Source organism: Pseudomonas sp. AE27 (assembly GCF_037113495.1).
In the GTDB taxonomy this organism is placed as follows: Bacteria; Pseudomonadota; Gammaproteobacteria; order Pseudomonadales; family Pseudomonadaceae; genus Aquipseudomonas; species Aquipseudomonas palmensis.
This window is the reverse complement of record NZ_CP146966.1, coordinates 5100905-5562277: the sequence shown is the minus strand read 5'-3', so window position 1 is coordinate 5562277 and position 461373 is coordinate 5100905. Positions and strand designations below refer to the sequence as shown.

Below are 461373 nucleotides of genomic sequence, written 5' to 3'. Positions count from 1 at the left end.
CTGACCCGCAGCCTGATCGGCGAAGAGCCCGAGCTGTGGCTGGAACTGCTGGTGGGCAGCTTCAACGGCTTCCTCACCCTGTTCAGCACCCTGGTGAGCTTTCGCATGTTCATGCTGGTCACCGAGCCGCCGCTGGCCCGCGACCCGAGCTGAACCAAGCAGGCGACGAACGGCTCGGGTATGCTGCGGGTTCACCTGCGACGCCAAGCCGAGCCGATGATCCGACTACTGCGCAATGCCCTGCTGACCCTGCTGCTGATACTTGCCCTGCTGTGGCTGCTGGCCAGTCACCTGAGCTGGCAACCCGAGCCGCGCGAGGCCCTGCCGGTGGCCTGCCGTGGCACGGCCACGCCGCTGGTGCCGGGCCAGATGCTCAAGGTCATGAGCTGGAACATCCAGTACCTGGCCGGCAAGGGCTACGTGTTCTGGTATGACGAAGGCCGGGGGAATGACACCCGCCCTACCGAACAGGACCTGGCGTTCAACCTCGACGAGGTGGCGCGGGTGATCCGCGCCGACAACCCCGACATCGTGCTGTTGCAGGAACTGGACACCAACGCCAAGGCCAGCGCCTACCAGGACCAGCTGGCCCTGCTGCGCGAGCGTCTGGCCGACCTCTACCCCTGTGCAGTGCAGGCCTACGACTGGAAGGCGGACTTCGTGCCCGACCGGCATGTGTTCGGCAGCGTCGGCCGCGGCCTGGCGACCCTGAGCCGCTACCCCATCCAGCAGGCCGAACGCCTGGCCCTGCCCTCGGCCCCCGACAACGCCCTGAGCCGCCTGCTGCAGCCGCAACAGGCGGTGCTGGCCAGCTACCTGCCGCTGCGTGATGGCGGCTCGCTGGCGGTGCTCAACACGCACCTGGCGCCCTTCGTTCCCGGCAGCGATATCCAGCGCCAGCAGGTGCGCCAGCTCGGCGCGCTGCTCGACAAGCTGGAAAGCCAGGGCACGCCGTGGCTTATCGGTGGCGACTTCAACCTGCTGCCGCTGGGCCAGTACCGCCGGCTCACCCCCGAGCAGCGCCAGCACTATGGCGCCGACAGCGACCTGCACTTGCTGTGGGACAAGTATCCGATGATCCCCAGCAACGCCGAAGCCGGTGGTGCCGAGCGCAGCGCCTGGCTGACCCACTACCCCAACGACCCGCGCCTGAACGGCCCGGACCGCACCCTGGACTACCTGTTCCACAGCCCCAAGCTGCAGCGCCTGAGCGCCCGGGTGCTGCAGCAGGACACCCTGCAGATTTCCGATCACCTGCCGCTGAGCGCGCGCCTGCTGTTGCCGACGCCGCCCTAGCGGCTACTTGCGCGGTTTGGCCCGCGCGGTGGCTTCGGCCACCAGCGGGTCGTCCGGCCAGTAGTGCTTGGGGTAGCGGCCCTTGAGGTCCTTCTTCACTTCGGCGTAGGTGCTGCGCCAGAAATTGGCCAGGTCCTGGGTCACCTGCACCGGGCGCCGTGCCGGTGACAGCAGGTGCAGCAACACCTGCTGGCGGCCCTGGGCGATGCGCGGGGTTTCGGCCAGGCCGAACAGTTCCTGCAAGCGCACCGCCAGAATCGGCGGCGTCTCGCTGTAGTCCAGGCGGATGTTGGAACCCGAGGGCACGCCGATGTGCACCGGCGCCCATTCGTCCAGGCGCTGCGGCAGCGGCCAGGGCAGCAGGTTGCGCAGGATGGACGACAGGTCGAGCTGGGCAAAATGACTGAGCCGGGTGACCTTGCCCAGGAAGGGTTGCAGCCAGTGCTCAAGGCTGGCCAGCAAGGCCGCGTCGCTCAGGTCCGGCCATTCGCTCTGGCCTGCCGCCGCAACATCCAGCCCGCGCAACAGTGCCACCCGCGCCTGCCACTGGCGCAGTTCCGGGGTCCAGGGCAGCAGCTCCAGGCCCTTGCGTCGCACCAGGTCAAGCAGCGCCCGCGCACGCGCATCCTCGCCCAGCCCGGTCAGCGGCTCGCGGCTGAGCACCAGTTCGCCGACCCTGCGCTGGCGCTCGGCACGCAGCACGTTCTCACGCTCGTCCCAGTCCAGTTGATCCACGTGGCGCACCTGCTCGGCGAGCACGTCGTCGAACAGCGCCGGGTCGAATTCGGCCGCCAGGTAGATGCGCTCTTCGCGCTGCCCCTGGCGGCTGCCGAGGTCGGCGATCACCAGCCAGGGTTGCTTCATCAGCGCGTCGGCCTCACCGAACAGCGCCGCACGCCCGTTGGCCAACCGGTACTCGGCGCCGCCGGCACGGCGCTGCTGAGCGACCCGGTCGGGATACGCCAGCGCCAGCAGGGCACCGAGCCAGCGGGAATGTTCGGGGTCGGCCACGGCCGCGCCGGCCTTGCCGCGCAGGTAGCTGCGGTACTGGCGGGACAGTTGTCGCGCCCGCTGCACCCCGCCCTGCCCTCCTCGGGCTGCACGGGTTTCGCCACTGAGCAGGGCCAGCCGGCTGTGCAGGTCGGCACCCGCCCCGCGCAGAATGTCGCGCTCGCCCAGCAGTGCCGCCACATCGCAGGCCATCTGGGCCAGGCCAAGGTCCTGGCCGCGCAAAAGCAGGTGTGCGATGCGCGGGTGTGCCGGCAACTCGGCCATGGCCTGACCATGCTCGGTCAGCGCCAGCAACTGCCCCGGCCTGAGCGCCCCCAGGCGCACCAGCAGGTCCTGGGCCTGGGCATAGGCCGCCGCCGGTGGCAGGTCGAGCCAGCACAGCTGCGCCGGGGCCACGCCCCAGCGGGTCAATTGCAGGGCCAGCCCGGCAAGGTCGGCCTGCAGGATCTCGGCGCTGCCGTAGGCAGCCAGTTGGTCATGCTGGGCCTCGGACCACAGCCGATAGCACACGCCCGGCTCCAGGCGTCCGGCGCGCCCGGCCCGCTGGGTGGCGCTGGCGCGCGAGATGCGCTGGGTATCGAGGCGGGTCATGCCGCTGCCGGGGTCAAAACGCGGCACCCGCGCCAGCCCGGCGTCGATCACCACCCGCACGCCGTCGATGGTCAGGCTGGTTTCGGCGATGTTGGTCGCCAGCACCACCTTGCGCAGGCCCGCGGCCGGCGCCTCGATGGCGGCGCGCTGGGCCGCGAGATCGAGTTCACCGTGCAGCGGGCACAGCAGGATCTCGCGCCGCTCACCCAGGGCCTCCTGCAAGGCCTGGTGCACACGGCGGATCTCGGCCTGGCCAGGCAGGAACACTAGCAGGCTGCCCGGCTCGTCGGCCAGCGCTTGCAACACCGTGTCGACCACCCGCGGCTCGACGAACTCGCCGGGCTGGAACGGCCGCCCCCAGCGCATCTGCACCGGGTACATGCGCCCCTCGCTGCTGATTACCGGGGCGTCGTCGAGCAACGCGGACAGGCGCTGCCCTTCCAGCGTGGCGGACATCAGCAGGATCTTCAGCGGCGGCTCGTCACGCAGCAGCTCGCGGCCGTTGAGGCTCAGGGCCAGGGCCAGGTCGGCATCCAGGCTGCGCTCGTGAAATTCGTCGAAGATCAACAGGCCCACCCCGTCCAGCGCCGGGTCGTCCTGCAGGCGCCGGGTGAGGATGCCTTCGGTGACCACTTCGATGCGGGTACGCGGGCCGACCTTGCTGTCCAGGCGAATGCGGTAACCGACGGTTTCGCCCACCGCCTCGCCCAGTTCGCTGGCCAGCCGTTCGGCTGCCGCGCGGGCAGCCAGCCGGCGCGGTTCTAGCATCAGGATGCGCTGGCCGGCCAGCCACGGCTCATCGAGCAGGGCCAGTGGCACGCGGGTGGTCTTGCCGGCGCCCGGCGGTGCCTCGAGCACGGCTTCGTGGCGCTGCTGCAAGGCGGTGCGCAAGGCCGGCAGCACGGCATCGATCGGTAATGAATTCATGGTAGCCCTCGAACAATCGGCCGAGTATAACGGCGAACCGAGCCTGCCTTATCATGGTCTTAGCTGCACCCTCCGGCATTTCGCCGGTAGCGGTGCGGCCTACTTTGCGGAGATTCACATGCGTATTCCTTCACGCCTTATCGGCGGTGCCGTGGTTGCTGCCCTGCTGACCCAGCTGACGGCTTGCGGCACCCTGTTCTTCCCCGACCGTCGCGGCCAGATCGAAGGCAAGGTCGATCCGGTGATCGTGGCACTGGATGCCATCGGTATCCTGTTCTACGTGATCCCCGGGCTGATCGCCTTCGGCGTCGACTTTGCCACCGGTGCCATCTACCTGCCCGGCGGCAAGACCGCCCAGGTCGACCCGCACACGCTGAACAAGGCCATCGCTGCCGATGGCAAGGTCGACAAGGTGCGCCTGCAGGCCATCCTGGAGAGCGAGCTGGGCCAGCGCCTGCCGCTGAACGACCCGCGCCTGATCCAGCACAAGGGCAGCGTTGAACAACTGGCGATGTACGGCCTCAAGCCCGCCGCCTGACCGCCCGCACAAGGACGACCGATGAACACCAGCGCCGAACACGCCCGCCTGCTGCGCCTGGCGACCAATGCCTCGCTCGGGGTCGCCAGCATCCTGATCGTGAGCAAGGCGGTGGCCTGGTGGCTCAGCGGCTCGGTCAGCCTGCTGGCCGGCCTGACCGACTCTATGCTCGACGGCGTGGCCTCGTTCCTCAACCTGCTGGCGGTGCGCTATGCCCTGCGCCCGGCCGATGACGATCATCGCTACGGGCACGGCAAGGCCGAGGCACTGGCCGGCATGGCGCAGGCGCTGTTCATCGGGGTGAGTGCGGTACTGATCGGCGTACAGGCGGTCGAACGCCTGAAAAACCCCACGCCGCTGGGTGATGCCACGGTGGGCATTGTCGTGATGCTGCTGTCGCTGGGGCTGACCGTCGCCTTGCTGATGGTGCAGGCCAGGGTGGTGCGCCTCACCGGCTCGACCGCCGTGCGCGCCGACTCGCTGCACTACCGCTCCGACCTGCTGCTCAATGCCAGCATCCTGGTCGCGCTGGTGCTGGCGCGGTTCGGCTGGCCACAGGTGGATGCGTACTTTGGCCTGGGCATCGCGCTGTACATTCTATGGAGTGCCTTGCAGATCGCCCGTGAAAGCTCGGCGATCCTGATGGACAAGGAGCTGCCCGGCGAGGTGAGCGAGCAGATGATGACACTGGTGTGCGCGGTGCCTGGGGTGCAGGGCGCGCATGACCTGCGCACCCGGGTGTCGGGCAACCGCTGGTTCGTGCAGGTGGACCTGGAGCTGCCGGGCACCTTGACGCTGACCGAGGCCCACGTGCTGTGCGATGCGGCAGCGGCGGCGATCCGCCGGGAGTACCCCAAGGCCGAAGTGCTGGTGCATGCCGACCCGGTGGAGTGACACAGCAGCCCCCTTCGCAGGCAAGGCCGGCGCCTACGGGATTCACGCTGTGCGTGTAGGGGCCGGCCTTGCCGGCGAAGCTGTTGCGCTTCAGTTGACGCTGTAACCGCGCCCGCTCAAACACGCCCCCAGCGCCCGCCGATAGGTGTCCGCCACCTGCGCCGCAGGCGCGTAGGTCGCCGATGCCGGGTCGAACCCGGTCTGCTGCACCGCCCAGCGGTAACACTGGTAGCGGTCCTGATCGACCTGCTGTGGCGACTGCCCGTTGGCCGGGTAGGCAATCACGTCATAGCCATTGCCCGGTTGCGCCGGCGCCGCAGCCACCGGCGGGCTTACCACCACATAGTCGCGGCTGTCGTCCAGGTACTGGTAATAGGTGCCTGCAGCCAGAAAGAACAGCGCACTGCCCACCCACACCTGCCGCGCATAGTCGGGCAGGTAGTTCACCCGTACCCCGTAAGGCGGCGCCACCACCACGTAATGCGGCCCCTGCGGGCGATACCAGTAGCCACCGGAATAGTAATAGTCACTGCCACGATACGGCACGCGCCGGTACGGTTCCGGGAAGCGGTCTATGGTGTGCCCCGGCCGATACTGAGGCCCGGGGCCCCAGCCATTGCCGTGCCCTTCGCCAGGGCGCTGCCCCGGCCCGCCGGCCTGCCAGTGCTGATTGGCGTCATTGCGCCGCGGCACGTCCTGATAGTACCCCTGGCGTGGCGGCTGGGTCTGGCGGACCTCGTCCGGGCGCGCGTTGAGCGGCGAGGACGCAGGCGGGCGCTCGCCGCCATTGGGGTCCTGCTGTGGTCCGCGACGCTCGTCCTGGGCCTGTACGCCCAGGCTCAGGCAAAGCAGACCAACACCTGCCAACTGCCAGATGCGCGACTTCATGCTGTTTCTCTCCCGCTGGCATTCATGGCCTACTCTATCAGGCCGCCTGCCACGCGCCAGCAGGCGCCAGATGAAATTGCGGACATTAAAAAAGGGTGACCCTGAGGCCACCCTTCGAGATTTTCGTCCGTGCTCGGCGCTTGTGACGCCGGCTCACCTCACGCTGTCTTGTGAACAGTGTGCAGCCCGGGGGCCGAGCACAACCCGGTGGGGTTGCTGGCCGCAGCGCCCCTGATTGGGGCCGCCGCTGTGGACATGTGTCCGGGCAGTGATTCTGTTGACCATCATAGGCAAGCGCTGCGACAGAGGATTGCGAAAATTGCTCAACAAAACATTACTTGCGCAATTTTTAACTAAGGATTGATAATCCGCAGCAATCGAAACAGAAAAGGCTTCATTCATGAGCAAGCTCGACCGATACGACCTGAGCATTCTTGCCGAACTGCAGCGCGATGCGCGCATCTCCAACCAGGAACTGGCCGAACGGATCGGCCTGTCGCCCTCGCCCTGCTCGCGGCGGGTCAAGCAACTGGAGGACGATGGCTACATCTCGCGCCAGGTCGCCCTGCTCGACCGCAAGAAGCTGGGCCTGAGCCTCACCGCCTACGTGCTGATCGGCATGGACCGACACACCCCCGAGCGCTTCGAAACCTTCGAGGCCGCCATCCGCAGCCTGCCCCAGGTGCTCGAGTGCAGCCTGGTCACCGGCATGGATGCCGACTACCAGCTCAAGGTAGTGGTGCCAGACATGGACCACTACCAGAAGCTGCTGCTCGGCCACCTGACCCGCATCGAAGGCGTCACCAGCGTGCGTTCGAGCTTCGTGCTCAACCAGGTGCTGGCCAGCACCGAGCTGCCCCTTACGCACCTGCGTTAGTCAGCGCTGCGGGCCGGGCGTATAATCGCGCGCTTCAACCTGGCGGAGAAGATCGATGGATCCTGCGTTGTTCGAAGAATGGATGATGACCATCCTGGTCACCATCCTGATTGGTTTCATGGGTTTCATCGTCTGGGACCTGGCGAAAAAATCCAAGGCTGGCAAGTTCGGCACCTTCATCCTGTTTTTCGTGCTGGGCCTGGGCATTCTCGCCTTCGTCATCAAGAGCGTGGTCATCGGCTTCATCGAAGGCGTCTAGCGCCGCGCCGGCACCTCGCGCCAGCAGCCCTGGTCCAGCCCATCCAGGCTCCAGTCGCCGATCCGCACGCGCACCAGGCGCAGGGTCGGCAAGCCTACCGCCGCGGTCATGCGTCGCACCTGGCGGTTGCGCCCTTCCTTGATCACCAACTCCAGCCAGGCGGTCGGCACGCTCTTGCGAAAGCGTACCGGCGGGTTGCGCGGCCACAGTTGCGGCTCTTCCAGATGACGCGCCTGGGCCGGCAAGGTCATGCCGTCATTCAGTTGCACACCCTCGCGCAAGCGCTGCAGCTGCTCCTCGGTCGGCTCGCCCTCCACCTGTACCCAGTACGTCTTGGGCAACTTGTGCCTGGGGTCGGCAATGCGCGCCTGCAACTGGCCGTCATTGGTCAGCAGCAACAACCCTTCGCTGTCGCGATCCAGGCGCCCGGCCGGGTATACGCCCGGTACATCGATGAAGTCCTTGAGGGTGGCGCGGCCCTCGCCGTCGCTGAACTGGGTCAGCACGTCGAAGGGCTTGTTGAACAGGAGCAGGCGCGGCGCGGCCGGCGGCGCCTTGGCCTGGCGACGCGGGCCGGCGGGTTTGGCCGCGGCAGGCCGCGGCTTGGAACGGGGGGGTAACGGCATGGGGCCTCAGCGGAACGGCGGCTCGTCGAAACTGCGCAGTTTACGCGAGTGCAGCGAGTTCAGTTCGGTGCGTAGCAGGTCGAGCGCCGCAATACCTATCTTCAGGTGCTGGCTGACCGCCCGGTTGTAGAAGGCGTTGGCCGCCCCCGGCAGCTTGATCTCGCTGTGCAGCGGCTTGTCGGACACGCACAGCAAGGTGCCGTAGGGCACGCGCAGGCGGTAGCCCTGGGCGGCGATGGTGCCGCTTTCCATGTCCACTGCCACGGCCCGCGACAGGTTGATCAATGGGCGCTCCTGGGCCCAGCGCAGCTCCCAGTTGCGGTCGTCGTAGGTCAGCACGGTGCCGGTGCGCAGGCGCTTTTTCAGCTCGTCGCCACGTTCGCCGGTCACCTGCGCCGCCGCTTCCTGCAACGCCAACTGCACCTCGGCCAGGGCCGGGATCGGAATATTGGGCGGCAGCACGCGGTCCAGGATGCCGTCGCGGCGCATGTAGGCGTGGGCCAGCACGTAGTCGCCGATGGTCTGGGATTGGCGCAGGCCGCCGCAGTGACCGATCATCAGCCAGCAGTGCGGGCGCAGCACCGCCAGATGGTCGGTGATGTTCTTGGCGTTGGACGGGCCCACGCCGATATTGACCAGGGTGATGCCATGGCCGTCGGCAGCAATCAGGTGATACGCCGGCATCTGGTAGCGGTGCCACACCACCCCGGCCACCAGCGCCTGGGCCTCGCCATTGTCCATGGCCTTTTCGATCACCACGTTGCCCGGCAGCACCATGCGCACGAAGCGCGGGTCTTGGCGCAGTTGCTCCAGGCCGTGGGTGATGAACTGGTCGACATAGCGGTGGTAGTTGGTGAGCAGGATCCATGGCTGCACATGCCGCCAGTCGCTGCCGGTGTAATGCACCAGCCGGCGCAGCGAGAAATCGACCCGCGCCGCGTCGAACAGCGCCAGCGGCAGCGGGTCGACGTTGGCCCAGTCGTACAGCCCGTCGGCGATGCCGTCGGTGGCCGCCGACAGGTCGGTGCTGGGGAACACCCGCGCCAGCGCCGCAGCGGTGATGCCGGTGCCGGCCAGTTCATCGCCCTGCTCGACCACATAGGGGTAGGGAATGTTCTGCTCGCTCAGGCCCACTTCGACCGTCACGGTAAAGTCGCGCATCAAGGGCCCGAGCTGCTCCAGCAGGTAGCCGCGAAACGCGGCCGGCTGGGTCACGGTGATGCTGTAGGTGCCCGGCAACTGAACCTTGGCGTAGGCCCGGGTGATCACCGGTACGTCACCCTGATACTGGTAGGTCAGGCGCAGTTCGGGGTAACGAAACTGCGCGCGCTCGGCCGCATTGGGCTCGGTGCGGTCCTTGAGGTAGCGCTTGAGCGCCTGGCTCAGTGCGGCGGTGGCGGATTCGTGCAAGGCGGCCAACTGGTCGACGGCTTGCTCGGCGGTTTCCACGACAACGAAGGTTTCATCGGTACGGCTCACAATGTACTTCCTGTCTGTCTGACATGCATGGGCCCATCTTGCCTATATCCGCCGGCAAAGGCACGCACGTTAGAGCGGCCAGTTCGGTGTGGCCCGCTGCACCAGCGCCGCCACGTCCGCCCCGCGCGGCAACGTGCCGTAGACCCGGCCGCTGCCGGACAGCCGGCTGCCGATGAAGGCGTCACTGACCGCCGCGTTGCCGGCCTCCAGCAACAGCTTGGCCTGCACCGCCAGGGCGATGTCCTCGGTGAGCTGGCGGGCGCGGTACTGGATGTCGCCGGTATCGGCGAAGGCCGCCTTGAGGTTGCCGATGTGTGCGGCCAGACGCGGGTCGCCATGGCCATCGCCCAGCTCCGCAAACAGCGTGTCCAGTACACCGGGCTCCTTGGACAAGGCACGCAACACGTCCAGGCACTGCACGTTGCCCGAGCCTTCCCAGGTCGAGTTGACCGGGGCCTCGCGGTACAGCCGGGGCAGGATGCTCTCTTCCACGTAACCGGCGCCGCCCATGCATTCGGCGGCCTCGTTGATCATGGCCGGCGCGCGCTTGCAGATCCAGTACTTGCCCACCGCCGTCATCAGCCGCGCAAAGCGCGCCTGGTGCGGGTCGTCGGGCTGGTCCAGCGCATGCCCCATGCGCAGGCTCAGGGCCAGCGCCGCCTCGCTTTCCAGGGCCAGGTCGGCGAGCACGTTCTGCATCAATGGCTGCTCGGCCAGCACCCGGCCCCCGACCGTGCGGTAGGCACAGTGGTGCGCGGCCTGGGTCAGGGCCTGGCGCATCAGCGCGCTGGAGCCGACCATGCAGTCGAAACGGGTCATGGCCACCATCTCGATGATGGTCGGCACGCCACGGCCTTCCTCGCCGATCATCCAGGCCAGGGCGCCGCGAAACTCCACCTCGCTGGACGCGTTCGAACAGTTGCCCAGCTTGTTCTTCAGGCGCTGGATATAGAACTGGTTGCGCGTGTCATCCGGGCGATGGCGCGGCAGCAAAAAGCAGCTCAGGCCCTTGTCGGTCTGCGCCAGGGTCAGGAACGCGTCGCACATCGGTGCCGAACAGAACCACTTGTGGCCCACCAGCTCGTAGGCCTGGCCCGGCCCCGGCGCGCCCACCGGGTAGGCCCGGGTGGTATTGGCACGCACGTCGGTACCGCCCTGCTTCTCGGTCATGGCCATGCCCAGCGTAACCCCCACCTTGTGCCGGTCGCCGACATTGCGCGGGTCGTAGGCGGTGGCCAGCACCTTGGGTACCCAGTACTCGGCCAGCTCCGGTTGCAGCCTGAGCGCCGGCACCGCGGCAAAGGTCATGGTCAGCGGGCAGCCGCTACCGGCTTCGGCCTGGCTGTGCAGGTAGGTCATCGAAGCACGGGCCACATGCGCGCCGGCACGCGGCTCGGCCCAGGGCAGCGAGGGCAGGCCATGCTCGATGGCAGTCCGCATCAGCTCATGGTAGGCCGGGTGAAACTCCACCAGATCGATCCGATGCCCATAACGGTCATGGCTGCTGAACTGCGGCTTGTTCTGATTGGCCAGAAAGCCTGCGGCCATCAGCGGCCCACCGGCCAGCGCGCCGTAGGCATCGATGCGCGACTCGGCCCAGCCCGCGCCGTAATGGCGCGACCATTGCTGCAGCGGCAGGTCGAGGCGATACAGATTGGCGCCGTCGAGGCTGGGCGGCTGGTTGGTGACTTCGTGGGTTTCGGCGTACTGGTGCAGGTTCATCGGGGGCTCCTGGCAGATCCGGACGTGACCCCAGTGAATCACGCCCCGCCCCCGGCTCAAAGTGACAAAAACGCCTAATCAGCCGCGATTTGCCCCGATCTGGGCGCCCCGGAAAACCCGCTGGGCACCCGGGCCGTCAGGGTCAGTTCGAAGCAACTGCCCTCGCCCGGGCTCGACTGATGGCTCAGCTGTGCGTCGATCAACAGCGCCAGCTTGCGACAGATCGACAGGCCAATGCCCAGGCCGCCGTACTCGCGGGTCATCGACCCATCGACCTGGAAGAAACGCTGGTAGGGCGCTGCCTCGTCCAGGCAGTGAAAGCCGATACCGCTGTCGCGCACACTGAAGGTCAGGCTCGCCTGATCGACGCCCATGGGCGTGGCCCGCACCTTGAGCAGCACGCCGCCGCGATGGGTGAACTTGAGCCCGTTGTCGAGCAGGTAGCTCAGGCACATGGCCAGCTTGCGCCGGTCGCCGTGGATCACGTCCGGCAGGTCCATGCCCGGGTCCAGGTTGAAGAACAGGCCCTTTTCCTGGGCCTTGGGCAGAAAGCGCACGCGCAGTTCGTGAAGCAACCCATGCACGCTGAACAGCTCGGTCTGCACCTGCAGGCGACCGGCCTTGAGCTCGGTGAGAATCAGGATGTCGTCGACCATGCGCATCATGTTCTGCGCGGCAGCGTTGGCGGTGTGCTGGTAGGGGGTACGCTCCTGCTCGCTGGTGGCCATCTGCATCAGTTCCAGCGAGCCGATCACACCGTTCATGGGGGTGCGCAGCTCATGGGTAACGGTGGCCAGGAACTCGTCCTTGAGGCGATTGCTGCGCGCCAGCTGCAGGTTGGCCTGCTCCAGGGTCAGCCCGGCCTCGCGCAGCGTGCGCGCCTGTTCTTCGCGCATGCTGTTGATGCGGTCGGCCAGGGCCAGCGACAGCAGCCCCACCTCCAGCGCCGAACCGATCTGGCTGGCATACATGGTCAGGAACACATTGGGCAGGTAGCCCAGCACCATCAGGGTGTTGACCAGCCCGCCCAGCAAAAAGGCCGACCAGGCGATGATGAAATAGCGTGCCACGCGCATGCCGCGCCACCAGGCAAACAGCCCGGCGGCGAAGATGCTCACCGTGAACAGCAGCGCCAGCGCGGTAGCCAGGCGCAGGGCGATCCCGTAGTCCTGCGCCAGCGACATCACCATCACCAGCACCGAACAGGCCATCAGCCCCTGCAGGAAGCGGTCGAAGGCGCGGCTGTGGCTGGCCATCTGCAGGAAACTGCGCGCGAACTGGCAACCGAACAGGCCCGCGGCACCGATGAACAACGGGGTGGCGGCGTTGGCCCACCACGGGTGGTCCGGCCAGAAGTACGCCACCCCGGCGCCATTGACCGAGACCTGGTACAGGCCGAACGAGGCGATGTAGAGGATGTAGTAGAGGTAGCTCCTGTCGCGCACACTGATGAAGATGAACAGGTTGTACACCAGCATCCCCAGCAGCACGCCGTAGATCAGCCCCAGCACATACAGCCGCGTGGGCTGCGCCTCCAGGTACGCATCGCTCGACCACAACGTCAGCGGCGCCTGTACCGAACCCTCGCTGTGCAGGCGCAGGTACAAAGTGGTCGCCTGGCCGGGGGCGAACGGCAGATTGAACAGGTAGTTGTTCTGGCGGATCTGGCGGCTGGCGTAGGGCAAGGCATCCCCGGTGCGCTGCGCCAGGTAGTAGTGCCCGGCGGCATCGGGCAGGTAGAGCTCCAGGTAATCGAGTGGCGGGTAGGCCAGTTCCAGCAGCCAGTGACGTGGCGCCGCCTGGGCCGTGGCGGTGTAGCGCAGGTCGAGCCTGATCCAGAAGACCGAGGTCGAATAGCCGGCGTTGAGCACGTCGGCCTGGTGCGGCTCGAACCGGCTGGCGAAGTCCGGCGAGCTCACCTGGGCGATGCTGGCGCTGCCATCGGGGTCTTCATACACCTGCATCAGGCGGCCCAGCGGCAACTGCCGGGTGGTGTCGTCGAAATCGGCAGCGCTGGCCAACAGTGGCAAACAGCACAGCAAGAAAGTCAGCAAATTACGCATACAGCCCCGGCGTGGCATGTGCAGTCGCGTCGCGTTGGCCTCCTGTCCGTTTGAGGCGACGAAATCCGACAGTACCTGTTATCGATTGGCGAGCACTCTAGCATAGGTTCCCGGCGCTTCCAGCGGTGTTGTTTCAATTCAATTCAGAGGCTCTATCTCGCGGCTTTCAGCCTATATCAGAGAGGCAATCTGACCTGTCGATCAAAAACACCGCCTGCCTGGAAGACCCGCCAAAAGCGTTTGGTGGTAAGCTCGCGCACCATGAATACCTACAGCTCCCGCCCCGTTGTCCTCTGTCTCTCCGGCCACGACCCCAGTGGCGGCGCCGGCTTGCAGGCAGATATCGAAGCCCTGATCGCTCAAGGTTGTCACGCCGCCCCGGCCGTCACCGCCCTGACCGTGCAGAATACCGTCAATGTCAGTGACTTCCGCGTGCTCGACCGCGAGTGGGTGCTGGCCCAGGCCAATGCCGTGCTGACCGACTCGACCGTCGCGGCGGTGAAGCTTGGCATGCTTGGCTCGCTGGCCATGGTCGACACCATCGTCGAACTGCTCAGCGCCCACCCGCACCTGCCGCTGGTGTGCGACCCGGTGCTGCGCGCCGGTGGCGGTGGTCGCCTGGGCAAGGACGAGGTCGGCTACGCCATGCGCGAACGCCTGCTGCCGCTGGCCACCATTGCCACGCCCAACCTGCCCGAGGCCCGCATCCTGGCCGAACTGCCCGAAGGCAGTGCCGATGAATGCGCCGAAAAACTGCTGCCATTCGTCAAGCACCTGCTGATCACCGGCGGCCACGGCGACGAACACGAAATTCACAACCGCCTGTACAGCCGCGACGGCGAGCACCACACCTGGACCTGCCAGCGCCTGCCGGGCGACTACCATGGCTCGGGCTGCACCCTGGCCAGCGCCCTGGCCGGACGCCTGGCCCTGGGCGAGCAGTTGCACAGCGCGGTACGCTCGGCGCTGGACTACACCTGGCGCACCCTGCGTGACGCCGAAAAACTCGGCCAGGGCCAGTACGTGCCACGCCGCCTGCCCCTGGATTTCTGTTCCTGACCGACCGCCCCGAGGCCTGCACGATGAAGTTACGTGGTTTGTATGCCATCACCGACAGCCAACTGTTGGCTGGCCGCTTTCTTGCCTACGTCGAAGCGGCCCTCGAAGGTGGCGTGACCCTGCTGCAATACCGCGACAAGAGCCAGGACCACGCACGTCGCCTGGGCGAGGCCGAAGCGCTCAAGGCCCTGTGCGAGCGCTACAACACCCGCCTGATCATCAATGACGATGCCGAGCTGGCCGCGCGCCTGGACGTCGGCGTGCACCTGGGCCAGACCGACGGCCCGCTGACCCCGGCGCGCACCCTGCTGGGGCGCAGCGCGATCATCGGCGCCACCTGTCACGCCCAGCTCGACCTGGCCGAGCAAGCGGCCCGCGAAGGCGCCGACTATGTCGCCTTCGGCCGCTTCTTCAACTCGGTCACCAAACCCGGCGCCCCGGCCTGCAACGTGCAACTGCTGGAGGACGCCCGTGGCCGCATCAAATTGCCGATTGCCGTGATCGGCGGCATCACCCTGGACAACGCCGCACCGCTGGTCGCCCATGGCGCCGACCTGCTGGCGGTGATTCACGGCCTGTTCGGCGCCGACAGCACGGCCGAGGTCACTCGCCGCGCCCGCGCCTTCAACGCCCTGTTCGCATCTGCCTGAGAGAGCCCGACATGTCTCGTTCCGAAACCCTGTTTGCCAATGCCCAGAAGCACATCCCCGGTGGCGTGAACTCGCCCGTGCGTGCGTTCAAGAGCGTGGGCGGCACGCCGCTGTTCTTCAAGCACGCCGAAGGCGCCTATGTCACTGACGAAGACGACAAGCGCTATGTCGACTACGTCGGCTCGTGGGGCCCGATGATCCTCGGCCACAGCCACCCGGACGTGCTGGAGTCGGTGCGCAAGCAACTGGCCCACGGCCTGTCCTATGGCGCCCCGACCGCGATGGAAACCGAGATGGCCGACCTGGTCTGCTCGATCGTGCCGTCGATGGAAATGGTGCGCATGGTCAGCTCCGGCACCGAAGCGACCATGAGCGCGATCCGCCTGGCCCGTGGCTTCACCGGTCGCGACAGCATCATCAAGTTCGAAGGCTGCTACCACGGCCACTCCGACAGCCTGCTGGTCAAGGCCGGCTCCGGCCTGCTGACCCAGGGCGTACCAAGCTCGGCCGGCGTGCCGGCGGCGTTCGCCAAGCACACCCTGACCCTGCCGTTCAACGATATCGACGCGGTAGCGAAGATGCTCGGTGAAGTCGGCCAGGACGTGGCGTGCATCATCGTCGAGCCGGTGGCCGGCAACATGAACTGCGTGCCACCGGCGCCGGGCTTCCTCGAAGGCCTGCGCAGCCTGTGCGACCAGCACGGCGTGGTGCTGATTTTCGACGAAGTGATGACCGGTTTCCGCGTGGCCCTGGGCGGCGCCCAGGCGCACTACGGGGTAACCCCGGACCTGTCGACCTTCGGCAAGATCGTCGGTGGCGGCATGCCGGTGGGCTGCTTCGGCGGCAAGCGCCACATCATGGAGCAGATCGCGCCGCTGGGCCCGGTGTACCAGGCCGGCACCCTGTCGGGCAACCCGCTGGCCATGGCCGCGGGCCTGACCACCCTCAAGCTGATCAGCCGTCCGGGCTTCCATGACGAGCTGAGCGCCTTCACCAGCCGCCTGCTCGATGGCCTGCAGCAGCGCGCCGATGCAGCCAGCGTGCCGTTCGTCACCACCCAGGCCGGTGGCATGTTCGGCCTGTACTTCAGCGGCGCCGACGACATCGTCACCTTCGACGACGTGATGGCCAGCGACGCCGAGCGCTTCAAGCGCTTCTTCCACCTGATGCTCGAAGGCGGCGTGTACCTGGCGCCGAGCGCATTCGAAGCCGGCTTCACCTCCATCGCCCACGGCGAGACCGAGCTGAAGATCACCCTGGATGCTGCCGAGCGGGCCTTCGCCAAGCTGTGAAACCGCTTCGCCGGCCAGGCCGGCCCCTGCAGGTTGCATGCAATCTCATGCAATCTGCAGGGGCCGGCCTGGCCGGCAAAGACGCCAGAACAGCCACCGCAAGCCTCCCCGCCTTCCTCCCTCGGCAGAAAATCGAGTAAAGACTTTGTAAGGTGGGCGCTGCTTATCCCATAATGTGCCACCAGACACATTGGCCGCAGCTTTGCAGAGGTAAGTCGATCACCATGAACCGCGCCGGCCGCGCCCTCGCACTGGGCTGCCTGTTGCTACTTCAGCCCCTGCTGGCCACCGCAGGCGGTAACTCGTTGCTGATCCCGGCAGCAGGCCGCTGCACCCTCAATACGCCTGCCGAAGAACTGCAACAGGCCCTGGCCAGCTGCCAGCAGGCCGCGCAGTCCGGCGACGCACAGGCGCAGTACGAGCTGGGCGAGTTCTATTACGACGGCAAGAACGCCCCGCAAGACCTGAACAAGGCACTCAACTATTTCGAGCAGGCCTCGCTGCAAGGCCACGCCGAAGCGCAATATCGCCTGGGCAGCATGTTCTTTCGCGGCGAAGGCGTCGCTGCCAACAACGTGCAGGCCTATATCGTGCTGAAGATGGCCGCGGTGAACGGCGCCGAAGACGCGCTGGACATGGCCGACGAAGTGTCGGCAAAAATGCAGCGCGACGAACTGGAAATGGCCACCCAGGTACTCGGCCAGATCTTTCGCAAGTACCTGCTGGAGCTGCAGACCGTCGACGGTCGCACCCCCTTCGCACCCCTTCCGTAACGCAGCCGTTACTTCTCGGGCATCGGCATCGGGAACGGCATCACGTTGCTGACGCCACGGGCTTCACTGACCTTCGGCGTGCCCAGGCGCTCGACCTCGTCGATGCGCACGATCGAATGCATGGGCACGAAGCTGCGCACCACACCCTCGAACTGAGCCTTGAGCTTCTCCTCGCTCGGGTCGACCACGACCTGAGTGCGCTCGCCGAACACGAATTCCTCGATCTCCAGAAAACCCCACAGGTCACTCTGGTAGATCTGTTTGGCGTACATCTCGAACACCTGGCCCTGGTTGAGAAAGATGACTTTGTAGATGGGAGCTTCGCGTTTGGTCATTGGGGGCTGGAACAGTCACAGGGGGAAATAAGCCGCAAACTATAACATAGCCGCCCGAACGACAGCGCTAGGAACCCTCGACCACGCGCCCTATAATGCGCGGTTCTTTGAATCACCTGATGATCACGCATGGCCAAGAAGCTCTATATCGAAACCCATGGCTGCCAGATGAACGAGTATGACAGCTCGCGCATGGTCGACCTGCTGGGTGAACATCAAGCGCTGGAGGTGACCGAGCGGGCCGAAGACGCCGACGTCATCCTGCTCAACACCTGCTCGATCCGCGAACGGGCCCAGGACCGCGTCTACTCCCAGCTCGGCCGCTGGCGCGAGCTCAAGGACGCCAAGCCCGACATGGTGATCGCCGTGGGCGGTTGCGTGGCCAGCCAGGAAGGTGATTCGATCCGCAAGCGCGCGCCCTATGTCGACGTGGTGTTCGGCCCGCAGACCCTGCACCGCCTGCCCGAGATGATCGACGCGGCGCGCACCACGCGCCTGCCGCAAGTCGACGTGTCGTTCCCCGAGATCGAGAAGTTCGACCACCTGCCCGAACCGCGTATCGACGGCCCCACTGCCTACGTGTCGGTGATGGAAGGCTGCAGCAAGTACTGCACCTTCTGCGTGGTGCCCTATACCCGCGGCGAAGAGGTCAGCCGCCCGTTCGACGACGTGCTGGCCGAGATCATCCACCTGGCCGAGAACGGCGTGCGTGAAGTCACCCTGCTGGGCCAGAACGTCAACGGCTACCGGGGCCAGACCCACGACGGTCGCGTGGCCGATCTCGCCGAGCTGATCCGGGTGGTGGCGGCCGTCGACGGCATCGACCGCATCCGCTACACCACCTCGCACCCGCTGGAGTTCTCCGACAGCCTGATCCAGGCGCACGCCGAGGTGCCGGAGCTGGTCAAGCACCTGCACCTGCCGGTGCAGTCGGGCTCGGACCGCGTGCTGGCGGCGATGAAGCGCGGGCACACGGTGCTGGAGTACAAGTCCAAGCTGCGCAAGCTCAAGGCGGCGGTACCGGGCATCTGCATCAGTTCCGACTTCATCATCGGCTTCCCCGGCGAAACCGAGAAAGACTTCGAGAACACCATGAAGCTGGTGGCCGAGGTCGGCTTCGACTTCTCCTACTCGTTCATCTACAGCCCGCGTCCGGGCACCCCGGCCTCCGACCTGCCGGACGACACCCCCGAGGCGCTGAAGAAGGAACGCCTGGCTGCACTGCAGCACCGCCTGGACCACCAGGGCTTCGAGATCAGCCGACAGATGGTCGGCACCCTGCAGCGCATCCTGGTAACCGACTATTCGCGACGCGACCCGGGGCAGTTGCAGGGGCGCACGGAGAATAACCGTATCGTCAACTTCCGCTGCGACAATCCCACGCTGATCGGCCAGTTCGTCGACATCCACATCGACGATGCACGGCCACATTCGCTGTTCGGTTCGCTGGTGCAATAAGGGCCTGCGCCGGGCCCGACGAGCGGCCCGGCGACCCTTGATCGTTTCAGCGCTTTCACCGTAGCGCGGGTGGGGTTATCCTTGAATTCATCCAAATTGCCGTAGGGCGGCTAAAAACGACCTTGAACGCACCCATAGAACCTCATCGCTTCATCCTCGAGCCCTTCGAGGCTCATCGCTTCGCCAACCTGTGCGGGCAGTTCGACGAGCACCTGCGCCTGATCGAACAGCGCCTGGCCATCGAGATCCGCAACCGCGGCAATCAGTTCGAACTGATCGGCGAACCCAAACTGACCTCCTCTGCCGAACAGCTGCTGCGCCGTCTCTATCGCGAGACCAAGGCCACCGAGCTGTCCCCGGAAATGGTCCACCTGTTCCTGCAGGAATCGGCCGTTGAAGCGCTGGAGAACCCGGCGGTCAACGAAGTCAGCGTTTCGCTGCGCACGCGCAAGGGCATGATTCGCCCGCGCGGGCTCAACCAGCAGCGCTACGTGAAGGAAATCCTCGGCAACGACATCAACTTCGGTATCGGCCCTGCCGGTACCGGCAAGACCTACCTGGCCGTGGCCTGCGCGGTCGACGCGCTGGAACGTGAACAGGTGCGTCGCATCCTGCTGGTACGCCCGGCAGTCGAGGCCGGCGAGAAGCTCGGCTTCCTGCCCGGCGACCTGGCCCAGAAGATCGACCCGTACCTGCGCCCGCTGTACGACGCCCTGTACGAGATGCTCGGCTTCGAACACGTGGCCAAGCTGATCGAACGCCAGGTGATCGAGATCGCCCCGCTGGCCTACATGCGCGGCCGCACCCTGAACAACAGCTTCATCATCCTCGACGAGAGCCAGAACACCACCGTCGAGCAGATGAAGATGTTCCTCACCCGTATCGGCTTCGGCTCCACTGCCGTGATCACCGGTGACATCACCCAGGTCGACCTGCCGCGCGGCACCAAGTCGGGCCTGGCCCACGTCATCAGCGTGCTCAAGGACGTGCCGGGCATCAGCTTCACCCATTTCCAGCCCAAGGACGTCGTGCGCCACCCGTTGGTCCAGCGCATCGTCGAAGCCTACGAGCGCTTCGAGAATGCACAGGCGGGCCCGACCGAAGGCAAACCGCACGATGCTTGAGCTCGATCTGCAACTGGCCACCCAGGCAAGCGCCCCGAGTGAAGAACAGTTCCGCCAATGGTGCGCCCTGGCCCTGCGCCAGCGCAGTGCCGATTCGGAACTGACCATCCGCCTGGTCGACGAAGCCGAAGGTCGCGAGCTGAACCACACCTGGCGGCACAAGGACTACGCCACCAACGTGCTGTCCTTCCCGGCCGATGTGCCCGACGACCTGCTCGACATCCCGCTGCTGGGCGACCTGGTGATCTGCGTGGCGGTGGTGGAGCGCGAGGCCGCCGAACAGGGCAAGGCCCTCGAAGCCCACTGGGCCCACCTGGTCATCCACGGTTGCCTGCACCTGCTGGGCTACGACCACATCGACGACGATGAGGCCGAGAAAATGGAAGCACTGGAACGAACGTTGCTTGCCGAACTGGGTCACCCCGACCCGTACGCCGACGACGAACACGACGCACCCCACACTGATATCTGCAAGGATCACGAGTAACCGCCATGAGCGAAGATCGATCGAGCAACGGGCAAAAGTCCTGGCTGGGCAAACTGACCCAGGCTTTTGCCCATGAGCCGAAAAACCGCCAGGAGCTCCTCGAGCTGCTGCGCGAAGCGCACCAGAACAAGCTGCTCGACAGCGAGGCCCTGACCATCGTCGAAGGTGCGATCCAGGTCGCCGACCTGCAGGTGCGCGACATCATGGTGCCGCGCTCGCAGATGATCAGCATCAAGGCGTCGCAGACCCCGCGCGAGTTCCTGCCGGCAGTGATCGACGCCGCGCATTCGCGCTACCCGGTGGTCGGCGAGAGCCACGACGACGTGCTTGGCGTATTGCTGGCCAAGGACCTGTTGCCATTGATCCTCAAGGAGAACGGCGACAGCTTCAACATCAAGGACCTGCTGCGCCCGGCCACCTTCGTGCCCGAGTCCAAGCGCCTGAACGTGCTGCTGCGCGAGTTTCGCGCCAACCACAACCACATGGCCATCGTCATCGACGAATACGGCGGCGTGGCGGGCCTGGTGACCATCGAGGACGTGCTGGAGCAGATCGTCGGCGACATCGAGGACGAGCATGACGTCGAGGAAGACAGCTACATCAAGCCGCTGCCCAGCGGCGACTTCCTGATCAAGGCCCTGACGCCGATCGAGAACTTCAATGCGTTCTTCGACAGCGAGTTCTCCGACGACGAGTTCGACACCGTCGGCGGCCTGGTCATGAGCGCCTTCGGCCACCTGCCCAAGCGCAACGAAACCACCGAGATCGGCCCGTACCGCTTTCGCATCCTCAATGCCGACAGCCGCCGGATTCACCTGCTGCGCCTGACCCCCATCACCCGTTAAGGACAACCATGCGCTGGATCACCCGCCCCGGCTGGCCCGGTAACCTGCTGGCCGTGGCGGCCGGCGCCCTCACCCCGCTGAGCCTGGCCCCGTTCGACATCTGGTCGCTGTCGCTGCTGTCGCTGGCGCTGTTCTATCTCGGCCTGCGCGAGCTGAGCCCGCGCCAGGCGCTGTGGCGCGGCTGGTGCTACGGCTTCGGCCTGTTCGGTGCCGGCACCTGGTGGATCTACGTCAGCATCCACGACTACGGCGGCGCCTCGGCGCTGCTGGCCGGCGGCCTGATGCTGCTGTTCTTCGCCGCCATCGCGTGGTTTTTCGCCCTGCCGGCCTGGCTGTGGGCGCGCTGGCTGCGCCGTCCTGAAGCACCGCTGGCCGACGCGCTGTGCTTTGCCGCCCTGTGGGTGGGCCAGGAGGCGTTCCGCGGCTGGTTTCTCACCGGTTTCCCGTGGCTCTATGCCGGCTACAGTCAGCTGGACGGTCCGCTGGCGGGCCTGGCTCCGCTGGGCGGCATGTGGCTGGTGTCCTTCACCCTGGCCCTGACCGCCGCCCTGCTGTGCAACCTGCATCGCCTGCGCGAGCGCAAGGGCTTCATGGCCATCGGCGCGCTGCTGCTGTTCGCCCCGTGGATCATCGGCCTGGCGCTCAAGGGCCATGCCTGGACCGTGCCTTCGGGCGAGCCGCTGAAGGTCGCGGCAATCCAGGGCAACATCGAGCAGGAACTGAAGTGGGACCCCGAGCAGCTCAACCGGCAACTGGCGCTGTACCGCGACATGAGCTTCAGTTCCCGGCCCGTGGACCTGATCGTGTGGCCCGAAACCGCAGTGCCGGTGCTCAAGGAGCAGGCCCAGGGCTACCTGGACATGATGGGCAGCTTCGCCACTGACCGGCATTCGGCGCTGATCACGGGTGTGCCGGTACGTGAGGTGGTGCACCAGCAGCGGCGCTACTACAACGGCATCACCGTGGTCGGCGAGGGTGACGGCACCTACCTCAAGCAGAAGCTGGTGCCCTTTGGCGAGTACGTGCCCCTGCAGGACATGCTGCGCGGCCTGATCGCCTTCTTCGACCTGCCGATGTCGGACTTCGCCCGTGGCCCCGAAGACCAGGCCATGCTGCAGGCCAAGGGTTACCACCTGGCGCCGATGATCTGCTACGAAGTGGTCTACCCGGAACTGGCCGCCAGCCTTGCCGCCAAGAGCGACATCCTGCTGACCATCAGCAACGACACCTGGTTCGGCAAGTCGATCGGCCCCATCCAGCACCTGCAGATGGCGCAGATGCGCGCCCTGGAAGCCGGGCGCTGGATGATCCGCGCCACCAACAACGGTGTCACCGGCCTGATCGACCCGTTCGGCAAGATCACCGCGCAGATTCCGCAATTCGAACGCGGCATCCTCTACGGTGAAGTGGTGCCGATGCAGAAACTCACGCCCTACCTGCACTGGCGCTCCTGGCCGCTGACCCTCCTGTGCCTGGGCCTGTTCGGCTGGGCCCTGCTGGCCAGCCGCATTGCCAAGACGGTCTAGTAGAACAGGCGATAACCCAGCAGGCCGACTGCTTCGTTGAGCAGTTGGCCGCTCTGCCACATGGCGCGGCTCTCGGGCATCCAGCCGCCGAACGGGCGTGCATAGGCATGCCCCAGATAGCCAACCGGCGCCGCCACCACGTCGAACCCCGCCTGTTCGAAACTCCACACTGCACGCGGCATGTGCCAGGCCTGGGTGACCACCACCACACGCTTCACGCCCTGCGGCAACAGCAGCGCGGCGCTCATCTGGGCGTTCTCCCAGGTGGTACGGCTCTGCTCTTCGAGCCAGCGTACCGGCACGTCGAAATCGCGCTGCAACGAATCGGCCATCAATCGCGCCTCGCTCGGCGGCGTACCGTAGTGCAGCCCACCGCTGGTCAACAGCGGCAGGCCGCTGGCCTTGGCCAGTTGCGCCGCGTAGCGCATGCGCTCCAGTGCCACGCCGGTGGGCTGGTCGGCGCCACCCCAGGCCGGATCACCGCGCTCGCGCCCGGCCCCCAGCACCACGATCGCGTCGGCCTGGCCGGCCAGCGCCTGCCACTGCTGCGGCGCAAGCGGCGGCACACGCTCCAGCTGGCGCGCCGCGAACTCCACCACCACCGGCAGGCTCATCAGCCACAGCCCGCCCAGGCCGGCGATGAAACACAACAGCGAGGTACGCGGCCAGGACCGACGCAGCCACCACGCCGCCAGCAGCAGCAACAGCAGCACGCCGGGCGGCAGAATCAGTTGTTTTATGAAATAGCGAAATGGCATCAGGCACCTCCATGGATGCCCAAGGCTACAGACAAACGGCGCCTGGCAACAATGCCGCCAGGCGCCGATCAATGGGAATCATTGTGCCAGTGGCGCACTCCGCCTGCGCCTGATTGTGCCCGGCAACTGCCTATCTATTTGCAGTGCAGCTTTCCGGGCTTTGCCGTGTGGGTGGAACGCGCCGCCTGCTTGAGCCAGACGACCTTGGCCCTGGACGGCGGCTGCGCTTGCTGCATCGCTTCGGCACGACCCGGCGCACCCTCCGGCAACGACGCCAGATAGGCCCTGATCACGTCGAATTCGGCGCGGCTCAGGCCACGCAGTTCCAGTTCGGCAGGCATTTCATCACGCAATCGAGCGGCCGTACGGGCGACATCCAGGGCAAGCCCCAGGCGATCGAGCAACCGCTCGTAAATCTCCGGCTTCAGTGGTTCCAGCTGCGACTCTCCCATCCGTTCACCTCATTGAAGATAAGATTCATCTCCCCCCACACGTCAGCTTAGCGGCACTCCCAAAACCAGCCCGTTGCCGCGACCAACGGAACGCCGGCCGATCCGGTGCAATCAGGGTTTCCCACGATGGACGGGGGTCATGTATGCTACGGCGTTCACTCTTGACACCGGATTGCCGGGCACAACGGTTTTGAACCAGCCTGGATAAGGTCTCCCATTTCTCAGCGCAAAGTAGCCATGCACGAACTCTATCAGCCCCGCGAAATCGAAGCCGCCGCCCAGTCTTACTGGAACGAGCACCACTCTTTTGACGTCAGTGAACAGCCAGGCAAGGACACCTACTACTGCCTGTCGATGTTCCCTTACCCAAGCGGCAAGCTACACATGGGGCACGTGCGCAACTACACCATCGGCGACGTGATCGCGCGCTACCAGCGCATGCTCGGCAAGAACGTCCTGCAGCCAATGGGCTGGGACGCCTTCGGCATGCCGGCGGAAAACGCCGCGATGAAGAACAACGTGGCACCGGCCAAGTGGACCTACGAAAACATCGATTACATGAAGACCCAGCTCAAGAGCCTGGGCCTGGCGATCGACTGGACCCGCGAGATCACCACCTGCAAGCCGGACTACTACCGCTGGGAGCAGTGGCTGTTCACCCGCCTGTTCGAAAAGGGCGTGATCTACCGCAAGAACGGCACCGTGAACTGGGACCCGGCCGACCAGACCGTACTGGCCAACGAGCAGGTCATCGACGGCCGTGGCTGGCGTTCGGGCGCGCTGATCGAAAAGCGCGAAATCCCGATGTACTACTTCAAGATCACCGCCTACGCCGACGAGCTGCTGGAAAGCCTCGACGAGCTGCCGGGCTGGCCTGAACAGGTCAAGACCATGCAGCGCAACTGGATCGGCAAGTCGCGCGGCATGGAAGTGCAGTTCCCCTACGACCAGGCCAGCATCGGCGAAGCGGGCACACTGAAAGTCTTCACCACCCGCCCCGACACCCTGATGGGCGCCACCTACGTGGCAGTGGCCGCAGAGCACCCGCTGGCGACCCTCGCAGCCAAGGGCAACCCTGAGCTGCAGGCGTTCATCGACGAGTGCAAGAGCGGCAGCGTTGCCGAAGCCGACGTCGCCACCCAGGAGAAGAAGGGCCTGGCCACTTCGCTGCTGGTCGAGCACCCGCTGACCGGCGAGAAGCTCCCGGTGTGGGTCGCCAACTACGTGCTGATGCACTACGGCGACGGCGCAGTCATGGCCGTACCGGCCCACGACGAACGCGACTTCGAGTTCGCCACCAAGTACAAGCTGCCGATCAAGACCGTGGTGCGCACCAGTGCCGGCGATCAAGTGGGCAGCGAATGGCAGGCCGCCTACAACGAGCACGGCCAGCTGATCAACTCCGGCGCGTTCGACGGCCTGGACTTCCCTGGCGCCTTCGATGCCATCGAAGCCGCCCTGATCACCAAGGGCCTGGGCCAATCGCGCACCCAGTTCCGCCTGCGCGACTGGGGCATCAGCCGCCAGCGCTACTGGGGCTGCCCGATCCCGATCATCCATTGCGACGCCTGTGGCGACGTACCGGTGCCGGAAGACCAACTGCCGGTCATCCTGCCGGAGAACGTGGTTCCGGACGGCGCCGGCTCGCCGCTGGCGCGCCTGCCTGAATTCTACGAATGCAGCTGCCCGAAATGCGGCCAGCCGGCCAAGCGCGAAACCGACACCATGGACACTTTCGTCGAGTCGTCCTGGTACTTCGCCCGTTATGCCTCGCCCAACTACGACCAGGGCCTGGTCGACCCTAAAGCGGCCAACCACTGGCTGCCGGTCGATCAATACATCGGCGGTATCGAGCACGCGATCCTGCACCTGCTGTATGCACGCTTCTTCCACAAGCTGATGCGCGACGAAGGGCTGGTCACCTCCAACGAGCCGTTCAAGAACCTGCTGACCCAGGGCATGGTCGTGGCCGACACCTACTACCGTGTCGCCAGCAACGGCGGCCAGGACTGGTTCAACCCGGCCGACGTCGAAGTCGAGCTGGATGCAAAGGGCAAGGCCATCAGTGCGCGCCTGAAGACCGACGGCCTGCCGGTGATCATCGGTGGCACCGAGAAGATGTCCAAGTCCAAGAACAACGGCGTCGACCCGCAATCGATGATCGAAGCCTACGGTGCCGACACCTGCCGCCTGTTCATGATGTTCGCTTCGCCGCCCGACATGAGCCTGGAATGGTCCGACTCCGGCGTCGAGGGTGCCAACCGCTTCCTGCGCCGCGTCTGGCGCCTGGCCCAGGCCCACGTTGGCCAGGGTCTGCCGGGCAAGCTGGAGCTGGGCAACCTGAACGACGCACAGAAGCTGGTACGCCGTGCCACCCATTCGGCGATCCGCCAGGCCAGCATCGACGTGGGCCAGCACAACAAGTTCAACACCGCCATCGCCCAGGTAATGACCCTGATGAACGTGCTGGAAAAGGCCTCGCAAGCCACCGACCTGGACCGCGCACTGATCCAGGAAGGCCTGGAGACCGTGGCCCTGATACTGGCGCCGATCACCCCGCACATCAGCCACGAGTTGTGGCAGCGCCTGGGCCACACCCAGGCCATCATCGATGCCGGCTGGCCGGCGGTCGACGAAAGCGCGCTGGTGCAGGACACCCTCGAACTGGTCATCCAGGTCAACGGCAAGCTGCGCGGGCACATCGAAATGCCGGCCGGTGCCAGCCGTGAAGAAATCGAGGCCGCCGCGCGCAGCAACGAGAACGTGCTGCGTTTCACCGAAGGCCTGAGCATCCGCAAGGTCATCGTGGTACCCGGCAAGCTGGTCAATATCGTCGCCAACTGAGAGCAACGGGCGACTTGATGGCGCCCGCACCGCCTACAAGGTTCAAGGGAGCAACAAGATGATCAAACGCAATCTGCTGGTGATGGGCCTGGCGGTCCTGCTCAGCGCCTGCGGTTTCCAGCTGCGTGGCACCGGTGTCACCGAGCTGAGCCTCAAGGAAATCGACCTGAGCGCGCGCAACGCCTATGGCGAAACCGTGACCCAGCTGCGCCAGGTACTGCAAACCAGCGGCGTCAACGTGCACACAGGTGCGCCGTACAAGCTGATCCTGACCAACGAACAGGAAAACCAGCGCGCGGCCAGCTATGCCGGCGCCGGCCGCTCGGTGGAGTACGAGCTGACCACCGAGCTTAGCTACGAAATCAAAGGCCTGGACAACCTGAGCCTGCTGAACGACAAGATCGAAGTGCAGAAGGTCTACGTGCACGACAGCAACAACCTGACCGGTTCCGATCAGGAAGCCGGCCAGATCCGTGGCGAGATTCGTCGCGAGCTGGTACAGCGCATGGTGCTGCGCCTGCAGCAACTGACCCCCGAGCAGCTCGACAGCCTGCAACAGAAGGCCGATGAGCGGGCCAAGGCCGAAGCCCAGGCGCTTGAAGCTGCGCGCCGTGCCCAGGATGCAACCCCCCAGCAATCGCCGCTGGAACTGCCGGCCAACTGAGCCTGAACGGGGCGCTTCGGTGCCCCGTCTATCTGTCCTATGAAGCTCACACCTGCCCAACTGCCCAAACACCTGCAAGGCAACCTCGCACCGGTCTACGTGATCAGTGGCGACGACCCGTTGCTGTGCCAGGAAGCCGCCGATGCGGTGCGCCTGGCGGCTCGCCAGCAAGGGTTCGACGAACGCCAGGTGTTCAGCGCCGACGCCAACTTCGACTGGGGCACCCTGCTGCAGGCCGGTGCCAGCCTGTCGCTGTTCGCGCAAAAGCGTGTGCTGGAGCTGCGCCTGCCGTCGGGCAAGCCCGGCGACAAGGGCGCGGCGGCACTGATCGAATACTGTGCGCGCCCGGCCGACGACACCCTGCTGCTGGTCAGCCTGCCCAAACTTGATGGCAGCGCGCAGAAGACCAAGTGGGGCAAGGCCCTGATCGAAGGCCAGCAGGTGCAGTTCGTGCAGATCTGGCCGGTCGACACCCAGCAGCTGCCGCAATGGATCAACCAGCGCCTGGCCCAGGCCGGGCTCTCGGCCCAGCGTGATGCGGTGGAGCTGATCGCCGCACGGGTCGAAGGCAACCTGCTGGCCGCAGCGCAGGAGATCGAAAAGCTCAAGCTGCTGGCCGACGGCAACACGATCACCGTGGAAACCGTGCAGGCAGCAGTGGCCGACAGTGCACGTTTCGACGTGTTTGGCCTGGTCGATGCGATCCTCAACGGCGAGGCCGCGCATGCGCTGCGCATGCTCGAGGGGCTGCGCGGCGAAGGGGTCGAGCCACCGGTGATCCTCTGGGCACTGGCGCGCGAGCTGCGTGTACTGGCCGGCCTGGCCCAGCAGTTCGCCCAGGGCGTGCCGCTGGACAAGGCGTTCAGCCAGGCTCGCCCGCCAGTGTGGGACAAGCGCAAGCCCTTGATGAGCAAGGCCCTGCAGCGTTACTCGGCGCAACGCTGGGCGCAGCTGCTGCAGGATGCCCAGCGCATCGATGCGCAAATAAAGGGCCAGGCCCAGGGCTCGCCCTGGGTGAGCCTGTCGCGGCTGTCGCTGTTGATGGCGGGTCAGCGGCTGGCATTGCCTGCCGAGTAACCCCCCTGACGGTCAGCACCGGCGAAGCTTCTGGGGGCCGCTGCGCAGCCCATCGCCGGCAATGCCGGCTCTGCCCTTGCCTGCGAGGGGTTCAGCGCCTATATTGCGCCCACACCCATCTGAGCAGGACCTCTGCCATGAGCAAAAAGCCCGCAAAGCACCGGCCCAACAAGGCCAAATCGATCATCGCCCAGCCCTTGTTCCGCAGCCGTCAGGAACCCGCCGGCAAAGGCAAAGGCAGCTACCGCCGCGAAGCCTTCCAATCGAGAGATTGGGAGGCTTCTCACTTTTTGGCCGCATGAAAGCAAGAAACCCACAGGCATGATATGGTCGTCACCTGACCTGAAATACCTGGACCCATGCATGCCCTTATGCCCCTCCCGTCGCCGGCAACTTCGCCAGCTGACCGCAGCTTCCAGCCTTATCCTGCTCGTCGCCTGTGCCGAGCAACCTACCGTCGCCGACACCCTGCCCCTGGCTCCCGCGCAACCTGCCCCGGTGGTCACCCTGCCCACCCCGAACACCGACGCCAGCCCGGAAATCCAGCCCCTGCAGACCTTTGCCCAATGGCAAGCCGGCTTTCGTCAGCAGGCCCTGCAGGCCGGCATCACCCCGGCCACCTTCGACCGCGCGTTCATCGGCATCACCCCCGACATGGACGTGATCAAGGCCGACCGCAGCCAACCCGAATTCACCCGGCCGGTGTGGGAATACCTCGAGGGCGCGCTGTCGCCCCTGCGCGTTCGCAACGGCAAGAAGCTGCTCGACCAGCATGCCGTCCTGCTCAGCCAGCTGGAGCAACGCTATGGCGTGGACCGCAGCGTACTGGTGTCGGTATGGGGCATGGAGAGCAACTTCGGCCAGTTCCAGGGCAGCAAGTCGGTGATCCGCTCCCTGGCCACCCTGGCCTATGAAGGACGCCGCCCGGCATTTGCCCAGGCGCAGCTGATCGCGGCCCTGCAGATCCTGCAGAACGGCGATATCCAGCCCGAGGCCATGCTGGGTTCGTGGGCCGGCGCAATGGGCCAGACCCAGTTCATCCCGACCACCTACAACACCCACGCCGTGGACTTCGACGGCGACGGTCGCCGCGACATCTGGAAGAGCTCGGCCGATGCGCTGGCCTCCACCGCGCACTACCTGCAAAGCTCCGGCTGGAAACGTGGCGAGCCTTGGGGCTTCGAAGTCCAGGTGCCAGGCAGCTTCGACTACTGGCTGGCCGATGGCAGCCTGCGCAAAAGCGTGGCCGAGTGGCAGCAACTGGGTGTGACCCTGCCAGCCGGTGCCCGTGCCCCGGCCGGTACCGAACAGCTCTCGGCCGCCCTGCTGCTGCCGGCGGGCGCCCGTGGCCCGGCATTCCTGGTGCTGGACAACTTCCGCGCGATCCTCAAGTACAACAACTCGTCGTCCTATGCGCTGGCCGTAAGCCTGCTGGCAGAACGCTTCGACAACTCGGGCTTCATTCGCGGGTCGTGGCCCAAGGATGACCTGCCGCTGAGCCGCAGCGAGCGGATCGAGCTGCAGCAACTGCTCAGCGCCAACAATTATGACGCGGGCACCGCAGACGGGATCATCGGCGCCAACACGCGCAAGGCCATCCGCAGTGCGCAGCAGGCGCAGGGCTGGCCGGCCGATGGCTACCCGACGCACAAGCTGCTGGAAAGCCTGCGCAAGCGCTGACAGCGCGACGGCAGGGCCGGCTCCCACAGCCTGTAGGAGCCGGCCTTGCCGGCGAAGAAGCCAGTGAAGCCATCAACAAAAAGGCCCCCGTACCATCGCTGGTACGGGGGCCTTTTTCAGCCAGTCACACGCCGGTCACAGCTTGATCTTGGCCTCGTGCGCCTGTTGGTCGGCATGGTACGACGAACGCACCAGCGGGCCCGAGGCGACGTTCTTGAAGCCCATCTTGTAGCCTTCCTCGGCGAACCAGGCGAAGGTGTCCGGGTGCACGAAGCGCTGCACCGGCAAGTGGCTGCGCGATGGCTGCAGGTACTGGCCCAGGGTCAGCATGTCGATGTTGTGCTCGCGCATGCGATGCATCACCTCGATCACTTCCTCGTCGGTCTCGCCCAGGCCCAGCATCAGGCCGGACTTGGTCGGTACGTGCGGCACCAGCTCCTTGAACTTCTGCAGCAGGGTCAGCGACCACTGGTAGTCCGAACCCGGACGCGCGGCCTTGTACAGGCGTGGCACGGTTTCCAGGTTGTGGTTGAACACATCCGGCGGCTCTTGCGCCGTGATCGCCAGTGCCACGTCCATGCGTCCGCGGTAGTCCGGCACCAGGGTTTCCAGCTGCACGCCCGGCGACAGCTTGCGGATCTCGCGCAGGCAGTCGGCAAAGTGCTGGGCACCGCCGTCACGCAGGTCGTCGCGGTCCACCGAGGTGATCACCACGTACTTCAGGCGCAGGTCGGCGATGGCCACGGCCAGGTTCATCGGCTCGTCGACATCCAGCGCTTTGGGCCGGCCGTGGCCGACGTCGCAGAACGGGCAGCGACGGGTGCAGATGTCACCCATGATCATGAAGGTGGCGGTGCCACCCGAGAAGCACTCGCCCAGGTTCGGGCAGGAAGCCTCTTCGCACACGCTATGCAGCTTGTGCTTGCGCAGCAGCTGCTTGATGCGGTCGACTTCCGGCGACACCGGGATGCGCACGCGGATCCAGTCAGGTTTTTTCGGCAGTTCCTCGGTCGGGATGATCTTGACCGGGATACGTGCAACCTTTTCGGCGCCACGCAGCTTGACGCCAGCTTCGACCTTGGGCCGTGGGGCCGGGCGCGCGCTGACGTCCTGAGTGGGAATAAGGGTTTGCTGCGGTTCTTGCACAACAGTATTCATATTCAGTCGATTCCGCCCGCAAGGGTCGTCTGCTCAGCATAGTCGAGGTGCTTGACCAGCTGCCCGCGCAGCCTTGCCCTTACCTCGGTGAGTTCGATCGGGCCTGCCTGATCGCGCAGCTGGGTCATGGCCAGCCCCGCATACCCGCAGGGGTTAATCCGGCGGAATGGCGCAAGGTCCATGTCCACGTTCAAGGCAAGGCCATGGAAAGAACAGCCATTGCGAATGCGCAAGCCGAGGGAGGCGATCTTCGCCCCGTCGACGTAGACGCCAGGCGCGTCGGGCTTGGCCGCCGCCTCGACGCCATAACTGCCCAGCAGCTCGATCAGGCAGCGCTCCATGCGGCTGACCAGGTCACGCACGCCAAAGCCCAGGCGGCGTACATCGAGCAACAGGTAGGCCACCAGCTGACCCGGTCCATGGTAGGTCACCTGGCCACCGCGGTCGGTCTGCACCACCGGGATATCTCCCGGCAGCAGCAGGTGCTCGGCCTTGCCGGCCTGGCCCTGGGTGAACACCGGCGGGTGTTCAACCAGCCACACTTCATCGGCCGTGCCCGGGCCACGCTGGTCGGTGAACCGACGCATGGCCTCGAGCACGGCCGTGTAAGGCAGCAGGCCGAGGTCGCGAAAGCCGAGGCTGGCCGACATCAGAGCACCATTTTCACGATTCCGGTCGCGCGCAGGGCACTGTTGATGTTCTGCAACTGGTCTTCACTGGTGGCAATGATGTGCAGCTGCACCGTGGTGTACTTGCCTTCCTTGCTCTGGCGCTCGGCCAGGGTCTTGAGGTCGACCTCGGCGTATTTCTTGAGAATCTCGATCACCGTGTCCCTGAAATGGACCACGGTGTCGCCGATTATCTTGATCGGGTAATCGGCGCAGGGGAATTCGATCTTGTGCGACTTGACGTCTGGTTCGGTCATGGCAGTAACGGCCTCGTAAGCCGTGGCAACAACAATGCCCCCGCGTGAGTGTGCGGGGGCATGGCAGGTCACGATATCAGTTGAACAGCCCGTAGAAGAATAGCCGAATGCTATCCCACGCACGACGCAGGAAACCACCTTCCTCCACGTCGTCCAGCGCGATCAGGTCGGCGCTGTGTACCACATTGTCATCCAGTTTGACTTCCACTTTACCGATCACGTCACCTTTGGCGATGGGCGCGGTCAGCTGCGGGTTCATGGTCATGCTTGCAGCCAGCTTCTTCAATTGGCCTTTAGGCAAAGTCATGCTCAGGTCTTCGGCAAGACCTGCCTTGACCTGGGCTGTCTTGCCCTTCCACACCGGCGCCTGGGCCAGTTCGGTGCCCTTCTGGTAGAAGGTCTGGGTCTCGAAGAAGCGGAAACCGTAGGTCAGCAGCTTCTGGGTTTCGGCAGCGCGCGATTGCTCGCTGTTGGTACCGAACACCACGGCGATCAGGCGCATGCCGTCACGTACTGCCGAGGACACCATGCAGTAGCCCGCCTCGTCGGTGTGGCCGGTCTTCAGGCCGTCGACGGTCTTGTCGCGCCACAGCAGCAGGTTGCGGTTGGGCTGCTTGATGTTGTTCCAGAAGAATTCCTTCTGCGAGTAGATCGCGTAGTGCGCCGGATCCTCGTGGATGATCGCCCGTGCCAGCACCGCCATGTCGTGCGCCGAGGAGTAGTGCTCGGGGTTCGGCAGGCCGGTGGGGTTCATGAAGTGGCTGTTGCTCATGCCCAGGTCGGTGGCAGTCTTGTTCATCATGTCGGCGAAGGCGTCTTCACTGCCGGCAATGTGCTCGGCCAGGGCGACGCTGGCGTCGTTGCCCGACTGGATGATGATGCCGTGCAGCAGGTCGCTGACGCTGACCTGGGTGCCGACCTTGATGAACATGCGCGAACCGCCGGTACGCCAGGCGTTTTCGCTGACGGTGACAGGATCGTTCTCGCCGATCTGCCCGCGACGGATGTCCAGGGTGGCGATGTAGGCGGTCATCAGCTTGGTCAGGCTCGCCGGAGGCAGGCGCTGGTCGCCATTGTTCTCGACCAGGATGTTGCCGCTGGAGGCTTCCATGAGCACGTAGGACTTGGCTGCCAGTTGCGGCGGCGACGGCATCATCTGCTCTGCCGCGAAAGCGGCAGGAGCGATCATCAGCGGTACAAGCAGGCAAAGGCGTTTGGCAAAGCTGGTTATGTTCATCCGTCTCTCGAAATGGCTATTGGGCTCATGCCCTCGCGGGCAAAACGTATTCCAGGCGCTGGGCCTGGCGAGCAAAACGGCCATTGTACATGGCTGCTCTGCCCGACTGCATGACAAACCGATCAGTCCCCCCGATCAGTCTGCCGTGACGACTTTGGGTTGCCCCAGGTTGGCCAGGCGCACGCTGTCCTGCATCTGCTGGGCCTCGCCCTGGCTGTTGATCGGCCCCAGGCGCACGCGGTGCAGGGTCTGCTGGTTGCGCACGATGGAACTGATGAACACCGGCGCGCTGACCATGCCGCTGAGCTTGGAGCGCAGCAGTTCGGCCGCATCCGGGTTGGCGAACGCGCCGACCTGCAAGTAAAGACCATTGCTGGCCGGCCCGCTGCCGTTGTTGGCAACCTGCACCGGCACCACGGCCGCCGCGTGCTGCTGCGGCGGCGGGGTCCATTGCTCGACGGTGCCGGTACTGGCCGGCAGCGGCTGGGTCTGGGCCACCTGGGGCTGGTTGAGCACCATCGGCGCCTGCTGACCACGCTGGGCCCACCATTGCTGCGGGTCGATGCCCTCGACGCGCACCCGGGCGGTACCGGTTTCGGCGTAGCCGAGCTTCTTGGCCGCGGCGTAGGACAGGTCGATGATGCGGTCCGAATAGAACGGACCACGGTCGTTGACCCGCAGGATCACGCTGCGCTGGTTGTCCAGGTTGGTCACCTTGACGTAGGCCGGCAGTGGCAGGGTCTTGTGCGCCGCACTCATGCCGTACAGGTCGTACACCTCGCCATTGGCGGTGTTCTGCCCGTGGAACTTGGTGCCGTACCACGACGCCGTACCCTCGGCGCGGTAATTGCGCGAGTCCTGGATCGGGAAGTAGGTCTTGCCCAGCACCGTGTAGGGGTTGGCCTTGTAGTTGCCGGTGTGCACCGTTGGGGTGGCGTCGGGGATCTTCGAGACATCCACGTCCCACCACGGCGCGCCGTCCTTGTGGGCCCGGTTGATGTCCAGGCCCGGCTTGGCGCGAACCACGTTGCTGCCACCTTGCGGCGTCGGGCGGCTGGAGGAGCAGCTGACCAGCAACAGGCCCAGGGCCGCGCAACCGATCAGTTTGAGAGATGTGTCAGTAAACAGTACGCGCATTACCTGGCGCCCCTTGCCTGGACCAGCTGATCCGAGAGTTGATGTACCGCCATGGCGTACATCACGCTGCGGTTGTAGCGAGTGATCGCGTAGAAATTCTTCAGGCCCAGCCAGTATTCCGGGCCGTTGTCGCCTTCGAGCCGGAAGGCGGTGACCGGCAGATCATCGCGCAGCGCATCATGACTCGACCAGCCCAGTGCCCGCAACTGCGCGACGGTCTTGACCGCCTCGATACCCGGGCTCAAGCCCTCGTCGACACGTTCGCCACGCACCTGGGCGCGGCTGACCACGCCCTCGCCGGCCACCCAGCCATGGCGCTTGAAGTAGCTGGCCACGCTGCCGATGGCATCGTCCGGGTTGGTCCAGATATTGATGTGGCCGTCGCCGTCGAAGTCCACGGCATAGGCGCGAAAGCTGCTGGGCATGAACTGCGGCAGGCCCATGGCGCCGGCGTACGAGCCCTTGAGGGTCAGCGGGTCGACCTGTTCTTCGCGGGCCAGCAGCAGGAACTCGCGCAGCTCCTTGCGGAAGAACTCGGCCCGCGGCGGGTAATCGAAGCCCAGGGTCGACAGCGCGTCGATCACCCGGTAATTGCCGGTGTTGCGGCCAAAGAAAGTCTCCACGCCGATGATCGCCACGATCACCTGGGCAGGCACGCCGTATTCCTTTTCGGCGCGCGCCAGGGTGGCCTCGTGCTGGCGCCAGAAGTCCACACCGCGGGCGATACGCGCGTCGGTGATGAACATCGGCCGGTATTCCTTCCACGGCTTGACCCGCTCGGCCGGGCGCGAGATCGCATCCAGGATCGACTGCTTGCGCTGCGCCTCGCGAAACACCGCCATCAGTTGCTCGCCGGCAAAGCCGTAGTCGCGGGTCATCTCGCCGACGAACTCGGCCACCTGGGGCGAGCCGTCATAATCGGCGGCACTCGCCTGCTGACCTGGGGCCAGCAGCCCCAACAGCCCGACCCAGGGGGCACAGCGAGCCACCCAGCCACGCATTGCTTGCATTGAATTGTTCACCTTATTCAAACCTGCGCGATCCATTTGCGGTGCGTGTGGATCGACATCAAAACCCCAAACGCTGACAGCAGCGTCACGAGCGAAGTTCCGCCATAGCTGATGAAGGGCAGCGGCACGCCCACCACGGGCAACAGGCCGCTCACCATACCGATATTGACGAACACGTATACGAAGAAGGTCATGGTCAGGCTGCCGGCCAGCAGCTTGCCGTACAGCGTCTGCGCCTGGGCCGTGATCACCAGGCCGCGACCGATCAGCAGCAGGTAGATCAGCAGCAGCGCGCAGATGCCCACCAGGCCGAATTCCTCGCCGAGCACGGCGATGATGAAGTCGGTGTGGCTCTCGGGCAGAAAGTCCAGGTGCGACTGGGTGCCGAGCAGCCAGCCCTTGCCGAATACCCCACCCGAGCCGATCGCCGCCTTGGACTGGATGATGTTCCAGCCGGTGCCCAACGGGTCGCTTTCCGGGTCGAGGAAGGTCAGCACGCGCTGCTTCTGGTAGTCGTGCATGACGAAGAACCACATCGCCACCGCCACCGGCACTGCCGCCGCCAGCACGCTGAGGATCCAGCGCCAGCGCAGCCCGCCCATGAACAGCACGAACGCGCCCGAGGCCAGGATCAGCAACGCGGTGCCCAGGTCGGGCTGGCGCACGATGAGAATGAACGGCACACCGATCAGGATCAGGCTGATCATCACGTGCTTGAGGTGCGGCGGCAGGGTGCGCTTGGCCAGGTACCAGGCGATGGTCGCCGGCATGATGATCTTCATGAACTCCGACGGCTGGAAGCGGATCACCCCGGGGATGTTGATCCAGCGCGTGGCGCCCATGGCGTTGTGGCCCATCACGTCCACCACCACCAGCAGGATCACCCCGCCGACGTACGCCAGTGGCACCCAGCGCGCCATGAAGCGTGGCTCCAGCTGGGCGATGACGAACATCGACACCAGGCCCAGGCCGAACGAGGACGCCTGCTTGAGCAGCATGTCCCAGTTCTTGCCGCTGGCCGAATACAGCACGAACAGGCTGCCGGCGGCCAGGGTCAGCAGCAGCACCAGCAGCGGGCCGTCGACGTGGATGCGCTGCAGGAAGCTGGCGCGGCGGCGCATCACGTCCTCGCTGGAGAGCATGCGATCGAAATTACTCTTCACGGGCCGTTTCCTGCGCGGTTGTAGGGTTGGCTGGCGGGGCGGCCGGGGTGGTCACCGACACATTGGTCGGGGCGCCCGCGGGGTTGGCGTATTCAGGCTTGAGGCGACCGTTCTGGTCGAGCAGCCAGGCGTCCATCACCTGGCGCACCACGGGGGCGGCCACGCCGGAGCCGGACTCGCCGTTCTCGACCATCACCGACACCACGATCTTCGGGTTTTCGGCCGGGGCGAAGGACACGAACAGGGCGTGGTCGCGGTGACGCTCCTGCACCTTGTTGCGGTCATACTTCTCGCCCTGCTTGATCGCGACCACCTGCGCGGTACCACTCTTGCCGGCGATGCGGTACTGCGCGCCGATGGCAGCCTTGCGCGCGGTGCCACGGGCACCGTGCATCACCATCTCCATGCCGTGGGTGACCCTGTTCCAGTCGGCCTTGTCACGCAGCACGATGTCTTCCATCGGGTTCTCGTCCACCGGGCGCACGCCCTCGACGGTCTTGGCCAGGTGCGGGCGGTTCCACTTGCCCTTGCTGGCGATCAGCGCGGTGGCCTGGGCCAGTTGCAGCGGCGTGGCCTGCATGTAGCCCTGGCCGATGCCGAGGATCAGTGTCTCGCCGGGGAACCAGGCCTGGCGCCGGGTCGCGCGCTTCCAGTCACGCGACGGCATCAGCCCGGAGGATTCCTCGAACATGTCCAGCGCGACCTTCTGGCCGATGCCGAAGCGGTTCATGTAGGCCGAAAGCCGGTCGATGCCGACCTTGTGCGCCAGGTCGTAGAAATAGGTGTCGTTGGAACGCATGATCGCCGTGTCGAGGTCGACCCAGCCATCGCCGGTGCGGTTCCAGTTGCGGTACTTGTGGTCATAGTTGGGCAGTTGGTAGTAGCCCGGGTCGAACACCCGCGAGGTGGCCGTGACCGCGCCGGTGTCCAGGCCGACGATGGCCACTGCCGGCTTGATCGTCGACCCCGGCGGATACAGGCCGCGCAGTACGCGGTTGAACAGCGGGCGGTCGATCGAGTCGCGCAGCTCGGCATAGGCCTTGAAGCTGATGCCGGTGACGAAGGGGTTGGGGTCGAAGCTCGGCTGACTGACCATCGCCAGCACTTCACCTGTGTTCGGGTCGAGCGCCACGATCGCGCCACGACGACCGCCCAGCGCCGCTTCGGCGGCTTCCTGCAGCTTGATGTCCAGGCTCAGGACGATGTCCTTGCCGGGGATCGGATCGGTACGCTTGAGCACCCGCAGCACCCGGCCACGGGCGTTGGTCTCGACCTCTTCGTAGCCGACCTGGCCATGCAGCTCGGCTTCGTAGAAGCGCTCGATACCGGTCTTGCCGATATGGTGGGTGCCACTGTAGTTGACCGGGTCGAGGGACTTGAGCTCTTTTTCGTTGATGCGCCCCACATAGCCGACCGAATGCGCAAAGTGCGCACCCTGCGGGTAATGGCGTACCAGCTGCGCCGCCACCTCCACACCCGGCAGACGGAACTGGTTCACCGCTATCCGGGCGATCTGCTCTTCGGTCAGCTCGAACAGGATCGGTACCGGCTCGAAGGGCCGACGCCCCTGGCGCATGCGTTTTTCGAACAGTGCCCGGTCGTCCTCGGTCAGCTCCAGCACCTCGACGATGGAATCGAGTACCTGCTGCCAGTCACCGGAACGCTCGCGGGTCATGGTCAGGCTGAAGCTTGGCCGGTTGTCGGCGACTATCACCCCGTTGCGGTCGAAGATCAGCCCGCGTGTCGGCGGGATCGGCTGCACATGCACCCGGTTGTTCTCCGACAGCGTGGAGTGGTAGTCGTACTGAATGACCTGCAGGTAGTACAGCCGGGCGATCAGCACGCAAATCAGCAGCACGATCGCGACTGCGCCGACCACGACGCGGCTACGCACCAGGCGGGCGTCTTTCTCGTGGTCCTTGAGGCGAATCGGCTGCGACATTGAAAAGGCTTACGACTATTTGTGGTAAGGGTGCCCGGACAACACGGTCCAGGCGCGGTACAGCTGTTCGCCGATCAGTATCCTTACCAACGGGTGCGGCAAGGTCAGCGGCGACAGCGACCAGCGCTGCTCGGCCCGCGCACAGACTTCCGGCGCCAGCCCTTCGGGGCCGCCGACCATGAAGTTGACGGTACGCGAGTCGAGGCGCCAGCGGTCCAGTTCGACCGCCAGCTGCTCGGTGCTCCACGGCTTGCCGTGCACCTCGAGGGTGACGATACGCTCGCCCGGCTGGACCTTGGCCAGCATGGCCTCGCCCTCCTGACGGATCAGGCGGGCAACGTCGGCATTCTTGCCGCGCGTGTTGAGCGGTATCTCCACCAGCTCCAGGGACAGCTCCGACGGCAGGCGCTTGGCATATTCATGCCAGCCGTCCTCGACCCATTTGGGCATGCGCGAGCCGACCGCGATCAGACGCAGACGCACGGGGCTACCTTATTCCTGGTCTTTGTTGAGCTTGGCGAAGTGCTCGTGGGTGTGCTCCGGGCTGTGGTGCTTGCCATCGGCGGCACGGCTCTGCTCGGCACCTTTCCACAGGCGCTCCAGGTCGTAGAACTGACGGGCCGAGGCGGTCATCATGTGCACGATGACGTCGTCCAGGTCCAGCAGCACCCAGTCGCTGTCGCCCTTGCCTTCTTCGCCCAGCGGACGAACGCCCTTCTCCTTGACCATCTGGCGGACCTTGTCCAGCATCGCGCTGATCTGACGGTTGGAGGTACCGGTGGCGATGATCATGTAGTCGGTGATGCTCTGCTTGTCGCGAACGTCGATGACCAGGACGTCCTGGGCCTTGACGTCTTCAAGGGCAGCTACCGCGACCTTGACCAGCTCTTCGCCTTTAATCATTTCTTGCTTGCTCATATAAAACTCATTCAACTCGTAGGTATGAGGCGCCGTTGGCGCACTCAGTTCGGCACACGGTACAGGCCGTGCGCATCGATATAGGCCAGTACTGCGTCCGGCACCAGAAACCGCACCGACTTGCCGCTGGCCAGCAGCTGTCGGATCTGCGTGGCCGACACCGACAAGGGTGTCTGCCAGACGAATGCTATGTGCCCGGCCGGCCCCTGCAGGGCTTGCGGGTCACTCACCGAACGTGCGGCCAGCAGGTTGCGCAGGGCATCCGGCGACTCGACGTCGGCATCCGGGCGCTGAAGCACCAGGATATGACAGTGTTGCAACAACTCTTCCCAGCGATGCCAGCTCGGCAGGCCGCAGAATGCGTCCCAGCCCAGCAGCAGGAACAACTGGTCGTCAGCGGCCATTTCGGCGCGCATCAGCTCCAGCGTATCGATGGTGTAGGACGGCTTGTCCCGGGCCAGCTCACGCGCATCGACGCTCAGCAGGGGCACGCCCTCGACCGCTCGTTCGACCATGGCCAGGCGATCCTGCGCCGACACCTGCGGCATGTCGCGGTGCGGCGGGCGCGCATTGGGCATCAGGCGCAGTTCGTCCAGCGTCAGCACTTCGGCCACCTCCAGCGCACTGCGCAGGTGACCGATGTGCACCGGATCGAACGTGCCGCCGAGCACGCCGATGCGCCGGGCGGGCGACGGCGTGGCAGCAACGGCGAGCGGGCTGTGCTCGGCCAAGGTCAGAACGACTCCTGACCGCGCAGCTGGCCGTCACCGATCACCACGTACTTCTCGCAGGTCAGCCCTTCCAGTCCGACCGGGCCGCGTGCATGCAGCTTGTCGGTGGAGATGCCGATCTCGGCCCCCAGGCCGTACTCGAAGCCGTCGGCAAAGCAGGTCGGGGTGTTGATCATCACCGACGAGGAGTCGACCTCGGCGGTAAAGCGCCGGGCCTGCCCCTGGTGTTCGGTGACGATCGAATCGGTATGGTGCGAACCATAGTGGTTGATGTGCTCGATGGCCGCATCCAGGCCATCGACCACGCGAATCGACAGAATCGCCGCCAGGTACTCGGTGCTCCAGTCGTCTTCGCTGGCCGGCAGTGCCTCGATGATCTGCCGGGTGCGCTCGCAGCCCCGCAGCTCCACGCCCTTGTCGCGAAACTGGCTGGCCATCGCCGGCAGGAACGCCGCGGCGACCGACTGGTCGACCAGCAGGGTTTCCATGGCGCCGCAGATGCCGTAGCGATAGGTCTTGGCGTTGAAGGCGATGCGTTGGGCCTTGTCCAGCTCGGCGTGCTCGGCCACGTACACGTGGCAGATGCCGTCCAGGTGCTTGATCACCGGCACCCGTGCGTCGCGGCTGACCCGTTCGATCAGGCCCTTGCCGCCACGGGGCACGATCACGTCGACGTACTCGGGCATGCTGATCAGTGCGCCCACCGCCTCGCGGTCGGTGACCTCGACCACCTGCACCACCGCCGCGGGCAGGTCGGCCTCGGCCAGGCCGCGCTGGATGCAGGCGGCAATGGCACGGTTGGAATGAATGGCTTCGGAGCCGCCACGCAGGATGGTGGCGTTGCCCGACTTCAGGCACAGGCTGGCAGCGTCGATGGTCACGTTGGGGCGCGACTCGTAGATGATGCCGATGACGCCCAGCGGTACGCGCATCTTGCCGACCTGGATGCCGGAGGGGCGATAGCTCATGTCGCGGATGGCACCGACCGGGTCCGGCAGGCTGGCCACCTGGCGCAGGCCGACGATCATGCCGTCGATGCGGGCCGGGGTCAGCGCCAGGCGCTCGAGCATGGCCGGCTCCAGACCATTGGCGCGACCGGCAGCCAGGTCCAGTTCGTTGGCGGCGCCCAGCTCGGCGCGGGCGGCGTCCAGGGCATTGGCGGCAGCGTGCAGGGCGCGGTTCTTCTGCGCGGTGCTGGCGCGGGCAATCACGCGCGCGGCCTCACGGGCGGCGCGACCCAGGCGGGTCATGTAGTCAAGAACGGACTCAGTCATGGGCTCAGTGTCTTGGCGGAGGGGAAAATCGGCTGATTATAACTGTCATGCAGGTATACGCCCAGCGGTGTCAGGCGGATGGTCGAAAACAGTGTATGAAGATGTACCGTAGCGCGTCCCTTCGCCGGCAAGGCCGGCTCCAGCAAAGCCCCGCCGCCGACCCGGACCATAAATTGCTATTATCGCGCCCATGACCGAATTCGCCCCCTGCCCGCCCCGGGCCCTCCCCGACAGTTTCTTCGACCGCGACGCCCAGACCCTGGCCAAGGCCCTGCTCGGCAAGGTAATCCGCCATCGTCAGGGCGAGCTGTGGCTGTCGGCGCGCATCATCGAAACCGAAGCCTATTACGTCACCGACAAGGGCAGCCACGCCTCGCTGGGCTACACCGAAAAACGCAAGGCCCTGTTCCTCGATGGCGGCCACATCTACATGTACTACGCCCGTGGCGGCGATTCGCTCAACTTCAGCGCCCACGGCCCCGGCAACGCGGTGCTGATCAAGTCGGCCTACCCCTGGGTGGATGCCGTCAGCGACCACAACAGCCTGGCGCAGATGCAGCTGAACAACCCCGATGCCAGCGGCCAGCCGCGCGCCGACCAGCGCCTGTGTGCCGGCCAGACCCTGCTGTGCAAGGCCCTGGGGCTGAAAGTCCCGCACTGGGACGCCCAGCGCTTCGACCCCGAGCGGCTGTTCGTCGAAGACTGCGGCATAACCGTGAAACACATTATTCAGACCACACGCCTGGGCATTCCCCAAGGGCGCGACGAACATCTGCCCTACCGTTTCGTCGACGCCGACTTCGCCGCGCACTGCACCCGGAACCCGCTGCGCCGTGGGCAAGTCGAAGGCCGCGACTATTTCTTACTGACACAAGGAAACTGACACCATGGGCCCATGGCTCGACAGCCTGACCGGCTGGCTGACCGCGAACCCGCAATGGCTCGGCCTGGCAATCTTCATCGTGGCCTGCGTCGAATGCCTGGCCATCGCCGGGCTCATCGTGCCCGGCACCATCCTGCTGTTCGCCGTGGCGGTTCTCGCCGGCAGCGGCGCACTGGGCCTGAGCGAAACCCTGCTGCTGGGCTTTCTGGGCGGGCTGCTGGGCGATGCGATTTCCTACACCCTGGGCCGGCGCTTCCACCAGAACATCCGGCGCCTGCCGCTGCTGCGCCACCACCCCGAATGGATCGGCAGCGCCGAGAGCTACTTCCAGCGCTATGGCATCGCCAGCCTGCTGGTGGGGCGCTTCATCGGCCCGCTGCGGCCGATGCTGCCGATGGTGGCGGGCATGTTCGACATGCCCTTGCCACGCTTCATCGCCGTCAGCCTGTTGGCAGGTGCCGGCTGGGCGGTGGCCTACCTGCTGCCCGGCTGGGCCACCGGCGCGGCCATGCGCCTGCCGCTGCCCGAAGGGTTCTGGACCGAAGCAGGCATCATCGCCGCCGGCCTCGCACTATTGATCGGCCTGAGCATCAGCACCAGCCTGCGCAGCAAGCGCTACGGCACACGGCTGATCGCCGGCCTGAGCCTGGTAATGCTGGCTGCAGTGTTCATCGGCTGGCCGTACCTGAACGATTTCGACCAGGGCCTGATGACCCTGGTGCAGGAACACCGCCGCGCCACGCTGGACGGCACCATCGTACTGATCACCCGCCTGGGCGACTTCCGCACTCAGTTCGTGGTGGGCGGCGTGCTCACCGGCCTGCTGCTGCTGAGCCGGCAGTGGCGCCCGGCGATCTTCGCCGCCTGCACGCTGATGGGCACGGCGCTGGCCAACGGCACACTCAAGTGGCTGTTCGCCCGCGCGCGCCCCGAAGTGCTCAGCGACCCGTTGACCTCCTACAGCATGCCCAGTGGCCACAGTTCGGCGTCATTCGCGTTCTTTCTGACGCTGGCGGTGCTGGCCGGTCGTGGCCAGCCGCCACGCATGCGCCTGACCTGGATTCTGCTGGGGTGCCTGCCGGCGATGTCGATTGCCCTGTCCAGGGTCTACCTGGGTGCACACTGGCCCACCGACATCCTCGCCGGCTCGCTGCTGGCCTGCTGCGTGTGCGCCGCCAGCCTGAGCCTGGTGCAGCACCGCGAGCCGCTCGGCGCCATGCCGCTCAAGGTGTGGTGGCTGATCCTGCCGGCCTGCGCCGGCACCCTGGCGTTCTTCGCCCTGCATGCCTTGCCCCATGCCCTGCTGCGCTACCAGTACTGAGACCTAGGCGAACAACTCGCCCTGCAGCCGCTCGAGCAGCGCCTGGATCGCGTCCAGGCGCTGGCGGGGCGAATCGATGGCCAGCAGGTCGAGCTTGTCTTCATCCTCGAAGGGCAGCAGGTAGGCCAGCTGGTTGGCCAGTGCCTGCTGGCCGATGACTTCGACCGGCATGTCCAGTGCCGCCACCATCGGGTGCTCGCCCAGCGCGCCGAGCAAGGCCAGCAGGTCGTGATCGTCCTCCTCCAGGGGGGCGTCGGGCTGTTCGCTGCGCCAGTTCACGTCGGCCAGCAGCAGTTGGTCCTTCTGCACCTCGTAGGGGCCGACATCGAAGCGCCGCACACCCTCGACGCGAATGCCCAGCAGGCCGTTGTCCTGCTGCTGGAAGTCGCGTATCAACGCCTCGCAGCCGATTGTCGCGAACCCCGACGGGGCATTGCCCACCTGCTCGCCTTCGAGAATGCACACCACGCCGAACCCGCCGCCCTGCTTCATGCAGCGGCCGATCATGTCCAGGTAGCGCGCCTCAAAGATCTGCAGGTCGAGCTTGCAGCCGGGGAACAGTACGGTATTGAGTGGAAACAGGGGCAATGTCATCGAATATCCTCAGGCAACCAGGCTGACCGCCAACGGCAGGAACACCGCCGTGACCACTCCCATCAGGCTCATGCCCAGGGCCGCGAAGGCCCCGGTTTCCTCGCTTTCTTCCAACGCCACCGCCGTGCCCACCGCGTGCGCACTGATGCCCAGTGCCATGCCGCGAGCTTCCGGGCTGCTCACCCCGCAGGCCGACAGCAGGGCCGGGCCGAAGATCGCCCCGATCACCCCGGTGATCAGCACGAACACTGCCGCCAGCGCCGCCACCCCGCCGATCTGCTCGGCCACCAGCATCGCAATCGGCGAAGTCACCGACTTGGGCGCCATGGTCATCAGGATCATGTGTTCGGCACCGAACCACCAGCCCAGCAACAGGCAGGCACAGGTCGCGACCAGGCCGCCGATTACCAGCGTAGTCAAGGTCGGCCACAACAGCTGGCGAATACGCCGCAGGTTCAGGTAGAGCGGGACCGCCAGGGCCACGGTGGCCGGGCCCAGCAGGATGTTCATGATTTCGGTGCTCTTGCGGTACTCGGCGTAGGACACGCCGCACGTCACCAGTACACCGATCACCACCAGCATCGATACCAGTACCGGCTGCAGGAAGATCCAGCGGGTCTTGTCATAGGCCGCCAACACCAGCTGATAGGCCCCCAGGGTGATACCGATGCCGAACAGCGGGTGGTGGATGACCGCATCGAGGGCGCCGTGCCAGTCCAGGCTCATGGCTTTTCCTCACGACGGGCCTGACGGGCAATCATCTTCTGCATGAGCACGCCACAGAACGCCAGGGCGATCAGCACCGACAGCACCAGCGAACCGGCGATGGCCCAGAAGTCGGCAGCAATGTCGGCGGCGTACACCATCACCCCCACCGCCGGCGGCACCAGCAGCAACGGCAGGTAGCGCAGCAGGCTGCTGGCCGCCTCGCTCAATGGCGCACTGACCTCGCCGCGCAGCATCAGGTACGCCAGCAACAGCACCAGCCCGATGATCGGCCCCGGCAGCATCGACAGAAACAGGTGATTGATCGCCGTCCCCAGCAACTGGAACAGCACGAGCCACGTCAAACCACGCAACAACATTGCACTTCTCCCTCAGGCCTGGCGGCCATTATAAGCACGCTAACGACTGGTCTATACCCCGATATTCGCTGAAACAACGGTGACTTGACCGCATCCGGTCGGCGTGCTGATCTTAAGCAGTCGAACCTGTAGCAGTCACAACAAAATCAAAGACAACCAGGAGAGTCGCAATGCCCTATGTACCCGTTGCAGAGCTGGCGCAGTACGTTGGAAAGGAACTGGGACGTTCCGAGTGGCTGACCATCGACCAGGAGCGCATCAACCTGTTCGCCGAGGCTACCGGCGACTTCCAGTTCATTCATGTGGACCCGGTGAGGGCGGCAAAAACGCCATTTGGCAGCACCATTGCCCACGGTTTTCTCACCCTTTCGCTGATTCCCAAGCTGATGGAAGACATCCTCGTGCTGCCCGAGGGGCTGAAGATGGTCGTCAACTATGGCCTGGACAGCGTGCGCTTCATCCAGCCGGTGAAGGTCGGTTCGCGGGTTCGTCTCAAGGTCGACCTGAGCGAGGCCATCGAGAAGAAACCGGGCCAGTGGCTGCTCAAGGCCACCACCACCCTGGAAATCGAAGGCCAGGACAAACCCGCCTATATCGCCGAGCCGCTGTCGCTCTGCTTCGTCTGACCCGCCCAAGGTGAAACAGCTGCCAGCGGCTGTTTCACCCGCGACAAACTGCGGCATACTCGGGGCCTGACTTGCCCGGACCCCGCCATGCGCCCATTCGTACCCCTTGCCCTGACCCTGCTGCTCGCCGCCTGTGGCGACGGTGAACCGCTGTCACCGCCCGACGCCCGCCTGCCCGATGGCGGCCGCTACCGTGGCGACGTGGTCAATGGCCTGCTGCAGGGCCCGGGGCGCATCGACTACCCCAACGGCAGCTGGTATGCCGGCAACTTCCAGCAGGGCCAGTGGCAGGGCCGCGGCGAATGGCACGGCAGCAATGGCGAGGTGTACCGCGGCGAGTTCCAGCAGGGTCTGTTTCACGGCCAGGGCGAGCTGACCACCCCGGGCAGCCACTACAGCGGCGGCTTCAAGCTTGGCCGGCGTGACGGCGAAGGCACCCTCAGGGAAGGCCAGGTACAGTATCGCGGGCAGTTCAAGGACGACCAGTACAACGGCGCCGGCGAACTGACCCTGGCCGACGGCAGCCAGTACCAGGGCCTGTTCGCCAAGGGCAAACCCCACGGCGAAGGCATCCGCAGCGATGCCAGTGGCAACCAGTTCAGCGGGCGCTTCGTCGACGGCCAGTTGCAGGGCAGCGGCACCTTCAACAGCGCCGAAGGCGACCAGTACATCGGCGAATTCAAGGACAACCACCTGCAAGGTCGCGGCCGTTACGAAAACGCCGATGGCGACGTTTGGATCGGCCAGTTCCGCGACGGCTCGCTGACCGGCAAGGGCGAGCTGTTCGGCAGCGACGGCAGCCACTACAAGGGCGAGTTTCGCGACTGGCGCTTCGCCGGCCAGGGCCGTCTGCAATTGCCCGACGGCAGCCTGTACGTCGGCGGTTTCGAAAACGACACCTACCAGGGCAAAGGCCGGCTGACGCAGGTCGACGGCAGCGTCGAAAGCGGCCACTGGGTCAACGGCCTGCGCGTGCGCGACGAACACGGGCGCCTGTTGCCCGACCCCCTGGAGCTGGCCCTGCTCAAGCAGGGCACCCTGCTCGACAAGGCGCTGGCCCAGGTACCGGCCTCCACCCCGGCCATCGAACTGTACAGCCTGGCCCTGGCCGGCGATGGCAACCAGAGCGTGTTCATGCGCGAGGCCGACTACGTCAGCGACATGCTCAAGACCCGTTTCGGTGCCACTGGCCAGGTCGCCCTGGTCAACCACCGCGACCACATGGCCGACCGCCCCCTGGCCACCCGCGAGAACCTGGCGCGGGCCGCACGCACCCTGGCCGAGCGCAGCGGCCCCGAAGACCTGGTGTTCATCTACCTGACCAGCCACGGCAGCCACGAACATGAACTGGTGCTGGATCTGCCGCGCCTGCAACTGGCCGACCTGCCCGCCGATGAACTCTCGGCCGCGCTTGCCCCACTAAAGGAACGTGACAAGATAATCGTGATCTCTGCGTGCTACTCGGGGGGTTACATCGATTCACTCAAGGACGACAAGACCTTGATCATGACCGCATCGCGTGCCGACCGGGTGTCGTTCGGCTGCTCCGAAGAGGCCGACTTCACCTATTTCGGCGAAGCACTGTTCGCCCGGGCACTGAACCAGACCGACGACCTGCAGCAGGCCTTCGAACTGGCCAAGACCACGGTGCAGCAGCGCGAGCAGGCCGATGGCTTCGAGGCTTCCGAACCTCAGCTGTGGGCGCCGCAACGGGTGCTGCAGCACTGGCAGAAACTGCGCCAGCAACAGGCACGAAAAGCACTGCAAAGTGCCGATGCGGTACAAGCAGAAAATACAAGCAGCCACTAAGCTGACTGTATCAAGGGAGAGACATCATGTACCTGACGCCTCAGCACATCCTGATTGCCGGAGCCACCGGGCTGACTGGTGAGCATTTGCTGGATCGGCTGCTCAACGAGCCGACCGTGAGCCGTGTGCTGGCCCCCACGCGCCGGCCGCTGGCCGAACACCCGCACCTGGAGAACCCGGTCGGCGACCCGGCGGTGTTCCTGCCGCAGTTGAGCGGCCGGGTGGACATCGCCTTCTGCTGCCTGGGCACCACCATCAAGCAGGCAGGTTCGGAAACGGCGTTTCGCGCCGTCGACCTGGACATGGTGGTGGCGTTCAGCAAGCGGGCGCGGGAAATGGGTGCACGGCACCTGCTGGTGGTCAGCGCGATTGGCGCCGACCCCAAGTCGTCGGTGTTCTACAACCGGGTCAAGGGCGAGATGGAACAGGCACTCATGGCGCAGGACTGGCCGCAATTGACCATCGCGCGGCCGTCGGTGCTGCTGGGCGAGCGTATCGAGCCTCGGCTCGGTGAACAGTTTGCCGGGCCGTTGTCGCGGCTGCTGCCGGGCAAGTACCGCGGCATCGAAGCCTGCCAGCTGGCGCGGGCGCTGTGGCGCCTGGCGCTGGAAGAGCAGGACGGGGTCCGCATTGTCGAGTCGGATGAGCTGCGCAAACTGGGTAAATGATCCGAAGGCAGGCTCCTGCAAGGGTCGGTGTAGGAGCCGGCCTTGCCGGCGAAGAGGCCGGGGGCTACAACCCACCCGTTGCCTGAAACCCCACCCCCAGCACCGTCAGCACCGACAACGGCAGCAACACCGTATCGAGCAGTGCACTGCCCGGCAGGTCCAGCCCCGGGTACGCCGGTGCCGGCGCGCCAAAACGGTCTTCAGGGCAGCAACCGCCCCGCAGCGCATACAGATCCAGCCGCGTACCCGAATACACCACCGGTGCCCCCGGCTTGGCCGCATCCAGCGTGCGCACCGTGGCGCAGCCGCTGCTCAGTGCCAGCACCGCCAGGCCTGCCACCAGCAGCGCCTTCACTCCTCGCCGCCAACATGGTGCTCGCCCCAGCGCGGCAGCATGTCCTGCGGAACATCCAACAGGTTGAGAATCCGCGCCACCACAAAGTCCACCAGGTCGTCGATGGTCTGCGGTTGGTGATAGAAGCCCGGCGAGGCCGGCAATATCACCGCGCCCATCTGCGACAGCTTGAGCATGTTCTCCAGGTGGATGGTCGAGAAAGGCGCCTCGCGCGGCACCAGAATCAACTGTCGACGCTCCTTCAGGGTCACGTCCGCGGCCCGCTCGATCAGGTTGTTGCAGGCCCCTGTGGCGATTGCCGACAGCGTGCCGGTGGAACAGGGCACCACCACCATCGCTGCCGGCGCCCCGGAGCCCGAGGCCACCGGCGACATCCAGTCCTCGCGCCCGTATACCCGGATCTGCCCGGCCGCAGCGCCGGTGTACTCGGTCAGAAACGCCTGGATCGACTGCGGCTTGGCCGGCAACACCACGTCGGTCTCGGTCGACATCACCAGTTGCGCAGCCTTGGAGATCAGAAAATGCACCTCGCGGTCTTCACGCACCAGGCAATCGAGCAGGCGCAACCCGTACTGCGCCCCGGAGGCACCGGTCATGGCCAGCGTGATGCGCTCCGGGCCGCTCATCGCAGTGCCTCGGCCAGCTTGCCGTGCAGCCCGCCAAAGCCGCCGTTGCTCATGATCACCACCTGGGTGCCCGGCGCGGCCTGGCTTTTGACCCGCTCGATGATCGCCTCGAGACTGTCGGCGACAATCGACGGCACCGTGCACTCGGCGGCGGTGGCGGCCAGGTCCCAGCCCAGATTGGGCGGTGCATACCAGATCACCTGGTCGGCATCGCACACGCTCTGGGGCAGGCCATCACGGTGGGCGCCCAGCTTCATGGAGTTGGAGCGCGGCTCGATCACCGCGATCAACGGAGCGTCGCCGATGCGCTTGCGCAGCCCGTCGAGGGTGGTGGCAATGGCGGTCGGATGGTGGGCAAAGTCATCATAGATGGTCACGCCCTGCACTTCAGCGACCTTTTCCATGCGCCGCTTGACGCTCTTGAACGCGCTCAAGGCGGCAATCCCGATGGCCGGCACCACGCCCACATGGCGGGCAGCGGCCAGGGTGGCCAGGGCGTTGGCCACGTTGTGCTGGCCGGTCAGCTCCCACTCCACCACGCCCTGGGCTTGGCCTTCAAAACTGACTTCGAAGCGCGATCCGTCGGCGCTGAGCAGTTTCACCTGCCACTGACCACCGGCGCCGGTGGTCTGCACCGGGGTCCAGCAGCCCATCTCGATCACCTTCTGCAGGGCCGGCTCGGTGGTGGGGTGAATGACCAGGCCTTCGCTCGGGATGGTGCGCACCAGATGGTGGAACTGGCGCTCGATGGCAGCCAGATCAGGGAAGATGTCTGCGTGATCGAACTCGAGGTTGTTCAAAATGGCGGTGCGCGGACGGTAGTGCACGAACTTGGAACGCTTGTCGAAGAACGCGCTGTCGTACTCGTCGGCCTCGACCACGAAGAACGGCGTGGCGCCCAGGCGCGCCGACACCGAGAAGTTCTGCGGCACACCGCCGATCAGAAAGCCCGGGCTCATCCCGGCATGCTCCAGCACCCAGGCCAGCATGCTGCTGGTGGTGGTCTTGCCGTGGGTACCGGCCACGGCCAGTACCCAGCGGCCCTGCAGCACGTGGTCAGCCAGCCACTGCGGGCCCGACACGTAGGGCAGGCCCTTGTTCAGCACGTACTCCACCGCCGGGTTGCCCCGCGACAGTGCGTTGCCGATCACCACCAGGTCGGGGGCCGGCTCCAGCTGGGCGGCGTCATAGCCTTGATGCAGCTCGATGCCCTGGGCCTGGAGCTGGGTGCTCATGGGGGGATAGACGTTGGCGTCGGAGCCGGTGACGCGGTGGCCAAGCTCCTTGGCCAGCACCGCCAGCGAGCCCATGAAAGTACCGCAGATACCGAGAATATGAATGTGCATGGTCGACCTCACGAAACGTGGAGGCAGGGTAGCTTAGGGTGGGAAAAATCGCATCCTGAGTTTGCCTAGGCGCCCCGTGCAATCCCGTGCTTGCGCAGCTTGCGGTACAGCGTATTGCGGCTGACCCCCAGTTGCGCCGCCACCTGGGTCATGTGCCAGCGCTTGTGCTCCAGCGCCTGCAGCAGCGCGGCCCGCTCGGCGTCGTCCAGCGGGTGTTCGGCCTGCGGCCTGGCACCCCTGGGCTCGAGCGCTGCCGGGGGCTGGCGCACTACCGGCGGCAGGTCGTCGAATGCGATGCGGCCATCCTCGCACAGGGCCACCAGGGTACGCAGCACATTGCGCAACTGGCGCACGTTGCCGGGCCAGGCAAATTCCAGCAGCGCCCGGCGTGCCGACGGCTCTAGCCGCACAGGTTGGCCCGCGGCTTCCTCGGCCAGGACAAAGTCGAGCAACTGCGCTTTGTCGCTGCGCTCACGCAATGCCGGCAGGGCGACCTCCAGACCATTGAGGCGGTAATACAGGTCTTCGCGAAAGCTGCCGGCCTCGACCCGGCCCAGCAGATCACGGTGGGTGGCACTGATGATGCGCACATCCACCGCCTGCGGCTCGCCGCCGATCGGTACCACCTGGCGCTCCTCGAGCACCCGCAGCAGGCGCGTCTGCAGGGCCAGCGGCATGTCGCCGATCTCGTCCAGCAGCAAGGTGCCGCCGTCGGCCTGTTGCAGCTTGCCGCGCATGCCCTCCTTGCGCGCCCCGGTAAAGCTGCCGCCGCGATAGCCGAACAGCTCGCTCTCGATCAGGCTCTCCGGGATCGACGCACAGTTGAGCGCGACGAACGGTTTGCCCGCGCGCTGGCTGGCCTGGTGCACGGCCTTGGCGAAGGCCTCCTTGCCACACCCGGTTTCGCCGTTGAGCAGCAGCGGCACGTCGCGCTCGAACACCCGCAGCGCACGCCGAAAATCCTGTTGCAGTGCCGGGTCGACCAGGCAGATGCGTTGTGCCGGCATTGGCGTGCTGGTGGCCGACGGCGCAAGCGGTGGCGCCACCGCACGGGCCTGGCCGCGCAGGCTGGCGAACAGCACACGGCCATCGCGGGTACGCAGCGGCCAGCTGGTGCTGGCGGCCGCCGTGGCACGCCCGAGCAGTTCATCCAGCGCGCAGTCGAAAAACGCCTCCACTGGCTGGCCGAGCAGCCCGCCGCGTGCCGTTGCCAGCAGGTTCAGCGCACTCTGGTTGACCGCACAGATACGCCCCTCGCCATCGAACGCCAGCAGCCCCTCGCTGAACAGCCCGACCGATTCGGCCTGCAGGTGAAAGCGCAACAGCCAGTGGTGTTCGAAATGGCGCAGGAAGTAGCAGCTCTCGATCATCTTGGCCGAGAGGTTGACCAGCGCCATGGTGTGGAACTGGCTCTGGCGCGACATGTCGGGGCGCGCCGACGACACGTCGAGCACTGCCAGCAGCTCGCCCTGCGGATCGAACACCGGGCTGGCCGAGCACGTCAGCCCGGTATGGCGCCCGCGAAAGTGTTCATCCTGGTGAATGGTCAGGGCCTGGCGCTCGACCAGACAGGTGCCGATACCGTTGGTGCCCTCGCAGGCCTCGCTCCAGTCGGCGCCCAGCCAGAGCCCGGCGCGCTCGAAGATGCGCCGCTCGGTGGGTGCGGTGACGCAGTTGAGGATCACCCCGCGCGCATCGGTCAGCAGAACCGCGTGCCCGGCGCCGCAGAGTTGCTGGTGCAGGCTGTTCATCTCGTTGCCGGCGATCTGCAGCACCTGCTGCAGGCGCTCACGGCTCTCCAGCAGCCGCCCGTGCTCGAGCACGGTGGGCGCAACGCTCTGGGCCGGGTCGAGGTGGTAGTCCTCCAGGCAGCGCAGCCAGGAACGGGCGATCGACGGGTCGCTGCCCGGCCCCTGCAACAACGCCTTGCCCTGGGTGACGGTGAGCACTTGCCGGGCGTGCCGGCTCAGATGATTGCTCTGCACTTTTTATTGTTCTCCGCACACGAGATGAACCCAGCATCCTCCTGCCGCCAGTGCATTGCAATGGTGGCGGGACCGTCGGGTCACGTTGTGTGCCACAACGGGTACAGAGTGTCACCCAAGCTGTGCCGGGGCTGGCACACAGCGCCTGCGGGGCGCCCTCCGCGCCGCGCCAAGCCCTTGATTTCACTAGGCCACCGGGCAGTGGCCCGTGCCTTGCACTACGCTTTACATCCTCCCTACAAGCACAATAGCCAGGAGACACACCATGCGTTACGCACATCCCGGTACCGACGGCGCGATCGTTTCCTTCAAGAGCCGCTACGGCAACTACATCAACGGCGAGTTCGTGCCACCGGTCAAAGGCGAGTACTTCACCAACACCTCGCCGGTCAACGGCCAGCCGATTGCCGAGTTCCCACGCTCCAGTGCCGAAGACATCGACAAGGCGCTGGACGCCGCCCATGCGGCCGCCGATGCCTGGGGCACCACCTCGGTGCAGGCACGCTCGCTGATCCTGCTGAAAATCGCCGACCGCATCGAGCAGAACCTCGAACTGCTGGCCATCACCGAAACCTGGGACAACGGCAAGGCGGTACGCGAAACCCTCAACGCCGACATCCCGCTGGCCGCCGATCACTTTCGCTACTTCGCCGGCTGCCTGCGCGCCCAGGAAGGCAGCGCCGCTGAAATCGACGGCAACACCGTGGCCTATCACATCCACGAACCGCTGGGCGTGGTCGGGCAGATCATCCCGTGGAACTTCCCGATCCTGATGGCCGCCTGGAAGCTCGCCCCGGCCCTGGCCGCCGGCAACTGCGTGGTGCTCAAGCCGGCCGAACAGACCCCGCTGGGCATCAGCGTGCTGCTCGAAGTGATCGGCGACCTGCTACCACCGGGCGTGCTCAACGTGGTGCAGGGCTATGGCCGTGAAGCCGGCGAAGCGCTGGCCACCAGCAAGCGCATCGCCAAGATCGCCTTCACCGGCTCCACCCCGGTGGGTTCGCACATCATGAAATGCGCCGCCGAGAACATCATCCCCAGCACCGTGGAGCTGGGCGGCAAGTCGCCGAACATCTTCTTCGAAGACATCATGCAAGCCGAGCAGAGCTTCATCGAGAAGGCCGCCGAAGGCCTGGTGCTGGCGTTCTTCAACCAGGGCGAGGTGTGCACCTGCCCGTCGCGCGCACTGGTGCAGGAATCGATCTACCCGGCGTTCATGCAGGAGGTGATGAAGAAGATCAAGCAGATCAAGCGTGGCGACCCGCTGGACACCGACACCATGGTCGGCGCCCAGGCCTCCGAGCAGCAGTTCGACAAGATTCTCTCGTACCTGGAAATCGCCGAGAAGGAAGGCGCCGAACTGCTCACGGGTGGCAAGGTGGAAAAACTCGAGGGCAACCTGTCGACCGGTTACTACATCCAGCCGACCCTGCTCAAGGGCACCAACAAGATGCGCGTGTTCCAGGAAGAGATCTTCGGCCCGGTGGTCAGCATCACCACCTTCAAGGACGAAGCCGAGGCCCTGGCCATTGCCAACGACACCGAATTCGGCCTGGGCGCCGGTGTATGGACCCGCGACATCAACCGCGCCTATCGCATGGGCCGCGGCATCAAGGCTGGCCGCGTATGGACCAACTGCTACCACCTGTACCCGGCGCACGCCGCGTTCGGCGGGTACAAGAAGTCCGGCGTGGGTCGTGAAACCCACAAGATGATGCTCGACCACTATCAGCAGACCAAGAACCTGCTGGTGAGCTACGACATCAATCCACTGGGCTTCTTCTAGGAAACCCGGCTGCAAGCGGCAAGCTTCAAGCAGCAAGAAAAAGCAGACCCCATGCGATTTGCCTTCTCTTGCGGCTTGCAGCTTGAAGCTTGCAGCTGTTCTGGCCCCTTTCGTGCAAGACCATCACCACAGGCCGGCACCCGCCGGTGACTAAAAAAAGAACAGGTGAATCCCCATGCCAAGCGATCATTCCGGCAACGCGCCGGCTTCCGTCGATTTCGAAAAGGTCGGTTCCGAGTATTTCCAGCAACGTGAACTGAAAAAAGGTGCCGCAGGCTGGGTCCTGCTGGTGGGTCTGGGCGTCGCCTACGTGATCTCCGGCGACTACGCCGGGTGGAACTTCGGCCTGGCCCAGGGTGGCTGGGGCGGCATGTTCCTGGCCACGCTGCTGATGGCCACGATGTACCTGTGCATGTGTTTTTCGCTGGCCGAACTGTCCTCGATGATCCCCACCGCCGGCGGTGGCTACGGCTTCGCCCGCAGCGCCTTCGGGCCCTGGGGCGGGTTTCTGACCGGCACCGCGATCCTCATCGAATACGCCATCGCCCCCGCCGCCATCGCGGTGTTCATCGGTGCGTACTGCGAATCGCTGTTCGGCATCGGCGGCTGGGTGATCTACCTGGCGTTCTACATCATCTTCATCGGCATCCACATTTTCGGCGTGGGCGAAGCGCTCAAGCTGATGTTCATCATCACCGCCGTGGCCGCGATTGCCCTGGCGGTGTTCCTGATCGCGATGGTGCCGCACTTCGATTCGAACAACCTGTTCGACATCGCCAAGACCGACGCAGCCGGCGCCAGCAGCTTCCTGCCGTTCGGCTACGTCGGCGTGTGGGCGGCAATCCCCTATGCCATCTGGTTCTTCCTGGCGGTCGAAGGCGTGCCGCTGGCCGCCGAAGAAACCAAGAACCCCAAGCGCGACCTGCCCCGCGGCCTGATCGGTGCGATGCTGGTGCTGCTCAGCTTCGCGCTGCTGATCCTGGTGATCGGCCCGGGCGGCGCCGGCGCCGAAGCGCTGAAAAGCTCGGGCAACCCACTGGTGGAGGCGCTGGCCAAGGCCTACGGCGGCTCGACCTGGATGGGCGGCTTCGTCAACCTGGTGGGCCTGGCTGGCCTGATCGCCAGCTTCTTCTCGATCATCTACGCCTATTCGCGGCAGATCTTCGCCCTGTCGCGCGCCGGCTACCTGCCGCGCAAGCTGTCGCAGACCAACCGCAGTAAGGCCCCGGTACTGGCGCTGATCATCCCCGGCATCATCGGCTTTGCGCTGTCGCTGACCGGCCAGGGCGACCTGCTGATTCTGGTGGCGGTATTCGGCGCTACGCTGTCCTATGTACTGATGATGGCCGCGCACATCACCCTGCGCATAAAACGCCCCAAAATGGAGCGTCCGTACCGTACCCCGGGCGGCATCTTCACCTCGGGCGTGGCGCTGGTGCTGGCCTGCCTGGCGGTGGTCGCAGGTTTCCTGGTCGACCCACGGGTGGTGATTGGCGCTGCGATCATCTATGGCGTGCTGATTGCGTACTTCGCCTTCTATAGCCGACACCACCTGGTGGCCGGCACGCCGGAGGAAGAGTTTGCCGCGATCCAGAAGGCCGAAGAGGCCTTGCACTGACCGCCCCGCGCCGCAGGCCTGGCCTGCGGCGCCATGGAGATTGCGTATGAGCAGTTTTGTACACACGGTGGGCACCCAGACCTACCGCTTCGACAGCCTCAAGGACGTCATGGCCAAGGCCAGCCCGGCCCGCTCCGGCGACTTTCTCGCCGGGGTGGCGGCCGGCAACGACGCCGAACGGGTGGCCGCGCAGATGGCGCTGGCCGATATCCCGCTCAGTCACTTCCTCAGCGAGGCGCTGATCCCTTACGAAGACGACGAAGTCACCCGCCTGATCATCGACACCCACGACAAACAGGCCTTTGCCGCCGTCAGCCACCTGACCGTGGGCGGGCTGCGCGACTGGCTGCTGAGCGAGCAGGCCGACGAAGACAGCCTGCGCGCCCTGGCCCCGGGGCTGACCCCGGAAATGGCCGCTGCGGTCTCGAAGATCATGCGCGTGCAGGACCTGGTGCTGGTGGCGCAGAAGATCCGCGTGGTCACGCGCTTTCGCGGCACCCTGGGCCTGCGCGGGCGCCTGTCCACCCGCCTGCAGCCCAACCACCCCACGGATGAGCCGGCCGGCATCGCCGCGAGCATTCTCGACGGCCTGCTGTACGGCAACGGCGACGCCATGATCGGCATCAACCCGGCCACCGACAGTATCGCCTCGATCTGTGCCCTGCTGGAGATGCTCGACGCGATCATCCAGCGCTACGACATCCCCACCCAGGCCTGTGTGCTGACCCACGTCACCACCTCGATCGAGGCCGTCAACCGCGGCGTACCGCTGGACCTGGTGTTCCAGTCCATTGCCGGCACCGAGGCGGCCAACGCCAGTTTCGGCATCAACCTCAACCTGTTGCAGGAAGGCTACGACGCCGGCCTGAGCCTGAACCGCGGTACCCTCGGGCAGAACCTGATGTACTTCGAGACCGGCCAGGGCAGCGCGCTGTCGGCCAACGCGCACCATGGCGTCGACCAGCAGACCTGCGAAACCCGGGCCTATGCCGTGGCACGGCATTTCAAGCCGTTTCTGGTCAACACCGTGGTCGGCTTCATCGGCCCGGAGTACCTGTACAACGGCAAGCAGATCATCCGTGCCGGCCTGGAAGACCACTTCTGCGGCAAGCTGCTGGGCGTGCCGATGGGCTGCGATATCTGCTACACCAACCATGCCGAGGCCGACCAGGACGACATGGACACGCTGCTGACGCTGCTGGGGGTGGCCGGGATCAACTTCATCATGGGCATCCCCGGCTCCGACGACATCATGCTCAACTACCAGACCACCTCGTTCCACGACGCGCTGTACGCACGCCAGACCCTGGGCCTGAAACCAGCCCCGGAGTTCGAGGCGTGGCTGGCGCGCATGGGCATCTTCACCCAGGCCGATGGCCGGGTGCGGTTTGGCGACAACCTGCCACCGGCCTTCCGCCAGGCGCTGGCGCAACTGGGATAAGCGAGCCATGGACAAGCAACCCACGCAGCACGACAACAGCGACAACCCCTGGCTCGACCTGCGCCGCCTGACCCCGGCGCGCATCGCCCTGGGGCGCACCGGTACCAGCCTGCCGACCCGCGCACAGCTGGACTTCCAGTGCGCCCACGCCCAGGCCCGCGATGCCGTGCACCTGGCATTCGACCATGCGGGCCTGCGCGAACAGCTGAGCGAACGCGGGCGCGACAGCATCCTCTTGCACAGCGCCGCCAGCGACCGCCACAGCTACCTGCAACGCCCGGACCTGGGGCGGCGCCTGCATGAGGAATCGGCCCGGCAACTGCGCGAGCATGCCCAGGCCAACCCGGGCGGGGTCGACCTGGCGATCATCGTGGCCGACGGCCTCTCGGCCCTGGCGGTGCACCGGCACACGCTGCCGTTTCTCAACCGTCTGCAGGAGCACATCGATGCCGAGGGATGGTCCACCGCCCCGGTGGTGCTGGTGGAGCAGGGCCGGGTGGCGGTGGCCGATGAAGTCGGCGAATTGCTGGGCGCGAAAATGACCGTGATCCTGATCGGCGAACGTCCGGGCCTGAGCTCCCCCGACAGCCTGGGCCTGTATTTCACCTACAGCCCCAGGGTCGGCCTCACCGACGCCTACCGCAACTGCATTTCCAACGTACGCCTGGAGGGGCTGAGCTACGGCATGGCCGCCCACCGCCTGCTGTACCTGATGCGCGAGGCCTGCCGTCGGCAGCTCTCGGGGGTCAACCTGAAGGATGAAGCCCAGGTCCAGACCCTGGAATCAGACGCCGACACCCCTAAAAATGGAAACTTCTTACTCGGCAATGATTGAGAACTGACCACTTTTTAGCGGATTGCGCTTTTTTCGCGCTTTAGGCAGCATCTGGGGTGACGGCTGCCCGAGGTTCGCCGCCACTCCCCATGGACCCGAGGCCTGCTTATGCGAATTATCAAAGCAACTCTTGAGCATCTGGATCTGCTCGCCCCTCTGTTCGTCAAATACCGCGAGTTCTATGGGCAATTGCCCTATCCGGACTCTTCGCGCTCGTTTCTGGAAAAACGCCTGGAGCGCGACGAGTCGATCATCTACCTGGCGCTGCCGGACGACGATGACAACAAGCTGATGGGTTTCTGCCAGCTGTACCCGAGCTTTTCGTCGCTGTCGCTCAAGCGCGTATGGATACTCAATGACATCTATGTGGCCGAAGACTCGCGGCGCATGCTGGTGGCCGACAACCTGATGCGCGAGGCGAAGAAACTGGCCAAGGACACCAACGCCGTGCGCCTGCGTGCCTCGACCAGCAGCGACAACGAGGTGGCAATGAAGACCTACGAGTCGATGGGGTTCAAGGCAGATACCGAGTTCAAGAGCTATATCCTCCCGATCCATTCCGACTGACGGGCATCCTTCGTCAGCAAAGCCGGCTTCCACAGGTCTGCGCACTGGCCATGTAGGCGCCAGCCTTGCTGGCGATGGGCTGCATAGCAGCCCCGCTGCGCTGGCGCCCAGAAATCCGCCGCTACAAACTGCTCCGCCATAATCACGCCATGCCCGTATAATGCGGCCTTTCAATTTGTGTGAAATTTTACCCTTACCCCGGGTAACGGCTACACACTTCGCACTGCCAGTCCTCGCATGCCCGTAGAGCCGGGTCTTGAACAAGGTGCCGTACATGGATTTCAACCCGCTGGACCTCATTCTGCATCTCGATACCTACCTCGATTTGCTGGTCAACAATTACGGTCCGTGGATCTACGCCATCCTGTTCCTGGTGATCTTCTGCGAGACCGGCCTGGTCGTCATGCCGTTCCTGCCGGGCGATTCGCTGCTGTTCATCGCCGGTGCCGTGGCCGCCGGCGGCGGCATGGACCCGGTACTGCTGTGCGGCCTGCTGATGGCGGCAGCCATCCTGGGCGACAGCACCAACTACGTGATCGGGCGAACGGCCGGGGAACGCCTGTTCCGCAACCCCGACTCGAAGATCTTCCGCCGCGACTACCTGCAGCAGACCCACGACTTCTACGAACGCCATGGCGGCAAGACCGTCACCCTGGCGCGCTTCCTGCCGATCCTGCGCACCTTCGCGCCTTTCGTCGCGGGCCTGGCAAAAATGGTCTATCCGCGTTTTCTGATGTTCAGCGTCGCCGGCACCATCCTGTGGGTGTGTGGCCTGGTGACGCTGGGCTACTTCTTCGGCAACGTGCCGTTCATCAAGTCCAACCTGTCGCTGATGATCGTGGCGATCATCCTGCTATCGCTGGTGCCGATGATCATCGGCCTGGTGCGCAGCCGCATGGGCCGTGGCCAGGCCAAGGCCCAGTAACCCGCGCACATGTGGAGCCTGAGCGCCTGGCGGCGCCGTCGTACCCTGGCCCGCTACCCGATCGAGCCGCAGCAGTGGCAGCGGGTACGCGAGGGCCTGCCGATGCTCGACGGCATCAGCGACGAAGAAGATCACTGGCTGCGTGAAGCCTGCATCCTGTTCCTGCAGCAAAAGCACCTCACCACCCTGCCCGGCGTCGACGCCGATGCCGAGCAGCGCCTGCACCTGGCGGCCCAGGCGCAACTGCCGCTGCTGCACCTGGGCGATCTGAACTGGTACCAGGGCTTCCATGAAATCGTGCTGTACCCCGATGACTTCGTCAGCCCCCAGCGCCACCGTGATGCCAGCGGTGTGGAGCATGAATGGGACGGCGAACACAGTGGCGAGGCCTGGCAGCAGGGCCCGGTGATCCTGGCCTGGCCCGGGGTGCTGGCCAGCGGTGGCTGGGAAGGCTACAACCTGGTGATTCACGAGCTGGCGCACAAGCTCGACATGCTCAACGGCGATGCCAATGGCCTGCCGCCGCTGCATGACAGCATGCGCGTGGCGGACTGGGCGCAGGCCATGCAGCAGGCCTACGACGATCTCAACCGCCAGCTTGACCGCAACCCCGATGCCGAAACGGCCATCGACCCCTACGCCGCGGAAAACCCGGCCGAATTCTTCGCCGTGACCAGCGAATACTTCTTCAGTGCCCCGGACCTGCTGATGCAGGCCTACCCCGCGGTTTACGCGCAACTGAGCGCGTTCTACCGCCAGGATCCGCTGGCCCGCCTGCAACAGCTGCAACGTAGCCATCCGCACTACCAGCACACGACTAATTGACCAGGCCGGGCATCTGGCCGGGCGTGGCAAGCGTTACGGAATGTGCCTATAATCGCGACCAATTTTTGGCCAAACATGGGGGCAATGCCCAATGAGCTACAGCAAGATTCCGGCTGGCAAAGACCTGCCGAACGACATCTACGTCGCCATCGAGATTCCAGCCAACCACGCACCGATCAAGTACGAGATCGACAAGGACAGCGATTGCCTGTTCGTGGACCGCTTCATGGCCACCCCGATGTTCTACCCGGCCAACTACGGCTTCATCCCCAACACCCTGGCTGACGACGGTGATCCGCTGGACGTGCTGGTGGTGACCCCGTACCCGGTAGCCCCAGGTTCGGTGATCCGTGCTCGCCCGGTCGGTATCCTGCACATGACCGACGACGGCGGCGGCGACGCCAAGGTCATCGCCGTACCGCACGACAAGCTGTCGCAGCTGTACGTCGACGTCAAAGAGTACACCGACCTGCCGGCACTGCTGCTGGAGCAGATCAAGCACTTCTTCGAGAACTACAAGGATCTGGAGAAAGGCAAGTGGGTCAAGATCGACGGCTGGGGTGACGCAGAAGCGGCCCGTGCCGAGATCACCAAGTCGGTGGCAGCCTACAAGGGCTAAGCACTGCGCTTGAGGAAAAGCCCCGCGATTGCGGGGCTTTTTTGCATCTGCGGCTCGCTGCTTGAACCAACAGCGTCCGATTATTCCTACAACACCAACAGAACCCCCTGTAATACCCCCGCTTTTGCCCGCGAAACACTTCAACCCAATGTTTATATAAACCCTTCTTTTCCCTCACTAAACTCAATCACCATGAATACATCTGGTGATCGTTTGAAAGCGCTCCTGCGCGAGTGCAACCTGACCGCTTCCGACTTTGCCGCCCAGCGCGGGGTGACGCCGCAGCATGTGAACAACTGGTTCCAGCGCGGCGTGCCCATGGCGCGTCTGGACGAGATTGCCGAGCTGCTGTGCGTACGCCCTCGCTGGTTGCGCACCGGCGAGGGCCCCAAGCACCACAACCCGCTGCCGCGGGTCAGCCGCAACCGTGGCGAGCAGGAGCAGCAGGCCCCGGACCACAGCCTGTTCGCCGCGCATGGCGAGCAGGACGTGCTGCTGCCCTTCTACCATGCGCAGCCCCGGCAGTTTGCCGAAATCCCTGGCCGCCACCTGCGTTTGCCGCGCTGTGCGCTGGACAACCTCGGGGTAGATGCTGCGCAGGCGCTTTGCGTGAGCATGCCCGACTACAACATGAACCCCTTGCTGCAGTACGGCGCGACCTTGGCGATAGACCGCAGCCTGACCCGCGTGATCGAGGGCGAGATATACGCGCTGCTGCACAACGGGCGCTTGCGCGTGCACACCTTGAGCGAACGGGCCAATGGCGCATTGCGTCTGCACAGCCATGACGGTGACGAATTTCCGAGCGAAACCTACAGCCTGTCGCAAATCCGCAACCAGGGTCTGGAGGTGCTGGGGTGGGTGTTCTGGTGGGCTCACCTGCGGGATGATCGCCCGCGCTAAAGCGGTTGCAGCGGTTTTTTTTGCTGGGCATTGCGATCCATTCCCAGTATGCTGTGCCGCACTCAAGCCCCGGTTGCAGCCTTGCATCCTGAGGGCGTGGCGCGGCACACACTGCCCCCGCCACCCCCGGCCCCAGCGCCGGATCACGATTTGAAGGCGGTTGCGGCTTACCAAAAGTCAGCCAAGACTGTCCCCGAGAAGCCGGCCACAAGCCGGCTTTTTAATTGTCCGAAATAATCCTATCCCATCCGATAATCTTCCTGATAGCGTAGCTATTCCGGGGGTTTTAAGCATTTCCCTGTCCGATGGCGTTCAAAGCCATTCGATCTCATCCGACGATGAAGTGGGGGGACAGGTGGGGGGACAAAACTGCGACAGGGGAAATCTAATGGGTAAGCTGAATCCGAAACAAGTCGAAAACCTGACCGAACCCGGCACCTATGAAGATGGTGATGGGCTTCGCTTGGTCGTCAAACCTACTGGGCGTAAATCCTGGCTGCTTCGCTTCCAACTGGCGGGCCGTCGTAGAGAGATGGGGCTGGGCTCATTCCCTGAGGTGAGTCTCAAGAAGGCGAGACAAGACGCCAGCGCTAAACGCAGCCAACTGAGTGATGGCATTGATCCCCTATCAGCCAGGGACATAGAGCGCGCCGCTCAACGGGAAGCCCAGCGTGCAAGTGAAGCCAAGCAGATGAAGTTCGAGACTCTGGCAGCAGAATACCGCGATGCTCACGGCTCGGCGTGGTCGGAGAAATGGCGTAAGGGATGGCTGCGAAAGCTAGAGCTGTATGCGTTTGATCACATAGGCAAGCTGTCAGCCGAAGACATCGGCACTCCCGAAGTGCTTAAGGTGTTGCAACCCATCTGGGCCACCAAGACTAGAACCGCTGACGAGGTGCGTGGGCAAATAGAACAGATCCTGGACGCGGCCAAGGCACGCAATCTGCGACAGGGTGAGAACCCTGCTCGCTGGCGCGGGCACTTAGACAATCTGTTGAGCCGCTCTGAAAAGAGGAAAGCTCGGAAGCGTGAGCACTTTGAAGCATTGCGCTGGCAGGAAGTGCCGGAACTGATGATAAAGCTCAGGGCAAATTCCACTCCCCCGTCCTGGGCCGCTCAACTGCTGATCATGACCAGCGCACGCGCCCACATGGTTAGGTTCGCTCGTTGGGATGAGTTTGATCTAGAGGCTGGAACTTGGTCCCTGCCAGACGAGCGAATGAAGATGCGAGTAGCTTTCGTAATTCCGCTTGCCAAGGAAGTCGTAGAGCTGGTGAAGAGGATCCCGCGAGATGAGGGAAGTCCCTTTCTCTTCCCAGGCCAAGGCAAGACAGGGGTAATGCACGCAAACGCTATACGAACCCTACTGCATGACATGGGTTATGAGCACATCACTCGTCATGGGTTTCGGTCTTCATTTCGTGATTGGGCCGGTGAATGCACCCATTACCCACGGGAGGTCTGTGAAATGGCGCTAGCACATGACGAGCGTGATCAGACTGAAGGTGCATACTCTCGCTCGGACTTTCTGGATAAGAGGCGCTTACTTATGAATGACTGGAGCATATTTACAACCCCTCCGCCAACAACCTGAATATAAAGTTTATCTAGAGGTCGCCGCCTCGAAATATATAATCAGCGCACAAAGCAAGGCGCCTCAAGGCGGCAAAACCCACCGAGTGACACATTGCAGATGCCGCTCTAAATCATGAGATGAGAAAACTTTAAATCTCTAGGGAGACAGACAAGATCGCGCAAAGCTATCAAAGCTTGGCGAACCCAATACTTCTATACGTTCATGCCGGCTCAGGGCCGGCATCAAGAATCCAACTTTACATTAGAGATAGTTAGGGCTCAACACGAAACACTTCAGCGCAACTAGGACAAGATACATCTCGCCCCTTTAACGCATGTCGAAAATAGTGATCTCGAACCTTACCTTTCTTCTCTATACTCGTAACAATAAATTCGTAAACATCAAAGTCTAATGAGATCCAATTCCTGTCCACATATTCTGAAAGCGCCTTGGAAAGCGTATTAGCGGCCTCAGCATAACTACGCCACGGATTGGCAGGGCTAGGCACTAACAATTCAGCTAACATCTCATAAATGTCTTCTCTTATCTTTTTTCCAACCTTAGCCCCCAAAACCCTTCCATTATAAGCCAAATTCACTACAGACATAAAATTCTGCATCCCATCGAATCTACCAATCTCTAATGCAGATCTCATAGCAAGTATTGCCGAAGCTTCAGGACGCCCCTCCGTAAGCCTCGACACCGCCGCCTCATAATAAAGAACCGCATAGAAAAATCTCTCTTTCAACTCTACCGTACCACGAGCATCACCCTCCCTCAGCCAACATTTCAAAATATCCCTCTCAGAAACAACCCCCTGCTTTTCCACAAATCGAGAAACATGCTTTCTAAAAAGATGGAACGATTCCTTTGGCCAAAATTTTCTAAGCGAAAACCGCAACATCGCTCGCAACTTTGACAGTGCAACATAAGCCCCTGCACCCTCAACTTCCGCAACTGAATTGTACGCACGCATAAAACCTCAGCCATTTCAATTAAGAATCACAACTCCTTTTTTACCTTCCTGCACAAGGCGAATCAGCCCATCACGGGCAAGCTTTTCGTATATATCCTCCAGCCTATCTGAATCTCTAAGTCTATTTGGACAATGACGTCTAATATAGGTTTTATCAACGCTCCGCTCACCTTTTTTATCATAATTCGACCTAATCCAAGCGTGGAGCTCACTGGCATCGTTCTCTAGCATGGTATCAGGGCTGAATACTTTATTAAACTGACGTGAAAACCAATAACCAAGCTCAATTGACGCCCGCATCGTCGTCTCAGAAACATCCCCCTCGCGACCCTCAAATATATGAAATATAGCAGCCAATCTGATCATATTTTCAGCAAGCTTTGATGCATGATCTGGCGCCCACCCATAAGTCCCATCTTCCGAAATTTCTTTTTCTATCTGATTGCGCGTATTGTTCCAGATCTCACTAGCACGTTCCGACAATCGAATCGCTTTTCGAGTACACTTGCCAAAACGACGACCATCAGCATACTCTTTCAGAAGAGCAACTGCCTTATCTCCAAACCTCTCGCAAGCGTCCCATCGCTCTTCAGATCCGTCAGTAATTCTAGAACCTTGAGTGGACTTAGGCCGGCAAAATAAGAAACGAGAAGTAAGACCCGTACCTCTTGCAGCATCTCCCTTGATCTCGTTGAATGACTCAAAAACACTAGGCTGAATCATTAAGCAAAGGGCAAGTCTTGCATCGAGCACCTGATAGGACTCACTTGAAACACGCCCCACCCGCACACCATCCCCACTCCAGACTGAATTGATTTTATCGAAATGTTGAAATGCTCCTCCTTTCAGAATCCCTGACGCTTCGCTGGAGTGAATCGCCCCTGGTTTCCTAGACACTCTCCAAGCTCAGGAAATAGCGTTTCTCATACTCTACTGGAGACAGCTGCATAGCACTGCTGTGTCGGCGTTTAGGGTTATAGAACATCTCGATGTAATCGAAAATATCACTTCGGGCTTCTTCACGGGTTGTGTAGATCTTTCGTCGGACTCGCTCCCGCTTCAAAAGCTGGAAAAAGCTCTCGGCTACGGCATTGTCGTGGCAGTTTCCCCGCCGGCTCATGCTGCTGATTACATTGTTGGCCTTCAAGAAACTTTGCCAATCCGAGCTACTGAACTGACTGCCTTGATCTGAGTGAATCATCACTTGCTGCTGAGGCTTGCGTCGCCAAACAGCCATCAACATCGCGTCGATAGCTAGGTCGCTGCTCATCCTTGGCTTCATTGACCAACCAATTACTTGGCGTGAGAACAGATCCAGCACTACCGCGAGGTAGAGCCACCCTTCATAGGTGCGGATGTAAGTGATATCTGTCACCCAGACCTTGTTCGGCTCACTGACCTTGAACTGCCGCGCGAGGTGGTTGGGCGAGGCCACTGTTGGTTTTCCACCATAGAACCCTGGACGCCGCCGATAGCCCGTTTGAGAACGCAGCCCCTCCGCCTGCATCAAGCGCCCGACTCGATTTCGACCGCATTCCTCTCCCAGCTCACGCAGGTCATCGTGAATTTTGCGGTAGCCGTATACACCTCCGCTTTCCAGCCAAGCGTGTTTGATCAAGCCAAGCAGACGTTGATCTTCTTTTGCTCGGGAAGATTGAGGCTCGGCCAGCCAGGCGTAATAACCGCTGGGGTGCACCTTGAGGGTATGGCAAAGGCGCCGCACCGGGTAATCAGTCGAGTGCTTCTTGATGAAGGCGTACTTCAGCCGCACTCCTTGGCAAAGTACGCGGCGGCCTTTTTTAAGATGTCTCGCTCTTCCGTCACGCGCTTGAGTTCAGCGCGTAGCTTGCGCAGTTCGGCCTGCTGATCGTCGTCTTGCTGACGCTGCTCTTGGGGCTTGCTGTAGACCTTGATCCAGGCGTAAAGGCTGTGCACGGACATACCCAGGCGCTGGGCGACATCGGCGACAGGTTTGCCTTTCTCGGTCACTTGCTTGACCGCTTCGATCTTGAATTCTTCGGGGTAACGCTGACGACTCATGGCTCCTCCTATTTGGGCCTCATTATGAGGCTTGGAGGTGTCTACGAAACTAGGGGCGATTCAAGGTGCCGCACAATACCCGCTTCGATTCGAAGGCAGTGAAGAAGCAACTCGGCATTGCCGTCTCGCAATGGGATGAGTTTATGTACCGCATGCGCCATCTCGCTGAGCGCAAGGTGAAGTGGCCTGAGGCTTTGGGGTACTTCATGAACGTGCTGTGCGAGGTCAATCCGAGCAATCAGCTACCGGAGCAATTACCCAATGAGCGGGCCTTGCGCAAGGTACAAGATCTGTATGAAGGCCGTGGTCGGGGCAGCCAGCTCGAATCGGCACATGGCACCGCCTGGGGCCTACTCAATGCGGTGACGGAGTACGTCGATCATGAGCGCCGCGCCCGTAGCAATGAGTACCGCATGGACTCGGCGTGGTTTGGTCAAGGTGCGCAGATCAAGCAACGCGCCCTGGATGCAGCCCTGCGTCTTGCCGCTTAACCCTTCTCGTCAATCGCCACGCCCGGTCAGCCTTGTGCTGGTCGGACGTATTTATGCCTGCAAGGTGAACACGATGAAAGCAACCTCATTGAATAGTAGTACCCCTAAGCCCCGCCCTGCCCTTCGCCTGGTCAGCACTAAAGAGCTGCCGCGTGAGGACTGGCTCGCCATACGTAAACGAGGCATCGGTAGCTCCGACGCAGGCGCGGCGGTTGGCCTCAACCCGTACAAATCGCAGTTGGAGTTATGGCTCGAAAAGACCGGTCGCGATGCCACGTTACCGAAAATAGATCCTCATGATGAAGAGAGCCCAGCCTATTGGGGCAATGTGCTGGAACCCATCGTCGCTTGGCACTACAGCAAGCGCACCAAAAACAAGGTGCGACGGATCAACGCCGTGCTGCAGCATCCGAATCCCAAATTACCCTGGATGCTCGCCAACATCGACCGCGAGGTGATCGGCGCAGACGACGTACAGATCCTCGAATGCAAAACTGCCGGCATAAATGGGGCACGCCTTTGGAAGGACGGCGTCCCCGAGTATGTGCAGCTTCAAGTGATGCACCAGCTCGCCGTTACTGGCAAGCAGGCCGCGGATGTGGCGGTACTGCTGGGCGGTCAGCACCTGGAGATCCATCGCATAGAGCGTGACGAGCAAATGATCGCTCGCCTGATCGAACTGGAGCGCAAGTTCTGGACCTACGTGGAAACCGATACCCCGCCACCGGCCGACGGTAGCGCATCGGCTGAAGCAGCTTTGCGCTGCTTGTACCCAGAAGACAACGGCCAGACCGTCGACTTCAGCAGTCGCGCCGGTTTAGCAGCGGCCTACCTGGAACTCAAGGCCGTTCGCCAGTCCATCGGCGAGAAGGAAACGCGCGAGGCCCAGCTCAAGCAGATACTGCTGCAGGCCATGGGCGAGGCCACCCGAGCGGATTTTTCCAGCGGTTACATCAGCTGGAAGAAATCCAAGGACAGTGCCGTACTCGATGTCCAACGCCTATTGCAAGAGAAACCCTACCTACAAGTTCGCTACACCAAAACCAAGGAAGGCAGTCGTCGCTTCCTGATCAACTGACTCCGCTATTCCCCAATTCTCTCCCCTTGGCCAGTCCATTCAGTTCGCGCTGCGTGGCTGGCCTTTTTTCATTTCCAGGAGAACCATCATGTTGAAAGGCTTAGCCCTGACACCCCCTGTGCTCGGACGCATCTCCATCGGCAAAATCGTCGAGAGAAACGGCAAGCGCCTACCGGAGAAAGATGATCAGTTCACCATTACATCCCAGGTACAAAGTAGGGATGGCTGGCTACTACACCCACTCAACGACGAACTGCGCCAGAGTAAGGAAGACAAGCTGCGCAGCATCCCGGTACGTCTTCTGTTCAACGAACCGGAGCTGAATTTCCGGGCCGACTACACCCTGTTCGACCGCCAGTCTGGACGACCGCTGTGTGTCGGCAATGGCGAGGCCTGTAAACGTGTCACGCAGGACGGTATGCAATCACTGCCCTGCCCCTCGCCGGATGTTTGTTCATTAGCCAAAGGCGGAGCCTGCAGGCCCTATGGCCGGTTGAACGTGCTAATCGGTGATGACGATCCACTCGGCAGTTTCGTGTTCCGCACTACCGGCTTCAACAGCATCCGTACCCTGGCCGCTCGCCTGCATTACTTCCAGGCTATCTCGGGCAACCGCTTGGCCTGCCTACCGCTGGAGTTGCGCCTGCGTGGCAAGTCGACACGACAGAGTCATGGCACACCGATTTTCTACGTCGACCTGACCGTGCGCGGCGGCATGGACATCGCAGAGATGCTGCAGTCTGCCAACGAACTTGAGACCCAACGGCAATCAGCGGGATTTGATCAGGTAGCGTTGGATGAGGCGGCACGTCGAGGCTTTAGCAACGGCGCTTTTGAGGACAATGAGGAAGACAGCGGCGCTGTGATTGAAGAGTTCTTTTCAAGCCCGGATGCAACCGCCGCCACCGAACTATGCAAAGCACCACAAACCTACTCCAACGCTTTGGCCGACAAGCTCGAAGCGCTCGCAACTCAAACTCATTGACCTAGCACCTGCCTGACTTCAGGAAGACTTTGGAGGCCCGAAATGACCCTACTGCGATTTCTGCTTTGCCTGTTTGCGTTCATTGGCGCGTTGGCGGCAGCCGGCACGTTGGTCGTAAGCATTGTGTTGATGTTGCGTTTCCCGCCACTGCTGGTCGGCGTACTGCTGGCGTGCTGGATTCTGAATCGCCTGCTTAAGGTGTTGAGCGCATCGATCCAGAGCAATCCCAGCAAAAACGCTGCCACGTAACGGTGGCCAGACAGCGCATAGCCACACTCACCCATTAGGAGAATGAACGATGATCAGACAGTGTTTGATCTGCGACTCCCAAGCCGTCCTCAACCTGGAGGCCGCAAGGGGCATTGCCTTGCTATTCGGCCTGGCCGATGGAGCACTACGGGGAGCTCAGAACACGCATGAGAGCCCGCAGGACCGTCCCAGATACAACTCACTCCTGAACGGGCTGGCCGCTATCGCTCCAGCCTACCCATCAGCGCTGCGAGTTGCTGAAGATGTCGGAAAGTATCAGTTCGCGGGGTTCGATTGTTTATGCCTGCGTTGCGGCGCGCTCTTCGACGAGGACGCCGCAGAGCAGGCGTCTCTGCCGCCGTGAAACCGCTGCTCAGCCACGACCGAGACGCTCAACAAGCCCTTCCACCATGCCCATGACGAGCGTACGGTCGCTCGTGTCCAGCGTCGACAACAGATCGTAAAGCCGGCGCGCCTGATCTTCCGGACGTGAACTTCCCTCGGTCAGCAAGTCGGCTGTCTGACAACCAAAAACGTTCGCTAACTCCACCAATCGCTCGACGTTGGGCATCACGATCCCGCGCTCGATGCGCGAAACCGCCTCACTGCCAATCCCAAGCCTCTCGGCGACCTGCTCCTGACTCAGCTTGCAACGAACACGCTGGCGAGCAATTGCTTGGCCCACCATCTCCGCCAGTTGCTTCGATTCGGTTTTTGACATGCCACCCTCCAGTTCAACCTGGATAGTTGGCGATCAACCTATTGACATGAAGGACCTCCCAAACCGAGACTCAACCCAAAAAGTTGATATGCGACTTTTTCTCTAAACCACTATCTCTTGCAGGGAGCTCAGAAAATCCATGATCGTCGTAACCGGTCTGAATGAAGCGCAAATTGAAGGTCTCGTGAAGAGCAAAGCGTGCTTCGAGATCCATGGCCTCAGGGGCAATTTCATGGCAGGTATTAAACTTGTCGAAACCAAGATTGAAAGTCTGGGACTGAAGTGTCGAGTCACAAGTGATGTGAAAAGTACTGTGGTACAGGGCGGCGCACTTGGTGCTGTATTCAGCGTCCTGACAACACCTGCAACATTGACCATAGCAACATTGACGGCCGTAGCAGGTGTGGGCCATGCGCTCGTTACTTACAACCCCGACTACGAAATCCTCAAAGACTACGTCAATAAAAAGCTCAGGGTCACGTACAAGAAATAGCAGCTTTGCTCAGCCCCCTCGTCAAACCCTTCACAGTAAGAAATAAACCATGAAACGTATTCTCAGCATGCTCCTTCTCGCGTTCTGTGCTCACGCCACCGCCTCCGTGGACTATTACGAAGGCAATGGCTTGTTCTTCCCGGATGAGACCTCACTGAAGGGCCTCCCCGAAGCCATCCCATGTAACATGAAGAAGATTTACACTGGCCAGACCATCTTGAACTGTACTTGGCTGGCCAACGCACGCGCTATCCCGATCTGGGACGCTAACCGTCGCGTTGACATCAACTACAACAACCAGATCAGTGGCATGTGTCAACGTGGCAAGTGCCGTGTGAGCAACGCAATGGTGGGTGAGTGGAGCCAGGACATCCCGTTCCTGATCTCGATCTGGTACCGGATCGGTAGCAGTACGGATGGCAAGCCAGTTGCCTACCGCAACGACGTCTCTCGCCAAGTGTCCTACGCAGAAGCCGGCAGCCAGCTCATGCAGCTCTACTTAGATGCAGGTGTCCCGGACAATGAACTGGTTTCGACCTTCGACAAGCGTTATGAGGGTGGCTACGCCGCCTGGCAAGCTCAAAAGGGAAACGCCCAGGCAAAGGTTCAGTCACCTTCCAGCTCGGCCCAGTCCAAATGGCCTGACGTCAAGACTGCCTGGTGCAACCCACGCATGGATGACGATTGCTACATCAACAGCAAAAAAGTCCCTATTGCCGAACTGGGTAAATGGCTACCGGACATAAGCGAATCGAATGCCGACCAGCTAGGCGGCCACTGTGAAACAATCCTCTGCTTCGACAAAGACGACCAGCCGATGGGTTACCTGTTGCAATAAATGACCTGAGCACTGCGACGCAGGTTTGAACAGTCGCCTTGCTAGTCCTACATAGGGGGCATGCGCCCCCTATTGACTTCATTTCAGTTTTTATTTTTTGGCCAAGTACATAGCCGTGTTCATGCCGCTTCGCCTGCCACCAATTTGGACTCATTCGGTATTGCCCGTTCGTTCTTTGCGTACCTGCATGGACTTGACCCTTAGGATTGCCACTGAGGAGTCAATTGCATCCATGCAGACCAACCGTTTGCATTCGACTTGACCGGCTACCGCTGTGGTGATGACCGGTAGAGAACGGCAACCAGCCCCTTGATGTGAATCGCCCCGGATTTTCTACCTTAGCCATCCTTTGCGTAGGCATCTGCCACGGAGCGGCTTCATCCGCAGATGCTGGGCGTCCTTGACTAGGTACCGCACCGCTTTATGAACATTCCGCCGGATCGTTCGATCGCTCCGCAGGATCATGCCGATACCACGCCCGTCTCCGTACTTTTCCTTGTCGTGGTTGCAGCTATCGAAGTAGCCCTGCCCCCTAGTGATTCGCTCCCATAACTCACCAATCTGCTGGGCCTTGTAGACGTCTCCACGCACTTCGTTGCCATTGAAGAAGTAGGCCGCATGGATGTGGTACCCCCTACCATCATTTCGATCCCCCTGTTCCATCGCACAGATGTAGCCAATGAGATGGCTGAAGATCGGGTTGCGCTCATGCTCCGCAATCAGTCGATCCAGGTCGTCGAACACGTGCTCGACGCGTAACCTAGCTTGAGCTTCCGCACGGTAGTAGAGATTGATCCTGACGATGATGGTGCGTGAGTAGCGATCAACCACAGCGTCGGAGTAGTCACAGACTCGGATCTCCTGCTTCTTAGCCTGGAGGCGGAGGTCATCCTTCCTGCGGAGATACCATCGCTCACGAGTCAACTGACGGATCCGGGCGACCAGGACGTTCATGCTGCGGTGATGGTCGAGATAGGCCGTACCCTCTTCATTCAAGCAGACAGGACCGGTAGGGCGACGTTCCAGCCCAATGTCCTGGCATGCTTCCCTAAACGCTTGCAGGTGCTCGCTGTAGCGGTATTCAACTCGGTCGTCGAACAAATCCAACATCTGGCGGATGTGAGTGAAATACCTGGAGAGCCTGGTCTCCTCAACTCGTTCATAACCTGCACGGGTTTGTCTGAACCTGAATGCTGCGCTGTCATGCTGCTCGATGGCCTGGACGAGTCGCTCGATCTGGATGGCTGTGTCGGACTGGGAAAGGTGGGTATAGGTATTGCGCTTGGTCATGATGATGTACCTGATTGGTTGTCTGCATATCAGGTAGGTGCTCTGTGTACTTTTTAACTGATGACCTATCGCTAGCTTGAGGTAGGTACCGCTTAACCTAGATAGATAAAACACACTTAATAATTACTTATTGATAGATAATAGCTATATAACTAGAAGCACCTCACCCCACGGCGTCCGATCTCGATCAGGCTTGCCAATGCTGCTCCCCAATGCCAAGTCTGCCGAGAGATTGACCCATTTGAATCCTGGGGGAGTTAGCTGAGAAAACAGTGTTATCGCCAGCGCAAAATTGTCCTAGTCACCGAAATTCTGATGCCCAAGCTCCTACCTTGTGAGCCATTACCAGTGCTGCATTTTTGCCGATTGGTTGGTGGGAAATTGCGCCCCACTTGACCACTCATTTGCATTGCTACTGACCACTCGTTTGCATGGGATATGACCAGCCGTTTGCATTCGACTTGACCAAAATTTGCGGTAGCGGGCACCGGCAGAGAACGGCCAAAAGCGGACGATTGCTGGCAGGTATTCAAGCTATGTCCCCAGGCCCTGGGGAAATAGCTTGGGGTTTGAGAAAGCCTGCTTAAGGTGGTCGTACACCAATCGCACCCGCTTCGATACAGGACCCTGCTGCGGGCGGTATATGAACAGATCCCATGGTGCTGGAGCGTGATCAGCCAAAACGGCAACCAGCTTTCCTGACCGCAGATGAGGCTCAGCCAGATAGGCAGGAATTTGGCCAAAACACATGCCTGCCAGGGTGGCTTCCAATTCCGTATCTGGATCATCACAGATAAGCGCTGGCTGCCTGGGCGCGAACGTTTGCCCGTCGGCAAATAGCCAAGGCCAAGGGCGGCCATTTTTCCGGTCGATCAGGACTGAAAGTGGCAGCTTAGCTAAGGCATCCAAAGATTTAGGTGGTGTCTTTTGGCCTATGAGAGACGGGCACGCGACAACGTAAAACGGCACGGGAGCTAAGGCACGTGCAACGTAGCGCCGGTCGCGAATAACCCCCACCCGGATACCAATATCGATATGCGCTTCAACGGCATCAGTCATCTGATCTTCCAAGCGGAGATCGAATTGCAGGTCAGGATGTGCAGCGGCCAGGGGCTGAAGAAACGGTATTAGGAAGCGCCTGCCAATAGCATGTGGAGCCGTAATCCCCACCCTACCTGACAGCTCAGGCTCCGTCCTGTGCGACCGGAATAGCGTATCGAAATGATCCAGAGCTGACCTGGCATCTTTGGCGTAATCCTGACCGAAAGCAGTGATGCTCACCTGGCGGGTATTGCGGTGGAACAGTGATTCGCCAAGCTCAGTTTCCAGGGCTTGAATGGCTCGAGTCACCCCTTGTGGGGAGATGCCTAATCGAGTTGCCGCTTCGCGGAAGCTACCTGCCTCTGCTGCTGTGCAAAAAATCCTAACCATCTCCATGCGGTTAAGCATGTTGCCCCTCCCATTTATTCCATTTTCAGGAATAGCATAATCCAATCATTTCCATTTATTGAGATCAATCATGGGTCTAAAGTTTGCGCACTGCCAGGTTAACCAGCCATGGCGAAGTACAAACCCGCCGATGAGGTTCTCAGCATGAGCAATAACATTTCTGGAAAAGTTGTCGTTATCACCGGTGCCAGTAGCGGCCTGGGTGAGGTTACTGCACGCCACCTTGCTGCGCTTGGCGCTCGCGTAGTGCTGGCTGCACGTCGCAAAGATAAACTCGACGCATTGGTGGCTGAGCTGACCAATGCAGGTGGTCAGGCAATCGCGTATCAGACCGATGTTACCTCTCAGGAAGAGGTCAAAACGCTCATTCAAGGTGCCGTGGACACCTACGGTCGCATTGATGTACTGATCAACAATGCCGGACTGATGGCGATTGCACCGCTCAGCGATACTCGCACTGACGAGTGGGATCGCATGATCGATATCAACATCAAGGGTCTGCTGTACGGAGTCGCGGCTGCATTGCCAGTCTTCCAGAAACAAAACAGTGGTCACTTCATCAACATCGCATCGGTTGCAGGCCTGAAGGTGTTCAGCCCAGGTGGCACCGTGTACAGCGGCACCAAGTTTGCTGTGCGGGCTATCTCCGAAGGACTGCGTCACGAAGTCGGTGGCAGCATCCGCACCACGACTATCGAACCGGGCGCCGTGGACTCCGAACTGAAATTCGGCAGCACCCACCAACAGAGCCGCGATTTCGTGGTGGACTTCTACAAGCATGCAATTCCCGCCGAATCGGTCGCTCGAGCTATCGCCTTCGCAATTGAGCAGCCTGCTGACGTGGATATTAACGAGATCGTTCTGCGCCCAACCGTGCAGGAATTCTAATGAGTTGAGGGCCTGTCTCTTCGGCGTCAGGCCCCGCTTATCTGGAGTGAAAAGCGGTGAGTGCCACATGGCCCGGAAGAAAAGAAGCAAGCGCTCGATGTAGGTGCTGAATGCCCTGCTATTGTTCAGCAGCTTGCAGCTGTTAGTGGGGCTGACAACGGATTGATGGCAACGGTTATGGAGAGCTATCTACGGGAAGAGTTTCCCAGTAGCGAAATCAGGAGCGATTCGCAGAACAAGTCCATTGACGAGACCATCTCCATCGTCCGCTCCTACCTGCGGTAGAGGCACCAGGGTGCCCTCGGTGAGGGAAAATTTAGTTAGCTAGTAAAGGAAGCGACATCATGAAATCACGTGCAGCAGTTGCCTTCGGGCCTGGAAAGCCACTGGAAATCGTCGAGATCGACGTCGAGCCGCCGCGCAAGGGCGAGGTGCTTGTCAGGATCACGAATACCGGCGTTTGCCATACCGACGCCTTCACCCTGTCGGGCGAGGACCCGGAAGGCGTGTTCCCGGCGGTGCTGGGCCATGAGGGCGCCGGCATCGTGGTCGAGGTCGGCGAGGGCGTGACCTCGGTCAAGCCGGGTGACCACGTGATCCCGCTGTACACCGCCGAGTGCGGTGAGTGCCTGTTCTGCAAGAGCGGCAAGACCAACCTGTGCGTGGCGGTGCGCGCCACCCAGGGCAAGGGCGTGATGCCCGATGGCACCACCCGCTTCAGCTACAACGGCCAGCCGATCTACCACTACATGGGCTGCTCGACCTTCAGCGAATACACTGTGGTGGCCGAAGTCTCGCTGGCCAAGATCAACCCGGACGCCAATCCCGAGCATGTCTGCCTGCTGGGTTGCGGTGTGACCACCGGCATCGGCGCTGTTCACAACACGGCCAAGGTTCAGCCGGGTGACTCTGTGGCCATCTTCGGCCTCGGCGGCATCGGGCTCGCTGCGATTCAGGGGGCACGCCAGGCCAAGGCAGGTCGCATCATCGCCATCGACACCAATCCAGCGAAGTTCGAGCTGGCTCGTACCTTCGGCGCGACCGAATGCCTCAACCCGAAGGACTTCGACAAGCCGATTCACGAGGTTCTCATCGAGATGACCGGTTGGGGTGTCGATCACACCTTCGAGTGCATCGGCAACGTCAACGTGATGCGCTCGGCACTGGAAGCAGCACATCGTGGCTGGGGCCAGTCGATCGTCATCGGCGTGGCTGGTGCAGGCAAGGAAATTTCGACGCGCCCGTTCCAGTTGATCACCGGTCGCACCTGGAAGGGCTCGGCTTTCGGCGGGGTCAAGGGCCGCACTCAACTTCCCGGCATGGTGGAGGACGCAATGAAAGGCGAGATCGATCTCGCCCCGTTCGTCACCCACACCATGGGCCTCGACGACATCAACAAGGCCTTCGACCTGATGCATGAAGGCAAGTCGATTCGCACGGTGATCCACTACTGACCGCCCACTACCCATTCAACGCCAACCACCAAGGAAATTAATCATGTCCACTCCTGTCATTTCTGGCGATGGCATCTTTTCGCACATCTTTATCGGCGCTGCCGACCTTCAGAAGTCGGTCGCGTTCTTCGACGCCGCTCTGGGTGCTCTTGGCATCAAGAACCTCGGTCCTTTCAACAACGGATGGGTACTTTTCGGTCGCGAAAAGCCGGCTTTCATCATCGCCCGCCCGGGCAATGGTGAAGCGCCTTCCAGCAACGGCGTGACGATCGGCTTTGCGGCCGCCACTCCCGCTGAAGTGGATGCCTTCCACGCCGCCGGCCTTGCCGCAGGCGGCACTGACGAGGGCCAACCTGGCGCACGTGGTCACCTGCCGGGTGCCTATGCGGCCTACCTGCGTGATCCGGCGGGCAACAAGGTCTGCTCGTACACCTTCGTCTGAAAGCAAGGAAGCTGAGAGCGTTCTGACAGGGTCAGCACAAGCCTCTATTATACGGCGAGCCTGTTAGATGGACTGTGTAACGCGGTGCCTGCTCATGAAGATCGGCCCGCAGCCATGTGTGAAACGCATGGCTGCGGGCATTTGTTTTGAAGCGTGCTTTTCAACCAATGAGAAATGAGGTCGTTAAGAAAGAGCCGGCCAATATCAATACGACGACCGTACAACCCACCCCGACCGCCACCGTGTACGGCATGCCGGCCTATGCCGATCGTGCTGCAGCCGTGGGTGAAGTGCATGCGCGCCCGCATCTGTTGCTTCAGGCCCCCCGCGGTATATTGCAGCTCTCTTTCATGACCGAAGGCGACCAGGCCAGGGATCAGATGGCGATGAGCGAGTTATCTCATCGCTTCGGCGTTGCCGAGCCCGACCACGCTACGCCGCTACACGGCGTGACATGGGATGAGGGAGACCTTCACTGTGAAAAGCACACCGAGTTCTCTACGTATCTCTGGTGCGCTTCGCTGGATTCCAAGACGGGAGAGCCTTGCGGAGAAAATCCCTTCAAACATGGATTTGTTCCTCCGGGCCCGGTCGTATCCGGCATCCGCTTGAGACTTCTTCCGTGGATGCCAGAAACGGAGAAGGAGGCTGATCGCTTCGATCCTGCCAGCCTGTGCTACTCGCTGGTAGAGAACGGCTCTGCCGCCATCTTGACCGACTTCCGACAGGATGAGGATGGCCTGACGCAGATCCTCATCCTTGCTCGTGATTTGACCCCGGCGCGGGCAGGTGCGCTGGCTCAACGTCTATTGGAGATCGAGACGTACCGTACCTTGGCGTTGCTGTCTCTGCCGTTGACGCGATCGATGACGTCGGAGCTGCGACGCATGGAGTCGCGCCTTGCAGCGATCACTGACGAGATGTGTACGAGTTTGGTAGAACGCCGCGATAGCGACGTGCTGCTTTCCGAATTGACCGGTCTGGCCGCCGAACTGGAAGCTGGCGTCGCGGCAAATCTCTATCGCTTCGGCGCCAGCCGTGCCTACTACGAGATCGTCGAGGAAAGGCTGGCTGCGCTTTCAGAAGTGGCCGTATCCGGATACAGCACCTGGGCGGACTTCCTGCAGCGTCGCATCGCTCCAGCCATGCGGACGTGCCAATCCGTAAAGGAGCGCCAGGCCAAGCTCTCCGACAAACTGACCCGAGCCATCGCGTTGCTGCGTTCGTGGATCGACGTCGAACTTGAACGCCAGAACCGCGATCTGCTGGCTTCGATGAACAACCGGGCCAAGTTGCAATTGCGCCTTCAGCAAACCGTCGAAGGCCTGTCGGTCGCGGCAATTTCTTATTACGTCGTGAGTCTTCTCGGCTACCTGCTCAAGGGCATTCCGATCGTTCACGACAGCGTGGCGCCGGTGATGGCGGTTCTGGTACCTGCGGTGATGCTGACGATCTGGTGGATCGTCCGCAGGATAAGACACGCCCACAGCGACACGGCGGCGGAAGAGAAATCTTCCTGACGAGCTGCCGTCCTGGCGCGCGATAGCTGCGCCGTCCGTTTGAACAGAGAAGAACAACATGCCAAGCAATTCTTTCGGTGAATCCTCTTGTACCGCTGCGGCCTGCATTGAAGCGTTTGTAGACCTTATTCCAGTAGCCAAACGCCTTGGGCAGGTCTCTCCAGGGACATCCCGTGCGCATGCGGTACAGCATGCCCTCCACGGTCATTCGTAGATCACGCTTGTTGTAGATGGCCTTGTGCAGCAGAATTTCCCGCAGCTTCGACCAATGCTCATCGCTGAGCAGTAATCGGGGCATTGCAAGCTCGTATCGATGTTGGGTCAGAGCTTCAACGATACGGGCTTGCTCTTATAGATCAATGGGTTAGCGCGAAATGGCAACAGACCCTAGCAAACCAGTTCAAATAACGTGGCGCAGTAGTTTTATCAGGTCCAAATGCGCCGTTTGGCCTGCGTCAGTTTCCCGGCGGTCTCCAGCTGTACATACACCAAACGCCTCTGGTCATCCACCGCGTCGCAACTCCCTGACACCCCGGCCCAGCTTGCGGCGCAACAGGGCTCGCAGGGTCGCCCCATCCGAATACCCGACCTGTGCGGCGACCTGATCGACGCTGGCGTTTCCGGTGCGCAAGAGATGGACGGCATGCTCCACGCGCAGGTCCTGGAAATACGACAGCGGTGTCTTGCCCAAAACGCTTTGCAGCCGCCGCGCCAAGGTGCGCTCGCTTGTGCCCGCGGCGCTGGCCGCCTCGGCGAGCGAGAATCCCTTCGCGAGCCGACTTCTGGCCCAGCACTCGAAGCGCTCCACCATCGGGTCGGCATGCGCAAGGTGGTCGGGAATCACGAACTCGGCTTGCGAACTGCGTGCCTCGACCAGCAGATAGCGTGCCACCAGGGCCGCCAGCGCCGGACTGCGCCCGCGGATGATGCGCAAGGCCAAGTCGACGTGGGCCAAAGCGGCACCCGCGGTTGTGAAGCGTGTCGAGTTCACGATCATGCGTGACTCGTCCAGCGTGACGTTCGGATAGCGCTGCCGAAACATCGGCCCCAGCCACCATGACGTCGTCGCACGATGCCCATCAAGCAGGCCGCTCTCTGCAAGCAAGAAACTACCGGAGCAGGCGGCACCAAGGTGCGCGCCAGCGGCGGACCACTGCTGTAGCACGGCGACCGCATCGGGCACGTCGGGGCGTGTGAGCCGAGCCGAGAGCGTGTCAGGCATCTTTTCACCAAACGCGGGCACGAGCACGACGTCTGGTTCCGGCACACCACGCGCAGTGACCACGGGGACCGTCAAGCCTTGCGCAGTTCGGATGCGACGCCGCACGCCCACCAGCGTGAGCTCTATGTGCGCGGGAGCCTGTGGCAGCGAGCCCGACATCGCATTGGCCAAGCCCACTGTGTCGGTGAGCGCCGCAAGCCCCAGATCAAACACGCCATCACAAACAAGGATGTGGATTTTCATGGCAACAATGATATCAATGTTGTCATTATTGTCTATAGAGATGGCTGTCATGAAGACTTAGACTGCAGGCTCGTCGATCCATTCATCTAACCCAGTTACCCAAAGGATTACAGTATGACCAAGCTCGCCCTGTTTGTTCGCCTCGAAGCCAAACCCGGCCAGGAGGCTGCGCTTGCCGACTTCCTGGCCAGCGCACTGCCGCTCGCCAACGCCGAGTCCGGCACCACTGCCTGGTTCGCATTGAAGTTTGGCCCTTCGACGTTCGGTGTGTTCGATGCCTTTGCCGATGAGGCAGGTCGCCAAGCACATCTGAACGGCCAGATCGCCGCGGCCTTGATGGCCAACGCCGCGACCTTGCTCAGTTCTCCGCCCAATATCGAGAAGGTCGAACTGCTTGCAGCCAAACTGCCTGCATGACAACCCGGCCTTGACCAAATCAGGTCACGCTGCAGGATGGGGGGCACAAGCTCTACGCAGCGATCCCCCCCTCGATTGCACTTGCCCAGGGAGCTACCTTCCACAGCGATTGGGGGGCAATATTGCAGCCAGAACTTCCAAGCTGCGTCAGCAAGCAGGGGCAACATCAGGGCTGGCTGTGATGTTCCGATTCGTCGGGTAGTTATCGAGAAGTACCGACTGTTTGCAACGTGTCGGTACCGAGAGCCGTCTGGGCGAGCCAGATTTCCGGCCCATTGGAAGTCCGCAGTCCGCAAGCGCGGATCGATCGAGCGATTTGTTGAAAATCAACGACCTAGCATCGGGCCGTTCGGGCCGTTCGGGCTAGTGAGGGTTTCTGGGGGGCGTAACGATTCGAACTCCTGCAGGGGCTCGGTGGGGTGGAACCCTGCGCCAAACCTATGTAACTCAGCGCCTTGCGACCGCTGCAAACTCCTGCGGAAAGGTGCGGAATCCGGACCTTGATGCCCGCAATCCTACCAGTTCTGCCCTGGTCGGGTCACCAACCGAGCGCATCAGACAGGGCGCCAGTTCTATTCCCGTTTGGGAATTGAACCCGCGTCAGCATCCACTCATCCGACGTTCGATCAGGCGGTGACGAACCGCTCCCGAAATGCTCGCCGGACCTGGTCGTAAGGCACAGGGCTGGTGGCGTGCGGGACCAGCGCGCTTCTGTCGCCGATGAGGTAGTTGATCCGGTAGGTGCAGTTTCCGGAGGGGTGCAGCATGCCGGCAATCACCCGGTCGGGATTCAGAACCCGCTCCTGGATCAGGCGGTCCAGCACGCTCTGGACCTACGGCCCCAAGCCAACGAACATGGCATCTTTCAGTTCTTCGACTTCCGCCGCGAAGTGCTACAGCAGGTACTTCCTCAGCAAGGGGTGCTTGGTCATATCCGGTGAGCCACGGTAATCGTCGTCCTTTACGAATACCGGATAGCGCAGACATTGATTTTCGTGCGTTAGAGAGGGCCTCGCTGCCCAAAAGCCTCACGCGCAAACTCCAAGAAGCTGCGCAGCTTTGGAGTCATTCTTCGGTCAGGGGCATAGAGGATGTGCATTGCGGTATTCGGCACCGGGTACTGCGGCAACAGACGCACCAGTGTCCCATCGCGCAGTGCATCGCTAACCAACTCTATCGGCTGTAGAACCACGCCTAGACCAGCTACAGCCGCTGCCAGCAGTGGATCACCTTGATTGATCGTTAATTTGCTTGTAATAGGAACATCTATACGCCCCTCCGGGCTGTCGAAGCTCCAGTGTGAGCGGCCATCAGAATAGGTAAACCCCAGACATTCCTGCTGCTGTAGATCCCACGGATTGATGATGGGAGGGCGACGTGCAAGATAGGACGGCGCAGCGCATAAAACCATCTGATAGGGCTCCAGTGGCAATGCCTTCAACCCACTGCTCGCCAGCTCGCCGATGCGAAATACCACGTCGTAACCATCATCAACGATATCGACCAGTTCGTTCGATAACGTTAGGTCAACAGACACCTGAGGATACCGAACCATGTATTCCAGCAGGCGTGGCGAAAGCGTGCGGATTCCGAACGTGACCGGCGCGTTGATGCGAAGGCGGCCGCTTGGTGTGCCCCGAGTGAGGGCAGCCAGGCTCTCGGCAGACTGCATGTCTGCAAGGATCAGTTTTGCTCGCGGGTAGAACGCCCTGCCGAAGTCGGTGAGGCTTTGCCTGCGCGTAGTCCGGTGCAGCAGGGAAACACCCAGATGTTGTTCGAGCATTTTCACCTGTTTCCCTACCAATTGAGGGGACAGATTCAGGTCGTCCGCAGCGGCGCTGAATGAACCCAGCTCAACTGTTTTGACGAACGTGGCCATCTGGGTCAGGCGATCCATTATAAACACTCTGTTTCTAGTAATACGCCATCGTAGGCATTTATCTAGCGCCAACCAATGACTAAATTTTTGACACCTTTCGAGTGCCCGGATACCTTCCGGATGTACGTCGAGGCCCATTGATAAACGAGGTATTTATGATGGCACGCATTGTCAGAATTCATGAATACGGTGACGCCAGCGTTCTGAAGCTGGAAGATCTGGAAGTATCGGCACCAGCAGCAAACGAGGTGCAAATTAGTGTTAAAGCTTTTGGCTTGAACCGAGCCGAAGTGATGTTCCGCAATCACGCATACCTACAAGAAGCGGAGTTCCCCAGCCGCTTAGGCTACGAGGCCGCAGGCATCGTAACGGCAGTTGGGAGCGACGTAACCGAGATCACGATTGGTGACTCGGTCGCTCTGATCCCACCTCTGGATATTGCTCGCTGGGGCACCTACGGCGAGTTGGCCAATGTACCGGCCCACCTGGTGGTAAAGAGCCCTGAGAACTTGTCCTTTGAAGAGGCTGCGGCGTCTTGGATGCAGTACGTCACCGCCTGGGGGGGATTGATTGAACAGGCGAAGCTACGTCAGGGCGATTTTGTCATCGTTACCGCCGCGTCAAGCAGTGTTGGCTTGGCCGCCTTCCAAATGGCTCGTATGGTCGGCGCCACATCGATTGCGATCACTCGAACTCACGCGAAGAAGCAAGCCCTACTTGATGCAGGCGCTGCGCATGTCATCGTCAGCGATGAAGAGGATATCGTCGAGCGTGTTATGACGATAACTGCCGGTCAAGGCGCTCGCGTTGTATTCGATCCTGTAGGCGGGCCGTCCTTGGAACCTCTCACGCAGAGCATGGCGCGGGGCGGAATTTTGCTGGAGTACGGCGCACTTAGCTCTGAACCGACACCATTCCCACTGTTTACCGTGCTGGGCAAAAGCCTGACTTTGAAGGGCTATCTCTACGCAGAGATTGTGGCCGACCCTGAAGCCCTAGAGAGAGCAAAGGCTTTTATTCTGCAAGGGTTGGAGTCCGGTGCGTTGCGCCCGATCATCGCAAAGACATTCACACTTAGCGACATCCAGGATGCCCATCGTTTCCTTGAAGCCAATCAGCAGATCGGCAAGATCGTGGTAACTGTCTGACCAGCAATTATGGGGCTGAGAGCGTAATCCTTCGGCCCCGATTCAAGCCAGCCCTGATGACCGCTTTTGGCCGATTCTGTGTATCCGTCCGGCCAACACACCTTCTTGGCCCCGACGCCAAAGGCGATGGTGTCCACCTGATTTAAGTGGACACCATTTCTAGCCTTTTATGCCGCTGGGCAAACCTATTTTCCCGAGGGCGTGGCGCGGCCGGGTTGGTATCAGCCAACGGACAGAGGTGTTGAGCGCAGGCTGGGAGAAAGACTCGCTTGGCTGCGCTCGCTCGATGATGAGACGCCGCCAGAGGCGGACGCCTGATCGGTCCATCCGAAACCTGCCCATCGTGATCTCACAAACTACAGGATAAGCACATGCCAGCCTCTTCTTTTGGTGAGTCCTCGGCGCATATCAGACGGAGACGCGTTGCCCACTATCTACGCACGGAGTCTGGCGCTGCGGTGCTGCTGGTGATCGTCACGGTTGTGGCGCTCGTGTGGGCGAACTCGCCGCTATCTAACGCCTATTTCGAGTTGTGGCACCTAGACGTCGGGTTCAACTTCGGGCCACTGCGCCTACACATGGATCTGCATCACTGGGTCAACGACGGCCTGATGGTCGTCTTCTTCTTCCTGATCGGACTGGAGGTGCGTCAGGAGTTCGCCCACGGATCGCTCCGTGACCGCAGCCGTGCCCGCCTCGCCCTGATCGCGGGGGTCACGGGAGTCGTGCTTCCCGCGCTGGTGTATGTCCTGATCGTGAAACTAGCCGGAAGTGAGGGCCTGCACGGGTGGGGTGCGGTGGTCGGCACCGATACGGCGTTCATGCTGGGCACCTTGGCGATCGTCGGCCCGCGGCTATCGGGTCAGTTGCGCGTGTTCCTGCTCACCCTGACCGTGGTCGATGACTTCCTCGCAGTGTCCATCATCGGCATCGTCTATAGCGAGGAGATCCGGATCGTCCCGTTGCTTATCGCCCTCGCCAGCCTCGTTGGATTGTGGTTGTTGGGGCGCACCCGCCAGTGGCGGGCGACGCCGTATGTGTTGATCGTGATCGTGCTGTGGTTCGCAACCGTGTATTCCGGCATCCATGCCTCCCTCGCCGGGATGGCCGCGGGGCTGCTGATCCCCGCCTATGCGACGCAACGTCACGGGGTCGTTGCGGCAAGACAGTTGTTCCGTGACTTCTGGCAGTCTCCGAGTGCCGCATCGGCCCGCGCGGTGGACTGCGGGCTGTCCCAGGGTATCTCGGTGAATGAGCGGCTGCACGAGTTCCTGCGGCTGCCGACGGCGCTGCTGATCGTGCCGGTGTTCGCCTTGGCGAACGCCGGGGTGGACCTGCGTGGCGGGCTGCTCGCCGAGGCCTTTGGCTCGCCAGTCACGTGGGGCGTCATCGCAGGGCTCGTGCTCGGCAAGCTCCTGGGCATCGGGCTCACCACGCTCGTCGCCATCCGTCTCGGCCTGGGCCGGCTGCCCGAGGGCGTCGGGGTGGGGAGCGTGTTCGGTGGGGCGGCGCTGTCCGGGATCGGGTTCACCGTGTCGCTGCTCATCATCGGGCTCGCGTTCGGCACGACCTCGGACCTGGGCCGCCAGGCGACGGTCGGCGTGCTCGTGTCGATGGTGTTCGCCACGTTGCTCGGGTGGCTGATATTCAAGGTCGCCGCTCTCAAGTGGGGGGAGGAGACTGCCGATTTGCCGATGGTACTTGAGCCACCAGTCGATCCGGAAGTCGATCACATCCGCGGTCCGGAGGACGCCCAGCTCACGCTCGTGGAGTACATTGACTTCGAGTGCGCGTACTGTGCACACGCCACCGGTTCGTGGGACGATCTGCGCGCCCACTTCGGGGACGACCTGCGGTATGTGGTGCGCCAGTTGCCGCACCACCCCCACGGGCCGATCGCCGCGCGGGCGTCCGAGGCGGCATCGAACCAGGGGATGTTCTGGCCGTGGCTGGACTTCGTGTTCACCCGTCAGCATGCGCTGGAGCGAGAGGACTTGATCGGCTACGCCGCCGAGCTGGGTCTTGACATCGATCGGTTCATCGCGGATCTCGACAGTCCCGCAGTGATAGAGCGTGTCGAGCGTGACCTCGTCAGCGCGGTCGCCAGCGGTGCGCACGTCACTCCTACGTTCTTCATCCAGGGTCGTCGTCTGCTCGGCAGTTACGACGCCCGCACTCTCACCGCAGTGCTCGAAGCCAGTCGCCGCGGCCCTCGCACTCAGGAAGTCCCGTCCTGAGCGGGGCGAACTACAGGATAAGAACATGCCAAGCAATTCTTTCGGTGAATCCTCTTGTACCGCTGCGGCCAGCGGCCTCGTGCAGGTGCGTGGCGCGCGCGAGAACAACCTCAAAGAGGTGGACGTCTCTATCCCGCGGAATGCGCTGGTGGTGTTCTCGGGTGTCTCCGGCTCCGGGAAGTCCTCGCTGGCCTTCGGCACCATCTATGCCGAGGCACAGCGACGCTATTTTGAGTCGGTGGCCCCCTATGCACGGCGCCTGATCGACCAGGCGGGCGTGCCGGACGTAGATGCGATCGACGGCCTGCCACCAGCGGTGGCGCTGCAGCAGCAGCGGGGGTCCAGCAATGCGCGTTCCTCCGTGGGCAGTGTGACCACCCTGTCCAGCCTGGTGCGGATGATGTATTCGCGCGCCGGCACCTATCCCGCCAACCAGCCAATGCTGTACGCCGAGGATTTTTCGCCGAACACGCCGCAGGGGGCGTGCCCGGCCTGCCACGGCTTGGGTCATGTGTACGAGGTGACCGAGGCGCTCATGGTGCCCGACCCCTCCCTGAGCATCCGTGAGCGGGCGATTGCTTCCTGGCCACCCGCCTGGCAGGGCCAGAACCTGCGCGACATCCTGGTCAGCATGGGCTACGACGTTGACCGGCCGTGGAAGGACCTGCCGAAAAAGGATCGCGACTGGATTCTGTTCACCGAGGAAACACCAACGGTGCCGGTGTACGCCGGTTTCACGCCTGCCGAAACCCGCTCCGCGCTCAAACGCAAGATGGAGCCGAGCTACATGGGCACCTTCACCGGCGCCCGGCGGTATGTGTTGCACACCTTCGCCAATACCCAGAGCGCGCTGATGAGAAAGCGCGTATCCCGGTTCATGGAGGGCAAACCGTGCCCTACCTGCCACGGCAAGAGGCTCAAGCCCGAAGCGCTGTCGGTCACCTTCGCTGGGGTGGACATCGGCGCGTTTATGCAGATGCCGCTGGACCACTTGGCGGCATTGCTCGAACCCATCGCACAGGGCGATTTCCGCGCCCATGCAGCGGGTGCGGCTACGGACAAGGAAGCGACCCGGCGCGAGCGTGCCGAACGCGCTGCCACCGGCCATGCGGTCCATGCGGTATCGCCCGACGTGCGCCATACCTCCGCGCTGTCGGAAGAAAAGCGCCTCGCCGCACAGCGCCTGGCTGGAGGTGTGATGGCGCGCCTGCGCCAACTGCGCGAGCTAGGCCTGGGCTACCTGACGCTGGACCGGGCCACGCCGACGCTTTCGGCCGGCGAGTTGCAACGCTTGCGGTTGGCCACGCAATTAAGTTCCCTGCTGTTCGGCGTCGTGTACGTACTCGACGAACCCTCGGCGGGCCTGCATCCCTCCGACAGCCAGGCCCTGTACGATGCACTCGACCGGCTGCGCGACGCGGGCAACTCGGTGTTTGTGGTGGAGCACGATCTGGACCTGATGCGCCGCGCGCAATGGCTCGTGGATGTCGGGCCGGATGCCGGGGAGCGTGGCGGCCGCGTGCTCTACAGCGGCGAGCCGGATGGCCTGCGCAAGATTGCCGAATCGCGTACTGCACGTTACCTGTTTGACGAAATTCCCGCACCCGGAAGCCGAGCACGCGAAGCGACCGGCTGGTTGGAGCTGCAGGGCATCCACCGCCATAACCTGCATGGCGTGGATGCGCGCATTCCGCTGGGCGTGCTGACAGCCGTTACCGGCATCTCTGGCTCCGGCAAATCCAGCCTCATCGCGCAGGCCCTGCCGGAATTGATGCTGCTGCACCTGGGCCACGAGCCTGAAGACGATGCCGCCGAAAGCGCCACCAGCGAAGGGCCGGCAGTGGTCGAAGCGACCGGCGGCCATCTGGCGGGCGACGTGGACGCCATACAGCGCCTGGTGCAGGTTGACCAGAAGCCGATCGGGCGCACGCCGCGGTCGAACCTGGCTACCTACACGGGTCTGTTCGACCATGTGCGCAAGCTGTTCGCCGCCACGCCCGATGCTCGACGCCGCCGCTATGATGCCGGACGGTTCTCGTTCAACGTCGCCAAGGGGCGCTGCGAGACTTGCGAGGGCGAGGGTTTCGTTAGCGTGGAACTGCTGTTCATGCCCAGCGTGTACGCGCCGTGCCCGACCTGCCATGGCGCGCGCTACAACGAGGCCACGCTGAAGGTGCAGTGGAACGGGCGCAACATCGCCGAGGTGCTGCAGATGACCGTGGACGAGGCCAGCGAATTCTTCGCGGGTGAAGACGCGGTGGCAAGGCCCCTGCAACTGCTGCGCGACATCGGACTGGGCTATCTGCGCCTGGGACAACCAGCCACTGAGCTTTCCGGTGGCGAGGCGCAGCGCATCAAGCTGGCGACCGAGCTTCAGCGCAGCCAGCGCGGCCGAAGCCTGTACGTGCTCGACGAGCCGACCACCGGGCTGCACGCGTCGGATGCCGACCGGCTGCTGGTGCAGTTGCAGCGCCTGGTCGATTCCGGCAATACCGTAGTGATGATCGAGCACGACATGCGTGCGGTGGCCCAAGCCGACTGGATGATTGACGTAGGGCCAGGCGCGGGCGCTGCCGGCGGCAGCATCGTGGTGGCGGGTTCCCCTCAGCAGGTGGCCCGAAAGTCTGGCAGCCGAACCGCTCCGTTCCTTGCACGGGAGTTGGCGCGGGCCGAGTAGCTTAGTTTGCCAAATGTTGCCAGCTTCGCGGGGCATTGATCGTCGCCATACGGTGGTGACGGTCGCTGCCCGAGTCGCGTCATCCTTCCTGAGTCAGAGCAAGATAGGGATTGTTGGGCGGTATTTCGGCGAATACCAAGGACCCATTTTCGAGGAGGTAGCCATGCAGTCGGCGGGACTTCCTCGGGCCCGTGACTTCACAGGTCCAAATGTTCAGGCCATTTGGGTGCTTGCGGTGTAGCTGCAGTTTCTAAAAGCGCTTTTGCACCCACTGCCAATCCGGTTGCTTGTCTTGCCTGACCAGCGCATCCACCTGGGGATGTTCCTGCGCATAGCGCTGGAACACGCCGGGACTGACCAGGTAGGCGGTGTCGCTCACCGTATGCACGAGCGCCTTGGCGTCGTTGATGATGAGTCGCCGCGCGGCGACTCCCTGTTGCAGCCACGTCATGAAATGCTCCCCGGATGGTATCGCGACTGTTGGAGTTGATGCAGGTCCAGGCGCAGGGGTAAGTGGCAAGGGAGACGCTGCGGCTGTGGTTGGGGCAGGGACTTTCTCCACTGGATCTTCACCCTTCCCCATGTCGGCCGTGCCATCCAATCCAACCATCGCCAGCATGTCCTCCATGACGTCAGGCACGGGCGGGGCCGCAGTCGGCAAGGCGGTATCGCTGCGAGGGCATTCCCAAGGGGGAGTCTCCTGACCTTCGGGTGCTGGCTGCCCCACGACCGCGGGCGGTGTGCCTGGTGCACCGCCGTTGATTTCCGCTGGCGTCGTGTCGATCGCCACCGTGCCTGCGAAAAGCGCTGGCCGCTCGCCGGATTCCCAGATCAGCGCGGGCGCGAGGCGCAACAGGGTGAACGAGTAGGACCAGCCGGTCGCACTGGTCACGGTCGCGCGCCAGACCGCCTTGCCGTCTGAGGTAGGCTGGAGCATGCCGTGGTCCTGCAGCACGTTGAAGACGGCGGTGTTGTTCGCAGGAATGCCGTCGATCCCCTGAGACAGCAGGTGCGCGCGCAGCTTGTCCGAGACAGTCTTGCTCACCAGCCACAGCCCATCCTCAGTGAGCCAGCCATCGGAGGCTTCCGGCTGATTCAGCTTCAACTGTTCCTTGAGCAGGAAGCGCAGCCCGTCCAGCAGCTTGCGTTGCAGCGCGTGCCTGGGCGCGGCCATGGCGCGCGCGGGATCGCCGCCCAGTTCCTGTGCCACAGAAGCGCGATCAGCCTGCACGACCAGTTCACCCAGCACGCCGGCGTGCTCGTACTGCCCGGCCAAGACGTAGAGCAATGGTGCCCACAGAGACGGATAGCCGCTGAGCCAGTCTAGGAGCGGACCATCGAGCAATTGGCGGTAGAGCAGCCCTGTTGCGGCGCTGTGCAACCGGTACTCGCGGTCTTCGCGGTAGCGGAAGCGGTACGACTGGTGCAGCGGGCCGTGCCAGGGATGCCACAGCGAACCGTCTGCCAGCTCGACCAGCAGATCGACGGCCACCTTGCCGATGTCGTGCAGCAGCGCGGCGTAAGCAACGGCGGCGGTCCAGGCTTCCGACTGCGCCGCCTGGTCTTCGGGGCTGGCGCCGATGGGCAACAGATGGGACTGCCGCAGCTTGAGCGCATAGGCGACGATCTCCAACCCGTGATCCAGCATGCCGCCGGGGTAAGCGTGATGATGGCTCTCGGAAGCGGGGAATTGCTGGACCAGCTCGGCGTAGCGCTCCAGCGGCGTGCGGTACAGCGTGGCGAACTGCCGGCGCGACAGCGACGTGCGCTGCCAGATGTGTTCCAGCAGCTTCTGTCGGCGCGGTGTCGCCAGCAGCGATGCGGCCGATTCGGGCCGTAGCAGCCCTTTGGGGAGGTCGGTGGCGGGCGCTGGTGATGGGGCAGTGACCGGAGGCCGTTTTCGCTGGAACAGGGAGAGCATGTGGGTGTCCTCTGGGGGGGCCGGCCGGGATGCCTTTTCGCCTTTTCGAGGTAGGGCCTTTCCCCTTGCACTCCCATTCCCTTGCCTTTTCGGCCCTTTGGCCTTTAACCGCTTCGGTATAGCGGGAAATGGGATGCGGCTCCAGCGTCAATGGGGAACCCGCTGGAGTGGAATGGTCAGCGTCCTTCAGGTCACGCTCGATGCCGTAGAGCTTGTTGATCAGGCTCAGCGCCACGTCGGCACGCCCAGTCTTGCCCTTGGGCTGCACCTTTTGGGCTTCGACGAACTTGCGTCGCGCATGCGCCCAGCAGCCCAGGCGTTCGATGCCGTCGCGTGCAGCCACGGCGTTGTAACCGGCGTAGTCGTCGGTCATCAGGTAGCCGCGGTAGCCATCGAGCAGGCGTAGCGGCACCTCCTGCGCGCGGCTGGCTGTGTAGTCGAAAAGGATCACCGGCTTGTCCGGCGGCCCACCGCTTTGCACCCACATCCAGGATTGTGCCGAGGGGTCGCGTCCCGGTTCATGCAGCACCTGCAAGCGCGTTTCGTCGCAGTGCAACACGGGGTAGTCCAGCAGCTTGTCGCGCATCAGGTTGAGCAACGGTTGCAGTTGCTCGCCACTTTGGATCACCCAACGCGCCAGGGGCTGGCGTGGGATGTCGACGCCGTGGCGGCTGCCCCCTAAAGAAGGTTGGCCGTAGAAGAGCACTTGAAGGGCTTCGCGTCCCTCTCTGGAGTGTGCTGTCTTTTGCGTGTACAGCCCCTGGTTTCAGCGTTGTCAAGTGGCAGTTTTGCTATAGGAGCGTTTTTTCCGCGCACCGCATCACTGGTAATGCTATTCGATCACTCGAAGCTTCGGATGATCTGATCGTTATTTGGTCAGATTGCTGTTTTTGACATCGGCAAAGACTGAAATCAGTCAGAAATACAAGGGTGTGCAGCCCTAGATTCTTTCTTGCAGCGCCTTGAAGAAGGCATCGATATTCTCATCGTGGCGTTTGTAGTAGGTCCAGGGGCCGATCCGCTGCGATGTCACCAATTGCGCGCGCTGTAGAGCTGCGAGATAAAGCGATGTCGTTGACTGCGAGAGGCCCGTGCGCTCTTGGATGATACTGACGCACACGCCTACCGTTTCTGGGTCGACTTCCTGCTCGGGAAAGACTGTCCTGGGATCCTTGAGCCAATTGAGGATGGCAAGGCGCGTCGGGTTCGCCAATGCTTTCAGGGCTTCGTTGACGTCAATAGTCATGAATTTTTTGAGACCTGTTTTTTTCGATATCTAGATATCTTCCTGATTCGCGCATCAAATTGGAAGGCTTCGCCATGATCTCTGCGCGCCTGCCCGTCGCAATGACGGGCTGGTTTGGACTGGAATCCTATTGCCCTGTCAGGTAGGACTATCGGGCACCTGTGCGCCGAATTGCGGGACGATATGTTTGCCAAGTTCCTCGATAACCTCTGCTGCGGGGCGTTTACCATACTTGAGGTTCAGGATGACGTGATCTACACCGATTTCCTGAAGTGTATCCAGCAAGGCCCGCAGGTGGTTACGTCCCAGTCGGAATCCTAGATGGATAGGCGAGGGTGGCGTGGATGGGTGTTCGTCCAGGTCGATATACAGCGATTGCAAGAACGGCTTGTAGATAGTGCCACATTGTTTAGCCGTTTCCTGTCGCCAATCTTCCACGATGAGTCGCTGCATTTTTGGCGGACGTGGATAGTTGATCCATCCATGGCTTTCACGCGCGATCCAATCGAGCGGCTGGCGGCTGTGTCCGGTTACGAATAGCGGTATTTCCCGAGTCGTAGGTTTGGGAACGAGATCGGCCCCCAGTAACTCGCCGTGACTCCAGCGAATGGGCTCGAAGTGTGTTCGATGGGCTTGGCGTATCACATTGAGGTTTTCTTGAAAGGTCTCGCCACGCTGTTCTGGATCAATGCTGAATGCGGGAAACTCCACGGGACGATCGCCAGAGGCTACTCCCAGGAGCAAGCGACCTCCGCTCAACTGATCAATGCTCGCTGCGGCCTTTGCCGTGTGCAAGGGATTACGCAAAGTAAGGGCGATGGAGGCGGTGCCTAGTGCGATTTTTGTTGTATGGGCTGCCATGTAGCCCAGATACACCCAAGGGTCGAAAACCTGGCCGACATCGCCGAAGCTTGGGTCCCTGAGTGGGACGTCGCGAAACCAGAGCGCCGAAAAACCAAGTGCCTCTGCACGTTTGGCCAGCGCGACCTGATCTAGCATGCTCGGTGTATCACCTTCGAAAGCCTCCAGGGGAAAGAACAGCCCAAGGCTTAGATGACCCTGCCTGAAGGTTCGTTTGAATCCCCTATGCTCTTGGTAGGGGATCGTGCTCGGTTGGTACATGCTTAACTTCCTCGGTCAACAATCGCTGAGCCACGCCCCTGAGTTATGGGGCGTGGCATTGAGCGTTTAGGATTTGTAAGTCGGGTAGTCGGTGTAGCCTTTATCGGTACCGCCGTACATGGTGCTTGGATCAACTGGGTTAAGCGGCCAGTTGTTGGCGATACGAGCGGGCAGGTCGGGGTTCGCAATGAAGGGGCGGCCAAAAGCGATCAGATCGCCCCAGCCAGCTTTTATCACGCGATTTCCTCGTTCAGCGGTGTACTTGCCGGCATAGATAATCTTGCCGCTGAAGGTCTTACGAACAGCTTCCCGGAACGTCTCAGGCAGCTCGGGTGCGTTTTCCCAATCGGCTTCGGCGAGCGACAGGTAGGCAATGCCCACTTCCTCGAGGATCTTCACTGCCTCGATGTAGGTTTGATGAGGATCTTCTTCGACTAGACCAAGGTAGACGCGGTCTTCGTCTGTGGTCGCGAACAGCGGGGCGAAGCGAACGCCAACGCGCTCCTTGCCGACCACACCAGCAACAGCGAGGGTGATTTCGCGCAGGAAGCGAAGACGGTTCTGCAGCGAACCGCCATATTCATCATCACGCTGGTTGGTATGGGCCGAAATGAACTGGTTTACCAGGTACCCGTTCGCGCAGTGAAGCTCCACCCCGTCAAAACCTGCGTCCAAAGCATTTCGGGCTGCTTGGGCGTAGAGCTCAACCAGTTCCTTTACCTCCTTGGTGGACAGGGCTCGTGGGGTCGAAGGGTCGGCCAGTGTACCCGTGCCGGGGCCAGTTTCGATGAACACCTTGACGTTGTCCGCGCGGATGGCTGATGGCGCGACGGGCGCTTCACCACCGGGTTGCAGCGATGTGTGCGACACGCGGCCCACATGCCAAAGTTGAGCAAAGATCACCCCCCCTTCGGCGTGAACAGCGTCGGTGACCTTACGCCAGCCTTGTATCTGTTCCGGGCTATGAATGCCAGGTGTCCAGGCATAACCCTGTCCTCGGGGTTCGATCTGTGTGCCCTCGGTCACCATGAAGCCAGCACCGCTGCGCTGACGGTAATAGGTGGCCATTAGGTCGTTCGCAATATTGCCGGGTTGGGAGCTGCGCGAGCGCGTCAGTGGCGGCAGAACGATACGGTTCTTAAGGGTGTATGGGCCCAGCTGAGTGGTTTTGAAAAGTTCTGATTGTGACATTTCGTTTACCTGCATATCTAAAATATTCGATGTTATAAGTCAAAAAAACATGGATCAACGAGGTCAGAAGAGCCCGAGCGGTCCAGGTCACGAAGGCGCGCTGTGCGCCCTGCACCGCGCGGGCGACGTCGGCAGCTGTGGCGTTGATAATGTCGAGGGCTTCACCGTATTTGTCCGAAACTCACTGGTTGTCAATAAACAGGCCGTAGCTGCTGTCGGGAAGGTGATTCGGATGGGTATCGCTGGAATCTTTCATGGGACTACCTCCTGGGGTTTCTAGCGCGGTTATGGGTAGACTATTCTCGATATTCATATATGTCAATATATTAATATTGCTTCCGGCACGTACGCATGGTTCCACGCCCTTGCAGCTCACTTCTGGATCAGCTGGGAGCGCGCCGTGCTTCGCGCCAGGGTTGCCTATGCAGCCAGCTCCCTTGATTTTTTCATCAAGGAGGCTGGTTGCATCAGGTATTGATGTTTGCGTTGATGTGCAGATGAAGTTAGAACGGCGCGTCAATATCGATGACGCTAATCAGCTTCTGATTGACGAATTCCTTGATGCCCAAAGCCTGCAAGCGATGCTGACTTTTCAAAGCTGAGAGATACAGTGCCTGCTCGAATGCGTGCGGACGCCGTGGCCCTTAATGATCAGCGAGACTTGGATCGTAGGTCTGAGGTCGCTGACGGCTGAGGTGATGTGGTCATTTCAGCGGACAATCAGAGGAATTCCTCAGGCCATAGAGCGTTTGTATCTAGCTTTGGTTTCGATAGCGGCTTCTAACTTTACGTCGTGGATGCCCGGGTGTCTGTTATGTAATATTGCGCACATGGGTTGCTCACTGGCAGCTTGCGGCCCAGAGTGTGTAAAAACGCCCGTACAAACCCTTGCTATGATTTCTGAGACTGTCATCGCAAGGGACGCCCATGAAACGGTTTATCCAGGGTGAACACCGAGGTCAAAGCACCTTACTCCCCGAAAGCCTCGACGATTACGTCAGCGATACCAACCCAGTGCGCGTGGTCGACGTTTTCGTCGACGAACTCGACCTAGCCACGCTAGGTTTTGATGGCGTCATTCCAGCCGAAACCGGAAGACCGGCTTACCACCCTGCGATCCTGCTGAAGATCTATATCTATGGCTATCTAAACCGCATTCAATCGAGCCGGCGTCTTGAGCGAGAAGCTCAGCGCAATGTCGAACTCATGTGGTTAACCGGGCGATTGATGCCCGACTTCAAGACCATCGCCAACTTCCGAAAAGACAACAGCAAAGCCATTCGCGGCGTTTGCCGCCAGTTCGTTTTGCTCTGCCAGCAGTTGGGCCTTTTTAGCGAAAACCTGGTTGCCATCGACGGCAGTAAATTCAAGGCGGTGAACAACCGAGACCGGAATTTCACCAGCGCCAAACTGAAGCGGCGCATGGAAGAAATCGAGACGAGCATAAGCCGTTATTTGGCTGCGCTCGATGTGGCTGATCGACAGATTCCTAGCGCCTCCGCGCCAGACACTGCCAGCCTGGAAGATAAAATCGCCAAGCTCAAAGCGCAGATGAAAGAGCTTCAGGGGGTCGAAGCTCAGCTCAACGAATCGCCAGACAAACAGGTTTCGCTGACCGACCCGGATGCCCGCTCAATGATGACGCGCGGCAGCGGTATCGTCGGCTACAACGTGCAGACGGCTGTCGATACGCAGCATCACCTGATAGTTGCTCACGAGGTCACCAATAGAGGCTCCGACCGTGACCAGCTCAGTTCAATGGCGAAGCACGCTCGTGAAGCCATCGGCGCAGAAACGTTGTCGGTAGTCGCCGACCGAGGCTACTTCAAAAGCGAAGAAATCTTGGCCTGCCATGACGCAAACATCACCGCCTATGTACCAAAGCCGATGACTTCAAGCGCCAAGGCAGAAGGACGGTTCAACAAAGATGCCTTCGTTTATGACGCGACGAAAAACGAATACACCTGCCCGGCTGGAGAGGCACTGATCTGGCGTTTCTCCAGCGTTGAAAAAGGCATGAATTCCTATTAGTTGGACGTTTCGGATGAAGTCGTTGACGGCTGGGTGATGGTCTTGCGAGACGATCTCAATAGGAGGCATTTCAAGGCGCTCACTGAATCGCTCATGGGCGCTACTCTTGAATCCAGCATTGGCTACCTACCGCATGAGCCGGTAGCCAGATACCGTCAGAAGCCCTCCAGAACGATCTTGCCCTTTGCCTTGCCGCTCTCCAGCAAGGCATGGGCGCGACGTAGGTTTTCGGCGCTGATACGCCCGTAGTTTTCGCCAACGGTGGTGCGCAACACACCCGCATCGATCTGGCGGGCCACTTCATTGAGGATGTTGTGCTGCTCCTGCATGTCCTCGGTCTCGTACAGCGAGCGCGTGTACATCAGCTCCCAGTGCAGCGACAGGCTCTTGCGTTTGAGCGGTACGACGTCCAGCGTGGCCGGGTCATCGATCAGGCCCAACCTGCCCTGTGGCTTCAGTGACTCGATGATCTGCTCGTAATGCCGATCGGTCTGCGTCAGGCTTGCGACGTAGCTGACCTGCGGAAGGCCGATGCGCTTGAGCTCTTCGCTCAGTGGCTTGGTGTGATCGATCACGTAATGGGCGCCGAGTTCGGTGACCCAGGCCTGGGTTTCAGGGCGCGAAGCCGTACCAATGACGGTCAGGCCGGTCAACTGACGCGCCAGCTGAGTCATGATTGAACCCACCCCGCCTGCAGCGCCAATGATCAGCAGCGTTTCGCCACGGTCGGTGGTGTCGCGCGCTACGCCGAGGCGATCAAATAGCAATTCCCAAGCGGTCAGAGACGTCAGGGGAAGCGCCGCGGCCTGGGCGAACTCCAGCGACTGTGGCATCGATCCGACAATGCGCTCGTCTACCAGCTGCAACTCACTGTTGCTGCCCGGGCGGATCAGCGACCCGGCGTACCACACCTTGTCACCGGGCTTGAACAGCGTTACGTCGGAACCGACCGACTTGACCACGCCGGCAGCGTCCCAACCGAGGATGCGCGGCTGTGTTTCGTCTGTATGCGGCACGTAGCCCTGGCGGACTTTGGTATCGACCGGGTTGACCGATACGGCCTTGACTTCTACCAGCAGGTCGCGCGGCCCCGGCACTGGCTCGGGTAGATCGATCTCCACGAGGGCGTCAGGGTTCTCAACAGGCAGACATTTGAAGTGTGCAATGGCTTTCATTCGGAGCTCCTCAGGAGACGCGGTACATTTTCATGACGGAGAATTTTTCGGCGGCGCGTTCGATGACGGGCAGCGCTGCCTGGAAATGCGGGGTGGCCTCGTGCGCAGTCAGCGCCGCTTCGTCTCGCCACTGCTCAACCATATGGAAGGTGCGAGGCTGTTCTGCATCTTTATGAAAGTCGTATTGGATGCAGTCTGCTTCGGCGCGACTTGCGCCTTGCAGATCCTGCAGCGTCTGCTGGAGCTCATCTTCGGAGCCGGCCTTGGCGACCAATGTGGCAACCAGTGTGAGTGGGGTGGTCATCGAACCTCCTGTCTGTGCATGTGTGAGAGACGCATCGAGCTGGCATGGGCTTATCGACAGTGACCCTACCGGCCATGCCGCGAAGACCTGCACGTGGTTTAAAGCGTTACAACAATCTTGCCCACCTGGGCATTCGATTCCATGTACCGGTGAGCCTCGGCCATCTCGTCGAAGCTGAATGTACGGTCGATTACCGGCTGCAGCTGCCCAGAGGCGAGCCCTTCGTTGATGAAGTGCTTGGCCCGTTCGAGTTTTTCTCGATCCTGGGTGATCTCGAACAGCTGATAACCACGCAGCGTCAGATGCTTGCCGAGCAGGTCCATGACCGACACAGGGATATCCCGAGTGTCCAAAGCGCCGTACTGGAAGAAGATGCCGTGGTTCGCCAGTGCCTTGAGCACCAAGGCCACTTCGGGCCCGCCAACGGGATCGAAGGCCATGCGAGCGCCTTTGCCATGAGTCATCGTCATGACCTCGGCCACCATGTCCTGCTCCTGCGTCGCAATGACTGCCGCCGCCCCGGCCTGAAGTAAGGCCTCGCGCTTGTCGCTGGTGCGGGTCAGCGCGACAGGAACGGCGCCCACCATGTTCGCAATCTGGATAGCGGCAAGCCCCACGCTGCTGGACGCCGCACGGATTAGCACCGTCTCGCCGGCCTGCAGCCCACCAAGCTCGATCAGTGCGCCATAGGCAGTGACAAACTTCATCCAGGTCGCCGCTGCTTCCGTGAAAGAAAGCGCTTCCGGGTGTTTGACCACCGCGTGAGCCGGCGCGTTGACCAATTCACCGTACAAGCCGTATTCGTCAAAGGAGAACGCGGGCACTACGCTGACCGCATCGCCAACAGCGAAGCCGACCACACCGGGACCCACTGCAGATACGGTCCCAGCCGCTTCATAGCCCAGCATGGCGGGAAACGTCGGTTCGATGACGTACTGGCCTGTGCGGTACATCACTTCAGCCCGGTTGATGCCGAGCGCCCTGACGTTGATTTGAACCTCGTTCGCGCCGGGAGCCGGCACGTCGATCTCGTCGATCTGGAGAACCTCCGGTCCACCGGTGCGATGAAAGCGTATGACGCGAGACATAGCGTAATCCTCAGCTATCTATCGGAAGGGCCGAGCCATGAGCGGCCCAGCCAGGTAGCCACCAGCGCACATCGGCGCTGAGGCAGCGGGCGATTAGGCCATGACGGCCGTCTTCGCCCCGACGGATCACTTGTAGCGTTCAAGCCAGTGGGCATAGGGAGCCGGCAAGGTCCAGGACGCACGCTCTACGCCCAGCTCTTGGGCGGCAAGATAGGACCAATTTGGATTGGCCAGATGTGCTCGCCCAATCATCGCCAAGTCCAGCTGACCGCTCTTGACCGCTTCTTCGGCAACGCTTGGCGTGCCGAAGCCCCATGCCGAAGCCACTGGTATCCCCGCCTCACGCTTCACGCGCTGGGCAACTTCGCCCATGAAGCCAGGCGCCCAGGGAATGTTGGTTTCAGCGATGGTGAAACCAATGCTGACGCTCAGCAGATCCAGGCCACCATCTTTGAAGCGACGTGTCAGTTCGATAGCCTCGGTCAGCGTCTGTTCGTCCCGGCCGTCGTATTCGATAACCCCTAGACGAGCGGTTAGCGGCAGGTGCTCCGGCCAAACCTCACGAACAGCCGCCAGCGTTTCAAGCAGGAAGCGGCTACGGTTGTCGAAACTGCCGCCGTAGGCGTCATCGCGATGGTTGGAGTGTTCGGAAAGGAACGACTGGGCCAGATAACCATGGGCGAAATGCAGCTCCAGCCACTCGAAGCCAGCGTCACGCGCACGGCGAGCGGCTGCGACGAAATCCTCACGCACACGGGCAATGTCTTCCAGCGTCATGGCTTGCGGCTGCTTGGCCAGGTGACCGCCAAAAGCTATGGCCGATGGAGCGATGGTCTGCCAGCCACGGGCGTCATCTTCAGCGATGTGGTCATCACCTTCCCATGGACGGTTTGCGCTTGCCTTGCGACCGGCGTGGGCGATCTGCAGGCCGGGGACCGAGCCGGCTGCCTTGATCGACTGCACCACCGGTACGAAGGCCTGGGCCAGCTCATCGTTCCAAATACCCGCACAGCCAGGAGTGATCCGCCCTTCTGGCGCTACAGCGGTTGCTTCGACAATCACCAACCCCGCCCCGCCACGCGCAAGGGAGGCGTAGTGAACACTGTGCCACTCGTTGATCAGGCCATCGTTTGACGAGTACATGCACATAGGGGGAATCGCAATACGGTTGCGAAGCGTGACGTCTTTAAGCGTGAAGGGTTGGAACAGCGCAGACATTGGTTTCTCCGAGGGTTGTCTATTACGTTAATTCGATAGTATTCGAACTATGGAGATAGAGCAAACCCGTGTATGCTTCGTTCATGCGCCCCTACAAACACCCTCCCGTCACTGAATTCGTCCTCGAGCGTCTGCTATACGCCTTGAGCGATCCTGTGCGCCTGGAGATCGTCCGACGCCTTGCCGAACTGGGCGAAGCCAGCTGTGGCGAATTGGACGGTGGCCGACCAAAGTCCACCATGTCCCATCACTTCAGGGTGCTGCGAGATGCCGGGTTGGTCCAAACCCAAACCATCGGCACGACCCATATGAACTCGTTGCGCAGGGATGATTTGAACAATCGATTTCCTGGTTTGCTCGAGACGATCTTATCTCAGCGCGGCTAAGGCTGGCTTGAGAGTCAATTCATCGAGGAAGACGCTGAAGACGGCCTGCTTCGAAACCCTGGGCTCCAGTGAGCTCAGGGACTACCTCGCCGCTGACTGCGGAAGCATGACTAGTCCCGACGTAAACGCCTTACCCAGATGGCCTCAATCGAGCAGCTGGAGCGTTTCGCTTGTGCGCAGTATCGGTGGCTCGTCTACAGATTATGCCGCTTACGACAGGCCGCTAGTGGCCGGTTAGCGACCACTTCTCTGGCTAGCCATGCTTGTCCTCCCACATGTGGAGGACTTGCCATGAACATCACTGCTACCTGCACCCGCCGGCCCTGGAACAAAGGAAAGTTGGTCGGACAGAAAACCCCGCTCCGGCTGAGAGATATCTGGGCCATCCGAGTAAGGCTTCAGCTTGCAGAACGAACCCGGGATCTGGCTTTGTTCGATCTGGCCATCGACAGCAAGCTTCGAGCCTGCGACTTAACCAAGCTCCGTGTATGCGACGTTGCTCATGGCGAGCATGTGTCATCACGAGCAATGGTTATGCAGCAGAAAACGAAGCGACCAGTGCAGTTCGAAATTACTGAGCAAACACGGTCTGCTCTCGCGGCCTGGATACACCAAGCCCAGCTCCGTAGCCAGGACTGCCTTTTCCCGAGCAGGCTGCACACCTCAGACCATCTATCCACTCGTCAATACGCTCGTATCGTCAAAGGCTGGGTGCAAGCCATTGGCCTTGATCCGGCCATGTATGGCACTCACACAATGAGACGTACAAAGGCATCACTGATCTATCGCAGGACAAAGAACTTGCGGGCCGTTCAACTTCTGCTTGGCCATACGAAGCTGGAGAGCACCGTTCGATATCTTGGGATTGAGGTCGACGACGCCTTGGAAATGGCAGAGCAGACCGAGGTTTGACCATGTATAGCGACGGTCGAAGTCAGGCCGTCGCTAACGGCCAGAAGCAGACCTTCGACGTGTTTGGGAAAACTAGGGCTATTCATTGGGGTGAGTTCGAATGCCGCATGTGGGCCAAGCTAAATTAGCAGCCTGGGTCAAAATCGCATCAGCGGCAACAACCTAGGCTCTCTAGCTTGCTGGGGCAGAAGGCCACTAGCAGCAGCTAGTGATCGCCGCTATCCTGAGTTCCATAATTTTCGCACCACGGGACGAATGAGTTCGCCCCGCTCTAGCAGGGACGCACAATGGAACTCTGTTATAAGTCCCTACCCCATTTGCTCAATGGCTCGCCCTTCTCGTCTAGAGTCGTCTCATGCTGGGTGCCAGCCTCGCCCCGTTTGCGGGAGCATGGCTGGCGATCAAACGTGACTGTGCACTGAATGTTTTTTGGAGGACTTTGGCTCGTCAACAACAGGGTGGGTGGCCTTGCTGCTCAGAGGTATCGCTTGTCGATTGCTGCACCGACTGAATATTTTGGGTCGACGAAATTGCCCAGTCTCACCTTGCCGCACTGGCTCAGCATCATGTAGGCGTCCCAGCGATCGAAGCCGTACTCCTTTTCCAGCCAAAGAATTAATTCGCAGTACGCAATGCGCGTCGCGTCTTCCAAGGGGCGTGCACTGCCGATGGCCATCAGCATGGATTCGGTTTCAAGGCGCGGCCAGTCGATGTTCCAGTTCTTGATCAGCTCGACATGGATGGTCGTCGTGCTCTCGAACTCCACGGCCGTGCCGCACACCTCACCATCGCCCTGACACGCATGCGCATCGCCGATGAACAAACGCCCACCTGGCGAGCGCACCGGCAAGTACGTGATGCTCCCTGGGCCCATGTCAGGCAAGTCCATATTGCCGCCGTGGTTGTCGGGCGTAAGGGAGTTGATCGAGTCGATTTCAGGCGAAAGGCTTAGCGTGCCGATGTGCGGCTGATAGGGCAGGGTCACGCGATCACTCCAATGGACATGCTGCTCGTCGACATGGATTTTGCGGGTGATCTCGGGCAATGGGTCGGTCAGCATCGCGGTCAGGTCGGTGCCGGTCAGGGCGCCGAAACGGGGGATCATGCAGCACGTACCCCGAGGGTTTTCACCCCGTGGCAGGATCGACTCGATGCGGACGGCCACCACGTCTCCCTTCTCGGCGCCTGCAATCATGATGGGGCCGCTCTGAGGGTTGAGAAACGGCATGCGCAGCAGTTCGCTGGGGCGATCGTGCTCATGTTTGACTTTGCCTTCGAAGGCATCGGCGGTTTCGACGATAACCCTGTCCCCTGGGCGAATGTGCAGAACCGGGTCCGAGTAGGGGCCCATGGTGTAGTGAAATTTTCCCTGACGATCTGTTGTCAGCTCGTGGGTTTCACCTTCTTTGCCCTGGGCCACGCCCCGGGTAAACATGATCGATTTTTCCAGCCAGTTCATACGTTGACTCCATTTTTTTGGCAAAAAGCTCCCTTTGGCGGACCACCAGCGGTGCGCCATTGAGGGGGGTGATATCGATAAACTGCGGCTTGGGCCGCGAGCGTTTGTGTCTGGCCGAGTCAGGGCCTTCGCTGGTGACGCAGCATGTTCAGCGCGCTTTTCTCACAGCCGCTTTGCAAAAACCGCAGACACATTTCCTCCATGCACATCTGATTGGTCATGCTCGATTCCCTCAGCTGTTCATAGGCTTGGTCATCGTCGATGTTGGCCAACTCCATCAGCTTGACTACGGCTTTGAGCACTACCCGCCGGGCCTTCACACGCTCTTGCAATTGGGTAATTTCAGCGTCGGCCCGGGACCGCGATCCGAATTCAAAAATCGCCTGTTGCAGGGCCAGGAATGTCCCGCTTGAGCGCACCGGTTTGACCAGAAACGCGCACACCCTTTGCGTCAATGACCAGTGAATCCTCTCAGGGGTTTCGGCACTGAACATGGCAATCAACGGCACTCGCGGTTCCCCATCCGGCCAAGGGAAGGTATTTTTGTGGGCCTGATTGGCATCGAAAAAACACACGTCCACCTCCGACCAAGGCAAGGCTTGGCCCTCGACCGGCTCGATGATTTTCAATCCCAGCCTCACCAGTTGCCCGCTCAAGACCTGATAGTCATGGTCCTTCTTGTGCAGGATCAGCACGCGATGGTCACGCAGGTTGGGAAGCTGAGGCCTTTTCATCTGACGATCCTCAACTCCGGTTTAAGGCGATCGCCATGGTCTTCCATCACGGCGCCATCGCCGACTTTGCCCATGTCCAACCATGTGAGGTACGGGTCTGGTTTGCGCGGCTCCTTCGCGCTCGCCAGGATCTCGAAATCCCCGTTGGCGTTGGAGATGCCCAAGCGCGGCGTCAGGTAGCAGTGGTGGTTTTCCGGGTCGATCCACACTGGCCCTTGAGGGGCGTTCAACCGGCTTTGAACGGAGGCGCTTCTGACCTGCTGCACGTCGTCGGTGTCTGCCAGGTGAATGGCTTCGGCCAACAACAGCACCGCGATGAACGAGGCTTCAGCATCGGCGGACGTCACCTGTTGCACGCCGTACCGCTGCTTAATGTCACGAACGAACTCCGCGTTGGCCTGGGTGCCGATGCTCTGGAAGTACACCGATGAACAGATATGCCCGGCGCGCACGCTGGCATCCACGGCTTTCAGTTCCTCCTCCGACAACGTGCAACTGGCCAGCGGAGTGGACGCAGAAATCCGCTGTGTATTTACGGCCTGCCCATAGGCGGCCACGAAGGCTTGGCCGGATTCCCCGATCAACGAGCTGAACACGAAATCCGGCTTGAGGCGTTGGACCTCATCGATGATCTGCTCGACATCGGTGGAGCCAATCGGGAGATAACGCTCGCAGACGACATCGCCGTCGTTGGCTTCCAGTATTTCGCGCATCACCCGATTGCTTTCCCAAGGCCACACGTAGTTGGAGCCCACGCAATAGGCGCGCTTGCCCACGGTGTTCATCAGGTAGCTGATTAGCGGCACGATGTGCTGGTTGGGCGAGGCACCTACGTATATCACGTTGTCGCTGCACTCGAACCCTTCATAGTGCGAGGGATACCAGAGCAAGCCGTCGCGCCGCTCGAACAGCGGTAAAACTTCCTTGCGACTCGACGAGGTGTAACACCCCACGACGTGCCGAATTCCGCTGTCCAGCAGTGCCTGGGTTTGCGCGTAGTACTGGGTCAAGTCCCCGCCCGGATTGACTACTTCAGGCTCAAAACAGAAGGTGAAGCGCGGGTCGCGCGCCACGCGCTCAATGGCCAGCAGCGCCCCACAGAGCATCGCCTGGCCGATGCTCTGGTACGAGCCAGTGGTGGAGCACATCAGGCCGATCCGCACGCACGTCTTGTGAGAAAGGTTTGCCATCATCAGTTCCTACGAAGCTAATGCAGCGCGACGTTGCAGGCGTGCAGCGAAGCGGGCCGACGCAAAGGCAAATACCGCGCCCACGACCATTGACGCGGGCACGATGATCAATGCGTTGGAGAAGCTCAGGCTGGTGAGGTTTTCAGTGCTGAACTTTCCGGGCGTTTGCAGCAGAAATGCAAACGTGCACGCATAGCCGTAGGTCACCGCCGGGATCGAGGAGAACAGGCCAACCCTGGCCGCCGAGATGTAGCAGGCGATGCTGATGCAGACCACGACGCTGGCCCAGATCGTCTCGCCCAACACCGTCGCCCCCGGCACCGAGACGATCACTACCGCCGTCAGCCATGCGGTGAACACGCCAAAACAATTGGAGACGATCGTGGTGCGCAGGGCGCGCACGTCTCCACCTGAGTGGAAAAAACAGGCCCAGGCGGCGAAGGCCGCCCAAATGAGCAGCACCCCCACTGAGAGCGTGAACCAGGTACACACGCCGCCCAGCAGGGCAACACTGATCGCAAGGCTGGTCAATTCAGACATTACGCGTACTCCTGCTGTGGGGATTTGAACAGCCCGGAAGTTGCGGCACGACGGGAAAATACGGTGCAGAGCAGCCCCAGCGTGACCCAGAACGAGGCGTCCGCCATAAACGTCGCGATCACGAACTCGTGATGCAGCGCGGCGGGCGCCAGCATCTCCGGCGACGCTAACTGCGGCGAGCCGATCAGGTGAGGCACCGCCAACAGCACGACGCCAGCCACCTTCAACCAGGCCTTTGGCGCGAAGGCGATGAGCACCAGTCCAATGGCCGTAGCAATCGCTGTACCCACCCACCAGAGTTGCCTGGCGTGCAGATCAGCCGCTTGCGTGCCGGGCAGTTCCGGTGGCAGACCCGCCGAGGGCGCCAGTACAAACACCGCGTACCCGGCCAGCCCCCACAGCACCCCCGTTGAGAGCTTGCGCGGCGGCCGTAGGCTGATCGCCCCCGCAAGCACCAGCCCGAACGCCACGCCGACCACCAAGTTGGCAGCGGCGGTGGACGTCACCCGCTGCCAGCCGTCCTCTGGGGCCCAACCGGCATCTTCGTGATGATGTTCGCCTGCCTCATGGGGATCGGAATGGCCGGCACTGGCCGCCTGCTCATAGGTTTCGGCCTGAAGGATTAGCGGGGACACCCAGATTGCTTGGATGAGCGTCAACACTAGAGCGGCCCCCATCCCGGCGAAACCCGCCGTTTGCAGCATGCGCTTGATCATGGCTCAGGCCCTCTCAGTGGCAAGGAAATGCAGCGGTATGACGGGTATCGTGCGCGGCGTTGTGCAAAGCCGGCAGGCTGGAAAAACCGGCGAAGTACAGCAGCACCGCGCCCAGGGACATCACGCAGCAGGCGTTGAGCACGCGCCGGGCGCTTCGAGCGGACGATACGGTGGTAGTGATGCTTGAAACGGATTGAAGAGTAGACATGATGTGTACCTCGTGTTCGCGCTGTGATGAGGGTGTTGAAGCCAACGGCTTCACATAACTTCAGACGGCTTCAGATGACTTCGTCCCGACGACGCTCAAGGAACTCTTGCGTACGAGCGTTGAGGGATTCGGGAGTGACGAGTGCTTTGTCCATCGCCAGTTTTTCCAGCGAGGCCAGCCAGTGCTGGTAGTAATGCCAGTCAGGGTCGTCGGGAGTGTGAGTCTTGTCCCAGGCCCCGATGTTCGAGATCAGCGAAGCGCGGAACTCATCCCACTGGTAAGCGCCTTGTTCGGCGAGCGCCAGGGCTAGGCCGAACGCTCGCCCTTGCCACGGCTCATCAAACACCAAACGTTCCTGGTTTTTCGGCAGGGCGCTGCGGTCGCCGCACAGTTGATCCACTCGGTTTTTCAGCGTGCTCATGATCAGGCTCCTTGCTGCGCCGTGCTAACCAGACCCAATCCCTGCATCGCTTCGGTGGACACTAATGCGGCCAACTGCTCCTCGGAGAAGTGGTCGGTGCCCTCAGGGCGCTGAGGAATCACGAAGAAGCGCACTTGGGCGCTGCTGTCCCAGATCGCGACTTTCTTGGAGCTGTCCAGTTCGACACCGAAATCCTTCAGCACCGCGCGGGGCTCTCGCACCACGCGTGCGCGGAACACCGGATCCTTGAACCAGTAGGGTGGCAGGCCCAACAGCGGCCACGGCCAGCATGAGCACAGCGTGCAACAGACGACGTTGTGGGTGCTTGGGGTGTTTTCGACGACCTTGAGGTTTTCGCCTTCGATGCCTTCACGCAAGCCCAGCTCTTTAATGGCTTGGTTTGCGTCGGCCAGCAGACGCGCTCTGAAAGCCTCATCTGTCCAGGCTTTGGCTACGACCCGGGCGCCGTTGAACGGCCCCATTTCGTGGTCGAAGAAGTGGATGACGCGATCAACGGTGTCGGTGCCGATCAGGCCTTTTTCACGAAACAGCGATTCCAGTGCTTTGGTGCGGGCCGCGTAATAGCTTTCCGGGCCGCGTTCTTCATCGTGGTGATGGTGCTCGCCGGACGCATGTTGATGGTCGTGGTCGTGATCGTGTGTGCTCATCGGTGCAATTCCTTGGTTCGTAAAAGGGGCGAGGCCGCGTGCGCTTGGCGCGTCATTGCTGCTGAACGCTGTCCAGGTAAACTTCAAAAAAGTCGTTGTACAAAACGTCGCCGTGGTCAGGGATCTCTGACCAGATGTCGGTGGTCTTGAAGCGCACGTTGTAAACCGGTTGGGGTGTGCCGAGCCCATCGGTCGGCCCTTTGTCCCAGTACAGGTAGGCGCCGTCGTACACCACTTCCACAACGCCCACTTTGTTGCGTAGGTAGCCGGGTAGCCGGGTATGGATGCCAAGTGGTACATCTTTGACGCAGACGGTGTCGCCGACTTTGAATTTGGGCTGGGTGGCGATGTTTCGATACGGGTTGTCGCCGGTCCAGAGGTAATCGATCACGCGTTCGGTGATCTGCGGATTGCCTTTTTCGGGCAGTGGCGTGTCCGGGTTGTCGAGAAAACGCTGGGTCAGTGCGTCGAGTTCAGCAGCCTCGATATACCCACGTTCCACGAGGAATTCGGCCATCGCGCCTTGCCACTTGATGTAATAGCGGTACTTGAAATAGTCGAGCGGGTTCATGCCCTCGGCTTTAACCCGCAGGTCTGGCCAGGCCCAAATGCTGGTGCCCATCATCGTCGCGTGCACCCCAAATAGACGGGCCTCCCACGGCTGTACGAATACCCGCTTCTCCACCGTGACCGGGCCCAATCCTTCGATTCCTCCCAAAAACTGCTGAAGCTTCATGCGCGTGCTCCTTAAAAAAACCAAAAAAAACCCTCCGAGCCGTGAAGGCTTGAAGGGCTTATTTGCCGATCTGTCAGCGAATAGCTGACAGGTATGTATTTTCGGCCGGCGTCGATGACGCACGTGATGACCGCAGTTGGGTAAAGCAGGACTCGTGCCAAATTTTACAGAAAGAGAAGGGGGAAGTTGAAAGCTATTAAAAACAGATAGTTAGCAGGATTTGGTAACGGATGGGGAGGGCTCGGCCACCTTTCAGAGCTGCACTACGTTGGAACCAGTGCACAAACGCTGGGCAGCTGTGAAATTTTTGATACTGAAAAATACCTCTAGTTTGGATGCTGCCATCCTAGACTTTTAGAGCAAAGTTAGAATTTTCCTGTTGGTGTGAGGCAACCAGCCGACGATGACAAACACAGCTTTCACCCGATGCCCCGAATATCAGTGCAGCATTATTTCCCTCAAAATGGGGGATGTTTTCGAGCGTATCAAAGCGGCTGCCCCCCGATGTATCGTTCGATCCATGGACCCACATGAAAGGAGTCAGGATATGGAAATCGAGCGAAGAATTGAGAAATGGAACGATCTATGGATGATCGTTGCCGGGCGAGTGGTATGCACTGGCTGCCTGGAGAGCCAAGCGCTGGAAGATTGTGAGAGACCGTTTCTGCATGCCGGTACATGCGAGGCTAGCCATGGAAAAAAAGAATACCCGTGGGCTGCGCTTCACGAGATCCTAGACTGCGCGCGAGGGTGAACTGCCCGTTAGTGCTGGAGAAGGTCAATCTTCCTATCGATCTACTCAACCAGAACCTGGCGCTGATGACCAAGGAGCACATCGACTCGCGAAGCTGGCGAAGATATTCTTCAGGGAGCATCTGGAAATCTGGCACGGATGGGTGAGCGATGCGGCCGCACAAAGAATCCAGGCTTCGTTGTAATCGAATCACATTGCAGATGCGACGCTGGGCGTCGCATTTCGCGTAAGGGGCCCGCAAACCCTGTCAGCTTTCGACTGGTGCCGGGACATGCGTTTTCAACTTCGCCCGATTTTTTCGGTCTTGGACGCGTTGCCGCGAAGCTTGCTGCTTCGCCTGAGTGGCGGTCACAGTGCCAACTGCTTGACCGCCCAAGTCCAAGCGTGGCGCATTCTCTACCATGCTTGCCCAGTACCGAGTTCCTCGGCACCAAGTAGAAATTCCTAACTGGAGCTGTTCGCGGGTTAGTCCGAGTAGTTCCAAGTGTTGCTCAGCATCTTTGAGAATGCCTTCCTTGAGCGGAACCTTGGGGGACGGATTGACTGGGAAAGCCAATGGAAAATGCTTCTGCAATGGCCAGATCGCTTCTAACGCAGGATCCTGGCTGAGAGGCTTGGCCTGGGGGGAGGATTTGCACTTGAGGTCTGTCTGGATGACGGCCTTTGCTGGCTCTTTTTCAGCCCGCAGACGGTCACGTAGCTCCGCTAGTTGTTCAAAACCCATCGTTCAATACACTGCTTCGAGGTGGTTGCGTGGAGCTAGGATATTCGATGCGGCGCGCTTTAGCAGCTGTGACTGGAATATCGTCACTGGCTTCGTCGATACCAGATGGCAGCTCATGGCCGATTACTGCCTGTCGTGACGGGTAGTAATCGACGCTAAGCGGCCGTCACTTCAGGCAAAGATTGATCGAACTTAGCCCATCAGGTAATACAGCATTTGAGTCACGATGGGGCGCAATCCGGCGGTGTTATGATCTGGGCGTCTATTTCTGCCAAGAGATTGCCCATGGATCGCTTGTCTACCTTGTTGTCACAGTTCGGCGTGCGCGCAAACCTGTTTTACAGTGGCAAACTGTGCGGCTTGTCGTCTTACGACGGCGCTGACGGTCGTGGGTATATCCATCTGCTACAAGCTGGCAGTGTTACGTTACTGGGAGCCGATCGTAAGGAATTGCTGCTGATCCGGCCCAGCCTGATTTTTATGCCGCGCCCCAGCCGGCATCAATTGTTTGCCGGTGAGTCCGAGGGAGCTCAGTTGTTGTGTGCGTCAATGGAGTTTGAGGGTGGGGTCGATAACCCGCTGTCGGCTTCGTTACCCGATTGTCTGGTGTTGTCCCTGGATGAACTGCCAATGCTGGCCGATACGTTGAAATGGATGTTCGGCGAGGCGGCGGGTGCACATTGTGGTCGGGAGGCAGCGCTGGGACGGTTATTCGAACTGCTGGTCATCCTGTTGTTTCGACATCTGCTTGATCACAACCAGTTGCGTACTGGAATGATGGCTGGACTGGCTGACCCGCGGTTGTCGCGCTCTTTGGTGCAGATTCACAACGCACCTCATCGTGCTTGGTCAATTGCGGAACTGGCGAGCGAATCGAACATGTCTCGCGCGGCCTACGCGGTGCATTTCCGTGCCGTTATCGGGCAGACGCCCGCCGATTATCTGCTGAGTTGGCGTATCAGCCTGGCGCAGAAGCGACTTCGTGAAGGACGGTCGATTACACTGATCGCCTCCGAAGTCGGTTATGAAAGTCCTTCGGCACTTGCGCGCGCGTTTCGACGCAAGACGGGCTACAGTCCTCGGGACTGGATTAAAGACCTGGCAGGTTCAGATGATGGAGCGATGGCCTGAAACATCTAACTGCTCCGGGCCATCCCGGGTGGTCGATCATCGGCTCAACGGCGTTCCAGCTCCGTCAGAGAATGGCCAGCCACGAAAATCGAAGCGGCAAGTAACCCGATGTCTTTAAGTAGAAACTGACCTGGAGCGACCGTAATAGCGGGAAAACCGAGGCCGGGTTCGATCACGCCGGGGGTCGAGAACATGAAGCTCAAGGTGGTGAAAAAGAGTCCGGCAGAGAGCACGCCACCTATCAAAGAAAGCTTCGGTGACAGCAAGCGACCTGCAATCAGTATTCCGATCGAGACCTCCAGAACGCCAAGCAGATTGGAGAAGGTGTCGACACTGAAAATCTCATAAACCCAACCCAGGAAAGGGCTGTTGCTCACCAGCGGAACCAGTCCGACCGCTTCGTAGTGTGTGAACTTCATTCCGCCGAACCAGAAGTAAATGACGGCGAGCGCAAAATAGGCCCCGTAGATGCCAAGCGCCATGGTTTTGAACCCGAGCGTTGAAGGGTTTTGTGCGCTGTTGGTTTCGTAGTTCTCGATTCTGAAGGTTTTCATGATCAATGCTTCCAAGAGTGTGGTGAGGAACGCTAATCAGCAACCCTGCGCGGTGTGCGTTGGGAGTCGATACAGTGTTGCCTTTGTCCGCACGCTCGTGGCGTCTGAACGTATTGCGTTCGGTGCAGATCGTCTCGACTCATTCAGGTCTAAAGCGATCGCCATGCTCCCTGGCGGCACCATTTAAACCGTTTCTGAATGGCATAAAACAAGAGTCCTCGACGTCGGCTTTGGGTCGTTCTCTGCCGGTCGTGTCCACGAATCATGCCGGTCAAATCCGATGCAAATGACTGGTCAGGTCGAATGCAAATGGGTGGGCAAGTCCGTGCAATTACCCAGTTGGATCAGCGTGGCATCGACCACTGGGTTAATTCGGCGTCAGCGCCAACACCCACCTCGGTCTAGGTCTTTCTTGCTACCATCTCGCATCCTAGATTTTAGATGGAGCATGGGTGGATGGCCGTTAGCGAGAAAACGATAATTATCGAACGGATATTCGATACGCTTTACGACGAGGGGACCAAGACGTTTTCACGCACACTCGTTAGCGCAGCTGACGTCCAAGACGCGAAACGCTACTGCGCAGAGCACCACGGCATCAAAATGAAGCTAGACGGCAACCCGTTTAATTTCATGAAGGACATTGTCAGGGGTAAAAGCGCCTCGAAGATTTGGCCGCAACGACTGAAGGATTTGGAGATCGGCGGGGTCCAAAGGACAGGTGATGGAGCAATTTTCGAGTTTGTTCACGGGATAGCTGGTGCCCTTGACAGCCTCGACGAAGATTTTCTTCCATCTGACTCTACGCCAAGCTTCCCGGTGCAAAGCCTCAGCCTACCTCTGGCGTCGAAAGCGCTAGGTCGTACAGATGAATCATGGCTGCTTCAAGTAGCCGTGAACCTACGAATCATTGAGAGCCACTTTGCTAACGCAGCGAGCAGCCAGATTGATGCGTTGGAGCTCACGCACCTTCAAATGGACATCAAACTGAGAAAGGTTCAGATAGATGCACTATTCCGAGCGCTGCGCGCCGCACCTGATGGAAAACAGTCTGAAGTACTCATTACCGTGGAAGCTAAACAAGGTAATCAACGCATTTTAACTGAACAAATTGGCCGTCAGGTGATAGCCGCTTTCGAGTCGACTGATACTGATCTCGTCATCCCTGTAGCCATTGCAGCGATCAGAAACAAAGGGATTTATGTGGTCGAATTCGCAGCAGTGACCAGGGATTCGTTAGGTCAGTTTAGCGTCCCAACATTCCATCGAGACGCTATGTTCGTGCTTCAGCCGAAGGTAAAGGGCATTTAACTACGCGGGCTGAGTGGCTGACTGCCTAGGTTTTGGCGTTCCCTTGCGATCTCGCTGCTTGATTGGAACATTGATTTCGAAATGGCGAGAGGCCTGCCCCATGTCCATGGAAAGCAGTCGCTCATCCCCCATCAAAATAGCCCCGGTAGGACTGGAGGGTACCCAGCCAATAGCGTCAATGATACTTGCTGCGACTGCTCGAGCCAGTGGAGGAGGAACAGCGTTCCCGACCTGTCTCGCACCATGCCATTTCGTTACATGCGTGCGAAACCAGTCAGGGAATCCATGTAGACGAAGCATTTCTCGCACGGTGATGCAGCGCGGGTACTTATAGTGGATGGGTCTAGGGCTTGTGAATGCGCCCCGGGCAGAATCAGTGCCCGCACGAAGCGTGTTAGACACCCCGTTAGCGTGCAGCTTAAAGAATCGAGAGGTAGGCTCTACTTGGCCCATCTCTGTTGACGCAAATCGAGCACGAGATATTTCAGAATGATTCGTGCGAAGGCTGCTTGTTAGTAGCTCTTTGTTCCAGTTTCTTTTGTAGCCGTAGTAGGTCGACTCGGCAACCATGTCGCGAAGAACTTTGGCATAGGCACTCGGACGTCCCCACTTGACGGCTGTTGAATCACTTTCGATTAACGCATCGTAGTCTTCTGCATCAGGAATATCTCCCAAAGCATCTTGGCAGGACGGTCCTTCTGGCAACTGTGCATCGAGTAGCAGAGAGGATCTAGGCGATCTAGTTGTCGGCTCCGGGTACTCAGGAAGTCTTAGTCCGCGCTTGGCCCCAATCAGAATCAAGCGCTCTCGTTCCTGCGGTACGCCATAGTTTGCTGCATTGAGTACTCTCCAGGGCAGAACGTCATAGCCGTTGCTCTGAAACTCCTCGATGAGCTCAGCAAGAAACTGTTTATGTCGGCCAACCGTAATGCCTTTAACGTTCTCAAAAACAAAATATGAGGATTCCAGGCCTACGACAATACGAACAAAGTCTTTGACCAACGAGTTACGCGGATCGTCAAGGGCGCGCTGCCCCATTAGGCTAAAGCCTTGGCACGGCGCGCCACCAAAGACGATATCTACGTTTCGGCGGCCGATGTTCGCCGCATCACGAATATCCTCAGCAGTTAACGAGGATACCGACTGAGGAATCACCACACAGTTGGGGAAATTGTAAGAGTGGACGGCAGCATGGATTGGGTCGATCTCAACGGCAGCTACCACGTCAAAGCCTGCCTGCTCGAAGCCCAGGGACATTCCACCAGCCCCGGCAAAGAGATCTATTCCAATTGGTCGTGTCATCTGCATTCCTCCCTCGGCGAGAAAAACCTTCGCCTTCATACGAGGCGTGGAATTTACGCGATTCTGGATCAGATGTCGATCGGTTTTTTGCAAGGACCAAGGAACGCCGACAAACGACACCGCAAGGAGTGAAGATCCTTGAGCTCGCACTGCCATACGGTCAAAACGTCCCACCCCCTGAGACGAAGGGCATCCTCGGTACAGCGATCCCGGTGGCGATTACGATCAATTTTAGGTTCCCAGTACTCCAAGCGGCTTTTGGGTAGGCGTCCCTTTGGGCAAGCATGCCCATGCCAAAAGCAGCCGTGAACAAAAATGATCTTACTTTTTTTCGCAAAAACGATATCTGGTTTTCCGGGCAAATCCTTCCGGTGCAACCTGTACCGATAGCCCATGGCGTGGAGGACTCTACGTACGACCATTTCCGGGCCGGTGTCAACGGTTCCGACGGATTGCATGATTTTGCGTCGCTGTTCTGTGGAGCGGAGGTCGACCATTGATCCTCCAGATATCCCGCCTATGCGTAGGTTAGAAATATTTCGACGCCCCTTGGCTCGTATTTACAAGCACCCCGTGCTGCAACGGAACGTTGTGCACGTAAGGGGCGCTAGCCACATCACATCAATTTGACGCCGCGCGAAGCTCCTCAAGCCCAAATATCGCATTCGGTGGAAATAGGCCCACCCGCTCAATTGCAGCACGAGCTTGAGCGACCTCTGGAGTGAAGATTACAACCGCCAAATCCTTCACTGCACGGGAACAGCAAACATAGAAGAGCCTTCGCGTACGGTCCAGGACTGAGTCAATTCCGGCTTCAATGTTCTCCTCGTCCCTCTCAGATAGGGGAACGAATCCAAAGTATTTTCCATACGAGAAATGGCTATGCGAGCCCTCCTCCTCATCCAAGATCACAAGGACACGCTCGAACTGCGCCCCCTTCACACCTTGCTGCGTCGCGAAGGGAGACTCCTCCTCGATATATTTTCGATACCCCCAAAGTTCGGTTGCTCTACATTCTAAGAAAGCGACCAAATTTTTGAATCCGCTGCTACCGTCATCGGCTGGCTCTGGCTCTGGCTCAAGAAATGGATTGAATCGCTCATCTAGCAAGAGCATTTCGCTCCCTCTAACGTGAATCAGGATTTCCTTGATTGTCGCGTTCGATTCTTCCCCAAGCATATCGACTAGGACATTCACACTGTGTTGAAGCGTTTGAAGAATGGTAGGGGCATCCTGGTTACGAATGCGTTCGGGTTGCAGCAATGGGCACTCTGCCTTCAGGTAATCCATAATCGTAAATTGATCACCTGCCCGTGCCGCTAGGACTATCGGGAGTATGATCTTTAGCAGCGTTCGGAGAGGCCACGCACTGCCGTCCTCAAGGCCACTTTTCAGACTATCGGGCGCCTGATCGTGCAGCGCAGCATAGAGGTTGTGGAACCCCAAGCGTGCAGCAGCCATTCGATGGACTAGAACAAGCAAACGGACATCCGCGTCAGTATTGTCACTCAACCATAATGGATCATCGGTAGCCTGTCGCAACCACCGTCGGATAGCGTCCAGGCGCTCAGTCCGGTGTTCATCTGCTGGAAGCACGAAAATCTGGGCCGACCCGACGACAGGCTGAAATACTCCATCCACTTCGATAGTCCGACCGCGAGTTTGCTCAAGGCCATCACCGGATGCGCGAATCGCATTCACAACATCAAGAACCGAGGTTGGGCATCGAAAGTTCTCAGGTTTGGTGATCTCGCGCCAGCTATGTTCAAGTACTATCGGTCCTGCGCCAGTCATGTAGATTTTCTGCATTGGATCGCCAAAAAAACCAACACAGATATTTGGTTGCTCGACAGCGATACACCTTAATGCCTCAACCACAATCGGGTTGGTATCTTGACTTTCATCCACGAAAATATAAGGAAAGCGGTTAGAGATAAGCTGGCGCAAGAGCGGATGAGTTTCGATGCAGGCAGGAGCCAACTTCAGAATATCGTCGTGGCCCAATACACCGGCAACGTAGTCACTTCCCATTCCGTAGGTAAACTGTGGCACCCGGTCTAAACAAGCCATCTCTACTTCTAACTCAGCAATCTCCAGAATAAGGCGGTCTTTGGTTCTTTGTTGTATTCTGGGCTTATCGTGGTGTTCTTGTTTTACCGAGATTTTTTCGCGAATTCGATCAGCAACCCAATGCCGAATATCGACCTGAAACTGACTAATTACTGACCACAAAAAGCTATGGATAGTCGAAACGTGGAAAAGTGGCGCGTTTCCCACATCTCCCCAGATCTCACACACTGCGACTTCGGTGTAGGTAACGCACGCAATTTTTTGACCCGCTCGACGTAAAGCTGATCCACGGGTGACAGCAAGATGTTGGAGCGCTTTTATTAGTGACGTGGTTTTACCAGCACCAGCGCCGGCGACCATGACGAAAGACCTCGCTGGCTGTTCATCTAGGCAATCACGGAGCTCAATGTCAGCCTGAGTGTCAGGCTTTCCTACACGACTAGTCATGCTGCACCCTCTTCCGCAGCATCTCGTTCAACCTCATTCTGAGCGTCCTCTACTTGGGGGGCTATTTCACTTTCAAGCCAAGCGAGCCCCTCAGCAATATAGGTCGGGACCTGCCAAGTGTGAGGGTCCTGAGCCAATAGTCCGAGTGCGAAGTCGGTCTTGTTGAAACTGTCACCCTTTACGCGCTTATGTATACGTTCGACCAAAGAGTTCAAGTCTTTATCGGCGGCACGCGGAATCCTCAGCTTCAAATCGTTTCGGGACTTATCCTGGCACCAAGCAAGGTTTTCCAGAGCAAACGCCTCTTCAAGCGTCCTTCCAGCTAACGCCTTAGTCTCATCTCTCCATGTGACATTGATACGGGATTGGTAGGCCACACGAACCAATGAAGTGCTCTCGTCTACTCGCTCCTGAGTCTTATCTTCTGGACTAGCGGCAAAAAGCTCAGCAATAGTTCCGCATTTTGGTAGCCACTGAATCAACGTCTGATTTGAAGTCACTGCATCGGGATGCCCCGCGATACAAGCTTTGCCGGGTTTAGGAGCCGCGCCCTCAATTTGATCCTCCTCCTCAAGGTCTTCTACCTGATTATCTTCCGCGTCCTGATCGCCTCCATCATTGGCAGCCTCAAGCACTGCAACCTGCTCGGGAACAACCTCCTCAGCCTCAACTGCCGCAGGACCAACAACACTATCAAGATCAGTAATGATCAGTGCAGTAAGCCCTAGAAAGTCGATCAACGATTTGAACCGGTAACCAAATGCGCCGCCAATTTCGAGAATGGTGAGGTAGGTTGACTGAAGCCGAGGTGCAGCGATCTCAATCATCTGCGGGAGAAGCAAGCGTTCGACATTGCCCTCGACCAGCACTGCGGCATCGGCAAAGAACAAATCGCAATGAGTCAACTTGAGGTAGCGCTCCAGAAAATTCCGAACCCCGTCATCGGTCTGCTCGTAAAAAACCGACAGGTTCAGTACTTCCGAGCGATCCCCAGCTTGGCCCCTACGCCGGAAATATCTTATCGGTCGAAAGCCGCGCTCGTACAAAATGTGAGCCGAATGGGTCGTCACCACGACTTGGCTGTTGCAGTGAGAAGCGTCCTCTGCACTGAGTTTTAGGATATCCAGGACCTTGCGGATAAACGCCTGTTGTAGCTGTGCATGAAGGTGAGCCTCCGGTTCCTCAATGAAAACCAAATGCAATGGCGGCCGATTTTCCTCAATTGCCAACCATTGCGCATGAAGATCCAACAACTCAACGACCATGAAAATAAGGTTCTTGAAACCTAGGCCGTTGTAGCGATCTGGAAGCGTTGGTGGCTCAATACCGTTCTCCAAAGCTCCTAGGGCGTAGTGAACCCGAGCACCATCGCGGCTATTCATGATTACGGAGGGATCGAGTGCGGATTTAATAATTAGCCGCGGGTTGCTCAGGCCTGGGTAGCCTAGTTTCGATAGGCTTTCTAACGTCGGCTCGAAAACCCGCTGAAGGTGCTCATTAAGCATACTCTCGGAGTTTGCGAGTGCTCTGAGCGCATCGACATCATCCACCTTCTGCTCAAGATTCCGACTATAGAAGCGGCTGAGAACCCGTGAGAGGTCCTCTGCCCGCGCACCTCCTGGACTGTCCGAAAGATGGCGTTGCGCATGGAGGAAGTCCACTTGGATAAGTGAGCTCAATATTTCACGACCACTCCGGCCCTTTCCAGGTATTAGCGCAACGGGTTCATAGCCTGGCTCAGCGGCCATATGTGCATCAAAACGTGCCGGATCAAGCACGAAGTAGCGCAACTCATACTCGTCATTAAGCTTATCGCGAAGATAGTCTTGCAAATCCTTGGGAAAAGGATCGAAGGGAGCCTCTACACGCTGCTCTTTGGCGACAGCTGCCAAAGCGCGTTCTCTGATCTCTCGGTACTTGGTTTGCGTTACCTCTGGATTGATCGGAACAAAGGCTACACGCAAGCCGACAAGAGAACCCTGCCATGCCAAGCTGGGAAGCAGGTCGATGACGCGGTGAACATCAGCCGCACCGATTTCAAGCCAGATATCAATCGACATTGTAGGCAGGGCCGCATTCGCACGCCCCTCGCCGAACGCAACAAAATGCGGCCAAAGATCGGAACTGAAATCGTGGAGCGAAAACTTGCCCTTACCCGTAAAAAGCTGGAGAGCGTGACCGGCCGAAGTCTTGCCGCTATTGTTCGCTCCAACAAAAATCGAAATATCGGATGCGAGATCGATAACAACGTCGTGTAACCGACGAAAATTTTTGATGCACAGCTTCTTCAAGTACATTGGTCGCCCCCTGCAACTGTTGACGGCTCGGTTTGGAGCCCTAATCCCTCAAATCGCCTTTGCTTGCGACTGTGTCAAACTAGCTGATTAGGCATGAGAACGGAATAACAGAGGTCTCAATGACTGTCGCCGAAGCACGCAGCCTGAAAGCTCAGAGTTGCAGCAAAAAAACACGCGCCCCCAGAATGGGGGGACAATTGGGGGGACAGAATAGTTAGCAGCAGGAAAACCCAGTAAAACCTAGGAAAATATCAAAAATAACGCCGCCCACAAGCCGGCTTTTTAATGCCCAGAAAAACCCGTCCCAACCCCTGAAGCATCAGTATTGGTAGCGCAGCGTCACCGCAAAATTGCGTGGATCACCGTAGTACAGGCCGCCGAAGTTGTTCGAAGTGGGCAAGGACTGGTAGTAGACCTTGTCCAGAACGTTGTTGAGGTTGTACTGCACGCTGAACTGTTGGTTGATCTGGTAGTGCGCATGCAGGTTGAGCAAGGTGTAGCCGCCCTGCTTGATGTCGTACCCGGTCACGTCGGCGGCAGTGCGGCTCTGTGCATAGACATCGCCGCCCACACGCCAGTGGTCGAGGACACCGGGCAAGCGGTAGTCGGTTGCCACCTTGAGCAGGCGGCGCGGGATCTTGCGGTAGTAATCCGAACCCTTGCTGGCGCCCGCCACATATTCGGGATCGCTATAGGTATAGCCAGCGCTGACATTCCAGTTCTCCAACGGCTCGCCGGAAACTTCCAGTTCGAAGCCACGGTTACGCACTTTTGCGCCTGTTTCATAGCACTTGCTCGTCCCCGTCACACCACAGGTGGGCGACACCGGCAACGCCTCGGGCATGTTCTCCAAGCTGGTCTGGAAGATTGCCAGCGAGGTGTTCAGCCGACCATCGAAGTATTCACCCTTGATGCCGGTTTCGTAATTCTCGCCTTCGATCGGGTCAAGCAAGGTATTGCCGACACCGTAGTAACTCTGTGTCTTGTAGATCTCGGTGTAGCTGGCATACCAGGTGTGGTGCTTGTCCAGGTCCAGCACCAGCCCGGCATATGGCACCAGCCGGCCATTCTCCCGGTATTGGTCATTGGTGTAGGGGCTGGCCACCTTGTAGTCCGACCAGCTCACCCGCGTACCGACGATCAGGCTCAGGTCATCGGTCAGGCTGAAGCGCGAGGCACCATACAGGCCACGCTCCTTGCGGGTGTAGTTGTAGTCTGCGCCGATAGCATTGAGGATCGGGCTGGGCAGGGCACTGTAGTCGAAGTCGGTGATGTCGATCGTCGGGTTGTTGGTGGCGCTCTTGATCACCGCGTCGAACTCGTCCTTGCGCGTGTTGGCCCCGAGCATCAACTGATGCTTGCGCCCGAACAGCTCGAAGGGCCCGGTAGCATAGAGGTCCAGGGCGAACTGGGTGTCTTCGTAATCGGCCTGGGAGACGGTCATGCGATAGTTGTCGCCCGCTACCCGGTTCGGGTACGCGGAGAGAAAGTCGGCGTTCGACCAGATCGCATTCATGGCCAGGGTCAACTTCCACTCGTTGTCGAAGGTGTGCGTGAGGTCGCTGAACAGCGTGTAGTTGTTGCGATCCAGATGGGCCCACTTGCCGTTGAGGTTGGTGGAACGCGAAAGCGGATAGAAGGAGCCGTCACGACGAGTGTTCAAGCCGCCCCAGTCATAGCCGTTCTGGTTGTCTTTCTGGAGAGTGGCGCCCACCGTCAGTACGGTGGAATCGTTCAGATCCGCCTCCCCCACCAGGTACAGCAACTGGTTGTCACGCTCGGAGCCGTCGCGATAGCTGTTGGCGTTGTTGTAGTAGGCCACTGCACGGCCGCGAACATTGCCCGTAGGGGTCAGTGGCCCGGAAACATCCACCTGGCCACGGTAGTTGTCCCAGGAGCCTGCCCCCAGCTCCGCGCCCAGACGAAAGTCCTGGGTCGGCCGTTTGCGTACCAGGTTGATCGCCGCCGACGGGTTGCCCGTGCCCTGCATCAGGCCGTTGGCGCCGCGTACGACCTCGACGCGGTCATAGATGGCCATGTTCGAGGTGGACATGACGTCCATGGAGTAGTTTTCCGAGATGTTGGTCGGAATGCCGTCATATTGCAGGTCGCTGATCTCGAAGCCGCGCGAGTAATAGGTGGAGCGATCAGTGCCGATCTTGGTGAGGGTGATACCGGTCGCCGTGCGCGCGATGTCGTCCAGGCTCTGGATGTTCTGGTCGTCCATCCTCTTGCGGGTGATCACCGTCACCGACTGCGGTGTTTCCCGCAGGCTCAGGGCGAGCTTGGTTGCCGTGTTGGTCGAACCCGTGGTGTACGAACCGGTGCCCTCGGTCGTGGCGCCCAGGCCCTGCCCGTTGACGGTGGTGGCACCGAGCACGACCGCGTCCGAGGAACCGTCCTGGACCAGCAGATACCCACCATTGGCCTGGCGCTGAGCGCGCAAGCCGCTGTTGGACAGCAGCAGCGCCAGCCCCTCATCGACCCCATAGGCACCATCAAGGCCCGGGGTGGTCAGCGCGTGGATCTGCCGCGGATCGAAGGAAATCGTCACACCCGCCTGCACGCCGAACTGGGTCAGCGCGCTACCCAGCGGGCCTGCGCCGATGTGGTAGGCGATACGGCTCTGGGCGTGAGCCGCAGCAGGCATCAGCACCACCCCCGGCACACTCGCCATCGTCAGGCTGAACATCGCCAGGCGCACTGCGCGGGGCAATGAGATCGAGGGGGAGAAGCAAAGCTGGGGCATGAAATGATCCTTCTGTTGTCTTGGCAGAAATCCGCTGTCATCGCGGCTCCTGTCATTGACGGATGAGAATCATAATCAGCAAGGTGCTCCGCGTATTTTCTGTCAGTGACGGTTCAGACAGCCTCGACACTTACCCAGTAGCGGGTCAGGTAACGCAGCTTCACCGGCAAGGTCCGGGTCAGGTTTTCCAGGACCGCATCTGTATCGTCGATACGGAACGCTCCGGAAATGCTCAGGTCGCGAACCGCCCCGGCGCAGCGCAGCACGCCCGGGCGATAGCGCCCCAGCTCGCCGATGAACTCCCCGAGGCGCCACTCGTTGACACTCAGCATGCCCTGCACCCACGCGGTCGAACCCTGTGCCAAGACACCGGCAGGATCGGCGCGATCAGGATCGAACGCCGCCTGCTGACCGGCCTCCAGACGCACTGCCCGCTCCGGGTGACGGCGAGGACGGAGCTCGACCGCCGACTGCAGCACACCCACGCGGGTCCGGTCCGTCATCTGGCGCACGCTGAAGCGCGTCCCGAGCGCGTGGATGCGCCCGTCCTGGGTCTCGACGATAAACGGCCGCTGCCCAGGATCCTTGGCGGTTTGCACGAGGATCTCCCCGCGGTAAAGACGGATAAGCCGAAGTTGCCCGTCGAAGCTCGCATCCAGCGCGGTGTTGGCATTGAGTTCCAGCTGCGATCCGTCGTCCAGCCGCAGCGAGCGACGCTCGCGCGCGCCCGTGCTCTGCTGAGCGAACAGGCCATGGTTCGCCAGCGGTTTGCCGATCATCCAGCTGCTGCCCCCGACGGCCAGCAACACGCCGAGGATCTTCAATACCTCGCGGCGTTGCGCCTGGGCCGCATCCAGCCCTGACCGGGCGGCATGTGCGGGTACCGTTGCCCATTGCCGCTGGAACGCCTCGACCCGCGCCCATGCCTCGGCGTGCAAAGGATCTGCCCCCAACCATTGCTGCCAGGCCCGGGTGCAGGCCTCGTCCACCCCTGCATCGTTGAGCTGCACGTACCAGGTCGCAGCAGCCTCGAGGGTCCGACGATCGAGCGCCGCGCTCATCAGTTGTCCGCCAGCAGCAGGCACTCGGTCATGGCTCGCACCAGATGGTTCTTCACCGTGGTGACCGAGACCCCGAGGCGTTCGGCCACCGCCACATAGGTCTGCCCCTCCAGTTGCACCGACAGAAAGATCTCCCGGGTACGCTTGCCCAGCCCGTCCAGCAGGCTGTCGACCGCCACCAGCATCTCGAGAATGGACAAGCGCACCTCAGGTGATACCTCGACCGGTTCAGGCTTCTGCGCCAGGGCCACCAGATACGCCTGCTCGATCGCCCGTCGCCTCGACTTGTCGATCAACAGCGAGCGCGCAATTGCAGTCAGGTAGCCCCGCGGCTCTCGGATCGGCGCGGCGTTGCGTGCCGTCATGACCCGCACGAAGGTGTCCTGGGCCAGATCCGCCGCATCGGCCGAATTGCCCAGGCGCATGCGCAACCAGCCTTTCAGCCAACCGTTGTGTTCGGAATAAAGCTGGTGAAGTGCCAAAGGCTCGAGTGCGGACATAAGGGGGCCATTAAATATGCAAATGGTAATTGATCGCATTATTTAGGGCGAGCGCAGTTCGTGCAAGGGGCAATCCGCCCGCCAGGTGTGCATCTGGCCTGATGATGCCCAGGGCAAACTACGCACCTGCCCCCTCCCCCTGCCCGCGAAAACCCAACCTCCAGCACTTTCCCTGATGACACCCCACCCATTAAGTTGCACTCTGCACCAAACTGATTCAGCCGGAACCGATTTTGATGGAAAGCACACCCCCGACCGTTGCCGCCGAGCGCCTGCTGGAAAGCGCGCGGCGGCTGTTCTGCCGTGAAGGCATTCATGCAACGGGCGTTTCGCGCCTGCTCAGCGATGCCAAGGTCGCGCGGCGCACGCTGTACGAGACCTATGGCTCCAAGGAGAACCTGCTGCGTGCCGTGTTCGATCGCGAGGCAGCGATGTGGTTTGGCTGGTTTGACCAGGCACTGCCTCAGCGTACCGACGACCCGGAGCAACGCCTGATCTTTCTGTTCGACCTGCTCGAGGAATGGTTCGCCAGCGGGCGCTTCTTCGGCTGCCTGTTCACCAACGCCGTCGCCGAACACGACAAGTCTTCCAGCTGGGTGCGTGACCTGGCCCAGGCGCACTTCGATCGGGTGCATGACCGCATCGAGCAACTGGCCGCGGCCTGCGGGCTGCCGGAACCGGCCTGGGTCGCGCAGCAGATCTCGCTGCTGATCGACGGTGCCATCGCCACCGCGATGGTCTCGCGCAACGCCAGAAGCGCACAGGTTGCGCGCTCGATCCTGCTGACCCTGCTGCGCGAAGCGAAAGCCGCCTAGCCCGCCCCCTGCACCGCTGCCGGTGCAGGCCTCGGCGCCTATATGCTAATGGGGCATAAGCTAAGCTTAAAATATTAGTTCTGCTTATATCGCAGATCTCACATACTTCACGCGCCTGCCGAGAACGATCGGTCTACCTGTTTTGGGATGCGTGTGATGAGAGATTTTTTCCAGCGATTGTTCTCCACCAGTGGCGCGCAAGCGACGCCCGCACTCCAGTCCAACCTGAGCCGCCGCTCGTTCATGTGCGCCTGTGGTTGCGGCATGCTGGCGCTGAGCGCCGCCGGCACCGCGCTGCTGGCAGCGGCCAGCAAGGTCGAAGCTGCCACCGGCGGGCCGCTGCTGCGTGTGGGGCACATGCCCGCCGGCTGCGTGTCGCACCTGCTGCTGGCAAAGCTGCGCGGTGATTTTGCGGCGGCCGGCCTGCAGGTGGAGCTGACGCAATTCAACAGCCCAAGCGATGCCCTGCAGGCCTTGTTGGCAGGTCGCCTGGAACTGATGCACGGGCCCTGGACCATGACCGCAGCCGCCTACGCCAAGGGCACCCAGGAGCTGCGCATCATCGGTGGCTCGGGGCAAGGCGGCATCGAACTGGTGGCGCGCAACGGCTCGGTGGCCAGCCTGGATGAATTCATCGCCGCCGCAGGCAGCGGGCTGCGCGTCGGCACCCTGCGCCTGGATACCCTGGAACTGGTGGGCTACGGCTCGATGGCGCGCCACGGCAAATCCTACAACGACTATCAGATGACCTTCTTCCCGAGCATGGCCGGAATGGGCGAAGCCATCGCCAACGGCCGCCTCGACGTGTGCACCCTGGCACAGCCCTATGCCCAGAACGTGGTCAGCACCACCGGCGCACGCTACCTGAGCGACTCCAACGCGGTGTGGGGCCCGGAGGCCGCCGACTGCGTGATCACCACGCAGGTGCGCACCAGCCAGGAACAGGGGCCGCTGCTCAAACGCTACCTGGAACTGCTGCAGGCATCGGCCACTGCGATGAAAGCCGACTTCGACAACGCCATCCAGCAATTGCAGCCGATCTACGGGGTATCCAACGAGGTGCTCAAGGTGGCCCTGGCACGCCAGGCGCCCAACCCGGTCATCAGCCCGGTAGGCGTGGCCGGCCTCAAGCGCGGCGCCGGCTACCTGGTCGAACTCGGCTACTTCACCGACAACCCGATCGACGCGGTTCTGGACCTGCGTCATCAACCTGCTGCCCAGGTGACGGGATGAACCAGGCCGTTCTGACCCTGAGCCGGCAGCCCGACGCACGCCGTGCCCCGCGTTATCTGGACGCGCTGCGCGACACGCTGTGGTTCCTGCTGGCGTGGGCATTGCTGATCGGCGCATGGGAGCTGGCGGTGCAGTCTGGCTGGCTGGATGGCCGCGTGCTCCCGCCGCCTAGCGTGACCCTGCCGTATGCGTTTTCCGGCGAAGCGGTGGTGGGTTTCGGGCAGCAGCGCAGCGGCTTGCTGGAGGCCTTGCTGGTGACCCTGCTGCGGGTCAGCGGCGGGTTGCTGGCTGGCAGCCTGGTGGCACTGCTGCTGGCGGTGATCACCACCGAGGTGAAGCTGCTGCGCCGCCTGATCCTGCCGCTGGTGCAGACCCTGGCGCCGATCTCACCGGTGGCCTGGGTCCCTTTCACCATCGCGGTGATCGGCATCGGCGGACAGGCCGCGGTGTTCGTGGTGTTCCTGGCCGTGCTGGGCACCATGACGCTGTCGCTGGTCGCCGCGCTGGATGCCATCGACCCGCAGTACCTGAACATCGCCCGCAACCTGAGGTGCACGCGCCAACAGATCTGGCTGCGCGTGCGACTGCCGGCAATCGCCCCCAGCGCGATGACCAGCCTGCGCATGGCGTTCTTCGGCGCGTGGATGGCGGTGCTGGCCGGGGAGATGGCGGGAATCAATTCCGGGTTGGGCTACATGATCATCATGGCCCAGCAGATGTACAACATGCCGTTGGTGATGGTGGGTGTGATGACCATTGGTGTCGTGGGTTTCGTGGTGGATCGCCTGATGCTGTTGCTCGGACGCCGCCTTACCGGGTGGGCGTCATGAGCCGGGGCGCCACGCTGAGTTTTCGTGGCCTGAGCAAGCAGTTCGAAGGCGGCACACGGGTAGAGGTGGGTGACCTGGATATCAAGGCCGCCAGTTTCACCGTGCTGCTGGGGCGCAGCGGGTGCGGCAAGAGCACCCTGCTCAACATCGCCGCGGGCCTGCAGCAACCCAGCACCGGGCAGCTGCTGTACGACGGCCAGGCAGTGAGCGGCAACCAGCCCGACAGTGCGCTGATCTTCCAGCAGAACAACCTGTTCCCGTGGATGAGTGCGGTGGAAAACATTGCCATCGCCCTGCTCAACCGCGGGCTGGACCGTGAAGCGGCCACCCGGCGCGCCGAGCAGTTGCTTGCCGACGTGGGCCTGGCCGAATTCGCCCGGCACCGGCCGGCGGCATTGTCCGGCGGCATGTGCCAGCGCATCGCCCTGGCCAGGGCACTGGCCCTGGAGCCACGCCTGCTGCTGCTCGACGAGCCGTTTTCGGCACTGGACGCACAGACCCGGCGCCTGATGCAGGACCAGTTGCTGCGCGCCTGGAACACCAGCGGCGCCACGGTGCTGATGGTGACCCACGACCTGCAGGAGGCGCTGCTGCTGGCCGACCGTATCGTGCTGATGGCCAGCACGCCCCACGGCCGCATCGCCCAGATCCTGGAAATCGACCTGCCGCGCCCGCGCCAGGTGCGCTCGGCGCAACTGCTTGACCTGCAAGAACGGCTGGACGCGTTTCTGACCCACGAAACCCGGCTGGCCGAGCATTTCTAGTCGACACGGGACCTCCCGATTAACTGATTGGCACACGGTCATTCGACCGCCATGCCGCCCCTTGAAGAGCACAGACCATGAGTGAAACCACCCACCGCGTCACCATCAACGGCCTCCAGGCCAACGCCGGCCGAGCAGTTCGCGAACGCATCCGGGCCGATGGCGAGGGTGACATCGCACGCCCGCTCTACCACACCAGTGTGCAGTGGACCGAGGGCTACCAGACCCTCACCAAGGTCAAGTCCGGTGCCGTGCTGCACGGCGACGAGCCCTGCGCCTATGGCGGTGCCGGCCTGGGCGCCACGCCCCAGGAACTGTTGCTGGCGGGTATCGGCAACTGCCTGGCGGCCACCTACATCGGCGGCCTGTCGGCATCCGGAGTCAAGGTCAACAGCCTGGTGCTGGACGTGAGCGGCCGCGTGGATTTTCGCGCCGCATTTGGCGTGACCAGCGGCAACCCGGGCTTTGAAAGCATCCAGGTGCAGGTGTCGATCGATACCGAGGAATCACCCGAGCGCGTGGACGCATTGCTGGCCAAGCTGCTGCCGACCGCGCCGATCCCCGACACCATCATGCGTCCCGTGCCCCTGACGGTGGAGGTGCAACACACCGGCGGCGCCACCCATGGCTGACAACGCGCACAGGGTGCTGGTGGTGGGGGGCGGGCCGGCGGGGCTGTCCTGCGCCTACGAGCTGGTACGCGCCGGCCTGCGCCCGCTGGTGCTGGAGCGCACGCAGGCCGTGGGCGACGTGTGGCGCAACCACTATGACGGCCTGCGCCTGAACACCGGGCGCTGGTTTTCCGGGTTGCCGGGCGGGCGCTTTCCATGGGCGGCAGGCCGCTGGCCGAGCCGCGATGACCTGGCCCTGGTGCTGGCGTCACTGCCGGCCCGGGGCGGCTTCGAGGTGCTGACCGGGTGCGACGTGGAATCGGTCGGCTACCTTCAGGCGCAATCGATGTGGCAGGTGCGCTGTCGTGATGGCCGCGAGTGGCGCGCACCGGCGCTGGTGGTCGCCACCGGTACCTCGTGCGTACCGTCGATCCCGCAGTGGCCGGGGGCACAGCGCTTTGCCGGGCAGATCGTGCATGCTGCGCACTTCGGCAATGCACGTGCCTACGCCGGCAAGCACGTGGTGGTGGTCGGCAGCGGCAATTCGTCCTGCGAGATAGCCAGCCGCCTGGTGCCCCATGCCGCGTCGGTCACGCTGTCGGTGCGGCGCGCGCCGCACTTTCTGCCCAAGAGCCTGTTCGGCGTGCCGCTGGCGGCACTGGGTACGTTGATCCGTCGGCTACCGCCCCGCGCGAGCGACGCGGTGCTGAGCTGGTTGTCGCGGCGCTGGGTCGGCGACCTGTCGGCCTACGGCCTGCCACCACCGGCACAGGGCGTGTCCGGGCTGGGCAGTGTCACGCCGACGCTGTTCATGCCGGTGATCGACGACCTGAAACAGCGCCGCATCAAGGTGGTCGGCCCGCTGCTGGAACTGAACGAGCAAGGCGCAGTGGCCCACACCGGCATCGACCGCACCGAGCGCTGCACGCTGCGCATGGACGTGATCGTTGCGGGCACCGGCTACACCACCGGCCTGGAGGCGCTGATCCAGTACCCCGAGGCGCTCACGGCAGACGGCAAGCCGACCGTGGATGACGACGGCCAGTCGAGCGTTGCGCGGGGCCTGTTCTTCATCGGTTACCGCAACCCCTTGAGCGGGCAACTGCGCGAAATCGGCCTGCAGGCGCCTGGCGTGGCAAGGGCGGTCAAGGGCTATCTCGACGCCACGCAACTGGCGCCTTGCACCGGCTCGGCGAAGGTTTCCCTGTAGGCGTAAAGCCCCGGGGTGCCACCGGTCATGATGAACAGCACGTTATCGCCGCGGCGATAGCGGCCCTGTCGCAGGTCGGCCAGCAGCCCGGCGAAGGCCTTGCCCGAGTACACCGGGTCCACCAGCACACCTTCGCAGCGCGCCATCAGGCGCACCGCTTCGAGCATGGCCTGGGTCGGCAGCCCGTAGCCTTCGCCCAACTGGCTGCCATCGATGTTGATCGCACTCGCATCGAGGCTTGCAGCATGGCCCAGCAAGGCCAGCGCCTGGCGAGTCAACTGCAGGGTCGTGGCCGCCGCGGCCTGCTGGTCGGCCAGCACCGACCAGGACCTGACGCTCGCCGCACCCCGCCCCAGTACCTCGAACCCCGCCGCAAGCCCGGCATGGGTGCCGGCGCTGCCATTGGGAACCACGACCTCGTCGAATCGCACGCCCATCGCGGTTTCCTGCTGCACGATCTCTTCGGCGCAACGGGCGTAGCCCAGGCTGCCAAGCGGCGTGGAACCGCCGGTGGGAATGACCAGCACCTTGCGACCTGCCGCACGCAACTGCTGCGCGCGCGCCTCGGCCGCTGCCAGTGCATCGGCGCCCCTGTCCAGCACCTGCACCCTGGCCCCGAACAGCTGGTCGAGCAGCACATTGCCATTGAGCTCGTAATCGCGATCGGCCCTGGGCACCGCACGGCTGAGGATCAGTTCGCATTCAAGCCCCAGCCGGGCGCACACGGCGCCCGTCAACCGCGCGTGGTTGGACTGAATGCCGCCCACGGTGATCAGGGTGTCGACGCCGTTCTTCAGCGCCTCGCCCAGGTGGAACTCCAGTTTGCGCAGCTTGTTGCCGCCACCGCCGACAAGCATGTGGTCATCGCGCTTGAGGTACAGGCCGACACCCATGGCCGGCAGGCCCAGATGGTGCTCGATACGCTCGGCGCGTTGTATGCCGGTGGCGCCCTGCAGCAGATCGGCGCGCGCGAATGCGCCCAGCGCCTGGCTCAGTACATGTCGCATGGGATGACACCTCGTGCTCTGGTTCAATGCCACGGACTATAGGGATAAACTAAAGCGCAATAAACGCACGCCAGGTTAGCAATTGGCTCACTCAACGTTAGTAATCATCACCTCTCGGATCACTCGATGAGCAAGCTCAGGCAGATGGAAGTATTTGTTGCCGTGGTCGAAGCCGGCAGCTTTGCCGGGGCGGCTGCCGCGCTGGGGATGTCGGCGGTGATGGTGGGGCGGCATGTCCAGAGCCTTGAGAAAACCCTGAACACCCGGCTGGTTCAACGCACCACACGCCGGCAGACCATAACCGGCGAAGGCCGCATCTTCTATGCCGAGGCCAGGACCGCCCTGGAGCAGGTCGCCTACGCCTACAACCGGGTAGAAGCCTCCAGCGACGCACCCAGTGGCCTGCTGCGGGTGACCGCGCCGATGACACTGGGGGTATCGCTGGTCGGCCCGCTGGTGACCGAGTTCATGCAGCGCTACCCGCAGGTTCAGGTCGAGCTGATCCTGAGCAACGAGGTGGTGGACCTCTACGAGAGTGCCTTCGACCTTGGCTTCAGGATCGCCGAGCTGGTTGACGCCAACCTGGTCTCGCAGCCCCTGCCGCCCTATCAGATGGTGATCTGCGCCGCCCCGAAATACCTCGAGAAGGCCGGCGAGCCGACAACACCGGAGGCGCTCCACGCCCACCGAATCCTCACCCACACCTCCTGGAACACCCGCTTTGCCTGGCCACTCAAGCAGGCTGGCAAAGAGGTGTTCTGGCCCGAGCAGGCGGTGCTTCGCAGCAACGATGGCCAGGTACTGCTGCAGGCCGCCATTGCCGGCAGCGGGATCCTGATGCAGCCGGACTTTCTGGTGGCCGCCGCGCTGGCGAACAAGGAGCTGGTGAGCATTCTGGGGGCGTATGTACCGGCCCACAAACCGGTGCAGATGGTGTATCCACGCTCGAAGAAGTCACTGCCCAAGCTCACTGCCTTCGTCGCGTTCATCCAGGCGCGGCTCGGCTTGCCGAGTCAGCCCTGATCGCAGGGCCGGCGGGCCGTCAGGCCTGCGCCGCGTCGCGCACCTGCATCAGCGCGAAGCCCAGCAGGTTCAGGCCGCGCCAGCGGTCCGGCCGGTGGGCGTTCTGGTCATCCTGCGCCAGGCCGATCCCCCACACCCGGTCCACCGGGCTGGCCTCCACGATCACCCGCGTGCCGGTGCCCTGCAGGAAGGCCCCCAGTTCCGCGTTCTGGGAAAACTTGGCCTGGTTGGCCCGCACCACGATCGCGAAACGCTCCTGTGCCCACCGCGCCTCGTCGAACCCGCGCACCTGGCGTCCGAGTGCCTTGGCCGCATTGGGATCGGTCGCCTCGATGATCCGTGCCCGCGTCTGTTCATCACCAAACAGCGCCGCCTTCTCGGCCATCATGTAGTGCTCGGCCGACTGGTACGACTGCCCGTCCACCTCGAACGGCGCCACGTACCACTGGCTGAAACACGAGGCGGTGACACCCTTGCGGCTCACCTGATGGCCCCAGAAGAATACGAACTCGGGCCTTTCGCCGGCCAGGTAGCGGGACACCAGGTCCTCGAGCATCTGTGAATCGTTCACGCTGATTGCCTCTCCAATAACACCATTGCAACGGTCATCCGGCCGCAGCACCGAACGGTGCCTGCCGGCCAGGACGGTGATACTACCGCGTAATGCAGCACCCGCTCACAGCGCCTCCAGAAATGCCTTCAACGCCTTCAACTCCACCCGGTCCAGCCCCAGCGCCTCGAACTGTGCGGAGGTGACAGGAAACAGCGGATCGCCCTGCTGCCCAGCCTTCGGCACCGGCCGCGGCATGCCCACGTTGTAGAACGCCAGCACCTGATCGAGGCTGCTGGCGAAACCGTTGTGGAACCACGGGCCGGTGCGGCTCACCAGGCGCAGCGAAGGGGTGCGAAAACGCCCCACGTCCGCGGCCAGGCCGGTGACTTCATGGCGACCAAGGTCCTCGCGGCTGCGCCCGTAGAACGTCAGGCCGGCATTGTGAAAACGCTGGTCGCTCATTCCCGGCCCGAAGTGGCAGTTCATGCAGCGCGCCTTGGTGCGAAACAGGTGCAGCCCATGTAGCTGCTGGTCACTCAGCGCAGCAGTGCGGCCGCGCAGGAAGCGCTCGAACGGCGTGCGCTGCGCGACCCGCAACAGATCGCGCTGATAGGTCGCCAGGGCTGCGGCAATCTGCTCGGCACCCAGCGCCTGCCCGGGAAACGCCACGGCAAACAGTGCCGGGTAATCGGCGCTGGCACGCAACCGGGCCACCAGTTCGTCGACGCTGAAGGCCATTTCCGCCGGATCGACGACCGGCATCAGCGCCTGGGTTTCCAGGCTGTCGGCGCGGCCATCCCAGAACAGCTGTGGGGCCAGGCCACTGGTGACCACGCTCGGCGCATTGCGCCGGCCTGGCGCACGCCCATGCCCGAACGACACCCGGCGCCCATCGGCGAACGCCAGGTCCGGTTCGTGGCACGAGGCACAGGCGATCTGCCCCGACCGCGACAGGCGCGGGTCGAAGAACAGCGTGCGCCCCAGCGCTGCCTTCTGTTCGGTGTAGGGGTTGTGCGCAGGCGAGGGTGCACGCTCGGGCAGTGGCCCCAGCTCCTGCCAGGCCACGCCGGCGTCCACCTGCGGCGCCGGCCAGTGTGCCGGCGGGCGGCTGTAGGCCTCGCGCAGGCAGGCCGCATCAGCCGATGCACACAGGGGTGCGTGGTGCTGCGCCCATAGGGCCGGGCTGGCCAGCATGAGTGCGATGCCAATCAGGAACAGGCGCATCTCAGAAGGTGTACCCCACTTCCAGCCAGTACTGGCGACCCACTTCATAGGTCGACACCGAATTGCTGTTGACCGTGGCGTTGGCATTGACCGACTTCTTGTCGAGCACGTTGAACACGTCGACGTTGACGAAGATGGCCTGGTCCCGTGCGGTGGGGATACGCCAGCCCAGACGCGTGTCCCAGGTCAGCGCCGCGTCGAATTTCTGCTCTTCCCACACATCCACCGAGGTGCCCCTGTAATCGACGTTGCGCCCGGTGTCGCCGATGCGCTTGTAGCCGGCCCGGTAGCGCCAGAAGTTGCTCCACTGCAGGTTGGCCTGGGGGATGTCGGTGATGGTGGTCAGGCGCGCCGTCCACGGTCGGTTGTAGTTGGTCGCCGGGCGGTCCTGGTAGTTGATGAAACTGCCCTGGTACTGGATCACGTCGTTCTGGTAGTAGGTGTCGTCGGCCTGCACGTAGCTGGGCGAGGAAGCCTTGCTGTCGGTCCAGTTCAGCGCCAGCTGGCCGCCGGTCTGCGTGCCCAGCAGCGTCCAGCGCTGCATCGGCGTCACGGTCAGGGTGTAGGTGTCGGTCTCGCTCTTGCCGTCGTTGGTGTAGGTGGTGTAGTTGCTGGCCAGGTCAGGGTCGGTGGACGGTTGCCCCAGGGTGCGCCCGGACACCTGTACCACCTGGTCGCGGCCCTTGCGGTTGACGTACTTGAGGCCGTACTCGATGCCGGCCCACTGCTGCACCACGCCCAGCATCAGCTCGTCGTCATAGGGGATGTCGAGCTGATTGAACAGCGTCTGGTTGCTGCCGTTGGACTTGGTCACCCAGGGTTTGTCGAGGCTCGCGCGGGTTTCGTTGAAGCGCAGGCGGTTGCGCCCGTCCTGCAACTGCCAGCTGGTGACGCTGCGGCCGTAGTAGCGGTTGGCACCGGCACTGAGCAAGGTGGTGCGGTCACCGAACACGTCGTACTCCAGGGAGAAGCGCGGTGCCCAGGTGGTCTTGTCCATGTAGTCGTCACTGTCCACGCGCACGCCGGGGCGCAGGGTCAGCTTGCCCAGGGTGATCTCGTCCTGCACCCAGCTGCCCCAGGTGGTGGTGGTGAAATCGAATTCGCCGGGGGCATAGCGGGTGCGGCTCTTCATGTACTGGCCGGCCCAGCCACTGACGGTCTCGCCCATGTTGCAGGCAACGGTATCGGTCACCCCCGCGCTGTTGGTACAGCTGTTGGTGGCGGCCGGGGCCACATAGGTACTGCTGTCGGTGAGGCGCTCGTAGCGTACGTACTGGCGGGAGAACTCCAGGCCGGTCTGCGGGCGGTGAATGGCGCCCAGCCAGTCGAAGCTGCGCCAGTCGGCATTGAGCTTGTACTGCCAGGTGCGCTGCTGCTGTTCGATATCGCCCCAGCCCCCCTCCAGGGTGTTGGCGGTGGTCTTGCTGCCGATGCCCCAGTCCTTGGTGGTCGACTTGCGCCAGGTCCAGTAGTCGGCCGAGTCCGAGGTGCGGCTCTGTTCCTGGCGGCTCCAGGCCAGGGTCTGTTCGACGCGGGCCAGGTCGCCGTCCCACACGGTGCGCAGGTTCAACTGGGTACCGCCAACCTTGTTGTCATAGCCGGAGTTGGCGACGTTGGCCCGGAAGTAATGGCTCTCCTCGGGCGCGTGGGTCACGCTGGTCTCGACGGTGAGCCGGTCGCTGGCCTGCCACACCGACTTGAGGAAGTAGTTGTCGATGCGCCGCTCCTGCTTCTCCTTGTGATAGCCCATCTCTTCGACGTTGTTGTAGGAGTAGAGGCTCAGCGGAATGGTCGAGCGCTTCTGGCTGAAGTTGCCGATCAGGCCGAAGGTGTCGGTCAGGTGGCCTTGCAAGGTACCGCGCACGATGACCTTGTCGAACTCGGGCTGCTCGTCGGGCGAGCCGGAGTTCTCCATGCGCTGCTCTTCCGTCTCGTCGATGTGGTATTTGGTCCAGGCCGAGCGCGTGGTCTGTACCGAGAACTTGCCGTGCAGGGCCTTGGTCGGGGCGCGGGTCTGGGCGTCGATCACCCCACCGTTGAAGCCGCCATAGGCGGCCGGCACGTTGCTGTCCAGAACCGTGATGTTCTCCAGCAGGTCGGTGTCCAGCGCCAGGCCCTGGCTGCGCCCCGGCACCCTGTCCAGCAACTGCACGCGGTCTTCGGCCGGGTCGATGTCGTTGTTCATGTTGATGCCGTCGACCAGGAAGGCGTTCTGGTAGAACGCCGCGCCGTTGATGCTGATGTTGGCCGGGGCGATTTCTCCGGGTGTCTTGCTGCTGAGCTGGTTGTCGTCGAACTGAACGTTGGGGTGGCTGCGCAGCAGGCTGGTGATGTCGCCGTTGCCGGCCGGCATTGCCTCGATAAGCTCGCGATCGATATGGGTTTCACCCTGTGGCAGCAGCGCCCGTTCGCGGACCTTGGTGTTTTCCAGCTGGATCTGGTCGGCACGCGGACGCACCACCCGTTGCAGCAGCAGCGCGTCGTCGCCGATATGCACCCATTCCAGGTCGCTGCCCTTGAGCAGGATCGCCAGCGCCTGATCGGCGCTCAGCTCGCCACGCACCGGCGGGGCACTGAGGTTGCCCAGCAACTGGCTTTCGACACTGATCTGCAGGCCGGTCTGCTGCCCCAGCGCCATCAGCGCAGAGCCCAGCGGCTGGTGCGCGATATCGATGCTGTGGCGCGCCGGCTCGTCATCGGCCAGCACCGGCAACGACACTGCCAACCCCACTGACAGCAACAGCAGGCGCGCACTGCGCCGACGACCCTGCAACGACTCTTGGGTGCGAATGGACATGCTCTGGTGAACTCCCCGTGCGGCGCGAACGATACGCGCCTGTAAATGAGAATCTGTACGATTAACTCAGCGGGGCAATAAACGAACGGCGATGGGGAATTTCCAGAACTTCGTGAATTTATTTTTTTCCAGGCGGCGCAGCGCGCTCACGGATGACCGTGATGTACGGCCCCCATTGCGTCAGCTGCCCGCCCAGCGGGGCGATGGCCAGTTGCAGCGCGCTACCTGGCGACCGCAGGTTCAGCGACGCGGTGATGCGCCGCTGGCCCAGGGCACGGTCCTGCAGCAGCAACACGCCGGGGTAATAGGCACGCAGTTGTTCGATGACTTCGGCCAATGGACGGTCGTTGACCAGCAACTGCCATTGGCGCCATGCCGCAACCTGCTCCAGCTGCACCCGGCTGCGCTGCGCCGGGCCCTGGTTCAGCCCCACGCGCAGACTGTCGCCCGCGCCCAGCGCCGGCACTGCCAGTTCGCCGCGCCTGTCGCGCACCTGCACCGAGCCGCTCTGCACTGCTACCGACACCGCGCTGCGGCTCAGGTCCACATCGAACGCCGTGCCGGTGACGGTCACCTTCACGTCTTCGGCCTGCACCGTGAAGGGCCGCGCGGCGTCATGGCTGACCTCGAAGAATGCCTGGCCCTTGAGCAGCGTGACCGCACGCGCACCCGGCTCGAACGCCACGCGGATGGCGCTGTCGCTGCCCAGTTCGATGTGGCTGCCGTCGCTCAGGCGCACCTGCCGGTGCTCGCCCGCCGTGCTGCTGTAGTCGGCCGGCGGCGCACGCCCCACCAGCAACAGCACGCAGGCCGCCAGCGCGCTCGCCGCCAGCGCCCGGCGTGGCCAACTGCGCCGGCGGGCTGCCATGCGCGGTGCGGCGGGCACCTGGTGCGCCGTTGGTGGCTCCAGCGGGTCGATGCCGGCGCTCAGCATCCAGACCTTTTGCACCTTGCGCCAGGCCGCCGCATGGCGTTCGTCAGCGGCCAGCCAGCGCGCATGGGCCTGGTGCAGCAGCACGTTGTCCGGTTCGGCATTGCATTGCAGCAGCCAGTCCATGGCGGCCTGCCACACCGGGTCGTCCTTCAGCGAGCCGGGCGTTCGGCAAGACGGGGTGGTATCAGTCATCGGCCAGATGCTCCGCACAGTGGGTCAGTGCGTCACGCACCAGTTGGTGCGCCAGACTAGTCGAAATATTCAAGCGGGCGGCAATTTCCTGAAAAGTCATGTGCTGCAAGCGGTGCATGTGAAAGGCCTGCCGCGCCCGCTCCGGCAGCAGCGCCAGGGCGTCCTGCAGCACACGCAACTGATCGCGGTGCAGGGCCTGGTGCTCCGGCGACGGTGCGCTCGACGGCAGCTCATCGAGCCGTTCGCCGCCATCGGGCTGGCGGTTTTCCAGGGTCGTGCGGCGCAGCAGGTCGAACGACAGGTTGCGCACGATGCGGTACAGGTACCCCACCGGATTGCCCAACTGCGCACCGGCGTCGGCCTGCCCGCAGAAACGCAGCCAGGCCTCCTGCACCACGTCCTCGGCCTGCGCACGGCAGCCGACGATGGGTGCCGAATAGTCGACCAGCGCAGCACGGTGGGAAAGGTACAACTGGAGTTTATCGCTGGGGCAGGACACGGCGACGACCATTGAAGGCAGGAGCGGGTTGGGAGGGCCGCTATTCTGCATTCAATTGCGAATGATTATCAACTGAAATATCAGGCCTGCTCCTGCGCCTTAAGGTGAGCTAGCCCGCCACCACCGCGGGTTCATGCACTGTCACCCGGTTGCGCCCGCCGTGCTTGGACAGGTACAGCGCATGGTCGGCCCAGGCAATCAGTTCGGCGTGGCTGCTGGAGGGCTGGCTCAGATCGGCCACGCCCAGGCTGATGGTGAAACGGATGTCCTGCCCCTCATGGCTGACGCTCAGGCGTTCGACCGCCTTGCGCAGGCGCTCGGCAAAGATCAGCGCGCCGGCCTTGTCGGTGTCCGTCAGCACCACGCCGAACTCTTCGCCACCGTAACGGCCGGCCACGTCGCTGTCACGGATCTGCTCGCGAACCACCCTGGCCACCTGGCGAATGACGGCATCGCCCGCCGGGTGGCCATAGGTGTCGTTGACCCGCTTGAAATGGTCGATGTCGAACATCACCAGGCTGGTGGCATTGCCATAGCGCTGATTGCGCGCATGCGCCAGTTGCAGGCACTCCTCCCAATGCCCGCGGTTGTACAGGCCGGTCAGGCAATCGGTGCTGGACAGCTTCTGCAACTGCGCGTTGGCGGCCTGCAACTGGTGGCGGTTGGTGGCCACATCGGTCACGTCGTAGATCACCAGGCAGATCTGGCGGATCTCGCTGTCGGTGGAGCGCAACGGCAGCAGCGTGGTGTTCTGGTACATGAAATCCACCTGGCCGGTGATCGGCTGGTAGTTCTTGAACCGCACCAGGTACGGGCGCTGCTCCCAGATGGTGAAAGCCGGGGTGCCCAGGGTCGCGACGCTGTCCACCTTGTGGCTGAACCATTGCCGGTCGACCTCGGGGAACAGGCTGAAGAAGCACTGGTTGTAGGCATCCCTGGGCTGCACCCCCGAGCGGTTTTCCATGAAGGTGTTCCACACCTGCACCCGATGTTCGCGGTCGAGCACCACCACGCCCACATCGATGCTCTGCACGATGCTCAGCAGCCAGTGAAATTCCTTCAGGTCGATAGGATCGCGCATGGGCTCAGTTCATCAGGTAGGCAAGTTTATGGGTCAAGCGCTCGATGGAGTCTTCGGTGAACAGCAACAGCAGGTCGAAACGGATATCGTGCCCTTCCAGGCTGTAGCTGATCTCGACCGCCAGGGTTTTCTGCCAGCGTTGGCCGTTGACCTGGATAAGCTCGTCGATGGTGCCGTGCTGGCCGAGGATCTGCGGGTGGCCCTGGGAGAACACCACGTCGATCTGCTCGGCAATGCTGCTCAGGCACGCACCGATCAATACGCTGGAGAAGTCCAGCAACAGCTCCATGTCGGAATACTCGATGCTCTGGTGGCGCATCAGCTTGGCCATGTCGGCGATTTCCGAATCGTGGAACATCAGCAGGGCCTCGCCGGCGATGCCGCTGCCGATGAAGCCCTGGCAGATTGCCGTGAGCCGCTGGCTGCTGCCCGCGTCGGCCAGCGCCATGTGCAACTCGCCCACCTCGAAGAGGTTGACGCTGGGCACCGGCAACTGCACGAACACGCCCAGCACCTTGGCGATCAGGGCTGCGGCGCGCCCGATGGCAACGTTGACCGTTTCGCTGAACACCTCGCGAAAGCCGATGACGGCAGTCGCCGCGCCAGCCAGCGGTGTCGCCGAGCGCTCACCCAACAGCCCCAGCTGGGCCAGCAGGCGGCGCAGCTCGTCCTGGTCGAAGGGTTTTTTCAGAAACGCCAGCGCGCCCAGGTCCAGCACCCGGCGCACGGCCTCTTCCTGCACATCGCCCGAGATCACGATGACCTTGGGGCTCAGGCCTTCGTCACGCAGCGCAGCCAGCACCTGGTAGCCATCCATGGTGGGCATGGTCAGGTCCAGCAGCACCACCTGGCCCAGGCCGCGGCGTATGGCGTCCATGGCCTGGCGCCCGTCGCTGGCCTCGGTAACCGTTACCGGCCAGTTGGCGGGCAGCGCGCGCAGCACCTGCTTGCGGGCCACCATGGAGTCATCGCACACCAGCAAGGACATCGTTGACACAGACGGGGCGCTCATCGAGTGAATATCAATATAAAAAGTAATGGCATCATGCCATGATCCGACGCCAGGTTCTACGTACCCGCGGCGTCAGCGGTGCTGAGCGAATCCCCTTGCACATTCCCTGCCAGGCCATCGCGCAGCATCTGCACGAATGCCTCCCGCGCCGGATGTCGCCCCGCCCCCTCGTGCCAGTAGAACAGGTTGTCGACCGCCTTCAGGTCGGCGAACTCGTGCCCGATCCACCCTGCGCCCTGGCGGTACTGCTCGTAGATGCCGCGCGGCACCAGTGACACCCCGGTGCCGGCGCTGACGCAGCTGACTATCGCACCGTAGCTGCCGATGCCCACGATGGGCAGCTTGTGCCCCTGGGCCTGCAGCCAGTGCTCCAGTGCCGCCCGATACGGACAGCCTTCAGGCCACATGAACACGGCCTTGTCCACCAGGTCCGCGGCGCTGCGCAGCGGCCCCAGTGACGGTGCGCCGATCAGCAGCAGGTCTTCCTGGTACATCAGGGTGCGGCGCAGGTGCGGGCGCTCGACATCCACCGCCACGATCGCACCATCGAGGCGGTGGTTGAGCACATCGTCGAGCATCTGCGACCAGGTGCCGGTGCTCAGCTCCAGCGTCACCTCGGGATAGCGCGCATGGTACTGCGCCAGAAACCGCGGCAGGCGCCCGCTGGCCGAGGACTCGATGGCTCCGATGCGCAAGCGTCCGGATGGTTTGGCGGACGGCGCCAGCGCCTGCCTGGAGGCCTCGGCCAGGGCCAGCATCTGCGTGGCATAGGGCAAGAAGGTTTCCCCCGCCGGACTGATCACCAGCCCGCGCCCGCGGCGATGGAACAACGGCACGCCCAGCTCGGCCTCCAGCGCCTTGATCCGCGCCGTGATGTTGGACGGTACGTAGTGCAGCACCTCGGCCGCACGGGCAATGCTGCCGGTGTCGTGGACGGTCTTGAACATGCGGATCTGCATCAGTTCCATACATCACCCAAAGTGAACGATTGACTCAGTATAAGTCGATTGTAGTGAGCAGTAGGCGTTCCGATACTGAGCGCACCCGCCCTTCGGAAGCCCACCCCATGACCCGCCCCAGCTCACTGAAAATCGCCTGCGCCGTACTCTTCGTGCTGCTGTGCTGGGCCTACTCGCCCACCGGCATCCGCCTGGGCTTGCAGGGCTATGCGCCCACGCACCTGGCGCTGGCGCGCTTTATCGTGGCGTCGCTGTTCATGGCGGTCATCGCGCTGCTGCGCGGCATCACCCTGCCCCGGCTCAGGGACGTGCCCACCCTGCTGTTGCTTGGCCTGTTCGCGGTCAGCCTGCACCATGTGGCCATCAACTACGGCCAGCGTGGGGTCAGCGCCGGGGCGGCCAGTGTGCTGGCGCAGTCCACGCCGCTGTTCAGCCTGCTGATCGCGCACTGGGTGTTCAAGCAGGTGGCCGGGGCCTGGCATTGGGGCTGCCTGCTGCTGGGCATGGCCGGCGCGGTGATCGTGGTGGCCGGCGATCGCGGGCTCGGTCAGTTCGACCCGCACGGGTTGCTGATTCTGGTGGCGGCATTGTCGTGGAGCATCTATTTCGCCCTGCAGAAACACCACGGCCACCGCTACGACGCGCTGACCATCACCTGCTACACCGTATGGTCGGGCACTGCATTGCTGATGGTGTACCTGCCGGGGCTGCTCGACGACCTGGGCCACGCACCGCCCCAGGCCAACACTGCGGTGCTGGTGCTGGGGGTATTCCCCAGCGCGCTGGCCTACCTGGCCTGGGCCTGGGTACTGCGCCACTGCGAGGTCACCCGGGTGACCCTGGCGCTGTACCTGATACCCGCCTTCGCCATGCTGATCGCCGCAGCGCTGCTGGGCGAGCGGCCCTCGGCATCGGTGATGCTGGGCGGGCCGTTGGTGCTGATCAGCGTGCTGGCGCTGAACCTGAGGCCGCCTCGGCTGCCGGTTCAGCCGGGTCGCCAAACTTCACATTGAAGTAGTCGAGCAGGGTCTGGCCACGACGCAAGGTACTGCGCACCTCTTCGCTCTGCGCCAGCAGTTCGGCGCTGGGCCTGGCATGCTGTTCAGCCGGCAGCGGCGTCGACCACGCCTTCACCTCAGGAGGTATGCCCGCCTTGGGCCGGTTGTTGACCCAGTGCGAGATATGGCACGGCAAGGTCCAGCCGCCGAAGGCCTGCACAAACAGAAAGCCAAACCAGTGCTGCCACCACGGGAAGTTGTCGCGATAGCCCTGGCGGGCCATGTGGAAGAACGCCACGGTGCCCTCCTCGAACTCTTCATCGGGCGCTGGCGGCAGGCTCGCCGGGCCCTCTTCCATGTACACCCGGATCGCTTCCCATTCGGCAATCGCCGCGCCCAGGTGGCCGCTGGGCACGTTGATCCACAGCACATTGCCCGTGTCGGCCTGACGCAGGCAGAACATCAGGTTGAAGGCGGGCAGCACGGCGTACTCGGTGACGGTGCGCCCCGCGCTGACGCAGGCGATCACCGACTCCCACGGCACGAAGATCGGCGCCGCGCCCCGGGTGGGCACGAACGCCACCTCCCGGCGCTGGCGGTTGAAGCGTATCGGCGGGTGAATCGTCACCTCGCGCATCACCCGCCAGAACATCCCCGCATACAGCAACGACAGGCAGGCGATGAAGCCCCAGATGAACCCGTTGGCCATGAAGTCGGAGAAGGTGCTCCAGAACGGCTCCACATGGCGGCGTGCCCAGGAGCCGAGCAAGGCAGTGAGCATGAAGCAGGTAACCACACCCATCACCGAGGCGATGCCGCAGCGCGCCATGAACTCGAAGTTGCCCTGGCCGATGGCAAAGTCCAGGTACACCTCGTTGGATTCGCGGTGCAGGTTGCGGCTGCTGTAGGCCGGCATGCCGGTGGGGATCGGCAGGGGCGAGAGGTAGACGATCTCGGTGCCGGCCACCCGCTCGAAGTCACCGGCGTGGGGCAGGCGTTCGTATTTGCTGTCGGTCATCGAGCTATTCCTCTTCCAGCGTCAATGGCCGCGCCATGTCTTTGATCCAGTGCCACAGGATGTAGAAGATGGGGCTTGCGCAGCAGACGCCGATCAACAGCAGCCCGACAGCATTGTTGAGCAGTTGGCGGGGGTTGCACTCCAGGGGGCCGCTGTTGCCCTTGCCCATGCGCACACAGCCATGCTCCGGATAGGCCATGGCATAGGCGCCCCAGGCAAACAGCGCGGCCAGCAGGGCGAACAGCAGCATCAGGCCCACCTCGGTATCGCGATTGCCCAGGCGCTCCCAGCGTTGCGCCAGCCGCAGGTTCAGCATGCGTCGACATCCTTGTTCATACAGGCTCCTATGAAAAACGGCGCACAGTATCACGCAAATAGTCGTCGAGCAGTTTTACATCGCCGTGGGGCCTGGGCAGTGCCGGGGCGGCTCCCCCTCGTGCCAGCTCGCTCTCGATGAACTGGTGCAGCAGTACGCGGCGAGGCCCGTAGTCGGCTTCGCTGGCGATGCGTTTGACGCGAAGCAGCTCGTCCAGGTCGGCCAGCAGCAGCGGGTCGTGCAGGGTCGCCTCCACCAGCTGGGCGAACGCGGTGGGCGGCATACCCAGGCCCTGTTCGATCCAGCGCACCGCCAGCAACGGGCGCAATACGTAGAGGTACTTCTTCAGGCGCACCTCTTCGCCCTGCAGGTAGATGCGAAAGTTCTTGGTGGCCATCGACAGGTAGTGGTGAAACGCCGCCTGCGGCGAATGGAATTGCCTGGCCAGGCCGCGCAAGGCTTGCAGCGCCCCCGGCTCGGCGCGGTACACCAGCGGCGAGTCGAGCCATTCGAGCAGGGTCGGGTTGGCATTGCGCAGCAGGCGCAGGGTCTTGCGCAGCTCCCAGCCACTGATGTCGAGTTCGTCGGTGAGCGGGCGCTCGATCACGTCGCGTGGCTCGTCGATGCGCAGGTACCAGTCCTGGCGGTGCACGTAGATGAAGCGCACGTCGAAGTCGCTGTCGGTGGAGGCAAAACCCCAGGCGCGGCTGCCGGATTCGCAGGCGTAGAGCACGCGCACGTCATGCTCGCGCTCGATGCGTTGCAGTTCTTCGAGTACCCAGCTGCGCATCGCACTGGGCAGGGGGTGACGGTCTTCCATGTTCATGTTCGAATCCTCGTTGTGCCCCTTCGCCGGCACGGCCGGCGAAGAGGCCATCAGCCTTTCACACACACCACCTGACGCAACGTGTGCACCACTTCCACCAGCTCGCGCTGCGCCGCCATCACCGCATCGATGTCCTTGTAGGCCATCGGGATCTCGTCGATCACGTCCTTGTCCTTGCGGCACTCCACATGCGCGGTGGCGCGCACCTGGTCCTCAAGGGTGAAGGCCTGTTTGGCCCGGGTACGGCTCATGACCCGCCCGGCACCGTGGCTGCAGGAGCAGAACGATTCCTCGTTGCCCAGGCCGCGCACGATGAAACTCTTCGCGCCCATCGAGCCTGGAATGATCCCCAGCTGGCCCTTCTGCGCCGACACCGCGCCCTTGCGCGTCACCAGGATTTCCTGGCCGAAGTGCTGCTCTTTCTGCACGTAGTTGTGGTGGCAGTTGACCCCCTGCAGATTGGCCTCGAACGGCTTGCGGATGACCTGGCGCGTGGCCTCGATCACCGCGTGCATCATCAGCGCACGGTTCTGCCGGGCAAAGTCCTGGGCCCACTCCACCGCCTGGACGTAATCGTCGAAATGGCGGCTGCCTTCCTCGAAGTACGCCAGTTCCTTGTCCGGCAGGTTGGCGATGTGCTGGCGCATGTCGGCCTTGGCCAGCTCGATGAACAGGTTGCCGATGGCATTCCCCACGCCCCGCGAGCCGCTGTGCAGCATGAACCACACGCGGTCGGCCTCATCCAGGCACACCTCGATGAAGTGGTTGCCGCCGCCCAGGGTGCCCAGGTGCTGGCGATTGTTGGTCTTCTGCAGTTGCGGGTACTTGTCGGTGATCGCCTTGAAACGCCCGGCCAGGGCCGACCACGCCTGATCGGCGACGGTCGGTACGTGGTTCCACGCGCCCTGGTCGCGCCGGCCGAAGGTCTTGCCGTGGGGCACTGCCTTCTCGATGGCGCTGCGCAGCCCTTGCAGGTTGTCGGGCAGGTCGGCCGCCACCAGCGAGGTGCGCGCCGCGATCATGCCGCAGCCGATATCCACGCCCACCGCCGCCGGGATGATCGCGCCCAGGGTCGGGATCACGCTGCCAATGGTCGAGCCCTTGCCCACGTGCACATCGGGCATCACGGCCAGGTGCTTGAAGATGAACGGCAGGCGCGCGGTGTTCATCAGTTGCTGGCGTGCGTCCTCGTCCACCGGCACGCCCTGGGTCCAGAGCTTGATCGGTTTGCCGTTGGCCACTTCGAGGATGTTCATGTGCTTCATCTCAATTGTCCTTGTAGCCCGCCAGGCCCGAAAGCCTGGCAGGTGTCATGCGGTTTTCAGGCTGACCAGCCCATTCAACACCTGATCCAGCCCGCCGAATACCGAAATGCGGTCGATGCGCTCGGCCACCCGCTCCAGGGTTTCCAGCTCCTTCAGGCGCAGGGCCGTCGGGTTGTCTTCCATGACCTTGGCGGTGTTGAGCAGCGAACGGGTCGCCGAGGTTTCCTCGCGGCGCCGGATCACGTTGGCCTGGGCCGCCTTCTCCGCCTCCACCACCTGCGCCAGCAGGGTCTTCATTTCACCCGGCAGAATGATGTCGCGCACGCCCAGGCCGCTGACCTCGATGCCGCTGCCCACCAGTTTCTCGGCCAGGTATTGGCTGACGGTGTCGTCGATCAGTTGCTTGTTCTCCAGCAGCTCGTCGAGGGTACGCGTGCCCACGGCCGCACGCAGGCCGAACTGCACCTCGCGGTACAGGTGCTCCAGCGGTTTGCTGAGGCTGGCGAAGGCCATCAGCACGTCGCTGTAGCGCCAGTTGGCCGCCAGGTTCAGGCGCAGGCTGACCTTGTCGCGGGTGAGGATCTCCTGGCCGCTGACCTCCAGCGACTGGATGCGCATGTCCACCATGTCGACGCTCACCTGGCGGTTGAAGCGCCAGAAGCCGTACTGACCGGCCGGCAGCAGCTCGACCACCGCGCCATCGACCTTGAGCACGCCCACATGGAAGGCCGGCACCGGCGCCAGCAGCACCGCATCCAGCCCGGCCAGGGTGCGACCGCGCAGCTTGGGCTGGCCGAGCTGGCCGAGCAGGGTCGGCTCCAGGCGATAGCTGTGGGTCAGGTCGATGCGCTGCAGGGTCTGCGCGCTCTGGCCCTTCCAGTACAACTGGCGGCTGCCCGGTGGCAGCAGTTCCGCCAGTGCGCCATCCTCGAAACGCAGGCCCACTTCGTGTTCGGCCAGGTCCATGCGCTCGAAGTACTGATCCACCACCGCCGGCTCGCTCTGGCGCAGATAGCCGGCCAGGCGGTGCTCGAAGCGCGGGGTGTTGAGGCTGAAGGTTTCCACCGTCAGCCGGTTATGCAGGTCAAGGCGCTGATGCACGCCCGGTTCCAGGATCGACACGAAGTCGCCCTCGCAGAACAGCAGGCCGCGTTCGTTCTTTTTCACGATGAAGCGCTTGAGCAGTTTCATTCTGTATTTCCCTTTCAATGAATTCCGTGGTGCCGGTGCTGCCGGTACGCCGAGCGCTGCAGGTGGGGCCCGGGGGGAGGTGCACGCGTCGGGACATCAGAGTCCTTTGCCGACCGAGTCCTTCGGTCCGACGTTGCGCCTTGCCCCGGGCCCGGCCAGCAGGCCGGGCGTACCAGCGGTGGCGGGGGCGTCCTTCGCGACAGTCAGCCATCCTGGCTGCAAGTGCGTTGCCCTCGCCTCACCGGCGGGTGTTACGGGTACAGCTACCGTGGAGGGTATGTAACGAGTTCTAGGCTCGTTGGCGGCCCCATCCGGGGTTGCGCCAGCGACCGGTCGTTGCGGCGGCGGCATGCACGACACCAACACCAGGGGTGGGCTCGTGCACCGGTGGGGTTGTGAACCCCGACCCGTTGGCCTGCTTGGCGATGCGGTCGAAAGCGTTATTGCGAGGGGCGTGCCAGATTTCGTCAAAGCGCTAGGATTTATTTTCAACTCATTGATTTATAAGTGTTTTATTTTCATCTTCGTTAAATCAACCTGCGCACTGGGCAAATGCTTGAGGGCTTTTATGTATACTTTTATATCTTCATTTATCCAAAAAGATAAACAGCATGCACAAGCGCAGCGTTGCCATCGGCTTCATCGGTACCACCCTCGACCGCAACGGAAAGGGTGCCGCGCGCTGGAACAAGTGGCGGCCCACCGTCGCGCTGTGCCAGCAGCCGGATCTTTCGATCGACCGCCTGGAGCTGATTCACGGCAAGAGCGAACGTGATCTGGGCCTGGCCGAGCGCCTGCGCGAGGATGTACTCAGCGTGTCGCCCCACACCGAGGTGCGCCTGCACCGCCTGGCACTGCACAACCCGTGGGATTTCGAAGAGATGTACGGCGCGCTGCATGACTTCGCCCGCAGCTACCACTTCGACACCGAGCACGAGGACTACCTGGTGCACATCACCACCGGCACCCACGTTGCGCAGATCTGCTGGTTTCTGCTGACCGAGGCGCGCTACCTGCCGGCGCGACTGGTGCAGACCTCGCCGGCGCGCGGCAAGGAAGAAGAGCGTGACCCGGCCGGCACCAGCACGCTGATCGACCTCGACCTGTCGCGCTATGACCATATCGCTTCGCGCTTTCAGCGCGAGCAGGCGCACAGCCTGGCGTTTCTCAAGGCCGGCATCGCCACGCGCAACGTGGCGTTCAACCACTCCATCGAGCAGATCGAGCGCGTCGCCCTGCGCTCAACCGCCCCGATGCTGCTGGTGGGGCCGACCGGTGCCGGCAAGTCGTTCCTGGCCCGGCGCATCCATGAACTCAAGCGCACGCGCCACCAGCTGGAGGGCCGCTTCGTCGAAGTGAACTGCGCCACGCTGCGCGGCGACGGCGCCATGTCGAGCCTGTTCGGGCATATCAAGGGCGCCTTCACGGGTGCACAGAACGCCCGCGACGGCCTGCTGCGCGCCGCCGACGGCGGCATGCTGTTTCTCGACGAAATCGGCGAGCTGGGCGCCGACGAACAGGCCATGCTGCTCAAGGCCATCGAAGAGAAGCGCTTCTTCCCGATGGGCGCAGACAACGAGGTGCAAAGCGACTTCCAGCTGATCGCCGGCACCCACCGTGACCTGCGCAAGCAGGTGGCCGAAGGGCTGTTTCGCGAAGACCTGTATGCGCGCATCAACCTGTGGACCTTCGAACTGCCGGGGCTGGCCGGGCGGCGCGAAGACATCGAGCCGAACATCGATTTCGAACTGCAGCGCCACGCCCGCGAACAGGGCCGCAACGTGCGCTTCAACCTTGAAGCCAAGCGCCAGTACCTGGCGTTCGCCCATTCACCGCAAGCACGCTGGGCCGGCAACTTTCGCGAACTGTCGGCCTCGATCACGCGCATGGCGACCCTGGCCGACAGCGGACGCATCGACGAGCCCCTGGTCAGCGAAGAGATCACCCGGCTGCAACGGGCCTGGGGGGTTGCGGCGCCCACCGAGCCGTTGCTTGAAGGGCGTGAGCTGGACCTGTTCGACCGCCTGCAACTGGAGGCCGTGCTGCGGGTGTGTCGCGATGCCCGCTCGCTGTCCGACGCAGGGCGCCAGCTGTTTGCGGTGTCGCGCCAGGACAAGGAAAAACCCAACGATGCCGACCGCCTGCGCAAATACCTGGCGCGCTTCGAACTGGACTGGAACCAGCTGCGCAGTTGAGCTGCCATGCTAGAATCCGCGCCCCGGCCGTATTGGCCGGCACACTTTCCCTTCCACCGAAAAAGGACTCTCGGTCTTGTCGTTCATGACATCTCCTCGTCTGCACTTTGCCACCCTCAGCCTGTTCACCGCCCTGAGCCTTACCGCCACCGCCAGCTTCGCCGACGAAGACGAGGCCGTTGCCAAGGGCCGCTGGCAGGGCCTGGCCGGCATGGCCAACCTCTACCTGAACGATGCCGACGCACAGGAATTCATCGATGCCGGCGACAAGGAGAAAAGCGAGCACGACAACATGGCTGGCGCCCTGGCCTATTACCTGACGGCCGCACGTCTGGACCCGAAGAACGCCTATGCGTCCTACCAGGCCGGCGCCGCCCTGGCCTCGATGGAGAAGTTCGATCTGGCTGGCGACCTGCTCGACCAGGCCCGCGAGCGCGGTTTCTGGCAGGCCGTGATCCTGCGTGACGACGACGAGCTGGAGGGCATGAAGGACGCACCGGCCTACAAGAAACTGCTGCAGAGCGCCGAGGCCAACTACGCCAAACAGGCCAAGGATGCCGGTGCGGCGGCGTTCAGCATCCCCGAAGGCAAGGCCCCGGCCGGCGGCTGGCCGGTAGTGGTGTGGTTGTCCGGCTACGGCACCGAAGGCAGCAAGGGCATTCGCATGCGTGAAGAACTGGTGGGCGAACGCGCCGTACTGGTGGGTGTGAACGGCACGCTCAAGCGCGACGAGGGCCAGTTCATGTGGCAGCAACACTCGGTCGAGCCGACCGAGAAAGCCGTGGCGGCCGCGCTCAAGGCCCTGGAAAAGCAGACCCGCATCGACCGCTCGAACGTGGCGCTGATCGGCTTTTCCCAGGGCGCCGAACATGCGGCGCACCTGATCGCCGAATACCCGCAGCATTACAGCGGCGCGGTACTGCTGTCGCCGGGCGGCTTTCGCATTCCATTCGCCGTGCAGAAGGCCAAGGACAAGCGCATCGTGATCGTGCACGGCGCCAAGGAGCATTCGAGCAACCTGGAACTGACCGCAACCACGCAGAAGGCGTTCGAAGGCAGCAACCCGGTGCAAAGCCACGAACACCCGGCCGGGCACACCTTCCAGGATGACTGGGAAACGGCGTATCGCGGGTACCTCGATTACGCGTTGGGGCTGACCCCGGCGGGCTGACTACAGCGCGGCTTTCGCCAGCAAGGCTGGCTCCTGCAGAGTGGGGTAAACGGCAGGAGTCAGCCTTGCTGACGAAGAACCCTTCGAGATCTGTCCAAAAGTCCTACAGCAGGCCCCAAAAAACCATTCTATGCTTGCACCTGAGTTCGACGCCCCTGTGGCTCGAAGCTGGGGGGCTGTTATCGATGCACCGGGGCGCCGCAAGCCAATCCCGACACCGATACAGCCCCTCTTTTTTTTGCCTCAACGCAGCCCCAACTGCCCCCGCAGGTAGTCATACAGCCCCGACGCACTCTTGCGATAGCCATCGGCCGTCAGGTGCACCAGGTCGCCTCGCGCCAGCCCCTCTGCCTGCCAGCGCGCAATCGAGCACTCCCCGCCCATGTAGGCCTGCCAGTCCCAGAACAGCACGTTGGCCTGGCGTGCCACCTGGCGCTGGATCTGCACCACCTGCGGCAACGACTGCGGGCGCCGCGTCGCGCAGGTACGCGCGCCACGCTGCTTGATCGAGTCCGAAGGCCCCACCAGCAGGATCACCGCCCGTGGCTGCACCCGCTTGAGCTGGGCCACGGTACGGCGCAACTGGTCACGGTACTTGGCCATGTCCAGGGTGTTGTCGAACGCCTCGTTGGTGCCATAGGCCAGAATGATCAGGTCCGGGCGCAGGGCCTTGAGGTTTTCCTGCCAGCCAGCCTGCCATTTGTCCTGCACCTCCAGCCGCGCACCGTTGATGCCCAGGGCCGAATAGGTCACCCCGGCGTTCTTCTGGCCCTGGATGTACCAGCCACCCAGCACCGTGCCCGGGTGGGCATTCAGGCTCATGTCCACCGGCAGGCTGATGCTGTTGAGCGGCGGGCTGAAGCGCCACTGCCCGTTGCTTGCGGCCAGCATCACGCGGCGCGCCGCGTTCTGCCCGCCACGGGCGGTAAGGCTGCTGTTCTCCCGCGCCTGGTACAGGGCCGAGATACGGTAGCGCTGGGCACTCGGTTCACGCGCCTCCAGGCGCACGCTCGGGTTCGCCGCCAGCGGTACCGACAGGTAGCCCCCCAGCGGGAACTGCGTGCTTTGCTGGTTGCGCGCCGACACCAGCTCCCACTGGCGCCTGGCCGTCTTGAGGATCAGGTTGTCGTAGCGCGTGCCAGGTACCGGTGTCGCCGCCACGAAGCCTATGCCGCCATCGCCGTACTGCGACTGCAGCAGGCGACGCATCTCGCCGCTGAACAGGTCGGCGGCAGTGTGCGAATCTCCAAATTGCACGATATTGACCGGTGTGCGACTGGAGGTGCGCAGCTTGCCGGCCAGCACCGCAAGATTGCCGTCACGGCTGCCGGTCGCCTTCTGCTGCACGGCGAGGGGGCGCGCGGCCGGCGCGTTGACCGCCGCCACCGGGCTGCAGCCCGGCAGCGCGCAGATCAGCGCCGCCAGCACCAGGATGTTGTGCGCTCGGCGCATGCTCAGTGTCCCGTTACGGTCAGGCCCGGGAAGGCGATCATCGACAGTACCTGCTCGGCGATCAGCTTCTGGCCCGTGGTGGTGAAGTGGATGCCGTCGTCGACACGGGTCTTGACCCGTTTGCCCTGGCTGTTCTGCAGGGTATAGGAGAACTCGTCGGCCTGGTAACCGAGCACGCCGTTGGCCGACACGTAATGCTGCTGGTACAACTGCGCCTGGCTTTCATACAGCCCGCTGAGATAGGCCATGGCCGTCGACAACTTGGGCTTTTGCATGTTGGGCGGGCCGACCCAGATCACCTGCACATTGTGCGCGCGGGCCTCGTCCAGGATCCGGTCGATGCGCTTGCGGTACAGCGCCTCCCACTCAGGCGATTTGAAGCGCAGGAACGGCTTGCCCTTGGACTCGGGCATGTCCCACGGGTCGTTCGGGCCCAGGAACACCACCATCAGGCGGATGTTGGGGTGATTCTGCAGCGTGTCGGACACCGTCTGCGGCCAGTTGAAAAAACCGGGGTACGCCAGGCCCGTGCTCTGGCGGCTGAGGTTGACGCTCTTGATCTGGTAGCGCTTGAGCAAGGTGTTGGCCAGGTGCGGCGCCACGCCCTGCATCAGCGAGTCGCCCACCAGGAACACTTCGTCGCCAGCCGCCAGGCTCACGGCCTTGGGCGGCTGCCCCGGCACCAGCGGTTGCGCCGCCACCTTGACCGGTTGCGCGGCGGGCGCCTGCGCCACAACCGGCTGCACTGTCGCTGGCTGCACTGCAGGGGGCCTGGCCGCAGGTGTCGGCGCCACCACCGGTACCTTGGCAGGCGCCGGCGCCTTGGCATGCGGCTGCGCCAGGTCGACCAGCACCACCGGCATACTGGGCGGCAGCTCGACCGTCGGCATGCCCTCGGCCTGGGCCAGCAGGGTCTGGCGCTCCAGGCTGTCGATGAAGCTGCTGCGCGCATCCCCCAGGGCCTGGGTCAGGTTGCCGCCCAGGCGCCACGCCTGGCTCTGCCCTACCCAGGGCAGCTCGCAGCTCTGGTGATACTTCTGCTGGCAGTACAGGCTGATGGAGTTCTGGTTCAGCCAGAACAGCAGCAAGGTGGTGACCAGGATCGCGTACAGCACCTTGGCCGCGCCCATTTGCGTCTTGAACAGCTGACCGGTACTAGAAGCTTGCATAGATGAACCCCGGCACGCCCGATTGCGAAGCGAAGATGACCAACGACACGAACAGCCCCAGCGGGATCGGGTAGAGCTGCCAGGGCAGCCGGCTGCTGGCGGCAAAACCCTGGCGCAGCAGCGCCAGCACCTGCGGGTACACCGCGATGTACAGCACGCAGCCCAGCAACAGCAGGCCGGTGGTGCTCAACAGCCCGCCCAGGCTCAGGCCGGCGATGCCGCCGAGCATGTCCAGCGCATCATCCAGGCTCGCGCAGCGAAAGAAGATCCAGGCGAAGGCGACGTAGTGGAAGGTCAGCAGGCGCGCCAGCACATCCGCGCCCGGCCAGCGCATCGGTTGTGGCAGCACGTAGGTGGAGGCCTTGTACAGCGCCAGCCCCACGCCGTGCAGCGCACCCCAGATGATGAAGTTGAGGCTCGCGCCGTGCCACAGGCCGGAAACCAGCATCGCCAGCAGCATGTTCAGGTTGCCGCGCCACACGCCCTGGCGGTTGCCGCCCAGCGGGATGTACACGTAGTCGCGAATGAAGGTCGACAGGCTGATGTGCCAGCGCCCCCAGAACTCCTTGAGGTTGCGGGCCGCGTAGGGCGCATTGAAGTTGGCCGGCAGGCGAAAGCCCAGCAGCAGCGCCACGCCGGTCACCAGGTTGGTGTAGCCGCTGAAGTTCAGGTAGATCAGCAGGCTGTAGCCGTACACGCTCAGCAGCAGTTGCTCGGCGCTGAAGCCGCTTGGGGTCTCGAACACCGGGTCGACCCACTCGCTGCCCAGCCAGGCACTGAAGAAGAACAGCTTGACCACCGCCAGCGCAATCAGCCCCAGCGCCCGTTGCGGCTCCAGCACCTGGCGGATCTGCGCCGGGCGAATCTGCGGCAGCATGTGCGCGGCGCGGTTGACCGGGCCGGCCACCAGGCTGGGGAAGAAGGCCAGGTACAGGGCCAGGTCCAGCGGCGCGGCCGGGGCCATTTCACCGCGGTTGATCGACACCAGGTAGCTGACCGAATGGAAGGTGTAGAACGACAGCCCGATCGGCAGCAGCACCTCCAGCACCGGCAGCGAGACGTCCAGGCCCAGGTCGGCCAGCGCGGCCTGCACGCCCCCCACGAAGAATTCCTGGTACTTGAAGACATAGAAGCAGCCCAGCACCAGCAGCAACACCATCAGGTAGGTGAAGCGCCGTCCGGGATGTCGCGCGCTGAACAGCCCCAGCAGGTAGACCAGCAGGGTGTAGCCGAGCAGGATGTACAGCGAATCGAGGCTGAAGCTTGCGACCAGCGCATAGCTGCCCGCCAGCAGCAGGACGTTCTGCAGGCGAACGCTCCAGCAAAGGCTCCAGTAGACCGCGAAAAACAGAGTGAAGCAGAGGCCGAACTCGATCGAAAGAAAGCTCACAACGTAGTCCATTACGCGACATGGAAGGGGGGACCCTGACCCGGATACAACCCGCGGCGCAGAGCGGGCGCGATTATGGCAGACAGCAGTGAGCCCCCACAATGCAAGCAGTGCAGGAAAATCAAGCCTGTTCCCACGGCATTTATGCAACAGAATGCGACGAAAGATCACAGGCGCTGATTTGCTCCCCCTGCCCTGCTCTGCTAGTGTCGCGCCGTTCAAACCGCCACCAGAGACAGCCGCCATGGCCCGAAAAAAAGCTGCCATTGACTTCGAGCAATCCCTTGCCGACCTGCAAGCGCTGGTCGAACGCCTGGAGAACGGCGAACTGTCGCTGGAAGACTCGCTGACCGCCTTCGAGCAAGGCATCGGCCTGACCCGCGATTGCCAGAGCGCCCTGACCCAGGCCGAGCAGAAGGTCCAGGTGCTGCTGGAGCGCGACGGCGAGTTGCGCGCCGAGCCGTTCGACGCGGAACAGCCAGAATGATTGCCGCCTACCAGGCCCGTTGCCAGGCCCAGGTGGATGCCGCGCTGGAAACCCTGTTCCACGCCCCCTCGAGCGAGCTCGAGCGCCTGTATGCCGCCATGCGCTACAGCGTGATGAACGGCGGCAAGCGGGTACGCCCGCTGCTGGCCTATGCCGCCTGCGAGGCGCTGGGTGGCGCCAGCAGCGATGCCGACGGCGCCGCCTGCGCGGTCGAGCTGATCCACGCCTATTCGCTGGTGCATGACGACCTGCCGGCAATGGACGACGACGACCTGCGTCGCGGCCAGCCCACCACCCACAAGAAATTCGACGAGGCCTGCGCGATCCTGGCCGGCGACGGCTTGCAGAGCCTGGCCTTCAGCGCCCTGCTCGACCCGCGCCTGAGCCCGCAGAGCGATGCCATTCGCCTGGCCATGGTGCAGGCCGTGGCCCAGGGCGCCGGCCCCGCCGGCATGGTCGGTGGCCAGGCCATCGACCTGGGCTCGGTGGGGCTCAAGCTCGATCAGACCGCGCTGGAGTACATGCACCGGCACAAGACCGGCGCGCTGATCGAAACCAGCGTCAAGGTCGGCGCCCTGGCCAGCGCGCGGGCCGATGCCCAGACGCTTGCGGCCTTGCAGCAGTATGCCCAGGCCATCGGCCTGGCGTTCCAGGTGCAAGACGACATCCTGGATGTCGAGAGCGATACCGCGACCCTGGGCAAGCGCCAGGGCGCTGATATCGCCCGCGACAAGCCGACCTACCCGGCATTGCTGGGGCTCGAAGCCGCCAAGGCCTACGCGCTGGAACTGCGCGACCAGGCGCTGGCAGCGCTGGCTGGGTTCGATGACAAGGCCGAGCCGCTGCGGGCGTTGGCGCGGTACATCGTCGAACGCCGCAGCTGACCGCAGCGGCCCTTCGCCGGCAATGCCGGCTCCTGCATCGAACCCTGTAGGAGCCGGCATTGCCGGCGAAACGCACACCACATACCTCAATGGGCAGCCTTCACCGCAATAAGGTAAACTGCCGCCTCATCACACCTATAACGATTCGCCTGATGCCCACGACGTTTCAAGAGATCCCCCGCGAACGCCCGGTCACGCCGCTGCTTGACCGTGCCGATACGCCAGCCGGCCTGCGTCGTCTGGCCGAAGCCGACCTGGAGAAACTGGCCGACGAACTGCGCCAGGAGCTGCTCTATAGCGTCGGCCAGACCGGCGGGCACTTCGGTGCCGGCCTGGGCGTCATCGAACTGACGATCGCCCTGCACTACGTCTTCGACACCCCGGACGACCGGCTGGTGTGGGATGTGGGCCACCAGGCGTATCCGCACAAGATCCTCACGGGTCGGCGCGAACGCATGCACAGCCTGCGTCAGAAGGACGGCCTGGCCGCCTTCCCGCGCCGCGTCGAGAGCGAGTACGACACCTTTGGCGTCGGGCACTCCAGCACCTCGATCAGCGCCGCGCTGGGCATGGCCATCGCCGCCCGCCTGCAGAACCAGGCACGCAAGTCGATTGCAGTGATCGGTGACGGCGCGCTCACCGCCGGCATGGCCTTCGAAGCGTTGAACCACGCCCAGGAAGTCAACGCCGACATGCTGGTGATCCTCAACGACAACGACATGTCGATTTCGCGCAATGTGGGCGGCCTGTCCAACTACCTGGCCAAGATCCTCTCCAGCCGCACCTATGCAAGCATGCGCGAGGGCAGCAAGAAGGTGCTGTCGCGCCTGCCCGGCGCCTGGGAGATCGCCCGCCGCACCGAAGAGTATGCCAAGGGCATGCTGGTGCCCGGCACGCTGTTCGAAGAGCTGGGCTGGAACTACATCGGCCCCATCGACGGCCACGACCTGCCTACCCTGATCGCCACCCTGCGCAACATGCGCGACCTCAAGGGGCCGCAGTTCCTGCACGTGGTGACCAAGAAGGGCAAGGGTTTCGCCCCGGCCGAGGTCGACCCGATCGGCTACCACGCGATCACCAAGCTCGAACCGCTGGACGCCCCGGCCACCGCGCCGAAAAAGGCCGCCGGGCCGAAGTACTCGGCGGTGTTCGGCCAGTGGCTGTGCGACATGGCCGCCGCCGACCAGCGCCTGGTGGGCATCACCCCCGCCATGAAGGAAGGCTCGGACCTGGTGGCGTTCAGCGAACGCTACCCCGAGCGCTACTTCGACGTGGCGATTGCCGAGCAGCACGCGGTGACGCTGGCGGCGGGCATGGCCTGCGAGGGCGCCAAGCCGGTGGTGGCGATCTATTCGACCTTCCTGCAGCGCGCCTACGACCAGCTGATCCATGACGTGGCGGTGCAGAATCTCGACGTGCTGTTCGCCATAGACCGCGCCGGCCTGGTGGGCGAAGACGGCCCGACCCACGCCGGCAGCTTCGACCTGTCGTTCCTGCGCTGCATCCCCGGCATGCTGGTGATGACCCCCAGCGACGAGAACGAACTGCGCAAGATGCTCAGCACCGGGCACCTGTACAACGGCCCTGCTGCCGTGCGCTACCCGCGTGGCAGCGGGCCGAACGCGACGATCGACGGCGACCTTGAGCCGCTGGAGATCGGCAAGGGCGTGATTCGCCGCCAGGGCAGCAAGGTCGCCCTGCTGGTGTTCGGTGTGCAACTGGCCGAAGCACTGAAGGTGGCCGAAAACCTGGATGCCACCGTGGTCGACATGCGTTTCGTCAAGCCGCTGGATGAAGCGCTGGTGCGCGAGCTGGCTGGCAGCCATGACCTGCTGGTGACCATCGAAGAGAACGCCATCATGGGCGGCGCCGGCTCTGCGGTCAGCGAGTTCCTGAGCGCTGAAGGCGTGCTCAAGCCGATGCTGCACCTGGGCTTGCCGGATGTGTACGTCGAGCATGCCAAGCCGGCGCAGATGCTGGCCGAATGCGGGCTGGATGCTGCCGGGATCGAGACTTCGGTGCGTCAGCGGATGCAACTGCTGGGCCTTTAGACCCTTTCGCCAGCCAGACTGGCTCCTGCCTGCAGGAGCCAGCCTGGCTGGCGAAGGGCGCATCAGCCCAGCTGACGCGGTACCCGGTACAGGTAAAGGATCACCACGCTGGCGATGGCCAGCAGAATCTGCGGCACTCCCTCCAGGCCCACGAACACCGACAGTGCGGCCACCCACGCCGGCAGGCAGGCAACCAGCATCGACACTCGGCGAACCCGCGCCAGCTCTATCCAGGCCGCCGGCTCTTCAGCGCTGTTCAGCGCCTTTTCAGTGGCAATCAATGCACGCTTGTAGGCGCTGAAACGCGGCAGGCTGAAGAACATCGAGGCCAGCCCGGCCAGAAACACCGGCATCACCAGCAGCGGGACACGCGCCACGCTGCCCCCGAACGCCCAGCCGAACACCAGCAGCGGCGCCAGGGCAATCGCGAAGAACTGCCACCAGGCGAACGCCAGCCGCCGCTTGACCTGGCCGCGGGTCACGCCCGACCGGCCTCGCCCTGGTGCTCGTTGCCCATCATGTGGCCGAGCTTGCCGGCCTTGGTGGCCAGGTAGTGCTTGTTGTGCGGATTGTGCCCGGTGTGCAGCGGCACGCGCTCGGCTACCGCAATGCCCATGGCGGTGAGGGCTTTTACCTTGCGCGGGTTGTTGGTCATCAGGCGCAATGACGTGACGCCCAGGTGCTCGAGCATCGGCTGGCACATGGCGTAGTCACGCTGGTCGGCGGCAAAGCCCAGGCGCTCGTTGGCCTCGACGGTGTCGGCGCCGCCGTCCTGCAGTTCGTAGGCGCGAATCTTGTTAAGCAGGCCGATGCCACGGCCCTCCTGACGCAGATACAGCAGCACGCCACGGCCTTCGCGGGCGATGGCCTGAAGAGCGGCCTCCAGCTGCGAACCACAGTCGCAGCGCTGGCTGAACAGCGCATCGCCGGTCAGGCATTCGGAATGCAGGCGCCCCAGTACCGGCTCGCCATCGGCTACATCACCCAGGCTGAGCACAACGTGCTCGCGGCCGGTGGCTTCGTCGAGAAAACCATGCATGGTGAACGTGGCAAAGGGGGTGGGCAGCTTGGAAGCGGCAACAAAGACGACGGGCACCTTGTGCTCCTGATCAATAACGTGAAATTTGATGTGCGCCGATTGTAACAGCAGCGTAAGGCAGGTGCTTAGGCTGAATTCTTGGGCAAACAGATCGAGAAGTTAGATGCTGGCACGTGCGCCCTGCCCGGAATCGGGAACGGATACGGCTGCTGCCAGCGCTCGAAGATCTCGCGCAATTCACCGCTGGCGATCAGTTCGTCCATGCGCCGATCGAACAGCGCCCGGAGCGCACAGGCCTGCTCGGTCCTGGCAAAGGCCAGGTACAACGGCAACTCGGCGATGTGGGTGCGGCGGAACCGGGCCTTGTCACGGGCCTGGTTGTACACGTAGTCTACTTCGGTCTGGGCATCGATGTAGAAGTCCACGCGCTTGAGTTCGAGCATCGGCAGGATGCCGTCGCGCCGCTGCACCTCGCGAAACTCCTTCACATCGGGCAGGTAGCGCTGGTACTCGTAGCCACGCACCCAGGAGAGCTTGTAGCGGCCGATGGTGGCGGCGCTCGGCACCGGCAGGCTGGCCAGGCCCAGGGCGTAGATATGGTCCTGGTCGAAGGCGTTGCGGGGGTAGAGGTAGTCGTTGCTTTCCTGCTCGTAGGAGCCGACCCAGGCATCGGCCTCGGCGCGCTTGACCAGGCCCACTGCGCGGCTGTAGGGCACGCTGATGGCGAGCACCTTGACCCCCGCCGGCTCGAACACCTTGCGCAGCACGTCCCAGGCCATGCCGCGCCCTTCGACGTCGGTGTAGTCCGGCCAGATCTCGCTGGCCAGGCGCACCTCCTGCGGCAACGCGGTCGGCTCGCCAGCGCAGGCGATGCCGCCACCCAGCGCCAACACCAGCAGCAACACTCGCCATGCGCGCATCAGGCCACTCCCTTCAGGTGAAACTCCACACCAGCGCCTGCATGCCCAACCAGGCGAACACGCCGGCCAGCACGTCATCGAACATGATGCCGAAACCGCCATGCACATGCCGGTCGATCCAGCGGATCGGCCACGGCTTGAGTATGTCGAAGAAGCGGAACATCAGAAAGCCTGCCAACAACCATAGCCAACCTTCCGGCACCAGCCAGAGGGTTATCCACATGCCGACCATCTCGTCCCAGACGATGCCCTCGTGGTCATGCACGCCCAGGTCGTCGGCGACCTTGCCGCACAACCATACGCCGAACAGCATGGTCAGCCCCAGCATCAGCCAGTAGCCCCAGTCGGGCAGCATCTGCCACAGCGGGATGAACGGCACGGCCACCAGCGAACCCCAGGTGCCCGGCGCCTTGGGCAGGGTGCCGGAGCCGAAGCCGAAGGCCAGAAAATGCCAGGGGTTGCGCCAGACTGAAGGCGGCACGTTTTCTGCCGGCACCTGATTGGGGTGATCGGTCACGGTGTCTCCCTAAAAATGTTGATAACCCCGCGTGCGCGGGGTGATGTCCGCCCCGGCGTGGTCACGCAGGCTGACGCCGCTGCCCGCCTCCACCCGACCGACCACGTGCACCGGCCAGCCGGCAGCCTGCAGGCCGGCCAGGTGCGCGGGGGGCAAGGTGAAGGCAATCACGTAGTCGTCGCCACCGGTGAGCGCGGCCTGTCGCGCACCTTCCAGGCCCAGCAGGCCCTGCAGCGCCGTACCCAGCGGCAGCTGTTCGAGCGACAGCACAATCGACACGCCCGAGGCCGTGGCAATGTGTCCGCAATCGGCCAGCAGGCCATCGGAGATATCCAGCGCCGCGCTGGCCTTGCCTCGCAGCGCCTGACCCAGCGCCAGTTGCGGTGGCGGCGACCAGTAGTGCGCCAGCAGCGGCTCGGCCAGCGCCACCGCCGCCTCGCGTTCGCCCAGCACCAGCGGCAAGGCCCCGGCAGCGTTGCCCAGCTCACCACCGACACACACCAGGTCACCAGGCCGCGCACCGCTGCGCGTCAGGGCCTGGCCGGCAGGCACGCGGCCGAACACGGTCATGGTCAGGCTCAGCGGCCCATGGGTGGTGTCCCCGCCTACCAGGCTCAGGCCGCATTGTCGGGCCATCAGGTTCAGACCCTGGGCATAGGCCTTCAGCCAATCGGCGTGAACCGTCGGCAGGGTCAGGGCAAGGGTAAAGGCCACGGGGGTGGCGCCCATGGCTGCCAGGTCACTGGCAGCCACCGCCAGCGAGCGCTGGCCGAGCAGGAACGGGTCGCACACAGCCGGGAAATGCACCCCGGCCACCAGCGTGTCGGTGGACACGGCCAGTTGCTCGCCGGCCGGCAGCGCCAGCAGGGCGCAATCGTCGCCGATCCCCAGGGCGACCCCGTCGCCGGCCTGCGCACAGGGCGCGGCGGCGAAGTAGTGGCGGATCAGCTCGAATTCACCCATGGGCAGGCAGCGCCGCAATCAGCGCTTGAACGCCTTCACTTCGGCTTCGCGCAGCCGCGGTGCGAGCTTGTCGAGCACACCGTTGACGAACTTGTGCCCGTCAGTGGCGCCGTACACCTTGGCCAGCTCGATACCTTCGTTGATGACCACGCGATAAGGCACGTCGACCCGCTTGATCAGCTCCCAGGTGGACAGGCGCAGCACCGACAGCTCGACCGGATCGAGCTCTTCGAGCACGGTGTCCAGGCAAGGCGCGAGGGCCTTGTCGATTTCTTCCTTGATCGCCGGCACGCCGTGCAGGATCTCGCGGAAGTAGGCACCGTCGACATCGGTGAAATCGTTATCGACCCGGAACTGCGCTTCGATCTCGTTCAGCGAGTGCTTGGCCATGTGCCACTGGTACAGCGCCTGGGTCGCGAGCTTGCGGGCTTCGCGACGCTTGGCGCTCTTGGAGGGCTTGCCAGCATCCGCAGGTTTTGGATCGCGCGGGTTGAAACGATCGCTTTCGTCGCTAATCACTTGGCCTCCAACTGCGCCAGCAGGCTGACCATTTCCAGGGCGGACAGGGCCGCTTCGGCGCCCTTGTTGCCGGCCTTGGTGCCGGAACGCTCGATGGCCTGTTCGATCGAATCGACGGTCAGGACACCGAAGGCAACCGGCACGCCGAACTCCATGGACACCTGGGCCAGGCCCTTGGTGCATTCGCCCGCCACGTATTCGAAGTGCGGGGTGCCACCACGGATCACGGCGCCCAGGGCGATGATCGCGGCGTATTCGCTCTGCTGGGCGACCTTCTGTGCCACCAGCGGAATCTCGAACGCACCCGGTGCACGGATGATGGTGATGTCGCTTTCGCTCACGCCGTGGCGAACCAGTGCATCAACGGCACCGCTTACCAGGCTTTCGACGACGAAGCTGTTGAAGCGGCCAACCACCAAAGCATAGCGACCTTTGGGGGCAATGAAGGTACCTTCGATGGTCTTCAGGGACATTGCGGGGTTCTCATCTTAAAGAGCCAGGCCGCAACGGTGCGGCCTGTGGGAGTTTTGTTCCGGATCAACAGCGGGAAACCAGCCCCTGCTTTATTCGGAGGGCACGTATTCTACAACTTCCAGATCGAATCCGGATATCGCATTGAACTTCATTGGCGAACTCATCAGGCGCATCTTGCGTACGCCCAGGTCGCGCAGAATCTGCGAACCGGCACCCACGGTGCTGTAGGTGGTGGGTGTCTTGACCTGGCTGCTGTCGGCGCTTTCGCGGATATGCGCCAGCAGCACGTCGCCGTCCAGCGGGTGTCCGAGCAGCAGCACCACGCCGCTGCCGGCCTCTGCCACGGCGCTCATGGCGGCGCGCAGGCTCCAGCGGCCGGGCTGCTTGACCAGCAGCAGGTCGCGCAGCGGGTCCATGTTGTGCACCCGCACCAGGGTCGGTTCCTCGGCGCAGATCTTGCCCAGGGTCAGGGCCATGTGCACGTCGCCTTCGACCGAATCGCGATAGGTCACCAGGTTGAACTGACCCAGTTCGCTGTCCAGCGGCTGCTCGGAAATCCGCTGAATGGTACGTTCGTGGATCATGCGGTAGTGGATCAGGTCGGCGATGGTGCCGATCTTGATGTTGTGCTCGGCGGCGAACACTTCCAGCTCGGCGCGACGCGACATGGTGCCGTCGTCGTTCATCACCTCGCAGATCACCCCGCTCGGCTCGAAACCGGCCATGCGCGCCAGGTCGCAGGCCGCCTCGGTGTGGCCGGCACGGGCCAGGGTACCGCCGGGCTGGGCCATCAGCGGGAAGATGTGGCCCGGGCTGACGATGTCTTCGGCCTTGGCGTCCCGGGCGGCGGCGGCCTGCACGGTGCGCGCGCGGTCGGCGGCGGAGATGCCGGTGGTGACGCCTTCGGCAGCTTCGATCGAAACGGTGAACTTAGTGCCGAAGCCCGAGCCGTTGCGCGGGGCCATCAGCGGCAGCTTGAGCAGCTCGCAGCGCTCGCGCGACATCGGCATGCAGATCAGGCCACGGGCGTGCTTGGCCATGAAGTTGATGTGTTCGGCCTTGCAGCACTCGGCGGCCATGATCAGGTCGCCTTCGTTCTCGCGGTCTTCGTCATCCATCAGGATGACCATTTTGCCCTGGCGAATGTCTTCGACCAGTTCTTCGATGCTGTTGAGCGCCACGCGGCACCCCCTTCTAAATCAGGATTTCAGGTAGCCGTTGGCGGCCAGGAAACTTTCGGTGATGCCACCCTTGCCCGGCTCGGCGGCCTTGTCGCCCAGCAGCAGACGCTCCAGGTAACGGGCCAGCAGGTCGACCTCAAGGTTAACCCGACGCCCGGTGCGGTAGTCGGCCATGATGGTTTCAGCGAGGGTGTGCGGCACGATGGTCAGCTCGAACTCGGCGCCATCGACCTGGTTGACCGTGAGGCTGGTGCCATCGACGGTGATCGAGCCCTTGTGGGCGATGTACTTGGCCAGTTCGGCCGGCGCGCGCAGACGGAACTGAATGGCGCGGGCGTTATCGCTGCGCGAGATGACCTCGCCGACACCGTCGACGTGGCCGCTGACCAGGTGGCCGCCCAGGCGGCTGCTGGGGGTCAGGGCCTTTTCCAGGTTGACCCGGCTGCCTACCTTGAAGTCGGCAAAGGCGGTGCAGTCGAGGGTTTCGCGGCTGACGTCAGCCCAGAAACCGTCGCCAGGCAGTTCGACGGCGGTCAGGCACACGCCGTTGACGGCGATGCTGTCGCCCAGTTTCACGTCGCCCAGGTCGAGCTTGCCGGTTTCGACATACACGCGTACGTCGCCGCCTTTGGGGGTGAGTGAACGGATGCTGCCGATGGATTCGATGATGCCGGTGAACATGAGTCCTCCTTCAGAACGGGTCGCGCAAGACGCAGGCCGCGAATTATACGCCGGGCGCAGGCACAGGAATGGCAGTGACTCGCCAGTCATCGCCTACGGCGCGCATGTCGGTGATTTTGAGGGCCTGCGCTTCGCTCATTCTGGCCAGGGGCCAATCGAGTAATGGGCGGGCACTGGAGCCGAGAAACTTGGCAGCGATGAAGAGCTGGTATTCGTCCACCAGGCCCTGTTGCGCGAAGGCACCGGCCAGGCCCGGGCCGGCCTCCACCAGCACCTCGCTGGCACCACGCCGGGCCAGTTCGCGCAGCAGCGCGGGCAGGTCGACGTGCCCGTCGGTGCCGGGCAGGCTCAGCAGGTCATGGCCGGCCTGGGCGTACTGCGCAACTGGCGCGGCGGCCGTCACCACCAGCACCGGGCCGGCCTGGAAGAACGGCGCCGTCAGCGGCAGGCGCAGGCGCCCGTCGATGAGCACGCGCAACGGTGGGCGGGCCATCGCCAGGGCGGTGCTGTCGGCGTCCAGCCCAAGCTCGTCGGCGCGCACGGTCATGCGCGCGTTGTCGGCCAGCACGCTCTGGGCGCTGGTCAGCACCACGCTGGAGCGCGCGCGCAGACGCTGCACCGCCGAGCGTGCGGCCGGGCCGGTGATCCACTGGCTCTCGCCACTGGCCATGGCGGTGCGCCCGTCCAGGCTCATCGCCAGTTTGACCCGCACAAAGGGCAGGCCGTGTTCCATGCGTTTCAGAAAGCCCGGGTTGAGTGCGCGGGCCTCGGCCTCCAGCACACCGCTGGCAACTTCGATACCGACGTCGGCCAGGCGCTTGAGCCCCTGCCCCGCCACTTGCGGGTTGGGGTCCTGCATGGCCGCCACCACCCGCGCCACACCGGCCTTGACCAGCGCCTCGGCACACGGCGGCGTGCGCCCGTGGTGGCTGCACGGCTCCAGGGTCACATAGGCACAGGCGCCACGGGCCAGCTCGCCGGCCTGGCGCAGCGCGTGCACCTCGGCATGCGGTTCGCCGGCGCGTACGTGCCAGCCTTCGCCGACCACCTGCCCGTCACGCACGATCACGCAACCGACCCGCGGGTTGGGGTGGGTGGAATAGAGACCCTTGCGCGCCAGTTCCAGCGCACGGGCCATGTAGTGGGCGTCGAGCACGTCGCGTTCGCTGGGCAGGCTCATTGCTTGGAAGGCTCGCGCGCCAGGCGGTCGATTTCTTCACGAAATTCGTCCAGGTCCTGGAAGCGGCGGTACACCGAGGCGAAGCGGATGTAGGCCACTTCGTCGAGCTTTTGCAGCTCGGCCATCACCAGTTCGCCGACGACCAGCGACTTGACCTCGCGCTCGCCGGTGGCGCGCAGCTTGTGCTTGATGTGGGCCAGCGCCGCTTCGAGGCGCTCGACGCTCACCGGGCGCTTTTCCAGCGCCCGCTGCATGCCGGCGCGCAGTTTTTCTTCGTCGAAGGGCTGGCGGCTGCCGTCGGTCTTGATCAGGCGCGGCAGCACCAGTTCGGCGGTTTCGAAGGTGGTGAAGCGCTCACCGCAGGCCACGCATTCGCGGCGACGGCGCACTTGTTCGCCCTCGGCAACCAGTCGCGAGTCGATGACCTTGGTGTCGTTGGCACCGCAGAAGGGACAGTGCATGGTGGCAGGCAACAAAAAAAGGGAGGGTCATGGTAGCGCATCCCACTGGCAAGACAAGCCAAAGCAGTTACCATCCAGTGAGGAAATATCCCCCCGAAGGAATTGATCATGCCCTTTAGAGCGCTCGTTGTGCTCAGTTTTGCCGCCCTGCTGGCCGCCTGCAGCAGCGATGAACCCAAGCCGGTGCTGGCCCCCAAGGCCCCGGTAGCGGCCAAGCAACCTGTGGCCCTGGGCCCGCTGCCGGCCTACCAGCGTGAAATCAGCGGCACCCTGCTCGGCATCCCGTCGGGCGCCGAGGTCGAGCTGGCGCTGCTGGTGGTCGACCCGCGCGGCCGCCCGCAACGCCTGCTGGCCAGCAGCAACCTGGACGCCAACGGCCAGGACCTGCCGTTCCAGCTGCGTTTCAACCCCGAGGCGTTCCCTGCCGGTGCGCGGGTGGAGCTGCGCGGGCGTGCCAGCCAGTCCGGGCAGTTGATCCTGCACCTGCAACCTGTGGCGGTCAGCAGCCCGCAAACCCAGGCCACCGGCCCGCTGCGCCTCGAAAAAGCGCCGTGACCGCGCCGATCCACCTGCAACAGGCGTTGAGCGGGCTGCTGGGGGACGCACGGCTGGTGGTCAGCGAGCTGCCGGCCTGCGACCTCAAGCTGTGGCTGATCGATGCGCACAACATGGACCGCGCGTTCAGCCCCGAAGAAACCCGGCGCATCCTGCACGAGCCGCCCTACTGGGCCTTCTGCTGGGCCAGCGGTCTGGCCATGGCGCGCTACCTGGCCGCCCGCCCCGAGTGGGTGGCCGGCAAACGCGTGCTGGACTTCGGCGCAGGCTCGGGCATTGCCGGCATCGCCGCCGCCCGCGCCGGGGCGCTTGAAGTGGTGGCCTGCGACCTCGACCCGCTGGCGCTGCAGGCAAGCCGCGCGAATGCCGCGCTCAACCAGGTGCAGTTGGGCTACTCCAGCGATTTCTTCGCCGAAGCCGACCGCTTCGACCTGGTGCTGGTGGCCGATGTGCTCTACGACCGCGCCAACCTGCCGCTGCTCGATGCGTTTCTCAGCCGCGGGCACCAGGCGCTGGTGGCCGACTCGCGGGTGCGCGACTTCCGTCACCCCCTGTACCGCCAGCTCGACACCCTGCACGCCCTGACCCTGCCAGACCTGGCCGAACCCCACGAATTCCGCCAGGTGAGCCTGTACCACGCCAGCCGCAGCGCTTTATAGTGTTGCCATTCAAGGATTTGCGAGAGTCGCGATGAGCCAGGAAACCCCGTACATCTTCAATGCCACCAGCGCCGACTTCGACCAGTCGGTGATCCAGAACTCCCACGTCAAACCCGTGCTCGTCGACTTCTGGGCCGACTGGTGCGCGCCGTGCAAGGTGCTGATGCCGCTGCTGGAGAAAATCACCGCCGAATACCGGGGTGAGCTGCTGCTGGCCAAGGTCAACTGCGATGTGGAACAGGACATTGTCGCGCGCTTTGGTATCCGCAGCCTGCCGACAGTGGTGCTGTTCAAGGATGGCCAGCCGGTCGACGGCTTTGCCGAGGCACGCCCGGAGTCGGAAATCCGCGCAATGCTCGAACCGCATGTGCAACTGCCGCCACCGGCAGCGGCCGACCCGCTGGTAGTGGCCCAGGGGCTGTTTGCCGAGGGACGCTTCAGCGAGGCCGAGGCGCTGCTCCAGGCCCTGCTGACCGAAGACAACAGCAATGCCGCGGCACTGATCCTGTATGCCCGTTGCCTGGCCGAGCGTGGCGAGCTGGGCGAAGCGCAGACCGTGCTCGATGCGGTCAAGAGCGATGAGCACAAGGCTGCACTGGCCGGTGCCAAGGCGCAGCTGACGTTCCTCAAGCAGGCCGCCAGCCTGCCGGACGTGGCCGACCTGAAGTCACGCCTGGCACAGAACGCCGAGGATGACGAGGCGGCGTATCAGCTGGCAGTGCAGCAGCTGTCGCGCCAGCAGTACGAGGCGGCGCTGGACGGGCTGCTGAAACTGTTCAAGCGCAACCGCGGGTATGAAGGCGGCCTGCCGCACAAGACCCTGCTGCAGGTGTTCGACCTGCTGGGCAACGAGCACCCGCTGGTGCTGGATTACCGCCGCAAGCTGTTTGCTGCGTTGTACTGAGAAGCTTCGCCGGCAAGGCCGGCTCCTACAGGGTTGGCGTTGCCTGCAGGAGCCGGCCTTGCCGGCGAAGAACGCCCCGCAGAATCAACCGACCCAGTGATAGACCGGCGCATCCGCCCCGCTTTCCACCCTCACCTCGCTGCTATGGCGCAAACGCACCAGCAGGCGCTTGCCGGCCGCCGTATTGCCCGCCAACCCCTCCAGCGCCTCCAGCAACTGGGGCCCGTTCAACTGACCGGCCTTGCGCAACACCTCGCGCGCCGCCTGCCACACTGCATCGTCCGGGCGCACCGGCGCCGTCGGTACAGCAGCGGCAACCGCCGGCGCCCCGGCCGCCTGCAACTGCCCGCCCAGCTGCGCCCACTCATGGGGCTCCAGCTCCACGCTCAAATCCACCGGCCATTCGCCGATGTGTCCACGAATACGCACGTTCGCACCCTCCACTCGATCAGGCGCCCATGCTCCCACGAAGTTTCATCCAGCGACACTGGTACGCGGCCGACAAGTTGTTATAACATTTCGAAACTCTTTCAGCGCCTTCCGGAGTTCCGCCCATGCGTCGTCTGCTGCTTGCCTTGCCGTTTGCCCTGCTGCCCCTGAGTCTGGTTTACGCCCATGACGACCATGACCATGAGCATGGCAGCCTGGGTGCCCATGAACATGGCGTGGCGCACCTGAACGTCGCACTCGACGGCAATGCCCTGGAGCTGGAATTCGACAGCCCGGCGATGAACCTGGTGGGCTTCGAACATGCCGCCACTTCTGCCACCGACAAGGCCAAGGTCGCGGCCGTGCGCGCCCAGCTCGAAACACCCCTGGCGCTGTTCGGCCTGAACAAGGCAGCCGGTTGCAGCGAAACCGACCAGGACCTGCAAAGCCCGCTGTTCGGCGACAAGCCGGTGCATGACGAGGATGGCGACGCCCACGATCACGAACACAGCGACATCAACGCCCATTACAAACTCGAATGCACCACCCCGGCCCAGCTCACCCGACTGGACCTGGCGCCACTGTTCAAGGCCTTCCCCGCCACCCAGAAGATCCAGCTGCAGCTGGTGGGCCCCAATGGCCAGAAGGGCGTGGACCTGACCCCGACCCGCAGCGCGATCGACTTCTGACATGGGCCAGGCACTGATCGAACTGTCCCGGCTGGGTTTCGCCTGGCCCGGCCAGCCTGAGCTGCTGGACATCCCGGCGTTGCGCCTGCAGGCCGGCGAGTCGCTGTTCCTCAAGGGCCCCAGCGGCAGTGGCAAGACCACCCTGCTGGGCCTGCTGGGCGGGGTGCAGAAGGCCGACCGCGGCAGCATCCGCCTGCTCGGCCAGGAGCTGGGCGCGCTCAGCCAGGGCCAGCGCGACCGTTTTCGCGTCGATCATACCGGCTACATCTTCCAGCAGTTCAACCTGCTGCCGTTTCTGTCGGTGCGCGAAAACGTCGAGCTGCCGTGCCGTTTCTCGCGCAGCCGGGCGCAACGCGCCGGCCAGCGCTACGGCAGTGTGGACAAGGCCGCCGCCAGCCTGCTCGCCCATCTGGGCCTGAAGGACCCGGCACTGCTGGCACGGCGCGCCGACAGCCTGTCGATCGGTCAGCAGCAACGGGTGGCCGCCGCCCGCGCGCTGATCGGCCAACCCGAGCTGGTGATTGCCGACGAGCCGACTTCGGCGCTCGATGCCGACACCCGTGAAGCCTTCATCCGCCTGCTGTTCGCCGAATGCCGCGCAGCCGGCTCCAGCCTGTTGTTCGTCAGCCACGACCAGAGCCTGGCACCGCTGTTCGATCGCCAGCTGTCGCTTGCCGAACTCAACCGCGCCGCGCGCCCTGCCAGCGACCTGGAGGCCTGATGTACCTGCTCCGCCTTGCCCTGGCGAGTCTCGCCAACCGCCGCTTCACTGCCCTGCTCACCGCCTTCACCATCGCCCTGTCGGTGTGCCTGCTGCTGGCGGTGGAGCGGGTACGCACCGAGGCCCGCGCCAGTTTTGCCAGCACCATCAGTGGCACCGACCTGATTGTCGGTGCGCGCTCGGGCTCGGTGAACCTGCTGCTGTACTCGGTGTTTCGCATCGGCAATGCCACCAACAACATCCGCTGGGACAGCTTCGAGCACTACGCCAGCAACCCGCGGGTGAAGTGGGCCATCCCGATCTCGCTGGGCGACTCGCACCGCGGTTACCGGGTGATGGGCACCACCGAAGCCTACTTCGAGCATTACCAGTACGGGCGCAAGCAGCACCTGCAGCTGGCCAGCGGGCGTGCCTTCGCCAGCGACCCGTTCGAGGTGGTGCTGGGCGCCGAGGTGGCCGACGCGCTGCATTACAAACTCGGCGACAAGCTGGTGCTGGCCCATGGCGTGGCCGCCATCAGCCTGGTCAAGCATGACGACAAGCCGTTCACCGTGGTGGGCGTGCTGCAACGCACCGGCACCCCGGTGGACCGCACCCTGCACATCAGCCTTGGCGGCATGGAGGCGATCCACGTCGACTGGCACAACGGCGTGCCCGCCCGCGGCGCCGGCCGCGTCAGCGCCGAACAGGCCCGTGGCATGGACCTCACACCCAAGGCCATCACCGCGTTCATGCTGGGCCTGAACAACAAGATCAGCACCTTCACCCTGCAACGCGAGATCAACGAGTTTCGCGGCGAGCCGCTGTTGGCGATTCTGCCCGGCGTGGCCCTGCAGGAGCTGTGGAGCCTGATGGGCACCGCCGAACAGGCGCTGTTCGTGGTGTCGCTGTTCGTGGTGCTGACCGGCCTGATCGGCATGCTCACGGCGATCCTCACCAGCCTCAACGAGCGCCGCCGCGAAATGGCCATCCTGCGCTCGGTGGGTGCACGCCCCTGGCATATTGCAGGGCTGCTGGTGATGGAGGCGTTCACCCTGGCGCTGGCGGGGATTGCCGCCGGGCTTGGCCTGCTCTACCTTGGCATCGCCCTGGCCCAGGGCACGGTGCAGGCCAACTACGGCCTGTACCTGCCGCTGGCGCTGCCCAGCGCCCACGAGTGGAGCCTGCTGGGGATCATCCTCGGCGCCGCCGTGCTGATGGGCAGCATTCCGGCCTGGCGGGCCTACCGCCAGTCGCTGGCCGACGGTTTGTCCATTCACCTGTGAGAACGCCCGTGATACGTCGTGCCCTGCTGTTGTTGCTGTTGATTGCCCCGCCCCTGTGGGCGGGTGAGCCGCGCACGCTGGAATGGCCGCAATTGATCCCCGAGGGCGCACCGGTGATCGTGCCGCAGATGACCCCACTGCACGACCTTTCGCAGTTGAGCAACGCGCTGGCCGGCGAAAGCGGCCCGGCGGCGCAGCAGCAGGCGCCCGACGCGCCGGTGGTGAAGGCACTGGATGGCCAGCAGGTGAAGCTGCCGGGCTACATCGTGCCACTGGAAGTCAGCGAGGAAGGCCGTACTACCGAGTTCCTGCTGGTGCCGTACTACGGCGCGTGCATTCACGTGCCGCCCCCACCGTCGAACCAGATCGTGCACGTGTTCAGCGAAATCGGCATCAAGGTCGAGGAGCTGTACCAGCCCTACTGGATCGAGGGGCCGATGCAGGTCAAGGCTTCCAGCAGCGAGCTGGCCGAGGCCGGCTACCAGATGGAAGCCGAGAAGATCTACGCCTATGAACTACAATAGAAGCCCCGCGCCAGGGCGTTTGCGGTTTCATTGAGCTGCGTCAAGAATCACCGCCTGTCAGCTCCTTACCATTGGACACATTAAATTCTAAACGTCCTTTGGGAGCTTCCATGAACAAGTCCTTGCTCAGCGCCTCGCTCATTGCCCTCGCGCTTGCAGCCCCTGTTGCCCACGCCCACCAGGCGGGCGATTTCATTCTGCGTGCCGGTGCGATCACCACCGCACCGAACGAAGACAGCGGCGATATCAAGCTCGACGGCACCAAGGTTGGCGGCACCAAGGCCACCCTGGACAGCGACACCCAGCTGGGCCTGGCCTTTGCCTACATGCTGACCGACCACATCGGCCTGGAACTGCTGGCAGCCACCCCGTTCCAGCACGAAGTGGGCGTCAAGGGCCTGGGTGCGGGCCTGGACGGCAAGCTGGCGAACATCAAGCAACTGCCACCGACCCTGTCGCTGCAGTACTACCCGATGGAGCCGACCTCCAAGTTCCAGCCTTACGCCGGTATCGGTCTTAACTACACCCTGTTCTTCGATGAAGACCTGAGCAGCAGCCGCAAGGCCCAGGGCTTCAGCAACATGAAGCTCAAGGACTCGGTCGGCCTGGCCGGCCAACTGGGCATGGACTACATGCTGACCGACAACCTGCTGGTCAACGCCGCGGTCTGGTACGTGGACATCGACACCAAGGCCACCATCGACGGCCCAAGCGCGCTGGGCGTGGGCAAGACCAAGGTGAGCGTGGATGTGGACCCATGGGTCTACATGGTGGGTGTGGGTTACAAGTTCTGACCATGAAAAAGCCCCGATCATTCGGGGCTTTTTTTTGGCTGCGATTCCCGTCAGGGAGATACCGCCTGCAGGAGCCGGCGTTGCCGGCGAAGCTTTTTACGTTCAGCGCCCCAGCAGGTGCGCCAGCCCATCGGCCAGTGGCGTCGGCTCGGGCAGGTCGAAGCGCGCCAGCAGCCGCGCATTGTCGGCCCGCGAATGACGGATATCACCCGCGCGCGCCGGCCCGTGATTGACCTCGGGCAACGGCCCTACCACCTTGCGCAGTGCCTCGAGCAACTGGTTCAGCGTGGTGGCGCGGTTCAGCCCCACGTTCACCGCGCCCTCCTGCACCTGCGCCTGTTCCAGCGCCTGCACCAGCACCGCCACCAGGTCGGCCACATACAGGAAGTCACGGGTCTGCTCGCCATCGCCAAACAGGTTGATCGGCGTGCCGTTGAGGGCGCGCTCGCAGAAGATGCTGATCACTCCCGAATACGGCGACGACGGGTCCTGGCGCGGGCCGAAGATATTGAAGAAGCGGAACACCACCGGCTCCAGCCCATGCTGGCGGCGATAGAAGTCCAGGTACTGCTCGCTGGCCAGCTTGTCCACCGCATAGGGGGTCAGCGGCGCCTTGGGCGTGTCCTCGTCGATGGCCTGGCCTTCACCGTTGTTGCCGTACACCGCAGCGCTGGAGGCGAACAGCACGCGCTTGATGCCGGCCACACGCATCGCCTCGCACACGTTCAGCGTGCCGATGAAGTTGCTCTGGTGGGTCCTGACCGGGTCTTCCACAGAGGCCTGCACCGAGGCCACCGCCGCCAGGTGCACCACGGCCTGGCAGCCCTCGGCGGCCCGGGCCACCAGGGCGGCATCGGCCACGTCGCCCTCGATCAGTTGCAGACGCGGGTTGTCCAGCTGCAGGTTCAGACGCCGACCGGTAGACAGGTCGTCGAGCACGCGCACCGCGTACCCCTTGGCCAGCAGCGCGTCGCTCAGGTGGGAGCCGATGAAGCCGGCCCCCCCGGTAATCAGGATAGGAGCATCAGCCATGACGATAGAACCGGTCCAGTAGGGTCGGCAGGCCGGCGCGCCAGGCACGCGGCTTGATGCCGAAGGTGTGGAGGATTTTCTTGCAGGCCAGCACCGCGTGCTGGGGTTCTTCGGCAGCATCCGGGCGGGCGGCGTGGGCCTGCGCAGTGGGCGCTTCGACGGCCAGCTGACGCAGTTGCCCGGCTTCGCTGAGGATCGCCTGACCCAGCGCCAGCGGCGTGGTCGCCTCGTTGCCGGCGTAATGGTAGGTGCCCCACAGTGGCGCGCCACAGTCCAGTTGCTTGAGCACCGCCAGGATCACCCGCGCTGCATCGTCGACCGGGGTCGGGTTGCCACGCCGGTCGTCGGCCAGCAGCAGTTCCTGCGAGTGCTCGGCGCGGGTCAGAAAACGCCCCAGCACGCCGTCGACGCTGTCGTCGAGCACCCAGCCAAAGCGCAGCAGCACGTGCTGCGGGCAGGTCGCGCGCACGCTCTGTTCGATGCGCCACAACGCCTGGCCACGTTGGCCGAGCGGTACCGGCTCGTCCTTTTCGCTGTAGGCCGTGGCCCGCGAACCGTCGAATACCCGGTAGCTGGAGGGTTGCAGCAAGATGATGTTGTGGTGCTGGCACAGTTCGGCCAGGCGCTCGACCGCACGCTCCTGCGAAGCCAGGCGCTGCTCGCTCACCGATTCGGCCTGGAACCAGTCGAAATAGTAGGCCAGATTGATCAGCGCATCGGGGCGGGTGTCATCGAGCAGCTGGGTCAGGCTCGCGGCATCCCAGCCCTGGTCAGGTGGGCGCGGCGCCAGAAAGCCGATATCTTCCTCGGCCCCGAGGCGAATCAGCGCTTGCCCAAGGGCATTTCCACCACCCAACAGCATCAGGCGCATTCGCATAGAGTCAGCAGGTCCGGTCAGATAAATTGAGGGAAAGCGGATATTTTGCGGCTTCCAGCAGGCGAAGTCCAACGCGGGGCCGACTGGCGCCAAAGTCTAGAGTGTGTCAGCGCAAAGTGTGACGGGTTCAACGTAGTTCAAGAAATAACCTGCGCGCCCACCAGAAATGCCCGACTGCATCTACTGTAAAAGCGTCAGCCTCGCTGGTTCATGTCGACTTGTCGACCCTTCACCCCGGGCAAGAGGACCGCTTCATGCCGATCAAGACGGCCGCACACGGACGTGAGCGTTGGCAATTCGACGAACCCAGCCCGGGCCGCGAGTGCCTGGTGGTCGAAACGTTCGACGGCTACAGCCAGGAAGGTCGCCTGCTGATCCCCGATATCGAGCACGCGCCGCCGCTGTTCATGCTCGGCGGCGCACGCAGCGACTTCACCCACCTCAACCCGCTGCTGTACCGCCTGCAGGCCCTGGGCATCGGCTCGCTGACCGGCAACCTGTCGGGGCACAGCCTGGCCAGCCTGCCGGGGGCCCGGGCGCCCTCGCTGCACACCAACCTGGCCGAGGCGCTGCGCTTCTTTCGCCACGTCGAGCATCGCTGCAACACCGTGATCGGCCACAGCCTGGGCGCAGCGCTGGCGCTGAAAGTGGCAGCGCACCATGCACGCCAGGTGAACAAGCTGGTGCTGCTGTGCCCGGCGGTCTATGCCGACAGCGCTTACGATGCACCGTTCGGCCCGGCCTTCACCCGCGCCATCAGCACCCCGCACGGGTTTCTCGACAGCGACAGCTACAAGTTCCTGCGCAGCTATCGCGGCCAGGTGCTGCTGGTGCTGGGCCAGTACGATGGCCTGCTGGCCGCCCACCATGGGCGAACCCCGGGCACGTCGGCAGGCCATGTGGAAATCGACGGCATGCTGCGCTACAGCCCGATCCCGGCCGAAGTCATCCAGGCGCTGAGCGACACCCTACCCCCCGGGCATTTCGAACAGCTGACCCTGCCCGACTGCGACCACGGCATCGCCGCACACCTGCGCGCCCATCCGCCACAGGCCGGGGCCCTGGCGCAGCAGGTGGCGGCATTCATTCGCCGCTGAGCACGGCGCCCTTCACTCGATCTCGAACAGGCCGTTGCGAATCGGCCCGACGTTGAGCCGTGCGCGCACATCGTCATCGATGCGCGGGTCATCCGGGCGGTACAGCCGGACCTGGCGGTAGGCATTGATGCGGTTGATTTCCGGGCCCAGGTATTCCCACACCACGCGGGTACACGCCGGAGTGCGCCGGTCACCGCTGGAGACGCCGGTCTTGAGGCCGTTGAGCCGGGTGATGCGGCTCTTGAAGCTGGGAATCAGGATGGTCTGGCTCATCTCGTTGACCGTCAGCGATTCGTAGTCGATCAGAAACACCCGGTCCTGCAACTGAAAGGCCGCGCCCAGATAGCGGCAGCGCACCCAGTCTTCGGCCTGCACGTCGGTGCTGCTGGAGCGCTCCTGGCGTTCCTGGCGCTCGAACAGGAACGTGCCGCGTTCTTCGCGCAGGTGCACCAGCGACAGCAGGATGCTGCCCGGCACCGACATGCAGTTGGAATATTCGAAGTAGTAGCCGCAGTAGCGCGACAGATTGCCCTCGTGCTCGCGCAGCGGGCGCAGCAGTTCCAGCAACGGGTCGGCCTGGGCCGGGCTGGCAAGCGCCGAGCTGCGCGCACCGATCAGGCGCGCGAACTGTTCCGGCGGCAGGCCCAGTTCGTAGTCCTCGACGCCGAAGAAGTCGCCGATGCGCTTGAGGTTGTACGCCGTCGGCTGGCTCTGCCCGCTCAGGTACTTGTTGAACTGCGCCCGGTTGATCGACAGCTGCCGGCAAACCTCGGAAATAGAGCGGTAATGGCTGCACGCCAGCTTGAGGTTGGGGCCGAGGTGTTGACTCATTGATCAGGTACCGATTGATGCGATAGGCGCCAGTTTAGCATCAGGTCGCATCAATTCAGAGCAACCCGCGAAATTGTAACGACGTTTGTCATGACCAACCATGCGCCCCCAGGCAAACGGCGCACGCCGTCAGCCACTGTCATTCAGAACAAGAACCGAGGTCACGCCATGCTCGAAGTGCTCAACGATTTCCTTTCGGGGAAGCTCCTTATCGTGCTTATCGTCGGACTGGGAAGCTATTTCACCCTGCGCTCGCGATTTGTGCAGTTTCGCCATTTCATCCATATGTTCGGCGTATTCAAGGAATCGTTGCGCGGCCAGGCGGGCCAGTTGAGTTCGTTCCAGGCACTGATGCTGAGCCTGGCCGGGCGCGTGGGTGCCGGCAACATCGCCGGTGTCGGTATCGCCGTGACCCTGGGCGGCCCGGGCGCGGTGTTCTGGATGTGGGTGACGGCGCTGGTGGGCATGTCCAGCAGCTTCTTCGAATGCACCCTGGCGCAGGTCTACAAGCGCGCCGACGGTGACGGCCTGTACCGCGGCGGCCCGGCCTACTACATCCTGCACGGCCTCAACCTGCGCACCATGGCAGTGGTGTTCTCGGTGTTGCTGCTGGTGACCTACGGCTTCGCCTTCAACGGCCTGCAGTCGTACACCGTGACCCACTCGCTGCAGAACGCCTTCGGCTTCGCCCCGGAGCACACCGGGATTGCCCTGGCCGTGCTGCTGGCCATCGTGTTCCTGGGCGGGATCAAGCGCATCGCCTCGGTGTCCGACCTGCTGGTGCCGGTCAAGACCCTGGCCTACATCGGCGTTACCCTGTACGTGATCGGCAGCCAGATCGAACACGTGCCGGCCATGCTCGAAACCATCTTCAAGAGCGCCTTCGGCCTGGACCCTGCCTTCGGCGGCCTGCTGGGCAGTGCCATCGTGATGGGCGTCAAGCGTGGCGTGTTCGCCAACGAAGCGGGCCTTGGCAGTGCGCCCAACGTGGCCGCCGTGGCGGCAGTGAAACACCCGGGCGCCCAGGGCGTGGTGCAGGCATTCAGCGTGTTCCTCGATACCTTCGTGATCTGCACCTGCACCGCGCTGCTGATTCTGCTGTCGGGCTTCTACACCCCGGGCTTCGAAGGTGACGGCATCGTGCTGACCCAGAACTCGCTGGCTGCCGTGGTCGGTGACTGGGGTCGCCTGTTCGTCAGCGTGGCGCTGTCGCTGTTCGTGTTCACCTGCATCCTCTACAACTACTACCTGGGCGAAAACAGCCTGCAGTTTCTGACCCGCAACCGTGCGGTGCTGATGGTCTACCGTGCCCTGGTGCTGGCGCTGATCGTGTGGGGCTCGGTGCAGAACCTGTCGACCGTGTTCGCCTTCGCCGACATCACCATGACGTGCCTGGCCTTCGTCAACCTGATCGCCCTGGCGCTGCTGTTCAAGATCGGCCTGCGCGTGATGCGCGACTACGACGACCAGCGCAAGGCAGGCATCAAGCAGCCGGTATTCGACTCGGCCAGGTTCCCCGACCTGGACCTGGACACCCAGGCCTGGCCTGCTGTCCGGCCCGCTGAAAGCGCACGCCCTGCCAGCGTGGGCGAAGCTCAAGCTCAAGCGCAACGCTGAGCAACCCTGTGCCGCCGCCCCGTTCGCGGGCGGCAGCCGATTCGCGATGCCCCTTTTCTCACCTGCCTGGAATGCTCACCATGCGCGCGGTCAAGAACCTTCTCGTCCTCTACACCGGCGGCACCATCGGCATGCTGCAAACGCCCCATGGCCTGGCGCCGGCCGGTGGCTTCGAGGCACGCATGCGCGCCTGGCTGGACACGCATCCGACGCCACCCCGGGTGCACTGGCGCCTGCAGGAGATGTCACCGCTGCTCGACAGCGCCAACATGCAGCAGGCCAACTGGCTGGCCATGCAGGCGGCCATCGTCACGGCGGTGACGCGTGACGGCCACGACGGCATCCTGCTGCTGCACGGCACCGACACCCTGGCCTACAGCGCAGCAGCGTTGTCGTTCCTGCTGCTGGGGCTGGATGTGCCGGTTGTGCTCACCGGCTCGATGCTGCCGGCCGGCGCACCGCACAGCGACGCCTGGGACAACCTGCACGGCGCCCTGGCCCTGTTCGAAAGCGGCCTGCAAAGCGGTGTGCAGCTGTATTTCGCAGGCCAGCTGCTGCACGGCGCACGGGCCAGCAAACTGCGCAGCGAGGCCTTCGATGCGTTTGCCGCGCCGGCGCGCCACCGCGAAGGCAGCCGCGCCAGCGCGTTACCCGCGATACTCGGCTATGCCCAGCCGCGGGTGCCGGTGAAACTGGCGGTGCTGCCGGTGTACCCCGGCTTGCAGGCCGAGCAGGTGCAGGCACTGGTGGTGAGCGGCGTGCGCGGCCTGCTGCTTGAATGCTATGGCAGCGGCACCGGCCCATCGGAAGATGCAGCACTGATGCAGGCGTTGCAGAAGGCGCGCCAGGGTGGCGTGCTGATTGCCGCCATCAGCCAGTGCATCGAGGGCAGTGTGCTGTTCGATACCTACGCCGCCGGCAGCCGCCTGCGCGAGACCGGCCTGGTATCGGGCGGCGGCATGACCCGCGAGGCGGCGCTGGGCAAGCTGTTCGCCCTGCTGGGCGCGGGGCTGGACATCGACACCGCCGAGCACTGGTTCGCCCTGGACCTGTGCGGTGAACGGGTGGCCTGAGGCACTGCGAAAAATGGCGGAAGGCAGCCGGAGTCGAACCTGCCCGGGAACGGCTGCCGTCCCCAACCGGGTTTGAAGCCCGGCCGCGCCACCGGGCGCGATTGCCTTCCTTGAATTCAGTTGTCGCCCGGTTGAGCCAGGGCATTGTCGCGGCGGATGCGGCGCTGGTCGCCCAGGCGCCGGGTCAGGCCGATGCGATCGAAGTATTCCAGCACCTGGATGCTGCGCTTGCGCCCGATACCCAGCGCATCACGAAAAACCGTCACCTGCACCTCATCACCCGCCATGCGCAACAGCATAGCCGCCATTTGCCGCACTGTGGCCTCGGGATAGAACAGATCGCGCACCACCTGGTGCACCTGGCCCAGACGCGCCATCTTGCGCAGCAGCAGCCGTACCTCGGCTTCTTCGCTGCCGGTGGCGCAGGCCAGGTCGCGCACCCAGGGCGGATCGAAACGCGCCGCCAGCAGCAACGGTTGCACCTGTTGCCACAGCGCCGTGTCGGCCTCGTTCAGGCGCGCCTGGTGCGTGGGCAGGTGCAGCCACGGGCCACTGCTGGCAATCGCCTGCTCGCCCAGCAACTCGTCCACCAGGCTGATGAACGCCGGCCGCTCCAGTGCCAGGCTGGCGAAACGGCGCAGGCGGTCGCGGTCAGGGCCGAGCTGGTCGGGTTCGAGCTCGTGAAAACGCGCCAGTTGCGCCAGCACCCGGGCCTTGAGCGCCTGCCATTGCGTCGTGTCGAACAGCAGCGGCCCCTGCCGCGTGGCCACCACCTGCACCTGCGCATCCAGCCGCCAGTGGCTGCGCAAGCGATTGAACTGGCGCTCCAGGCGCTGCGGGTCGAGCCCGCCCGTGCCTTGCGCAAGCAGCGCAGGCAAGGCCTGTTCCAGGCTGTCGGCCGCCGCCAGTGCCTGCAGCTGCGCCAGCCGCTGCGGGCTGCGGCGCTGACGGGCCGGGGCAAACGGATCGAGTACGCGCCCGCCGCCAAGGGTGTGCTGGGCACTCTGGTCGCGCAGCACCACGGGGTCGCCATGCACTGCCTGCACCGGCGCGTTGACCAGCAGCTGCGCGAACATGCGCGCCCCGGGCGCCAGCCGCTCGCCCTCCAGCAATGCCACGCGGGCGGTGACATCCTGGGTGCCCAGGTGCAGGTGCACCGGGCTGAAATGCTCGAGTGCACGAGCTTCCCCGGCCAGCAGGTGCAGTTCGATATCCAGCCGCTGAGTGGGCGCATGCAGCCACTCGGCCAGCAGCCAGTCACCGCGGTGGATATGCTCCAGCGCCAGCCGCTCGGCGCTGATGTTCAGGGCCACGCGCTGCCCGGCGAAGGCCTGGGTCGCGACCTGGTTCTGCGCGTGCAGGCCGCGCACCCGCACCGGTTTGCCCGCCTTGCCCAGCACCAGGCTGTCGCCCACCTGAACCTGCCCGGACAACGCGGTGCCCGTGACCACGATACCGGCCCCGGCCACGCTGAAGGCCCGGTCAATGGCCAGGCGAAAAGCGCCACCCTGGCTACGCGGCTGCAGGGCGTGCTGCGCGGCGAGCAATGCCTGACGCAGTGCCTCGATACCCTGGCCGCTGACACTCGACACCGCGAACTGCGCCGCCCCGGCATACGATCCCGGCGCAAGCAGCCCGCGCACCTGGGCCTGCACCGCCTGCACCCGCGCCGGCTCGACCCGGTCGCATTTGGTGATGGCCACCAGCGCCTGCGCGATGCCCAGCAGTTCGACGATGGCCAGGTGCTCGCGGGTCTGGGGCATCACCCCGTCGTCGGCCGCCACCACCAGCAGCACCAGGTCGATACCCTGGGCGCCGGCCAGCATGTTGTGGATAAACCGCTCGTGGCCCGGCACGTCGACAAAGCCGGTCAACGGCGCATCCGCCGCCAGCGCTGCATAACGGTAGCCAAGGTCGATGGTGATGCCGCGTTCGCGCTCTTCGCGCCGATGATCGCCAGCCTGGCCGGTGAGGGCTTCGAGCAGCGCGGTCTTGCCATGGTCGATGTGCCCGGCGGTGCCGACGATCACGTGGGCAGTACCGCCAGTTGCGCCAGCTGCGCCAGCCACGCGGCTTCGTCATCCAGCTGGCGCAGGTCGAGCCACAGCGCGTCGTCGTCCAGGCGCCCGAGCACCGGGATGGGCAACGCGCGCAAGGCCGCTTCCAGCGCCAGCAGGCTGCGCCCGCGCAGGCGCTTGGACACCTGTGGGCGCATGCACAGCGCAGCACTGGGCAGGCGTGCCACCGGCTGGCTGCCGCTGCCGATCATACCCAGTGCAGGCAGCGCGGCAACGCTCCACGACGCCCCCAACGCCTGTGCCATGCGCGGCGCCAGGCGTTCGGCCTGGGCCAGGATCTCGGCTTGCGGCCGGGTCAGCAGGCGCAGGCTGGGCAGGCGCTCGGCCAAACGGTCGGGGTCGCGGTACAGGCCCAGCACCGCTTCCAGCGCGGCGAGGGTCAGCTTGTCGACCCGCAGGGCACGCTTGAGCGGGTTCTTCTTGATGCGCGCGATCAGTGCCTTGCTGCCCACGATGATCCCGGCCTGCGGACCGCCGAGCAACTTGTCGCCGCTGAAGGTAACGATATCGGCGCCATCGGCCAGGGCCTGACGCACCGTGGGTTCGGCGGGCAGGCCCCAGCGGGTCAGGTCGATCAGGCTGCCGCTGCCTAGGTCTTCGAGCAGCGGCAGGCCGTGCTGGTGGGCCAGTTGCGCCAGCTCGGCGGTGGGCACATGGCTGGTGAAGCCTTCAATGCTGTAGTTGCTGCAATGCACGCGCATCAGCAGGCCGCTGCGCGGGTTGATTGCCGCTTCGTAGTCGCGGGCGTGGGTGCGATTGGTGGTGCCCACCTCGTGCAGCCTGACCCCCGCGCGGACCATGATGTCGGGGATGCGGAACGCACCACCGATCTCGATCAGTTCGCCGCGCGAAATGATGCCCTCCTTGCGCGCGCCCAGGCTGTTGAGCGCCAGCAGCACGGCGGCGGCATTGTTGTTGACCACGGTCACGGCCTCGGCGCCGGTGAGCTCGCGGATCAGGCCTTCGATCAGGTCGTCACGGTCGCCGCGCTTGCCGCTGTCCAGGTCGAACTCGAGGTTGAGGGGGTGGCGCGCGGCAAGCTGGACGGCCTCGATGGCGGCTTCGGGCAGCAGCGCGCGGCCCAGGTTGGTGTGCAGCACGGTGCCGGTGAGGTTGAACACCCGGCGGATGTGGCTGCGGTGCCGGGCGGCGAGGCGTTCGTTGGTGCGGCCGGCGAGCACCTCGGGGGCCAGTTCGGCAGCGCCGAGCTGGCCGTGGCGGGCGGGCTCGCGCAGGTCATCGAGCAGTTGGCGCAAGGTGGCGAGCACGGCGTCGCGGCCGTAGCGGTCCACCAGGGGAACGCAGGCAGGGCTGCGCAGGAGGGTGTCGATGGAGGGTAGACGGTGGGTGCACTGAGTGACGTTGGAGGACATGCAAAAACGCTCCGGCCTATGTAGGAGCCGGCCTTGCCGGCGAATGGAACACCGCGCAGGGTCGGATCCCACAGTGTAGTGCGCCCTTCGCGCAAGGCCGGCCCTACAGGCCTGGGGCCAGCAACAGGTTCGGCGCCAGGCGCTGGTACCCCTCCTGATCCAGGCGCATGTCCAGTGCCAGGCTGGCCAGGTCTGCCGACAGGGCCTCCGATTGCGCATCGCTTTCAAGGTAGACCAGCTTCAGGTAACTGTGGCATTCGAGGCAGCATTCGGCCCGCAACGGCGCCTGCCCGGCGACATGGCGGTCATCCTCCAGGCTGAAGTACTGCAAGCCCTTGCTTTGCTCGCAATACACGCACTTGACCCGCACCGCATGCCATTCACAGGCACACAACGCACACACCAGGTAGCGCAGGCCGTTGTACTTGCCGCGGTGGCGGATTACCCCCGCCATCGCCGGCGAACCACATGCCGGGCACTGCCCCAGGCTGTCGCCGGGCTTGAGTTCGACGCCGGGCATGGCCAGCAGCCAATGGCTCCACGCCGCCTGCAGCGCGGCCCCCAGAAACGGCACCAGCGCCGCCGGCACCGCGCTGTACTGCCCGCCCAGCAGTGCCAGCGCCCACACCATGCGCTGCCCTGCCCCGGCCTCGCGCAATTGCGTCTGGGCCTGATGCGCCAGCGGCGAAGACGCCTCGTAGCGTTGCAACAGGGCATCCAGCCAGCCCTGCCAGGCGCCCTCGCGCACCAGGCTGTCGGCGGCCAGGGGCGCCAGGCCGTGGGTCACGCACAGTTGCAGGCGCTGCGGGTCGGGCATGGCCGCTGCCGGCGGGTTGTCCAGCAACCCCTGCTGCACGCGGCACAACCCGGCCACGAAGCGCAGGTAGTCGCCCAGCGCATGCCCCTCGGCCAGCAGGTCGAGGCGTTCGGCACGCAGCGCAAACAGCTGGGGCGGTGGCGGGTGCAGAAACGGCGGCGAACTGGCCGACGCCTGGATCTGATCGGGTTCCATCACGGTACTCAAGGCTTGGCTCCTTTGTGCGTGTCGGGCCGCTCGTCCCGAGTGACCTCCCGGTACCATAGCGCATGGTGCTTGCGCGCCCACGCGCGGCTGACCCAGCCATGCAGCATGGCGCTGACCGAGCCCTTGATCCAGATGCCGGCATAGATGTGCACGATGATGCTCAGCACCAGCACGAAGCCGGCCAGGGCATGCAGCAGGGTGGCCAGGCGAATGGTGTCGATACCGAAGTACGCGCTGAAGTAGGCACGCCAGATCACCACGCCACTCACCAGCAGCACCAGCATGCACGCCAGCAGGGTCCAGAACAGCAGCTTCTGCCCGGCGTTGTACTTGCCCACCGGTGGTACGCCCTCCTCCTCGTTGCGGATCACCCGGTCGACCCGGCGCAGCCACTGCCGGTCGGTGGCGGTGATGAAGTTGGCTCGCCAGAAGCGCAGCACCAGCCCCAGGAACAGCACGAACATCAGCACGCCCATGAACGGGTGCAGGATGCGTGTCCACGGCCCGCCGCCGAACAGGTGGCTGAGCCAGAACAGCGCCGGGTGAAACAGCGCCAGCCCCGACAGTGCCGCCATGAAGAACAGGATCGCCACCAGCCAGTGGTTGGTGCGCTCGTTGGCGGTGTAACGCAGTATCGGCTTGTGCTTCATGGCCGTTGCTCCCCTGGTGCGGTGGGCTTGCCCGGGTCATACACATGCACCGACGGGTCGACCTGATGCACGCTGGTGTCAGGATGCTCGTCATCCTCTTCCTCGACCCGCTGCGGGCCGATGCGTACGTAGTGGAAGAACCCGGCCAGCACCGCCGCACCCATGGCCAGCAGCGCCAGCGGTTTGCTCACGCCCTTCCACAGCCCGACCAGCGGGCTGATCACCGGGTTGTCGGGCAGCCCCGCGTACACGCGCGGCGTGTCGGCGTGGTGCAGCACGTACATCACATGGGTGCCACCCACGCCGTCCGGGTCGTACAGGCCGGCATGCTCGAAGCCCCGCGACTTGAGGTCGACGATGCGTTCGGCGGCGTGCTCCTGCATGTCGGTCTTGCTGCCGAACACGATGGCGCCGGTGGGACAGGTCTTCACGCAGGCCGGCTCCAGCCCCACGGCCACGCGGTCGGAACACAGGGTGCACTTGTAGGCCTTGTGGTCCTTCTGCGAGATGCGCGGGATGTTGAACGGGCAGCCGGTGATGCAGTAGCCGCAGCCGATGCAGTGGTCCTGGTTGAAGTCGACGATGCCGTTGGCGTGCTTGATGATCGCCCCCGGGCTGGGACAGGCCTTGAGGCAGCCGGGGTCGGCGCAGTGCATGCAGCCGTCCTTGCGGATCAGCCACTCCAGGTTGCCGTCGGCGGTCTCGTGCTCGGTGAAGCGCATCAGCGTCCAGCTTTCAGCGCTGAGGTCCTGCGGGTTGTCATAGGTGCCGTGGTTGTGACCCACCTCGTCGCGCAGCTCGTTCCATTCCGAACACGCCACCTGGCAGGCCTTGCAGCCGATGCACTTGGTGGTGTCGATCAGCTTGGCGACCTGCTCCTGCTGGCGCACCGAGGGGGGCAGCGTGGTGGTGGCCGAACGGGCAATGATGTCTTGGCTGGCCATCAGATTTTCTCCACGTTGACCAGGAACGACTTCGATTCCGGGGTCTGTGTATTGCCATCGCCGAGGAACGGCACCAGGGTGTTGGTCAGGTAGCCATGCCGCGTCAGCCCGGTGAAGCCCCAGTGCAGCGGGATACCGACCTGGTGCACGGTCTGGTTGTTGACCTGCAGCGGACGAATCCGCTTGGTGACGACCGCCACCGCCTCGATATGCCCACGCTTGCAACTCACCCGCACCCGGTCGCCGGCCTGGATACCCTTCTGCTGCGCCAGCACTTCACCGATCTCGACGAACTGCTCGGGCTGGGCGATGGCGTTCAGGCGCGCATGCTTGCTCCAGAAGTGAAAGTGCTCGGTCAGCCGGTAGGTGGTGGCCGCGTAGGGGTAGTCCTTGGCCTGGCCGAGGGTGTCCCACACCGAGTCGAAGATGCGTCCGGCCGGGTTGCTGGTGGCCTTCTTGTTGGTGGGGTGCAGCGGGTTGATCCCGATCGGCGTCTCGAAGGGTTCGTAGTGCTCGGGGAACGGGCCTTCGGCCATCTTGTCGACGGCGAAGAACCGGGCCACCCCTTCGGGGTTCATGATGAACGGGTTCATGCCCGCCTCGGGGGGCACGTCGGCCTTGTAGTCCGGGGTGTCGGTGCCGGTCCAGGCCTTGCCGTTCCACCATACCAGGCGTTTTTTCGGGTCCCAGGGCTGGCCTTGCGGGGTGGCCGAGGCACGGTTGTAGAGGATTCGCCGGTTCATCGGCCAGGCCCAGGCCCAGCCCAGGTTCTGCTTCATGCCATACGGGTCGCTGTTGTCGCGCCGAGCCATCTGGTTGCCCTGCTCGGTCCAGCTGCCGCAGAAGATCCAGCAGCCGGACGCGGTACTGCCATCGTCCTTGAGCTGGGCGAACCCCGACAGTTGCTGGCCGCCCTTGAGCGCGGCGCCGGTTGCATCGACCTGATCGGTCACGGCCACGCCGTTGAGCTCCCTGGCCAGCTCTTCGGGGGAGGGTTCATCGGCGACCTTGTACGGCCAGCTGAGGTTGAGCAGCGGCTCGGCAAACGCGCCACCCTCGGCGCGGTAGCGTTCACGCAGGCGCAGGAACAGGTCGCTCATGATGCGCACGTCGGTTCGGGTTTCCCCCGGGCCGTCGGCGCCCTTCCAGTGCCACTGCAGCCAGCGGCTGCTGTTGACCAGCGAACCGTCCTCCTCGGCGAAGCAGGTGGTGGGCAGGCGGATGACCTCGGTGGCGATGTCGGCCGTGCTGACGTCGTTGTACGGCCCTGCGTTGCGCCAGAACTCCGAGGTTTCGGTGGCCAGCGGGTCCATCACCACCAGCCACTTGAGCTTGCTGAGCGCGGCAGTGACGCGGTTCTTGTCGGGCAGCGCGGCAATCGGGTTGAAGCCCTGGCACATGTAGCCGTGCACCTCGCCCCTGCCCATCATGTCGAACATCTTGAGCACGTCGTAGCCTGGGATGTCGAGCTTGGGCAGCCAGTCGTAGCCCCAGTGGTTCTCGGCAGTGGCGTTGGCGCCATACCAGGCCTTCATCAGACTGACGTGGAACTTGCCGTAGTTCTGCCAGTACGACAGCTGCCCTGGGCGCAGCGGCTTGAGGGCGCGCTTGGCGATGTAGCCGTCGTAGTCCTGCTCGGCATCACCGGGCAGGGTCAGGTAGCCCGGCAAGGAGTTGGACAGCAGGCCCAGGTCGGTCAGGCCCTGGATGTTGGAGTGCCCGCGCAGGGCGTTGACCCCGCCACCCGGCATGCCGACGTTGCCCAGCAGCAGTTGCACCATCGCCGCGCTGCGGATGATCTGCGCACCGATCGAATGCTGGGTCCAGCCCAGGGCATAGAGGATGGTCATGGTCTTGCCGGGTGTGGAGCAGGTGGCGATCTCTTCCCAGATCTTCTGCATGCTGGCCTGGGGCATGCCGCAGGTCATGCTGGCGAGCTCCGGGGTGTAGCGGCTGTAGTGCTGCTTCATCAGCTGGTAGACGCAGCGCGGGTCCTGCAGGGTCGGGTCGACCTTGGCGAAACCGTCTTCACCCAGTTCGTAGCCCCAGCCGGACTTGTCGGTATAGGTACGCTTGGCCGCATCGTAGCCACTGAACAGCCCGTCCTCGAAGCCGAAGCCGGCTTTGACGATGAACGACACGTCGGTGTAGTTGCGCACGTACTCGTGCTGGATCTGGTCAGTGCTGAGCAGATAGTTGATCAGGCCGCCCATGAAGGCGATGTCGCTGCCGGTGCGAATCGGCGCGTAGTAATCGGCCACCGAGGCGGTGCGGGTAAACCGTGGGTCGACCACGATCAGCCGCGCCTGGTTGTGCGCCTTGGCTTCGGTCACCCATTTGAAACCGCACGGGTGCGCTTCTGCTGCGTTGCCGCCCATCACCAGGATCAGGTTCGCGTTGGCGATATCGGTCCAGTGATTGGTCATGGCACCACGGCCGTACGTCGGGGCAAGACTTGCCACCGTCGGGCCGTGTCAGACACGCGCCTGGTTGTCGAACCCCAGCATGCCCAAACTGCGAATGACCTTGTGGGTCAGGTAGCCGGCTTCGCTAGAAGCCGCCGAGGCCGCGAGGAACCCGGTGCTGAGCCAGCGGTTGACGGTCTGGCCCTGGGCGTTCTTCTCGATGAAGTTGGCGTCGCGGTCGGCCTTGACCAGCTCGGCCACGCGGTCCATGGCCTCATCCCAGCTGACGCGCGTCCACTCGTTGCTGCCCGGCTTGCGCACCTGCGGGTACTGCAGGCGGCTGGGGCTGTGGATAAAGTCCAGCAGGCCTGCACCTTTGGGGCACAGGGTGCCGCGGTTGACCGGGTGATCGGCGTCGCCTTCGACGTGGATGATGCTCTGCGCCACGTTCTTGCCCGCATCGCCCTGGCTGTACAGGATCAGGCCGCAGCCGACCGAGCAGTAGGGGCAGGTGTTGCGGGTCTCCTTGGTGCGGGCCAGCTTGAAGTGGCGTATCTGTTCGGCGAAGGCCGGCGTGGGGGCCATGCCCAGCGCCGCCAGGCTCGAACCTCCAAGGCCGATGGCGGCGACCTTGAAAAATTGCCGACGGTTGAGATCCATCGTGCACTCCTGATCAGGTGGTGGACGCGCGGAGCATTGCCGGCGTCTCGTGAACAGTCACGGTGGCGGCCACTGGGTGGTCGTCAATATTCACTCTAGCCAAGATCGGGCCAAGCACCATTAAAACGGATTATCGATGCGCGCAACGGGTGCATAATCGCCAGCCTGACCACCATCGCCAAGGGACTGCATGATGCAATTGGACAAGAACGGGTTGCCGCTGCTGGAGCAGTTTGGCGAAGAAGGTTTTGTGGACTGCGTGTTTCAGGTGCAGCACCTGATGCAGGATGACGTGCACTACCACTTTGACCTGCGTGCCGCGTTCGCCGGGCACTCGGTGGGTGTGCGGGCGCGGCTGCGGCGCGACGTGCAGCCGGGGTTCGATGGCGAGATGAACGTGATACAGGCGCACTTCTACAGCGACGGGCTCGAGATCTCGTCGCTGGGCCTGGAGACCGAGCGGTTCATCGAGGCGCTGGCACAGCTGTATGAAATCGAGCTGGTCGATGGCCCCGGGGCGGTCGGCGAGCGCTTCAGCGTGATTGCGCTGCACCAGGCGGACACCGGGCTTGAAGCGGGTGCGGTGCGCCTGAAGGTGTTCGGCAACGACCGCTCGGATTCAGCGCCAGGCAGCTACTACGAAAGCTTCTTCAATGTCGACCTGCCGGCCGGTCATGTGTACTGGAACGAGAAGGACGTGGAGTATCGCGCACCGATGCTCAATGCACTGGCGGGGCTGGTGGGCCAAGGCGTGGCCGCGGCGTGAGTGCTCACGGGCCGCTTCACCTCCTGGCTGCCCGCTAGAGGTACCGCGAGGCCCGCACGTGCGCTGAACATCGCAAGCGTGTCAGGGCCACCGCCCACCGAGGTTTCCCCAGAACGCAAAACGCCCGATGCAGCGCATCGGGCGTTTGTCTTGAAGCGCGGCGTTGGCCAGGGCTCAGAACGGGATGTCGTCATCGAAGCTGTCGAAGTCGGCAGCCGGCTGCGGCGCAGGCTGTTGCGGCGCAGGGCGCTGCTGAGGGGCCTGCTGCGGACGCTGCTGAGGCGCCTGCTGACGTGGGGCCTGGTTGTAGTTGTTGCCACCCTGCTGCGAACCGTCCTGGTTCTGCGGACGACCACCCAGCAGCTGCATGGTGCCCTGCATGTCGACGATGATCTCGGTGGTGTAACGCTTGATGCCGTCCTTTTCCCACTCGCGGGTCTGCAGCTTGCCCTCGATGTACACCTGCGAACCCTTGCGCAGGTACTCGCCGGCAATCTCGGCAACCTTGCCGAACATCGACACACGGTGCCACTCGGTACGCTCGACCTTCTGGCCGGTCTGCTTGTCGGTCCACTGCTCGCTGGTGGCCAGGCTGAGGTTGGTCACCGCGTTGCCGTTGGGCAGGTGGCGAACTTCAGGGTCCTGGCCGCAAGTGCCGACCAAAATGACTTTGTTAACCCCACGGGCCATAACGTTCTCCTAGGCTTGGCACGCCGCGGGCGCCGGGTTTACCAGCAGCTCCAGGGCCGTACGATCCAAAATTTGTGTATCCAGTTTGATATAGATGGCGGCTTCCTCTGCCACCACCACTGCGTCGGTCACACCCGGCACGGCCTTGAGGCGCTCGGTCAAGCCCGCTTCGCGCATCGCTTCTGGCGACAACGGCAAGCGCAGGCTCGTCACGTAAGGTGGTTCGCGCATAGTAACAGCTATGGCCAACCAAAGGGCACAGAGGCCTGCGCACCCCAGGAAAACCACGCTCAAGCCGCCATGCTGGAACAACCAGCCACCCATGATCCCGCCCAGCGCCGCCCCCAAGAACTGGCTGGTGGAATACACCCCCATCGCCGTGCCCTTGCCACCGGCCGGCGACACCTTGCTGATCAGCGAAGGCAACGAGGCTTCGAGCAGGTTGAAGGCGGTGAAGAAGATCACCGTGCCGATCACCAGTGACTGCAGGCTGTTGCCCAGCTCCCAGAAAAACAGCTCTGTGAGCATGAGCACACTGACCGCGCCCAGCAGGACACGTTTCATCTTGCGCTTTTTTTCACCGTAGATGATGAACGGAATCATTGCGAAGAATGAAACCAGCAAGGCGGTGAGGTAGACCCACCAGTGCTCCTCTTTCGGCAACCCGCCACGCTCCACGAACGCCAGCGGCAAGGCGACGAAGCTGGCCATGAGGATGGCGTGCAGCACGAAGATGCCGACGTCCAGGCGTAGCAGGTCGGGGTGACGCAGGGTCGGCCCCAGGGCCTGCTTGGCCACGCCCGACTCGCGGTGCGCCAGCGGGCCGTTGGAGGCCGGCACCACGAAGGCGATCAGGCCGATGCCCACCACCGCCATCGCCGCGGTGGCCAGGAACAACCCCGACAGGCCGAAGGCCCGCGTTACCAGTGGCCCCACGACCATCGCCACGGCGAACGACAGGCCGATGCTCATGCCGATCATGGCCATGGCCTTGGTGCGGTGCTGTTCGCGGGTGAGGTCCGAGAGCAACGCCATGACCGCGGCGGAGATGGCGCCCGCACCCTGCAGGATGCGCCCGGCGATCACGCCCCAGATCGAGTCGGCCTGCGCTGCCAGCACGCTGCCCAGGGCAAAGATCACCAGCCCCAGGTAGATCACCGGCCGACGGCCGATGCGGTCGGAAATGACCCCGAACGGAATCTGCAGTACGGCCTGGGTCAGGCCATAGGCACCGATGGCCAGGCCGATGAGCGTCGGCGTGGCGCCCGCCAGGTCCATGCCATAGGTGGCCAGTACCGGCAGCACCATGAACATGCCCAGCATACGGAAGGCGAACACCAGGGCCAGGCCGCCTGCGGCGCGGGTCTCGCTGCCGCTCATGCGTTCGCTGTGGGGATCGTGCATGGATAAACCTCGTGTGAACCGGCGGCGATTCTACCAGTCGGATCGGTTAACGGCATATACGCGACGCTTTGCCGCGTGGTGGCAGCGCGCCGTATACTCCTCCGTTTATGCCCGCCAAGCGAGGCCGCAGTGGACAAGATCCTGATACGTGGGGCACGTACCCACAACCTTAAGAACATCGACCTGACCCTGCCCCGGGACAAACTGATCGTCATCACCGGTCTGTCCGGGTCCGGCAAGTCATCGCTGGCGTTCGACACCCTGTACGCCGAAGGCCAGCGTCGCTACGTGGAATCGCTGTCGGCGTATGCCCGCCAGTTCCTGTCGATGATGGAAAAGCCAGACGTCGACACCATCGAGGGGCTGTCGCCGGCCATCTCGATCGAGCAGAAGTCGACCTCGCACAACCCGCGCTCGACCGTGGGCACCATCACCGAGATCTACGATTACCTGCGCCTGCTGTATGCCCGTGTGGGCACCCCACGCTGCCCCGACCACGACATCCCGCTCGAAGCCCAGACTGTCAGCCAGATGGTCGACCTGGTGCTGGCCCAGCCCGAGGGCAGCAAGCTGATGCTGCTGGCTCCGGTGATTCGCGAGCGCAAGGGCGAGCACCTGGCGGTGTTCGAAGAGCTGCGTGCCCAGGGCTTCGTGCGCGCACGGGTCAACGGCAAGCTGTACGAGCTGGACGAGTTGCCCAAGCTCGACAAGCAGAAGAAGCACAGCATCGATGTGGTGGTCGACCGCTTCAAGGTGCGCGACGACCTGCAGCAGCGCCTGGCCGAATCGTTCGAGACGGCCCTTAAGCTGGCCGATGGCATCGCCCTGGTGGCGCCGATGGACGACGAGCCGGGTGAAGAGATGATCTTCTCGGCGCGCTTCGCCTGCCCGATCTGCGGCCACGCGATCAGCGAGCTGGAGCCCAAGCTGTTCTCCTTCAACAACCCGGCCGGCGCCTGCCCGACCTGCGACGGCCTGGGCGTGAAGCAGTTCTTCGACATCAAGCGCCTGGTCAACGGCGAGCTGACCCTGGCCGAGGGCGCGATTCGCGGCTGGGACCGGCGCAATGTGTATTACTTCCAGATGCTCGGCTCGCTGGCCGCGCATTACGGGTTCAGCCTGGAGGTGCCGTTCAACGAGCTGCCGGCCGACCAGCAGAAGGTGATCCTGAACGGCAGTGGCAAGCACAACGTCGACTTCAAGTACCTCAACGACCGGGGCGATATCGTCAAGCGTTCGCACCCCTTCGAGGGCATCGTGCCGAACCTGGAGCGGCGCTACCGCGAGACCGAATCGGCCACCGTGCGTGAAGAGCTGGCCAAGTTCCTCAGCACCCAGCCCTGCCCCGACTGCCGCGGCACCCGCCTGCGCCGCGAGGCGCGCCATGTGTGGGTGGGCGAGAAGACCCTGCCGGCGGTTACCAACCTGCCGATCGGCGATGCCAGCGACTACTTCGGCGGCCTCAAGCTGACCGGGCGCCGTGGCGAGATCGCCGACAAGATCCTCAAGGAAATCTGCGAACGCCTGCAGTTTCTGGTGAACGTGGGCCTGGACTACCTGACGCTGGATCGCAGCGCCGATACCCTGTCGGGCGGCGAGGCCCAGCGTATCCGCCTGGCCAGCCAGATCGGCGCCGGCCTGGTGGGGGTGATGTACATCCTCGACGAGCCATCCATCGGCCTGCACCAGCGCGACAACGATCGCCTGCTGGGCACCCTCAATCACCTGCGCGACATCGGCAACACGGTGATCGTGGTGGAGCACGACGAGGACGCCATCCGCATGGCCGACTACGTGGTGGATATCGGCCCGGGCGCGGGCGTGCATGGCGGCCAGATCGTGGCCGAGGGCACCCCGGCCGAGGTGATGGCGCACCCGGACTCGCTGACCGGCAAGTACCTGTCGGGCCGCGTGAAGATCGCCGTGCCGGCCAAGCGCACCCCGCGCAACAAGAAGCTGTCGCTCAAGCTCAAGGGCGCACGCGGCAACAACCTGCAGAACGTCGACCTGGAGATCCCGATCGGCCTGCTGACCTGCGTGACCGGCGTGTCCGGTTCGGGCAAGTCGACGCTGATCAACAACACCCTGTTCCCGCTGGCGGCTACCGCGCTCAACGGTGCCAGCACGCTGGAAGCTGCGGCCCACGACAGCTGCGATGGCCTGCAGCACCTGGACAAGGTGGTGGACATCGACCAGAGCCCGATCGGGCGTACACCGCGCTCCAACCCGGCGACCTACACTGGGCTGTTCACGCCGATCCGCGAGCTGTTCAGCGGCGTGCCGGAGTCGCGCTCGCGCGGCTACGGGCCGGGGCGTTTCTCGTTCAACGTCAAGGGCGGGCGCTGCGAGGCATGCCAGGGCGATGGCCTGATCAAGGTCGAGATGCACTTCCTGCCCGACATCTACGTGCCGTGCGACGTGTGCAAGAGCAAGCGTTACAACCGCGAAACGCTGGAAATCAAGTACAAGGGCAAGAACATCCACGAGGTGCTGGAAATGACCATCGAGGAAGCCCGCGAGTTCTTCGATGCGGTGCCGGCACTGGCGCGCAAACTGCAGACGCTGATGGACGTGGGCCTGTCGTACATCAAGCTGGGCCAGTCGGCGACCACGCTGTCCGGTGGTGAGGCGCAGCGGGTCAAGCTGTCACGCGAGCTGTCCAAGCGCGATACCGGCAAGACGCTGTACATCCTCGATGAGCCGACCACCGGCCTGCACTTTGCCGATATCCAGCAACTGCTGGACGTGCTGCATCGCCTGCGTGACCACGGCAACACCGTGGTGGTGATCGAGCACAACCTGGACGTGATCAAGACCGCCGACTGGCTGGTGGACCTTGGGCCGGAGGGCGGCTCCAAGGGCGGACAGATCATCGCCTGCGGCACGCCGGAGGAGCTGGCCGAGATGAAGCAGTCGCACACGGGGTATTACCTCAAGCCGCTGCTGGCGCGCGACCGGGCCTGAACTGCAGGAGCCGGCCAGGCCGGCTCCTGCACAGCGGCATGCGGGCACAAAAAAAGGCCATCGGGTACACCCCGATGGCCTTTTTCGTTGCGCGGTGGATTACATCTGCGATTGCAGGTAGTTCTCCAGGCCCAGCGACTTGATCAGACCCTGCTGCTTCTCCAGCCAGTAGGTGTGATCTTCTTCGGTGTCGGCCAACTGCACGCGCAGGATGTCACGGCTGACGTAGTCCTTGTGCAGCTCGCACAGCTCGATGCCTTTGCACAGCGCAGCGCGCACCTTGTACTCAAGGCGCAGGTCGGCGGCGATCATCTCGGGCACGGTGGTACCGATGTCCAGGTCGTCCGGGCGCATGCGCGGGGTGCCTTCGAGCATGAGAATGCGGCGCATCAGGGCGTCGGCGTGTTGTGCCTCTTCTTCCATCTCGTGGTTGATACGCTCGTAGAGCTTGCTGAAGCCCCAGTCTTCGTACATGCGCGAGTGGATGAAGTATTGGTCACGTGCCGCCAGTTCGCCCGTCAGCAACGTGTTGAGATAATCGATTACGTCCGGGTGACCTTGCATTGCCCTGACTCTCCCTGTGTGAAAGCCATAGTTTGAACCAGGATGACTGTAAGGTCACTGCAAATTGCGCTAAAACCGCTAAAAAAGTGGGTAAACAGTAGTCAATTGCATTGAAAAACCGCCCAGATGAGGGCGGTTCTTCTTATCACTTCGACTTAGGCCAGATTGAGACCCAATGCCTTTGCGATTCCCCCTCCGTAGGCCGGATCGGCCTTGAAGAAGTGCTGCAGCTGACGCTCCACGACATCGCGCGAGACGCTGGCCATGGTGCCGGCGATGTTGGCGATCAGCAGGGCCTTCTGCTCATCGTTCATCAGGCGGAACAGCGCACCGGCATGGCTGTAGTAGTCGGTGTCTTCACGATGATCGTAACGGTCTGCTGCACCACCGAGGGCCAGTGCAGGCTCAGCGTACTGCGGGGCCTGCTTGGGTGCGTCGGCGTAGCTGTTGGGCTCGTAGTTGGGCGCCGCGCCGCCGTTGCTGCCAAAGGCCATCGAACCATCGCGCTGGTAGCTGTTCACCGGGCTGCGTGGGGCGTTTACCGGCAGTTGCTGGTGGTTGGTACCCACACGGTAACGGTGAGCGTCTGCGTAGGCGAATACGCGGCCCTGCAGCATGCGGTCTGGCGACAGCCCCACACCCGGGATCATGTTGCTGGGGCCGAACGCGGCCTGCTCGACTTCGGCAAAGTAGTTGAGCGGGTTGCGGTTGAGCTCCAGTTCGCCCACCTCGATCAGCGGATAGTCCTTCTGCGACCAGGTCTTGGTCACGTCGAACGGGTTCTCGGCACGGCTGGCGGCCTCGGCTTCGCTCATTACCTGGATGCACACGCTCCATTTCGGGAAGTCACCGCGCTCGATCGCTTCGAACAGGTCGCGCTGGGCGTAATCCGGGTCGGTACCGGCCAGGCGGGCCGCCTCGGCAGGCGCCAGGTTCTTGATGCCCTGCTTGGTCTTGAAGTGCCACTTGACCCAGGTACGCTGGCCCTGTGCGTTGATCAGGCTGTAGGTGTGGCTGCCGAAACCGTGCATGTGACGGTAACCGTCCGGGATGCCGCGGTCGGAAAACAGGATGGTGACCTGGTGCAGCGATTCGGGCGAATGCGACCAGAAGTCCCACATCATCTGCGGGCTTTTCAGGTTGCTTTGAGGCAGGCGCTTCTGGGTGTGGATGAAGTCCGGGAACTTCAATGGATCACGGATGAAGAACACCGGCGTGTTGTTGCCCACGATGTCCCAGTTGCCTTCCTCGGTGTAGAACTTGAGTGCAAAACCCCGAGGGTCACGCTCGGTATCGGCCGAACCCCGCTCGCCACCCACTGTGGAGAAACGCAGGAAGGTATCGGTCTGCTTGCCGACGCTGCTGAACAGCTTGGCGCAGGTGTACTGGGTGATATCGCGGCTGACGGTAAACGTGCCATAGGCACCCGACCCCTTGGCGTGTACACGGCGCTCAGGGATGTTCTCGCGGTTGAAGTGCGCAAGCTTTTCAATCAGGTGGAAGTCTTCCAGCAACAACGGACCCCGCGGGCCTGCCGAACGCGAGTTCTGGTTGTCGGCGACCGGCGCGCCACTGGCGGTGGTCAGCGTTTTGTTCTGGCTCATGCACTCTCTCCTTAATCAGACTTTTGCGGCCGGCTAATCGGCGTAGGCAGAAGTATCGACCAGGAACATGACACCATCAAATTCATTACATGACTGAGATCAATAGATTATTTCAATTCACGCAGAAACAAAAAACCGGGCACTGGGCCCGGTTCCTTGTTACAGACTGTTCGCCTTACTCAGCAGCTTCAACCGAGCCACCAACAGGACGATCAACCAGCTCGACGTACGCCATAGGTGCGTTATCGCCAGCGCGGAAACCGCACTTGAGGATACGCAGGTAGCCGCCCTGACGGGTGGCATAGCGCTTGCCCAGATCGTTGAACAGCTTACCGACGATTTCTTTCGAACGGGTACGGTCGAAAGCCAGACGACGGTTAGCAACGCTGTCTTCCTTGGCCAGGGTGATCAGCGGCTCGGCAACGCGGCGCAGTTCCTTGGCTTTTGGCAGAGTAGTTTTGATCAGCTCGTGCTCGAACAGCGACACCGCCATGTTCTGGAACATGGCCTTACGGTGAGAGCTGGTACGGCTCAGGTGACGTCCACTTTTACGATGACGCATGGGTTCATTCCTTACCAAACACTACGTTCGGTGATTACGACGATCAGGCAGTCGCCTTGTCGTCCTTCTTAAGACTTGCAGGCGGCCAGTTGTCGAGGCGCATGCCGAGGGACAGACCACGGGAGGCCAGAACGTCCTTGATTTCGGTCAAGGATTTCTTGCCCAGGTTCGGAGTCTTCAACAGTTCTACTTCGGTACGCTGAATCAGGTCACCGATGTAGTAAATGTTCTCCGCCTTAAGGCAGTTGGCCGAACGCACGGTCAATTCCAGATCGTCAACCGGACGAAGCAGGATCGGATCGATCTCGTCTTCCTGTTCGACTACCACTGGTTCGCTGTCACCCTTGAGGTCGACGAATGCAGCCAACTGCTGTTGCAGGATGGTTGCAGCACGACGGATTGCCTCTTCAGGATCCAGAGTACCGTTGGTTTCCAGATCAATAACCAACTTGTCCAGGTTAGTACGCTGCTCGACACGGGCGTTTTCCACCACGTATGCGATACGGCGAACCGGGCTGAACGAAGAGTCGAGCTGCAAGCGACCAATGCTGCGGCTTTCGTCTTCATCGCTCTGACGCGAATCGGCCGGTTCATAACCACGACCACGAGCTACGGTGAGCTTCATGTTCAAGGCGCCATTGGACGCCAGGTTAGCGATTACGTGATCGGGGTTAACGATCTCGACATCATGATCCAGCTGAATATCGGCAGCGGTAACCACCCCCGAACCCTTCTTCGACAAGGTCAGCGTAACTTCGTCACGACCGTGCAGTTTGATAGCCAGGCCTTTCAGGTTCAACAGGATTTCAATGACGTCTTCCTGAACACCTTCGATGGCGGAGTACTCGTGGAGTACACCGTCGATCTCGGCCTCGACTACTGCACAGCCAGGCATGGAGGACAACAGGATGCGGCGCAGCGCGTTGCCCAGGGTATGGCCAAAACCACGCTCGAGAGGCTCGAGAGTGATTTTAGCGCGGGTTGGACTGACGACCTGCACATCGATGTGGCGGGGCGTCAGGAACTCATTTACCGAAATCTGCATGGATGCACCTATTTTCTAGCCCTTACTTGGAGTAGAGCTCGACAATCAGGCTTTCGTTGATGTCGGCAGACAGATCACTGCGAGCAGGAACGTTCTTGAAAACGCCCGACTTCTTCGCGGTGTCTACATCTACCCACTCAACGCGGCCACGCTGGGCGCACAGTTCAAGGGCTTGAACAATGCGCAGCTGGTTCAGCGACTTCTCGCGAACCGCGACCACGTCACCCGGACGAACTTGGTAGGACGGAACGTTTACAGTCTTGCCGTTAACGCTGATCGCTTTGTGCGAAACCAGCTGACGGGATTCGGCACGAGTAGCGCCAAAGCCCATACGATAAACGACGTTATCCAGACGGCATTCGAGCAGTTGCAGCAGGTTCTCACCAGTAGCGCCCTTCGAGGAGGCCGCTTGCTTGTAGTAACCGCTGAACTGACGCTCGAGCACGCCGTAGATACGACGGACTTTTTGCTTTTCACGCAGCTGGGTGCCGTAGTCGGACTGACGACCGCGGCGCTGACCGTGAATACCTGGGGCTGCTTCGATGTTGCACTTCGATTCCAGAGCGCGAACGCCGCTCTTCAGGAACAGATCGGTGCCTTCACGACGAGACAGTTTGCATTTTGGACCAATGTAACGTGCCATTTATCTGTCTCCTGATTACACGCGGCGCTTCTTCGGCGGACGGCACCCGTTATGCGGGATTGGCGTCACGTCGGTGATGCTGGCGATCTTGTAGCCACAGCCGTTCAGAGCACGAACAGCGGACTCACGACCTGGACCTGGACCCTTGACGTTGACGTCGAGGTTCTTCAGACCATATTCCAGCGCAGCTTGACCAGCACGCTCAGCAGCTACTTGAGCAGCGAACGGGGTGGACTTGCGGGAACCGCGGAAACCCGAACCGCCGGAGGTAGCCCAGGACAGGGCGTTACCTTGACGATCGGTAATGGTCACGATGGTGTTGTTAAAGGACGCATGGATGTGGGCGATGCCATCAACCACTGTCTTTTTAACTTTTTTACGAGGACGAGCAGCAGGTTTTGCCATGTCTATATTCCTGTCGATTCGCTGGTGCGATTACTTGCGGATCGGCTTACGCGGACCTTTACGGGTACGCGCATTGGTCTTGGTACGCTGACCGCGTACTGGCAGACCCCGACGATGACGCAGGCCGCGGTAGCAACCCAGGTCCATCAACCGCTTGATTTTCATGTTGATGTCGCGACGCAGGTCACCTTCAGTGGTGAACTTCGCAACTTCGCTACGCAGCTGTTCAATCTGCTCGTCGCTCAGATCTTTGATCTTCACGGCTGGGTTGACCCCAGTGTCTGCACAGATTTTCTGTGCAGTTGTGCGACCGACACCATAGATGTAGGTCAGCGAGATAACAGTGTGCTTGTTATCTGGAATGTTAACGCCTGCAATACGGGCCATTCAGTGGGACTCCAATTGACAGCTACCTACGCCCCGGAAGCCAAGAAATAGGGCGCGAGATAATATCGCTGTAGAAACAAATAATCAACCCAGCAGCGCACTAGCTGCTGGGTTTGAAGCACAGATCACACTCAGCCTTGGCGCTGCTTGTGACGTGGTTCCGCGCTGCAAATCACTCGCACAACACCTTCGCGGCGAATAATTTTGCAGTTACGGCACAGCTTTTTCACCGATGCACGAACTTTCATCACCAACTCCTCGAACCTTAAGGGTCTCTCAGCGCAGCATTCCGCTGCCACCGTAGCCTTTCAGGTTGGCTTTCTTCATCAGGGATTCGTACTGGTGCGAAACGAGGTGCGATTGTACTTGGGACATGAAGTCCATCACAACCACTACCACAATCAGCAACGAGGTCCCGCCAAGGTAGAACGGAACGTTTGCCGCTACCACCAGGAACTGGGGCAACAGACACACGGCCGTCATATAAAGAGCACCGAACATGGTCAAGCGGGTCAGAACGCCATCAATGTAGCGCGCCGACTGCTCGCCTGGACGGATGCCCGGAATAAAGGCACCGGACTTCTTCAGGTTTTCCGCTACGTCTTTCGGATTGAACATCAACGCCGTATAGAAGAAGCAGAAGAAAATAATCCCTGCACTAAACAGCAGAATATTCAACGGCTGACCAGGAGCGATCGACTGCGAGATGTCCTGCAGCCAGCCCATACCTTCAGACTGACCAAACCAGGCACCCAGCGAAGCCGGGAACAGCAAAATGCTGCTTGCGAAAATGGCTGGGATGACCCCGGCCATGTTCACCTTCAGCGGCAAGTGGCTAGTCTGCGCAGCGAAGACCTTGCGGCCCTGCTGACGCTTGGCGTAGTGAACGGCGATTCGACGCTGACCACGCTCAATGAACACCACAAAACCGATAATCGCTACTGCCAGCAAACCGATAGCGACCAGAGCGAAAATGTTGATATCGCCCGTACGTGCAGACTCGAAAGACTGCCCGATTGCTCTCGGAAGACCGGCGACGATACCTGCGAAAATCAACATCGAGATACCGTTGCCTACACCGCGCTCCGTGATTTGCTCACCCAGCCACATCATGAACATCGCACCCGCCACAAACGTGGAGACAGCGACGAAATGGAAGCCAAAGTCAGCAGAAAACGCTACACCCTGACCGGCCAGGCCGATGGACATGCCAACAGCCTGGACCAGCGCCAGGATAACGGTGCCGTAGCGGGTGTACTGGCTGATCTTGCGACGGCCAGCTTCACCTTCCTTCTTCAACTGCTCCAGCTGCGGGCTGACGGCGGTCATCAGCTGCATGATGATCGATGCCGAAATGTACGGCATGATCCCCAGTGCAAAGATGCTCATCCGTTCCAGCGCGCCGCCGGAAAACATGTTGAACAAGCTAAGAATGGTCCCCTCATTCTGTCGAAACAGTTCCGCCAGCCGGTCCGGGTTGATGCCTGGAACTGGGATGTGTGCGCCTATCCGATAGACGATGATCGCCAGAAACAGAAAACGCAGACGAGCCCAAAGTTCAGACATCCCGCCTTTACCGAGCGAAGAGAGAGCACCTTGCTTAGCCATTTATTCCTCGAACTTGCCGCCAGCTGCTTCGATAGCCGCACGCGCACCTTTGGTGGCTGCGATACCCTTGATGGTGACCGCGCGAGTAACTTCGCCGGACAGCATGATTTTCACACGCTGTACGTTTTGGTTAATCACGTTGGCATCCTTCAAGGATTGCACGGTGACAACGTCGCCTTCCACTTTGGCCAGCTCGGACAGACGCACTTCTGCGCGGTCCATGGCTTTCAGGGAAACGAAACCGAATTTCGGCAGACGACGGTGCAGCGGCTGTTGACCGCCTTCAAAGCCTGGAGCGATGGTGCCACCGGAGCGGGAGGTCTGACCTTTGTGGCCGCGGCCACCGGTCTTGCCCAAACCACTACCGATACCACGACCCGGACGATGCTTCTCGCGACGGGAACCCGGCGCTGGACTCAGATCATTGAGTTTCATCGATTAACCCTCGACGCGCAGCATGTAGTAAGCCTTGTTGATCATCCCGCGATTCTCGGGAGTATCCAGGACTTCTACAGTGTGACCGATGCGGCGCAGACCCAGACCCTTAACACACAGTTTGTGGTTAGGGAGACGGCCGGCGGTGCTTTTGATCAGCGTTACTTTGACGGTAGCCATGATCAGCGGATCTCCTCGACGCTCTTGCCGCGCTTGGCAGCAATGGATTCAGGAGATTGCATAGCCTTCAGACCCTTGAAAGTGGCATGAACCACGTTCACTGGGTTGGTCGAGCCGTAGCACTTGGCCAGGACGTTCTGAACGCCAGCAACTTCCAGGACAGCACGCATCGCGCCACCGGCGATGATACCGGTACCGTCGGAAGCAGGCTGCATGTACACCTTCGAAGCGCCGTGGGCGGACTTGGTGGCGTACTGCAGAGTGGTGCCGTTCAGGTCTACCTGAATCATGTTGCGACGGGCAGCTTCCATGGCTTTCTGGATCGCAGCAGGTACTTCGCGCGATTTGCCACGGCCGAAACCAACGCGACCCTTGCCATCACCTACCACGGTCAACGCGGTGAAGGTGAAGATACGGCCGCCTTTTACGGTTTTGGCTACGCGGTTAACTTGAACCAGCTTCTCGATGTAGCCTTCGTCGCGCTTTTGATCGTTATTTGACATAACTTAGAACTCCAGTCCGCCTTCACGAGCACCATCTGCCAGCGCTTTAACGCGGCCGTGGTACTTGAAGCCAGAACGGTCAAAGGCAACTTGAGATACACCGGCGGCTTTCGCGCGCTCAGCTACCAGCTTGCCAACCTTAGTGGCCGCGTCGATGTTGCCAGTGGCGCCATCACGCAGGTCTTTGTCCAAAGTCGAGGCGCTGGCCAGGACTTTGCTGCCGTCGGCCGAAATGACCTGGGCATAGATGTGCTGCGAGGAGCGGAACACGCAGAGACGCACGACTTCGAGTTCGTGCATTTTCAGGCGTGCTTTGCGAGCGCGACGCAGTCGAGTAACTTTTTTGTCGGTCATTTGCTATGCCCTACTTCTTCTTGGCTTCTTTACGACGGACGACTTCGTCCGCGTAACGCACACCCTTGCCTTTGTACGGCTCTGGTGGACGGAAGTCGCGGATTTCAGCGGCCACCTGACCTACCAGCTGCTTGTCGATACCCTTGATCAGGATGTCGGTCTGGCTAGGGGTCTCAGCGGTGATGCCCTCAGGCAGTTCATAATCCACTGGGTGCGAGAAGCCGAGCGCCAGGTTCAGCACGGTGCCCTTGGCTTGCGCCTTGTAACCAACACCGACCAGCTGGAGCTTGCGCTCGAAGCCTTGGCTTACGCCCTGGACCATGTTGTTCACGAGTGCACGGGTAGTGCCGGCCATTGCGCGAGTTTGTTGGTCGCCGTTGCGAGCAGCGAAACGCAGCTCACCAGCTTCTTCAACAACTTCAACGGACGAGTGAACGTTCAGTTCGAGAGTGCCCTTGGCACCCTTCACCGAAAGCTGTTGGCCGACGAATTTGACTTCGACACCGGCTGGCAGCTTAACGGGGTTCTTAGCGACGCGAGACATGCTTATCCCCCCTTAGAACACTGTGCAGAGTACTTCGCCGCCGACACCGGCAGCGCGCGCAGCACGATCAGTCATCACACCTTTGTTGGTGGAGACGATAGACACGCCCAGACCGCCACGTACTTTCGGCAGTTCTTCGACGGACTTGTACTGACGCAGGCCTGGACGACTTACGCGCTTGACTTCCTCGATGACCGGACGGCCTTCGAAGTATTTCAGCTCGATGGACAGCGAAGGTTTGACTTCACTGCTGACCTGATAACCCGCGATGTAACCTTCGTCTTTCAGAACTTTGGCTACAGCCACCTTCAGGGTCGAGGACGGCATGCTTACGACGGACTTTTCAGCCATCTGGGCATTACGGATTCGAGTTAGCATGTCCGCTAACGGGTCCTGCATACTCATGGGCTAGACGCTCCTGATACAAGAAAAATTAGCCTTTCGGCTACTACAGTCACCTGAACACAACGGGCAAAAAACCCGGGCTCAGGTGAGCCGGTCATTCTAGACACATCCCAGAAACGAAACAAGCCCCATAAGGGGCTTGTTTCGTTGCAAGATCACCGGCGGTCGGAAGATCACTCCCCCGCCGCCAGGGCCCTGCCGGTACGTCTTACCAGCTGGCTTTGACCAGACCTGGAACGTCACCGCGCATTGCTGCTTCACGCAGCTTGTTACGGCCGAGGCCGAACTTGCGGTAAACGCCGTGTGGACGACCGGTGATGCGGCAGCGGTTACGCATGCGCGAGGCGCTTGCGTCACGTGGCTGCTTCTGCAGAGCGATCGAGGCTGCCCAACGTTCTTCTGGAGTTGCATTCAGATTAACGATGGTAGCTTTGAGCTCAGCACGCTTCTTGGCGTATTTAGCAACCGTGAGCTGACGCTTCAGCTCGCGGTTTTTCATGCTCTTCTTGGCCATTTTCCTACTCCAATCAGTTGCGGAACGGGAATTTGAAAGCGCGCAGCAGAGCGCGACCTTCGTCATCCGTACGAGCAGTGGTGGTCAGGGTAATGTCCAGACCGCGCAGAGCATCGATCTTGTCGTAGTCGATTTCCGGGAAGATGATCTGCTCTTTCACGCCCATGCTGTAGTTGCCACGACCGTCGAAGGACTTGGCATTCAGGCCGCGGAAGTCGCGAACCCGAGGCAGGGAGATCGCCAGCAGGCGGTCCAGGAATTCGTACATACGATCACGGCGCAGAGTGACTTTGACGCCGATCGGCCAGCCCTCACGGACTTTGAAGCCCGCGATGGATTTCCGAGCGAAAGTCACAACGGCTTTTTGACCGGTGATCTTCTCGAGGTCAGCTACAGCGTGCTCGATGACTTTCTTGTCGCCGACAGCTTCGCCCAGACCCATGTTCAGGGTGATCTTGGTAACGCGCGGAACTTCCATCACGTTCGCCAGCTTAAGTTCTTCCTTAAGCTTGGGAGCAATTTCCTTCCGGTAAATCTCTTTCAGTCGTGCCATGGTCTTCTACCTAGCAGTGTTCAAGCATCAACCGCTTTTTGGGTCGACTTGAAGACACGAATTTTTTTGCCTTCTTCTACTTTGAAACCAACGCGGTCAGCCTTGTTGGTTTCGCCGTTGAAGATGGCGACGTTGGAAGCGTGCAGTGGCGCTTCTTTCTCGACGATACCGCCTTGTACGCCCGACATAGGGTTAGGCTTGGTATGACGCTTCACCAGGTTGATCCCACCAACGACCAGACGGTCGTCAGCGAGAACCTTGAGCACCTTACCGCGCTTACCTTTGTCTTTGCCGGCGATCACGATGATCTCGTCGTCACGACGAATCTTTTGCATGTCGGATCTCCTTACAGCACTTCTGGGGCGAGCGAGACGATCTTCATGAACTTCTCAGTACGAAGTTCACGGGTCACTGGCCCAAAGATACGGGTGCCGATCGGCTCTTGCTTGTTGTTCAGCAGAACAGCAGCATTGCCATCAAAGCGGATGATGGAGCCGTCAGCACGACGGACACCGTGGCGAGTGCGGACTACAACAGCAGTCATCACCTGGCCTTTCTTCACTTTACCGCGAGGAATTGCTTCCTTGACGGTTACCTTGATGATGTCACCGATACCGGCGTAGCGACGGTGCGAACCGCCGAGCACCTTGATGCACATGACGCGACGAGCGCCGCTGTTATCGGCCACATCGAGCATGGATTGAGTCTGAATCATAAAATTTCTCCGACCCCTAGCCCTTAGACTTCAACAGCGCGTTCGAGAACTTCAACCAGTGCCCAGGACTTGGTCTTGGCCAGCGGACGAGTCTCGCGGATGGAGACCTTGTCGCCGATGTGGCACTGGTTGGTTTCGTCGTGCGCGTGCAGCTTAGTCGAACGCTTAACGTATTTACCGTAGATCGGGTGCTTTACGCGACGCTCGATCAGTACGGTGATGGTTTTGTCCATCTTGTCGCTGACGACACGGCCAGTCAGCGTACGGACGGTTTTTTCAGCTTCAGCCATGATCACTTACCTGCCTGCTGGTTGAGCACAGTTTTCACGCGAGCGATGTCACGCTTAACTTGCGAGAGCAGGTGCGACTGCCCCAACTGGCCAGTTGCCTTCTGCATACGCAGATTGAACTGGTCGCGCAGCAAGCCGAGCAGTTGCTCGTTCAGCTGCTGTGCTGATTTTTCACGAAGTTCATTCGCTTTCATCACATCACCGTCCGCTTAACAAAGGAGGTGGCGAGAGGCAGCTTTGCAGCCGCCAAGGCGAATGCCTCACGCGCCAGCTCTTCAGAAACACCCTCGATCTCGTACAGGACCTTGCCTGGCTGGATCTGGGCAACCCAGTACTCCACGGAACCCTTACCTTTACCCATCCGCACTTCGAGAGGCTTCTTGGAGATCGGCTTGTCCGGGAATACACGGATCCAGATCTTGCCGCCACGTTTTACGTGACGGGTCAGGGCACGACGTGCCGATTCGATCTGGCGAGCGGTGAGACGACCGCGAGCAACAGCTTTCAGAGCAAACTCGCCGAAGCTGACTTTGCTACCGCGCAGCGCCAGACCACGGTTGTGGCCAGTCATCTGCTTGCGGAATTTTGTACGCTTTGGTTGCAACATTTGGCGTACCCCTTACTTAGCAGCTTTTTTACGAGGCGCTGGTGCTTGTGGTTTCAGTTCTTCTTGGCGACCACCAATAACTTCGCCTTTGAAAATCCAAACCTTCACACCGATCACACCGTAAGTGGTGTGAGCTTCGTAAGTGGCATAGTCGATGTCGGCACGCAGGGTGTGCAGTGGCACACGACCTTCGCGATACCATTCAGTACGTGCGATTTCAGCACCGCCGAGACGACCGCTCACCTGGATCTTGATGCCCTTGGCACCAATACGCATGGCGTTCTGTACGGCGCGCTTCATGGCGCGACGGAACATCACACGACGCTCCAGCTGCTGAGCTACGCTCTGAGCTACCAGCATACCGTCGAGTTCCGGCTTGCGGATCTCTTCGATATTGATGTGCACAGGCACACCCATTTGCTTGGTCAGGTCCTGACGCAGTTTCTCAACATCTTCACCTTTCTTCCCGATAACGATACCTGGACGAGCGGTGTGGATGGTGATGCGTGCAGTTTGAGCCGGACGATGGATATCGATACGGCTAACGGACGCGCTTTTTAGTTTGTCTTGGAGGTACTCACGCACATTCAGATCTGCGAGCAAATAGTCCGCATAAGTCCGACCGTCTGCGTACCAGACGGAGGTGTGCTCCTTGACGATTCCCAGGCGAATGCCAGTGGGATGTACTTTCTGACCCATCTGATCGACTCCGTTACTTGTCCGCAACCTTGACAGTGATATGGCAAGACCGCTTGACGATGCGATCAGCGCGGCCTTTGGCACGCGGCATGATGCGCTTCAGCGAACGCCCTTCGTTGACGAAAACGGTGGAGACCTTCAGGTCATCAACGTCTGCGCCTTCGTTATGCTCGGCGTTGGCTACGGCCGACTCGAGGACTTTCTTCATGATTTCAGCGGCTTTTTTGCTGCTGAAGGCCAACAGGTTGAGCGCTTCGCCCACCTTCTTCCCGCGGATCTGGTCGGCGACCAAGCGGGCTTTCTGGGCGGAGATGCGAGCGCCCGACAACTTAGCGGCTACTTCCATTTCCTTACCCCTTAACGCTTGGCTTTCTTGTCAGCCACGTGCCCGCGGTAGGTGCGGGTACCGGCGAACTCGCCCAGTTTATGGCCGACCATGTCTTCGTTCACGAGAACTGGGACGTGTTGGCGACCGTTGTGTACCGCGATGGTCAGACCGACCATTTGTGGCAGGATCATCGAACGGCGCGACCAGGTCTTAACTGGTTTGCGATCGTTCTTTTCCGCCGCCACTTCGATCTTCTTCAGTAGGTGAAGATCGATAAAAGGACCTTTTTTCAGAGAACGTGGCACTGTCGTATCCCTCTATTTACTTGCGACGACGGACGATCATTTTGTCGGTACGCTTATTACCACGAGTCTTCGCGCCCTTAGTCGGGAAGCCCCATGGCGATACCGGATGACGACCACCGGAGGTACGACCTTCACCACCACCATGTGGGTGGTCAACCGGGTTCATGGCAACACCACGAACGGTTGGGCGAACGCCACGCCAGCGTTTGGCACCAGCTTTACCCAGCGAACGCAGGCTGTGCTCGGAGTTCGAGACTTCGCCCAGGGTCGCACGGCACTCAGCCAGGACTTTACGCATTTCACCAGAGCGCAGACGCAGGGTCACATAGACACCTTCGCGAGCGATCAGCTGAGCCGAAGCACCAGCGGAACGAGCGATCTGTGCACCTTTGCCCGGCTTCAGTTCGATGCCGTGAATGGTGCTACCCACTGGAATGTTGCGCAGTTGCAGGGAGTTGCCTGGCTTGATTGGAGCCAGAGCACCTGCGATCAGCTGGTCGCCAGCACTCACGCCTTTAGGGGCGATGATGTAGCGGCGCTCGCCGTCTGCGTAGCAGAGCAGTGCGATGTGAGCAGTACGGTTCGGGTCGTATTCGATACGCTCGACAGTGGCGACGATGCCGTCCTTGTCGTTGCGACGGAAGTCGACCATACGGTAATGCTGCTTATGACCACCACCTACGTGACGCGTAGTGATGCGGCCATTGTTGTTACGACCACCAGACTTCGATTTCTTCTCGAGCAGCGGTGCGTGAGGAGCGCCTTTATGCAGCTCCTTGTTGACCACCTTGACCACGAAACGGCGGCCAGGGGAAGTCGGTTTGCATTTAACGATTGCCATGATGCACCCCTTCCTTACTCAGCACTGCTGCTGAAATCGAGATCTTGGCCGGGTTGAAGGGAGATGATCGCCTTCTTCCAGTCATTACGCTTGCCCAGACCGCGAGCGGTACGCTTGGTCTTACCCAGAACGTTCAGGGTAGTCACGCTTTCCACTTTCACGCTGAACAGGCTTTCGACGGCCTTCTTGATTTCCAGCTTGGTTGCGTCGGTAGCAACCTTGAAAACGAACTGGCCTTTCTTGTCAGCCAGAACCGTGGCCTTCTCGGAAACGTGCGGGCCAAGTAGAACTTTAAATACGCGTTCCTGGTTCATCCCAGCAGCTCCTCGAATTTCTTCACGGCCGACACGGTGATCAACACCTTGTCGTATGCGATCAGACTGACCGGATCGGAACCCTGTACGTCACGTACGTCGACGTGCGGCAGGTTGCGAGCAGCCAGGTACAGATTCTGATCAACAGCATCAGAAACGATCAGTACGTCGCTCAGACCCATGCCGTTCAGTTTGTTCAGCAGGTCTTTGGTTTTCGGTGCTTCAACAGCGAAGTCCTGAACCACGACCAGACGGTCGGTACGCACCAGCTCGGCGAGGATGGAACGCATTGCTGCGCGGTACATCTTCTTGTTGAGCTTCTGCGAGTGGTCTTGAGGACGAGCTGCGAAAGTGGTACCGCCGCCACGCCAGATTGGGCTACGGATAGTACCGGCACGAGCGCGGCCAGTGCCTTTCTGACGCCATGGGCGCTTGCCGCCACCAGCAACGTCGGAACGGGTTTTCTGCTGCTTGGTGCCCTGACGGCCGCCGGCCATGTAGGCCACGACTGCTTGGTGTACCAGCGTCTCGTTGAATTCGCCGCCGAAAGTCAGTTCGGAAACTTCGATCGCTTGAGCGTCATTTACATTTAGTTGCATGTCAGCTTCCCCTTAACCGCGAGCCTTGGCAGCCGGACGCACAACCAGATTGCCGCCAGTAGCGCCAGGAACGGCACCCTTGACCAGCAACAGATTGCGTTCAGCGTCGACGCGCACTACTTCGAGGGACTGAACGGTCACGCGCTCGGCGCCCATGTGACCGGACATTTTTTTGCCCTTGAATACACGACCAGGAGTCTGGCACTGGCCGATAGAGCCCGGGACGCGGTGGGAAACGGAGTTACCGTGGGTATTGTCTTGACCGCGGAAATTCCAACGCTTGATGGTACCGGCAAAGCCTTTACCTTTCGACTGACCGGTAACGTCTACCATTTGGCCAGCAGCGAAGATTTCTGCATTGATCAAGTCGCCAGCCTGGTACTCGCCTTCTTCAAGACGGAATTCCCAGACACCGCGACCAGCGGCAACGTTCGCTTTAGCGAAGTGACCTGCTTGAGCAGCAGTCACACGCGAAGCGCGACGCTCGCCAACAGTGACTTGCACTGCGCGATAGCCATCAGTTTCTTCGGTTTTGAACTGGGTGACGCGATTCGGCTCGATCTCAATGACCGTGACCGGAATGGAGACACCTTCTTCGGTGAAAATACGGGTCATACCGCATTTACGACCGACTACACCAATAGTCATGTTGTAAACCTCATGAGTGTACGGGGCTTTCACCCGCTATGGCCGCCCATTTCAGAGCGTTACACGACTAAGACCCGAGTCTTAGCCGAGGCTGATCTGCACTTCCACGCCTGCCGCAAGATCGAGCTTCATAAGAGCATCAACGGTTTTATCCGTTGGCTGGACGATGTCCAGTACGCGCTTATGAGTACGGATCTCGTACTGGTCACGCGCGTCTTTGTTGACGTGCGGGGAGACCAGAACGGTGAACCGCTCTTTACGGGTAGGCAGTGGAATTGGACCACGCACTTGAGCACCAGTACGTTTCGCGGTTTCCACGATTTCCTGGGTGGATTGGTCGATCAGGCGATGGTCAAAAGCCTTCAACCTGATACGGATTTGCTGATTTTGCATTGGATTTCAGACTCCAGGCTGCTATTCCCACCGGGCGCACTACGCCCGTTAAAAGGAGGCGTGATTCTATAGACACCCCCACTGAGTGTCAACCCAATAAAAAAGCCCCCGCAAAAGCGGGGGCCTTTCTAAACGATCAACGATTACTCGATGATTTTGGCTACGACGCCGGCGCCGACGGTACGACCGCCTTCACGGATAGCGAAGCGCAGACCGTCTTCCATCGCGATGGTCTTGATCAGAGTGACAGTCATCTGGATGTTGTCACCTGGCATTACCATTTCAACGCCTTCTGGCAGCTCGCAGTTACCAGTCACGTCAGTAGTACGGAAGTAGAACTGTGGACGGTAGCCTTTGAAGAACGGAGTGTGACGGCCGCCTTCTTCCTTGCTCAGAACATAGACTTCTGCGGTGAACTTGGTGTGCGGCTTGACCGAACCTGGCTTGACCAGAACCTGGCCACGCTCAACGTCGTCACGCTTGGTGCCGCGCAGCAGCACGCCGCAGTTCTCGCCAGCACGACCTTCGTCCAGCAGCTTGCGGAACATCTCAACACCGGTGCAGGTGGTGGTGGTGGTGTCACGCAGACCAACGATTTCCAGGGCGTCTTGAACGCGGACGATGCCACGCTCGATACGACCGGTAACAACGGTACCACGACCCGAGATCGAGAATACGTCTTCGATTGGCATCAGGAACGGCTTGTCGATAGCGCGCTCAGGCTCTGGGATGTAGGTATCCAGAGTCTCAACCAGCTTCTTGACAGCGGTGGTGCCCATTTCGTTGTCGTCTTTGCCTTCCAGCGCCATACGAGCCGAACCGATGATGATCGGGGTATCGTCGCCTGGGAAGTCGTAGGTGGACAGCAGGTCGCGAACTTCCATCTCGACCAGTTCCAGCAGCTCAGCGTCGTCTACCAGGTCAGCCTTGTTCAGGAAGACCACGATGTACGGAACGCCAACCTGACGGGACAGCAGGATGTGCTCACGGGTTTGTGGCATCGGACCATCGGCGGCCGAGCAAACCAGGATCGCGCCGTCCATCTGGGCAGCACCGGTGATCATGTTCTTCACGTAGTCAGCGTGACCTGGGCAGTCGACGTGAGCGTAGTGACGAATGGTCGAGTTGTACTCAACGTGAGCGGTGTTGATGGTGATACCGCGAGCTTTCTCTTCTGGAGCGCTGTCGATCTTGTCGAATTCAACGACTGCGGAACCGAAAACTTCGGAGCAGACGCGAGTCAGAGCTGCGGTCAGAGTGGTTTTACCGTGGTCAACGTGACCGATGGTGCCAACGTTGACGTGCGGAAGGGAACGATCAAATTTTTCTTTAGCCACGACAATTAACTCCTAGCCTAAAGGACTGAATCAGCCTTGTTTTTTAACGAGCGCTTCGACGATGTTCGACGGAGCCTCAGCGTATTTGGAGAATTCCATGGAGTAGCTCGCGCGACCCTGGGACATGGAACGAACGTCGGTCGCATAACCGAACATCTCTCCGAGCGGAACTTCAGCACGGACAACCTTGCCGGACACCGAATCTTCCATACCCTGGATCAGACCACGACGACGGTTCAGGTCACCCATCACGTCACCCATGTAGTCCTCAGGGGTCACAACTTCTACCTTCATGATCGGCTCAAGCACCTTACCGCCGCCTTTGGCTGCGAGTTGCTTGGTCGCCATGGAGGCCGCCACCTTGAACGCCATCTCGTTAGAGTCGACGTCGTGGTAGGAACCATCAAACACGGTTGCCTTCAGGCCGATCAGCGGATAGCCGGCAACGATGCCGTTCTTCATCTGCTCTTCGATACCCTTCTGGATCGCCGGGATGTATTCCTTCGGAACCACACCACCCACAACCTCGTTGGTGAAAACCAGGCCTTCGGTGATGTTGCCGTGTGCGTCCACGTCTGGCTGCGAGAAGCGGATCCAGCAGTGACCGAACTGACCGCGACCACCGGACTGACGAACGAACTTGCCTTCGATTTCGACGTTGTCTTTGGTGATCTGCTCGCGATAGGAAACCTGCGGCTTACCGATGTTGGCTTCGACGTTGAATTCGCGCTTCATGCGGTCAACGAGGATGTCCAGGTGAAGCTCGCCCATACCCGAGATGATGGTCTGGCCGGTTTCTTCGTCGGTCTTGACGCGGAACGACGGGTCTTCCTGGGCCAGCTTGCCCAGTGCGATACCCATCTTTTCCTGGTCCTGCTTGGTTTTCGGCTCGACAGCTACCGAAATCACAGGCTCAGGGAAGTCCATACGCTCGAGGATGATCGGCTTGTCGGCGTTGCACAGGGTGTCACCAGTGGTGACGTCCTTCATGCCGATCAGAGCAGCGATGTCGCCGGCCAGTACCTCCTTGATTTCTTCACGCTGGTTGGCGTGCATCTGCACCATACGACCAACGCGCTCTTTCTTGCCCTTGACCGAGTTGATCACGGAGTCGCCGGACTGCAGCATACCCGAGTAAACACGGACAAAAGTCAGAGTACCAACGAACGGGTCGGTGGCAATCTTGAACGCCAGAGCCGAGAACGGCTCGTTGTCGTCGGCATGACGCTCGTCGTAGTCGGCGTCGACCAGCTCTTCCTTTGGCTTCTCGATCAGGTCAGGGTGGATACCCTTGATCGCAGGAATCTCGGTAGGAGCAGGCAGGAAGTCGATAACGGCGTCGAGAACCAGGGGAACGCCCTTGTTCTTGAACGACGAACCACAGACAGCCGGAACGATCTCGCTGGCCAGGGTACGCGCGCGCAGACCGGCCTTGATTTCTTCGACGGTCAGCTCTTCGCCTTCCAGGTACTTGTTCATCAGCTCTTCGCTGGACTCGGCAGCCGCTTCAACCATGTTGGAGCGCCACTCTTGAGCCAGCTCCAGCATATCGGCAGGAATTTCTTCCTCGCGATAGGTGGTGCCTTTGTCGTCTTCGTTCCAGTAGATAGCCTTCATCTTGATCAGATCGACCTGACCCTGGAAGTTCTCTTCCGAACCGATGGCCAGCTGAACAGGAACCGGGGTGTGACCCAGACGGTTCTTGATCTGACCTACGACGCGCAGGAAGTTGGCACCGGCACGGTCCATCTTGTTCACGTATACAACACGTGGAACGCCGTACTTGTTGGCTTGACGCCATACGGTTTCGGACTGTGGCTCAACGCCGGAAGTACCGCAGAACACAACGACAGCGCCGTCGAGTACACGCAGCGAACGCTCAACTTCAATGGTGAAGTCAACGTGGCCGGGGGTATCGATGACGTTTACGCGGTAGTTGTCATACTGACCCTTGGAGCCTTTCCAGAAGGTAGTGACAGCAGCGGAGGTAATGGTGATACCCCGCTCCTGCTCCTGCACCATCCAGTCGGTGGTCGCGGCGCCATCATGCACCTCGCCCAGTTTGTGGCTCAGGCCTGTGTAGAACAGGATCCGCTCGGTAGTAGTGGTCTTGCCCGCGTCAACGTGCGCGCAAATACCAATGTTACGGTAGCGGTTGATTGGTGTAGTACGAGCCATAGAGCCCTCGCAAAAATAGTGATGCCTGAATTAGAAGCGGTAGTGCGAGAACGCTTTGTTGGCTTCGGCCATACGGTGTACGTCTTCACGCTTCTTGACTGCAGCACCTTTGCCTTCAGCAGCATCCAGCAATTCGCCGGCCAGGCGCAGGGCCATAGACTTCTCGCCGCGCTTGCGCGCGTAGTCTACCAACCAGCGCATTGCCAGGGCGTTACGACGGGACGGACGAACTTCGACCGGAACCTGGTAAGTAGCACCGCCAACACGGCGCGACTTCACTTCGACCAGCGGAGCGATGGCGTCGAGAGCTTTCTCGAAGATTTCCAGGGGATCGCTGTTCTTGCGTTCTTTGACCTTGTCCAGCGCACCGTAAACGATACGCTCGGCAACGGCCTTCTTGCCGCTTTCCATCACGTGGTTCATGAACTTGGCGAGAATCTGCGATCCGTATTTTGGATCGTCCAGAATCTCACGCTTGGCTGCTACACGACGTCTTGGCATTGATAAGCCCTCAAACGGTCTTCAGGTTAGCTCGGGACAGGGAACCCAGAGGTTGCGTGCCCGACCTTACTCTTATCGACTCAATAAAATTGATAACTGCAAATTGCTGCAAACGGCCGATTACTTCGGACGCTTGGTACCGTACTTCGAACGACCTTGGTTACGACCTTTGACGCCGGAGGTATCCAGGGAGCCGCGAACGGTGTGGTAACGAACACCTGGCAAGTCTTTTACACGACCGCCGCGGATCAGTACCACGCTGTGCTCTTGCAGGTTGTGGCCTTCACCACCGATGTACGAGGAAACCTCGAAACCGTTGGTCAGACGCACACGGCATACTTTACGCAGTGCCGAGTTAGGTTTTTTCGGCGTGGTGGTGTACACACGGGTGCACACGCCACGACGTTGCGGGCAGTTCTGCAGCGCAGGAACGTCGGATTTCTCGACGATACGCTTACGCGGCTGACGTACCAGCTGGTTGATAGTTGCCATCTACTAGCTCCACTGTTGTCTTGCGACGCTATTGTCTTGCAAGAAAAGCAAAATGGCAGGACGAAGTCCCACCAAATTTAGGGGTACAAGAGTCTAAAGAGGATCTTGCCCCTCGTCAAGGCAAGGCCCCGACATCCCCCACCCTCCCCTTCGCAACAGATTATGTCGCGAAGATCGGGTGAGGGCCGCCAGGGCCCTACGCTTTAGTTGCCGCTGGAGTTCAGCGCTTCGGTCAGTGCAGCTTCCACTTCACTGGCGCTAACACGCAACGGCTTGTCGGCATCACGGCGACGCTTGCGCTCGCTGTGGTAGGCCAGACCGGTACCGGCCGGGATCAGACGACCCACGACCACGTTTTCTTTCAGGCCGCGCAGGTAGTCGCGCTTGCCGGTTACCGCCGCTTCGGTCAGTACGCGGGTGGTTTCCTGGAAGGAAGCCGCCGAGATGAACGATTCGGTGGACAGCGAGGCCTTGGTGATACCAAGCAGTACACGAGTGAACTTGGAGACAAACTTGTCTTCCGCGCCAAGGCGCTCGTTCTCTACCAGTACCTGGGTCAGTTCCATCTGGTCGCCCTTGATGAAGCTGGAGTCACCCGACTCGGCAATCTCGACCTTACGCAGCATCTGACGCAGGATGGTCTCGATGTGCTTGTCGTTGATCTTCACGCCTTGCAGACGGTAAACGTCCTGGATCTCGTTGACGATGTACTTGGCCAGCGCGCTAACACCCAGCAGACGCAGGATGTCGTGCGGATCGCTAGGACCGTCCGAGATGACTTCGCCGCGGTTCACTTGTTCGCCTTCGAAGACGTTCAGGTGACGCCACTTCGGAATCAGCTCTTCGTACGGATCGCTGCCATCGTTCGGGGTGATGACCAGACGGCGCTTGCCCTTGGTCTCTTTACCGAAGGCGATGGTACCGCTGACTTCAGCCAGAATCGAGGCTTCTTTCGGACGGCGCGCTTCGAACAGGTCGGCAACGCGCGGCAGACCACCGGTGATGTCACGGGTCTTGGACGTTTCTTGCGGGATACGCGCGATAACGTCACCAACACCGATCTGTGCACCGTCAGCCACACCGACCAGGGCGTTGGCTGGCAGGAAGTACTGAGCCGGTACGTCGGTACCTGGCAACAGCAGATCCTTGCCGCTGGCGTCGACCATCTTGATTGCAGGACGAATTTCCTTGCCTGCAGCCGGACGGTCTTTGACGTCCAGAACCTCGATGTTGGTCAGGCCGGTCAATTCGTCGGTCTGACGCTTGATCGTGATGCCTTCTTCCATGCCCACGAAGGTCACGGTACCTTTCATTTCGGTAACGATCGGGTGGGTATGCGGGTCCCACTTGGCGACGATGGCGCCAGCGTCGACCTTGTCGCCTTCCTTCACCGAAATCACGGCGCCGTAAGGCAGCTTGTAACGCTCGCGCTCACGACCGAACTCGTCGGCAATCGCCAACTCGCCGGAACGCGATACGGCAACCAGGTTGCCGTCGGCACGCTCAACCTGCTTGAGGTTGTGCAGACGAACCATACCGCCGTTCTTCACCTGGACGCTGTCGGCAGCCGAGGTACGGCTTGCAGCACCACCGATGTGGAACGTACGCATGGTCAGCTGGGTACCCGGCTCACCGATCGACTGTGCAGCGATAACGCCGACAGCTTCACCGATGTTCACCTGGTGACCGCGAGCCAGGTCGCGACCGTAGCACTTGGCGCAGATGCCGTAGCGGGTTTCGCAGCTGATCGGCGAACGCACGATCACTTCGTCGATGCTGTTCAGCTCGATGAACTCGACCCACTTCTCGTCGACCAGGGTACCGGCCGGAACGATGACGTCGTCAGTGCCAGGCTTGAACACGTCACGGGCGATTACACGACCCAGTACGCGCTCACCCAGCGGCTCTACAACGTCGCCGCCTTCGATGTGCGGGGTCATGACCAGACCCTGCTCGGTGCCACAGTCGATCTCGGTAACCACCAGATCCTGCGCCACGTCTACCAGACGACGGGTCAGGTAACCGGAGTTCGCGGTTTTCAACGCGGTATCCGCAAGACCCTTACGCGCACCGTGAGTCGAGATGAAGTACTGCAGTACGCTCAGACCTTCGCGGAAGTTCGCGGTGATCGGCGTCTCGATGATCGAGCCGTCCGGCTTGGCCATCAGACCACGCATACCGGCCAACTGACGAATCTGAGCTGCCGAACCCCGGGCACCGGAGTCAGCCATCATGTACATCGAGTTGAAGGACTCCTGCTCGACTTCGTTGCCTTCGCGGTCGATGACCTTCTCTTTCGAGAGGTTGGCCATCATCGCCTTGGACACTTCGTCGTTCGCCTTGGACCACAGGTCGATGACCTTGTTGTACTTCTCGCCCTGGGTTACCAGGCCGGAGGCGTACTGGCTCTCGATCTCTTTCACTTCGTCGGTGGCAGCACCGATGATGCGGGCTTTTTCATCCGGGATAACGAAGTCGTTAACACCGATGGAAACGCCGGAGATGGTCGAGTAGGCAAAACCGGTGTACATCAGCTGGTCAGCGAAGATGACGGTCTCTTTCAGACCAACCACGCGGTAGCACTGGTTGATCAGCTTGGAGATCGCCTTTTTCTTCATCGGCTGGTTGACCACGTCGTACGACAGACCTGGCGGTACAACCTGGAACAGCAGTGCACGGCCGACAGTGGTGTCGACGATGCGGGTGTTCTTGACGCTGCCGCCATCACGATCGTTCACGGTTTCGTTGATACGAACCTTGATCTTGGCGTGCAGGGCCGCTTCGCCGGCGCGGAATACGCGGTCGACTTCCTGCAGGTCGGCGAATACGCGACCTTCGCCCTTGGCATTGATGGCTTCGCGGGTCATGTAGTACAGACCCAGTACAACGTCCTGCGAAGGAACGATGATCGGCTCACCGTTGGCTGGCGACAGGATGTTGTTGGTCGACATCATCAGCGCGCGCGCTTCGAGCTGGGCTTCCAGCGTCAGCGGCACGTGCACGGCCATCTGGTCACCGTCGAAGTCGGCGTTGTACGCGGCACAGACCAGCGGGTGCAGCTGGATGGCCTTGCCTTCGATCAGTACCGGCTCGAACGCCTGGATACCCAGACGGTGAAGGGTCGGTGCACGGTTGAGCAGTACGGGGTGTTCGCGAATCACTTCGGCAAGAACGTCCCACACCTCTGGCAACTCGCGCTCGACCATCTTCTTGGCGGCCTTGATGGTGGTCGCCAGACCACGCATTTCCAGCTTGCCGAAAATGAACGGCTTGAACAGCTCGAGGGCCATTTTCTTCGGCAGACCGCACTGGTGCAGACGCAGGGTCGGACCTACGGTAATTACCGAACGACCCGAGTAGTCAACGCGCTTACCGAGCAGGTTCTGACGGAAACGACCTTGCTTACCCTTGATCATGTCGGCCAGGGATTTCAGAGGACGCTTGTTCGAGCCGGTGATGGCGCGGCCGCGACGGCCGTTGTCGAGCAGTGCGTCGACCGCTTCCTGCAGCATGCGCTTTTCGTTGCGCACGATGATGTCAGGCGCAGACAGGTCGAGCAGGCGCTTCAGACGGTTGTTACGGTTGATCACCCGACGGTACAGGTCGTTCAGGTCGGAGGTCGCGAAACGACCGCCATCCAGCGGAACCAGTGGACGCAGGTCTGGCGGCAGAACCGGCAGAACGGTCAGGACCATCCACTCAGGCAGGTTGCCCGAGCCCTGGAAGGCCTCCATCAGCTTCAGTCGCTTGGACAGCTTCTTGATCTTGGTTTCCGAGTTGGTCTGCGGAATCTCTTCGCGCAGGCGGCCAATCTCGTGTTCCAGGTCGATAGCGTGCAGCAGTTCGCGGACGGCCTCGGCACCCATGCGGGCGTCGAAGTCATCGCCGAACTCTTCCAGCGCCTCGAAGTACTGCTCGTCGTTCAGCAGCTGGCCTTTTTCCAGGGTGGTCATGCCCGGGTCGATAACGACATAGCTCTCGAAATAGAGAACGCGTTCGATATCACGCAGGGTCATGTCCATCAGCAGGCCGATACGCGACGGCAGCGACTTCAGGAACCAGATGTGGGCAACAGGCGAGGCCAGCTCGATGTGCGCCATGCGCTCACGACGAACTTTTGCCAGCGCGACTTCAACACCGCACTTCTCGCAGATCACGCCACGGTGCTTCAGGCGCTTGTACTTGCCGCACAGGCACTCGTAGTCCTTGACTGGGCCAAAGATCTTGGCGCAGAACAGGCCGTCACGCTCAGGCTTGAACGTACGGTAGTTGATGGTTTCCGGCTTTTTTACTTCACCGAACGACCACGAACGGATCATCTCAGGCGAGGCCAATCCGATACGGATGGCGTCGAACTCTTCGACTTGACCCTGGTTTTTCAGCAAATTCAGTAGGTCTTTCAAGGCCTTTCCTCCTGGCGGAGCAGGGAGCGGGCTTTTCAGCCGCGCTCCCGATTCGCGTCACGTGTTATTCGGTTTCCAGATCGATATCGATACCGAGCGAACGAATCTCTTTGATCAACACGTTGAAGGACTCGGGCATGCCCGGCTCCATACGGTGATCGCCGTCCACGATGTTCTTGTACATCTTGGTCCGACCGTTCACATCGTCCGACTTCACTGTGAGCATTTCTTGCAGGGTGTATGCCGCGCCGTATGCTTCCAGCGCCCACACTTCCATCTCCCCGAAACGCTGACCACCGAACTGCGCCTTACCACCCAGCGGCTGCTGGGTAACCAGGCTGTAAGAACCAGTGGAACGCGCGTGCATCTTGTCGTCCACCAAGTGGTTCAGCTTGAGCATGTACATGTAACCAACGGTCACTGGACGCTCGAACTTGTTGCCGGTACGACCGTCGAACAGCTGCATCTGACCGCTTTCCGGCATGTCTGCCAGTTTCAGCATGGCCTTGATTTCGCTTTCCTTGGCACCGTCGAAGACTGGAGTGGCCATTGGCACACCGCCTTTGAGGTTCTTCGCCAGGTCGAGGATTTCCTGGTCGGAGAAGTCTTCCAGGCTTTCCTGACGACCACCGATCTCGTTGTAGATCTCGGTGAGGAACTTGCGCAGCTCGATGACCTTGCGCTGCTCTTCGAGCATGCGGTTGATCTTCTCGCCCAGGCCCTTGGCCGCCAGGCCCAGGTGGGTTTCGAGGATCTGGCCGACGTTCATACGCGAAGGTACACCCAACGGGTTGAGTACCACGTCCACCGGCGTACCGTTGGCGTCGTGCGGCATATCTTCGACCGGCATGATCACGGAGACCACACCCTTGTTACCGTGACGACCGGCCATCTTGTCGCCCGGCTGGATGCGACGACGGATTGCCAGGTAGACCTTGACGATCTTCAGTACGCCCGGTGCCAGGTCATCGCCCTGCTGCAGCTTGCGCTTCTTGTCTTCGAACTTGTCGTCCAGCAGACGGCGACGATCAACGATGTAGGCCTGGGCCTTCTCGAGTTGCTCGTTCAGCGCATCTTCGGCCATGCGCAGTTTGAACCACTGGCCGTGCTCCAGACCGTCCAGCACTTCGTTGGAGATGACCGAACCTTTCTTCAGGCCGGCACCACCTTCGACGACCTGACCGTTCAGGGCGCTGCGCAGACGTTCGAAGGTTGCGCCTTCAACGATGCGGAACTCTTCGTTCAGGTCCTTGCGGATCTCGTCCAGCTGCATCTTCTCGATGGACAGCGCACGGCTGTCGCGCTCGACGCCATCGCGAGTGAAGACCTGTACGTCGATGACAGTACCCTTGGTGCCGGTCGGCACACGCAGGGAGGTGTCTTTGACGTCGCTGGCCTTCTCGCCGAAGATCGCACGCAGCAGTTTTTCTTCTGGCGTCAGCTGGGTCTCGCCTTTTGGCGTGACCTTGCCGACCAGAATGTCGCCAGCGCCGACTTCAGCACCCACGTAGACGATACCGGCTTCGTCCAGCTTGTTCAGCGCAGCCTCACCCACGTTCGGGATGTCCGCGGTGATTTCCTCTGGGCCAAGCTTGGTGTCACGGGCCACACAGGTCAGTTCCTGGATGTGGATCGTGGTGAAGCGATCTTCCTGAACCACACGCTCGGACAGGCAGATGGAGTCTTCGAAGTTGAAGCCGTTCCACGCCATGAACGCGATGCGCATGTTCTGACCCAGAGCCAGCTCACCCATGTCGGTGGACGGGCCGTCGGCCATGATGTCGCTACGCTGAACCACATCACCCTTGCTCACCAGCGGACGCTGGTTGATGCAGGTGTTCTGGTTCGAGCGGGTGTACTTGGTCAGGTTGTAGATATCGACACCAGCTTCGCCGGTTTCAACTTCGTCATCTGCAACACGCACCACGATACGGCTGGCGTCGACGGAATCGATCACACCGCCACGACGAGCCACGACGCAAACGCCGGAGTCACGCGCAACGTTGCGCTCCATGCCGGTACCTACCAGCGGTTTGTCGGCGCGCAGAGTCGGTACAGCCTGACGCTGCATGTTCGAACCCATCAACGCACGGTTGGCGTCGTCGTGCTCGAGGAACGGAATCAACGATGCGGCAACAGAAACTACCTGCTTTGGCGAAACGTCCATCAGGGTGACGTCTTCCGGCGCCTTGACGGTGAATTCGTTCAGGTGACGGACCGCTACCAGTTCGTCGATCAGTTGCTTCTTCGCGTCCATCGTGGCCGAAGCCTGTGCGATGACGTGATCAGCTTCTTCGATCGCCGACAGGAACACGATGTCGTCGGTAACCACACCCTCTTTCACCACGCGGTACGGGCTCTCAAGGAAGCCGTACTGGTTGGTGCGGGCATAGGCCGCCAGGGAGTTGATCAGACCGATGTTCGGACCTTCAGGGGTCTCGATCGGGCACACGCGGCCGTAGTGGGTCGGGTGTACGTCACGGACTTCGAAGCCTGCGCGCTCACGGGTCAGACCACCAGGGCCGAGTGCCGAGACACGACGCTTGTGGGTGATCTCGGACAGCGGGTTGTTCTGGTCCATGAACTGGGACAGCTGGCTCGAACCGAAGAACTCCTTCACCGCCGCCGCTACCGGCTTGGCGTTGATCAGGTCTTGCGGCATCAGGCCTTCGCTTTCAGCCATGGACAGACGCTCTTTGACCGCGCGCTCTACACGCACCAGGCCAACGCGGAACTGGTTCTCGGCCATTTCGCCGACACAGCGCACGCGACGGTTACCCAGGTGGTCGATGTCGTCGACGATGCCTTTGCCGTTACGGATGTCGACCAGGGTCTTGAGGACCTCGACGATATCTTCCTTGCTCAGCACGCCCGAACCTTCGATCTCGGTACGACCGATACGACGGTTGAACTTCATGCGACCAACAGCCGACAGGTCGTAACGCTCGGCGCTGAAGAACAGGTTGTTGAACAGGGTCTCTGCGGCATCCTTGGTTGGCGGCTCGCCAGGACGCATCATGCGATAGATCTCGACCAGCGCTTCCAGTTGGTTGCTGGTGGAGTCGATCTTCAGGGTATCCGAGATGAACGGACCGCAGTCGATGTCGTTGGTGTACAGGGTCTCGATGCGAACGACCTGAGCCTTGGCGATCTTCACCAGTGCTTCGGTGGTCAGCTCGGTGTTGCATTCGGCCAGGATTTCACCGGTAGCCGGGTGCACGATCGCCTTGGCGGTGGTGCGGCCCAGAACGTATTCCAGCGGCACGTCCAGGGATTTGACACCAGCCTTTTCCAGCTGGTTGATGTGGCGAGCGGTAATACGACGACCCTGCTCGACAATCACCTTGCCGCTGTCGTCATGGATGTCCATGACCGCGATTTCACCACGCAGGCGTTGTGGCACCAGTTCCAGGCTGAGCTTTTCGCCCGCCACGTGGAATACGTTGGTGGTGTAGAACGCGTTCAGCACTTCTTCGGTGGTGTAGCCCAGCGCGCGCAGCAGTACGGAAGCCGGCAGCTTGCGACGACGGTCGATACGGACGAATACACAGTCTTTCGGATCGAATTCGAAGTCCAGCCACGAGCCGCGGTAAGGAATGATCCGCGCCGAGTACAGCAGCTTGCCCGAGCTGTGCGTCTTGCCACGGTCGTGGTCGAAGAACACGCCTGGCGAGCGGTGCAGCTGGGAAACGATAACACGCTCGGTACCGTTGATTACGAAGGTACCGTTTTCAGTCATCAGGGGGATTTCACCCATGTAGACTTCTTGCTCTTTGATGTCCTTGATCGCTTTGTTCGACGATTCTTTGTCGAAAATGATCAGGCGGACTTTCACGCGCAGCGGTACCGCGTAGGTTACCCCGCGCAGTACGCATTCTTTGACATCAAAGGCCGGTTCGCCCAGACGATAGCCAACGTACTCCAGGGCAGCATTGCCGGAGTAGCTGATGATCGGGAAAACCGATTTGAAGGCCGCATGCAGGCCCACGTCGCGGAACTGATCTTTAGTCGCTCCCGCCTGCAAGAATTCACGATACGAATCCAGCTGGATGGCCAGGAGGTAAGGCACATCCATGACGTCCGGCAACTTGCTAAAGTCCTTGCGGATACGTTTTTTCTCAGTGTATGAGTAAGCCATCAGCGTTCCCCAGCTTGGTCACCTGCTTGTTTGGCTTCTCCCGACGGGAGCAGCCAGAAAATCGTGCAAACCCCATGGTTTGCGCCACCGTCATCGGTGGTTACCGCTCGTCATCGGCGCCGACCTGATCGGCTGCCAATAACGGAAAAAGGCCGGTGGCAAAAGCCACCAGCCATCAGCCTTTCGCTTGTCGCTCGGGCTGGAGACGCACAGTCGAAATTACTTCAGTTCGACGGTAGCGCCTGCTGCTTCCAGGTCAGCCTTGGCTTTGTCAGCGGCTTCTTTCGAAACGCCTTCAGCAACGACTTGAGGAGCGGTATCAACCTTTTCCTTGGCTTCTTTCAGGCCCAGGCCGGTCAGTTCACGAACAGCCTTGATCACGTTTACTTTCTTGTCGCCAGCGGCAACCAGAACAACGTTGAACTCGGTTTGCTCTTCAACAACGGCAGCGGCAGCAGCTGGGCCAGCAGCGGCAACAGCAGCGGTAACGCCGAAGGTTTCTTCCATTGCTTTGATCAGCTCAACAACTTCCAGAACGGTTTTCTGGCCGATTGCTTCGATGATTTGCTCGTTAGTCAGAGACATGACTTAAATCCTGTATTGGGGTGACAGCCTACGCAGCCATCAAATTAAACGTATGATTTCGAAAGGGCTTGCGGTGCCTTAGGCAGCAGCAGCTTCTTTCTGGTCGCGAACGGCTGCCAGAGTACGAGCCAGCTTGCTGGTCGCGCCTTGGATCACGCTCATCAGCTTCGCAATGGCCTCGTCGCGGGTCGGCAGGGAAGCCAACACGTCGATCTGGTTTGCGGCAAGGAACTTGCCGTCGAACGCAGCTGCCTTGATCTCGAACTTGCTCTGACCCTTGGCGAACTCAGCGAACAGACGGGCAGCAGCGCCCGGGTGTTCGTTGGAGAACGCGATCAGGGTAGGGCCGGTGAACACGTCGTTGAGGACACTGAATTCAGTGTCGGCAACAGCGCGCTTGAGCAGGGTGTTACGTACAACACGTACGTAAACGCCAGCTTCACGAGCCTCTTTACGGAGTCCGGTCATTGCGCCTACAGTCACACCACGGGCATCAGCCACGACAGCGGACAGAGCGACTTTGGCAGCCTCGTTGACTTCAGCGACGATGGCCTTCTTGTCTTCGAGTTTAATTGCCACGGGTAAAACTCCTGCTTGTTACCGTTTCATCCAGCCGAAGCCGAATGTCGTTTTGGTGTCTGACTCGGTAAGGAATCAGGGGCACCATCTGCGTAGGCTTGAGGTTTAAGGCTTGCGCCGCCTACGGTCTTGGATAGCCCCCGCCAGGCAGGGACCCCAATTTTTGCTGACGGGCGCAATTGCTCGCGCCCATCGCGGTCTTACGCGTTCAGGGAACCTTGATCGATTACCAGACCTGGGCCCATGGTGGTGCTCAGGGTAACGCGCTTGACGTAGATACCTTTCGAGGAAGCTGGCTTGATACGCTTCAGATCAGCGATCAGGGCTTCAACGTTTTCCTTCAGCTTGACGGCTTCAAAGCCGATCTTGCCAACGGAAGTGTGGATAATGCCGTTTTTGTCGGTACGGTAGCGAACCTGACCAGCCTTGGCGTTTTTGACCGCGGTGGCTACGTCTGGAGTTACGGTGCCAACTTTAGGGTTAGGCATCAGGCCGCGAGGACCCAGAACCTGACCCAGCTGACCTACAACACGCATTGCGTCCGGGGAGGCAATAACGACGTCATAGTTCAGGTCGCCGCCTTTCATTTCGGCAGCCAGATCGTCCATGCCTACACGGTCAGCGCCGGCAGCCAGAGCGGCCTCGGCAGCTGGACCCTGGGTGAACACGGCAACACGTACGGTCTTGCCAGTGCCGTGTGGCAGCACGGTAGCGCTACGAACGACCTGGTCGGATTTACGTGGGTCAACGCCCAGGTTAACGGCTACGTCGAAGGACTCGCTGAACTTCACGGTAGACAGTTCGGCCAGCAGCACTGCTGCTTCTTCGAAGTTGTAGACTTTGCCCGCTTCGATTTTCGAAGCGATAGCCTTTTGGCGCTTGGTCAGCTTAGCCATTACACACCCTCCACGTTGAGGCCCATGCTGCGAGCGGAACCGGCGATGGTACGCACGGCCGCTTCCATGTCAGCAGCGGTCAGATCAGCATTTTTGGTTTTTGCGATCTCTTCCAGCTGAGCACGGGTCACAGTACCGACTTTGACGGTGTTCGGACGCGCAGAACCGCTGGTCAGGCCAGCTGCTTTCTTCAGCAGAACCGAAGCAGGGGTGCTTTTGGTTTCGAAAGTGAAGCTACGGTCACTGTATACAGTGATGATCACAGGAGTCGGCAGGCCGGCTTCTTGACCCTGGGTACGGGCGTTGAAGGCCTTGCAGAATTCCATGATGTTCACACCGTGTTGACCCAGTGCTGGGCCGACGGGTGGACTTGGGTTGGCCTGGCCGGCCTTTACTTGCAGCTTGATGTAAGCCTGAATCTTCTTAGCCATGAGCTACTCCAATATCGGGTACAAGCGCCAGATGGCTCCCCGGATTACTTGCGTTTTATCCCAGTGACGACAAAACCCCGCAGCACATAGGGCTGCGGGGTATGGGATGCGTCGTTCTGCTAGACCTTTTCGACCTGGCTGAACTCAAGCTCCACCGGAGTAGAGCGACCAAAGATGAGCACCGCTACCTGGAGCCGGCTCTTCTCGTAGTTAACCTCTTCGACCGTGCCGTTGAAATCAGCAAACGGACCGTCTACAACACGAACCACTTCACCTGGCTCGAACAGCGTTTTCGGCTTCGGCTTGTCGCTGCCATCGGCAACGCGACGCAGAATGGCCTCGGCTTCTTTATCGGTGATGGGTGCAGGCTTGTCTGCGGTACCACCAATGAAGCCCATGACGCGAGGGGTGTCCTTGACCAAGTGCCAAGTCCCTTCGTTCATGTCCATCTGAACCAGCACGTAGCCCGGGAAGAACTTACGCTCGCTTTTGCGCTTCTGGCCATTGCGCATTTCAACCACTTCTTCAGTGGGGACCAGAATCTCGCCGAAGCCATCTTCCATGCCAGCCAGCTTTACGCGCTCGATGAGCGAGCGCATCACATGCTTCTCGTAACCCGAGTAAGCATGCACAACATACCAACGCTTAGCCACAGGACACCCTTAGCCAACAATCAAGGAAATCAACCAGCCGAGCAGGGAATCGAGCCCCCACAACAGCAGCGCCATGACCAGGACAACAGCCACCACAATAAGGGTGGTCTGCATGGTCTCTTGGCGGGTTGGCCATACGACTTTACGAATCTCGGTGCGAGCTTCCTTTGCCAGCGCAAAGAACGACTTGCCCTTTGCAGTCTGCAAGGCAACAAAGCCAGCAACAGCAGCAAGAGCGAGGAGTGCAATAACGCGATACAGAATCGGCGAAGCGGAGTAATATTGATTTCCGACCACGCCTACCACCACCAAAGCGACAACAGCCAGCCACTTGAGCAGATCAAAACGAGAGTCTTGGGCTTCAGACTTGGGAGTCATCTAGGAGGATCCTGTGAAAAGAAAGCCAGACACACAAGGTGAATCTGGCAGGTCAGGAGGGAATCGAACCCCCAACCTACGGTTTTGGAGACCGTCGCTCTGCCAATTGAGCTACTGACCTAAAAGCTTATCAGGCCGACCATTATGCCGGCCTGATCGAGAGAAATCAACTACTTATTCAATAACCTTTGCTACCACACCCGCACCGACGGTACGACCGCCTTCACGGATAGCGAAGCGCAGACCGTCTTCCATCGCGATGGTCTTGATCAGAGTGACAGTCATCTGGATGTTGTCACCTGGCATTACCATTTCAACGCCTTCTGGCAGCTCGCAGTTACCAGTCACGTCAGTAGTACGGAAGTAGAACTGTGGACGGTAGCCTTTGAAGAACGGAGTGTGACGGCCGCCCTCTTCCTTGCTCAGAACATAGACTTCTGCGGTGAACTTGGTGTGCGGCTTGACCGAACCTGGCTTGACCAGAACCTGGCCACGCTCAACGTCGTCACGCTTGGTGCCGCGCAGCAGCACGCCGCAGTTCTCGCCAGCACGACCTTCGTCCAGCAGCTTGCGGAACATCTCAACACCGGTGCAGGTGGTGGTGGTGGTGTCACGCAGACCAACGATTTCCAGGGCGTCTTGAACGCGGACGATGCCACGCTCGATACGACCGGTAACAACGGTACCACGACCCGAGATCGAGAATACGTCTTCGATTGGCATCAGGAACGGCTTGTCGATAGCGCGCTCGGGCTCTGGGATGTAGCTATCCAGGGTTTCGACCAGACGCTTGACAGCGGTGGTGCCCATTTCGTTATCGTCTTTGCCTTCCAGCGCCATACGAGCCGAACCAATGATGATCGGGGTATCGTCGCCTGGGAAATCATAGGTGGACAGCAGGTCGCGAACTTCCATCTCGACCAGCTCCAGCAGCTCAGCGTCGTCTACCAGGTCAGCCTTGTTCAGGAAGACCACGATGTACGGAACGCCAACCTGACGGGACAGCAGGATGTGCTCACGGGTTTGCGGCATCGGACCATCAGCGGCCGAGCAAACCAGGATAGCGCCATCCATCTGAGCAGCACCGGTAATCATGTTTTTTACATAGTCGGCGTGACCCGGGCAGTCAACGTGCGCATAGTGACGAATGTTCGAGTCATACTCGACGTGCGCAGTATTGATGGTGATGCCACGTGCTTTTTCTTCCGGGGCGCTGTCGATCTTGTCGAAGTCAACCTTGGCAGAACCGAAAACCTCGGAGCAAACGCGAGTCAGCGCGGCGGTCAACGTCGTCTTACCATGGTCAACGTGACCAATGGTGCCGACGTTCACGTGCGGCTTGTTACGTTCGAACTTTTCCTTAGCCATCGAGACTGTCCCCCGGTAGAAGTAATAAGCAGATCAAACCGACCATTAAAACAAAGGCAGATATTTTCATATCTGCCTTGTCATATGGAGCTCTTGAGCGGATTTGAACCGCTGACCTCACCCTTACCAAGGGTGTGCTCTACCAACTGAGCTACAAGAGCGTAACACTGTGCAACAACAGCAAACCTGGAGCGGGTAGCGGGAATCGAACCCGCATCATCAGCTTGGAAGGCTGAGGTTCTACCACTAAACTATACCCGCGGAGCTTGCAGCTCTCGCTAAACTGGTGGAGGGAGAAGGATTCGAACCTTCGAAGTCGTAGACGTCAGATTTACAGTCTGATCCCTTTGGCCGCTCGGGAACCCCTCCAATGTGGCCGGCATTTTCTACTCTTGCCGTCCTGCTGTCAAGCTTTTTCTCATTAAAATCTTGAGGTTAGCTACTTCGACAACTGCTTCACTGCGTTACCACCTAGTGGTCATCGCTGTGGAGCGGGCGCCATTCTATGCAAACTATTCGATAGTTGCAACGCCTTCGCACAACATTATTTTATCTTTTAAGTCTTTGAAATCATGGGAAAGTCCGGCGAGCACCGTTGCGTCCAGCAAGCGACGGCTTTCAGGCGCTATCTGCAGCCACCACCCCTGACTGTCGGGCAGCCTCCCCACTACCTTGCGCGCCCGGATATCCAGGCTGATCAGACGCTGACGAAGGCTATTCAGTAGCTCGGGGCTAGCCAATGCCCCAAGGTAGAGACACTCATCGTCCTTCTGCGATGGCGCCTCGCGAGACTCGCTGAGTAGACGAATACCCTGCTGACTTCCCTTGTAGAGCGACAGCGATGTCACCTCTTTCGCCCTCAACGGTGCCTCCTGCTGGTGCCAGACGTAGTAGACGACATTGAGGACCAGCAATAACAGAAACAACCAGCGCATACACACCTCACTCCAGCGGACAGGCCATCGCCAGGCCTACGAACACCAGGTCGGGAACGATTCGGGCTTGCGGTACCACCTGGTGCAACAGTCCTGCGTCGCCACCGGTAATGAACAGGGTAAAATCCTCACCCCACAATGAGCGCGCCTGCTCGAGCTGAGTCAACACAAATCCATGCAGCATGAGCGTACAGCCACGCTCTACCGCCTCGACGGTAGAGCGCCCAGGCTGCAGACTCGACAATGCACGCTCGGCGGACTCGTCGTCATAGCGGATACGCCGGGTATGGGTACGCAATTGATTGCGCATCAATGGCATCCCAGGGCAGATGAAACCTCCGAGGTGTTCCCCCTGCGCCGATACGAAATCCGATGTGACAGCAGTCCCCAGATCGATGACCACGCATGCCCTTCTGGCCAGATGGTACCCGCCGAGCAAAGCCAGCCACCGATCGAGCCCAAGACGCTCGTAATCGTCATAGCCATTGGTAACCCCGGCCAATGCAGTTGCCGAGCGCGCGCGCACTATCGACAGCCCGAACGCCTTCACCAGGGCATCACCAAGATGATCGGTCTCTTCTTCTGTACGTACACTGACCAGGCGGCAACGGGCCGGGGTATCGCCCGCAAGCGCCTCAACAGCCTCGATCAGCGCCTGGTTGGTATCGACGATGCCGCCGCCAACAACCGATGCGTCGGTGCGGATAACCCGCCACTTGATAAAACTGTTACCGCAATCGAGCTCAAGAATCATCGCGTAACCTCAAACTGAGCTCACCACCACTAAAGCTCTTCTCAACACCTTCGACCTGAAGACGCAGCGCGCCCTGACGATCGATACCGAGCACAACGCCGTCGACCCTGGTGACGCCGGCTATCAACGATACTGCACACCCCTGCCACAGGTGCCCTTGCTCCCACTCCGCCTGCAAGTCGGTAAAACCCGACTGACGATGTCGCTCCAGGTAAACCTGCAGATTCTCATTGAGCAGCGCAACCAGCTGGTTGCGATCAACCTGCTGCCCTGTCTCGAGCCGGACGGATGTCCATGCCTGATCGACCTCGCTGTTGGTCTGCATATTCACGTTCACACCAATACCCAGCACCACATGACAGACATCAGCGGGATCCCCCACAAGCTCAAGAAGAATACCTGCGATCTTGCGACCGTTGGCCAGCACATCATTTGGCCACTTCAAGCCCGCTGCATTCACTCCGACGGACTGAAGGGTACGCATGACCGCCAAACCCACCACAAGGCTCAGGCCTTCCAGTTGCCGCATGCCACCGTCGATACGCAGCACCAGGCTGTAATAGAGATTCTGCGCAAAGGGGCTTGACCAGTTTCTGCCACGGCGACCGCGCCCTGCGCTCTGATGCTCAGCCAGAACCAGAAAGGGTGCCTGGCGGCCGGCACTGATCGCGCGCAACGCTTCGGCATTTGTCGAGTCAATCTCTTCATGGATGTGCATTGGCCAGAGCCGGCCTGTACCGGCACTCTCGATGGCGCTGACGTCCAACAGCGACAAGGGCGCAGCCAATCTGTAGCCCCGCCCTCGCACCTTGTACACCGGCAGACTCAATTCAGCCTCGAGATGCTGCAATTGCTTCCACACGGCGCTGCGGCTGATGCCCAGGGCAGCACCCAAGGCCTCGCCGGAATGGAATCGACCATCCTTGAGGAGTTTCAACAACTTCAGCATGCCAATCTCGACTCACAATGAGGCACGCATGATAGCTATGCGCTGAAGGATTGCATACCTGTTGTAGGACGCGTCCTTACGGAGAAATAGCTGCGTGATCGCAGCTTTTTTCGGCCCACAAAGACAAAACCCCTACCTGCAGATGCAGATAGGGGTTTCGGAATTTAATCTTGACGATGACCTACTCTCACATGGGGAAACCCCACACTACCATCGGCGATGCATCGTTTCACTACTGAGTTCGGGATGGGATCAGGTGGTTCCAATGCTCTATGGTCGTCAAGAAATTCTGTTGCCAGAAGGTCTTGTTCAGACACTCCAGCGAATCGGGTATGTGATGTTTGTGAGGTACAAATCTTCGGCTTACTGTGTCTTCACAACACCGCAATCTGGTCGTTCGACGCAAATTGCTTGGGTGTTATATGGTCAAGCCTCACGGGCAATTAGTATTGGTTAGCTCAACGCCTCACAGCGCTTACACACCCAACCTATCAACGTCGTAGTCTTCGACGGCCCTTCAGGGAGCTCAAGGCTCCAGTGAGATCTCATCTTGAGGCAAGTTTCCCGCTTAGATGCTTTCAGCGGTTATCTCTTCCGAACATAGCTACCCGGCAATGCCACTGGCGTGACAACCGGAACACCAGAGGTTCGTCCACTCCGGTCCTCTCGTACTAGGAGCAGCCCCTCTCAAATCTCAAACGTCCACGGCAGATAGGGACCGAACTGTCTCACGACGTTCTAAACCCAGCTCGCGTACCACTTTAAATGGCGAACAGCCATACCCTTGGGACCGGCTTCAGCCCCAGGATGTGATGAGCCGACATCGAGGTGCCAAACACCGCCGTCGATATGAACTCTTGGGCGGTATCAGCCTGTTATCCCCGGAGTACCTTTTATCCGTTGAGCGATGGCCCTTCCATACAGAACCACCGGATCACTAAGACCTACTTTCGTACCTGCTCGACGTGTCTGTCTCGCAGTCAAGCGCGCTTTTGCCTTTATACTCTACGACCGATTTCCGACCGGTCTGAGCGCACCTTCGTACTCCTCCGTTACTCTTTAGGAGGAGACCGCCCCAGTCAAACTACCCACCATACACTGTCCTCGATCCGGATAACGGACCTGAGTTAGAACCTCAAAGTTGCCAGGGTGGTATTTCAAGGATGGCTCCACGCAGACTGGCGTCCACGCTTCAAAGCCTCCCACCTATCCTACACAAGCAAATTCAAAGTCCAGTGCAAAGCTATAGTAAAGGTTCACGGGGTCTTTCCGTCTAGCCGCGGATACACTGCATCTTCACAGCGATTTCAATTTCACTGAGTCTCGGGTGGAGACAGCGCCGCCATCGTTACGCCATTCGTGCAGGTCGGAACTTACCCGACAAGGAATTTCGCTACCTTAGGACCGTTATAGTTACGGCCGCCGTTTACCGGGGCTTCGATCAAGAGCTTCGCGTTAGCTAACCCCATCAATTAACCTTCCGGCACCGGGCAGGCGTCACACCCTATACGTCCACTTTCGTGTTTGCAGAGTGCTGTGTTTTTAATAAACAGTCGCAGCGGCCTGGTATCTTCGACCGGCATGAGCTTACGGAGCAAGTCCTTCACCCTCACCGGCGCACCTTCTCCCGAAGTTACGGTGCCATTTTGCCTAGTTCCTTCACCCGAGTTCTCTCAAGCGCCTTGGTATTCTCTACCCAACCACCTGTGTCGGTTTGGGGTACGGTTCCTGGTTACCTGAAGCTTAGAAGCTTTTCTTGGAAGCATGGCATCAACCACTTCGTCGCCTAATGGCAACTCGTCATCAGCTCTCGGCCTTAAGATCCCGGATTTACCTAAGATCTCAGCCTACCACCTTAAACTTGGACAACCAACGCCAAGCTGGCCTAGCCTTCTCCGTCCCTCCATCGCAATAACCAGAAGTACAGGAATATTAACCTGTTTTCCATCGACTACGCTTTTCAGCCTCGCCTTAGGGACCGACTAACCCTGCGTCGATTAACGTTGCGCAGGAAACCTTGGTCTTTCGGCGTGGGAGTTTTTCACTCCCATTGTCGTTACTCATGTCAGCATTCGCACTTCTGATACCTCCAGCAAGCTTCTCAACTCACCTTCACAGGCTTACAGAACGCTCCTCTACCGCATCACCTAAGTGATACCCGTAGCTTCGGTGTATGGTTTGAGCCCCGTTACATCTTCCGCGCAGGCCGACTCGACTAGTGAGCTATTACGCTTTCTTTAAAGGGTGGCTGCTTCTAAGCCAACCTCCTAGCTGTCTAAGCCTTCCCACATCGTTTCCCACTTAACCATAACTTTGGGACCTTAGCTGACGGTCTGGGTTGTTTCCCTTTTCACGACGGACGTTAGCACCCGCCGTGTGTCTCCCATGCTCGGCACTTGTAGGTATTCGGAGTTTGCATCGGTTTGGTAAGTCGGGATGACCCCCTAGCCGAAACAGTGCTCTACCCCCTACAGTGATACATGAGGCGCTACCTAAATAGCTTTCGAGGAGAACCAGCTATCTCCGAGCTTGATTAGCCTTTCACTCCGATCCACAGGTCATCCGCTAACTTTTCAACGGTAGTCGGTTCGGTCCTCCAGTCAGTGTTACCTAACCTTCAACCTGCCCATGGATAGATCGCCCGGTTTCGGGTCTATACCCAGCGACTAAACGCCCTATTAAGACTCGCTTTCGCTACGCCTCCCCTATTCGGTTAAGCTCGCCACTGAATATAAGTCGCTGACCCATTATACAAAAGGTACGCAGTCACCTAACAAGTAGGCTCCCACTGCTTGTACGCATACGGTTTCAGGATCTATTTCACTCCCCTCTCCGGGGTTCTTTTCGCCTTTCCCTCACGGTACTGGTTCACTATCGGTCAGTCAGTAGTATTTAGCCTTGGAGGATGGTCCCCCCATATTCAGACAAAGTTTCTCGTGCTCCGTCCTACTCGATTTCATGACTAAGAGATTTTCGCGTACAGGGCTATCACCCACTATGGCCGCACTTTCCAGAGCGTTCCGCTAATCTCAAAGCCACTTAAGGGCTAGTCCCCGTTCGCTCGCCACTACTAAGGGAATCTCGGTTGATTTCTTTTCCTCAGGGTACTTAGATGTTTCAGTTCCCCTGGTTCGCCTCTTGCACCTATGTATTCAGTACAAGATACCTGACTTATGCCAGGTGGGTTCCCCCATTCAGAGATCTCCGGATCAAAGTCTGTTTGCCGACTCCCCGAAGCTTATCGCAGGCTACCACGTCTTTCATCGCCTCTGACTGCCAAGGCATCCACCGTATGCGCTTCTTCACTTGACCATATAACCCCAAGCAATCTGGTTATACTGTGAAGACAACATTCGCCGAAAACTTGTAATTACTCACAAATTTTACCTTAGCCTGAACACACACCAGTGAAAGTGCTGTCCAGTCTATCTTTCTATCACATACCCAAATTTTTAAAGAACGATTCTGATAAAGTTCAGAAATCAATATTCGACGCGAATATTCATTTCTAAGCTTTGACAAATTAGCAAGCGGGGTGGTGGAGCCAAGCGGGATCGAACCGCTGACCTCCTGCGTGCAAGGCAGGCGCTCTCCCAGCTGAGCTATGGCCCCAGCAAATTGGTGGGTCTGGGCAGATTCGAACTGCCGACCTCACCCTTATCAGGGGTGCGCTCTAACCAACTGAGCTACAGACCCAATCGAAGGTTGCTAACCTAATCGTCTTCTTCAATGAATCAAGCAATTCGTGTGGGAGCTTATGAGACAGCTGATGTCGTCGATTAAGGAGGTGATCCAGCCGCAGGTTCCCCTACGGCTACCTTGTTACGACTTCACCCCAGTCATGAATCACACCGTGGTAACCGTCCTCCCGAAGGTTAGACTAGCTACTTCTGGTGCAACCCACTCCCATGGTGTGACGGGCGGTGTGTACAAGGCCCGGGAACGTATTCACCGCGACATTCTGATTCGCGATTACTAGCGATTCCGACTTCACGCAGTCGAGTTGCAGACTGCGATCCGGACTACGATCGGTTTTGTGAGATTAGCTCCACCTCGCGGCTTGGCGACCCTCTGTACCGACCATTGTAGCACGTGTGTAGCCCAGGCCGTAAGGGCCATGATGACTTGACGTCATCCCCACCTTCCTCCGGTTTGTCACCGGCAGTCTCCTTAGAGTGCCCACCATAACGTGCTGGTAACTAAGGACAAGGGTTGCGCTCGTTACGGGACTTAACCCAACATCTCACGACACGAGCTGACGACAGCCATGCAGCACCTGTCTCAATGTTCCCGAAGGCACCAATCCATCTCTGGAAAGTTCATTGGATGTCAAGGCCTGGTAAGGTTCTTCGCGTTGCTTCGAATTAAACCACATGCTCCACCGCTTGTGCGGGCCCCCGTCAATTCATTTGAGTTTTAACCTTGCGGCCGTACTCCCCAGGCGGTCAACTTAATGCGTTAGCTGCGCCACTAAAATCTCAAGGATTCCAACGGCTAGTTGACATCGTTTACGGCGTGGACTACCAGGGTATCTAATCCTGTTTGCTCCCCACGCTTTCGCACCTCAGTGTCAGTATGAGCCCAGGTGGTCGCCTTCGCCACTGGTGTTCCTTCCTATATCTACGCATTTCACCGCTACACAGGAAATTCCACCACCCTCTGCCCTACTCTAGCTCGCCAGTTTTGGATGCAGTTCCCAGGTTGAGCCCGGGGATTTCACATCCAACTTAACGAACCACCTACGCGCGCTTTACGCCCAGTAATTCCGATTAACGCTTGCACCCTCTGTATTACCGCGGCTGCTGGCACAGAGTTAGCCGGTGCTTATTCTGTCGGTAACGTCAAAACAGCAAGGTATTCGCTTACTGCCCTTCCTCCCAACTTAAAGTGCTTTACAATCCGAAGACCTTCTTCACACACGCGGCATGGCTGGATCAGGCTTTCGCCCATTGTCCAATATTCCCCACTGCTGCCTCCCGTAGGAGTCTGGACCGTGTCTCAGTTCCAGTGTGACTGATCATCCTCTCAGACCAGTTACGGATCGTAGCCTTGGTGAGCCATTACCTCACCAACTAGCTAATCCGACCTAGGCTCATCTGATAGCGCAAGGCCCGAAGGTCCCCTGCTTTCTCCCGTAGGACGTATGCGGTATTAGCGTTCCTTTCGAAACGTTGTCCCCCACTACCAGGCAGATTCCTAGGTATTACTCACCCGTCCGCCGCTGAATCGAAGAGCAAGCTCTTCTCATCCGCTCGACTTGCATGTGTTAGGCCTGCCGCCAGCGTTCAATCTGAGCCATGATCAAACTCTTCAGTTCAATACTGCTTGGGTTTTGAGAAAACCCTAAACTTGGCTCAGCATTCTCAAATGACTTACTTTCAAATCTTTCGATTTTCGTGCATTCACTTGTGATGCTGATAATCTTTCTGACTATCAGTCTGAGCTCACAAGCACCCACACGAATTGCTTGATTCAATTGTTAAAGAGCGGTTGGTCAAGAACTTTTCGTCTCAACCGAGGCGCGCATTCTACGCTTTCCTCAGAGTCTGTCAAGCGTTTATTTTGAAGTTTTTCGTTTCACTTCAAACACTTGACTCGCTTCGATCTCTCGTAGCGGGAGGCGAATTCTACAGCGTTACAACCTGCTGTCAACCACCTTTTTCACCGCTGCCGATCTTTCAATCGAAGCACCTCCAGCCTGACCTGAAACATCCAACTCATTGATATTCAAGGAGTTTTTCGTTCCGACTGCGCCGGAAGTGGGGCGAATTATAGAGAGATTAAATCGTGCGTCAAGGGCTAATTTGAAACTTTCGCAAAACAAAGCAAACCAGCCCTTCTCTATATAGGAAGGGCGGCTTACGCCGCCCTCTCTTTATTCAGCCTTCAGACTGATACGTGCAAACGCCTTCTTGCCCGCCTGACACACATGAGTGGAGCCCAGCTCGAAGACGAAGCCACGATCAACGACCTCACCATCGACCTTCACGCTTCCTGCCGCCAGCAGATCACGGGCTGCCGCCGAGTTCTTGACCAGGCCCGCCTTGTTCAGCACAGCAGAAATCGGCATGGCCTCGGCAGCCAGCACGTCGATCTGCGGCAGGTCCTCCGGCAGCTCGCCATCCTTCATGCGATTACCCGCTGCGCGGTGGGCATTGGCCGCAGCCTCCTCACCATGGAAGCGGGCCACGATCTCTTCAGCCAGCTTGATCTTGATATCCCGCGGGTTGGCACCAGCAGCCACTTCAGCACGGAACCCATCGATCTCTTCCATGGAGCGAAAGCTCAGCAGCTCGAAGTAACGCCACATCAACGTATCAGGGATCGACACCAGCTTGCTGTACATCACCCCTGGTGCTTCATGGATACCTACATAGTTACCCAGCGACTTGGACATCTTCTTCACGCCATCCAGCCCTTCGAGCAACGGCATGGTGACGATGTTCTGCGCCTCCTGGCCGTAGCCACGCTGCAGCTCGCGCCCCATCAGCAGGTTGAACTTCTGGTCGGTACCGCCCAGCTCGACATCGGCCTTCAGCGCCACCGAGTCATAGCCCTGCACAAGCGGGTAGAGGAACTCGTGAATCGCGATCGGCTGATTGCTGGTATAGCGCTTGTCGAAGTCGTCGCGCTCGAGCATGCGCGCCACAGTGTACTGTGAAGCCAGGCGAATGAAGTCGGCCGGGGTCAGCGCATCCATCCAGGTAGAGTTGAACGCAACCTCGGTCTTGGCCGGATCAAGAATCTTGAACACCTGCTGCTTGTAGGTCTCGGCGTTCTCCAGCACCTGCTCGCGGGTCAACGGCGGGCGTGTTGCGCTCTTGCCGCTCGGGTCACCGATCATGCCGGTGAAGTCGCCGATCAGGAAGATCACCTGATGCCCCAGTTCCTGGAACTGGCGCAGCTTGTTAATAAGGACGGTGTGCCCCAGGTGCAGATCCGGCGCAGTCGGGTCGAAACCCGCCTTGATCCGCAGCGGTTGCCCGCGCTTGAGCTTCTCGACCAGTTCGGCCTCGACCAGTACCTCTTCCGCACCACGCTTGATCAGCGCTAGCTGCTCTTCAACCGACTTCATAACAGACCCGCAAGGCTCAGATTCAAAGGGCCCCAACCATACAAGATCAGCCATCAAATACAAGTTTTTGCCCCGGATGTGACCGCACACCCGACTGATGACGTCTGCGCGCTTGCGCTGAAGGGGATTTGGTTATATTTTATACAGTTATTTCATCTTCATCATGTCATTCATCTTTTCCAATCCATCTTTTTCAAAGTCAATCTACCTATGACCAACGAACCGACTAAAGCGCCTCCGCTTTATCCGAAGAGCCACCTGTTGGCCGCCAGCGGTATCGCCGCCCTGCTCAGCCTGGCCTTGCTGGTGTTCCCCTCCAGCGAGGTCGAAGCCAAGAAAACCACCCTTAACCTCGAGCTGGAATCCCCTGCCGAGCAGCTGAAGCAACAGGAAACCACCCAGGCCGACGTCCGCGAAGAAACCACCGCCTCGCCGTTCGCCCAGATTGACACTGCCCCCGCGCCCACCGAAGAAACCGCCAAGACCGAACCCACCCCAACTGCCGAACCCGCCAAGGATCCAAGCCACCGCGAAGTCACCGTGGCCCGTGGCGACACCCTGTCGACACTGTTCGCCAAGGTCGGCCTGCCGGCCAATGTGGTGCACGAGGTGCTTGCCAGCAACAAGCAGGCCAAGCAATTCAGCCAGCTCAAGCATGGCCAGGTACTGGAAATCGAACTGGACAAGGACGGCCAACTGGCCAGCCTGCATAGCAAGGTCAGCGATCTTGAGACCATCCGCCTGACCAAGGGCGACAAGGGCTATGCCTTCAACCGTGAAATCACCAAGCCAGTGGTTCGCTCGGCCTACGTGCACGGCGTCATCAAGAGTTCGCTGTCGGCTTCCGCGCAGCGTGCCGGCCTGAACCATTCGCTGACCATGGACATGGCCCGCATCTTCGGCTACGACATCGACTTCGCCCAGGACATCCGCCAGGGTGACGAATTCGACGTGATCTACGAACAGAAAGTGGTCAATGGCAAGGTGGTCGGCAACGGCAACATCCTGTCGGCACGCTTCACCAACCGCGGCAAGAGCTTCACTGCGGTGCGCTATACCAACAAGCAGGGCAATACCAGCTACTACACCGCCGACGGCAATAGCATGCGCAAGGCGTTCATTCGTACCCCGGTGGACTTCGCCCGCATCAGCTCGCGCTTCTCGGCAGGTCGCAAGCACCCTATCCTGAACAAGATCCGCGCCCACAAGGGCGTCGACTATGCAGCGCCGCGCGGCACGCCGATCAAGGCCGCCGGTGACGGCAAGGTACTGCTGGCAGGTCGCCGCGGAGGCTACGGCAACACCGTGATCATCAAGCACGGCAATACCTACCAGACCCTGTACGGGCACATGCAGGGCTTTGCCAAGGGCATCAAGACCGGCGGCACGGTCAAGCAGGGCCAGGTGATCGGCTACATCGGCACCACGGGGCTGTCCACCGGGCCGCACCTGCACTACGAGTTCCAGGTCAATGGCGTGCACGTCGACCCGCTCGGACAGAAGCTGCCAATGGCCGATCCGATCGCCAAGGCTGAACGCCAGCGCTTCCTGCAGCAAAGCCAGCCGCTGATGGCGCGCATGGAACAAGAGAAGGCCACCATGCTGGCCTCGGCCAAGCGCTAAGCCATGGCTCTGTATCTGGGAGTGATGTCCGGCACCAGCCTCGATGGCCTGGACATCGCCTTGATCAGACAGGAGCAGCGTCTCACGCTGCTCGCCACCCATTACATTCCGATGCCCCAGGCGCTGCGCGACGACTTGCTCGCGCTGTGCGCCAGCGGCCCCGACGAAATTGCCCGCGCCGCCCTGGCCGAGGCTGCCTGGGTGAGACTGGCCGCCGAGGGCATTCAGCAATTGCTGGCCGAACAGCACCTGCAGCCTGCAGATATCCGCGCTATTGGCAGCCACGGACAGACCATTCGCCACGAGCCAGCCCAGGGCTTCACCGTGCAGATCGGCAACCCGGCGCTGCTGGCAGAGCTGACCGGGATTACAGTGGTCAGCGATTTTCGCCGCCGCGACGTGGCTGCCGGCGGCCAGGGGGCCCCCTTGGTGCCGGCCTTTCACGAAGCGCTGTTCGACAATCAGGGCGAGCGCCTGGCAGTACTCAACGTCGGCGGCTTTAGCAACCTGAGCCTGATCGAGACCGGCAAGCCGGTCAGCGGCTTCGACTGTGGCCCGGGCAACGTACTGCTGGATGCCTGGATCAACGAGAAACAAGGTCACGGCTATGATGCCGACGGCGCCTGGGCGGCCACAGGCCACGTCATCCCCGGGCTGCTCGCCAGCCTGCTCAGCGATCCGTTCTTTGCCGGCACCGGCCCCAAGAGTACCGGCCGCGAGGTGTTCAACCTGACATGGCTGCGCAAGCACCTGGCCGGCCAGCCTCCCGGCAGCGATGCCGACGTGCAGGCCACCCTGCTCGAACTTACCGCCCATAGCATCGTCAGCTCGCTGCAGGCGGCGCAGACAGCCACCCAGGCGCTGCTGGTCTGTGGCGGCGGCGCCCACAACGGCACACTGATGAAGCGTCTGGCCTGCCTGCTGCCCAACGCCCGGGTCAGCAGCACTGCCATCAACGGCGTCGATCCAGACTGGGTGGAAGCCATGGCCTTCGCCTGGCTGGCACACTGCTGCCTGGAGGGCATCGCCGCCAACCGCCCCAGTGTTACTGGCGCCAAGGGCCTGCGCGTTCTGGGCGCGATCTACCCCGCCTGAACGCACACAGCAAAACGCCGCGCAGAGGCGCGGCGTCAGCAGTATTGCCTGTAACTCAGATCGAGAACGAAGAGCCGCAACCGCAGGTGGTGGTGGCGTTCGGGTTCTTGATGACGAAACGCGAACCTTCCAGACCTTCCTGGTAGTCCACTTCCGCGCCCGCCAGGTACTGGAAGCTCATCGGGTCGACCACCAGGGCAACACCCTCGCGCTCGACGATGGTGTCGTCTTCAGCCACATCTTCGTCGAAGGTGAAGCCGTACTGGAAGCCCGAGCAACCGCCACCGGTCACGAACACGCGCAATTTGAGGCGATCATTGCCCTCTTCATCGACCAGGGTCTTCACCTTGTGCGCGGCACCCTGCGTGAATTGCAAAATCGTGGGGGTGAAGGATTCGACGCTCATGCTGACTTTCTCCCGGCGCTGTTGCCGCCTTAATGCGTGATGACGCGCATTATCCGCTTCTCCGAGAAAATCGGTCAACAATAGAAGCAGCGGCAGGCCGCAAGCGACAAGCGGCAAATGCCGCCCTATGCCCGCTTGCAGCCTGCCGGTTGCGCCTTAAGGCAGCAGCCCGGCGTGGGACAGGCCCATACGCTCGTCCAGACCGAACAGAATGTTCAGGTTCTGTACCGCCTGGCCCGATGCCCCCTTCACGAGGTTGTCGATTACCGACAACACCACCACCAGATCACCCCCTTGCGGGCGATGCACGGCAATGCGGCATACGTTGGCCCCGCGCACGCTGCGGGTTTCCGGGTGGCTGCCGGCTGGCATCACGTCGACGAACGGCTCATTGGCGTAGCGTTTTTCGAACAGCGCCTGCAGGTCGACCGAGGTGTCGGCGACGGTGGCATACAACGTCGAATGAATACCGCGGATCATCGGCGTCAGGTGAGGCACGAACGTCAGGCCGACATCACCACCGGCTGCCCGGCGCAGGCCCTGACGGATCTCGGGCAGATGGCGGTGGCCTTTCACCGCGTAGGCCTTCATGCTTTCACCGGCTTCACAGAACAGCGAGCCAACGCTGGCACCGCGGCCTGCACCACTGACCCCAGACTTGCAGTCGGCAATCAGGCGCGAGGCATCAGCAATGCCCGCTTCCAGCAACGGCAGGAACCCCAGCTGGGTCGCGGTGGGGTAGCAACCCGGCACGGCGATCAGGCGGGCGCTGCGGATCTGCTCGCGGTTCACTTCCGGCAGGCCATACACCGCATCCTTGAGCAGCTCTGGCGCGCCGTGGGGCTGGCCGTACCACTGCGCCCACTCATCGGCGTCCTGCAGTCGGAAGTCGGCCGACAGGTCGATGACCTTGGTGCCGGCTGCCAGCAACTCGCCGGCCAGTGCATGGGCCACGCCGTGCGGGGTGGCGAAGAACACCACGTCACAGGCCGCCAGGGTCTTGGTGTCCGGCACGCTGAAAGCCAGGTTGTCGTAGTGGCCACGCAGGTTCGGGTACATCTCGGCCACCGGCAGGCCCGCTTCGGAACGCGAGGTGATGACTGCCACTTCAGCCTGTGGATGCTGTGCCAACAGACGCAGCAGCTCGACACCGGTGTAACCCGTGCCGCCGACGATACCGACCTTGACCATATACCTGCCCCTTTCAACGAACCGACTGGAAAACCACGGATAATATGGGCCCACAGCCTTGGTAACAACCGTTCGGGTGACGCCTGCACACACAAGCCACTACTATCTGACGACCGTGAACCTGAAGGACTACCTAAAAATGCTGTTTCTCTGGATCAAAGCCCTGCACATCGTCAGTGTCGTCTGCTGGTTTGCCGGCCTGTTCTACCTCCCTCGCCTGTTCGTCTATCACGCCCAGAGCCAGGACACCATCAGCCAGGAACGCTTCGTCACCATGGAGCGCAAGCTGTACCGCGGCATCATGGGCCCGGCAATGATCGCGACTTTCGTGTTCGGCATCTGGCTGCTCAGCCTCAACCCCGACTTCCTCAAGCAGGGCTGGATGCACGCCAAGCTGACCCTGATCATTCTGCTGACCGGCTACCATCACATGTGCGGCGCCAACGTGAAGCGCTTCGCGCGCGGCGAAAACACCCGCAGCCATGTGTACTTCCGCTGGTTCAATGAAGTGCCTGTGGTCATCCTGTTGCTCATCGTCATCCTGGTCGTGGTCAAACCGTTCTGATCCTCCACTCCGAGAGCCCGCCATGTCATTGCCCGCCCTGCTTGAACAACGCCTGCGCCTGCCCGTGGTGGTAGCGCCGATGTTCCTGATTTCCAATCCACAGCTGGTCCTGGCCTGCTGCAGCAATGGCGTGGTGGGCAGCTTCCCGGCGCTCAACCAGCGTGACAGTGCCGGCTTCAGGGCCTGGCTGGAGCAGATAGAGGCGGGCCTGGCCGGGCTCGACAACCCCGCGCCCTATGCGGTGAACCTCATCGTGCACCCCAGCAACCCGCGCCTGCAGGCCGATCTTGCGATCTGCATCGAGCACCGCGTGCCCATCGTCATCACCAGCCTGGGTGCGGTAAAGGAAGTGGTCGATGCCGTCCACGGCTATGGCGGCCTGGTGTTCCATGACGTGACCACCCGGCGCCATGCCGAGAAAGCCGCCGAGGCCGGCGTGGACGGCCTGATCGCCGTGGCGGCGGGAGCCGGTGGTCACGCCGGTACGTGGAGTCCTTTTGCCCTGATTGCCGAAATTCGCCAGTTCTTCGACAAGACGCTGCTGCTGGCAGGCTGCCTGAACAGCGGTCACGAAGTTCTGGCCGCGCAACTGCTGGGCGCGGATCTCGCGTACATGGGCACCCACTTCATTGGCAGTACCGAAAGCCAGGCGCCTGACGCCTACAAACAAATGCTGCTGGATGCCAAGGCAGCCGATATCATCCACACCGCCGCAGTGTCCGGGGTGCCGGCCAGCTTCATGCGCCAGAGCCTGGAAAACGCCGGGTTCGACCTCAACGCTCTGGGCAAGTCGGGCGAAAGCCGGCTCAAGCCACTGGATGACGAGGCCAAGGCCTGGAAGACCGTATGGTCCGCCGGCCAGGGCGTCGGCGCCATCGACAGCCTGGGCACGGTTGATCAACTGATCGCTCGACTCGACCACGAATACCGCCAGGCCCAGGCCGCGGCGATCCAGCTGGGCCACCACCGGCCTGGCTGAACCACTCTCAACGGCAAAGGAAGCCCGATGCGCGACACCTACATCAACCCCCTTCAACTGAACAACGAAAAGCTCAGGGTCATGAGCGTGCGCGGCCGCATTGGCAGGGTGCGGCTACTGGCCTGGAGCCTGGTGCTGATTGGCGCAGTGTTCGGGACGGTGCTGCTGGTCGCACTGATGTCCTCGCTCTCCAAAGACCTGGCCGCCGCCATCGTGCCGATGTTGCTGGCCGCCAAGATCTTCAGCCTGGTGTTCATCGCCCGGCGCCTGAACGACCTGGGCTTCAATGGCTGGTACAGCCTGTTGACCCTGATCCCCTACTACATCGGCAACCTGGTTTTCCTGGCCCTGCTGTTGATTCCCGGCAACCCAGCCAGCAATCGTTACGGGCCGCCACCGCCCCCCAACACCAAGGCGGTTATCGTGGTGGCCTCGCTGTGGATACCGTTCATGGCGTGGGGTATCTACATGACTGCCCTCAACGGCTGACCGCAGCCTTTACCTGCTCCAGTCTGTAAACTAGGCGCCAGCCGCACCGCCCCCTGCCGATTGGAGAACTGCATGACCCGTTACGCCATGATCACCGGCGCCTCCAGTGGCCTGGGCCTGGCATTGGCCGAGGCCCTCGCGCGCCGGGGGCGCAACCTGATACTGGTGGCCCGGCAGCGCGATCTGCTGGAAAGCATCGCCCTGGAACTGACCCAGCGCTTCGGCGTGGAAGTGCTGCTGCGCGCCTGCGACCTGGGCGAGCCATTGCGCCTGTCCGGCTTTCTGCTGGAGCTCGAGGAAGGTGACAGACAGATCGACCTGCTGGTCAACTGCGCCGGCATCCGCACCTACGGGCACTTCCTGGCCCAGGAATGGGGCGACGAGCAGGACATCATCGAGGTCAACATCCTCGCCCTCACCCGCCTGTGCCATGCGCTGGGCAACGCGATGGCGGTGCAGGGTGGCGGGCAGATCCTCAACGTCGCGTCGCTGGCCGCCTTCGCTCCCGGCCCCTGGATGACCACCTATGCGGCGAGCAAGGCTTATGTGCTGCATTTTTCCGAAGGCCTGCGCGAGGAACTCAAGCAGACCGGTATCAAGGTTTCGGTGTTATGCCCCGGCCCGGTTCGATCGCCGCTGCGGCGCATCCCCCGGCTGGACAACGGCAACCGCTGCATGAGCCCCGAGGAAGTGGCCCTGTACACCGTGCGCGCACTGGAAAAGAACCGCGCACTGATCATCCCCGGTCGGCGCAACCGCTGGCTGGCCGCCAGCCCGCGTTGGCTGTCGCGCTGGCTTGCGCGCAAGCTGGCCGGCGCAATCAACCGGGCCTACTGCCCACGCTGAAGCGAATCGGCACTGGGCGAGCAAGCGGCGCCTGAGTACACTCAAGCCCGAACCCCACCATGGAGCAAGCGTTGTGGAAACTCTGTTCACCAAGATCATCAACCGGGAGATTCCGGCCAGGATCATCTACGAGGACGACCAGGTTCTGGCCTTCCACGATATCGCCCCCCAGGCGCCGGTGCACTTTCTGGTCATCCCGAAAAAGCCGATCCGCACCCTCAACGACCTCACCGAAGAAGACAAGGGTCTGGCCGGTCATATCCTGTTCACCGCCCAGCGACTGGCCAAGGAACTGGGTTGCGAGGACGGTTTCCGCGTGGTGATGAACTGCAACGAGCAGGGTGGACAGACCGTCTACCACATCCACATGCACGTGCTCGGCCAGCGCCAGATGACCTGGCCGCCGGGCTGATCCAACGCAAGCCCTGTCATCTGGATTGGGTTAAACTGTCGGGCACATTCTTGCGGAGGTGCCCGATGGCTACCGAACGTCACTATTCGCCGCTCGACCGCTTGTTGCTGCAGGCCGATACCGCCATGCGCACCTTGCTCCCCTTCAGCGGCCAACCGTCCCGCCCGTCGCCTGCGATCATCCAGCCAGACGCCGACCTGAGCGACGACCAGACCCGCCACGTCGCCGGCCTGATGCGCATCAACCACACCGGTGAAGTCTGTGCCCAGGCGCTGTACCAGGGCCAGGCCCTGACTGCCAAGCTGCCGCAGGTACGCAAGGCGATGGAACATGCCGCCGAGGAAGAAATCGACCACCTGGCCTGGTGCGAGCAACGCATCCGCCAACTGGGCAGCCACCCGAGCGTTCTCAACCCGCTGTTCTATGGCATGTCGTTCGGCATCGGCGCTGTCGCCGGCCTGATCAGCGACAAGGTCAGCCTCGGTTTCGTCGCGGCCACCGAGCACCAGGTGTGCAAGCACCTGGACGAGCACCTGGAACAGATCCCGGCCGAGGACGAAAAGTCCCGCGCAATCCTCGAACAGATGCGCGTCGATGAAGAGCAGCACGCCGAGTCGGCACTGGATGCCGGCGGCTTTCGCTTCCCCGCACCGGTCAAGTTCGGCATGAGCCTGATGGCCAAGGTCATGACCAAGAGCACCTATCGAATCTGATGGAACACTTCGATGCCAGGGACCTGGCCCGCGCCGTCGATGCCGGCGTACTGAACCCGGGCCAGGACAAGGCCCTGCTTGAATTCCTCAAGCGCCAGCCCGCACAACGGCCCAGTTTCCAGCTGGCCCATGTCGCGTTCTACTTCGGCGCCCTGCTGATCATGGGGGCCATGGGCTGGCTGCTGAGCGAGGCCTGGATGCGCATCGGCGACAGCGCACTGTTGCTGATCGCGTTGGCCTACATGGCCGTGTTGACTGGCGGTGGCCTGGCACTTCAGCGCCGCGGCCAGCGTATTCCTGCCGGTCTGCTGGCAGCGGTGGCGGTCAGCATTGTACCGCTGGCGGTGTTCGCCCTCGAGCGCCTTACCGGCTTCTGGCCCCTGGACGATACCCAGACTCACTACCACAGCTACTACACCTACGTGCAGGGCGGCTGGCTGCTGATGGAAGCGGCCACCGTGATCGCCGGCCTGCTGATGCTGCGCCTGATCCCCTTCCCGTTCATCGTGATGCCCATCGCCGTGGCGCTGTGGTTCATGTCGATGGACCTGACCGAGTGGATCTACGGCGAGCCGTTCAACTGGGCGCAACGCCAGAAGGTTTCGCTTTGGTTCGGCCTCGGTCTGTTGCTGGTGTTCCTCGGCATCGATGGCCGAACCCGCGAGGACTATGCGTTCTGGGGTTATCTGGCCGGGCTGCTGGCCTTCTGGGGCGGGCTGACCTCGATGGACAGTGACAGCGAGTTCGGCAAGGCGCTGTACTGCCTGATCAACCTGGGGCTGATGGCGGTCGCCGTGCTGCTGCGCCGGCCATTGTTCATGGTGTTCGGGGCCATGGGCGTTTCGGCCTACCTTGGCTACCTGTCGTATGACGTATTCGCCGACTCGCTGCTGTTCCCGGTAGTGCTGAGCATGATCGGCCTGGGGGTCATCGGCCTTGGCCTGCTCTACCAGAAGCATCGCGAACGCCTGAGTACAAACCTTCGCGCACTGCTGCCGAACGGCCTGCTCGACCTGTTGCCGGGGCTTCGTCGATGAGGGTGCGCCTGCTGCTGATTCGAGCGCTGCAAAGCATGGGGTTGGTGCTGGTGGGCTACCTGTTCATCTTGGCGATGACCGCAAGCCTGCGCGAAACGCCCTTCAGCATGTCGCTGCCCTATCTGGGCGATTCCGACAACAGCGCGCTGGATCTGGCGCTGTTCTGTGTACCCGGAATGCTGCTGTTCGTGTTGCTGGGCAGCATCATCCGCCGGCGCCGCGTATTGGGCGGCGTGTTTGCTGCCATTGCGGCCGTCAGTGCCTGGCTGCTGTGCGAGCTGTTCTCCACCGCGTTCGGCAATACCTGGAGCACAAGCGAAGTACTCGGGCTGCTGGTGCTGAACCTGCACTGGTGGTTGCTGGCGCTGGTACCGGGGCTGATGCTGCTGTTTGCGCTGGAGCGCTTCGCCAGCAAGGCTGGCTCCTACAAGGGAAGCGGCATCCGCCTGTAGCAGCCCGCGTTACCGGCGAATGGCCACGCGACGATCAACCCAGCTCGACAATCTCGTAGGCGTGGGTGATCTCGACCCCGGCGCGCCCCAGCATGATCGATGCCGAGCAGTACTTCTCGGCCGACAACTCCACCGCGCGCTTGACCTGGGCCTCCTTCAGGCCGCGGCCCTTGACCACAAAGCGCAGATGAATCTTTGTGAACACCTTAGGGTCCTCGTCGGCCCGCTCGGCCTCGAGAAACGCCTCGCAGCTCTCTACCGCCTGGCGCGATTTCTTCAGAATGCTCACCACGTCGAAATTGCTGCAGCCACCCAGGCCCAGCAGGAGCATCTCCATCGGCCGCACGCCCAGGTTGCGCCCACCACTCTCGGGTGGACCATCCATGACCACTACATGGCCACTGCCCGATTCGCCAAGAAACATGGCTTCGCCTGCCCACTGGATACGCGCCTTCATCACCCGGATTCCCTTGCTTTGAAAAAGGCTGTCAGCTTAGACCTTGCGCGCACGTGCGAAAAGGCTAAGCGTTCGAGTAAATATGCCGATACACCTACAGGCGTCTGATAAGCTGGCGCCAAACTGCTGGCACCTGCGCCCAGCGGTCGACAAGAATGCCCACGCGTCGCGTCTTTCCAGGATTCAGCCATGGTTGCAACAACCCTTCCAGCCAAGATCAAGAACATCGACAAGTTGCTCGCCCACTGCCAGCGTCGCCGCTTTGCAGCCAAGAACAACATCATCTGCGCTGGTGATCGGGCCGATACCCTGTCGTTCATCGTCAAGGGCTCGGTGACCATCCTGATCGAGGACGAGGAAGGCCGCGAGATGATCATCGCCTACCTCAACAGTGGCGATTTTTTCGGTGAGCTGGGCCTGTTCGAACCCATCGGCAAGGAACACCAGCGCAGCGCCTGGGTACGCGCCAAGACCGAATGCGAAGTGGCTGAAATCAGCTACGAGAAATTCCGTGAACTGGCCCGCCAGGACCAGGACATCCTTTACGCCCTGGGCAGCCAGATGGCCCAGCGCCTGCGCAACACCACGCAGAAGGTCGGCGACCTGGCGTTTTTCGACGTGACCGGTCGGGTGGCCCGCTGCCTGCTGGAGCTGTGCAAGCAGCCCGATGCCATGACCCACCCCGACGGCATGCAGATCAAGATCACCCGCCAGGAAATCGGCCGCATCGTCGGTTGCTCGCGAGAGATGGTCGGCCGCGTGCTAAAGGACCTCGAAGAACGTAACCTGGTGCATGTCAAAGGCAAGACCATGGTGGTCTTCGGCACCCGTTAATCGCGCTCGATCGCCGCGATCACCTGCGAGTAGGCCTGCTCCAGGCGCGCCAGCAGCGGTGCCTGGGGCACCACTTCATGCAGGGCGATATGGCTGTCGGCGCGGCAGCGCTGCTCAAGCTCGCAGCATTCATTGAAGCGATTGACTGCCGCCACCATCGACTCGCGCTCGTTGTCCAGCAGCAAGGCGCCATGCACCAGCACCACCGGGCGCTTGCCGCCCAGGCCCTGACGCCAACGCTGCGCCGTGCCGACCAGCTTGCGACCATTGAGGTTGACGTTGTAGCGCCCATCGCAGAACGCCCCCTCGATCTCCCCCACCGACGCCAGCCCGCCCCATTCGCGCAGCACCTCGCAAAGCGGCAGGCACAGCCGCTCGTAGGCCTTCTCGATACGACCGTGATCACCCTCGCTGCGCGGCGCCACATACACCAACGCGATATTGATTGTCGCAGCCGACTGCGGCACTGGCTCACCGCCGGTCTCGCGCAGCAGCACCGGCCAGCCGGCAACGGCCAATTCGGTGCAGGCGGCCTCGAAACCTTCCAGCCGGCTCATGCGCCGCGGCATCACCAGCGCGCGGTCCGTCGGCTGCCAGAACAGCAGGCCATGTTGCTTTTCGCCCTTGCACACAGCCGCCAGCAGGTCCTGCTCGGCCTGCAGGCCCGCCTCCACCGTCACCGCAACAGCTTGTTCAGTCATCACACCCACCTTGTCGATACAAAAAAGCCGGCAACGCCGGCTTCAGTGTGGATCAGTCCAGGCCTTGCGCCGGGTTGTGCACCACGCGCTCGGGGAAGAACAGGCGCTGCAGTTCCAGCCCCGGGTGCTCGGCACGCATGAACGCTTCGCCCACCAGGAACGAGTAGACCTCGTTGATCTCCATCAGCTCGACGTCTGCCCGATTGAAAATGCCACTTTCGGTGATTGCCAGGCGATCACGCGGGATGCGCGGCAGCAGGTCGAGGGTGGTTTCCAGGCTCACCTCGAAGGTGTGCAGGTTGCGGTTGTTCACGCCCACCAGCGGTGTATCCAGGGTTTTCAGCGCACGCTCCAGCTCGTCGCCGTCGTGCACTTCGACCAATACATCCAGCCCTACGCTCTTCGCCGTGGCCGCCAGCTCGGCCATCTTCACGTCATCCAGCGCCGAGACGATCAGCAGCACGCAATCGGCACCCAGCGCACGGGCCTCGACGATCTGATAAGGATCGATCATGAAGTCCTTGCGGATCACCGGCAACGTGCACGCGGCGCGCGCCTGCTGCAGGTATGCATCGGCGCCCTGGAAGTAATCGATATCGGTAAGCACCGACAGGCAGGTGGCCCCGCCCTTTTCATAACTGACGGCAATGTCGGCCGGCACGAAGTCTTCGCGAATCACGCCCTTGCTCGGCGATGCCTTCTTGATCTCGGCGATCACTGCCGGCTGCTTGCGCTTTGCCTGCTCGATCAGCGCATTGGCGAACCCGCGCGGCGCATCGGCGACGGCCGCCAGGCGCTCGAGTTCAGCCAGGCTGACGCGGGCACTGCGCTCGGCCACTTCCTGAACCTTGCGCGCCAGGATGTTTTCCAGAACCGTCGGTACGCTCACTCTTCATTCTCCTGCTTGAATACCGCGGTAAAGGCGCCCAGCTCTTCGAGCTTTTCTCGCGCCAGCCCGGTGTGCAGTGCATCATGGGCCAGCTCGACGCCTTGCTTGAGGCTCATGGCATGGTCGGCGGCATACAGCGCAGCGCCGGCATTGAGCACGATCATTTCTGCCGCCTTCTGACCGTTTTCGGTCTTGCGGCGCCCCAGGGCATCGCGAATCAACTCCAGCGACGCGGCCGGGCTGTCTACCGCCAGGCCGTGCAGGCTCTGGCTCTTCATGCCCAAGTCTTCGGGCTCTACCCAGTACTCGGTGATTTCGCCGTTCTTCAGTTCCGCAACGAAGGTCGGCGCGGCCAGGCTGAATTCGTCAAGGCCGTCCTTGGAGTGCACCACCAGCACATGCTTGCTGCCCAGGCGTTGCAGCACCTCGGCCAGCGGCCGGCACAATGCCTGGGTGAACACGCCGACCACCTGGTGCCTGACCCCGGCCGGATTCGTAAGCGGGCCGAGCATGTTGAACAGCGTGCGCAGCCCCAGGTCACGACGCGGGGCGGCGGCATATTTCATCGCCTTGTGGTGGGTCTGGGCGAACATGAAGCCGATACCGACGCTGTCGATGCAACGCGCGACCTGCACTGGCGTCAGGTTCAGGTAGATACCGGCGGCCTCGAGCAGGTCGGCGCTGCCGCTCTTGCCCGATACCGCACGGTTGCCGTGCTTGGCCACGGTGCAGCCGGCAGCGGCCACGACAAATGCCGAGGCGGTGGAAACGTTGAAGATATTGGCGCCGTCGCCACCGGTACCGACCACATCGACCACCTGGTCCAGGGTCTGCAGTTGTACCTGGTCGGCCAGCTCGCGCATCACCGATACCGCACCGACGATCTCGTCGATGCTTTCGCTCTTCATGCGCATGCCCATCATGAAAGCGCCGATCTGCGCCTCGCTGCACTGGCCGGTCATGATTTCGCGCATCACATCGCGCATTTCCTCGGTGCTCAGGTCCAGGTGACCAACGATGCGGCCCAGCGCGCTCTTGATATCCATGGTGTCAAATCCTTAGCGGCGGCCGCCGGTCTGCTTGAGGAAGTTGGCGAACAGCTCGTGGCCCTGCTCGGTAAGAATCGACTCGGGGTGGAACTGCACCCCTTCGATGTTCAGTGTCTTGTGACGCAGGCCCATGATCTCGTCGACCGAGCCGTCGTCCAGGGTGGTCCAGGCAGTCACTTCCAGGCACTCGGGCAGCGTTTCGCGCTTGACCACCAGGGAATGGTAGCGGGTCACCGTCAACGGGTTGTTCAAGCCTGCGAACACACCCTGGTCGATGTGCGACACGGGGCTGGTCTTGCCGTGCATCACCTGGCGCGCCCGTACCACATCACCGCCAAAAGCCTGGCCGATGGACTGGTGGCCCAGGCACACGCCCAGGATCGGCAGCTTGCCGGCAAAGTGCAGGATGGCTTGGAGCGATACACCGGCCTCGGTCGGGGTGCACGGGCCAGGGGAGACCACAATGCGCTCGGGCTGCAGTGCCTCGATCTGGGCGATGGTCAGTTCGTCATTGCGAATGACCTTGACCTCTGCACCCAGCTCGCCGAAGTACTGCACGACGTTGTAGGTGAAGGAGTCGTAGTTGTCGATCATCAGTAACATCTGGGTCAACCTCTTGAGTCTGGCGACTCTGAATTCTGTGTTGCGCCGCAGCGGCGCCCTTCTCAGCTGAGCGGTGTCTGTTCAGCCAAGGCTACCGCGCGGAACATCGCCCGACGCTTGTTGATGGTTTCTTCCCACTCCAGCGCCGGCACCGAGTCGGCGACGATGCCGCCACCAGCCTGCACATGCAGCTCACCGTCCTTGATCACGGCGGTGCGGATGGCAATGGCGGTATCCATGTTGCCGTTCCAGGCCAGGTAGCCGACGGCGCCGCCGTACACGCCACGCTTGACCGGCTCCAGCTCGTCGATGATTTCCATGGCGCGGATCTTCGGCGCCCCCGACAGGGTGCCGGCGGGCAGAATGGCACGCAGCGCGTCCATCGCGCTCAGGCCCTGCTTGAGCTGGCCGGTGACGTTGGACACGATGTGCATCACGTTGGAGTAACGCTCGATCACCATCTTCTCGGTGACCTTGACCGAGCCGGTTTCGGAAACGCGACCGGTGTCGTTGCGGCCCAGGTCGATCAGCATCAGGTGCTCGGCGATCTCCTTGGCGTCCGACAGCAGGTCCTGCTCCAGCGCTCGGTCGGCCTCCTCGTTGGCACCACGCGGCCGGGTGCCGGCGATCGGGCGCACGGTGACCAGGTTGTCTTCGACCCGCACCAGCACTTCCGGCGAGCTGCCCACCACATGGAAGTCGCCGAAGTTGAAGAAGTACATGTACGGCGTGGGGTTGAAGCAGCGCAACGCGCGGTACAGGTCGATGGGCGCGGCCTTGAAGTCGATGGACATGCGCTGCGAGGGCACCACCTGCATGCAGTCGCCGGCCAGGATGTACTCCTTGACGGTATCGACGGCGCGTTCGTAGTCGGCCTGGGTGAAGCTTGAGCGAAACTCCGGCTCAGCAGCCAGAGGGCCGCCCAGGGCCAGGCCGCGACGCGGGGCGATCGGCTGGCGCAGTTGTTCGAGCAGTTCTTCAAGACGCGCCAGGCCATTCTCGTAGGCGTTGTCCTGGGCGGGGTCGGCCAGCACGATGGCGTGCATCTTGCCGGCCAGGTTGTCGAACACCACCACGGCGTCCGACACCATCAGCAGGATGTCCGGCACGCCCAGCGGATCGGGATTAGGGCACTTGCCCAGGCGCTTCTCTACATAGCGCACGCAGTCGTAGCCGAAATACCCCACCAGGCCACCGTTGAAGCGCGGCAGGCCGTCGATGGTCGGTACGTTGTAGCGTTCCTTGAACGCCTCGACGAAGGCCAGCGGGTCTTCGACTTCATGCTGCTCGATCTCGACACCGTCATGGGTGATGCGCACCTGATGGTCATGCACGCGCAACACGGTGCGACATGGCAGGCCGATGATCGAATAACGCCCCCACTTCTCGCCGCCCTGCACCGATTCGAGCAGGTAGGAGTTGGGCTGGTCGGCCAGTTTCAGGTAGATCGACAGCGGCGTGTCGAAGTCGGCCAGGGTTTCGCAGGCCAGGGGAATGCGGTTGTAGCCGGCAGCGGCCAGGCGCAGGAATTCTTCGCGGGTCATGATAGCCTCGTGGCAATGGGGCAATAGGTCGTACAGGCAAACGCGCCGGATCAGGCCGGCCAGAAAAAAGTCAGGCGCGCCAACGCCAACGGGCCAGGGCCTTGATGACTTTCATCCAGAGTTTGCCGGGTGCCACCACGATGGAATCTCTATCAGGGGGGGATTGATCGTCCGACATTAGCTCAGTGGCCGAATCTAAGCAACCAGGCAGCAGCGCGCGCAGGTCATCGATCACCAGCGCGGGCGACTCCTCGCTGATCGGGCGGCCATGGTTGTAGCCGTAGCTGAGCGCCACGCACTGCACCCCTGCCGCCCGGGACGCCAGCACATCACTGCGCGAGTCGCCCACGAACAGCGCCTGGGCCGGCGCCACGTTGGCCATCTGCATCACGAACAGCAATGCGGCGGGGTCGGGTTTCTTCTGCGGCAGGGTGTCGCCGCCGATGATCCAGCGAAAGTATCGCCCGATCTTCATCTGGTCCAGCAAGGGGGCGACGAAGCGCTCCGGCTTGTTGGTGATCAAGGCCATTTCCACGCCCTGCTTGTGCAGCCACTTGAGGGTGTCACGCACGCCGGGGTAGACCACCGTCAATTCATGGTTGTCGGCATAGGCCTGCATGAACAGCTCGAGCCCGCGCGCGGCCTCATCGTCGTCCACCCCGGCATGCTCGATGCTGCCGGCCAGGGCGCGGCGCACCAGCACCTGCACGCCATTACCGACCCATTCGCGCACGGCGGCGACACCGGCGGGCTGGCGCCCCATTTCGAGCAGCATGTGATCCACGGCGGCCGCCAGGTCCGGCACCGAATCGATCAGGGTGCCATCCAGGTCGAACATCACCAGCTTGGGCAGGCCCCCGGGGAACAGCTGCTCGAAGCCGCTCATGGGCGGGCCAGGGCCAGTTCGGCGTGCATCCTGGCGATCACCTCTTTGTAGTCCGGGGCATTGAAGATCGCCGAGCCGGCCACGAAGGTGTCGGCGCCAGCAGCGGCGATTTCACGGATATTGTTGACGTTGACCCCACCGTCGATCTCCAGGCGGATATCACGCCCGCTGGCATCGATCAGCGCGCGGGCTTCGCGCAGCTTGTCGAGGGTGGCCGGAATGAACTTCTGGCCGCCAAAGCCCGGGTTGACGCTCATGAGCAGGATCATGTCGACCTTGTCCATCACGTACTTGAGCGCATCCAGCGAGGCAGCCGGGTTGAACACGAGGCCCGCCTTGCAGCCGCCGTCACGGATCAGCTGCAGCGAGCGATCGACGTGCAGGGTGGCGTCGGGGTGGAAGGTGATGTAGGTGGCGCCGGCTTCGATGAAGTCGCCGATGATGCGGTCCACCGGGGTGACCATCAGGTGTGCGTCGATCGGCGCGGTCACGCCGTACTTGCGCAGGGCGCTGCACACCATCGGACCGATGGTAAGGTTGGGAACGTAGTGGTTGTCCATCACGTCGAAGTGGACGATGTCGGCGCCGGCTTCGAGCACCTTGTCGACTTCTTCGCCCAGGCGGGCAAAGTCGGCTGAGAGGATGGAGGGGGCAATAGCGTAGGGCTGCATGGCGCACCTGTTGGGCAGAATCACGGTGGCGCGCATTGTACCTCAGGCAAACCGTCAGGGGCTGACTGGCATCAAGCCTGGATCAGGATCGGTGGTGCCCACTTCGCCGGCAAGGCCGGCTCCTACAGGAGCCAGCCCTGCCGGCGAAGGGTCGTCTGTTTCAGCCCGGCTGTTGGGTACGCAGCTTCTCGCCACGCCCGCGCAGCCATTCCAGGGTCAGCAACAGCACCACCGAGAACGCGATCAGCAAGGTCGCCGCTGCAGCAATGGTCGGGCTCAGGTTCTCGCGGATACCGCTGAACATCTGGCGTGGCAGCGTGGCCTGCTCCGGCCCGGCGAGGAACAGCGTCACCACCACCTCGTCGAACGATGTCGCGAAGGCGAACAGGGCCCCCGAGATCACACCCGGGGCGATCAGCGGCAGGGTCACCCGGCGGAACGTGGTGACCGGCGAGGCGCCCAGGCTGGCCGCAGCCCGTACCAGGTTGTGGTTGAAGCCTTGCAGGGTGGCCGACACCGTGATGATCACGAACGGTACACCCAGCACCGCATGCACCAGAATCAGCGAGGTGAAGCTGTTGCCCAGGCCCAGCGGGGCGAAGAACAGGTAGCTGGCCACACCGATGATCACCACCGGTACTACCATCGGCGAGATCACCAGCGCCATCACCAGCGATTTGCCGGGGAAGTCGCCACGGGTCAGGCCGATCGAGGCCAGGGTGCCGAACACCATCGCCAGCAGCGTCGCCGCCGGGGCCACGATGATGCTGTTCTTGAGGGCGCGCATCCACTCGGCCGAACCGAAGAAGTCTTGGTACCACTGCAGCGAGAAGCCTTGCAGCGGATACACCAGGAAGCTTCCCGAGTTGAACGACAACGGGATGATCACCAGTACCGGCAACACCAGGAACAGCAGCACCAGCCCGCAAAGGATGCGCAAACTGTAGTACCAGACCCGTTCGACGGGCGACATGTAAGGGCTCAGCATGACAACGCTCCTCAGCTCAGACGCAGGCGGCTTGCGCCAACCAGCCAGCTATAGATCAGGTACAACAGCACGGTGGCCAGCAACAGCAACCCGCCCAGCGCGGTGGCCATGCCCCAGTTGATGCTGGTGTTGGTGTAGAAGGCGACAAAGTAGCTGACCATCTGGTCGTTCGGGCTGCCCAGCAGTGCCGGGGTGATGTAGTAGCCGATCGCCAGGATGAACACCAGCAGGCAGCCTGCGCCGACGCCGGCATAGGTCTGCGGCAGGTACACCCGCCAGAAGCTGGCGAACGGATGGCAACCCAGGGAGATCGCCGCACGCATGTAGGTCGGGGAAATGCCCTTCATCACGCTGTAGATCGGCAAAATCATGAACGGCAGCAGAATGTGGACCATCGAGATGTACACGCCGGTACGGTTGAACACCAGTTCCATCGGCTTGTCGATCAGCCCCAGCGCCATCAGGCCGCTGTTGATCAGCCCCCCGGACTGGAGCAACACGATCCACGCCGCCACCCGCACCAGGATCGAGGTCCAGAACGGCAGCAACACCAGGATCATCAGCAGGTTGCTCTGCCGGGTCGGCAGGTTGGCCAGCAGGTAGGCCAGCGGGTACGCCAACGCCAGGCAGATGACGGTGATCACCAGGCCCATCCACAGGGTGCGGGCAAAGATGTCGAGGTAGATGGCCTGGTCCGGGGTGGTCGGCGCCAGCTCGCCCAGGTCATCGATACGGTGGTCCACCGAGGCCAGCAGGTAGAACGGCGTCACGCTGCTGGTGTTGCGGCGGATCGCCTGCCAGTAGGCCGGGTCGCCCCAACGCTCGTCCAGCTCCTGCAACGCATCCTTGTAGGATTGCGGCTCGGTCTTGAACGGCAGGGCCCGGGCAGTCTTGGCCAGCAGGCTGCGGTAGCCGGCCAGCTCCATGTTCAGACGCTTGGAAACATCGCCCAGGGTCTGGTTCTTGCGCGATTCGGCGAGGTCTTCGCTGAGGGCCTTGTACACGTTCTCGCCAGGCAGGCTCTTGCCGTCCCATTCAGCCACCGCGGCGACGGTGCGCGGCAAGCCGCCAACCACCTCGGGGTTGCCGACGCTCTTGTACAGCAGCGCGGCGATCGGCACGATGAAAACCAGCAGCAGAAACACTGCCAGCGGTGCGATCAATGCTTTTGCCTTCCAGCGGTTGACGCGTTCAGCACGCGCCAGGCGCTTCTTGAGGTTGGAACCTGCGCCTTCGTTCAGGGGCACTGCGATGGCCATAGCGAACTCCGAAAATCTTGGAAACAAGAGGCGTCAGCACGATGCCGACGCCCCATTGGCACGGCTTACTTGGCCGCCCAGGCGTTGAAGCGTTGTTCCAGCTGCTCGCTGTTGTCAGCCCAGAACACCACGTCGATCTGCACCTGATTGGCGATGTTCTCCGGCGTGGTCGGCATGTCCTTCTTGACCTCATCCGTCAGCAACGCCACGGCCTTGCTGTTGGCCGGACCGTAGGCGATGTTCGAGGAGAACTCCTTCTGCTGCTCGGGCTGGATCGAGAAGGCGATGAACTTCTTGGCGTCCTCGAGGTTTTTCGCGCCCTTCGGAATGGCCCAGGCATCGAAGTCGTAGATACCGCCGTTCCATACCACCTTCAGGTTGCTTTCCTTCTGCACCGCAGCGATGCGACCGTTGTAGGCCGAGCTCATCACCACGTCGCCCGAGGCCAGGTACTGCGGCGGCTGTGCACCCGCTTCCCACCACTGGATGTTTGGCTTGAGGGCGTCGAGCTTCTTGAAGGCGCGGTCCTGGCCTTCCTTGGTGCCCAGCACCTTGTAGACGTCTTTAGGTGCCACGCCGTCGGCCATCAGCGCGAATTCCAGGGTGTACTTGGCACCCTTGCGCAGGCCGCGCTTGCCCGGGAACTTCTGGGTATCCCAGAAATCCGCCCAGCTGGTGGGCGCAGTCTTGAGTTTGTCGGCGTTGTAGGCCATGACGGTCGACCACACGAAGAAGCCCACGCCACACGGCTGGATGGCGCCGGCCACATAGTCGGACTCATCGCCGAACAGGGCCGGGTCGAGCTGCTCGAACATGCCTTCGTCACAACCGCGGGCCAGTTCCGGCGACTCCACCTCCACCAGGTTCCAGCTCACGCTCTTGGTGTCGACCATGGCCTTGACCTTGGCCATTTCACCGTTGTAATCGGCGGGGATGATCTTGCCGTTGCCGGCCTTTTCCCACGGCTCGTAGAACGCCTTGACCTGGGCTGCCTTGTTGGCCCCCCCGAACGCGACCACGGTCAGGTCGGCGGCGATGGCCTGGCTTGCTGCGAACAGGCCCAGGGTCAGAGCGGTCAGCTTCAAGTGTTTGTTCATTATTGTTCTCTCCGCGTTGCTGGGATGGGTGAGGCGATCCTCACTGGGCTTCCAGAATAGGATCGAGTGCGCGACCGTGCTCGACCTCCCAGCCCAGTGGCACCACATCGCCCACGGCCAGGGCCGGGTCGAGTTCGGCGATGGGTTGCTTCACGAAGAAGTCCGCCTTGCCGCACACTTCCAGACGCACCCGCACGTGGTCGCCCAGGTAGATGAATTCGGCCACCCGCCCAGAGAAGCGGTTGACGCAGCTTTCGCTGTGACCGTTCAGGCGCACGCGCTCCGGACGGATCGACAGGGTGACCGGCTCGCCCGGCTGGCCGACGTTGACGGCCAGTGCCTCGACCTTCTCGCCACGGGGCAGCGCCACCAGGCAGCGATCACCGGTCTGGCTGAGCAGACGCCCGTTGATACGGTTGTTCTCGCCGATGAAGTTGGCCACGAAGGTATTCTTCGGCTCTTCATACAGGGTGCGCGGGTCGGCGATCTGCTGGATCTCGCCCTGGTGGAACACGGCCACACGGTCGGACATGGTCAGCGCTTCGCCCTGGTCGTGGGTCACGTAGACAACGGTCACGCCCAGACGCTGGTGCAGGTGCTTGATTTCCATCTGCATGTGTTCGCGCAGCTGCTTGTCGAGGGCGCCGAGGGGTTCGTCCATCAGTACCAGTTGCGGTTCGAACACCAGGGCGCGAGCCAGCGCAACACGCTGCTGCTGGCCGCCGGAAAGCTGGCCGGGGTAGCGCTGGGCGAAGGTTTCGAGCTGCACCATGTTCAGCACGCGCTTGACCCGCTCGCTGATGTCGGTCTTGCTCAGGTTGCGCACGCTCAGCGGGAAGGCCAGGTTCTCGGCCACGGTCATGTGCGGGAACAACGCATAGTTCTGGAACACCATGCCGATGTCGCGCTTGTGCGGCGGCACGTTGTTGATCGAACGCCCGTCCAGCAGGATCTCGCCGGCGGTAGGGGTTTCGAACCCTGCCAGCATCATCAGGCTGGTGGTCTTGCCCGAGCCCGAGGGGCCGAGCAGGGTCAGGAACTCGCCTTTGCGAATATCCAGATTCAGGTCTTTGACGATCAGCGACTCGCCGTCGTAGCTCTTCTGCACACCACGGAAGCTGACCAGCACTTCGCCGGTTGCAGCGTTCGAATTCACCTCACTCATACCTGCACCTTCTTGTTGGATGACTGCTGTGACCCAAGACTAGAGAAGGCAGAAGGTGGCGCAAATCGGGGGTGCTGAGAGAATGCCATCAGCCGGATGGAAACTTGCGGGTAGGGATTGCCCTACAAGGGTGGCGTTTTCAGACACGTTGATAGCCGTGCTGCCCCCTTCGCTGGCAAGCCCGCCCCCACAAGGTTTGTCGGTACACGCCGAACCTGTGGCGGCTGGCTTGCCAGCGAAGGGATCAACCCGATGTCGTTTTTGGAACACTCACACCAGCTTGTGCTCCATCGCATACTTCACCAGCTCGGCCAGCGAAGTCACATTCAGCTTCTGCATCAGGCGCGCCTTGTGGGTGCTGATGGTCTTGTTGCTCAGCGCCAGCTGCTGGGCAATATCGTTGACGTTCGCCCCCTGGGCCAACCGTTCGAACACCGAGAACTCGCGCTCCGACAGCATCGAGTGCAGGGGGCGCGAATCCGTCAGCCCCACCTCGAACACCATGCGGTCGGCCAGGTCCGGATCGATGTAGCGCCCGCCCCCCGCCACCCGGCGAATCGCGGTCAGCAGCAGCGCCGGATCACTGTCCTTGGTCGCGTACCCCGCCGCGCCGATCTTCAGCGCCCGCGCCGCCATCTGCGCTTCGTCATGCATCGACAGCACCAGGATCGCCGGCGGCGCGCTCAACGCGCGAATTCGCGGTATCGCCTCCAGCCCGTTCACCCCCGGCATCGAGATATCCAGCAACACCACCTCGCATTCGGTGTGGCGCAAGGCTTCGAGCAACTGCTCGCCATTGCCGGCCTCGCCCACCACCTGCATGTCCTTGGCCAGGCCGATCAACTGCTTGATGCCCTCGCGCACGATGGTGTGGTCTTCGGCAACCAATACTCGAATCACTGTCAGCTCCTGTCGTTGTTCAGGGGGATGCGTACGCTCAACGTGGTGCCCTCGCCCGGTTCGCTGTCCAGGCGCATGCTGCCGCCCAGCATCAGCACGCGCTCGCGCATGCCCACCAGGCCGAACGAGGTCGGGCGCTGGTCACTCTGCACGAAACCCACGCCGTCGTCGCTGATGGTCAGGCACAGCATCGCACCGTCCAGGCCCAGGTTGATCTGCACAGTATGCGCGTGGGCGTGGCGCATGACGTTGGTCAGGGCCTCCTGCAGAATGCGGAACAGGCTGGTGGCCTTGGCGTCGCTGAGCGGCGGCAGGTTGTCCGGTACCTCGACCAGGCACGGGATCTGCGTGCGGGCCTCGAAACGTCGGGCCTGCCACTCGATGGCCGAGGCAATGCCGGCATCCAGAATCGGCGGGCGCAAGGCCGTGGCGACGTCGCGCACCAGCTGGAACAGCTGCGCGATCAGGCGCTTCATGCTGCCCAGGCGCTCGTTCAGGCCCGGGTCCAGCCCGGCATAGGCCAGCTCGCACATCGAGGTTTCCAGCTTGAGCACGGTCAGCATCTGCCCGAGCTCATCATGCACCTCGCGAGCGATCCGCGCTTTCTCTTCCTCGCGCACGCTCTCCAGGTGCGCCGACAGTTCGCGCAGCTGCTCCTGGGAGCGCGCCAGTTCCAGCTCGGCGCGCTTGCTCTGGCTGATGTCCCATACCACCCCGTCCCACACCACGCGGCCGTCGCGCAGATTGCGGGTACTGGCCTTGATGTCGGCCCAGCGCTGCTCACCCTGGCGCGTGACGATGCGGCCCTGCCACGACCAGTCCTGGTCGGTGGCCAGCGCCTGGTCCTGCACGCGGTGATAGTCGGCGCGGTCTTCGCTGTGCACCAGGTTGCGCAAGCCCATGTCCGGGTGCTGCAGTTCGATGGGCGAGTAGCCGACCAGGGCCTCGCTGCCTTCGCTGATATAGGGGAACTCCAGGTCGCCGATCGCCGGGTTACGTTCCAGCCGGAACACCAGCCCCGGCACGTTGCCGGCAATGCCCTTGAGCCGCGCCTCGCTCTCGCGCAGCGCCGCCAGGGCACGGCGGCGCTCGGTGACGTCATTGATGAACACCACCAGGTATTCGGCATCGCGAAAGCGCAAGAAGCTCAACGACACATCCACCGGTACCAGGCTGCCATCGGCGCGCAGGCACTGGGTCTCGAAGCGCTGCGCCGCCTCGTCGCTGGCCCGTGCACGCTTCCACAGGTCCAGCCAGCGGTCCATGTGCAGGTTGGGCTCGATATCGATCAGCGGGCGATCGTTCAGCGCCCCCGAGGTATAGCCGAGCATGCTTTCGACCGCGCGGTTGGCGTAGCGCACATGGCTGTCCCAATGCACCCACAGGATGCCCACGGTGCTCTGGTCGAGGGAGAACTGGCTCAGGCGCAGCGCCTCTTCGCGGGCCAGGCGCTTGGCGATGTTTTCCCGCGCAGCCAGCAGATTAAGTTCCAACTGCTGTTGCTGGCGCCGCTGCCAGATCACGATGAAGACGCAACTGAAGAACAGCGCCGCGAACAGCAACGCCAGGTTCTGCCAGAACCCCGGTGACTCGCTCAGGCGCGGGTAGCGGGGTTGCAGCCAGCGGTTGTGCAACTGCTCCAGGTCCTTGGCCGGGATGGCCTGCAGGCCGACCTCGATGATGTCGGCCAGTATCGGCCAGTCACGCCGCGAGCCCACCCGCAGCAACTGCGGCAAACCGATGTCGCCCACCACCACCAGATCGCTGAATTCGTTCTCGCGCGACAACCGGCTCAACTGCGCTTCATCCAGCACCGCGTAGCGCACCTGCTCGCTGAGCAATAGCTGCAAGGCCTGGCGCTCGGCCGGCACGCCTTGAAGATTCAGGTTGGAATAGGTCGCGCGCAGATAGTCGGCCAGCGAACTGGGCATGCGCACCGCCACTCGCTCGTTTTCGGCGAGCCGCTCCAGGTCCACTGCCATCGAGCCGTTGCGCGGGCCCACGATCAACTGCGGTACGCGCATGTAGGGGTCGCTGAACAACCAGCGACGCAGGCTGGCCGGGGTCTGGGTCAGCCCTGGCGCCAGGTCGATCTCGCCGCCGGCCAGGGCATGCTCGAGCGCGGCCTGGTCGGGGAAGTTGCGCCACGTCAGGTCCAGGTCCAATGCCCTGCCCAGCCAGTTCATCAGCTCGACGTTGACACCCGACAGCTGCTGCAGGCGCCGGTCGAACTGCGCGAACGGAGCCTGCAACACCAGGCCCACCCGCAAGCTGCGGTGCTGGTCGAGCCATTGCTGTTGCGCCGGGGCCAGGCGTACCGCAGCCGGTACGGATGCCTGCTCCGCGTTCGCCATAAAGGGCCAGCACAAGCAGCCGATAAACAACAGGCAGCGCAAACGCATCATCTTGAATCTCGTCAATGAAGGGACCGCCATCGAACATGGCCGTCGTCGACAAATACCATTAGGCTGCCGGTATCACTCTGGCCTGGATCGATCAATGTTCGTACTCAAACGCACGGCGCTTTCGGCGCTATGCCTGTCCTTGATACTACCTTGTACCGCACAAGTTCTGGCGCAGGAAACGCCGGCCGCCGACGCCGATGCCGCGCCGGCCACGCGCCAGGCGCTGCCCGAGCGCAGCCAGGAAGACGCCCAGGCCCTGGAGCGGCAAGTGCCCAAGGACGAGCAGCAAACCCTGCAGGCCGGCAGCGACAGCTTCCTGGCCCTGTGGAAACCTGCCAACACCCCGGCACCCGAAGGCGTGGTGATCATCGTCCCGGGTGCCGGCGAGAGCGCCGACTGGCCACGCACCGTCGGCCCCCTGCGGCGCAAGTTCCCCGATGCAAAATGGGCCAGTCTGAGCCTGAGCCTGCCGGATCTGCTGGCCGAGAGCCCGGTGGCCCGCAAGGAAACCCCGGCACCGCCCCCGCAACCGGACAAGGACGTGAAGGGCGCACCGGCCAAGGCCACGCCGGCCGATGCCAATGCCAACATCGCCCAGGCCACCGCAGCAGAAACCGAAAACAGCGAAAGCGCCGAAGCGCCCGCCAGTACCGATCCGGCGGCCAGTGAAAAGGCCGACGCCGAGCGCATCTTCGCCCGCCTGGATGCCGCCGTCGCCTACGCACAGCAGCAGAACGCACGCGGTGTGGTGCTGCTGGGCAGCGGCAGCGGTGCCTACTGGTCAGCCCGTTACATCAGCGAACGGCAACCGCCGCAGGTGCAAAAGCTGGTGATGGTCGCTGCGCAGAACCCGGCCCGCGTCGAACACAGCCTCGACAGCCTGGCCGCCACGCTCAAGCTGCCGACCGCCGACTTCTACTATGCCAACCAGGCCGGCGCCAGGCAGGCGGCCGTGAACCGCCTGCAGGCCAGCAAGCGACTCAAGGACAGCAGCTACCACCAGGTCGCCCTGACGGCCATGCCCGGCAACCAGGCTGCCGAGCAGGAGCAACTGTTCCGCCGCATTCGCGGCTGGCTGAGCCCGCAAGCGGTCGACTAGAAGCCGCGCCGCTTGCGTACCACCGCGTAGGCCTGATGCAGGTCACGGGTACGCTCGGTGGCGTCGCGCACCTGCGCCGGGCTCGCGCCGCTACCCACCAGTTTGTCCGGATGGTGCCGGCTGAGCAGGCGCCGGTAGGCCTGCTTGACCTGTACAGGCTCGGTCTCGGGTAACACCCCCAGCAAGCGCAGGGCCTCGGGATAGCTGATACCCTGATTGCCCAGGGCCGCCCGGTGCGGCTCGTAGTCGCTGGCCAGTGCCTGCACCCGGGTCGTCGACCAGCCCAGCTGCTGCCCCCACTGCATCAGCAGTTCGCGCTCGTGACGCCCTACCCGGCCATCGGCCCAGACCATGCGCCAGCAGGCACGCAGCAAGCCTTCGGCAGCATGGGGTTGCTGCTTGAGGCGACGCAGGTGCGGGTGCAGGCGCTCGCTGCCGCTCTTGCCCCGGTTGAATGCGGCAATCGCGCGCAGACGTGCCGGTTCGCTCATCTCCAGGCGCTGCATTTCCTGACGCGCCTGCTGGATATGTCCGTCGACCACCCGCCCTTCACTCTTGGCCAGGCGCCCAAGCAGCACGAACAGCACTTCGTCGTCGCGCAGCACCGCGCGCCCGCCCAGACGCTCGCGCAGGTGCGCCCAACTGTGCAGTTGCAGACGGCGGTCCATCGCCTGACCGAGCAATGCCCCCAGCAACGCCCCTGGAATGCTGGCGATGGCAAAACCCGCTCCGGCACCAATCACTGTGCTCGGCCACAACATGTCAGCGGCGCTCGGCGAGCAGGCGCTCGACTTCGGCAAGGCGTTCGAGGGTACCCACATCCACCCACTGGCCAGTGAAATGCTCCCCACTGACCAGGCCCTTGGCCATCGCCTGGCGAAACAGCGGTGCCAGCTTGAAGGCGCCGGCCTGGCAACCGTCGAACAGTTCCGGGTGCAGCACGGCGATCCCGCTGTAGGTCAAGGTCGGCGAAACCGCGTCGGCATCCTTGACCTGCCCGGCCTGCAGGCGGAAGTCACCTTTGCCGTGATGGCCCGGGTTGTCCACCAGCACCAGGTGCGCCAGCCCGGACAGAGACACAGGCAGGCGGCTGAAGTCGTACTCGGTCCAGATGTCGCCGTTGATCAGCGCAAAAGGCGCGTCGCCAAGCAGCGGCAGCGCCTTGTAGATCCCGCCACCGGTTTCCAGTGGTTCGCCTTCGGCGGAATAGCGGATGCTCAGGCCCAGTTGCGCGCCATCGCCCAGGTGCTCTTCGATCTGCTGCCCCAGCCAGGCATGATTGATCACCACCTCGGTGAAGCCCGCCCTCGCCAGGGCGCGCAGGTGATACTCGATCAACGGCACGCCGGCCACCGGCACCAGCGGCTTGGGTGTATGCAGGGTCAGCGGGCGCATGCGCTCGCCCTTGCCTGCGGCCAGAATCATCGCCTTCATGCGCGCGCCCCGCCTGCGGCCTGCAGGCTGTCGATCAGTTCATCCAGCTCGGCCAGCTCAGGGCGGCGGGCGATCACTTCATCTATATAAGCAAAGAACCGCGGCACATCGGCCAGGTAGCGCGGCTTGCCGTCACGGTGGCAGATGCGCGCGAAGATGCCGATCACCTTGAGGTGGCGCTGCACGCCCATCAGGTCGCTGGCACGCTGGAAGTCCTCGAAATCGGCCTGCACCGGTACGCCCAGAGCCTGCGCCCGCTGCCAGTAGTCCTTGAGCCAGCCCTCCACCCGTGCCTGCGGCCAACTGAGGAAGGCGTCCTTGAACAGACAGGTGATGTCGTAGGTCACCGGGCCGTACACCGCATCCTGGAAATCCAGCACGCCCGGGTTGGGCACACTCTGCATCAGGTTGCGCGGCATGTAGTCACGGTGCACCAGCACCTTGGGCTGGGCCAGGGCGCTGTCGATCAGCAGGGTGCTGATGCGTTGCCAGGCCGCCTGCTGCTCATTATTCATCTGCAGGCCCAGTTCACGGCCCACGTACCACTCTGGGAACAGCTCCAGCTCGCGGCGCAGCAGGGCCACGTCATAACTGGGCAACGGCGCCTGCATCGGCAGTTGCTGGAAGGCCAGCAGCGCCTGGATGGCATCGTCGAACAGGCCATCGGCGTTGTCGCTGGTGATCACATCGAGGTAGGTGTGGTTGCCCAGATCACTCAGCAGCAGGAAGCCGCGCTCGAGATCCTGAGCGTGAATTTGCGGCACATTGACCTCGGCGCTGGCCAATAAATGAGCAATTTCCACAAAAGGCCGGCAGTTTTCCTGCGGCGGCGGGGCATCCATCACAATAAAACTGCGTCCTTCGGCGGCCCAGCGGAAGTAGCGGCGAAAGCTCGCGTCGCTGCTGGCAGCGGTCAGGCAGCCCGCTGGAACCGGACCCCAGCCCTGTTTATGGAAAAGATTTGCCAGCTGTTCGGCCAGCCATACATTCAGGTGTTGCAGGCGTACATCATGTTCGGGCATTACATGGGTCTCCGACGGCCCTAGCCGTCAAGCGGGTCATGCTTTATTATCCAGCATCTTTTTCAGACCATCGAGAGGCGTGCGGCCCCACACGCGGGCAGATGGCACGCAGGAAGCCCGGACTAATAAGATGGCATTGAAATCCCCCGCGTTTCGTAAAAAATTCCCGTTGCTCGTCACCGGCGGTCTGCTGGCGATGCAACCCCTGGCCACGTCGTACGTGGTGGCTGCCGAGCAGTTCGACTGCCAAGTTTCCGCTGCCGGAGGTTGGGACTGCAAGCCCAAGACCAGCACCGCGAACCTGCCACCACGCCCTGTGCATGACGGTGCGGCGGTCAGCTCGACCGGCGAAACGCCTGCCCAGAGCGCTGACGGCAGTGCCGAAGCGGCGGGCAAGGGCCCAGCACTCGTCACCGAAACCAAGGGGCGCGGCCTGAAGGCACGCAGCGCCGACTACAGCCATCTGGACTGGGTACCACGCGATCAGCTGACCCCTGCCCAGCTCGCCGAAGCCGGCCCGTATTGCTCCGGTGCCTACATCGAGCCAACCCGTCCGGGCATGGATGACACCACGCCCAAGGACGAGTCGCCGACCTTCATCGGTGCCAAGGTATCGCGCTACCAGCAGGAGCAGCAGATCGCCACCCTCGCCGGTGACGTGGTGATGCGCCAGGGCAGCATGCAGGTCGAGGCCGACGAGGCCAATCTGTATCAGGCCGAGAACCGTGGCGAACTGAGCGGCAACGTGAAGATCCGCGACAACGGTTCGCTGGTGGTTGGCGATCACGCCGACATCCAGCTCGACACCGGTGAAGCCAAGGTCGACAACGCCGAGTACGTGATGCACAAGTCGCGTATCCGAGGTAACGCGCTGTACGCCAAGCGTGCCGAAAACGCGATCATTCGCCTCAAGGACGGTACCTACACCACCTGCGAGCCGAACAGCAACGCCTGGCAGCTCAAGGGCAACAACATCACGCTGAACCCGGCCACCGGTTTCGGTACCGCGACCAACGTCACCTTGCGGGTCAAGGATGTACCGGTGTTCTACACCCCGTACATCTACTTCCCGATCGATGACCGGCGCCAGTCCGGCTTCCTGCCGCCATCGTTCAGTACCAGCAGCGACACCGGCTTCATGCTGGTCACGCCGTACTACTTCAACCTGGCACCGAACTACGACGCCACCTTGTATCCACGCTACATGGCCAAGCGCGGCCTGTTGATGGAAGGCGAGTTCCGCTACCTGACCAAGTCCAGCGAAGGGCAGTTCGGTGGTGCGTGGCTGAATGACGAGGAGGACGAGCGCAAGCGCCAGTCCGACTACAAAGAAAAGCGCTGGATGATCAACTGGCAGCACAAGGGTGGCCTGGACGAGCGCCTGATGACCGAGGTCGATTACACCAACATCAGCGATCCCTACTACTTCCAGGACCTGGAAACGGATCAGCTCGGCGTAGAAAGTACCGACTATATCAACCAGCAGGGTGCGTTGACCTATCGTGGCGACAGTTACACTGCGCGGTTGAATATGCAGGACTACAAACTGGCGACTATCAGCCAGATCACTCCGTATGGCCGTCTGCCCCAGGTTACTTTTGGCGGCAGGCTACCCTACCATCCCGGGGGCCTGGACTTTGCCTACAGTACCGAGTTCGTGCGTTTCGATCGTGACTTGCGCGAGGGTAACTTCGTAGACAAGGACGACCGCTCCGCGCCGTGGTATGACACCCGAGTATCCGGCCTGGCGCGTGCCAACGGCGACCGGATCAATCTCGCTCCTAGCATGAGCTTGCCGCTGAACGCCTCTTATGGCTACGTCAGACCTTCGCTGACATATGTCTACACCAATTACCAGCTGGATCTGGACCAACGCGGCAAACAGACACTTGCAGCAGATGAACAATTCAATAGTTCACAAGATCGAAGCGTGCCCATTTTCAGCGTCGACAGCGGTCTGTACTTCGACCGCGACACGCAGTGGTTCGGCAAGGACTACCGCCAGACACTGGAACCGCGCCTGTTCTACCTGTACGTCCCATACAAGGACCAGACGGACATTCCGGTTTTCGATACCGGCGAATCGACTTTCAGCTATGCAACCTTGTTCCGCGAAAACCGCTTCAGTGGTACAGACCGAATCGGCGACGAAAACAAACTGTCGTTGGGTTTGACAAACCGCTGGATCGAAGACAACGGTTTCGAACGTCAACGTTTGAGCGTTGGCCAGGCGCTGTACTTCAAGGATCGCAAGGTTCAGTTGCCACGTATCGATTACCGCACGCGCAACGACGCGCAATCCGACGTCTCGCCCTACGCGCTGGAATATCAGTTCCGCTTCAACCGCGACTGGCGCGTGAACTCCGACTTCAACTGGGACCCGGATACCCGCAGTACGCGTTCCGGCAGCGCCATGTTCCACTACCAGCCGGAAGACAACGTCAACAAGATCGTCAACCTGGGTTATCGCTATCGCAACGACGGGGTTCGCTACGATCAGAGCACCGGTCGCTGGCTGGTGGGTGGTGGCGACTACGGCACCCCGGGACAACCTGGCTACGTGAAGGACTACTACAAGATCCAGCAACATGACTTCTCCGTCATGTGGCCGATCGTTCCGCAGTGGACTGCAATCGCCCGTTGGCAGCACGACTACAACCGCAACCGCACCCTGGAAGCCATGGGCGGTTTCGAGTACGACAACTGCTGCTGGAAGCTGCGTCTGATCAACCGCTACTGGATCGATTACGACGAATACAGCCAGGACGCACCCTCCAACGAAAAAGGCGACCATGGGATCTTCCTGCAGATCGTGCTGAAAGGCCTCGGTGGTGTAGTGGGTAAAAAGGTCGAAACTTTCCTCGACGAAGGCATTCAAGGTTACCGTGCACGTGAAGACCAAGCTTATTGATTGTCTGCGCCCGCTGATGCTGGGCGCTGTATTACTGAGCAGCACCGCGCACGCCGCGGTGCAGACCCTGGACAAGGTGGTGGCCATCGTCGACAACGACGTGGTCATGCAAAGCCAGCTGGACCAGCGCGTGCGCGAGGTTGAACAGACCATCGCCAAGCGCGGCGGCGCCACACCTCCGCCCGGCGTGCTCGACCAGCAGGTGCTGGAGCGCCTGATCGTGGAAAACCTGCAACTGCAGATTGGCGATCGTTCCGGCATCCGCATCACCGACGAAGAGCTCAACCAGGCCATGGACACCATTGCCCAGCGCAACGGCATGAACATGAGCCAGTTCCGTGCGGCCCTGGCCCATGACGGCCTGTCGTTCGATGACGCCCGCGAGCAGGTCCGTCGCGAGATGATCATCAGCCGCGTGCGCCAGCGCCGGGTAGCCGAACGCATCCAGGTTTCGGAACAGGAAGTGAAGAACTTCCTCGCCTCGGACCTGGGCAAGATGCAGTTGTCCGAAGAGTTCCGCCTGGCCAACATCCTGATCCCGACCCCGGAAAGCGCCAACTCGGCGGCTATCCAGGCGGCTGGCCAGCAAGCGGCCGCGATCTACCAGCAGCTCAAGCAAGGCGCCGACTTCGCCCAGCTGGCGACTGCCCGTTCGGCCAGCGAGAACGCACTGGAAGGTGGCGAGATGGGCTGGCGCAAGGCCGCCCAGCTGCCCCCTCCTTTCGATCGCCTGCTCAGCACCATGGCTGTGGGTGACGTGACCGAGCCTGTACGCACACCGGGTGGCTTCATCATCCTGAAGCTGCAGGAAAAGCGCGGCGGCCAGACACAGCTGCGCGACGAAGTGCATGTTCGCCACATCCTGATCAAGCCAAGCGAAGTGCGCAGCGAAGCCGCCACCCAGCAACTGGCGGAAAAGCTCTATGAACGCATCAGCGCCGGCGAAGATTTCGCCGAGCTGGCGAGGAGCTTCTCCGAAGATCCGGGTTCGGCGCTCAATGGCGGCGACCTCAACTGGGTCGATCCGAACGCACTGGTACCCGAGTTCCGCGAAGTCATGGCCAGCACCCCTCAGGGTCAGCTGTCCAAGCCGTTCCAGACCCAATACGGCTGGCACGTACTGGAAGTCCTGGGTCGTCGCTCCACCGACAGCACCGAACAGGCACGCGAGCAGCAAGCCATGAACGTGCTGCGCAACCGCAAGTACGACGAAGAGCTGCAAAGCTGGCTGCGTCAGATCCGCGACGAAGCCTATGTTGAAATCAAGCTTCCTGGCGCCGACCAGGCAGCCCAGTGAAACACCAGCGCTTCGCCCTGACACCCGGCGAGCCGGCCGGCATAGGACCAGACCTGTGCCTGCTGCTCGCCGAGCATGCCCAGCCCCACCCCCTGATCGCCATTACCAGTCGTGACCTGCTCGTCGAGCGGGCCGCGCAACTGGGCGTGACCGTCACGCTGCTGCCTGTCAGCCCCGACGCCTTCCCGGATGCGCCTGCCCCTGCGGGCAGCCTGTACGTGTGGGACACGCCGCTGGCAAGCCGGGTAGTCGCCGGGCAGCTGGACAAACGCAACGCCGCCTTCGTACTGCAAACCCTGACCCGTGCGGGCCAGGGCTGCCTTGACGGGCACTTTGCCGGGATGATCACCGCGCCCGTGCACAAGGGCGTGATCAACGAAAGCGGCATTGCGTTTTCCGGGCATACCGAATTCCTCGCCGAGCTCACCCACACCGCGCAAGTGGTGATGATGCTTGCCACCCGCGGGCTGCGCGTGGCCCTGGTGACCACGCACCTGCCGCTGCGCGCAGTGGCCGACGCCATCACCGCCGAACGCCTGGAGCGGGTCACGCGGATCCTGCATGCCGACCTGCAGAGCAAGTTCGGCATCGCCCAGCCACGCATCCTGGTGTGCGGGCTCAACCCGCATGCGGGTGAAGGCGGCCACCTGGGCAGCGAAGAAATAGACATCATCGAACCGACATTGGCGCGCCTGCGCAGCGAAGGCATGGACCTGCGCGGCCCGTTGCCTGCCGACACCCTGTTTACCCCCAAATATCTGGAGCACTGCGACGCAGTGCTGGCGATGTACCACGACCAGGGCCTGCCCGTGCTCAAGTACAAGGGCTTCGGCGCCGCCTTGAACGTTACCCTGGGCCTGCCGATCATTCGCACATCGGTGGACCACGGCACCGCCCTGGACCTTGCCGGCACCGGCAGGATCGACACCGGCAGCCTGCAGGTCGCACTGGAAACCGCCTACCAGATGGCCGAGACCCATTTATGACCGAGCAATACCAACACAAGGCGCGCAAGCGCTTCGGCCAGAACTTTCTGCACGACGCCGGCGTCATCGACCGCATCCTGCGCTCGATCAGCGCCAAGGCAGGTGAGCGCCTGCTGGAAATCGGTCCGGGCCAGGGCGCCCTGACCCAGGGCCTGCTCAACAGCGGCGGCCAGCTGGATGTGGTGGAGCTGGACAAGGACCTGGTACCGATCCTCAACCAGCAGTTCGCCGACCGTGACAACTTCCGCCTGCACCAGGGCGATGCGCTCAAGTTCGACTTCACCAGCCTGGGCGCCGCGCCGCGCAGCCTGCGGGTAGTCGGCAACCTGCCATACAACATTTCTACCCCACTGATCTTTCACCTGCTGGCCAACGCCGAGCTGATCCGCGACATGCACTTCATGCTGCAGAAGGAAGTGGTCGAGCGCCTGGCCGCCGGCCCGGGCGGTGGCGACTGGGGCCGCCTGTCGATCATGGTGCAGTACCACTGCCGCGTGGAACACCTGTTCAACGTCGGCCCGGGGGCGTTCAACCCACCGCCCAAGGTCGATTCGGCCATCGTGCGCCTGGTGCCCCACACCACCCTGCCGCACCCGGCAAAGGACCATCGCCTGCTCGAGCGCATCGTGCGCGAAGCGTTCAACCAGCGCCGCAAGACACTGCGCAACACCTTGAAGGCCCTGCTCAGCAGCGACGAGATCGCCGCCGCCGGTGTCGATGGCAGCCTGCGCCCCGAGCAACTGGACCTGGCCGCCTTCGTGCGCCTGGCCGACAAGCTGGCCGAACAGCCGCAGTAACACCTGATAACGGCCGGTCATGCCCGCATGACTGGCCGGCAACCCCGCCGATAGCCTAGACTGATGCCATTGCCGTATTCGCGTCTGTTGCCAAGGCCCTCTTGAATGTCCGATCCCCGCTATCAGGTCGACGTCGACGTCGTCACCCGCTTCCTCAAAGAACATTCCGATCCCGAAAACGACCGCTTTGCCTTTGCCTACACCATTACCGTGCACAACAACGGTTCGGTGGCGGCCAAGCTGATGTCGCGTCACTGGCTCATCACCAATGGCGATGGCCAGGTGGAAGAGGTCAAGGGCGCCGGGGTGATTGGCCAGCAGCCGCTGATCGAGCCTGGCCAGAGCCACACCTATAGCAGTGGTGCCGTGCTCAGCACCCAGGTGGGCACCATGGAAGGCAGCTATCAGATGTTCGCCGAGGATGGCATCCGTTTCGAGGCCCCGATCAAGGCGTTCCGCCTGGCCGTACCCGGGTCGCTGCACTGATGGCGGTGTATGCCGTCGGCGATCTCCAGGGCTGCCTGCAACCGCTCAAATGCCTGCTCGAGCGGGTGAACTTCAACCCGTCGGTCGACCGCCTGTGGCTGGTCGGCGACCTGGTCAACCGCGGCCCCGAGTCGCTGGAAACCCTGCGCTATCTGTACGCCATGCGCGACTCGCTGGTGTGCGTGCTGGGCAACCACGACCTGCACCTGCTGGCCGCCTGGCACAACATCGAGCGCCTGAAGAAAAGCGACACCCTGCGCGAGATTCTCGACGCCCCGGATGCCGACGAACTGCTCGACTGGCTGCGCCGACAAAAGCTGCTGCATTACGACGAGCAGCGCGGCGTGGCGATGGTGCATGCCGGCATTCCACCGCAGTGGACCCTGGGCAAGGCGCTGGAGCTGGCTGGCGAGGTCGAAGAAGTGCTACGCGATGACAATCGGCTCAAGCTCTATCTGGACGGCATGTACGGCAACGAGCCGAACAAGTGGAGCAAGAACCTGGGCGGGGTTGAACGCCTGCGGGTCATCACCAATTATTTCACCCGCATGCGCTTCTGCACCGCCGAGGGCAAACTGGACCTCAAGGGCAAGGAAGGCGCCGACACCGCCCCACCCGGCTACAAACCGTGGTTCGCCCACAAGGGCCGTCGCTCGCGTCACGTGAAGATCATCTTTGGTCACTGGGCAGCCCTCGAGGGCCGCTGCACCGAGCCAGGCGTGTACGCACTGGATACCGGCTGCGTGTGGGGCGGTGCGATGACCCTGTTCAATGTCGATACCGGCCAGTACCACCGCTGCGATTGCACCGAAGAAGGCACCGTACGCCCGCTGGCCAGCCCCGTGCAACCGGCTAGAATAGCCGATCAATCCTGAAGGACCCGCCCATGAGCGAATTCAAACGTATCCCTCCAGAGCAGGCTCAGGCGCTGCGTGAGCAAGGCGCCGTGGTGGTCGATATCCGCGACCAGCCCACCTTTGCCAACGGCCACATCACCGGCGCCCGCCACCTGGACAACCAGTCGGTCGCCGATTTCATCCGCGGCGCCGACCTCGACGCCCCTACCGTGGTGGTCTGCTACCACGGCAACTCCAGCCAGAGCGCGGCCGCGTATCTGGTCAGCCAGGGTTTTTCCGACGTCTACAGCCTCGACGGCGGCTTCGAGCTGTGGCGCGCCACCTTCCCGGCAGAAACCGCCCAGGGCTCTGCCGAATAATTTTTTTGTTGGCCTGCAGCCCGCGCCCTGCGCGGGCTCGCGCCAGACCAGACGAACGGTCGTGGCGAACTAATCGCCCAACCGCCCTTGACCTCGCCGATTACCAACTATCCTTAAGCCCAGGCCATCCAAAAAGGGGAGAGCCGGTACACCGGCGTGCGGGTCATCGGTAAGGTTCCAAGGGTGTTCTGGGGGGTATACAGCAGGCGGCAGTGCCGTCTGCATGCCAGCATCAACTGATCGATCCGACGTCGGCTCCACGTATCGAGCGAGGTGACGTCATGAGTATTTTTAGCCACTTCCAACAACGTTTCGAGTCCACCCGTCAGGAAGAGCTCTCGCTGCAGGAGTATCTTGAGCTCTGCAAGCAGGACCGTAGTGCCTATGCGTCGGCGGCCGAACGCCTGTTGATGGCTATTGGTGAGCCGGAACTGGTCGACACGTCGAACAACTCGCGGCTGTCGCGGATCTTCTCCAACAAGGTGATCCGGCGCTACCCCGCCTTCGAAGACTTCCATGGCATGGAAGAATGCATCGACCAGATCGTTTCCTACTTCCGCCATGCCGCACAGGGCCTGGAGGAAAAGAAACAGATCCTCTACCTGCTCGGCCCGGTGGGTGGCGGCAAGTCGTCCCTGGCTGAAAAACTCAAGCAACTGATGGAAAAGGTGCCCTTCTACGCCATCAAGGGCTCGCCGGTGTTCGAGTCCCCGCTGGGGCTGTTCAACGCCACCGAGGACGGCGCCATCCTCGAAGAGGACTTCGGCATCCCGCGCCGCTACCTGAACACCATCATGTCGCCCTGGGCGACCAAGCGCCTGGCCGAGTTCGGCGGCGACATCAGCCAGTTCAAGGTGGTCAAGCTCTACCCCTCGATCCTCAACCAGATCGCCGTGGCCAAGACCGAGCCGGGCGACGAGAACAACCAGGACATCTCGGCGCTGGTGGGCAAGGTCGATATCCGCAAGCTCGAGGAATTCCCGCAGAACGACGCCGACGCCTACAGCTATTCGGGCGCACTGTGCCGGGCCAACCAGGGCCTGATGGAATTCGTCGAGATGTTCAAGGCACCAATCAAGGTCCTGCACCCGCTGCTCACCGCCACCCAGGAGGGCAACTACAACAGCACCGAGGGCCTCGGCGCCATCCCCTACTCTGGGATTCTGCTGGCCCACTCCAACGAATCGGAATGGCACAGCTTTCGCAACAACAAGAACAACGAGGCGTTCATCGACCGGATCTACATCGTCAAGGTGCCGTACTGCCTGCGCGTGAGCGACGAGATCAAGATCTACGACAAGCTGCTGTTCAACAGCTCCCTGGCCAAGGCCCACTGCGCACCCGACACCCTGAAGATGCTGGCCCAGTTCACGGTGCTGTCGCGCCTCAAGGAGCCGGAGAACTCGAACATCTACTCCAAGATGCGCGTGTATGACGGCGAGAACCTCAAGGACACCGATCCGAAGGCCAAGTCGATCCAGGAGTACCGCGACTCGGCCGGTGTCGACGAAGGCATGAACGGTCTGTCGACCCGCTTCGCCTTCAAGATCCTGTCCAAGGTGTTCAACTTCGACCCCCATGAAATCGCGGCCAACCCGGTGCACCTGCTGTACGTGCTGGAGCAGCAGATCGAACAGGAACAGTTCCCGGCCGAGGTGCGCGAGCGCTACCTGCGCTACCTCAAGGAATACCTGGCACCGCGCTACATCGAGTTCATCGGCAAGGAAATCCAGACCGCCTACCTGGAGTCCTACAGCGAATACGGGCAGAACATCTTCGACCGTTATGTGCTGTACGCCGACTTCTGGATTCAGGACCAGGAGTACCGCGACCCCGAAACCGGCGAGATCCTCAACCGCATCGCCCTCAACGAGGAGCTGGAGAAGATCGAGAAACCGGCTGGCATCAGCAATCCGAAGGATTTCCGCAACGAGATCGTCAACTTCGTGCTGCGCGCGCGGGCCAACAACAACGGCAAGAACCCGACCTGGCTGAGCTACGAAAAACTGCGGGTGGTGATCGAGAAGAAAATGTTCTCCAACACCGAAGACCTGCTGCCGGTCATCAGCTTCAACGCCAAGGCGAGCAAGGAGGACCAGCAGAAGCACAACGACTTCGTTACGCGAATGGTCGAACGCGGCTACACGGACAAACAGGTCCGGCTGCTCTCGGAGTGGTACCTGCGGGTCAGGAAATCGCAATAAGCGGCAAGCGTCAGGCTGTCAACTGCAAGCCCGGAGTATACGCCGGGCCTGCAGCGACAGCGCTGCCCATCTTGAAGCTAGAAGCTTGAAGCTTGCAGCTACTGCCTACTCCCGGAGGGGCCTATGAGCTATGTGATCGACCGACGCCTGAACGGCAAGAACAAGAGCACGGTCAACCGCCAGCGCTTTCTGCGGCGTTACCGTGACCACATCAAGAAGGCCGTCGAAGAGGCCGTGAGCCGTCGCTCCATCACCGACATGGAGCATGGCGAGCAGATCAGCATTCCTGGCAGGGATATCGACGAACCGGTACTGCACCATGGACGCGGCGGCAAGCAGACCGTCGTACACCCGGGCAACAAGGAATTCACCGCCGGCGAACATATCGCGCGTCCGCAGGGCGGCGGTGGAGGCGGCGGCAAGGGCAAGGCCGGCAATTCCGGCGAAGGCATGGACGAGTTCGTCTTCCAGATCACCCAGGAAGAGTTCCTCGAGTTCATGTTCGAAGACCTCGAGCTGCCCAACCTGGTCAAGCGTCACCTGACCGGCACCGACACCTTCAAGACCGTGCGCGCGGGCATCAGCAATGAAGGCAACCCCTCGCGCATCAATATCATCCGCACCCTGCGCTCTGCCCATGCGCGGCGCATTGCGCTGTCGGGCAGCAGCCGCGCCAAACTGCGCGCCGCCCAGGAAGAACTGGCACGTCTGAAGCGTGAAGAGCCAGACAACTTCGGCGATATCCAGGAAATCGAAGGGGAAATAGAACGTCTGAGTGCACGTATCCACCGCGTTCCCTTTCTCGACACCTTCGACCTCAAGTACAACCTGCTGGTCAAGCAGCCCAACCCCAGTTCCAAGGCCGTGATGTTCTGTCTGATGGACGTGTCCGGCTCCATGACCCAGGCCACGAAGGACATCGCCAAGCGCTTCTTCATCCTGCTTTACCTGTTCCTGAAGCGAAACTACGACAAGATCGAGGTGGTGTTCATCCGCCATCACACCAGCGCGCGCGAAGTGGATGAGGAAGAGTTCTTCTATTCCCGCGAGACGGGCGGCACCATCGTCTCCAGCGCCCTGAAACTGATGCAGGAAATCATGGCCGAGCGCTATCAGGCCAGCGAATGGAACATCTACGCGGCCCAGGCTTCGGACGGTGACAACTGGAACGACGACTCGCCCATCTGCCGCGAGATCCTCACCAAGCAGATCATGCCGTTCGTGCAGTACTACACTTACGTCGAGATCACCCCTCGCGAGCACCAGGCCTTGTGGTTCGAATACGAACGCATCGGCGAAGCCTTCGCCGATACCTTCGCCCAGCAGCAGCTGGTGTCGGCCGGCGATATCTACCCGGTCTTCCGTGAACTCTTCCAGCGCAGGTTAGCCACATGACCGCCAGAGAGCAGAAGCGCCAACCCCTTTCCACCGGGTCCGAGTGGACGTTCGAGCTGATCCAGGCATACGACCGCGAAATCAGTCGCCTGGCCGAGCGCTACGCCCTGGACACCTACCCCAACCAGATCGAGGTGATTACCGCCGAGCAGATGATGGACGCCTATGCGTCGGTCGGCATGCCGCTGGGCTATCACCACTGGTCATACGGCAAGCATTTCCTGAGCACAGAAAAATCGTACAGTCGCGGCCAGATGGGCCTGGCCTACGAAATCGTGATCAATTCCGACCCCTGCATCGCCTACCTGATGGAGGAGAACACCATCTGCATGCAGGCGCTGGTGGTAGCGCACGCGTGCTACGGGCACAACAGCTTCTTCAAGGGCAACTACCTGTTCCGCACCTGGACCGACGCCAGCTCGATCATCGACTACCTGGTGTTCGCCAAGCAGTACATCACCCAGTGCGAGGAGCGCCACGGCATCGACGCGGTGGAAGACCTGCTGGACTCCTGCCATGCCCTGATGAACTACGGCGTCGACCGCTACAAGCGGCCCTACCCGATCTCCGCCGAAGAAGAGCGTCGCCGCCAGAAGGACCGCGAAGAACACCTGCAAAAGCAGATCAACGACCTGTGGCGCACCATTCCCAAAGGCACCGACAAGTACAACGAGAAAGACAACGCGCGCTTCCCGGCCGAACCGCAGGAAAACATCCTGTACTTCATCGAGAAGCACGCCCCGCTGCTCGAACCCTGGCAACGCGAGATCGTGCGCATCGTGCGCAAGATCGCACAGTACTTCTACCCGCAACGCCAGACCCAGGTGATGAACGAAGGCTGGGCGACCTTCTGGCACTACACCCTGATGAACGACCTGTACGACGAGGGCCTCGTGACCGAGGGCTTCATGATGGAGTTTCTGCAGTCGCACACCAGCGTGGTGTTCCAGCCAGGCTTCGACAGCCCCTATTACAGCGGCATCAACCCCTATGCCCTGGGTTTTGCCATGTACCGCGACATCCGGCGCATGTGCGAGCACCCCACTGAGGAAGACCGCCGCTGGTTCCCCGAGATTGCCGGCAGCGACTGGCTGTCGACCATCAAGTTCGCCATGAGCAGCTTCAAGGACGAGAGCTTCATCCTGCAGTACCTGTCGCCCACGGTGATTCGCGACCTCAAGCTGTTCAGCATCCTGGACGACGACCAGAAGGACGACCTGCTGGTACCGGCCATCCACGACGAAGCAGGCTACCGCACCATCCGCGAGATCCTGGCCGCGCAATACAACCTGGGCAACCGCGAACCCAACGTGCAGATCTGGAGCATAGACCGGCGTGGCGACCGCTCGCTGACGCTGCGTCACCAGCAACATGACCGCAAACCGCTGGGCGACTCCACCGACGAGGTGCTCAAGCACCTGCACCGCCTGTGGGGCTTCGACATCCATCTGGAGACCCTGCAAGGCGACCAGGTGATGAAGACCCACCACGTCCCCCCAAAGGGCGAACACGGCGAAGGTGACTACGGACGGCTGGACCTGGCTGTCGTCCACCTGTAGCCGCCCGCGCCAACCTCCGTTGTGGCCAGACAGGGTATCCTGTGGCCTCAACGGAGGTTTTTTCATGCAGATCTATAAAGTCGGTGGTGCCGTGCGCGACCGCCTGCTGGGCAGGCCGGTCACCGATATCGACTGGGTGGTGGTGGGTGCGACGGTCGAGCAGATGCAGGCCCAGGGCTACCGTCCGGTGGGGGCCGACTTCCCCGTCTTCCTTCACCCTCACAGCGGTGAAGAATATGCACTGGCGCGTACGGAGCGCAAAAGCGGGCGCGGCTATGGCGGCTTCACCTTCCATGCCAGCCCCGAGGTCACACTGGAAGAAGACCTGGTGCGGCGCGACCTGACCATCAATGCAATGGCCGAGGACGAACAGGGCCGGATCACCGACCCGTACAAGGGCCAGCAGGATCTCCAAGACCGGATTTTACGCCACGTTTCCCCCGCGTTCGCCGAAGATCCCCTGCGTGTGCTGCGCGTAGCGCGTTTCGCTGCGCGCTATGCCGGGCTGGGTTTCCAGGTAGCCCCCGAAACCCTCGCACTGATGCGCGAGCTGAGCGAGTCGGGTGAACTGCAGGCCCTTACCGCCGAGCGCAGCTGGAAGGAAATCGCCCGCGCCCTGATGGAAGAGCAACCCCAGGTGTTCATTCAGGTGCTGCGTGATTGCGGGGCGCTGAAGCAGTTGATGCCCGAACTCGACGTGCTGTTCGGCGTTCCGCAACCTGCGGCGCATCATCCTGAAATCGACACCGGCGTGCATACCCTGTCGGTGCTGGAGCAGGCGGCCCGTCACAACCAGCCGCTGACGGTACGCTGGGCCTGCCTGCTGCATGACCTGGGCAAAGGCCTGACCCCCGAAGACGAATGGCCGCGGCATATCGCCCATGAGCACCGCGGGTTGAAGGCGATCAAGGCGGTCAACCAGCGCTTCAAGGTACCGCGCGACTGCCAGGAACTGGCCTTGCTGGTGGGCGAGTACCATACCCATGGCCACCGGGCCCTGGAGCTGAAGGCATCGACCTTGCTGGAGTTGCTGCAGCGCTTCGACGTGTACCGGCGCCCGCAACGCTTTGAAGAGTTCATCGCCGCGTGCGAGATGGACGCGCGCGGGCGACTGGGGTTGGAGGAGCGTGATTATCCACAGGCCGCCTACCTGCGTGGCGCAGCAGACGCCGCGCGGGCAGTGGCGGTGCAGCCACTGGTAGAGAAGGGCTTCACCGGCCAGGGCCTGGGCGAGGCGATCAAGCGCGAGCGGCTGAATGCGCTCAAGGCCTACAAGGAAAGCGCCAAACCCTGAATCGTTAGGCCGGCAAGGGCGGCGATTCCTGATTGCCGCCCCTGACCGTCAGTCCAGCGGCAGCGCCTTGCCATTCCAGGTGAATGGCACCGGTTCGAGTACCTGGTCGATCTGCGCCTGCTGCCACAACTGGGCCATGCTCTTGCCTGCTCCAGGGTGCACCAGTTCCGGCGCGATCAACGACAATGGCCACAAGACGAACGCATTCTTGAGAATTTCGGCCCTTGGCAACACCAGGCCGTCGAAACTGCCGTGCAGGTCACCATACATCAGCACGTCGATATCCAGCGGCAGCCCCTTGCGATCCGGAGCATAACGGCCGTTGTCGGCCTCGATGAACTTCAGGCGACGGTCCAGTTCAAGCAATGGCAGGTCGGTCAGGCCGGTGACCACCAGATTGAAAAACGGCCCGCTCTTGATGCCCACCGCCTGGCTTTCGAACACCGTCGAGCAGCGCATGTCCCTGAGCATCGCAGCCAGCGCATCGAGCCCGGCGCCGAGGTGCCGCTCGCGCTCGATGTTGCTGCCAAGGCCTAGGTATACCGGGGTCAGAGACATCCGCGCTCGATCTCCACGCCCACCCCGCTTGCCGCCGCGATGGCGCCAGGCTTGGTCAGCTTCAGTTGCAGCCAGGGAATCTGGAACTCGTCCATCAGCACCTTGGCCAGGCGTTCGGCGAACGTCTCGACCAGCTCATAGCTGGCCTGTTCGGCAAATGCCTGGATACGTGCCGTGACGCTGGCATAGTCCAGGGCCAGGCTCAGGTCGTCGCCGGCCGCCGCCGGGCGATTGTCCCAGGCGAACCGCAGGTCCAGGCGCAGGCACTGGCGAATACCGCGTTCCCAGTCATAGGCGCCGATCACGGTGTCGACTTCCAGCCCTTCGATGAACACTCTGTCCAAGCACTTCTCTCCACAGCACGACAAGGGCGCCTTGCGCCGCTAGAATCAGGGCGTCCTCGCCCGGAATAGTTAGCATGTTTTGGTTACTGGCGTCGCTCGCCTACCTGCTCGGCTCGCTGTCCTTCGCCATCGTTCTCAGCCGCCTGAGCGGCAGCCCCGACCCGCGTGCCTGCGGCTCAGGCAATGCCGGCGCCACCAACATGCTGCGTCTGGCAGGCCGCAAGCTGGCGATCCTGACCCTGCTTGGCGACCTGTGCAAGGGCCTGTTGCCCGTGCTGATCGCCAGCCTGGTCGGCCTCAACGAGCAGCAGCAGGCCTGGATAGGCCTGTGCGCGGTGGTCGGCCACCTGTTTCCGCTGTACTTCCGCTTTCGCGGCGGCAAGGGAGTGGCCACTGCCGCCGGCGTGCTGCTGGGGCTCTACCCCCCGGCCGCCCTGCTGGCCATCAGCGCATGGCTGCTGACCTTCTACCTGACCCGCACCAGCTCGCTGGCCGCCTTGATCGCAACGCCCCTGGCCCTGCCCCTGCTGGCCTGGCGCGAACCCGAGGCGCTGCTGCCGATGAGCGTGCTGACCGTGCTCATCGTATGGCGCCATCGCGGCAATCTACGCGACCTTTTTGCCGGGCGCGAACGGCATTTCTGAGGCGTTCACATGAGCGGCGCTCATGCTCACAGCCCCTGCAACTGCTCCATCGGCCAGCGTGCCTGCACGCTGATCGCCAGGGTTTCCCGCTGCCCGGCCGCCAGACGCTGGCACCCGGCATAGGCGATCATCGCGCCGTTGTCGGTGCAGAACTCGGGTCGCGCGTAGTACACATTGCCCTTGAGCCCGGCCAGCATCTCCTCCAGCGAGGCACGCAGGGCCTTGTTGGCACTCACCCCACCTGCGATCACCAGGCGCTTGAGCCCGGCCTGCTTGAGGGCGCGCTTGCACTTGATGGTCAAAGTCTCCACCACCGCCTGCTGGAACGCCAGAGCGATGTCGCAACGGGTCTGCTCGGTGTCGTCCCCGGTACGCTGGCACTGCTGCCAGGTGTTCAGGGCAAAGGTCTTCAGGCCGCTGAAGCTGAAATCCAGGCCCGGACGATCGGTCATCGGCCGCGGGAACACGAACCGACCCGGCACGCCCTGCAGCGCCAGGCGCGCGATCTCCGGGCCACCGGGATAGTTCAGGCCCATCATCTTGGCCGTCTTGTCAAACGCTTCGCCGGCCGCATCGTCGAGGGACTCGCCAAGCAGTTCGTACTGGCCGATGCCATCCACACGTACCAACTGCGTATGGCCGCCCGACACCAGCAAGGCGACGAACGGAAACTCCGGCGGTTGCGCCTCGAGCATCGGTGCCAGCAGGTGGCCCTCCATGTGGTGCACGCCCAGGGCCGGGATGCCCCAGGCAAAGGCCAGCGCCTGGGCGCACGAAGCACCCACCAGCAGCGCCCCGACCAGGCCAGGGCCTGCCGTGTAGGCGATGGCGTCGATCTCGGTGGCCACGCAGTCGGCCTCGGCCAGCACCTGGCGGATCAACGGCAGCATGCGCTTGACGTGATCACGCGAGGCCAGCTCCGGCACAACCCCGCCATACGCGCGGTGCAGGTCGATCTGACTGAACAGTGCATCGGCCAGCAGGCCGCGTTCGCTGTCGTATAATGCGACACCAGTTTCGTCGCAGGATGTTTCCAATCCCAGTACTAGCATGGGTTTGCGCCTTGTTGGGGCTGAATTCGAAGGCGCGCATGATAGTCCTCGCTCCCGGTGCCGACCAGCGGTTTTCGATCAGAGGCTTTGCATTCAGGCCAGCTAAGGGTTAACATCCGCAACCCTTAAAAACCGACGTTCTCCAGTGCACATATTTGCCACGAGTTCGTTGACCCCCGGTAATGAATGAAGGTAGCTCTGGATGCCAGCCGTCAAAGTTAAAGAGAACGAACCCTTCGACGTAGCTCTGCGTCGTTTCAAGCGCTCCTGCGAAAAAGCCGGTGTACTGGCTGAAGTTCGTAGCCGCGAATTTTACGAGAAGCCAACTTCCGAGCGTAAGCGCAAGGCAGCAGCCGCTGTCAAACGCCACGCCAAGAAAGTTCAGCGCGAACAGCGCCGCGCCGTTCGTCTGTACTGATACAGACGTTCGTCGCCAGCTTCTGCCATGCCCGGTGCAAGCCGGGCTGTCGGCAGTTGATGCTGTTTCCTCTGGCCTGGACCTTCGGGTCGAGCGCCTGAGATGCCCAAACTGCTATGCAGCAAGGGCAAGCCTGCCTTACACGTCAGACCTGGCCTAACCGCCAGCAGTGCACGTCACCCCTGACGAGCCTTCACCGGCTGCAGACGAGCACACCCCTTTCCTTTTTTGTGTCACGTCATTCGAGCTTGCATCGAATGCGTCGCTGTTCCCGCAGCATTAGCGATTACACTTGATTGTCGCCTGATGACGAGAGTGCCATGGCCGGGCTGATTCCCCAGAGTTTTATTGACGACCTCCTCAACCGCACCGACATCGTCGACGTGGTGAGTTCGCGTGTAAACCTGAAAAAGTCCGGCAAGAACCACACGGCCTGCTGCCCGTTCCACAAGGAGAAGACCCCCTCCTTCAGCGTCAGCCCCGACAAGCAGTTCTACTACTGCTTCGGTTGCGGCGCCGGCGGCAACGCCCTGGGCTTCATCATGGACCACGACAACCTGGACTTCCCCCAGGCTGTCGAAGAGCTGGCCAAGGCCGCCGGCATGGAAGTGCCGCGCGAAGAGAGCAGCCGCGGGCAAAAGCCCCGCCAGCCCACCGATTCGCCGCTGTACCCGCTGCTCGAAGCCGCTGCCGAGTTCTATCGCCAGGCCCTGAAGAACCACCCGACACGCCGCTCGGCCGTCGAATACCTCAAGGGCCGCGGCCTGTCCGGCGAAATCGCTCGCGACTTCGGCCTGGGCTTCGCGCCGCCGGGCTGGGACAACCTGTTCAAGCACCTGAGCAGCGACGCCCTGCAGCAAAAGGCCATGGTCGACGCCGGCCTGCTGATCGAGAATGCCGAGACCGGCAAGCGCTATGACCGCTTCCGCGACCGCGTGATGTTTCCCATCCGCGACAGCCGTGGCCGGGTCATCGCCTTCGGTGGGCGGGTGCTGGGCGACGACAAGCCCAAGTACCTGAACTCCCCCGAAACCCCTGTGTTCCACAAGGGCCAGGAGCTCTACGGGCTGTACGAGGCACGCAAGTTCAACCGCAACCTCGACGAGATCATCGTGGTCGAGGGCTACATGGACGTCATCGCCCTGGCCCAGCAAGGTTTGCGCAATGCCGTGGCCACCCTTGGCACCGCCACCAGCGAAGACCACCTCAAGCGCCTGTTCCGCGTGGTGCCCAGCGTGCTGTTCTGCTTCGACGGCGACCAGGCCGGCCGCAATGCCGCCTGGCGCGCCCTGGAAGCCACGCTGTCGAGCCTGCAGGACGGGCGCAAGGCGCGCTTTCTGTTCCTGCCCGAAGGCGAAGACCCGGACACCCTGGTGCGTGCCGAGGGCACCGACGCCTTCCGTGCGCGCATCAACCAGCATGCTCAGCCGCTGGCCGACTACTTCTTCCAGCAACTGACCGAAGAAGCCGACCCGCGGTCGCTCGAAGGCAAGGCGCACATGGTGACCCTGGCCGCGCCGTTGATCGACAAAGTGCCCGGTGCCAACCTCAAGGCCCTGATGCGCAACCGCCTGCGCGAAATAACCGGCCTGGACCTGCACCAGGTCGAACAGCTGGCCCACAGCGCCCCCAGCGAGGCGCCACCGGCGTACGACCCGGGCATCGACTACGATGCGATTCCCGACTACAGCCCGGATTACAGCGACTTCCACCAGCCCGAGCATTTCCAGCCGCAGCAGCAACAATGGACACCAAGCCAGGGCGGGCAGAAGAAGAAGTGGGAAGGCAAGCCCTGGGACAAGAAGGGCAAGCCGTGGGACAAGAACGGCAAACGCGACTTCCAGCCACCGCCGCGGGTGCCGACGTCGGTGGAACCGCCGACCTTGAGCGCCCTGCGCACCCTCATGCACCACCCACAACTGGCCAAGAAGGTCGAGGATGCCAGCCATTTCGCCGCTGAAGAGCATGTGTATGCCCAGCTGCTGGTGGCGTTGCTCGAAGCCTTGCAAAAGAATCCTGAGCTACGCTCCTTACAGCTGATCGCGCGTTGGCACGGCACCGAACAGGGCCGATTGTTGCGCGCATTGGCAGAAAAGGAATGGCTGATCGATGCCGATAACCTTGAACAACAGTTTTTCGACACCATAACTAGCTTGTCCGCTCGCCAACGCGAGCGCAGCCTGGAACATCTGCTCAGGAAAGCACGTCAAAGTGAGTTGAGCGCAGACGAGAAAAATCAGCTGCGTGACCTGTTAAGCCGGAATGTTCCCGCACAAACCCCGACCTCAACTGGCGCGTGAGGTCCTAGCTCGGGTATAATCCTCGGCTTGTTTTTTGCCCGCCAAGACCTTCAGTGGATAGGGTGTTATGTCCGGAAAAGCGCAACAGCAGTCTCGCATCAAAGAGTTGATCACCCGCGGTCGTGAGCAGGGCTACCTGACTTACGCGGAGGTCAACGACCACCTGCCAGAGGATATTTCAGATCCGGAGCAGGTGGAAGACATCATCCGCATGATCAACGACATGGGGATCAACGTATTCGAGAGTGCTCCGGATGCGGATGCCCTTTTGTTGGCCGAGGCCGATACCGACGAAGCCGCCGCCGAAGAAGCTGCCGCAGCGTTGGCGGCCGTGGAGACCGATATCGGTCGCACGACAGACCCGGTGCGCATGTACATGCGTGAAATGGGTACCGTCGAGCTTCTGACCCGCGAAGGCGAAATCGAAATCGCCAAGCGTATCGAAGAAGGTATCCGTGAAGTGATGGGCGCCATTGCGCACTTCCCGGGCACCGTCGACTACATCCTCGGCGAATACGACCGCGTCACCACCGAAGGTGGCCGTCTGTCCGACGTGCTCAGTGGCTACATCGACCCGGATGACGGCATCGCGCCGCCGGCCGAAGTACCGCCGCCTGTCGATCCGAAAGCCCCGGCCAAGGCCGATGCGGATGACGACGAGGAAGAAGAGAAGGAAGGCGCCAGCGATGAAGAGGACGAGGTCGAAAGCGGCCCCGATCCGGTCGTCGCCCAGCAGCGTTTCGGCGCTGTCGCCGACCAGCTGGAAGCAACCGCCAAGGTCCTGAAGAAGCACGGTCGCCACAGCAAGCAAGGCATTGCCGAGCTGCTGCAACTGGCCGAGCTGTTCATGCCGATCAAGCTGGTACCCAAGCAGTTCGAAGTACTGGTGGAGCGCGTGCGCAGCGCCCTGGAGCGCCTGCGCGCCCAGGAACGCGCCATCATGCAACTGTGTGTGCGTGATGCCCGCATGCCACGTGCCGACTTCCTGCGTCTGTTCCCGAGCAACGAAGTGGACACCACCTGGAGCGGCGATCTGTCCAAGCGCAGCGCCAAGTGGGCCGAAGCACTGGGCCGCCTGGACGCCGATATCGTGCGTTGCCAGCAAAAGCTGATCGACCTGCAGGAAGAGACCGGCCTGACGATCGCCGAGATCAAGGACATCAACCGTCGCATGTCGATCGGTGAGGCCAAGGCCCGCCGCGCGAAGAAAGAGATGGTCGAAGCCAACTTGCGTCTGGTGATCTCCATCGCCAAGAAGTACACCAACCGTGGCCTGCAATTCCTCGACCTGATCCAGGAAGGCAACATCGGCTTGATGAAAGCGGTGGACAAGTTCGAATACCGTCGTGGCTACAAGTTCTCGACCTATGCCACCTGGTGGATCCGTCAGGCGATCACTCGCTCGATCGCCGACCAGGCCCGCACCATCCGTATTCCGGTGCACATGATCGAGACGATCAACAAGCTCAACCGCATTTCCCGGCAGATGCTGCAGGAAATGGGTCGTGAACCGACCCCGGAAGAGCTGGGTGAGCGCATGGAGATGCCTGAGGACAAGATCCGCAAGGTACTGAAGATCGCCAAAGAGCCGATCTCCATGGAAACCCCGATCGGTGACGACGAAGATTCGCACCTGGGTGACTTCATCGAGGACTCGACCATGCAGTCGCCAATCGATGTGGCCACGGTCGAAAGCCTGAAGGAAGCGACCAGGGACGTGCTCTCCGGCCTGACCGCACGTGAAGCCAAGGTGCTGCGCATGCGTTTCGGTATCGACATGAACACTGACCACACGCTCGAAGAGGTAGGCAAGCAGTTTGACGTGACCCGCGAGCGGATCCGTCAGATCGAGGCCAAGGCGTTGCGCAAGCTGCGCCACCCGACGCGAAGCGAGCATCTGCGCTCCTTCCTCGACGAGTAATGACGAACCCCGGCAAATGCCGGGGTTTTTCTTTTTCAGGCCCTGACGTTTTAACCCCTGCGTTCTTCGCCCTTCGGTCAAACCCCCGTCTACACTCGAATCTATCCACTTGAATGACGAGGCCGCTATGCCCAGACTGCCGGCCCTCGTGCTGCCCCTCCTGCTGATGTGGAGTGCAGCGGCCGGCGCCTTGACCCTGAACGACGAAGAGAAAGCCTGGCTCAGTGCGCATCCGCAGCTGCGCCTGGGCGTCGACGCATCCTGGCCACCCTTCGAATACCGTGACCAGGACGGCAAGTACCAGGGATTGGCCGCCGACTACATTGCGTTGATCCAGGAGCGCCTGGGTGTTGTGTTCACGCCGATCGAGCCGAGCAGTTGGTCGGCCGTGCTCGAACAGGCCCGGCAGGGCCAGCTGGACCTGCTGCCCGGCATCATGTCCACCCCCGAACGCCAGGGCTACCTGGCCTTCACCCGCCCTTACCTCGACTTCCCCATCGTGATCCTGGCCCACGAAGGCGGGCCCAGGCCACGTGACCTCAAGGAGCTGTACGGCCTGAAAGTCGCCGTGGTGGAGAACTACGCCCCACACGAACTGCTGCGTACCCACCACCCCGACCTCAACCTGGTGGCGCTGCCCAATGTCAGCTCGGCGCTTCAGGCCCTGGCCACCGACGAAGTCGATGCTGTGGTCGGCGACCTCGCCTCCAGCGTCTGGAGCCTGCGCCAGCTAAAGCTCGAAGGGCTCTACGTCAGCGGCGAAACCCCTTACCGCTACCAGCTGGCCATGGCGGCCCCGCGCCAACAGAAGATGCTGATCGGCATCCTCGACAAGGTGATTGCCGACATGAGCCCGGCCGAGCTCAGTCATATCCAGGAGCGCTGGGTCGGCAAAGTGCTGGAAAACAGCAACCGCTGGCGCGACCTGCTGCTCTACGGCCTGCCCGGCATCCTGCTGCTGGTGGCGATACTGGCGGCGGTGATGCGCGTCAACCGCCGGCTAAGCTCGGAAATTTCCCGGCGCATAGCCCTGGAACAGGAGCTTCGCAGCAGCGAGTACCACTACCGCGGCCTGGTCGAGAGCCTCTCGGCGATTGCCTGGGAAGCCGATGCCAACAACTTCACCTACAGCTACGTCTCGCCCCACGCCGAAGACCTGCTCGGCTACCCGATCAGCCAATGGCTCAAGCCCGGCTTCTGGCGCGACATCCTGCACCCGGACGACGCCCTCTGGGCACAGGCCTACTGCGACAGCGAAACCGCCGCCGGCCGGGACCACAGCCTGGACTACCGGGTGATCCGCGCCGATGGCAGGGTGCTGTGGGTACGCGACATCGTCAGCCTGATCGAGCATGGGCACACCCCGGTGATGCGCGGGCTGATGATCGACATCAGCGAAACCAAGAACACCGAGCAGGCCCTGCGTCTGTCGGAGCAGAAGTTCGCCTCGGTGTTCCAGCAATGCCCCGACATCCTGCTGATCGCCCGGGTCAGCGATGGCTGCCTGCTGGAGGTCAACGAAGCCTTCGAGGACCAGATCGGCCTGAGCCAGGACCAGGTGATCGGCCGCACCGCCGCCGAGCTCAACCTGTGGGGCATCGAAGACCAGGGGCCAGCCCCGCTGCAGCGCCTGCAGGGCGGCAATATCCGCAACCTCGAAATGCCTTTTCGGCGCAGCAACGGCCAGCTGTTCACCGGGCTCACCTCGGCGGAGATCTTCGACCTGGACAGCACCCCGGCGCTGGTGGTGGCGGTGCGCGACATCAGCCAGCTCAAACAGACCCAGGAGCAACTGCAGACCTCCGAAGAAAAGTTCGCCAAGGCCTTCCACGCCTCGCCTGACGGCCTGCTGCTGTCGCGCCAGAGCGACGGGCTGCTGATCGAGGTCAACGACGGGTTCTGCCGCATCACCGGCTTCGATAGCCAGGTACTGGACCACAGCACCCTGGAGCTGGGCATCTGGGTAGACCTCAACGAGCGCCGGCAACTGCTCGAGCTGCTGAACCGAAACGGCTTCGTACGCGACTTCAGCTGCCACATCCGCCGCGCCGACGGGCAGATCCGCCTGTGCGAAGTCTCGGCGCGGCCGCTGCCGATTGCCGGCGTGGACTGCATGCTGACCATCGCCCGCGACATCACCGAGCGCCATCTGATGCAGGAAAAACTGCAACTGGCGGCCACTGTGTTCGAAAACACGGCCGAAGGCGTACTGATCACCGACATCGACCAGCACATCAGTGCGGTCAACCGCGCGTTCAGCGAAATCACCGGCTACAGCGAGTTCGAAGCGCTGGGCCAGACCCCGCGCCTGCTCGCCTCGGGCCAGCACGACAGCGCCTTCTACGCCGCCCTGTGGCACCAGCTGACCGCCGAGGGCCACTGGCAGGGCGAAATCCAGAACCGGCGCAAGAGCGGCGAGCTCTACCCTGCGTGGCTGACAATCAGCGCCGTGCGCAATCACGAGCGTGAGATCACCCACTTCGTCGCCGTGTTCGCCGACATCTCCAGCCTCAAGCATGCCCAGGCCGAGCTCGACTACCAGGCCCACCACGATCCCCTCACCGGCCTGCCCAACCGCACCCTGTTCGAAAGCCGGCTGCAGGCCGCCCTCAGCAGCCCGCAGCCTTCGGGTCGCCAGGGCGCGGTACTGTTCCTCGACCTGGACCGCTTCAAGCACATCAACGACAGCCTCGGCCACCCGGTCGGCGACCTGCTGCTCAAGGCAATCGCGCAGCGCCTGAAAGAACAGGTGCGCGACAACGACACCGTGGCACGCCTGGGCGGGGACGAATTCATCATCCTGCTGCCCGGCCTGCACCAGCCAAGCGATGCCGAGCATATCGCCAACAAGCTACTGGCCTGCTTTGGCGCGCCGTTCCAGGCCGGCGAACACGAGTTCTTCACCAGTGCCAGTATCGGCACCAGCCTGTACCCCCAGGACGGCACCGACGTGGCCTCGTTGATCCGCAACGCCGATGCGGCCATGTACCGCTCCAAGGCCAAGGGGCGCAACCGGGTCGAGAGCTACACCCGCGATCTGACCGCCCAGGCCGCCGAGCGCATCGCGCTGGAGCACGAACTGCGCCGCGCCATCGAGCGCAAGGAACTGAGCCTGAGCTACCAGCCCAAGTTCAGCCTCAAGACCCAGAGCCTGGTGGGCGCCGAGGCACTGATTCGCTGGCGCCACCCGACCTTCGGCGACGTACCGCCGGAGCACTTCATCTCGCTGGCTGAAGAAAATGGCATGATTCTGCAGCTGGGCGACTGGGTGTTGGAGCAGGCGTGCCGGCAGATGCAAGCGTGGAAGCACAGCTACCTTGCGTTCGGGCCGCTGTCGGTCAACCTGGCGGGCGCGCAGTTGCGTCAGCCGTTGCTGGTACAGCGCATCGAGCAATTGCTGCGCACTCACCAGCTCAAGGCGGGTGACCTGCAGCTGGAGATCACCGAGAACTTCATCATGAGCCAGGCCGAGGAGGCGCTGGCCATCCTGCACCAGCTCAAGCGCATCGGTGTACAACTGGCCATCGACGACTTCGGCACCGGCTACTCCTCGCTCAGTTACCTCAAACGCCTGCCTCTGGACATCCTCAAGATCGACCAGTCGTTCATCCGCGGCCTGCCGGATGACCCGCACGATGCGGCGATTGCGCGGGCGATCATTGCGCTGGGGCGCAGCATGCAGCTGACCATCATCGCCGAGGGCGTGGAGAACCAGGCGCAGCAGCAATTTCTGGCGGCCGAAGGTTGCGAACAGATCCAGGGCTACATCGTCAGCCTGCCGCTGGCGGCGCCTGAATTCGCCGCGACCTTTCTACGCCGGGCAGTTTCGGATCTTTCGGATAGCACAGCCTCGAAACCCTCGCTATAATCCGCGACCACTGGGGCCTATAGCTCAGTTGGTTAGAGCAGAGGACTCATAATCCTTTGGTCCACGGTTCAAGTCCGTGTGGGCCCACCATACTCAAAGCCGCGCATTGCGCGGCTTTTGCGTTTTTGGCGGGATCGCCTCAGATACGCAGTGCTCATTTGCAACTCGTAAACACGAGTGCGAGCCGGGTCCTTTCCTCATCCGTTTTTGTGGGGCCGGCATCGCCTACGCCGCCCGGCCTGACTTTTGCTCGACGACTATTCGCACACAATCTACTCGTCAGCCGGCTCGAAGCGCTCGCCGCGAAACACCCGACGTGGATTGCCACGCTCGATGCGGTGATGGAACAACCGCCGCTCCGCGCGCAGTTCGCTGTCGACCTGCTCTGCCTGTTGCGCCAGGCGTTGCCCGATGAGCAGCAGCGCCAAGCGTCTGTTGGCGTGCTGGCTACGCTCGCTCTGTACCTTGACGCTGACGCCGCTGGCCAGGTGCGTGGCGCGCACTGCCGAGTCGGTGGTGTTGACATGCTGACCACCCGGCCCGGACGAACGCAAGGTCTCGAAGTGGATCTCGCTCGCCAATTCCGGTGCCGGTGGCGCAAACCGTGCGCCACCAAAGAACCAGTTCTTGCGAGCATGCCCCGGCCGGTACGGACTGCTGCACGTCCATTGCAGCGAGCCCGTCCAGTGATCCGCCAGGCGCTCGGCCTGCTCGCCATCCAGTGCCAGCAACACCGAGCGCAAGGTACCGCGCCGCGACCCCGGCTCTTCTTCGAGTATCCGTACCGCCACGGCCTGGGCATCCGCTTCGGCCTGCAGCCTGAGCAATGCCTTGGCCACTGCCAGGGCACATTCTTCCGGCCCCTGAGCCGCCGAGAGTTGCAGCAGGATCATCAGCAGCACCCTCCGCGCGTCTTGTAGGTCAGCACCGGTTTCAGTCGTGCCAGCACGCGAACCAACCCCGCTTCACGCAAGGCACCCACCACCGAGTCGATAGCCTTGTAGGCCTCCGGCGCTTCCTCGTAGATCAGCGCCCGGTCGGCGCAGATCACGCGGCTGCCTAGTGCCGTACGACTCAGTTGCTCGACGCTGTAGCGCGAGGCGAGGCGGTCCTTGCACTCGCTGCGCATCCATTTGCGTCCGGCGCCATGGGCCAGGGACAACAGGCTGCGCTCGTCGGCGATCGGCTGTACCAAGTAGCTGTAGTCGCCGCGCGAACCAGGGATCACCACCGCCCCCTGATCCGACGGTGTGGCGCCTTTGCGATGCAGCCAACCATCGAGCCCGTCGACCTGCGCTGGCGACACCAGGTTGTGGTTGATGTCGAGCAGTACATCGCCATCGGCACGCAAGCGGTCGAGCATGCGCCGGGCAATCAACTGACGGTTGGCTTCGGCAAAACGCAGCGCGCCGTCGTGCCGGCCCAGGTAATGAGTGCTGGCCTCGCTGCCCGCCTCCAGTCCGTGATGACCGAACAGGTCGACCTGCTCACGCAAGATCGCCTCGCCCAAACCACGCGAGCCGCTGTGCACCAGCAACAGCAGGTGTTTGCGCTCGATGCCCAAGGCTGCCAGGGCCGCATCGTCGTAGCTTTCATCGAGTTGCTGCAGCTCGGCGAAGTGGTTCCCACCACCAATGGTGCCTAGAGAACGCTCGTGCCCCGTGGCAGGCAAACCGAAGCTGGCAACGGCCTCCTGCCACGTCTCGTCGAGCGGCGGGTCGAGGTTGCCAAGGCGTTTCTCCAGCTTGTCCAGATGCAGCTTGGCGGTCGGGATGTCCGTACGCCACAGCGCCATGCCACAGCCGATGTCATTGCCGACCAGCGCCGGGTACAAACGCCCCACGGAAAAGAATGCCGCGCCGACCGGATAGCCACGCCCCGGATGCAGGTCCGGCATGCCGGCCACCCGATGCATGCCCCCTAGGCGAGCGGTGGTTTCGAGTTGTTGGATCGCTTTTCCTTCGATCCAGGTGTCGTCCGCGGCGACCAATACGGCGCCGTCGGACAAATTGCGAATGCAAGTGCCCATAGTCCAATCCTGATGGGTTGAAACAAAAAGATGTTCGGATTGGCAGGCCAGAGGCCGGGCGTTGCGGTACCGCTAACGAGTAGCGGCGAATGCGTTCAAGCCAGGCGCGACCTGCAAAGGGTGATCAACTGTTGCATGATGTACCTCCTTTGCTGTCGGGTGAGAGAAGGCGGGCATCTTAGGTGTGTAATTGCCACCCTGCAACAACCTTGATCACATTTTTACCAGGAGAACAACGTCATGGCCGCAAAACCTGACCGCTCCGCGGTACAAAAAACATACCCTGGCGGTACAGTGCCCAGCTTCCAACCATTTCGCCAATTACGCTAAACACTAGTCCTTGTGGGCCCACCATACTCAAAGCCGCGCATTGCGTTTCCGGCCCTCAGAGCTTCACAATCACATCCCCAAACTGGCCGCATACACCCCCGGCGTCTTCCCATAGTGGCGCTGAAACAACCCGATAAACGCCGACACCGAGTCATACCCCAGTTCATTCGCCAGCCGAGTCACGCTCATGCCCTGCGCCAGCAACGGCAATGCGGCCAGCAAGCGCAGGCGCTGGCGCCATTCACGGAATGAAAGCTGGGTCTGCGCCTGAAACAGGCGCACCAGGGTGCGCCGCGATGCCCCCACCTGCTGCGCCCATTGCTCGATGGTGCGGTTGTCCCCAGGCTCGGCCTGCAGTGCATCGGTGATCCGGCGCAGGCGCGGGTCGCTGGGCAGCGGCAGACTGAACGGTGCTTCGGCCAGCCCCTGCAACTCGTCCACCAGCACCTGCAGCAGGCGCGCCTGCGGCCCGTCGTCAGGGTAGTCGGCGGGAAAGTGGCTGACCCGTTCGATCAGCTCGCGCACCAGCGGCGTCACCTGCAGTACCGCGCAGTCACGGCGAGCGCCCGGCAGCACCGCGGCATCCAGGTACAGCCCGCGAAACGCCAGCGCCTGCTCACTGAACGCCGTGTGCTGCACCCCTGGCGGAATCCACAACGCGCACTGCGGCGGCAGCAGATAGCTGTGGCGCTCGGTCAGCACCTGCATGATCCCGGCGCTGGCATAGGTGAACTGCACCCAGTCATGGCTGTGCATCTGCACTTCATAACCTGCCGGTATACCGAACATGCGCCGCTGCACCGGGCGCGAAAGCGCCAGCGGTACGGGCGGCACCTGCGGTATCTGTCCCGCTTGCGGCATCAGCTGTCCCCTTTGCTCAAGTGAGCCAAAAGTGCCGATGGTAGCCTGCGCCGCGACCCGTTGCACAACCTGATCGGAGACTTGTCGATGAGCACCCATGTACGTCAAAACCGCCTGACCATTCCCGCCATCCAGCAGCGCAAGGGCGCCGGCAGCCTGGTGGTGCTGACCGCCTACAGCCTGCCCATGGCCCGCTGGGTGGATGCCCATGCCGACCTGATCATCGTCGGCGATTCGGTGGGCATGGTGCTGTACGGCATGCCCAGCACCCTGGGCGTGACCCTGGACATGATGATTGCCCATGGCCAGGCGGTGATGCGCGGGGCAGAGCGCGCCTGCGTGGTGGTCGACCTGCCGTTCGGCTGCTATCAGGCCTCGCCGGAGCAGGCATTTGTCAGCGCCGCCCGGGTGCTGCGCGAAACCGGCGCACAGGGCGTCAAGCTCGAAGGCGGCGCCGAAATGGCCCACACCGTCGAATTTCTGGTGCGCCGTGGCATTCCGGTGATGGCGCACGTGGGCCTGATGCCGCAGCAGGTCAACAGCATGGGCGGCTTCAAGGCCCAGGGGCGGGATGAACAAAGTGCAACCAAGGTGCGCGACGATGCCTTGGCCATGCAGGCGGCGGGTGCGTTCTCGGTGGTGCTCGAGGGCATCGCCGAGCCGCTGGCCCGCAGCCTGAGCGAAGCGTTGCACATCCCCACCATCGGCATTGGCGCATCCCCTGCGTGCGATGGGCAGGTGCTGGTGACCGAGGACCTGCTGGGCCTGTTCGGCGAGTACCAGCCGCGCTTCGTCAAACGCTATGCCGAGCTGCAACCGCAGATCGAACAGGCACTGGAGCACTACGCCCGCGAGGTGCGCAGCGGCGAGTTCCCTGGGCTGGAGCACTGCTTCAAGGCCGCGCCCTGATAGCACCAGCGTGGACAGTGGGTCGATTAGCTGCCTTAATCGGCCCACTTCCCAAGCGAAAGAAACGATCCCTGTCCATGCCCACCCGCCCTGTCGCCCTCGATGAAATCGACCGTCAACTGATCGCCGCCCTGCAGATCAACGCCCGCGAAAGCGTGGCCATGCTTGCCCGGCAACTGGGCATTGCCCGCACCACCGTGACCTCGCGCCTGGCGCGCCTGGAGAAAACCAACGTCATCAGCGGTTACGGCGTGCGCCTTGGCCAGCGCGTGATCGACGGCGGCCTGCAGGCCTATGTGGGCATCACCGTGCGCCCCCGCTCGGGCAAGGAGGTGGTACGCCGCCTGAGCGCCATGGGGCAGATCCAGCAGTTGTGTGCGGTCAGTGGCGAGTTCGACTATGTGGCGTGGCTGCGCAGCGATTCGCCCGAACAACTGGACCAGTTGCTCGACCAGATCGGCAGTGTCGAGGGCGTGGAGAAAACCACCACCTCGATCATCCTCAGCAGCAAGGTGGACCGCGGCCAACCGGTTTGACACGCCTGGAAACCATGACCTGACAGGTTGCCTGCGTACTCGCGTATAGGATCGACACAACGTCACCTTGACGATGGAACGTCGAGCCCAGAATATATACGCAGGTAACGTAGAGTACATGGACGCACTTTTTATCGAGCTGCCAGCCTTCGAACGCTTTCGGGCGGCGTACCTGTCCGATGATGCCTTTACCGCATTGCAAGTGCAGCTTCTGCGCAATCCCGATGCGGGTGCGGTGATCCAAGGCGTAGGAGGGCTGCGCAAACTTCGCTTCGTCGACGACTTTCGGCACAAGGGCAAACGCGGAGGCATCCGGATTATCTATTACTGGTGGGACGGCGGTGCTCAATTCTGGCTGTTCACCCTGTACGGCAAGGATGAGCAGGCCGACCTGAGCAGTGCACAGCGAAAATTACTGAAACAGCGTCTGGAACAAGAGCTGGCCGCGAGGGCAAAACATGAAACGTGACATTTTTTCCGAACTGAACGAAGGCATCGATGCCCTGGCCGATGCACGCCTGGGCAAGCTGACCCTGCGCTCCCATCACGTAAAGCTTGAAGCCTTGCAGGCGATGGGTGCCGATGAACTGGTGCAGATACGCGAGCAGTTGAACATGTCGCGACCGGTGTTCGCCATGTACCTGCGTACCAATGCCCGCACCTTGGAAAACTGGGAGCAGGGCCGAGCCAAACCCAACGCCCAGGCGGTCACACTGATCCGGTTGGTACAGCAGTACCCGGAGACGGTGGCGCACCTGGCGGCACTGATCTGACCGACGTTCATCTGCACAGGTGTCCTGCCGACGAAGGGACGAAAGGCATCACTCTGAACAGTCACCCCGTCACAATGACAAAAATCCCCACAAAACGACGACACTCTGCATCTTAATAACCAACACCCTCCCCTCGTAGAATGACCGCCAGCATTTCCTATACTCAAGCTCCGCTCCCCGCGCAGCCCTGGCAAGGTCTCCCATGAACAAGAACAATCGCCACCCCGCCGACGGCAAAAAACCGGTCACCATCTTCGGCCCGGACTTCCCCTTCGCCTTCGACGACTGGATCGAGCACCCGGCCGGCCTGGGCAGCATTCCCGCCGAGCGCCACGGTGAGGAGGTGGCCATCGTCGGTGCCGGCATCGCCGGCCTGGTGGCCGCCTACGAGCTGATGAAGCTGGGCCTCAAGCCGGTGGTGTACGAGGCGTCGAAAATGGGCGGGCGCCTGCGCTCGCAGACCTTCTCCGGCGCCGAAGGCATCGTCGCCGAGCTGGGTGGCATGCGCTTCCCGGTGTCTTCCACGGCCTTCTATCACTACGTCGACAAGCTGGGCCTGGAGACCAGACCCTTCCCCAACCCGCTGACCCCCGCCTCCGGCAGCACGGTGATCGACCTCGAGGGCCAGACCCACTACGCCGAAAAACTCAGCGACCTGCCGGCACTGTTCCAGGAAGTGGCCGATGCCTGGGCCGATGCGCTGGAGGATGGCGCACGCTTCGGCGACATCCAGCAGGCAATCCGCGATCGCGACGTGCCGCGCCTGAAGGCGCTGTGGAACACCCTGGTGCCGCTGTGGGACGACCGCACCTTCTACGACTTCGTCGCCACCTCCAAGGCCTTCGCCAAGCTCAGCTTCCTGCACCGCGAAGTGTTCGGCCAGGTGGGCTTCGGCACCGGCGGCTGGGACTCCGACTTCCCCAACTCGATGCTCGAGATCTTCCGCGTGGTGATGACCAACTGCGACGATCACCAGCACCTGGTGGTGGGCGGTGTCGAGCAGGTGCCCCTGGGCATCTGGCGGCATGTGCCGCAACGCTGCGCCCACTGGCCGCAAGGCACCAGCCTCAGCTCGTTGCACCGTGGCACGCCACATTCAGGGGTGAAAAGCATCGCCCGCGCCGACGATGGGCGCCTGGCCGTTACCGACACCTGGGGCGTCACCCGCCATTACGCCGCGGTGCTCACCACCTGTCAGAGCTGGCTGCTGACCACCCAGATCGAGTGCGAGGAGTCGCTGTTCTCGCAGAAGATGTGGATGGCCCTGGACCGCACCCGCTACATGCAGTCGTCCAAGACCTTCGTGATGGTCGACCGCCCGTTCTGGAAGGACAAGGACCCGCAGACCGGCCGCGACCTGATGAGCATGACCCTCACCGACCGCCTCACCCGCGGCACCTACCTGTTCGACAACGGCGACGACAGGCCGGGGGTGATCTGCCTGTCGTACTCGTGGATGAGCGATGCGCTCAAGATGCTGCCGCACCCGGTGGAAAAACGCGTGAAACTGGCGCTGGACGCCCTGAAGAAGATCTACCCCAAGGTCGATATCGCCGGGCACATCATCGGCGACCCGATCACCGTGTCGTGGGAAGCCGACCCGCATTTCCTGGGGGCGTTCAAGGGCGCCCTGCCCGGCCATTATCGTTACAATCAGCGCATGTACGCGCACTTCATGCAGCAGGACCTGCCTGCCGAGCAGCGCGGCATCTTTATCGCAGGCGACGACGTCTCCTGGACCCCGGCCTGGGTCGAAGGCGCGGTGCAGACTTCGCTCAACGCGGTATGGGGCATCATGAACCACTTCGGTGGCCGCACCCACGCCGACAACCCCGGCCCTGGCGATGTATTCAACGAGATCGGCCCGATCGCCCTGGCCGACTGAAAGGAGAGACCCATGCGCATAGCCCTGTACCAGGGCCAGCCCCACCCGATGGACGTGGCCGGCAACCTCGAGCGCCTGCACCAGCAGGCGCAGCTGGCGGCGGCACGCGGCGCCGAACTGCTGGTGTGCCCCGAGATGTTCCTCAGCGGCTACAACATCGGCAGCGAAGCGGTCGCACGCCTGGCCGAGCCGCAGGACGGCGCATCGGCCATGGCCGTGGTGGAAATCGCCCAGGCCAACCGCATCGCCATCGTCTACGGCTACCCCGAGCTTGGCGAGGACGGCCAGGTGTACAACAGCGTGCAGTTGATCGACGCCCACGGCAGCAGCCTGGCCAACTACCGCAAGACCCACCTGTTCGGCGGGCTGGACCGCGCCATGTTCAGCCCCGGCCCCGACCATTTCCCGGTGGTCACGCTCAATGGCTGGCAGCTGGGCCTGTTGATCTGCTACGACATCGAGTTCCCGGAAAACGCCCGCCGCCTGGCCCTGGCCGGGGCCGAGCTGATCGTGGTGCCGACAGCCAACATGCGGCCCTACGATTTCATCTGCCAGTTCACCGTGCGCGTACGCGCCCAGGAGAACCAGTGCTACCTGGTGTATGCCAACTACTGCGGCGCCGAGGAGCAGATCCACTATTGCGGCCAAAGCAGCATCATCGGCCCGGACGGCAGCCTGCTGGCCATGGCCGGGCATGAGCCCACGCTGCTGGTGGCCGACCTCGAGCTGCAACGGGTGCACGAAGGCCGCGCCAGCACACCGTACCTGCACGACCTGCGTGTGGAACTCCACGGCGGCCCGCGCAAGCACTGATTTATCCGCTAGCATGACGGTTCGCACGTTACCGGAGCCGTCATGTCCTGCGCCCACCTCACCCTGCCCAACGGCCTGCACGTCACCCTGCGCCATGCACCGCGGCTCAAGCGCTGTGCAGCGGCAGTGCGGGTGCGCGCCGGCAGCCACGATGCTCCCAACGCCTGGCCGGGGCTGGCGCACTTTCTCGAACACCTGTTCTTTCTCGGCAACCGGCGCTTTGCCATCGACGACGCCCTGATGCGCTACGTGCAGCGCCAGGGCGGCCAGGTCAATGCCAGCACGCGGGAGCGCACCACCGACTTCTTCTTCGAAGTGCCGGCTGCCGCCTTCGAGGGGGGCATCGAGCGCTTGTGTGAAATGCTCGCCAACCCCCAGGCCGACCGTGCGCAACAGCTGCGCGAGCGCGAAGTGATCCATGCCGAGTTCATTGCCTGGGCGCGCAACCCCGAAGCGCAGCGTCAGCACGCACTGCTGCAGAGCGTGTCGGCGCAGCATCCGCTGAGCGGTTTTCACGCTGGCAACCGCTACAGCCTGCCGGTACCCGACGCGGCCTTCCAGAGCGCCCTGCAAGCTTTTCACCAACGCTACTACCAGGCCGGGCAGATGACCCTGAGCCTGGTCGGCCCACAGCCGCTGGCCACCCTTGAAGCCCTGGCCATGCAGTACGGCGCCGTCTTCGCACCCGGGCAGCCCATCGAACAAGGCCCGGCACCGGCGCTGCAGCTTCGCGCTGCGCGGGTTGAACAGCTGCCCGGGCAACGGGATGTGCTGCTCGGCTATGAACGGCTGCCCGCCGGCGCTGCCCAGGCGATCGCCTTTCTCGACACCTGGCTTTCGGACACCCGCCCGGGCGGGCTGCTGGCCGCTTTGCGCGAACGGCGCTGGCTGGAGGATTTCAGTTTTTCGGCATTGCATCAGTTCGCCGCACAGGCACTGCTGCACGCGCGCTTCAAGCTCAATGACGCGGCACCTGCCGACCAGGTCGAAGACCTGTTCCGGGACTGGCTGAGCTTCTTGCGCGATGCCGACCTGACGGCGCTGAACAGCGAATATGCACGTATCCAGCAGTCACGCGCGCTGGCCGCCGGCGCCCTGGAACTGGCGCGCCGCGACAGCAGCGGCCAGCCATTCAGTGCACTCGACGCCCAGGGCCTGGCGGCACTGCAAGGCCTGCTCGAACCCTTCACCGAGCAAGCCCGCCAGCCCTGGCGACTGCCACCTGCCGAGCCCTTGCTGGCCGTCGGGTTCAGCGATGCACCCGCCACGCCGACACCCGCCGGGGTTATCCACAGCCCGGCGCTGCCGGCCGTGCGGCAGTACGGCGTGATCTACCTGCGCTGGCAGGTGCGCTCGGCGTTGCGCGTGCGGCTGTGGCGCGTACTCGAAGGTGCCCTGCGCCCACTGGTCGAGCGCGCCACCCGCGCCTCGGTGGAGCTGCAATGGAGCGAGTGCGAGCACCTCTGGCAACTGCGCTGCGCCGGGTCACCGCCCGCCATTGTCGCAGTCGTCGAGCAGGCATTGGCGCTGCTGCGCCTGCCTGCCGCCCAGGACTGGAGCGCAGGCTCAGGCACCGAGCCGGCGCTGATCCCGATCCGCCTGCTGCTAAAGCAGTTGCCGGGCTATATCGTCGCGCGTGACCCGGGGCCATTGCCGGCCTGCCTGATCGCCCAGCCCGAGCTGGATGCGCTCTGGCAGCATGCCCGCTGGCAGGGCATGACCTGCGGCTTCACCGAAGCGGTGCAGCCGGCGCTGAATGCGCTGCTGGCCCAGGTACCGGGACAGCCGGGCATGGCCGAGCCGATAACCGGCGATGCCACAGGGCCCTGGCAGCATGTGCCGCTGCCCGAAGGCGAGCACGCACTGCTGGTGTTCTGCCCCGCCCCGCCCGGCAGCGAGGCGGTGTACCGGCTGCTGGCACATCGACTGCAAGGGCCCTTCTACCAGCGCCTGCGGGTGGAGCTGCAACTGGGCTATGCAGTGTTCAGCGCATTGCGCCAGGTGCAGGGCCATACCGGCCTGCTGCTGGGCGTGCAGTCGCCCAAGGCCGACCCGGCACAGATTCTCGAGCACATGCGCTGGGTGGTCGCAGGCTTCACCCATGACCTCACCGATGATGCCGAGGCGCGTCAGGCCCTGGCGGCGCAGTTCCACGAACCGGACATGGGCAATGCCGACGTCGCCGAATGGGCCTGGCAGGCCCGGCTGGCCGGCAGCGACACCCCCAGCCTGGACACGCTGCGACAGCAGCTGCTGGCGGTCACCGCACAGCAGCTCGAACACGCCGCCCGGCACCTGTTCGACAACGCCCTGTACCTGGCCAGCGCCGCACAGGGCGGATTGTTACCGGCAACGCAACAGCCTTTCTCGCAGGTTTAACCAAACTGTCCATTAATTTTAGTAAGATGGCGCTACCCGGGCCGTTGTAACCCCTTGTTTCAAAGGGGGGCCTAAATATGTAGCCACCCGCCCCCAGACCTATCCGGAAGGAGTACTCCCATGTGGACCAAACCTGCTTACACTGACCTGCGTATTGGCTTTGAAGTGACCATGTATTTCGCAAGTCGCTGAGTCTGCTTGCGGTACAACGCCTCGGTCAGCCGGGGCGTTTTCATTTTTGGACGCAGCAGGAGTGGCCATGTACATCCAGATTCTAGGTTCCGCCGCCGGCGGCGGTTTCCCGCAGTGGAACTGCAACTGCGACAACTGCAAGGGCTTTCGCGACGGCACCTTGCGCGCCAGCGCACGCACCCAGTCCTCGATCGCGCTGTCCGACGACGGGGTGCACTGGGTGCTGTGCAACGCCTCGCCGGACATCCGCGCGCAGCTGCAAGGCTTCGCCCCCATGCAGCCGGCCCGCGCCCTGCGCGACACCGGGATCAACGCGATCATCCTGCTCGACAGCCAGATCGACCACACCACCGGCCTGCTCAGTCTGCGCGAAGGTTGCCCGCACCAGGTGTGGTGCACCGACATGGTCCACCAGGACCTGAGCACCGGCTTCCCTCTGTTCACCATGCTCAGCCACTGGAACGGTGGCCTGCAGTGGAACCGCATAGAGCTCGAAGGCAGCTTCGTGATCGAGGCGTGCCCGAACCTACGCTTTACCCCGTTCCCGCTGCGCAGCGCCGCGCCGCCCTACTCGCCGCACCGCTTCGACCCGCACCCGGGCGACAACCTGGGGCTGATGGTCGAAGACCTGCGCACCGGCGGCAAGCTGTTCTACGCCCCGGGCCTTGGCCAGTTCGACGACAAGCTGCTGCAACTGATGCACGACGCCGATTGCCTGCTGGTCGACGGCACGCTGTGGGAGGATGATGAGATGCAGCGCCGCGGTGTCGGTACCCGCACGGGCCGCGAGATGGGTCACCTGGCACAGAATGGCCCCGGCGGCATGCTCGAGGTACTCGAAGGCTTCCCCGACCAGCGCAAGGTACTTATCCACATCAACAACACCAACCCGATTCTCGATGAAGACTCCGCCGAGCGCGCCGAACTGGCCCGCCGCAACGTCGAAGTGGCCTTCGACGGCATGAGCATCGAGCTGTAGGAGCCCCCATGAGCGAAGCCGTACCGCTTTCCCCCGCCGCGTTCGAGCAGGCCTTGCGCGCCAAGGGCGCCTACTACCACATCCATCACCCCTACCACGTGGCCATGTATGAAGGCCGCGCCAGCCGCGAGCAGATCCAGGGCTGGGTCGCCAACCGCTTCTACTACCAGGTCAACATCCCGATGAAGGATGCGGCGATCCTGGCCAACTGCCCGGACCGCGAGATCCGCCGTGAGTGGATCCAGCGCCTGCTCGACCACGACGGCGCCCCCGGCGAAGACGGCGGCATCGAAGCCTGGCTGCGCCTGGGCCAGGCCGTGGGCCTGGACCCCGACCAGCTACGCTCGCAGCAGCTGGTGCTGCCCGGCGTGCGCTTCGCGGTCGACGCCTACGTCAACTTCGCCCGCCGTGCCAGCTGGCAGGAAGCGGCCAGCAGCTCGCTGACCGAACTGTTCGCCCCGCAGATCCACCAGTCACGCCTGGACAGCTGGCCACAGCACTATCCCTGGATCGACCCGGCCGGCTACGAGTACTTCCGCACCCGCCTGGGCCAGGCCCGGCGCGATGTGGAGCATGGCCTGAGCATCACCCTGCAGCACTACACCACGGTGCAGGGTCAACAACGCATGCTGGAGATTCTTCAGTTCAAGCTCGATATTCTGTGGAGCATGCTCGACGCCATGAGCATGGCCTATGAACTGAACCGCCCGCCCTACCACAGCGTCACCAGCGAGCGGGTGTGGCACAAGGGGATCACCTTATGAGTTTCGACCGTTCGAAGACGCCGCACTGGCGCCCCGGCTACCGCTTCCAGTACGAACCGGCGCAGAAGGGCCATGTGCTGCTCTACCCCGAAGGAATGATCAAGCTCAACGAAAGCGCCGCGCTGATCGGCGGGCTGATCGACGGCAAGCGTGATGTGGCCGCGATCATTGCCGAGCTGGACGTTCAATTCCCCGGTGTACCCGAACTCGGTGACGACATCGAGCAATTCATGGAGGTCGCCCGTGAGCAACACTGGATCGTCCTTGAGTGAGGTACCGGCCAAGCCCGCAGTCGGCCTGCCGCTGTGGCTGCTGGCCGAGCTGACCTACCGCTGCCCGCTGCAATGCCCGTACTGCTCCAACCCGCTGGACTTCGCCGAGCAGGGCAAGGAGTTGAGCACCGAGCAGTGGTTCAAGGTGATGGCCGAGGCGCGTGAAATGGGCGCCGCGCAACTGGGCTTTTCCGGCGGCGAGCCACTGGTGCGCCAGGACCTGGCCGAGCTGATCGGCGAGGGGCGCCGCCTGGGCTACTACACCAACCTGATCACCTCCGGCATCGGCCTGACCGAACAGAAGATCGCCGACTTCAAGCGCGCCGGGCTGGACCACATCCAGATCAGCTTCCAGGCCAGCGACGAACAGGTCAACAACCTGCTGGCCGGCTCGAAGAAAGCCTTCGCGCAGAAGCTGGAGATGGCGCGCGCGGTCAAGGCCCACGGCTACCCGATGGTGCTGAACTTCGTCACCCACCGGCACAACATCGACAAGATCGACCGCATCATCGAGCTGTGCATCGCCCTGGAAGCCGACTTCGTCGAGCTCGCCACGTGCCAGTTCTACGGCTGGGCCAAGCTCAACCGCGCCGGCCTGCTGCCCACCCGCGCGCAGCTGGAGCGCGCCGAACGCATCACCAACGAATACCGCGAGAAACTGCAGGCTGCGGGCAACCCATGCAAGCTGATCTTCGTCACCCCCGACTACTATGAAGAGCGGCCCAAGGGCTGCATGAACGGCTGGGGCAGCATCTTCCTCACCGTCACCCCGGACGGCACCGCACTGCCGTGCCATGGCGCACGCCAGTTGCCGGTACAATTCCCCAACGTGCGCGAACACAGCATGCAGCACATATGGTATGACTCGTTCGGCTTCAATCGTTTTCGCGGTTACGACTGGATGCCCGAGCCGTGCCGCTCCTGCGACGAGAAAGAAAAGGACTTCGGCGGCTGCCGCTGCCAGGCCTTCATGCTGACCGGCGACGCCAGCAATGCCGACCCGGTTTGCGCCAAATCGGCGGACCACGGGATCATCCTCGCTGCTCGGGAGGAGGCCGAAACCGCCACCCAGACCATCGACCAGATGACCTTCCGCAATGATCGAAACTCCCGTCTCATCGCCCGCGGCTGAGCGTTTCAGCGCACAACAGGCGGTTGCCGCCGGCACCGACTACGCCGAACTCAAGCGCAGCCCGCTGGGGCTGTTCTGGAACGAGTTTCGCCCCCAGGACGGCGGTTGCCGCATCTGGCAGTGGCGTGACGGCCAGGCCCGCTGCCTGACCCCCGACGGCTTCAGCGTGCGCAGCCGCGTCTACGAGTATGGCGGCGGCGGTTTCTGCCTGAGCGACGACGGGCTGGTGTTCGTCAACGAAGCCGACCAGCAGCTCTACAGCCAGGGGCTCGGCGGCGGGCAGCCGCAGCCGCTGACCCACGGCCAGTGCCGCTACGGTGACCTGCGCTGGGGCGCCGGCCAGGTGCTGGCGGTTGAAGAAGACGCCGATGTGCACCGGCTGGTATCGATCGCCGCCGGCACCCGCACGGTACTGGCCGAAGGCGCCGACTTCTATGCCGCTCCCGCCCTCAGCGCCGACGGCCAGCGCCTGGCCTGGATCGAATGGAGCCGCCCGCACCAACCCTGGACTGCCACCCGCCTGCTGTGCGCCGAACGCCGCGATGCACACACCTGGGAAGCGCCGCGCTGCATCGCCGGCAGCGAGGCGCAACCGGAATCGCTGCAGCAGCCGCGCTTCGATGCCGACGGTCGCCTGTACTGCCTGTCGGATCGTGACGGCTACTGGCAACCCTGGGGCGAAACCCCGCAGGGCTGGGCAGCACTGCCGGCCGAGCGCGCCGACCATGCCGGCGCACCGTGGCAACTGGGCGCCAGCACCTGGCTGCCCCTGGACGGCGGCGGGTATCTGGCGAGCTGGTTCGAGGGCGGCTTCAGCCGCCTGGGCGTGCATCATGCCGATGGCACCCTGGAAGACTTCAGTGACGTCTACACCCGCTTTCGCTGCCTGGAGATCGACGACCGGTACCTGTATGCCATCGCCGCCTCTGCCATCAGCACGCCCGCCGTCATCGCCATCGACCGCCACAGCCATGCCGTTCAGGTGCTGGCCGGCGGTGCGATGCCCTTGCCCAGCGAACAGGTCAGCCAGCCGCGCAGCATCACCTACCCCAGCGGCGATGCCCAGGCGCACGCCTTCTTCTACCCGGCCATGAATGGTGTCGAGGCGCCGCCGCTGGTGGTGTTCGTGCATGGCGGACCGACCTCGGCGTGCTTCCCGGTGCTCGACCCGCGCATCCAGTACTGGACCCAGCGCGGCTTTGCCGTGGCCGACCTCAACTACCGTGGCAGCAGCGGCTATGGCCGCGCCTATCGCCAGGCCCTGCACCTGCGCTGGGGCGAAGTGGACGTGCAGGATGCCTGCGCGGTGGTCGACTTCCTGGCAGGGCAAGGGTTGATCGACCCGACGCAGGCGTTCATCCGCGGGGGCAGCGCCGGGGGCTACACCACGCTGTGTGCGCTGGCGTTCCAGAATGTGTTCCGTGGCGGGGCGAGCCTGTACGGGGTCAGCGACCCGCTGGCGCTGACGCGCGCCACGCACAAGTTCGAAGGCGATTACCTGGACTGGCTGATCGGCGACCCGCAGCAGGATGTGCAGCGTTATCAGGCGCGCACGCCACTGCTGCATGCCGCGCAGATCAAGGTGCCGGTGATTTTCTTCCAGGGCGAACTGGATGCGGTGGTGGTACCGGAGCAGACCCGTTCGATGCTGGCGGCGCTGAAGGCCAACGGGGTGCGTGCCGAAGGGCATTTCTACCCGACCGAGCGGCACGGGTTCCGGACGGCAGCGAACCTGGCGCATGCGCTGGAAGAAGAGTGGAAGTTCTACCGGGAGGTTCTGTCACGGCCATTGCCATTGTAGGAGCCAGCCTTGCTGGCGAATGTCCCAGCGCGGTCTGAACCGTACAGGCCCATTCGCCGGCAACGCCGGCTCCTACAGGCGATGGCCGCGACGCGGTCTAGCGCTTGGCGATGATGTACACCGCGTGCACGATCCCCGGAATGTAACCGCACAAGGTGAGCAGGATGTTCAGCCAGAAGGCGCCACCAAAACCCACCTGCAGGAACACGCCCAGCGGCGGCAACAGAATGGCGAAGATAATTCGGATCAGGTCCATCGGGCAGCTCCTTGTCTAAAGTCCTAACTACAGACTGCAAGCACCCCCCACTGGTTCAAATAGCCATCCCCCATAAAAAAACGCCCCAGGCCAAAAGGATCAGGCCCGGGGCGATGCGCAGGAACGCGAGACGGTTCGTTGAATTCGGTACGGCGCTACCGGGTCAGGCACGCCGCTGGTTGAGTTGCGCCGTGTGCACACGGGCAAAGGCACGCGCCAGGCGCAGCAGCATTTCGTCGATGTTGCCGCGGCTGACGGTCAGCGCCGGCGAAAAGCGCAGCACATTGGCCTGCGCCGCATTGAGCAGCAGCCCTTCCTGCAGCGCCGCCTTGACCAAGGCTGCGGCCGAGTCGTCGCTCAGCTCCAGGCCCCACAGCAAGCCCTGGCCGCGCACCTCGCCCTGGCCATAACGCCCCGCCAGGTGGCTCAGGCCATCACGCAGGTGCCGCCCCGACGCCTGCACCTGCTCCATGAAGCCCGGTTCCAGCACGGCATCGAGAATCGCCAGGCCCGCCGCACTCATCAGTGCATTGCCATGGTGACTGCCTTCCAGCTCGCCGGCCTCGGCGCAGCAGGCCGTACCCCGCGCCAGCAGGGCGGCCAGCGGCACACCGCCGCCCAGGCCCTTGCCCAGGGTGATGATGTCGGCGCGCACGCCGTAGGTCTGCTCGGCCAGCAGCGCGCCGCAACGGCCCACGCCGGTCTGCACCTCATCCAGGATCAGCAGGATGCCCAGTTCGCGGCACAGGCGCTCGACACCCTTGAGGTACTGCTGGGTGGCCGGGATCACCCCGGCCTCGCCCTGGATCGGCTCGAGCATGATCGCCACGGTACGCGAGTCCACTGCTGCATGCAGCGCGGCCAGATCGTTGAACGGCACCTTGCTGAAACCCGGCAGGCCGGGCTCGCAGCGGTTGCACGCCGACGGGTCGGAGGCCGACAGCGCCCCCAGGCTGCGCCCGTGGCAGCTCTGGCGCGCAGTGATGATGTGGTAGGCGCCATTGCGATGCAGCTGGCCCCACTTGCGCGCCAGCTTGATCGCACCTTCGCAGGCTTCGGCACCACTGTTGAGCAGGTAGGCCTGATCGCTGCCGGTGCTCTGGCACAGGCGGTTGACCAGGCTCAACAGGCCACGGTTATGAAAGCCGGCGCCGGGGTTTATCAATGCCTGGGCCTGGCTGCTCAGTGCCTGCACCAGCGCCTTGGGGCTGTGCCCGAGGCTGTTCACCGCGCAACCCTGGGTGAAATCCAGATAGGCGCGGCCTTCGTTGTCCCACAGCCACGAACCCTGGCCGCGCACGAACACCTGTGGCGCACGCTCGGTGGCCGGCATCAGGCATTCCCGCGACAGCTGCTCGGCCTGGGCCAGTGCCACCGGCGCCGGTGCCTGCTCGGCAGCGCGCGCCGCCTGGCGACGCAGATTGAACAGGTTCATGCGCGCAGCCCTTCCAGCGGCAGGCCAAGCAGGCGCGCGGTCCAGTCCTCGACCTGGCCGCTGCGCAGGCGCTTGATCGCGATGTCGCGCCAGCGTGACGAGAGGGCCGGACAATCCACCAGCTTTTTCAAACCCGCATGCTCCAGAGGTTCACGGTAAAAAGTATGCAGTGCCCAGGCCACGGTCAGGCCCGGGTAGCTGCGTTGTATCAGTTCGAATGGCTCGTCGGCGCTGACGAAGCCAGGCTTGAGCACCCGGTAGAACCAGCCGCAGCGCAGCGCGTCCTGCGCCTGTTGCGGCAGGTTCGGCAAACCCCAGCGATGGCTCAGGCGGTAGCACGGCGAGCGCGGCTGGCTGACCTGCAGCAGCGCCCCGCCCCAGCGGAACATGTCGCCCAGGCAGACGTGCTCTTCGGTAAGGCCGCGGGTCGAGAGGTTTTCGCCAAAACCCGGCGCGCACCAGTCGATCTGTGGATAACGTCGCCGCCACCAGGCGTAGTGCTCGGCCGGATAGTGGTGCAAGGCCCGCTCGGGGCCGGTATGGAAGCGCGGGTCGCCGTGTTCGTCGCTGCCCAGCCCCTGTGGCCATAACCACAGCCTTCTTGCAACCTGTTCCTTATCGATATCGGTGAGTAACCCATAACCGACATTTTTTGCCTTGCCTATGTAAACGCCATCCACATACACGGTATTCATCGCGCCTTCTGGCCCTGTAAACCTTGTGAATACGGGATAGACTAGGCTTCTCGCGGGCCTTCGGCCATTTCGTTTTTCGAGCTTTTTTGATAAGTATTGCTTATGGATTTTCGCCAACTGCGTTATTTCGTCGCGGTGTACGAAGAAGGCCATGTGGGCCGGGCCGCCGAACGCCTTTCACTGTCGCAGCCAGCGCTGTCGCAGCAGATCCGCCAGCTCGAACACAGCCTCGATGTGAGCCTGTTCGAACGGGGCAACAAGCGGCTGCTGCCAACCCTGGCCGCACACACCCTGTACAACCACGCCCTGCCCCTGCTCGACGGCCTGCAACGCGCCCGCGAGGCGTTGCGCAACTTCCGCGGGCAGGCCTTGCGGACCCTGGCCATCGGCGTGCTGCAGACGGTACGGCCGAGCCTGGTGCCGCAACTGCTCGACCGCCTGCGCAAGGCGCAACCACACCTGGTGGTGCAGATCTACGAACTGTCGGGGCTGGAGATCGAACGGCGCCTGCTCAACGGCACCCTGGACATCGGCATCAGCTACCTGCCGCCGCGCCAGCCGGGCCTTCACGGCCTGCTGCTGTACGAAGACGAGTTGCAACTGGTGATCCCGCACACGCATCCGCTGCGCGAATTCAAGAAGGTCTCGCTCAAGCAGGCCGCCGAACTGCCCATGCTGATGCTGGGCGAAGAGTTCCAGGTACGCCAGATCTGGCAGGCGCAACTGGCCAACCTCGGGCGCCGCCCGCAGGTGCAGGCCGAGATGAACAACATGGGCGGGATTCTCGACAGCCTGGCGCATACCTCGCTGGCAACCGTGTTGCCGGGGCGTGCGCGCGACGCCACGGACGATCCAGAGCTGCTCTGGAAGCCGCTGAGCGAGCCGCGGGTGCCACTGAAGGTAGGCCTGGTGTTTCGCGATGCGCAGCGCCAGCAGGCGTCGGTGGAGCTGCTGCGCAATCTGCTGGAGGAAGAGATCGACCCTCGCCAGATCGGCGGTTCACCTCTGGATGTGCTCGGCTAGAAAAAACCCGGGCAAAAGAAAACCCCGCCGAAGCGGGGTTTTGCAGACTGTTTCCCTGACATCCTTTTCGTCCCGCCGTCCTGGCAGGAAATCCTTCCGTGTCCCTGTTATGTACTGTGCGCATCCTGCGCGACGTCCATGAGGTGAAGATTAGCTGTGGATCCAATCTTACGGAAGAGGCCAAACGTCACCACGTCATGTAAGTAAATGCTTACATGACGCCGTCAGATCAAAACTGTTCCGCGTCGAGCAGGTACAACGACTCGCTGCCCGCCTTCACCGAAGCGCTGAGCGAGTGAATACGCGGCAGCAGGCGGGCGAAGTAGAAGCGTGCGGTGCCCAGCTTGCTGGCGTAGAAGTCGTCCTCACCCTGTTTGGCCAGGGCCGTGCGGGCCATCAGCGCCCACATGTAGGCATAGGCGGTGTAGCCGAAGGCGTGCAGGTACTCCACCGACGCCGCGCCGATTTCGTTGGGGTTCGCCTTGGCGCGGTCGAGCACCCAGGCGGTCAGTTCGTCGAGGCTGTCCAGCGCCGTCTCCAGCGGTTTGACGAACTCACCCAGCGCCGTGTCGGCGGTGGCGATGAAATGGCGGATCTCGTCGGCGAACAGCTTGTAGAACGCCCCGCCGCTGCCCACCACCTTGCGGCCCATCAGGTCCAGGGCCTGGATGCCGTTGGTGCCTTCGTAGATCTGGGTGATGCGCACGTCGCGCACCAGTTGCTCCTGGCCCCACTCGCGAATGTAGCCATGGCCGCCGAACACCTGCTGGCCATGCACGGTCACTTCCAGGCCCAGATCGGTGAGAAACGCCTTGGACACCGGCGTCAGCAGCGCCACCAGGTCTTCGGCGCGCTTGCCGGCCTCGCGGTCTTCACTGAACTTGGCGGTATCGAGCTGCATCGCAACATAGGTGGAGAAAGCCCGGCCGCCTTCGTTCAGTGCCTTCATGGTCAGCAGCATGCGCCGCACGTCGGGGTGCACGATGATCGGGTCGGCAGTCTTGTCCTTGGCCTGGGGCCCGGTAGGTGCACGGCTCTGCAGGCGGTCGCGGGCGTATTCGATGGCGTTCTGGTAGGAACGCTCGGCCGAGGCCAGGCCCTGGATGCCGACCCCCAGGCGCTCGTAGTTCATCATGGTGAACATCGCTGCCAGGCCCTTGTTCGGCTCGCCGACCAGGTAGCCCACGGCGCTGTCGAAGTTCATCACGCAGGTGGCCGAGGCCTGGATGCCCATCTTGTGCTCGATGGAGCCACAGGTGGCCGGGTTGCGCTCGCCCAGGCTGCCATCGGGGTTGACCAGGAACTTGGGCACCAGGAACAGCGAGATGCCCTTGGGCCCGGCCGGGGCGTCAGGCAGCTTGGCCAGCACCAGGTGGATGATGTTCTCGGTCAGGTCGTGTTCGCCGCCGGTGATGAAGATCTTGGTGCCGGTGACCTTGTAGCTGCCGTCGGCCTGCGGCTCGGCGCGGGTACGGATGATGCCAAGGTCGGTTCCGGCGTGGGGCTCGGTCAGGCACATGGAGCCGGCCCAGACCCCGGCGTACATGTTGGGCAGGTACCGCGTCTTGAGCTCCTCGCTGGCGTGAGCGTTGATCGACAGGCAGGCACCGGCGGTCAGCATCGGGTACAGGCCGAAGGCCAGGCTCGAGGAGTTGACCATTTCTTCGACCTGGGCAGAGATCACCTTGGGCATGCCCATGCCGCCATAGGCAGGGTCGCCGCCCACGCCCACCCAGCCACCATCGGCGTAGGTGCGGTAGGCATCGATGAAGCCGGCCGGGGTGCGCACGGCGCCGTTGTCCCAATGGCAGCCCTCTTCGTCGGCGCTGCGGCTCAGCGGAGCGATTCGCTGGCTGGTGACCTTGCCGGCTTCCTCGAGCACCGCCAGTGCGGTTTCTTCGTCGACCGCCTCGGCCAGCCCGGGCAGTTGTGCCCACAGCCGGGATACTTCGAAGACTTCGTTGAGGACGAAGCGCATATCGCGCAGGGGCGCTTTATAGTCAGCCATGGCAACCTCTCACACCTTGAGTCGGGACGGCCCCGCAGGGCCGCTACACAGTTGCGAGCCAGTGTAACCTAACAACTTTTGTGACACATAGGGTCATCTGGCGACCATATGGTCACTTCTGGTCACGCCGTGCGCACCGCTCCACGCTTGCTCTGGTGGCCGTAGGTCATGGTGCAGTTACGCCCCGCTCCCTTGGCACTGTACAGCGCCTGGTCGGCCGACTTGAGCACCTCATCGGGGCTGCGGTGCTCGGGCAGGCGCTCGGCGGCACCGATGCTGATGGTCACCGACACGCTGCTGGCCCCGGCCGCCCCACGGCGTTGTCGCCCCTGCTGGTCGTCCTGGGGGCGGCTGTCCTGGTTGCGCAGCTGGATATTGTAGTTGGCGATCACCTCGCGCACCGCCTCCAGGTGCGGCAGGCATTCCTCGATGGTCTTGGCCGCGAACACCAGGGCGAACTCCTCGCCGCCATAGCGGTAGGCGCGGCCCCCGCCGGTGACCTTGGACAGTTTGCTGGCCACCAGGCGCAGCACCTGGTCGCCGACGTCGTGCCCGTGGGTATCGTTGAATTTCTTGAAGTGGTCGACGTCGGTCATCGCCAGCACATAGTTGCGCCCCAGACGCTGCATGCGCTCGTTGAGCGCGCGGCGCCCCGGCAGGCCGGTGAGCTCGTCGCGAAATGCCATCTGGTAGGCCTCGTGGGAGACCGCGGCGGCGATCATCAGCATCACCTGGCTGCACATGATGTTCAGGGTGAAGGGCAGGATGAAGGTCTGCGGCAGCATCCAGAAGATCCCCATCAGACCGATCACCTGCGCCGCATGCAGCGGGCGCGGTTCGCGCAGGTACTGCACCACCAGCAGGATGAAGGCGAGCAGAAACACCGGGTAGGCCAGCTGGATCAGGCTCATCCACTGACCGTGCAGCGCCGGCCAGCGGATTTCCGCGAGCCAGTTGAGCAGCGCCTGCGGGTAGCTCTGCTCCAGCCCCAGCGCCGTGCTGCCGACCGCCAGCAGCACGGCAAAGCGCGCCACCATGTCCTGGAACAGGTGCGTGCGCTCCTGCCAGGCGCCGTACAGCGCAAACAGGATGGGCAGCAACAGGCACACCAGGTGGAACACCACGGCGGCGTCCTGGCGTACCACGCCATTGTCGCGGTAGTAGTCGGTCTGGGTGTCGAGCAGGAAGTAGGCGATATACACCGTGACCATCAGGAACAGTTCACGCTGACGGCGGTAGACCGTGCAGTAGGCCCCGCCCAGCAGCAGCACCAGGGTTGGCAGCACGTTGAACAGCGAGGTGAAGAAGACGTTGAGGTCTCTGACATAAGCAGCGGCGAGCCCCGACACCAGCAGGAACAGTGACGGCAGAAAATGGCTCAGTCGTACAGCGGATAAACGAAACAAGGGAATCTCCGACCCGGCAGATCAAGTAATGGCATTGTGCCTTTAATGTGTCGGCAGCGCACATGAATAGATGAATATGCCGGCAGCACTTGTAACGGCAGGGTAGGAGCAGGGCTTAGCACGTATTCGTTTCAGGTTCTGACTGGCGCATAAAAAAACCCGCCGGTAAGGGCGGGCTTTCTTGCTTCAGGCGATGACTCAGTACGAGAGGCCGAAGTGCTCTTCGTTCATGTCCATCAGGTTGCTCGCGCCCGACAGCATGGTTTCCACATGCGTGCGGGTCCGCGGCAGGATGCGCTGGAAGTAGAAGCGCGCGGTCTGCAGCTTGGCGGTGTAGAACGCCTCTTCGCTGGTGCCGGCAGCCAGTTTCTCGGCGGCCAGGCGCGCCATGTCGGCCCAGAAGTAGGCCAGGCAGGCGTAACCGGAGTACATCAGGTAGTCCACCGAGGCGGCACCGACTTCTTCGCGGTCCTTCATCGCGGCCATGCCGACCTTCATGGTCAGTTCGCCCCACTCCTTGTTCAACTTGGCCAATGGCGCGACAAACTCGCTGATGGCCTCGTTGCCTTCGTTGTTCTGGACGAACTTGTGCACGATCTTGGTGAAGCCCTTGAGCGCCTCGCCCTGGGTCATCAGCACCTTGCGGCCCAGCAGGTCCAGCGCCTGGATGCCGGTGGTGCCTTCGTACAGCATCGAGATGCGGCTGTCGCGAACGTTCTGCTCCATGCCCCACTCGGCGATGAAGCCGTGGCCGCCGTAGATCTGCACGCCGTGGTTGGCCGACTCGAAGCCGACTTCGGTCATGAACGCCTTGGCGATCGGGGTCATGAAGGCCAGCAGTGCGTCGGCCTTCTTCTTCTCTTCTTCGTCCTGGCTGTACTTGACGATGTCGACCTGCTTGGCGGTGAAGTACACCATCGCGCGGTTGCCTTCGGCGAAGGCTTTCATGGTCAGCAGCATGCGACGCACGTCCGGGTGGACGATGATCGGGTCAGCCGCCTTGTCCGGCGCCTTGGGGCCGGTCAGCGAACGCATCTGCAGGCGGTCGCGGGCATACTTCAGGCCACCCTGGAACGCCACTTCGGCGTGGGCCAGGCCTTGCAGCGCGGTACCCAGGCGAGCGGTGTTCATGAAGGTGAACATGCAGTTCAGGCCCTTGTTGGCCGGGCCGATCAGGTAGCCGGTGGCGGCGTCGAAGTTCATCACGCAGGTGGCGTTGCCGTGGATGCCCATCTTGTGTTCGATGGAGCCACAGGAAACGGCGTTGCGCTCGCCCACACCGCCTTCGGCGGTCGGCAGGAACTTGGGCACGATGAACAGCGAGATGCCTTTGGTGCCGGCCGGTGCATCGGGCAGGCGCGCCAGCACGATGTGCACGATGTTGTCGGCCATGTCGTGTTCACCGGCCGAGATGAAGATCTTGGTGCCGGTGACCTTGTAGGAACCGTCGGCCTGAGGTTCGGCCTTGGTGCGCAGCATGCCCAGGTCGGTACCGCAGTGCGGTTCGGTCAGGCACATGGTGCCGGTCCATTCGCCGGATACCAGCTTGGTCAGGTAGGTGTTCTGCTGCTCGGCGGTGCCGTGCTCGGAGATGGTGTTCATCGCGCCGTGCGACAGGCCTGGGTACATGCCCCACGACCAGTTCGACTCGCCGACCATTTCGCTGACCGCCAGGCCCAGCGACTCGGGCAGACCCTGGCCGCCGTGATCGACGTCATGGGCCAGGCTCGGCCAGCCGCCTTCTACGAACTGCTTGTAGGCTTCCTTGAAGCCGGTGGGGGTCTTAACGCCCGACTCGCTCCAGGTGCAGCCTTCCAGGTCGCCCACACGGTTCAGCGGGGCCAGTACCTGTTCACAAAACTTGGCGCCTTCCTCGAGGATCGCATCGACCATGTCGGGGGTGGCGTCCTGGCAAGCCGGCAGGCTCTGATAGTGCGCTTCGTAGCCCAGCAGTTCATCGCGAACGAAACGAATATCACGCAAGGGGGCTTTGTAATCAGGCATAGCGATGAACCTCTGCTGATGGATCCTTGAATAGGGAGACCGCGACATACACCGACCAGCTCTAGGCGGCTTTCGGTCAAACAGTTGTTTGAAACATACGTTTACGCCGAAACCTTGTCAAGCACCCCCATGAGGGCATTTCTGCCATGGCAGGCTACGCTCCGGCCCCGCTCGCCAGAACGCAGGCACGACAAGGCGCCCGGCCTTGGGCCAGGGCGTCGAGTCAGGATGTAGGGGTAAAACCGGGGAGGTGCGAGCGCCGGCTGGCTCAGGCGTAGGTATCGATCAGCGTGCCGAGCATTTCGTCGGAGGCCTTGGCCACTTTGACACCCAGCTCGACCTGATGCTTGCCCAGGGCAAGTTCGACGGTGCTGGTGGCCAGGTCCATCTGCTGGCTGCGGTCGACCGAGCGCAGGCGTTCGGCCTGGTAGTCGCTGGACTGGCTGGTGGCAGCACGTTCGACAGTGGTGTTGGCGATCTGGCTGGCGGCCTGATCGACGCGGTTCTGGCCGCTCTGAATGGCGCCCAGGCCGGCATAGAATGCGGAACTGCCCGAGATTTCCATTTCAAACTCTCCAGGTGACGGAAGGCACAGATGACATCAATGGCCCCTATTGAAGCAGACAACCCGGCAAAAGGCCCGTCAAAAACACTAATGGCACAGTGCCCTTCAATAGACTCAGCCTAGTCGAGCAAATCCAGCTGCAGGTATGCGGCCACCGCCTCGGCGTTGGCCACCTTGAGTTTTGGCACCCGGCCCAGGCAGGGGGCCGGCAGGCGTTCGGCAAGCGAAGCCAGGTTCTCCTCCAGGCGCGAGGTGCGCGGCTCGATGATGTTCGCCACCCAGCCGGCCAGTTGCAGGCCATCGCGGGCAATCGCCTCGGCACTGAGCAGCGCATGGTTGATGCAACCCAGGCGCACGCCTACCACCAGGATCACCGGCAGCTTGAGGGCAATCGCCAGGTCCGACAGATTGGCCTGATCGGACAACGGCACCCGCCAGCCACCCGCCCCTTCGATCAGGGTGAAATCGGCGTTGTGCGCCAGCACCGTGCGCATCGGCGCCAGCAACGCCTGCACGCTCAGCGCAACACCCGCCTCGCGGGCCGCCAGGTGCGGGGCGATGGCGGGCTCGAAGGCAAACGGGTTGAGCTGCGCATAGGGCAGCGTGAGGCTGCTTTGCGCGATCAGGGCCAGTGCATCGGCGTTGCGCAGGCCCTTGGGGGTCACCTCGCAGCCCGACGCTACCGGCTTGGCCCCAAGGGTACTCAGGCCGGCCAGACGTGCCGCATGCAGCAGGCCGGCGGCAATGGTGGTCTTGCCCACATCGGTATCGGTGCCGGCGATGAAATAGGCAGCATGCATCTCAATCCCCCTGGTGCTGCGGCTTGTGCAGTACCGCATAGACTACCTGATAGGTGGCGGGCAGTCCCTGCGGCTGGCGAAAGCGCTCGTAGGCCTGCAGCAGGCCCTGCATGCGTGCCCTGCCGGTCAGGCCGGCGGGGCGACCGGGGTTGAGGTTGTGTGCGCCCAGCGCCTTGAGCTCATGGGTCAGGCTGCGCACATCGGGGTAATGCAGTACATGGGGCCGGGCCTCCAGCCCGAGCACCTGCAGCCCGCTGTCGGCACACAGACGCTGGTAGTCCGCCAGAGGGCGGAAGCGATTGACGTGCACCAGCCCGTCCACCGCCTGCCAGCTTTCACGCAGCTCGAACAGCGTGCCCACGCACAGGCTGGCGAACGCCAGCACGCCCCCAGGCTGCAGAACCCGCTGCGCTTCACGCAGCACCGCAGCCAGGTCGGCGCACCACTGCACCGCCAGGCTGGAGAAGATCAGCCCGGCGCTGCCATCACGCAACGGCAGACGCTCGGCATCGCCCGCCACATGGTAATGCGCGCCCCCCAGCTCACGGGCATGCAGCAGCATGCCTTCGGCGATATCCACCGCCACACCCAGCCCTTGTGGATAACGTTGCTGCAAGTGCCGGCTGAAATGCCCGGTGCCACTGCCCAGATCGATCCAGCAACGCGGTTGCAACTCGGCGGGCAGCTGCGCCAGCAGATGAGCGCCCACCGCCCGCTGCAACGCGGCGACACTGTCGTAGCTGGCCGCAGCACGGGAAAACGAGGCCGCCACCTGGCGCTTGTCGGGCAAGGCGCCGGGCAGCCTGGGCAGGGAAAGATCAGTCATCGCCACTCTCGTGCAGGAAGGTCTTGATAAAGGTCGCCAACGCCTGGGCGTGCTCCAGCAGGAAGGCGTGGGCGCTGTCCTCGACAATGCCCACCTCGACGTCCTGCAGCAGTTCGAACAGCGCCTTGGCCGCCTCGACCGGCACCAGCGCGTCGCTGCCTGCGAACAGGTGCAACTGCGGGCCGCCGAAGTTGCTCAGCGCAGCCCGGGTATCGAGTTGCCGCAATACCTCCAGGCCCGTGGCCAGGTACAGCGGGTCGGTTGCCGGCACCCCCACCTCCAGCAACCGCGCCAGGCTGCGCGGCGCCTGCGCGCCCTGGCTGCACAGCGACTTGAAGCGCTTGAGCGTCACTTGCGTATGGCTACGGCAACCGTCGAGAAAGGTATTGAAGGTGTCGGTCGGCATGCCATGGGGCCAGTCCGCACGGGCCACGAAGCTGGCGTTGCTGCCCAGCGTCACCAGCCCGCAGCAGTGATCGCCGCGTCGCGCCGCCAGCTCGGCGGCGAGCATGCCGCCCAGCGACCAGCCTCCCAGCCAGGTGTCGGTAGGCAGCGTGCGGTCCAGGTGATCCAGCCATACAGGCACGTCACTGCCATCCAGCTCCGGCAGAGGCACCAGCTCCACATGCAGCTTGGCATCCAGGGCGCGCAAGCTCGCGGCCAGCGGCTCCAGTGCAGCGGTACCCAGGCCCCAGCCCGGCAACAGAATCAGTCGATCACGCATCAGCAGGCTCCAGCAGCGAATGACACTCGGCCAATGCATTCAACAATAGCTGTACCTGCGCGGCGCTGTGGGCGGCGGTCAGGGTCACGCGCAGCCGGGCACTGCCGGCCGGCACCGTCGGTGGACGGATCGCCGTGACCATCAGCCCGCGTTCGCGCAACATCGCCGACAGCCGCATGGCCCTTGCGGCATCGCCGATCAGAATCGGCTGGATCGGCGTGAAACTGTCCATCAGATGCAGGCCGATCTGCTCGGCGCCCTGACGGAACTGGCGGATCAGCGCAGCCAGGTGCTCGCGGCGCCAGTGCTCGTCACGCAGCAGTTGCAGGCTCCTGAGCGTGGCGCAGGCCAGGGCCGGTGGCTGGCTGGTGGTATAGATGTACGGGCGGGCGAACTGGATCAGGCACTCGATCAGTTCCTCACTGCCGGCGACGAACGCACCGGCGGTACCGAAGGCCTTGCCCAGGGTGCCGACCAGCACCGGTACCTGCTCCATGTCCAGGCCGAAATGCTCGACCACGCCACCGCCGTGGCGGCCCAGGGTGCCGAAGCCATGGGCATCGTCGACCATCAGCCAGGCGCCCCTGGCCTGCGCCTGGGCAGCCAGCGCCGGCAGGTCGGCGATGTCGCCATCCATGCTGAACACGCCATCGGTGACCACCAGCGCATTGCCGGTGGCCTTGTCCAGGCGCTTGCCGAGGCTGTCGGCATCGTTGTGCAGGTAGCGGCTGAAGCGCGCACCACTGAGCAACCCGCCATCCAGCAGCGAAGCATGGTTGAGGCGATCCTGCAGCACGCTGTCGCCCTGCCCCACCAGCGCGGTCAACGCACCCAGGTTGGCCAGGTAGCCGGTGGTGAACAGCAGCGCGCGCGGGCGACCGGTAAACTGTGCCAGGGCCAGTTCCAGTTCATGGTGCGGCGAGCTGTGGCCGATCACTAGGTGCGACGCCCCGCCGCCCACGCCCCAACGCTCAGCGCCCGCACGCCAGGCGTCGATCACCTCGGGGTGGTTGGCCAGGCCCAGGTAGTCGTTGCTGCAAAACGCCAGCAACGGCGTGCCGTCCACCATCACCTGCGGCCCCTGCGGGCTCTGCAGCAGGGGGCGCTGGCGATACAGCGCCGCAGCGCGCCGTTGTTCCAGGCGCGCACTCAGATCAAAGCTCATGGCGACCTCAGGCGGAGGCGGCGTCGTAGCACAGCTCGCTGCTCTTCTGCTCGATCAGCGCCTGCTCGATGGCCGCCTGGTGCACCTCGTCGGCGTGCTCTTCGCGCGCTTCAGGCTGGATGCCCAGGCGCGCGAACAGTTGCATGTCCTTGTCGGCCTGCGGGTTGGCGGTGGTCAGCAGCTTCTCGCCGTAGAAGATCGAGTTGGCCCCGGCGAAGAAGGCCAGTGCCTGCATCTGTTCGTTCATCGCCTCGCGCCCGGCCGACAGGCGCACATGGGACTGCGGCATGAGGATGCGCGCCACTGCCAGCATGCGGATGAAGTCGAACGGGTCGACGTCTTCGGCATTCTCGAGCGGCGTGCCCGCCACCTTCACCAGCATGTTGATCGGCACCGATTCGGGGTGCTCCGGGAGGTTGGCCAGCTGGATCAGCAGCCCGGCGCGGTCGTCCAGCGATTCGCCCATGCCCAGGATCCCGCCCGAACAGATCTTCATCCCGGCATCGCGCACATAAGCCAGGGTCTGCAGGCGCTCGCCGTAGGTGCGGGTGGTGATGATGCTGCCGTAGAACTCCGGCGAGGTGTCCAGGTTGTGGTTGTAGTAGTCCAGGCCGGCCTGGGCCAGGGCCACGGTCTGCTCCTGGTCGAGCTTGCCCAGGGTCATGCAGGTTTCCAGGCCCAGGGCCTTGACCCCTTTGACCATCTGCAGCACGTAGGGCATGTCCTTGGCCGACGGGTGCTTCCATGCCGCGCCCATGCAGAAGCGCGTGGAGCCGATGGCCTTGGCCCGGGCGGCCTCCTCCAGCACCTTCTGCACCTCCATCAGCTTCTGTTTTTCCAGGCCGGTGTTGTAGTGGCCGGACTGCGGACAATATTTGCAATCTTCCGGGCATGCGCCGGTCTTGATCGACAGCAAGGTCGAGACCTGAACGCGGTTGGCGTCGAAATGCGCGCGGTGAACGGTCTGCGCCTGAAACAGCAGGTCGTTGAACGGTAGCTGGAACAGTGCTTTGACTTCGGCCAGGGACCAGTCGTGACGAAGCGTTGCAGTTGTGCTGGCGCTCATGGGTGTTTCCTTGTTTAGGCTTGTACTGGCGCCGGGACAGGAAAGCCCGCCAGCGCATCACGGATAGCTCGCATAGTTAAGGAAGCGCCATGCACTGTCAACCACACCTTAAACAACTGGTTTACAACTGGCTAAATATCAACCAAACATGTTTGCTGTGCGATGAACCTGCCCAGCAGTCACACCCCATTTGCGTGGCCTGCGAGGCCGAACTGCCTTGGCTGGAAGAATGCTGTCGAACCTGCGCGCTGCCCTTGCCGATGCGGGGCCTGACCTGCGGCCAGTGCAGCCGCCGCCCACCCGCCTTCACCCGGGTCGAGGCGCCCTGGCACTACGGCTTCCCGGTGGATGCACTGATCACCCGCTTCAAGCACCAGCGCCAGTGGCCGCTGGGCCGATTGCTGGCGCAACTGCTGGGCAACTGGCTTGCCTACCGCTTTGCCGAAGACCTGCCGCGGCCCGGCCTGCTGTTGCCGGTACCGCTGGCGCGCCGACGCCTGCGCGAACGCGGCTTCAACCAGGCTGCGATGCTTGCCCAGTGGCTGGCCGGGCAGTTGGAGATCGCCTGCGAGCCACGTCTGCTCCAACGTCCGCAAGAAACGGCGGCCCAGCAGGGGCTGACGGCCAAGGCGCGCAAGCGCAACCTGCGCCACGCCTTTGCCCTGGCCGATTCGGCGGCGATCAGGGGGCAGCATGTGGCGATCGTCGACGATGTGCTCACCACCGGCGCCACTGCGCAGGCATTGGCCAGCCTGTTGCGGGCGGCGGGTGCCACGCGGGTGGACGTATACTGCCTGGCACGCACGCCCAAGCCCGGCGGCGCTTGACTTGCGCCGGGGCGGCGGGCACTTTCTGGGCCATCCCTGCCCCGACTGCGTGCCCACCCATGTCCCTGCCTGCCCTGTTGACCCAACATATCGTCCGTCGCCCGCAACGCATCGCCCTGCTTGCCCACATCGCCGAGCAGGGGTCGATCACCCGGGCGGCCAAGAGCGCCGGCATCAGCTACAAGGCCGCGTGGGATGCCATCGACGAGCTCAACAACCTGGCCGCCAGCCCGCTGGTGGAACGCAGCGTGGGCGGGCGCGGCGGCGGTGGGGCGAAACTGTCGCTGGAGGGGCAGCGGGTGTTGCGCCTGTACCAGAAGCTGCAACTGTTGCAGGCGCAGGTGCTGGAAGCGGCCGAAGACTCCGACGATCTCGACCTGCTCGGGCGCCTGATGCTGCGCACCAGTGCGCGCAATCAGTTGCATGGGCGGGTCAGCGCCATTCGCGCGCAGGGCCGCATCGACACCGTGGAGCTGACCCTGGCCGGGGGGTTGCGCATCGAGGCACAGATCACCCATGACAGCACCTTGCGCCTGGAGCTGGAACCGGGCACGCCGGTGGTGGCGCTGATCAAGGCCGGCTGGCTGGAGGTGGCGATGCCCGGGCCGGCGCAGGTCAACCAGTTGAGCGCCGTGGTACAGGAACTGATCGATGACCCGCAAGGGACTACCGAGGTGCGCCTGAGCCTGAGCAACGGCCAGACGCTGTGCGCATTTGCCGAGCCGCAGTGGCTGCTGGACAACCGGGTGGCGGTAGGCAGTGAAGTGGCAGTGCGGTTCTCGCCGGCGTATGTGCTGCTGGGTACGCCGCTCTAGATTATTGGGGCTGCAGCACAGCCCATCGCGGGTCAAGCCCGCTCCCACAGGTTCAGCGATTTTCTTGTGGGAGCGGGCTTGACCCGCGATGGGGCATGCAGCGTCCCCGGGGTGCTGTACCATGGCTCTCATACGCCCGGCCACCCGTCGCGCTGCAGGAGTTCCCATGTCACACCCCTTCGATACCCTTACCCCCGACCTGGTCCTGGACGCTGTCGAAAGCATCGGCTTTCTCAGCGACGCTCGTGTTCTGGCACTCAACAGCTACGAGAACCGTGTCTACCAGGTGGGCATCGAAGACGCCGAACCGCTGATCGCCAAGTTCTATCGCCCCGGCCGCTGGAGCAACGCGGCGATTCTCGAGGAGCACGCCTTCACCGCCGAACTGGCCGACTGCGAAGTCCCCGTGGTCGCCCCGCTGGTGCACAACGGCCAGAGCCTGTTCGAGCATGCAGGCTTTCGCTTCACACTGTTCCCGCGCCGTGGCGGCCGCGCGCCGGAGCCGGGCAACCTCGACCAGCTGTACCGCCTCGGCCAGTTGCTCGGTCGCCTGCACGCGGTCGGCGCCACGCGCCCGTTCGAACACCGTGAAGCGCTGGGCGTGGCCAACTTCGGTCACGCCTCCCTCGCCACCCTGCTCGAAGGCAACTTCGTGCCGCGCAGCCTGCTGCCGGCCTACGAGTCGGTGGCCCGCGACCTGCTCAAGCGCGTGGAGGACGCCTACGCCCGCACCCCGTACAAGAGCATCCGCCTGCACGGCGACTGCCACCCCGGCAACATGATGTGCCGCGACGAGGTGTTCCACATCGTCGACCTGGACGACTGCCGCATGGGCCCCGCCGTGCAGGACCTGTGGATGATGCTCGCCGGCGATCGTCACGAGCGCCTGGGCCAGCTGGCCGAACTGATGGATGGCTACAACGAGTTCCATGATTTCGACCCCCGCGAACTGGCCCTGATCGAACCGCTGCGCGCCCTGCGCCAGTTGCACTACAGCGCCTGGCTGGCGCGCCGCTGGGACGACCCGGCGTTCCCGCGCAGCTTCCCGTGGTTTGGCAGCGAACGCTACTGGGGCGACCAGGTCCTGGCCCTGCGTGAGCAGACCGCCGCACTGGCCGAAGAGCCGCTGAAATTGTTCTAGAACCTGCTGCCAGTCTGTCTACAATAGCCGGGTTTTAGATAGCTGCCTAAGCAAGGAATCAGCATGCAAGCCGCCAACCCGCGCCGCGGGTACATACTGGGCCTGACCGCCTACATCATCTGGGGCTTGTTCCCCATCTATTTCAAAGCCCTGCAGAACGTGCCCGCCGTGGAAATCATCGTGCATCGGGTGCTGTGGTCGGCCCTGTTCGGCTCGATCCTGCTGCTGTTCTGGAAGCACCCGGGCTGGTGGCGCGAACTGCGCGACAACCCGCGACGCCTGGCAATCCTGGCCCTGAGCGGATCGCTGATCGCGGGCAACTGGCTGACCTATGTGTGGTCGGTGAACAACGGGCGCATGCTCGAGGCGAGCCTGGGTTACTACATCAACCCGCTGGTCAACGTGCTGCTGGGCATGTTGCTGCTGGGCGAGCGTCTGCGCCGCCTGCAGTGGGTGGCGGTAGGCCTGGCGGCAGTGGGGGTGGCGCAGCAGGTGTGGCAGGTGGGCAGCCTGCCATGGGTGTCGCTGGTACTGGCGCTGAGCTTCGGCTTCTACGGGCTGATCCGCAAGCAGGCGCCAGTGGCGGCGTTGCCGGGGCTGGTGGTCGAAACCTGGATGCTGGTACCGCTGGCCATCGGCTGGCTGCTGCTCAACCCCATGGCCCACAGCGCCCAGGCCAGCTTCTACAGCACCAGCGACGCGCTGTGGCTGGCCGCCGCCGGGCCCGTCACGCTGATACCGCTGGTGTGCTTCAACGCCGCCGCGCGGCATCTGCCTTACACCACCCTGGGCTTTCTGCAGTACCTGGCGCCGACCCTGGTGCTGCTGCAGGCGGTGCTGCTGTTCGACGAACACCTGTCGAGCAGCACCCTGGTGGCGTTCATGTTCATCTGGGCCGGCCTGGCACTGTACAGCGTGGATGCCTGGCTGAGCATTCGCCGGCGCGCCTGAGCGCTACGCCACCCCCTATGCCGACTCTTCGGGGCGCAGCTTGAGCTCCACCATCAGGTCGTCGGCCAGGGCCTCCAGGCGCTGTTGCAGGTCATCCAGCGACAGCGTCAGCGGCAGGGCCAGCAGCGCATCGGCGTGAAACAGCGGCTCGCTGCTCATCGGCGCGGGCCGCACGTCGGTACTGAAGCGCTCCAGGTTCACCCCCTGTTCGGCCAGCAGCCGGGTGATGTCGCGCACGATGCCGGGGCGATCGTTGCCCACCAGCTCCATCGCGATCGGCTTCCAGGTGCACGACGGCTCGATGCCGCTTTCGGCGATCAGCACGCGAATCCCGTGCTTGCCCAGCGCCTGCAACGCCTCCACCAGTTCGTCATAGGATTCGGCCGGTACCGCGACGCGCAGGATGCCGGCGAATTGCCCTGCCATGCGCGACATGCGACTCTCCAGCCAGTTGCCGTTATGCTCGGCGATGCATTCGGCCACCCGCTCCACCTGGCCGGCGCGGTCAGGGGCAATCACGGTCAAGACAAGATGATCCACGCGCCAGTCCTCTCTCCAGCCCCCGAATACCGGGGGCGCCGATCAAGTATAGGCAAGGCGCGGCAACCTGCCGCAGCGGGCTCGAACAACAAATCGTGTACTGTTTTTAGATTTATCTGGAACAATTCACTCGATTTTTGAGAACATGCCCGCTCCCAGAACGACGTTTTGCGACCAAATGGTCGCAAAACGGCGTATTTAGTCTGATTTTCCCAAGCGCAGCGCTTCATGTAGTATGCCGCGACGCGCACTACAAAAATGTTGAAACAAGAGCTGAATAGCTGAGCAGAGTGAGGCAAGCAATGACTGAACACGTTCAAGTCGGTGGCCTTCAGGTCGCCAAAGTCCTGTTCGACTTCGTGAACAACGAAGCCATTCCCGGAACCGGCGTCAACGCCGAGCAGTTCTGGATCGGGGCAGAGAAGATCATCAACGACCTCGCTCCAAAGAACAAAGCCCTGCTGGCCAAGCGTGACACCCTGCAGGCGCAGATCGACGCCTGGCACCAGGCGCGCAAGGGCCAGGCCCACGATGCTCCGGCTTACAAGGCCTTCCTCCAGGAGATCGGCTACCTGCTGCCAGAAGCGGCGGACTTCCAGGCCTCCACCCAGAATGTCGATGACGAGATCGCTCGCATGGCCGGCCCGCAGCTGGTAGTGCCGGTGATGAACGCACGCTTCGCCCTCAACGCCTCCAACGCCCGCTGGGGCTCGCTGTACGACGCGCTGTACGGCACCGACGCCATCAGCGAAGCCGGTGGCGCCGAGAAGGGCAAGGGCTACAACAAGGTACGCGGCGACAAGGTCATCGCCTTCGCCCGCGCCTTCCTCGACGAGTCTGCGCCACTGGCGGCCGGCTCCCACGTCGATGCCACCCGCTACAGCATTGCCGATGGCAAGCTGGTGGTCACCCTCAAGGGTGGCAGCAACAGCGGCCTGCGCGACGACGCGCAACTGGTCGGCTACCAGGGCGATGCCACGGCCCCTGTCGCCGTGCTGCTGAAAAACAACGGCCTGCACTTCGAGATCCAGATCGATGCCAGCACCCCGGTCGGCCAGACCGACGCCGCTGGGGTCAAGGACGTGCTGATGGAAGCCGCCCTGACCACCATCATGGACTGCGAAGACTCCGTGGCCGCGGTGGATGCCGACGACAAGGTGGTGATCTACCGCAACTGGCTGGGCCTGATGAAGGGCGACCTGGCCGAAAGCGTGAGCAAGGCCGGCCAGACCTTCACCCGCACCATGAACCCGGACCGCGAGTACACCGCGCCCAATGGCGGCTCGCTGAGCCTGCATGGCCGTTCGCTGCTGTTCGTGCGCAACGTCGGTCACCTGATGACCATCGACGCGATCCTCGACAAGGATGGCAACGAAGTGCCCGAAGGCATCCTCGATGCGCTGGTCACCAACCTGGCTGCGGTGCACAACCTCAACGGCAACACCACCCGCAAGAACAGCCGCACCGGCTCGGTGTACATCGTCAAGCCGAAGATGCACGGCCCTGAAGAAGCCGCCTTCACCAACGAGCTGTTCGGTCGCGTCGAAGACGTGCTGGGCCTCAAGCGCAACACCCTGAAGGTCGGCATCATGGACGAGGAGCGCCGTACCACGGTCAACCTCAAGGCTTGCATCCAGGCCGCCAGCGAGCGCGTGGTGTTCATCAACACCGGCTTCCTCGACCGTACCGGTGACGAGATCCACACCTCCATGGAAGCGGGCGCCGTGGTGCGCAAGGGCGCCATGAAAACCCAGAAGTGGATCGGTGCCTACGAGAACAACAACGTCGACGTAGGCCTTGCCACCGGCCTGCAGGGCCGCGCGCAGATCGGCAAGGGCATGTGGGCCATGCCTGATCTGATGGCCGACATGCTGGAGCAGAAGATCGCCCACCCACTGGCCGGTGCCAACACCGCCTGGGTGCCGTCGCCGACCGCCGCCGCGCTGCACGCGCTGCACTATCACAAGGTCGACGTGTTCGCCCGCCAGGCGGAGCTTGCCAAGCGTGCGCCGGCCTCGGTCGACGATATCCTGACCATTCCGCTGGCCACCGACACCAACTGGTCGGACGAAGAGATCCGCAACGAACTGGACAACAATGCCCAGGGCATTCTTGGCTATGTAGTGCGCTGGATCGACCAGGGCGTGGGTTGCTCGAAAGTGCCGGACATCAACGATGTGGGCCTGATGGAAGACCGCGCCACCCTGCGGATTTCCGCGCAGTTGCTGGCCAACTGGCTGCGTCACGGCATCATCAGCGAGGCGCAGGTGATCGAAGGCCTCAAGCGCATGGCGCCGGTGGTCGACAAGCAGAACGCCAACGACCCGCTGTACCGCCCGATGGCACCGGACTTCGACAGCAACATCGCCTTCCAGGCGGCGGTCGAGCTGGTGATCGAGGGTGCGAAGCAGCCGAACGGTTATACCGAGCCGGTACTGCATCGCCGTCGTCGCGAGTTCAAGGCGCGCAACGGGCTGTAAGCTCGTTACAGCGCTGCCTGACGCCCCCCTTCGCTGGCAAGCCAGCGAAGGGGTTCAGCCGATGCCCAGCTCATGCCTCACCAGTTTCACCAGCTTTTCCAGCTTCTCCTGGTCGAGCGGCTTGAGCAGAAAGTCGACCACGCTCAGGTGCATTGCCGTAATCGCGTCCTGCACCTCGGCGTCCCCCGACACGATGATGATCGGCAACGCCGCCTCCTCCGATTTGCGAATCTGCCGGATCAGCTCCAGGCCATCCACCGGCTGCATGCGCAGGTCGGTAATCAGCAGCCCGATCCTGGGTTCGCGCTTGAGGTAGTCGAACGCCACCGTGGTGTTTTCTGCGGCAAGGCAACGAATGCCATGGGCCTTCAAGTAACTCGCCAGCGCTTCGCGCGACCCTTTGTCGTCTTCGACGATCAGCACCTTGGGCAGCGCGGTCCCGCGCGCAGTCACGCTCGCCAGCGCCTTGCGCTCGGCTTCGCTCAGTATGTCGTCGGCTTCGGGCATGGCTGTTCCATCGTAAAAATATCCGTTGAATCAAGTTCAGACCGCAAACGCATGTGCCGCAACCCGCCTTTCGTCGGATAATTGACGCTTACCCGCTTTAGACAAACGTCCAATGGGCACTGCGCACCCCGCGGCCGACCATGCAGCACGATAAAAACAAATGCTCGGCCCTCGGCGCCGACGCACAGATGCGGTAAAGCTCATGAGCAAGATGGACGCCTTCGATCAGGCCGGCAAAACCGCAGTACTGCAGAATATTCACGGCACCATGCAGTTCCTGCAACGCTTTCCTCCGTTCAACCAGATGGAAAACGCCCACCTGGCGTACCTGGTGGAACAATGCCAGCTGCGCTTCTACGCCAGCGGTGAGAGCATCATCAAGCCTGCCGACGGACCCGTCGAGCACTTCTATATCGTCAAGCAGGGACGCGTGGTGGGCGAGCGCAACCATGCCACCACCGGCACCGAGACCACCTTCGAGATCACCGGAGGCGAGTGCTTCCCGCTGGCCGCCCTGCTGGGCGAGCGCGCCACCCGTACCGAACACCTGGCAGCCGAAGACACCTTCTGCCTGCAACTGAACAAGGCGGCGTTCATCCGCCTGTTCGCACTCTCAGAAGTGTTTCGGGATTTTGCCCTGCGGGGTGTCAGCAGCCTGCTCGACCAGGTCAACCAGCAGGTCCAGCGCCGCGCGGTTGAAACCCTCGGCAACCAGTATTCGCTCAACACCCGCCTGGGTGAGCTGGCCATGCGTCATCCGGTCACCTGCGCCCCAGATACGCCCGTACGCGAGGCCGTACGCCTGATGCACGAGCAGCAGGTGGGCAGCATCGTGATCGTCGACGAGCAGCGCGCACCGGTCGGCATCTTCACCCTGCGCGACCTGCGCCAGGTGGTGGCCGATGCCAGTGCCGACTTCGCCGCGCCGATCGCCGCGCACATGACCGCCGCGCCTTTCTACCTCAGCCCCCAGGCCAGCGCCTTCGACGCCGCCATCGCGATGACCGAGCGCCATATCGCCCACGTGTGCCTGGTGCAGGACCAGCGTCTGTGCGGGGTGGTCTCCGAGCGCGACCTGTTCTCGCTGCAGCGGGTCGACCTGGTGCACCTGGCGCGCACCATCCGTCATGCCGCGCGGGTCGAGAACCTGGTGTCGCTGCGCGGCGAGATCGGCCAGCTGGTCGAGCGCATGCTCGCCCATGGCGCCTCGTCCACCCAGATCACCCACATCATCACCCTGCTCAACGACCACACCGTGTGCCGGGTGATCGAACTGGCGATCCAGGACAAGGGCGACCCCGGCGTGCCGTTCAGCTGGCTGTGCTTCGGCAGCGAAGGCCGCCGCGAACAGACCCTGCACACCGACCAGGACAACGGCATCCTGTTCGAGGCACGCGACGCGGCCCAGGCTGCCGAGATCCGCGCCCGCCTGCTGCCGCTGGCGCAGCACATCAACCAGGGCCTGGCGCAGTGCGGCTTCACCCTGTGCAAGGGCAACATCATGGCCGGCAACCCCGAGCTGTGTCTGTCGAGGGCCGAGTGGGCACGGCGCTTTGCCGCGTTCATCCGCGAAGCCACCCCCGAGAACCTGCTGGCCTCGAGCATCTATTTCGACCTGCGCGTGGTGTGGGGTGACGAACAGGCGTGCGAACAACTGCGCCAGGGCATCCTCGACCAGGTCGCCGACAACCGCCTGTTCCAGCGCATGATGGCCGCCAACGCACTGCGCCAGCGCCCGCCCGTGGGGCGCTTTCGCGAGTTCGTGCTGACCCGCAGCGGCAACGACAAGGCCGCCACCCTCGACCTCAAGGTGCAGGGCCTCACGCCCTTCGTCGACGGCGCGCGCCTGCTGGCGCTGGCCAATGGCGTGCACGCCAACAACACCCTGGAGCGCCTGCGCCAGCTGGTAGGCAAGGAAGTGATCGACCCGCTCGATGGCGGCGCCTATGAAGAGGCCTACCACTTCATCCAGCAGACCCGCATGCAGCAGCACCAGTTGCAGACCCGCCAGAACCTGCCCTACTCCAACCGCGTCGACCCCGACAGCCTCAACGACCTGGACCGGCGCATCCTGCGCGAATCGCTGCGCCAGGCCCAGCGTCTGCAAAGCAGCCTGGCCCTGCGCTACCAACTATGAGCTACCTGTCATGAGCCTGTTCGCCTGGCTGCGCCCCAGCCAACCCGCACTGGACGCCGCCCAGCAGCAGCGTCTGGCCCAACTGCCCGGCCCCGCCCCGCTGCAGGACCACACCCTGCGCGCCCAGCGCTGGGTGGTGCTGGACCTGGAAACCACCGGCCTGAACCTGAACCGCGACCAGGTGCTGTCGATTGGCGCGGTGGTGATCGAGGACGGCGCCATCGACTTCAGCCAGCAGTTCGAGCGCACCCTGCACCGGCATGACCACAAGCCGGGCCCCAGCGTGCTGATCCATGGCCTGGGGCCCAGTGCGATTGCCGCCGGCTGCGTGCCGGCCGATGCACTGCTCGACCTCATGGCGTTCATCGGCGACAGCCCGCTGCTGGCGTTCCACGCCGGCTTCGACCAGCGCATGCTCAGCCGCGCCCTGAAGGACAGCCTGGGCTACCGCCTGCAGCACCCGTTCATCGACGTGGCCGAGCTGGCCCCGCTGCTCAACCCCGACGTGGTGTTGCGCGACGCCGGGCTCGACGACTGGACCGCACACTTCGGCCTGCAGGCCGGTGAACGCCACCACGCCAGCGCCGATGCACAGGTCACTGCCGAACTGGCACTGATCCTGTTCAGCCAGGCGCGACGCCAGCACATCGACAGCCCGCTGCTGCTGGAGCATCGCCTGCAAGGCTGGCGCCGGCGACGGCAACACAGCCACGGCTTCTGACCAGCCCCCGGATACGTCATCCGATGAGCGTTAATTGCACAGTGCCAGCGGCTCTGACACAATCGCGAATAATTCTCGTTAGTTAACGCATCTATTCCGGGGAACACCTTGTCGTCAGTGCAAAGCCCACACGGTGAGCTGGTTGGTGCGCTGTACCGTGACCATCGCGGCTGGCTGCTGGGCTGGCTGCGGCGCAACGTCGCCTGTGCCGAGCGCGCCGAAGACCTGAGCCAGGACACCTTCGTGCGCCTGCTCGGGCGCGAGCAGCTGCCCGCACCACGCGAGCCGCGGGCGTTCCTGGCCGCGGTGGCGCGCGGCCTGCTGTTCGACCACTTTCGCCGGGCGGCACTGGAGCAGGCGTACCTCGCCGAACTGATGCTGATCCCCGAAGCCGAGCAGCCCTCACCGGAAGAACAGCACCTGATCCTCGAAGACCTCAAGGCCATCGACCGCCTGCTGGGCAAGCTGTCGAGCAAGGCGCGCGCCGCGTTCCTGTACAACCGCCTCGACGGCATGGGCCATGCCGAGATCGCCGAGCGCCTGGGCGTGTCGGTGTCGCGGGTGCGCCAGTACCTGGCCCAGGGCATGCGCCAGTGCTATGTGGCGCTGTACGGCGAGCCGACATGAACGGCTTCAGTAGCAGGCCGGTATCGGCCAAGGTGCTCGATGCCGCCATCGCCTGGCAGCTGTGCCTGGATGCGGGCAGCGCCGAGGAACGTGCCGATTTCGAGCGCTGGCACGCGGCAGACGAAGAACATGCGCGGGCCTGGATGCAGCTGGGCATGCTAAACCAGCGCTTCGCCGCGGCGGCCGGCCCGGCGCGCAAGGCCCTGGGCGAAACCCGGGCCGGCCTGCGCCAGCGCGTGCGCAAGCTGGGCAGCGGGCTGGCCAGCATCGTGCTGGTGGGCGGCCTGCTCGGCTGGCTGAGTACCCACCAGAGCCTGGACTACTGGCTGGCCGACCAGCGCACGGCCACCGGCGAGCAGCGCAGCCTGCGCCTGGAGGACGGCACCCTGCTCAGCCTCAACACCCATTCGGCGGTGGATGTTCGCTTCGATGGCCAGCAGCGCCTGATCGTGCTGCGCGAAGGCGAGATTTCCATCGAGACCGGGCACAAGGATGACCGTCCGTTCATCGTCGCCACGACCGACGGGCGCCTGCGCGCACTGGGCACACGCTTCCTGGTGCGCCTGGAAGACCAGGGCACGCGCCTGAGCGTGTTGCAGTCGGCGGTGGCGGCCAAGCCGCAGGACAGCGGCGACGAGCAGATCGTGCGCGAAGGCCAGCAGGTGATGATGAGCCACGACCAGCTGGGCAGCATCGATCCGCTGGCCCTGGGCGCCGACGCCTGGACCCACGGCATGCTGGTGGTCGACAACGTGCGCCTGGATGCGCTGGTGCAGGAGCTGGGGCGTTATCGCAGCGGCTACCTGGGGGTGTCGCCGGAGGTGGCCGGGTTGCGCATTACCGGCAGCTTCCCGCTGCACGACACCGACCTTGCGCTGCAGTCGCTGCTGCCGACCTTGCCGGTGCAGGTGCAAAAGCGCACGCCATGGTGGGTGACGATCGTGGCCAAGGGCGAGACCCCGTAAAACGCCTTCGCCTGCAACGCCCTCCTGCAGGAGCGGGCGTTGCCGGCGAAGGCCTCAACATTATTTTTTACCCACCCCCTGACACTTTTCCCTTTTCACTCGGCATGGAAGCTAGTTAGCACTATTGCGCCGAGGAACCGCTGCATGTCCCGTCCCCTTGAAAAGCTGTTGCGTCATTGCCTGCTGACCCTGGCCCTGACCAGCACCGCCGCCATCGCCGCCGAATCGAGCGCCGCGCGCAGCTACAGCCTGCCCGCCGGGCCGTTGTCGACCACCCTCAACCTGATCGCCAGCCAGGCCGGCATCGCCCTGACCCTGGACCCGAGCCTGGCCAGCGGACGCACCTCGGCGCCGGTCAGCGGCCAGTACGACGGCCTCGGCGCCCTGCAGGCCGCCCTGCGCGGCACCGGCCTGCAACTGCAGCAGAGCAGCGCCGGCACCTACAGCCTGATCGCCGCCCCCGAAGGCAGCCTGGCCCTGCCGGAAACCAGCATCAACGCCGCCGGCGACTACGAGAGCGCCTGGGGCCCGGCCACCGGTTACGTCGCCACCCGCACCGCCGCCGGCACCAAGACCGACACCCCGATCGTCGAGGCGCCACGCTCGATGTCGGTGATCACCCGCGAACAGCTCGATCAACGCCAGGTGCTCAACCTCAACGACGCGCTGCGTTACACCGCGGGCGTGCAAAGCAGCGGCTACGGCTCGGACTCGCGCGCCGACTGGCTGCGCGTGCGCGGCTTCGACCCCACCCAGTTTCTCGACGGCCTGCCGCTGCCCAAGGGTTCGTTCGCCAACCCCAAGGTCGAACCCTGGAACCTGGAGCGCATCACCGTACTGCGCGGCCCGGCCTCTTCGGTGTATGGCCAGACCCCGCCCGGCGGCATGCTCGACATGCTCAGCCGACGCCCGCAGGCCGAAAGCGCGCACCAGATCGAAGCCCAGGTCGGCAGCAACGAACACCGGCAGATCAACTTCGACAGCACCGGCAAGATCGACGACGCCGGCCAGTTTCTGTACCGCGTCAGCGGCGTGGTACGCGACAGCAACGCACCGGTCGACCATATTCCCGACAAGCGCTACAACCTCGCCCCCAGCCTGACCTGGAACGTCGACGACGACACCAGCCTGACCTTCATCTCGCAGTTCACCCGCGACGATACCGGCATCACCGGGCAGTTCCTGCCCTTGCAGGGCACCCGGCTGGCTTCACCTGCCGGGGCAAAGATTTCCCACCACAAGAACCTCGGTGAGCCGGGCTGGGACTTCTACGACCGCACCTACTACGCCCTGGGCTACGCCTTCGAGCACCGCCTCGACGACGTATGGCAGCTGCGCCAGAACCTGCGCTACACCAAGAGCGACCTGTCGTTCCGCGCGGTCAACGTGGCCACCTTCAATACCGTAGAACCCGACGGCACGGTCAACCGCGAGGCCGGCATCGTCAACGAAGACATCAGCCAGTTCGCCGTCGACAACAACCTGCAGGCCAACTTCAGCACCGGCGCGCTGGAGCACACCCTGCTGCTGGGCCTGGACCACCAGCGCTCCAACACCAACTACCAGTGGCTGTATGGCGGCTCGTACAACTACGACGCCAACGGCAACATCAGCGGCATCAACGTGCCGCCAATCAGCGTGATCCGGCCGGTGTATGGCGCCGACATGTCCAACGTGAACTACTTCGCACTGCAGGACTACGGCCAGAAAACCCGCCAGACCGGCGTCTACGTGCAGGACCAGATCGCCCTGGACAACTGGCGCCTGACCCTGGGCGGGCGTGAGGACTGGATTCACACCGGCACCACCTTCCACAACAAGGGCGACGCCACCAGCACCCAGCGCGACAAGGCCTTCACCGGCAACGTGGGCCTGAGCTACGTGTTCGACAACGGCCTCACCCCGTACCTGTCCTACACCGAGTCGTTCCAGCCGACCACCGGCGCCAACGTGGATGCAGCGCAGTCGTTCAAGCCCACCGAAGGCCGCCAGTACGAAATGGGCGTCAAGTTCCAGCCGGTGGGCAGCAACACCCTGCTGACCGCAGCCGCCTACGACCTGCGCCAGAGCAACGTGAAGGTCACCGAAGGCAGCATCTCTCGCAGTGTCGGTGAATTGCAGGTGCGCGGCATCGAGCTGGAAGCCACCAGCGCCGTCACCGACAACCTCAAACTGGTCGGCTCCTACACCTACACCGATACCGAGATCCGCAAGGGCGTGCCTGGCGAAGTCGGCAACCGCATGGCGCTGATCCCGCGCAACCAGGCCACCCTGTGGGCCGACTACACCTGGCACGCCGGCCCGCTGGACGGCTTCGGCATGGGCGCCGGGGTTCGCTATGTCGGCGATACCTACGGCAACACCGCCAACACCGAGGTGGCGCATGTAGGCTCCTACACCGTGTACGACGCTGCCGTGCACTACGACCTGGGTCGCCTGGACAGCAGCATGAAGGGGCTGAGCGTGGCGGTGGAAGCCAAGAACCTGTTCAACAAGGACTACCTGGCCAACTGCGACGGGTTCTGGTGCTACTACGGCGACCAGCGCAACGTGGTCGCCAGCGTGAACTACGCGTTCTAGGGCCACCGATGAAGAGCCAAACCATACGTCGCTGGTCGTGGGTGCATACCTGGAGCAGCCTGGTGTGCACGCTGTTTCTGCTGTTGCTGGCGCTGACCGGGCTGCCGCTGATCTTCCACCACGAGATCGACCACCTGCTGGGCGATGCGCCCGAGCTCAAGGTAATGCCGGCCGACACACCCAGACTCGACCTGCAGGCCCTGGTGCTCAAGGCCCAGGCCCATCGCCCGGGCGAGGTGATGCAGTACTTCGGCTGGGACGAGGACGACAGCAACGGCGTGATCGCGATCATGGCCGCCACCGCCGGTACCGAGCCCAACTCGTCGCACACCTTCATGCTCGACGGGCGTACCGGCGAGGTGGTGGAGATGCCCTCGGCCAACGGCGGCTTCATGCTGACCATGCTGCGCCTGCATGTGGACATGTTCGCCGGCTTGCCGGGCAAGCTGCTGCTGGCCTTCATGGGCCTGCTGTTCGTGGTGGCGATCATCTCCGGGGTGGTGCTGTACGCGCCATTCATGCGCAGGCTGAAGTTCGCCACGGTACGCCACGACAAATCGCGGCGCCTGCGCTGGCTCGACCTGCACAACCTGATCGGCATCGTGACCCTGACCTGGGCGCTGGTGGTGGGCGTGACCGGGGTGATCAGCGCGCTGTCCGACCTGGTCATCGCCGCCTGGCGCAACGACAGCCTCAGCGCGATGATCGCACCGTACCGCGATGCACCGCCGCTGACCGCACTGGCCCCGGCCAGCCGTCTGCTGGACATTGCCGCCGAGGCGGCGCCGGGCATGCAGCCGGACTTCATCGCCTTCCCCGGCACGCGCTTTTCCAGCGAGCACCACTATGCGGTGTTCATGAAGGGCAGCACCCACCTGACCGCTCACCTGCTGACCCCGGTACTGATCGATGCCAGCACCTTGCAGGTGACGGCGATTGGCGAGCGGCCGTGGTACATGGACGCGATGGGCCTGTCGCAGCCGCTGCACTTTGGCGACTACGGCGGCCGGCCGATGCAGATTCTATGGGCGCTGCTGGATGTGCTGACGATCATCGTGCTCGGCAGCGGCGTGTATTTGTGGTGGGTACGCAGGCGACGTGATGAAGCGTGAATCGAGGTTCTGGAAGGTGTTCGGCATGCCGGGCCTGATTGCCCTGCTGGGCGCAGTGGGGCTGTTCGCGGCGCTGCTGGGGGATGGCCCGTGGGATGTGCTGGCGTGGGTGGGGCTGGCCCTGCCGGTGGGGTACAGCCTGCGAGGTTTTTGGCCGGCCGCGCGATAGTCTTGGTCGGCAAGGCCGGCGCCTGCAAGGTTTCACGTCGTCTGCAGGAGCCGGCCTTGTCGGCGAAGGCGCAGGTCAGTCAGCCAGTTTCGGCAGGCACTCATCCAGCCGCTGGTGCAACGCACTGTCCGCCGGCCAGTTGCGCAACAACCGCGCCCGGTCACGGGCGAAGGCCTTGGCGAAACTGAGCTGGGTGGCGTGCTGGCACATCGCATCAAGGTCGATCAGCGACCATTGACCGTCCTGCCAGAACAGGTTGTGGCCCTTCAGGTCGCCGTGGCTGATGCGTTCGCCCATCAGCTGCTGCAACAGGGTCTGCAGCGCTTGCAGTTGCTCCTCTGGCACCTCGGCGCTGTCGACGTAGGGCGCAAAGCTCTCGATCAGGTCCGGCCCGTCGGCGTACTCGGTCACCAGGTACGCACGGCTGCGCAGCCCCAGCACGCGCTGCTCCAGCACCGCCAGCGGCCTGGGCGTGGCGATGCCGAGGAACTCCAGGCGATGCCCTTCGATCCACGAATGCCAGGCCCGGCTGGGGCGCCAGAAGCGCTTGAACCAGTGGGCGGTGTTCTTGATGTTGTAGCGCTTGAGCACCAGGCTGCGACCGCCCGCCTCGACCCGTGCCACGCTCGCCGCGCCGCCAGTCTTGTACAGGTGGCCCTGGTCGATCAGCGCGTCGGCCTGCTCCAGCACCGGCAGCATGGCCGCCACCTCCGATCGACGGATCGCGCGCAGGCCCGAGGCCCCGCGCTGCACGCTGAACAGCGTGCACTCGCGACCAGCCTTGTCCAGGTAGTCCTTCAGACGCCAGCTGCGCACCTTGTCGATCTGCTTCTGCAAGGCTTCCAGCGGCAGCGCATGCTCGCCGTTGACCAGCACGTAGTGAACCAGCAGTTCCTCGACGAAGGGCTCCAGGCGCTTGGGCAACTGCGCAAAGAACACCCCCAGGTTCTGCAGCACCTGCTGACGCGACAGCGGCTGGCCCGGGGTTTCGGCCTTCACCCCCGCGCCATCGATCAGGTACAGCTCCCCGCCATGACGCAGCAGGTTGTCCAGGTGCAGGTCGGCCTGCCACAGGCCCTTGGCATGCATCTGCGCCACGGCGCGCAGGGCTTCGCCCAGCACTTCCTGCTGGGCATCGGCAAGCACCGGCAGGCCCTCGACCGCCGCCCAGGCATCCGCCAGGCTGTGGGCGTGCTCAAGAAATTCGAACAGCAGCCAGCCGCCCTCGCCTTCACGCAGGCCGTCGGCCAGCAGCAACGGCGTGGTCAGCCCCTGGCTGGCCAGCAGGCGCGCACCGTCCAGTTCGCGCTGGAAGTGGCGGGCGGCACTGCTGCCCACCAGCAGCTTGGCCAGCACCGGCTTGCCACGCCAGATCCCGGCACCGACATACCGCTGCCCCGGCAGCACCCGCAGCAGGCTGAGCAGTTGCAGCTCGGCCGGCCCGGCGGCGTCGGCCAGGGCAATGCTCAATGGCAGTTGCGGGCTGCGCCCGGCGTCCTTGAGTTCAGACAAACGCATCAGCGGGCCTCTTTTTCACGACGGCGATGCAGCAGGCGCTGCAGCCAGGTATCCACCAGCGTACTGTCGGCCGGTTGCTCCAGGTAGGCGGCCAGCATCAGCCGTACATCGCTCTCGCTCCATGCGCCGGCACGACGCAGCAGCGGCTCCAGGTCCTTGAGGCGATCACGCTGGCCCAGCAGCAGCGGCCGGGTTTTCTCCAGGTCGATCAACTGCGCCTGCCAGCCTTCGCTGCGCTCGCGCAAAAAGATGTGCTTGGGGTAGAAGCAGCCATGCACCTGCCCCGCCGCGTGCACCGTGCGGGCCAGTTCGCCACAGGCGCGCAGGATGCCCTGGCGTTGCTCCAGGGCCAGTTGCGGCCACTGCCCGAGCAGGTGGTCAAGATCGCTCCAGTCATCCAGCGCACGGGTCATCAGGATCGCGCGGCGCTCGCCGTCGACCCTGCGCTCGGCGTAGAACACCGCCTGCAAGGCCGGGATCTGCAGCTTCTGGTAGCGCTTGATGTTGCGAAACTCGCGGGCGAAGGTCGGCTCGCCGAAGGGGCTGTGCAGGGTGCGCGTGAGGTAGTCGCTCTGGCGCTTGAGGTAGAACCCCTTGCCCTCCAGCTCCAGGCGGTACACGCGGCTCCAGCCGCCGCGCCCGGTGTTGGGCTCGTCCACGGCGTCCAGCTGCAGCGCCCACAGCGCCTCGAAGCTGTTCAGGCCGTGGCGTTCAAGCAGTGCAGCTTCGGCACTGGCCAGGAAATCACTCATTCGCGCCCCTCGAAAAACGTCACGACGTGCCGCACGCGGCGCTTGTCCGACGCGTTCAGGCGATCGCGACGGCGATATTGCAGGTAGAACCGCAGGCGCTGGGTGGCCGACAGGTGATACTTGGCCACCTTGTCCAGGCAGGCCAGGTCCTTGGTGATGCGATAGCGCAGCATGAAGCCGACCCAGAACGCACCGGTCGGGCAGTCGATGAAGAACAGCATGCCCTTGTCATCGACCAGCAGGTTGCGCCACTTGAGGTCGTTGTGGGTGAAGTGATGGTCGTGCATCACCCGCGTGTGGCGGGCCAGCTGTCGGCTGACATGGTCGACCCAGCCGGCATCTGCCAGGCGCGGGTCGTTGCGCTTGGCCAGCGCCGAGAGGTCCTCGGTGCGCGGCAGCTCGCGGGTGATCATGGCGCCCCGGTGGAAGGCGAAGCCGCGCCGTTCCAGGCCGCAGGCCACCACCTCGGCGGTGGGGATGTCCCACTTGGCGAACTGCTTGAGGTTCTGCCACTCGGCCTTGATCCGCGGGCGCCCCAGGTAGCGGCGCAGGCCCTTGCCGGCGCCGGTGTAGCGCTTGACGTAGTAGTTCACCCCGCCGCGCTCCACGCGAATCACTTCGCTGAGCGGGTCGTGGGTGAGGCGTTCGCCCTTGAGCGCGAACACCGCGTCGATGCTGCCGAAATCCTGTGCCAGGGCCGCGTAGGCCGGCTCCAGTGTCCAACCCGCCATCAGAGCGCGTCCCCATACCGTTGTTTACGCTCGTAGAGCTTGTTTGCCTTGCCCTCCAGCCAGCGCAGCAAGGTGGCGTGCTCGGCCAGGATCTGGCGCAGCGGCTGCTGGAAGTAGCCGCGCAGAAAGCGCAGCTTGTCGCGTCGGGTCAGGCCGATGTCCAGCGCCGAAAAGTACAGCGCGGCCAGGTCCTTGTCGCGCCAGCGTCGGGAAATGCTGGCGCGGGTCTGGGCCCGGTGCAGGTCGATCACCGACAGCCTGAAGTCGTCCGGGGTTACCGGGCGGTCGGTGTGCAGCAGAAAGTGGCAGATGTAGCAGTCGCGGTGGTTGACCCCGGCGCGGTGCATCATGCCGGTCATGCGCGCCACCTCGGCGATCAGCGCACGCTTGAGACGCGGCGCCGGCGGCGTCCTGACCCAGTCGAGGCTGAAGTCCTCGAGGCTGACGGTGGGCGCCAGCTCCTCGGTGACGATGAACGAATGCTGGGTCGCCGGGTTGCTGCCGCGTTCGCCGTAGGCCACCGCGGTCATGGTCGGCACCCCGACTTGGTGCAGGCGCTGGATGGCCTGCCATTCCTGGCCGGCACCGAGCACCGGCAGCTTGGCGGTGAACAGGTTCTTGAAGATCTCGCCCCAGCCGATGCCGCGGTGGATCTTGACGAAATAACCGTTGCCCTCGACCTCGGTGCGCAGCGTGCGCCGGCCTTCCAGCTCGCGGTACACCTCGCCTTGCAGGGCCTCGACGGCGTCGAAGGCATCGCGCCCGGCCCACAGGCGCTTGAAGGGTTCAGCCAGTATCAGTTTCATGCGCGCTCCTGCGCCAGGATCACGTCGGCCGCATGCTGCGGCATGCTGTACAGGTCGGCGGTGTCGGCGAATGCCAGGCCGTTGCGGCCCCAGTCGGCACGCGCCGCATCGTCTTCGAGCATACGTTGCAGGTAGCGGTTGAGTTGCTCCTGCTCGAACGGCTCGTCGAGCACCAGGCCGGCATCGGCCTCAGCGATGTAATGGGCATAGCCGCACACTGCCGAAACCAGTACCGGCAACCCGGCCACCACGGCTTCGAGCAGCACGGTGCCGGTGTTCTCGTTGTAGGCCGGGTGGATCAGGGCGTCGGCCCCGAGCAGAAAGCGCGGGATATCGCTGCGGCCCTTGAGGAACTGCACCTGCTCGGTCAGCCCCAGGGTCGCGCTCTGCAGCTGGAACACCTTGGGGTCGTCCTGGCCGATGACCATCAGCCGGGTGCGCTTGCGCAGGCTGTTGGGCAAGGCGGCCAGCGCCTTGAGGCTGCGGTCCACGCCCTTGGTCTTGAAGCCCGAGCCGATCTGCACCAGCAGGCGCTCGTCGTCCGCCAGGTTGAACTCGCGGCGAAACTCGGCGCGGATCTCGGCGGCATTGGCCGGCGCCCGGCGGTCCTGGCTGATGCCCGGAGGCAGCAGGTGGAAGCGCTCGGCGGGGGTGTCGTAGTGCTTGACGAACAGCGGCTGCTGGACCTCGGAGATCATCAGGATCTGGGTCTTGGCGTCCTTGCCGAACACCGCACGCTCGTACTCGGCAAAGTGGCGGTAGCGGCCCCAGCGGCGGTACAGCGAGTGGCGCAGGTTCTGCGCCTTGTCCTCGAAGCAGCCGTCGGCGGCGTAGTACACGTCCAGCCCCGGCATCTTGTTGAAGCCGATCAGGCGGTCGACCGGGCGCCTGGCCAGGTCGGCCTGCATCCAGTCGGTGAGCTTCTCGTTGCGCCGATGGTTGAACAGCGCCTTGACCGGCGCCACCAGCACTTCGAAGCCCTCGGGCACGTCGCCCTCCCAGATCAGGGTGTACACCCGGATCTGGTGGCCACGGCGCTGGCACTCCAGGGCGATGCGCATGAAGTCACGCTGCAGGCCGCCGAAGGGGAAATACTTGTAGAGCACAAAGGCCAGTTGCATCAACGCACATCCTCTGCCCGCAGCAACGCGCTCAACTGGCTCGCCACACGCTCGGGGTTCAGGCGAGTGAAGCACAGCGGCCACTCGCGTTTGAGATCGAACCGGCGCCGGTCGTCGGCGCTCGGCTTGTAGGTGCACTTCTTCTGCAGGCACGGGGCGCAGGGGAAGTCACTGCCCAGGTGCACCTGGGCCTTGCCGTAGGCCCCGGTCAGGCCCGGGTTGGTAGGGCCGAACAGCGACAGGGTAGGCACATCGAGTGCCGCCGCCAGGTGCCCAAGGCCGGTGTCGACGGCCACGCAGGCCTTGGCGGCAGCCAGCACCCGGGCGACCCCGGCCAGGTTCAGCCTGGGCAGCACCTGGGCGTTCTTCAGGCCCTGGGCGATGCGCTCGGCGCGGGCCTTTTCGGCCGGGTTGCCCCATGGCAGGCAGATATGCAGGCCGGCACGCCCCAGGCGTTCGGCCAACTGGCGCCAGTACAGTTCGGGCCAGTGCTTGGTGTCCCAGGTGGTGCCATGCAGGAACACCACGTAGGGCTTGGTGGGTATCTCTTCCAGGCGCGAGCGATCCAGGCCGTAGTCACCCAGCCCCGAGGGCAGGTCGTAGCCCAGCGCCAGGGCGAACAGCTGGCGCACCCGCTCCACCGCATGCTGCCCGCGGGCCACCGACAGGCGCCGGTCGTAGAAGCGGCTGGCCAGCCCCTCGCGTGCCGAGTAGCGGTCCAGCCCGGCCACCGGCGCCTTGACGTAGCGGGTCAGCCAGGCGCTTTTCACCAGGCCCTGGGCGTCGATCACCAGGTCGTACTTGCGCTCGCGCAGGCGCTTCTTGAACTGGCGCCATTCGCCGTTCTTCAAGGTTTGCCAGAGGTTCTTGCGCCAGCGACGGATGGCCACCGGGATCACGTGATCGACCGCAGGGTGCCAGGTGGGGATTTCGGCGAAGCCTTCCTCGACCACCCAGTCGAAGCGGATGCCGGGAATGGCGTGCGCCGCGTCGGTCAGTGCCGGCAGCGCGTGGATGACGTCCCCCAGCGAGGAGGTCTTGATCAGCAGTACCCGCAACTTAATCGACCTCGACCGTGACGTCGACCAGCGACGGACCGTTGAGCCGCTGCAACGCCGAGGCCACCGCCTCCGGTTCCAGCAGGCGCAGGCAATTGTAGTGGCCGAAGCGGCAGGTGCGGTCGAAGCACGGGCTGCATTCCAGCCCCAGGCGCACCACCTCGACCTGGTCGGCCAGCGGTGGGGTGAAGCCCGGCGAGGTCGACCCGTACACCGCCACCAGCGGGCGATTGAGCGCTGCAGCCACGTGCATCAGCCCCGAATCGTTGGACACCACCGCATCGCTGCACGACAGCAGGTCGATCGCCTCGGCGAGCGAGGTCTCGCCGCTGAGGTTCACCGACTCTTCACGCAGGCCCGGGATCAGCCACTCGCGGATCGATTCACCCACCGCATGGTCGTTTTTGGAGCCGAACAGCCACACCTGCCAGCCTTCGCGAATCTTGATTTCCGCGACCTTGGCGTAATGCTCCGAGGGCCAGCGCTTGGCCTCGCCGAACTCGGCGCCGGGGCACAGCGCCAGCACCGGGCGGTCCAGGCTCAGGCCGAACTTGGCCAGCGCCGCATCGCGGCTGGCGGTCTCGATCTGCAGGCTGGGGCGCGGGTAGGGTTTGGGCAGCTCGGCACCGGCGGGGTAACCCAGGGCCATGAAGCGCTCGATCATCAGCGGGTAGCGCGCCTTGTCGAGGGTGCGCACATCGTTGAGCAGGCCGTAGCGCAGCTCGCCACGCCAGCCGGTGCGCTGCGCGATACCGGCAAAGAACGGCACCAGCGCAGACTTGAGCGAATTGGGCAGCAGGATCGCCTGGTCGTACTGACCGGCCAGCGACTTGCCGATGCGCCGGCGCGTGGCCAGTTCCAGCGCGCCGTGGCCGAGCGGGAAGCTCAAGGCCTGGCGCACTTGGGGCATGCGCTCGAGGATCGGGCGGCTCCATTCGGGTGCCAGCACATCGATCACGCACGCAGGGTGACGCTGCTTCAGCACATGGAACAGCGTCTGCGCCATTACCATGTCGCCCACCCAACTGGGCCCAATGATCAAAATTCTCATGCTTTATCCAGAAACGATCAGGGAGGCTACAGCCTGTTTTCCAACAGCCTGGCCTCCCCTCTTTATAATCAGGCGTGGTGCGACCAGTGTACGCCACTCAGTGTAGGACGTGGTCGCCGCCGCTTCATTGCGCCGTATCGCCTGGTGGCTGTTCAGCCCGCGTTCAGGTCAACCCCAGCTCGCCCCAGATGCGCCGTACCTGCCGGCGCTCGTCGACGAACTGCCCGGCGTCGATCACCCCGGCCTGCTTCTGCAGGGCCTGGCGGTGCGCGGCGGAGCGGAAGGCCTTGTACACTTCACGCAACAAAATTGCATCGCTGGCCGGCATCAGCCCGACCTCCTCCAGCCCTTCGAGAATGCGGATGTTGTCGGTGTAGCGCAGCAGTGCCGGGTGCGTGTGGGACCAGGCCAGGGCCGCGTATTGCACCATAAATTCAATATCGACGATACCACCGGCATCCTGCTTGATATCGAAGGCAACCCCGCTGTCGAAGGCGTTGGGCCCAAGCCCGGCCTGGGTCGCCCGGGTGCCGAGGTTGTCGCGCATCTTGGCGCGCATGTCGCTGACTTCGGCCCGCAGCTTGTCCAGGTCGCGGGCCTGTCCCAGCACCTGCGCCCGCACCCCCTCGAAGGCCGCCCCCACCTGCGGGCAGCCCACCAGCACCCGCGCACGCACCAGTGCCTGGTGTTCCCAGGTCCAGGCCTCGTTGCGCTGGTAGCGCTCGAAGGCGCCCAGCGAACTCACCAGCAAACCCGAAGCGCCGGACGGGCGCAGGCGCATGTCCACGTCATACAGCTGGCCGGAGTTGGTCTGGGTGGTCAGCAGGTGAATGATGCGCTGACCCAGGCGGGTGAAGAACTGCGCACTGTCGATGGGCTTGGCGCCATCGGTCTCGGCCTGGGGGTCACCGTCGTGGATGAACACCAGGTCCAGGTCCGAGCCGTGGCCCAGCTCGATGCCGCCGACCTTGCCGTAGCCGACGATGATGAAGCCGGGGTCGCACAGGCTGCCATCGCTGCGCCTTGGCTGGCCATGACGCGCCACGGTCTGGCGCCAGGCCAGGGCCAGCACCTGGTTGAGAATGGCTTCGGCCAGCCAGGTCAGGTAGTCGCTGACCTTCATCAGCGGCAGGTTGCCGGCGATTTCCGAGGCGGCCACGCGCAGGCTGTGGGCCAGCTTGAAGTGACGCAGCGCTTCCATCTGCTGTTCAAGGTCATCCTCGGGGATGCGCGTGAGACGCTCGCGCAGCTCGGCGGCCAGCTCCGGTGCCTGGGGCGGGCTGAACAGGCGGCCTTCGTTGAGCAGTTCATCGAGCAGCAGCGGGAAGCGCGTGATCTGCTCGGCGATCCACGGGCTGGCGGCGCACAGGGTCAGCAGGCGGCGCAACGCACCGGGGTTTTCGGTCAGCAGCACCAGGTAGGCCGAGCGCCGCGCCACGGCCTCCACCAGCGGTAGCACGCGTTCGAGCACCAGGTCCGGGTCGGCATGCTCCACCGCCTGCGCCAGCAGGCGCGGTATAAAGGCATCGAGGCGTTCGCGGCCCAGGCGCTGCATGGCACGCAACTGCGGGCTGGCGCGCAGGCTGGCCAGCTGCTTGAGCGCCCTGGCCGCATCGGCGAAGCCGGCGTCGGTCAACTGACGGCAGGCGGCCTCTTCGTCCTGGGCTTCTTCCCACAGCGGCAGCCACTCGCCACCGACCACCACTTCGCCCTCCTCGCCTTCCTCTTCATCGGGGTCGGCGATCACCTGGCGGAAGTGCCAGTCGATGCGCCCGCGCCAGTGCATCAGTTGCGCGTGGAAGCTCGCCCAGTCGGCAAAACCGAGCATGAAGGCGATACGTGCGCGGTCCAGTTCGTCGTCGGGCAGCATCTGGGTCTGGCGGTCGGCGATGGCCTGGATGGCGTGTTCGGTATAACGCAGGAACTCATAGCCCTCGCGCAGCTCGCTCACCACCGCCGGCGGCAGGTAGCCCTGGCCTTCGAGCGTCGCCAGCACCTTGAGCAACGGTCGCTGCTGCAGGCTCAGGTCGCGCCCGCCGTGGATCAGCTGGAACGCCTGGGCGATGAACTCCACCTCGCGGATGCCACCGGCGCCCAGCTTGATGTTCTCGGCCATGCCCTTGCGCCGCACCTCCTGCTGGATCAGCTGCTTCATGGTGCGCAGCGCCTCGATCGCCGAGAAGTCCAGGTAGCGCCGGTACACGAACGGGCGCAGCAGGTCCTGCAGCTGCGCGCCGGCCTGCTGGTCGCCGGCCACCACACGGGCCTTGATCATGGCGTAGCGTTCCCAGTCGCGGCCCTGGTCCTGGTAGTACTGCTCCAGTGCATTGAAGCTGAGCACCAGCGCGCCGGACGAGCCGTAGGGGCGCAGGCGCATGTCGACGCGGAACACGAAGCCGTCGACGGTGATCGGGTCCAGCGCCTTGATCAGGCGCTGGCCCAGCCGGGTGAAGAACTCCTGGTTGTCCAGCGGGCGCTTCACGCCCACGGTTTCGCCGCCCTCGGGGTAGGCGAAGATCAGGTCGATGTCCGACGACAGGTTCAGTTCCACCGCCCCCAGCTTGCCCATGCCCAGCACCACCATCTGCTGGGGCAGGCCGCTGCGATTGCCGGTGGGGGTCCCGAACTGCGCGCACAGGCGCGGGTACAGCCATTGATACGCCTGGTCGATGGCGGCATCGGCCAGGTCGGACAGGTCGCGGCAGGTCTGCACCAGGTCGGCCTGGCGGGTCAGGTCGCGCCAGATGATGCGCACCTGCTGGCGGGTGCGCTGGCGGCGCAGGTTGCGCGCCAGTTCGTCTTCGCTGCCGGCGGCCTGCGCCGCACCGGCCACCTGGGCACACAACTCGCCGGCGGCGAAGGCGCGGTCGAGCTCGCCGCTGGCGGCCAGGGCCAGCAGCATCGCCGGGTCGCGCACGCTCTGTTCAAGCACGAAATCGCTGGCTGCCGCCACGCGGGCGAACTCGGCCCAGCGCTGCTCGTTCCAGTCGTCCAGGCTCAGCCCGTCGACGGCCGCGACGGCGTTGCGCAAAGAGGTGGCATTACGGCTGACCAGCGGTTGCAGGGCAGCGGGCAGTTCGGCCAGCAGGGGCAGGCTCATGGTCTATCCTTGATCGGCGTGAAAGGGTTGGTGGCACTTGGGCAAGGGAACTCGGCGTACGGTTCGACTGTCGTACAAAGGTCATAAATAGCTGAAAAACGTAATTCTTTGATAGAAATCATCGCAAACAACCGCATGCCGACCAGTTTTTAACCACCGGTATCGTTTTATCCCACAACCCGAACAGGGGCCACGAGCCTTATCCGTGTAGTTTTACTACTGCTTTTTTACTGTCAACGCATGTAATGAGGATCGATTTGTAGTAAAACTACACGCCGCCGGTACAACGCCCGGTAATCCAAGAATTTCATGTCGTCTGCCCAAAAGGCCAGTCGCAAACTCAGGCAACCGATTCTGGAAGCCTTTCCGCCCTGGAGCAAGCCATGCAAGACCTCGATCCCGTCGAAACCCAGGAATGGCTGGACGCCCTGGAGTCGGTTCTCGACAAAGAAGGCGAAGACCGCGCTCACTATCTGATGACCCGTATGGGCGAGCTGGCCACCCGTAGTGGCTCCCAGCTGCCGTATGCCATCACCACGCCATACCGCAACACGATTCCCGTCACCCACGAAGCACGCATGCCTGGCGACCTGTTCATGGAACGCCGCATTCGCTCGTTGGTCCGCTGGAACGCGCTGGCCATGGTAATGCGCACCAACCTGAAAGACTCGGACCTGGGCGGCCACATCTCCAGCTTCGCCTCCAGCGCCACGCTGTACGACATCGGCTTCAACTACTTCTTCCAGGCCCCGACCGACGAGCACGGCGGCGACCTGATCTACTTCCAGGGCCATGCCTCGCCGGGCGTCTACGCCCGTGCCTTCATGGAAGGCCGCATCAGCGAAGACCAGATGAACAACTTCCGTCAGGAAGTCGATGGTCAAGGCCTGTCGTCCTACCCGCACCCGTGGCTGATGCCTGACTTCTGGCAGTTCCCGACCGTTTCGATGGGTCTGGGCCCGATCCAGGCGATCTACCAGGCACGTTTCATGAAGTACATGGAAAGCCGCGGCTACATCCCTGCCGGCAAGCAGAAGATCTGGTGCTTCATGGGCGACGGCGAGTGCGACGAGCCGGAATCCCTGGGTGCGATCTCCCTGGCAGGCCGCGAGAAGCTGGACAACCTGATCTTCGTCATCAACTGCAACCTGCAGCGCCTCGACGGCCCGGTTCGCGGCAACGGCAAGATCATCCAGGAACTCGAAGGCGTGTTCCGTGGTGGTGGCTGGAACGTCAACAAGGTGGTCTGGGGCCGTTTCTGGGACCCACTGCTGGCCAAGGACGTCGACGGCATCCTGCAGCGCCGCATGGACGAAGTCATCGACGGCGAGTACCAGAACTACAAGGCCAAGGACGGCGCGTTCGTCCGTGAGCACTTCTTCAACACCCCGGAACTCAAGGCCATGGTCGCCGACCTGTCCGACGACGAGATCTGGAAGCTCAACCGTGGTGGCCACGACCCGTACAAGGTCTATGCAGCCTACCACCAGGCGGTCAACCACAAGGACCAGCCTACGGTCATCCTGGCCAAGACCATCAAGGGTTACGGCACCGGTGCTGGCGAAGCCAAGAACACCGCGCACAACACCAAGAAGGTCGACGTCGACAGCCTGCGTCACTTCCGCGATCGTTTCGACATCCCGGTCAAGGACGAAGACCTGGAGAACCTGCCGTTCTTCAAGCCTGAAGAAGGCAGCGCCGAAGCCCGTTACCTGAGCGAGCGCCGTTCTGCCCTGGGCGGTTTCGTGCCACAGCGCCGGGCCAAGAGCTTCAGCATCCCGACCCCGCCACTGGAAACCCTCAAGGCGATCCTGGACGGCTCGGGCGACCGTGAAATCTCCACCACCATGGCCTTCGTGCGCATCCTCGCGCAGCTGGTCAAGGACAAGGAAATCGGCCAGCGCATCGTCCCGATCATCCCGGACGAAGCACGTACCTTCGGCATGGAAGGCATGTTCCGCCAGCTGGGCATCTACTCGTCCGTCGGTCAGCTCTACGAGCCCGTCGACAAGGACCAGGTGATGTTCTACCGCGAGGACAAGAAGGGCCAGATCCTCGAGGAAGGCATCAACGAAGCCGGCGCCATGTCGTCGTTCATCGCCGCCGGTACCTCGTACTCGAACCACAACCAGCCGATGCTGCCGTTCTACATCTTCTACTCGATGTTCGGCTTCCAGCGTATCGGCGACCTGGCCTGGGCCGCTGGCGACAGCCGCACCCGTGGCTTCCTGATCGGCGGTACTGCCGGGCGTACCACCCTCAACGGTGAAGGCCTGCAGCACGAAGACGGTCACAGCCACATGCTGGCCGCGACCATCCCGAACTGCCGCACCTATGATCCGACCTACGGCTACGAGCTGGCGGTGATCATCCAGGACGGCATGAAGAAGATGACCGAAGAGCAACAGGACGTCTTCTACTACATCACCGTGATGAACGAGTCCTACCAGCAGCCTGCCATTCCGGCCGGTGTCGAGGAAGGCATCATCAAGGGCATGTACCTGCTCGAGGAAGATACCAAGGACGCAGCGCACCACGTCCAGCTGATGGGCTCCGGCACCATCCTGCGCGAAGTGCGTGAAGCGGCGAAGATCCTGCGTGAAGAGTTCAACGTCGGTGCCGACGTGTGGAGCGTCACCAGCTTCAACGAACTGCGTCGCGACGGCCTGGCCGTGGAGCGCAGCAACCGCCTGCACCCTGGCCAGAAGCCCAAGCAGACCTACATCGAGGAGTGTCTGGGCGGCCGCAAGGGCCCGGTCATCGCCTCTACCGACTACATGAAGCTGTTCGCCGAGCAGATTCGTCAGTGGGTACCGAGCAAGGAATTCAAGGTCCTGGGTACCGATGGCTTCGGTCGCAGCGACAGCCGCAAGAAGCTGCGTCACTTCTTCGAAGTCGACCGTCACTTCGTGGTGCTGGCTGCCCTGGAAGCCCTGGCTGACCGTGGCGAGATCGAACCGAAGGTCGTGGCCGATGCCATCACCAAGTTCGGCATCGACCCGGACAAGCGCAACCCACTGGACTGCTGAGGAGTATTTTTAAGTGAGCGAACTCATTCGCGTACCTGACATCGGCAGCGGTGAAGGTGAAATCATCGAGCTGTTCGTCAAAGTCGGCGACCGTATCGAAGCCGACCAGAGCCTGCTGACCCTGGAGTCGGACAAGGCCTCCATGGAGATCCCGGCCCCCAAGGCCGGTGTGATCAAGGCCCTGAAGGTCAAGCTGGGCGACCGCCTGAAAGAAGGCGACGAACTGCTGGAACTGGAAGTCGAGGGCGCCGCTGCGGCGCCCGAGGCACCGGCTGACGCTGCGCCTGCCGCCGAACAAAAGCCTGCTGCCGCCCCGGCTGCAGAGGCTGCCCCGGCACCGGCCGCTGCACCTGCGGCTGCCACTGTGCAGGACATCCACGTGCCGGACATCGGCTCGTCGGGCAAGGCCAAGATCATCGAGCTGCTGGTCAAGGTCGGCGACAGCGTCGAAGCCGACCAGTCGCTGATTACCCTGGAGTCCGACAAGGCCTCGATGGAAATCCCGTCGCCGGCTGCCGGCGTGGTGGAAAGCATCGGCGTCAAGCTCGAAGACGAAGTCGGCACTGGCGACTTCATCCTCAAGCTCAAGGTCCAGGGCGCCGCCGCGCCAGCAGCGCCTGCCGCTGCTGCACCGGCTGCCAAGGCTGAAGCGGCCCCGGCTGCTGCGCCTGCCGCCGCACCGGCTGCCAAGGCCGAAGCCGCACCGGCCCCGGCCGCTGCGCCAGCGCCAAGCGGTGCCAAGGTTCACGCCGGCCCTGCCGTGCGTCAGCTGGCCCGCGAGTTCGGCGTCGAGCTGAGCGCCGTGGCTGCCAGCGGCCCGCACGGCCGCGTGCTCAAGGAAGACGTGCAGGTGTATGTCAAGGCCATGATGCAGAAGGCCAAGGAAGCACCGGCTGCCGGCGCGACCGGTGGTGCGGGCATCCCGCCGATCCCGGCAGTCGACTTCAGCCGCTTCGGTGAAACCGAAGAAGTGCCGATGACCCGCCTGATGCAGGCTGGCGCCACCAACCTGCACCGCAGCTGGCTGAACGTGCCGCACGTGACCCAGTTCGACAGCGCCGACATCACCGAGCTGGAAGCCTTCCGCGTTGCGCAGAAGGCCGTGGCCGAGAAAGCCGGCGTCAAGCTGACCGTGCTGCCCTTGCTGCTCAAGGCCTGTGCGCACCTGCTCAAGGAACTGCCGGACTTCAACGCGTCGCTGGCCCCTAGCGGCAAGGCGATCATTCGCAAGAAGTACGTCAACGTCGGTTTCGCCGTGGATACGCCAGACGGCCTGCTGGTCCCCGTGATCAAGAACGTCGACCAGAAGAGCCTGCTGCAGCTGGCTGCAGAAGCGGCGGCCCTGGCTGAAAAGGCCCGCACCAAGAAGCTTTCTGCCGACGACATGCAGGGCGCCTGCTTCACCATCTCCAGCCTCGGTCACATTGGCGGCACCGGCTTCACGCCGATCGTCAACGCGCCGGAAGTGGCGATCCTGGGTGTATCCAAGGCCACCATCCAGCCGGTGTGGGATGGCAAGGCGTTCCAGCCCAAGCTGATGCTGCCGCTGTCGCTGTCGTACGATCACCGCGTGATCAACGGTGCCGCTGCCGCGCGCTTCACCAAGCGCCTGGGCGAGCTGCTGACCGACATCCGCACCATGCTGCTGTAACTGCTGCCCGCCGTGCTCCCCTGCCGGGGAGCACGGACACTGTTTTCGAGCTGCCACGCTCGTACCTCAACCCCGCCATCTGGCGGGGCTTTTTTTGCCTGCGATTCATGCCGTGCCGCTCAACGTCCCACCTTGAGCGGCACCGCCAGACGCAATCCGTCGCGGCATTACTGAAGAATTTGTACCTGTCAGCCGATACAGATCAAGCCAGGCCACTCTATTGCTTGTCAGCCTCAAGCACATGATGCAACCTTGCTCAAACGCGTAGCAGCACTTCGCCCAGCCCGCGCCAACAGCCTTCTTGAAGCGAGCTTCCCATGAAAAGCCAACCTGATGCCGCCAGCCGTACGGTGGCCGAGGTAGTGACGCAGTTGCCGGTGCCTTCGCGGCTCGGCATGCTGCGTTTCGAGCGGCTGAATGAGGCCAGCTGGGCCATGCTGTTCCTCGACCCGGGCTGCGAGCGTCAGTTCGGCCAGGCGGCCGTCGACCTGTGTGCGCTGATCGGCTCGCCCTATGCCAGCCTGATGGAGCCCGAGGCACGCTACAAGCTGCACGACACCATCGAGCTGCAACTGGCGCAGCGTCCGTACTACCTGGTGCGTTATACCCTGCACACCAGCCTGGGCCCGCTCAATATGCTGGAGCTGGGCGAAGCTTACCGGCAGCACAACCGCCAGTTGCTGCGCGGCTATCTGCTGGTGCTCGATGCCCAGCCCAACGACACACCCGACCTTTCGGCGGCAGAACTCGAAACCCGCAACAACCGCCTGCAGATCGCCCTGCAGCTCAACCAGCAGGCGCAGCAGGAACAGCTCGAGCACCTGGAGCGGGTACGCGCCCAGCAGGACCTGATCCTGCGCCTGGCGCGCCAGCGCTACAGCGCCGACAACTCGCTGCAGGAAGCCGCCGAGCTGATCACCCGCAGTGCCTGCGAAATCTACAGCATCGACTGCGCCAGCATCTGGTACCTGGAAGGCCAGCAACTGGAACCGATCTCGGCGTTCTACCGCGCCACCCAGGAGTACCGCCTGCCCGAGGCGATCGATGCCGGGCGATTTCCCGACTACCTCGAGGCGCTGCACACCAGCCGCGCCATCGATGCGCACAACGCGGCGCGCGACCCACGCACCCGCGAAATCTCCGAGAGCCTGCGCCAGCGCGGTATCCACGCCATGCTCGATGCCAGCATCCGCATCGACGGCCAGGTGGTCGGCGTGCTCTGCCTGGAACACAGCGGCTCGACCCGGGCCTGGCAATCGGATGAAATCGCCTTTGCCGGTGAGCTGGCCGACCAGTTCGCCCAGGTCATCAACAACCACAACCGGCGCACCGCCACCAGCGCCCTGCACCTGTTCCAGCGCGCGGTGGAACAAAGCGCCAACGCCTTTCTGCTGGTCAACCGCGATGGCGTGGTGGAATACGTCAACCCCAGCTTCACCGAGATCACCCAGTACACACCCGAAGAGGTGCATGGCCACCGCCTGTCCGAGCTCACCGCACTGGAGAACCTCAGCGAGCTGCTGTTCGACTCGCCGTCGAGCCTGGCCATGGGCAACAGCTGGCAGGGCGAATTCAAGAGCCGGCGCAAGAACCTCGAGCCCTACTGGGGCCAACTGTCGATCTCCAAGGTGTATGGCGACAACCGCGAGTTGACCCACTACATCGGCATCTACGAAGACATCACCCAGAGCAAGCTGGCCCAGCAGCGCATCGAACGCCTGGCCTACACCGACAACCTCACCAGCCTGGGCAACCGCCCGGCGTTCATCCGCAGCCTCGACGAGCGCTTCGAGCGCGACAGCGACAGCCCCATCTGCCTGCTGCTGGTGGACATCGACAACTTCAAGCGCATCAACGACAGCCTCGGGCACCAGACCGGCGACAAGCTGCTGATCAGCCTGGCCCGGCGCCTGCGCAACAGCCTGAGCCCCGGTGGCAGCCTGGCGCGCTTTGCCAGCAACGAATTCGCCGTGCTGCTGGAGGACAGCAGCCTGGATGCCGGCCAGCAGGTGGCCCAGCAGTTGCTCAACACCCTCGACAAGCCGATGTTCGTCGACAACCAGCTGATCAGCGTGACCGGCTCGGTGGGCCTGGCGTGTGCGCCGCTGCACGGGCGCGACCCGCAGACCCTGATGAAGAACGCCGGCCTGGCCCTGCACAAGGCCAAGGCCAACGGCAAGCACCAGGTGCAGGTGTTCACCGAGGCGCTCAACGCCGAGGCCAGCTACAAGCTGTTCGTGGAAAACAACCTGCGCCGCGCCCTGACCCAGAACGAACTGGACGTGTTCTACCAGCCCAAGCTGTGCCTGCGCAGCGGTCGCCTGCTCGGCCTGGAGGCCCTGCTACGCTGGAACCACCCGGAGCGGGGCATGATCCGCCCCGACCAGTTCATCAGCGTGGCCGAGGAAACCGGGCTGATCATCCCCATCGGCAAGTGGATCGCGCGCCAGGCCTGCCGCATGAGCCAGCTGCTGAGCACCGAGGGCATGGGCAACCTGCAGGTGGCGATCAACCTGTCGCCCAAGCAGTTCTCCGACCCGGAGCTGGTCAGCTCGATCGCCAACATCCTCAAGGAAGAAGCCCTGCCGCCACACCTGCTGGAACTGGAACTGACCGAGGGCCTGCTGCTCGAAGCCACCGAGGATACCCACCGCCAGCTCGACGAGCTCAAGCAACTGGGCCTGACCCTGGCCATGGACGACTTCGGCACCGGCTACTCCTCGCTCAGCTACCTGAAGAAATTCCCGATCGACATCATCAAGATCGACCGCAGCTTCATCCACGAGATCCCGGACAACCAGGACGATATGGAAATCACCTCGGCAGTGGTGGCCATGGCTCACAACCTCAAGCTCAAGGTGGTGGCCGAAGGCATCGAGACCGCCGAACAGCTGGCGTTCCTGCGCCGCCACCGCTGCGACGTCGGCCAGGGCTACCTGTTCGACCGGCCGATCCCCGGCAGCGAGCTGATCGAAAAACTCAAGCGCTATCCGCGTGGCCCAATCGCCTGACAGCGGCGAAACACTCGGGCACACTACGGGTCTACCCCCTACACATCCTGCCTTGAAGAGGAACCGCCCATGGTCCTGCGCTCGGAGATTCTGGTGAACAAAAACGTACTGCCTGCCGCCGAACAGGCGCTGCCGGGTCGCGAGACCCCGATGACGCTGCCCGAGAAGCATTTCGTGTTCGAAGACACCCCGCTGCTGGGCCCGTTCTTCGAAGACGTCGATTTCGCGATCTTCGGCCTGGGCTGCTTCTGGGGTGCCGAGCGGCGCTTCTGGCAGCGTGAAGGTGTGGTCAGCACCGTGGTCGGCTACGCCGGCGGTTTCACCCCCAACCCCACCTACGAAGAAGTCTGCTCGGGCCTGACCGGCCACACCGAAGTGGTGCTGGTGGTGTTCGACAAGGCCAAGGTCAGCTACCAGGACCTGCTGACCATGTTCTGGGAGCTGCACAACCCCACCCAGGGCATGCGCCAGGGCAACGACGTCGGCACCCAGTACCGTTCGGCCATCTACTGCACCAGCCCCGAACAGCTGGAACTGGCCGAGGCCAGCAGGCAGGCCTACCAGGCCGAGCTGAACAAGGCCGGTTTCGGCCAGATCACCACCGAGATCGCCCAGGCACCGACCGTGTACTTCGCCGAGGCCTATCACCAGCAGTACCTGGCCAAGAACCCGAATGGCTACTGCGGCATCGGCGGCACTGGCGTGTGCCTGCCACCCAGCCTGCAAGGCAACTGAGGCCACGCCATGAGCACACCGAGCATGACCCTGTTCCATGCCGCCGCCTCGCCGTTCGTGCGCAAGGTTCGCGTGCTGCTGCACGAAACCGGGCAGGCCGAGCGGGTAGCCCTGCATCCCGTCGACCTGAGCCCGATCAAGACCGATGCCGAGCTGAACCTGGGCAACCCGGCGGGCAAGATCCCGGCGTTGCGCCTGGAGGACGGCACGGTGCTGCATGACAGCCGCGTGATCGTCGAGTTTCTCGACCATCAGCATGTGGGCAACCCGCTGATCCCGCGCGAGGGCCCGGCGCGCTGGCGGCGCCTGACCCTGGCGTCGCTGGCCGATGCGATCATGGACGCGGCGGTGGTGGCGCGCTACGAGACCTTCCTGCGCCCTGAAGATAAGCGCTGGACGCCGTGGGTCGACGCCCAGCAGGACAAGATCCGGCGCGCGCTGGCGCACCTGGAAGACGAGCACCTGGCCGAACTGGCCTCGGTGTTCGACGTGGCGGCAATCGGGGTGGCCTGCGCGCTGGGCTACATCGACCTGCGCCTGCCGGACCTTGGCTGGCGCGAGCGCCAGCCGAAACTGGCAGCCTGGTATGCCGAGGTGAGTCAGCGCGAATCGATGCTAAAGACCGCCCCTTCTGTGGCCTGATCGGGCTCGCCCTGCAGGAGCCGGCCTTGCCGGCGACTCTGGCACCGCGCATCGTCTGGCTGCGCGGTGATCCCTTCGCCGGCAACGCCGGCTCCTACAGCCCAGATGCGGTTGATCTCGGTCACCATGATCTCCCCCAGGCAGCGCTCTTCCCTCAACCCGCTCATTTCAAGATCCCCTGCCCAACCTGATACCAGTCCAGGCGGCGTGTCAGCACCATGAACACCCCAAGCAGGCCGAACAGCAGCAACGAGCCCATCAGCAGCGCGTAGTCCTCGGCGCCCAGCAGCCCGTAGAGCATCGCGTACAGCACCAGCAAGCCCGCCGCAAACCCCAGCCCGCGCGCCAGGCTGCGCAGCACGTGGCACAGGTAGAAGCCGATCAGCAGCACGCAGCCGCCCGCCGACAGCGCATACGCCAACCCGAACCCCAGGTGCTCCGACAACGACAGCAACAGCAGGTAGAAGAACGCCAGGGCCACACCCACCAGCGCATACTGGATCGGGTGCACGCTGAGGTTCTTGAGAATCTCGAACAGGAAGAACCCGGCAAAGGTCAGCGCAATGAACAACAGCGCATACTTGATCGCCCGCTCGCTCTTGAGGTACTGGTCCACCGGGTCGACGAAGCTCACGCCGAAACTGCGCCCGTGAAAGTCGTCGCAGGCGTTGTTGACCACACACTGGGTCAGCGCATCCTCCAGGTTGGTGGAGAAGAACGAGGTCTGCCAGCGCGCGCTGAAGCCGTGGGCGTCGATCTCGCGGCTGATGGGCAGGTAGTTGCCGATGAAGCTTGGATGCGGCCAGTTCGCCGCCATGTTCACCGTGGTGCTGCGCCCTACCGGCAGCACATGCAGGCGCCCGGTGCCCTGCAGGCTCAGGTCGAAGGCGCAGTCCAGGCGGGTCTCGGCGCGGCCGTCGAGGTCGGGCAGCGTCACGTGCACACCGCCGCCCAGCCAGCCCAGCCCCGTGCCCGCGGCGAAGGCCAGCGACTGGCCATTCACGTTCAGTTCCAGGCTCTTCTCGATACCGCGGATATCGCTGATGCCCACGGCCAGAAACGCCGGGTCGAAGCGGTAATCGTCGAAGTCTTCGGTGATGCCCCACTGCGCCGGCACCTTGAATTGCCCGCTGATGCGGTTGTCGGCGTGGAACAGGCGCGCCTGGTAGATGCCCCGCGAACGCAGCTCGGTGTCGACCTTGGCGTCGACCTCCAGGGTTTCGGGCAGAAAGTACAGATGCCCGGCCACCGTGCTGGTCTGCTGCTGGGTGCTGCCATCCACGGTTTTCCAGGTGCGCTGGATCTTGCGGTACGGCACCACCAGCAGCGGCCCGCTGATCTGCTGGCTGTAGCTGGAGCTCTGGGCGATGTCCTCGACCACACTGTCGCGCTGCTGCTGGCGGTCCTGGATCAGGCCGCCGATCATCAGCAGGGGTATCAGCAGCAACACGATCAGAAAGGCGATGGCGCCCAGTTTGATGCTCAGGGTTCGGTTCATGGGCAATGGCTCCGGTTTCGATGGAGCCAGTCTGCCCGCCGTGCATGGAGCGGGTTGGGCGCTTGTGTGGAGTTATGTGGAGAGTGCGTGGAGCTCAGCCCAGCCGCTCGTTGGGCAGCCACAGGCGCACCCGCACGCCGTCCTCGACGTTGGCCACCTCCAGCGAGCCGCCATGCAGCTGCATCACTTCCTCGACGAAGTTCAGCCCAAGGCCTGTGCTCTTGCGCCCCGTGCCCGGGCGCGGCAGCGAGTAGAAGCGCTCGCTGAGCCGGCCCAGGGCATAGTCCGGGATCGCCGCCCCCTGGTTGTACAGGCTCAGCGCCAGCCGTGGGCCCCGTGTCTCCAGGTCGACCACCAGCAGGCCGCCCGGCGGGGTGAAGTCCAGGGCGTTCTCCAGCAGGTTGCCGATGGCCTGGCGCAGCAGAAACGGCTCGCACAGCAGCCGCACGCTGGCCGGTACCCGCTGGCGCACCTGCAGGCCGGCGCTTTCGATGCGCGCGCTCTGGGCCAGCAGCACCTCGTCCACCAGCGCCGCCAGCGGCACCTGCTGCTGGTCTTCCAGGCCCTGGCGCTGCTCGACCTGGGCCAGGTCCAGCAGCCGCTCGATCAACTGCTGCATGCGCGCGCTCTCGCTTTCGATATTGCTGGCAAAGCGTTGACGCTGCTCGTCGCTCATCGGCCCCTGCAGCAGCTCGCTGGCCCCGCGAATCGCCGCCAGCGGGCTTTTCAGCTCGTGGGTCAGGGTATGCACGTAGCGCTCCACATACGCCCTGCCCTCCAGCTGCGTGCGCATGCGCTCCACCGCACCGGCCAGTTGCGCCAGCTCGCCGCCGCGGTAATGCGGCAAGGCCACGCGTTCACCCTCGCTGACCGCCTGTGCATAGCGCGTCAGCCGACGTAGCGAGCGCGCCAGCCACCACGACAGCCCGGCGCCCACCAGCAGGCCCAGCACGATCAGGCCAAGGCCCAGGTTGAACAGGCGCCGCTCGGAGCGATCGATGTACGGCTGCAACGACTTGTTCGGCTTGGCCACGGTGACCACGCCGATGATCTTGCCGGCATCGATGATCGGCGCCGCCACGTGCATCACCGACGACTCCGGGTCGTCCGGATCGCTGCGGGTGGAGCGGGCGCCATACTCGCCGCGCAGGGTCAGGTACACGTCGTTCCAGCGCGAATAGTCCTGGCCCAGGGCTTCGCCGCTGGAGTCGAGCAACACCTTGCCGTTGGCGTCGGTGACGTAGATGCGGTGGTTGACCTCGTTCTTGGCCAGGCCCCAGATATCGGCCCTGGGCTGGCGCTTGCCGTAAGCCTTGAGCAGCTCGGGCAGCCGGCCCTGGCCGAGGGTGCCGGCCTTGACCTCGTCGCGCAGAATCTCGGCCAGCAGGTTGGCGGTGTCCACCAGGGTTTCCTCGGTGGACTGGCGCACACCCGGGCGCACCTGTTCGCGCACGGTGTTGAGGATGAAGTAGCCGGTCAGCCCGACGAACAGGAAGTACACCAGGAAGATGCGGATGCCCAGGCGCATCAGCTGTGCCCGGGGCTGTAGCTGTAGCCCAGGCCGCGGTGGGTCTGGATAGGTTCGGCGTCGGCCTGCACGGTGCGCAGCTTGGCGCGCAGGCTCTTGATGTGGCTGTCGACGTTGCGCTCGTAGCCGGCCTCGGCCGACACGCCGGTGGCATCCAGCAGTTGCTCGCGGCTGAACACCCGTTCGGGTTGTTCGAGCAGGCATTGCAGCAGGCGAAATTCGTGCCGGGTGAGGTTGAGCGATTGACCGCGATAGCTGATCTGCAGGCGCTGGGAGTCGATGCTGAAGGGCGTTTCGGGGGCCTCGGGTTCGCTGCGCGGGGTCATGCGCTTGAGGATGGCGCGTACCCGCGCCGCCACTTCACGCGGGCTGAAGGGTTTGACCACATAGTCGTCGGCACCGATCTCCAGGCCCACCACGCGGTCGATCTCCCCATCGCGGGCGCTGAGGAACATCACCGGCACCTCGCTGAAGCGGCGCAGCTGGCGGCAGGTTTCGAAGCCGTTGATATCCGGCAGGCCGATATCGAGAATGATCAGGTCAGCCGGGCGCTGACGCTGCTGTTCCAGCGCGGCGCTGCCCAGGGTCACCCATTCGGTGCTGTGACCGTCGCCTTGCAGGGCAAAGATCAGGGTGTCGGCGATGGCCGCTTCGTCTTCGACAATCAGTATGTGGGGCATGGGTGGTGCAGGCCTGGCAGGTTTGGGTGCACTTGTAGGGGATTATCCCTCGACTGACAAGGCCCTGTCGCGGGTCAAGCCCGCTCCCACGGGAGAACGACGGCCCTTGTGGGAGCGGGCTTGAGCCGCGATGGATTCAACTCAGCATTCAGGCTTGCCCGCCGTGAACCGGCGCGCCGGGTTCACCGCCGCGCCGAACTCGCGCAGCGCCTTGGCCCCGATCAGCAGCGGGTAGTTGAAGCTGCTGCGGTCGGTCAGGTTGACCTCCACCGTGCGCTTGACGTCGCCCAGGCACAATTCCAGCTCCACCACCGGACGCTTGGCCGGGTCGGGTGCTTCGCCGTCCTCGTCTTCATCGGCGCGGCTCTTGATCTTGCTGATGCGCGCCACCTTGTGTTCATACACCTTGCCGTCGGCATCCTTGGTCGCCAGGCGGAACCGCACCCAGTCCTCACCATCACGCTTGAAGCGCTCGATGTCCTTGGCCGACAGCGACGCGGTCAGCGCGCCGGTGTCCATCTTGGCCTTGAACGTCTGGTCGAGGTCCGCCACGCCAATGTATTCATAACGGCCATACAGGGTCGGCTCGGCGGCCATCACCGGCAAGGCCAGCAGGGAAAGCAGTGCAAGTACGGATTTCACCGGGTCAGCTTCCTTGAGAAAAGTCTGTGTTTAGACTGCCGCAGCAGCATAGGTTCGTCGCCACAGGGTATTCAACACAATGTGAAACATTTGTCCGCGCCGTGGGCTGCCCAGAGTTTGGCCTGAACCGAATCCCTGCTTATCATGGCCGACCGCCTAACCGAAAATCAGAGTTTTCTTATGCGCCGCCTGCTTACCGGCAGTCTTGTGACCCTGCTGCTCTTGCTCAACACCCTGGTGCTGATCGGCCCGTTGCTGGTCTTCGCCCTGCTCAAGCTGGTACTGCCCGGCCGCTACCGCGACTACGCCTCGTGGGCGGTGATGTGGATCGCCGAGACCTGGGCCGAGATCGACAAGCTGATCTTCGCCCTGTGCATCCCCACCCGCTGGGACGTGCGCGGCGCCGCCGACCTGCGCCTGGACACCTCCTACCTGATGGTCAGCAACCACCAGAGCTGGGTGGATATTCCCGCGCTGATCCAGGTGTTCAACCGGCGCATTCCGTTCTTCAAGTTCTTCCTGAAAAAGGAACTGATCTGGGTGCCGTTCCTGGGCCTGGCCTGGTGGGCGCTGGACTACCCGTTCATGAAGCGCTACAGCAAGGCCTTCCTCGAACGCCACCCGCACCTCAAGGGCCAGGACCTGGAGATCACCAAGGCCGCCTGCGAGCTGTTCAAGCGCCAGCCGGTGACCGTGGTCAACTACCTCGAAGGTACCCGCTTCACCCCGGCCAAGCGCGATGCCCAGGGCTCGCCGTTCCGTCACCTGCTCAAGCCCAAGGCCGGCGGCGTGGCGTTCGTGCTCGCCGCGCTGGGCGAACAGCTCGACGCCCTGCTCGACGTGACCCTGGTGTACCCCGGCGACACCGCGCCGGGGTTCTGGGACCTGGTCAGCGGTGCAGTGCCGCGGGTGATCGTGGACATCCAGGTACGCGCACTGGACCCGGCCCTGTGGCGCGGCGACTACGAGAACGATCCGCAATTCCGGCGCAGCGTACAGGACTGGGTCAACCAGCTGTGGCACGACAAGGACGCGCGCATCGAGCAACTGCGCCAGGAGCTGCGCCGCTAGCCGATGATCGCGTGGGGCACGAAGCGGCTGCTGTCCTTGGTGATCAGCGAGTTGTCCTCGCGAATGCCGATGCCTGCCGGCTGATCGCCAACCACCCAGCTGCCGATCACCGTGTGGCTGCCGGCAAACCGTGGCAAGGCATGAAACTGCTGGATCACGTGGGGGCCACTGCCATACGGCCCCTCCTCCTTCACCCGCTGCCCGTCAGGGGTATGAATCTCCACATTCGCCCCCTCCCGCGAGAAGAACGGCTTGCGCACCCACCCCGGCGCCAGCGGCCGTTCGGGCGTGGCGTCGATGAATGCGGGCAGCAGGTTCGGGTGCCCTTCGTGCTGCTCCCACAGCAGCGCCAGCATGCCCTTGTTCGACAGCAGCGCCTTCCAGGGCGGCTCGACGAACAGCGTGCCGCTGCCGGCAATCGCCGGGCCGTAGCGGTCGTGGAACATGTCTTCCCACGGGTAGAGCTTGAACAGGCTGGGGATCGGCGCCCCACTGCGGTCGATGAAACGCCCGGCCGGGTTCAGGCCGATGTCTTCCACATCGATCAGGCGTGTATCGAGCCCGGCAGCGGTGGCAATGTCGCACAGGTACTGCACCGTGCCACGATCCTCCAGCGAGTCCCTGACCGAGGCAAAGTAGAACGGCGTGGCAAAGGTGTTGGCGCCGAACACCTGGCCGAGCTTCTCTTCAAGGCTGTTGAACTGGTCGGCATCGGCCGGCAGTACACCGCGCTGCATCTGCTGCTCAAGCCACAGGTACTGGAAGAAGCCGGCCTCGTACAGCGAGGTGGGTGTGTCGTAGTTGGCTTCCAGCAGCTTGGCCGGGCCGTGGCCGTCGTAGCTCAGGTCCATGCGCCCGTAGAAATGCGGGTGCCCGTCGCGCCATGAGCGGCGGATCAGGTCGCGGTAGTCACGCGGCATGGCCAGGCGGTCGAGCAGCTCTTCGCTGTCCACTGCCCGCGCCACCAGGTCCATGCACAGCTCGTGCAACTGGCGGGTGGGTTCTTCGAGGTCGTCCTCGATCTGGCGCAGGGTGAACTGGTAGCACGCCGACTCGTCCCAGTACGGCTCGTCGCCGAAGGTGTGGAACCTGAAGCCGTAGTGTTCGGCGGTGGCTTTCCAGTCCGCGCGCGGGGTGCAGGCAATACGTTTCATCGCCCGCCCTCAGGAACCGAAACCGAAGCCGCCACGGCCTGGTACATGGGCCGCGAAGCCGGGGTGGCTGCCCACCGTCCAGGGCCGTGCCGAGGCCATGAAGCGCGCCGGCAGCACCGACGCATGGGCATCGGCACCAGCCCCGCCGTTGAAACGGCTGGACGGCGCGTGGTCCTCGACCAGCCCGGCATACTGGTTGCCGCTGTTGACCTGGTCGGTCAGCGAGCTGGCCCTGAACCCTTCGCGCCCTTCACGCTCGTGGTAGATCGCCTCCGACAGGTAGCGCGGCTCGACATTGACGTAGTCGTAGCGGCCACCGCCGCCGCCATACACGGCCGACGAGGTGGTGCTGGAGGTCTGGCTCAGCCCGTCGTCATACACCTGGCGCTCGGTGGTCAGGGCGAAGCCTTGCATGCGCGGCATGTGAAAGCTCGCGCCCTGACCTGGCTCGCACTGCTCGAAGCTGGCCAGGCAGTCTTCCAGGCGGGTGAAGCGTGGGGCGTTGGCATCGTGGTGCTGGCGGGCGACGTTCCAGGCGTTGTCGCACACCGAACGGCTTACCCCGGCCAGGGCGCAGCTGTCGACGTCCTGGTAACGCTTGACCTCGCTGACCACGCGGGTGGCGCTGCGATCACTGTCACAGGCGGCCAGCGCCAGCGGCAGGCTGCCCAGGGCAATCAGCCGAATGCTCGTGCTGCGTTTCATGGCTGTGCTCCGCTGTCAGGCCGCTGGGGTCATGCACGCGGCATTGAGCATGCCGATGCCGATGGCCACGGCAGCCAGCAAGATGGCGGCCGCGTTTTCCTGACGGCGGATACGCTCGTCCATGCCCTTGACCACCACGCTGACCACCACGAACGCGAGCAACTGCACGGCGCCGGCGATCACCGACCACAGCAGGAAGTCGAGCAGCGAGATCGAATGGGAGATGGCCCCGGACACGGGGATGGCGAAACCCAGCAGCGCACCGCCCAGGGCGATGGCGGCAGCGCTGTTGCCTTCGCGGATCAGGGCAAATTCGTTGTAGGGGGTCAGGCGGGTATAGATGAACGCATAGAGCGCGAACAGCACGGCGGCGCCGGCCATGTAGAACAGAAAACCCAGCACGGCATCGGCCGGCAGGGACATCTTCAGGGCATCCATGAACATCGGGGTCGCACTTCCTTGCTTGAACGGGGCGGGACGTATACCACACCGCCCCGCCTCGGCAAACCGCCGGCTTACACCGAAGGCACGGCGGCCGGGGTGCCCCAGATGCCGCCCAGGCTCTGCAGCAGCGAACCGGCCACGCCCTGCTGGCCCAGGTACTGCAGGATCAGCGGGGCGAACTGGGCGATCATGCCGGTATTCATGCCCAGGGCGCCGAAGGCGTTGTTCAGGTCGTCGGTGTCCTTGACGTTGCCCAGTGCGTTGCTCAGGGCCGAGGAATTGCCGCTCTTGCCGAGCAACTCGCCCAGGCCGCTGAGGCCGCCCAGGGCATTGTCGCCGGACAGCAGGTCAAGGCCGGGCACGGCCTTGCTCAGTTGCGAGTAGTCGCTGCTGCTGAGCTGATGCCTGGCCAGGCCCAGCAGCGCGCCGGTGCCGCCAATGGCCTGTTCGGGGGTGATATCGAGTTGGTCGCCCAGGGTATTGAGCAGGTTGGCCGAGGGGGCCGGGGCTTGAACGGCAGCGTCCTGCTGTTTGTTGCCTTGCATGGCAGACACGGCGTTGGCGGCATCGTTGAGATTGAAGGCCAGGGCCGAGGTGGTGGCGAGTGCCAGCAGGGAGAGCAGTGCGAAACGTTTCATGGGGCGGACCTCGTAGGAAAGCGAGGTTTCGACCCGTATCTGCGGCGAATGTTCCGCCGTCATCGCCTGTAGGAGCCGGCCTTGCCGGCGAAAGCAGCACCGCGATATCCAGGGATACGCGCTGGCCGCTTTCGCCAGCAAGGCTGGCTCCTGCAACAGAATGGCAACCCGCCCTACGGCAAGGCGTACGCAATCACGTAATCACCCCGATCCGGCGACTGGCGTGCACCGCCAGCACTGATCAGGATGTATTGCTTGCCGGTCTTGGGCGACACGTAGGTCATCGGCCCCGACTGGCTGCCCACCGGCAGACGCGCCTTCCAGATCTCGTTGCCGTTGCCCGAGTCGAACGCACGCAGGTAGAAGTCCTGGGTGCCGGCAAAGAACAGCAGGCCCGACTGGGTCGACAGCGAAGCGCCCAGGGTCGGCATGCCGATCGGGATCGGCAGGTGCATGCGGATGCCCAGCGGCCCGGTGTCCTGCACGGTACCGACCGGCACCTGCCACATCAGTTTCCTGGTCTTCAGGTCGATGGCCGACATGGTGCCGAACGGCGGCTTCTGGCACGGAATACCGGCCGCGGACAGGAAGCGCTGGCGCATCGCGCCATACGGCGTACCGTCCTGCGGCACCACCCCCATCTCGATGCCGCTGGCACCTTTGGGAATGTCTGCACGCGGGATCATGTAGTTGGCCAGGCCCAGACGCATGTCGTTGACGAACATGTAGTTGCTGGTCGGGTCGACCGACACGCTACCCCAGTTCATGCCACCCAGCGAGCCGGGGAACTGCAACGCCGGGTCCAGCCCTGGCGGGGTGTACACACCCTCGTGGCGCATGCCCTTGAACGAGATGCGGCACAGCAGCTGGTCGAACGGGGTCGCGCCCCACATGTCCGACTCTTTCAGGGTCTGGTTGCCGATCGACGGCATCTCTACCGAGAACGGCTGGGTCGGCGAATAACGCTCGCCCGGCACGTTGCCCTGGGGCACCGGCTTCTCTTCGACCTTGGCAATCGGCACGCCGGTTTCACGGTTGATCACGAAGATCTCGCCCTGCTTGGTCACCTGGGCCAGCGCCGGTTGCACGCCACCCTTGTCATCCGGGATGTCGTACAGCAGCGGCTGGGCCGGCAGGTCGAAGTCCCACAGGTCGTGGTGGGTGGTCTGGAAGTGCCAGCGCACCTGGCCGTTCTTCACGTCCAGCGCCACGATCGAGGAGCTGTACTTGTCGTCCAGTTCGGTACGGGTGCCGGCGAAGAAGTCCGGGGTGGCGTTGCCGGTCGGCAGGTACACCAGGCCCAGCTTGGCGTCATAGGACATCGCCGACCACACGTTGGGCGTGCCACGGGTGTAGGTCTGGCCTTCGGGCGGGCGCTTGGTGATGTTCGGGTTGCCCGGGTCCCAGGCCCAGGCCAGCTCGCCGGTCCGCACGTCATAGGCACGCACCACGCCCGGCGGTTCGCCGGTGGAGAAGTTGTCGGCCACGCGGCCACCGACGATCACCACATCGCCGGCCACCAGCGGGGTGGAGGTCTGCTGGTAATAGCCCGGCTTGATCTCGCCCATGTCGACGCTCAGGTCGACCACGCCGTTATCGCCAAAGTCGGCACATACTTCGCCGTTTTCGGCGTTGATCGCGATCAGGCGGGCATCGCCGGTGGGCAGGAACAGGCGCTTGGCGCAGGCCTGCGGGCCGGCATCGGCGGCCAGCGGGGTTTCGGAGTAGCCCAGGCCACGGCAACGCTGCCAGTTCGGCGCGCTGCCCTTGGGGTCGAACATCCAGCGCTGCTTGCCGGTGTCCACGTCCAGGGCGAAGACCTTGCCGTAGGCGGTGCAGGAATACAGGGTGTCGCCGATCTGCAGCGGCGTGTTCTGGTCTTCGGCACCGGCGCCGGTGCTTTGCGGCACGTCACCGGTATGGAAGGTCCAGGCCACCTGCAGCTTGTCGACGTTGCCCTTGTTGATCTGGTCCAGCGCGGCAAAGCGGTTGCCGGCGGTGGTGTTGCCCCAGTGCGCCCAGTCCTTCTGCTCGGTGCCCGGCTTGACCGGCTGCACCGCAGGCTCGCTGCTGGCGGTGACCACGTGGGTGGGCACGAACATGTAGCCCAGGGTGGCGACCACGCCAACGGCCAGCACACCGGCCACCGCGAACGCGCCACGCCCGGCCGCACGACCGTCGGCGCGTTGCAGGCTCGGGAACACCAGCGCGATGACCAGGCCGATCACGGCAAAGGTCAGTACCCGCGAGACCAGCGGCCAGAAGTCCAGGCCGGCATCCCACACCGCCCAGATCGCGGTGAGTACCAGGGCCACCGCGTACAGCCAGGCGCCCAACGGCTTGCGCCGCGCGATCAGCACACCGCTGACCAGCATCGCCAGGCCCATCAGAAGGAAGTACCAGCTACCACCGAGGCTGCTCAGGTACGCACCGCCCCCTGCCAGCACCAGGCCGATCAGGGCGATCAGGATGCCCAGACCTCCCAGCAGCCACTTTGCGGTGCCCGGAGCACCTGCCTGTTCGTTCATGTGATTACCGTCCTAAACGTAGTGAAAAACCACCGTCAACAGTTGGCCGACCCAATCCCGAGCATAGTCGGCGAATTTAGGTAGCTTGCTTGTTAACCAGTTAGTACGTTTAAGGGTAACAAAAAATTGCGGGCTACTGCGACAATTTGTCTGTCAGCCCGGCTTCAGGGGCCTGAAACCGGGTAGACATTGGTCTTACGCTGCGCTGAACAGCGTGTGCGGGTCGATCACGAATTTCTTCGGCACGCCGGCATCGAACTCGCCGTAGCCCTCGGGCGCCTGATCCAGGCTGATGACCTGCACGCCGACCACCTCGGCGATGTTGATGCGGTCCCACATGATGGCCTGCATCAGGGCGCGGTTGTACTTCATCACCGGGGTCTGCCCGGTGTGGAAGCTGTGGGACTTGGCCCAGCCCAGGCCGAAACGGATGCTCAGGCTGCCCATCTTGGCTGCGGCGTCCACCGCGCCCGGGTCTTCGGTCACGTACAGGCCGGGGATGCCGATCTTGCCGGCGACCCGCACCACCCCCATCAGCGAGTTGAGCACCGTGGCCGGCGCCTCGTGCTGGGCCCCGGCATGCCCGTGGCCACGGGCCTCGAAGCCCACCGCATCGACCGCGCAGTCCACCTCCGGCTCGCCCAGCAGGTTGGCGATCTGTTCGTGCAGCGGGGTGTCCTGGGACAGGTCGGCGACCTCGAAGCCCTGGGCCTTGGCATGGGCCAGACGTACCGGGTTCACATCACCGATGATCACCACCGCCGCGCCCAGCAGCCGCGCCGAGGCGGCAGCGGCCAGGCCGACCGGGCCGGCACCGGCCACGTACACCGTGCTGCCGGGGCCGACACCTGCGGTGACCGCACCGTGGTAGCCGGTGGGCAGGATGTCGGAGAGGCAGGTCAGGTCGCGGATCTTCTCCATGGCCTTGTCGCGGTCGGGCAGCTTGAGCAGGTTGAAGTCGGCGTAGGGCACCAGCACATACTCGGCCTGCCCGCCGGTCCAGTCGCCCATGTCGACATAGCCGTAGGCGCCGCCGGCGCGGGCCGGGTTGACGCTCAGGCACACGCCGGTGTGTTGTTCCTTGCACGAGCGGCAGCGCCCGCAGGCCACGTTGAACGGCACCGAGACCAGGTCGCCCAGTTGCAGGTTCTCGACGTCACGGCCTTTCTCGATGACCTCGCCGGTGATTTCGTGCCCCAGCACCAGGCCGGTCTGGGCAGTGGTACGACCGCGCACCATGTGCTGGTCGGAGCCGCAGATATTGGTGGAGACCACCCGCAGGATCACGCCGTGTTCGATCTTGCGCCCACGTGGGTCCTGCATTTTGGGATAGGGGATTGTTTGCACCTCGACCTTGCCTGCGCCCAGGTACACCACACCACGATTGCCAGACATGCTTTCACCTCGCTCGATTGTTGTTATGTCGCGCTGAATCTGTGTCTGTTTCGATGGCCGCTTCGCCTGTAGGAGCCGGCCTTGCCGGCGAAGGGGCCCGCTATAGCACCACCGTCCTGTTGGCGTTGAGGAACACCCGCCGCTCGATGTGATACCCCACCGCCCGCGCCAACGTCAGGCATTCGATATCGCGCCCGCGGGCGATCAGGTCTTCAGGGTAGTGGCTGTGATCCACGGCTTCCACGCCCTGGGCAATGATCGGGCCCTCGTCCAGGTCGTTGTTGATGTAATGCGCCGTGGCCCCCACCAGCTTCACGCCCTTGTTGTAGGCCTGGTGATACGGCTTGGCGCCCTTGAACCCCGGCAGCAGCGAGTGATGGATGTTGATCGCCCAGCCATCCAGGCGTCGGCACAGCTCCGGCGACAGCACCTGCATGTAGCGCGCAAGGATCACCAGCTCGGCGCCGGACGCCTCGATCACCTGCAGCACCTTGCGCTCCTGCGCCGGCTTGTCCTGCGGGTCGAGGGCAAAGTGGTAATAGGGGATGCGGTGCCAGTGCGCCAGCGGCTCCAGGTCCGGGTGGTTGGAAATCACCGCCACCACGTCCATCGCCAGCTGGCCGATGCGCTGGCGGTACAGCAGGTCGTTGAGGCAATGATCGGCCTTGGACACCATGATCACCACCTTGGGCCGGTGTCTGGGCGCAGTCAGCTCGAAGGTCATGCCGAACGCTTCGCCACGGGCGGCCAGGCCTGCGCGAAAGGCCTGCTCGTCGAATGCCTCGGGCTGGCGAAACTCCACCCGTATGAAGAACCGCGCCGACAGCCGGTCATCGAACGAATGATGCTCGGTGACGTAGCACTGCTGCTCGTACAGGTAGCGCGTCACCGCGTCCACCGTACCCAGCAGGCTGGGGCAGTCGGCGGTAAGGATCCAGGTGTCCGGCGCACGGCTCATGAGGCGATGCTCAGGCCATGTTCGGCGCAGGCATCCTGCAGCCACAGCCACCAGTAGTCGCTGAAGCTGCGCCGGACCAGCAGCTCCCAGGTGTCCTCGCCGGTGCGCCGGATCACCAGCTGGGACTTGGCGAACACCGTGCCCACCGCCTTGCCCACCGGGAAGTTGTTGGGGTGCACGTCGTAGCTGGTGGACTTCATCAGCACCTCGCGCACCCTGGGCCCGCTCAGTTCGAGCAGGGTCTGTCCGCCGCTGACGTTGACCACCTGGATGTGTTGCCCGTCGAGGGCTTCGCGCAGCCTCTGCTCGGCGGCCAGCTCCTCGCCACCGGGCACGATCAGCAGCCACTCGTCGGGGCCCATCCACTGCAGCGAGGTCTCGCCGCTGGCGACCACGGTGAGTGCGACCGGCAGTTCCAGGCCCAGCGCCTGTTGCACGCCGCTGACGAAAGCCGGGTCGTGGGCGTTGCCGCGCAGGGTAAGGTGGCCGAGGAACTTCTTCTCGCGCAGGGTCACGCCGGGGTTCTTGCGGCCCTTGCCGACCAGGCTGGGCAGGTCGGCGTGATGCAGGGGTGATTCGGCCCTGGCATCAGTCTCGGGGCGTTGCGGGTAGACGTTGATTGCGCTCATTACATACCTGCCTTGAATTCAGTAGTGCGGTGATCTCTTTGTAGGAGCCGGCCTTGCCGGCGAAGCCCGCGACCCGGTTGCAACCCGGTGCGCGGTGGTCGCTTCGCCAGCAAGGCTGCTCCTGCAACCATCAGATGTTCTGCCGCTCACCCTTCGGATCAAAGAACACCGAGGCGCAGATCTCGGCCTCGATCACGCTGCCATCGGCCTGCGGCGAAAACACCCGCTCGCCCATGCGTTTGAGCCCGCCCTTGACCACCCCCATGGCAAACGAATAGCCCAGCGAGTTGCTCGCGTAGCTCGAGGTCACGTGCCCCACCATGTCCATCGGAATCGGCTGTTTGGGGTCCAGCACCAGCTGCGCGCCCTCGGGCAACCACTGGCTCGGGTCCACCGGCTTGAGCCCCACCAGCTGCTTGCGGTTCTCGCGCACGCAGTCTTCCCGGTTCATGCCGCGCCAGCCGATCCACGAGAACGGCTTGGTGCGCCCCACGCACCAACCCATGTTCAGGTCGTCCGGGGTCATCGAGCCGTCGGTGTCCTGGCCGACAATGATGAAACCCTTCTCGGCGCGCAGCACGTGCATGGTCTCGGTGCCATAGGGGGTGAGGTTGTACGGCTTGCCGGCGGCGACGATCTGCTCCAGCACGCCCATCGCGTAATTGGCCTGCACGTTCACTTCATACGACAGCTCGCCGGTGAACGAGATGCGGAACACCCGCGCCGGCACCCCGCCCACCAGGCCCTCCTTCCAGCTCATGAACGGGAAGGCGTCCCTGTCCAGGTCGATGTCGGTCACTTCAGCCAGCAGCTTGCGGCTGTTGGGCCCCGACAGGGTCAGCGTGGCCCAGTGGTCGGTGACGGAGGTGAAGTACACCTTCAGCTCTGGCCATTCGGTCTGCTGGTAGATCTCCAGCCATTGCAGCACCCGCGCCGCGCCGCCGGTGGTGGTGGTCATCAGGAAGTGGTTGTCGCCCAGGCACGCGGTCACGCCATCGTCGAAGACCATGCCGTCTTCCTTGCACATCAGGCCGTAGCGCGCCTTGCCCACGTCGAGCTTGGTCCAGGCGTTGGTGTAGATGCGGTTGAGGAACTCACGGGCGTCCGGGCCCTGGATGTCGATCTTGCCCAGGGTCGAGGCATCCAGCAGGCCGACGCTGTCGCGCACCGCCTTGCATTCGCGGGCCACCGCCGCCTGCAGGTCTTCGCCGCCGCGGGGGAAATACCACGGGCGCTTCCACTGGCCGACGTCCTCGAACTCGGCGCCGTTCTTCACATGCCAGGCATGCAGCGCGGTGAAGCGCACCGGCTCGAACAGGTGGCCGCAATGGCGCCCGGCCACCGCGCCGAAGGTCACCGGCGTGTAGTTGGGGCGAAACATGGTGGTGCCCATCTGCGCAATGCCGATGCCCAGCGAGCGTGCGGCGATCGCCAGCCCGTTGATGTTGCCCAGCTTGCCCTGGTCGGTGCCGAACCCCAGCGCGGTGTAGCGCTTGACGTGCTCCACCGACTCGAAGCCTTCGCGGGTGGCCAGTTCGATAGCGGCCGCAGTCACATCGTTCTGCTGGTCGACGAACTGCTTGGGTGCCCGCGCGGTGTTGCGGTCATGGGGCACCTGGAACAGCGCAACGGTAGGCTCCTCCGGACGCACCAGCACCTTGGGCAGAACGCCCTCCACTGCCTTGAAACCGGCCTCGGTGGCCGCACGCACGCCGCCTTCGAACCCGTCGGCCAGCGCATCGCCCAGGGCGAACACGCCATTGACGCCACCCACGCACACGCGCTTCTGCGGCGCGTCGCCGGGCACGAAGCCGAGAATGTCGTCGCGCCACAGCGGCTTGCCGCCCAGGTGCGAAGCCAGGTGCACCACCGGGCTGTAGCCGCCCGATGTCGCCACCAGGTCGCAGTCCAGCCATTCGCCGGGGCTGGTGACCTGGTGTGCGGCCACGTCGATGGCCGCCACCCGCGCTGCCGTCACATGCTTGCTGCCGCGCGCCTCGATCACCGCGCTGGAGGTGAGGATGCGAATGCCCTTGGCACGTGCCTCCTCCACCAGCGAGCCACGGGGGTTGTGCCGCGCATCGGCGACCGCGACCACCTTGAGCCCGGCGTCGTGCCAGTCCAGCGCCACGCGATAGGCGTGATCGTTGTTGGTCGACAGCACCAGCTTGCGCCCCGGCGCCACGCCATAACGGCGCACGTAGGTAGATACCGCGCCGGCGAGCATGTTGCCCGGCACATCGTTGTTGCCGTACACCAGCGGCCGCTCGTGGGCACCGGTGGCCAGCACCACACGCCCGGCGCGCACACGGTGCATGCGCTGGCGCACCTGGCCGATGGGTGCGCAGTCGCCCAGGTGATCGGTGAGGCGCTGGTGGATCGTGAGGAAGTTGTGGTCGTGGTAGCCGTTGACCGTGGCCCGCGCCAGCAAGGTGACCTCGGGCATGCCCTGCAGCTCGTCGATCACCTTGGCCACCCACTCGGCGGCGGGCTGGCCGTCGAGGGTTTCGCGGGTATCGAGCAGGCTGCCGCCGAACTCCTCCTGCTCGTCGGCCAGGATCACCCGCGCCCCGCTGCGCCCGGCTGCCAGTGCCGCAGCCAGCCCGGCGGGGCCTGCGCCCACCACCAGCACATCGCAGTGGTGGTTCATGTAGTCGTAGCTGTCCGGGTCGTTTTCCAGCGGCGAACGGCCCAGGCCCGCGGCCTTGCGGATGTACTTCTCGTAGGTCATCCAGAACGACTGCGGGTACATGAACGTCTTGTAGTAGAACCCCGGCGGCATCAGCTTGCCGCCGACCTTGCCGAGGATGCCCATCACGTCGGTGTTCACGCTGGGCCAGCCGTTGGTGCTGGTGGCCACCAGGCCGGCGTACAGCGCCTGCTGGGTAGCGCGCACGTTGGGTACCTGGGTGGCCTCGCTGGCACCGATCTGCAGGATCGCGTTGGGCTCTTCGCTGCCGGCGGCGATGATGCCGCGTGGGCGCGAGTACTTGAAGCTGCGCCCCACGATGTCGACGCCATTGGCCAGCAGCGCGGCGGCCAGGGTGTCGCCCTGGTAGCCCTGGTAGCGCTGGCCGTTGAAGGTGAAGTCGAGGACCTGGCTGCGGTCGATACGACCGCCGTTGGGCAGACGATAGCGCTGGCTCATACCTTTTCTCCCTGGCCGGTGACAGCCAGCTGCGGGACGTTTTCCTGGGCGCGCGCCTGGGGCCTGGCACCAATCGGATAGGTTTCGAGAATCTCGTAGGTCACGGTGTCGCGGGTGGCGTTGAAGTACTGGCGGCAGCCCGCGGCATGGATCCACAGCTCGTGGTGCAGGCCGCGCGGGTTGTCACGAAAGAACAGGTAGTCGCCCCACTGCTCGTCGGTGCAGGCATTCGGGTCCAGCGGGCGCGGAATGTGCGCCTGGCCGGCAGCATGGAATTCTTCCTCGGAGCGCAGTTCGCCGCAGTGGGGACAGAAGATGTGCAACATGGAGTGTCTCCTGTTAGTGGGCGACAGCGGCAGCGCCGTGCTCGTCGATCAGGGCGCCGTTATGGAAACGGTCGATGGAAAACGGCTTGGCCAGTGCATGCATCTCGCCGGTGGCCAGGCTTGCGGCGAACACGTGGCCCGAGCCCGGCGTGGCCTTGAAACCGCCAGTGCCCCAGCCGCAGTTGAAGAACATGTTCGCCACCGGGGTCTTGGAGATGATCGGGCAGGCGTCCGGGGTGGTGTCGACGATGCCGCCCCACTGGCGGTTCATGCGCACCCGCGACAGGATCGGGAACATCTCGACGATGGCCTGCAGGGTATGTTCGATCACCGGGTACGAACCGCGCTGGCCGTAGCCCACCCAGCCGTCGATGCCGGCGCCGATCACCAGGTCGCCCTTGTCCGACTGGCTGATGTAGCCGTGCACCGCGTTGGACATGATCACGCTGTCGATGATCGGCTTGAGCGGCTCGGACACCAGTGCCTGCAGCGGGTGCGACTCGATGGGCAGGCGAAACCCGGCCAGCCTTGCCATGTGCCCGGAGTTGCCGGCGGTGACCACGCCCACGCGCCGCGCACCGATGAAGCCCTTGTTGGTCTCGACGCCGACCACCGCGCCGTTTTCCTTGCGAAAGCCGATCACCTCGGTCTGCTGGATCAGGTCCACGCCCAGGGCATCGGCGGCACGCGCATAGCCCCAGGCCACGGCATCGTGACGCGCCACGCCGCCGCGGCGCTGCACGGTGGCGCCGAGAACCGGATAACGGGTGTTCCTGGAGCAGTCCAGGTGCGGAATCTCGTCGGCCACCTGCTTGCTGTTCAGCAGTTCGCCGTCCACGCCGTTGAGCCGGTTGGCGCTGACCCGGCGCTCGGAGTCGCGCATGTCCTGCAGGGTGTGGCACAGGTTGTAGACCCCGCGCTGGGAGAACATCACGTTGTAGTTGATGTCCTGGGACAACCCCTCCCAGAGCTTCATCGCGTGCTCATAGAGGTGCGCCGACTCGTCCCACAGGTAGTTGGAGCGCACGATGGTGGTGTTGCGCGCGGTGTTGCCGCCGCCCAGCCAGCCCTTCTCGACCACCGCCACATTGGTGATGCCGTGCACCTTGGCCAGGTAGTAGGCGGTGGCCAGGCCATGCCCGCCGCCGCCGACGATGACCACGTCGTAGACCTTCTTCGGGGTGGGCGTGCGCCACATGCGCTGCCAGTTCTCGTGGTGGCTGAGCGAGTGCTTGAAAAGGCCGAAGCCCGAATAGCGTTGCATGGTCTGTTACTCCACTCAGCGGTAAACCGGAAAATCCGCACACAGTGCCGACACGCTCCTGGCCACGTCGGCCTCGACATCGGCATCGCCCAGGTGGTCGAGGATGTCGCAGATCCAGCCGGCCAGCTCCGTGCACTGGGCCACCTTGAAGCCACGGCTGGTGACGGCCGGGGTGCCGATACGCAGGCCCGAGGTGACGAACGGCGACTGCGGGTCGTTGGGCACGGCGTTCTTGTTGACGGTGATGTGGGCGCGCCCCAGGGCGGCATCGGCGTCCTTGCCGGTCAGGCCCTGGCGGATCAGGCTGACCAGGAACAGGTGGTTGTCGGTGCCACCGGACACCACGTCGAAACCACGCTCGATGAACACCGCAGCCATCGCCCGGGCGTTGTCGATCACCTGTTGCTGGTAGGCCTTGAAGCCGGGCTCCAGGGCCTCCTTGAAGCACACCGCCTTGGCCGCGATCACATGCATCAGCGGGCCGCCCTGCCCGCCGGGGAACACCGCGGCGTTGAGTTTCTTTTCCAGCGCTTCGTTGGCCCTGGCCAGGATCAGCCCGCCACGCGGGCCACGCAGGGTCTTGTGGGTGGTGGTGGTGACCACGTCGGCATAGGGCAGCGGGTTGGGATACAGGCCCGCCGCGACCAGCCCGGCGACGTGGGCCATGTCGACGAACAGGTAGGCGCCGACCTTGTCGGCGATCTGGCGAAAGCGTGGGAAATCGAGGGTTTTGCTGTAGGCCGAAAACCCTGCAATGATCATCTTCGGCTGGTGCTCGACGGCCAGGCGCTCGACCTCGTCGTAGTCGATCAGGCCGGTGCGGGTATCGATGCCGTATTGCACGGCGTTGTACAGCTTACCGCTGAAACTGACCTTGGCACCGTGGGTGAGGTGGCCGCCGTGGGCCAGGCTCATGCCCAGCACGGTGTCGCCGGCCTGCAGCAGGGCCAGGTACACCGCAGCGTTGGCCTGGCTGCCGGAGTGCGGCTGGACGTTGGCATAGTCGGCGCCGAACAGCTGCCTGGCACGATCGATGGCCAGTTGCTCGACCTTGTCCACGTGCTCGCAGCCGCCGTAGTAGCGCTTGCCCGGGTAGCCTTCGGCGTACTTGTTGGTCAGGCCGCTGCCCTGGGCCTGCATCACGCGCTTGCTGGTGTAGTTTTCCGAGGCGATCAGTTCGATGTGGTCTTCCTGGCGCTGTTCCTCGGCGTTGATCGCCGCCAGCAGTGCATCGTCGTAACCCTGGATCTGGTCATGCTTGGTGAACATCGCATCTCTCCCGGCAGTGGCATGGACAGCGCCCTTTGGCTGCGATGGTAGGGCTGGCGCGGGCCGTCCAGATGCCTGCGCACGCCACGCAAAGGTGCGTTTACGACATGGCCCTTGTAGTCGGCGATTTGATAGTTGGTTTAGAGTGCTTGCCTGCGTCGACCACAGGACAGTGCAATGACAGAACAAAGCCAGCAATTTGCCAGCGACAACTATTCCGGCATCTGCCCCGAAGCCTGGGCGGCGATGGACAAGGCCAACCAGGGCCACGAACGCGCCTACGGCGACGACCAGTGGACCGCCAAGGCCTCCGACCACTTTCGCAAACTGTTCGAGACCGACTGCGAGGTGTTCTTCGCCTTCAACGGCACCGCCGCCAACTCCCTGGCCCTGTCGTCCCTTTGCCAGAGCTACCACAGCGTGATCTGCTCCGAGACCGCCCACGTCGAGACCGACGAATGCGGCGCGCCGGAGTTCTTCTCCAACGGCTCCAAGCTGCTCACCGCCCGCAGCGAAAACGGCAAGCTCACGCCCGAGTCCATCCGCGAAGTGGCGCTCAAGCGCCAGGACATCCACTACCCCAAGCCACGCGTGGTGACCATCACCCAGGCCACCGAAGTGGGCAGCGTGTATCGGCCCGAAGAGCTCAAGGCGATCAGCGCCACCTGCAAGGAGCTGGGCCTGAACCTGCACATGGACGGCGCACGCTTCAGCAATGCCTGCGCGTTCCTGGGCTGCTCGCCGGCCGAACTGACCTGGAAGGCCGGCATCGACGTGCTGTGCTTTGGCGGCACCAAGAACGGCATGGCGGTGGGCGAGGCGATCCTGTTCTTCAACCGCAAGCTGGCCGAAGACTTCGACTACCGCTGCAAGCAGGCCGGGCAGCTGGCGTCGAAGATGCGCTTTCTGTCGGCGCCGTGGGTTGGGTTGCTCGAAGACGGTGCGTGGCTGCGCCATGCGCAGCACGCCAACCACTGCGCGCAGTTGCTAAGCGGGCTGGTGGCGGACATCCCGGCGGTGCAGTTGATGTTCCCGGTAGAAGCCAACGGGGTGTTTCTGCAGATGCCGGAGCCGGCACTGGAAGCGCTGCGCGCCAAGGGCTGGCGGTTCTACACCTTCATCGGCAGCGGCGGCGCACGGTTCATGTGCTCGTGGGACACCGACGAGGCACGGGTGCGCGAACTGGCGGCGGATATTCGTGCGGTAACGCTGGGTCGCTGATGGCCCCTTCGCCGGCAAGGCCGGCTCCTACAGACACCGCCAACCTGTAGGAGCCGGCCTTGCCGGCGAAGCAATCACCCTGATCTAGAGCCTGAACCCACCCATCTGCCGCGCCAGGTCATCAGCCAGCCCGCGCAACGCCTGGCAATCCACCCGACACGCCTCCACCTGCGCCACCGTCTGGCGCGCCAGGTCGGAAATCCCCTGCACGTTGCGGTTGATCTCCTCGGTCACCGCCGACTGCTCCTCGGTGGCCGTGGCCACCTGCAGGTTCATGTCGGTGATGTGCTCCACCTGCCCGGTAATGGTGGTCAACGACGCTCCGGTCTGCTGGCTCGACGCCACGCCGGTGCCGGTCGCCGCCTGCCCCGCCTGCATCGACGCCACCGCGCTGCCCGCCCCCTGCTTGAGGCGCTGGATCATCTGCTGCACCTCGTCGGTGGACACCTGGGTGCGCTGGGCCAGGGTACGTACCTCGTCGGCCACCACAGCGAAGCCACGGCCCATCTCCCCGGCCCGCGCCGCCTCGATCGCCGCGTTCAACGCCAGCAGGTTGGTCTGCTCGGAAATGCTGCGGATCACCGCCAGCACCTCGTCGATGGACGCCACCTCCTGCGCCAGTTGGCCAACCGCACTGGCCGCCACGCCGATCTCGCCCGACATGCCTTCGATGTGCGCAATCGAGCGCTGCACCACCTCGCGCGCCTGCAACGCTTCGGTGCGCGCGGTCTGCGAGGCGTGCGCGGCCTGGCCGGCATTCTGCGCGATGTCCTGCACGGTGAGGCCCATCTGGTGCACGGCGGTGGCCACCATCTCGGTCATCTCCTGCTGGCGATGGGAGCGCCCGGCGGTGTCCTCCACCACCGCGCTCACCTGCCCCACGGCGCTGCGCAGGTGCTCGGTGGTGCGCAGCACCTCGCCGATCAGGTCGCGTTGGCTGTCCAGAAACCGGTTGAAACCCCGGGCCAGGTCGCCCAGTTCATCGGCCCGCGACTCGTCCAGGCGCTGGGTCAGGTCGCCACCGCCCTGGGCAATCGCGGTCAGCGCACCGGTCACCCGGCGCAGCGGGCGCACGATGCCGCGCGCCAGCCATACCACCAGCAGCAGCGACAGCAACGCCACCGCCGCGCCGATCAGGCTGGTGAGCCACACGGCCTGGTTCACCTGGGCGTAGATCTGCGCCTCGGGCACCTCGGCCACCAGGGTCCAGTTCAGGTCGCGCAGCGGCAGGCTCAGGGCCAGGTAGGTCTCGCCATCGCGCTCGAAGCGGCTCTGCTGCAGGCCCTCGTGCGGGGTCAACGCACGCTGGGCGGCGCCTTCGCCGATCTGCTCGGCCAACTGGCGCTTGCCGCTGAACTCGGACTGCGGGTGCACCTGGATCAGGCCATCGCCGCGCACCAGGAACACCCGGCCGCGCTCACCGAAACTGAAGTCGTGGATCAGTTGGGACAACTCGGTCATGCGCAGGCCCAGCCCGGCAATGCCCACCAGCTGGCCGGCTTTTTCCACCCGAAAGTCGATGAACAGCGCCAGGTCGCCACTGCTGATGTCCGTGTCGATATTGAGCAGGCGCGGCTTGCCACTGTCGATGAACCCGAAGAACCACGAGTCCTTCGGGTTGTCGCGGCTCAAGGTGCGGTCCAGCCCGCCCTGGTTGTAGTAGTGATTGCTGCGCGTGGCGGCGAACAGCGCGGTGAACGCCTGGTTGTGCACACGCACCGACTCCAGGTACTCGACGAACGCACCGGCCTGTTCGGGGGGCTCCCCCGCTGCCAGCCAGTCGCGCAACAGGGTGTTGTTGGCAATGTCGGCCGCCGCCGTCAGAGGCCGGCCCAACATGCGCTCGATATCGTTGCGCATGGCCTCGATGCTCGCCGGCAGCGCCGTCTCCACCAGGTAGCGCTCGGTCAGTCGATTGACCGCCACGGTGTAGATACCAACCACGATCAGAATGCTCGCCACCAGGGCCGCGCCCATGCTTGCGATCAATTGCCACTGGATACTGCGCCGCCAGAACTGCATGAATTTCCCCTGAGTTAAACCAGCCGTGTACCGCGAACACCAGGCCAATTGTATACAACAGAAAATACAATGCTAGCAGTCAGCCACACTCGGGCCGCTCACTGCCCCCAGGGGTCAGTGAGCCAGCACAGTAAAGAGGGAATGCACGCGAGGGGGAAATCAGCTGTTGCCGATTGTCCGGGCAATGACGTCGACCGTGGCGCTGACTTGCTCTTGATAACGGTCGAGGGCTTCCTGATGTGCCTGTTGCAGTTCGATCTGCTGCGAGCACAGGTTCAGGGCGGCCAGCACCAGCAACTTGTCGCCGATCAGCGACGGGTACTTGCGCTTGGTATCGGCCAGGGAGGCCTTGAGCATCTGCACCGCCTGCGCCAGGGTCTGCTCCTGACCTTCAGGGGCCTTGATCGAATAGTCATTGCCCATTATCGACACGACATTGATCGACTGCGCGGTGGTCTTCATGCGGTAACGGCGCCGCCACCGGCACGTTCAACCAGCGCCTGGATACGCGCGGCGGTTGCACCTTGCTTCTCTTCCTGCTCCATCAGGCTCAGTTGCAGGCTTTCGTTCTCGTCCTTGGCCTGGGCCAGTTCGTCGCTCAGCTGCGCGTTGCGCTCGGCCAGGTCGAGGTTCTTCTGCACCAGGTCGTTGACCAGTTGCTCCAGTTGACTCAGGGATGTTTCCAGCATGATTGCGTTCTCACGGTTTTTCAGGGGGCGCACACGATAAAGAAATCTCACCGCACTCGCCAGGGATATCGGGGCCAGAGCCTCGACCGGGTGCAGATTGACCCGTCGATCGCGATCCGGTTCCTGCCCTTGGTCGGCTACGTTCATGAAGAAAATGACCGGCGGCTCATATTTAGTTACATAACCCCTCAAGTCTGCCCCGCCCCTACCGATAGGCAATATGAAGTGCCAATGACGCATGGACCGCGCGCTCTCCTTTTTCCTTGCCGGATAAAACCATGTCATTACGTAACATGAACATCGCCCCGCGCGCGCTCTTGGGGTTTTCGCTGATCGGCGCCCTGATGCTTGCATTGGGCATCTTTGCCCTCAACCAGATGGGGCAGATACGCAAGGCCGGCGAAGCCATCGAACAGATCAGCGTGCCCAGCATCACCAACCTCGACCAGCTCACCCAACTCACCCTGCGCCTGCGCACGCTGTCCTACCGCCTGCTGCTCAACCGCGAAGCCGCCACCCTTCAGGACACCGTGCAACTGCTGGCCAAGCGCAATGCCCAGATCGACGAAGCGCGCCGGGCCTACGAGCCACTGATCGAAGGCGACGAGGAACGGGGCGCGTACAACCAGTACGTGCAGCTGCTCAACCAGTACCGACAGCTCGAAAACCGCATGGAAAGCCTGTCGCAGGCCGGTGATGTGGAAGCACTGCGCAGCCTGATCAACCACGACCTGCTCGACAACTCCGAGCAGATCAGCGCAGTCACCGATCGCCTGGTCAAGATCAACACCGATCAGACCCGTGTGACCAACCAGACCGCCGCCACGCAATACGACACGGCCTTCACCCTGGTGATCGTGCTGCTGGTGGCCGCCACCGCACTGACCCTGCTGTGCGCGCTGCTGCTCACCCGCAGCATCGTCAAGCCGATCGACGAAGCGCTGCAGGCGGCCGAGCTGATCGCCGATGGCAACCTGACCAAACCGATCAACACCACCGGTACCGACGAAGCGGCGCGCCTGCTGCACGCCATGGGCAAGATGCAGCACAAGCTGCGCGACACCCTGCAGCAGATTGCCGGCTCCGCCACCCAGCTGGCCTCGGCGGCCGAAGAGCTGAATGCAGTCACCGACGAAAGCGCACGCGGCCTGCAGCAGCAGAACAACGAGATCCAGCAGGCCGCCACTGCCGTCACCGAGATGACCAGCGCGGTGGAAGAAGTGGCACGCAACGCGGTGAGCACATCCGAGGCGTCCAAGCAGGCCACCCGTTCGGCCGGCGACGGTCGCGACCTGGTCATGGAGACCGTCAGCGCCATCGAGCGCATGAGTGCCGACGTGCAAGGTACTGCCGAGCTGATCGGCAACCTGGCCGGCGAGTCGCGTGACATCGGCAAGGTGCTCGATGTGATCCGCGGCCTGGCCGACCAGACCAACCTGCTGGCCCTCAACGCCGCCATCGAGGCGGCGCGTGCCGGTGAAGCCGGGCGCGGCTTCGCCGTGGTCGCCGACGAAGTGCGCGCCCTGGCCCACCGGACCCAGCAGTCGACCAGCGAAATCGAGCGCATGATCGGCAGCATCCAGGGCGGTACCGAACAGGCGGTGAACTCGATGCGCCACAGCACCGAACGCGCCGAGTCGACCCTGAGCATCGCCCGCGGCGCCGGCCTGTCGCTGGAGACCATCACCACCGCGGTGGCCGAAATCAACGAACGCAACCTGGTGATCGCCAGCGCCGCCGAAGAGCAGGCCCAGGTGGCCCGCGAAGTGGACCGCAACCTGGTGAACATCAACGACCTGTCGGTGCAGTCGGCCACCGGGGCGCACCAGACCAGCGCCGCAAGTGCCGAACTGTCTCGCCTGGCGGTGGGCCTGAACGGCCTGGTCGCACGCTTCAGCGTGTAGGTCGCCACCGGGCCCCGGCGCAGTGCGCGCCGGGCGCCCGGCTTTTTCGATCGGCCCCCGCTCGCCGTCGAAAACACTATCTCGTCAGACTTATCTAAAGTTGCTCGCAAACTATTCCTAATATTAAGTAGGAATATTCACTGCACTTTAACTTCGGCATCAAAAACCTCACGCCGCACGATAACTTTTCGCAATAACCTCCCCGCATTGCAGACTGGCATAAATACCAGTTTACAAATCAGAATGGCTCTACATCGGACATTACAGACACTTTCAGGCAAGTAGCTGCGCGCTCGCTTAAAGTGTGTCGTTGTTCCGTTAGTTGCAGCTTCATCTAACCTCATCAGCATTGAAACTTTCGCCCGAATGCCTGGGAACGCCATGAACAATGCGGCACCTGCACCTGAAACGTCAGGCCTGAAGATAGAAACCCGTACCATCCACCCGGTGCCCCTCGACGAGCGTCACGGCAAGGCCTGGCACCTGGGCCCCTTCTGGTTCACCGGCAACTTCGTACTCACCACCATGGTCACCGGCTTCGTCGGGCCCGCCCTGGGTCTGGCCGCCTGGCAGGCGGTGCTGGCGATCCTGCTCGGGGTGGCCCTGGGCACCCTGTGCATGGCCCTGCATGCCAACCAGGGCCCGCGCCTTGGCCTGCCACAGATGATCCAGTCCCGTGCCCAGTTCGGCCTGCGAGGCGCCGTGCTGCCGTTCATGGCGGTGGTGTGCGTGTACATCGGCTTCAACGTTTTCAACGTGATCCTGGCCACCGATGCGCTGACCACTGTGCTGCCGGGCAGCGATGCCTTCTGGTACGCACTGCTGATCGCGGTGGCCGTGGTGATCGCCGTGGTCGGGCACGACCTGCTGCACACCGTGCAGCGCTGGCTCACCTACCTGCTGATCGGCGTGTTCGGCCTGCTCACCCTGGCAGCGCTGCTGTTGCTGGAGGCCGACACCGTTCAGCGCCAGCTGCAGTTTTCCTGGTCGGGCTTTCTCATCCAGCTGTCGGCCGCCGCCGGCTACCAGATCAGCTACTCGGTGTATGTCTCGGACTACTCGCGCTACCTGCCGCCCAGCACCTCGGCGCGCAAGGTGGTGCTGTGGACCTATCTGGGCGCCGCGGGCTCTGCGGTGTGGCTGATGTCGCTGGGCGCACTGGTAGCCTCGGCAGTGGTGGCGCCCGAAGCCATCAGCAGCCTGCAGCACCTGGGCAACCGCTTCCTGCCCGGCTTCGGCACCTTCGCGATCCTGATGGCGGTGCCGGCGCTGGTGGGCATCATGGCCGTCAACTGCTACGGCGCGCTGCTGACCGGCATCAGCGCGATCACCGCGTTTCGCCCGCTGGCGCCGGGGCTGGCCGGGCGCGCCCTGGGCCTGGGCGGCATTGGCGCGGTGGTGTACCTCACCGCCATCGCGTTGCCCGACAGCTACCTCGACAGCTTCAACCTGTTCCTGCAACTGATGCTGTATGTACTGGTGCCCTGGAGCGCAATCAACCTCACCGACTACTACCTGTTGCGCAAAGGCAACTACGTGATCCCGGCCATGTTCGACCCGGCGGGCGAATACGGCCAGTGGGCCTGGCCCGGCATCCTGGCCTACCTGGGGGGGCTGCTGGCGATGCTGCCCTTCGTGTCGCTGGCCGGCGTGCAAGGGCCGGTAGCGGTGGCGTTGTCCGGCGCCGACCTGGCCTTCGTTCCCGGCTTCATCGTTTCGGCCCTGCTGTACTGGCTCCTGATGCGCCACCTGCCCGGCACCCCGCCGCCCCCGGTCGCCGAGCGCAAGGCGCCGCAGCCATGACCCCATCCCCGCAAACCGTGCGTGTCGGGTGCTACCAGCTGGCGCCGGCCATTGCCAATCCAAGCTACAACCTCGACCGTACCCGGGTGGCCATCGCCGAGGCCGCCGAGCGCGGCGCGCAACTGCTGGTACTGCCCGAGCTGGCGCAGAGCGGCTACGCGTTCCACGATCGCGAAGAGGCCCACGCGCTGTCCGAGCCCCGTGACGGGCCGACCCTCGAGGCCTGGGCCCGGCAGGCCGCCAAGTACCAGATCATCGTGGTGGGCGGCTTCTGCGAGCGCCTGCCCGACGGCCAGGTGGCCAACAGCTCGGTGCTGATCGAGCCCGACGGCCGACGCACCTTCTACCGCAAGGCCCACCTGTGGGACCGCGAAACGCAGATCTTCACCCCCGGCAGCGAGCCGCCGCCGGTGGTGGACACCCACCTGGGGCGCATCGGCATGATGATCTGCTACGACCTGGAGTTTCCCGAATGGGTGCGCCTGGCGGCGCTGCGCGGTGCCCAGCTGCTGTGCGCACCGGTGAACTGGCCGGACACCTCCCGGCCCGGCTTCCAGCGCCCGGCCGAGGTCATCCGGGTTCAGGCCAGCGCCTCGGTGAACCGGCTGTTCGTCATTGCCTGCGACCGCTGTGGCGAGGAGCGCGGGGTTGGCTGGGTGGGCGGTTCGACCCTCACCGATGCCGACGGCTATGTGCTCAAGGGCGGCAAGCGTGTCGGCAAGAAGCAGCTGCTGCTGGCCGACATCAGGCTGGGCCAGGCACTGGACAAGCAGATCAGCGACCACAACCACGTGCTGGCCGACCGGCGCCCTGCGCTGTACCACGAGCTGCTGCGCGACTAGAACTCGATGCGCACGTCACCACGCGGCACGCTGCAGCACGACAGGATATAGCCTTCGGCCTCGTCGTCCTCGGTGATGCCGCCGTTGTGCTCCATGTCCACCTCGCCACCCAGCTTGAGCACCTTGCAGGTGCCGCAGATACCCATGCCGCAGGCCTTGGGGATCATCAGCCCGAGCTTGGCGGCTGCCGCATGCACCGTCTCGCCCGGCGCCACGCGGATGCTCTTGCCGCTGGCGGTGAACTCCACCTGGTGCTGGTCGGCCACGACCACTTCGGCGGCCTCGGCGGCCTGCTCGGCGTTCTCTACCGCATCGGCCTTGGCCTCGGGCGGCGTGGCGCCAAACGACTCCTCATGGTAGCGCTGCATGTCATAGCCGCTGGCTTCGAGCATGCGCTTGACCGCGTTCATGTAGGGCGTGGGCCCGCAGCAGAAGATCTCGCGTTCCAGGTAATCGGGCGCGATCAGCTCCATCAGCTTCTGGTTCAGGTAGCCGCGATAACCGGCCCATGCCTCGCCCAGGCCATGCTTCTCGCAGATGATGTGCAGGCTGAAGTTGTCGATCCGCGAGGCCATGTGCTCCAGCTCGCGGTGGTAGATGATGTCCTTGGGCGAACGCGCGCTGTGCACGAACACCATGTCGACATTGGCATTGGTGTCATAGAACCAGCGCGCCATGGATATCACCGGGGTGATGCCCACCCCGCCGCTCAGGTACAGCACCCTGGGGCTGGGGAAGTCCATCGCGTTGAACAACCCCACCGGCCCGTGCACGGCCAGCTCCTGGCCTTCATGCAGGGTGTCGTGCAGCCAGTTGGAAACCTTGCCGCCGGGTACGCGCTTGATGGTCACCGAAAAGCTGTAGGGCACCGAGGGCGAGCTGGAGATGGTGTACGAGCGCATGATCGGCTGACCGTCGATTTCCAGCTCCAGGGTCACGAACTGCCCCGGCTTGAAGAAGAACAGGATCGGCTGGTCGGCCATGAAGCAGAAGGTGCGCACATCCCAGGTTTCCTGAATGACCTTGACGCAGCGCACGGTATGCCGGCCGTTGGCCCAGGTCTGAGTGGTCACCGGGTTGAGGAAGTTGTTCGACATGCTCGTCTCCGCGGCCGATCGGGGCCTGTTATGGCGACGATGATGCGCAAGGTGCAGGCGGCGCACATTCCTGTTCGCGACATCGGCGTACTTATCGCGACCAGCCCCCGCCCACAAGGGCTCGCGCGTCGGGAACGGATCTGGCCATGTCGCCCATGGGCATGGTTGCCGGCGCGGGCGAACGCACACTCCATCGCACATCAACCTGCTGTCTGAGCCCTGCGTCGCCACACGAACGATTAGCCACTTTCGCGGCCCGCACGGGCCATGAGGACCTGAACGATGGACGTCACCGCAACCTTGAGCCTGGGCGACCCACTGGACGCTGCACGCAAGGCCACCGCCGACATGCTGCAGACCCGCGAGCGCACCTTCTCGCTGCCGCAACCCTTCTACACCGATGAGCGGTTGTTCCAGATCGACATGCAGGAGATTTTCCACAAGGAATGGCTGATTGCAGGCATGACCTGCGAGATCCCGGCCAAGGGCAACTACCTGACCCTGCAGATCGGCAAGAACCCGATCATCGTGATCCGCGGTGCCGAGGGCAAGGTGCATGCCTTCCACAACGTGTGCCGCCACCGTGGCTCGCGCCTGTGTACCAGCGACAAGGGCAAGGTGGCCAAGCTGGTGTGCCACTACCACCAGTGGACCTACGAGCTGGATGGGCGGCTGCTGTTCGCCGGCACCGAGATGGGCGACGACTTCGACATGCAGCAGTACGGTCTCAAGCCGGTGAACGTGAAGACCGCCGGTGGCTACATCTTCGTCAGCCTGGCCGACAACCCGCCAGCCATCGATGACTTCCTCGCCACCCTGGCCCATTACATGGAGCCCTACGACATGGAGAACACCAAGGTGGCGGTGCAGACCACCCTGATGGAAAAGGCCAACTGGAAGCTGGTGCTGGAGAACAATCGCGAGTGCTACCACTGCAACGCCTCGCACCCGGAGCTGCTCAAGACCCTGCTCGAATGGGACGACGTCACCGACCCGCGCGCCGACCAGGCGTTCAAGGATCACGTGGCGGCCAGCGCTGCGGCGTGGGACGCGGAGAAGATCCCCTATGCGCATGCCAGCTTCGGCCTGCGCAACCGTATCGTGCGCATGCCCCTGCTCAAGGGCACGCTGTCGATGACCCTGGACGGCAAGCTGGGCTGCCAGAAACTGATGGGGCGCATCCAGAACCCCGACCTGGGCTCGATGCGCATCCTGCACCTGCCGCATTCGTGGAACCACTGCATGGGTGATCACATCATCGTGTTCACGGTATGGCCGATCAGTGCCCAGGAGAGCATGGTCACCACCAAGTGGCTGGTGCACAAGGATGCGGTTGAGGGCGTGGACTACGACCCGGCGCGCATGCGCCAGGTGTGGGACGCGACCAACGACCAGGACCGGCGCCTGGCCGAAGAGAACCAGCGCGGCATCAACTCGACGGCGTATCAGCCGGGGCCGTATTCGAAAACCTACGAGTTTGGCGTGGTGAATTTCGTGGACTGGTACAGCGAGCGGATGCTGAGCAACCTGGGCGCGGCCCCGGCGCCGTATCTGAAGGGGGTGGCGGCACAGTAGTCCCATTCGCCGGCAAGGCCGGCTCCTACGCATCAACTGTAGGAGCCGGCCTTGCCGGCGAAGAACCCCATACAATCTGTACAAATTTTGACCAACACCCGCAAACCCCAGCCCCTACTGCCCCATACCTACTCCACCAACACTTTATCCACAGCCACACCCACAGCAATTGTGGGCAACCCTTGTGGAAAACTTCCGCCCAGCGCCCTTCAATCCACAGCGTGTAATAGATCAAAAAGTGATCAAATCTCTGTAAGCCTTTGAATACGTGGCCCACAGCACTGCACGAACACCTTATCCACAAAGCCGCCAACAGACTTTGTGTGCAAGTAGCCCTCTTTGCAAAACCCATGTGGATAAACCGCCGAAACCCCCGATTTTCGCTGCCGCGTGAGTATTTCGTGGTGGATTGACGAGGTTTTGTGCGTTTTTTGATCAAATAGCTGAACACCTTTAACCACGTGGCCTGCAGCCATGTCCGAACAGATTATCCACAGAGCCGCCAACAAGGATTGTGAGCAAAACTGCCGTCTCGCTGGACGACGGGCATGAAAAAACCGCGAAAAATTCGCGGCGTGTATTGATCACTATTTGAACAATAGCCTGCAGGCCACGGTTGACGTGGCCTGCAGCCATAGGCAAACACTTTATCCACAGAACCGCCAACAGACTTTGTGCACAACCCTTCAGCGCAGCACACCCTCCTCCACCAACAGCTTCAGGATCGCCTCGGCGCCTTCGCTCGGGGTCACGCCCTTGAGTACCTGTCCACCGCCGCCACTGGCCTTCGCCGTGGCGGCTTTCATGCGGTCGGCACCGCTCTTGGCCTTGATTACCTTGAGGCGTTTGGGCCGGGGTCTGGCCGGCTGCAATACAGCATCTGTGAATAACTCGTCCTCCACCACCGCCACCTCATGGGCCGCCAACAGCCCGCGTTGCGCCGGCCCATAGGCGCTCTGGCGCGGCACCGGCGCGGCGTTATCCACAGTGGCGAGCATCGGCAGGCGCACGCTCAGGCGGCGCCGCTGCCCCCGTGGCAGGGCCTGCAGCACCTGGGCCACGCCATTGTGGATGGATTCCACCTGCGCCAGCCCCACCACCAGCGGCCAACCCAGGCGCTCGGCCAGCAGAAACGGCAGCATGCCCGAGCCTTCGCCGGTTTCGGCCTGGCTGCCGCTCAGCACCAACTGTGCCCCCGCCTCGCGCAGGTAGTCACCGAGCACGCCCAGCACATCGGCGCCTGCGGGCTGCTGCAACACGTCCAGCTGCGCCAGCCCCATGCCCAGGTACGCGCGCAGCGCAGGCTCGTGCGGGTCGCCGGCATGCAGCACCTGCAGGTTATCCCCAGCCAGTTGCAACCCCAGTTCCACAGCCCGCGCATCCTGTTCGGCGCGGCGCATGCGCCCCGAGGTGGGGTGGGCGCCGATCGAGACCAGGCTGATGACCTTGGTGTTCATGAATGCCCCCTCAGGCCGCATCGCGCCGGGCGCTGTTGCGATAGTTGTCCACAGCCTCGATCAGCGCCTGCAAAATTGCCGCGCTGTCGCCGATGACCGCCAGGTCGGCACGCTTGATCATGTCGCAGCCGGGGTCCAGGTTGATCGCCACCACCTTGTCGCAGGCACCGATGCCCTGCAGATGCTGGATCGCCCCGGAGATACCCACAGCCACATACACCCGCGCCGTGACCCAGGTACCGGTGGCCCCCACCTGGCGATTGCGCGGCATGAAGCCATCGTCCACCGCCACCCGCGAGGCCCCTTCGGTGGCCCCCAGCGCGGCGGTGGCCCTGTGGAAAAGTGCCCAGTCCTTGACCCCGTTGCCGCCCGACAGGATGAATTCGGCCTCGGCCATGGCGATGGTGGCCGGGTCCACCGGCACCGGTCCGAGGTCTTCGATACGCGCCAGGCTGCGCGCCGCGCCTGTGGACAACTCCACCGGCAGGGCTTCATGGCGGGTTTCGCTGACCGGCTCGGCACATTCGGCCGCCGCCAGGATCAGGCGCGCCAGCCCGCGTACCAGGTCCTGCTGGCCAGCCCCGGCGCGCCCGCTGCACAGTCCGTCCTTGACCTGCCACACCCGCGTGGCCGGGCGCTCGCCCAGCGCCGCGGCAAGGCGCCGGCCCAGCTCGCCGCCACCGCTGCGGCTGTCGGGCAGCAGCCAGTGGCGCGGGTTGAACTGGTTATCCACAGCCCGCAGGCCCTGCACCCGCTGCTCCGGTGCATAACCTGCGAACGCGTCACCGTCGATCTGCAGCAGGCGGTCGACGCCGAACGTGCCGAAGGCGGTTTCCTTGTGCTCGCCAAACACCACTGCCAGCACCGCGCCGTCGCTGCCGGCCAGGCCGTGGGCCAGCCCGAGCACATCCCGGTCGTGGCTGCTCAGGCGCCCGCCGACCATGTCCGGCACCACCACGATGTAGAACGCCGGCAACGGCACCTGATGCAGCGGCACCAGCACCTCGGCGGCGGCGCTGCGCTTGCTCGTAGCGCCCTGGCTGGCGCCGCTGCGATCGATGCGCTTGATCCCATTGGGGCCGATGAAGCCCACCGCATGCGGGTTCTTGCGCAGCACGCCATTGGGCCCCATCCACTGCGTCTGTTGGGCCTGCATGGCTGCGTGCAGCGGGTGCAGACGGTTGCGTGCAATCCACTCGGCACGCGGGTCACGCCGGATGATGTCGCTCATGGGTCCACCTGCGCAGGTTCTGGTTGGCTTGCTACCGGCGTGCTGGCAACCGTCGCTTCACGCAGCGCGTCGGCCACCAGCTCGGCCAGGTCCTTGATCTGCGGGCGTGGTTCGACCACGCCTTCGAGCATCGCGGTGCACTGCGGGCAGCCCACGGCCACCACCTCGGCGGCGGTCTCGCGGATGTCCTGCATGCGCATGTCGGGAATGCGCTGCTTGCCCGGAATGTCGGTGATCGGCGCACCGCCACCGCCGCCGCAGCAACGCGAGCGAAAGCCGGAGCGCGCCATCTCGCGCACCTCGATGCCCAGCGCGCGCAGCACCTGGCGCGGCGCCTCGTACTCGCCGTTGTAGCGGCCCAGGTAGCACGGGTCGTGATAGGTCACGCTGGCGCCCTTGTGCGGCGCCAGGTCGAGGCGGCCGGCGGCGATCAACTCGGCGATGAAGCTGCTGTGATGCTGCACCTGGTAGTGACCGCCCAGCGCGCCGTATTCGTTCTTCAGTACATGGAAGCTGTGCGGGTCGCAGGTGACGATGCGCGTGAAGCGGTACTGCGCCAGGGTCCGGATATTGCGCCGGGCCAGTTGCTGGAAGGTGGCCTCGTCGCCCAGCCGGCGGGCGACGTCGCCGCTGTCGCGTTCCTCCAGGCCGAGCACGGCAAAGCCTACATTGGCCGCCCTGAGCACCTTGACGAAGGCGCGCAGGGTGCGCTGGTTGCGCATGTCGAAGGCGCCGTCACCCACCCACAACAGCACGTCGGTGCCGTGCACCTCGCCCAGCACCTCGAGGTCGAGGTCGGCGGCCCAGTTCATGCGCCCGCCCGGGGCGAAGCCGCCGGGGTTGTCGGTGGAGATCAGGTTGTCCAGCACCTCGGCGCCCTTGTTCGGCGTGGCGCCTTTTTCCAGGGTCAGGTGACGACGCATGTCGACGATCGCATCCACGTGCTCGATCATCATCGGGCACTCTTCCACGCACGCCCGACAGGTGGTGCACGACCACAGCGTGTCGGCATCCACCAGGCCGTCGACGATCGGCTGGTGCGGGTTGCCGCCGTGTTCGCCGAGCGGTTTGCCGGGGTACGGGCTGCCGGCAAACTTCGCATCGGTGCCACCCGCCAGGCCCACCACCATGTCCTGGATGAGTTTTTTCGGGTTCAGTGGCTGGCCGGCGGCGAACGCCGGGCACGCGGCCTCGCATTTGCCGCATTGCACGCAGGCGTCGAAGCCAAGCAACTGGTTCCAGGTGAAGTCCCTGGGTTTTTCCACACCCAGCGGTGCACTCGGGTCTTGCAGATCCAGCGGCTTGAGCCCGGTGGAGCGTCCGCCGCCGAAGCGTTCGGCGCGCCGGTGCCAGGCCAGGTGCAGGGCACCGGCGAAGGCGTGCTTCATCGGCCCGCCCCAGGTCATGCCGAAAAACAGCTCGCTCACACCCCACAGCACGCCCAGCCCGAGCAAGGCCACCAGCACCCAGCCACCGGTACCTTCGGGCAGGATGCCGGCTACCGGCAGGGTGGCGATGAAGAAGCTGGCGGAAAACACCAGCAGGCTTTTCGGCAGGCGCATCCAGGGGCCTCTGGACAGGCGCGCGGGCGGGTTCAGCCGGCGCCTGTAGACGAACAGCGCACCGCCGAACATCAAGGCGGTGGCCACCAGCAGGGCGTAGCCGAGGAGGCGGTTGTGCAGGCCGAAACCGTGCACCAGGATCGCCAGTACGGCGGCCAGCACGAAGCCGCCGGCGGTGGCGACGTGGGTGTTGGCCATGTACCTGTCGCGGGCGACCACATGGTGCAGGTCGACCATGTACCGGCGTGGCATGGCCAGCAGGCCCTTGAGCAGCTCGACCCGCGATGGCCGGCCTTGGCGCCACATCCGCACGCGCCGCAGCGCGCCGAGCACGGCCAGGCCGAGGGCGGCGAACAGCAGCAGGGGTAGCAGGGTGTTCAACATGGGAAGCTCCCGACTGGGCACATCGCACATCTGCCTGTAGGAGCCGGCGTTGCCGGCGAATGCAACGACACAGTGTCATGTCGATTGCGCGGTGGCCGCTTCGCCAGCAAGGCTGGCTCCTACAGAAAGAAAGGGCAGTGAACGCTCAGAAATCCTTGCACAGGCGCAAGGCGTCGTAGATCGCCGCATGGGTGTTGCGCTGCGCCACGCAATCGCCGATCCGGTACAGCAGGTACCCCTCCCCCGGCTGGCTCAATATCGGCTGCGGCTCAATCGCGAACAGCGCCTCCACATCGATCTGGCCCTTGTTGCGCGAGCCCTCCTTGAGCGCGTAGTACAGGGTCTCGTCGGGGCGCACACCGTTCTCGATCACCACCTGGTCGACCACCCGCTCCTCCCGTGCCCCGGTGTATTCGTTCTCCAGCACTGCCACCAGCTTGTCGCCCTCGCGGTAGACCTTCTCCAGCATCAGGTCACCGGTCATGATCACTTCCTTGGGGTACATGCTGCGGTAGTAGGTGGGGAACGAGGTGCCGCCAATCGCCACCCCCGGCTTGATGTCGTCGGTGACGATCTCCACCTGGCTGCCCTTGTCGGCCAGAAAATCCGCCACCGACATGCCGGTGAATTCGCAGATGGTGTCGTACACCAGCGTGGTCTTGCCCGGCGCCACCGTGCCGTCGAGCACGTCCCAGCTGCTGACCACCAGACCCTCGGCCGCGCCCCAGTGCTCGTTCTGCTCGATGAACGGGTGCCCGCCCACCGCCAGCACCACCACGTCGGGGCGCAGGTCCATGAGGGTGTCGACGTCCGCCGCCGTACCCAGGCGCAGGTCGACCTTCAACCGCGCCAGCTCCAGCTGGTACCAGCGCGTGATGCCGGCGATCTGGTCGCGTTGCGGAGCCTTGGCGGCGATGCTGATCTGCCCGCCGATAGCCTCCTTCTTCTCGAACAGGGTCACGTCATGCCCGCGCTCGGCCGCCACCCGCGCCGCCTCCATGCCGGCCGGGCCGGCACCGACCACCACCACCTTGCGTCTGGGGCCGGTGGATTTCTCGATGATGTGCGGCACGCCCATGTATTCCCGCGAGGTAGCGGCGTTCTGGATGCACAGCACGTCCAGGCCCTGGTACTGGCGGTCGATGCAGTAGTTGGCGCCCACGCACTGCTTGATCTGGTCGATCTGGCCCATCTTGATCTTGGCGATCAGGTGCGGGTCGGCGATGTGCGCGCGGGTCATGCCGACCATGTCCACGTAGCCGCCCTCCAGAATGCGCGTGGCCTGGTTGGGGTCCTTGATGTTCTGCGCGTGCATCACCGGCACGCTCACCACCTCCTTGATGCCCGCCGCCAAGTGCAGGAACGGCTCGGGCGGGAAGCTCATGTTGGGGATCACGTTGGCCAGGGTGTTGTGGGTGTCGCAGCCCGAGCCGATCACGCCGAAGAAGTCCAGCATGCCGGTGGCGTCGTAGTACCTGGCGATCTCCTTCATGTCCTCGTGGCTGAGGCCGTCGGGGTGGAACTCGTCGCCGCAGATGCGCATGCCCACGCAGAAGTCGGGGCCGACTTCCTCGCGCACCGCCTTGAGCACTTCCAGGCCGAAGCGCATGCGGTTCTCGAAGCTGCCGCCCCATTCATCGGTGCGCTTGTTGACCCGCGGGCTCCAGAACTGGTCGATCATGTGCTGGTGCACTGCCGACAGTTCCACACCGTCCAGCCCGCCTTCCTTGGCGCGGCGCGCGGCCTGCGCGTAGTTGCCGATCACGCGCCAGATCTCCTCCGGCTCGATGGTCTTGCAGGTGGCGCGGTGCACCGGTTCGCGGATGCCCGAGGGCGACATCAGGGTCGGCCAGTGATAGCCGTCCCAGCGCGAGCGCCGGCCCATGTGGGTAATCTGGATCATGATCTTGGCGCCGTGCTTGTGCATCGCGTCGGCCAGGTTCTGGAAGTGCGGGATGATGCGGTCGGTGGCCAGGTTGACCGAGGCCCACCACTGCTGCGGGCTGTCGATGGCCACTACCGACGAACCGCCGCAGATGGCCAGGCCGATGCCGCCCTTGGCCTTCTCTTCGTAGTACTTCACGTAGCGCTCGGTGGTCATGCCGCCGTCGGTGGCGTACACCTCGGCGTGTGCGGTGCTCAGTACCCGGTTGCGGATGGTCAGCTTGCCGATCTGCAGCGGCTGGAACATTGCTTCGAAAGCCATGGCGGGTTCCTCGACTTACAGGGGCTTGACGATGAACAGGCCGTCGTCGTGGCCGTGTTCCGAACCGCCGTAGACCTGCTCGGCGACCGTGCGAAGGGGGCTGCCGCGGGCCGCCAGGATCTGGTCCATGGCGCCGGCGAACCAGCCGGTGAACATGTAGTCGACCTTGCGCCCGACCTTGCCGTACACATAGACGAAGGCCGAGTGTTCGAGCCTGACGCTGGCGGTACCCCTGTCGAGGTCGATGTCCTGGATCGTGAACAGCCCCCAGCCGCGTTGCGACAGGCGCTTCATGTAGTGCTCGAACACCGCCACGCCTTGCAGGCCGTGGCATTCGGCCTCCTTCTCGCACCAGTGCCAGGCCGACTTGTAGCCGGCCTTGTACAGAATCTCGGCGTAGGCGTCGGCGCCCAGCACCTCTTCGATGCCCATGTGGTTGTTGACGAAGAAATGCCGCGGCACGTACAGCATCGGCAGCGCGTCGCTGGTCCACACACCGGTTTCGCTGTCGACTTCGATGGGCAATTGCGGGGCGATCTTGGCCATGGAAACTGAACTCCATAAAAGAAAAAGGATGCGGCTGGGTGAGGCGTGGGGTTACTCGCCCCAGACGTCTTTCAGGACATTGACCCAGTTCTCGCCCATGATCTTGCGCACCACCCGCTCGGGGTGGCCGCGCTTGAGCAGGGTTTCGGTGAGGTTGGGAAATTCGCCCACGGTGCGGATGCCCAGCGGGTTGATGATCTTGCCGAAGCTGGTGAGGCGGCGCGCATAGCCCTTGTCGTGGGTCAGGTACTCGAAGAAGTCCTGGCCGTGGCCCTGGGTGAAGTCGGTGCCGATGCCGATGGCGTCTTCACCCACCAGGTTCATGGTGTATTCGATGGCCTCGGCGTAGTCGTCGATGGTCGCGTCGATACCCTTGGCCAGAAACGGCGCGAACATGGTTACGCCGACAAAGCCGCCATGGTCGGCGATGAACTTCAATTCGGCATCGGACTTGTTGCGCGGGTGCTCCTTGAGCCCGGAGGGCAGGCAGTGGGAATAGCACACCGGCTTTTTCGATTCGAGGATGACTTCCTCGCTGGTTCGGGAGCCGACGTGGGACAGGTCGCACATGACCCCCACGCGGTTCATCTCGGCGACGATTTCGCGACCGAAGCCGGACAACCCGCCGTCGCGCTCATAGCAGCCGGTACCCACCAGGTTCTGGGTGTTGTAGCACATCTGCACGATGCCCACGCCCAGCTGCTTGAAGATCTCCACGTAGCCGAGCTGGTCCTCGAAGGCATGGGCGTTCTGGAAGCCGAAGAGGATGCCGGTCTTGCCCTGCTCCTTGGCCTTGCGGATGTCGGCGGTGGTGCGTACCGGCAGTACCAGGTCGCTGTTTTCGCGAATCAGCTTCTGGCTGGCGACGATGCTGTTGATGGTGGCCTGAAAGCCCTCCCACACCGAGACAGTGCAGTTGGCGGCAGTGAGGCCGCCCTTGCGCATGTCCTCGAACAGCTCGCGGTTCCACTTGGCGATGATCAGCCCGTCGATAACGATGCTGTCTGCGTGCAATTCGGCCGGGCTCATCAGGCTGTCCCCTTGTATGACGTTGCGGCGCCGAATCGTCTGCCGGCGCTTTGGGGCCAGCATATGCCTAGGCGCCAGGTCGCCAGGATGCAAAAACGACAGGGGAATTGCCGAAAACGTCAAGGTGCGACAAAGGGCCCGGGCGGCACCCGTCGGGAAGGTGCCGAACAGTGCCGACCATTGCCCGCTCGCCATGCTGTTCTTTGCTACGGTGCTTTGCGAGAATCGCGGATCCTTTACGCGCACCCTGGTGGGAGACTCTGTAGATGAAATCGCTGGTATGGCTTGTGCTTGCGGCTGTGGCGCTGGGCGCACAGGCCGAGGAAAGTGACGCTCCCACCCCGTGCGACAACGTCGAGACGGCCCAGCAGAACTACGCCTGCGCCGCCTACAGCCGTACGGTCGCCGAACGCGAGCTGAACGCCGCCTTCGGCGACCTGCTCGAACGCATCAAGGAACAGTATGCCGGCCAGGGTGCGAAGATCACCGAACTGAGCAACCGCCTGAACGCCGCCCAGAACCTGTGGAAGCAAGTACGCGACGCCGACTGCAAGGTCGAGACCTTCGACAGCACACCGGGCAAGGAGTACGACGCCGCACTGAACACCTGCCTGGCGCAACGCAGCGACGACCGCTCCGAATACCTGCAGTCCCTTGGCCTGCAAAACTCCGATTGAGGCACCCCATGAAAATCTGCGGCATCGAAATCAAGGGCAGCGAAGCCCTGCTGGCAGTGGCCAGCCTGGACGCCGGCCAGCCCGTGCACGTTGGCGTGGCCACCAAGAAGATCGGCCTGGAGGATGACGAGGATGCCGCCCAGGTAAAGGCATTCGCCGCACAGGTCAGAGCCTTTGTCAGCGAGCATGGCATCGGGCAACTGGCGATCAAGAAGCGCAGCAAGAAAGGCGACTTTGCCGGCGGCCCGACCACCTTCAAGATCGAGGGCGTGCTGCAGTTGCTGGACAACTGCACGGTGGAGCTGGTGTCGCCGCAGACCGTCAGCGCCCAGGCCAAGAAGCACAATCTCGAGCTGCCGGGAACGCTGAACAAGTATCAGCATGAGGCCTACAAGAGCGCCTGTGCGGCGCTGCTCAAGCGCGGCTGAGGGCGCCTGCGCACGTCACTGATCTAGCCAAAAACGACCTGTTCATAGGTATGCCGGCCATGCCCCTTGTCGCCACCGCGCAGCGCTCCCAGAATCGGGGCACCCTTCGCCTCGAACAAGGACAACCGCCATGATGCACGCCGATTTGATCGATCAGGACGACCTGCTGGGCCAACTGCGCGCCCTGGGCTTCGAGATGCCTGCCGGCGCCAGCGCCGAGCAGGCCTGCGAATGTGCGGTACGCGGCTTGAGCGCGGAACGCGCCCGGGCCCTGCGCGGCCTGGTGGAGCAGTTGTACACCGGCAGCGCGACGATCCTGCCGGCGGTGCGCCAGGCGATCGACAAGCAGTTGCTGCCGGCGCTGGCGAACCACAAAAGCCTTCACGGTTGACCCCATCGCGGGCCAAGCCCGCTCCCACAGGCGCTTCACTGCCCTTCAGAGCAGCGATGTACCGGTGGGAGCAACTGTCTTTTTGTAGGAGCCGGCTCTGCCGTCGATGGGGTGCTTAGCGCCCCTGGCCCGGCGTAGCCGGGCATCGCCAGCAAAGCTGGCTCCTACGGTTGAGCGATCTGCTCCTGCCACGGCGTACCGGCCTTGAGCATCGCATTCAAACGGACGATCAGGACTCTCATGCATGCCACTACCGCTACCTTCGCTAGCTTTCCCTGGGCCCTCATAGCGGTATAACGCTCAGTGAAGTCCTTGTTGTGCCGGATGACGACCCAGCACGCCATGTACAGCGCCCGCCTGATTCGTGTCCGCCCTCCCCAGATCGAACGTTTGCCAGAGTGTTTGCCACTATCTTCGTTAAACGGCGCGACACCCACTAGAGCCGCGATCTCCTGGCGACTCACCTGACCCAGTTCCGGTAGCAAGGCCACCAGTTTGGCGGCTGTGACCAGGCCGATACCTTTGACCTGCATGAGCTGCGCTACGCGGTCGTCATGCAGTTCCTCCGCCTGCTTGGCAATTTCTTGCTCAAGCGCTTTGATCTCGGCCTTCAAATAGTTGATATGGCGCTCCAGACTCGCCAAAACACATGCCGTTTGCGCTTGCTTCAGTCGGCGCTTGTCATCGTCACGTTGCTGGACGAAACGATCCCGCTGGATCAGCAGTTCACGTAGCAAAGCTCGCTCAGGGGTCATCGCTACGCAACGTTGAGGCGGCAGCACCTCGGCGAAATGGGCAAGCACAGCTGCATCGATAGGGTCGGTCTTGGCACGCTTGCCCATGGACTTGGCGAAATCCCGGGCGCGATTGGGGTTGATTCGGAAGGCCGGGAAACCAGCACCTTGCAGTGCCCGAAGGGCGCTGCATTCATAACCGCCGGTTGCTTCAAGCAAAATGGCTGAAACCTGGTACTCGCCAAGTTTTTCGACGAGCTGCTTAAATCCACTCAAGTCATTGGAAACATTGAAACTAATATCCTCGGGGCGGATGTGAACGGCGAGCGTGGCACTGGAAACATCGATACCGACAGAGGAAGACATGGCCAAACCCTCTTAGACTCAAGGTGTGAGAGTACTTTGGCTTGGCCCACGCTTGTGATTCGAGATTTGGCCCTCATCCAACTGTTCGGGCTCTCGCCAAAGTAGAACGGTGAATGGCAGCTTGTGCTCCCACGCGTGCTCAGGGCACCTCGGGCTATCAGCTTGCCATTCACCGCTCTCACTTCAGATTCTAACCCCTCCTCAAGACACAAGCGGGCTTGACCCGCGATGCTGTCGGCCTGGTCTACAGCCTCACACTGGCAAACGTCGACTCATTGCGCGCCTGACTCAGCGCCGACATCGGCCCGGCCAGCGGCGACAGCACCAGCGCCTGCGGCAGCGGCATCATCGCCACCTGCTGGGCCGTGTTCGAGCCTACCCGCTCATCACGCGGCGGTATCCCGAAGTACTCCCGGTAGCACTTGGAAAAGTGCGGCGTGGACACGAACCCGCACACCGATGCCACCTCGATGATCGACATCGGCGTCTGCTTGAGCAACTGCCGCGCACGAATCAGCCGCAGCTTCAGGTAGTAGCGCGACGGCGAACAATGCAGGTACTTCTGAAACAACCGCTCCAGCTGGCGCCGCGACACCGCCACGTACACCGCCAGTTCGTCCAGGTCGATCGGCTCTTCGAGGTTGGCCTCCATCAGCGCCACGATTTCCTGCAGCTTGGGCTGGTTGGTACCGAGCATGTGCTTGAGCGGCACGCGCTGGTGGTCCTGCTCGTTGCGGATACGCTCGTACACGAACATCTCCGAGATCGCCGCCGACAGCTCGCGGCCATGATCGCGGCTGATCAGGTGCAGCATCATGTCCAGCGGCGCGGTGCCGCCCGAGCTGGTGAAGCGGTTGCGGTCCAGGGTAAACAGGCGCGTGCTCATGCTCACCCGCGGGAAGGCCTCCTGCATCGCGGCCAGGCACTCCCAGTGCACGCTGCAATCGAAGCCATCGAGCAGCCCCGCACAGGCCAGCGCCCAGCTGCCGGTACACACCGCCCCCAGCCGACGCGACTGGCGGGCCTGGCTCTGCAGCCAGGTCACATGTTCACGGGTCACGGTGCGCTGGATGCCGATGCCGCCACACACGATCACGGTGTCCATCGCCGGCGCCGCATGCATCGCCGAATCAGGAGTGATCTGCAGGCCGTCGCTGGCCCACACCTGACCGCCATCCACGCTCAGTGTGCTCCAGCGATACAGCTCGCGACCCGACAACTGGTTGGCCATGCGCAGCGGCTCGACCGCGGAGGCCAGGGAGATCAGCGTGAAGTTGTCCAGCAGCAGGAAACCGATGGATTGGGGGGTGCGGTTCTGGTTTGGGGTTGCGGAGTTGTACGACGTCATCGCGATCTCTCCTCACACAATGCAGGGTGTGCCTCAGGCTCGGGCTTTTTGTCATGGCCCCGGTTCGATTGCAGGGGCTTTGCCAAACCCAACGCAAATGCCATGCCCAAACTTGAATACGCATTCAACAACACCTGAAAACGACATCGCGATGTGTCTAGTTCGCCCACGCCCGCAGGGTCGCTTTTAAACGCAAAAGGCCGGGCCAAAGCCTGTCTGTAGTCCCGTTGTGAAATTGGGTAGCACTTGTGGGAAGGATGCCCAGAAACGACAACGCGCGGTGTCACCGCGCGTGCTGGAAGGGGTGGCGTGGCCAGTGAATCGCCATCGGCCGGGGCGCGCCAAAACGCAGCGCACGCTCAAAGCGATGGGCCAAAACGGCGCAGCCACGCCTCAGCATTCGATGGCGTTCACCGCCAGCCCGCCGCGAGAGGTTTCCTTGTACTTGTCGTGCATGTCGGCGCCGGTGTCGCGCATGGTGCGGATCACCCGGTCGAGGGAGATGAAGTGCTCGCCGTCACCGCGCAAGGCCATTTGCGCGGCGTTGATCGCCTTGACCGCGGCAATCGCGTTGCGCTCGATGCACGGCACCTGCACCAGCCCGCCAACCGGATCGCAGGTCAGCCCCAGGTTGTGTTCCAGGCCGATCTCGGCGGCGTTCTCCAGTTGCGCCGGGGTGGCCCCGAGCACTTCGGCCAGGCCCGCCGCCGCCATTGCGCAGGCCGAGCCGACCTCGCCCTGGCAGCCGACTTCGGCGCCGGAGATCGACGCGTTCTTCTTGCACAGGATGCCCACCGCCGCCGCGCCCAGAAAGAAGTCCACCACGCTGGCTTCGCTGACCTCGTCGCTGAAGCGCATGTAGTAGTGCAGCACCGCCGGGATGATGCCTGCCGCGCCGTTGGTGGGGGCGGTGACCATGCGCCCGCCTGCGGCGTTTTCCTCGTTGACCGCCAGCGCATACAGGTTGACCCACTCCATGGCACTGAGGGTGGAGCCGATCACGTTGGGCTTGCCCAGTTCCTGCAGGCTGCGGTGCAGGCGTGCCGCGCGGCGGCGCACATTGAGCCCGCCCGGCAGGATGCCCTCGTGGCGCAGGCCGTTTTCGACACAGGCCTGCATGGCCCGCCACAGGGTCATGAGCCCGGCACGGATTTCAGCCTCGCTGCGCCACACCTTTTCGTTCTCCAGCATCAGTTGCGACACGCGCAGGTCGTGCTGCCGGCACAAATCCAGCAGTTCCACGGCACTGTTGAAGTCGTAGGGCAGCACGGTGGTGTCGGCGTCCAGCACACCGCTGGCCGCCTGCGCCGCGTCCACCACGAAGCCGCCGCCCACCGAGTAGTAGGTATCGCGGTGCAGCTCGCCCTGCTCGCCCTCGGCGATCAGGGTCAGGGCGTTGGGGTGGTACGGCAGGTTCTCGTCCAGCAGGCGCATGTCGCGGGCCCAGACGAAGCCGACCGGCCAGCGTCCGTCCAGCAGCAGGCTGTCGGTTTCGCGTAGCGTGGCGATGCGCGGGGCGATCTGCGCCGGGTCGATGGCGTCCGGCCATTCGCCCATCAGGCCCATGATCACCGCGTTGTCACTGCCGTGACCGATGCCGGTGGCCGACAGCGAGCCGTACAGGCGCACCTCGATACGCCGCACCCGGGCCAGCAGGTTGCGCTCGCGCAGCCCCTGCACGAACAGCGCTGCGGCGCGCATCGGGCCGACGGTGTGCGAGCTTGAAGGGCCGACACCGATCTTGAACAGGTCGAACACACTGATGGCCATGCCGCGTACCTCTGGCTGCTACGCTGAAAAGGCGGCAATCCGCCGGTTTCGCGCATCATCAGGCTTTTGTCAGCGACCACGACGTCTGCAACCGACGCGCTCTTGTCCAGCAGCGCCGCCCGTTGCCAGGGCAGGACCTGCGCCGTTTTTTTGCGGTGCACATGCGCCAGAACCGCGTTTTTCGAGGCCGACGACACTGTAAGCGACCTCATTGGCACTGGATGCGACCCTGCCTGTACTGGATACGACGCACCCGGTAGGCGTTTGATTTTCGCTGTTAGATGATCGGTACCGACTCGATTGCACGGCCCCTGTCCCGTGGGACATCCGAAAAAAACCAGGAGTCCACCATGAAAGGTTCACCCCCGCTGTTGCTGGCCGCGCTGCTGAGCCTGCCGGCGCTGGCCCAGGCCGTGGAGCCCGAGCAGTGCCACACCGTCAACTTCTCCGACGTCGGCTGGACCGACATCACCGTGACCACTGCAGTCACCAGTGCGGTGCTCCAAGCGCTTGGCTACAAGACCCGCACCACCATGATCTCGGTACCGGTGACCTACAAGTCGCTGGCCGACGGCAAGAACATGGACGTGTTCCTCGGCAACTGGATGCCGACCATGGAAAACGACATCAAGCCGTACCGCGATGCCGGCACCGTCGAAACCGTGCGTGCCAACCTGGAGAATGCCAAGTACACCCTGGCCGTGCCCCAGGCGCTGTATGACAAGGGCCTGAAGAACTTCGCCGACATCGCGAAATTCAAGAAGGAGCTGGACGGCAAGATCTACGGCATCGAGCCGGGCAACGACGGCAACCGCACCATCCAGAGCATGATCGACAAGAATGCCTTCGGCTTGAAGGACGCCGGCTTCAAGGTGGTAGAGTCGAGCGAGGCCGGCATGCTCGCGCAAGTCGACCGTGCCCAGCGCCGTGGCACCGACGTGGTGTTCCTCGGCTGGGAACCGCACCCGATGAACACGCGCTTCAAGATGAAATACCTCGAAGGCGGCGACGACTTCTTCGGCCCCGACTACGGCAAGGCCACCGTGCTCACCAACACGCGCAAGGGCTACAGCCAGGAGTGCAGCAACGTCGGCCAGTTGCTCAAGAACCTCTCTTTCACCCTGGACATGGAAAGCACCCTGATGGGCAAGGTGCTCGACGACAAGGTCAAGCCCGACGCCGCCGCCAAGGCCTGGCTCAAGCAGAACCCGCAGGTGCTCGACACCTGGCTGGCCGGCGTGACCACCGTGGATGGCAAACCGGGCCTGGAGGCGGCCAAGGCCAAGCTGACGCAGTAAGCACGCCCCGCGCCGGGGGGCGATTGCCCGGCGCGGGTTGTTTCCAATCCCTTGCAGGTGGACGCTCGCTATCATGCTGATCGATCAAAAAATACCCCTGGGCCAGCACATCGCGGCCTTCGTCGAGTGGTTGACGCAACACGGCGCCAACTACTTCGACGCCTTCGCCGAGGCGCTGGAGTTCATGATTCACGGGGTGACCGGGGCGCTGACCTGGTTCAACCCATTCGTCCTGATTGCCCTGGTGGCCCTGATCGCTCACCTGATCCAGCGCAAATGGGCGCTCACCGTATTCTGCGCGCTGTCGTTGCTGCTGATTCTCAACCTCGGCTACTGGCAGGAAACCATGGAAACCCTGGCCCAGGTGCTGTTCGCCACCTTCGTGTGCGTGGCCATCGGCGTGCCGCTGGGCATCCTGGCGGCACACAAGCCGATGTTCTACACCGCCATGCGCCCGGTACTCGACCTGATGCAGACGGTGCCCACGTTCGTGTACCTGATCCCGACCCTGACCCTGTTCGGCCTGGGCGTGGTGCCGGGGCTGATCTCGACGGTGGTGTTCGCGATTGCCGCGCCCATCCGCCTGACCTACCTGGGCATCCGCGACGTGCCGCAGGAACTGCTGGATGCCGGCAAGGCGTTCGGCTGCTCGCGGCGCCAGCTGCTCTCGCGCATCGAACTGCCGCATGCCATGCCCAGCATCGCGGCGGGGGTCACCCAGTGCATCATGCTGTCGCTGTCGATGGTGGTGATCGCCGCGCTGGTGGGCGCCGATGGTCTGGGCAAACCGGTGGTCAACGCACTCAACACCGCCGATATCGCGCTGGGCTTCGAGGCGGGGCTGGCGATCGTGCTGCTGGCGATCATGCTCGACCGTATCTGCAAGCAACCGGACGCACCGGCAAGGAGTGAAGCATGAGCATCATTCGCTTCGAAGAGGTCGACGTGATCTTCTCGCGCCACCCGCGTGAGGCGCTCAGCCTGCTGGACCAGGGCCTCACGCGTGAACAGATCCTGAAGAAGACCGGTCTGGTGGTCGGCGTCGAGAAAGCCAGCCTGGACATCAACAAGGGCGAGATCTGCGTGCTGATGGGCCTGTCGGGTTCAGGCAAGTCGAGCCTGCTGCGCTGCATCAACGGCCTGAACACGGTGAGCCGCGGCAAGCTGTTCGTCGAGCATGAAGGCGCACAGATCGACATTGCCCACTGCACCCCGGCCGAGCTGAAGATGATGCGCACCCAGCGTATCGCCATGGTGTTCCAGAAGTTCGCCCTGATGCCCTGGCTGACGGTACGCGAGAACATCAGTTTCGGCCTGGAGATGCAGGGCCGGCCCGAGAAGGAGCGGCGCAAGCTGGTGGACGAGAAGCTCGAGCTGGTGGGCCTGACCCAGTGGCGCAACAAGAAGCCCGACGAGCTGTCGGGCGGCATGCAGCAGCGCGTGGGCCTGGCCCGAGCGCTGGCGATGGACGCCGACATCCTGCTGATGGACGAACCGTTCTCGGCGCTCGACCCGCTGATCCGCCAGGGCCTGCAGGACGAGCTGCTTGAGCTGCAACGCAAGCTGGCCAAGACCATCGTGTTCGTCAGCCATGACCTGGACGAGGCCCTAAAGCTCGGCAGCCGCATCGCGATCATGAAGGACGGGCGCATCATCCAGTACAGCAAGCCCGAGGAGATCGTGCTCAACCCGGCGGACGAGTATGTGCGTACCTTTGTCGCGCATACCAACCCGCTCAACGTGCTGTGCGGGCGCAGCCTGATGCGCACGCTGGACAAGTGCAAGCGCATCAACGGTTCGGTATGCCTGGACCCGGGTGGTGATTCTTGGCTGGACCTGGCCGAGGGCAACACCATCAGGGGCGCGCGCCAGGGCGTCAACGGCATGGCCTTGCAGAACTGGGCGCCGGGCGAGGCGGTGGAGGGGCTGGAGCGAAAGCCGACGCTGGTGAATGCCAATATCGGCATGCGCGAGGCGTTGCAGATTCGGTATCAGACGGGGAACAAGCTGGTGCTGCAGGAGGGGAATCAAGTGGTGGGGATATTGGGCGACAGCGAGCTGTATCACGCGTTGTTGGGCAAGAATCTGGGGTGAAGCGGATGGCTTCTTCGCCGGCAAGGTCAGCGCATGACTTGCCAGCGAGGGGGCCGTGAGGGCAAGACGCCTGTGCCACCGGCCCAAAGGTGCCCGGTTCAAACAGGTAGTGCACCGTTCGCACGGTGTCGCCGTCGTATTGCGCCGGGCTGCTTTCCCACGCCAGGCGGTCGCCGTCCCAGCCGTACAGCGTGAAACCACACCCCAGCTCGCGCTGCTTGCGCTCATGCTCGTTGCGGTTCCACTGCGAGCCGGCCTCACGGCGTGGCTTGTAATGTGCGCTAGAGTGCTTGAACAATCGCCGGCCCAAGGCATCGTAGGCAAACTCCACCGCCAGTCGCGCATCCTCGAAATGCACCAGGCGGCCGAACAGGTCCCAGCGCAGGCGACTGTGGCGGCCGTTATGCCAACGCTAAATCTGGTTGCCTCGGTCGTCTTATTCGTAATGGGTACCGGCGTACTCACGCAGCAGGTAGTCCATCAGCTTGGCGCGCTTGGGGTCCTAGCCCAGCGGGCGGTGGGCCTGCTGCGCAGTGTCATCCAGCAGGTTGCCGGCCGGATCGAACGCAAAGGGCTCCACCCCCAATCGGCTGACGGCACTCAGCAACCGGCCAACCGGGTCGTAGCGATAAGACAAAGGCCCCCGCCGGGTGTCGTCGATATCCGTAAGTTGACCCGCCGCGTCGCAGGCTATACGTACGCTTGAGCACCGTACTTTTGTCATCGCTACGGCCCAGCAACTGTTCGTGCAACCGCCTCATCGGATCCCAGCTCTGAGTCAACAGCAGATGATTGCCCCCTGATGACGCGCCACCTCGCGGTGCAGGTCGTCACGCTGTAGCTCAAGAGGTCGTGCTCATCTAGGCGCATGCCCCAGCAAGTGACCGCTGCCGTAGGTCAGCCAGCTGACCCGGTGCCCATTGGCGCGCACTGTCGCAACCCACTGGTTTACCACGTCATACTCTTGCGTCCACATCGCCACCACCGCGATATGCAAGCTCAGGTTGTGCTGCTGTTCAGGTACCCGTTATTACGATTTTAGTTTCCGCTGATAACTGTGACTTCAAGAGGACCGTAGAAAGTCAACCAGCTTACGAAGTGCACCTATTCGAGTTTCCTTTGAAATTGCATGCAGTTTTTCAGCAGAATAGAACTCCATTGTCGCACGTACCATTCCAGTTGAAAGATCAGAGAATCTAGTCGAAAAAAAATCGCTTTCGAGCGTAACAACCCTATATGACCCCCTTTTACTCCTCCGACTAAATCTCAGTACTTTCCCTCCCTGTAAAATAACGGCCCCATCCTTTAGATCGTCATCAAAGAAATAGAACTCAAAACCATTACCCCACTTTAAGCTCCTATGGTATTTAAGAAGCGACACCAGCCTAACACCAACAGTTTCGAACCCCAAACCTAGCCTTTCATCACAAAAAAAATAATTCTTAACATTTATATCTACCCATTTACCACCATGATTTATAGAGTTCCACCTTTCGTACATATGAAAATCTGAAACAAACCCTGTTAGATCATATCCTCCCATCACAAGATCACTCACCCCCCATCCTTTGAGCCGAAAAACATCGGGAGAATCATCTAGCGCCTCACTTAAAAACAACTCGAACAACTTAAACAGATCAACCTTTAACATAATATTTCCACCCTACCTCACAACCGGATTAGTACCTGACTCATGATGTCGAGTCAAAATATCTCTAACCTGCACAAACTCGGACGACCTGTCCACATCTGGATATTTACTTATGGCGGCCTCAGACGCCTTGATCATTCGACGTGAATTTTTAGGGTCATCAAGATACTCAACAACGCATTTACATATCTTTTTCCACTGCGACGAAGATACATTCCTAGTGACTTTATCAGCCGGCTGCAGCACTATATTTTTCTGGTCTGCACTAGGCGCTAAGGTGACGTGTCCTCCTTTTCGTAATCCATCCCCGCCCACATTTACATGTACACCTCTAGCGAGGGCATCAGGGGAGGCGGTATTCGCTGAAATTTCATATCCAGCCAATCCCAGCGGATCCACCCACCCAACCGGATTCGGCGCATACACATACAGATTCAACCCACCCGCATAACTGATCGGGTCTTTGCTGACAAACCGCCCCACCCCGGGATCATAGTAGCGATGCCGGTTGTAGTGCAGGCCCGTCTCATGGTCGTGGTACTGCCCCTGGAAGCGAATCGGGTTCTTCACCCCTTGCTGCTGCGCCCATTCCGAACGCTGCTCCTTCACTTCTCCCCAGGCCTTGTACTGCGCCGACCACGCCACCTGGCCGAAGTGATCGGTCAGTTCCTGAGGCGTACCCAGGTGATCACACTGGTACCACGCCAGCGCAGCGAAGGGCTTGGCCAGCGGCACAAAGGTCCAGACCGGATCGTCATCGATGTTGTACGGCTGACTAGAGGTCGGCTGGGCAATCAACCGAATCCCTTCATGCCGAACCGCCTGCGCCACCGGCACGAAGCTGCCCGGCTCGAACAGGTAGTGCACCGTGCGCCCGGTGTCACCCTCGTACTGCGCCGGGCTGCTCTCCCACGCCAGATTGTCGCCGTCCCAGCCGTACAGCGTGAAACCACACCCCAGCTCGCGCTGCTTGCGCTCATGCTCGTTGCGGTTCCACTGCGAGCCGGCTTCGCGGCGCGCTTTGTAGTGCGCGCTGGAGTGCTTGAACAGGCGCCGGCCCAGTGCATCGTAGGCAAACTCCACCGCCAGTCGCGCATCCTCGAAGTGCACCAGGCGATCGAACAGGTCCCAGCGCAGGCGACTGTGGCGGCCGTTATGCCAGCGCTGAATCTGGTTGCCACGCTCGTCGTACGCGTAATGCGTACCGGCGTACTCACGCAGCAGGTTGTCCAGCAACTTGCTGCGTTTGGGGTCCTGGTCCAGCGGGCGGTGCGCCTGCTGCACGCTGTCGTCGCGCAGGTTGCCTGCGGGGTCGAATGCAAAGGTCTCCACACCGAGGCGGCTGGCAGCCTGCAACAGCCGCCCCACCGGATCGTAACGATAGGCCAGCGGCCCGCGCCGGGTATCGTCGATGTCGGTCAGTTGCCCGGCCGCGTCATACACATACGCACGCTTGAGCAGCGTGCTGTTGTCATCGCTACGGCCCAGCAATTGCTCCTGCAGACGCCCCATCGGATTCCAGCGCTGGGTCTGCAGCAAGTGATTGCCTTGATGACGCGCCACCTCACGGTGCAGGTCGTCACGTTCATAACTCAACAGGTCATGGTCATCCAGGCGCAAGCCGAGCAAATGACCACTGCCGTAGGTCAGCCAACTGACCCGATGCCCGTCCGGGCGCAACGTCGCCACACGCTGGTTGAGCACGTCGTACTCGTGCTTCCACACTGCAACCACCGGGGCCTGCAACCCGAGGTAATGCTGGTGCTCGCGCACCAGGTTGCCGGCCGGATCATGGAACCACTGCACACGGCTTTGATCGTTGCTGGCCATGATCAGCTGGCCGTTGCCGTCGTAGGCGAACGTCTCTCGCTGGCTCAGGTTGCTCTGGCTACTGAGGCTGGCGCTGCGCTCGGTAAGCCGGCCCATCGCATCGAAACGCAGGCTGATGCTGCGCTCGCCATCAAGGGTGCTGTGCAAGCGGCCGGTAGACGCCTCGTAGGTGTAGCGCGTGGCGCGCCCGTCAAACCCTCGCTCTTCCAGCAACCGGCCCATGGGGTCGTAGTGAAAGTGCGCGCGGCGTTCGTTTTCGTTCTCCAGGGCCACCAGCCGCCCCACCGGATCCCAACGGTAGTGCAGGGTCTGTTGCGCTGCATCGACCCGCTCGCTGATCAGGCCGGCGGCGTTGTAGCGCCAGGTGGTACACCGGTCCAGGGCGTCGAGGTGAGCGAGCAGACGCCCCTCGGCATCGCGCTCGAAGCGCTCCTCGGTGTTGTCCGGGTGCGTGACCAGCGACAGCTGTCCCGCCTTGTAGGCGTACTGGGTCGTGTGCCCGGCCGCGTCGGTGAACTGCACCAGGTTGCCGTAGTCGTCGTACGCCCATGCACTGAGCTTGCCCGAGCAGTCGGTGTACTTCAGCAACTGGCCGGCGGCGTTGTACTCCATGGCCTTTTCATTGCCGTTGGCATCCTTGATCGCGCTTACCAGGCCGCTTGGGGTGTAGGCGTACTCGGTCTTGTTGCCCAGCGGATCGGTCGCTTCGAGCAGGTGGCCGCGCTCGTTGTAGTCGCGCAGCCACAGGCCGCCTTCGGCATCGCGGATCTTGATCAGCTGGCTCTGGTCGTCATAGGCGTAATGCACTGTCGTGTGGTCGGCACGAATGTGCTGCAGCAGGTCGCCACAGTCGCTATAGGTGTAGCGATCCTGACTGCCATCGGTGTGCACGTGCCGGATGACGTTCTTGGCCTGGTCGCGAAAGAACCATTCGCTACGATCATCCGGATGGCGGATGCGGTAGGTGTAGCCCAGCAGGTCGTAGTAGTGCCAGGTCTCATGCCCCAGCGCATCGGTGACATAGGTGAGCCGGATGTTCTCATCCCACTCCAGCCGCGTGTCGGAGCTGCCGTCGTCTGCCCATTCACGTACTGCCCTGGCATCCGCGCCACTGCCTTGCCATTGCAGGTTCATGCCGCGCCCGGTGCGGTCGGTGTAGCGCGTTATCAGGTGATGCTGGTACTGGTAGTTCCAGGCCGCGCCATGTTCGTCCTGCGCATGGCACAGGTCGCCGGCCGCATCGTAGTGGTAGGCGCACAGCTGTCGCAGCACCTGCCCGTCGCGGATCTCCCACAAGCCGGTCAAACGGCCGTGCTCGTCGATCAGGGTGCCCAGGTGCAGGTGGACGTCGGTCAGTTCGTCCTGGTAGGTGATCACATCCGACAGCACCGGCAGGTCGTTGTGGCGGTGCTCATGGTGCAGCATGACGCCCGCGCCGTTGCGCAGCACCACCTGCTTGAGCACAAAGCGCTGACCGTGGCGCACATACGTTTCCTTGCGGTCGTAGCCCCGGCACAACAACAGCTGATGCTCGCCAGTACGAATCAGCGTGAAATTCTCGACCGCGTCGTAATGAAAACCACTGACCTTGGGTATCGGGTAGGCGTGGCTGCGCCCATCCGCGTCATGAAACACCAGACCGTCATCGACACAATCGAACCGCGTGGTGAACTCGGTGATCCAGCGCGCGCCCATCACATCTTCGTCATAGGCTTCCAGTGCCGAGCAGTAGGTACGAGTCCACTCCAACGCAAACGGCCCTGGCAGGCTGAAGTCGGTGTGCTGCAGCGACTCTGCGCCCGTGGCAAAGCTGATGCTCTTGCAAGTGCCGGGACAGCTGCCGTTTTTCTGCGGCTTGGGCCGACGCCGGCCGCGCATCTGGCGGCGTACCACCTCCAGTGCGCCCATCCCAGCTATCAACGTCACGGTACTGACCGCCTCGGGTTTGACGTTGCCAGCCACACTGTTGTTGTGAACCCACCATTCATCCGCCGCATCCGCCATGGCCATGCGCAGGGATTCGAGGGAGTTGGGGTCGTTCGGGTCGGCAAGTTTCTTCAGTTGCTGGCGCACCCGGGGGCCCATGTCCCGTAGCGTTCTGATGTACGGCGCTACCAGTGCCTTGGCCTTGTCGGGCACAAACTGCTTGGCGACCGCATTGGCCAGGCCTTTGGCCCCGGCCTTGTAGCTGCTCGCCACTGCGCTGAGGAAGTTGGCGACGGTGGACTCGGGGTCGTGCCACCACGTGCTCAACTCCAACTCGGCGCTGTCCAACTCACCCTGGGCATCGAACGTGCCATTAACCATTGCGTCGAGGCCGCTGGCCAGGTCGTTGAGCATCCCTTCGCAGAACGTGCCGCAATCCTCCAACAGCGTGGGCAGCATACCCTCGGTCTGGTCGAGGAAATTGTCGATGGTGCCGACGATCGAGGCGTTCAAATGCCCGACAGCCACTGCGATCAGTGCGTCGCCCAGTGTTTTCTTGCCGTGCTGACGCGCCAGCGCCAGCATCGGGCGCAGGGTCATGCGTGCGGCTGCCATATTGGGTGGGGCGGGAATCACGCCGATAAGGTTGATCCCAAGGCTGACCCAGACCAGCGGGTCCACCTCGACGCTTTCGCTCAAGGTGACGATGTCACTGAGCGTATCGACCAGCGCCATGATGTTGCCGATCACCGGCACACAACCGGCAAAATGCTGCAGCCGCTCAAGGGTGATCATGTCGTCGCTGATTGCGCGCAGCCAATCATCGATATGCGCCGCCGCCAGGCCCATGTCTTCAAGGGCCACCTGGTCCAGTGGGACGATGGCTACCTGAGGTTCACGATGGTTTGCAGCCGTACTTTCAGTGGTCATGACAGCATCTCGCCCATCAGCAACGCCGGGGTTTCAAAAGAAGAGGTAGAGGACAACGTCGCGGGCAGACCTGGCAGGTCACTCGCCCTTTTCGCGGTACCCAACAGCTCGACGGCAGAGGGTGCGGCCGCCATCAGCAACTGCGGCACGCCCTTGCTCGCGGCCTGTACGGTGGTCTGCACCTGTTGCACGGCCTGCACGCCGCCTTTCACGGCATGCATCGCCCCCATTGCAGCACTCGCCAGCGTCTTGGCTTGCGCCGCGACATTTTCGCCACCCGGCACAATGGGCTTGGCCGATGTGGCGAAGTAGCTGCCAACACTCCAGGTGTCCGCAGGGTCACGTCCGAATCGCACACTGACGGGCCCCGACGCAGCGCCGGCCACACTCATGAAGCCCTTGGCATCAAGTGCACCCGGGAGGCGGGTGCCCATCGCGTCGACTACCTCGAAGTCGCCTTCCTTGACGCCTTCAAGGGTGGCGTACTTATTGAACAACTCCAGGTTTCCCTTACCCGGCTTGGGCGGCTCGGGGAAGGTCCCGGCCAGGCTCTTGGGCCCCACATGGGCGAAGTTCGCCGCGTGCGCGGTGTATGGCCCGGTAGTTACGTGAGTGATGCCACTGGCGTTGTAGGTGGTGGCACTGCCGCCGCCTTGGAGTACCAGTTCGGTCTTGGCCGTGAGGGTGATGCGGTCGGCATTGGCGGTGATGTCGAGCTTGGCCAGCAGGTTGATGTTGTCTTTCAGCGCTTTGATATCGATGTCACCCGACGCCGCCACCAACCGCCAGCCCATGTTCTGCACAAACAACCGCATGCCCTGGCTGGCACTGGCCAGCAGCCGCTTGCCGATCGACAGGCTCGTATGCCCGGTGCTGCTCAACGCCAGGTGTTCACCGGTCGCGACATGCGTCGAGCGCGGCGTGGTCAGGGCGATGCCCGCCGGGCTGGCCAGCACCAGGTGCGGTTCGCTGAACTCGGGAAACTCGTTGGCGCTCTGGTTGGTCGGGCCGCTGCCGACAATGCCCTGGTGCTGGGCATGCAGGGCCTTGGCCACCTCGTCCTGATCGCCCGAATCCTGCGCCTGCACCTCGCGCGCCTGCTGGCCGAAGCCGTCCTGCTGTTCGCTGGCGGTGGCCAGGCGTTCGGCGGTCTCGGGCAGGTCCTTGTGGTGCTTGGCTTCGTGATGCCGGGGCTCGGTGGTCAGCAGCAGGCCCGCCGCCGCACGCACGGCGCCATGCCGGTCGGTGCGCAGCTCGAAACCCTCGCCCCGCGGCTGGCCGCCCGAGGGGCGCGGGTGGGTCAGGTAGCCCAGGTTGATCGCGCTGGCGCCGTGGTCGCTGCGCAACGCGATGCTGATCTCGCTGGTGGTGTCGTCGATGCGCAGCTCGTTGCTGCGGCTGCCCTTGTATTCCTTGCTCTTGACCGTGGCCAGGGTCTTGAAGTCGGGCAGCCGGTACGGCGGCAGGTTGGCGCCGTGGTACAGGCAACCGGTGATCAGCGGCTGGTCGGGGTCGCCTTCCAGAAAGGTGATCAGCACCTCCATGCCCACACGCGGCAGCGAGATGGCGCCGAAGCTGCTCTGGCTGGCCCAGCTGGAGGCCACGCGCATCCAGCAGGTGGTCTTGTCGTCCGACTGGCCTTCGCGATCCCAGAAGAACTGCACCTTGACCCGGCCGTACTCGTCGCAATAGATCTCCTCGCCTTCGGGGCCGGTCACTACCGCACGTTGCGCACCCAGCACTTTGGGCTTGGGATGCCTCAGCGGCGGACGGTACGGCACGTCCCACGGCGTGGCGCAGAAGCGGTTGCGATAGCCCTGGTGGAAGTCGTCCTTGAGGTCGGTGACGTCGCTGCTGATCACCTCCTCGAGCACCTGCGGCTGCTTGCCTTCGTGGATGATTTCGGTGAGCAGCCACAGGTCGTTCCACGCCGGGTTGGCATGCTCGGTCAGGCTCAGAAAATGCCCGCTGACCAGGCTCGGCTGGTCGCTGCGGCCCTCGGCCAGGCGGTAGTCGCTGCGGTGGCGCTCCAGGGCGCGGGTGGCCAGGTGCTTGCCGCGCGCGCGGTCGCTGAAGCGCGCCGGGTAGTCGTAGTCTTCCAGGTCCGGCGCGGCGCCGCTGTCGGCGTCGCTTTCAAGCTGGATGCGCGGTTTGGTGAAGTCGTAGTCGCGCCGCGTGGTGCGGCTGGTGCGCGTGGCCAGGCGCAGGCCGAAGCGCTTGATCACCGGCACGTCGGCCACCAGCCCGGTGTCCTGCTGGTAGGCCACCGGGGCCAGCGTGGGGAATACGGTCTGGTCGTCGCCGAACACCAGCGCATGGCCCTGCGGGCTGTGCTGGAAGTGGTAGTGGATGCCCTCCTCCTCGCACAGGCGCTGGATGAAGTGCAGGTCGGACTCGTCGTACTGCACGCAGTACACCCGCTCGGGGTACACCGCGCCCAGCACGAAGCGGTGGTCGCTGGCGAGGATGCCGTGCTCCTCGAGCACCTGGGCGATGATCTGCGGCACCGTCTTGTGCTGGAAGATGCGCTGGTTGATGCGGTGTGCCAGGTAGGCCAGCTGCGGGCGCAGCACCAGCCGGTAGCGCGACAGGCGCCGCCCGGCTTCGCCCTGCGCGGCGCTGTAGACCAGCCCGTGAATGCCGCTTCCGCTGGGCGACAGCTGCAGGAAGGCGAGCGTGTGCAGGAGGGATTCGAGGTTCAGCGACGCCCGTTCACTGACCAGCTCCAGTTCGAATTCGAACGGCTGGCTGAGCGCTTCGCGCCCGCTGAACGACAGCACCTGAAAGTCGCTGTCGACCCCGTCCAGGGTCAGGGTGAAATGGGGCTGGTTGGCCGCTGAGAACATCCGATGTTCCTCCCGCTGCAAAAACTGGGGTGACAGGCTGCCCCGGCCGGCCATGCTGGCTGGCCGGGGCAGTGAACTAACGCAGGCTTAGCCGGCGACCGGGGTACGCCAGTCGTCCGAGCCGGAGGTACCGGACACTTCGTGGGTCCAGGTGATCTTGCGGTAGGTGAAGTGCACGTCTTCGAGGTGGGTGAAGTGCGCGTTGGCCGGGTCCTGGCAGTTGTGCATGTAGTCCTTGATGTCGACGATGATCGCGTCTTCGAGCTTGGTGGTGAAATAGTGCTCCTGGGTGCCGGCCGCCGAGGTGCGGTACCAGTGGATGACGATTTCGGTCAGGCGCTCGCCGGAGGTCAGCGCGGCCAGCAGCAGGGGCGACGCCTTGTCGAAGACCTTGGTGATGACCACCGGCTTGTGCACGCGCTGGCCGGTCGGCTGACCGGACTGCGGGTCGCGTGGGATGATCACTTCGTGGTTGAAGCCCTGGACCATGACCTGGTCTTCGTGGCCTTCCTGGTAGGTGTTGCCGACCGAATCGGCGGTGAAGGCACCGGCGGTGATCAGGCCTTGTTTGGTGCCGGTGACGGACATGTAGGCAGGTGTTGCCATGGGGGTTTGCTCCTTGCAAAAAGTGAAGCCGAACAGGCGAAAAATGCCGTGCGACTGCAAGGAAACAGTTCAAGACCCGTGCCAACTGAATTTAGTTGTTGTTAATCAGTAGCTTGTGTTTTTGCTGTACGTTTTTTGAGCACTTTTACGCGAGAAAACCCGAAAAAGTGCGCAACTTCTTGCGCAGTACTGTGCAAGAAGTTGCGCAGTTGGCTGCAGGCAACGTTGATTATGGCCTGCAGCAATGTATGCACAGGGTTATCCACATTTGAGTGCGCAAGAAGTTGCGCAGTTGTTAAAAGTCGAGAATCGACTTTTTCGTGCTTCCTTGGTCGCCAGCCAGCAAACCTTTTAATTTATTTATCGTTCGTCAGCGCTGTAGAACGCCAACGCATCGCCAGCAAAAAAAAGGCCCTGCCGTTACCGGCAGGGCCCTTCTTCATTCAGCTATCTGCCATCAGCTGTACACACGCCCCAGCAACTGGCGATGACTCTCGAACTGATCCAGCACGTCGCGGGTGATCTGCTCGACGGTAAAGCCCATCAGGTCGTACTCCTGGCTGCCGTTGTGCAGGTACACCTCGGCCCGGTAGTAACGCTGGCGCACGTCGCCTTCACCCTGCGCCGGCGCTTCGCTCGGCGCCGCCAGGTAGCCGTCCAGGCTCACTTCGTAGACGAACGGGTTGCCCTCCTCCATCTCGATGCGCAAGCCCATCGCCTCGCGCGACTGGCCGACGCGGCTCTGCACCTGCAGGCCCATGCCCTGCAACTGCACCGCCGCCTCTTTCAGCGCCGGGCTCACCTGCTTGTCCATGAAGCGCTGCACCATCGCCTGGGTCGGCTGCAGGTCCAGCTGGGTGAGGCGCTCGCTGAAGCCGCGACGGCCACGCGCCGCCAGTTCGGCCTGCTCCTGCTCGACCTGGGTGTCCTGTTTCATGGCCTTGAACAGGCCGAACATGAACACCACCAGCACCACCGAGAACGGCAGCCCGGCCAGTACCACCATGGTCTGCATGGCCTGGAAGTTGCCCACCAGCAACAGCCCGATGGTCACCAGGGTGATGATCGCCGACCACAGGATACGCAGCCAGTGCGGGGCATCCTCGTCCACGTCGCCGCCCTTGCACGACAGGTTGGCCATCATCACCGCGCCCGAGTCAGCCGGGGTGAGGAACAGCACGAAGCCGACGAACACCGCCACACCAACCACGATCTTGGCCGCCGGGAAGTGCTCCAGCAGCTGGTAGATCGACATCGCCGGTTGTTCCACCGCCGTGCGCCCAAGCTCCACCGCACCGTGGTTGATCACCAGGTCCAGCGCGGTGTTGCCGAAGATCGACAGCCACGCCAGGGTAAAGCCCAACGGAATCAGCAGCACGCCGGCCACCAGCTCGCGCACGGTGCGGCCACGGGAGATACGCGCGATGAACATGCCCACGAATGGGGCCCAGGAAATCCACCAGGCCCAGTAGAACAGGGTCCACAGGCCCAGCCAGCCTTCGGACCTGGCGTTGTTGCCTTCGTACACGTAGAGGTCGAAGGTCTTGAGGATCACGCCGTTGAGGTAGTCGCCGATGTTCTGCACGAACCCGTTGAGCAGGTGCAGGGTGTCACCGAACAGCAGCACGAACAGCAGCAGGCCGCTGAACAGCAGGATGTTCAGGTTGGACAGGCGGCGAATGCCGTTCTCCACGCCCGACACCGCCGCGATCGTGGCCACGGTGCTCATCACCAGGATCACCATCAGCAGGTTGGTGTTGCTGTGCTGCATGCCGAACAGGTACTCCAGGCCCGAGGACACCTGCATCGCACCGATGCCCAGGTTGGTCACCAGGCCCAGCAGGGTCACGAACATGCCGAAGATGTCCACGGTGTGCCCGGCAGCCCCCTTGACCCAGCGCTCACCCACCAGCGGGTACAGCGCCGAACGCAAGGCCAGTGGCTGGTTGTGGCGGTAGGCGAAGTAGGCCACGGCCAGGCCCACCAGCGCATAGATCGCCCAGCCGTGCAGGCCCCAGTGCAGGAAGGTCAGCTGCATGCCCTGGCGTGCGGCCTCCAGGCTGGCCGGCGCACCGGCAGGCGGGTTGAAGTAGTGGTCCAGCGGTTCGGACGCGCCAAAGTACAGCAGCGAGATACCGATACCGGAGGAGAACAGCATGCCGGCCCAGGCACCGTAGCTGAAGTCGGGCTTGTCGTCCTTGCCGCCAAGCTTGAGCTTGCCGTAGGAGGAAAACGCCAGCCCGATGACGAACAGCAGGTAGCCGCCGATCACCAGCATGTAGTACCAGCCGAAGCTGCGCGACAGCCAGGCTTGGGCCTGGCCGAGAATTTGACCGGCCGTGTCCGGGGCGGCGATCAGCAAGGCAGTCAACAACAGGATCAGCAGCGCCGTGGTGTAGAACACCACGCTGTTGACCCGGACCCTCTCGGCAGGGGTCTTTATCAGGGAGGCAGAACTCATTGCACAGATGCTCCAGGCAGTGCGAGAGAAAACACGAAACGACCCGTCACCCGCGCAATTGGTGCAATAGCCCCACTGCGTCAGGTGTTATAAAAGCACCTTGAAAAACCGTGATCCCAAACCGATTGCGTTGAAAAAAACAGAAAAAGGGTCCCGATCCGAGGGCCCGCCGAACGGTGCGACACCGCTGGGCAATTCTGATCAACGTTTCGTTTAAACCCGTGCACGCCTTGCATTACGGGGGTTACACGTCTTTTTAGGGTGCCAATCGGCGTCAGTGACGGGCCACAAAAACCTGTCAATGGCGCGAATTGTCGCAGAGCTTATTCTTTGTTGATTGAACGTTCAATCAAAACAAAATAGACTGGTCTTCGCCGAGTCAGCCGCCTGTCGTCTGCCCGAAGGCCTGAGGAGATTTGCCAGATGCCCAAGGTCGGTATGCAACCCATTCGCCGCCAGCAGTTGATCGAAGCCACGTTGATGGCGGTAGACCAGGTCGGCATGGGGGACGCCAGCATTGCGCTGATCGCCCGTTTGGCCGGTGTGTCGAACGGCATCATCAGTCACTACTTCCAGGACAAGAACGGCCTGATCGCAGCGACCATGCGGTACTTGATGAACGTGCTGATCGACAACGTCGCGGCACGTCGCCAGGCGCTCACGGAGGACACCCCGCGCGCCCACCTGAAGGTGATCGTCGAGGGCAACTTCGACGCCAGTCAGGTCAACGGCCCGGCAATGAAAACCTGGTTGGCCTTCTGGGCCGCCAGCATGCACCAGCCGTCTTTGCACCGGTTGCAGCGGATCAACGATCACCGCTTGTATTCCAACCTGTGCTGCCAGTTCCGCCGTGTGTTGCCGCTGCCCGAAGCCCGCAGCGCGGCCCGCGGGCTGGCTGCCCTGATCGACGGGCTGTGGCTGCGCGGCGCGCTGTCGGGAGATGCCTTCGATACCGACCAGGCGCAGCAGATCGCTTACGAATACATGGATTCACAACTGGCTAAACAGAGCAGCCCGGCTCTACAGGACCCGGCCTCTGAACCACTGCGCGTCGCGAGTGCCAAACAAGCAGGAGCACAGCGCGGATAGCCGACACACACTGCACTTGCGAGGACACTATGGCCCGTTTCGAAACGCAAAAACTCTACATTGACGGTGGTTATGTCGACGCTTCCAGCGGCGCCACCTTCGACGCCATCAACCCGGCCAACGGCGAAGTCCTCGCCCAGGTGCAACGTGCCAACCAGGCCGACGTGGAGCGCGCAGTGGAAAGCGCCGAGCGCGGCCAGAAAGTCTGGGCGGCCATGACCGCCATGCAGCGTTCGCGCATCCTGCGCCGCGCCGTCGACATCCTGCGCGAGCGCAACGACGAGCTGGCTGCACTGGAAACCCTGGACACCGGCAAGTCCTACTCCGAAACCCGCTACGTCGACATCGTCACCGGTGCCGACGTGCTCGAATACTACGCAGGCCTGGTGCCGGCCATCGAAGGCGAGCAGATCCCGCTGCGCGACAGCTCGTTCGTGTACACCCGTCGCGAGCCGCTGGGCGTGACCGTGGGTATCGGCGCCTGGAACTACCCGATCCAGATCGCCCTGTGGAAATCCGCCCCGGCCCTGGCCGCCGGCAACGCGATGATCTTCAAGCCCTCGGAAGTCACCTCGCTGACCACCCTGAAACTGGCCGAGATCTACACCGAGGCCGGCCTGCCGGACGGCGTGTTCAACGTACTGACCGGCAGCGGCCGCGACGTCGGCACCTACCTCACCGAACACCCGCGCATCGAGAAGGTCTCGTTCACCGGCGGCACCGCCACCGGCAAGAAGGTCATGGCCAGCGCCTCGAGCTCCTCGCTCAAGGAAGTCACCATGGAGCTGGGCGGCAAGTCGCCGCTGATCATCTGTGAAGACGCCGACCTGGACCGCGCCGCCGACATCGCGATGATGGCCAACTTCTACAGCTCGGGCCAGGTGTGCACCAACGGCACCCGCGTGTTCATCCCGGCCTCGCTCAAAGCCGCCTTCGAAGCCAAGATCGCCGAGCGCGTGGCGCGCATCCGCATCGGCAACCCGCAGGACGAGAACACCAACTTCGGCCCGCTGGTCAGCTTCGCCCACATGGAAAGCGTGCTGGGCTACATCGCCAAGGGCAAGCAAGAAGGTGCCCGCGTACTGTGTGGCGGCGAGCGCCTGACCGACGGCGAGTTCGCCAAGGGCGCCTTCGTGGCCCCGACCGTCTTCACCGACTGCCGTGACGACATGACCATCGTCAAGGAAGAGATCTTCGGCCCGGTGATGAGCATCCTCTCCTACGAGACCGAAGAAGAAGTCATCCGTCGCGCCAACGACACCGACTACGGCCTGGCCGCCGGTGTCTGCACCAACGACATCAGCCGCGCGCACCGCATCATCCATCAGCTGGAAGCGGGCATCTGCTGGATCAACGCCTGGGGCGAATCGCCGGCCGAGATGCCGGTCGGTGGCTACAAGCAATCCGGTGTCGGCCGTGAAAACGGTGTCAGCTCGCTGGCCCAGTACACGCGGATCAAGTCGGTACAGGTCGAGCTGGGCAACTACGCCTCGGTGTTCTAAGCACCCGTGTAGCCGCGCCCGGGCCGCCAGGTCCGGGCGCCTCCCCCGCTCCCCTGCTCACTGCCTATGAGGGTACGCAACATGTCCCACGTTTTTGACTACATCATCGTCGGGGCCGGCTCGGCCGGTAACACCCTGGCGACCCGCCTGACCGAAGACGAAGGCGTCACCGTATTGCTGCTGGAAGCCGGCGGCCCGGACTACCGCTTCGACTTCCGCACCCAGATGCCGGCCGCACTGGCCTTCCCGTTGCAGGGCCGACGCTACAACTGGGCCTACGAGACCGACCCGGAGCCGCACATGGACGGCCGCCGCATGGAATGTGGCCGCGGCAAGGGCCTGGGCGGCTCCTCGCTGATCAACGGCATGTGCTACATCCGCGGCAACGCCATGGACTACGACGGCTGGGCCAAGCTGCCAGGCCTGGAAGACTGGTCTTACCTGGACTGCCTGCCGTATTTCCGCAAGGCCGAAACCCGTGACATCGGCCCCAACGACTACCATGGCGGCGAAGGCCCGGTGAGCGTCACCACGCCAAAAGCCGGCAACAACCCACTGTTCCACGCCATGGTCGAAGCCGGCGTGCAGGCCGGTTACCCGCGCACCGAAGACCTGAACGGCTACCAGCAGGAAGGCTTCGGCCCGATGGACCGCACCGTGACGCCCAAGGGCCGTCGCGCCAGCACCGCCCGCGGCTACCTGGACACCGCCAAAAAACGCTCGACCCTGACCATCGTCACCCATGCCCTGAGCGACCGCGTGCTGTTCGAAGGCAAGCGCGCCGTGGGCGTGACCTACCTGGTGGGCGCCAGCGAAGAGCGCGTCGAAGCCCGTGCCCGCAAGGAAGTCATCGTGTGCAGCGGCGCCATCGCCTCGCCACAGTTGCTGCAGCGCTCCGGCGTGGGCCCGGCGGCCCTGCTCGAAAGCCTGAACATTCCGGTGGTGCACGACCTGCCGGGCGTGGGCGAGAACCTGCAGGATCACCTCGAACTGTACCTGCAGTACGCCTGCACCCAGCCGGTGTCGCTGTACCCGTCGCTGCTCTGGTACAACCAGCCGGCCATCGGTGCACAGTGGCTGTTCGCGGGCACCGGCATCGGCGCCAGCAACCAGTTCGAGGCCGGCGGCTTCATCCGCTCGCGCCCGGAATTCGAATGGCCGAACATCCAGTACCACTTCCTGCCGGTGGCGATCAATTACAACGGCAGCAACGGCGTGCAGGAACACGGCTTCCAGGCGCACATGGGCTCGATGCGCTCGCCTAGCCGCGGGCGTATCCAGCTCAAGTCCAAGGACCCGCGCCAGCACCCGAGCATCCTGTTCAACTACATGGCCACCGAGCAGGACTGGCAGGAGTTCCGTGACGGTATCCGCCTGACCCGCGAGATCATGGCGCAGCCGGCGCTGGACGCCTACCGTGGCCGCGAGATCAGCCCCGGTGCCGACGTGCAGACCGACGAGCAGCTGGACACATTCATCCGCGAGCACGCCGAGACCGCGTTCCACCCATCGTGCTCGTGCAAGATGGGCATCGACGAGATGGCGGTGGTCGACGGCCAGGGCCGCGTGCATGGCATGCAGGGCCTGCGCGTGGTGGATGCCTCGATCATGCCGATCATCACCACCGGCAACCTGAACGCGCCGACGATCATGATGGCCGAGAAGATCGCCGACAAGATCCGTGGCCGCCAGCCATTGCCGCGCAGCACGGCCAAGTACTATGTGGCCAATGGTGCACCGGTGAAGGGCAAGCCGATGCGTGAGGTGCCGCAGGCTTAAGACCCTGCTGCCCCTTCACCGGCAAGGCCGGCTCCTACAGGCACCGCATACCCTGTAGGAGCCGGCCTTGCCGGCGAAGACGCCTGCATCAACAGCACGAATCAAGCACCCCTGCGGTGCTTTTTTTGTGCCTGCGATAATCGCTTTACAGCCCGCCAACCTCACAGGTTAGAATCCTTGGCACGCGACCTGCTAGCTGAAGTCAGGCAAAAAGCAAGTCGCGCCTCTTTCTGCAATCCCCCCTGGAGTACTGCCTTTGGATGCGTCCACCATCAATAGCCTGTTCTTGATCGGCGCATTGCTGGTAGGTGCAAGTATCCTGGTCAGTTCACTCTCCTCGCGCCTGGGCATCCCGATCCTGGTGATCATCCTGGCAGTGGGCATGGTTGCCGGCGTCGACGGCGGCGGCATCATCTTCAACAACTACCCGACCGCCTACCTGGTGGGCAACCTGGCACTGGCCGTGATCCTGCTCGACGGCGGCCTGCGCACCCGCGTCTCGAGTTTCCGCGTGGCCCTGTGGCCGGCGCTGTCGCTGGCCACGGTGGGGGTGATGATCACCACCGGCCTCACCGGCCTGGCCGCCGCCTGGCTGTTCGACCTGAGCCTGATGCAGGGCCTGCTGATCGGCGCCATCGTCGGCTCCACCGACGCCGCCGCGGTGTTCTCGCTGCTGGGCGGCAAGGGCCTCAACGAGCGGGTGACGGCCACCCTGGAAATCGAGTCGGGCAGCAACGACCCGATGGCGGTGTTCCTCACCGTGACCCTGATCGAGATGATCGCCAGCGGCCAGAACGGCCTGCACTGGGGCCTGCTCGGCCACCTGGTGCGCGAATTCGGCATCGGCAGCCTGCTGGGCCTGGGCGGCGGCTGGCTGATGCTGCAGCTGGTCAACCGCATGAACCTGGCCGGCGGCCTGTACCCGATCCTGGTGATCAGCGGCGGCCTGGTGGTGTTCGCGCTCACCAACGCCCTGCACGGCAGCGGCTTCCTGGCCGTATACCTGTGCGGCCTGGTGCTGGGCAACCGGCCGATCCGCAGCCGCCACGGCATCCTGCACATGCTCGACGGCATGGCCTGGCTGGCCCAGATCGGCATGTTCCTGGTGCTGGGCCTGCTGGTCACGCCCCACGACCTGCTACCCATCGCGCTGCCGGCCCTGGGCCTGGCGCTGTGGATGATCCTGTTCGCGCGGCCGCTGTCGGTGATGATCGGCCTGCTGCCATTCAAGGCCTTCCATGGCCGCGAAAAGGTGTTCATCTCGTGGGTCGGCCTGCGCGGCGCGGTGCCGATCATCCTTGCGGTGTTCCCGCTGATGGCCGGGCTGCCGCATGCCCAGCTGTACTTCAACCTGGCCTTCTTCATCGTGCTGGTGTCGCTGCTGGTGCAGGGCACCAGCCTGCCGTGGGTGGCGCGCCTGCTCAAGGTGACCGTGCCGCCCGACCCGGCGCCGATCTCGCGCTCGGCCCTGGAAGTGCACATCACCAGCGAGTGGGAGCTGTTCGTGTATCGCCTGGGTGCGGAGAAGTGGTGCATCGGTGCCGCCCTGCGCGAGCTGAAAATGCCCGAAGGCACGCGTATCGCTGCCCTGTTTCGCGGTCAGCAACTGCTCCATCCGTCGGGAAGTACCACCCTCGAAGTCGGCGACCTGCTGTGCGTGATCGGCCACGAACACAATCTGCCGGCGCTGGGCAAGCTGTTCAGCCAGGCGCCGCAACGCGGCCTGGACCTGCGTTTCTTCGGCGACTTCGTGCTCGAAGGTGACGCAGAACTGGGGGCTGTAGCGGCGTTGTACGGTTTGCAGCTCGACGGCCAGGACCCGCACCAGCCGCTGGCGCACTTCATCGAGCAGAAGGTCGGCGGCGCACCGGTGGTGGGCGACCAGATCGAATGGAACAACACCCTGTGGACCGTTGCGCTGATGGAAGGGAACAAGATCCTCAAAGTGGGTATCAAATTCCCCGAAGGTTCTCGACCCGGCCCCGGGTTGTTCCTTTAAACTTCGATTCTCTGCCCGGTTCTACGACGTCTGCCTATGTCCCTGCGCACTGTTGTTAGCGCAGCCCTGCTCGGGCTGTGCCTGTCCCTCTCCTTCGCCCAGGCGGCGGAACCCCCCACCACGGCAAGCGTCCAGCACAGCCTGGACAAGATCGCCGAGCGCAAGCTGCCGGAGGCCGACCAGAAGGCCCTGCAGCAAGTGCTGGAGCAGACCCTTGGCCTGCTGGCCTCGCGCGACGACTACGACAAGCGCCTGGCCGCGCTCAAGCAGCAACTGGCCGACGCCCCGCGCCAGACCAGCGAAAACCAGCGCGAGCTGACCCGGCTCAAGGACACCAAGACCCTGCCCGTGGCGCAGCGCTACGCCAGCATGGGCGTGCCGCAACTGGAGCAGTTGCTGTCCGAGCGCACCACCCAGCAGGGCGAGCTGCAGAAGGCGCTGTCCGAAGCCAACAGCCTGATCATCAACTCCCAGACCCGCCCCGAGCGCGCCCAGGCCGAGATCAGCAGCAACCAGACCCGCACCCAGCAGATCAACAGCATCCTCAAGCTGGGCAAGGACAACGGCAAGAGCCTCTCGGCCGACCAGCGCAACCAGCTCAATGCCGAACTCGCCTCGCTCAACGCGCTGACCCTGCTGCGCCGCCAGGAACTGGCCGGCAACAGCCTGCTGCAAGACCTGGGCAACAGCCAGCACGACCTGCTGATCGAGCGCGCCACACGCCTTGAGCAGGAGATCCAGGACCTGCAGACGCTGATCAACCAGAAGCGCCTGGCGCAGTCGCAGCAGACCGTCACCGAACAGTCCATCGAGGCACAGAAGGCCGGCGGCAGCAGCGTGCTGGCCACCGAAAGCGCCACCAACCTGAAGCTGTCCGACTACCTGCTGCGCAGCACCGACCGCCTCAACGAGCTGACCCAGCAGAACCTGCAGACCAAGCAGCAGCTCGACAGCCTGACCCAGGCCGACCAGGCACTGGACGAACAGATCAGCGTGCTCAAGGGCAGCCTGTTGCTGTCCAAGATCCTCTACAAGCAGAAGCAGGCCCTGCCGCACCTGAAGGTCGATCGCGACCTGGCCGACCAGATTGCCGACATTCGCCTGTACCAGTTCGAGGTCAACCAGCAGCGCGAGCAGATCAGCAGCCCCAGCAGCTACGTCGACAAGCTGCTGGCCACCCAGCCGCCCGACAGCGTCACCCCGCAGTTGCGCAAGGCCCTGCTGGAGGTGGCGATCACCCGCAGCGATTTGCTGGAGCGGCTCAACCGCGAGCTGAGCGCCCTGCTCAACGAATCCATCACCCTGCAACTGAACCAGAAGCAGCTGCTGAGCACCGCACAGAACCTGCGCGGCACCCTCGACGAACAGATGTTCTGGATCCCCAGCAACAAGCCGCTGGACTTCGAATGGCTGCGCAGCGTGCCCGAACGCCTGCAAAAGCAGGTGGTGAGCCTGCCGTGGGGGTCGGGCATCAACGAACTGGCCGACGGCCTGACGCAGCGCCCGCTGCTGTTCCTGCCGCTGCTGTTGCTGATCGGCGCCCTGCTGTGGCGGCGCAAGTACCTGTATGCGCGGCTGAACAAGGTTCACCAGGATGTGGGCCACTTCAAGCGTGACAGCCAGTGGCACACGCCCCAGGCCATTCTGATCAATATCCTGCTGGCGATGCCGCTGAGCCTGGGCCTGGCGCTGTGCGGCTATGCGCTGCAGATCGACGCCCGCGGCCAGAACGCCAACCTGGGCGCCGCGCTGTGGCAGATCGCCCAGGCCTGGCTGGTGTTCTACACCGCCTACCGGATTCTGGCGCCCGGCGGCGTGGCCGAGCTGCACTTTCGCTGGGAGAAGGCCCAGGTCGAGTTCCTGCGCGGCTGGATCCGCCGCCTGGGCAGCGTGGTACTGGCGCTGGTCGGCGTGGTGGCGGTGGCCGAGCACCAGCCCTCGGCGCTGGCCGACGACGTACTCGGCATCGGTGTGGTACTGACCTGTTACGCACTGATGGCCTGGCTGCTCAGCCGCCTGCTGCTGAGCAGCCCCGCGCACCGCAATACCTCGCTGTTTCGCAAGGCCGTGGGCGTGGCGTTCACGGCGCTTCCGGTGGCGCTGTTCATTGCCGTGTGCTTTGGCTACTACTACACCGCACTCAAGCTCACCGACCGCCTGATCGACACCCTGTACCTGCTGATGTTCTGGCTGGTGATCGAGGCCGCCTTCGTGCGCGGCCTGGCCGTGGCCGCCCGGCGCCTGGCCTACCAGCGCGCACTGAGCAAGCGCCAGGCCACCAAGGAAGGGCTCGATGGCGAGGTGATCGTCGAGGAGCCGACCCTGGACATCGAGCAGGTCAACCAGCAGTCGCTGCGCCTGATCCGCCTGGCCCTGCTGGGCGGCTTCATCGCCGCGCTGTACTGGGTGTGGGCCGACCTGATCAGCGTGTTCGCCTACCTCGACAACATCACCCTGTACGAGTACACCAGCGGCACCGGCGCGGCCATGAGCATGGTGCCGATCAGCCTGGGCGACCTGCTCGGGGCACTGGTGATCATCGGCATCACCTTCGCCCTGGCCGGCAACCTGCCGGGGCTGCTCGAGGTGCTTGTGCTGTCACGCCTGAACCTGGCCCAGGGCAGCGCGTATGCGACCACCACGTTGCTGTCGTACGTGATTGCCGGGGTGGGCTTCGTCACCACGCTGTCGACCCTCGGCGTCAGCTGGGACAAGCTGCAATGGCTGGTGGCGGCGCTGTCGGTGGGCCTGGGCTTCGGCATGCAGGAGATCTTCGCCAACTTCATCTCCGGCATCATGATCCTGTTCGAGCGCCCGGTGCGCATCGGCGACACCATCACCATCGGCAACCTGTCGGGCACGGTGAGCAAGATCCGCATCCGCGCCACCACCATCACCGACTTCGACCGCAAGGACATCATCGTCCCCAACAAGACCTTCATCACCGGCCAGTTGATCAACTGGTCGCTGACCGACACCATCACCCGCGTCACCCTCAAGCTGGGCGTGGACTACGGCTCGGACCTGGACCTGGTACGCACGCTGCTGCTGCAGGCAGCCAACGAGAACCCGCGGGTGCTCAAGGAGCCGGCACCGATCGTGTACTTCCTGAACTTCGGCGAGAGTACCCTGGACCACGAACTGCGCATGCACGTGCGTGACCTGGGCGACCGCAACCCGGTACTCGACGAGATCAACCGCTACATCAACAAGGAATTCAAGCGCCAGCACATCAACATCTCGTTCCGCCAGATGGAGGTGTACCTGAAGAACATGCAGGGCCAGGAGTACAAGATGGTACCGGTCGAAGCGCCGAACAAGACCGTGCTGCCCGAGCCCCCCACCGATGCGCCAGGAGATGGCCGTTGAAATCCCTCGACGAACTGACCTTCGACAACCGCTTCGCCCGCCTGGGCGATGCGTTCTCCACCCACGTGCTGCCCGAGCCGATTGCCGAGCCGCGCCTGGTCGTGGCCAGCGACACGGCCATGGCACTGCTCGACCTGGACCCTACCGAGGCGCATTCCCCGGTGTTCGCCGAGCTGTTCAGCGGACACAAGCTGTGGGCCGAGGCCGAGCCGCGGGCGATGGTGTATTCGGGGCATCAGTTCGGTTCGTACAACCCGCGCCTGGGTGACGGTCGCGGGCTGTTGCTGGGCGAGGTGTACAACGCTGCCGGCGAGCACTGGGACCTGCACCTCAAGGGTGCCGGGCAGACGCCGTATTCACGCATGGGCGATGGCCGTGCGGTGCTGCGCTCGTCGATCCGCGAGTTCCTCGCCTCCGAGGCCCTGCACGCGCTGGGCATCCCCAGCAGCCGCGCGCTGTGCGTGATCGGCTCGAGCACGCCGGTGTGGCGCGAAACCCAGGAGCGCGCGGCGATGGTGCTGCGCCTGGCGCCCAGCCATGTGCGCTTTGGCCACTTCGAATACTTCTACTACACCCGCCAACCCGAGCAGCAGCGCGAGCTGGCCGAGCACGTGCTCAACCTGCACTTTGCCGAGTGCCGCGAGCAGCCCGAGCCGTACCTGGCGATGTTCCGTACCATCGTCGAACGCAATGCCGAGTTGATTGCGCGCTGGCAGGCCTATGGTTTCTGCCACGGGGTGATGAACACCGACAACATGTCGATTCTGGGCATCACCTTCGACTTCGGGCCGTTTGCCTTCCTCGACGACTTCGATGCCGGCTTCATCTGCAACCATTCCGACGACCAGGGGCGCTACAGCTTCAGCAACCAGGTGCCGATCGCACACTGGAACCTGAGCGCGCTGGCCCAGGCGCTGACGCCGTTCATCAGCGTCGAGGCGCTGAAGGAAACGCTGGGGCTGTTCCTGCCGTTGTACCAGGCCCATTACCTGGACCTGATGCGTCGACGCCTGGGGCTGACCGAGGCGCGCGATGACGATTCGGCGCTGGTCGAGCGCTTGCTGGGGCTGATGAACAAGGGCGCTGTGGACTACACGCTGTTCTTCCGCAAGCTGGGTGATCAGCCGGCGGCGCAGGCCGTGCGGGTGGTGCGCGACGATTTCGTCGACCTGGCCGGGTTCGATGCCTGGGCGGTGGAGTACCTGGCGCGCCTGGACCAGGAGCCGGGCAATGCCGAAGGCCGGCGCGCGCGGATGCACGCGGTGAACCCGCTGTACATTCTGCGCAACTACCTGGCGCAGCGTGCCATCGAGGCGGCTGAAGGCGGGGATTACGAGGAAGTGCGACGCCTGCACCAAGTGCTGACACGGCCGTTCGAGGAACAGCCGGGGATGCAGGCCTATGCCGAACGCCCACCCGAGTGGGGCAAGCATCTGGAGATCAGTTGTTCATCCTGATGGGCCGGGGTTGACCGATTCGCCAGCAAGGCTGGCTCCTACAGGTTAGCGCCGTCCGTAGGAGCCAGCCTTGCTGGCGAAAAGACATCAGACCCACCAGTTCAGCAACGTCTCATCCTCGTCGTCATCGAGGTTCTGGTAGATGTTGGCGTAATACCACTGCACCCCCGTCGCCTCCCGAAACCGGTCGAATACCGGGCGAATCGCCTCGAACCCATTGCTCGCCGGCACTGCCAGCGTCAGGTTGCCTTTGTAGCGACCGTCCAGCGTGCCGCCCAGCAACGTCTGCACCTCGCTTTCCAGCGTGTCGACGGCATTCTGGGGCAGCTCGTTGGCGTAGATATGAATGCAAAAATTGCCACCCCTGCGCACTACCTCGACATGCTGATCGGGGATGGCCGTGCAGATGATGTCGCCGCGCGCCATGTTCAGCGCCAGCCCCGGCGACGACAGCAGTTCATAGGTATGTTCGCCCACTTCGCGCACCGGCACGCTTTCGAACACCGGCTCGCCGTTCTTCTTTCTGTCGACGAATACGCGAATGTGCGGTGAATGCTGGCAATCCATCGGTCTGTCCCTGGCCTGTTCAGAAAGGCCGCATGCTAAACCATTACAGCCTCTTCGCCAGCATCGCTGGCTTATCTGGCAGGCTATGGCATCTTGCAATCCACCCTCATCACCTCCAGATACCCAACATCACCTGACGCATCCGGACTCCCACCATGACCGACCCCCTCCACATCCCCTGCCCCCACTGCAACGGCCTCAACCGCATCCCCGCCGCACGCCTGAGGGACGCACCCAAGTGCGGGCGCTGCAAGGGTGAGGTGCTATTGCATAAACCATTCGAATTGAAACAGGGCGACTACGCCAGCCAGATCAAGGGCGACCTGCCATTGCTGATCGATGTGTGGGCCGACTGGTGCGGGCCCTGCAAGGCGTTCGGCCCGGTCTTCGAACAGGCCGCCGGCCAACTGGCCGGACGCTGCCGCCTGGCCAAGCTCGACAGCGAAGCCAATCAGCAACTGGCCGGGCAACTGGGCATACGCTCCATTCCCAGCCTGATCCTGTTCAAGAATGGCCGCGAAGTGGCGCGCCAGAGCGGCGCCTTCCCACTCCAGCAACTGCTGGAATGGCTGCGCAGCCAGGGGGTCTAGGCGTTTTCCAGCAGCGTATGCAGTTCGACGAACTGCTGGGTCAGCTTGTGCCGCGGTTCCAGGTGAATCAGCGGCAGGCTGGCCTGGTGGGACTCACGCATCTTCACCGAGCTGTTGAGGTACACCGGCAGCACCGGCAAGCCTTCGGCAATCAGTTCGTCGAGCATCTGCTGCGGCAGGCTGGCGCGCGCCTGGAACTGGTTGACCACGATGCCCTCGACTTCCAGGCCCTCGTTGTGGTCTTCCTTGAGCTCTTCGATCTCGGCCAGCAGGCCGTACAGCGCCTGACGCGAGAAGCTGTCGCAGTCGAAGGGGATCAATACGCGATCAGCGGCGATCAACGCTGAAACCGCATAGAAGTTCAGCGCAGGCGGGGTGTCCAGGTAGATGCGGTCGTAATCGTCGGAGAGCTCGTCCAGCAGCTTTCGCAGTTTGTTGATCTTGTGCTTGGCCTCGAGCTTGGGCTGCAGGTCGGCCAGCTCTGCCGTGGCGGTCACCACATGCAGGTTGTCGAACGGGGTTTCATAGATGTCGACCTTGTTCTTCTTGGCGAACGGCCCCGAGGACAGGGTCTGCTTGAAGAAGTCGGCAATGCCCATGGGAATGTCCTCGCCGGTCAGGCCGGTGAGGTACTGGGTCGAGTTGGCCTGGGCGTCCAGGTCGATCAACAGGGTTCGATAGCCTTCGTTGGCACTGACGGCCGCCAGGTTGCAGGCAATGCTCGACTTGCCCACGCCACCTTTCTGATTGAACACCACGCGCCGCATGAACAGACCTCCATGTGAAAGGAACTACCGAGTATGTGAGGGTTGCGCCGGTTTAGCCAGTGCCTTTCAGCCCTGCGTCTGGGCCTGGCGGATCAACAGTTCGGTGAACGCCCGGGCCATCGCCGACACGTCCTCGCGTCGCTGCGCCAGCCATACCGCTGTCACCGCGTCGGCGTCGAGCAAGGTGCGGTACACCACCCCGTCGATGCGCATGCGCTTGAACGACGCCGGCAGCACCGACACCCCAAGCCCCGCCGATACCAGGCCGATGATGGTCATGGCCTCGCCTGCCTCCTGGGCAAAGTGCGGGCTGAAGCCGGCCGAGCGCGCCAGGCTGAGCAACTGCGCGTGCAGGCCGCTGCCGTAGCTGCGCGGGAAGAACACGAACGGCTCCTGGGCCAGGGCCGCCAGCGGCAGGCCCTGCTCGTTGCCCTGGGCCAGCGGGTGCGCGGCATTGAGCACCGCCACCAGCGGCTCGCGGAACAGTTCGGTGATCACCACGCCATCGGGCACGCTCATCGGGCGCATCAGGCCGACCTCGATGGACTCGTCGAGCAAGGCATCCACCACGTCGCGGCTGCTCATTTCCTTGAGGTTCAGGTGCACCGCCGGGAAGCGCTGGCGAAACGCATTGATGGCCTTGGGGATGCTGGAGTTGAACGGCGCCGAGGAGGTGAAGCCGATCTTCATCTCACCCAGCTCGCCGAGCTGGGCACGCCGCGCCACGTCGGCGGCCTTGTCGACCTGCGCCAGCACCTGGCGCGCCTCGTCGAGAAACAGCCGGCCGGCTTCGCTGAGCGCCACCCGTCGGTTGGTACGCTCGAACAGGCGTGCACCCAGCTCCTGCTCCAGGGCCTGGATCTGCTGGCTCAGCGGCGGTTGAGAGATGCCCAGTTGTTGTGCGGCACGGCCAAAATGCAGCTCTTCGGCCACGGCGATGAAGTAGCGAAGGTGGCGCAGTTCCATGGCAACTCCAATAGGTCGTAAAACCTCTTAAACAGGTCGAACAATATATTGGAAAAGATCAATAGCCAGCTATATGCTTTTTTCACTGCCTGCGAGGCCGTGCCCCTTTCGAGGTCCCCGTGAAAACTGCTGTTGCCCATGAGCTGCCCCCTACCCCGGCGAGCACCGCCGCCTCCCTGAACGAAAGCTGGATCGAGAAAGGCACCCCTGCGTTCATGCGCACGGTGCTGGCGTTGTTCTGTGGCGGCTTTGCCACCTTCGCCCTGCTGTACTGCGTGCAGCCGATGATGCCGCTGCTGTCCCACGAGTTCTCCATCAATGCCGCCCAGAGCAGCCTGGTGCTGTCGGTGTCGACCGGCCTGCTGGCGTTCGGGCTGCTGGTAACCGGGCCGATTTCCGACCGCGTCGGGCGCAAGCCGGTGATGGTGTTCGCCCTGTTCTGCGCCGCGCTGTGCACCATCGCCAGCGCATTGATGCCCAGCTGGCACGGCGTGCTGGCCATGCGTGCCCTGGTGGGCCTGTCGCTGAGCGGGCTGGCGGCGGTGGCCATGACCTACCTGAGCGAAGAGATTCATCCGCAGCACATCGGCCTGGCCATGGGGCTGTACATCGGCGGCAACGCCATCGGCGGCATGAGCGGGCGCCTGATCACCGGGGTACTGATCGACTTCGTCAGCTGGCACACCGCGATGCTGGTGATCGGCGGCCTGGCACTGGTCGCGGCGGCAGTGTTCTGGAGGATCCTGCCCGAGTCGCGCAACTTCAGTGCACGCTCGATGAACCCGCGCAGCCTGCTGAACGGCTTCACCCAGCACTTTCGCGACGCCGGGCTGCCGTGGCTGTTTCTGGAAGCGTTCCTGCTGATGGGCGCCTTCGTCACGCTGTTCAACTACATCGGCTACCGGCTGCTCGCCGAGCCGTACCACATGAGTCAGGCGCTGGTGGGGCTGCTGTCGGTGGTGTACCTGGCAGGCATCTACAGCTCGGCGCAGATCGGCGCACTGTCGGACAAGCTGGGGCGGCGCAAGGTGTTCTGGATGAGCATCCTGCTGATGTTCGGTGGGTTGCTGCTGACGCTGTTCTCGCCCCTGGTGCTGGTGATCGTCGGCATGCTGGTGTTCACCTTCGGCTTCTTTGGCGCGCATTCGGTGGCCAGCAGCTGGATCGGCCGGCGTGCGCTCACGGCCAAGGGGCAGGCCTCTTCGCTGTATCTGTTCAGCTATTACGCGGGGTCGAGCGTGGCGGGCACGGCAGGCGGGGTGTTCTGGCATTACGGTGGGTGGAACGGCATCGGGCTGTTCATCGGCAGCCTTCTGGTGATCGCACTGCTGGTGGCGTTGCACCTGAGCAAGCTGCCGGCGCTGCCGGGGAATGTGAAGGGCTGATACCCCTCGCCGGCAAGGCCGGCTCCTACCAGGAGCCGGCCTTGCCGGCGAAGCTGTTCAGTTGATGATTTCGACCAGGTCGACATCGATCTCGCGGGACATCAGGTTCTTCTCGACCTCACCGGTCAGCTTGACCTTGGTCTTGTCGTTGAAGGCCACCGCCGGCAAGTCTTCGTTGTCGATCTCGACGGTGATGGTGCCGCTGGCATCCTTGAATTCGTACTTGTCGTCGTTGTTGAGCTTCTTGACCACAAAGCCCTGCAGTACCACCGGGGTATCGTCGGCGGCGTCGTTGGCTGCCGCGACCGTGGTGACCGGCTGGGCGCCAGGGCCGGTGTAGCCGGCGGCCATCGCGCCAGTGGTGAACAGCGGGGCAAGCAGCAGAGCCAGGTAACGAGTTTTCATGGTGGGCATTCCGTTTCAAGTGGGGATGCGCTCAGGTTAATCCCCACGCCTGAACTGAAGCTTAATGCGCGATGGTGGGAAACCCGATCAGGCCAGCAACGCGGTGAGGCTCAGAATCGGCATAAGGATGGCCAGCCCGATGAACAGCATCACACCGCCCGTCATCGCCAGCATCAATGGCTCAAACAAGCCCAGGGCTCGTTCAACCCTTACGCCCGGCAGCAAACCGTGCCACCTCAGGCGACGCCGCAGTGCATGCAACGCGAGCCGTGCGAACACGCCGGCGGCGAACAGCACACCGGCAAACGGCAGCGCAAAGCGCTGCCCGCTCTCGTTCAGCGCCATCGAAACGCGGATCGTGGCCGGCAACGCTTGCTGGTGATGGGCGAATATCTGCACGACATCAGGGATCACGACACCCAGCAGGAACGCGAAGATGGCCAGCACGGCGCACATCAGTATCGCCGGATACAGCAACGCCAGGCGGATGCCCTGACGCGTCAGTTGCTGGTTGTCACCGTGCTCGGCAAGCCGTTGGCAGGTTGCCGCCAGCAGGGGATGCTGTACTGCGCGGGTATCCTTGGGCACGGGTTCCTTCCTTGAATGGCACGGCTGTGCATCGAGGTCGGAATGGTAAGGGAGGGGGCTTGGACGGGCAGTAGGACGGATCGGCGGGGGAGCGTGAAAAGTCAGTGGCGGGGCCGCGATACGCGGCACCCGCCAGGCAGTTGCCCGTTACTGGTGGTACTGCGCAGACAGTTCGTGCACGGCGTGGATGAAGGCACCGGCATGTTCCGGATCGACTTCCGGGGTGATGCCATGGCCCAGGTTGAACACGTGGCCGGTCCCGTGGCCATAGCTGGCCAGGATACGCCCGACTTCGGCGCGGATGGCCTCGGGCTTGGCGTAGAGCACGGTCGGGTCCATGTTGCCCTGCAGGGCCACCTTGCTGCCCACGCGCTGGCGCGCCTCACCGATGTCGCAGGTCCAGTCCAGGCCCAGGGCGTCGGCGCCGGCATCAGCAATGCTTTCCAGCCACAGGCCGCCGTTCTTGGTGAACAGGATCACCGGCACCTTGCGCCCTTCGTGCTCGCGGATCAGGCCGCTGACGATCTTGCGCATGTAGGCCAGGGAGAACTCCTGGTACGCCGCCGCCGACAGGTTGCCACCCCAGGTGTCGAAGATCTGCACGGCCTGTGCGCCGGCCAGGATCTGCCCGTTGAGGTAGCTGACCACCGACTGCGCGAGCTTGTCGAGCAGCAGGTGCATGGCCTGCGGGTTGTCGTAGAGCATGGCCTTGGTCTTGCGAAAGTCCTTGGACGAGCCGCCTTCGACCATGTAGGTGGCCAGGGTCCACGGGCTGCCGGAGAAGCCGATCAGCGGCACACGGCCGTTGAGCTCGCGGCGGATGGTGCTGACCGCATCCATCACGTAGCCCAGGTCCTTTTGCGGGTCGGGGATCGGCAGCGCCTCGATGTCGGCCAGGGTGCTGATGACTTTCTTGAAGCGCGGGCCTTCGCCGGTTTCGAAATACAGGCCCTGGCCCATGGCATCAGGGATGGTCAGGATGTCCGAGAACAGGATCGCGGCGTCCAGCGGGTAGCGGTCCAGCGGCTGCATCGTGACCTCGCAGGCGAACTGCGGGTTCATGCACAGGCTCATGAAGTCACCGGCCTTGGCGCGGCTGGCGCGGTACTCCGGCAGGTAGCGGCCGGCCTGGCGCATCATCCACACCGGGGTGACGTCTACGGGTTGCTTGAGCAGGGCGCGCAGAAAACGATCGTTCTTCAAGGCAGTCATGTCGGCATCCGGAAAAAAAGTGGGGGCATTTTCTCAGACACCAACGTAAAAGGCACGGTATGAACCGTGCCTTTTGTCTATCGACCTGTGGTAGGTCAATAGATTTAGTTAAAAGCTTCGCCGGCAAGGCCGGCTCCTACAGGTTTGGCAGGAGCCAGCCTTGCTGGCGAAGAGGCCCGATCAGACCTCCAGGTAGTCCAGGATCCCCTCGGCGGCATTGCGCCCCTCGAAGATAGCCGTCACCACCAGGTCCGAACCGCGCACCATGTCGCCACCGGCAAACACCTTGGGGTTGCTGGTCTGGTGCTTGAAGCGGTTCTGCTCCGGCGCCACCACACGGCCCTGGCTGTCGGTCTGGATGCTGAACTGCTCGAACCACGGCGCAGGGCTGGGGCGGAAACCGAAGGCGATGACCACAGCGTCCGCCGGGATGATCTCTTCGGAACCCGGAATCGGCTCGGGGCTGCGACGGCCACGGGCATCCGGCTCGCCGAGACGGGTCTCGACCACCTTCACGCCCTCGACCTTGTCTTCCCCCACGATCGCGATCGGCTGGCGGTTGTAGAGGAACTTCACGCCCTCCTCCTTGGCGTTCTTCACCTCCTTGCGCGAGCCGGGCATGTTCGCTTCGTCACGCCGGTAGGCACAGGTCACGGCCTTGGCGCCCTGGCGGATGGAGGTGCGGTTGCAGTCCATCGCGGTGTCGCCACCGCCCAGCACCACGACCTTCTTGTCCTTCATGTCGACGAAGTCTTGCGGGGACTTTTCAAAGCCCAGGTTGCGGTTGACGTTGGCGATCAGAAAATCCAGCGCGTCGTGCACACCCGGCAGGTCTTCGCCAGGGAAGCCACCCTTCATGTAGGTGTAGGTGCCCATGCCCATGAACACCGCATCGAATTCCTCGAGCAACTGGTCCATGGTGACGTCCTTGCCCACCTCGGTGTTCAGGCGGAACTCGATGCCCATGCCGGTGAAGACTTCGCGGCGGTTGCTGAGCACGGTCTTTTCCAGCTTGAACTCGGGGATGCCGAAGGTCAGCAGGCCGCCGATCTCGGGGTTCTTGTCGAACACCACCGGGGTTACCCCGCCGCGCACCAGCACGTCGGCACAACCCAGGCCCGCCGGGCCGGCACCGATCACCGCGACGCGCTTGCCGGTGGGCACCACCTTGGACATGTCCGGGCGCCAGCCCATGGCGAAGGCGGTGTCGGTGATGTACTTCTCCACCGAGCCGATGGTCACCGCGCCGAAGCCGTCGTTGAGGGTACAGGCACCCTCGCACAGGCGGTCCTGCGGGCACACCCGGCCGCACACTTCGGGCAGGGTGTTGGTCTGGTGCGACAGTTCCGCGGCGGCGAGGATGTTGCCCTCCGACACCAGCTTGAGCCAGTTGGGAATGAAGTTGTGCACCGGGCACTTCCATTCGCAGTACGGGTTGCCACAGCCCAGGCAGCGGTGGGCCTGTTCGGCCGACTGCTGGGGTTTGAAGGGCTCGTAGATTTCCACGAACTCTTTCTTGCGTTGACGCAACAGTTTCTTCTTCGGATCCTTGCGCCCGACCTCGATGAACTGGAAGTCATTACTCAGACGTTCAGCCATGTTCAAAACCTCATCAAACTCTTCAGGCGCATATCACTGCGGGTTGGCACGGGTGCTGGACAGCAGGTTCTTCAGGTTGGCCGCCTTCGGCTTGACCAGCCAGAAGCGACGCACGTAGTCATCCAGGTTTTCCCAGAGCTCACGACCCCATTCGCTGTTGGTTTCTTCGACGTATTCACCCAGCACGCGCTGCAGGTGGCTACGATATGCCTCCATCGCCTCGCCGCTGATACGCTGGATCTCCACCAGTTCGTGGTTGACCTTGTCGACGAAGCTGTTGTCCTGGTCGAGCACGTAGGCAAAACCACCGGTCATCCCGGAACCGAAGTTGTAACCGGTCTTGCCCAATACGCAGACAAAGCCCCCGGTCATGTATTCACAGCAGTGATCGCCCGTGCCCTCGACGATGGCGTGGGCACCGGAGTTGCGCACCGCGAAGCGCTCACCCGCGGTACCGGCGGCGAACAGCTTGCCGCCCGTGGCGCCGTACAGACAGGTGTTGCCGACGATGGCGCTGTGCTGGGTTTCGAACGGGCTGCCCGCTGGCGGCACGATCACCAGTTTGCCGCCGGTCATGCCCTTGCCGACATAGTCGTTGGCATCACCTTCGAGGTACATGTTCAGGCCACCGGCGTTCCACACCCCGAAGCTCTGCCCGGCAGTGCCCTTGAAGCGGAAGGTCAGCGGCGCCTTGGCCATGCCCTGGTTGCCGTGCAGGCGGGCGATTTCACCGGAGATCCGCGCGCCGATGGAGCGGTCGCAGTTGCAGATATCCAGCTCGAATTCGCCGCCGGCCAGGTCACGTATCGCCGGCAGGGCCATCTGCACCATCTTCTCGGCCAGCACGCCCTTGTCGAACGGCGGGTTGCGGTCCACTTCGCAGAACTGCGGCTTGTCGGCCGGAACGTGCGGGCTGCCCAGCAACGGGCTGAGGTCCAGGTGCTTCTGCTTCTCGGTTTCACCGGGGAGCATTTCCAGCAGGTCGGTACGCCCGATCAGCTCGCCCAGGCTGCGCACGCCCAGCCTGGCCAGCCATTCACGGGTTTCCTCGGCCACGTAGGTGAAGAAGTTGACCACCATGTCGACGGTGCCGATGTAGTGGTCCTTGCGCAGTTTTTCGTTCTGCGTGGCCACGCCGGTGGCGCAGTTGTTCAGGTGGCAGATGCGCAGGTACTTGCAGCCCAGGGCGATCATCGGTGCGGTGCCGAAGCCGAAGCTCTCGGCGCCGAGGATCGCGGCCTTGACCACGTCCAGGCCGGTTTTCAGGCCGCCATCGGTCTGTACCCGCACCTTGCCGCGCAGGTCGTTGCCGCGCAGGGTCTGGTGGGTTTCGGCCAGGCCCAGTTCCCACGGCGCACCGGCATACTTGATGGAGGTCAGCGGCGAGGCGCCGGTACCACCGTCGTAGCCGGAGATGGTGATCAGGTCGGCATAGGCCTTGGCCACGCCGGCGGCGATGGTGCCTACCCCGGCTTCGGCCACCAGCTTGACCGAGACCAGCGCCTGCGGGTTGACCTGCTTCAGGTCGAAGATCAGCTGCGAGAGGTCTTCGATCGAGTAGATGTCATGGTGCGGCGGTGGCGAGATCAGGGTCACGCCCGGCACCGCATAGCGCAGCCTGGCGATCAGGCCGTTGACCTTGCCGCCCGGCAGCTGGCCGCCCTCGCCCGGCTTGGCGCCCTGGGCCACCTTGATCTGCAGCACTTCGGCGTTGACCAGGTATTCGGGAGTGACGCCGAAGCGGCCGGTGGCCACCTGCTTGATCTTGGAACTGCGGATGGTGCCGTAGCGGGCCGGGTCTTCGCCGCCCTCGCCGGAGTTGGAGCGCGCGCCCAGGCGGTTCATCGCCTCGGCCAGGGCTTCGTGGGCCTCAGGCGACAGCGCGCCCAGGGAAATACCCGCCGAGTCGAAGCGCTTGAGGATGGCCTCCAGCGGCTCGACTTCGCTCAGGTCCAGCGGCTGCTCCAGGGTTTTCACCTTGAGCAGGTCGCGGATCATCGACACCGGACGCTTGTCGACCAGTGCGGTGTATTCCTTGAACTTGGCGTAGTCGCCCTGCTGCACGGCGGCTTGCAGGGTATTGACCACGTCCGGGTTGTAGGCGTGGTATTCACCACCGTGCACGAACTTGAGCAGACCGCCCTGCTGGATCGGCTTGCGCGGGCTCCAGGCTTCGGCGGCCAGCAGCTTCTGCTCGTTCTCGATGTCGACGAAGCGCGCGCCCTTGAGGCGGCTGGCCACGCCACGGAAGCTCAGGTTGACCACTTCCTCGGACAGGCCCACGGCTTCGAACAGCTGCGCGCCCCGGTAGGAACCGATGGTCGAGATGCCCATCTTGGAGAGGATCTTGAGCAGGCCCTTGGAGATGCCCTTGCGGTAGTACTTGAACACTTCGTCCAGGTCGCCGAGCACTTCGCCGGTGCGGATCAGGTCGGCCAGCACCTCGTAGGCAAGATACGGGTACACCGCCGAGGCGCCGAACCCGATCAGCACCGCGTAGTGGTGTGGATCGCGGGCGGTTGCGGTCTCGACCAGGATGTTGCTGTCGCAGCGCAGGCCCAGTTCGGTCAGGCGATGGTGCACGGCGCCCACGGCCAGCGACGCATGCACCGGCAGCTTGCCGGGTGCGATATGACGGTCGCTCAGTACCAGCTGGGTCTTGCCGCTGCGCACGGCTTCTTCGGCCTGTTCGGTGATGTTGCGCACGGCCGCTTCCAGGCCGATGCTTTCCTCGTAGTTGAGGTCGATCACCTGGCGTTCGAAGCCCGGGCGGTCGAGGTTCATCAGCGAGCGCCACTTGGCCGGCGAAATCACCGGCGAGCTGAGAATCACCCGCGAGGCGTGTTCGGGGGACTCCTGGAAGATGTTGCGCTCGGCACCCAGGCAGATCTCCAGCGACATCACGATGGCTTCGCGCAGCGGGTCGATCGGCGGGTTGGTGACCTGCGCGAACTGCTGGCGGAAGTAGTCGTAGGTGGAACGAACGCGTTGCGACAGGATCGCCATCGGCGTGTCGTCGCCCATCGAGCCCACGGCTTCCTGGCCCTGCTCACCCAACGGGCGCAGCACCTGGTCACGCTCCTCGAAGGTGACCTGGAACATCTTCATGTACTGCTTGAGCTGGTCGCCGTCGTAGCTGGCCACGCCCTGGTCGTCGCTCAGGTCGGCCTGGATGCGCAGGGCATTCTGGCGCAACCAGCGCTTGTACGGGTGGCGCGACTTGAGGCGGTTGTCGATCGCATCGGTGTCGAGGATCTGGCCGGTCTCGGTGTCGAGCGCGAAGATCTGCCCCGGGCCCACGCGGCCCTTGGCGATGACGTCTTCGGGCTTGTAGTCCCACACGCCGATTTCCGACGCCAGGGTGATATAGCCGTTCTTGGTGGTGACCCAGCGCGCCGGGCGCAGGCCGTTGCGGTCGAGCAGGCACACGGCATGGCGGCCTTCGGTGAGCACGATGCCCGCCGGGCCGTCCCAGGCTTCCATGTGCATGGAGTTGTATTCATAGAACGCGCGCAGGTCGGGGTCCATGGTCTCGACGTTCTGCCAGGCCGGCGGTACCAGCATGCGCACGCCACGGAACAGGTCGATGCCACCGGTGACCATCAGCTCGAGCATGTTGTCCATCGACGAGGAGTCGGAGCCCACGCGGTTGACCAGCGGGCCGAGCTCTTCCAGATCCGGGATCAGGTCGTTGGCGAACTTGGTACGCCGCGCCTGGGCCCAGTTGCGGTTGCCGGTGATGGTGTTGATCTCGCCGTTGTGGGCGAGGAAGCGGAATGGCTGGGCCAGCGGCCATTTGGGCAGGGTATTGGTGGAGAAGCGCTGGTGGAACACGCAGATCGCGGTCTGCAGGCGCTCGTCGCTCAGGTCCGGATAGAAGGCGGTGAGGTCCGCCGGCATCATCAGGCCTTTGTAGATGATGGTCTTGTGCGAAAAGCTGCAGATGTAGTGTTCGGCATCGGCGGCGTTGGCCACCGACGAGCGACGCCGGGCACTGAACAGCTTGATCGCGAATTCCTGATCGCTCAGGCCTTCGCCACCGACGAACACCTGCTCGATCTGCGGCAGGCGCTCCAGCGCCAGGCGACCGAGCACGCTGGTGTCGATCGGCACCTTGCGCCAGCCCACCAGGCTCAGGCCGGCAGCGAGGATCTCGCGGTTCATGTTGTCGCGCGCGGCTTCGGCCTTGGCGGTGTCCTGGTTGAAGAACACCATGCCGACCGCGTACTGGCGGGGCAGCTCGCTGCCGAACTGTTCCAGGGCCACGGCCCGCAGGAACCGATCGGGCTTCTGCATCAGCAGCCCGCAGCCGTCGCCGGTCTTGCCGTCGGCGTTGATCCCACCACGGTGGGTCATGCAGGTCAGGGCCTGGATAGCCGTTTGCAAAAGGTGGTGGCTGGGTTCGCCCGTCATATGGGCGATCAGGCCGAAACCACAGTTATCCTTGAATTCTTCGGGATGGTACAGACCTGTTTTCATAGACACTTTCTCACCAGGTTCGCCTCTCACCAAGGCAAATCTCTTTTTAATACAACCACTTACCATCCACGCCGAACGAACGTCAGCTTTGCGGGGGCAATACGGATGCCATTGTTGCACAGCGACAGTGAAGCCCACAAATTTACTGACGCGTCAGTGAAAATCCATGTCGCATTTTTGAATGTTTTTATACAAGAATCCGTGGTAACGGAATTGCTTGAGTCTGAAGCGTTTCAGCCTGGACTGCAACAGGGGCTTGTGGCCGGCAGTCTGGGACAGAAAAGCCTGCCGCGTGTTACGCAGCAGGCTAGACCGGGGTTCAGGAGTCGCTCAGCAGGTGGCGGGGGTAGTGCCACCCGACCATGTATCAGCGGGTCGCAGCCAGTTCTTGTTGGACGCTGGCAACGGTACGAGGCCAAGGTTTACCAGCCTGGACCTTGGCTGGCAAGGTTTTGATTGCAGCGACGGCTGCATCGCGGCTGGAGAAGTTGCCGTAGGTGATCACGTACAGGGGTTTGCCCTGCAGGGTTTTCTTGAAGTAGCGATAGTCGCCACCCTCGGCCTTGACGAACGCCTGGGCCGATGCCTCGGAACTGGTGCCCAGGATCTGCACCACGTAGTTGCCTGGCGCCTGGCCGCTGTACCAGCTACCGCCCGCAGCGGGCTTGGCAGCGGGTTTTTCTGCAGGTTTGGGTGCCGGCTTGGCCGTGGCCACCTGCACGGGCGCAGGGGCGGGCTTGGCGGCAGGTGCAACCGGCTTGCTGGCCACTGGCGCGGCAGGCTGCTGCGCCGGTACAACCGGCTGGGCCATCGTAGGCGCCGGGCCTGCAGTGACACCGGCGGGCGGTGCAGTGGTGGTAACGGTAGGCGGCTGCAGTGCAGTGTCGCCAGCCGGGCCGGATTCCTCGCCATCACCCATGCCGGCCGCCTCGGCCAGCGGGCCGCGCATCACCGGCTGGGACTGGCCCACCAGTGGCAGCGGCATCGGCTGCGAAGAACCGGCGAACTCGATGGCCGGGCCACCGTTGTTCGACTGGGCATTGCCCGGCTTGCCCTGGCCCAGGGGCAGTTGCGCCTGCTCGGCAGGCGCAGTGGCCGGCGCCTGGTCGCCCTTCTTGGGCATCAGCACGGCTGCCGCCACGGCAACCACTACCACGGCAGACAACGCCAGCACGTGTTTCTTCGGCATATTGAACCCCATTGATGGTCGCTTCACCGGCGAGCGGGTGGCGAGCATGGCTTCGATCATGGTATCGCGGGCCACCTGGTTGATTGCTCCAGGCCAGCCGTCCGAGTTTTCGTGAATCTCGGCGATCTGCTCGCTGGTGAACACCTCGATGCCACGCCCGGCACCTTCCAGACGCTGCTCCAGGTATTCCCGGGTTTCGTCCTCGGTGTAGGGCTGCAACTCGATGACGTGGAAACGCTCCTGCTCGGCATTGAGTTCATCCAGGGCTGCGATCAGTGACGGCTCGCCGAACAGGAACACGTGCGGGCGACCTTCCGGTGTGCCCGCCGCCAGTTCCAGCAAGGCTTGGAGTGCCGACTCGCCAAGTTGTTCCGCATCGTCCACCAGCAAGTAGACTTCCTGACCGGTCAGCGCCAGCTGCACGATCTGGGCGAGGATCTCGGTGACTTGCGCCTTGGCCACGTTCAGCGACTGCGCCACCTGGGCCAGCAGGCCGGCTGCATCGCCGGCGCCACGCGCCGAAACCACCACGCTGAGCACCGACTGCTTGTTGGTGCTGGCCACCAGGGCCTGGCGCAGCAGGGTCTTGCCGCTGCCCAGAGGGCCTGTGACCACCAGCAGCAACTGGCTGTAGCGGGCCAGGTGATGCAACTGGCCCAGCACCGGCTTGCGCTGGGCAGGGAAGAACTTGAAGCCAGGCACCCGCGCAGCGAAGGGGTCATGGTTCAACTGGTAATGGCCGAGAAAGGCCTCGTCGGCATGCAAACTAGTCATCGAACTCTCGTCAACCTCAAAGCTGGGCCACGATTGCGCGGTAATCCGCCGCCAGCGTGGCCTGAAGAATCTCTTGCGGATAGTCGTCGGTCACCATGGCTTCGCCCATATGGCGCAGCAGGACCAGGCGCAGACGACCGTCGAGCACCTTTTTATCGACCGCCATGTGTTCCATGAAGTGGGCTGGGGTCATTTCGGCCGGAGGCACCACCGGCAGGCCGGCGCGCTGGAACAGGCGAATGCCGCGGTCGCGCTGCGCCTGGCTGATCCAGCCCAGGCGCATGGACATTTCCAGGGCCATTACCGTGCCAGCCGCCACGGCTTCACCGTGCAGCCACACACCATAGCCCATGTGGGTTTCGATGGCGTGGCCAAAGGTGTGACCGAGATTGAGCGTGGCACGCACGCCCGACTCGCGCTCGTCAGCCCCCACCACGGCCGCCTTGGCCTCGCAGGAGCGCTGGATGGCGCGGGTCAGTGCAGCCTGGTCGAGCGCACGCAGCGCATCGACATTGTCTTCGAGCCAGCCCAGAAACGGCTCGTCGCAGATCAGGCCGTACTTGATCACCTCGGCCAGGCCCGCCGACAGCTCGCGCGGCGGCAGGCTCTTGAGGCTGGCGGTATCGATCAGCACCGCGTTGGGCTGATAGAAGGCACCGACCATGTTCTTGCCCAGCGGGTGGTTGATGCCGGTCTTGCCGCCCACCGACGAGTCCACCTGGGACAGCAGCGTGGTGGGCACCTGGATGAAGTCCACGCCGCGCTGGTAGCAGGCGGCGGCAAAGCCGGCCATGTCGCCGATCACCCCGCCGCCCAGGGCGATCACGGTGGTGCGACGGTCGTGGCGCGCCGTCAGCAGGGCGTCGAAGATCAGTTGCAGGGTTTCCCAGTTCTTGAAGGCCTCGCCATCGGGCAGCACCACCGGCAGTACCGAATAGGCCCCCAGGCTGTGGGTGAGGCGTTGCAGGTAAAGGGGCGCGACAGTCTCGTTGGATACGATGGCGACCTGCTTGCCGGCAATGTGCGGCGCCAGCAGTTCAGGCTGATCCAGCAGGCCTTCGCCGATGTAGATCGGGTAGCTGCGTTCGCCCAGTTCGACCTTAAGTGTCTGCATGTGTCCCCACAAAGAACAAAGGCGCGGCATCGAAGACCCGACCCGCGCAATAACGAAGTGCCCTGCCAGGGCATGACTGGCCGCCGAGGATAGTCAAGCCTTAACGGGGCGGCAACTTCTGCAAGCGCTCCAGAATATCCAGAACCACCATGCGCGGCGGCCGCTCGTCGGTTTCCACCACCAGGTCGGCGATTTCCCGATAAAGCGGGTCGCGCAACTCGAGCAAGGCACGCAGAGTGGCCTCCGGGTTGGCCGTGCGCAGCAGCGGCCGGTTGCGGTCACGGGCCGTACGCCCCACCTGCTGCTCCACCGAGGCGTGCAGGTAGATCACGCGCCCCCCGGCATGCAGCGCCGCACGGTTGGCATCGCGCATCACCGCGCCGCCGCCGGTGGCCAGCACCACACCGTCGGCCTCGCACAGCTCGGCGATCATCGCCTGCTCGCGATCACGAAAGCCGGGCTCGCCTTCCTTGTCGAAGATCCACGGGATGTTGGCGCCCGTGCGCAGCTCAATTTCCTTGTCGGAATCCTTGAACGGCAGGCGCAGCTCTTTGGCCAGCAAGCGACCGATGGTGCTCTTACCGGCACCCATCGGCCCTACAAGTATCAAATTTCGCACAGAATCAACGACTCACAGCAATCGCCCGGTCACTCATGATACGCGGAGTCAGGAAGACCAGCAGCTCGGATTTTTTCTCTTGGATGACAGCGCGACGAAACAGCCGCCCAACATACGGCACATCGCCGAAAAATGGCACCTTGTCGACAACATTACTTTGCACGGTGGCATACACCCCGCCGATCACGATGGTCTCGCCGTCCCCCACCTGAACCTTGGCATTCACCTCGTTCTTGCGGATCGGCGGCACGCTGTTGAGGGCATTGAGGTAGTCCGGCTCGTCCTTGGTGACCTTGACCGTCATGATCACCCGGTTGTCGGCCGTGATCTGCGGGGTCACCTCCAGCGACAGCGAGGCCTCGCGAAAGGTGGTGGACGTAGTGCCGTTGGCGCCCGACTCCTGATACGGCACCTCGGTACCCTTGAGGATGCGCGCGGTTTCCTTGTCGGCGGTGACCACCTTGGGCTGGGAGATGATTTCGCCATTGCCGGTCTTTTCCATCGCGCTGAGCTCCAGGTCGAGCAGCACACTGTCGCGCACCAACCCCAGGCCGATACCCGAGGTGGCCCGTTCCACCCCCAGGTCGACGAACGGCAGCCCGTCGGCGGCCAACCCGCCTGCGCGCAGGCCGCCGCCCAGTTGCACCGCCCCGCCCCAACGCACCCCCAGGCTTTTTTCGTAATCGACATTGGCCTCGACGATGCGCGCCTCGATCATCACCTGGCGAACCGGTACATCGAGCTGCGCGAGCAGCCGCCGCAGGTCGGCCAGGCGTGCCGACGGCTGGCTGGCAATGATGGTGTTGGTGCGCTCGTCGACCGTGATCGCGCCGGGGTCGTCGTCCTCGACCATGGCCTGGAACAGCTGCACGATGTCCCCGGCCCGCGCATGGCTGACCGTGAGCAGTTCGCGCACCAGCGTGGGCGGGGCCTGCGCCGCACGGGCCTGGGTATCGTGCCCGGCCAGTTCGGCCAAAGGCGCCACCAGCAGCACGTTGCCCTCCTGACGCCGACCCAGGCCCTTGCTGCGCAGCACCAGGTCCAGTGCCTGTTCCCAGGGCACCTCGTGCAGACGCAGGGTCACCTTGCCCTGTACTGCATCACTGGCCACCAGGTTGACCCCGGTGAAGTCGGCCAGCACCTTGAGCACCGAACGCACCTCGACATCCTGGAAACTCAACGACAGCGGCTCGCCGCCATACCCTGCCCCCTCGGCCCCAAGGCCTGCACCTGCTACCGGCAGCGCCACCATCAGTACCGCACACAGGCTGAACATCCTGTTCATCCACGACCTCCCTGGTCAGTTGACGACGTGTCGAGCCACCCCATTGGCTTCGATCACCTGCGAGCGCTCCACCCAGCCGGCGCCCTCGACCCATACCTGCTCCTCGAGCTCGACCTGCTGCGCATCGATGCGCACCACCCGCCCCTTGTCCGGCCCCAGCCGGTCACCTTCGCGCAACGGGTACAGCGCCCCCGCAACACGGATCAACGCGACCCCGCCGCGACGGTCGGCCAGGTGCCCGACCAGTTCCATCTGTTCCAGCGGCACGTGTTCCAGCGCAAATTCGAGCGCTGCGCGCGCCGGCGCGGCAAAGGGATCGCGCGCCTCCGCCAGCACCGGCGCCGGCTGCGCCACGGGGTCGACCGGCAGGCCGGACGCATAGGCCTTGAGGTGCATCTGCAGACGCAGCTGCCCACGCCCCGCCAGCGGCGCCAGGTGAAGGTCATGCAGGGTCACGCGCTCAGGCAGTGTGGCCAGGGCGTCGACAAAACCGGCCAGCGCGGCGAAGTCGCCCACCACCTGCAGGTGCACCGGCATTTCGGCATGCAGGGCCTGCGGCTGCGCCGGCAACACTTTCACCTGCTCGAACACCAGGCCCCGCCCGGCCCGGGCGACAGCCTGCAGCAGGCCGGGCATGCCGCCCGCTGGCAGCAGCCGGGCCTGGGCCTCCCGCAGGCGTTGCTCCAGGCCGAGCAAGCGGGCCTGCTGCTCGTCCAGCCGGGCGACCTGGTCTGCCTGCGCTTGCCAGGCCTGCTGCAACTCGGCCCCACGCGCCAGCGCCCGCTCAAGCGAAGCGTTCGCCCCGCGCAGGTGCAGCCCATAACCGCTACCGAGCGCCAGCAGCAGGCAAGCCGACAGCAACAGCGCCTTGTACCGCCGAGGCCACGCTGCCATCAGGTACCAGTCGAGAGCCGGGCTCATGGCTGCACCTGCGCACGGAGGTGGAACACCTCGCCGGCGGCGGTGGCCTTGATCTCCTGCAACTGCACCTCGCTCAGGCCAGGGGCCTGATCCAGATTGCGCAGCAGTTGAGTGACCGACGCCCGCCCCTGTGCCACCCCCTCCAGGCGCAGCGCGCTGCCCTCGAGCGCCAGTGCAGTCAGTTGCAACCCTTGTGGCACCCGCGTGGCCAGCGGTGCAAGCACCTGACCACCTGGGGACGCGGCGCGCAGCACGGCATCCAGCCCCTGGATGCGTTCCTGCAGCGCATCGCCCCGGGCGGTCAGGTCGGCCAGTTCTGCCAGCGGGCCCTCAAGCCGGGCGATGGCATCGCGCAGGGCCGCATTGGCCTGCCCCTGCTGCGCCAGGCGATAGACGCCATGCCGGTCCAGCAGCACCACGATGGCGACCCCCAGCAGCAGAGCCACCAGCATCAACCCCTGCAACTGCCGCACACTGCGCTGGCGTTGCCAGGCCCGCCACGGCAGCAGGTTGATATCGCGCCTCACGGGGCACGCCTCAACGCCAGCCCATAGGCCAGCGCCAGCGCGGGTTCGGCGGCATCGAACACCGTGGTTTCGATACCCAGCCGACGCTGCACTTCCAGCGCCTGGGCCGAATCGGCAGCCGCCCCGGTCACCACCAGCCGCGCCGGTGCAGGGCCCTCCAGGGCCTGCAACCAGCGTTCGATGCAGGCAGCCAACGCCTGCGGCACATCGGCCGCTGCACCCGCGTCGGCACGCCATGCCTGGTGCTGTGCATGCAGCGCCCAGTGCCCTGGCTCGACCCGCACCACGGCGACCGCGTCATCGTCCGCCCCGACCGCGCGCAACAACGCCAGGCTGTCGGTCTCGACCACCCGCGCACGCAGGCCTGCCAGCTCCAGTGCCGCCTCCAGCCCATCGAGCCAGCCCTGATGACAGGCATACACCCCCACCGCCTCGTAGCACGGGTCGTGCGCGACCGAGCCGCGGCACTCGAAATCGAAGGCCGCCTCGTCCAGGGCAAAGGGTATGAAAGGTTCGGCCTCATGGCACAGGCGGGCAAACAGGGCATCCTCTGCCAGCCCCGCCGGCACCTGCACGGTCTTGCTCAGCACGGCCGTGGCCGGAATCGCCAGCGCCGCCTCGCGCAAGGTGGCACCGCTGCGGGCCAGGGCATCGCCCAGCACCTGCGCCAGCTGTGCCGGGTCGGCCACCCGGCCGTCCTGCAGCACGCCCGCCGCCAGCGTCTGCACGGCCTGCGCACGCACCTCGAAGGCCCCTGCCACCTGCCGCAGCTGCAGCAATCGCACCGCGCAACATGAAATATCGATACCCAGCAGTGAACCGGCATCCTTGCCGAAACGTCCAAACATTGGCTTTCCCTGGCATCCGCCTGCATCGACCGGCCCCCAGACAGGGCACCGGTCAGCCCGTGCACCGCGCAACCCACGCGGCACAGTGAAAATTGCTTATAATGCCCAGCGTTTTTTCTCGTCGATCAGCCCTGCGCTCAATCCATATTTCAAACTGGACACCCCAAAGCCTTGATACGCCTGCTGAAGTTCTTCTGGTGGTCTTTCGTCGCAGTCATCTGTGCCGTCGTGCTCGGTCTGAGCGGCGCGTTTCTGTATCTTAGCCCCAGCCTGCCCTCGGTAGAGGCCCTGAGAAGCATCCAGTTGCAGATCCCTTTGCGGGTATACAGCAGCGATGGAAAGCTGATTGCCGAGTTCGGCGAGATGCGGCGTTCTCCCATCCGTTTCGCCGACATTCCCCCGCATTTCATCCAGGCTTTGCTGTCCGCCGAAGACGACAACTTCGCCAATCACTATGGGGTCGACCCCAGCAGCCTGATGCGCGCTGCAACACAATTGCTCAAGTCCGGGCACATCCAGACCGGCGGCAGCACCATCACCATGCAGGTGGCGAAGAACTTCTTCCTCAGCAGCGAACGCAGCTTCTCGCGCAAGACCAACGAGATCCTGCTGGCCCTGCAGATCGAGCGCGAGCTGACCAAGGACGAGATCCTCGAGCTGTACGTGAACAAGATCTACCTGGGCAACCGTGCCTACGGCATCGAAGCCGCAGCGCAGGTGTACTACGGCAAGTCGATCCGTGACGTGAGCCTGGCGCAGATGGCGATGATCGCCGGCCTGCCCAAGGCACCGTCGCGCTTCAACCCGCTGGCCAACCCGACGCGCGCCAAGGAGCGCCGCGACTGGATCCTGGGGCGCATGTACAAGCTGGGCAAGATCGACGAAGCCAGCTATCAGGCCGCCCTGGCCGAACCGATCAACGCCAGCTACCACGTGCCGACGCCCGAGGTGAATGCCCCGTACATCGCCGAGATGGCCCGCGCCGAGATGGTCGGCCGCTACGGCAGCGACGCCTACACCGAAGGTTTCCGCGTGACCACCACGGTGCCGAGCGACCTGCAGGAAATGGCCAACAGCGCCGTGCTCGATGGCCTCAGTGCCTACGACCACCGCCACGGCTACCGCGGCCCCGAGTCGCGCCTGCCGGGCAAGACCCAGGCCGCCTGGCTGCAGGAACTGACCAAGCTGCGCCCACTGGGCGGGCTGGAACCGGCCATCGTCACCCAGGTCGACAAGACCGGCCTGCAGGTGCTGACCAAGTCGGGCCAGACCGAGACCGTGGCCTGGGACACCATGAAATGGGCCCGCCCATTCCTCAACACCAACAGCCAGGGCCACGCCCCGCAGCAGCCTGGCGATGTGGCCCAGGTCGGCGACGTGATCCGCGTGCAACGCACCAGCGAAGGCGAACTGAAGTTCAGCCAGGTGCCGGGCGCCCAGAGCGCACTGGTGACCCTGGACCCGAACAACGGCGCCATCCGCGCTCTGGTGGGCGGCTTCTCGTTCGAGCAGAGCAACTACAACCGCGCCATGCAGGCCAAGCGCCAGCCGGGCTCGAGCTTCAAGCCGTTCGTCTACAGCGCGGCGCTGGACAACGGCTACACCGCCGCCAGCCTGGTCAACGACGCCCCTATCGTGTTCGTCGACGAGTACCTGGACAAGGTGTGGCGACCCAAGAACGACACCAACACCTTCCTTGGCCCGATCCGCATGCGCGAGGCGCTGTACAAGTCGCGCAACCTGGTATCGATCCGCCTGCTGCAGGCCATGGGCGTGGACAAGACCATCGACTACATCGCCCGTTTCGGCTTCAACAAGCAGGACCTGCCGCGCAACCTGTCGCTGGCGCTGGGCACCGCGACCCTCACGCCGATGGAGATCGCCACCGGCTGGAGCGCGTTTGCCAACGGCGGCTACAAGATCACCCCGTACCTGATCGACCGCATCGAAAGCCGCAATGGCGAGACGCTGTTCACCGCCAACCCGCCCAGCGTGCCTCGGGGGCATCAGGACGAGGCCGGGATTGGCGCCGCCGAAACGCCGATCGTCACCGATGCGGCACTGGGCGCCGACGTGAGTGCGGTGGCGCCGCAGGTGCCGGCGGTGGCCGAGCAGATCATCGACGGACGTACCAGCTACATCCTCACCAGCATGCTGCAGGACGTGATCAAGCGTGGCACCGGGCGACGTGCCCTGGCGCTGGGGCGCACCGACCTGGCGGGCAAGACCGGTACCACCAACGAGTCCAAGGATGCGTGGTTCTCCGGCTACAACGCCGACTACGTGACCACCGTATGGAGCGGCTTCGACCAGCCCGAGACCCTGGGCCGTCGCGAGTATGGCGGTACCGTGGCGCTGCCGATCTGGATGAGCTTCATGGGCGCCGCGCTCAAGGACAAGCCGATGCACACGCTGCCGCAGCCTGAAGGCATCCTCAGCCTGCGGGTGGACCCGGTGAGCGGCCGTGCGGCCACGCCGAGCACGCCTGATGCGTACTTCGAGCTGTTCAAGGCCGAAGACACCCCGCCGTCGGTCAACGAGCTGGGTGGCAGTGCGCCAGGCAGCCCGCTGCCGGCGGACGAGTCGGCGCCGATCGATCTGTTCTGATGGGGTAACCCGGGGGCTGCCCTGCAGCCCATTCGCCAGCACAATTACCAGCCCCAAACAAAAAGCCCCGACTCTCGCGAGCCGGGGCTTTTTGCTACAACGCTACAACGGCTCAGCCGTTGAACACGTCATCCACGCTCTTGAGCGGGTAGTTCTTCGGATACGGCAGGGTCGCCACACCGCTTTCGATCGCAGCCTTGGCCACGGCATCGGAAACCACGGTGATCAGGCGTGCGTCCATCGGCTTTGGAATGATGTACTCACGACCGAATTCCAGCGCGTCGACGCCGTAGGCAGCGCAGACTTCCTTGGGCACCGGCAGCTTGGCCAGGTCTTTCAGGGCGTTGGCGGCAGCGATCTTCATCTCTTCGTTGATGCGCTTGGCGCGAACGTCCAGGGCACCACGGAAGATGAACGGGAAGCCCAGTACGTTGTTGACCTGGTTCGGGTAGTCGGAACGACCGGTGGCCATGATCACGTCGCTGCGGGTGGCGTGGGCCAGCTCCGGCGAGATTTCCGGGTCCGGGTTCGAGCAGGCGAACACGATCGGGTTCGGTGCCATCGACTTGAGGCCTTCAGGGCTCAGCAGGTTCGGACCGGACAGGCCGACGAACACGTCAGCGCCTTCCAGGGCATCGGCCAGGCTGCGCTTGTCGGTAGCGTGGGCGAACACCGCCTTGTACTGGTTCAGGTCGTCACGGCCAGCGTGGATCACGCCGGTACGGTCGACCATGAAGATGTTTTCGATCTTAGCGCCCATGCTCACCAGCAGCTTCATGCAGGAGATGGCCGCAGCACCGGCGCCCAGGCAGACGATCTTGGCATCGGCGAGGGTCTTGCCCGCGATTTCCAGGGCGTTGATCATGCCGGCCGCGGTCACGATCGCGGTGCCGTGCTGGTCATCGTGGAACACCGGGATGTCGCACTGCTCGATCAGCGCGCGCTCGATCTCGAAGCACTCGGGTGCCTTGATGTCTTCCAGGTTGATGCCGCCGAAGGTGATCGAGATGCGCTTGACGGTGTCGATGAAGGCCTGCGGGCTTTCGGCATCGACTTCGATGTCGAACACGTCGATACCGGCGAAACGCTTGAACAGAACACCCTTGCCTTCCATCACCGGCTTGGACGCCAGTGGGCCCAGGTTGCCCAGGCCGAGGATGGCGGTGCCGTCGGAAATGACTGCTACCAGGTTGCCCTTGCCGGTGTACTGGTAGGCCAGCTCCGGGTCACGGGCGATTTCACGTACTGGCTCGGCAACACCCGGGCTGTAGGCCAGCGCCAGGTCGCGAGCAGTCGCGGTCGGTTTGGTGAGCTCTACGCTCAGTTTCCCCGGACGAGGCTGAGCATGGTATTCGAGAGCGGCAGTTTTCAAATCTGACATGATGGGCATTCCGCTTTTACTGTTCTGACGGACCGCCGAGGATACGCAAAGAGCAATGGGCCGACAAGACTGCCCGGTCACTTGTGTCAAGGCCTTTAGCCTACGACTTTAAGCCAAGAGCCGCAGCCCGCAAGGCTTTCAGTGTGTACAATCCATTTTTAAAATGTTCACAATTTATTATCTTTATTGTCTTTCCAGCATCGTCGGGTCGGTGAGTGGCAGCATCCAGCGCGCCTGACCCGGCTTGAGCCCGCCCTTGCGGGAACGATCCAGCACCCAACCGCGGGCTTCGACGCGCCGGCCTTCGAGGCCGTCGGTGAAATCAGGCGCAAAGTTGCGCGACAACCTGGCCGGCACCTGAAGCACCAGCGAATGGCCCAACTCGATCCAGATGGCGCCACCGCTGTGCTCGACCGACTGAACCTGGCCAGCGACCAGCGCAAAGCCGGCCTGGCGCAGGTGCCCCGGCGCGATCACCGGCGGCTGGCCCCACAGCCCCGCGCGGGCGCTGCGGGCGGCCTGTTCAGCCTGTTGATGGCAGTCGCGCAGGGCGATGTTGGGCGCTACCGCGATGCGATAACCCAGACCCTCGCCCAGCAGTTGTTCTTCCAGATTGTGACCAGAGCGGTCGAACACATGGGCCAGGGTGCGCTTGTATTTGTCGCGCGGCTCTGTACCCGGCAGCAGCTCGACCCGCCCGCCACTGGCCTTGACCAGGGCCTGCAAACGCTGGCGCGCGGCCACCGCATAGGGCTCGCTGGGCCGCCCCTTGCGCCCGATCTCGGGAGCATTGATGCCGATCAGGCGCACATTGCGCCCATCATTCAGACGCAAGGTATCGCCGTCGATCACCTGGCGTACCGCAACGCTCTGCACCCCGCCCTGGAGGTCGGCCGGCAGCGTACACAGCGCCTGCGCCGGCAACTGCCAGATCGCGGCCACAAAAAAGGCGCCCACCAGGGACGCCTTCTTCAACAGCATTGCCAAGCCCATGGGGCCAGCTTCGCGCCGTCTTACTTCTTGGCACCGAACATGCCGAAACGGTCGGCGAACTTCTGTACGCGGCCGCCGGTGTCCAGCACTTTCTGCTTACCGGTGTAGAACGGGTGGCACTCGTTGCAGACGTCGGTGGCCAGTGGGGCGCACAGGGTCGAACGGGTCTGGAACACATTGCCGCAGCTGCAGGTGACTGCGACTGCTTCATAATTCGGATGAATTTCTGGTTTCATGGTCACTTCCTCGACTGCGTGCCGCCACCCAACACCATTGTTGAATACCGCACGTAATTAGGCGGCGAATAATACCAGAGCATGCCATCAGCGCAAGTTGTCGCTTGTACCGACTGTCGTCTGCTAGGCTCGGCGGCTACCGAATTGCCCTTCAGAGACCCTGCGCGTGTCCGACGTCATCCTTCGCCTTGCCTTGCCCTCGCCCCTGCGGCGGTTGTTCGACTACAGGGCCCCGGCAAGCATGGCGCACACCGCATTCACCCCCGGCATGCGCCTGCGCGTGCCGTTCGGGCGCCGCGAGATGATCGGCATCCTGGTGGAGGTGTGCGAGCACAGCGAGGTGCCCGCCGACAAACTCAAGCCCGCCATCGCCCTGCTTGACCCGGTATCGCCGATACCGCCAGCCCTGTTCAAGCTGTGCGTGTGGACCGCGCAGTACTATCAGCACAGCCTGGGCGACACCCTGAGCTGGGCGCTGCCGGTGCTGCTGCGCCAGGGCGAGCCGGCCGAAGCGCACCAGGAACGCTTCTGGCAGGTGGCCCCGGGGGCGCGCCACGACGACCCGCGCATCGCCCGCGCACCGCGCCAGCGCGATGCCCTGGCCACCCTGGCGCAGCATCCGCACGGCGTGGCCCACGGCCTGCTGAGCAAGCTCAAACTGAGCAAGGACAGCCTCGACCTGCTGCTGGCCAAGGAGCTGGTGCAGGTGGAGGTACGCCGGCATGCCCCGCCGGCGCGCCACGAACACTGGCTGGCACAGCCCGAACTGCCGCTCAACGATGAACAGAAGGCGGCGTTTCATGCGGTGCAGGCAGGGTTCGGCAGCTTCCATGCCTTTCTGTTGGCCGGGGTCACCGGCAGCGGCAAGACCGAGGTCTACCTGCAACTGATCCGCGAGACCCTGGAGGCCGGCAAGCAGGCGCTGATCCTGATTCCGGAGATCAACCTCGGGCCGCAGACCCTGGCGCGCTTCGAGCAGCGCTTCAATGCGCGCATTGCCCTGCTGCATTCGGCAGTCAACGACCGCGAACGCCTCAAAGCCTGGCTGGCGGCCCGTGATGGCGAGGCCGACATCATCATCGGTACCCGCTCGGCGCTGTTCACGCCCATGAAGAACCCGGGCCTGATCATCATCGACGAGGAGCACGACGGCTCCTACAAGCAGCAGGAAGGCCTGCGCTATCACGCCCGCGACCTGGCCCTGGTGCGCGCGCACCAGGAGCACATCCCGATCCTGCTAGGCTCGGCCACGCCATCGCTGGAAAGCCTGCACAACGCCTACTCCGGTCGTTACGGCCTGCTGCGCATGAACCACCGCGCCGGTGGCGCCAAGGCGCCGCGCTTCCTGCGCCTGGACGTCAAGAGCCGGCCGCTGGACAGCGGCATCAGCGGGCCGATGCAACAGGCCATCGGCCAGACCCTGGCCGCCGGCCAGCAGGTGCTGGTGTTCCTCAACCGTCGCGGCTTTGCCCCCACGCTGCTGTGCCACGACTGCGGCTGGCTGTCGGAATGCCCGCGCTGCGATGCGCGCATGACCGTGCATCAGCGCTCCGGCGAACTGCGCTGCCACCACTGCGGCTATGACGAGCGCGTACCGCGCCAGTGCCCGCAGTGCAACCATGTGGACCTGCGCCCGGTAGGCGCAGGCACCGAGCGCGCCGAAGAGCGCCTGAGCATTCTGTTTCCGGATGTCCCGGTGCTGCGCGTGGACCGCGACAGCACCTCGCGCAAGGACGCGATGAACCAGCTGTTCGCCACAGTGCAGCGCGGCGAGCCGTGCATCCTGGTCGGCACCCAGATGCTGGCCAAGGGGCACCACTTTCCGCGGGTCACCCTGGTGGCGATCCTGGATGCCGATGGCGGGCTGTTCTCCGGGGATTTTCGCGCCAGCGAGCGCATGGCCCAACTGATCGTGCAGGTGGCAGGGCGTGCCGGGCGTGCAGAGGAGCCAGGCAAGGTGATCATCCAGACGCACCTGGCCGACCATCCTCTATTGGTACAGCTTACCGAGCAGGGCTATTTCGCGTTTGCCGAACAGGCCCTGAGCGAGCGCCGCGCCGCCGGCCTGCCGCCCTTCGCGCACCTGGCGCTGCTGCGCGCCGAGGCGCACAAGCCGGGGCAGGCCGAGAGCTTTCTCGACGAGGCCTGCAGCGCCGCCGAGCAGTTGCTGGCAGAGCACGACCTGCACGGCATCGAGCTGCTGGGCCCGGTGCCGGCGCCGATGGAGCGACGGGCGGGACGTTTTCGTGCGCAATTGTTGTTGCAGGCCAATGCAAGGGCATCCTTGCATCGTCTGATGAGCGCCTGGCTGTTAGTGTTGGAGCAGATGCCGAGCGGGCGACAGGTGCGCTGGTCGCTGGATGTGGACCCGGTCGACCTGTACTGACCGCTTCGCCGGCAACGCCGGCTCCTACAGGTTTGATGAGCCCTGGCCCTCTGCAGAGCCTGCATTGTCGGCCAAAGGGCCCTAAAGGTTGGCAACCTCGCCCCGGCAACGGATAATACCCAGTTTTTCCACCTGCGCATCCAGGCGCCGCCGCGCTTGCGGTCGAAAGAGAAGCCCATGAAAGACACCATTCGCCAGCTGATCCAGCAAGCCCTCACCCAACTCGTCAACGACGGTGTGCTGCCTGACGGGCTGACGCCGGCGATCCAGGTGGAAAACGCCCGGGACAAGACCCACGGCGATTTCGCCAGCAACATCGCGATGATGCTGGCCAAGCCCGCCGGCCTCAAGCCGCGCGACCTGGCCGAGAAACTCATCGCCGCCCTGCCCGCCGACCCGCAGGTCAGCAAGGTGGAGATCGCAGGCCCGGGCTTCCTCAACTTCTTCCAGAACACCCAGGCCCTGGCCTCGCGCCTGGATGCCGCACTGGCCGACGCCAGGCTCGGCGTGCACAAGGCCGGCGCCACGCAGAAGGTCGTGATCGACATGTCGGCGCCCAACCTGGCCAAGGAAATGCACGTCGGCCACCTGCGCTCGACCATCATCGGCGACGCCGTGGCCCGTGTGCTGGAGTTTCTCGGTGACGATGTGGTACGCCAGAACCACGTGGGCGACTGGGGTACCCAGTTCGGCATGCTGATGGCGTACCTGGAAGAGAACCCGATCACCAGCGAAGAGCTGTCGGACCTGGAGAACTTCTACCGCGCCGCCAAGAAGCGGTTCGACGAGTCCAGCGAGTTCGCCGACCGCGCCCGTGGCCTGGTGGTCAAGCTGCAGGCCGGCGACCCCGAGTGCCTGAAGCTGTGGACCCGCTTCAAGGACATCTCGCTGTCGCACTGCCAGAAGACCTACGAGCTGCTCAACGTCAAGCTGACCATGGCCGACGTGATGGGCGAAAGCGCCTACAACGACGACCTGGCCAATGTGGTCGAGGACCTCAAGGCCAAGGGCATGCTGGTGGAAAGCAACGGCGCCCAGTGCGTGTTCCTCGACGAGTTCAAGAACGCCGAGGGCGAGCCGCTGCCGGTGATCATCGTCAAGGCCGACGGCGGCTACCTGTACGCCACCACCGACCTGGCCGCCGTTCGCTACCGCAGCGGCGTGCTCAAGGCCGACCGCGCCCTGTACTTCGTCGACCAGCGCCAGGCCCTGCACTTCCAGCAGGTGTTCGCGGTGGCCCGCAAGGCCGGCTTCGTGACCCACCCGATGGACATGGAGCACATGGGCTTCGGCACCATGAACGGCGCCGACGGCCGCCCGTTCAAGACCCGCGACGGCGGCACCGTGAAGCTGATCGACCTGCTCAACGAAGCCAAGGAGCGTGCCTACGCCCTGGTCAAGGAGAAGAACCCGCAGCTGCCTGAAGAAGAACTGCGCGCCATCGCCAAGGTGGTGGGCATCGGCGCGGTCAAGTACGCCGACCTGTCCAAGCACCGTACCAGCGACTACAGCTTCAACTTCGAGCTGATGCTCAACTTCGAAGGCAACACCGCGCCGTACCTGCTGTACGCCTACACCCGCGTGGCCGGCGTGTTCCGCAAGCTGGGCAAGGGCTTCGACCAGGTCGAAGGCGAGATCCGCTTGCAGGCACCGCAGGAACAGGACCTGGCCGCGCGCCTGGCGCAGTTCGGCGAAATCCTGAACAACGTCGCCGAAAAAGGTACCCCGCACGTACTGTGCAGCTACCTCTACGACGTGGCCGGCCTGTTCTCCAGCTTCTACGAGAACTGCCCGATCCTCGCCGCAGAAACACCCGAACAGCAGCAGAGCCGCCTGCGCCTGGCCGCCCTGACCGGTCGCACCCTCAAGCAGGGCCTGGAGCTGCTTGGCCTGGAAACCCTGGAGCGCATGTAAGTTGGCTGCCAAGAAAAAACCTGCTCCCAAGCGCGGCGCCAGCCGCTACCAGGCCCCGGCCAAGCAACCGATACCGGGCTGGATGTGGCTGGCCATCGGCCTCACGGTCGGTGCGTTCATCGTGTTCCTGATGAAACTCGAGCCCAGCCGCGACGAGGTCAAGCGCACCAAGCCTGAAGCCCAGCAGAAGGCCGAGAAGATCGCCGAGGCGAACAAGACCGCGCCGAGCCCGCAGCAGCCGGTCAAGCCCAAGTACGATTTCTACACACTGTTGCCCGAGTCGGAAGTGATCGTGCCGCCCGAAGCCGTGCCGGAGAAAACCCCGCCGGTACCGGCGCAGCCACCGGTGACCCCGGCCGAGGCGGCCAAGATCGACACCGCCCGCGCCCAGGCCGCGCTGCTGGGGCAGACCCCGCCACCGGCACCGCCGGTGATCAAGCCGGCCGCTACCACGCAGTTCTACCTGCAGGCGGGCTCGTTCCGCAAAGAGGCCGATGCCGACAAGGTGCGTGCGCAGATCATCCTGCTCGGCCAGGCGGTGAAGGTGGAGTCCGGTACGGTGAAGGAAGAGACCTGGTACCGCGTGCTGGTCGGCCCGTTCAGCAATCGCGAACAGCTGACCGTGGCGCAGAAGCAACTGGCCGGCAGCGGCTTCAACAACCTGCTGCTGCAACAGCGCCAGATACGCCAGTAACCCCGATGTTCGGCGGCCCGCAGCAGCGGGCCGCCTGCTTTCAGGCCCGCGCCTGCACGTTCTTGAGCGATACCTGGGTGTTCAGCGTCCAGAAGTCGTACAGCACCCCCAGCAGAAACAGCCCGCCGGTAAAGGCATAGATCACGCCGCTGATCCACTTGCCCTGGTACATGCGGTGCACGCCGAATATCCCCAGGAAGGTCAGCAGGATCCAGGCCAGGCTGTAGTCCAGCGGGCCGGCGTGAAAGCGCAGGTCGGCCTCGCTGTCCATCTTCGGGATCAGGAACAGGTCGATCAGCCAGCCGATACCGAGCAGGCCCAGGGTGCAGAACCAGATGGTGCCGGTCACCGGCCTGCCGTAGTAGAAACGGTGCGACCCGGTAAAACCGAAGATCCACAGCAGGTAGCCGAGGACCTTGCTGTGGGTGTCCTGGGGCTGCGCCTGTTGCTGATAACTGTTCATTCATAGCCTCCACGGTTTAGAGAGAAATTTTCTAAGAAAAAATGTGACTTTTATGTGCTCAGCCGACGTATGGCGCCTCTGCAATCGACCAACGGACCAGAATTCGATCAAAAAGCTGTTATAAAGTTGCGCGCTTAACCAACAAGAGCCCTGCCCATGCGACCTTTTTTCAAGACATGGCTGACTGTTTGCCTTTTATTGCCACTGGCCGCCCACGCCACCAACCGTGAGCAACGTCTTCCCAACGGCTTCAACGTGCACACCACCAGCACCGCAGCCGTACGCTCGACCAAGGGCGCCCACGCCAAGGTCACCTCGTCCGGCGCCGCCTCTTCCAAGGTCGCCAAGACCACCCGCCAGGTCGCCTCGATGCCGGCCAAGCAGAGCAGCGATGTGCTCAGCCGCGCGGTGAACGTGCTGGGCACTCCGTACCGCTGGGGCGGCAGCAGCCCGAGCAAGGGCTTCGACTGCAGCGGGCTGGTCAAGTACGCCTTCAACGACATCGACGAGGTCGACCTGCCGCGTACCTCCAACGCCATGGCCAGCGGCCACGGCGTGAAAGTCGACCGCAAGGACCTCAAGCCCGGCGACCTGCTGTTCTTCAACATCAAGAGTCGCCGCGTCAACCACGTGGCCATCTACCTGGGCAACGACCGCTTCATCCACGCGCCACGGCGCGGCAAGCGGGTCAGCATCGACACCCTGAACAAGCCCTACTGGCAGAGCCACTACGTGGTCGCCAAGCGCGTACTGCCCAAGGAGCAGCCGCAAACCCAGCTGCGCCTGGCCAAACGCTAGACCTGATCGGGCGAACGCGCGTTCGCCCTGGCCGTTTCCAGGCTGACGACTCCCCGCCTCACCAGGCCCTGCAGGCTGCTGTCCAGGGTCTGCATGCCCAACGCCGCGCCGGTCTGCATGGCCGAATACAGCTGCGCCACCTTCCCCTCGCGAATCAGGTTGCGCACCGCCGGCGTGGCCAGCAGGATCTCGTGCGCGGCCACTCGCCCGCCTTGCACCCTGGGCACCAGCACCTGGGCCACCACCGCCTGCAAGGTGTCGGCGAGCATGGTGCGTACCAGGGCCTTCTCCTGCGCGGCAAACACGTCCACCAGCCGGTCGATGGCCTTGGCCGCCGAGGCGGTGTGCAGGGTCGCCAGCACCAGGTGGCCGGTCTCGGCGGCGGTCAGGGCCAGGCGGATCGTCTCCAGGTCGCGCAGCTCGCCAAGCATGATCACGTCCGGGTCCTGGCGCAGCGCAGCCCGCAGCGCCTGGGCAAACCCCTGGCTGTGACGCCCCATCTCACGCTGGCTGAGCTGGCTGCGCAGCGGGCTGTGGATAAATTCGAGCGGGTCTTCCAGGGTCAGGATATGCACGGCGCGCTCGCGGTTGAGGTGATCGACCAGCGCCGCCAGGGTGGACGACTTGCCTGAGCCGGTGGGGCCGGTCACCAGCACCAGCCCGGCCGGCGACTCTGCAATGCGACGAAACACCTCCGGCAGCTGCAGGCTCGCCAGCGTCGGCACCTGGTCGGGTATCAGGCGCAGTACCGCCGCCGGCCCGCGCACCTGCACGAAGGCGTTGACCCGAAAGCGCCCCAGCCCGGGCACGGCCACGGCAAAGTCCAGGTCCTGCAGCCTGGCGAAGTCCTCCTGCTGCTGTGGGCTCATGAGCTGCGCCAGCAGGGCATGCAGGTTGTCGCTGCTCAACGCCGCCGGCCCCAGCGGCTGCATCTGCCCGTCACGGCGGATCATCGGCGCACTGCCGGCCGCCAGGTGCAGATCGGAGGCGCCTTCCCTGAGCGCCAGGGCCATCAGCCCGGTCATGTCCATAACACTCCCCAAACATCGCCAAGCAGGTAGAATGCCGCAGACCCGAACAGCCGCTGGCGTTGATCCATGTCCACCATAGCAGACAACCTTTCCACGCTTGCCGACCGCATCCGCAGCGCTGCACAGGCCGCCGGGCGTGACCCCGGGCAGGTCCGCCTGCTGGCCGTGAGCAAGACCAAGCCGGCTGCCGCGATACACGAAGTGTATGCGGCCGGCGTGCGCGACGTGGGCGAAAACTACTTGCAGGAAGCCCTGGCCAAGCAGCTCGAATTGACCGACCTGCCCTTGACCTGGCACTTCATCGGCCCCATTCAATCGAACAAGACGCGAGCAATCGCCGAGCACTTCGACTGGGTACATTCGGTGGACCGACTGAAAATCGCACAACGCCTCAGCGAACAACGCCCTGCCGGGCTGCCCGCACTGAATGTGTGCGTGCAGGTCAACGTCAGCGGCGAGGCCAGCAAATCGGGCTGCAACCCCGACGAGCTGCCGGCGCTGGCCCAGGCCATCGCGGCGCTGCCGCACCTGAAGCTGCGCGGCCTGATGGCGATTCCCGAACCCACCGACGACCCGGCCGCCCAGGCGGCGGCATTCGCCCGTGTACGCCAATTGCAGGACAGCCTGAACCTGGGCCTGGACACCCTGTCGATGGGCATGAGCCACGACCTGGAAGCAGCGATTACCCAGGGCGCGACCTGGGTGCGCATCGGCACCGCCCTGTTCGGTGCCCGCGACTACGGCCAGGCCTGACCCATGCATCGTTCACCTTCTTCAACCAAGGACCTGACATGAGCAAGACCCGAATTGCCTTCATCGGCGCCGGCAACATGGCCGCCAGCCTGATCGGCGGCTTGCGCGCCCAGGGTGTGGACGCCGCGCAGATCCGCGCCAGCGACCCGGGTGCCGAGACGCGCGCCAGGGTGCACGCCGAACACGGCATCCAGCTGTTCGAAGACAACGCCCAGGCCGTCGATGGCGCCGACGTGGTGCTGATCGCGGTCAAGCCGCAAGCCATGAAGGCGGTGTGCCAGGCGCTCAAGCCAAGCCTCAAGCCCAACCAGCTGGTGGTGTCGATCGCCGCCGGCATCACCTGCGCCAGCCTGCGCAACTGGCTGGGCGAGCAGCCGCTGGTACGCTGCATGCCCAACACCCCGGCGCTGCTGCGCCAGGGCGTCAGCGGCCTGTACGCCACCGAGCAGGTATCGGCCGAACAACGCGCCGAAGCCGAGCAACTGCTCTCGGCAGTGGGCGTGGCCCTGTGGGTCGACAGCGAACAGCAACTGGATGCAGTGACCGCGGTATCCGGTAGCGGCCCGGCGTACTTCTTCCTGCTGATCGAGGCGATGACCGCAGCCGGCGAAAAACTCGGCCTGCCCCGCGACGTCGCCTCCCGGCTGACCCTGCAAACCGCCCTGGGCGCGGCGCACATGGCCGTGGCCAGCGATGTCGAGGCCAGCGAACTGCGCCGGCGCGTCACCTCCCCCAATGGCACCACCGAGGCGGCGATCAAGTCGTTCCAGGCCAACGGGTTCGAGGCGCTGGTAGAAAAAGCACTGGGCGCCGCGGCGCACCGCTCGGCCGAAATGGCCGAACAACTGGGCAACTAAGGAGCTCTGCATGAATGCACTTTCGGGCGCCGCGATCTTCGTGGTGCAAACACTGGTCAGCCTGTACCTGGTCATCGTGCTGCTGCGCTTCGTGCTGCAGCTGGTCAAGGCCAACTTCTACAACCCGCTCAGCCAGTTCGCGGTGCGCGCCACCCAGCCGCTGCTCAAGCCGATCCGGCGCGTCATCCCCAGCGTGTTCGGGCTGGACACCTCGTCGCTGATCCTGTCGATCGTGATCCAGGCGCTGCTGATGGCGTTCGTGCTGATGGTCACCTACGGCACCTTCGGCGACATCCCGCACCTGCTGATGTGGGCCGTCATCGGCGTCACCTCGCTGTTCCTGAAGATCTTCTGGGTCGCGATGATCGTGATGGTGATCGTGTCGTGGATCGCCCCCGGCAGCCACAACCCCGCCGCCGAGCTGGCCTACCAGATCAGCGAGCCGGTGCTGGCACCGTTTCGCAAGCTGGTGCCCAACCTCGGAGGCCTGGATATTTCGCCGATCTTCGCCTTCCTGGCGATCCAGGTGATCCAGTCGTTCGTGATGCCGCCGCTGGCCGCCTACGCCGGAATGCCGCAGGAACTGTTCCGCATGATCTGACCCGCACCACCCCCGGCCGCAAGCCGCGCCATGTTGCTTGCCGCTGGGGGTGGCGGTCTTTAGACTTACGCCTCATTCAAGCGTGAGCAGGGTCGATGTCCACTGTCTTTCCCGAAGATTCGGTCGGTCTGGTAGTACCGCAACTGGCGCGATTCGATGAGCCCCTGGCCCTGGCCTGCGGTCGCTCGCTGGCCAGCTACGAGCTGGTCTTTGAAACCTACGGTACCCTCAACAGCGCGGCCAGCAATGCCGTGCTGATCTGCCATGCCCTGTCCGGGCATCACCATGCCGCCGGCTACCACAGCCCCGACGACCGCAAGCCGGGCTGGTGGGACAGCTGCATCGGGCCGGGCAAGCCGATCGATACCAACCGCTTCTTCGTGGTCAGCCTGAACAATCTCGGCGGCTGCAACGGCAGCACCGGCCCCAGCAGCGTCAACCCGGCCACCGGCCAGCCCTACGGCGCCGACTTCCCGGTACTCACCGTGGAAGACTGGGTGCACAGCCAGGCGCGCCTGGCCGATCGCCTGGGCATCGGCCAGTGGGCCGCCGTGGTGGGCGG

General features: G+C 63.2%; 419 protein-coding genes, 8 tRNA genes, 3 rRNA genes and 7 pseudogenes (2 of these 437 only partly in view). 173 read left to right on the top strand and 264 right to left on the bottom strand.

From position 1 onward, the window contains the following. Window positions 1-153, top strand: the 3' end of a protein-coding gene (locus tag V9K84_RS25620) for a hypothetical protein (protein WP_043863873.1). 522 nt of this gene lie to the left of the window's left edge; 153 of the gene's 675 nt are visible here — the last part of the coding sequence; its start codon lies off the left edge, out of view; its stop codon occupies window positions 151-153. 63 nt (window positions 154-216) lie between these two features. Then, complete coding sequence (locus V9K84_RS25615; RefSeq protein WP_088514378.1) at window positions 217-1296, top strand: endonuclease/exonuclease/phosphatase family protein; 1080 nt, start codon at window positions 217-219, stop codon at window positions 1294-1296. Window positions 1297-1299: 3 nt separating this feature from the next. Here V9K84_RS25615 and hrpB read toward each other — a convergent pair whose 3' ends face one another. After that, the gene (gene hrpB / locus V9K84_RS25610) at window positions 1300-3825 is read right to left on the bottom strand and encodes an ATP-dependent helicase HrpB (protein ID WP_088514338.1); all 2526 of its coding nucleotides are present in this window, start codon (window positions 3823-3825) and stop codon (window positions 1300-1302) included. A gap of 118 nt (window positions 3826-3943) precedes the next feature. On the opposite strand from hrpB, the gene V9K84_RS25605 reads away from it, so the two are divergent. Together V9K84_RS25605 and V9K84_RS25600 are read left to right on the top strand one after the other, a co-directional pair. Continuing rightward, window positions 3944-4363 (top strand): hypothetical protein, encoded by a 420-nt coding sequence (locus V9K84_RS25605; RefSeq protein WP_043863875.1) that lies wholly within the window; start codon window positions 3944-3946, stop codon window positions 4361-4363. A gap of 21 nt (window positions 4364-4384) precedes the next feature. Then, window positions 4385-5257: a cation diffusion facilitator family transporter gene (locus tag V9K84_RS25600; RefSeq protein WP_054916351.1), complete on the top strand. Its 873-nt coding sequence runs from the start codon at window positions 4385-4387 to the stop codon at window positions 5255-5257. Between the two features lie 90 nt (window positions 5258-5347). Here the strand turns inward: V9K84_RS25600 and V9K84_RS25595 are convergent, their stop codons facing one another. Beyond that, window positions 5348-6145 carry a DUF6515 family protein gene (locus V9K84_RS25595; RefSeq protein WP_088514339.1) on the bottom strand — a complete coding sequence of 266 codons (798 nt, stop codon included), beginning with the start codon at window positions 6143-6145 and terminating at the stop codon, window positions 5348-5350. A gap of 400 nt (window positions 6146-6545) precedes the next feature. Here V9K84_RS25595 and V9K84_RS25590 point away from each other — a divergent pair, with 400 nt between their 5' ends. Further along, complete coding sequence (locus tag V9K84_RS25590) at window positions 6546-7022, top strand: Lrp/AsnC family transcriptional regulator (RefSeq protein ID WP_043863878.1); 477 nt, start codon at window positions 6546-6548, stop codon at window positions 7020-7022. Between the two features lie 55 nt (window positions 7023-7077). Beyond that, window positions 7078-7281, top strand: a complete 204-nt coding sequence (locus V9K84_RS25585; RefSeq protein WP_043863879.1) for a DUF2788 domain-containing protein — start codon at window positions 7078-7080, stop codon at window positions 7279-7281. Here V9K84_RS25585 and V9K84_RS25580 read toward each other — a convergent pair. From V9K84_RS25580 to V9K84_RS25565, 4 genes are all read right to left on the bottom strand, one after another. Next, window positions 7278-7907, bottom strand: coding sequence for a pseudouridine synthase (locus V9K84_RS25580; protein WP_043863880.1), 630 nt, complete (start codon window positions 7905-7907; stop codon window positions 7278-7280). The two genes, V9K84_RS25585 and V9K84_RS25580, sit on opposite strands and share 4 nt — an antisense overlap. Before the next feature lie 6 nt (window positions 7908-7913). Next, window positions 7914-9386 carry an AMP nucleosidase gene (gene amn, locus V9K84_RS25575; RefSeq protein ID WP_043863881.1) on the bottom strand — a complete coding sequence of 491 codons (1473 nt, stop codon included), beginning with the start codon at window positions 9384-9386 and terminating at the stop codon, window positions 7914-7916. 69 nt (window positions 9387-9455) lie between these two features. Further along, on the bottom strand, window positions 9456-11108 hold the full coding sequence (locus tag V9K84_RS25570) for an acyl-CoA dehydrogenase family protein (protein WP_088514340.1): 1653 nt from the start codon (window positions 11106-11108) through the stop codon (window positions 9456-9458). 74 nt (window positions 11109-11182) lie between these two features. Continuing rightward, window positions 11183-13171, bottom strand: coding sequence for a sensor histidine kinase (locus V9K84_RS25565; protein ID WP_054916371.1), 1989 nt, complete (start codon window positions 13169-13171; stop codon window positions 11183-11185). 261 nt (window positions 13172-13432) lie between these two features. Here V9K84_RS25565 and V9K84_RS25560 point away from each other — a divergent pair, with 261 nt between their 5' ends. From V9K84_RS25560 to V9K84_RS25545, 4 genes are all read left to right on the top strand, one after another. Then, complete coding sequence (locus V9K84_RS25560) at window positions 13433-14230, top strand: hydroxymethylpyrimidine/phosphomethylpyrimidine kinase (protein WP_054916370.1); 798 nt, start codon at window positions 13433-13435, stop codon at window positions 14228-14230. A 23-nt stretch (window positions 14231-14253) separates the two neighbouring features. Continuing rightward, complete coding sequence (thiE, locus tag V9K84_RS25555) at window positions 14254-14880, top strand: thiamine phosphate synthase (RefSeq protein WP_043863883.1); 627 nt, start codon at window positions 14254-14256, stop codon at window positions 14878-14880. A gap of 11 nt (window positions 14881-14891) precedes the next feature. After that, on the top strand, window positions 14892-16172 hold the full coding sequence (hemL, locus tag V9K84_RS25550; RefSeq protein WP_054916347.1) for a glutamate-1-semialdehyde 2,1-aminomutase: 1281 nt from the start codon (window positions 14892-14894) through the stop codon (window positions 16170-16172). A 224-nt stretch (window positions 16173-16396) separates the two neighbouring features. Beyond that, window positions 16397-16945 (top strand): tetratricopeptide repeat protein, encoded by a 549-nt coding sequence (locus V9K84_RS25545; protein ID WP_058540589.1) that lies wholly within the window; start codon window positions 16397-16399, stop codon window positions 16943-16945. 8 nt (window positions 16946-16953) lie between these two features. On the opposite strand, the gene V9K84_RS25540 is transcribed toward V9K84_RS25545, so the two are convergent. Next, on the bottom strand, window positions 16954-17280 hold the full coding sequence (locus tag V9K84_RS25540) for a DUF1820 family protein (protein ID WP_043863886.1): 327 nt from the start codon (window positions 17278-17280) through the stop codon (window positions 16954-16956). A 129-nt stretch (window positions 17281-17409) separates the two neighbouring features. Here V9K84_RS25540 and miaB point away from each other — a divergent pair, with 129 nt between their 5' ends. The 5 genes from miaB to lnt all read left to right on the top strand — a co-directional run bounded on the left by miaB (window position 17410) and on the right by lnt (window position 22720). Then, a complete protein-coding gene (gene miaB / locus V9K84_RS25535) occupies window positions 17410-18738 on the top strand; it encodes a tRNA (N6-isopentenyl adenosine(37)-C2)-methylthiotransferase MiaB (RefSeq protein WP_043863887.1) in 1329 nt (442 codons plus the stop codon). A 122-nt stretch (window positions 18739-18860) separates the two neighbouring features. Next, window positions 18861-19862 carry a PhoH family protein gene (locus tag V9K84_RS25530; protein WP_043863888.1) on the top strand — a complete coding sequence of 334 codons (1002 nt, stop codon included), beginning with the start codon at window positions 18861-18863 and terminating at the stop codon, window positions 19860-19862. Then, window positions 19855-20349 carry an rRNA maturation RNase YbeY gene (ybeY, locus tag V9K84_RS25525; protein WP_088514342.1) on the top strand — a complete coding sequence of 165 codons (495 nt, stop codon included), beginning with the start codon at window positions 19855-19857 and terminating at the stop codon, window positions 20347-20349. Before V9K84_RS25530 ends, ybeY begins: the two co-directional genes overlap by 8 nt. Before the next feature lie 5 nt (window positions 20350-20354). Further along, entirely contained in the window at window positions 20355-21194 is an 840-nt protein-coding gene (locus V9K84_RS25520; RefSeq protein WP_043863890.1) for an HlyC/CorC family transporter, read from the top strand. A gap of 8 nt (window positions 21195-21202) precedes the next feature. After that, complete coding sequence (lnt, locus tag V9K84_RS25515) at window positions 21203-22720, top strand: apolipoprotein N-acyltransferase (RefSeq protein ID WP_043863891.1); 1518 nt, start codon at window positions 21203-21205, stop codon at window positions 22718-22720. Here lnt and V9K84_RS25510 read toward each other — a convergent pair. Next, window positions 22717-23478 carry a YdcF family protein gene (locus V9K84_RS25510; RefSeq protein WP_058540592.1) on the bottom strand — a complete coding sequence of 254 codons (762 nt, stop codon included), beginning with the start codon at window positions 23476-23478 and terminating at the stop codon, window positions 22717-22719. The two genes, lnt and V9K84_RS25510, sit on opposite strands and share 4 nt — an antisense overlap. 134 nt (window positions 23479-23612) lie before the next feature. Further along, window positions 23613-23930: a hypothetical protein gene (locus tag V9K84_RS25505; RefSeq protein WP_043863893.1), complete on the bottom strand. Its 318-nt coding sequence runs from the start codon at window positions 23928-23930 to the stop codon at window positions 23613-23615. A gap of 237 nt (window positions 23931-24167) precedes the next feature. On the opposite strand from V9K84_RS25505, the gene leuS reads away from it, so the two are divergent. The 5 genes from leuS (at window position 24168) to V9K84_RS25480 (ending at window position 30195) form a co-directional block, all read left to right on the top strand. Next, a complete protein-coding gene (gene leuS / locus V9K84_RS25500; RefSeq protein WP_054916346.1) occupies window positions 24168-26774 on the top strand; it encodes a leucine--tRNA ligase in 2607 nt (868 codons plus the stop codon). 58 nt (window positions 26775-26832) lie between these two features. After that, window positions 26833-27438: an LPS assembly lipoprotein LptE gene (gene lptE, locus V9K84_RS25495; protein WP_088514343.1), complete on the top strand. Its 606-nt coding sequence runs from the start codon at window positions 26833-26835 to the stop codon at window positions 27436-27438. A 39-nt stretch (window positions 27439-27477) separates the two neighbouring features. Continuing rightward, on the top strand, window positions 27478-28515 hold the full coding sequence (gene holA, locus V9K84_RS25490; protein ID WP_058540594.1) for a DNA polymerase III subunit delta: 1038 nt from the start codon (window positions 27478-27480) through the stop codon (window positions 28513-28515). Between the two features lie 137 nt (window positions 28516-28652). After that, window positions 28653-28817 carry an alternative ribosome rescue factor ArfA gene (gene arfA / locus V9K84_RS25485; protein WP_054916343.1) on the top strand — a complete coding sequence of 55 codons (165 nt, stop codon included), beginning with the start codon at window positions 28653-28655 and terminating at the stop codon, window positions 28815-28817. Between the two features lie 61 nt (window positions 28818-28878). Beyond that, entirely contained in the window at window positions 28879-30195 is a 1317-nt protein-coding gene (locus V9K84_RS25480; protein ID WP_043863897.1) for a lytic murein transglycosylase, read from the top strand. 135 nt (window positions 30196-30330) lie between these two features. Here the strand turns inward: V9K84_RS25480 and lipA are convergent, their stop codons facing one another. The 12 genes from lipA to V9K84_RS25420 all read right to left on the bottom strand — a co-directional run bounded on the left by lipA (window position 30331) and on the right by V9K84_RS25420 (window position 41690). Further along, on the bottom strand, window positions 30331-31353 hold the full coding sequence (gene lipA / locus V9K84_RS25475) for a lipoyl synthase (protein ID WP_043863898.1): 1023 nt from the start codon (window positions 31351-31353) through the stop codon (window positions 30331-30333). Window positions 31354-31355: 2 nt separating this feature from the next. Further along, window positions 31356-32003: a lipoyl(octanoyl) transferase LipB gene (gene lipB / locus V9K84_RS25470; protein ID WP_043863899.1), complete on the bottom strand. Its 648-nt coding sequence runs from the start codon at window positions 32001-32003 to the stop codon at window positions 31356-31358. Then, window positions 32003-32278, bottom strand: a complete 276-nt coding sequence (locus V9K84_RS25465) for a DUF493 domain-containing protein (protein WP_043863900.1) — start codon at window positions 32276-32278, stop codon at window positions 32003-32005. Before V9K84_RS25465 ends, lipB begins: the two co-directional genes overlap by 1 nt. A 76-nt stretch (window positions 32279-32354) precedes the next feature. After that, window positions 32355-33515 carry a D-alanyl-D-alanine carboxypeptidase family protein gene (locus tag V9K84_RS25460; RefSeq protein ID WP_043863901.1) on the bottom strand — a complete coding sequence of 387 codons (1161 nt, stop codon included), beginning with the start codon at window positions 33513-33515 and terminating at the stop codon, window positions 32355-32357. 135 nt (window positions 33516-33650) lie between these two features. Continuing rightward, window positions 33651-34652: a septal ring lytic transglycosylase RlpA family protein gene (locus V9K84_RS25455; protein WP_043863902.1), complete on the bottom strand. Its 1002-nt coding sequence runs from the start codon at window positions 34650-34652 to the stop codon at window positions 33651-33653. Next, window positions 34652-35662: a lytic murein transglycosylase B gene (gene mltB, locus V9K84_RS25450; protein WP_043863903.1), complete on the bottom strand. Its 1011-nt coding sequence runs from the start codon at window positions 35660-35662 to the stop codon at window positions 34652-34654. Before mltB ends, V9K84_RS25455 begins: the two co-directional genes overlap by 1 nt. A 17-nt stretch (window positions 35663-35679) precedes the next feature. Beyond that, window positions 35680-36783, bottom strand: coding sequence for a rod shape-determining protein RodA (gene rodA / locus V9K84_RS25445; protein WP_043863944.1), 1104 nt, complete (start codon window positions 36781-36783; stop codon window positions 35680-35682). A 31-nt stretch (window positions 36784-36814) separates the two neighbouring features. After that, the gene (gene mrdA / locus V9K84_RS25440; RefSeq protein WP_054916341.1) at window positions 36815-38767 is read right to left on the bottom strand and encodes a penicillin-binding protein 2; all 1953 of its coding nucleotides are present in this window, start codon (window positions 38765-38767) and stop codon (window positions 36815-36817) included. A 15-nt stretch (window positions 38768-38782) separates the two neighbouring features. Then, window positions 38783-39250 carry a 23S rRNA (pseudouridine(1915)-N(3))-methyltransferase RlmH gene (gene rlmH, locus V9K84_RS25435; RefSeq protein ID WP_010222895.1) on the bottom strand — a complete coding sequence of 156 codons (468 nt, stop codon included), beginning with the start codon at window positions 39248-39250 and terminating at the stop codon, window positions 38783-38785. Between the two features lie 9 nt (window positions 39251-39259). After that, window positions 39260-39685, bottom strand: a complete 426-nt coding sequence (gene rsfS / locus V9K84_RS25430; protein ID WP_088514344.1) for a ribosome silencing factor — start codon at window positions 39683-39685, stop codon at window positions 39260-39262. Between the two features lie 44 nt (window positions 39686-39729). Then, a complete protein-coding gene (nadD, locus tag V9K84_RS25425) occupies window positions 39730-40416 on the bottom strand; it encodes a nicotinate-nucleotide adenylyltransferase (protein ID WP_043863906.1) in 687 nt (228 codons plus the stop codon). Between the two features lie 2 nt (window positions 40417-40418). Further along, a complete protein-coding gene (locus V9K84_RS25420; protein WP_043863907.1) occupies window positions 40419-41690 on the bottom strand; it encodes a glutamate-5-semialdehyde dehydrogenase in 1272 nt (423 codons plus the stop codon). Between the two features lie 190 nt (window positions 41691-41880). Between V9K84_RS25420 and V9K84_RS25415 the strand changes: the two genes are divergently transcribed. Both V9K84_RS25415 and V9K84_RS25410 read left to right on the top strand, forming a co-directional pair. Then, a complete protein-coding gene (locus V9K84_RS25415; protein WP_043863908.1) occupies window positions 41881-42573 on the top strand; it encodes a DNA-3-methyladenine glycosylase in 693 nt (230 codons plus the stop codon). Between the two features lie 4 nt (window positions 42574-42577). Beyond that, window positions 42578-43894: a bifunctional DedA family/phosphatase PAP2 family protein gene (locus V9K84_RS25410; protein WP_054916340.1), complete on the top strand. Its 1317-nt coding sequence runs from the start codon at window positions 42578-42580 to the stop codon at window positions 43892-43894. Window positions 43895-43897: 3 nt separating this feature from the next. Here V9K84_RS25410 and V9K84_RS25405 read toward each other — a convergent pair whose 3' ends face one another. The 3 genes from V9K84_RS25405 to V9K84_RS25395 are packed head-to-tail and all read right to left on the bottom strand — an operon-like array spanning window position 43898 to window position 45573. Further along, complete coding sequence (locus V9K84_RS25405) at window positions 43898-44488, bottom strand: LON peptidase substrate-binding domain-containing protein (protein ID WP_043863910.1); 591 nt, start codon at window positions 44486-44488, stop codon at window positions 43898-43900. A 9-nt stretch (window positions 44489-44497) separates the two neighbouring features. Next, on the bottom strand, window positions 44498-45208 hold the full coding sequence (locus V9K84_RS25400) for an LrgB family protein (protein WP_173925073.1): 711 nt from the start codon (window positions 45206-45208) through the stop codon (window positions 44498-44500). Between the two features lie 2 nt (window positions 45209-45210). Further along, entirely contained in the window at window positions 45211-45573 is a 363-nt protein-coding gene (locus tag V9K84_RS25395) for a CidA/LrgA family protein (RefSeq protein ID WP_088514345.1), read from the bottom strand. 170 nt (window positions 45574-45743) lie between these two features. Between V9K84_RS25395 and V9K84_RS25390 the strand changes: the two genes are divergently transcribed. From V9K84_RS25390 to V9K84_RS25380, 3 genes are all read left to right on the top strand, one after another. After that, the gene (locus V9K84_RS25390) at window positions 45744-46199 is read left to right on the top strand and encodes a MaoC family dehydratase (protein ID WP_088514346.1); all 456 of its coding nucleotides are present in this window, start codon (window positions 45744-45746) and stop codon (window positions 46197-46199) included. Window positions 46200-46286: 87 nt separating this feature from the next. Beyond that, window positions 46287-48008, top strand: coding sequence for a C13 family peptidase (locus tag V9K84_RS25385; protein WP_078481390.1), 1722 nt, complete (start codon window positions 46287-46289; stop codon window positions 48006-48008). Window positions 48009-48034: 26 nt separating this feature from the next. After that, window positions 48035-48676 (top strand): oxidoreductase, encoded by a 642-nt coding sequence (locus V9K84_RS25380; protein ID WP_088514347.1) that lies wholly within the window; start codon window positions 48035-48037, stop codon window positions 48674-48676. A 64-nt stretch (window positions 48677-48740) separates the two neighbouring features. Here V9K84_RS25380 and V9K84_RS25375 read toward each other — a convergent pair whose 3' ends face one another. The 4 genes from V9K84_RS25375 to V9K84_RS25360 form a co-directional block, all read right to left on the bottom strand. Next, the gene (locus tag V9K84_RS25375; RefSeq protein WP_088514348.1) at window positions 48741-49031 is read right to left on the bottom strand and encodes a YceK/YidQ family lipoprotein; all 291 of its coding nucleotides are present in this window, start codon (window positions 49029-49031) and stop codon (window positions 48741-48743) included. Further along, window positions 49028-49657, bottom strand: a complete 630-nt coding sequence (gene ubiX, locus V9K84_RS25370) for a flavin prenyltransferase UbiX (RefSeq protein WP_043863917.1) — start codon at window positions 49655-49657, stop codon at window positions 49028-49030. The genes V9K84_RS25375 and ubiX overlap by 4 nt, the downstream gene beginning before the upstream one ends. Then, on the bottom strand, window positions 49654-51003 hold the full coding sequence (mpl, locus tag V9K84_RS25365; RefSeq protein WP_043863918.1) for a UDP-N-acetylmuramate:L-alanyl-gamma-D-glutamyl-meso-diaminopimelate ligase: 1350 nt from the start codon (window positions 51001-51003) through the stop codon (window positions 49654-49656). The genes ubiX and mpl overlap by 4 nt, the downstream gene beginning before the upstream one ends. Before the next feature lie 65 nt (window positions 51004-51068). Next, on the bottom strand, window positions 51069-52988 hold the full coding sequence (locus V9K84_RS25360; RefSeq protein WP_088514349.1) for a sigma-54-dependent Fis family transcriptional regulator: 1920 nt from the start codon (window positions 52986-52988) through the stop codon (window positions 51069-51071). Between the two features lie 265 nt (window positions 52989-53253). Between V9K84_RS25360 and V9K84_RS25355 the strand changes: the two genes are divergently transcribed. The 10 genes from V9K84_RS25355 (at window position 53254) to V9K84_RS25310 (ending at window position 64101) form a co-directional block, all read left to right on the top strand. Further along, window positions 53254-54774 (top strand): aldehyde dehydrogenase family protein, encoded by a 1521-nt coding sequence (locus V9K84_RS25355; protein WP_043863920.1) that lies wholly within the window; start codon window positions 53254-53256, stop codon window positions 54772-54774. 175 nt (window positions 54775-54949) lie between these two features. After that, window positions 54950-56392, top strand: a complete 1443-nt coding sequence (gene eat / locus V9K84_RS25350; protein ID WP_043863921.1) for an ethanolamine permease — start codon at window positions 54950-54952, stop codon at window positions 56390-56392. Window positions 56393-56438: 46 nt separating this feature from the next. After that, entirely contained in the window at window positions 56439-57833 is a 1395-nt protein-coding gene (locus tag V9K84_RS25345; protein WP_054916335.1) for an ethanolamine ammonia-lyase subunit EutB, read from the top strand. A gap of 7 nt (window positions 57834-57840) precedes the next feature. Further along, window positions 57841-58668 (top strand): ethanolamine ammonia-lyase subunit EutC, encoded by an 828-nt coding sequence (eutC, locus tag V9K84_RS25340; protein WP_054916334.1) that lies wholly within the window; start codon window positions 57841-57843, stop codon window positions 58666-58668. Between the two features lie 108 nt (window positions 58669-58776). Beyond that, the gene (locus V9K84_RS25335) at window positions 58777-59235 is read left to right on the top strand and encodes a GNAT family N-acetyltransferase (RefSeq protein WP_043863924.1); all 459 of its coding nucleotides are present in this window, start codon (window positions 58777-58779) and stop codon (window positions 59233-59235) included. Between the two features lie 274 nt (window positions 59236-59509). Continuing rightward, window positions 59510-60160 carry a DedA family protein gene (locus V9K84_RS25330; protein ID WP_043863945.1) on the top strand — a complete coding sequence of 217 codons (651 nt, stop codon included), beginning with the start codon at window positions 59510-59512 and terminating at the stop codon, window positions 60158-60160. A gap of 9 nt (window positions 60161-60169) precedes the next feature. Next, a complete protein-coding gene (locus V9K84_RS25325; protein WP_043863925.1) occupies window positions 60170-60985 on the top strand; it encodes a zinc-dependent peptidase in 816 nt (271 codons plus the stop codon). Window positions 60986-61076: 91 nt separating this feature from the next. Then, window positions 61077-61604, top strand: a complete 528-nt coding sequence (ppa, locus tag V9K84_RS25320) for an inorganic diphosphatase (protein ID WP_043863926.1) — start codon at window positions 61077-61079, stop codon at window positions 61602-61604. Between the two features lie 192 nt (window positions 61605-61796). Continuing rightward, window positions 61797-62507 carry an XRE family transcriptional regulator gene (locus V9K84_RS25315; protein ID WP_043863927.1) on the top strand — a complete coding sequence of 237 codons (711 nt, stop codon included), beginning with the start codon at window positions 61797-61799 and terminating at the stop codon, window positions 62505-62507. Between the two features lie 388 nt (window positions 62508-62895). After that, window positions 62896-64101 carry an integrase arm-type DNA-binding domain-containing protein gene (locus V9K84_RS25310; protein WP_017131386.1) on the top strand — a complete coding sequence of 402 codons (1206 nt, stop codon included), beginning with the start codon at window positions 62896-62898 and terminating at the stop codon, window positions 64099-64101. Window positions 64102-64354: 253 nt separating this feature from the next. Here V9K84_RS25310 and V9K84_RS25305 read toward each other — a convergent pair whose 3' ends face one another. The 3 genes from V9K84_RS25305 to V9K84_RS25295 all read right to left on the bottom strand — a co-directional run bounded on the left by V9K84_RS25305 (window position 64355) and on the right by V9K84_RS25295 (window position 67099). After that, a complete protein-coding gene (locus V9K84_RS25305; RefSeq protein WP_017131385.1) occupies window positions 64355-65059 on the bottom strand; it encodes a hypothetical protein in 705 nt (234 codons plus the stop codon). Window positions 65060-65074: 15 nt separating this feature from the next. Beyond that, window positions 65075-65956, bottom strand: a complete 882-nt coding sequence (locus V9K84_RS25300) for a DUF3987 domain-containing protein (RefSeq protein WP_338793090.1) — start codon at window positions 65954-65956, stop codon at window positions 65075-65077. Beyond that, window positions 65949-67099, bottom strand: a protein-coding gene (locus V9K84_RS25295) for an IS3 family transposase (RefSeq protein WP_095160079.1) whose coding sequence is annotated in 2 segments (ribosomal slippage) — window positions 65949-66856 and window positions 66856-67099 — 1152 coding nt in all. Because the reading frame shifts where the segments join, the coding sequence is not laid out codon by codon here. Before V9K84_RS25295 ends, V9K84_RS25300 begins: the two co-directional genes overlap by 8 nt. 62 nt (window positions 67100-67161) lie before the next feature. On the opposite strand from V9K84_RS25295, the pseudogene V9K84_RS25290 reads away from it, so the two are divergent. From V9K84_RS25290 to V9K84_RS25270, 5 genes and pseudogenes are all read left to right on the top strand, one after another. Continuing rightward, a pseudogene (locus tag V9K84_RS25290) lies at window positions 67162-67590 on the top strand (DUF932 domain-containing protein); the annotation flags it as partial. Between the two features lie 73 nt (window positions 67591-67663). Continuing rightward, window positions 67664-68668 (top strand): YqaJ viral recombinase family protein, encoded by a 1005-nt coding sequence (locus V9K84_RS25285; RefSeq protein ID WP_017131379.1) that lies wholly within the window; start codon window positions 67664-67666, stop codon window positions 68666-68668. An 88-nt stretch (window positions 68669-68756) separates the two neighbouring features. Beyond that, a complete protein-coding gene (locus V9K84_RS25280; protein WP_177010542.1) occupies window positions 68757-69653 on the top strand; it encodes a hydrolase or metal-binding protein in 897 nt (298 codons plus the stop codon). 42 nt (window positions 69654-69695) lie between these two features. After that, window positions 69696-69902: a hypothetical protein gene (locus V9K84_RS25275; protein ID WP_017131377.1), complete on the top strand. Its 207-nt coding sequence runs from the start codon at window positions 69696-69698 to the stop codon at window positions 69900-69902. Between the two features lie 49 nt (window positions 69903-69951). Next, on the top strand, window positions 69952-70266 hold the full coding sequence (locus V9K84_RS25270; protein ID WP_177010541.1) for a hypothetical protein: 315 nt from the start codon (window positions 69952-69954) through the stop codon (window positions 70264-70266). A 9-nt stretch (window positions 70267-70275) separates the two neighbouring features. On the opposite strand, the gene V9K84_RS25265 is transcribed toward V9K84_RS25270, so the two are convergent. Next, window positions 70276-70623, bottom strand: coding sequence for a helix-turn-helix transcriptional regulator (locus tag V9K84_RS25265; RefSeq protein ID WP_017131375.1), 348 nt, complete (start codon window positions 70621-70623; stop codon window positions 70276-70278). A 139-nt stretch (window positions 70624-70762) separates the two neighbouring features. Here V9K84_RS25265 and V9K84_RS25260 point away from each other — a divergent pair, with 139 nt between their 5' ends. Continuing rightward, window positions 70763-71116 carry a hypothetical protein gene (locus V9K84_RS25260; RefSeq protein WP_177010540.1) on the top strand — a complete coding sequence of 118 codons (354 nt, stop codon included), beginning with the start codon at window positions 70763-70765 and terminating at the stop codon, window positions 71114-71116. 49 nt (window positions 71117-71165) lie between these two features. Further along, window positions 71166-71954, top strand: coding sequence for a hypothetical protein (locus V9K84_RS25255; RefSeq protein ID WP_177010539.1), 789 nt, complete (start codon window positions 71166-71168; stop codon window positions 71952-71954). 333 nt (window positions 71955-72287) lie between these two features. Here the strand turns inward: V9K84_RS25255 and V9K84_RS25250 are convergent, their stop codons facing one another. Together V9K84_RS25250 and V9K84_RS25245 are read right to left on the bottom strand one after the other, a co-directional pair. Then, complete coding sequence (locus V9K84_RS25250) at window positions 72288-73244, bottom strand: inovirus-type Gp2 protein (protein WP_177010538.1); 957 nt, start codon at window positions 73242-73244, stop codon at window positions 72288-72290. A 534-nt stretch (window positions 73245-73778) separates the two neighbouring features. Then, window positions 73779-74693 (bottom strand): LysR family transcriptional regulator, encoded by a 915-nt coding sequence (locus V9K84_RS25245; RefSeq protein ID WP_023082113.1) that lies wholly within the window; start codon window positions 74691-74693, stop codon window positions 73779-73781. Between the two features lie 144 nt (window positions 74694-74837). Between V9K84_RS25245 and V9K84_RS25240 the strand changes: the two genes are divergently transcribed. The 5 genes from V9K84_RS25240 (at window position 74838) to V9K84_RS25220 (ending at window position 78997) form a co-directional block, all read left to right on the top strand. Beyond that, window positions 74838-75581 (top strand): SDR family oxidoreductase, encoded by a 744-nt coding sequence (locus V9K84_RS25240; RefSeq protein WP_031633346.1) that lies wholly within the window; start codon window positions 74838-74840, stop codon window positions 75579-75581. A gap of 60 nt (window positions 75582-75641) precedes the next feature. Next, window positions 75642-75866: a metal-sensing transcriptional repressor gene (locus V9K84_RS25235; RefSeq protein WP_031633345.1), complete on the top strand. Its 225-nt coding sequence runs from the start codon at window positions 75642-75644 to the stop codon at window positions 75864-75866. A 59-nt stretch (window positions 75867-75925) separates the two neighbouring features. Further along, entirely contained in the window at window positions 75926-77035 is a 1110-nt protein-coding gene (locus V9K84_RS25230) for an S-(hydroxymethyl)glutathione dehydrogenase/class III alcohol dehydrogenase (RefSeq protein ID WP_003291553.1), read from the top strand. Window positions 77036-77078: 43 nt separating this feature from the next. Continuing rightward, window positions 77079-77477, top strand: coding sequence for a VOC family protein (locus V9K84_RS25225; RefSeq protein WP_047280114.1), 399 nt, complete (start codon window positions 77079-77081; stop codon window positions 77475-77477). Window positions 77478-77644: 167 nt separating this feature from the next. Continuing rightward, window positions 77645-78997 (top strand): DUF3422 family protein, encoded by a 1353-nt coding sequence (locus V9K84_RS25220; RefSeq protein ID WP_047280115.1) that lies wholly within the window; start codon window positions 77645-77647, stop codon window positions 78995-78997. Between the two features lie 103 nt (window positions 78998-79100). Here the strand turns inward: V9K84_RS25220 and V9K84_RS25215 are convergent. Continuing rightward, window positions 79101-79295: pseudogene (locus V9K84_RS25215) on the bottom strand (transposase); the annotation flags it as partial. Between the two features lie 204 nt (window positions 79296-79499). Then, entirely contained in the window at window positions 79500-80513 is a 1014-nt protein-coding gene (locus tag V9K84_RS25210; RefSeq protein WP_047280116.1) for a helix-turn-helix domain-containing protein, read from the bottom strand. A gap of 63 nt (window positions 80514-80576) precedes the next feature. Here V9K84_RS25210 and V9K84_RS25205 point away from each other — a divergent pair, with 63 nt between their 5' ends. Then, window positions 80577-80879 (top strand): antibiotic biosynthesis monooxygenase, encoded by a 303-nt coding sequence (locus V9K84_RS25205; RefSeq protein ID WP_007182542.1) that lies wholly within the window; start codon window positions 80577-80579, stop codon window positions 80877-80879. 626 nt (window positions 80880-81505) lie between these two features. Here the strand turns inward: V9K84_RS25205 and V9K84_RS25200 are convergent. Continuing rightward, complete coding sequence (locus tag V9K84_RS25200) at window positions 81506-81703, bottom strand: hypothetical protein (RefSeq protein ID WP_023082110.1); 198 nt, start codon at window positions 81701-81703, stop codon at window positions 81506-81508. Window positions 81704-81879: 176 nt separating this feature from the next. Next, the gene (locus V9K84_RS25195) at window positions 81880-82776 is read right to left on the bottom strand and encodes a LysR family transcriptional regulator (RefSeq protein WP_013970892.1); all 897 of its coding nucleotides are present in this window, start codon (window positions 82774-82776) and stop codon (window positions 81880-81882) included. A 140-nt stretch (window positions 82777-82916) separates the two neighbouring features. On the opposite strand from V9K84_RS25195, the gene V9K84_RS25190 reads away from it, so the two are divergent. From V9K84_RS25190 to V9K84_RS25180, 3 genes are all read left to right on the top strand, one after another. Beyond that, entirely contained in the window at window positions 82917-83906 is a 990-nt protein-coding gene (locus V9K84_RS25190) for a zinc-dependent alcohol dehydrogenase family protein (RefSeq protein ID WP_042927614.1), read from the top strand. A gap of 458 nt (window positions 83907-84364) precedes the next feature. Then, entirely contained in the window at window positions 84365-86143 is a 1779-nt protein-coding gene (nhaA, locus tag V9K84_RS25185; protein ID WP_228770635.1) for a Na+/H+ antiporter NhaA, read from the top strand. Window positions 86144-86168: 25 nt separating this feature from the next. Next, the gene (locus V9K84_RS25180; protein WP_047280119.1) at window positions 86169-88820 is read left to right on the top strand and encodes an excinuclease ABC subunit UvrA; all 2652 of its coding nucleotides are present in this window, start codon (window positions 86169-86171) and stop codon (window positions 88818-88820) included. A gap of 79 nt (window positions 88821-88899) precedes the next feature. On the opposite strand, the pseudogene mobH reads toward V9K84_RS25180, so the two are convergent. From mobH to V9K84_RS25155, 5 genes and pseudogenes are all read right to left on the bottom strand, one after another. Beyond that, window positions 88900-90741 (bottom strand): annotated as a pseudogene (gene mobH / locus V9K84_RS25175) (MobH family relaxase). A 178-nt stretch (window positions 90742-90919) separates the two neighbouring features. After that, a pseudogene (locus V9K84_RS25170) lies at window positions 90920-91411 on the bottom strand (IS66 family transposase); the annotation flags it as partial. 270 nt (window positions 91412-91681) lie between these two features. Next, window positions 91682-91987 (bottom strand): helix-turn-helix transcriptional regulator, encoded by a 306-nt coding sequence (locus V9K84_RS25165; RefSeq protein ID WP_012464920.1) that lies wholly within the window; start codon window positions 91985-91987, stop codon window positions 91682-91684. A gap of 138 nt (window positions 91988-92125) precedes the next feature. Beyond that, window positions 92126-93109 (bottom strand): LLM class oxidoreductase, encoded by a 984-nt coding sequence (locus V9K84_RS25160; protein WP_003291626.1) that lies wholly within the window; start codon window positions 93107-93109, stop codon window positions 92126-92128. 66 nt (window positions 93110-93175) lie between these two features. After that, window positions 93176-94300, bottom strand: a complete 1125-nt coding sequence (locus V9K84_RS25155) for an alkene reductase (protein ID WP_047280121.1) — start codon at window positions 94298-94300, stop codon at window positions 93176-93178. A gap of 422 nt (window positions 94301-94722) precedes the next feature. Here V9K84_RS25155 and V9K84_RS25150 point away from each other — a divergent pair, with 422 nt between their 5' ends. Together V9K84_RS25150 and V9K84_RS25145 are read left to right on the top strand one after the other, a co-directional pair. Further along, window positions 94723-94902, top strand: a complete 180-nt coding sequence (locus V9K84_RS25150; protein WP_162208461.1) for a hypothetical protein — start codon at window positions 94723-94725, stop codon at window positions 94900-94902. 325 nt (window positions 94903-95227) lie between these two features. Beyond that, window positions 95228-96319: pseudogene (locus V9K84_RS25145) on the top strand (IS1182 family transposase); the annotation flags it as partial. Between the two features lie 167 nt (window positions 96320-96486). Here the strand turns inward: V9K84_RS25145 and V9K84_RS25140 are convergent. From V9K84_RS25140 to V9K84_RS25125, 4 genes are all read right to left on the bottom strand, one after another. Continuing rightward, window positions 96487-97506, bottom strand: a complete 1020-nt coding sequence (locus tag V9K84_RS25140) for a zinc-binding alcohol dehydrogenase family protein (protein ID WP_003288728.1) — start codon at window positions 97504-97506, stop codon at window positions 96487-96489. Between the two features lie 10 nt (window positions 97507-97516). Beyond that, a complete protein-coding gene (locus V9K84_RS25135; protein ID WP_003288729.1) occupies window positions 97517-97810 on the bottom strand; it encodes a putative quinol monooxygenase in 294 nt (97 codons plus the stop codon). 98 nt (window positions 97811-97908) lie between these two features. Continuing rightward, window positions 97909-98898 carry a zinc-dependent alcohol dehydrogenase family protein gene (locus V9K84_RS25130; protein WP_003288730.1) on the bottom strand — a complete coding sequence of 330 codons (990 nt, stop codon included), beginning with the start codon at window positions 98896-98898 and terminating at the stop codon, window positions 97909-97911. Window positions 98899-99024: 126 nt separating this feature from the next. After that, window positions 99025-100116, bottom strand: a complete 1092-nt coding sequence (locus V9K84_RS25125) for an NADH:flavin oxidoreductase/NADH oxidase (RefSeq protein ID WP_013983157.1) — start codon at window positions 100114-100116, stop codon at window positions 99025-99027. Window positions 100117-100199: 83 nt separating this feature from the next. Between V9K84_RS25125 and V9K84_RS25120 the strand changes: the two genes are divergently transcribed. Further along, the gene (locus V9K84_RS25120; RefSeq protein WP_025297873.1) at window positions 100200-100502 is read left to right on the top strand and encodes a helix-turn-helix domain-containing protein; all 303 of its coding nucleotides are present in this window, start codon (window positions 100200-100202) and stop codon (window positions 100500-100502) included. Window positions 100503-100793: 291 nt separating this feature from the next. After that, window positions 100794-101414, top strand: coding sequence for a tyrosine-type recombinase/integrase (locus V9K84_RS25115; protein WP_003152807.1), 621 nt, complete (start codon window positions 100794-100796; stop codon window positions 101412-101414). Between the two features lie 475 nt (window positions 101415-101889). Here V9K84_RS25115 and V9K84_RS25110 read toward each other — a convergent pair whose 3' ends face one another. From V9K84_RS25110 to nthB, 9 genes are all read right to left on the bottom strand, one after another. Then, complete coding sequence (locus tag V9K84_RS25110; RefSeq protein ID WP_034139337.1) at window positions 101890-102873, bottom strand: acetamidase/formamidase family protein; 984 nt, start codon at window positions 102871-102873, stop codon at window positions 101890-101892. A gap of 119 nt (window positions 102874-102992) precedes the next feature. Then, on the bottom strand, window positions 102993-103607 hold the full coding sequence (locus V9K84_RS25105; RefSeq protein ID WP_052199002.1) for an ANTAR domain-containing protein: 615 nt from the start codon (window positions 103605-103607) through the stop codon (window positions 102993-102995). Then, the gene (locus tag V9K84_RS25100; protein ID WP_218176382.1) at window positions 103604-104797 is read right to left on the bottom strand and encodes a transporter substrate-binding domain-containing protein; all 1194 of its coding nucleotides are present in this window, start codon (window positions 104795-104797) and stop codon (window positions 103604-103606) included. The genes V9K84_RS25105 and V9K84_RS25100 overlap by 4 nt, the downstream gene beginning before the upstream one ends. Before the next feature lie 9 nt (window positions 104798-104806). Further along, window positions 104807-105337 carry a DUF1097 domain-containing protein gene (locus tag V9K84_RS25095; protein ID WP_034139338.1) on the bottom strand — a complete coding sequence of 177 codons (531 nt, stop codon included), beginning with the start codon at window positions 105335-105337 and terminating at the stop codon, window positions 104807-104809. Further along, entirely contained in the window at window positions 105337-106053 is a 717-nt protein-coding gene (locus tag V9K84_RS25090; RefSeq protein ID WP_338793060.1) for a CbtA family protein, read from the bottom strand. Before V9K84_RS25090 ends, V9K84_RS25095 begins: the two co-directional genes overlap by 1 nt. A 13-nt stretch (window positions 106054-106066) precedes the next feature. Continuing rightward, window positions 106067-106261: a CbtB domain-containing protein gene (locus V9K84_RS25085; protein WP_034139340.1), complete on the bottom strand. Its 195-nt coding sequence runs from the start codon at window positions 106259-106261 to the stop codon at window positions 106067-106069. A 70-nt stretch (window positions 106262-106331) separates the two neighbouring features. Continuing rightward, window positions 106332-106682 (bottom strand): nitrile hydratase accessory protein, encoded by a 351-nt coding sequence (locus tag V9K84_RS25080; protein ID WP_052199003.1) that lies wholly within the window; start codon window positions 106680-106682, stop codon window positions 106332-106334. A 2-nt stretch (window positions 106683-106684) separates the two neighbouring features. Continuing rightward, window positions 106685-107350: a nitrile hydratase subunit alpha gene (gene nthA / locus V9K84_RS25075; RefSeq protein WP_052199004.1), complete on the bottom strand. Its 666-nt coding sequence runs from the start codon at window positions 107348-107350 to the stop codon at window positions 106685-106687. Window positions 107351-107402: 52 nt separating this feature from the next. Further along, entirely contained in the window at window positions 107403-108086 is a 684-nt protein-coding gene (nthB, locus tag V9K84_RS25070; RefSeq protein WP_034139341.1) for a nitrile hydratase subunit beta, read from the bottom strand. Window positions 108087-108851: 765 nt separating this feature from the next. Between nthB and V9K84_RS25065 the strand changes: the two are divergent. Continuing rightward, window positions 108852-109024, top strand: a pseudogene (locus tag V9K84_RS25065) (histidine ABC transporter substrate-binding protein); the annotation flags it as partial. Between the two features lie 63 nt (window positions 109025-109087). Here V9K84_RS25065 and V9K84_RS25060 read toward each other — a convergent pair. Next, entirely contained in the window at window positions 109088-109564 is a 477-nt protein-coding gene (locus tag V9K84_RS25060) for a ProQ/FinO family protein (protein WP_034139343.1), read from the bottom strand. A gap of 285 nt (window positions 109565-109849) precedes the next feature. Between V9K84_RS25060 and V9K84_RS25055 the strand changes: the two genes are divergently transcribed. Continuing rightward, entirely contained in the window at window positions 109850-110695 is an 846-nt protein-coding gene (locus V9K84_RS25055; RefSeq protein ID WP_017338310.1) for an AraC family transcriptional regulator, read from the top strand. 44 nt (window positions 110696-110739) lie between these two features. On the opposite strand, the gene V9K84_RS25050 is transcribed toward V9K84_RS25055, so the two are convergent. Continuing rightward, on the bottom strand, window positions 110740-111249 hold the full coding sequence (locus tag V9K84_RS25050; protein WP_200645981.1) for a DUF417 family protein: 510 nt from the start codon (window positions 111247-111249) through the stop codon (window positions 110740-110742). 456 nt (window positions 111250-111705) lie between these two features. Between V9K84_RS25050 and V9K84_RS25045 the strand changes: the two genes are divergently transcribed. Next, entirely contained in the window at window positions 111706-112560 is an 855-nt protein-coding gene (locus V9K84_RS25045) for a hypothetical protein (RefSeq protein ID WP_017131371.1), read from the top strand. On the opposite strand, the gene V9K84_RS25040 is transcribed toward V9K84_RS25045, so the two are convergent. The 7 genes from V9K84_RS25040 to V9K84_RS25010 all read right to left on the bottom strand — a co-directional run bounded on the left by V9K84_RS25040 (window position 112561) and on the right by V9K84_RS25010 (window position 122986). Further along, window positions 112561-113862, bottom strand: coding sequence for a DNA cytosine methyltransferase (locus tag V9K84_RS25040; protein WP_256345762.1), 1302 nt, complete (start codon window positions 113860-113862; stop codon window positions 112561-112563). A gap of 68 nt (window positions 113863-113930) precedes the next feature. Further along, window positions 113931-114320 carry a very short patch repair endonuclease gene (locus V9K84_RS25035; protein ID WP_338794415.1) on the bottom strand — a complete coding sequence of 130 codons (390 nt, stop codon included), beginning with the start codon at window positions 114318-114320 and terminating at the stop codon, window positions 113931-113933. Window positions 114321-114483: 163 nt separating this feature from the next. Continuing rightward, window positions 114484-116379, bottom strand: coding sequence for a UvrD-helicase domain-containing protein (locus V9K84_RS25030; RefSeq protein ID WP_338793041.1), 1896 nt, complete (start codon window positions 116377-116379; stop codon window positions 114484-114486). Beyond that, a complete protein-coding gene (locus V9K84_RS25025) occupies window positions 116376-118676 on the bottom strand; it encodes an ATP-dependent endonuclease (RefSeq protein WP_177010351.1) in 2301 nt (766 codons plus the stop codon). Before V9K84_RS25025 ends, V9K84_RS25030 begins: the two co-directional genes overlap by 4 nt. 319 nt (window positions 118677-118995) lie before the next feature. Further along, on the bottom strand, window positions 118996-121425 hold the full coding sequence (locus V9K84_RS25020; protein WP_256582783.1) for a TonB-dependent receptor: 2430 nt from the start codon (window positions 121423-121425) through the stop codon (window positions 118996-118998). Window positions 121426-121538: 113 nt separating this feature from the next. Next, the gene (locus tag V9K84_RS25015) at window positions 121539-122486 is read right to left on the bottom strand and encodes a FecR domain-containing protein (RefSeq protein ID WP_338793037.1); all 948 of its coding nucleotides are present in this window, start codon (window positions 122484-122486) and stop codon (window positions 121539-121541) included. Continuing rightward, window positions 122486-122986, bottom strand: a complete 501-nt coding sequence (locus V9K84_RS25010; RefSeq protein ID WP_043863930.1) for a sigma-70 family RNA polymerase sigma factor — start codon at window positions 122984-122986, stop codon at window positions 122486-122488. Before V9K84_RS25010 ends, V9K84_RS25015 begins: the two co-directional genes overlap by 1 nt. Window positions 122987-123222: 236 nt before the next feature. Here V9K84_RS25010 and V9K84_RS25005 point away from each other — a divergent pair, with 236 nt between their 5' ends. The 6 genes from V9K84_RS25005 to V9K84_RS24980 all read left to right on the top strand — a co-directional run bounded on the left by V9K84_RS25005 (window position 123223) and on the right by V9K84_RS24980 (window position 128449). Next, on the top strand, window positions 123223-123801 hold the full coding sequence (locus V9K84_RS25005) for a TetR/AcrR family transcriptional regulator (RefSeq protein ID WP_043863931.1): 579 nt from the start codon (window positions 123223-123225) through the stop codon (window positions 123799-123801). 156 nt (window positions 123802-123957) lie between these two features. Continuing rightward, window positions 123958-125034, top strand: coding sequence for an ABC transporter substrate-binding protein (locus tag V9K84_RS25000; protein WP_052504310.1), 1077 nt, complete (start codon window positions 123958-123960; stop codon window positions 125032-125034). After that, a complete protein-coding gene (locus V9K84_RS24995; protein WP_078481402.1) occupies window positions 125031-125864 on the top strand; it encodes an ABC transporter permease in 834 nt (277 codons plus the stop codon). The genes V9K84_RS25000 and V9K84_RS24995 overlap by 4 nt, the downstream gene beginning before the upstream one ends. Further along, on the top strand, window positions 125861-126628 hold the full coding sequence (locus V9K84_RS24990) for an ABC transporter ATP-binding protein (RefSeq protein WP_078481403.1): 768 nt from the start codon (window positions 125861-125863) through the stop codon (window positions 126626-126628). The genes V9K84_RS24995 and V9K84_RS24990 overlap by 4 nt, the downstream gene beginning before the upstream one ends. Before the next feature lie 77 nt (window positions 126629-126705). Further along, window positions 126706-127260: an OsmC family protein gene (locus V9K84_RS24985; protein ID WP_043863935.1), complete on the top strand. Its 555-nt coding sequence runs from the start codon at window positions 126706-126708 to the stop codon at window positions 127258-127260. Then, window positions 127253-128449, top strand: a complete 1197-nt coding sequence (locus V9K84_RS24980; protein ID WP_088514352.1) for an NAD(P)/FAD-dependent oxidoreductase — start codon at window positions 127253-127255, stop codon at window positions 128447-128449. Before V9K84_RS24985 ends, V9K84_RS24980 begins: the two co-directional genes overlap by 8 nt. On the opposite strand, the gene V9K84_RS24975 is transcribed toward V9K84_RS24980, so the two are convergent. Beyond that, window positions 128392-129456, bottom strand: a complete 1065-nt coding sequence (locus tag V9K84_RS24975) for a D-cysteine desulfhydrase family protein (RefSeq protein ID WP_088514353.1) — start codon at window positions 129454-129456, stop codon at window positions 128392-128394. The genes V9K84_RS24980 and V9K84_RS24975 overlap by 58 nt on opposite strands. Window positions 129457-129582: 126 nt before the next feature. On the opposite strand from V9K84_RS24975, the gene V9K84_RS24970 reads away from it, so the two are divergent. Then, window positions 129583-130479, top strand: a complete 897-nt coding sequence (locus V9K84_RS24970) for a LysR substrate-binding domain-containing protein (protein ID WP_088514354.1) — start codon at window positions 129583-129585, stop codon at window positions 130477-130479. Window positions 130480-130498: 19 nt separating this feature from the next. Here the strand turns inward: V9K84_RS24970 and V9K84_RS24965 are convergent, their stop codons facing one another. The 8 genes from V9K84_RS24965 to V9K84_RS24930 all read right to left on the bottom strand — a co-directional run bounded on the left by V9K84_RS24965 (window position 130499) and on the right by V9K84_RS24930 (window position 139739). Beyond that, window positions 130499-131050 carry an NADAR family protein gene (locus V9K84_RS24965; protein WP_054916411.1) on the bottom strand — a complete coding sequence of 184 codons (552 nt, stop codon included), beginning with the start codon at window positions 131048-131050 and terminating at the stop codon, window positions 130499-130501. A gap of 105 nt (window positions 131051-131155) precedes the next feature. Further along, entirely contained in the window at window positions 131156-132256 is a 1101-nt protein-coding gene (locus V9K84_RS24960; RefSeq protein WP_043861868.1) for a cytochrome c peroxidase, read from the bottom strand. Window position 132257: 1 nt separating this feature from the next. Beyond that, window positions 132258-135053 (bottom strand): TonB-dependent receptor, encoded by a 2796-nt coding sequence (locus tag V9K84_RS24955; protein WP_088514355.1) that lies wholly within the window; start codon window positions 135051-135053, stop codon window positions 132258-132260. A 118-nt stretch (window positions 135054-135171) separates the two neighbouring features. Further along, window positions 135172-136179 carry a FecR domain-containing protein gene (locus V9K84_RS24950; protein ID WP_256582785.1) on the bottom strand — a complete coding sequence of 336 codons (1008 nt, stop codon included), beginning with the start codon at window positions 136177-136179 and terminating at the stop codon, window positions 135172-135174. Further along, window positions 136172-136690: a sigma-70 family RNA polymerase sigma factor gene (locus V9K84_RS24945; protein ID WP_043861871.1), complete on the bottom strand. Its 519-nt coding sequence runs from the start codon at window positions 136688-136690 to the stop codon at window positions 136172-136174. The genes V9K84_RS24950 and V9K84_RS24945 overlap by 8 nt, the downstream gene beginning before the upstream one ends. 97 nt (window positions 136691-136787) lie before the next feature. Next, window positions 136788-137759 carry a sensor domain-containing diguanylate cyclase gene (locus V9K84_RS24940; protein WP_043861872.1) on the bottom strand — a complete coding sequence of 324 codons (972 nt, stop codon included), beginning with the start codon at window positions 137757-137759 and terminating at the stop codon, window positions 136788-136790. 4 nt (window positions 137760-137763) lie between these two features. Continuing rightward, window positions 137764-138771 carry a response regulator gene (locus tag V9K84_RS24935; protein ID WP_043861873.1) on the bottom strand — a complete coding sequence of 336 codons (1008 nt, stop codon included), beginning with the start codon at window positions 138769-138771 and terminating at the stop codon, window positions 137764-137766. A 56-nt stretch (window positions 138772-138827) separates the two neighbouring features. Further along, on the bottom strand, window positions 138828-139739 hold the full coding sequence (locus V9K84_RS24930) for a LysR substrate-binding domain-containing protein (RefSeq protein ID WP_088514357.1): 912 nt from the start codon (window positions 139737-139739) through the stop codon (window positions 138828-138830). 98 nt (window positions 139740-139837) lie between these two features. On the opposite strand from V9K84_RS24930, the gene V9K84_RS24925 reads away from it, so the two are divergent. Continuing rightward, the gene (locus V9K84_RS24925) at window positions 139838-140743 is read left to right on the top strand and encodes a DMT family transporter (protein ID WP_088514358.1); all 906 of its coding nucleotides are present in this window, start codon (window positions 139838-139840) and stop codon (window positions 140741-140743) included. On the opposite strand, the gene V9K84_RS24920 is transcribed toward V9K84_RS24925, so the two are convergent. Genes V9K84_RS24920 through V9K84_RS24900 form a run of 5 tightly spaced genes read right to left on the bottom strand, consistent with a single transcriptional unit; the run spans window position 140673 to window position 145344 of the window. After that, window positions 140673-141746, bottom strand: coding sequence for a DUF6708 domain-containing protein (locus tag V9K84_RS24920; RefSeq protein ID WP_058541910.1), 1074 nt, complete (start codon window positions 141744-141746; stop codon window positions 140673-140675). The genes V9K84_RS24925 and V9K84_RS24920 overlap by 71 nt on opposite strands. A gap of 4 nt (window positions 141747-141750) precedes the next feature. Further along, window positions 141751-142062: a hypothetical protein gene (locus tag V9K84_RS24915; RefSeq protein WP_088514359.1), complete on the bottom strand. Its 312-nt coding sequence runs from the start codon at window positions 142060-142062 to the stop codon at window positions 141751-141753. A 28-nt stretch (window positions 142063-142090) separates the two neighbouring features. After that, entirely contained in the window at window positions 142091-142888 is a 798-nt protein-coding gene (locus V9K84_RS24910; RefSeq protein WP_043861877.1) for a nucleotidyltransferase domain-containing protein, read from the bottom strand. A 50-nt stretch (window positions 142889-142938) separates the two neighbouring features. Next, the gene (locus V9K84_RS24905) at window positions 142939-144153 is read right to left on the bottom strand and encodes an RtcB family protein (protein WP_088514360.1); all 1215 of its coding nucleotides are present in this window, start codon (window positions 144151-144153) and stop codon (window positions 142939-142941) included. Window positions 144154-144198: 45 nt separating this feature from the next. Beyond that, window positions 144199-145344: a slipin family protein gene (locus V9K84_RS24900; protein ID WP_058541911.1), complete on the bottom strand. Its 1146-nt coding sequence runs from the start codon at window positions 145342-145344 to the stop codon at window positions 144199-144201. 611 nt (window positions 145345-145955) lie between these two features. Here V9K84_RS24900 and rtcR point away from each other — a divergent pair. Both rtcR and V9K84_RS24890 read left to right on the top strand, forming a co-directional pair. Continuing rightward, complete coding sequence (rtcR, locus tag V9K84_RS24895) at window positions 145956-147539, top strand: RNA repair transcriptional activator RtcR (RefSeq protein ID WP_088514361.1); 1584 nt, start codon at window positions 145956-145958, stop codon at window positions 147537-147539. 85 nt (window positions 147540-147624) lie between these two features. Further along, on the top strand, window positions 147625-148710 hold the full coding sequence (locus tag V9K84_RS24890) for a dienelactone hydrolase family protein (protein ID WP_173925035.1): 1086 nt from the start codon (window positions 147625-147627) through the stop codon (window positions 148708-148710). Between the two features lie 243 nt (window positions 148711-148953). Here V9K84_RS24890 and V9K84_RS24885 read toward each other — a convergent pair whose 3' ends face one another. Genes V9K84_RS24885 through V9K84_RS24875 form a run of 3 tightly spaced genes read right to left on the bottom strand, consistent with a single transcriptional unit; the run spans window position 148954 to window position 152721 of the window. Beyond that, a complete protein-coding gene (locus V9K84_RS24885) occupies window positions 148954-150162 on the bottom strand; it encodes an SGNH/GDSL hydrolase family protein (RefSeq protein WP_043861881.1) in 1209 nt (402 codons plus the stop codon). 2 nt (window positions 150163-150164) lie between these two features. Then, window positions 150165-151331: an SGNH family hydrolase gene (locus V9K84_RS24880; RefSeq protein ID WP_088514363.1), complete on the bottom strand. Its 1167-nt coding sequence runs from the start codon at window positions 151329-151331 to the stop codon at window positions 150165-150167. Continuing rightward, window positions 151318-152721 carry an MBOAT family O-acyltransferase gene (locus V9K84_RS24875; protein ID WP_238596467.1) on the bottom strand — a complete coding sequence of 468 codons (1404 nt, stop codon included), beginning with the start codon at window positions 152719-152721 and terminating at the stop codon, window positions 151318-151320. Before V9K84_RS24875 ends, V9K84_RS24880 begins: the two co-directional genes overlap by 14 nt. A 244-nt stretch (window positions 152722-152965) precedes the next feature. Between V9K84_RS24875 and V9K84_RS24870 the strand changes: the two genes are divergently transcribed. The 3 genes from V9K84_RS24870 to dxs all read left to right on the top strand — a co-directional run bounded on the left by V9K84_RS24870 (window position 152966) and on the right by dxs (window position 156143). Continuing rightward, window positions 152966-153208 carry an exodeoxyribonuclease VII small subunit gene (locus tag V9K84_RS24870; RefSeq protein WP_043861884.1) on the top strand — a complete coding sequence of 81 codons (243 nt, stop codon included), beginning with the start codon at window positions 152966-152968 and terminating at the stop codon, window positions 153206-153208. Further along, window positions 153205-154092: a (2E,6E)-farnesyl diphosphate synthase gene (gene ispA, locus V9K84_RS24865; protein WP_043861885.1), complete on the top strand. Its 888-nt coding sequence runs from the start codon at window positions 153205-153207 to the stop codon at window positions 154090-154092. The genes V9K84_RS24870 and ispA overlap by 4 nt, the downstream gene beginning before the upstream one ends. 152 nt (window positions 154093-154244) lie before the next feature. After that, window positions 154245-156143, top strand: coding sequence for a 1-deoxy-D-xylulose-5-phosphate synthase (dxs, locus tag V9K84_RS24860; protein ID WP_088514364.1), 1899 nt, complete (start codon window positions 154245-154247; stop codon window positions 156141-156143). A gap of 62 nt (window positions 156144-156205) precedes the next feature. Here dxs and V9K84_RS24855 read toward each other — a convergent pair whose 3' ends face one another. From V9K84_RS24855 to nrdR, 11 genes are all read right to left on the bottom strand, one after another. Then, window positions 156206-156625 (bottom strand): MFS transporter, encoded by a 420-nt coding sequence (locus V9K84_RS24855; RefSeq protein ID WP_078481664.1) that lies wholly within the window; start codon window positions 156623-156625, stop codon window positions 156206-156208. Continuing rightward, the gene (gene ribA / locus V9K84_RS24850) at window positions 156622-157239 is read right to left on the bottom strand and encodes a GTP cyclohydrolase II (protein WP_043861888.1); all 618 of its coding nucleotides are present in this window, start codon (window positions 157237-157239) and stop codon (window positions 156622-156624) included. Before ribA ends, V9K84_RS24855 begins: the two co-directional genes overlap by 4 nt. Before the next feature lie 68 nt (window positions 157240-157307). Beyond that, window positions 157308-158102 carry a transporter substrate-binding domain-containing protein gene (locus tag V9K84_RS24845; RefSeq protein ID WP_043861889.1) on the bottom strand — a complete coding sequence of 265 codons (795 nt, stop codon included), beginning with the start codon at window positions 158100-158102 and terminating at the stop codon, window positions 157308-157310. 13 nt (window positions 158103-158115) lie between these two features. After that, window positions 158116-158619, bottom strand: coding sequence for a phosphatidylglycerophosphatase A (locus V9K84_RS24840; protein ID WP_043861890.1), 504 nt, complete (start codon window positions 158617-158619; stop codon window positions 158116-158118). A gap of 9 nt (window positions 158620-158628) precedes the next feature. Further along, complete coding sequence (thiL, locus tag V9K84_RS24835; RefSeq protein WP_088514365.1) at window positions 158629-159582, bottom strand: thiamine-phosphate kinase; 954 nt, start codon at window positions 159580-159582, stop codon at window positions 158629-158631. Window positions 159583-159600: 18 nt separating this feature from the next. Further along, complete coding sequence (gene nusB / locus V9K84_RS24830) at window positions 159601-160101, bottom strand: transcription antitermination factor NusB (protein WP_043861892.1); 501 nt, start codon at window positions 160099-160101, stop codon at window positions 159601-159603. After that, the gene (ribE, locus tag V9K84_RS24825; protein WP_043861893.1) at window positions 160098-160574 is read right to left on the bottom strand and encodes a 6,7-dimethyl-8-ribityllumazine synthase; all 477 of its coding nucleotides are present in this window, start codon (window positions 160572-160574) and stop codon (window positions 160098-160100) included. The genes nusB and ribE overlap by 4 nt, the downstream gene beginning before the upstream one ends. Before the next feature lie 90 nt (window positions 160575-160664). Further along, on the bottom strand, window positions 160665-161756 hold the full coding sequence (gene ribBA, locus V9K84_RS24820; protein ID WP_043861894.1) for a bifunctional 3,4-dihydroxy-2-butanone-4-phosphate synthase/GTP cyclohydrolase II: 1092 nt from the start codon (window positions 161754-161756) through the stop codon (window positions 160665-160667). Between the two features lie 18 nt (window positions 161757-161774). Continuing rightward, window positions 161775-162437: a riboflavin synthase gene (locus V9K84_RS24815; protein WP_043861895.1), complete on the bottom strand. Its 663-nt coding sequence runs from the start codon at window positions 162435-162437 to the stop codon at window positions 161775-161777. A 43-nt stretch (window positions 162438-162480) separates the two neighbouring features. Further along, window positions 162481-163617, bottom strand: a complete 1137-nt coding sequence (ribD, locus tag V9K84_RS24810; RefSeq protein ID WP_043861896.1) for a bifunctional diaminohydroxyphosphoribosylaminopyrimidine deaminase/5-amino-6-(5-phosphoribosylamino)uracil reductase RibD — start codon at window positions 163615-163617, stop codon at window positions 162481-162483. Next, window positions 163614-164078 (bottom strand): transcriptional regulator NrdR, encoded by a 465-nt coding sequence (gene nrdR / locus V9K84_RS24805; protein ID WP_043861897.1) that lies wholly within the window; start codon window positions 164076-164078, stop codon window positions 163614-163616. Before nrdR ends, ribD begins: the two co-directional genes overlap by 4 nt. Window positions 164079-164186: 108 nt before the next feature. Between nrdR and V9K84_RS24800 the strand changes: the two genes are divergently transcribed. From V9K84_RS24800 to trxA, 3 genes are read left to right on the top strand one after another with little or no spacing between them, the layout of a single operon-like run. After that, entirely contained in the window at window positions 164187-164633 is a 447-nt protein-coding gene (locus tag V9K84_RS24800; protein WP_043861898.1) for a YbaY family lipoprotein, read from the top strand. Further along, window positions 164630-165292, top strand: a complete 663-nt coding sequence (locus tag V9K84_RS24795; protein WP_054916423.1) for a 50S ribosomal protein L11 methyltransferase — start codon at window positions 164630-164632, stop codon at window positions 165290-165292. Before V9K84_RS24800 ends, V9K84_RS24795 begins: the two co-directional genes overlap by 4 nt. Window positions 165293-165323: 31 nt before the next feature. Continuing rightward, a complete protein-coding gene (gene trxA / locus V9K84_RS24790; RefSeq protein ID WP_054916424.1) occupies window positions 165324-166196 on the top strand; it encodes a thioredoxin in 873 nt (290 codons plus the stop codon). Between the two features lie 84 nt (window positions 166197-166280). Here the strand turns inward: trxA and V9K84_RS24785 are convergent, their stop codons facing one another. Beyond that, window positions 166281-166625, bottom strand: coding sequence for a hypothetical protein (locus tag V9K84_RS24785; RefSeq protein WP_078481672.1), 345 nt, complete (start codon window positions 166623-166625; stop codon window positions 166281-166283). 125 nt (window positions 166626-166750) lie between these two features. Here V9K84_RS24785 and V9K84_RS24780 point away from each other — a divergent pair, with 125 nt between their 5' ends. From V9K84_RS24780 to V9K84_RS24760, 5 genes are all read left to right on the top strand, one after another. Further along, window positions 166751-167314, top strand: a complete 564-nt coding sequence (locus V9K84_RS24780) for a DUF2796 domain-containing protein (protein ID WP_088514366.1) — start codon at window positions 166751-166753, stop codon at window positions 167312-167314. A gap of 1 nt (window position 167315) precedes the next feature. Beyond that, window positions 167316-168035 carry an ABC transporter ATP-binding protein gene (locus V9K84_RS24775; protein WP_043861902.1) on the top strand — a complete coding sequence of 240 codons (720 nt, stop codon included), beginning with the start codon at window positions 167316-167318 and terminating at the stop codon, window positions 168033-168035. Further along, window positions 168035-169300, top strand: a complete 1266-nt coding sequence (locus V9K84_RS24770) for an ABC transporter permease (RefSeq protein ID WP_088514367.1) — start codon at window positions 168035-168037, stop codon at window positions 169298-169300. Before V9K84_RS24775 ends, V9K84_RS24770 begins: the two co-directional genes overlap by 1 nt. Window positions 169301-169311: 11 nt before the next feature. After that, window positions 169312-169824, top strand: coding sequence for a DUF3299 domain-containing protein (locus V9K84_RS24765; protein WP_043861948.1), 513 nt, complete (start codon window positions 169312-169314; stop codon window positions 169822-169824). A gap of 110 nt (window positions 169825-169934) precedes the next feature. After that, window positions 169935-170618: an OmpW family outer membrane protein gene (locus V9K84_RS24760; protein ID WP_043861904.1), complete on the top strand. Its 684-nt coding sequence runs from the start codon at window positions 169935-169937 to the stop codon at window positions 170616-170618. Window positions 170619-170720: 102 nt separating this feature from the next. On the opposite strand, the gene V9K84_RS24755 is transcribed toward V9K84_RS24760, so the two are convergent. Together V9K84_RS24755 and V9K84_RS24750 are read right to left on the bottom strand one after the other, a co-directional pair. Beyond that, window positions 170721-171650, bottom strand: a complete 930-nt coding sequence (locus V9K84_RS24755; RefSeq protein WP_058541922.1) for an NAD-dependent epimerase/dehydratase family protein — start codon at window positions 171648-171650, stop codon at window positions 170721-170723. Continuing rightward, entirely contained in the window at window positions 171643-172527 is an 885-nt protein-coding gene (locus V9K84_RS24750; protein WP_043861906.1) for a sugar nucleotide-binding protein, read from the bottom strand. The genes V9K84_RS24755 and V9K84_RS24750 overlap by 8 nt, the downstream gene beginning before the upstream one ends. A 254-nt stretch (window positions 172528-172781) precedes the next feature. Here V9K84_RS24750 and V9K84_RS24745 point away from each other — a divergent pair, with 254 nt between their 5' ends. Further along, window positions 172782-173624, top strand: coding sequence for an alpha/beta hydrolase (locus V9K84_RS24745; protein WP_054916428.1), 843 nt, complete (start codon window positions 172782-172784; stop codon window positions 173622-173624). A gap of 12 nt (window positions 173625-173636) precedes the next feature. Here the strand turns inward: V9K84_RS24745 and V9K84_RS24740 are convergent, their stop codons facing one another. Continuing rightward, complete coding sequence (locus V9K84_RS24740) at window positions 173637-174455, bottom strand: helix-turn-helix transcriptional regulator (protein WP_043861908.1); 819 nt, start codon at window positions 174453-174455, stop codon at window positions 173637-173639. Between the two features lie 168 nt (window positions 174456-174623). On the opposite strand from V9K84_RS24740, the gene V9K84_RS24735 reads away from it, so the two are divergent. Continuing rightward, window positions 174624-176072, top strand: coding sequence for a sodium:alanine symporter family protein (locus V9K84_RS24735; RefSeq protein ID WP_088514368.1), 1449 nt, complete (start codon window positions 174624-174626; stop codon window positions 176070-176072). An 80-nt stretch (window positions 176073-176152) separates the two neighbouring features. Then, on the top strand, window positions 176153-177145 hold the full coding sequence (locus V9K84_RS24730; protein ID WP_088514369.1) for an asparaginase: 993 nt from the start codon (window positions 176153-176155) through the stop codon (window positions 177143-177145). Window positions 177146-177159: 14 nt separating this feature from the next. On the opposite strand, the gene V9K84_RS24725 is transcribed toward V9K84_RS24730, so the two are convergent. The 7 genes from V9K84_RS24725 to fdnG form a co-directional block, all read right to left on the bottom strand. Then, window positions 177160-177255: transfer RNA gene (locus V9K84_RS24725), tRNA-Sec, on the bottom strand. Between the two features lie 6 nt (window positions 177256-177261). Continuing rightward, window positions 177262-179175: a selenocysteine-specific translation elongation factor gene (selB, locus tag V9K84_RS24720; RefSeq protein WP_088514370.1), complete on the bottom strand. Its 1914-nt coding sequence runs from the start codon at window positions 179173-179175 to the stop codon at window positions 177262-177264. Then, window positions 179172-180596, bottom strand: coding sequence for an L-seryl-tRNA(Sec) selenium transferase (gene selA / locus V9K84_RS24715; protein ID WP_088514371.1), 1425 nt, complete (start codon window positions 180594-180596; stop codon window positions 179172-179174). Before selA ends, selB begins: the two co-directional genes overlap by 4 nt. Window positions 180597-180699: 103 nt before the next feature. Next, window positions 180700-181620 (bottom strand): formate dehydrogenase accessory protein FdhE, encoded by a 921-nt coding sequence (gene fdhE, locus V9K84_RS24710; RefSeq protein ID WP_088514372.1) that lies wholly within the window; start codon window positions 181618-181620, stop codon window positions 180700-180702. Continuing rightward, window positions 181617-182270, bottom strand: coding sequence for a formate dehydrogenase subunit gamma (locus V9K84_RS24705; RefSeq protein ID WP_088514373.1), 654 nt, complete (start codon window positions 182268-182270; stop codon window positions 181617-181619). Before V9K84_RS24705 ends, fdhE begins: the two co-directional genes overlap by 4 nt. After that, window positions 182267-183214, bottom strand: a complete 948-nt coding sequence (fdxH, locus tag V9K84_RS24700) for a formate dehydrogenase subunit beta (RefSeq protein ID WP_043861915.1) — start codon at window positions 183212-183214, stop codon at window positions 182267-182269. Before fdxH ends, V9K84_RS24705 begins: the two co-directional genes overlap by 4 nt. Beyond that, window positions 183214-186279 (bottom strand): formate dehydrogenase-N subunit alpha, encoded by a 3066-nt coding sequence (gene fdnG / locus V9K84_RS24695; protein WP_143516624.1) that lies wholly within the window; start codon window positions 186277-186279, stop codon window positions 183214-183216. The genes fdxH and fdnG overlap by 1 nt, the downstream gene beginning before the upstream one ends. Before the next feature lie 193 nt (window positions 186280-186472). On the opposite strand from fdnG, the gene V9K84_RS24690 reads away from it, so the two are divergent. Beyond that, complete coding sequence (locus V9K84_RS24690; RefSeq protein ID WP_052504272.1) at window positions 186473-187045, top strand: hypothetical protein; 573 nt, start codon at window positions 186473-186475, stop codon at window positions 187043-187045. Window positions 187046-187219: 174 nt separating this feature from the next. On the opposite strand, the gene V9K84_RS24685 is transcribed toward V9K84_RS24690, so the two are convergent. Together V9K84_RS24685 and V9K84_RS24680 are read right to left on the bottom strand one after the other, a co-directional pair. Beyond that, entirely contained in the window at window positions 187220-187735 is a 516-nt protein-coding gene (locus tag V9K84_RS24685; RefSeq protein ID WP_043861918.1) for a single-stranded DNA-binding protein, read from the bottom strand. 9 nt (window positions 187736-187744) lie between these two features. After that, entirely contained in the window at window positions 187745-189139 is a 1395-nt protein-coding gene (locus V9K84_RS24680) for an MFS transporter (RefSeq protein ID WP_088514375.1), read from the bottom strand. A gap of 129 nt (window positions 189140-189268) precedes the next feature. Here V9K84_RS24680 and uvrA point away from each other — a divergent pair, with 129 nt between their 5' ends. After that, window positions 189269-192103 carry an excinuclease ABC subunit UvrA gene (uvrA, locus tag V9K84_RS24675; protein WP_043861920.1) on the top strand — a complete coding sequence of 945 codons (2835 nt, stop codon included), beginning with the start codon at window positions 189269-189271 and terminating at the stop codon, window positions 192101-192103. A gap of 99 nt (window positions 192104-192202) precedes the next feature. Here the strand turns inward: uvrA and bfr are convergent, their stop codons facing one another. The 56 genes from bfr to tyrS all read right to left on the bottom strand — a co-directional run bounded on the left by bfr (window position 192203) and on the right by tyrS (window position 235800). Then, on the bottom strand, window positions 192203-192667 hold the full coding sequence (gene bfr, locus V9K84_RS24670) for a bacterioferritin (protein WP_043861921.1): 465 nt from the start codon (window positions 192665-192667) through the stop codon (window positions 192203-192205). A gap of 155 nt (window positions 192668-192822) precedes the next feature. Beyond that, on the bottom strand, window positions 192823-194271 hold the full coding sequence (locus tag V9K84_RS24665; RefSeq protein WP_088514376.1) for a catalase: 1449 nt from the start codon (window positions 194269-194271) through the stop codon (window positions 192823-192825). A 175-nt stretch (window positions 194272-194446) separates the two neighbouring features. Further along, entirely contained in the window at window positions 194447-194833 is a 387-nt protein-coding gene (rplQ, locus tag V9K84_RS24660) for a 50S ribosomal protein L17 (RefSeq protein ID WP_002555463.1), read from the bottom strand. 43 nt (window positions 194834-194876) lie between these two features. Beyond that, window positions 194877-195878 carry a DNA-directed RNA polymerase subunit alpha gene (rpoA, locus tag V9K84_RS24655; protein ID WP_003186012.1) on the bottom strand — a complete coding sequence of 334 codons (1002 nt, stop codon included), beginning with the start codon at window positions 195876-195878 and terminating at the stop codon, window positions 194877-194879. Window positions 195879-195900: 22 nt separating this feature from the next. Further along, on the bottom strand, window positions 195901-196521 hold the full coding sequence (gene rpsD / locus V9K84_RS24650) for a 30S ribosomal protein S4 (protein WP_043861923.1): 621 nt from the start codon (window positions 196519-196521) through the stop codon (window positions 195901-195903). 15 nt (window positions 196522-196536) lie between these two features. Then, window positions 196537-196926, bottom strand: a complete 390-nt coding sequence (gene rpsK / locus V9K84_RS24645) for a 30S ribosomal protein S11 (protein ID WP_002555466.1) — start codon at window positions 196924-196926, stop codon at window positions 196537-196539. A gap of 30 nt (window positions 196927-196956) precedes the next feature. After that, complete coding sequence (rpsM, locus tag V9K84_RS24640; protein WP_043861924.1) at window positions 196957-197313, bottom strand: 30S ribosomal protein S13; 357 nt, start codon at window positions 197311-197313, stop codon at window positions 196957-196959. 131 nt (window positions 197314-197444) lie between these two features. Next, window positions 197445-197561, bottom strand: a complete 117-nt coding sequence (rpmJ, locus tag V9K84_RS24635; RefSeq protein ID WP_002555468.1) for a 50S ribosomal protein L36 — start codon at window positions 197559-197561, stop codon at window positions 197445-197447. Window positions 197562-197589: 28 nt separating this feature from the next. Continuing rightward, complete coding sequence (gene secY / locus V9K84_RS24630; RefSeq protein ID WP_043861925.1) at window positions 197590-198921, bottom strand: preprotein translocase subunit SecY; 1332 nt, start codon at window positions 198919-198921, stop codon at window positions 197590-197592. After that, complete coding sequence (rplO, locus tag V9K84_RS24625; RefSeq protein WP_010220318.1) at window positions 198922-199356, bottom strand: 50S ribosomal protein L15; 435 nt, start codon at window positions 199354-199356, stop codon at window positions 198922-198924. It abuts the gene before it with no gap. A 3-nt stretch (window positions 199357-199359) separates the two neighbouring features. Continuing rightward, complete coding sequence (rpmD, locus tag V9K84_RS24620; protein ID WP_010220317.1) at window positions 199360-199536, bottom strand: 50S ribosomal protein L30; 177 nt, start codon at window positions 199534-199536, stop codon at window positions 199360-199362. A gap of 2 nt (window positions 199537-199538) precedes the next feature. Next, window positions 199539-200039 carry a 30S ribosomal protein S5 gene (rpsE, locus tag V9K84_RS24615; protein ID WP_043861926.1) on the bottom strand — a complete coding sequence of 167 codons (501 nt, stop codon included), beginning with the start codon at window positions 200037-200039 and terminating at the stop codon, window positions 199539-199541. A gap of 3 nt (window positions 200040-200042) precedes the next feature. Next, window positions 200043-200393, bottom strand: a complete 351-nt coding sequence (gene rplR / locus V9K84_RS24610; RefSeq protein ID WP_043861927.1) for a 50S ribosomal protein L18 — start codon at window positions 200391-200393, stop codon at window positions 200043-200045. Window positions 200394-200403: 10 nt separating this feature from the next. Then, entirely contained in the window at window positions 200404-200937 is a 534-nt protein-coding gene (gene rplF / locus V9K84_RS24605; RefSeq protein WP_043861928.1) for a 50S ribosomal protein L6, read from the bottom strand. Window positions 200938-200949: 12 nt separating this feature from the next. Further along, a complete protein-coding gene (rpsH, locus tag V9K84_RS24600) occupies window positions 200950-201342 on the bottom strand; it encodes a 30S ribosomal protein S8 (RefSeq protein ID WP_010220313.1) in 393 nt (130 codons plus the stop codon). A gap of 208 nt (window positions 201343-201550) precedes the next feature. After that, the gene (rpsN, locus tag V9K84_RS24595) at window positions 201551-201856 is read right to left on the bottom strand and encodes a 30S ribosomal protein S14 (RefSeq protein WP_043861929.1); all 306 of its coding nucleotides are present in this window, start codon (window positions 201854-201856) and stop codon (window positions 201551-201553) included. A gap of 13 nt (window positions 201857-201869) precedes the next feature. Further along, entirely contained in the window at window positions 201870-202409 is a 540-nt protein-coding gene (gene rplE, locus V9K84_RS24590) for a 50S ribosomal protein L5 (protein WP_043861930.1), read from the bottom strand. A 20-nt stretch (window positions 202410-202429) separates the two neighbouring features. Next, window positions 202430-202744, bottom strand: a complete 315-nt coding sequence (rplX, locus tag V9K84_RS24585; protein WP_008374158.1) for a 50S ribosomal protein L24 — start codon at window positions 202742-202744, stop codon at window positions 202430-202432. A gap of 11 nt (window positions 202745-202755) precedes the next feature. Further along, window positions 202756-203124 (bottom strand): 50S ribosomal protein L14, encoded by a 369-nt coding sequence (rplN, locus tag V9K84_RS24580; RefSeq protein ID WP_002555479.1) that lies wholly within the window; start codon window positions 203122-203124, stop codon window positions 202756-202758. A 23-nt stretch (window positions 203125-203147) separates the two neighbouring features. Then, entirely contained in the window at window positions 203148-203414 is a 267-nt protein-coding gene (gene rpsQ, locus V9K84_RS24575; RefSeq protein WP_008374160.1) for a 30S ribosomal protein S17, read from the bottom strand. 2 nt (window positions 203415-203416) lie between these two features. Beyond that, complete coding sequence (gene rpmC / locus V9K84_RS24570) at window positions 203417-203608, bottom strand: 50S ribosomal protein L29 (protein WP_002555481.1); 192 nt, start codon at window positions 203606-203608, stop codon at window positions 203417-203419. After that, window positions 203608-204021, bottom strand: coding sequence for a 50S ribosomal protein L16 (rplP, locus tag V9K84_RS24565; protein WP_003255479.1), 414 nt, complete (start codon window positions 204019-204021; stop codon window positions 203608-203610). Before rplP ends, rpmC begins: the two co-directional genes overlap by 1 nt. Before the next feature lie 12 nt (window positions 204022-204033). Beyond that, complete coding sequence (gene rpsC, locus V9K84_RS24560; RefSeq protein WP_010220308.1) at window positions 204034-204720, bottom strand: 30S ribosomal protein S3; 687 nt, start codon at window positions 204718-204720, stop codon at window positions 204034-204036. A 13-nt stretch (window positions 204721-204733) separates the two neighbouring features. After that, window positions 204734-205066 (bottom strand): 50S ribosomal protein L22, encoded by a 333-nt coding sequence (gene rplV / locus V9K84_RS24555; protein WP_003103908.1) that lies wholly within the window; start codon window positions 205064-205066, stop codon window positions 204734-204736. An 11-nt stretch (window positions 205067-205077) separates the two neighbouring features. After that, the gene (rpsS, locus tag V9K84_RS24550) at window positions 205078-205353 is read right to left on the bottom strand and encodes a 30S ribosomal protein S19 (RefSeq protein WP_002555486.1); all 276 of its coding nucleotides are present in this window, start codon (window positions 205351-205353) and stop codon (window positions 205078-205080) included. Between the two features lie 16 nt (window positions 205354-205369). Continuing rightward, the gene (gene rplB / locus V9K84_RS24545; protein ID WP_078481646.1) at window positions 205370-206194 is read right to left on the bottom strand and encodes a 50S ribosomal protein L2; all 825 of its coding nucleotides are present in this window, start codon (window positions 206192-206194) and stop codon (window positions 205370-205372) included. A 14-nt stretch (window positions 206195-206208) separates the two neighbouring features. After that, complete coding sequence (gene rplW, locus V9K84_RS24540; RefSeq protein ID WP_009397515.1) at window positions 206209-206508, bottom strand: 50S ribosomal protein L23; 300 nt, start codon at window positions 206506-206508, stop codon at window positions 206209-206211. After that, on the bottom strand, window positions 206505-207107 hold the full coding sequence (rplD, locus tag V9K84_RS24535; RefSeq protein ID WP_010220305.1) for a 50S ribosomal protein L4: 603 nt from the start codon (window positions 207105-207107) through the stop codon (window positions 206505-206507). The genes rplW and rplD overlap by 4 nt, the downstream gene beginning before the upstream one ends. 12 nt (window positions 207108-207119) lie before the next feature. Further along, the gene (gene rplC, locus V9K84_RS24530) at window positions 207120-207755 is read right to left on the bottom strand and encodes a 50S ribosomal protein L3 (RefSeq protein WP_043861931.1); all 636 of its coding nucleotides are present in this window, start codon (window positions 207753-207755) and stop codon (window positions 207120-207122) included. 81 nt (window positions 207756-207836) lie between these two features. Continuing rightward, on the bottom strand, window positions 207837-208148 hold the full coding sequence (rpsJ, locus tag V9K84_RS24525; RefSeq protein WP_003186070.1) for a 30S ribosomal protein S10: 312 nt from the start codon (window positions 208146-208148) through the stop codon (window positions 207837-207839). A 143-nt stretch (window positions 208149-208291) separates the two neighbouring features. Continuing rightward, on the bottom strand, window positions 208292-209485 hold the full coding sequence (gene tuf / locus V9K84_RS24520) for an elongation factor Tu (RefSeq protein WP_043861932.1): 1194 nt from the start codon (window positions 209483-209485) through the stop codon (window positions 208292-208294). Between the two features lie 30 nt (window positions 209486-209515). Continuing rightward, window positions 209516-211663 carry an elongation factor G gene (gene fusA / locus V9K84_RS24515; protein ID WP_043861933.1) on the bottom strand — a complete coding sequence of 716 codons (2148 nt, stop codon included), beginning with the start codon at window positions 211661-211663 and terminating at the stop codon, window positions 209516-209518. 30 nt (window positions 211664-211693) lie between these two features. After that, complete coding sequence (gene rpsG / locus V9K84_RS24510; protein ID WP_008089143.1) at window positions 211694-212164, bottom strand: 30S ribosomal protein S7; 471 nt, start codon at window positions 212162-212164, stop codon at window positions 211694-211696. Between the two features lie 120 nt (window positions 212165-212284). Then, on the bottom strand, window positions 212285-212656 hold the full coding sequence (gene rpsL, locus V9K84_RS24505; protein ID WP_003186084.1) for a 30S ribosomal protein S12: 372 nt from the start codon (window positions 212654-212656) through the stop codon (window positions 212285-212287). A gap of 203 nt (window positions 212657-212859) precedes the next feature. Continuing rightward, window positions 212860-217059, bottom strand: a complete 4200-nt coding sequence (rpoC, locus tag V9K84_RS24500) for a DNA-directed RNA polymerase subunit beta' (protein WP_054916698.1) — start codon at window positions 217057-217059, stop codon at window positions 212860-212862. Window positions 217060-217123: 64 nt separating this feature from the next. Further along, the gene (gene rpoB / locus V9K84_RS24495) at window positions 217124-221197 is read right to left on the bottom strand and encodes a DNA-directed RNA polymerase subunit beta (RefSeq protein ID WP_043861935.1); all 4074 of its coding nucleotides are present in this window, start codon (window positions 221195-221197) and stop codon (window positions 217124-217126) included. 219 nt (window positions 221198-221416) lie between these two features. Next, the gene (gene rplL / locus V9K84_RS24490) at window positions 221417-221782 is read right to left on the bottom strand and encodes a 50S ribosomal protein L7/L12 (protein ID WP_043861936.1); all 366 of its coding nucleotides are present in this window, start codon (window positions 221780-221782) and stop codon (window positions 221417-221419) included. Window positions 221783-221860: 78 nt separating this feature from the next. Next, on the bottom strand, window positions 221861-222361 hold the full coding sequence (gene rplJ, locus V9K84_RS24485; RefSeq protein WP_043861937.1) for a 50S ribosomal protein L10: 501 nt from the start codon (window positions 222359-222361) through the stop codon (window positions 221861-221863). Window positions 222362-222561: 200 nt separating this feature from the next. Further along, complete coding sequence (rplA, locus tag V9K84_RS24480; protein WP_043861938.1) at window positions 222562-223257, bottom strand: 50S ribosomal protein L1; 696 nt, start codon at window positions 223255-223257, stop codon at window positions 222562-222564. Beyond that, window positions 223257-223688 (bottom strand): 50S ribosomal protein L11, encoded by a 432-nt coding sequence (rplK, locus tag V9K84_RS24475; RefSeq protein ID WP_028944937.1) that lies wholly within the window; start codon window positions 223686-223688, stop codon window positions 223257-223259. Before rplK ends, rplA begins: the two co-directional genes overlap by 1 nt. A gap of 119 nt (window positions 223689-223807) precedes the next feature. Then, window positions 223808-224341 (bottom strand): transcription termination/antitermination protein NusG, encoded by a 534-nt coding sequence (nusG, locus tag V9K84_RS24470; protein WP_043861939.1) that lies wholly within the window; start codon window positions 224339-224341, stop codon window positions 223808-223810. Between the two features lie 9 nt (window positions 224342-224350). Continuing rightward, window positions 224351-224719 (bottom strand): preprotein translocase subunit SecE, encoded by a 369-nt coding sequence (secE, locus tag V9K84_RS24465; protein ID WP_058540796.1) that lies wholly within the window; start codon window positions 224717-224719, stop codon window positions 224351-224353. A gap of 45 nt (window positions 224720-224764) precedes the next feature. Further along, window positions 224765-224840 (bottom strand) — tRNA-Trp (locus V9K84_RS24460). A 53-nt stretch (window positions 224841-224893) separates the two neighbouring features. Then, a complete protein-coding gene (tuf, locus tag V9K84_RS24455) occupies window positions 224894-226087 on the bottom strand; it encodes an elongation factor Tu (protein ID WP_100634181.1) in 1194 nt (397 codons plus the stop codon). Between the two features lie 85 nt (window positions 226088-226172). After that, window positions 226173-226248, bottom strand: a tRNA-Thr gene (locus V9K84_RS24450). A gap of 26 nt (window positions 226249-226274) precedes the next feature. Further along, a tRNA-Gly gene (locus V9K84_RS24445) sits at window positions 226275-226348 on the bottom strand. Between the two features lie 23 nt (window positions 226349-226371). Next, window positions 226372-226456 (bottom strand) — tRNA-Tyr (locus tag V9K84_RS24440). 143 nt (window positions 226457-226599) lie between these two features. Next, the gene (locus tag V9K84_RS24435; RefSeq protein ID WP_043861942.1) at window positions 226600-227022 is read right to left on the bottom strand and encodes a hypothetical protein; all 423 of its coding nucleotides are present in this window, start codon (window positions 227020-227022) and stop codon (window positions 226600-226602) included. Between the two features lie 7 nt (window positions 227023-227029). Then, window positions 227030-227776, bottom strand: coding sequence for a pantothenate kinase (locus V9K84_RS24430; protein ID WP_043861943.1), 747 nt, complete (start codon window positions 227774-227776; stop codon window positions 227030-227032). Beyond that, the gene (gene birA, locus V9K84_RS24425) at window positions 227766-228725 is read right to left on the bottom strand and encodes a bifunctional biotin--[acetyl-CoA-carboxylase] ligase/biotin operon repressor BirA (RefSeq protein ID WP_043861944.1); all 960 of its coding nucleotides are present in this window, start codon (window positions 228723-228725) and stop codon (window positions 227766-227768) included. The genes V9K84_RS24430 and birA overlap by 11 nt, the downstream gene beginning before the upstream one ends. A gap of 168 nt (window positions 228726-228893) precedes the next feature. Beyond that, window positions 228894-229009 (bottom strand): 5S ribosomal RNA (rrf, locus tag V9K84_RS24420). Between the two features lie 138 nt (window positions 229010-229147). Then, window positions 229148-232037 (bottom strand): 23S ribosomal RNA (locus V9K84_RS24415). Between the two features lie 224 nt (window positions 232038-232261). Next, window positions 232262-232337: transfer RNA gene (locus V9K84_RS24410), tRNA-Ala, on the bottom strand. Between the two features lie 7 nt (window positions 232338-232344). Continuing rightward, window positions 232345-232421 (bottom strand) — tRNA-Ile (locus V9K84_RS24405). Window positions 232422-232505: 84 nt separating this feature from the next. After that, window positions 232506-234042 (bottom strand): 16S ribosomal RNA (locus V9K84_RS24400). Together the 16S, 23S and 5S rRNA genes with 2 tRNA genes alongside form the textbook arrangement of a ribosomal RNA operon. A 558-nt stretch (window positions 234043-234600) precedes the next feature. Then, the gene (gene tyrS, locus V9K84_RS24395) at window positions 234601-235800 is read right to left on the bottom strand and encodes a tyrosine--tRNA ligase (RefSeq protein WP_088514310.1); all 1200 of its coding nucleotides are present in this window, start codon (window positions 235798-235800) and stop codon (window positions 234601-234603) included. A 210-nt stretch (window positions 235801-236010) separates the two neighbouring features. On the opposite strand from tyrS, the gene V9K84_RS24390 reads away from it, so the two are divergent. Together V9K84_RS24390 and V9K84_RS24385 are read left to right on the top strand one after the other, a co-directional pair. Continuing rightward, window positions 236011-237423, top strand: a complete 1413-nt coding sequence (locus tag V9K84_RS24390) for a peptidoglycan DD-metalloendopeptidase family protein (protein ID WP_043859836.1) — start codon at window positions 236011-236013, stop codon at window positions 237421-237423. Window positions 237424-237426: 3 nt separating this feature from the next. Then, window positions 237427-238518: an anhydro-N-acetylmuramic acid kinase gene (locus tag V9K84_RS24385; RefSeq protein WP_043859835.1), complete on the top strand. Its 1092-nt coding sequence runs from the start codon at window positions 237427-237429 to the stop codon at window positions 238516-238518. Window positions 238519-238573: 55 nt separating this feature from the next. Here the strand turns inward: V9K84_RS24385 and erpA are convergent, their stop codons facing one another. After that, window positions 238574-238924, bottom strand: a complete 351-nt coding sequence (gene erpA / locus V9K84_RS24380) for an iron-sulfur cluster insertion protein ErpA (protein ID WP_043859834.1) — start codon at window positions 238922-238924, stop codon at window positions 238574-238576. Between the two features lie 156 nt (window positions 238925-239080). Beyond that, window positions 239081-240115, bottom strand: coding sequence for an N-acetyl-gamma-glutamyl-phosphate reductase (gene argC, locus V9K84_RS24375; RefSeq protein ID WP_043859833.1), 1035 nt, complete (start codon window positions 240113-240115; stop codon window positions 239081-239083). 139 nt (window positions 240116-240254) lie between these two features. Between argC and hemJ the strand changes: the two genes are divergently transcribed. The 8 genes from hemJ to V9K84_RS24335 all read left to right on the top strand — a co-directional run bounded on the left by hemJ (window position 240255) and on the right by V9K84_RS24335 (window position 245608). Further along, complete coding sequence (gene hemJ / locus V9K84_RS24370) at window positions 240255-240680, top strand: protoporphyrinogen oxidase HemJ (RefSeq protein WP_043859832.1); 426 nt, start codon at window positions 240255-240257, stop codon at window positions 240678-240680. A gap of 22 nt (window positions 240681-240702) precedes the next feature. Further along, window positions 240703-241659, top strand: coding sequence for a nitronate monooxygenase family protein (locus V9K84_RS24365; protein WP_088514309.1), 957 nt, complete (start codon window positions 240703-240705; stop codon window positions 241657-241659). A gap of 27 nt (window positions 241660-241686) precedes the next feature. Continuing rightward, window positions 241687-242148 (top strand): DUF805 domain-containing protein, encoded by a 462-nt coding sequence (locus V9K84_RS24360; protein WP_058541845.1) that lies wholly within the window; start codon window positions 241687-241689, stop codon window positions 242146-242148. Window positions 242149-242220: 72 nt separating this feature from the next. After that, the gene (locus tag V9K84_RS24355; RefSeq protein WP_043859830.1) at window positions 242221-242994 is read left to right on the top strand and encodes an SDR family oxidoreductase; all 774 of its coding nucleotides are present in this window, start codon (window positions 242221-242223) and stop codon (window positions 242992-242994) included. Window positions 242995-243067: 73 nt separating this feature from the next. Beyond that, the gene (locus V9K84_RS24350) at window positions 243068-243406 is read left to right on the top strand and encodes a histidine triad nucleotide-binding protein (protein ID WP_043859829.1); all 339 of its coding nucleotides are present in this window, start codon (window positions 243068-243070) and stop codon (window positions 243404-243406) included. Window positions 243407-243471: 65 nt separating this feature from the next. Then, the gene (gene coq7, locus V9K84_RS24345; protein ID WP_054915949.1) at window positions 243472-244119 is read left to right on the top strand and encodes a 2-polyprenyl-3-methyl-6-methoxy-1,4-benzoquinone monooxygenase; all 648 of its coding nucleotides are present in this window, start codon (window positions 243472-243474) and stop codon (window positions 244117-244119) included. Continuing rightward, a complete protein-coding gene (locus tag V9K84_RS24340) occupies window positions 244116-245156 on the top strand; it encodes a DUF2157 domain-containing protein (RefSeq protein ID WP_078480909.1) in 1041 nt (346 codons plus the stop codon). Before coq7 ends, V9K84_RS24340 begins: the two co-directional genes overlap by 4 nt. Further along, complete coding sequence (locus V9K84_RS24335; protein ID WP_088514308.1) at window positions 245153-245608, top strand: hypothetical protein; 456 nt, start codon at window positions 245153-245155, stop codon at window positions 245606-245608. The genes V9K84_RS24340 and V9K84_RS24335 overlap by 4 nt, the downstream gene beginning before the upstream one ends. Before the next feature lie 34 nt (window positions 245609-245642). On the opposite strand, the gene V9K84_RS24330 is transcribed toward V9K84_RS24335, so the two are convergent. Then, window positions 245643-246065 (bottom strand): OsmC family protein, encoded by a 423-nt coding sequence (locus V9K84_RS24330; RefSeq protein WP_043859826.1) that lies wholly within the window; start codon window positions 246063-246065, stop codon window positions 245643-245645. A 189-nt stretch (window positions 246066-246254) separates the two neighbouring features. Here V9K84_RS24330 and crp point away from each other — a divergent pair, with 189 nt between their 5' ends. Further along, a complete protein-coding gene (gene crp / locus V9K84_RS24325) occupies window positions 246255-246899 on the top strand; it encodes a cAMP-activated global transcriptional regulator CRP (RefSeq protein WP_043859825.1) in 645 nt (214 codons plus the stop codon). Here crp and V9K84_RS24320 read toward each other — a convergent pair. The 13 genes from V9K84_RS24320 to V9K84_RS24260 all read right to left on the bottom strand — a co-directional run bounded on the left by V9K84_RS24320 (window position 246896) and on the right by V9K84_RS24260 (window position 261056). Further along, entirely contained in the window at window positions 246896-247600 is a 705-nt protein-coding gene (locus V9K84_RS24320) for a lipoate--protein ligase family protein (RefSeq protein ID WP_058541841.1), read from the bottom strand. The genes crp and V9K84_RS24320 overlap by 4 nt on opposite strands. Before the next feature lie 52 nt (window positions 247601-247652). After that, window positions 247653-248489, bottom strand: a complete 837-nt coding sequence (gene trpC, locus V9K84_RS24315; protein WP_054915953.1) for an indole-3-glycerol phosphate synthase TrpC — start codon at window positions 248487-248489, stop codon at window positions 247653-247655. Next, complete coding sequence (gene trpD, locus V9K84_RS24310) at window positions 248486-249535, bottom strand: anthranilate phosphoribosyltransferase (RefSeq protein WP_043863772.1); 1050 nt, start codon at window positions 249533-249535, stop codon at window positions 248486-248488. The genes trpC and trpD overlap by 4 nt, the downstream gene beginning before the upstream one ends. Window positions 249536-249547: 12 nt before the next feature. Then, window positions 249548-250141: an aminodeoxychorismate/anthranilate synthase component II gene (locus tag V9K84_RS24305; RefSeq protein ID WP_043863771.1), complete on the bottom strand. Its 594-nt coding sequence runs from the start codon at window positions 250139-250141 to the stop codon at window positions 249548-249550. 62 nt (window positions 250142-250203) lie between these two features. Continuing rightward, complete coding sequence (gene trpE, locus V9K84_RS24300; RefSeq protein WP_078480903.1) at window positions 250204-251685, bottom strand: anthranilate synthase component I; 1482 nt, start codon at window positions 251683-251685, stop codon at window positions 250204-250206. A 70-nt stretch (window positions 251686-251755) separates the two neighbouring features. After that, a complete protein-coding gene (locus V9K84_RS24295; protein ID WP_043863769.1) occupies window positions 251756-252571 on the bottom strand; it encodes a phosphoglycolate phosphatase in 816 nt (271 codons plus the stop codon). Further along, window positions 252568-253242, bottom strand: a complete 675-nt coding sequence (rpe, locus tag V9K84_RS24290) for a ribulose-phosphate 3-epimerase (RefSeq protein ID WP_043863783.1) — start codon at window positions 253240-253242, stop codon at window positions 252568-252570. The genes V9K84_RS24295 and rpe overlap by 4 nt, the downstream gene beginning before the upstream one ends. A gap of 160 nt (window positions 253243-253402) precedes the next feature. Further along, a complete protein-coding gene (locus tag V9K84_RS24285) occupies window positions 253403-254230 on the bottom strand; it encodes an ABC transporter permease (RefSeq protein ID WP_043863768.1) in 828 nt (275 codons plus the stop codon). Between the two features lie 11 nt (window positions 254231-254241). After that, window positions 254242-255489 carry an ABC transporter permease gene (locus tag V9K84_RS24280; RefSeq protein ID WP_088514307.1) on the bottom strand — a complete coding sequence of 416 codons (1248 nt, stop codon included), beginning with the start codon at window positions 255487-255489 and terminating at the stop codon, window positions 254242-254244. Between the two features lie 65 nt (window positions 255490-255554). Continuing rightward, complete coding sequence (locus V9K84_RS24275) at window positions 255555-256586, bottom strand: ABC transporter substrate-binding protein (protein WP_088514306.1); 1032 nt, start codon at window positions 256584-256586, stop codon at window positions 255555-255557. Window positions 256587-256626: 40 nt separating this feature from the next. Beyond that, window positions 256627-257751, bottom strand: a complete 1125-nt coding sequence (locus V9K84_RS24270; RefSeq protein ID WP_043863765.1) for an ABC transporter ATP-binding protein — start codon at window positions 257749-257751, stop codon at window positions 256627-256629. A gap of 270 nt (window positions 257752-258021) precedes the next feature. After that, entirely contained in the window at window positions 258022-258651 is a 630-nt protein-coding gene (locus V9K84_RS24265; RefSeq protein WP_043863764.1) for a response regulator transcription factor, read from the bottom strand. 2 nt (window positions 258652-258653) lie between these two features. Continuing rightward, window positions 258654-261056, bottom strand: coding sequence for a sensor histidine kinase (locus tag V9K84_RS24260; RefSeq protein ID WP_043863763.1), 2403 nt, complete (start codon window positions 261054-261056; stop codon window positions 258654-258656). Window positions 261057-261150: 94 nt separating this feature from the next. Here V9K84_RS24260 and V9K84_RS24255 point away from each other — a divergent pair, with 94 nt between their 5' ends. Beyond that, window positions 261151-262155: an alpha/beta hydrolase family protein gene (locus tag V9K84_RS24255; RefSeq protein ID WP_088514305.1), complete on the top strand. Its 1005-nt coding sequence runs from the start codon at window positions 261151-261153 to the stop codon at window positions 262153-262155. On the opposite strand, the gene V9K84_RS24250 is transcribed toward V9K84_RS24255, so the two are convergent. From V9K84_RS24250 to V9K84_RS24240, 3 genes are read right to left on the bottom strand one after another with little or no spacing between them, the layout of a single operon-like run. Beyond that, window positions 262152-262916, bottom strand: coding sequence for a TerB family tellurite resistance protein (locus tag V9K84_RS24250; protein ID WP_043863761.1), 765 nt, complete (start codon window positions 262914-262916; stop codon window positions 262152-262154). The genes V9K84_RS24255 and V9K84_RS24250 overlap by 4 nt on opposite strands. A 1-nt stretch (window position 262917) precedes the next feature. Continuing rightward, the gene (murU, locus tag V9K84_RS24245) at window positions 262918-263589 is read right to left on the bottom strand and encodes an N-acetylmuramate alpha-1-phosphate uridylyltransferase MurU (RefSeq protein WP_088514304.1); all 672 of its coding nucleotides are present in this window, start codon (window positions 263587-263589) and stop codon (window positions 262918-262920) included. Continuing rightward, the gene (locus V9K84_RS24240; protein WP_058541836.1) at window positions 263586-264611 is read right to left on the bottom strand and encodes a phosphotransferase; all 1026 of its coding nucleotides are present in this window, start codon (window positions 264609-264611) and stop codon (window positions 263586-263588) included. Before V9K84_RS24240 ends, murU begins: the two co-directional genes overlap by 4 nt. A gap of 130 nt (window positions 264612-264741) precedes the next feature. On the opposite strand from V9K84_RS24240, the gene V9K84_RS24235 reads away from it, so the two are divergent. The 11 genes from V9K84_RS24235 to V9K84_RS24185 all read left to right on the top strand — a co-directional run bounded on the left by V9K84_RS24235 (window position 264742) and on the right by V9K84_RS24185 (window position 278756). Then, window positions 264742-267522: an LPS-assembly protein LptD gene (locus V9K84_RS24235; RefSeq protein WP_088514303.1), complete on the top strand. Its 2781-nt coding sequence runs from the start codon at window positions 264742-264744 to the stop codon at window positions 267520-267522. Then, window positions 267503-268819, top strand: coding sequence for a peptidylprolyl isomerase (locus tag V9K84_RS24230; protein ID WP_088514312.1), 1317 nt, complete (start codon window positions 267503-267505; stop codon window positions 268817-268819). The genes V9K84_RS24235 and V9K84_RS24230 overlap by 20 nt, the downstream gene beginning before the upstream one ends. Next, window positions 268816-269805, top strand: coding sequence for a 4-hydroxythreonine-4-phosphate dehydrogenase PdxA (gene pdxA, locus V9K84_RS24225; protein ID WP_088514302.1), 990 nt, complete (start codon window positions 268816-268818; stop codon window positions 269803-269805). The genes V9K84_RS24230 and pdxA overlap by 4 nt, the downstream gene beginning before the upstream one ends. Beyond that, window positions 269802-270602 (top strand): 16S rRNA (adenine(1518)-N(6)/adenine(1519)-N(6))-dimethyltransferase RsmA, encoded by an 801-nt coding sequence (rsmA, locus tag V9K84_RS24220; protein ID WP_088514301.1) that lies wholly within the window; start codon window positions 269802-269804, stop codon window positions 270600-270602. The genes pdxA and rsmA overlap by 4 nt, the downstream gene beginning before the upstream one ends. Before the next feature lie 105 nt (window positions 270603-270707). After that, window positions 270708-271088 carry a Co2+/Mg2+ efflux protein ApaG gene (apaG, locus tag V9K84_RS24215; RefSeq protein ID WP_043863754.1) on the top strand — a complete coding sequence of 127 codons (381 nt, stop codon included), beginning with the start codon at window positions 270708-270710 and terminating at the stop codon, window positions 271086-271088. Continuing rightward, window positions 271088-271963: a symmetrical bis(5'-nucleosyl)-tetraphosphatase gene (locus V9K84_RS24210; protein WP_088514300.1), complete on the top strand. Its 876-nt coding sequence runs from the start codon at window positions 271088-271090 to the stop codon at window positions 271961-271963. Before apaG ends, V9K84_RS24210 begins: the two co-directional genes overlap by 1 nt. 11 nt (window positions 271964-271974) lie before the next feature. Beyond that, complete coding sequence (glpE, locus tag V9K84_RS24205) at window positions 271975-272304, top strand: thiosulfate sulfurtransferase GlpE (RefSeq protein ID WP_088514299.1); 330 nt, start codon at window positions 271975-271977, stop codon at window positions 272302-272304. 281 nt (window positions 272305-272585) lie between these two features. Continuing rightward, window positions 272586-274508, top strand: coding sequence for a PrkA family serine protein kinase (locus V9K84_RS24200; protein WP_043863751.1), 1923 nt, complete (start codon window positions 272586-272588; stop codon window positions 274506-274508). A 123-nt stretch (window positions 274509-274631) separates the two neighbouring features. Next, window positions 274632-275903: a YeaH/YhbH family protein gene (locus V9K84_RS24195; RefSeq protein WP_043863750.1), complete on the top strand. Its 1272-nt coding sequence runs from the start codon at window positions 274632-274634 to the stop codon at window positions 275901-275903. Continuing rightward, window positions 275900-277462, top strand: coding sequence for a SpoVR family protein (locus V9K84_RS24190; protein ID WP_043863749.1), 1563 nt, complete (start codon window positions 275900-275902; stop codon window positions 277460-277462). Before V9K84_RS24195 ends, V9K84_RS24190 begins: the two co-directional genes overlap by 4 nt. A gap of 64 nt (window positions 277463-277526) precedes the next feature. Then, the gene (locus tag V9K84_RS24185; protein ID WP_088514298.1) at window positions 277527-278756 is read left to right on the top strand and encodes a multifunctional CCA addition/repair protein; all 1230 of its coding nucleotides are present in this window, start codon (window positions 277527-277529) and stop codon (window positions 278754-278756) included. Between the two features lie 48 nt (window positions 278757-278804). Here the strand turns inward: V9K84_RS24185 and folK are convergent, their stop codons facing one another. Beyond that, complete coding sequence (folK, locus tag V9K84_RS24180) at window positions 278805-279314, bottom strand: 2-amino-4-hydroxy-6-hydroxymethyldihydropteridine diphosphokinase (RefSeq protein WP_043863747.1); 510 nt, start codon at window positions 279312-279314, stop codon at window positions 278805-278807. Continuing rightward, complete coding sequence (gene folB / locus V9K84_RS24175) at window positions 279305-279658, bottom strand: dihydroneopterin aldolase (RefSeq protein WP_043863746.1); 354 nt, start codon at window positions 279656-279658, stop codon at window positions 279305-279307. The genes folK and folB overlap by 10 nt, the downstream gene beginning before the upstream one ends. Window positions 279659-279732: 74 nt before the next feature. Between folB and plsY the strand changes: the two genes are divergently transcribed. Continuing rightward, the gene (plsY, locus tag V9K84_RS24170) at window positions 279733-280302 is read left to right on the top strand and encodes a glycerol-3-phosphate 1-O-acyltransferase PlsY (protein ID WP_043863745.1); all 570 of its coding nucleotides are present in this window, start codon (window positions 279733-279735) and stop codon (window positions 280300-280302) included. A gap of 26 nt (window positions 280303-280328) precedes the next feature. On the opposite strand, the gene tsaD is transcribed toward plsY, so the two are convergent. Continuing rightward, window positions 280329-281354 (bottom strand): tRNA (adenosine(37)-N6)-threonylcarbamoyltransferase complex transferase subunit TsaD, encoded by a 1026-nt coding sequence (gene tsaD, locus V9K84_RS24165; protein WP_054915962.1) that lies wholly within the window; start codon window positions 281352-281354, stop codon window positions 280329-280331. A 202-nt stretch (window positions 281355-281556) separates the two neighbouring features. Between tsaD and rpsU the strand changes: the two genes are divergently transcribed. The 5 genes from rpsU to V9K84_RS24140 all read left to right on the top strand — a co-directional run bounded on the left by rpsU (window position 281557) and on the right by V9K84_RS24140 (window position 289951). Continuing rightward, window positions 281557-281772 carry a 30S ribosomal protein S21 gene (rpsU, locus tag V9K84_RS24160; RefSeq protein ID WP_002551877.1) on the top strand — a complete coding sequence of 72 codons (216 nt, stop codon included), beginning with the start codon at window positions 281557-281559 and terminating at the stop codon, window positions 281770-281772. Between the two features lie 320 nt (window positions 281773-282092). Continuing rightward, a complete protein-coding gene (gene dnaG / locus V9K84_RS24155; RefSeq protein ID WP_043863743.1) occupies window positions 282093-284072 on the top strand; it encodes a DNA primase in 1980 nt (659 codons plus the stop codon). Window positions 284073-284139: 67 nt separating this feature from the next. After that, entirely contained in the window at window positions 284140-285993 is a 1854-nt protein-coding gene (gene rpoD, locus V9K84_RS24150; protein ID WP_043863742.1) for an RNA polymerase sigma factor RpoD, read from the top strand. Window positions 285994-286120: 127 nt separating this feature from the next. Continuing rightward, on the top strand, window positions 286121-289861 hold the full coding sequence (locus tag V9K84_RS24145) for a bifunctional diguanylate cyclase/phosphodiesterase (protein WP_043863741.1): 3741 nt from the start codon (window positions 286121-286123) through the stop codon (window positions 289859-289861). Window positions 289862-289874: 13 nt separating this feature from the next. Beyond that, a tRNA-Ile gene (locus V9K84_RS24140) sits at window positions 289875-289951 on the top strand. Between the two features lie 182 nt (window positions 289952-290133). On the opposite strand, the gene prfH is transcribed toward V9K84_RS24140, so the two are convergent. The 3 genes from prfH to V9K84_RS24125 all read right to left on the bottom strand — a co-directional run bounded on the left by prfH (window position 290134) and on the right by V9K84_RS24125 (window position 293081). Next, window positions 290134-290754, bottom strand: coding sequence for a peptide chain release factor H (gene prfH, locus V9K84_RS24135; RefSeq protein ID WP_088514311.1), 621 nt, complete (start codon window positions 290752-290754; stop codon window positions 290134-290136). Further along, window positions 290754-291890, bottom strand: a complete 1137-nt coding sequence (locus V9K84_RS24130; protein WP_088514297.1) for an RNA ligase RtcB family protein — start codon at window positions 291888-291890, stop codon at window positions 290754-290756. The genes prfH and V9K84_RS24130 overlap by 1 nt, the downstream gene beginning before the upstream one ends. Before the next feature lie 399 nt (window positions 291891-292289). Beyond that, window positions 292290-293081, bottom strand: a complete 792-nt coding sequence (locus V9K84_RS24125) for a helix-turn-helix transcriptional regulator (protein WP_088514296.1) — start codon at window positions 293079-293081, stop codon at window positions 292290-292292. 87 nt (window positions 293082-293168) lie between these two features. Between V9K84_RS24125 and panB the strand changes: the two genes are divergently transcribed. From panB to V9K84_RS24060, 13 genes are all read left to right on the top strand, one after another. Continuing rightward, complete coding sequence (gene panB / locus V9K84_RS24120; protein WP_088514295.1) at window positions 293169-293990, top strand: 3-methyl-2-oxobutanoate hydroxymethyltransferase; 822 nt, start codon at window positions 293169-293171, stop codon at window positions 293988-293990. A gap of 77 nt (window positions 293991-294067) precedes the next feature. Beyond that, a complete protein-coding gene (locus tag V9K84_RS24115; RefSeq protein ID WP_054915967.1) occupies window positions 294068-294526 on the top strand; it encodes an Lrp/AsnC family transcriptional regulator in 459 nt (152 codons plus the stop codon). Between the two features lie 118 nt (window positions 294527-294644). Beyond that, on the top strand, window positions 294645-294995 hold the full coding sequence (locus V9K84_RS24110; RefSeq protein ID WP_088514294.1) for a toxin: 351 nt from the start codon (window positions 294645-294647) through the stop codon (window positions 294993-294995). After that, entirely contained in the window at window positions 294985-295299 is a 315-nt protein-coding gene (locus V9K84_RS24105) for a transcriptional regulator (protein ID WP_088514293.1), read from the top strand. Before V9K84_RS24110 ends, V9K84_RS24105 begins: the two co-directional genes overlap by 11 nt. A gap of 202 nt (window positions 295300-295501) precedes the next feature. After that, the gene (locus V9K84_RS24100; RefSeq protein WP_043863697.1) at window positions 295502-297184 is read left to right on the top strand and encodes an NAD(P)/FAD-dependent oxidoreductase; all 1683 of its coding nucleotides are present in this window, start codon (window positions 295502-295504) and stop codon (window positions 297182-297184) included. 12 nt (window positions 297185-297196) lie between these two features. After that, window positions 297197-297997 carry a carbon-nitrogen hydrolase family protein gene (locus V9K84_RS24095; RefSeq protein ID WP_054915968.1) on the top strand — a complete coding sequence of 267 codons (801 nt, stop codon included), beginning with the start codon at window positions 297197-297199 and terminating at the stop codon, window positions 297995-297997. Window positions 297998-298039: 42 nt separating this feature from the next. Next, on the top strand, window positions 298040-300376 hold the full coding sequence (pqqF, locus tag V9K84_RS24090; protein WP_088514292.1) for a pyrroloquinoline quinone biosynthesis protein PqqF: 2337 nt from the start codon (window positions 298040-298042) through the stop codon (window positions 300374-300376). A 120-nt stretch (window positions 300377-300496) separates the two neighbouring features. Further along, window positions 300497-300568 (top strand): pyrroloquinoline quinone precursor peptide PqqA, encoded by a 72-nt coding sequence (gene pqqA / locus V9K84_RS24085; RefSeq protein ID WP_008365141.1) that lies wholly within the window; start codon window positions 300497-300499, stop codon window positions 300566-300568. Between the two features lie 67 nt (window positions 300569-300635). After that, window positions 300636-301547, top strand: coding sequence for a pyrroloquinoline quinone biosynthesis protein PqqB (gene pqqB, locus V9K84_RS24080; RefSeq protein WP_054915970.1), 912 nt, complete (start codon window positions 300636-300638; stop codon window positions 301545-301547). A gap of 8 nt (window positions 301548-301555) precedes the next feature. Next, a complete protein-coding gene (gene pqqC, locus V9K84_RS24075) occupies window positions 301556-302311 on the top strand; it encodes a pyrroloquinoline-quinone synthase PqqC (protein WP_088514291.1) in 756 nt (251 codons plus the stop codon). Further along, window positions 302308-302583 carry a pyrroloquinoline quinone biosynthesis peptide chaperone PqqD gene (gene pqqD / locus V9K84_RS24070; protein ID WP_043863692.1) on the top strand — a complete coding sequence of 92 codons (276 nt, stop codon included), beginning with the start codon at window positions 302308-302310 and terminating at the stop codon, window positions 302581-302583. The genes pqqC and pqqD overlap by 4 nt, the downstream gene beginning before the upstream one ends. Next, window positions 302555-303715, top strand: coding sequence for a pyrroloquinoline quinone biosynthesis protein PqqE (pqqE, locus tag V9K84_RS24065; protein WP_043863691.1), 1161 nt, complete (start codon window positions 302555-302557; stop codon window positions 303713-303715). The genes pqqD and pqqE overlap by 29 nt, the downstream gene beginning before the upstream one ends. Beyond that, window positions 303681-305516 carry a S9 family peptidase gene (locus tag V9K84_RS24060; RefSeq protein WP_088514290.1) on the top strand — a complete coding sequence of 612 codons (1836 nt, stop codon included), beginning with the start codon at window positions 303681-303683 and terminating at the stop codon, window positions 305514-305516. The genes pqqE and V9K84_RS24060 overlap by 35 nt, the downstream gene beginning before the upstream one ends. A gap of 97 nt (window positions 305517-305613) precedes the next feature. Here V9K84_RS24060 and V9K84_RS24055 read toward each other — a convergent pair whose 3' ends face one another. The 3 genes from V9K84_RS24055 to V9K84_RS24045 form a co-directional block, all read right to left on the bottom strand. After that, complete coding sequence (locus V9K84_RS24055) at window positions 305614-305772, bottom strand: YqaE/Pmp3 family membrane protein (RefSeq protein WP_011063854.1); 159 nt, start codon at window positions 305770-305772, stop codon at window positions 305614-305616. Window positions 305773-305935: 163 nt separating this feature from the next. Further along, window positions 305936-307207, bottom strand: a complete 1272-nt coding sequence (locus V9K84_RS24050) for an aminotransferase class III-fold pyridoxal phosphate-dependent enzyme (protein WP_043863689.1) — start codon at window positions 307205-307207, stop codon at window positions 305936-305938. Continuing rightward, window positions 307204-307902, bottom strand: coding sequence for an MOSC domain-containing protein (locus V9K84_RS24045; protein ID WP_043863688.1), 699 nt, complete (start codon window positions 307900-307902; stop codon window positions 307204-307206). Before V9K84_RS24045 ends, V9K84_RS24050 begins: the two co-directional genes overlap by 4 nt. A gap of 102 nt (window positions 307903-308004) precedes the next feature. Here V9K84_RS24045 and V9K84_RS24040 point away from each other — a divergent pair, with 102 nt between their 5' ends. After that, complete coding sequence (locus V9K84_RS24040; protein ID WP_043863687.1) at window positions 308005-308925, top strand: LysR substrate-binding domain-containing protein; 921 nt, start codon at window positions 308005-308007, stop codon at window positions 308923-308925. A 229-nt stretch (window positions 308926-309154) separates the two neighbouring features. Here the strand turns inward: V9K84_RS24040 and V9K84_RS24035 are convergent, their stop codons facing one another. From V9K84_RS24035 to bioB, 9 genes are all read right to left on the bottom strand, one after another. After that, the gene (locus tag V9K84_RS24035; protein ID WP_088514289.1) at window positions 309155-310933 is read right to left on the bottom strand and encodes an acyl-CoA dehydrogenase C-terminal domain-containing protein; all 1779 of its coding nucleotides are present in this window, start codon (window positions 310931-310933) and stop codon (window positions 309155-309157) included. A 122-nt stretch (window positions 310934-311055) separates the two neighbouring features. Continuing rightward, window positions 311056-312339: a GGDEF domain-containing protein gene (locus tag V9K84_RS24030; protein ID WP_043863685.1), complete on the bottom strand. Its 1284-nt coding sequence runs from the start codon at window positions 312337-312339 to the stop codon at window positions 311056-311058. A gap of 198 nt (window positions 312340-312537) precedes the next feature. Then, window positions 312538-314343, bottom strand: a complete 1806-nt coding sequence (locus V9K84_RS24025) for a phenylacyl-CoA dehydrogenase (RefSeq protein WP_043863684.1) — start codon at window positions 314341-314343, stop codon at window positions 312538-312540. 268 nt (window positions 314344-314611) lie between these two features. Beyond that, entirely contained in the window at window positions 314612-314908 is a 297-nt protein-coding gene (locus V9K84_RS24020) for a hypothetical protein (protein ID WP_043863683.1), read from the bottom strand. 119 nt (window positions 314909-315027) lie between these two features. After that, the gene (gene bioD, locus V9K84_RS24015) at window positions 315028-315708 is read right to left on the bottom strand and encodes a dethiobiotin synthase (RefSeq protein WP_088514288.1); all 681 of its coding nucleotides are present in this window, start codon (window positions 315706-315708) and stop codon (window positions 315028-315030) included. A gap of 1 nt (window position 315709) precedes the next feature. Next, window positions 315710-316534, bottom strand: coding sequence for a malonyl-ACP O-methyltransferase BioC (gene bioC / locus V9K84_RS24010; RefSeq protein WP_058541821.1), 825 nt, complete (start codon window positions 316532-316534; stop codon window positions 315710-315712). After that, window positions 316527-317258, bottom strand: coding sequence for an alpha/beta fold hydrolase (locus tag V9K84_RS24005; protein ID WP_043863680.1), 732 nt, complete (start codon window positions 317256-317258; stop codon window positions 316527-316529). Before V9K84_RS24005 ends, bioC begins: the two co-directional genes overlap by 8 nt. Next, on the bottom strand, window positions 317251-318423 hold the full coding sequence (bioF, locus tag V9K84_RS24000) for an 8-amino-7-oxononanoate synthase (protein WP_088514287.1): 1173 nt from the start codon (window positions 318421-318423) through the stop codon (window positions 317251-317253). The genes V9K84_RS24005 and bioF overlap by 8 nt, the downstream gene beginning before the upstream one ends. Window positions 318424-318430: 7 nt before the next feature. Then, the gene (gene bioB / locus V9K84_RS23995) at window positions 318431-319489 is read right to left on the bottom strand and encodes a biotin synthase BioB (RefSeq protein WP_088514286.1); all 1059 of its coding nucleotides are present in this window, start codon (window positions 319487-319489) and stop codon (window positions 318431-318433) included. Between the two features lie 89 nt (window positions 319490-319578). Between bioB and V9K84_RS23990 the strand changes: the two genes are divergently transcribed. The 4 genes from V9K84_RS23990 (at window position 319579) to rarD (ending at window position 323223) form a co-directional block, all read left to right on the top strand. After that, entirely contained in the window at window positions 319579-320316 is a 738-nt protein-coding gene (locus V9K84_RS23990; RefSeq protein WP_058541819.1) for a ComF family protein, read from the top strand. Window positions 320317-320375: 59 nt separating this feature from the next. Further along, window positions 320376-321131 carry a TOBE domain-containing protein gene (locus tag V9K84_RS23985; protein ID WP_043863676.1) on the top strand — a complete coding sequence of 252 codons (756 nt, stop codon included), beginning with the start codon at window positions 320376-320378 and terminating at the stop codon, window positions 321129-321131. A gap of 166 nt (window positions 321132-321297) precedes the next feature. Further along, window positions 321298-322272 (top strand): serine/threonine protein kinase, encoded by a 975-nt coding sequence (locus tag V9K84_RS23980; protein ID WP_088514285.1) that lies wholly within the window; start codon window positions 321298-321300, stop codon window positions 322270-322272. 63 nt (window positions 322273-322335) lie between these two features. Then, on the top strand, window positions 322336-323223 hold the full coding sequence (rarD, locus tag V9K84_RS23975) for an EamA family transporter RarD (RefSeq protein WP_088514284.1): 888 nt from the start codon (window positions 322336-322338) through the stop codon (window positions 323221-323223). Window positions 323224-323238: 15 nt separating this feature from the next. On the opposite strand, the gene V9K84_RS23970 is transcribed toward rarD, so the two are convergent. Continuing rightward, a complete protein-coding gene (locus tag V9K84_RS23970; protein WP_043863673.1) occupies window positions 323239-323763 on the bottom strand; it encodes an ACT domain-containing protein in 525 nt (174 codons plus the stop codon). 302 nt (window positions 323764-324065) lie between these two features. Here V9K84_RS23970 and V9K84_RS23965 point away from each other — a divergent pair, with 302 nt between their 5' ends. Then, window positions 324066-326243, top strand: coding sequence for a malate synthase G (locus V9K84_RS23965; RefSeq protein ID WP_043863672.1), 2178 nt, complete (start codon window positions 324066-324068; stop codon window positions 326241-326243). A gap of 54 nt (window positions 326244-326297) precedes the next feature. On the opposite strand, the gene V9K84_RS23960 is transcribed toward V9K84_RS23965, so the two are convergent. Beyond that, complete coding sequence (locus tag V9K84_RS23960) at window positions 326298-326750, bottom strand: response regulator (RefSeq protein WP_088514283.1); 453 nt, start codon at window positions 326748-326750, stop codon at window positions 326298-326300. A 202-nt stretch (window positions 326751-326952) separates the two neighbouring features. On the opposite strand from V9K84_RS23960, the gene V9K84_RS23955 reads away from it, so the two are divergent. From V9K84_RS23955 to V9K84_RS23925, 7 genes are all read left to right on the top strand, one after another. After that, window positions 326953-328887, top strand: coding sequence for a DUF294 nucleotidyltransferase-like domain-containing protein (locus V9K84_RS23955; protein WP_088514282.1), 1935 nt, complete (start codon window positions 326953-326955; stop codon window positions 328885-328887). A 10-nt stretch (window positions 328888-328897) separates the two neighbouring features. Next, on the top strand, window positions 328898-329608 hold the full coding sequence (locus tag V9K84_RS23950) for a 3'-5' exonuclease (RefSeq protein ID WP_043863669.1): 711 nt from the start codon (window positions 328898-328900) through the stop codon (window positions 329606-329608). A 108-nt stretch (window positions 329609-329716) separates the two neighbouring features. Further along, the gene (locus tag V9K84_RS23945) at window positions 329717-330235 is read left to right on the top strand and encodes an RNA polymerase sigma factor (protein WP_043863668.1); all 519 of its coding nucleotides are present in this window, start codon (window positions 329717-329719) and stop codon (window positions 330233-330235) included. Then, entirely contained in the window at window positions 330232-331200 is a 969-nt protein-coding gene (locus V9K84_RS23940; protein ID WP_088514281.1) for a FecR family protein, read from the top strand. Before V9K84_RS23945 ends, V9K84_RS23940 begins: the two co-directional genes overlap by 4 nt. 144 nt (window positions 331201-331344) lie before the next feature. Further along, window positions 331345-333780, top strand: a complete 2436-nt coding sequence (locus V9K84_RS23935; protein WP_088514280.1) for a TonB-dependent siderophore receptor — start codon at window positions 331345-331347, stop codon at window positions 333778-333780. Between the two features lie 8 nt (window positions 333781-333788). Further along, window positions 333789-334892: a PepSY-associated TM helix domain-containing protein gene (locus V9K84_RS23930; RefSeq protein ID WP_054915987.1), complete on the top strand. Its 1104-nt coding sequence runs from the start codon at window positions 333789-333791 to the stop codon at window positions 334890-334892. Then, complete coding sequence (locus V9K84_RS23925) at window positions 334879-335061, top strand: hypothetical protein (protein WP_088514279.1); 183 nt, start codon at window positions 334879-334881, stop codon at window positions 335059-335061. The genes V9K84_RS23930 and V9K84_RS23925 overlap by 14 nt, the downstream gene beginning before the upstream one ends. Window positions 335062-335136: 75 nt before the next feature. On the opposite strand, the gene V9K84_RS23920 is transcribed toward V9K84_RS23925, so the two are convergent. From V9K84_RS23920 to glnE, 8 genes are all read right to left on the bottom strand, one after another. Next, on the bottom strand, window positions 335137-336579 hold the full coding sequence (locus V9K84_RS23920) for a lipopolysaccharide kinase InaA family protein (protein WP_043863663.1): 1443 nt from the start codon (window positions 336577-336579) through the stop codon (window positions 335137-335139). Continuing rightward, window positions 336579-337331, bottom strand: coding sequence for a lipopolysaccharide kinase InaA family protein (locus V9K84_RS23915; protein ID WP_054915989.1), 753 nt, complete (start codon window positions 337329-337331; stop codon window positions 336579-336581). The genes V9K84_RS23920 and V9K84_RS23915 overlap by 1 nt, the downstream gene beginning before the upstream one ends. Beyond that, window positions 337328-338062 (bottom strand): lipopolysaccharide kinase InaA family protein, encoded by a 735-nt coding sequence (locus tag V9K84_RS23910; protein ID WP_043863661.1) that lies wholly within the window; start codon window positions 338060-338062, stop codon window positions 337328-337330. The genes V9K84_RS23915 and V9K84_RS23910 overlap by 4 nt, the downstream gene beginning before the upstream one ends. Continuing rightward, on the bottom strand, window positions 338062-338868 hold the full coding sequence (rfaP, locus tag V9K84_RS23905; RefSeq protein WP_043863660.1) for a lipopolysaccharide core heptose(I) kinase RfaP: 807 nt from the start codon (window positions 338866-338868) through the stop codon (window positions 338062-338064). Before rfaP ends, V9K84_RS23910 begins: the two co-directional genes overlap by 1 nt. Next, window positions 338865-339989 carry a glycosyltransferase family 4 protein gene (locus tag V9K84_RS23900; protein ID WP_088514278.1) on the bottom strand — a complete coding sequence of 375 codons (1125 nt, stop codon included), beginning with the start codon at window positions 339987-339989 and terminating at the stop codon, window positions 338865-338867. The genes rfaP and V9K84_RS23900 overlap by 4 nt, the downstream gene beginning before the upstream one ends. Further along, a complete protein-coding gene (gene waaC / locus V9K84_RS23895) occupies window positions 339989-341047 on the bottom strand; it encodes a lipopolysaccharide heptosyltransferase I (protein WP_054915991.1) in 1059 nt (352 codons plus the stop codon). The genes V9K84_RS23900 and waaC overlap by 1 nt, the downstream gene beginning before the upstream one ends. Before the next feature lies 1 nt (window position 341048). Then, on the bottom strand, window positions 341049-342098 hold the full coding sequence (gene waaF / locus V9K84_RS23890; protein ID WP_088514277.1) for a lipopolysaccharide heptosyltransferase II: 1050 nt from the start codon (window positions 342096-342098) through the stop codon (window positions 341049-341051). A 163-nt stretch (window positions 342099-342261) separates the two neighbouring features. Next, window positions 342262-345198, bottom strand: a complete 2937-nt coding sequence (glnE, locus tag V9K84_RS23885; RefSeq protein ID WP_088514276.1) for a bifunctional [glutamate--ammonia ligase]-adenylyl-L-tyrosine phosphorylase/[glutamate--ammonia-ligase] adenylyltransferase — start codon at window positions 345196-345198, stop codon at window positions 342262-342264. A 383-nt stretch (window positions 345199-345581) separates the two neighbouring features. Between glnE and aceE the strand changes: the two genes are divergently transcribed. From aceE to V9K84_RS23860, 5 genes are all read left to right on the top strand, one after another. Beyond that, complete coding sequence (gene aceE / locus V9K84_RS23880; protein WP_043863655.1) at window positions 345582-348227, top strand: pyruvate dehydrogenase (acetyl-transferring), homodimeric type; 2646 nt, start codon at window positions 345582-345584, stop codon at window positions 348225-348227. 13 nt (window positions 348228-348240) lie between these two features. Beyond that, window positions 348241-349878: a dihydrolipoyllysine-residue acetyltransferase gene (gene aceF, locus V9K84_RS23875; RefSeq protein WP_058541811.1), complete on the top strand. Its 1638-nt coding sequence runs from the start codon at window positions 348241-348243 to the stop codon at window positions 349876-349878. Window positions 349879-350195: 317 nt separating this feature from the next. Continuing rightward, window positions 350196-352889, top strand: a complete 2694-nt coding sequence (locus tag V9K84_RS23870) for a GGDEF and EAL domain-containing protein (RefSeq protein ID WP_043863653.1) — start codon at window positions 350196-350198, stop codon at window positions 352887-352889. A 69-nt stretch (window positions 352890-352958) separates the two neighbouring features. Then, window positions 352959-353624, top strand: a complete 666-nt coding sequence (msrA, locus tag V9K84_RS23865; protein WP_043863652.1) for a peptide-methionine (S)-S-oxide reductase MsrA — start codon at window positions 352959-352961, stop codon at window positions 353622-353624. 9 nt (window positions 353625-353633) lie between these two features. Continuing rightward, window positions 353634-354266, top strand: a complete 633-nt coding sequence (locus tag V9K84_RS23860; RefSeq protein WP_088514275.1) for a glutathione S-transferase — start codon at window positions 353634-353636, stop codon at window positions 354264-354266. A 163-nt stretch (window positions 354267-354429) separates the two neighbouring features. On the opposite strand, the gene creD is transcribed toward V9K84_RS23860, so the two are convergent. From creD to V9K84_RS23840, 4 genes are all read right to left on the bottom strand, one after another. Beyond that, window positions 354430-355764, bottom strand: a complete 1335-nt coding sequence (creD, locus tag V9K84_RS23855) for a cell envelope integrity protein CreD (RefSeq protein WP_338792846.1) — start codon at window positions 355762-355764, stop codon at window positions 354430-354432. A 94-nt stretch (window positions 355765-355858) separates the two neighbouring features. After that, window positions 355859-357292: a two-component system sensor histidine kinase CreC gene (gene creC / locus V9K84_RS23850; RefSeq protein WP_043863649.1), complete on the bottom strand. Its 1434-nt coding sequence runs from the start codon at window positions 357290-357292 to the stop codon at window positions 355859-355861. Continuing rightward, window positions 357292-357972: a two-component system response regulator CreB gene (gene creB, locus V9K84_RS23845; RefSeq protein ID WP_088514273.1), complete on the bottom strand. Its 681-nt coding sequence runs from the start codon at window positions 357970-357972 to the stop codon at window positions 357292-357294. The genes creC and creB overlap by 1 nt, the downstream gene beginning before the upstream one ends. A 141-nt stretch (window positions 357973-358113) precedes the next feature. Further along, window positions 358114-358614 carry an ATP-dependent zinc protease gene (locus V9K84_RS23840; RefSeq protein WP_043863647.1) on the bottom strand — a complete coding sequence of 167 codons (501 nt, stop codon included), beginning with the start codon at window positions 358612-358614 and terminating at the stop codon, window positions 358114-358116. Window positions 358615-358794: 180 nt separating this feature from the next. Between V9K84_RS23840 and V9K84_RS23835 the strand changes: the two genes are divergently transcribed. Beyond that, the gene (locus tag V9K84_RS23835) at window positions 358795-359685 is read left to right on the top strand and encodes an acyltransferase (protein WP_043863646.1); all 891 of its coding nucleotides are present in this window, start codon (window positions 358795-358797) and stop codon (window positions 359683-359685) included. On the opposite strand, the gene V9K84_RS23830 is transcribed toward V9K84_RS23835, so the two are convergent. From V9K84_RS23830 to glyA, 12 genes are all read right to left on the bottom strand, one after another. Continuing rightward, a complete protein-coding gene (locus V9K84_RS23830; RefSeq protein WP_088514272.1) occupies window positions 359682-360839 on the bottom strand; it encodes a glutathionylspermidine synthase family protein in 1158 nt (385 codons plus the stop codon). The genes V9K84_RS23835 and V9K84_RS23830 overlap by 4 nt on opposite strands. A 9-nt stretch (window positions 360840-360848) precedes the next feature. Beyond that, entirely contained in the window at window positions 360849-361544 is a 696-nt protein-coding gene (locus tag V9K84_RS23825; protein WP_088514271.1) for a DUF1190 domain-containing protein, read from the bottom strand. A 15-nt stretch (window positions 361545-361559) separates the two neighbouring features. After that, entirely contained in the window at window positions 361560-361988 is a 429-nt protein-coding gene (locus V9K84_RS23820) for a DUF350 domain-containing protein (protein ID WP_043863643.1), read from the bottom strand. Window positions 361989-362059: 71 nt separating this feature from the next. Continuing rightward, window positions 362060-362626, bottom strand: coding sequence for a DUF2780 domain-containing protein (locus tag V9K84_RS23815; protein WP_043863642.1), 567 nt, complete (start codon window positions 362624-362626; stop codon window positions 362060-362062). Between the two features lie 173 nt (window positions 362627-362799). After that, window positions 362800-365154 (bottom strand): glucose/quinate/shikimate family membrane-bound PQQ-dependent dehydrogenase, encoded by a 2355-nt coding sequence (locus V9K84_RS23810; RefSeq protein ID WP_088514270.1) that lies wholly within the window; start codon window positions 365152-365154, stop codon window positions 362800-362802. Window positions 365155-365349: 195 nt separating this feature from the next. Beyond that, window positions 365350-366549, bottom strand: a complete 1200-nt coding sequence (gene fdhA / locus V9K84_RS23805; protein ID WP_043863640.1) for a formaldehyde dehydrogenase, glutathione-independent — start codon at window positions 366547-366549, stop codon at window positions 365350-365352. 100 nt (window positions 366550-366649) lie between these two features. Then, complete coding sequence (gene purU / locus V9K84_RS23800) at window positions 366650-367507, bottom strand: formyltetrahydrofolate deformylase (protein ID WP_043863639.1); 858 nt, start codon at window positions 367505-367507, stop codon at window positions 366650-366652. Beyond that, window positions 367504-368136, bottom strand: coding sequence for a sarcosine oxidase subunit gamma family protein (soxG, locus tag V9K84_RS23795; RefSeq protein WP_088514269.1), 633 nt, complete (start codon window positions 368134-368136; stop codon window positions 367504-367506). The genes purU and soxG overlap by 4 nt, the downstream gene beginning before the upstream one ends. 130 nt (window positions 368137-368266) lie before the next feature. Then, window positions 368267-371284, bottom strand: coding sequence for a sarcosine oxidase subunit alpha (locus tag V9K84_RS23790; protein WP_088514268.1), 3018 nt, complete (start codon window positions 371282-371284; stop codon window positions 368267-368269). Further along, window positions 371281-371610 carry a sarcosine oxidase subunit delta gene (locus V9K84_RS23785; RefSeq protein WP_043863636.1) on the bottom strand — a complete coding sequence of 110 codons (330 nt, stop codon included), beginning with the start codon at window positions 371608-371610 and terminating at the stop codon, window positions 371281-371283. Before V9K84_RS23785 ends, V9K84_RS23790 begins: the two co-directional genes overlap by 4 nt. Before the next feature lie 13 nt (window positions 371611-371623). Then, entirely contained in the window at window positions 371624-372874 is a 1251-nt protein-coding gene (locus V9K84_RS23780) for a sarcosine oxidase subunit beta family protein (RefSeq protein WP_043863635.1), read from the bottom strand. 15 nt (window positions 372875-372889) lie between these two features. After that, complete coding sequence (gene glyA / locus V9K84_RS23775; RefSeq protein ID WP_054916001.1) at window positions 372890-374143, bottom strand: serine hydroxymethyltransferase; 1254 nt, start codon at window positions 374141-374143, stop codon at window positions 372890-372892. Window positions 374144-374320: 177 nt separating this feature from the next. Here glyA and V9K84_RS23770 point away from each other — a divergent pair, with 177 nt between their 5' ends. Then, window positions 374321-375364, top strand: a complete 1044-nt coding sequence (locus V9K84_RS23770) for a low specificity L-threonine aldolase (RefSeq protein ID WP_043863633.1) — start codon at window positions 374321-374323, stop codon at window positions 375362-375364. 84 nt (window positions 375365-375448) lie between these two features. On the opposite strand, the gene V9K84_RS23765 is transcribed toward V9K84_RS23770, so the two are convergent. The 3 genes from V9K84_RS23765 to V9K84_RS23755 all read right to left on the bottom strand — a co-directional run bounded on the left by V9K84_RS23765 (window position 375449) and on the right by V9K84_RS23755 (window position 378075). Further along, on the bottom strand, window positions 375449-377386 hold the full coding sequence (locus V9K84_RS23765) for a methyl-accepting chemotaxis protein (RefSeq protein WP_043863632.1): 1938 nt from the start codon (window positions 377384-377386) through the stop codon (window positions 375449-375451). Between the two features lie 159 nt (window positions 377387-377545). Beyond that, the gene (locus V9K84_RS23760) at window positions 377546-377848 is read right to left on the bottom strand and encodes a cell division protein ZapA (protein WP_043863631.1); all 303 of its coding nucleotides are present in this window, start codon (window positions 377846-377848) and stop codon (window positions 377546-377548) included. Next, window positions 377845-378075 carry a hypothetical protein gene (locus tag V9K84_RS23755; RefSeq protein ID WP_043863630.1) on the bottom strand — a complete coding sequence of 77 codons (231 nt, stop codon included), beginning with the start codon at window positions 378073-378075 and terminating at the stop codon, window positions 377845-377847. Before V9K84_RS23755 ends, V9K84_RS23760 begins: the two co-directional genes overlap by 4 nt. 278 nt (window positions 378076-378353) lie before the next feature. On the opposite strand from V9K84_RS23755, the gene V9K84_RS23750 reads away from it, so the two are divergent. From V9K84_RS23750 to V9K84_RS23740, 3 genes are all read left to right on the top strand, one after another. Then, window positions 378354-379979 carry a methyl-accepting chemotaxis protein gene (locus V9K84_RS23750; protein ID WP_088514267.1) on the top strand — a complete coding sequence of 542 codons (1626 nt, stop codon included), beginning with the start codon at window positions 378354-378356 and terminating at the stop codon, window positions 379977-379979. A gap of 381 nt (window positions 379980-380360) precedes the next feature. Then, the gene (locus V9K84_RS23745) at window positions 380361-381782 is read left to right on the top strand and encodes a cytosine permease (protein WP_043863628.1); all 1422 of its coding nucleotides are present in this window, start codon (window positions 380361-380363) and stop codon (window positions 381780-381782) included. After that, complete coding sequence (locus V9K84_RS23740) at window positions 381779-382624, top strand: nitrilase-related carbon-nitrogen hydrolase (protein WP_088514265.1); 846 nt, start codon at window positions 381779-381781, stop codon at window positions 382622-382624. Before V9K84_RS23745 ends, V9K84_RS23740 begins: the two co-directional genes overlap by 4 nt. On the opposite strand, the gene gbcB is transcribed toward V9K84_RS23740, so the two are convergent. Further along, on the bottom strand, window positions 382621-383721 hold the full coding sequence (gene gbcB / locus V9K84_RS23735) for a glycine-betaine demethylase subunit GbcB (RefSeq protein ID WP_088514264.1): 1101 nt from the start codon (window positions 383719-383721) through the stop codon (window positions 382621-382623). The two genes, V9K84_RS23740 and gbcB, sit on opposite strands and share 4 nt — an antisense overlap. A gap of 282 nt (window positions 383722-384003) precedes the next feature. On the opposite strand from gbcB, the gene gbcA reads away from it, so the two are divergent. Then, entirely contained in the window at window positions 384004-385296 is a 1293-nt protein-coding gene (gene gbcA, locus V9K84_RS23730) for a glycine-betaine demethylase subunit GbcA (RefSeq protein WP_043863625.1), read from the top strand. A gap of 686 nt (window positions 385297-385982) precedes the next feature. Here gbcA and V9K84_RS23725 read toward each other — a convergent pair. The 6 genes from V9K84_RS23725 to V9K84_RS23700 form a co-directional block, all read right to left on the bottom strand. Continuing rightward, a complete protein-coding gene (locus V9K84_RS23725) occupies window positions 385983-386753 on the bottom strand; it encodes an electron transfer flavoprotein subunit beta (protein ID WP_043860354.1) in 771 nt (256 codons plus the stop codon). A gap of 10 nt (window positions 386754-386763) precedes the next feature. Further along, window positions 386764-387984: an electron transfer flavoprotein subunit alpha/FixB family protein gene (locus V9K84_RS23720; RefSeq protein WP_043860355.1), complete on the bottom strand. Its 1221-nt coding sequence runs from the start codon at window positions 387982-387984 to the stop codon at window positions 386764-386766. Beyond that, window positions 387981-389930 carry a dimethylglycine demethylation protein DgcB gene (dgcB, locus tag V9K84_RS23715; protein ID WP_088514263.1) on the bottom strand — a complete coding sequence of 650 codons (1950 nt, stop codon included), beginning with the start codon at window positions 389928-389930 and terminating at the stop codon, window positions 387981-387983. Before dgcB ends, V9K84_RS23720 begins: the two co-directional genes overlap by 4 nt. Window positions 389931-390075: 145 nt before the next feature. Then, window positions 390076-392136: a dimethylglycine demethylation protein DgcA gene (gene dgcA, locus V9K84_RS23710; protein WP_088514262.1), complete on the bottom strand. Its 2061-nt coding sequence runs from the start codon at window positions 392134-392136 to the stop codon at window positions 390076-390078. Between the two features lie 15 nt (window positions 392137-392151). Beyond that, window positions 392152-392682 (bottom strand): 4-vinyl reductase, encoded by a 531-nt coding sequence (locus V9K84_RS23705; protein ID WP_054916693.1) that lies wholly within the window; start codon window positions 392680-392682, stop codon window positions 392152-392154. Window positions 392683-392733: 51 nt separating this feature from the next. Further along, window positions 392734-393711: a dipeptidase gene (locus V9K84_RS23700; RefSeq protein ID WP_043860376.1), complete on the bottom strand. Its 978-nt coding sequence runs from the start codon at window positions 393709-393711 to the stop codon at window positions 392734-392736. Window positions 393712-393977: 266 nt separating this feature from the next. On the opposite strand from V9K84_RS23700, the gene V9K84_RS23695 reads away from it, so the two are divergent. From V9K84_RS23695 to V9K84_RS23685, 3 genes are all read left to right on the top strand, one after another. After that, entirely contained in the window at window positions 393978-394388 is a 411-nt protein-coding gene (locus tag V9K84_RS23695; protein ID WP_088514261.1) for a lysozyme inhibitor LprI family protein, read from the top strand. Window positions 394389-394396: 8 nt separating this feature from the next. Continuing rightward, the gene (locus V9K84_RS23690; RefSeq protein WP_043860360.1) at window positions 394397-394816 is read left to right on the top strand and encodes a DUF3010 family protein; all 420 of its coding nucleotides are present in this window, start codon (window positions 394397-394399) and stop codon (window positions 394814-394816) included. A 130-nt stretch (window positions 394817-394946) separates the two neighbouring features. Then, window positions 394947-395207, top strand: a complete 261-nt coding sequence (locus tag V9K84_RS23685) for a hypothetical protein (RefSeq protein ID WP_043860361.1) — start codon at window positions 394947-394949, stop codon at window positions 395205-395207. Between the two features lie 164 nt (window positions 395208-395371). Here the strand turns inward: V9K84_RS23685 and V9K84_RS23680 are convergent, their stop codons facing one another. From V9K84_RS23680 to V9K84_RS23670, 3 genes are all read right to left on the bottom strand, one after another. Further along, complete coding sequence (locus V9K84_RS23680) at window positions 395372-396307, bottom strand: transposase (protein ID WP_088513811.1); 936 nt, start codon at window positions 396305-396307, stop codon at window positions 395372-395374. A 244-nt stretch (window positions 396308-396551) separates the two neighbouring features. Continuing rightward, complete coding sequence (locus V9K84_RS23675; protein ID WP_043860362.1) at window positions 396552-397655, bottom strand: GlxA family transcriptional regulator; 1104 nt, start codon at window positions 397653-397655, stop codon at window positions 396552-396554. A 393-nt stretch (window positions 397656-398048) separates the two neighbouring features. Beyond that, entirely contained in the window at window positions 398049-399425 is a 1377-nt protein-coding gene (locus V9K84_RS23670) for an L-serine ammonia-lyase (RefSeq protein ID WP_054916697.1), read from the bottom strand. Between the two features lie 350 nt (window positions 399426-399775). Between V9K84_RS23670 and V9K84_RS23665 the strand changes: the two genes are divergently transcribed. From V9K84_RS23665 to choV, 3 genes are all read left to right on the top strand, one after another. Next, window positions 399776-400723 carry a choline ABC transporter substrate-binding protein gene (locus V9K84_RS23665; protein ID WP_043860364.1) on the top strand — a complete coding sequence of 316 codons (948 nt, stop codon included), beginning with the start codon at window positions 399776-399778 and terminating at the stop codon, window positions 400721-400723. Between the two features lie 70 nt (window positions 400724-400793). Beyond that, complete coding sequence (gene choW, locus V9K84_RS23660; protein ID WP_178075053.1) at window positions 400794-401642, top strand: choline ABC transporter permease subunit; 849 nt, start codon at window positions 400794-400796, stop codon at window positions 401640-401642. Then, window positions 401639-402817 carry a choline ABC transporter ATP-binding protein gene (gene choV / locus V9K84_RS23655; RefSeq protein WP_043860366.1) on the top strand — a complete coding sequence of 393 codons (1179 nt, stop codon included), beginning with the start codon at window positions 401639-401641 and terminating at the stop codon, window positions 402815-402817. Before choW ends, choV begins: the two co-directional genes overlap by 4 nt. Before the next feature lie 67 nt (window positions 402818-402884). Here the strand turns inward: choV and V9K84_RS23650 are convergent. The 6 genes and pseudogenes from V9K84_RS23650 to V9K84_RS23625 form a co-directional block, all read right to left on the bottom strand. After that, window positions 402885-403802: pseudogene (locus tag V9K84_RS23650) on the bottom strand (RHS repeat protein); the annotation flags it as partial. Window positions 403803-403880: 78 nt separating this feature from the next. Then, the gene (locus V9K84_RS23645; RefSeq protein ID WP_143516602.1) at window positions 403881-404468 is read right to left on the bottom strand and encodes a hypothetical protein; all 588 of its coding nucleotides are present in this window, start codon (window positions 404466-404468) and stop codon (window positions 403881-403883) included. Between the two features lie 12 nt (window positions 404469-404480). Continuing rightward, window positions 404481-409154: an RHS repeat-associated core domain-containing protein gene (locus V9K84_RS23640; protein WP_088513820.1), complete on the bottom strand. Its 4674-nt coding sequence runs from the start codon at window positions 409152-409154 to the stop codon at window positions 404481-404483. Then, a complete protein-coding gene (tssI, locus tag V9K84_RS23635) occupies window positions 409151-412000 on the bottom strand; it encodes a type VI secretion system tip protein TssI/VgrG (protein ID WP_338792802.1) in 2850 nt (949 codons plus the stop codon). The genes V9K84_RS23640 and tssI overlap by 4 nt, the downstream gene beginning before the upstream one ends. Window positions 412001-412087: 87 nt before the next feature. Further along, window positions 412088-412606 (bottom strand): Hcp family type VI secretion system effector, encoded by a 519-nt coding sequence (locus V9K84_RS23630; protein WP_043859617.1) that lies wholly within the window; start codon window positions 412604-412606, stop codon window positions 412088-412090. A 457-nt stretch (window positions 412607-413063) separates the two neighbouring features. Further along, window positions 413064-415010 carry a BCCT family transporter gene (locus tag V9K84_RS23625; protein WP_229589013.1) on the bottom strand — a complete coding sequence of 649 codons (1947 nt, stop codon included), beginning with the start codon at window positions 415008-415010 and terminating at the stop codon, window positions 413064-413066. Window positions 415011-415490: 480 nt separating this feature from the next. Between V9K84_RS23625 and betI the strand changes: the two genes are divergently transcribed. From betI to V9K84_RS23595, 6 genes are all read left to right on the top strand, one after another. Next, a complete protein-coding gene (gene betI / locus V9K84_RS23620) occupies window positions 415491-416156 on the top strand; it encodes a transcriptional regulator BetI (RefSeq protein WP_043860369.1) in 666 nt (221 codons plus the stop codon). A gap of 29 nt (window positions 416157-416185) precedes the next feature. Further along, on the top strand, window positions 416186-417658 hold the full coding sequence (gene betB, locus V9K84_RS23615) for a betaine-aldehyde dehydrogenase (protein ID WP_043860370.1): 1473 nt from the start codon (window positions 416186-416188) through the stop codon (window positions 417656-417658). 81 nt (window positions 417659-417739) lie between these two features. After that, on the top strand, window positions 417740-419437 hold the full coding sequence (gene betA, locus V9K84_RS23610; protein ID WP_043860371.1) for a choline dehydrogenase: 1698 nt from the start codon (window positions 417740-417742) through the stop codon (window positions 419435-419437). Window positions 419438-419693: 256 nt separating this feature from the next. Then, the gene (locus V9K84_RS23605) at window positions 419694-421436 is read left to right on the top strand and encodes a potassium/proton antiporter (RefSeq protein ID WP_043860372.1); all 1743 of its coding nucleotides are present in this window, start codon (window positions 419694-419696) and stop codon (window positions 421434-421436) included. Between the two features lie 36 nt (window positions 421437-421472). After that, window positions 421473-424805, top strand: coding sequence for a mechanosensitive channel MscK (mscK, locus tag V9K84_RS23600; RefSeq protein ID WP_043860373.1), 3333 nt, complete (start codon window positions 421473-421475; stop codon window positions 424803-424805). Further along, window positions 424802-426262 carry a YdiU family protein gene (locus tag V9K84_RS23595; protein WP_088514659.1) on the top strand — a complete coding sequence of 487 codons (1461 nt, stop codon included), beginning with the start codon at window positions 424802-424804 and terminating at the stop codon, window positions 426260-426262. Before mscK ends, V9K84_RS23595 begins: the two co-directional genes overlap by 4 nt. 87 nt (window positions 426263-426349) lie before the next feature. Here V9K84_RS23595 and V9K84_RS23590 read toward each other — a convergent pair whose 3' ends face one another. Continuing rightward, window positions 426350-426829 (bottom strand): DUF4265 domain-containing protein, encoded by a 480-nt coding sequence (locus tag V9K84_RS23590; protein ID WP_088514658.1) that lies wholly within the window; start codon window positions 426827-426829, stop codon window positions 426350-426352. Window positions 426830-426984: 155 nt separating this feature from the next. Between V9K84_RS23590 and trxC the strand changes: the two genes are divergently transcribed. Beyond that, window positions 426985-427419 carry a thioredoxin TrxC gene (gene trxC / locus V9K84_RS23585; protein ID WP_054915555.1) on the top strand — a complete coding sequence of 145 codons (435 nt, stop codon included), beginning with the start codon at window positions 426985-426987 and terminating at the stop codon, window positions 427417-427419. On the opposite strand, the gene V9K84_RS23580 is transcribed toward trxC, so the two are convergent. Both V9K84_RS23580 and V9K84_RS23575 read right to left on the bottom strand, forming a co-directional pair. Next, a complete protein-coding gene (locus tag V9K84_RS23580) occupies window positions 427416-428186 on the bottom strand; it encodes a ParA family protein (RefSeq protein WP_043859929.1) in 771 nt (256 codons plus the stop codon). The two genes, trxC and V9K84_RS23580, sit on opposite strands and share 4 nt — an antisense overlap. 66 nt (window positions 428187-428252) lie before the next feature. Further along, a complete protein-coding gene (locus V9K84_RS23575; RefSeq protein WP_054915554.1) occupies window positions 428253-429152 on the bottom strand; it encodes a LysR family transcriptional regulator in 900 nt (299 codons plus the stop codon). A gap of 215 nt (window positions 429153-429367) precedes the next feature. On the opposite strand from V9K84_RS23575, the gene V9K84_RS23570 reads away from it, so the two are divergent. Continuing rightward, window positions 429368-430537 carry an MFS transporter gene (locus V9K84_RS23570; RefSeq protein WP_168186837.1) on the top strand — a complete coding sequence of 390 codons (1170 nt, stop codon included), beginning with the start codon at window positions 429368-429370 and terminating at the stop codon, window positions 430535-430537. Between the two features lie 57 nt (window positions 430538-430594). Here V9K84_RS23570 and V9K84_RS23565 read toward each other — a convergent pair whose 3' ends face one another. The 12 genes from V9K84_RS23565 to pilM form a co-directional block, all read right to left on the bottom strand. Beyond that, window positions 430595-430942: a NirD/YgiW/YdeI family stress tolerance protein gene (locus V9K84_RS23565; protein ID WP_043859932.1), complete on the bottom strand. Its 348-nt coding sequence runs from the start codon at window positions 430940-430942 to the stop codon at window positions 430595-430597. Between the two features lie 87 nt (window positions 430943-431029). Next, entirely contained in the window at window positions 431030-431530 is a 501-nt protein-coding gene (locus tag V9K84_RS23560; RefSeq protein ID WP_088514656.1) for a type II secretion system F family protein, read from the bottom strand. 147 nt (window positions 431531-431677) lie between these two features. Then, window positions 431678-432742, bottom strand: coding sequence for a uroporphyrinogen decarboxylase (gene hemE / locus V9K84_RS23555; protein WP_043859934.1), 1065 nt, complete (start codon window positions 432740-432742; stop codon window positions 431678-431680). Between the two features lie 180 nt (window positions 432743-432922). Further along, complete coding sequence (locus tag V9K84_RS23550) at window positions 432923-434341, bottom strand: FAD-dependent oxidoreductase (RefSeq protein ID WP_043859935.1); 1419 nt, start codon at window positions 434339-434341, stop codon at window positions 432923-432925. Window positions 434342-434374: 33 nt separating this feature from the next. Further along, on the bottom strand, window positions 434375-438820 hold the full coding sequence (gltB, locus tag V9K84_RS23545) for a glutamate synthase large subunit (protein ID WP_088514655.1): 4446 nt from the start codon (window positions 438818-438820) through the stop codon (window positions 434375-434377). A gap of 367 nt (window positions 438821-439187) precedes the next feature. Continuing rightward, window positions 439188-440783 carry an AAA family ATPase gene (locus V9K84_RS23540; protein WP_043859937.1) on the bottom strand — a complete coding sequence of 532 codons (1596 nt, stop codon included), beginning with the start codon at window positions 440781-440783 and terminating at the stop codon, window positions 439188-439190. 16 nt (window positions 440784-440799) lie between these two features. Further along, window positions 440800-441897, bottom strand: coding sequence for a 3-dehydroquinate synthase (aroB, locus tag V9K84_RS23535; RefSeq protein ID WP_088514654.1), 1098 nt, complete (start codon window positions 441895-441897; stop codon window positions 440800-440802). A gap of 100 nt (window positions 441898-441997) precedes the next feature. Then, window positions 441998-442516 carry a shikimate kinase AroK gene (aroK, locus tag V9K84_RS23530; protein WP_043859939.1) on the bottom strand — a complete coding sequence of 173 codons (519 nt, stop codon included), beginning with the start codon at window positions 442514-442516 and terminating at the stop codon, window positions 441998-442000. A gap of 4 nt (window positions 442517-442520) precedes the next feature. Continuing rightward, on the bottom strand, window positions 442521-443768 hold the full coding sequence (gene pilQ / locus V9K84_RS23525; protein ID WP_235593729.1) for a type IV pilus secretin PilQ: 1248 nt from the start codon (window positions 443766-443768) through the stop codon (window positions 442521-442523). 48 nt (window positions 443769-443816) lie between these two features. Further along, entirely contained in the window at window positions 443817-444722 is a 906-nt protein-coding gene (locus V9K84_RS23520; protein WP_088514653.1) for a pilus assembly protein PilP, read from the bottom strand. Beyond that, the gene (locus V9K84_RS23515; RefSeq protein ID WP_168186835.1) at window positions 444719-445249 is read right to left on the bottom strand and encodes a PilN domain-containing protein; all 531 of its coding nucleotides are present in this window, start codon (window positions 445247-445249) and stop codon (window positions 444719-444721) included. The genes V9K84_RS23520 and V9K84_RS23515 overlap by 4 nt, the downstream gene beginning before the upstream one ends. Beyond that, on the bottom strand, window positions 445246-446097 hold the full coding sequence (pilM, locus tag V9K84_RS23510) for a pilus assembly protein PilM (RefSeq protein WP_088514652.1): 852 nt from the start codon (window positions 446095-446097) through the stop codon (window positions 445246-445248). The genes V9K84_RS23515 and pilM overlap by 4 nt, the downstream gene beginning before the upstream one ends. A gap of 174 nt (window positions 446098-446271) precedes the next feature. On the opposite strand from pilM, the gene V9K84_RS23505 reads away from it, so the two are divergent. Further along, on the top strand, window positions 446272-448704 hold the full coding sequence (locus V9K84_RS23505; RefSeq protein ID WP_178075066.1) for a penicillin-binding protein 1A: 2433 nt from the start codon (window positions 446272-446274) through the stop codon (window positions 448702-448704). Window positions 448705-448816: 112 nt separating this feature from the next. Here V9K84_RS23505 and V9K84_RS23500 read toward each other — a convergent pair whose 3' ends face one another. From V9K84_RS23500 to rpmE, 3 genes are all read right to left on the bottom strand, one after another. Continuing rightward, entirely contained in the window at window positions 448817-450085 is a 1269-nt protein-coding gene (locus V9K84_RS23500; RefSeq protein ID WP_043860148.1) for a malic enzyme-like NAD(P)-binding protein, read from the bottom strand. Window positions 450086-450268: 183 nt separating this feature from the next. After that, a complete protein-coding gene (locus V9K84_RS23495) occupies window positions 450269-451066 on the bottom strand; it encodes a thermonuclease family protein (protein WP_256582815.1) in 798 nt (265 codons plus the stop codon). A 32-nt stretch (window positions 451067-451098) separates the two neighbouring features. Further along, on the bottom strand, window positions 451099-451314 hold the full coding sequence (gene rpmE, locus V9K84_RS23490) for a 50S ribosomal protein L31 (protein ID WP_043860144.1): 216 nt from the start codon (window positions 451312-451314) through the stop codon (window positions 451099-451101). Window positions 451315-451480: 166 nt separating this feature from the next. Between rpmE and V9K84_RS23485 the strand changes: the two genes are divergently transcribed. The 3 genes from V9K84_RS23485 (at window position 451481) to V9K84_RS23475 (ending at window position 456308) form a co-directional block, all read left to right on the top strand. After that, the gene (locus V9K84_RS23485; protein ID WP_078481693.1) at window positions 451481-453700 is read left to right on the top strand and encodes a primosomal protein N'; all 2220 of its coding nucleotides are present in this window, start codon (window positions 451481-451483) and stop codon (window positions 453698-453700) included. Window positions 453701-453877: 177 nt separating this feature from the next. Further along, a complete protein-coding gene (argS, locus tag V9K84_RS23480; RefSeq protein ID WP_043860142.1) occupies window positions 453878-455614 on the top strand; it encodes an arginine--tRNA ligase in 1737 nt (578 codons plus the stop codon). 1 nt (window position 455615) lies between these two features. After that, a complete protein-coding gene (locus tag V9K84_RS23475; protein WP_043860141.1) occupies window positions 455616-456308 on the top strand; it encodes an SPOR domain-containing protein in 693 nt (230 codons plus the stop codon). A 40-nt stretch (window positions 456309-456348) separates the two neighbouring features. Here V9K84_RS23475 and V9K84_RS23470 read toward each other — a convergent pair whose 3' ends face one another. Continuing rightward, entirely contained in the window at window positions 456349-456771 is a 423-nt protein-coding gene (locus V9K84_RS23470) for a TM2 domain-containing protein (protein ID WP_043860140.1), read from the bottom strand. 156 nt (window positions 456772-456927) lie between these two features. On the opposite strand from V9K84_RS23470, the gene V9K84_RS23465 reads away from it, so the two are divergent. After that, window positions 456928-457569, top strand: a complete 642-nt coding sequence (locus V9K84_RS23465; RefSeq protein WP_088514649.1) for a C40 family peptidase — start codon at window positions 456928-456930, stop codon at window positions 457567-457569. On the opposite strand, the gene V9K84_RS23460 is transcribed toward V9K84_RS23465, so the two are convergent. Further along, window positions 457566-458600 (bottom strand): type IV pilus twitching motility protein PilT, encoded by a 1035-nt coding sequence (locus V9K84_RS23460; RefSeq protein WP_088514648.1) that lies wholly within the window; start codon window positions 458598-458600, stop codon window positions 457566-457568. The two genes, V9K84_RS23465 and V9K84_RS23460, sit on opposite strands and share 4 nt — an antisense overlap. A gap of 66 nt (window positions 458601-458666) precedes the next feature. On the opposite strand from V9K84_RS23460, the gene V9K84_RS23455 reads away from it, so the two are divergent. The 4 genes from V9K84_RS23455 to V9K84_RS23440 all read left to right on the top strand — a co-directional run. Then, window positions 458667-459353 (top strand): YggS family pyridoxal phosphate-dependent enzyme, encoded by a 687-nt coding sequence (locus tag V9K84_RS23455; protein WP_088514647.1) that lies wholly within the window; start codon window positions 458667-458669, stop codon window positions 459351-459353. A 38-nt stretch (window positions 459354-459391) separates the two neighbouring features. Beyond that, the gene (gene proC, locus V9K84_RS23450) at window positions 459392-460210 is read left to right on the top strand and encodes a pyrroline-5-carboxylate reductase (protein ID WP_043860136.1); all 819 of its coding nucleotides are present in this window, start codon (window positions 459392-459394) and stop codon (window positions 460208-460210) included. Between the two features lie 10 nt (window positions 460211-460220). After that, window positions 460221-460811 carry a YggT family protein gene (locus V9K84_RS23445; RefSeq protein WP_054915542.1) on the top strand — a complete coding sequence of 197 codons (591 nt, stop codon included), beginning with the start codon at window positions 460221-460223 and terminating at the stop codon, window positions 460809-460811. 95 nt (window positions 460812-460906) lie between these two features. Next, window positions 460907-461373: the beginning of a homoserine O-acetyltransferase gene (locus V9K84_RS23440; RefSeq protein WP_043860134.1), read on the top strand. The gene runs 673 nt beyond the window's last position; only the first 467 of its 1140 coding nucleotides appear in the window; it begins with the start codon at window positions 460907-460909; its stop codon lies beyond the right edge, outside the window.

Coding starts and splice junctions, on each gene's coding strand:
- V9K84_RS25615 (WP_088514378.1), top strand. CDS start 217: ATGATCCGACTACTGCGCAATGCCCTGCTGACCCTGCTGCTGATACTT.
- hrpB (WP_088514338.1), bottom strand. CDS start 3,825: ATGAATTCATTACCGATCGATGCCGTGCTGCCGGCCTTGCGCACCGCC.
- V9K84_RS25605 (WP_043863875.1), top strand. CDS start 3,944: ATGCGTATTCCTTCACGCCTTATCGGCGGTGCCGTGGTTGCTGCCCTG.
- V9K84_RS25600 (WP_054916351.1), top strand. CDS start 4,385: ATGAACACCAGCGCCGAACACGCCCGCCTGCTGCGCCTGGCGACCAAT.
- V9K84_RS25595 (WP_088514339.1), bottom strand. CDS start 6,145: ATGAAGTCGCGCATCTGGCAGTTGGCAGGTGTTGGTCTGCTTTGCCTG.
- V9K84_RS25590 (WP_043863878.1), top strand. CDS start 6,546: ATGAGCAAGCTCGACCGATACGACCTGAGCATTCTTGCCGAACTGCAG.
- V9K84_RS25585 (WP_043863879.1), top strand. CDS start 7,078: ATGGATCCTGCGTTGTTCGAAGAATGGATGATGACCATCCTGGTCACC.
- V9K84_RS25580 (WP_043863880.1), bottom strand. CDS start 7,907: ATGCCGTTACCCCCCCGTTCCAAGCCGCGGCCTGCCGCGGCCAAACCC.
- V9K84_RS25570 (WP_088514340.1), bottom strand. CDS start 11,108: ATGAACCTGCACCAGTACGCCGAAACCCACGAAGTCACCAACCAGCCG.
- V9K84_RS25565 (WP_054916371.1), bottom strand. CDS start 13,171: ATGCGTAATTTGCTGACTTTCTTGCTGTGCTGTTTGCCACTGTTGGCC.
- V9K84_RS25560 (WP_054916370.1), top strand. CDS start 13,433: ATGAATACCTACAGCTCCCGCCCCGTTGTCCTCTGTCTCTCCGGCCAC.
- thiE (WP_043863883.1), top strand. CDS start 14,254: ATGAAGTTACGTGGTTTGTATGCCATCACCGACAGCCAACTGTTGGCT.
- hemL (WP_054916347.1), top strand. CDS start 14,892: ATGTCTCGTTCCGAAACCCTGTTTGCCAATGCCCAGAAGCACATCCCC.
- V9K84_RS25545 (WP_058540589.1), top strand. CDS start 16,397: ATGAACCGCGCCGGCCGCGCCCTCGCACTGGGCTGCCTGTTGCTACTT.
- V9K84_RS25540 (WP_043863886.1), bottom strand. CDS start 17,280: ATGACCAAACGCGAAGCTCCCATCTACAAAGTCATCTTTCTCAACCAG.
- miaB (WP_043863887.1), top strand. CDS start 17,410: ATGGCCAAGAAGCTCTATATCGAAACCCATGGCTGCCAGATGAACGAG.
- ybeY (WP_088514342.1), top strand. CDS start 19,855: ATGCTTGAGCTCGATCTGCAACTGGCCACCCAGGCAAGCGCCCCGAGT.
- V9K84_RS25520 (WP_043863890.1), top strand. CDS start 20,355: ATGAGCGAAGATCGATCGAGCAACGGGCAAAAGTCCTGGCTGGGCAAA.
- lnt (WP_043863891.1), top strand. CDS start 21,203: ATGCGCTGGATCACCCGCCCCGGCTGGCCCGGTAACCTGCTGGCCGTG.
- V9K84_RS25510 (WP_058540592.1), bottom strand. CDS start 23,478: ATGCCATTTCGCTATTTCATAAAACAACTGATTCTGCCGCCCGGCGTG.
- V9K84_RS25505 (WP_043863893.1), bottom strand. CDS start 23,930: ATGGGAGAGTCGCAGCTGGAACCACTGAAGCCGGAGATTTACGAGCGG.
- leuS (WP_054916346.1), top strand. CDS start 24,168: ATGCACGAACTCTATCAGCCCCGCGAAATCGAAGCCGCCGCCCAGTCT.
- lptE (WP_088514343.1), top strand. CDS start 26,833: ATGATCAAACGCAATCTGCTGGTGATGGGCCTGGCGGTCCTGCTCAGC.
- holA (WP_058540594.1), top strand. CDS start 27,478: ATGAAGCTCACACCTGCCCAACTGCCCAAACACCTGCAAGGCAACCTC.
- arfA (WP_054916343.1), top strand. CDS start 28,653: ATGAGCAAAAAGCCCGCAAAGCACCGGCCCAACAAGGCCAAATCGATC.
- V9K84_RS25480 (WP_043863897.1), top strand. CDS start 28,879: ATGCCCTTATGCCCCTCCCGTCGCCGGCAACTTCGCCAGCTGACCGCA.
- lipA (WP_043863898.1), bottom strand. CDS start 31,353: ATGAATACTGTTGTGCAAGAACCGCAGCAAACCCTTATTCCCACTCAG.
- lipB (WP_043863899.1), bottom strand. CDS start 32,003: ATGTCGGCCAGCCTCGGCTTTCGCGACCTCGGCCTGCTGCCTTACACG.
- V9K84_RS25465 (WP_043863900.1), bottom strand. CDS start 32,278: ATGACCGAACCAGACGTCAAGTCGCACAAGATCGAATTCCCCTGCGCC.
- V9K84_RS25460 (WP_043863901.1), bottom strand. CDS start 33,515: ATGAACATAACCAGCTTTGCCAAACGCCTTTGCCTGCTTGTACCGCTG.
- V9K84_RS25455 (WP_043863902.1), bottom strand. CDS start 34,652: ATGCGCGTACTGTTTACTGACACATCTCTCAAACTGATCGGTTGCGCG.
- mltB (WP_043863903.1), bottom strand. CDS start 35,662: ATGCAAGCAATGCGTGGCTGGGTGGCTCGCTGTGCCCCCTGGGTCGGG.
- rodA (WP_043863944.1), bottom strand. CDS start 36,783: ATGCGCCGCCGCGCCAGCTTCCTGCAGCGCATCCACGTCGACGGCCCG.
- mrdA (WP_054916341.1), bottom strand. CDS start 38,767: ATGTCGCAGCCGATTCGCCTCAAGGACCACGAGAAAGACGCCCGCCTG.
- rsfS (WP_088514344.1), bottom strand. CDS start 39,685: ATGAGCAAGCAAGAAATGATTAAAGGCGAAGAGCTGGTCAAGGTCGCG.
- V9K84_RS25420 (WP_043863907.1), bottom strand. CDS start 41,690: ATGACTGAGTCCGTTCTTGACTACATGACCCGCCTGGGTCGCGCCGCC.
- V9K84_RS25415 (WP_043863908.1), top strand. CDS start 41,881: ATGACCGAATTCGCCCCCTGCCCGCCCCGGGCCCTCCCCGACAGTTTC.
- V9K84_RS25410 (WP_054916340.1), top strand. CDS start 42,578: ATGGGCCCATGGCTCGACAGCCTGACCGGCTGGCTGACCGCGAACCCG.
- V9K84_RS25405 (WP_043863910.1), bottom strand. CDS start 44,488: ATGACATTGCCCCTGTTTCCACTCAATACCGTACTGTTCCCCGGCTGC.
- V9K84_RS25395 (WP_088514345.1), bottom strand. CDS start 45,573: ATGTTGTTGCGTGGTTTGACGTGGCTCGTGCTGTTCCAGTTGCTGGGG.
- V9K84_RS25390 (WP_088514346.1), top strand. CDS start 45,744: ATGCCCTATGTACCCGTTGCAGAGCTGGCGCAGTACGTTGGAAAGGAA.
- V9K84_RS25385 (WP_078481390.1), top strand. CDS start 46,287: ATGCGCCCATTCGTACCCCTTGCCCTGACCCTGCTGCTCGCCGCCTGT.
- V9K84_RS25380 (WP_088514347.1), top strand. CDS start 48,035: ATGTACCTGACGCCTCAGCACATCCTGATTGCCGGAGCCACCGGGCTG.
- ubiX (WP_043863917.1), bottom strand. CDS start 49,657: ATGAGCGGCCCGGAGCGCATCACGCTGGCCATGACCGGTGCCTCCGGG.
- mpl (WP_043863918.1), bottom strand. CDS start 51,003: ATGCACATTCATATTCTCGGTATCTGCGGTACTTTCATGGGCTCGCTG.
- V9K84_RS25355 (WP_043863920.1), top strand. CDS start 53,254: ATGCGTTACGCACATCCCGGTACCGACGGCGCGATCGTTTCCTTCAAG.
- eat (WP_043863921.1), top strand. CDS start 54,950: ATGCCAAGCGATCATTCCGGCAACGCGCCGGCTTCCGTCGATTTCGAA.
- V9K84_RS25345 (WP_054916335.1), top strand. CDS start 56,439: ATGAGCAGTTTTGTACACACGGTGGGCACCCAGACCTACCGCTTCGAC.
- eutC (WP_054916334.1), top strand. CDS start 57,841: ATGGACAAGCAACCCACGCAGCACGACAACAGCGACAACCCCTGGCTC.
- V9K84_RS25335 (WP_043863924.1), top strand. CDS start 58,777: ATGCGAATTATCAAAGCAACTCTTGAGCATCTGGATCTGCTCGCCCCT.
- V9K84_RS25330 (WP_043863945.1), top strand. CDS start 59,510: ATGGATTTCAACCCGCTGGACCTCATTCTGCATCTCGATACCTACCTC.
- V9K84_RS25325 (WP_043863925.1), top strand. CDS start 60,170: ATGTGGAGCCTGAGCGCCTGGCGGCGCCGTCGTACCCTGGCCCGCTAC.
- ppa (WP_043863926.1), top strand. CDS start 61,077: ATGAGCTACAGCAAGATTCCGGCTGGCAAAGACCTGCCGAACGACATC.
- V9K84_RS25315 (WP_043863927.1), top strand. CDS start 61,797: ATGAATACATCTGGTGATCGTTTGAAAGCGCTCCTGCGCGAGTGCAAC.
- V9K84_RS25310 (WP_017131386.1), top strand. CDS start 62,896: ATGGGTAAGCTGAATCCGAAACAAGTCGAAAACCTGACCGAACCCGGC.
- V9K84_RS25305 (WP_017131385.1), bottom strand. CDS start 65,059: ATGCGTGCGTACAATTCAGTTGCGGAAGTTGAGGGTGCAGGGGCTTAT.
- V9K84_RS25285 (WP_017131379.1), top strand. CDS start 67,664: ATGAAAGCAACCTCATTGAATAGTAGTACCCCTAAGCCCCGCCCTGCC.
- V9K84_RS25280 (WP_177010542.1), top strand. CDS start 68,757: ATGTTGAAAGGCTTAGCCCTGACACCCCCTGTGCTCGGACGCATCTCC.
- V9K84_RS25275 (WP_017131377.1), top strand. CDS start 69,696: ATGACCCTACTGCGATTTCTGCTTTGCCTGTTTGCGTTCATTGGCGCG.
- V9K84_RS25270 (WP_177010541.1), top strand. CDS start 69,952: ATGATCAGACAGTGTTTGATCTGCGACTCCCAAGCCGTCCTCAACCTG.
- V9K84_RS25265 (WP_017131375.1), bottom strand. CDS start 70,623: ATGTCAAAAACCGAATCGAAGCAACTGGCGGAGATGGTGGGCCAAGCA.
- V9K84_RS25260 (WP_177010540.1), top strand. CDS start 70,763: ATGATCGTCGTAACCGGTCTGAATGAAGCGCAAATTGAAGGTCTCGTG.
- V9K84_RS25255 (WP_177010539.1), top strand. CDS start 71,166: ATGAAACGTATTCTCAGCATGCTCCTTCTCGCGTTCTGTGCTCACGCC.
- V9K84_RS25250 (WP_177010538.1), bottom strand. CDS start 73,244: ATGACCAAGCGCAATACCTATACCCACCTTTCCCAGTCCGACACAGCC.
- V9K84_RS25245 (WP_023082113.1), bottom strand. CDS start 74,693: ATGCTTAACCGCATGGAGATGGTTAGGATTTTTTGCACAGCAGCAGAG.
- V9K84_RS25240 (WP_031633346.1), top strand. CDS start 74,838: ATGAGCAATAACATTTCTGGAAAAGTTGTCGTTATCACCGGTGCCAGT.
- V9K84_RS25230 (WP_003291553.1), top strand. CDS start 75,926: ATGAAATCACGTGCAGCAGTTGCCTTCGGGCCTGGAAAGCCACTGGAA.
- V9K84_RS25225 (WP_047280114.1), top strand. CDS start 77,079: ATGTCCACTCCTGTCATTTCTGGCGATGGCATCTTTTCGCACATCTTT.
- V9K84_RS25220 (WP_047280115.1), top strand. CDS start 77,645: ATGAGAAATGAGGTCGTTAAGAAAGAGCCGGCCAATATCAATACGACG.
- V9K84_RS25210 (WP_047280116.1), bottom strand. CDS start 80,513: ATGACAGCCATCTCTATAGACAATAATGACAACATTGATATCATTGTT.
- V9K84_RS25205 (WP_007182542.1), top strand. CDS start 80,577: ATGACCAAGCTCGCCCTGTTTGTTCGCCTCGAAGCCAAACCCGGCCAG.
- V9K84_RS25195 (WP_013970892.1), bottom strand. CDS start 82,776: ATGGATCGCCTGACCCAGATGGCCACGTTCGTCAAAACAGTTGAGCTG.
- V9K84_RS25190 (WP_042927614.1), top strand. CDS start 82,917: ATGGCACGCATTGTCAGAATTCATGAATACGGTGACGCCAGCGTTCTG.
- V9K84_RS25180 (WP_047280119.1), top strand. CDS start 86,169: ATGCCAAGCAATTCTTTCGGTGAATCCTCTTGTACCGCTGCGGCCAGC.
- V9K84_RS25165 (WP_012464920.1), bottom strand. CDS start 91,987: ATGACTATTGACGTCAACGAAGCCCTGAAAGCATTGGCGAACCCGACG.
- V9K84_RS25160 (WP_003291626.1), bottom strand. CDS start 93,109: ATGTACCAACCGAGCACGATCCCCTACCAAGAGCATAGGGGATTCAAA.
- V9K84_RS25155 (WP_047280121.1), bottom strand. CDS start 94,300: ATGTCACAATCAGAACTTTTCAAAACCACTCAGCTGGGCCCATACACC.
- V9K84_RS25150 (WP_162208461.1), top strand. CDS start 94,723: ATGCAGCCAGCTCCCTTGATTTTTTCATCAAGGAGGCTGGTTGCATCA.
- V9K84_RS25140 (WP_003288728.1), bottom strand. CDS start 97,506: ATGAAAGCCATTGCACACTTCAAATGTCTGCCTGTTGAGAACCCTGAC.
- V9K84_RS25135 (WP_003288729.1), bottom strand. CDS start 97,810: ATGACCACCCCACTCACACTGGTTGCCACATTGGTCGCCAAGGCCGGC.
- V9K84_RS25130 (WP_003288730.1), bottom strand. CDS start 98,898: ATGTCTCGCGTCATACGCTTTCATCGCACCGGTGGACCGGAGGTTCTC.
- V9K84_RS25125 (WP_013983157.1), bottom strand. CDS start 100,116: ATGTCTGCGCTGTTCCAACCCTTCACGCTTAAAGACGTCACGCTTCGC.
- V9K84_RS25120 (WP_025297873.1), top strand. CDS start 100,200: ATGCGCCCCTACAAACACCCTCCCGTCACTGAATTCGTCCTCGAGCGT.
- V9K84_RS25115 (WP_003152807.1), top strand. CDS start 100,794: ATGAACATCACTGCTACCTGCACCCGCCGGCCCTGGAACAAAGGAAAG.
- V9K84_RS25110 (WP_034139337.1), bottom strand. CDS start 102,873: ATGAACTGGCTGGAAAAATCGATCATGTTTACCCGGGGCGTGGCCCAG.
- V9K84_RS25105 (WP_052199002.1), bottom strand. CDS start 103,607: ATGAAAAGGCCTCAGCTTCCCAACCTGCGTGACCATCGCGTGCTGATC.
- V9K84_RS25100 (WP_218176382.1), bottom strand. CDS start 104,797: ATGGCAAACCTTTCTCACAAGACGTGCGTGCGGATCGGCCTGATGTGC.
- V9K84_RS25095 (WP_034139338.1), bottom strand. CDS start 105,337: ATGTCTGAATTGACCAGCCTTGCGATCAGTGTTGCCCTGCTGGGCGGC.
- V9K84_RS25090 (WP_338793060.1), bottom strand. CDS start 106,053: ATGATCAAGCGCATGCTGCAAACGGCGGGTTTCGCCGGGATGGGGGCC.
- V9K84_RS25085 (WP_034139340.1), bottom strand. CDS start 106,261: ATGTCTACTCTTCAATCCGTTTCAAGCATCACTACCACCGTATCGTCC.
- V9K84_RS25080 (WP_052199003.1), bottom strand. CDS start 106,682: ATGAGCACGCTGAAAAACCGAGTGGATCAACTGTGCGGCGACCGCAGC.
- nthA (WP_052199004.1), bottom strand. CDS start 107,350: ATGAGCACACACGATCACGACCACGACCATCAACATGCGTCCGGCGAG.
- nthB (WP_034139341.1), bottom strand. CDS start 108,086: ATGAAGCTTCAGCAGTTTTTGGGAGGAATCGAAGGATTGGGCCCGGTC.
- V9K84_RS25060 (WP_034139343.1), bottom strand. CDS start 109,564: ATGGGTTTTGAACAACTAGCGGAGCTACGTGACCGTCTGCGGGCTGAA.
- V9K84_RS25055 (WP_017338310.1), top strand. CDS start 109,850: ATGGATCGCTTGTCTACCTTGTTGTCACAGTTCGGCGTGCGCGCAAAC.
- V9K84_RS25050 (WP_200645981.1), bottom strand. CDS start 111,249: ATGAAAACCTTCAGAATCGAGAACTACGAAACCAACAGCGCACAAAAC.
- V9K84_RS25045 (WP_017131371.1), top strand. CDS start 111,706: ATGGCCGTTAGCGAGAAAACGATAATTATCGAACGGATATTCGATACG.
- V9K84_RS25040 (WP_256345762.1), bottom strand. CDS start 113,862: ATGACACGACCAATTGGAATAGATCTCTTTGCCGGGGCTGGTGGAATG.
- V9K84_RS25035 (WP_338794415.1), bottom strand. CDS start 114,320: ATGCAATCCGTCGGAACCGTTGACACCGGCCCGGAAATGGTCGTACGT.
- V9K84_RS25030 (WP_338793041.1), bottom strand. CDS start 116,379: ATGACTAGTCGTGTAGGAAAGCCTGACACTCAGGCTGACATTGAGCTC.
- V9K84_RS25025 (WP_177010351.1), bottom strand. CDS start 118,676: ATGTACTTGAAGAAGCTGTGCATCAAAAATTTTCGTCGGTTACACGAC.
- V9K84_RS25020 (WP_256582783.1), bottom strand. CDS start 121,425: ATGCCCCAGCTTTGCTTCTCCCCCTCGATCTCATTGCCCCGCGCAGTG.
- V9K84_RS25015 (WP_338793037.1), bottom strand. CDS start 122,486: ATGAGCGCGGCGCTCGATCGTCGGACCCTCGAGGCTGCTGCGACCTGG.
- V9K84_RS25010 (WP_043863930.1), bottom strand. CDS start 122,986: ATGTCCGCACTCGAGCCTTTGGCACTTCACCAGCTTTATTCCGAACAC.
- V9K84_RS25005 (WP_043863931.1), top strand. CDS start 123,223: ATGGAAAGCACACCCCCGACCGTTGCCGCCGAGCGCCTGCTGGAAAGC.
- V9K84_RS25000 (WP_052504310.1), top strand. CDS start 123,958: ATGAGAGATTTTTTCCAGCGATTGTTCTCCACCAGTGGCGCGCAAGCG.
- V9K84_RS24995 (WP_078481402.1), top strand. CDS start 125,031: ATGAACCAGGCCGTTCTGACCCTGAGCCGGCAGCCCGACGCACGCCGT.
- V9K84_RS24990 (WP_078481403.1), top strand. CDS start 125,861: ATGAGCCGGGGCGCCACGCTGAGTTTTCGTGGCCTGAGCAAGCAGTTC.
- V9K84_RS24985 (WP_043863935.1), top strand. CDS start 126,706: ATGAGTGAAACCACCCACCGCGTCACCATCAACGGCCTCCAGGCCAAC.
- V9K84_RS24980 (WP_088514352.1), top strand. CDS start 127,253: ATGGCTGACAACGCGCACAGGGTGCTGGTGGTGGGGGGCGGGCCGGCG.
- V9K84_RS24975 (WP_088514353.1), bottom strand. CDS start 129,456: ATGCGACATGTACTGAGCCAGGCGCTGGGCGCATTCGCGCGCGCCGAT.
- V9K84_RS24970 (WP_088514354.1), top strand. CDS start 129,583: ATGAGCAAGCTCAGGCAGATGGAAGTATTTGTTGCCGTGGTCGAAGCC.
- V9K84_RS24960 (WP_043861868.1), bottom strand. CDS start 132,256: ATGCGCCTGTTCCTGATTGGCATCGCACTCATGCTGGCCAGCCCGGCC.
- V9K84_RS24955 (WP_088514355.1), bottom strand. CDS start 135,053: ATGTCCATTCGCACCCAAGAGTCGTTGCAGGGTCGTCGGCGCAGTGCG.
- V9K84_RS24950 (WP_256582785.1), bottom strand. CDS start 136,179: ATGACTGATACCACCCCGTCTTGCCGAACGCCCGGCTCGCTGAAGGAC.
- V9K84_RS24945 (WP_043861871.1), bottom strand. CDS start 136,690: ATGGTCGTCGCCGTGTCCTGCCCCAGCGATAAACTCCAGTTGTACCTT.
- V9K84_RS24940 (WP_043861872.1), bottom strand. CDS start 137,759: ATGCGCGATCCTATCGACCTGAAGGAATTTCACTGGCTGCTGAGCATC.
- V9K84_RS24935 (WP_043861873.1), bottom strand. CDS start 138,771: ATGAGCGCCCCGTCTGTGTCAACGATGTCCTTGCTGGTGTGCGATGAC.
- V9K84_RS24930 (WP_088514357.1), bottom strand. CDS start 139,739: ATGGAACTGATGCAGATCCGCATGTTCAAGACCGTCCACGACACCGGC.
- V9K84_RS24925 (WP_088514358.1), top strand. CDS start 139,838: ATGACCCGCCCCAGCTCACTGAAAATCGCCTGCGCCGTACTCTTCGTG.
- V9K84_RS24920 (WP_058541910.1), bottom strand. CDS start 141,746: ATGACCGACAGCAAATACGAACGCCTGCCCCACGCCGGTGACTTCGAG.
- V9K84_RS24915 (WP_088514359.1), bottom strand. CDS start 142,062: ATGCTGAACCTGCGGCTGGCGCAACGCTGGGAGCGCCTGGGCAATCGC.
- V9K84_RS24910 (WP_043861877.1), bottom strand. CDS start 142,888: ATGAACATGGAAGACCGTCACCCCCTGCCCAGTGCGATGCGCAGCTGG.
- V9K84_RS24905 (WP_088514360.1), bottom strand. CDS start 144,153: ATGAAGCACATGAACATCCTCGAAGTGGCCAACGGCAAACCGATCAAG.
- V9K84_RS24900 (WP_058541911.1), bottom strand. CDS start 145,344: ATGAAACTGCTCAAGCGCTTCATCGTGAAAAAGAACGAACGCGGCCTG.
- rtcR (WP_088514361.1), top strand. CDS start 145,956: ATGCACAAGCGCAGCGTTGCCATCGGCTTCATCGGTACCACCCTCGAC.
- V9K84_RS24890 (WP_173925035.1), top strand. CDS start 147,625: ATGACATCTCCTCGTCTGCACTTTGCCACCCTCAGCCTGTTCACCGCC.
- V9K84_RS24885 (WP_043861881.1), bottom strand. CDS start 150,162: ATGCGCCGAGCGCACAACATCCTGGTGCTGGCGGCGCTGATCTGCGCG.
- V9K84_RS24880 (WP_088514363.1), bottom strand. CDS start 151,331: ATGCAAGCTTCTAGTACCGGTCAGCTGTTCAAGACGCAAATGGGCGCG.
- V9K84_RS24870 (WP_043861884.1), top strand. CDS start 152,966: ATGGCCCGAAAAAAAGCTGCCATTGACTTCGAGCAATCCCTTGCCGAC.
- ispA (WP_043861885.1), top strand. CDS start 153,205: ATGATTGCCGCCTACCAGGCCCGTTGCCAGGCCCAGGTGGATGCCGCG.
- dxs (WP_088514364.1), top strand. CDS start 154,245: ATGCCCACGACGTTTCAAGAGATCCCCCGCGAACGCCCGGTCACGCCG.
- V9K84_RS24845 (WP_043861889.1), bottom strand. CDS start 158,102: ATGCGCGCATGGCGAGTGTTGCTGCTGGTGTTGGCGCTGGGTGGCGGC.
- thiL (WP_088514365.1), bottom strand. CDS start 159,582: ATGGGTGAATTCGAGCTGATCCGCCACTACTTCGCCGCCGCGCCCTGT.
- ribE (WP_043861893.1), bottom strand. CDS start 160,574: ATGTCCCTGAAGACCATCGAAGGTACCTTCATTGCCCCCAAAGGTCGC.
- V9K84_RS24815 (WP_043861895.1), bottom strand. CDS start 162,437: ATGTTCACCGGCATCATCGAATCCATCGGCAGCATCCGTTCACTCACC.
- ribD (WP_043861896.1), bottom strand. CDS start 163,617: ATGAGCCTGCCCAGCGAACGCGACGTGCTCGACGCCCACTACATGGCC.
- nrdR (WP_043861897.1), bottom strand. CDS start 164,078: ATGCACTGTCCCTTCTGCGGTGCCAACGACACCAAGGTCATCGACTCG.
- V9K84_RS24800 (WP_043861898.1), top strand. CDS start 164,187: ATGCCCTTTAGAGCGCTCGTTGTGCTCAGTTTTGCCGCCCTGCTGGCC.
- trxA (WP_054916424.1), top strand. CDS start 165,324: ATGAGCCAGGAAACCCCGTACATCTTCAATGCCACCAGCGCCGACTTC.
- V9K84_RS24780 (WP_088514366.1), top strand. CDS start 166,751: ATGCGTCGTCTGCTGCTTGCCTTGCCGTTTGCCCTGCTGCCCCTGAGT.
- V9K84_RS24775 (WP_043861902.1), top strand. CDS start 167,316: ATGGGCCAGGCACTGATCGAACTGTCCCGGCTGGGTTTCGCCTGGCCC.
- V9K84_RS24770 (WP_088514367.1), top strand. CDS start 168,035: ATGTACCTGCTCCGCCTTGCCCTGGCGAGTCTCGCCAACCGCCGCTTC.
- V9K84_RS24760 (WP_043861904.1), top strand. CDS start 169,935: ATGAACAAGTCCTTGCTCAGCGCCTCGCTCATTGCCCTCGCGCTTGCA.
- V9K84_RS24755 (WP_058541922.1), bottom strand. CDS start 171,650: ATGGCTGATGCTCCTATCCTGATTACCGGGGGGGCCGGCTTCATCGGC.
- V9K84_RS24750 (WP_043861906.1), bottom strand. CDS start 172,527: ATGCGAATGCGCCTGATGCTGTTGGGTGGTGGAAATGCCCTTGGGCAA.
- V9K84_RS24745 (WP_054916428.1), top strand. CDS start 172,782: ATGCCGATCAAGACGGCCGCACACGGACGTGAGCGTTGGCAATTCGAC.
- V9K84_RS24740 (WP_043861908.1), bottom strand. CDS start 174,455: ATGAGTCAACACCTCGGCCCCAACCTCAAGCTGGCGTGCAGCCATTAC.
- V9K84_RS24735 (WP_088514368.1), top strand. CDS start 174,624: ATGCTCGAAGTGCTCAACGATTTCCTTTCGGGGAAGCTCCTTATCGTG.
- V9K84_RS24730 (WP_088514369.1), top strand. CDS start 176,153: ATGCGCGCGGTCAAGAACCTTCTCGTCCTCTACACCGGCGGCACCATC.
- selA (WP_088514371.1), bottom strand. CDS start 180,596: ATGTCCTCCAACGTCACTCAGTGCACCCACCGTCTACCCTCCATCGAC.
- V9K84_RS24705 (WP_088514373.1), bottom strand. CDS start 182,270: ATGAAGCACAAGCCGATACTGCGTTACACCGCCAACGAGCGCACCAAC.
- fdxH (WP_043861915.1), bottom strand. CDS start 183,214: ATGGCCAGCCAAGACATCATTGCCCGTTCGGCCACCACCACGCTGCCC.
- V9K84_RS24690 (WP_052504272.1), top strand. CDS start 186,473: ATGCAATTGGACAAGAACGGGTTGCCGCTGCTGGAGCAGTTTGGCGAA.
- V9K84_RS24685 (WP_043861918.1), bottom strand. CDS start 187,735: ATGGCCCGTGGGGTTAACAAAGTCATTTTGGTCGGCACTTGCGGCCAG.
- V9K84_RS24680 (WP_088514375.1), bottom strand. CDS start 189,139: ATGCACGATCCCCACAGCGAACGCATGAGCGGCAGCGAGACCCGCGCC.
- bfr (WP_043861921.1), bottom strand. CDS start 192,667: ATGCAAGGTCACCCGGACGTAATCGATTATCTCAACACGTTGCTGACG.
- V9K84_RS24665 (WP_088514376.1), bottom strand. CDS start 194,271: ATGAGCCAGAACAAAACGCTGACCACCGCCAGTGGCGCGCCGGTCGCC.
- rplQ (WP_002555463.1), bottom strand. CDS start 194,833: ATGCGTCATCGTAAAAGTGGACGTCACCTGAGCCGTACCAGCTCTCAC.
- rpoA (WP_003186012.1), bottom strand. CDS start 195,878: ATGCAGATTTCGGTAAATGAGTTCCTGACGCCCCGCCACATCGATGTG.
- rpsD (WP_043861923.1), bottom strand. CDS start 196,521: ATGGCACGTTACATTGGTCCAAAATGCAAACTGTCTCGTCGTGAAGGC.
- rpsK (WP_002555466.1), bottom strand. CDS start 196,926: ATGGCAAAACCTGCTGCTCGTCCTCGTAAAAAAGTTAAAAAGACAGTG.
- rpsM (WP_043861924.1), bottom strand. CDS start 197,313: ATGGCCCGTATTGCAGGCGTTAACATTCCAGATAACAAGCACACTGTT.
- rpmJ (WP_002555468.1), bottom strand. CDS start 197,561: ATGAAAGTTCGTGCATCGGTGAAAAAGCTGTGCCGTAACTGCAAAATT.
- secY (WP_043861925.1), bottom strand. CDS start 198,921: ATGGCTAAGCAAGGTGCTCTCTCTTCGCTCGGTAAAGGCGGGATGTCT.
- rplO (WP_010220318.1), bottom strand. CDS start 199,356: ATGAAACTCAATGATCTGAGTCCAGCGCCGGGTTCCCGTCGCGAGAAG.
- rpmD (WP_010220317.1), bottom strand. CDS start 199,536: ATGGCTACCGTCAAAGTAACGCTGATCAAAAGCACCGCCGGCCGTCTC.
- rpsE (WP_043861926.1), bottom strand. CDS start 200,039: ATGTCAAATAACGATCAAAAGCGCGACGAAGGCTACATCGAGAAGCTG.
- rplR (WP_043861927.1), bottom strand. CDS start 200,393: ATGACCGACAAAAAAGTTACTCGACTGCGTCGCGCTCGCAAAGCACGC.
- rplF (WP_043861928.1), bottom strand. CDS start 200,937: ATGTCTCGCGTCGCTAAGAACCCCGTTAAGCTGCCAGCCGGTGTCGAA.
- rpsH (WP_010220313.1), bottom strand. CDS start 201,342: ATGAGTATGCAGGACCCGTTAGCGGACATGCTAACTCGAATCCGTAAT.
- rpsN (WP_043861929.1), bottom strand. CDS start 201,856: ATGGCCAAGAAGAGCATGAAAAACCGCGAGCTGAAGCGTCAGCTCACG.
- rplE (WP_043861930.1), bottom strand. CDS start 202,409: ATGGCACGACTGAAAGAGATTTACCGGAAGGAAATTGCTCCCAAGCTT.
- rplX (WP_008374158.1), bottom strand. CDS start 202,744: ATGCAAAAGATTCGTCGTGACGACGAGATCATCGTGATCGCCGGCAAA.
- rplN (WP_002555479.1), bottom strand. CDS start 203,124: ATGATTCAGACTCAATCCATGCTCGATGTGGCCGATAACAGCGGCGCT.
- rpsQ (WP_008374160.1), bottom strand. CDS start 203,414: ATGGCTGAAGCTGAAAAAACCGTCCGTACGCTGACTGGCCGTGTCGTC.
- rpmC (WP_002555481.1), bottom strand. CDS start 203,608: ATGAAAGCGAATGAACTTCGTGAAAAATCAGCACAGCAGCTGAACGAG.
- rplP (WP_003255479.1), bottom strand. CDS start 204,021: ATGTTGCAACCAAAGCGTACAAAATTCCGCAAGCAGATGACTGGCCAC.
- rpsC (WP_010220308.1), bottom strand. CDS start 204,720: ATGGGTCAGAAAGTACATCCCACTGGCATTCGCCTGGGAATCGTCAAG.
- rplV (WP_003103908.1), bottom strand. CDS start 205,066: ATGGAAGTAGCCGCTAAGTTGTCGGGCGCTCGCATCTCCGCCCAGAAA.
- rplB (WP_078481646.1), bottom strand. CDS start 206,194: ATGGCAATCGTTAAATGCAAACCGACTTCCCCTGGCCGCCGTTTCGTG.
- rplW (WP_009397515.1), bottom strand. CDS start 206,508: ATGAACCAGGAACGCGTATTTAAAGTTCTACTTGGCCCGCACGTTTCC.
- rplD (WP_010220305.1), bottom strand. CDS start 207,107: ATGCAACTAAATGTAAATGACGCTCAAGCGATCGAAGTTTCCGAACTG.
- rplC (WP_043861931.1), bottom strand. CDS start 207,755: ATGACTATTGGTGTAGTCGGTCGTAAATGCGGTATGACCCGTATTTTC.
- rpsJ (WP_003186070.1), bottom strand. CDS start 208,148: ATGCAAAATCAGCAAATCCGTATCAGGTTGAAGGCTTTTGACCATCGC.
- fusA (WP_043861933.1), bottom strand. CDS start 211,663: ATGGCTCGTACTACACCAATCAACCGCTACCGTAACATTGGTATTTGC.
- rpsG (WP_008089143.1), bottom strand. CDS start 212,164: ATGCCAAGACGTCGTGTAGCAGCCAAGCGTGAGATTCTGGACGATCCA.
- rpsL (WP_003186084.1), bottom strand. CDS start 212,656: ATGGCAACTATCAACCAGCTGGTACGTCAGCCGCGTAAGCGTATCGTC.
- rpoB (WP_043861935.1), bottom strand. CDS start 221,197: ATGGCTTACTCATACACTGAGAAAAAACGTATCCGCAAGGACTTTAGC.
- rplL (WP_043861936.1), bottom strand. CDS start 221,782: ATGTCTCTGACTAACGAGCAAATCATCGAAGCAATCGGCCAGAAAACC.
- rplA (WP_043861938.1), bottom strand. CDS start 223,257: ATGGCTAAGCTGACCAAGCGCCAAAAGGCTATCGCTTCGAAAATCGAA.
- rplK (WP_028944937.1), bottom strand. CDS start 223,688: ATGGCTAAGAAGATTCAGGCTTACATCAAGCTGCAAGTAAAGGCCGGC.
- secE (WP_058540796.1), bottom strand. CDS start 224,719: ATGACTCCCAAGTCTGAAGCCCAAGACTCTCGTTTTGATCTGCTCAAG.
- tuf (WP_100634181.1), bottom strand. CDS start 226,087: ATGGCTAAGGAAAAGTTCGAACGTAACAAGCCGCACGTGAACGTCGGC.
- V9K84_RS24435 (WP_043861942.1), bottom strand. CDS start 227,022: ATGCGCTGGTTGTTTCTGTTATTGCTGGTCCTCAATGTCGTCTACTAC.
- V9K84_RS24430 (WP_043861943.1), bottom strand. CDS start 227,776: ATGATTCTTGAGCTCGATTGCGGTAACAGTTTTATCAAGTGGCGGGTT.
- birA (WP_043861944.1), bottom strand. CDS start 228,725: ATGCTGAAGTTGTTGAAACTCCTCAAGGATGGTCGATTCCATTCCGGC.
- tyrS (WP_088514310.1), bottom strand. CDS start 235,800: ATGAAGTCGGTTGAAGAGCAGCTAGCGCTGATCAAGCGTGGTGCGGAA.
- V9K84_RS24390 (WP_043859836.1), top strand. CDS start 236,011: ATGACCAACGAACCGACTAAAGCGCCTCCGCTTTATCCGAAGAGCCAC.
- V9K84_RS24385 (WP_043859835.1), top strand. CDS start 237,427: ATGGCTCTGTATCTGGGAGTGATGTCCGGCACCAGCCTCGATGGCCTG.
- erpA (WP_043859834.1), bottom strand. CDS start 238,924: ATGAGCGTCGAATCCTTCACCCCCACGATTTTGCAATTCACGCAGGGT.
- argC (WP_043859833.1), bottom strand. CDS start 240,115: ATGGTCAAGGTCGGTATCGTCGGCGGCACGGGTTACACCGGTGTCGAG.
- hemJ (WP_043859832.1), top strand. CDS start 240,255: ATGCTGTTTCTCTGGATCAAAGCCCTGCACATCGTCAGTGTCGTCTGC.
- V9K84_RS24365 (WP_088514309.1), top strand. CDS start 240,703: ATGTCATTGCCCGCCCTGCTTGAACAACGCCTGCGCCTGCCCGTGGTG.
- V9K84_RS24360 (WP_058541845.1), top strand. CDS start 241,687: ATGCGCGACACCTACATCAACCCCCTTCAACTGAACAACGAAAAGCTC.
- V9K84_RS24355 (WP_043859830.1), top strand. CDS start 242,221: ATGACCCGTTACGCCATGATCACCGGCGCCTCCAGTGGCCTGGGCCTG.
- coq7 (WP_054915949.1), top strand. CDS start 243,472: ATGGCTACCGAACGTCACTATTCGCCGCTCGACCGCTTGTTGCTGCAG.
- V9K84_RS24335 (WP_088514308.1), top strand. CDS start 245,153: ATGAGGGTGCGCCTGCTGCTGATTCGAGCGCTGCAAAGCATGGGGTTG.
- V9K84_RS24330 (WP_043859826.1), bottom strand. CDS start 246,065: ATGAAGGCGCGTATCCAGTGGGCAGGCGAAGCCATGTTTCTTGGCGAA.
- crp (WP_043859825.1), top strand. CDS start 246,255: ATGGTTGCAACAACCCTTCCAGCCAAGATCAAGAACATCGACAAGTTG.
- V9K84_RS24320 (WP_058541841.1), bottom strand. CDS start 247,600: ATGACTGAACAAGCTGTTGCGGTGACGGTGGAGGCGGGCCTGCAGGCC.
- trpD (WP_043863772.1), bottom strand. CDS start 249,535: ATGGATATCAAGAGCGCGCTGGGCCGCATCGTTGGTCACCTGGACCTG.
- V9K84_RS24305 (WP_043863771.1), bottom strand. CDS start 250,141: ATGTTACTGATGATCGACAACTACGACTCCTTCACCTACAACGTCGTG.
- trpE (WP_078480903.1), bottom strand. CDS start 251,685: ATGACCCGCGAAGAATTCCTGCGCCTGGCCGCTGCCGGCTACAACCGC.
- V9K84_RS24295 (WP_043863769.1), bottom strand. CDS start 252,571: ATGAGCGGCTTCGAGCAGCTGTTCCCCGGGGGCCTGCCCAAGCTGGTG.
- rpe (WP_043863783.1), bottom strand. CDS start 253,242: ATGCAGCCCTACGCTATTGCCCCCTCCATCCTCTCAGCCGACTTTGCC.
- V9K84_RS24285 (WP_043863768.1), bottom strand. CDS start 254,230: ATGCTGAGCCCTTACATGTCGCCCGTCGAACGGGTCTGGTACTACAGT.
- V9K84_RS24280 (WP_088514307.1), bottom strand. CDS start 255,489: ATGGCCATCGCAGTGCCCCTGAACGAAGGCGCAGGTTCCAACCTCAAG.
- V9K84_RS24275 (WP_088514306.1), bottom strand. CDS start 256,586: ATGAACAAACACTTGAAGCTGACCGCTCTGACCCTGGGCCTGTTCGCA.
- V9K84_RS24270 (WP_043863765.1), bottom strand. CDS start 257,751: ATGAGTGAGGTGAATTCGAACGCTGCAACCGGCGAAGTGCTGGTCAGC.
- V9K84_RS24260 (WP_043863763.1), bottom strand. CDS start 261,056: ATGATGCGTTTGCGCTGCCTGTTGTTTATCGGCTGCTTGTGCTGGCCC.
- V9K84_RS24255 (WP_088514305.1), top strand. CDS start 261,151: ATGTTCGTACTCAAACGCACGGCGCTTTCGGCGCTATGCCTGTCCTTG.
- V9K84_RS24250 (WP_043863761.1), bottom strand. CDS start 262,916: ATGTTGTGGCCGAGCACAGTGATTGGTGCCGGAGCGGGTTTTGCCATC.
- murU (WP_088514304.1), bottom strand. CDS start 263,589: ATGAAGGCGATGATTCTGGCCGCAGGCAAGGGCGAGCGCATGCGCCCG.
- V9K84_RS24240 (WP_058541836.1), bottom strand. CDS start 264,611: ATGCCCGAACATGATGTACGCCTGCAACACCTGAATGTATGGCTGGCC.
- V9K84_RS24235 (WP_088514303.1), top strand. CDS start 264,742: ATGGCATTGAAATCCCCCGCGTTTCGTAAAAAATTCCCGTTGCTCGTC.
- rsmA (WP_088514301.1), top strand. CDS start 269,802: ATGACCGAGCAATACCAACACAAGGCGCGCAAGCGCTTCGGCCAGAAC.
- apaG (WP_043863754.1), top strand. CDS start 270,708: ATGTCCGATCCCCGCTATCAGGTCGACGTCGACGTCGTCACCCGCTTC.
- V9K84_RS24210 (WP_088514300.1), top strand. CDS start 271,088: ATGGCGGTGTATGCCGTCGGCGATCTCCAGGGCTGCCTGCAACCGCTC.
- glpE (WP_088514299.1), top strand. CDS start 271,975: ATGAGCGAATTCAAACGTATCCCTCCAGAGCAGGCTCAGGCGCTGCGT.
- V9K84_RS24200 (WP_043863751.1), top strand. CDS start 272,586: ATGAGTATTTTTAGCCACTTCCAACAACGTTTCGAGTCCACCCGTCAG.
- V9K84_RS24195 (WP_043863750.1), top strand. CDS start 274,632: ATGAGCTATGTGATCGACCGACGCCTGAACGGCAAGAACAAGAGCACG.
- V9K84_RS24190 (WP_043863749.1), top strand. CDS start 275,900: ATGACCGCCAGAGAGCAGAAGCGCCAACCCCTTTCCACCGGGTCCGAG.
- V9K84_RS24185 (WP_088514298.1), top strand. CDS start 277,527: ATGCAGATCTATAAAGTCGGTGGTGCCGTGCGCGACCGCCTGCTGGGC.
- folK (WP_043863747.1), bottom strand. CDS start 279,314: ATGTCTCTGACCCCGGTATACCTAGGCCTTGGCAGCAACATCGAGCGC.
- plsY (WP_043863745.1), top strand. CDS start 279,733: ATGTTTTGGTTACTGGCGTCGCTCGCCTACCTGCTCGGCTCGCTGTCC.
- tsaD (WP_054915962.1), bottom strand. CDS start 281,354: ATGCTAGTACTGGGATTGGAAACATCCTGCGACGAAACTGGTGTCGCA.
- rpsU (WP_002551877.1), top strand. CDS start 281,557: ATGCCAGCCGTCAAAGTTAAAGAGAACGAACCCTTCGACGTAGCTCTG.
- dnaG (WP_043863743.1), top strand. CDS start 282,093: ATGGCCGGGCTGATTCCCCAGAGTTTTATTGACGACCTCCTCAACCGC.
- rpoD (WP_043863742.1), top strand. CDS start 284,140: ATGTCCGGAAAAGCGCAACAGCAGTCTCGCATCAAAGAGTTGATCACC.
- V9K84_RS24145 (WP_043863741.1), top strand. CDS start 286,121: ATGCCCAGACTGCCGGCCCTCGTGCTGCCCCTCCTGCTGATGTGGAGT.
- prfH (WP_088514311.1), bottom strand. CDS start 290,754: ATGATCCTGCTGCAACTCTCGGCGGCTCAGGGGCCGGAAGAATGTGCC.
- V9K84_RS24130 (WP_088514297.1), bottom strand. CDS start 291,890: ATGGGCACTTGCATTCGCAATTTGTCCGACGGCGCCGTATTGGTCGCC.
- V9K84_RS24125 (WP_088514296.1), bottom strand. CDS start 293,081: ATGCCGCAAGCGGGACAGATACCGCAGGTGCCGCCCGTACCGCTGGCG.
- panB (WP_088514295.1), top strand. CDS start 293,169: ATGAGCACCCATGTACGTCAAAACCGCCTGACCATTCCCGCCATCCAG.
- V9K84_RS24115 (WP_054915967.1), top strand. CDS start 294,068: ATGCCCACCCGCCCTGTCGCCCTCGATGAAATCGACCGTCAACTGATC.
- V9K84_RS24110 (WP_088514294.1), top strand. CDS start 294,645: ATGGACGCACTTTTTATCGAGCTGCCAGCCTTCGAACGCTTTCGGGCG.
- V9K84_RS24105 (WP_088514293.1), top strand. CDS start 294,985: ATGAAACGTGACATTTTTTCCGAACTGAACGAAGGCATCGATGCCCTG.
- V9K84_RS24100 (WP_043863697.1), top strand. CDS start 295,502: ATGAACAAGAACAATCGCCACCCCGCCGACGGCAAAAAACCGGTCACC.
- V9K84_RS24095 (WP_054915968.1), top strand. CDS start 297,197: ATGCGCATAGCCCTGTACCAGGGCCAGCCCCACCCGATGGACGTGGCC.
- pqqF (WP_088514292.1), top strand. CDS start 298,040: ATGTCCTGCGCCCACCTCACCCTGCCCAACGGCCTGCACGTCACCCTG.
- pqqB (WP_054915970.1), top strand. CDS start 300,636: ATGTACATCCAGATTCTAGGTTCCGCCGCCGGCGGCGGTTTCCCGCAG.
- pqqC (WP_088514291.1), top strand. CDS start 301,556: ATGAGCGAAGCCGTACCGCTTTCCCCCGCCGCGTTCGAGCAGGCCTTG.
- pqqD (WP_043863692.1), top strand. CDS start 302,308: ATGAGTTTCGACCGTTCGAAGACGCCGCACTGGCGCCCCGGCTACCGC.
- V9K84_RS24060 (WP_088514290.1), top strand. CDS start 303,681: ATGATCGAAACTCCCGTCTCATCGCCCGCGGCTGAGCGTTTCAGCGCA.
- V9K84_RS24055 (WP_011063854.1), bottom strand. CDS start 305,772: ATGGACCTGATCCGAATTATCTTCGCCATTCTGTTGCCGCCGCTGGGC.
- V9K84_RS24050 (WP_043863689.1), bottom strand. CDS start 307,207: ATGAACCTGTTCAATCTGCGTCGCCAGGCGGCGCGCGCTGCCGAGCAG.
- V9K84_RS24045 (WP_043863688.1), bottom strand. CDS start 307,902: ATGAATACCGTGTATGTGGATGGCGTTTACATAGGCAAGGCAAAAAAT.
- V9K84_RS24040 (WP_043863687.1), top strand. CDS start 308,005: ATGGATTTTCGCCAACTGCGTTATTTCGTCGCGGTGTACGAAGAAGGC.
- V9K84_RS24035 (WP_088514289.1), bottom strand. CDS start 310,933: ATGGCTGACTATAAAGCGCCCCTGCGCGATATGCGCTTCGTCCTCAAC.
- V9K84_RS24025 (WP_043863684.1), bottom strand. CDS start 314,343: ATGCCTGATTACAAAGCCCCCTTGCGTGATATTCGTTTCGTTCGCGAT.
- V9K84_RS24020 (WP_043863683.1), bottom strand. CDS start 314,908: ATGGAAATCTCGGGCAGTTCCGCATTCTATGCCGGCCTGGGCGCCATT.
- bioD (WP_088514288.1), bottom strand. CDS start 315,708: ATGCATGCTGCCTATTTCATCGCCGGCACCGATACCGATGTGGGCAAG.
- bioC (WP_058541821.1), bottom strand. CDS start 316,534: ATGACTGATCTTTCCCTGCCCAGGCTGCCCGGCGCCTTGCCCGACAAG.
- V9K84_RS24005 (WP_043863680.1), bottom strand. CDS start 317,258: ATGCGTGATCGACTGATTCTGTTGCCGGGCTGGGGCCTGGGTACCGCT.
- bioF (WP_088514287.1), bottom strand. CDS start 318,423: ATGAGCTTTGATCTGAGTGCGCGCCTGGAACAACGGCGCGCTGCGGCG.
- bioB (WP_088514286.1), bottom strand. CDS start 319,489: ATGAGCGCCAGCACAACTGCAACGCTTCGTCACGACTGGTCCCTGGCC.
- V9K84_RS23990 (WP_058541819.1), top strand. CDS start 319,579: ATGCACTGTCAACCACACCTTAAACAACTGGTTTACAACTGGCTAAAT.
- V9K84_RS23985 (WP_043863676.1), top strand. CDS start 320,376: ATGTCCCTGCCTGCCCTGTTGACCCAACATATCGTCCGTCGCCCGCAA.
- V9K84_RS23980 (WP_088514285.1), top strand. CDS start 321,298: ATGTCACACCCCTTCGATACCCTTACCCCCGACCTGGTCCTGGACGCT.
- rarD (WP_088514284.1), top strand. CDS start 322,336: ATGCAAGCCGCCAACCCGCGCCGCGGGTACATACTGGGCCTGACCGCC.
- V9K84_RS23965 (WP_043863672.1), top strand. CDS start 324,066: ATGACTGAACACGTTCAAGTCGGTGGCCTTCAGGTCGCCAAAGTCCTG.
- V9K84_RS23960 (WP_088514283.1), bottom strand. CDS start 326,750: ATGCCCGAAGCCGACGACATACTGAGCGAAGCCGAGCGCAAGGCGCTG.
- V9K84_RS23955 (WP_088514282.1), top strand. CDS start 326,953: ATGAGCAAGATGGACGCCTTCGATCAGGCCGGCAAAACCGCAGTACTG.
- V9K84_RS23950 (WP_043863669.1), top strand. CDS start 328,898: ATGAGCCTGTTCGCCTGGCTGCGCCCCAGCCAACCCGCACTGGACGCC.
- V9K84_RS23940 (WP_088514281.1), top strand. CDS start 330,232: ATGAACGGCTTCAGTAGCAGGCCGGTATCGGCCAAGGTGCTCGATGCC.
- V9K84_RS23935 (WP_088514280.1), top strand. CDS start 331,345: ATGTCCCGTCCCCTTGAAAAGCTGTTGCGTCATTGCCTGCTGACCCTG.
- V9K84_RS23930 (WP_054915987.1), top strand. CDS start 333,789: ATGAAGAGCCAAACCATACGTCGCTGGTCGTGGGTGCATACCTGGAGC.
- V9K84_RS23920 (WP_043863663.1), bottom strand. CDS start 336,579: ATGCGTTTGTCTGAACTCAAGGACGCCGGGCGCAGCCCGCAACTGCCA.
- V9K84_RS23915 (WP_054915989.1), bottom strand. CDS start 337,331: ATGAGTGATTTCCTGGCCAGTGCCGAAGCTGCACTGCTTGAACGCCAC.
- V9K84_RS23910 (WP_043863661.1), bottom strand. CDS start 338,062: ATGGCGGGTTGGACACTGGAGCCGGCCTACGCGGCCCTGGCACAGGAT.
- rfaP (WP_043863660.1), bottom strand. CDS start 338,868: ATGAAACTGATACTGGCTGAACCCTTCAAGCGCCTGTGGGCCGGGCGC.
- V9K84_RS23900 (WP_088514278.1), bottom strand. CDS start 339,989: ATGCAACTGGCCTTTGTGCTCTACAAGTATTTCCCCTTCGGCGGCCTG.
- waaF (WP_088514277.1), bottom strand. CDS start 342,098: ATGAGAATTTTGATCATTGGGCCCAGTTGGGTGGGCGACATGGTAATG.
- glnE (WP_088514276.1), bottom strand. CDS start 345,198: ATGAGCCTGCCCCTGCTGGCCGAACTGCCCGCTGCCCTGCAACCGCTG.
- aceE (WP_043863655.1), top strand. CDS start 345,582: ATGCAAGACCTCGATCCCGTCGAAACCCAGGAATGGCTGGACGCCCTG.
- V9K84_RS23870 (WP_043863653.1), top strand. CDS start 350,196: ATGAAAAGCCAACCTGATGCCGCCAGCCGTACGGTGGCCGAGGTAGTG.
- msrA (WP_043863652.1), top strand. CDS start 352,959: ATGGTCCTGCGCTCGGAGATTCTGGTGAACAAAAACGTACTGCCTGCC.
- V9K84_RS23860 (WP_088514275.1), top strand. CDS start 353,634: ATGAGCACACCGAGCATGACCCTGTTCCATGCCGCCGCCTCGCCGTTC.
- creD (WP_338792846.1), bottom strand. CDS start 355,764: ATGAACCGAACCCTGAGCATCAAACTGGGCGCCATCGCCTTTCTGATC.
- creC (WP_043863649.1), bottom strand. CDS start 357,292: ATGCGCCTGGGCATCCGCATCTTCCTGGTGTACTTCCTGTTCGTCGGG.
- creB (WP_088514273.1), bottom strand. CDS start 357,972: ATGCCCCACATACTGATTGTCGAAGACGAAGCGGCCATCGCCGACACC.
- V9K84_RS23835 (WP_043863646.1), top strand. CDS start 358,795: ATGCGCCGCCTGCTTACCGGCAGTCTTGTGACCCTGCTGCTCTTGCTC.
- V9K84_RS23830 (WP_088514272.1), bottom strand. CDS start 360,839: ATGAAACGTATTGCCTGCACCCCGCGCGCGGACTGGAAAGCCACCGCC.
- V9K84_RS23825 (WP_088514271.1), bottom strand. CDS start 361,544: ATGAAACGCAGCACGAGCATTCGGCTGATTGCCCTGGGCAGCCTGCCG.
- V9K84_RS23820 (WP_043863643.1), bottom strand. CDS start 361,988: ATGTTCATGGATGCCCTGAAGATGTCCCTGCCGGCCGATGCCGTGCTG.
- V9K84_RS23815 (WP_043863642.1), bottom strand. CDS start 362,626: ATGAAACGTTTCGCACTGCTCTCCCTGCTGGCACTCGCCACCACCTCG.
- V9K84_RS23810 (WP_088514270.1), bottom strand. CDS start 365,154: ATGAACGAACAGGCAGGTGCTCCGGGCACCGCAAAGTGGCTGCTGGGA.
- fdhA (WP_043863640.1), bottom strand. CDS start 366,549: ATGTCTGGCAATCGTGGTGTGGTGTACCTGGGCGCAGGCAAGGTCGAG.
- purU (WP_043863639.1), bottom strand. CDS start 367,507: ATGAGCCGTGCGCCGGACACCTGGATCCTTACCGCCGACTGCCCCAGC.
- soxG (WP_088514269.1), bottom strand. CDS start 368,136: ATGAGCGCAATCAACGTCTACCCGCAACGCCCCGAGACTGATGCCAGG.
- V9K84_RS23790 (WP_088514268.1), bottom strand. CDS start 371,284: ATGAGCCAGCGCTATCGTCTGCCCAACGGCGGTCGTATCGACCGCAGC.
- V9K84_RS23785 (WP_043863636.1), bottom strand. CDS start 371,610: ATGTTGCACATCTTCTGTCCCCACTGCGGCGAACTGCGCTCCGAGGAA.
- V9K84_RS23780 (WP_043863635.1), bottom strand. CDS start 372,874: ATGCAACGCTATTCGGGCTTCGGCCTTTTCAAGCACTCGCTCAGCCAC.
- glyA (WP_054916001.1), bottom strand. CDS start 374,143: ATGTTCACCAAGCATGACCAGATCCAGGGTTACGACGATGCACTGCTG.
- V9K84_RS23770 (WP_043863633.1), top strand. CDS start 374,321: ATGACAGAACAAAGCCAGCAATTTGCCAGCGACAACTATTCCGGCATC.
- V9K84_RS23765 (WP_043863632.1), bottom strand. CDS start 377,386: ATGCAGTTCTGGCGGCGCAGTATCCAGTGGCAATTGATCGCAAGCATG.
- V9K84_RS23760 (WP_043863631.1), bottom strand. CDS start 377,848: ATGAAGACCACCGCGCAGTCGATCAATGTCGTGTCGATAATGGGCAAT.
- V9K84_RS23755 (WP_043863630.1), bottom strand. CDS start 378,075: ATGCTGGAAACATCCCTGAGTCAACTGGAGCAACTGGTCAACGACCTG.
- V9K84_RS23750 (WP_088514267.1), top strand. CDS start 378,354: ATGTCATTACGTAACATGAACATCGCCCCGCGCGCGCTCTTGGGGTTT.
- V9K84_RS23745 (WP_043863628.1), top strand. CDS start 380,361: ATGAACAATGCGGCACCTGCACCTGAAACGTCAGGCCTGAAGATAGAA.
- V9K84_RS23740 (WP_088514265.1), top strand. CDS start 381,779: ATGACCCCATCCCCGCAAACCGTGCGTGTCGGGTGCTACCAGCTGGCG.
- gbcB (WP_088514264.1), bottom strand. CDS start 383,721: ATGTCGAACAACTTCCTCAACCCGGTGACCACTCAGACCTGGGCCAAC.
- gbcA (WP_043863625.1), top strand. CDS start 384,004: ATGGACGTCACCGCAACCTTGAGCCTGGGCGACCCACTGGACGCTGCA.
- V9K84_RS23725 (WP_043860354.1), bottom strand. CDS start 386,753: ATGAACACCAAGGTCATCAGCCTGGTCTCGATCGGCGCCCACCCCACC.
- V9K84_RS23720 (WP_043860355.1), bottom strand. CDS start 387,984: ATGAGCGACATCATCCGGCGTGACCCGCGTGCCGAGTGGATTGCACGC.
- dgcB (WP_088514263.1), bottom strand. CDS start 389,930: ATGTTGAACACCCTGCTACCCCTGCTGCTGTTCGCCGCCCTCGGCCTG.
- dgcA (WP_088514262.1), bottom strand. CDS start 392,136: ATGGCTTTCGAAGCAATGTTCCAGCCGCTGCAGATCGGCAAGCTGACC.
- V9K84_RS23705 (WP_054916693.1), bottom strand. CDS start 392,682: ATGGCCAAGATCGCCCCGCAATTGCCCATCGAAGTCGACAGCGAAACC.
- V9K84_RS23700 (WP_043860376.1), bottom strand. CDS start 393,711: ATGAGCCCGGCCGAATTGCACGCAGACAGCATCGTTATCGACGGGCTG.
- V9K84_RS23695 (WP_088514261.1), top strand. CDS start 393,978: ATGAAATCGCTGGTATGGCTTGTGCTTGCGGCTGTGGCGCTGGGCGCA.
- V9K84_RS23690 (WP_043860360.1), top strand. CDS start 394,397: ATGAAAATCTGCGGCATCGAAATCAAGGGCAGCGAAGCCCTGCTGGCA.
- V9K84_RS23685 (WP_043860361.1), top strand. CDS start 394,947: ATGATGCACGCCGATTTGATCGATCAGGACGACCTGCTGGGCCAACTG.
- V9K84_RS23680 (WP_088513811.1), bottom strand. CDS start 396,307: ATGTCTTCCTCTGTCGGTATCGATGTTTCCAGTGCCACGCTCGCCGTT.
- V9K84_RS23675 (WP_043860362.1), bottom strand. CDS start 397,655: ATGACGTCGTACAACTCCGCAACCCCAAACCAGAACCGCACCCCCCAA.
- V9K84_RS23670 (WP_054916697.1), bottom strand. CDS start 399,425: ATGGCCATCAGTGTGTTCGACCTGTTCAAGATCGGTGTCGGCCCTTCA.
- V9K84_RS23665 (WP_043860364.1), top strand. CDS start 399,776: ATGAAAGGTTCACCCCCGCTGTTGCTGGCCGCGCTGCTGAGCCTGCCG.
- choV (WP_043860366.1), top strand. CDS start 401,639: ATGAGCATCATTCGCTTCGAAGAGGTCGACGTGATCTTCTCGCGCCAC.
- V9K84_RS23645 (WP_143516602.1), bottom strand. CDS start 404,468: ATGTTAAAGGTTGATCTGTTTAAGTTGTTCGAGTTGTTTTTAAGTGAG.
- V9K84_RS23640 (WP_088513820.1), bottom strand. CDS start 409,154: ATGACCACTGAAAGTACGGCTGCAAACCATCGTGAACCTCAGGTAGCC.
- tssI (WP_338792802.1), bottom strand. CDS start 412,000: ATGTTCTCAGCGGCCAACCAGCCCCATTTCACCCTGACCCTGGACGGG.
- V9K84_RS23630 (WP_043859617.1), bottom strand. CDS start 412,606: ATGGCAACACCTGCCTACATGTCCGTCACCGGCACCAAACAAGGCCTG.
- betI (WP_043860369.1), top strand. CDS start 415,491: ATGCCCAAGGTCGGTATGCAACCCATTCGCCGCCAGCAGTTGATCGAA.
- betB (WP_043860370.1), top strand. CDS start 416,186: ATGGCCCGTTTCGAAACGCAAAAACTCTACATTGACGGTGGTTATGTC.
- betA (WP_043860371.1), top strand. CDS start 417,740: ATGTCCCACGTTTTTGACTACATCATCGTCGGGGCCGGCTCGGCCGGT.
- mscK (WP_043860373.1), top strand. CDS start 421,473: ATGTCCCTGCGCACTGTTGTTAGCGCAGCCCTGCTCGGGCTGTGCCTG.
- V9K84_RS23590 (WP_088514658.1), bottom strand. CDS start 426,829: ATGGATTGCCAGCATTCACCGCACATTCGCGTATTCGTCGACAGAAAG.
- trxC (WP_054915555.1), top strand. CDS start 426,985: ATGACCGACCCCCTCCACATCCCCTGCCCCCACTGCAACGGCCTCAAC.
- V9K84_RS23580 (WP_043859929.1), bottom strand. CDS start 428,186: ATGCGGCGCGTGGTGTTCAATCAGAAAGGTGGCGTGGGCAAGTCGAGC.
- V9K84_RS23575 (WP_054915554.1), bottom strand. CDS start 429,152: ATGGAACTGCGCCACCTTCGCTACTTCATCGCCGTGGCCGAAGAGCTG.
- V9K84_RS23570 (WP_168186837.1), top strand. CDS start 429,368: ATGCGCACGGTGCTGGCGTTGTTCTGTGGCGGCTTTGCCACCTTCGCC.
- V9K84_RS23565 (WP_043859932.1), bottom strand. CDS start 430,942: ATGAAAACTCGTTACCTGGCTCTGCTGCTTGCCCCGCTGTTCACCACT.
- hemE (WP_043859934.1), bottom strand. CDS start 432,742: ATGACTGCCTTGAAGAACGATCGTTTTCTGCGCGCCCTGCTCAAGCAA.
- V9K84_RS23550 (WP_043859935.1), bottom strand. CDS start 434,341: ATGGCTGAACGTCTGAGTAATGACTTCCAGTTCATCGAGGTCGGGCGC.
- gltB (WP_088514655.1), bottom strand. CDS start 438,820: ATGAAAACAGGTCTGTACCATCCCGAAGAATTCAAGGATAACTGTGGT.
- V9K84_RS23540 (WP_043859937.1), bottom strand. CDS start 440,783: ATGACTAGTTTGCATGCCGACGAGGCCTTTCTCGGCCATTACCAGTTG.
- aroB (WP_088514654.1), bottom strand. CDS start 441,897: ATGCAGACACTTAAGGTCGAACTGGGCGAACGCAGCTACCCGATCTAC.
- pilQ (WP_235593729.1), bottom strand. CDS start 443,768: ATGGTGGCGCTGCCGGTAGCAGGTGCAGGCCTTGGGGCCGAGGGGGCA.
- V9K84_RS23520 (WP_088514653.1), bottom strand. CDS start 444,722: ATGAGCCCGGCTCTCGACTGGTACCTGATGGCAGCGTGGCCTCGGCGG.
- pilM (WP_088514652.1), bottom strand. CDS start 446,097: ATGTTTGGACGTTTCGGCAAGGATGCCGGTTCACTGCTGGGTATCGAT.
- V9K84_RS23500 (WP_043860148.1), bottom strand. CDS start 450,085: ATGTCAGATTTGAAAACTGCCGCTCTCGAATACCATGCTCAGCCTCGT.
- V9K84_RS23495 (WP_256582815.1), bottom strand. CDS start 451,066: ATGCTGTTGAAGAAGGCGTCCCTGGTGGGCGCCTTTTTTGTGGCCGCG.
- rpmE (WP_043860144.1), bottom strand. CDS start 451,314: ATGAAACCAGAAATTCATCCGAATTATGAAGCAGTCGCAGTCACCTGC.
- argS (WP_043860142.1), top strand. CDS start 453,878: ATGAAAGACACCATTCGCCAGCTGATCCAGCAAGCCCTCACCCAACTC.
- V9K84_RS23470 (WP_043860140.1), bottom strand. CDS start 456,771: ATGAACAGTTATCAGCAACAGGCGCAGCCCCAGGACACCCACAGCAAG.
- V9K84_RS23465 (WP_088514649.1), top strand. CDS start 456,928: ATGCGACCTTTTTTCAAGACATGGCTGACTGTTTGCCTTTTATTGCCA.
- V9K84_RS23460 (WP_088514648.1), bottom strand. CDS start 458,600: ATGGACATGACCGGGCTGATGGCCCTGGCGCTCAGGGAAGGCGCCTCC.
- V9K84_RS23455 (WP_088514647.1), top strand. CDS start 458,667: ATGTCCACCATAGCAGACAACCTTTCCACGCTTGCCGACCGCATCCGC.
- proC (WP_043860136.1), top strand. CDS start 459,392: ATGAGCAAGACCCGAATTGCCTTCATCGGCGCCGGCAACATGGCCGCC.
- V9K84_RS23445 (WP_054915542.1), top strand. CDS start 460,221: ATGAATGCACTTTCGGGCGCCGCGATCTTCGTGGTGCAAACACTGGTC.